General features: G+C 67.6%; 288 protein-coding genes and 4 pseudogenes. 128 read left to right on the forward strand and 164 right to left on the reverse strand.

All coding sequences use genetic code 11. From position 1 onward, the window contains the following. The coding region (locus ASF08_RS25195) for a hypothetical protein (RefSeq protein ID WP_162238963.1) at window positions 1–202 on the forward strand (202 nt) is incomplete at its 5' end. 113 nt (window positions 203–315) lie between these two features. Here ASF08_RS25195 and ASF08_RS14890 read toward each other — a convergent pair. Then, complete coding sequence (locus tag ASF08_RS14890) at window positions 316–852, reverse strand: superoxide dismutase family protein (protein WP_056146702.1); 537 nt, start codon at window positions 850–852, stop codon at window positions 316–318. Between the two features lie 354 nt (window positions 853–1,206). On the opposite strand from ASF08_RS14890, the gene ASF08_RS14895 reads away from it, so the two are divergent. Further along, window positions 1,207–1,881 carry a hypothetical protein gene (locus ASF08_RS14895; protein WP_056146704.1) on the forward strand — a complete coding sequence of 225 codons (675 nt, stop codon included), beginning with the start codon at window positions 1,207–1,209 and terminating at the stop codon, window positions 1,879–1,881. Between the two features lie 130 nt (window positions 1,882–2,011). Here the strand turns inward: ASF08_RS14895 and ASF08_RS14900 are convergent, their stop codons facing one another. Further along, window positions 2,012–2,245: a GcrA family cell cycle regulator gene (locus tag ASF08_RS14900; RefSeq protein ID WP_018043414.1), complete on the reverse strand. Its 234-nt coding sequence runs from the start codon at window positions 2,243–2,245 to the stop codon at window positions 2,012–2,014. Between the two features lie 509 nt (window positions 2,246–2,754). Beyond that, window positions 2,755–3,165: an EF-hand domain-containing protein gene (locus tag ASF08_RS14905; RefSeq protein WP_018043413.1), complete on the reverse strand. Its 411-nt coding sequence runs from the start codon at window positions 3,163–3,165 to the stop codon at window positions 2,755–2,757. A gap of 248 nt (window positions 3,166–3,413) precedes the next feature. Here ASF08_RS14905 and ASF08_RS14910 point away from each other — a divergent pair, with 248 nt between their 5' ends. Both ASF08_RS14910 and ASF08_RS14915 read left to right on the forward strand, forming a co-directional pair. After that, the gene (locus tag ASF08_RS14910) at window positions 3,414–4,982 is read left to right on the forward strand and encodes a glycosyltransferase family 61 protein (protein ID WP_056146706.1); all 1,569 of its coding nucleotides are present in this window, start codon (window positions 3,414–3,416) and stop codon (window positions 4,980–4,982) included. A 313-nt stretch (window positions 4,983–5,295) separates the two neighbouring features. Next, on the forward strand, window positions 5,296–7,380 hold the full coding sequence (locus ASF08_RS14915; protein ID WP_056146708.1) for a hypothetical protein: 2,085 nt from the start codon (window positions 5,296–5,298) through the stop codon (window positions 7,378–7,380). A gap of 12 nt (window positions 7,381–7,392) precedes the next feature. On the opposite strand, the gene ASF08_RS14920 is transcribed toward ASF08_RS14915, so the two are convergent. The 7 genes from ASF08_RS14920 to ASF08_RS14950 all read right to left on the reverse strand — a co-directional run bounded on the left by ASF08_RS14920 (window position 7,393) and on the right by ASF08_RS14950 (window position 16,360). Next, on the reverse strand, window positions 7,393–8,400 hold the full coding sequence (locus ASF08_RS14920) for a PAS domain-containing protein (RefSeq protein ID WP_238253909.1): 1,008 nt from the start codon (window positions 8,398–8,400) through the stop codon (window positions 7,393–7,395). Window positions 8,401–8,874: 474 nt separating this feature from the next. Then, window positions 8,875–10,131: a Zn-dependent hydrolase gene (locus ASF08_RS14925; protein ID WP_056146709.1), complete on the reverse strand. Its 1,257-nt coding sequence runs from the start codon at window positions 10,129–10,131 to the stop codon at window positions 8,875–8,877. Between the two features lie 181 nt (window positions 10,132–10,312). Beyond that, on the reverse strand, window positions 10,313–11,332 hold the full coding sequence (locus ASF08_RS14930) for an ABC transporter ATP-binding protein (protein WP_056146712.1): 1,020 nt from the start codon (window positions 11,330–11,332) through the stop codon (window positions 10,313–10,315). Between the two features lie 319 nt (window positions 11,333–11,651). Next, window positions 11,652–12,710 (reverse strand): ABC transporter ATP-binding protein, encoded by a 1,059-nt coding sequence (locus ASF08_RS14935; RefSeq protein WP_056146714.1) that lies wholly within the window; start codon window positions 12,708–12,710, stop codon window positions 11,652–11,654. Beyond that, on the reverse strand, window positions 12,707–13,636 hold the full coding sequence (locus ASF08_RS14940; RefSeq protein ID WP_056146716.1) for an ABC transporter permease: 930 nt from the start codon (window positions 13,634–13,636) through the stop codon (window positions 12,707–12,709). Before ASF08_RS14940 ends, ASF08_RS14935 begins: the two co-directional genes overlap by 4 nt. Continuing rightward, the gene (locus ASF08_RS14945; protein ID WP_018043405.1) at window positions 13,636–14,589 is read right to left on the reverse strand and encodes an ABC transporter permease; all 954 of its coding nucleotides are present in this window, start codon (window positions 14,587–14,589) and stop codon (window positions 13,636–13,638) included. Before ASF08_RS14945 ends, ASF08_RS14940 begins: the two co-directional genes overlap by 1 nt. Window positions 14,590–14,746: 157 nt before the next feature. Then, on the reverse strand, window positions 14,747–16,360 hold the full coding sequence (locus ASF08_RS14950; protein WP_056147149.1) for an ABC transporter substrate-binding protein: 1,614 nt from the start codon (window positions 16,358–16,360) through the stop codon (window positions 14,747–14,749). A gap of 256 nt (window positions 16,361–16,616) precedes the next feature. Between ASF08_RS14950 and ASF08_RS14955 the strand changes: the two genes are divergently transcribed. Together ASF08_RS14955 and cls are read left to right on the forward strand one after the other, a co-directional pair. Next, window positions 16,617–18,848: an FUSC family protein gene (locus ASF08_RS14955; RefSeq protein ID WP_056146717.1), complete on the forward strand. Its 2,232-nt coding sequence runs from the start codon at window positions 16,617–16,619 to the stop codon at window positions 18,846–18,848. 67 nt (window positions 18,849–18,915) lie between these two features. Beyond that, complete coding sequence (gene cls, locus ASF08_RS14960) at window positions 18,916–20,352, forward strand: cardiolipin synthase (RefSeq protein ID WP_018043402.1); 1,437 nt, start codon at window positions 18,916–18,918, stop codon at window positions 20,350–20,352. Here the strand turns inward: cls and ASF08_RS24205 are convergent. The 3 genes from ASF08_RS24205 to ASF08_RS14975 all read right to left on the reverse strand — a co-directional run bounded on the left by ASF08_RS24205 (window position 20,243) and on the right by ASF08_RS14975 (window position 21,854). After that, window positions 20,243–21,004: an endonuclease/exonuclease/phosphatase family protein gene (locus ASF08_RS24205; protein WP_082473239.1), complete on the reverse strand. Its 762-nt coding sequence runs from the start codon at window positions 21,002–21,004 to the stop codon at window positions 20,243–20,245. The genes cls and ASF08_RS24205 overlap by 110 nt on opposite strands. Before the next feature lie 136 nt (window positions 21,005–21,140). Next, window positions 21,141–21,323, reverse strand: coding sequence for a DUF3606 domain-containing protein (locus ASF08_RS14970; protein WP_056146721.1), 183 nt, complete (start codon window positions 21,321–21,323; stop codon window positions 21,141–21,143). 159 nt (window positions 21,324–21,482) lie between these two features. Beyond that, on the reverse strand, window positions 21,483–21,854 hold the full coding sequence (locus ASF08_RS14975) for a hypothetical protein (protein ID WP_056146722.1): 372 nt from the start codon (window positions 21,852–21,854) through the stop codon (window positions 21,483–21,485). Between the two features lie 98 nt (window positions 21,855–21,952). On the opposite strand from ASF08_RS14975, the gene ASF08_RS14980 reads away from it, so the two are divergent. From ASF08_RS14980 to ASF08_RS15010, 8 genes and pseudogenes are all read left to right on the forward strand, one after another. Continuing rightward, on the forward strand, window positions 21,953–22,885 hold the full coding sequence (locus tag ASF08_RS14980) for a LysR family transcriptional regulator (RefSeq protein ID WP_056146724.1): 933 nt from the start codon (window positions 21,953–21,955) through the stop codon (window positions 22,883–22,885). Between the two features lie 146 nt (window positions 22,886–23,031). Next, window positions 23,032–23,820, forward strand: a complete 789-nt coding sequence (locus tag ASF08_RS14985; RefSeq protein WP_051074311.1) for an ABC transporter permease — start codon at window positions 23,032–23,034, stop codon at window positions 23,818–23,820. Between the two features lie 7 nt (window positions 23,821–23,827). Further along, window positions 23,828–24,583 carry an ABC transporter ATP-binding protein gene (locus ASF08_RS14990; RefSeq protein WP_056146726.1) on the forward strand — a complete coding sequence of 252 codons (756 nt, stop codon included), beginning with the start codon at window positions 23,828–23,830 and terminating at the stop codon, window positions 24,581–24,583. Window positions 24,584–24,721: 138 nt separating this feature from the next. Continuing rightward, a pseudogene (locus ASF08_RS25865) lies at window positions 24,722–25,642 on the forward strand (glycosyltransferase family 4 protein); the annotation flags it as partial. A 663-nt stretch (window positions 25,643–26,305) separates the two neighbouring features. Beyond that, a pseudogene (locus ASF08_RS25870) lies at window positions 26,306–26,524 on the forward strand (acyltransferase); the annotation flags it as partial. Continuing rightward, entirely contained in the window at window positions 26,524–27,441 is a 918-nt protein-coding gene (locus ASF08_RS15000; RefSeq protein ID WP_056146728.1) for a glycosyltransferase family 2 protein, read from the forward strand. The pseudogene ASF08_RS25870 and the gene ASF08_RS15000, both read left to right, overlap by 1 nt. Window positions 27,442–27,446: 5 nt before the next feature. Next, a complete protein-coding gene (locus tag ASF08_RS15005) occupies window positions 27,447–29,954 on the forward strand; it encodes a glycosyltransferase (protein ID WP_056146730.1) in 2,508 nt (835 codons plus the stop codon). A 231-nt stretch (window positions 29,955–30,185) separates the two neighbouring features. Next, window positions 30,186–31,109, forward strand: a complete 924-nt coding sequence (locus ASF08_RS15010; RefSeq protein WP_082473223.1) for a rhamnan synthesis F family protein — start codon at window positions 30,186–30,188, stop codon at window positions 31,107–31,109. Between the two features lie 76 nt (window positions 31,110–31,185). Here the strand turns inward: ASF08_RS15010 and ASF08_RS15015 are convergent, their stop codons facing one another. From ASF08_RS15015 to ASF08_RS24215, 3 genes are all read right to left on the reverse strand, one after another. Then, window positions 31,186–32,142: a glycosyltransferase gene (locus ASF08_RS15015; RefSeq protein ID WP_056146734.1), complete on the reverse strand. Its 957-nt coding sequence runs from the start codon at window positions 32,140–32,142 to the stop codon at window positions 31,186–31,188. 316 nt (window positions 32,143–32,458) lie between these two features. Next, a complete protein-coding gene (locus tag ASF08_RS24905) occupies window positions 32,459–32,728 on the reverse strand; it encodes a hypothetical protein (RefSeq protein WP_156629611.1) in 270 nt (89 codons plus the stop codon). A 62-nt stretch (window positions 32,729–32,790) separates the two neighbouring features. Then, window positions 32,791–34,239: a glycosyltransferase family 61 protein gene (locus ASF08_RS24215; RefSeq protein WP_162238964.1), complete on the reverse strand. Its 1,449-nt coding sequence runs from the start codon at window positions 34,237–34,239 to the stop codon at window positions 32,791–32,793. 240 nt (window positions 34,240–34,479) lie between these two features. Here ASF08_RS24215 and ASF08_RS15020 point away from each other — a divergent pair, with 240 nt between their 5' ends. Together ASF08_RS15020 and ASF08_RS15025 are read left to right on the forward strand one after the other, a co-directional pair. Further along, a complete protein-coding gene (locus tag ASF08_RS15020) occupies window positions 34,480–34,812 on the forward strand; it encodes a hypothetical protein (protein ID WP_056146736.1) in 333 nt (110 codons plus the stop codon). Window positions 34,813–34,996: 184 nt separating this feature from the next. Then, a complete protein-coding gene (locus ASF08_RS15025; RefSeq protein ID WP_147832690.1) occupies window positions 34,997–35,419 on the forward strand; it encodes a translation initiation factor 2 in 423 nt (140 codons plus the stop codon). Window positions 35,420–35,437: 18 nt separating this feature from the next. On the opposite strand, the gene ASF08_RS15030 is transcribed toward ASF08_RS15025, so the two are convergent. From ASF08_RS15030 to ASF08_RS15055, 6 genes are all read right to left on the reverse strand, one after another. Beyond that, window positions 35,438–38,410: a response regulator gene (locus ASF08_RS15030; RefSeq protein ID WP_056146738.1), complete on the reverse strand. Its 2,973-nt coding sequence runs from the start codon at window positions 38,408–38,410 to the stop codon at window positions 35,438–35,440. A gap of 67 nt (window positions 38,411–38,477) precedes the next feature. After that, window positions 38,478–39,866, reverse strand: coding sequence for a pentapeptide repeat-containing protein (locus ASF08_RS15035; RefSeq protein WP_056147154.1), 1,389 nt, complete (start codon window positions 39,864–39,866; stop codon window positions 38,478–38,480). Window positions 39,867–39,870: 4 nt separating this feature from the next. Next, complete coding sequence (locus ASF08_RS15040; protein WP_056146740.1) at window positions 39,871–41,781, reverse strand: AI-2E family transporter; 1,911 nt, start codon at window positions 41,779–41,781, stop codon at window positions 39,871–39,873. An 84-nt stretch (window positions 41,782–41,865) separates the two neighbouring features. After that, window positions 41,866–42,246, reverse strand: coding sequence for a response regulator (locus tag ASF08_RS15045; RefSeq protein WP_018043373.1), 381 nt, complete (start codon window positions 42,244–42,246; stop codon window positions 41,866–41,868). Between the two features lie 420 nt (window positions 42,247–42,666). Further along, on the reverse strand, window positions 42,667–43,128 hold the full coding sequence (locus ASF08_RS15050) for a DUF4126 family protein (protein ID WP_056146742.1): 462 nt from the start codon (window positions 43,126–43,128) through the stop codon (window positions 42,667–42,669). A gap of 154 nt (window positions 43,129–43,282) precedes the next feature. Next, window positions 43,283–44,080 carry a lytic murein transglycosylase gene (locus ASF08_RS15055; RefSeq protein WP_056146745.1) on the reverse strand — a complete coding sequence of 266 codons (798 nt, stop codon included), beginning with the start codon at window positions 44,078–44,080 and terminating at the stop codon, window positions 43,283–43,285. Between the two features lie 521 nt (window positions 44,081–44,601). On the opposite strand from ASF08_RS15055, the gene ASF08_RS15060 reads away from it, so the two are divergent. Continuing rightward, the gene (locus tag ASF08_RS15060; RefSeq protein ID WP_244474548.1) at window positions 44,602–46,821 is read left to right on the forward strand and encodes a TonB-dependent siderophore receptor; all 2,220 of its coding nucleotides are present in this window, start codon (window positions 44,602–44,604) and stop codon (window positions 46,819–46,821) included. A gap of 80 nt (window positions 46,822–46,901) precedes the next feature. Here ASF08_RS15060 and ASF08_RS15065 read toward each other — a convergent pair whose 3' ends face one another. The 6 genes from ASF08_RS15065 to ASF08_RS15090 all read right to left on the reverse strand — a co-directional run bounded on the left by ASF08_RS15065 (window position 46,902) and on the right by ASF08_RS15090 (window position 53,518). After that, window positions 46,902–49,265, reverse strand: a complete 2,364-nt coding sequence (locus ASF08_RS15065) for a TonB-dependent receptor family protein (protein WP_056146748.1) — start codon at window positions 49,263–49,265, stop codon at window positions 46,902–46,904. A gap of 64 nt (window positions 49,266–49,329) precedes the next feature. Beyond that, window positions 49,330–49,710, reverse strand: coding sequence for a hypothetical protein (locus ASF08_RS15070; RefSeq protein WP_056146751.1), 381 nt, complete (start codon window positions 49,708–49,710; stop codon window positions 49,330–49,332). A 25-nt stretch (window positions 49,711–49,735) separates the two neighbouring features. Next, window positions 49,736–51,136 carry a PepSY-associated TM helix domain-containing protein gene (locus tag ASF08_RS15075; protein ID WP_056146753.1) on the reverse strand — a complete coding sequence of 467 codons (1,401 nt, stop codon included), beginning with the start codon at window positions 51,134–51,136 and terminating at the stop codon, window positions 49,736–49,738. Window positions 51,137–51,178: 42 nt separating this feature from the next. Beyond that, window positions 51,179–51,541, reverse strand: a complete 363-nt coding sequence (locus tag ASF08_RS15080) for a hypothetical protein (protein WP_056146755.1) — start codon at window positions 51,539–51,541, stop codon at window positions 51,179–51,181. 152 nt (window positions 51,542–51,693) lie between these two features. Beyond that, window positions 51,694–52,626, reverse strand: coding sequence for a S41 family peptidase (locus tag ASF08_RS15085; protein ID WP_244474549.1), 933 nt, complete (start codon window positions 52,624–52,626; stop codon window positions 51,694–51,696). A gap of 223 nt (window positions 52,627–52,849) precedes the next feature. Continuing rightward, window positions 52,850–53,518 carry a GntR family transcriptional regulator gene (locus ASF08_RS15090; RefSeq protein ID WP_056146759.1) on the reverse strand — a complete coding sequence of 223 codons (669 nt, stop codon included), beginning with the start codon at window positions 53,516–53,518 and terminating at the stop codon, window positions 52,850–52,852. Window positions 53,519–53,817: 299 nt separating this feature from the next. Here ASF08_RS15090 and mdcA point away from each other — a divergent pair, with 299 nt between their 5' ends. From mdcA to ASF08_RS15135, 10 genes are all read left to right on the forward strand, one after another. Next, window positions 53,818–55,464 carry a malonate decarboxylase subunit alpha gene (gene mdcA / locus ASF08_RS15095; protein WP_056146760.1) on the forward strand — a complete coding sequence of 549 codons (1,647 nt, stop codon included), beginning with the start codon at window positions 53,818–53,820 and terminating at the stop codon, window positions 55,462–55,464. Between the two features lie 14 nt (window positions 55,465–55,478). Beyond that, entirely contained in the window at window positions 55,479–55,790 is a 312-nt protein-coding gene (mdcC, locus tag ASF08_RS15100) for a malonate decarboxylase acyl carrier protein (protein ID WP_056146763.1), read from the forward strand. Continuing rightward, window positions 55,790–56,722, forward strand: a complete 933-nt coding sequence (locus ASF08_RS15105; RefSeq protein WP_056146764.1) for a biotin-independent malonate decarboxylase subunit beta — start codon at window positions 55,790–55,792, stop codon at window positions 56,720–56,722. The genes mdcC and ASF08_RS15105 overlap by 1 nt, the downstream gene beginning before the upstream one ends. Continuing rightward, a complete protein-coding gene (mdcE, locus tag ASF08_RS15110; protein ID WP_056146766.1) occupies window positions 56,709–57,440 on the forward strand; it encodes a biotin-independent malonate decarboxylase subunit gamma in 732 nt (243 codons plus the stop codon). The genes ASF08_RS15105 and mdcE overlap by 14 nt, the downstream gene beginning before the upstream one ends. Then, window positions 57,433–58,104: a malonate decarboxylase holo-[acyl-carrier-protein] synthase gene (gene mdcG, locus ASF08_RS15115; protein ID WP_056146768.1), complete on the forward strand. Its 672-nt coding sequence runs from the start codon at window positions 57,433–57,435 to the stop codon at window positions 58,102–58,104. Before mdcE ends, mdcG begins: the two co-directional genes overlap by 8 nt. Beyond that, complete coding sequence (gene mdcB / locus ASF08_RS15120) at window positions 58,101–58,964, forward strand: triphosphoribosyl-dephospho-CoA synthase MdcB (protein WP_056146769.1); 864 nt, start codon at window positions 58,101–58,103, stop codon at window positions 58,962–58,964. Before mdcG ends, mdcB begins: the two co-directional genes overlap by 4 nt. Beyond that, complete coding sequence (locus ASF08_RS15125) at window positions 58,961–59,902, forward strand: acyltransferase domain-containing protein (RefSeq protein ID WP_056146771.1); 942 nt, start codon at window positions 58,961–58,963, stop codon at window positions 59,900–59,902. The genes mdcB and ASF08_RS15125 overlap by 4 nt, the downstream gene beginning before the upstream one ends. 69 nt (window positions 59,903–59,971) lie before the next feature. After that, complete coding sequence (locus tag ASF08_RS24220) at window positions 59,972–60,223, forward strand: hypothetical protein (RefSeq protein ID WP_082473225.1); 252 nt, start codon at window positions 59,972–59,974, stop codon at window positions 60,221–60,223. A 233-nt stretch (window positions 60,224–60,456) separates the two neighbouring features. Next, window positions 60,457–60,906, forward strand: coding sequence for a GNAT family N-acetyltransferase (locus tag ASF08_RS15130; protein ID WP_026175858.1), 450 nt, complete (start codon window positions 60,457–60,459; stop codon window positions 60,904–60,906). 79 nt (window positions 60,907–60,985) lie between these two features. Beyond that, window positions 60,986–61,279 (forward strand): hypothetical protein, encoded by a 294-nt coding sequence (locus ASF08_RS15135; RefSeq protein WP_056146777.1) that lies wholly within the window; start codon window positions 60,986–60,988, stop codon window positions 61,277–61,279. 18 nt (window positions 61,280–61,297) lie between these two features. Here the strand turns inward: ASF08_RS15135 and ASF08_RS15140 are convergent, their stop codons facing one another. Both ASF08_RS15140 and ASF08_RS15145 read right to left on the reverse strand, forming a co-directional pair. Next, window positions 61,298–62,494: an App1 family protein gene (locus tag ASF08_RS15140; protein ID WP_056146779.1), complete on the reverse strand. Its 1,197-nt coding sequence runs from the start codon at window positions 62,492–62,494 to the stop codon at window positions 61,298–61,300. Between the two features lie 87 nt (window positions 62,495–62,581). Further along, the gene (locus ASF08_RS15145) at window positions 62,582–63,571 is read right to left on the reverse strand and encodes an Ldh family oxidoreductase (RefSeq protein ID WP_056146781.1); all 990 of its coding nucleotides are present in this window, start codon (window positions 63,569–63,571) and stop codon (window positions 62,582–62,584) included. Between the two features lie 260 nt (window positions 63,572–63,831). Here ASF08_RS15145 and ASF08_RS15150 point away from each other — a divergent pair, with 260 nt between their 5' ends. From ASF08_RS15150 to ASF08_RS15160, 3 genes are all read left to right on the forward strand, one after another. Beyond that, entirely contained in the window at window positions 63,832–64,128 is a 297-nt protein-coding gene (locus tag ASF08_RS15150; RefSeq protein WP_056146782.1) for a hypothetical protein, read from the forward strand. A 311-nt stretch (window positions 64,129–64,439) separates the two neighbouring features. Next, on the forward strand, window positions 64,440–65,543 hold the full coding sequence (locus ASF08_RS15155) for a tlde1 domain-containing protein (protein ID WP_056146784.1): 1,104 nt from the start codon (window positions 64,440–64,442) through the stop codon (window positions 65,541–65,543). A gap of 389 nt (window positions 65,544–65,932) precedes the next feature. After that, window positions 65,933–67,105 (forward strand): zinc-dependent alcohol dehydrogenase, encoded by a 1,173-nt coding sequence (locus tag ASF08_RS15160; protein ID WP_056146786.1) that lies wholly within the window; start codon window positions 65,933–65,935, stop codon window positions 67,103–67,105. A gap of 64 nt (window positions 67,106–67,169) precedes the next feature. On the opposite strand, the gene ASF08_RS15165 is transcribed toward ASF08_RS15160, so the two are convergent. Together ASF08_RS15165 and ASF08_RS15170 are read right to left on the reverse strand one after the other, a co-directional pair. Then, window positions 67,170–68,450, reverse strand: a complete 1,281-nt coding sequence (locus tag ASF08_RS15165) for a D-serine ammonia-lyase (protein ID WP_056146790.1) — start codon at window positions 68,448–68,450, stop codon at window positions 67,170–67,172. 87 nt (window positions 68,451–68,537) lie between these two features. Further along, window positions 68,538–69,002, reverse strand: coding sequence for an Lrp/AsnC family transcriptional regulator (locus tag ASF08_RS15170; protein ID WP_056146793.1), 465 nt, complete (start codon window positions 69,000–69,002; stop codon window positions 68,538–68,540). A gap of 160 nt (window positions 69,003–69,162) precedes the next feature. Here ASF08_RS15170 and ASF08_RS15175 point away from each other — a divergent pair, with 160 nt between their 5' ends. Continuing rightward, a complete protein-coding gene (locus ASF08_RS15175; protein WP_018043348.1) occupies window positions 69,163–70,173 on the forward strand; it encodes a 1-aminocyclopropane-1-carboxylate deaminase in 1,011 nt (336 codons plus the stop codon). A 10-nt stretch (window positions 70,174–70,183) separates the two neighbouring features. Here ASF08_RS15175 and ASF08_RS15180 read toward each other — a convergent pair whose 3' ends face one another. Continuing rightward, window positions 70,184–71,092 (reverse strand): LysR family transcriptional regulator, encoded by a 909-nt coding sequence (locus tag ASF08_RS15180; RefSeq protein ID WP_026175857.1) that lies wholly within the window; start codon window positions 71,090–71,092, stop codon window positions 70,184–70,186. Between the two features lie 176 nt (window positions 71,093–71,268). Between ASF08_RS15180 and ASF08_RS15185 the strand changes: the two genes are divergently transcribed. The 5 genes from ASF08_RS15185 (at window position 71,269) to ASF08_RS15205 (ending at window position 77,944) form a co-directional block, all read left to right on the forward strand. After that, a complete protein-coding gene (locus ASF08_RS15185) occupies window positions 71,269–72,795 on the forward strand; it encodes an ABC transporter substrate-binding protein (protein WP_056147156.1) in 1,527 nt (508 codons plus the stop codon). A 192-nt stretch (window positions 72,796–72,987) separates the two neighbouring features. Beyond that, window positions 72,988–73,902, forward strand: coding sequence for an ABC transporter permease (locus tag ASF08_RS15190; RefSeq protein ID WP_056146795.1), 915 nt, complete (start codon window positions 72,988–72,990; stop codon window positions 73,900–73,902). Continuing rightward, window positions 73,899–74,864: an ABC transporter permease gene (locus tag ASF08_RS15195; RefSeq protein WP_200931867.1), complete on the forward strand. Its 966-nt coding sequence runs from the start codon at window positions 73,899–73,901 to the stop codon at window positions 74,862–74,864. The genes ASF08_RS15190 and ASF08_RS15195 overlap by 4 nt, the downstream gene beginning before the upstream one ends. 44 nt (window positions 74,865–74,908) lie before the next feature. Further along, complete coding sequence (locus ASF08_RS15200; RefSeq protein ID WP_056146797.1) at window positions 74,909–76,330, forward strand: M20 family metallopeptidase; 1,422 nt, start codon at window positions 74,909–74,911, stop codon at window positions 76,328–76,330. Between the two features lie 3 nt (window positions 76,331–76,333). Further along, on the forward strand, window positions 76,334–77,944 hold the full coding sequence (locus tag ASF08_RS15205; RefSeq protein ID WP_056146800.1) for an ABC transporter ATP-binding protein: 1,611 nt from the start codon (window positions 76,334–76,336) through the stop codon (window positions 77,942–77,944). Between the two features lie 13 nt (window positions 77,945–77,957). Here ASF08_RS15205 and ASF08_RS15210 read toward each other — a convergent pair whose 3' ends face one another. Beyond that, complete coding sequence (locus ASF08_RS15210; RefSeq protein ID WP_056146802.1) at window positions 77,958–78,332, reverse strand: hypothetical protein; 375 nt, start codon at window positions 78,330–78,332, stop codon at window positions 77,958–77,960. Between the two features lie 58 nt (window positions 78,333–78,390). Further along, window positions 78,391–78,570, reverse strand: a complete 180-nt coding sequence (locus ASF08_RS15215; RefSeq protein WP_056146803.1) for a hypothetical protein — start codon at window positions 78,568–78,570, stop codon at window positions 78,391–78,393. 248 nt (window positions 78,571–78,818) lie between these two features. Here ASF08_RS15215 and ASF08_RS15220 point away from each other — a divergent pair, with 248 nt between their 5' ends. Continuing rightward, window positions 78,819–79,124, forward strand: coding sequence for a hypothetical protein (locus ASF08_RS15220; protein WP_056146805.1), 306 nt, complete (start codon window positions 78,819–78,821; stop codon window positions 79,122–79,124). Between the two features lie 13 nt (window positions 79,125–79,137). Here the strand turns inward: ASF08_RS15220 and ASF08_RS15225 are convergent, their stop codons facing one another. The 8 genes from ASF08_RS15225 to ASF08_RS15260 all read right to left on the reverse strand — a co-directional run bounded on the left by ASF08_RS15225 (window position 79,138) and on the right by ASF08_RS15260 (window position 88,066). Beyond that, entirely contained in the window at window positions 79,138–79,737 is a 600-nt protein-coding gene (locus tag ASF08_RS15225; protein ID WP_244474551.1) for a biliverdin-producing heme oxygenase, read from the reverse strand. Window positions 79,738–79,769: 32 nt separating this feature from the next. After that, window positions 79,770–81,968 carry a histidine kinase dimerization/phosphoacceptor domain -containing protein gene (locus ASF08_RS15230; RefSeq protein ID WP_056146814.1) on the reverse strand — a complete coding sequence of 733 codons (2,199 nt, stop codon included), beginning with the start codon at window positions 81,966–81,968 and terminating at the stop codon, window positions 79,770–79,772. A gap of 334 nt (window positions 81,969–82,302) precedes the next feature. Then, a complete protein-coding gene (locus tag ASF08_RS15235; protein WP_056147160.1) occupies window positions 82,303–83,229 on the reverse strand; it encodes a histone deacetylase family protein in 927 nt (308 codons plus the stop codon). Window positions 83,230–83,296: 67 nt separating this feature from the next. Then, on the reverse strand, window positions 83,297–84,097 hold the full coding sequence (locus ASF08_RS15240) for an inositol monophosphatase family protein (protein ID WP_200931868.1): 801 nt from the start codon (window positions 84,095–84,097) through the stop codon (window positions 83,297–83,299). Then, window positions 84,097–85,035, reverse strand: coding sequence for a phosphotransferase (locus ASF08_RS15245; protein ID WP_056146816.1), 939 nt, complete (start codon window positions 85,033–85,035; stop codon window positions 84,097–84,099). The genes ASF08_RS15240 and ASF08_RS15245 overlap by 1 nt, the downstream gene beginning before the upstream one ends. Before the next feature lie 34 nt (window positions 85,036–85,069). Continuing rightward, on the reverse strand, window positions 85,070–86,020 hold the full coding sequence (locus ASF08_RS15250; protein WP_056146818.1) for a phosphotransferase family protein: 951 nt from the start codon (window positions 86,018–86,020) through the stop codon (window positions 85,070–85,072). Then, window positions 86,017–87,339: a Zn-dependent hydrolase gene (locus ASF08_RS15255; RefSeq protein WP_056146820.1), complete on the reverse strand. Its 1,323-nt coding sequence runs from the start codon at window positions 87,337–87,339 to the stop codon at window positions 86,017–86,019. The genes ASF08_RS15250 and ASF08_RS15255 overlap by 4 nt, the downstream gene beginning before the upstream one ends. Then, entirely contained in the window at window positions 87,314–88,066 is a 753-nt protein-coding gene (locus ASF08_RS15260) for a DeoR/GlpR family DNA-binding transcription regulator (RefSeq protein ID WP_056146822.1), read from the reverse strand. The genes ASF08_RS15255 and ASF08_RS15260 overlap by 26 nt, the downstream gene beginning before the upstream one ends. A gap of 721 nt (window positions 88,067–88,787) precedes the next feature. Between ASF08_RS15260 and ASF08_RS15265 the strand changes: the two genes are divergently transcribed. The 3 genes from ASF08_RS15265 to ASF08_RS15275 all read left to right on the forward strand — a co-directional run bounded on the left by ASF08_RS15265 (window position 88,788) and on the right by ASF08_RS15275 (window position 91,951). Next, window positions 88,788–90,263 (forward strand): carbohydrate porin, encoded by a 1,476-nt coding sequence (locus ASF08_RS15265; protein WP_056146824.1) that lies wholly within the window; start codon window positions 88,788–88,790, stop codon window positions 90,261–90,263. 216 nt (window positions 90,264–90,479) lie between these two features. Further along, entirely contained in the window at window positions 90,480–91,043 is a 564-nt protein-coding gene (locus ASF08_RS15270) for a YcxB family protein (protein WP_056146826.1), read from the forward strand. A 134-nt stretch (window positions 91,044–91,177) separates the two neighbouring features. Then, window positions 91,178–91,951: an MOSC domain-containing protein gene (locus ASF08_RS15275; RefSeq protein WP_056146829.1), complete on the forward strand. Its 774-nt coding sequence runs from the start codon at window positions 91,178–91,180 to the stop codon at window positions 91,949–91,951. A gap of 261 nt (window positions 91,952–92,212) precedes the next feature. Here ASF08_RS15275 and ASF08_RS15280 read toward each other — a convergent pair whose 3' ends face one another. The 8 genes from ASF08_RS15280 to ASF08_RS15315 form a co-directional block, all read right to left on the reverse strand. Next, on the reverse strand, window positions 92,213–93,769 hold the full coding sequence (locus ASF08_RS15280) for an amidase (protein WP_056146831.1): 1,557 nt from the start codon (window positions 93,767–93,769) through the stop codon (window positions 92,213–92,215). Between the two features lie 60 nt (window positions 93,770–93,829). Continuing rightward, the gene (locus ASF08_RS15285) at window positions 93,830–94,549 is read right to left on the reverse strand and encodes an ABC transporter ATP-binding protein (protein ID WP_056147164.1); all 720 of its coding nucleotides are present in this window, start codon (window positions 94,547–94,549) and stop codon (window positions 93,830–93,832) included. Window positions 94,550–94,608: 59 nt separating this feature from the next. Then, window positions 94,609–95,376, reverse strand: coding sequence for an ATP-binding cassette domain-containing protein (locus ASF08_RS15290; protein WP_056146833.1), 768 nt, complete (start codon window positions 95,374–95,376; stop codon window positions 94,609–94,611). Then, window positions 95,373–96,461 (reverse strand): branched-chain amino acid ABC transporter permease, encoded by a 1,089-nt coding sequence (locus tag ASF08_RS15295; RefSeq protein ID WP_056146835.1) that lies wholly within the window; start codon window positions 96,459–96,461, stop codon window positions 95,373–95,375. Before ASF08_RS15295 ends, ASF08_RS15290 begins: the two co-directional genes overlap by 4 nt. Beyond that, the gene (locus ASF08_RS15300; RefSeq protein ID WP_056146837.1) at window positions 96,458–97,324 is read right to left on the reverse strand and encodes a branched-chain amino acid ABC transporter permease; all 867 of its coding nucleotides are present in this window, start codon (window positions 97,322–97,324) and stop codon (window positions 96,458–96,460) included. The genes ASF08_RS15295 and ASF08_RS15300 overlap by 4 nt, the downstream gene beginning before the upstream one ends. Before the next feature lie 11 nt (window positions 97,325–97,335). Then, window positions 97,336–98,586, reverse strand: a complete 1,251-nt coding sequence (locus ASF08_RS15305) for an urea ABC transporter substrate-binding protein (RefSeq protein ID WP_147833176.1) — start codon at window positions 98,584–98,586, stop codon at window positions 97,336–97,338. A gap of 228 nt (window positions 98,587–98,814) precedes the next feature. Further along, window positions 98,815–100,500, reverse strand: a complete 1,686-nt coding sequence (locus ASF08_RS15310; RefSeq protein ID WP_056146839.1) for a methyl-accepting chemotaxis protein — start codon at window positions 100,498–100,500, stop codon at window positions 98,815–98,817. Window positions 100,501–100,760: 260 nt separating this feature from the next. After that, window positions 100,761–100,973, reverse strand: a complete 213-nt coding sequence (locus ASF08_RS15315) for a DUF2934 domain-containing protein (protein WP_018043320.1) — start codon at window positions 100,971–100,973, stop codon at window positions 100,761–100,763. Between the two features lie 509 nt (window positions 100,974–101,482). On the opposite strand from ASF08_RS15315, the gene ASF08_RS15320 reads away from it, so the two are divergent. Both ASF08_RS15320 and ASF08_RS24910 read left to right on the forward strand, forming a co-directional pair. After that, entirely contained in the window at window positions 101,483–102,607 is a 1,125-nt protein-coding gene (locus tag ASF08_RS15320) for a metallophosphoesterase (RefSeq protein ID WP_056146841.1), read from the forward strand. A 424-nt stretch (window positions 102,608–103,031) separates the two neighbouring features. Further along, entirely contained in the window at window positions 103,032–103,595 is a 564-nt protein-coding gene (locus ASF08_RS24910; RefSeq protein WP_156629613.1) for a hypothetical protein, read from the forward strand. Window positions 103,596–103,898: 303 nt separating this feature from the next. Here ASF08_RS24910 and ASF08_RS15325 read toward each other — a convergent pair whose 3' ends face one another. The 3 genes from ASF08_RS15325 to ASF08_RS15335 form a co-directional block, all read right to left on the reverse strand. Further along, complete coding sequence (locus ASF08_RS15325; protein ID WP_056146843.1) at window positions 103,899–104,534, reverse strand: NAD(P)-dependent oxidoreductase; 636 nt, start codon at window positions 104,532–104,534, stop codon at window positions 103,899–103,901. Between the two features lie 44 nt (window positions 104,535–104,578). Continuing rightward, a complete protein-coding gene (locus tag ASF08_RS15330; RefSeq protein ID WP_056146845.1) occupies window positions 104,579–105,556 on the reverse strand; it encodes a sensor histidine kinase in 978 nt (325 codons plus the stop codon). Window positions 105,557–105,840: 284 nt separating this feature from the next. Beyond that, entirely contained in the window at window positions 105,841–106,128 is a 288-nt protein-coding gene (locus tag ASF08_RS15335) for a hypothetical protein (protein ID WP_018043316.1), read from the reverse strand. Window positions 106,129–106,559: 431 nt separating this feature from the next. Here ASF08_RS15335 and ASF08_RS15340 point away from each other — a divergent pair, with 431 nt between their 5' ends. Further along, window positions 106,560–106,793: a hypothetical protein gene (locus ASF08_RS15340; RefSeq protein ID WP_056146847.1), complete on the forward strand. Its 234-nt coding sequence runs from the start codon at window positions 106,560–106,562 to the stop codon at window positions 106,791–106,793. Window positions 106,794–106,810: 17 nt separating this feature from the next. Here ASF08_RS15340 and ASF08_RS15345 read toward each other — a convergent pair whose 3' ends face one another. The 5 genes from ASF08_RS15345 to ASF08_RS26045 form a co-directional block, all read right to left on the reverse strand. Continuing rightward, window positions 106,811–108,049, reverse strand: a complete 1,239-nt coding sequence (locus tag ASF08_RS15345) for an MFS transporter (protein ID WP_056146849.1) — start codon at window positions 108,047–108,049, stop codon at window positions 106,811–106,813. Then, window positions 108,046–109,890 carry a glycoside hydrolase family 15 protein gene (locus ASF08_RS15350; RefSeq protein WP_082473228.1) on the reverse strand — a complete coding sequence of 615 codons (1,845 nt, stop codon included), beginning with the start codon at window positions 109,888–109,890 and terminating at the stop codon, window positions 108,046–108,048. The genes ASF08_RS15345 and ASF08_RS15350 overlap by 4 nt, the downstream gene beginning before the upstream one ends. A 49-nt stretch (window positions 109,891–109,939) precedes the next feature. After that, window positions 109,940–111,097: a Gfo/Idh/MocA family protein gene (locus tag ASF08_RS15355; protein ID WP_056146851.1), complete on the reverse strand. Its 1,158-nt coding sequence runs from the start codon at window positions 111,095–111,097 to the stop codon at window positions 109,940–109,942. A gap of 203 nt (window positions 111,098–111,300) precedes the next feature. Then, window positions 111,301–113,706: a PAS domain S-box protein gene (locus ASF08_RS15360; RefSeq protein WP_056146852.1), complete on the reverse strand. Its 2,406-nt coding sequence runs from the start codon at window positions 113,704–113,706 to the stop codon at window positions 111,301–111,303. Window positions 113,707–113,933: 227 nt separating this feature from the next. After that, window positions 113,934–114,059 carry a hypothetical protein gene (locus ASF08_RS26045; RefSeq protein ID WP_274533767.1) on the reverse strand — a complete coding sequence of 42 codons (126 nt, stop codon included), beginning with the start codon at window positions 114,057–114,059 and terminating at the stop codon, window positions 113,934–113,936. 211 nt (window positions 114,060–114,270) lie between these two features. Here ASF08_RS26045 and ASF08_RS25360 point away from each other — a divergent pair, with 211 nt between their 5' ends. After that, complete coding sequence (locus ASF08_RS25360; protein ID WP_018043307.1) at window positions 114,271–114,414, forward strand: hypothetical protein; 144 nt, start codon at window positions 114,271–114,273, stop codon at window positions 114,412–114,414. Window positions 114,415–114,462: 48 nt separating this feature from the next. Here the strand turns inward: ASF08_RS25360 and ASF08_RS15365 are convergent, their stop codons facing one another. Continuing rightward, a complete protein-coding gene (locus tag ASF08_RS15365; protein WP_056146855.1) occupies window positions 114,463–115,887 on the reverse strand; it encodes a phosphatase PAP2 family protein in 1,425 nt (474 codons plus the stop codon). Between the two features lie 337 nt (window positions 115,888–116,224). Here ASF08_RS15365 and ASF08_RS15370 point away from each other — a divergent pair, with 337 nt between their 5' ends. Beyond that, the gene (locus ASF08_RS15370) at window positions 116,225–118,954 is read left to right on the forward strand and encodes an MGH1-like glycoside hydrolase domain-containing protein (RefSeq protein WP_056147171.1); all 2,730 of its coding nucleotides are present in this window, start codon (window positions 116,225–116,227) and stop codon (window positions 118,952–118,954) included. Between the two features lie 347 nt (window positions 118,955–119,301). Here ASF08_RS15370 and ASF08_RS15375 read toward each other — a convergent pair whose 3' ends face one another. Beyond that, the gene (locus ASF08_RS15375) at window positions 119,302–119,616 is read right to left on the reverse strand and encodes a hypothetical protein (protein ID WP_056146857.1); all 315 of its coding nucleotides are present in this window, start codon (window positions 119,614–119,616) and stop codon (window positions 119,302–119,304) included. Next, complete coding sequence (locus ASF08_RS25365) at window positions 119,613–120,014, reverse strand: hypothetical protein (RefSeq protein ID WP_056146859.1); 402 nt, start codon at window positions 120,012–120,014, stop codon at window positions 119,613–119,615. Before ASF08_RS25365 ends, ASF08_RS15375 begins: the two co-directional genes overlap by 4 nt. A gap of 226 nt (window positions 120,015–120,240) precedes the next feature. On the opposite strand from ASF08_RS25365, the gene nhaA reads away from it, so the two are divergent. Then, window positions 120,241–121,440: a Na+/H+ antiporter NhaA gene (nhaA, locus tag ASF08_RS15385; RefSeq protein WP_056146861.1), complete on the forward strand. Its 1,200-nt coding sequence runs from the start codon at window positions 120,241–120,243 to the stop codon at window positions 121,438–121,440. A 79-nt stretch (window positions 121,441–121,519) separates the two neighbouring features. Next, the gene (locus ASF08_RS15390; protein ID WP_056146864.1) at window positions 121,520–122,554 is read left to right on the forward strand and encodes a cytochrome-c peroxidase; all 1,035 of its coding nucleotides are present in this window, start codon (window positions 121,520–121,522) and stop codon (window positions 122,552–122,554) included. A gap of 68 nt (window positions 122,555–122,622) precedes the next feature. Here the strand turns inward: ASF08_RS15390 and ASF08_RS25370 are convergent, their stop codons facing one another. Next, a complete protein-coding gene (locus ASF08_RS25370; RefSeq protein ID WP_018043300.1) occupies window positions 122,623–122,784 on the reverse strand; it encodes a hypothetical protein in 162 nt (53 codons plus the stop codon). 360 nt (window positions 122,785–123,144) lie between these two features. On the opposite strand from ASF08_RS25370, the gene ASF08_RS15395 reads away from it, so the two are divergent. Further along, window positions 123,145–124,179, forward strand: a complete 1,035-nt coding sequence (locus ASF08_RS15395) for a hypothetical protein (protein WP_238253928.1) — start codon at window positions 123,145–123,147, stop codon at window positions 124,177–124,179. A gap of 29 nt (window positions 124,180–124,208) precedes the next feature. Here the strand turns inward: ASF08_RS15395 and ASF08_RS15400 are convergent, their stop codons facing one another. Next, the gene (locus tag ASF08_RS15400) at window positions 124,209–124,559 is read right to left on the reverse strand and encodes a hypothetical protein (RefSeq protein WP_056146866.1); all 351 of its coding nucleotides are present in this window, start codon (window positions 124,557–124,559) and stop codon (window positions 124,209–124,211) included. Window positions 124,560–124,704: 145 nt separating this feature from the next. Here ASF08_RS15400 and ASF08_RS15405 point away from each other — a divergent pair, with 145 nt between their 5' ends. After that, entirely contained in the window at window positions 124,705–127,578 is a 2,874-nt protein-coding gene (locus tag ASF08_RS15405) for an EAL domain-containing protein (RefSeq protein WP_056146868.1), read from the forward strand. A gap of 387 nt (window positions 127,579–127,965) precedes the next feature. Here ASF08_RS15405 and pufC read toward each other — a convergent pair whose 3' ends face one another. The 18 genes from pufC to ASF08_RS15490 all read right to left on the reverse strand — a co-directional run bounded on the left by pufC (window position 127,966) and on the right by ASF08_RS15490 (window position 152,619). After that, window positions 127,966–129,075, reverse strand: coding sequence for a photosynthetic reaction center cytochrome PufC (gene pufC, locus ASF08_RS15410; protein ID WP_056146870.1), 1,110 nt, complete (start codon window positions 129,073–129,075; stop codon window positions 127,966–127,968). Continuing rightward, the gene (gene pufM, locus ASF08_RS15415; protein WP_018043295.1) at window positions 129,072–130,049 is read right to left on the reverse strand and encodes a photosynthetic reaction center subunit M; all 978 of its coding nucleotides are present in this window, start codon (window positions 130,047–130,049) and stop codon (window positions 129,072–129,074) included. Before pufM ends, pufC begins: the two co-directional genes overlap by 4 nt. Window positions 130,050–130,063: 14 nt before the next feature. Beyond that, window positions 130,064–130,888 (reverse strand): photosynthetic reaction center subunit L, encoded by an 825-nt coding sequence (pufL, locus tag ASF08_RS15420; protein WP_056146872.1) that lies wholly within the window; start codon window positions 130,886–130,888, stop codon window positions 130,064–130,066. A gap of 270 nt (window positions 130,889–131,158) precedes the next feature. Beyond that, complete coding sequence (gene pufA / locus ASF08_RS15425; protein ID WP_018043293.1) at window positions 131,159–131,347, reverse strand: light-harvesting antenna LH1, alpha subunit; 189 nt, start codon at window positions 131,345–131,347, stop codon at window positions 131,159–131,161. 14 nt (window positions 131,348–131,361) lie between these two features. After that, complete coding sequence (pufB, locus tag ASF08_RS15430; protein ID WP_018043292.1) at window positions 131,362–131,589, reverse strand: light-harvesting antenna LH1, beta subunit; 228 nt, start codon at window positions 131,587–131,589, stop codon at window positions 131,362–131,364. Window positions 131,590–131,759: 170 nt separating this feature from the next. After that, on the reverse strand, window positions 131,760–132,023 hold the full coding sequence (locus ASF08_RS15435; protein ID WP_018043291.1) for a hypothetical protein: 264 nt from the start codon (window positions 132,021–132,023) through the stop codon (window positions 131,760–131,762). Between the two features lie 113 nt (window positions 132,024–132,136). Continuing rightward, complete coding sequence (gene bchZ, locus ASF08_RS15440; RefSeq protein WP_027173816.1) at window positions 132,137–133,603, reverse strand: chlorophyllide a reductase subunit Z; 1,467 nt, start codon at window positions 133,601–133,603, stop codon at window positions 132,137–132,139. Then, window positions 133,603–135,180: a chlorophyllide a reductase subunit Y gene (bchY, locus tag ASF08_RS15445; RefSeq protein ID WP_056146874.1), complete on the reverse strand. Its 1,578-nt coding sequence runs from the start codon at window positions 135,178–135,180 to the stop codon at window positions 133,603–133,605. The genes bchZ and bchY overlap by 1 nt, the downstream gene beginning before the upstream one ends. A 5-nt stretch (window positions 135,181–135,185) precedes the next feature. Then, window positions 135,186–136,172 carry a chlorophyllide a reductase iron protein subunit X gene (locus tag ASF08_RS15450; RefSeq protein ID WP_056146876.1) on the reverse strand — a complete coding sequence of 329 codons (987 nt, stop codon included), beginning with the start codon at window positions 136,170–136,172 and terminating at the stop codon, window positions 135,186–135,188. Further along, the gene (gene bchC, locus ASF08_RS15455) at window positions 136,169–137,104 is read right to left on the reverse strand and encodes a chlorophyll synthesis pathway protein BchC (protein WP_056146878.1); all 936 of its coding nucleotides are present in this window, start codon (window positions 137,102–137,104) and stop codon (window positions 136,169–136,171) included. The genes ASF08_RS15450 and bchC overlap by 4 nt, the downstream gene beginning before the upstream one ends. 100 nt (window positions 137,105–137,204) lie before the next feature. Next, window positions 137,205–138,335, reverse strand: coding sequence for a methyltransferase (locus tag ASF08_RS15460; RefSeq protein WP_082473240.1), 1,131 nt, complete (start codon window positions 138,333–138,335; stop codon window positions 137,205–137,207). 239 nt (window positions 138,336–138,574) lie between these two features. After that, window positions 138,575–141,847 (reverse strand): efflux RND transporter permease subunit, encoded by a 3,273-nt coding sequence (locus tag ASF08_RS15465; RefSeq protein ID WP_056147173.1) that lies wholly within the window; start codon window positions 141,845–141,847, stop codon window positions 138,575–138,577. Beyond that, window positions 141,844–142,365, reverse strand: a complete 522-nt coding sequence (locus ASF08_RS15470; protein WP_244474553.1) for an endonuclease domain-containing protein — start codon at window positions 142,363–142,365, stop codon at window positions 141,844–141,846. Before ASF08_RS15470 ends, ASF08_RS15465 begins: the two co-directional genes overlap by 4 nt. An 83-nt stretch (window positions 142,366–142,448) precedes the next feature. Beyond that, complete coding sequence (locus tag ASF08_RS15475; RefSeq protein ID WP_056146880.1) at window positions 142,449–145,562, reverse strand: MdtB/MuxB family multidrug efflux RND transporter permease subunit; 3,114 nt, start codon at window positions 145,560–145,562, stop codon at window positions 142,449–142,451. Between the two features lie 271 nt (window positions 145,563–145,833). Next, on the reverse strand, window positions 145,834–147,225 hold the full coding sequence (locus tag ASF08_RS15480) for an MdtA/MuxA family multidrug efflux RND transporter periplasmic adaptor subunit (RefSeq protein WP_056146882.1): 1,392 nt from the start codon (window positions 147,223–147,225) through the stop codon (window positions 145,834–145,836). Window positions 147,226–147,497: 272 nt separating this feature from the next. Next, a complete protein-coding gene (locus ASF08_RS25375) occupies window positions 147,498–147,638 on the reverse strand; it encodes a hypothetical protein (protein WP_018045742.1) in 141 nt (46 codons plus the stop codon). A 651-nt stretch (window positions 147,639–148,289) separates the two neighbouring features. Continuing rightward, window positions 148,290–149,192, reverse strand: coding sequence for a response regulator transcription factor (locus tag ASF08_RS15485; RefSeq protein ID WP_056146888.1), 903 nt, complete (start codon window positions 149,190–149,192; stop codon window positions 148,290–148,292). Then, entirely contained in the window at window positions 149,185–152,619 is a 3,435-nt protein-coding gene (locus ASF08_RS15490; protein ID WP_056146890.1) for a hybrid sensor histidine kinase/response regulator, read from the reverse strand. The genes ASF08_RS15485 and ASF08_RS15490 overlap by 8 nt, the downstream gene beginning before the upstream one ends. 476 nt (window positions 152,620–153,095) lie before the next feature. Here ASF08_RS15490 and urtA point away from each other — a divergent pair, with 476 nt between their 5' ends. The 9 genes from urtA (at window position 153,096) to ASF08_RS15535 (ending at window position 162,298) form a co-directional block, all read left to right on the forward strand. Beyond that, window positions 153,096–154,355, forward strand: a complete 1,260-nt coding sequence (gene urtA / locus ASF08_RS15495) for an urea ABC transporter substrate-binding protein (protein WP_056146892.1) — start codon at window positions 153,096–153,098, stop codon at window positions 154,353–154,355. A gap of 205 nt (window positions 154,356–154,560) precedes the next feature. Further along, the gene (urtB, locus tag ASF08_RS15500; RefSeq protein ID WP_018041706.1) at window positions 154,561–155,487 is read left to right on the forward strand and encodes an urea ABC transporter permease subunit UrtB; all 927 of its coding nucleotides are present in this window, start codon (window positions 154,561–154,563) and stop codon (window positions 155,485–155,487) included. Window positions 155,488–155,500: 13 nt separating this feature from the next. Next, complete coding sequence (gene urtC, locus ASF08_RS15505) at window positions 155,501–156,667, forward strand: urea ABC transporter permease subunit UrtC (RefSeq protein ID WP_018041705.1); 1,167 nt, start codon at window positions 155,501–155,503, stop codon at window positions 156,665–156,667. 14 nt (window positions 156,668–156,681) lie between these two features. Next, complete coding sequence (gene urtD / locus ASF08_RS15510; RefSeq protein ID WP_018041704.1) at window positions 156,682–157,467, forward strand: urea ABC transporter ATP-binding protein UrtD; 786 nt, start codon at window positions 156,682–156,684, stop codon at window positions 157,465–157,467. A 14-nt stretch (window positions 157,468–157,481) separates the two neighbouring features. Then, complete coding sequence (urtE, locus tag ASF08_RS15515; RefSeq protein ID WP_056146893.1) at window positions 157,482–158,234, forward strand: urea ABC transporter ATP-binding subunit UrtE; 753 nt, start codon at window positions 157,482–157,484, stop codon at window positions 158,232–158,234. A 53-nt stretch (window positions 158,235–158,287) separates the two neighbouring features. After that, a complete protein-coding gene (locus tag ASF08_RS15520; RefSeq protein ID WP_056146896.1) occupies window positions 158,288–159,304 on the forward strand; it encodes an alpha/beta fold hydrolase in 1,017 nt (338 codons plus the stop codon). Between the two features lie 115 nt (window positions 159,305–159,419). Then, a complete protein-coding gene (gene fmdA, locus ASF08_RS15525; RefSeq protein WP_056146897.1) occupies window positions 159,420–160,649 on the forward strand; it encodes a formamidase in 1,230 nt (409 codons plus the stop codon). A 233-nt stretch (window positions 160,650–160,882) separates the two neighbouring features. Beyond that, window positions 160,883–161,200: an FmdB family zinc ribbon protein gene (locus tag ASF08_RS15530; protein ID WP_056146899.1), complete on the forward strand. Its 318-nt coding sequence runs from the start codon at window positions 160,883–160,885 to the stop codon at window positions 161,198–161,200. A 69-nt stretch (window positions 161,201–161,269) separates the two neighbouring features. After that, window positions 161,270–162,298: an aliphatic amidase gene (locus tag ASF08_RS15535; protein WP_018041700.1), complete on the forward strand. Its 1,029-nt coding sequence runs from the start codon at window positions 161,270–161,272 to the stop codon at window positions 162,296–162,298. Window positions 162,299–162,574: 276 nt separating this feature from the next. Here the strand turns inward: ASF08_RS15535 and ASF08_RS15540 are convergent, their stop codons facing one another. Next, window positions 162,575–164,275, reverse strand: a complete 1,701-nt coding sequence (locus tag ASF08_RS15540; RefSeq protein WP_056146901.1) for a sensor histidine kinase — start codon at window positions 164,273–164,275, stop codon at window positions 162,575–162,577. A gap of 248 nt (window positions 164,276–164,523) precedes the next feature. On the opposite strand from ASF08_RS15540, the gene ASF08_RS15545 reads away from it, so the two are divergent. Continuing rightward, the gene (locus ASF08_RS15545; RefSeq protein ID WP_056146903.1) at window positions 164,524–165,411 is read left to right on the forward strand and encodes an aldose 1-epimerase family protein; all 888 of its coding nucleotides are present in this window, start codon (window positions 164,524–164,526) and stop codon (window positions 165,409–165,411) included. Continuing rightward, on the forward strand, window positions 165,408–166,091 hold the full coding sequence (locus ASF08_RS15550) for a TenA family protein (protein WP_056146905.1): 684 nt from the start codon (window positions 165,408–165,410) through the stop codon (window positions 166,089–166,091). The genes ASF08_RS15545 and ASF08_RS15550 overlap by 4 nt, the downstream gene beginning before the upstream one ends. Here the strand turns inward: ASF08_RS15550 and ASF08_RS15555 are convergent. Then, complete coding sequence (locus tag ASF08_RS15555; RefSeq protein ID WP_056146907.1) at window positions 166,064–166,921, reverse strand: class II glutamine amidotransferase; 858 nt, start codon at window positions 166,919–166,921, stop codon at window positions 166,064–166,066. The two genes, ASF08_RS15550 and ASF08_RS15555, sit on opposite strands and share 28 nt — an antisense overlap. 254 nt (window positions 166,922–167,175) lie before the next feature. On the opposite strand from ASF08_RS15555, the gene ASF08_RS15560 reads away from it, so the two are divergent. Together ASF08_RS15560 and ASF08_RS15565 are read left to right on the forward strand one after the other, a co-directional pair. Then, the gene (locus ASF08_RS15560) at window positions 167,176–169,728 is read left to right on the forward strand and encodes an ATP-binding cassette domain-containing protein (RefSeq protein ID WP_056146909.1); all 2,553 of its coding nucleotides are present in this window, start codon (window positions 167,176–167,178) and stop codon (window positions 169,726–169,728) included. A gap of 133 nt (window positions 169,729–169,861) precedes the next feature. Beyond that, entirely contained in the window at window positions 169,862–171,055 is a 1,194-nt protein-coding gene (locus tag ASF08_RS15565; RefSeq protein WP_056146911.1) for a L,D-transpeptidase family protein, read from the forward strand. A 273-nt stretch (window positions 171,056–171,328) separates the two neighbouring features. Here ASF08_RS15565 and ASF08_RS15570 read toward each other — a convergent pair whose 3' ends face one another. The 8 genes from ASF08_RS15570 to proB all read right to left on the reverse strand — a co-directional run bounded on the left by ASF08_RS15570 (window position 171,329) and on the right by proB (window position 179,654). After that, complete coding sequence (locus ASF08_RS15570) at window positions 171,329–172,549, reverse strand: divergent polysaccharide deacetylase family protein (protein ID WP_056146914.1); 1,221 nt, start codon at window positions 172,547–172,549, stop codon at window positions 171,329–171,331. 161 nt (window positions 172,550–172,710) lie between these two features. Beyond that, complete coding sequence (locus ASF08_RS15575) at window positions 172,711–174,036, reverse strand: S41 family peptidase (protein ID WP_056146917.1); 1,326 nt, start codon at window positions 174,034–174,036, stop codon at window positions 172,711–172,713. Beyond that, window positions 174,036–175,415, reverse strand: coding sequence for a murein hydrolase activator EnvC family protein (locus ASF08_RS15580; protein ID WP_056146920.1), 1,380 nt, complete (start codon window positions 175,413–175,415; stop codon window positions 174,036–174,038). The genes ASF08_RS15575 and ASF08_RS15580 overlap by 1 nt, the downstream gene beginning before the upstream one ends. Next, on the reverse strand, window positions 175,412–175,912 hold the full coding sequence (gene rlmH / locus ASF08_RS15585) for a 23S rRNA (pseudouridine(1915)-N(3))-methyltransferase RlmH (RefSeq protein WP_056146922.1): 501 nt from the start codon (window positions 175,910–175,912) through the stop codon (window positions 175,412–175,414). The genes ASF08_RS15580 and rlmH overlap by 4 nt, the downstream gene beginning before the upstream one ends. Window positions 175,913–175,944: 32 nt before the next feature. Next, on the reverse strand, window positions 175,945–176,376 hold the full coding sequence (rsfS, locus tag ASF08_RS15590; RefSeq protein WP_018041688.1) for a ribosome silencing factor: 432 nt from the start codon (window positions 176,374–176,376) through the stop codon (window positions 175,945–175,947). A 73-nt stretch (window positions 176,377–176,449) separates the two neighbouring features. After that, a complete protein-coding gene (locus tag ASF08_RS15595; protein ID WP_056146923.1) occupies window positions 176,450–177,061 on the reverse strand; it encodes a nicotinate-nucleotide adenylyltransferase in 612 nt (203 codons plus the stop codon). 35 nt (window positions 177,062–177,096) lie between these two features. Continuing rightward, window positions 177,097–178,395 carry a glutamate-5-semialdehyde dehydrogenase gene (locus ASF08_RS15600; protein ID WP_056146925.1) on the reverse strand — a complete coding sequence of 433 codons (1,299 nt, stop codon included), beginning with the start codon at window positions 178,393–178,395 and terminating at the stop codon, window positions 177,097–177,099. A gap of 107 nt (window positions 178,396–178,502) precedes the next feature. Further along, window positions 178,503–179,654 carry a glutamate 5-kinase gene (gene proB, locus ASF08_RS15605; protein ID WP_056146927.1) on the reverse strand — a complete coding sequence of 384 codons (1,152 nt, stop codon included), beginning with the start codon at window positions 179,652–179,654 and terminating at the stop codon, window positions 178,503–178,505. Between the two features lie 548 nt (window positions 179,655–180,202). Between proB and ASF08_RS15610 the strand changes: the two genes are divergently transcribed. Next, the gene (locus ASF08_RS15610; RefSeq protein WP_162238966.1) at window positions 180,203–181,072 is read left to right on the forward strand and encodes a crotonase/enoyl-CoA hydratase family protein; all 870 of its coding nucleotides are present in this window, start codon (window positions 180,203–180,205) and stop codon (window positions 181,070–181,072) included. On the opposite strand, the gene obgE is transcribed toward ASF08_RS15610, so the two are convergent. The 6 genes from obgE to ASF08_RS15640 form a co-directional block, all read right to left on the reverse strand. Continuing rightward, window positions 181,069–182,103 carry a GTPase ObgE gene (obgE, locus tag ASF08_RS15615; RefSeq protein WP_056146931.1) on the reverse strand — a complete coding sequence of 345 codons (1,035 nt, stop codon included), beginning with the start codon at window positions 182,101–182,103 and terminating at the stop codon, window positions 181,069–181,071. The two genes, ASF08_RS15610 and obgE, sit on opposite strands and share 4 nt — an antisense overlap. Before the next feature lie 83 nt (window positions 182,104–182,186). After that, window positions 182,187–182,657 carry a hypothetical protein gene (locus tag ASF08_RS15620; protein ID WP_056146933.1) on the reverse strand — a complete coding sequence of 157 codons (471 nt, stop codon included), beginning with the start codon at window positions 182,655–182,657 and terminating at the stop codon, window positions 182,187–182,189. 155 nt (window positions 182,658–182,812) lie between these two features. Then, the gene (rpmA, locus tag ASF08_RS15625; protein ID WP_018041680.1) at window positions 182,813–183,079 is read right to left on the reverse strand and encodes a 50S ribosomal protein L27; all 267 of its coding nucleotides are present in this window, start codon (window positions 183,077–183,079) and stop codon (window positions 182,813–182,815) included. Between the two features lie 32 nt (window positions 183,080–183,111). Further along, window positions 183,112–183,426, reverse strand: a complete 315-nt coding sequence (gene rplU / locus ASF08_RS15630) for a 50S ribosomal protein L21 (RefSeq protein WP_018041679.1) — start codon at window positions 183,424–183,426, stop codon at window positions 183,112–183,114. A 205-nt stretch (window positions 183,427–183,631) separates the two neighbouring features. Beyond that, entirely contained in the window at window positions 183,632–185,317 is a 1,686-nt protein-coding gene (locus ASF08_RS15635; protein WP_056146935.1) for a methyl-accepting chemotaxis protein, read from the reverse strand. A gap of 253 nt (window positions 185,318–185,570) precedes the next feature. After that, complete coding sequence (locus tag ASF08_RS15640) at window positions 185,571–187,091, reverse strand: helicase HerA-like domain-containing protein (RefSeq protein WP_018041677.1); 1,521 nt, start codon at window positions 187,089–187,091, stop codon at window positions 185,571–185,573. A 159-nt stretch (window positions 187,092–187,250) separates the two neighbouring features. Between ASF08_RS15640 and ASF08_RS15645 the strand changes: the two genes are divergently transcribed. Next, window positions 187,251–187,637 carry a hypothetical protein gene (locus ASF08_RS15645; RefSeq protein ID WP_018041676.1) on the forward strand — a complete coding sequence of 129 codons (387 nt, stop codon included), beginning with the start codon at window positions 187,251–187,253 and terminating at the stop codon, window positions 187,635–187,637. 245 nt (window positions 187,638–187,882) lie between these two features. Further along, window positions 187,883–188,938 (forward strand): GNAT family N-acetyltransferase, encoded by a 1,056-nt coding sequence (locus ASF08_RS15650; RefSeq protein ID WP_056146937.1) that lies wholly within the window; start codon window positions 187,883–187,885, stop codon window positions 188,936–188,938. 6 nt (window positions 188,939–188,944) lie between these two features. On the opposite strand, the gene ASF08_RS15655 is transcribed toward ASF08_RS15650, so the two are convergent. The 4 genes from ASF08_RS15655 to ASF08_RS15670 form a co-directional block, all read right to left on the reverse strand. Next, on the reverse strand, window positions 188,945–190,624 hold the full coding sequence (locus tag ASF08_RS15655; RefSeq protein ID WP_056146939.1) for a putative bifunctional diguanylate cyclase/phosphodiesterase: 1,680 nt from the start codon (window positions 190,622–190,624) through the stop codon (window positions 188,945–188,947). Window positions 190,625–191,583: 959 nt separating this feature from the next. Further along, window positions 191,584–192,447, reverse strand: a complete 864-nt coding sequence (locus tag ASF08_RS15660) for an SDR family oxidoreductase (RefSeq protein ID WP_056146941.1) — start codon at window positions 192,445–192,447, stop codon at window positions 191,584–191,586. Next, entirely contained in the window at window positions 192,444–193,574 is a 1,131-nt protein-coding gene (queG, locus tag ASF08_RS15665; protein WP_082473242.1) for a tRNA epoxyqueuosine(34) reductase QueG, read from the reverse strand. The genes ASF08_RS15660 and queG overlap by 4 nt, the downstream gene beginning before the upstream one ends. A gap of 83 nt (window positions 193,575–193,657) precedes the next feature. Next, a complete protein-coding gene (locus tag ASF08_RS15670) occupies window positions 193,658–194,350 on the reverse strand; it encodes a glutathione S-transferase family protein (RefSeq protein ID WP_018041671.1) in 693 nt (230 codons plus the stop codon). 205 nt (window positions 194,351–194,555) lie between these two features. Between ASF08_RS15670 and ASF08_RS15675 the strand changes: the two genes are divergently transcribed. The 4 genes from ASF08_RS15675 to ASF08_RS15690 all read left to right on the forward strand — a co-directional run bounded on the left by ASF08_RS15675 (window position 194,556) and on the right by ASF08_RS15690 (window position 198,455). Next, window positions 194,556–195,359: an undecaprenyl-diphosphate phosphatase gene (locus tag ASF08_RS15675; RefSeq protein ID WP_056147178.1), complete on the forward strand. Its 804-nt coding sequence runs from the start codon at window positions 194,556–194,558 to the stop codon at window positions 195,357–195,359. Between the two features lie 198 nt (window positions 195,360–195,557). Beyond that, on the forward strand, window positions 195,558–197,429 hold the full coding sequence (locus tag ASF08_RS15680) for a methylmalonyl-CoA mutase subunit beta (RefSeq protein ID WP_056146948.1): 1,872 nt from the start codon (window positions 195,558–195,560) through the stop codon (window positions 197,427–197,429). A gap of 65 nt (window positions 197,430–197,494) precedes the next feature. Continuing rightward, window positions 197,495–197,881, forward strand: a complete 387-nt coding sequence (locus ASF08_RS15685; RefSeq protein ID WP_056146951.1) for a hypothetical protein — start codon at window positions 197,495–197,497, stop codon at window positions 197,879–197,881. 145 nt (window positions 197,882–198,026) lie between these two features. Beyond that, window positions 198,027–198,455: a hypothetical protein gene (locus ASF08_RS15690; RefSeq protein ID WP_056147181.1), complete on the forward strand. Its 429-nt coding sequence runs from the start codon at window positions 198,027–198,029 to the stop codon at window positions 198,453–198,455. A 33-nt stretch (window positions 198,456–198,488) separates the two neighbouring features. Here the strand turns inward: ASF08_RS15690 and ASF08_RS15695 are convergent, their stop codons facing one another. Further along, window positions 198,489–201,560 (reverse strand): N-6 DNA methylase, encoded by a 3,072-nt coding sequence (locus ASF08_RS15695; RefSeq protein ID WP_056146952.1) that lies wholly within the window; start codon window positions 201,558–201,560, stop codon window positions 198,489–198,491. A gap of 481 nt (window positions 201,561–202,041) precedes the next feature. Between ASF08_RS15695 and ASF08_RS15700 the strand changes: the two genes are divergently transcribed. Further along, on the forward strand, window positions 202,042–203,415 hold the full coding sequence (locus ASF08_RS15700) for a methyl-accepting chemotaxis protein (RefSeq protein ID WP_056146955.1): 1,374 nt from the start codon (window positions 202,042–202,044) through the stop codon (window positions 203,413–203,415). 68 nt (window positions 203,416–203,483) lie between these two features. Here the strand turns inward: ASF08_RS15700 and ASF08_RS15705 are convergent, their stop codons facing one another. The 7 genes from ASF08_RS15705 to ASF08_RS15740 form a co-directional block, all read right to left on the reverse strand. After that, complete coding sequence (locus ASF08_RS15705) at window positions 203,484–205,028, reverse strand: sensor domain-containing diguanylate cyclase (RefSeq protein ID WP_056147182.1); 1,545 nt, start codon at window positions 205,026–205,028, stop codon at window positions 203,484–203,486. A gap of 169 nt (window positions 205,029–205,197) precedes the next feature. Then, complete coding sequence (gene lepA / locus ASF08_RS15710) at window positions 205,198–207,003, reverse strand: translation elongation factor 4 (protein ID WP_018046145.1); 1,806 nt, start codon at window positions 207,001–207,003, stop codon at window positions 205,198–205,200. Window positions 207,004–207,456: 453 nt separating this feature from the next. Then, on the reverse strand, window positions 207,457–207,765 hold the full coding sequence (locus ASF08_RS15715) for a BrnA antitoxin family protein (protein ID WP_056146956.1): 309 nt from the start codon (window positions 207,763–207,765) through the stop codon (window positions 207,457–207,459). Next, window positions 207,740–208,036 (reverse strand): BrnT family toxin, encoded by a 297-nt coding sequence (locus ASF08_RS15720; protein ID WP_056146958.1) that lies wholly within the window; start codon window positions 208,034–208,036, stop codon window positions 207,740–207,742. The genes ASF08_RS15715 and ASF08_RS15720 overlap by 26 nt, the downstream gene beginning before the upstream one ends. A gap of 417 nt (window positions 208,037–208,453) precedes the next feature. Then, window positions 208,454–211,402, reverse strand: coding sequence for a response regulator (locus ASF08_RS15730; RefSeq protein ID WP_056146962.1), 2,949 nt, complete (start codon window positions 211,400–211,402; stop codon window positions 208,454–208,456). Window positions 211,403–211,709: 307 nt separating this feature from the next. Then, complete coding sequence (locus ASF08_RS15735) at window positions 211,710–212,438, reverse strand: Crp/Fnr family transcriptional regulator (RefSeq protein ID WP_018046139.1); 729 nt, start codon at window positions 212,436–212,438, stop codon at window positions 211,710–211,712. A 385-nt stretch (window positions 212,439–212,823) separates the two neighbouring features. Further along, a complete protein-coding gene (locus tag ASF08_RS15740) occupies window positions 212,824–214,095 on the reverse strand; it encodes a polysaccharide biosynthesis/export family protein (protein ID WP_056146964.1) in 1,272 nt (423 codons plus the stop codon). A gap of 394 nt (window positions 214,096–214,489) precedes the next feature. Between ASF08_RS15740 and ASF08_RS15745 the strand changes: the two genes are divergently transcribed. The 3 genes from ASF08_RS15745 to ASF08_RS15755 all read left to right on the forward strand — a co-directional run bounded on the left by ASF08_RS15745 (window position 214,490) and on the right by ASF08_RS15755 (window position 218,008). Then, window positions 214,490–215,494 (forward strand): UDP-glucuronic acid decarboxylase family protein, encoded by a 1,005-nt coding sequence (locus tag ASF08_RS15745; RefSeq protein WP_018046137.1) that lies wholly within the window; start codon window positions 214,490–214,492, stop codon window positions 215,492–215,494. Then, window positions 215,491–216,447, forward strand: coding sequence for a WecB/TagA/CpsF family glycosyltransferase (locus ASF08_RS15750; protein ID WP_156629615.1), 957 nt, complete (start codon window positions 215,491–215,493; stop codon window positions 216,445–216,447). The genes ASF08_RS15745 and ASF08_RS15750 overlap by 4 nt, the downstream gene beginning before the upstream one ends. 103 nt (window positions 216,448–216,550) lie before the next feature. Continuing rightward, a complete protein-coding gene (locus tag ASF08_RS15755; protein WP_244474554.1) occupies window positions 216,551–218,008 on the forward strand; it encodes an exopolysaccharide biosynthesis polyprenyl glycosylphosphotransferase in 1,458 nt (485 codons plus the stop codon). Window positions 218,009–218,630: 622 nt separating this feature from the next. Here the strand turns inward: ASF08_RS15755 and queC are convergent. The 3 genes from queC to queE all read right to left on the reverse strand — a co-directional run bounded on the left by queC (window position 218,631) and on the right by queE (window position 220,397). Then, the gene (gene queC, locus ASF08_RS15760; protein WP_018046134.1) at window positions 218,631–219,341 is read right to left on the reverse strand and encodes a 7-cyano-7-deazaguanine synthase QueC; all 711 of its coding nucleotides are present in this window, start codon (window positions 219,339–219,341) and stop codon (window positions 218,631–218,633) included. A 2-nt stretch (window positions 219,342–219,343) separates the two neighbouring features. Continuing rightward, window positions 219,344–219,703, reverse strand: coding sequence for a 6-carboxytetrahydropterin synthase QueD (gene queD, locus ASF08_RS15765; RefSeq protein WP_056146969.1), 360 nt, complete (start codon window positions 219,701–219,703; stop codon window positions 219,344–219,346). Between the two features lie 61 nt (window positions 219,704–219,764). Then, the gene (gene queE / locus ASF08_RS15770) at window positions 219,765–220,397 is read right to left on the reverse strand and encodes a 7-carboxy-7-deazaguanine synthase (protein WP_056146971.1); all 633 of its coding nucleotides are present in this window, start codon (window positions 220,395–220,397) and stop codon (window positions 219,765–219,767) included. A gap of 363 nt (window positions 220,398–220,760) precedes the next feature. On the opposite strand from queE, the gene ASF08_RS15775 reads away from it, so the two are divergent. The 3 genes from ASF08_RS15775 to ASF08_RS15785 all read left to right on the forward strand — a co-directional run bounded on the left by ASF08_RS15775 (window position 220,761) and on the right by ASF08_RS15785 (window position 224,412). Next, entirely contained in the window at window positions 220,761–222,269 is a 1,509-nt protein-coding gene (locus ASF08_RS15775) for a D-alanyl-D-alanine carboxypeptidase family protein (RefSeq protein WP_056146974.1), read from the forward strand. Window positions 222,270–222,300: 31 nt separating this feature from the next. After that, a complete protein-coding gene (locus ASF08_RS15780; RefSeq protein WP_056146976.1) occupies window positions 222,301–223,419 on the forward strand; it encodes a CobW family GTP-binding protein in 1,119 nt (372 codons plus the stop codon). Between the two features lie 138 nt (window positions 223,420–223,557). Next, window positions 223,558–224,412, forward strand: coding sequence for a hypothetical protein (locus ASF08_RS15785; RefSeq protein ID WP_056146978.1), 855 nt, complete (start codon window positions 223,558–223,560; stop codon window positions 224,410–224,412). 39 nt (window positions 224,413–224,451) lie between these two features. Here the strand turns inward: ASF08_RS15785 and ASF08_RS15790 are convergent, their stop codons facing one another. From ASF08_RS15790 to ASF08_RS15810, 5 genes are all read right to left on the reverse strand, one after another. After that, a complete protein-coding gene (locus ASF08_RS15790) occupies window positions 224,452–224,778 on the reverse strand; it encodes an HPr family phosphocarrier protein (protein ID WP_018046128.1) in 327 nt (108 codons plus the stop codon). Between the two features lie 174 nt (window positions 224,779–224,952). Further along, window positions 224,953–225,354: a PTS sugar transporter subunit IIA gene (locus ASF08_RS15795; protein ID WP_026176340.1), complete on the reverse strand. Its 402-nt coding sequence runs from the start codon at window positions 225,352–225,354 to the stop codon at window positions 224,953–224,955. A gap of 122 nt (window positions 225,355–225,476) precedes the next feature. Continuing rightward, the gene (locus ASF08_RS15800) at window positions 225,477–226,001 is read right to left on the reverse strand and encodes an HPr kinase/phosphorylase (protein ID WP_056146980.1); all 525 of its coding nucleotides are present in this window, start codon (window positions 225,999–226,001) and stop codon (window positions 225,477–225,479) included. Window positions 226,002–226,013: 12 nt separating this feature from the next. Then, complete coding sequence (locus ASF08_RS15805) at window positions 226,014–227,771, reverse strand: sensor histidine kinase (RefSeq protein ID WP_018046125.1); 1,758 nt, start codon at window positions 227,769–227,771, stop codon at window positions 226,014–226,016. 168 nt (window positions 227,772–227,939) lie between these two features. Further along, on the reverse strand, window positions 227,940–228,650 hold the full coding sequence (locus tag ASF08_RS15810) for a response regulator transcription factor (RefSeq protein ID WP_018046124.1): 711 nt from the start codon (window positions 228,648–228,650) through the stop codon (window positions 227,940–227,942). Window positions 228,651–228,988: 338 nt separating this feature from the next. Here ASF08_RS15810 and ASF08_RS15815 point away from each other — a divergent pair, with 338 nt between their 5' ends. Further along, entirely contained in the window at window positions 228,989–229,813 is an 825-nt protein-coding gene (locus ASF08_RS15815; RefSeq protein WP_082473232.1) for a HugZ family pyridoxamine 5'-phosphate oxidase, read from the forward strand. A 125-nt stretch (window positions 229,814–229,938) separates the two neighbouring features. Here ASF08_RS15815 and ASF08_RS15820 read toward each other — a convergent pair whose 3' ends face one another. Then, complete coding sequence (locus tag ASF08_RS15820) at window positions 229,939–231,324, reverse strand: lipopolysaccharide biosynthesis protein (protein WP_156629616.1); 1,386 nt, start codon at window positions 231,322–231,324, stop codon at window positions 229,939–229,941. A gap of 172 nt (window positions 231,325–231,496) precedes the next feature. Further along, window positions 231,497–233,689 (reverse strand): GumC family protein, encoded by a 2,193-nt coding sequence (locus ASF08_RS15825; protein ID WP_056146984.1) that lies wholly within the window; start codon window positions 233,687–233,689, stop codon window positions 231,497–231,499. A gap of 332 nt (window positions 233,690–234,021) precedes the next feature. On the opposite strand from ASF08_RS15825, the gene ASF08_RS15830 reads away from it, so the two are divergent. Further along, window positions 234,022–235,560 (forward strand): right-handed parallel beta-helix repeat-containing protein, encoded by a 1,539-nt coding sequence (locus tag ASF08_RS15830; RefSeq protein WP_156629617.1) that lies wholly within the window; start codon window positions 234,022–234,024, stop codon window positions 235,558–235,560. On the opposite strand, the gene ASF08_RS15835 is transcribed toward ASF08_RS15830, so the two are convergent. From ASF08_RS15835 to ASF08_RS15850, 4 genes are all read right to left on the reverse strand, one after another. Continuing rightward, a complete protein-coding gene (locus tag ASF08_RS15835) occupies window positions 235,538–236,392 on the reverse strand; it encodes an FkbM family methyltransferase (protein WP_056146988.1) in 855 nt (284 codons plus the stop codon). The two genes, ASF08_RS15830 and ASF08_RS15835, sit on opposite strands and share 23 nt — an antisense overlap. A 52-nt stretch (window positions 236,393–236,444) precedes the next feature. Then, window positions 236,445–242,678 (reverse strand): type I polyketide synthase, encoded by a 6,234-nt coding sequence (locus ASF08_RS15840; RefSeq protein ID WP_056146991.1) that lies wholly within the window; start codon window positions 242,676–242,678, stop codon window positions 236,445–236,447. A 34-nt stretch (window positions 242,679–242,712) separates the two neighbouring features. Then, window positions 242,713–247,347, reverse strand: coding sequence for a MupA/Atu3671 family FMN-dependent luciferase-like monooxygenase (locus ASF08_RS15845; RefSeq protein ID WP_056146994.1), 4,635 nt, complete (start codon window positions 247,345–247,347; stop codon window positions 242,713–242,715). Window positions 247,348–247,641: 294 nt separating this feature from the next. Continuing rightward, complete coding sequence (locus ASF08_RS15850) at window positions 247,642–248,871, reverse strand: hypothetical protein (RefSeq protein WP_156629618.1); 1,230 nt, start codon at window positions 248,869–248,871, stop codon at window positions 247,642–247,644. Between the two features lie 424 nt (window positions 248,872–249,295). On the opposite strand from ASF08_RS15850, the gene ASF08_RS15855 reads away from it, so the two are divergent. From ASF08_RS15855 to ASF08_RS15870, 4 genes are all read left to right on the forward strand, one after another. Next, on the forward strand, window positions 249,296–250,099 hold the full coding sequence (locus ASF08_RS15855) for a response regulator transcription factor (protein WP_162238967.1): 804 nt from the start codon (window positions 249,296–249,298) through the stop codon (window positions 250,097–250,099). An 847-nt stretch (window positions 250,100–250,946) separates the two neighbouring features. Further along, window positions 250,947–252,038 carry an NAD-dependent epimerase/dehydratase family protein gene (locus ASF08_RS15860; RefSeq protein ID WP_082473235.1) on the forward strand — a complete coding sequence of 364 codons (1,092 nt, stop codon included), beginning with the start codon at window positions 250,947–250,949 and terminating at the stop codon, window positions 252,036–252,038. A 111-nt stretch (window positions 252,039–252,149) separates the two neighbouring features. Beyond that, on the forward strand, window positions 252,150–253,445 hold the full coding sequence (locus tag ASF08_RS15865) for a glycosyltransferase (protein WP_056147003.1): 1,296 nt from the start codon (window positions 252,150–252,152) through the stop codon (window positions 253,443–253,445). Then, window positions 253,426–254,583, forward strand: a complete 1,158-nt coding sequence (locus ASF08_RS15870) for a DegT/DnrJ/EryC1/StrS family aminotransferase (RefSeq protein WP_056147005.1) — start codon at window positions 253,426–253,428, stop codon at window positions 254,581–254,583. Before ASF08_RS15865 ends, ASF08_RS15870 begins: the two co-directional genes overlap by 20 nt. Window positions 254,584–254,866: 283 nt before the next feature. Here ASF08_RS15870 and ASF08_RS15875 read toward each other — a convergent pair whose 3' ends face one another. Then, entirely contained in the window at window positions 254,867–256,258 is a 1,392-nt protein-coding gene (locus ASF08_RS15875) for a UDP-glucose dehydrogenase family protein (RefSeq protein WP_056147007.1), read from the reverse strand. A 717-nt stretch (window positions 256,259–256,975) separates the two neighbouring features. Here ASF08_RS15875 and ASF08_RS15880 point away from each other — a divergent pair. The 4 genes from ASF08_RS15880 (at window position 256,976) to ASF08_RS15895 (ending at window position 262,226) form a co-directional block, all read left to right on the forward strand. Continuing rightward, window positions 256,976–257,965 carry an NAD-dependent epimerase/dehydratase family protein gene (locus ASF08_RS15880; RefSeq protein ID WP_056147010.1) on the forward strand — a complete coding sequence of 330 codons (990 nt, stop codon included), beginning with the start codon at window positions 256,976–256,978 and terminating at the stop codon, window positions 257,963–257,965. A 116-nt stretch (window positions 257,966–258,081) separates the two neighbouring features. Then, the gene (locus ASF08_RS15885) at window positions 258,082–259,257 is read left to right on the forward strand and encodes a glycosyltransferase (protein ID WP_056147011.1); all 1,176 of its coding nucleotides are present in this window, start codon (window positions 258,082–258,084) and stop codon (window positions 259,255–259,257) included. A 255-nt stretch (window positions 259,258–259,512) separates the two neighbouring features. After that, on the forward strand, window positions 259,513–260,838 hold the full coding sequence (locus tag ASF08_RS15890) for an O-antigen ligase family protein (RefSeq protein WP_056147013.1): 1,326 nt from the start codon (window positions 259,513–259,515) through the stop codon (window positions 260,836–260,838). A gap of 683 nt (window positions 260,839–261,521) precedes the next feature. Beyond that, a complete protein-coding gene (locus ASF08_RS15895; protein ID WP_147832915.1) occupies window positions 261,522–262,226 on the forward strand; it encodes a response regulator transcription factor in 705 nt (234 codons plus the stop codon). Window positions 262,227–262,262: 36 nt separating this feature from the next. Here the strand turns inward: ASF08_RS15895 and ASF08_RS15900 are convergent, their stop codons facing one another. Genes ASF08_RS15900 through ASF08_RS15910 form a run of 3 tightly spaced genes read right to left on the reverse strand, consistent with a single transcriptional unit; the run spans window position 262,263 to window position 265,674 of the window. Continuing rightward, window positions 262,263–262,739 (reverse strand): secondary thiamine-phosphate synthase enzyme YjbQ, encoded by a 477-nt coding sequence (locus ASF08_RS15900; protein WP_056147018.1) that lies wholly within the window; start codon window positions 262,737–262,739, stop codon window positions 262,263–262,265. Beyond that, on the reverse strand, window positions 262,736–264,631 hold the full coding sequence (locus ASF08_RS15905; protein WP_056147020.1) for a cisplatin damage response ATP-dependent DNA ligase: 1,896 nt from the start codon (window positions 264,629–264,631) through the stop codon (window positions 262,736–262,738). Before ASF08_RS15905 ends, ASF08_RS15900 begins: the two co-directional genes overlap by 4 nt. Further along, a complete protein-coding gene (locus tag ASF08_RS15910) occupies window positions 264,628–265,674 on the reverse strand; it encodes a ligase-associated DNA damage response exonuclease (protein ID WP_056147022.1) in 1,047 nt (348 codons plus the stop codon). Before ASF08_RS15910 ends, ASF08_RS15905 begins: the two co-directional genes overlap by 4 nt. A gap of 70 nt (window positions 265,675–265,744) precedes the next feature. Here ASF08_RS15910 and ASF08_RS15915 point away from each other — a divergent pair, with 70 nt between their 5' ends. Continuing rightward, window positions 265,745–266,701, forward strand: coding sequence for a methyltransferase domain-containing protein (locus ASF08_RS15915; RefSeq protein WP_056147024.1), 957 nt, complete (start codon window positions 265,745–265,747; stop codon window positions 266,699–266,701). Between the two features lie 248 nt (window positions 266,702–266,949). Beyond that, complete coding sequence (locus ASF08_RS15920; RefSeq protein ID WP_056147025.1) at window positions 266,950–267,684, forward strand: YoaK family protein; 735 nt, start codon at window positions 266,950–266,952, stop codon at window positions 267,682–267,684. A 1-nt stretch (window position 267,685) separates the two neighbouring features. Here the strand turns inward: ASF08_RS15920 and arfB are convergent, their stop codons facing one another. Together arfB and ASF08_RS15930 are read right to left on the reverse strand one after the other, a co-directional pair. After that, a complete protein-coding gene (gene arfB, locus ASF08_RS15925; RefSeq protein WP_027171187.1) occupies window positions 267,686–268,108 on the reverse strand; it encodes an alternative ribosome rescue aminoacyl-tRNA hydrolase ArfB in 423 nt (140 codons plus the stop codon). A gap of 31 nt (window positions 268,109–268,139) precedes the next feature. Next, window positions 268,140–268,418 carry a BolA family protein gene (locus tag ASF08_RS15930; RefSeq protein ID WP_018046101.1) on the reverse strand — a complete coding sequence of 93 codons (279 nt, stop codon included), beginning with the start codon at window positions 268,416–268,418 and terminating at the stop codon, window positions 268,140–268,142. Window positions 268,419–268,558: 140 nt separating this feature from the next. Here ASF08_RS15930 and ASF08_RS15935 point away from each other — a divergent pair, with 140 nt between their 5' ends. From ASF08_RS15935 to ASF08_RS15965, 7 genes are all read left to right on the forward strand, one after another. Continuing rightward, a complete protein-coding gene (locus tag ASF08_RS15935) occupies window positions 268,559–269,191 on the forward strand; it encodes a J domain-containing protein (protein WP_018046100.1) in 633 nt (210 codons plus the stop codon). Between the two features lie 236 nt (window positions 269,192–269,427). Continuing rightward, complete coding sequence (cobS, locus tag ASF08_RS15940; RefSeq protein WP_018046099.1) at window positions 269,428–270,411, forward strand: cobaltochelatase subunit CobS; 984 nt, start codon at window positions 269,428–269,430, stop codon at window positions 270,409–270,411. A 20-nt stretch (window positions 270,412–270,431) separates the two neighbouring features. Further along, a complete protein-coding gene (locus ASF08_RS15945; RefSeq protein ID WP_056147028.1) occupies window positions 270,432–270,929 on the forward strand; it encodes a DUF29 domain-containing protein in 498 nt (165 codons plus the stop codon). 5 nt (window positions 270,930–270,934) lie between these two features. Further along, window positions 270,935–272,839: a cobaltochelatase subunit CobT gene (gene cobT / locus ASF08_RS15950; protein WP_056147031.1), complete on the forward strand. Its 1,905-nt coding sequence runs from the start codon at window positions 270,935–270,937 to the stop codon at window positions 272,837–272,839. A 298-nt stretch (window positions 272,840–273,137) separates the two neighbouring features. Next, window positions 273,138–273,614: a BLUF domain-containing protein gene (locus ASF08_RS15955; RefSeq protein ID WP_056147033.1), complete on the forward strand. Its 477-nt coding sequence runs from the start codon at window positions 273,138–273,140 to the stop codon at window positions 273,612–273,614. A 193-nt stretch (window positions 273,615–273,807) separates the two neighbouring features. Then, the gene (locus ASF08_RS15960; protein WP_244474555.1) at window positions 273,808–274,782 is read left to right on the forward strand and encodes a cobalamin B12-binding domain-containing protein; all 975 of its coding nucleotides are present in this window, start codon (window positions 273,808–273,810) and stop codon (window positions 274,780–274,782) included. A gap of 40 nt (window positions 274,783–274,822) precedes the next feature. After that, window positions 274,823–275,245 (forward strand): BLUF domain-containing protein, encoded by a 423-nt coding sequence (locus ASF08_RS15965; RefSeq protein ID WP_056147037.1) that lies wholly within the window; start codon window positions 274,823–274,825, stop codon window positions 275,243–275,245. Window positions 275,246–275,326: 81 nt separating this feature from the next. Here the strand turns inward: ASF08_RS15965 and ASF08_RS15970 are convergent, their stop codons facing one another. The 4 genes from ASF08_RS15970 to rpmB form a co-directional block, all read right to left on the reverse strand. Beyond that, window positions 275,327–275,887 carry a TetR/AcrR family transcriptional regulator gene (locus ASF08_RS15970; protein WP_056147040.1) on the reverse strand — a complete coding sequence of 187 codons (561 nt, stop codon included), beginning with the start codon at window positions 275,885–275,887 and terminating at the stop codon, window positions 275,327–275,329. 7 nt (window positions 275,888–275,894) lie between these two features. Then, complete coding sequence (locus ASF08_RS15975; protein ID WP_056147043.1) at window positions 275,895–276,368, reverse strand: nuclear transport factor 2 family protein; 474 nt, start codon at window positions 276,366–276,368, stop codon at window positions 275,895–275,897. 73 nt (window positions 276,369–276,441) lie between these two features. Further along, window positions 276,442–277,371 carry an AEC family transporter gene (locus ASF08_RS15980; RefSeq protein WP_056147045.1) on the reverse strand — a complete coding sequence of 310 codons (930 nt, stop codon included), beginning with the start codon at window positions 277,369–277,371 and terminating at the stop codon, window positions 276,442–276,444. Window positions 277,372–277,513: 142 nt separating this feature from the next. Continuing rightward, window positions 277,514–277,819 (reverse strand): 50S ribosomal protein L28, encoded by a 306-nt coding sequence (rpmB, locus tag ASF08_RS15985; protein ID WP_018046086.1) that lies wholly within the window; start codon window positions 277,817–277,819, stop codon window positions 277,514–277,516. Between the two features lie 333 nt (window positions 277,820–278,152). Between rpmB and ASF08_RS15990 the strand changes: the two genes are divergently transcribed. From ASF08_RS15990 to ASF08_RS16050, 13 genes are all read left to right on the forward strand, one after another. Continuing rightward, on the forward strand, window positions 278,153–279,046 hold the full coding sequence (locus ASF08_RS15990; protein WP_056147048.1) for a DUF3108 domain-containing protein: 894 nt from the start codon (window positions 278,153–278,155) through the stop codon (window positions 279,044–279,046). Window positions 279,047–279,084: 38 nt separating this feature from the next. Next, complete coding sequence (locus ASF08_RS15995; RefSeq protein ID WP_056147050.1) at window positions 279,085–279,642, forward strand: hypothetical protein; 558 nt, start codon at window positions 279,085–279,087, stop codon at window positions 279,640–279,642. Continuing rightward, on the forward strand, window positions 279,639–280,004 hold the full coding sequence (locus tag ASF08_RS16000) for a hypothetical protein (RefSeq protein ID WP_056147052.1): 366 nt from the start codon (window positions 279,639–279,641) through the stop codon (window positions 280,002–280,004). Before ASF08_RS15995 ends, ASF08_RS16000 begins: the two co-directional genes overlap by 4 nt. Before the next feature lie 194 nt (window positions 280,005–280,198). After that, window positions 280,199–283,579, forward strand: a complete 3,381-nt coding sequence (locus tag ASF08_RS16005) for a helicase-related protein (protein WP_056147053.1) — start codon at window positions 280,199–280,201, stop codon at window positions 283,577–283,579. A gap of 9 nt (window positions 283,580–283,588) precedes the next feature. After that, the gene (locus tag ASF08_RS16010) at window positions 283,589–283,888 is read left to right on the forward strand and encodes a S4 domain-containing protein (RefSeq protein ID WP_056147056.1); all 300 of its coding nucleotides are present in this window, start codon (window positions 283,589–283,591) and stop codon (window positions 283,886–283,888) included. A 178-nt stretch (window positions 283,889–284,066) separates the two neighbouring features. Beyond that, complete coding sequence (locus ASF08_RS16015) at window positions 284,067–285,236, forward strand: aminotransferase (protein ID WP_056147057.1); 1,170 nt, start codon at window positions 284,067–284,069, stop codon at window positions 285,234–285,236. Between the two features lie 96 nt (window positions 285,237–285,332). Continuing rightward, complete coding sequence (locus ASF08_RS16020) at window positions 285,333–285,833, forward strand: DUF4112 domain-containing protein (protein ID WP_156629620.1); 501 nt, start codon at window positions 285,333–285,335, stop codon at window positions 285,831–285,833. Between the two features lie 25 nt (window positions 285,834–285,858). Then, window positions 285,859–287,034, forward strand: coding sequence for an ABC transporter permease (locus tag ASF08_RS16025; protein ID WP_056147059.1), 1,176 nt, complete (start codon window positions 285,859–285,861; stop codon window positions 287,032–287,034). 182 nt (window positions 287,035–287,216) lie between these two features. Further along, window positions 287,217–288,437: a Gfo/Idh/MocA family protein gene (locus tag ASF08_RS16030; RefSeq protein WP_056147061.1), complete on the forward strand. Its 1,221-nt coding sequence runs from the start codon at window positions 287,217–287,219 to the stop codon at window positions 288,435–288,437. Window positions 288,438–288,701: 264 nt separating this feature from the next. After that, complete coding sequence (locus ASF08_RS16035; RefSeq protein ID WP_056147063.1) at window positions 288,702–289,985, forward strand: cation:proton antiporter; 1,284 nt, start codon at window positions 288,702–288,704, stop codon at window positions 289,983–289,985. 290 nt (window positions 289,986–290,275) lie between these two features. After that, entirely contained in the window at window positions 290,276–290,485 is a 210-nt protein-coding gene (locus ASF08_RS16040; RefSeq protein ID WP_026176335.1) for a cold-shock protein, read from the forward strand. A gap of 149 nt (window positions 290,486–290,634) precedes the next feature. Next, window positions 290,635–290,997: a DUF6481 family protein gene (locus ASF08_RS16045; RefSeq protein ID WP_026176334.1), complete on the forward strand. Its 363-nt coding sequence runs from the start codon at window positions 290,635–290,637 to the stop codon at window positions 290,995–290,997. 360 nt (window positions 290,998–291,357) lie between these two features. Beyond that, window positions 291,358–291,555, forward strand: a complete 198-nt coding sequence (locus ASF08_RS16050) for a hypothetical protein (protein ID WP_018046073.1) — start codon at window positions 291,358–291,360, stop codon at window positions 291,553–291,555. Window positions 291,556–291,653: 98 nt separating this feature from the next. On the opposite strand, the gene ASF08_RS16055 is transcribed toward ASF08_RS16050, so the two are convergent. Then, complete coding sequence (locus ASF08_RS16055) at window positions 291,654–292,190, reverse strand: Dps family protein (protein ID WP_056147064.1); 537 nt, start codon at window positions 292,188–292,190, stop codon at window positions 291,654–291,656. Window positions 292,191–292,505: 315 nt separating this feature from the next. Further along, window positions 292,506–293,654 carry a calcium-binding protein gene (locus ASF08_RS16060; RefSeq protein WP_056147067.1) on the reverse strand — a complete coding sequence of 383 codons (1,149 nt, stop codon included), beginning with the start codon at window positions 293,652–293,654 and terminating at the stop codon, window positions 292,506–292,508. A gap of 580 nt (window positions 293,655–294,234) precedes the next feature. Here ASF08_RS16060 and ASF08_RS16065 point away from each other — a divergent pair. Then, window positions 294,235–294,783, forward strand: coding sequence for an SMI1/KNR4 family protein (locus ASF08_RS16065; protein WP_056147068.1), 549 nt, complete (start codon window positions 294,235–294,237; stop codon window positions 294,781–294,783). 526 nt (window positions 294,784–295,309) lie between these two features. On the opposite strand, the gene ASF08_RS16070 is transcribed toward ASF08_RS16065, so the two are convergent. Then, complete coding sequence (locus ASF08_RS16070; protein WP_156629622.1) at window positions 295,310–296,278, reverse strand: L,D-transpeptidase; 969 nt, start codon at window positions 296,276–296,278, stop codon at window positions 295,310–295,312. A gap of 298 nt (window positions 296,279–296,576) precedes the next feature. On the opposite strand from ASF08_RS16070, the gene ASF08_RS16075 reads away from it, so the two are divergent. From ASF08_RS16075 to ASF08_RS16085, 3 genes are all read left to right on the forward strand, one after another. Further along, window positions 296,577–296,963, forward strand: coding sequence for a hypothetical protein (locus ASF08_RS16075; RefSeq protein WP_056147071.1), 387 nt, complete (start codon window positions 296,577–296,579; stop codon window positions 296,961–296,963). 110 nt (window positions 296,964–297,073) lie between these two features. Beyond that, on the forward strand, window positions 297,074–298,300 hold the full coding sequence (locus ASF08_RS16080; protein WP_056147073.1) for an exonuclease SbcCD subunit D: 1,227 nt from the start codon (window positions 297,074–297,076) through the stop codon (window positions 298,298–298,300). Between the two features lie 122 nt (window positions 298,301–298,422). After that, window positions 298,423–299,403 carry a catalase family peroxidase gene (locus ASF08_RS16085; RefSeq protein ID WP_056147075.1) on the forward strand — a complete coding sequence of 327 codons (981 nt, stop codon included), beginning with the start codon at window positions 298,423–298,425 and terminating at the stop codon, window positions 299,401–299,403. A gap of 72 nt (window positions 299,404–299,475) precedes the next feature. On the opposite strand, the gene ASF08_RS16090 is transcribed toward ASF08_RS16085, so the two are convergent. From ASF08_RS16090 to ASF08_RS16110, 6 genes and pseudogenes are all read right to left on the reverse strand, one after another. Continuing rightward, window positions 299,476–300,849, reverse strand: a complete 1,374-nt coding sequence (locus ASF08_RS16090) for a calcium-binding protein (RefSeq protein ID WP_244474556.1) — start codon at window positions 300,847–300,849, stop codon at window positions 299,476–299,478. 146 nt (window positions 300,850–300,995) lie between these two features. Further along, a pseudogene (locus ASF08_RS24920) lies at window positions 300,996–301,168 on the reverse strand (IS5/IS1182 family transposase); the annotation flags it as partial. A 15-nt stretch (window positions 301,169–301,183) separates the two neighbouring features. Continuing rightward, window positions 301,184–302,575, reverse strand: coding sequence for a calcium-binding protein (locus ASF08_RS16095; RefSeq protein WP_244474557.1), 1,392 nt, complete (start codon window positions 302,573–302,575; stop codon window positions 301,184–301,186). A 212-nt stretch (window positions 302,576–302,787) separates the two neighbouring features. Further along, complete coding sequence (locus tag ASF08_RS16100; protein ID WP_056147079.1) at window positions 302,788–306,318, reverse strand: hybrid sensor histidine kinase/response regulator; 3,531 nt, start codon at window positions 306,316–306,318, stop codon at window positions 302,788–302,790. Between the two features lie 602 nt (window positions 306,319–306,920). Beyond that, window positions 306,921–309,476 carry a CheR family methyltransferase gene (locus ASF08_RS16105; protein ID WP_082473236.1) on the reverse strand — a complete coding sequence of 852 codons (2,556 nt, stop codon included), beginning with the start codon at window positions 309,474–309,476 and terminating at the stop codon, window positions 306,921–306,923. Between the two features lie 242 nt (window positions 309,477–309,718). Further along, complete coding sequence (locus tag ASF08_RS16110; RefSeq protein WP_056147081.1) at window positions 309,719–310,120, reverse strand: DUF6894 family protein; 402 nt, start codon at window positions 310,118–310,120, stop codon at window positions 309,719–309,721. 348 nt (window positions 310,121–310,468) lie between these two features. Here ASF08_RS16110 and ASF08_RS16115 point away from each other — a divergent pair, with 348 nt between their 5' ends. Continuing rightward, complete coding sequence (locus tag ASF08_RS16115; protein ID WP_056147084.1) at window positions 310,469–314,218, forward strand: AAA family ATPase; 3,750 nt, start codon at window positions 310,469–310,471, stop codon at window positions 314,216–314,218. Between the two features lie 305 nt (window positions 314,219–314,523). On the opposite strand, the gene ASF08_RS16120 is transcribed toward ASF08_RS16115, so the two are convergent. The 3 genes from ASF08_RS16120 to ASF08_RS16130 all read right to left on the reverse strand — a co-directional run bounded on the left by ASF08_RS16120 (window position 314,524) and on the right by ASF08_RS16130 (window position 317,853). Then, window positions 314,524–316,335 (reverse strand): M10 family metallopeptidase, encoded by a 1,812-nt coding sequence (locus ASF08_RS16120; RefSeq protein ID WP_056147086.1) that lies wholly within the window; start codon window positions 316,333–316,335, stop codon window positions 314,524–314,526. Between the two features lie 257 nt (window positions 316,336–316,592). Then, on the reverse strand, window positions 316,593–317,045 hold the full coding sequence (locus ASF08_RS16125; RefSeq protein ID WP_082473237.1) for an anaerobic typically selenocysteine-containing protein: 453 nt from the start codon (window positions 317,043–317,045) through the stop codon (window positions 316,593–316,595). A 142-nt stretch (window positions 317,046–317,187) separates the two neighbouring features. Continuing rightward, window positions 317,188–317,853, reverse strand: a complete 666-nt coding sequence (locus ASF08_RS16130) for an HAD family hydrolase (RefSeq protein WP_056147088.1) — start codon at window positions 317,851–317,853, stop codon at window positions 317,188–317,190. 281 nt (window positions 317,854–318,134) lie between these two features. On the opposite strand from ASF08_RS16130, the gene ASF08_RS16135 reads away from it, so the two are divergent. Then, the gene (locus ASF08_RS16135; RefSeq protein ID WP_018046052.1) at window positions 318,135–318,344 is read left to right on the forward strand and encodes a hypothetical protein; all 210 of its coding nucleotides are present in this window, start codon (window positions 318,135–318,137) and stop codon (window positions 318,342–318,344) included. A gap of 203 nt (window positions 318,345–318,547) precedes the next feature. On the opposite strand, the gene ASF08_RS16140 is transcribed toward ASF08_RS16135, so the two are convergent. The 7 genes from ASF08_RS16140 to ASF08_RS16170 all read right to left on the reverse strand — a co-directional run bounded on the left by ASF08_RS16140 (window position 318,548) and on the right by ASF08_RS16170 (window position 326,989). Continuing rightward, window positions 318,548–318,904, reverse strand: coding sequence for a hypothetical protein (locus tag ASF08_RS16140; RefSeq protein WP_056147090.1), 357 nt, complete (start codon window positions 318,902–318,904; stop codon window positions 318,548–318,550). 500 nt (window positions 318,905–319,404) lie between these two features. Continuing rightward, complete coding sequence (locus tag ASF08_RS16145; protein WP_056147092.1) at window positions 319,405–321,021, reverse strand: FAD-dependent oxidoreductase; 1,617 nt, start codon at window positions 321,019–321,021, stop codon at window positions 319,405–319,407. Between the two features lie 151 nt (window positions 321,022–321,172). Next, window positions 321,173–322,177 (reverse strand): SLAC1 anion channel family protein, encoded by a 1,005-nt coding sequence (locus ASF08_RS16150; protein WP_056147199.1) that lies wholly within the window; start codon window positions 322,175–322,177, stop codon window positions 321,173–321,175. A 63-nt stretch (window positions 322,178–322,240) separates the two neighbouring features. Further along, window positions 322,241–324,490 (reverse strand): xanthine dehydrogenase family protein molybdopterin-binding subunit, encoded by a 2,250-nt coding sequence (locus tag ASF08_RS16155; RefSeq protein ID WP_056147094.1) that lies wholly within the window; start codon window positions 324,488–324,490, stop codon window positions 322,241–322,243. Between the two features lie 15 nt (window positions 324,491–324,505). Further along, on the reverse strand, window positions 324,506–324,952 hold the full coding sequence (locus tag ASF08_RS16160; protein WP_056147096.1) for a (2Fe-2S)-binding protein: 447 nt from the start codon (window positions 324,950–324,952) through the stop codon (window positions 324,506–324,508). A 104-nt stretch (window positions 324,953–325,056) separates the two neighbouring features. Further along, window positions 325,057–326,004 (reverse strand): GlxA family transcriptional regulator, encoded by a 948-nt coding sequence (locus tag ASF08_RS16165; RefSeq protein WP_056147097.1) that lies wholly within the window; start codon window positions 326,002–326,004, stop codon window positions 325,057–325,059. A gap of 190 nt (window positions 326,005–326,194) precedes the next feature. Then, on the reverse strand, window positions 326,195–326,989 hold the full coding sequence (locus tag ASF08_RS16170) for an SDR family NAD(P)-dependent oxidoreductase (RefSeq protein ID WP_056147099.1): 795 nt from the start codon (window positions 326,987–326,989) through the stop codon (window positions 326,195–326,197). A 119-nt stretch (window positions 326,990–327,108) separates the two neighbouring features. On the opposite strand from ASF08_RS16170, the gene ASF08_RS16175 reads away from it, so the two are divergent. Further along, complete coding sequence (locus ASF08_RS16175) at window positions 327,109–328,083, forward strand: GlxA family transcriptional regulator (protein WP_056147202.1); 975 nt, start codon at window positions 327,109–327,111, stop codon at window positions 328,081–328,083. Between the two features lie 718 nt (window positions 328,084–328,801). Here ASF08_RS16175 and ASF08_RS16180 read toward each other — a convergent pair. Beyond that, window positions 328,802–329,428, reverse strand: coding sequence for a hypothetical protein (locus tag ASF08_RS16180; protein WP_147830275.1), 627 nt, complete (start codon window positions 329,426–329,428; stop codon window positions 328,802–328,804). Window positions 329,429–330,401: 973 nt separating this feature from the next. Between ASF08_RS16180 and ASF08_RS16185 the strand changes: the two genes are divergently transcribed. The 9 genes from ASF08_RS16185 (at window position 330,402) to ASF08_RS16225 (ending at window position 341,392) form a co-directional block, all read left to right on the forward strand. Further along, window positions 330,402–331,187 carry an ABC transporter ATP-binding protein gene (locus ASF08_RS16185; protein WP_056147103.1) on the forward strand — a complete coding sequence of 262 codons (786 nt, stop codon included), beginning with the start codon at window positions 330,402–330,404 and terminating at the stop codon, window positions 331,185–331,187. Window positions 331,188–331,372: 185 nt separating this feature from the next. Next, complete coding sequence (locus tag ASF08_RS16190) at window positions 331,373–332,107, forward strand: ABC transporter permease (RefSeq protein WP_238253674.1); 735 nt, start codon at window positions 331,373–331,375, stop codon at window positions 332,105–332,107. A 113-nt stretch (window positions 332,108–332,220) separates the two neighbouring features. Then, on the forward strand, window positions 332,221–333,198 hold the full coding sequence (locus ASF08_RS16195; RefSeq protein WP_056147106.1) for an ABC transporter substrate-binding protein: 978 nt from the start codon (window positions 332,221–332,223) through the stop codon (window positions 333,196–333,198). 69 nt (window positions 333,199–333,267) lie between these two features. Then, on the forward strand, window positions 333,268–334,572 hold the full coding sequence (locus ASF08_RS16200) for an amidase (RefSeq protein ID WP_056147109.1): 1,305 nt from the start codon (window positions 333,268–333,270) through the stop codon (window positions 334,570–334,572). Between the two features lie 33 nt (window positions 334,573–334,605). Continuing rightward, window positions 334,606–335,862, forward strand: coding sequence for an amidase (locus ASF08_RS16205; RefSeq protein WP_056147111.1), 1,257 nt, complete (start codon window positions 334,606–334,608; stop codon window positions 335,860–335,862). Between the two features lie 67 nt (window positions 335,863–335,929). Further along, the gene (locus ASF08_RS16210) at window positions 335,930–336,736 is read left to right on the forward strand and encodes an IS5 family transposase (protein ID WP_056147113.1); all 807 of its coding nucleotides are present in this window, start codon (window positions 335,930–335,932) and stop codon (window positions 336,734–336,736) included. 596 nt (window positions 336,737–337,332) lie between these two features. Further along, complete coding sequence (locus tag ASF08_RS16215; protein ID WP_238253673.1) at window positions 337,333–338,634, forward strand: sensor histidine kinase; 1,302 nt, start codon at window positions 337,333–337,335, stop codon at window positions 338,632–338,634. Beyond that, window positions 338,631–339,335, forward strand: a complete 705-nt coding sequence (locus tag ASF08_RS16220) for a response regulator (RefSeq protein ID WP_056147119.1) — start codon at window positions 338,631–338,633, stop codon at window positions 339,333–339,335. Before ASF08_RS16215 ends, ASF08_RS16220 begins: the two co-directional genes overlap by 4 nt. A gap of 146 nt (window positions 339,336–339,481) precedes the next feature. Then, window positions 339,482–341,392: a methanol/ethanol family PQQ-dependent dehydrogenase gene (locus ASF08_RS16225; protein ID WP_056147121.1), complete on the forward strand. Its 1,911-nt coding sequence runs from the start codon at window positions 339,482–339,484 to the stop codon at window positions 341,390–341,392. A 392-nt stretch (window positions 341,393–341,784) separates the two neighbouring features. On the opposite strand, the pseudogene ASF08_RS24235 reads toward ASF08_RS16225, so the two are convergent. From ASF08_RS24235 to ASF08_RS16265, 8 genes and pseudogenes are all read right to left on the reverse strand, one after another. After that, window positions 341,785–342,179: pseudogene (locus ASF08_RS24235) on the reverse strand (IS630 family transposase); the annotation flags it as partial. Window positions 342,180–342,359: 180 nt separating this feature from the next. Next, window positions 342,360–343,766 carry an amidase gene (locus ASF08_RS16235; RefSeq protein WP_056147125.1) on the reverse strand — a complete coding sequence of 469 codons (1,407 nt, stop codon included), beginning with the start codon at window positions 343,764–343,766 and terminating at the stop codon, window positions 342,360–342,362. A gap of 116 nt (window positions 343,767–343,882) precedes the next feature. Beyond that, window positions 343,883–344,566 carry a type 1 glutamine amidotransferase domain-containing protein gene (locus ASF08_RS16240; RefSeq protein WP_056147127.1) on the reverse strand — a complete coding sequence of 228 codons (684 nt, stop codon included), beginning with the start codon at window positions 344,564–344,566 and terminating at the stop codon, window positions 343,883–343,885. Between the two features lie 102 nt (window positions 344,567–344,668). Next, window positions 344,669–344,899, reverse strand: a complete 231-nt coding sequence (locus ASF08_RS16245) for a hypothetical protein (protein ID WP_056147129.1) — start codon at window positions 344,897–344,899, stop codon at window positions 344,669–344,671. Window positions 344,900–345,031: 132 nt separating this feature from the next. Then, window positions 345,032–345,634 (reverse strand): TetR/AcrR family transcriptional regulator, encoded by a 603-nt coding sequence (locus ASF08_RS16250; RefSeq protein WP_056147130.1) that lies wholly within the window; start codon window positions 345,632–345,634, stop codon window positions 345,032–345,034. Between the two features lie 206 nt (window positions 345,635–345,840). Next, window positions 345,841–346,407, reverse strand: a complete 567-nt coding sequence (locus ASF08_RS16255) for a YceI family protein (protein ID WP_056147133.1) — start codon at window positions 346,405–346,407, stop codon at window positions 345,841–345,843. After that, a complete protein-coding gene (locus tag ASF08_RS16260; protein ID WP_056147135.1) occupies window positions 346,404–347,012 on the reverse strand; it encodes a cytochrome b in 609 nt (202 codons plus the stop codon). Before ASF08_RS16260 ends, ASF08_RS16255 begins: the two co-directional genes overlap by 4 nt. 21 nt (window positions 347,013–347,033) lie before the next feature. Next, a complete protein-coding gene (locus tag ASF08_RS16265) occupies window positions 347,034–347,645 on the reverse strand; it encodes a YceI family protein (RefSeq protein WP_056147138.1) in 612 nt (203 codons plus the stop codon). Between the two features lie 83 nt (window positions 347,646–347,728). On the opposite strand from ASF08_RS16265, the gene ASF08_RS16270 reads away from it, so the two are divergent. The 4 genes from ASF08_RS16270 to ASF08_RS16285 all read left to right on the forward strand — a co-directional run bounded on the left by ASF08_RS16270 (window position 347,729) and on the right by ASF08_RS16285 (window position 353,717). Then, entirely contained in the window at window positions 347,729–348,703 is a 975-nt protein-coding gene (locus ASF08_RS16270) for a LysR family transcriptional regulator (RefSeq protein WP_244474558.1), read from the forward strand. A 596-nt stretch (window positions 348,704–349,299) separates the two neighbouring features. Beyond that, window positions 349,300–349,845: an RNA polymerase sigma factor gene (locus tag ASF08_RS16275; protein WP_056147142.1), complete on the forward strand. Its 546-nt coding sequence runs from the start codon at window positions 349,300–349,302 to the stop codon at window positions 349,843–349,845. Between the two features lie 207 nt (window positions 349,846–350,052). Next, a complete protein-coding gene (locus tag ASF08_RS16280) occupies window positions 350,053–351,063 on the forward strand; it encodes a FecR family protein (RefSeq protein ID WP_056147143.1) in 1,011 nt (336 codons plus the stop codon). 83 nt (window positions 351,064–351,146) lie between these two features. Further along, entirely contained in the window at window positions 351,147–353,717 is a 2,571-nt protein-coding gene (locus ASF08_RS16285) for a TonB-dependent siderophore receptor (protein ID WP_244474560.1), read from the forward strand. A 1,094-nt stretch (window positions 353,718–354,811) separates the two neighbouring features. Here ASF08_RS16285 and ASF08_RS16290 read toward each other — a convergent pair. Both ASF08_RS16290 and ASF08_RS16295 read right to left on the reverse strand, forming a co-directional pair. Beyond that, window positions 354,812–357,094 (reverse strand): cadherin-like domain-containing protein, encoded by a 2,283-nt coding sequence (locus ASF08_RS16290; RefSeq protein WP_056147146.1) that lies wholly within the window; start codon window positions 357,092–357,094, stop codon window positions 354,812–354,814. Further along, window positions 357,091–357,856: cadherin-like domain-containing protein (locus tag ASF08_RS16295; protein ID WP_156629623.1), on the reverse strand; the 766-nt coding region annotated here is incomplete at its 5' end. The genes ASF08_RS16295 and ASF08_RS16290, both read right to left, overlap by 4 nt.

Genomic DNA, 357,856 nt, shown 5'->3' on the forward strand with positions numbered 1-357,856 from the left:
GCCGGACACCTACCAGGACCACAACAGCCCGGAGGCGATGTACGCGCCGGACACCTACCAGGACCACAACAGCCCGGAGGCGATGTACGCCGAGGCCGGCCTCGACGCCGACGGCATCGTCAGGACCGTCCAGGCCGCTCTGCCTGAGCAGAAGGCACGCAGTGGTGCCAAGCTCGTGAGCATCGGCAACGGTCAGCGCTGACCGGACGACAAACACGAGAACCCGGCATCACGGCTCCGCTTCTGCGGTGGCCGTGATGCCGTTCGCGGCATTCGCATCCTCCGGCGGCCCTGCGCCGAGGATGCGATGGCCGGCTACTTGATGACCGAGCAGGCGAGGCGGGCACCCGCCCCGCCGATCGGCTGGCTGGTATGGTCGTCCTCGTTGGCGTGGATGATGAAGGCCGAGCCGTCGGCATCCTTCAACCCGCCCTCGCCCGTGAGCGGCGTCTCGCTCGACACCTCCGCATTCACCGAGCCATCGGCATTGGCGTAGACGTTGGGCAGGTCGCCCTCGTCAGGCCCTTCCGGGTTGAGCAGGCCGTGCTTGCTCTGGTCGTGATTGACGTGAGCCTTCGATTTCTCGAACTTCTCCATGTCCGAGCAATCGGCCACGGCGTGGAAATGGATGCCGTGCCAGCCAGGAGGCAGGCCACCGGGCTGGATCGCCAGACGCAGCACCAGGGCGCTCGCTCCATCGCGGATGGTGACCGTTCCGATCGGTTCGCCCTTCGTGTTGACGACCTGGCTCTCGTAGGTCTGCGGCGCGGTATTTGCCGCCGGGGCAGGCGCCTGCGCGAGGGCGGGCGCGACGCCGCCCAGCAGGGCGAGGACCGACAGGAATCGTCTCATGGCGTTTCTCCTCTCCACGCCGGGGCGATTGTGGAGCTCTGCAAGGAAAATCCCGGCCGCGACCGTGTCCGACGACGATGGCCCGGGCAAGGCTGTCGTCGCGGTCGGGTCGGGTGCCATGTGTGTCGGCCGAGCCCGGACGGCAACCGCATCCGGACGCCGAAGCAGGTCCGGTGCCGGGCATCCCCACGGGGCATCCACCCCAAACGGAATGCCGGTTAACATAGCATCGTGGACGCCATCGTAAGCTTTCGTTAAGCTGACATCTCAGTCCGACAGCGATTGCCGGGCGGCCGTGCGGAGGTGGAACGCCGATATGCGTCCGATCTCTCGGCACCAGCCTGGAGAGAGTCGATGCCAATGCGTCTTCATCGGTTTTCGACCATCGTTTCGGCGCTCGGCCTGTCGGCGCTCTGCGCCATGCCGATGATCGATACCGTTTCCGCTCAGGACGCACCCCTCGCCAAAGACGCGACGCCCGCTCCCGCCGGCCGTGCATGGACCGATCCGCCCGACCGGAAGGCCGCCCCCTCGCCCGTCGCCGGGCGCGAGGATGGCAAGCAGCAGGATGTCCGGAAGGCCGACGCGATGGCCCGTGCCGGGAAGGCGGCGCGAAACCGTCGTGACGCGGCTGCCAGACCCCGGCCCGCCACGGCCAGCCGGCACGCGAGCAGAAAGGCACCCGGCCACGGGATCGCCCGACGCCTGGTCGCCGCCGGACGCGAGACCATCCGCCCCGTCGCCGTCAGGGCGCCCGCCAGCCGGGTGGCGAGAGACGGAACCTGGACCGTCCGTGCCTTTCAGCCGAACTACGATGACACTCCCGGCTATCGCTACGGCTACCTCCCGGAAGAGGGGCCGGCCTATCGCCGCCGGGATGATGGGGGCAGAGATTATCAGGCGGCCCGTCTGCGGGAGGCCCGCGAGGCGGGATATCTCGTCGTCCGCTCGAATGACCCCCGCACGATGCAGGGACGCCCCTTCGAGGCTCTCCGCGGGCCCGAGGATCGGGGCGATCCCGAAGACTGATCGTGCGCGCCGGGCTTTCCCGGTGAAGTTTTTATTTGACGGCGCTTGCGTATGACTCTGCCCATGCAAGAAGCCTCGCTGGCGAGAGCCGGCGAGGCATTCCATGATAGCGGGGGAAGCGAAGACCGCTTTAGCGAAGGCGGCCGGGACGTGCCGGCTCGAAGACGATGCGGCGGTGAAACGCGCACCAGCTCTTGCCGTCCGGCGCAGGCGCACCACAACAGACCGCGCGATCGTTCGGCTCGCCGATGATGAACTTGCAGACGAAGGCGCCCGATTGTGCGAAGGGGACGCGCAGTTCGGCCGACGGTTCGGCTATGGCGTCAGCATCGCCGATCTGTGACAGGCGAACGAGTTGATTCATGTAAAACGTACTCGCAGGATCTGCGTCTCTGGCGGGCGCACGCCCGGTGGGACCGTGGATTGAAATCCGCCGTACGAACGGTCCTTCCGCCACGAGGCACGACGATGCCCCGGTTGCTTCCGATCCGCCCCGTGACTTCATGGGAAGCCGCGATACGACGCTGTCATGATGTCACTGTATCTAGGGATCTTTCGCCCTTAAACAAGTCTCGACGCACCAACGTGCTGCAGCGCACAGATTCTGGCGTCTTTCGGCGTGGTTCGAAGTCGAGTCCGCCTCTTCTAGCGCCAAATCCCTTTCTTTTTTGAGAATGCCGAGCATCGGATCATCCGTCGCCGGTCGAAGCCGCGCAGTGATTCGCCGGGTACGTCAGCCTTCGAGCGCCTCGCGAAACCTTCGCTCACGTCCGAGACGACGAAAAAACCCCATGCGCCGGCCGGCACATGGGGTCTGGTCGTTGTTCGAAACCGTGGTCCGGCTCGCTCGCGGCGAGCACGGCCCCTGCCGGCTTACTTGAGCAGCTTGACCAGGGCCTTGCCGGCCGGGGTCTTCAGCTCGGCCGCATCGAGGGTGCCGTCGTTGTCCGGATCGGCCGCCTTGAAGCGGGACTCGACCAGGGCGAGGTACTCTTTCTTGTCGATCGTGCCATCCTTGTCCGGATCGGCTTCCGCGATCACCTTCTTGCCACCGCGACCCTTGAGCTCCTTGGCGTCGAGGGTGCCGTCCTTGTCGCCTTCGAGGGCGTCGAACTTGGCGCTGGCGACGGCCTGGACTTCCTTCAGGTCGATCGTGCCGTCATTGTCGGTGTCGATCATGGAGATGATCTTGTTACCCTTGGCGGAGGCCGGGGTGGCGACGGCGAAGGGAACGGCCAGGGCGGCGATGGCAAGGAAAAGGGGGAGCTTTGACCGGTTGAGCATGCGTAAACCTCCTAATTGCGTCAGCGTTGTGGAACTATCACAGGCTTTTGCAGATGCGAAGGTACTCTATTGCAGGGCAGCGGCCCGTTCTTGGGCCGGCTGTGGATGACGGACCCTCCGATACCGGTGGATCGGAGCCCCAAAGGGCACGGGCACACGACACATGCCGCTGATGACGGATTGGTTTTCCCTTCTCCTCCATGAAGGAGCGATGTCATGGGAAGCAACGAAGGACATGATCCATCACTATGTTTCAGCCCGTCATGGAAACCGGCCGTCATCTTCTCATGCGCATCTGGCGTTGGGCCGTCTTCAGGGGGACGGGATTCAAGTACCGGGATTTCGAATTGGCCTTCGAGCGAGGCGATTGGCCGACGATCCTGACACGGGCCCGTAACGGCGAGCGACTCAAGAAAAGCCCGTCGATGATGGGCATGTTCATCCGCGCCGCCGGCGAGATGCGTGACGTCGAAGCATTGGCCTGGGCCGAAAGCCAGTGCCTGGGCGCGCGATGGTCGACGCGGGATCGGTATTCGGTGAGCCAGAGGTTCCTGATGCTCGGCGAAGCGGCGGCCGCATGGGCGGTCTTCACCGCCGATGCGGCCGTGATGGCCGAGGCGAAATTCGCCCATCAGGCGAAATCGTTCCTCCCCCATACCAAGGATGCCGCCCTCCGGTCGGCGATCAAGGCGGCCATGGCGAAGGCCGTCCCCGTCGGATCCTCCGCCGCGGCGGGCGTCGTCAAGGCGGCGGCCACGACGATTCGATTTCCGTTCTTCGGCTCCGGGCAGCGGGTTCAGGGCTCCGTCGAGATCCGGTCGAGCGAGCGAACCCCGCCGCGCCACGCCCCCAAGGTCACCGCGGATATCGAAAGCTTCCGGACCAAGGTCGCCCGGGCAAAGCCGCCCGAGATCATCGAGCACCGGGAGGTGTTCGTGGACCGGAACGGCCAGATCTGGAAGGAGGACGGCAGCCTCATCGTCTCGAAGGGAACGCCCATTTCCCGCTTGTCGCGCGCGGAAGCGCCCGGCATCGCGACAGGCTTCTTCGCCATCAAGAGCACGCGCGGCATCTATCACTGGCTGGTGGATCGCCTGCCGCTCTTCGCCTGGATGCTGGAGGACGGGGCGCCGGATGCGGTGATCCTCCTGAGCGACGAGGCCCCCTCCTTCGAGAAAGAGACCCTGCGTCTGGCCGGCCTGCCCCAGACGGTGGTGGATGTCGGTGATGCGGTCTTCGTCCAGCGGCTGCTGATCGCCCGCAGCGGCATGCAGGGTTTCAGCTATTGGGAGCAGGTGGCACCCGTCATCGAGCGGGTGAAGCGGTCCGCCCGTGCCATCGCTGCGCAGGAAAACGTGAGCGCCGGCGATGCGATCTACATCTCACGCCGCGATTCGAGCCGACGGGTCATGAGAAACGAAGCCGAACTCGAGGCGCAGATCACGACGAGGGGCTATGCGGGCGTCGCCCTCGGGACCATGCCCCTGTGGCAGCAGGTCTTCGTCGTCTCGTCGGCGAAGCGGATCGCCGCTCCTCATGGGGCCGGGTTGGCACATATCGTCTTCTCGGAGCCCGGAACCCACATCACCGAGATTGTGCCGGTCCAGGACGGGACCTACTTCCTGCGTCTGAACTATGCCCGGCTCAGCCTCGTGATGGGACATCGCTATCGGGGCTGGCTGGAGCCTCACCACGGCGCGATGGACAGTTGGACCGTGGATGCCCCGGCCTTCCTCGATTATCTCGATGAGCGGCCCGGCGATGCGGCCGCTCACGTTCGCGTGGAGGATGCCGGCGACCGGTCCCGGATGGGGTGAAGGGCCCCCTGTCCGGCGGCGGATCACGCGATTGTTGGAGGTGCCCCGACGAATGGGCGCCCTCATTCCGGCCACGTCGTTGCAGCAGGGGCTGCGTTCATGGGAGACACCCGGCACCGGCATGGGGGCCGGACTCGGTCGGCCGGGTCGAAGCGTTCGGCTAAGTCTTTGTCGAGACGCGGTGTATCGATGCGGGCTGTTGCGTCCTCGCGTGACGCGGCATTAGATTTCGGGTTGGGAGATCGGGATTGGGCGCTCGACCGGGAACACGTTCAGTGAAGGGCTGTCCACCGGTCTCCTGGCGAGATGGTTCATGCTGATCTTGGAGAACGTCTGGGTCCGGTCGCTCCAGTCGCGGTCGCATGCGGTTCTGTGCGGTCTCTCCGGGGTCATCCCGACGAACCGTCGCGTCGGCATCCTCTGCGCCTCGAAGATCGAGCGCCGTGCCTTCAGCGACCTCATCGCGGGGGTGCGGCAGCCCGCCATCGGCAAGGTGCGGCGCGAGGCGGACATCTCGAGTCCCGTCGGTCGCATGGCTGGGATCGTCGCCCTCCATACGCTGAGGCGGAACTGCGTGTTCGCGGCCAAGATGCACCGCATCGAGCCGGGAAGCCTGATCAAGTTCGTCGCCTTCGTGGCCAATATCGATGCCTTCATGGACGTGCCGTACAAGCACGTGCCCGCCGATATCGCCTTAGCGTTTCGGTATGCCCTGTCCTACGGGCTGCCCTACGAGACCTACTTCGTCGACGGCGACATTCTTCCGCAGACGGCTGAGTTCACCGACCGTTTCGCCAGCGTGATTAAGCAACGCTCGGCTACGAGCGGTTTCATCGTCATTTCGTCGAACGTCGCCCAGGTGCGGGAGTTCTGCGACATCGTCGGCGTGGTGCAGGCCGATAAGATCGTCCTCTACTCCAATGCTCAGCGGGCCATCCACGAATACATGAGGCTGGTCGACCTCAACAAGCCCGATGTCGATGCCACCGAGACCTTGCTGGCGCGGATCCGTCGCGCCTTGAAGCTCGAAGATTGGCCGATGGTGGCCGCCATCGCCACGTCCGAGATGCAGGACGATCCGGATAGCCCCACGGCGATCTGGCTGTATGGGGAACTCGCCCTGTCGCGGGGGGACCGTCGACGCGGCATCGACCTGATCATACGCGCCTGTCAGGCCAACCCCTCCTTCGAGGAGCCGTGGAAGGCTCTGGTGCGCGTCGCCGAAGACGAGCAGGACGAGGAGAGGCTCAAGCTCCTGGCCTCCGTGCTGATGACCAACGATCAATGCCGGATCTTGCGGATGGCCGCCAAGATCATCGAGCAGACCGGCACCGACGCGGCGGCCGCCGACGCTTGGCGTCGGGTCGCTGCCGCGGCCCGGACGGATGTGGGCGTGCTGATCGAGGCCGGCGACCGCTTGCTCCGCGCGGGGGCGGGGGAGGATGCGGCCCGGATCTTCGAGGCCGCCTATGCGGCCGATCCGACGAATGGCCGCCTCCTGGTGATGCTCTACCGAAGTGAACTGCTCTTTTCCGACAATGAGCGGTTGGCCGAATTGGCGGCTCTCATCGTGGAGTTCTACCCGGAGGAGGCCGAACGGGCCGTGCGCCTCGCCCAGCGCGCGCGCCGTCCTGAGGTGAAGGCGATCGAGGATGGCGGCTCGTCTACCCTTCTCGAATCCGTTGCCGAGGAAGCCCTTCCGGTCAGAATCGGGCGCGCCCTGAAACAGCAGGATGTCGACGCCCTGGCCGAGATCGCGGAGGCCGAGATCCGGCGGGAGGCGGACGGCGCCACCGGCATCTGGCTTCTCGGTGAGATCGCCCTGATCAAGGGAGATCGCGAGCGCGGCGGGGAACTGATCCTGCGCGCGTGCCAGGCGGATGCCGAGTTGGAAGAGCCCTGGAAGACTCTGGGGCGTCTTGCGGAAGAGGAAAAGAGCGAGGAGCGGCTCAGCTATTACGTTTCCGCCCTGATGACCAACGGTCAGGGGCGTATCCGTCGGCTGGCCGCCAAGGCGCTCGAGCCGACGGGCGACGAGGAATCGATCCTGGCGGCGTGGCGTGCCGTCGCCCATGTGGCCGGTGCGGATCTCGCCCTGATGCTGGAGGCGGGCGACCGGCTGTTCCGCTATGGCGCCGCCGGCGAGGGAGCCCAGGTCTTGTCACGGGCGCTTCAGGTCGATCCCCGGAACGGACGCGTGCTGATGCTGCTCTATCGCTGCGAACTGACCTTCTCCGACGACGAGCGCCTATTGGCGCTCGCGGGCCAGATCAACGATGTCTCCCCGGCCGATATCGACCGCGCCATCCGTCTCGCCCTGAATGCGCGCAAGGCGAACCTCGGCAAGCGGATGAAGGAACGGTTCAAGCAGCCCGCGCCCAGCGACGCGAGCGCCTGAGCGGAGGCGGCCTCACGCCTCCCGCACACCGGGCTTCTGCCCCGGATCGAAGGTGAAGACGACGCCCGCCTGCTCGAGAACCTGACGCACCGCCTGCACCGTGTCGCGTCGCGGGCGGATGGTCGCCTCCGGATCTTCGATCCGCACGATGGTCGAGACCGATACGCTCGCCCGCCGCGCCAATTCGTCCTTCGACAGGCCGGCCATCCCGCGCGCGGCCCGGACCTGTGCGGAGGTGAGATCCCCGCTGCCGCGGCCGATATCGGTCGCGGGCCCGCGAGCGTCCGTGCTCGACGAGGCCGCCTGGAAGCGGCTCTGTCCGGGGACGCTCAGGCACACGCCGACCCATTCCTTCACCGAGCCGTCCCGGTTCATGATCGGCACGCCACGGGCGTTGAACCAGCGATAGACCCCATCGACGCAGAGGATTCTGTAGTCGGTGTTGTAGGCCGTGTCGTGGCTGAGGGCCGTGCGCCAGGCGAAGTTCGTGCGTTCCCTGTCGTCGGAATGCAGGACGTCGATCCAGCCGAGGCCCTGGAACTGATCGTGTCGCTGCCCGGTGAGCTCCTCCCAGAGCGGCATGTCGATCGACTTCCCATCGGGGCTGACGATCCAGACCACCGCAGCCGTGGCCGAGAGCAGAGCCTCGAAGCGATCGGGTCCCTGTTTGGTGGAATGCTTCGCATCGTAGCGATCGGTCACGTCCTCGACGACGCCGATCGCCTGGCTCGGGCGGTTGCCGGGGCCGAGCACCACCTCGGCATGGCTGGCGATCCAGCGCAAAGTCTGGTCCGGCCGGATGATGCGGAACTCGCGCCGGAGCGGCTGGCCTTCGCGCAGCAGGGTCAGCATATCCGTATGCGCGGCACGATCGTCGGGATGCATCATGGCCTCCACGACGCCGAAGCTCAGGGCGACCGAGGGGGAAAGGCCGAGAACGCGATGGAGGCCGATCGATCCGTGGATGTCGAGCTCTTCGAGGTCCGCCGACCAGAAGCCGACATCCGTGGCATGTTGCATGAACTTCAGGAGGCGGCGGGAGGGCAACCGGCGCGATGCGCCATCCGACCGTCCGGATGGATCCATCGACGACCGTGGCGGCATGTTTCTTTCTCCTCGGCCAATGTGCCGCCTGACATGAACGATTTTATGCCAGGATGTTCCGAAACACTATGTCGTTGCGTGTTTTTCTCCTGCCGCACAACCCGCTGTAGGGCGAATGGGACATAATTTCGCTCGGTGCATTGTCCGTCCCCGTTGCCACCCCGTGGATGGGCGAGGTCATGCATCTGCCCCCGCCATCCCGGCCCTCCTGCGGGCGCCCGTCACAGCCGCGCCCATGACGGAACCGGCGCGATCGCCCCTTTCGATGCGGGCGAACTCGCATGTCGCGTGCCGGTGACGGGAACCTCAGAGGGATTCTGGGCGGTCTCGCGCGGTGAATGGCCGGAAGCGGTGCGGCGTCGGCTTCGCCCGGCGCACATGGCGTCCCGCTCAGCCGGCCCGAACCGGTGCGTTGGCCAGGGTCAGAAGGGTCTGGAGCAGGACATCGGCGCCGGCGGTGCAATCGCCCTGCGTCGCCGACTCCGCCTCGTTGTGGCTGATCCCGTCGCGGCAGGGCACGAAGATCATGGCCGTCGGGGCGAGGGCGGCGATGTTGCAGGCATCGTGGCCAGCGCCCGAGACCATGCGGCGATGGCTGAAACCCAAGCCCCTGGTTGCCGCCTCGACGGCGCCCACAACCCCGGCATCGAACGGCACGGGTTCCTTTCGCCAGATCCGGGTCAACTCGATAATGAGCTTGCGCCGGCCGGCGATGGCGTCGAGTTCCGCTCGTAACTCGCTTTCGACCGCGTCGAGGGTCTCGGCTTTCGGGTCGCGCACGTCGAGGGTGAAGCGGATGCGGCCGGGGATGACGTTGCGCGACGGCGCGCCGATCACCGCCTCGCCGATCGTCGCCACCGCCGTGGGACCGTGGGCATGGGCGATCCGCTCGACGGCCAGCGCGATCTCGGCGAAGCCGTTGAGGGCGTCGCGACGGCGCGGCATCGGCGTCGTGCCCGCATGGCTCTCGAAACCCGTCACCGCGCCGTCGAACCAGGCGATCCCCTGCCCGCCCTCGACGACGCCGATGGTGGTCGCCTCGGCCTCCAGGATCGGCCCCTGCTCGATATGCAGTTCCACGAAAGCGCCGATCCTGCGCTCGCCCACCGGCTCGTCTCCGAGATAGCCGATGGCCTCCAGCGCCTGCTTCACGGCGATACCGGCGGCATCCCGCCGGGAATGGATGTCCTCCACCGTGAATTCTCCGGCATAGGCGGCGGAGGCCATCATGGCGGGGGCGTAACGCGAGCCCTCCTCGTTGGTCCAGTTGACGAGGAGCAGGGGCGCCTCGGTTTCGATGCCGGCGTCGTTCAACGCCCGCATGACCTCCAGGCCCGCCAGGGTGCCGAGGATGCCGTCGAACTTGCCCCCCGTGGGCTGCGTGTCGAGATGCGAGCCGCAGGCGACCGGCAGGCGCGTCATGTCGCGTCCGCGCCGCAGGGCGAACTGAGTGCCCAGCGCATCGACACGCACCTCCAGTCCCGCCGCCTCGCAGGCATCCCGGAACCAGTCCCGGACCTGGCCATCCTCCTGCGACAGGGTCAGCCGGTTGATTCCGCCGGCCGGGGTGGCGCCGAACCGGGCGGTCTCCATGATCGTGGACCACAGGCGCGCGCCGTCGACGCGGAGATTGTGGGTCGTGCTCATGGGCGTGTCCGTTGTCTCGGGTTGGTCTTTTCGGAATGGGGTCGGTTCTTCAACCTTCCGACCTGAGGTGCCGCGAAGCGGCCTCGAAGGAGGCCTCCAGGGATCGGAGGGTGAATGGGAGGTCTCCTTCGAGGCCTGCGCTTCGCTCCGGCACCCAAGGGCGAGGTCGTGGGTGGGAGAGCTACGCCTCCACCATCTCCGCCCGCTGTGCCTGGAAGCTCCGCGTCGCCTCGTCGGTCTTCCAGCAGGCGGCGCGATGGCCAGGTCCGGCCTCGACCACCGGCGGGTCGCCCACGCGGCAGCGTTCCTCGGCAAGGAAGCAGCGCGGTGCGAAGGGGCAGCCCGGCTGGCGGTTGGCGAGGTCGGGCGGGCTTCCCGGGATGGTCTGGAGCCGGGAGCCCTTGGCGAGCGCCCCGTCGGCGCGGCTGCGCAGCAGGCCGATCGTGTAGGGATGATGCGGGTTCAGCACCACCTGCCGGGCCGAGCCCTCCTCCACGATGCGGCCGGCATACATCACCGCGATCCGGTCGGCGACCTCGACGGCGGCACCGAGATCGTGGGTGACGAAGAGGGTGGAGAGCCCGAGCTCCGCCTGCAGGTCGCGCAGCAGCAGCAGGATCTGGATCTGCACCGTGGCGTCGAGGGCCGTCGTCGGCTCGTCGGCGAGGAGGACCTTGGGGTTGCAGGCGAGGGCGAGGGCGATCATCGTGCGCTGGCGCATGCCCCCCGACATCTCGTGCGGATAGGCGTCGAGCCGCCGCTCCGGGCTCGGAATGCGCACCCGTTCGAATTGCTGCAGCGCGCGGGCGCGTGCTTCGGCCGCGCCGATCCCCTCGTGCTGGCGGATCGCCTCCATGATCTGGCGGCCCACCGTATAGACCGGATCGAGGGCCAGCAGCGGCTCCTGGAAGATCATCGCGACTTCGCGGCCGCGTAACGCCGTCAGGTCGCGCTTGCCCATGGCCATCACGTCGCGGCCGGCGACGAGGATGCGGCCCTCGATCGCCGTCTTGCGCTCGGGGTTGAGGCGCATGATCGCGCGCAGGGTCACGCTCTTGCCCGAGCCCGACTCGCCGATGAGGGCGATGGCCTGGCCTCGGCCGAGGGTGAGATCGACCCCATCCACGGCGCGGACCTTGCCGCCGAAGGTGACCTTCAGGCCTTGGATTTCGACGGCGGGTTCTGTGAGCCCGCGACTCATCGGAAGCCTCCTCGGTGCGTCGAGTGTCGCGACGGGCTCCTGTCCGTCTCCGTGCAGCCTACGATATTCGCACATCTCGCGGGCTGCTCGGGTCCCCTCTCCTGGAAGGAAAGGGACAGGGTGAGGTGTGTGACCTTTTCGGAGATGGACCACACCTCACTCCAGCCCTCTCCTTCCAGGAGAGGGAGCCCGTCGCGCTTCATGTCGAACTTTCTTATATCGAGGGAACAGCCGTCGAGCGCATCTGTGAACCCAAGTACCTCGCACGAGAGTGGACCCGCGCCGGGGCCGGAGAGGTGGCGGTGGCGAAGAGCCGTGCTCATGCGGCCACCGGCAGGGCGGGCGCCGCCGAATGGCCGGAGCCCGGCTGGCGGGCGAGGCAGGCGACGCGGTGGACGGGGTCGACCGGGGCGAGGGGCGGAACATGGCTCCGGCAGATATCCTCCACGAGACTGCAGCGCGGGTTGAAGCGGCATCCCGGCGGCGGGTCGATGGGGTTGGGCGGGTCTCCGGCCAGCGGGGCCACGGTGGTGCGGTTGTCCGGGTCCATCGACGGCATCGAGGACAGGAGCGCCTTGGTATAGGGATGGGCGGGGTCGGCCAGCACGGTGTCGGCCGGGCCGATCTCCACCACCTGCCCGAGATACATCACCGCCACCCGGTCGCAGATGAAGCGGACGACGTTGAGGTCGTGGCTGATGAACAGGTAGGTGAGGTCGAATTCCTGCTTGAGGTCCATCAGCAGGTTCAGCACCTGCGCCTCCACCGACTTGTCGAGGGCCGAGACCGCCTCGTCGAGGACCACGAGGCGCGGCTCCAGCGCCAGGGCGCGGGCGATGTTCACGCGCTGGCGCTGGCCGCCGGACAGTTCGTGCGGATAGCGGGCGGCGAAGCGCGCCGGTTCCAGGCCGACACGGGCGAGCAGGCTGCGCGCCCGCTCGATGGCCTGGCGTTTGGGCACGCCGTGGACCCGTGGCCCGAAGGCGATGGACCCTTCGATGGTCATGCGCGGGTTGAGCGACGAGTAGCTGTCCTGGAACACCATCTGGGCCTGGGCGCGAAACTCGCGCAGGGGCAGCGCCCGGCTGCCGATGCGCTCGCCGTCGAACAGCATCTCGCCCTTGTCGTGCTGGGTCAGGCCCATGATGAGGCGGGCGGTGCTGGACTTGCCGCAGCCGGATTCGCCGACGACCCCCAGGGTCTCGCCCTTCCTGATGTCGAAATCGACGCCGTCCACGGCGCGCACGACGGCCTTTTTGCCGCCGATCCCCTTCTTGACCGGGAAATGCTTCACCAGCCCCTCGACGGTGAGGAGCGGCTGGCCCGGGCCGCCCCGGTCGCGGGAGGAGAGCGGGCTCGACGCGATGGGCGTGCTCATGACTTCACTTCCATTGCCGAACGCAGGCCGTCCGAGAACAGGTTGAACGAGATCGAGACGATGAAGATCGCGAGGCCCGGAAGTGCCGCGACCATCGGGTTCACGTAGATCGCCGTGCGCAGGGTGTTGAGCATCAGGCCCCATTCGGGCTCCGGCGGCTTCACGCCGAGACCGAGGAAGGAGAGGCCCGAGGCCAGGATCATCGACACGCTGATGAGGCTGGTGGAATAGACGAAGATCGGTCCGAGCACGTTGCCGAGCACCTGCGCGCGCAGGATCGTCAGGGTGGAGGCGCCGGAGAGGCGGGCGGCGTCGACATAGTCGCGTGAGCGGATCTGCGTCGTCACGCTCTCGGCCACGCGGGCGATCTGGGGGGTGAACACGCAGGTTAGCGAGACGATGGAGTTGAACACGCCCGCCCCCAGGGCGCCGGAGAGGGCGATGGCCAGAAGCACCGAGGGGAAGGCGAAGAACACGTCGATGGTGCGCATGAGCACCGTGTTGAGCCAGCCGCCGACATAGCCGGCGAGGATGCCGATGCTGGAACCGAGGAGGAAGGCGAGGATCACCGGCGTGACGCCGATGAATAGGGAGAGGCGCCCGCCCAGCATCAGGCGGCTCAGCATGTCGCGCCCGAGCTCGTCCGAGCCGAGAATGTATGTGGCGTCGCCCACGGGCTTGAGCCGCCGCACCATCGAGCCGCGATACGGGTCCATGGGCGTGATCCACGGCGACAGCAGCGCGATGGCGACGATTGCGAGGATGACGAAGGCGGCGATCATCGCCACCGGATCGCGCAGGAGCTTGGCCAGCACGTTGCCCCAGAACCCGCGCGAGGCGACGAAGGCCTCCGGCGTCGAGGTGAGTGGGGGAGCGCCCCCGGCGATGTCGATGGCCGATACGGCCGGACTGGTTCCGAGTGCCATCAGCCCCTCTCGATGCGCGGGTCGAGCGCCGTCTGCACGACGTCGACGATGAGGTTGAGGGCGACGAAGAACATCGCCAGGACAAGGATGGCGCCCTGCAGCAGCGGCAGGTCGCGTTGGAAGATCGCGGCGTTGAGGAGGAATCCGGTGCCGGGCCAGGCGAACACCGTCTCGATCAGGATCGAGCCGCCGAGCAGGTAGCCGAGCTGCAGCCCCATGATCGCGAGAGCGGTGGGGGCGGCGTTCTTCACCACGTGCTTGAACACGCCGAATTCGGAGAGGCCTTTGGCCCTGAGCGCCCCGACGAAATCCTGGGAGAGGATGTCGCCCACCAGCGCCCGGACGGTGCGGGCGATGACGCCCATCGGGATCACCGACATCGTGATGGCGGGCAGGATGATGTAGCGCAGGTGCTCGAGATCCGGCTTCCAGTTGCCCGATCCGTCGGGGCCGGCGCCGGTGGAGGGGAGCCAGCCAAGCTGGGCCGAGAACACGATCACCAGGACCATGCCGAGCCAGTAATGCGGCACGCTCACACCGAAGACCGAGATGGCGGAGGCCGCCCGGTCGAGCACGGAATCGCGGAAATAGCCGGCGACGAAACCGAACAGGCAACCGAAGGTGAAGCCGATCAAGGTCGCCACGGAGGCGAGGATCAGGCTGTTGACGACGGCGCGCCCGACCTCGCTCAAGACCGGCCTGCCGGTGGCGATGGACGTGCCGAGATCGCCGTGGAGCACCTTCCACAGCCACAGGGCGTACTGGACCGGCAGCGGCTTGTCGTAGCCGTAGGCGATCCGCATGGCATCGATCGTCTCCTGGGTGGCGTCCACCGGCAGGATGGAGCTGAGGGGATCGCCGTCCGCCAGATGGACCAGCGAGAAGCAGACGATGCTCACACCGAGCGCCACCGGGGTGACGGTGAGGAGGCGGCGGAGGATGAAGCTCAGCATGGGAGCATCCGGAGACCTCAATCGAGTGTGGCGGCTCTCCTCCCCCTTGCGGGGAGGAGTTGGAGGTGGGGGTGGCAGGGCGATCTTCTTCCTGCGGAGGCTGGCGGAGCGACCCCCACCCTCGATCCCTCCCCACAAGGGGGAGGGAGGATGCGTCTCACTTCCCCACGGTGATGGGCGAGAAGTCCTGGTACCAATTCTGGGCCTGGACGAAGCCCTTCACTTTCGAGCTCATGGCGCGCGGGTTGGTGTCGTGGGCGACCATGAGGAACAGCGCCTCGTCGACGTATTTCTCGTGGACCTTCTGCAGCACCTTGATCTGCTCGGCCGGATCGAACGTCGTGCGGATCTGATCGAACAGCTTGTCCATCTCGGGGTCGCAGTAATGGCCCCAGTTCGTGCCGTTGGGGGCCGCCAGATTGCACTGCAGGTGGCGGATGAAGCCGGTGAAGGGGTCCTGGATGAAGTAGGAGAAGTTCATCCCCGTGGCGCCGCGCGACACGTCGGCCTTCGCGCCGGCCCGCCACAGGTTGATGAGCGCGTTCCACTCGACGACTTCGAAATTCACCTTGATTCCGATATCGGCGAGGTTCTGCTGGATCAGCTCGTTCATCGGCAGGGGCTGCATCTGGCCCGAGCCCGAGGGTGCGATGAGGATCTTCGTGACGATGGGCTTGTTGGGGCCGTACCCGGCCTCGGCCAGGAGCTTCTTGGCCGCGTCGGGGTCATAGGTCGGCTTGAAGGTCGGCGAGCCGAACCAGGCCGAGCCCGGCGGCATGAAGCCCTGTGCCGGGATCATCAGGCCGCTGAGCATCTCCTTCATGCCCTCGCGGTCGACGGCGAGGTTGGCGGCCTTGCGCACGCGGATGTCGTTCCACGGCGAACCCTCTGCCCGCGACAGGTGCCAGGTCCAGTTATGCGGATAGGCGTTGGTGACGATGCTGAACCCCGCCCCCTTGAGGGAGGCGATGGCGTCCGGCGGCGGGGCCTCGATCCAGTCGACCTGGCCCGAGCGAAGGGCCGCCACGCGGGCATTGGCCTCCGGCAGGGGCACCAGCACCAGCTTGTCGAGCTTGGGCACCCGCGCCTTGTCCCAGTATTCGGCGAAGGGGGCCATCTCGGCGCGCTCGCGCGGGGCGAACAGGGTGAGCTTCCACGGGCCGGTTCCCGACGGCGTCTTGGCGAACGCGTCCCAGCTCTTGCCCAGCTTCTCCCACTGCGCCGGCGAGGACATCATGATCCAGGCGATCTGGTAGGGCAGCGTCGCGTCCGGCGCCTTGGTGGTGATCTCCACCGTCATCGGATCGACCACGCGGTAGCTGGCGACACCGGGGATGCGCGACCTACCCTGCGCCGACTGGCGCGGATCGAATTGCGGCGCATCGGTCTTGAGGAGCTTGTCGAAGTTCCACACCACCGACTCGGCGGTGAAGGGCGACCCGTCGTGGAAGGTGACACCGGGGCGCAGCTTGAAGATCCACTTGGTCTTGTCGGCAGCATCCACCGCCCAGGAGGTGGCCAGACCGGGGGTGAGGTCGGAGGGCTTGGTCGCGCTCGACAGGTCCCAGTTGATGAGCGCGTCGTAGACCGTGTAGCCGGTGAAGCGCATGCCCTCGCCGCCATTGTCGGCCTGCCCCGTGGTGAGCGGGATGTCCGACGCGGTCATTCCGATGCGCAGCGTTCCCTGCGCCCATGCGGACGGCACCATGCCGCTGGCGGCCAGCGCCGCGGCCACGAGTCCAACGCGAAGATGTTCTGCCAAGCCTCTCATCGTGTTGTGCTTTTCCTCGGTCGACCGATGATCGGCGAAATTGCCGGTGTCGCGAACGCCCATGCAAGGCGCCGGCCAGACTGGACTCTTTCCAACCCCGGCGGATGAAAATGCATACGAAATCCAGCGCGGCCGGGCGGTTCGCCATGCGCTGGGGGCCGGCCCGCCCGGCGGGGGCGCCGTCATGGGTTTTGCGCTGCGGCGATCGGCTCTAAACCGCCTCACACCGGGCATTCCGCCCGGCGGAGCGTCCCGGTTGTCCCTCCCTCCGAACCCCAGGGCCAAGGCCAGCGGCGCCGTCTCCGGCGGCCTCCGGCGCGGGCGCGTGGCCGGCTTCCTCATGGGGCGGGGCTCCCTCTCCACGCCGGGATCGAACCTCGCGCGCCTGCCGATCGCCCTCGACCCGCGCGGGCTCAGCATCATCGAAGGCATCCGGGCGGCCTGCGCCTTCGGCACCGTCATCCTGCTCCACGAATTCGTGGCGTGGCCCCCGCTCCTGATCATGGCGCTTGCGGCCAACCTCACCTGCTTTGCCGATATCGGCGGCCCGATGCGCTCCCGGCTGATGGTGCTCGCCGTGTTCTCGGTGATCGGCAGCCTGATCTGGAGCCTGTTCGGCCTGCTCCAGCCCCATGGCCCGGCGCTCGTTGTGCCCCTCGCCACCCTCGTCATCTTCTGCTGCAGCTATGCGCGGGTCTGGGGCGTGCAGGAGCAGACCGCCGGCAACGTCCTCGTCCTCGTCCTGGCCTTCGCCCTCGACCGTCCCCTCACCGGCGGCGAGGCCGTCATCGCCGGAGCGATGGTGCTGGCCGGCGGCCTGTGGGCGACGGTGCTGGCCCTCGCTCTGTGGCGGCTCAACCCTTACCGCCCTACCCAGAGGGCCGTGGCCGAGGTCTGGCGCCGGCTCGCTCTGCTCAGCGGCGATCTCGAAGACCTCGCGGCCTCGGACGAGGCCGGCGCGGCGGGATTCGACGACCATGCCCGCGCCCATCGCCGCGGCGTGCGCGAGGCGATCGAGCTCGCCCGCGGCCTCATCGTCGACCTCGCCCGCAGCCGCGAGCGCGTCTCCGACCGCACCGCCCAGGCGCTGATCCGGCTGGAGAGCGCCGAGCAGATCTTCGCCGCCCTCATCGCCCTGTCCGACCGGATCGAGGCCGACCGCAACCCCAACCGGCAGGTCCGGACCCGGCGCCTGCTGCGCCGCCTGCGGCCGCTCCTCCTCGTGGTCGCGCGGGCGATCCGCGACGACACCGTCCTCGACCTGCCGCGCATCGAGCGCTCGATCGCGCGGGCGGGGCGCGGATTCGCGTCCGACCCTGCCCTCAAGTCCCTGGCCGAGCGCATCCTCGACCGCGTCCGCATCGGGGCCAAGCTCTCGACGCCGGAAGGGTATCGCCCCGGCGGCACGCTGCTGGGGAGCGCCAGCCTGCCCCTGCGCCAGAGGATGCTCGGCCCGTTGAAGGCGAACTTCACCCTGGCCTCGCCGAACCTGCGGCACGCGATCCGCGCCAGCACCGTCACCGCCCCGGTCCTCGGTCTCACCCTGCTCTGGCCGGGGCCGTTCACGCACTGGCTCACCATCACGGTGGTGCTGACCATGCAGCCCTTCTACGCCGCCACCTGGCAGCGGGCGCTGGAGCGGATCGGCGGCACGGTGCTCGGGGGGCTGTTCGGCGCCCTCCTCGCCAGCCTCGCCACGACGACCCTGGCGCTCGCGGCGCTGATCTTTCCGTTGAGCATCATCGGTTTTGCCGCCCGGCAGGTGAGCTATGCCTTCTTCATCGCCTGCCTGACGCCCCTGGTGGTGCTGCTGGTGGAGGTGATGGAGCCCGGCCATGCCTCCTGGGAAGTCGCGGGCATGCGCGCCCTCTTCACCCTGCTCGGAGGTCTCATCGCGGTGGCGAGCAGCCTGCTGCTCTGGCCGGTCTGGGAGCCGGATCAGGTCCGTCTCGAACTGAGGAAGGCCGTGAAGGCCCATGCCGATTTTGCGCGCACCGTGCTCTCGAATCGGGCGGAGGCCGAGCGGAGCGGGGCGGCGGAGGCCGCGGCGCGGGCCAGCGGCCTCGCCCTCAACACCCTGGAGGCCGCCCTCTCCCGCGCCCTGCAGCAGCCCCGCGCCGGGCGCCACCCCCAGGTCGAGACCGCCATGGTCGCCGACGCGACCCTGCGCCGGATCGGTGCGCGCCTCTCGGCACTGCGTCATGCCGCCGAGCCCAAGCCCGCTCTTGCCGAAGAGCTCGCGGGCGATGCCGGGGACGAGGCGGAGGCGTGCCGCGCCTGGACCTTGTGGATCACCACCACCCTCGCCCGCCTCGCCGAGGATGGCGGCGCCCTGCCCGCCCTGCCCGCCCATCCCGCCCTGCCCCGCGCCGAGTCTCTCGTGCGCCTCGTGACGCAGGTGGAACTGCTGGCCGAGACCCTGCGCCCGCAACGGTCGCGCGAGGCGGCAGCTCCCGCCGAGGCCGTCCCCGAGACGGCCCGCCGCTAGGTCTTTCCACCCGCCCGGGGCTAAAGGGGGCGTGTCTCGCGATCCCCTTCTCAGGCTGGGCTGATTCTTGGAAGACCTCCTCCACCGATGGCTGCAGGCGACCGGGTCGATCCGGGCCGACGTCCTCGCCGTCCTCGGCATCGTGCTGGCGCTTCTCGTCACGGTTCACGCCTTGCTGCGCAAGCGCGAGATCGGCACCGCCATCGGCTGGATCGGCCTCGCCTGGCTGTCGCCGATCTTCGGGACGGCCCTCTACGCGATCTTCGGCGTGAACCGGGTCTCGCGCCGGGCGCGCCAGTTGAGGGTAAGGCCGTCACAGCAGGCGGGCTCCCCCGTCATTCCCGACGCCAGCGTGCCCGAAGACCTGCGGCCCCTCGACCGCGCCGTCCGCCGGATCACGCGGCTCGTCCTCCTAGGCGGCAACGACTTTTCCATCCTGCGCAACGGCGACGCAGCCTATCCGGCGATGCTGGAGGCGATCGGGGGAGCGACGCGCAGCGTCGCCCTGTCGAGCTACATCTTCCGCAACGACGGCGCCGGGTCGCGCTTCTTCGAGGCGCTGGTGGCCGCGCGCGCGCGCGGCGTCGAAGTCCGGGTGCTCATCGACGGGATCGGCAGCGGCTACTTCTTCCCCGCCATGGCGAGGCGCCTGCGCCGGGCCGGGGTGCCGGTGGGGCTGTTCATGCATTCCGCCCTGCCCTGGCGCATGCCGTTCCTGAACCTGCGCACCCACAAGAAGATCCTCATCGTCGACGGGCGCATCGCCTTCACCGGCGGCATCAACATCGCCGACGAGAACCTCGTCGCCACCTCCCCTCCGGACCCGGTGCGCGACACCCATTTCCGCATCGAGGGGCCGGTGGTGGAGCAGCTGTCGCAGGCGTTTTCCGCCGACTGGGCATTCGTCATGGGCGAGGAGCTCGACGGTCCGCGCTGGTTCCCCCCGCTCGGCGCGGCGGGCGAGATCGAGGCCCGTGTCGTCACCTCGGGGCCGGATGCGGATATCGAGAAGATCGAGTTCGCGGTGATGTCGGCGATCACCTGCGCGCAGCACAGCATCCGTCTCGTCACCCCCTATTTCCTGCCGAGCGAGATCCTGTCCACGACCCTGGCGCTCGCCGCGACGCGGGGCGTGCGCGTGGACGTCATCATCCCGCGGGCGAGCAACCACAGCTACGTGGACTGGGCGACGCGGGCGCACGTGGCGCCGCTGCTCGAGGCGGGCGTGCGGATCTGGCTCGACGAGCCGCCCTTCGACCATTCGAAGCTCCTCGTCGTCGACGGGGAATGGAGCTTCGTCGGCAGCGCGAACTGGGACATGCGCAGCTTCCGCCTGAACTTCGAGCTCAACGTCGAGGTCTACGACCGCGCCTTCGCCGACCGCCTCGACGCGTTCATGCGGACGAAGATGGACGCCCGCCTGACGGCCGAGGAGCTCGCGCGGCGGCCCTTGCCCGTGCGGTTGCGCGACGCAGCCGTACGACTAATGCTGCCATACCTCTGACGGTCCGCTCGCCCGCCTGGGCCGGCGCGGGGCCGAGATGCACCACGATGGGCCGGTGGTCGGAGGCGCCGCGCGGCAGCACCGTGCGGCCGAGGCAGGCGAGCCCGCGCACGAGGCAGCGGTCGATGCGCAGGGGCACGAGATCGACCATGGCATGGGTCGGGATGCGTGGCCCGGCATCGCGGAACCCCGGCAGCAGGGCGGGGCCCACGAGGTTGTAGTCGCCGATCACCGCGGCGCGCGCCGGCAGGCTCTGCTCGATCCGCCGCAGCTGCCGCCGGTTGAGTACCTGCCCATGGGAGAGATGGACGTTGGCGACACCGAACTCGCCGAAATCGAGGATCTGGCAGACCCGGTCGACGACGGCGCCCGACGGCAGGGCGATGACCACGGGCGGGGAGGCCCAGGGATGCGGGCTCCACATGGCGAGCCCATGGATGCGGCCGGGCAGCGGCGCCCAGGCATAGACGCCGCCGAGCCGTTCCTCGATCACCGCGATGTCCTTGGTCGCCTCCTGCATCAGCAACAGGTCGGGCCGCTCGCGCTCCACCAGGGCGACGATGGCATCGACCTTGGCTCCGGTGCGCCGCAGCAAGTTCCAGCTCACGATCTTGCGGAAGTGGCTGCGGTCCAGCGCATCGAGGGCGTGCAGGTCCGGGAATCGGGCGGGATCCTGGGACGCGTAGCGGCGGTCGTTGAGCGGGCCGCGCCAGGGCAGCGAAAAGTGTCTCTTGTCCGCCACCTGCCCGCCCCCGCCGTCGCCTCGTCCAGCCTGACGCTGCCTTCCTCTAACGCTTCTTGCCGAGTTCGGCTGCGATGTCCTTGATCATATGTCCGACCTTGCGGTGGGCGCTCGCCAGCTGGTCGCGGGTGACGCCCCAGCGCTTCATCCAATGCTCGACGGCCTGCCGCTCGGACAAATCGAGCCTGTCCTTGTCGATGAAGCCGCGCTTGTCCTTCAGGCCTGCCATCTGTCCCGCCTACCTCGGTCCGCATCCCCGGCGATGCGCGTCTCCGCACGGCTCTTAACCCATGTGCCGGTGTGGTGACGAACACGAAAACAACCTCCCCGTCATCGCCGGCGGGGAGGTTGGTCCGGTTCGGCGAGCCCGGTCACGCCGGGCTCGCCCTCAATTCTGCGCCGCCGCTTCGCGGGTGACGCCCGGGCGCGGCCGGTTGACGGCGACGGTGTCGCCGGTGCGGCTGATCTCGATGGCGTCGGCGGTGCCGCCGAGTTCCTGCGGGGTCGAGAGGGTCACGCTCTGGCCGTTGGCCAGGACCGTCTCGAATCGCATTGCCCGGCTGGTCCCGGTGCGGGCCAGGGTGACGACCACCCGGTAGCCCTTGGGCTCGGCGGTGTAGTAGGCGACGCCCGAGAGCTCGCCCAGCGAGACGCTGCCACCGTCGAGGGGCTTGATCGTCTCGGCGGAGGCCGGAAGGGTGGCGGTGCCCACGGTGACGGTGGCGAGGGCGGCGGCGGTGATGAGGCTACGGAGTGTCATGGTGACGGGTCTCGCTGTCTTGGCAGGGGCGGTGCGCCCTTGCCGGTGACGCGAAGATGCTGTGCGGTGCATCATGGATCAAACAGATTGGATCGATAATGACTATTGACCATGTCGATCTATCCCGCATCGACCTCAATCTGCTTGTGGCCCTCGATGCCCTCCTCGCCGAGCGCAGCGTCACCCGCGCCGCCGCCCGGATCGGCATCGGCCAGTCGGCCATGAGCAGCAGCCTCGCGCGCCTGCGCACCACTTTCGGCGACGAACTCCTCACCCGCGCCCCCGAGGGGATGCGCGCTACTCCCCGCGCGCTCGCGCTCGCCGCGCCCGTGCGCACCCTCCTGCGCCAGATCCAGTCCCTGGTGCGCCGCGACGATGCGTTCGATCCGCGCAGCGTCACGCGAACCTTCACCATCGGCCTGCCCGATTCCACCGAGGTGCTGCTCGGGCCGCGCCTTCTGGCCTACCTGCGCGAACATGCGCCGGGGATCAGCCTGCTCCTGCGATCCATTGACCGCATCCGCATCCTGCAGGAACTCGACGCGGACCGCGTCGATCTCGGCATCGGCACGTTCAGCCACGGCCAGACGCATCACAAGCAGCGGCTGCTCTACCGCGACCGCTACGTCTGCCTGTTCAATGCCGAGCTCGTCGGGCTCGAGGCTCCGATCTCCCTGGACGATTACCTGCGCTTTCCCCATGTGCTCACCAGCCTGAAGGAAACGGCGCACGGGGTGGTGGACGACGCCCTCGCCCTCCTCGGCCTGCGCCGCGACCTCGCGGTGACGACGCCGCGCTTCCTCGCCGTGCCCTTCCTGGTGCGCAGCGCGCCCGTCCTCACCACCATGCAGGAGCGCCTCGCCACCCTGTTTGCCGGAACCCTCGGCCTCGCCGTCAGCCCCGCGCCGGTGGCCCTCGACGAGGTGGCGATCTCGATGCTGTGGCACGCCTCCTACGACAACGACCCGGCCCATCGCTGGCTGCGCCAGACGTTGCTCGCCCTTGCCGACGACGCGGCGCAGGTCGGTTGAGGCGCTTCGATTCGCCGCCCGGCACCACATCCGGTCCGGATCTTCTGCCCCCGGCGACCCAAAACTTGCCAATGCGCGCAGGCGCGTGCTTTGGGAGGGCCGGCATCGGCTGCTCCGCAGGAGCAGGGCTCCGGGAAAGAGGCCGCATGGGTTTGGTAGCAGGAGGGGTCGCCGACGTCGTCGGAGGCTTCGGCGCGTGGCGCATGTGGTGGATGCTGGCCAAGAACGACGTGATTCGTCGGTATCGCCGCTCGCGCGTCGGCCAGCTGTGGCTGACCCTCAGCATGGCCGTGATGATCTTCGGCATGGGCGGGATCTACGCCTCGCTCTTCGGCACCTCCATGGCCGATTACCTGCCCCATCTCGGCACGGGCCTCGTGCTCTGGGGATTGATGTCGCAGACCATCAACGAAAGCTGCTCGAGCTTTACCGATAACGACAGCATCATCCGGCAGGTCGCGCTGCCGCGTTTCACCTACCTGCTGCGGACGATCGCCCGGAACCTTTTCATCTTCGCCCATAACCTGATCATTCTGCCGGTCCTGTTCCTCGTCACCGGCACGGTGATCGACTGGCACATCCTGCTGTTCGTCCCCGGCCTGCTGCTCGTGCTCGCCAATCTGGCCTGGATCGGCTACCTCCTGGCCATCCTGTCGGCGCGGTTCCGCGACATTCCGCAGATCGTCGCGAGCATCGTCCAGGTCGCGTTCTTCGTCTCGCCGGTCGTCTTCAAGCCCTCGCAATTGCGGGGCGACCATCCCGTTCTCATCCTGAACCCCTTCGCCAGCATGCTGGACGTGATGCGCGAGCCTCTGCTCGGCCATCTGCCGAGCGCGACGTCCTATCTCATCCTGCTAGGCCTGCTGGTCGTCGGGTGGCTCGTCGCCCTGGCCTTCTCGGGGAAATATTCGCACCGCGTCGTGTACTGGCTCTGAGGGCAGGATGGCTCATATCGTCCTCGACAAGGCGAGCGTCGAACTCGCCGTCTACAATTCCCGCGGCCGTGCCCTGAAGAGCGAAATCCTGCGGCGCACGGTGGGGGGCGGCCTGCAGAACGACCGCGACAGCAGCGTCCAGGTGATCAAGGCGCTGAACGCGGTCAGCTTCGAAGCGCGCGACGGCGACCGGATCGGTCTCGTCGGCGGCAACGGCGCCGGCAAGACGACGCTCCTGCGGGTGCTCAGCCGGGTCTATCCGCCGACCTCCGGCACCGCCACCATCGAGGGGCGCATCTCATCCCTGATCGACCTGTCCATGGGCATGGATACGGATGCCACGGGCTACGACAATATCGAGATGCGCAGCATCATGCTGGGGCTCAGCCACAAGCAGGCCCAGGCGATCGTGCCCGACGTGGAGGAGTTCAGCCAGCTCGGCGAGTTCCTGTCCCTTCCGATCCGCACTTATTCCAGCGGCATGATGCTGAGGCTCGCCTTCGCGGTCAGCACGGCGGTCCATCCCGACATCCTGATCCTCGACGAGGTAATCGGCGTCGGCGACGCCGCCTTTGCCGAGCGTGCCGAGCAGCGCCTGCACGGCATGATCCAGAAGGCCAGCATCATGTTCCTCGCCTCCCACGACAACGCCTCGATCAAGCGCTTCTGCAACCGCACGCTCTGGATGAAGGGCGGCATGCTGATGATGGACGGAGCGCCGGAGGAGGTGCTGGCGGCTTATGCGGCGGATGGGGTGGGCTGATCCGCCCAGGCCCTGTCAGAAACATTCCTACTGAGGGGCCAGCTTCAACTTCAACTAGAATTTTTAAGAACACCGCTTGTGCAGCTTGATTGATCGCTTAGAGAAAATGGGCGCAGTCTCCAAAGGTACCTCCCGGAAATGACGGCTCGAATTCTGCTGGAAGTACCCTCCTTCGACAAAGGCGGCCTTCAGAAGGTTGTTCTGGACATAGCCCTTGGCCTCCGCAGGGTCGATGGAAATGAACTCATGGTCGTGACCAACGGTCCCTTGGGGAGCATCGCCCGCGAGGCGCAGGCTGCAGGCATCACGGTTCGCCAACTGCCCGTGGATCGGGTGGATGAGGCATATCCGGCCCTGATCGACGAGTTTAAGCCGTCGATTGCGCAAGCGCATTTTTCCGACGTTGGGTATCCATATCTTGCCGCCCGCGGCGTGCCTATCGTCTGCTTTATCCATAACGTCTATGTATTTCTGCCGGATTCCGCACGTGCAACGTTCCGCGCAGGCGACCGCTATGTATCGAAATACATTGCGGTATCCCCGAAAGCCGCAGAATACGCCCAGGCCAAGCTCGGGGCGGCACCCGAGAAAGTGGTCATCGTGCCCAACGGCCTCGACTTCGCCCGCTATCCCCTCGACCGGGCGAGCAGATTAGACCGGTCCTCGCTCGGGATCGGAAAGGACGACTACGTCTTTCTGAATCCTGCCTCCTACAACCTGCACAAGGGCCACTATCTGATCGCTGCCGCGATGAAGCGCGTTCTTGCTACGCGTCGTGACATCCGAGTGTTGTGCGTAGGCAACGAGATCTTCGCGCCACATGTGGAGGCGCTAGCGAGCTACCTCGCGAGCGAGGGGCTCGATAAACATATCTTGATGCCCGGTTACTTCGAAGACATTGCCGACCCTATGGGAATAAGCGATGCTTTTCTCCTTCCCTCCTTCATCGAAGGCTGGAGCATCGCGATGAACGAGGCGATGCATTACGCCAAGCCGATGATTTTGACGGACACCGGTGGTGCCGGCGAGGTGATAGAGCAAAACGACACCGGCATCCTGTTGTCCACCGAATATCCCGACTTTCTAAAGCTCGAATCCGCCGAACTCGACCGGCTCGCCTACACTCCACAAAGCTATCGCCTCACCGAGCCATTGGCGCAGGCCATGCTCGATTTTGCTTCGAACCGCGAGCAGTGGAGCGAGGCAGGCCTGCGCGGTCGCGCAAAGCTGCACCAGAGGCATGGCTTTGACACGGTGCTTGCACGCTATCAAACCATCATGGACGAGGTGGTTGCGGCGGCTCCGACTCCGCCCCCGGAAATGCCAAAACCTGTGACTCAGACGTCGTCCATAGCGATGCGGATCGACCGCAAGCTGCGCCGGATTTATCGCGACGCCCGCTATCGCTACAAGCCAGCCCTATCCTTTTGGCTGGCCAATCATTTTTTCATGAACTGGATGCCTTACGGGATCAGGCACGCTTTTCTGAGGCGCTTCTGTCACGTCCGGATCGGCGAGGCGTCGACGATCTGCTCGGGCTGCTTCGTCACCGGGTACAGGATCCAAATCGGTTCGAACACCGTCATCAATCGGTTTTGCTATCTGGACGGTCGCGTCACATTGAAGATCGGCAACAATGTAAATATATCGCATTATACGCTGATCCAAACCTTGACACACGACCCTCAGAATCCGGATTTCGTCTGCGTGGAGGGTGCGGTGACGATTGAGGATCATGCCTGGATCGGTGCCCGAGCGATCATCTTGCCAGGTGTCACGATTGGAGAGGGAGCAGTCGTCGCTGCTGGCGCCGTCGTTACGCGGGACGTCGCCCCCTACACGATCGTTGGAGGAAATCCTGCCCGACTGATCAAGGATCGCACTCGTGATCTGCGTTACAAGACGCAATACTTTCCTCTGTTTGATACGGACATTCAATAATGGCTCGAATTTCTGTCATCATACCCCTGTATAATCATGAAAAATATATCGAGATGGCTTTGGACAGTGTGGCACGACAGACATCGCCTGCCGACGAGGTCATTCTTCTCGATGACGGCTCGTCGGATCGAGGGCTGCAGATCGCCAGAAAAGCAATGCGAAATTTTCCGATTGCGCAAGTAATTGCGCAATCGAATGTCGGTGCGCATGCCACGATCAACAAGTTGTTTGACATGGCAAACGGCGATTACATTGCCGTACTGAACTCCGATGATGTCTTCAATCCCGGCAAGTTGGCCCGCTGTCGCGCTTTGATGATACAGGATCCCACTCTCGATGTGATCGTGGGAGAAGCGGACATCATCGATGAGAAGAACCGAGTCCAAGATCACGGAGTTGCCGCCGACTGGATGAGGCGGGCACTTGCCGCCCGGGATGCCCATGCATTGCCACAATTGTCGCTTCTCCACGAGAACTGGGTGGCGACAACGTCCAATATGGTGATCGCAAAATCATTCTGGCGCCGGGCGGGATACTTCCGCGACCTTCGCTATTGCCACGACCTGGACTTCCTGATGACAGCCTTCACCCGGGGGCGCGTCGCCGTTGACCACGGTTTTAAGCATATTCAGTATCGTGTGCATCCGCGGAACACGATCGCTGAAGACCTGGACAATATTCGTTTAGAGATCGCTGCCGTCTGGGCGAACGCCTTGCATGAAGGCGGCAACCGTCTTATTGGCGGAGATCTAGCAGACGGCGTCAGGGCCTTCATCGCTGCGCTCGAAAGCAAGGGCATGAGCAACCTGATCTGCCTTTTGCAGGCACTTCGCGGCAGCGCTCCTTCCGCCGCCGTATTCTATGACATCGTTCTACGGGGTACGCTCCGACAGACCCTTCTTGGCCACCTGAGATAATCGGCATGATCATTACCAAGCCAGGGTCGCCGCAAGCCGACGATCTCGAATTTCCGCGACCGGAGGAGCAGCTCGATTTCAATGGAGAGCGTTACACGTCAAGCATCTCCGGACCGATTCGGCATCAGCACCATCATCGCTATTTGTTCGCTACGCGCTTTTGCTGCGGTCTCGATGTTCTCGACGTTGCTTGTGGCGAGGGTTACGGCTCTGCGCTGCTCGGCACGGTAGCGCGAAGCGTCATCGGTGTCGACTTGGACGAGGCGACGGTTGACTTCGCACGACGGAACTACGTGAAAGACAATCTAACGTTTCGGAAAGGTGACGCAGCTAACATGCAAGACCGCGAGTCTTTCGACGTTGTTGTCAGCTTTGAAACAATCGAGCATCTTGTCGAGCACCAAGCGTTTATGATTGGTGTGAAAAATGCGCTACGAACCGACGGGTTGTTGATTATCTCTTCGCCTGACAAAGACGTCTACACTTTTGAAGACGGGCACGAGAACGAGTTTCATTTAAAGGAACTCACTCGACCGCAATTCGACGCTCTAATTCGAGATCATTTCAAAAACGTCGCGATTTTGGAGCAGGATTCCATCGTGGGCTCCTTCATTGGCCTTGACGGCGGCGCATCTGCCGACCTCGAGCTGCATTCATCCGTTGACGGGCAAGCCTACCGCCGCACGCTGGGCGCTCCGCGCGCGCATTATCTCATCGCCGTGGCATCCGACGGGCCTCTGCCGCAGCTTTTCACCAGCGCACTGAATGACATGGCTTGGGTGGGCGAGCAACAAGGCCACCAGACTCACGCCGTCGCCCTGGCTCGGGAACTTGGTATCAGGGATATCGAAATTAGGCGGCTACAAGGCGAGGCCGCCGCGCTGGCTCGCGAAGTCGGTGTGCGGGATACCGAAATCACGCGGCTACAAGGCGAGGTTACCGCAGCTAAGGTCGTGATCCAGCATCTCGAAGACGTGGTCTCGGAACGGACCGCAGAAGTCGATGTCATGCGGACGGAGGTCGAGTGGCTTCAGGACCGAAACACACGGGGCGATGTGCGGATCCGGTATCTGGAAAGCGCGAAAGAAGCCAAGGATGCGGAGATCGGTCGGTTACGCGAGCAGGCGGACGAGACGATAACCCATATCGTCGATCTGCGCCGCGAAATGGACCAGACCCACGCTATCGTAGCCGAGCAGAAGCGTCATATCGGAGAGGTTTTGACATCGACCTCATGGCGGCTGTCTGCACCGGTCCGTCATGTCGGTCGTCTTACTGCCAATGCGCGACGCCGTGTCCGTATGTTCATCGCGCCGCCTTCCAAACAAATAGCCAAAATTCGGCGGAATCGCGTGCCGCGCATTCTTTTTATCGACTGGACTGTTCCCACGCCGGACCAGGATTCCGGGTCGCTCGACCTATGGCATCAATTGAAAATGTTTCAGGCGATTGGATACGATGTCTCGTTCATGTCGATCGTGGCCCGTGTCGGCGATCCTCTGTATCTTCACGCCATGCAGAACAGCAATGTCGATTACATCGAGATTCCACCGAATTCGTCTCCCGAGCAAGTATTGCAAGACCGTGCGGGCGAGTTCGATCTCTTCATTTTGAACCGGATCCATGTTGCGGAGCGGCTGCTTGCCCATGTGAGGCGTTGCGCGCCCAATGTACGCATCGTTTTCAACACGGTGGATCTGCATTTTCTTCGCGAAGAGCGGGAAGCCGCGCTGGAAGGATGCCAAGAAAAGGCTCGAGCCGCAGCGCAACGGCGTATTTCGGAGCTGCGCTGCATGTCGGAAGCCGACGCTACGATCGTTTTGAGCGAGGAAGAAGGGCGTATGCTGGCAGAGTTGGTGCCACAAGCTACGATTCACATTATTCCTTTCGCGCGTAACATCACATCTGAATCCCCGGATTTCTCGGAACGAGACGGTGTTCTGTTTATAGGTGGCTTTCTGCATGCACCAAACATTGATGGAGCTATTTGGCTAACGACAGATATCTGGCCAAAGGTTCGTCGTGCGCTGCCCCATGCGAGACTCGATATTGTCGGCAGCAACGCAACTCATGAGGTTCGGCAACTTGCCGATGCGGATTCCGGGATCTTCGTGCGGGGTTTCGTGCAGGAACTGGAACCGATCCTCTCGCACGCGCGATTGACGGTCGCCCCGCTCCGCTTTGGGGCCGGCATCAAGGGTAAGGTGGCGATGAGCTTGGCTGCGGGCCTTCCGTGCGTCGCGACCCCGATCGCATCGGAAGGTATGGGGTTGGTCGAAGATCGAAATATTATGGTCGGACGAGACGTGGACGAAATCGCAGCGGCGATCATCCGCCTCCACGAAGACCCCCTTTTATGGTCACGCCTTTCCGAGGAAGGCAAAGTTGTGATGCGAATCCGGTACTCTTTTGAAAGCGTCGGAAAGCGCTTCATCGCGCTCGTGAGATCCTTGGACATTCCTGTTGAGCCGGGAGCAGAGGAAAGAGTAGCGGCAATTACCCCTCATTTTTGATCTGGATACGATTCCGAGTGGATCGGTTTGATCCGCCATCTTCGCAATGCTTCGTCCCGGATCGGGTAAGATGCCACGTCCACGTTGTGGATCAGGCAGCGACGCGCCGGTGATGAGAGGGCCAAGCGATCGCTATCGATGGCTCCGCAGGTCACGTCGCGATCGAGATTACCATGTATGGACTCCATCGCCGAAGCCGTCTCGTCCCTGGCATGAGAATGAATATGGACCATGTTCGGCGATACAGCGTCCCGCTTTGCAAAGGTTCAGCAGATGGTCATGTCAGCACGCCTGATGGCCATCGGCCGTCTCGGATTGCGTTCCCGCGCTTACCGTCGCCACGTCTACCAGAAGATCGCAGCGCTGACGCTTGGCGCTGCCTTCGTATCGCCGGTTGGTCAGCGCCTGCGGCAGGCGGTGGCGCGGTTCGGCACGCCCGCGCATCATCCCGACGTTCGGACGGCTGTCGTCGCGCACGTGTACTACCTCGATCTCTTGCCCGAGATCCTGGCCTGCTGGGCGACGCTGCCCGATGGGGCTCCGCTTCACCTCACGGTTCCGAGCGAAAGGATCGAGCAGGCTCGTCATCTGCTGCAGGACATTCCCGGGGCGATCCTGCACCCGTGCGAGAATCGGGGTCGTGACATCGCCCCTTTCTTGACATTGCTCAATGCAGGGGTGTTCGACCCTTATGACGCGGTCCTGAAGCTGCACACCAAACGCAGCCCGCATCTGCTCGACGGCGAGATTCGACGCAAGCTCCTCTTCACTACGCTTGCGGGCGGCCGCAATGCGACTCTACGGCTGCTGGCTGCGTTCGAAGAGCCGGATACCGGTCTCATCGGCTGGAAGGCCAGCTACCGGGCAGCGCCATCCTACTGGATGGCCAACGAAGCGCGTGTCAGGGCCATCGTGCGGCGGATGGGCATGCCGGACGATGCCGTCCGTCTGGGATTCTTTGAAGGGTCCATGTTCTGGTTTCGACCGGCGGCACTCGCGCGCCTGCGGCATCTCCAGCTGAGCCCGGAGGATTTCGAGCCCGAAGCACGCCAGCTCGACGCAACCCTTCACCATGCCATAGAGCGGTGCTTCACCCTGTCCGCCTGGGCCGATGGCTTCAGCGTTCGCGGTCTCGACGGGCGGATCTTGAAGTGATGAGGGGCCGGAGTACGGTCCGATGCGTCCGGCGCTGAGCATGACCGGGTATGCGGCGTCGAAACGCCCGGCGGTCCTACCGGGGCCGCTTGAATACCGTCGCGCGATTGTCCTGCCGGTGTGCCGACCTCCCGAGCGCGGTCTCCGGCGGGCCGAGCTCGGCGCGGGCGCCGTCGATCAGGCCGCGCCAGAGAGCTATACGGACCTCGCGCGAGAAGCGGTTCTGCCCGAGATACACGACGATGCGCAGGGGGAGGAGGACGAGCGTCCGGGCCTTGTGGGCGAGAGGGACATGGTTCATGCGCAGCATAGCCAACTGGTTGCGCAGGAATGTGTAGAGCCGTCGCGGCGGCTGGTCCGTCGGCGAGAGACCGAAAGGAAGCCGGATCCGGCCGCGACCGAGTTCGTGCGCCATCGGGACGTCCTCCGCGATCCAGATGGAGTAGCCACGGTGGTTGGCCCGCATGCACCATTCCACGTCGATGGCATCGATGAAGAAGTCCGTCCGGAACGGACCGACGGCGCGCGCTGCCTCGCAATTCACGAGGGAGCCCGACGAGATCACGAACTGCACGCGGGACGCATGCGCCGCGTTTCCGCTGCCTCCCTGTCCGGGCGGAGATTGCAACGGCTTGCCGGCCCAATCCGTTGGGCGGGGGCCGACGATGGCAGGCTGTTCTCCGGCCTCCGCCAGCTGTGCATGCCGTGCGGCAAGCCGCGGAATCGCACCCGGCGGCGGCAGGCTGTCCTGATCGAGAAGCAGGAGGAAGGAAGCGTCCTGCCCGGTAGCGTGGTCCAGGAGGTCGTTGTAGGCGGCGCCGAGGCCGAGATTGCCGCCGGGTCGTATCACGGAGAGGTCGGTGCCCTGCGCCGCCGCGCGCAGACTTTCCTCATCCTGCGAGGAGACGGCGGAATTGGCGTAGATCACGATCTCCCGCACGTCGGGCGCCAGCGCGCCGACGAGGCGAAGGAGGTTCGCCTCGTCGGGATGATAGATGACGATCCCGGCGATCGTCTGCGGTTGCGCGGACAAGGCAGCTTCCTGTTGCGGCAAGTGCGGCGGGACTGCCATTCCTAGAGCCGTCAATCAAGCTCCGGAAAAAACCGGTATGCGTGGTCCGCTCTGAGGCAATCACTGCCGACCGTGGAACCGGCGGCCTTTGAGGCTGTTGGGAGATGGCTAAGAGACTCCTCCTTTGCCCGCCCGGCTCACGCCGAGGCGGGTTTTTTGTCTCGTGGGTGAGGTTGCAGCGATCTTCCCGCTCGTCGTCGCATTTCCCGGATATCGATCACGCGAGATGGCGCCTTAGCCATGAGCGATGGCGCAACTGTGAGCGACATCTGTTTCATCAAGCGAAGGAACGCGCGCCTATGAAGACACGCGACTCATGCCCTATGCCGAAGGAGGCAAGGACCTTGCGGCCTGGATTCAGGCCGACGCCGAAGCTGGCGGCGATAGCGGTGGGTCTGAAGCCGGTACGATCGACCCGCATACGGGCGACTTCAGTCGACTTCGTTACCACGATGGCGTTGCCAAGTGGACCGGAGGACGTACCGACAATCTTTCCGTTTTCAGGAATGGCGGACGTGTTTCCGTGTCCGTCGTTCAACTGCGTCATCGTCTATCTGTGGCCGATCCACGCATGATCGCCGTGAGCATGAACGAGGCTGAGGCAAACAATCATGGCGCCTGCCTTTCCAAGAAGTTGAGAAACTCCGGAATATCCGTGCTCCAAGTATCTCGATCTCCAACCTGGGGCTCGAGCCAAGCGCCATACCGATGCCCAAGTGCCAAGCTCATTCGGGCATAATTGAACCGCAGCTTATGGGTGCCCTCGGCAATGGGAATTATCTCGGTGATGCGCGTATCTCTTTCGCAGAACAGTATGTGAGAGAGGCCCGCACCATGAGGGGCTATAATATCTTTGGCAGACAATCCAATAAAAATCTGCTGCCAGAGAGGTATTCCCGACATGGAAACCACCGAATATCCAAGGGCTGAAAGTTTTCCTTCAAGTTCTAGCTCGTTGGACATCTGCCGTCTCGTGGCATCTGTTCTTGAAATGTAGATTTTTTCTAAAGGTTCGAGGCCGTTTTTTATCGCTTCACCGCGAGAGTAATTTTTAACGATATCAATAATGGATGAAATTCGATCCCAATACATCATTCCTTCAAAGCCTACTCTGGCCTTAAGAAGATGTTCGACAAAAACAGCGTCGCCGACTTCAACGATTTGGTTTCCGAGCCCTGCTATCTCAAGCGAAACGCGCTCAAAGGATTTGGCGTGGTCACTCAAAAGAATTTGTGTATCTTCGCCGGATCCATCCGTCATCCATGAGAAAAACGTTAATCGATCAACGATCCAATGATAGATCCCTTTTGTATATTTTATTCCATACATGCCTTTCTGTACAATTGGTACGTCTGTCCTTTTCAATGACGGGATTGAGCGCCCAGCGCTCGTAATGACTGCGCCGTTTTCTTTCCAGATTTGCCCAAACCGATCAACGAAGACGTCGCGATGCTCTTTCAATAAAGGAGGAGCTGGCTTTAAAAAGCAGGATTTCGCCCATTCCATTGTCTTGTTAAATATATCAATGTGGTGACGGGGGGTTCGTGAGCTGGCCTCTACTGACGTGCTTCCCATTTTGCGCACGTAAGCGTCTGGATGCGGAAAATCGGTAGCAGATATTGCTGCCTTTATTCTTGAGCCACCTTTTGTCGACCGATTTACAGCTTTGTGTATGTCTGTATTAAGTTTATGGTCTTTACTATACGCTAATATGCGGCGAGCATGCTTGGCGAGTCCCGGATCAAGTAGCGCATCGGGAAATGCGATAATTGCACCCCATGCCGATGCATAATGCTTGGCAATAACAAGATTTCGAGCGAAAGAGTACCGTTGCTTCAACGTCCATTTCGGATGTGATGCGACTTCTCCCGCTAAATCCAATGCTTTATTGTCGCGCTCTTCTGTTGCAGCGCATATATAAGCCATCAAAATTCTGTGGCTTTTTAAAAGAACCGATGCATCTCCAGAATGATGAAGGACGCCTTTCCAGTCGCGTCGATCAAGGGCGGCTAGCGCTGCTTTTGTATTAAGTTGGTTTTTGATTTTTACTGTGCTCATTATAGCCCCCTGCCGGCCCAATAGTCGAATGATCGAGATGTCTTTTCGAGGCATAGGCCGGATAGATAAGATTTATTCGGCATTGAGGTAAATCGCTTCCCGATGACCGATCGAACAACTATCATAGAAATTATTCAGTGGCTGATCTGCCGAGCGCCTTCATGGCTCATTCCGACTTCATACACCGAGTTGGCCGAATGTCAGTCGTTGGCCCGTCTCCTCCGAACACCAGAGCCACCCATGATTGGACGACGCCCAAACCGCGGCGACGGTGCCCGTGCCCTGTCCCAGCACATCCTGCCCGCTGCGGGAACGATGATCGGCGTCTGCACGACGCTGGTCGGACTGGTGAAGATCGCCGAGGCGCAGATCGGCCCGAGCCATGTCGATGAGGCCGTTTCGCTGACGGCGATCCTCTTTCTCGCGAGTGCGGCGGCTTCCTATCTCTCCATGCGTCTCGACGACGACCGTCCCCTCGCCCTTCGGCTGGAGCGTGTCGCCGACATCTGCTTCGTCATCGGCCTCCTCGGCCTGTCTACGATCACAATTCTCTTCGCTTACGAAGCGATCTGAACCGACGCGGACCGTTCCCCGTTGGCAGGACCCTCCGAATCATCGACGGATGCCTGTGTATCGGGAATCAAGGGGGGCACTACTACTCTTGCGGGACGAGACCCGTCGCGCGACAACCTTTCGCCGACTGAGAATGCGGCGCATGGGGGACGTCATGGTGGGTCGGATTGTCAGGGCTGCGGCGATGGCCGCGGTGGGTGTCGGTGTGCTCGGATTGGGAGCGTGCGGCAGCATCACGCGCGGAACCTCCGAGAAGATGGCGTTCCAGACCGAGCCCCCTGGCGCCATGATGACCAGCACCAAAGGTTATGCCTGCCCGGCCACGCCCTGCTCGCTCGATGTCGACCGTTCCGACGAGTTCGACGTCACCTTCGCCAAGCCCGGCTTCCGGCCCGAGACCATTCCCGTGCGCACCAAAGTCGTGGGAACCGGGGCCGCCGGTATGGCGGGCAATGTCATTGCCGGCGGCATCATCGGCATTGGCGTCGATGCCGCCACGGGCGCGGCGTTCGACCATTTCCCCAACCCGGTCGTGGCCACCCTGGTGCCGGACAGCCTGCCCAGTGCCCAGCGCGAGCGCAGGCGCCGTGGCAAGCCCGGCGTGTGAGGGCGCAGCACCGTCCGCCTACGACGTGACCAGGGAGCGGAGGGCCTCGGCGAGGTCGGACAGGCTGAGCTGGCCCTTCTGCAGCACCCGGTCCGCCTGACCGGCCAGACGCCGGCGGTCGTCGGCGGTGACGTCCTTGGCGGTGAGCACCACCACGGGGATGTCGCGCCATTCGGGTTTTGCCCGCAGGACGCGGAGGAAGCCGAACCCGTCCATCTCCGGCATCATCAGGTCGAGGAGGATGAGGCAGGGCTTCTTCACCGCCACCGCCTCCAGCCCGGCCCGGCCGTGCTCGGCGGAGGTCACGCGCCAGCCCTCGCGGGTGAGCATCGCCGTCATCCGCTCGCGCACGTCGGCGTCGTCGTCCACCACGAGGACCGGGCCGTCGGAGCCCGTGGCCCGGAAACGCTCCATCGCTTCCTTCAGGTGCCCCCATTCGATGGGCTTGTGCAGGTAGTCGGTGGCGCCCAGCGAGAAGGCGAGGCTCTGCTCGTCGAGCACCGTGACCATGATCACCGGCGTCGCCCCGAGTTCGGGATCGGCGCGCAGCGCCCGTAGAACCGACCATCCGTCCATGCGCGGCATGGTCACGTCGAGGAGGATCACCCGCGGGCGCAGGGCGCGGGCGCGCTCCAGGCCCTCGCGCCCGTCCGCCGCGCTGGCCACGCGAAAGCCGTCCTTCTCGAGGTAGCGGGTGAGGAGATCGCGCGTCGCGGGATCGTCGTCGATGATGAGGACCTGATCACCCTTGGCGGCGCCGGAGGGCGCCGTCGCGGGTCCGTCATGGGCGATCGCGGAGGCGGGCTGCACCTCGACGTAGCGGGCGGGAATCCGGATCGTGAAGGTGGTGCCCTCCCCTTCGCGGCTCGCCACGTCGATCTGCCCGCCGAGCATGGTGGAGAAGGCGCGGGTGATGGCGAGGCCGAGGCCGGTGCCGCCGAAGCGGCGCGTGGTCGAGGCATCGGCCTGGGTGAAGCGCTCGAACAGCTTGGCCTGCTGCTCCGGGCTCATCCCGATGCCGGTATCGGCCACGTGGAAGACCAGCCAGGCGTCCTCGCCATCACCCTCGCGCACGGCCGAGAGGGTGATCCGCCCGTTCTCGGTGAACTTCGCCGCGTTGCTCAGGAGGTTGATGAGGCACTGGCGCAGCTTGGTCTGGTCGGTATGGGCGAGCCCGAGATCCTCGGCGAGGTCGAGGTCGAGGGCGTTGCCCTTCTTCCCGATGAGGGCGTCCACGGTGGAGGCGACCTCGCGCACCATCTCGGCGACGGGGAAGTCCTCGGCGTAGATCTCCATGCGCTCGGCCTCGATCTTCGAGAGGTCGAGGACGTCGTTGATGAGGCCGAGGAGATGGCGGGCATTCGCCTCGATCTTGCGCATGTCGGCGAGCAGGCTCTCCTGGCCGAGATCCTCCATCTCCTCCTGCAGCATCTCGGAATAGCCGATCACCGCCGAGAGCGGCGTGCGCAACTCGTGGCTCATATTGGCCAGGAACTGACTTTTCGCGCGGTTGGCCTCCTCCGCCGATTCCTTGGCGGCTTCCAGGGCCTGCTCGGCCTCCTTGCGCGCGGTGATGTCGGTATGGGCGCCGACCCATTCGCGGACCGTCCCCGCCTCGTCGAGGATGGGGACGCCGCGCACGGCCATGTGGCGCCACACCCCGTCATGCCGGCGCAGGCGGTGCTCGATCTCGTAGAGCGTGACGTTCGAGACCGCGTGGTCCCATGCGAGTTGCGTCTTGTCGCGGTCGTCGGGGTGGATCGCCCCGAGGAAGCCGTGGCCGGCGGCCTCCGTCGGGCTCTGGCCGGTGAAGCGGGTCCATTCGGACGGGGCGACGGCGAAGCCGCCGTCCGGCGGGGTCGCCCAGACGATGGAGGACGTGGCCTCGGTCAGGGAGCGGAACCGCTGCTCGCTCTGGCGGGTGCGCTCCTCGGTGAGCTTGCGGAGGGTCTCGTCGGTGACGACGAAACCGACGCCGTCCACCGTCCCGTCGGAGAGGCCCGCCGCGCCCGGCAGCGGATAGACGCTGATCTGGAGATGGCGGACGCCGCCCGGCGCACTCGGGGTCGGCACGGCGACGTCGATATCGGGCGTGATCAGGCCGTTGTCGCGCGCCGCCTCGAATTTCGGACGGAGCAGGTCTTCGAGCTCGGGAATCGCGGCCCAGATCGGGCCGCCGAGGGACGCCTGGAATCCGCGCGCGTTCATGGTCTCCAGGGCGCGGTTCATGTGGCGGATCGACAGGGTCTGGTCGAGGAAGCCGAGGCCCACGGGAGCGTTGGCAAGAACCCCATCGAGGAGCGCCGTCATGCGCTGGCTGTCGCGCCGGCGCAGCAGGGCGATGCGGCCCAGCAGTCCCATCGCGGCGAGCCCCGAGGCCGCGCAGACGAGGGACAGGATCAGCCCACGCCAGAATTCCGTCGTCTCGGAGCGGGCGAGGCTGTCGCGGGCATGGTCCTGGCCGACCCGCGTGGCTTCGCGGATGCCGTCCATCATCCGCTTGCCCTCCCCGGTCTGGACCAGGGTCACGGCCGCGTCGAAGCCGCCGGCATCCCGCGCCTCCACCACCCGGCGGGCGAAATCGCGCTCACCCGTGATGAGGGTCCGCAACTCCCGTCGCCGGGCGGTTCCGGGATCGGCGGATTCCGATTCCAGCCGGTCGAGCTCACCGATCTGTCCGTCGAGGGTGTCGACCGCGCGCTTGTAGGGGGTAAGGTAGTTCGGCAGCCCGGTCAGGGTGTAGCCGCGCATGCCCGTCTCGAGGTCCTTCATGGTCGAGAGCAGGCGCTCGTTCAGCGTGATGATGTCGTGCTGGCGGGAGGCTTCCGTGCGGCTGCGCTCGGCGAACACGTAATTGGCAAGGCCGGCGACCACGGCGACCGCGAACAGGCCGAAGGCCACGGGGGAGCCCGGAATCCCCTGCAGGGCGGTGGGGACGGTCTTGGGGCCGCGCCAGCGCCAGAGGCGGCGGGATGAGGTCGGGGTGTCCATCGGTGCGGCTCGCGGTGATGTCGATGACGGATCGGTGGTGTGCGGGGACGGCGCTTCCGGCGGGTGCCTATCGTCGCAGCCGGTTGCCCAGGACGAAGCCGAACAGGCCCATCAGGATGATGCCGGCGGCGCCCTCGATCCCGACGAGGAGGTTGGTGAACCTCCCGACCGGCTTGACGCCGATCTCGGGAGGGTTCGCCGTCATCATGTTGAGGGCGCTGTAACTGAGGAGGTCGAGGGGGTTGTACGTCGCACTTCCATTGCCGCCCTCGGGGATCAGCCCGCCGGCGATGCCGAACAGGGCTCCAAAGACGAAGATCAGGATCACGAAGGCGCGGGCGATGCGCGACAGGCTCTCCCCGTAATCGCACAGCCATTCCACGAACCGGTCGGCGACCCAGCGATAGCCCGATTGCAGGACGGGCTTCCAGGTTTTGGGCGCCCTTGTCCGCCGGGACCAGGCCGCCCGCGCCTCGGCGCCGGCATGGAGCCGACCCATGCGACGGCCGCGCTTGTAGGCCCAGCTCGCCTCGTCATGGCTGCCGATGCTCTTCATGTTGTGCTCGATGGCGAGGTAGCTCGCCTGCGCGGCCTCGTACTCGCCCGCGATCTCCTCGCCCACCGCGCCGCCGAGCTGGTCCACCCGGAAGCGGACACCGGTGAGGAGCGCGCCGGAGAATCGCGCATGGCGCAGACGGCACGACATCAGGTTGAGGCGCACGAGGTTGGTGTCGGACAGGTCGGCGCCCGACAGGTCGGCCCCGTCGAGGGCGGCGCCGGAGAGGCTGGCGCCGCGCAGGCGCGAGCCGGTGAGACGCGCCTTCTTGAGGCTCGCCCCGTCGAAATTGGCGAAGGTCAGGTTCATGTCGGAGAGGTTCGCCTCGTCGAGGCGGCCGCCGTCGAACCGGCTGTAATCGGCATCCGCCCCGGTGAAGTCGGCCCCCCAGAGATCGGCGCGGGCGAAGGTCGCCCCGTCGAGAAGAGCGCGCTGCATCCGGGCAAAGCGCATCGTCGCGCCCGTGAAGTCGGCATCCTCCAGCATCGCGTCGGAGAAATGCGCCTCGCCGCCGACGATGCCGGTGAAGTTGGCGCCGCTACAATCGGCCTCGCTGAAATTCGCTTCCTCCAGGATGGCGCCTTCGAAACGGGCGGAGCGGGCCAGCGCTCCGACGAGTGAGGCGCCGGACAGGTTGGCGCCGGAGAGGTCGGCCTCGACGAGGTCGGCTCCGTCGAGATGCGCGCGGCACAGGCCGAGGCCGCGGTGCCTGGCGTCCCACCACGGGGGAGCCGCCTCGCCGGGCGGGATGCGCGCCAGCAGAACCTCGCGCCCGGCCCGGAGGCCGGACAAGGCGAGGCGCTCGTCATCGGCGCGGAAGGGTTGCCCGTCCGCTTCCGCGATACGGGCCAGCAGCCCTTCGGTGGCGGCGTGGGCGGGGGTGGCGTCGCGATCGGCCATGGCCTCAGCCGCGTCCCGCCCGCCCCGGCGCGGCATAGCGCAGGGCCGCGTCGAGGGCGTCGTTGAGGGAGGTCACCAGCACGTCGGCGGAGGTGGTCCGGCGCAGGCGGTCGAGGGTCGAGGGGTCGCGCTCACGCCAGAACCCGACGAGCACCTTGACGCCCGGCAGTTCCTTGCGGGCCTGGCGGACGGTGAGACGGATCTGCGAGAGGCTGACCGGTTCGAGATAGGAGAAGCAGATCATCGCGATCTCGTCGGCGCGCTCGGGCCGCTTGTCGGCGCGCAGGTCAGCGAGCGAGGTCATCTGGGCGGCCAGACCATGACGGCCGAGGATCTGGCTCAGCATCAGGGTCGCCGCCTCGTCGAACGGACCCCGGCTCGACACACAGAGGATCGGGGTGGCGCCGCGCCACTTCGCGGCGAGATCGTCCCGCGCCAGGACGATGCCGGCGCTGCTGCTGTCCGGCCCCGCCGCGGCGATGGCCGCCGCCGCCTCGGCATTCCCGGCGGAGCCCGACCGCTTGATCGGCGCGAGCTTGAGCCTGTCGACCACGGTGCGGATCGCCGCGCCGACTTCGCTCTGGCGCGACCGGTCGAGGGCTCCGCGGGCGAGGTCGTCCTGGGCGAGGCGAAGACCCGCCAGCACGACCTCGTCGTAATAGGTCACCAGCGCCCGCGCCTTCAGCACCTGCCGGCCCTGCTCGATCGCCTCGGCCGGGTCTCCGGCGAGCATACGCTGGTAGAAGATCTCGGGCGGCGCCAGGGCCGGCTGGTCGCCCAGGATGACGTCGAGGAACCAGAGCCGGTCCACGTGGCGGCCGAGGACGACGAGGCAGACCGTGATCGGCGTCGCGAGGACGAGGCCGATCGGTCCCCAGAGGAAGGTCCACACCGTGGCCGCCAGGATGACCGCCAGCGGCGAGAGCCCGGTGGAATGGCCGTAGAGCAGCGGTTCGACAACATGGCCGGCGATGGGCTCGACGATGAGGAACAGGAGCGCCGTGGCGATGACCATCGACCAGCCGGGATCCACCGCCGCAGCCAGGATCAGGGGCAGCAGGGCGCTGATGGCGCCGCCGATATAGGGCACGAAGCGCAGGATGGCGGCGAGCACGCCGAACAGGATCGGGCTCGGCACGCCGATGAACCAGAGGCCGGTGCCGATGACCGCGCCGAAGGCGATGTTGAGGGCGAGCTGCGCCAGGAAGAACCGGCTGAGCCGGCTGGTGGCGTCGTCGATGGCCGCCGTGGTACGGCGCAGGTCGCCCGAGCCGGCGAGCCGGATGGCGCGGTTCCGCAGGTCCTCCCGCTGCAGCAGGATGAAGATCGTGAAGAGCAGGATCAGGCCGGCTGTAGCGAGCGGGTGCAGGATCGGCCCGACGAAGGCGCCGAGCGTCGTGGCGAGGGCGGCCTGCGGGGTCGCGACCACTACGTGGAGGGGGTTGGCGCGGCTGCCCGACCGGCCCGGAAGGTCTTCGTCCTTCGAAGGCGCTGGTTGCAACTCCTCGCCGAGGTCCTGCACCATGTCGACGATGCGCGACAGGGTTCCGCTGCCCGAGGTCGCCTCCTTCACCGAGGCGATCTTCTCGCGGATGGTGATCTGGTAGCGCGGCAGGTCGGAGGCGAGCTGCCCCGCCTCGGTGGTGATGAGCAGCCCGACTCCGATGATCGCCGCGAAGGCCGCCACCACGACGAGGGGCGCCGCAGCGGCGCGCGGCACCATCGCCCGCCTCAGCACGCGCACGGCGGGCACCAGGACGAAGCTGAGGAGGATCGCCAGGACCACGGGCACGATGATGTCGCGGCCGAAATACAGCATCGACGCGATGGTGACGACCAGCAGGCACGAAGCCAGGATCGTGAACACCGGCATCGCCTGCCGCATCAGGCGCGCGGTGATGGGATCGTCACTCATGGAGGATGGGTCTTCTCGTCTCGACGCGTGTCAGTGGAAGCCCCGTCCCGTCGGGACGCGCGAAGTCCTGGATCGGACCGGCGGTCAGGCCGGCGTTTCCGCGCCGCCCAAAGCCGCGCCGATCTGGGTGAGGAGCTTGGAGAAGTCGATGGGCTTGGGATGGTAATCGTCGCAGCCGGCCTGGATCGCCTTGTCGCGGTCGCCGAGCATGGCGTGGGCGGTGAGCGCGATGATCGGGATGTCCCGGGTGTCGCCGCTGGATTTCAGCGCGCGGGCCGCCGACCAGCCGTCGAGGATGGGCAGGTTCATATCGAGGAGGATCACGTCCGGCCGTCCGGCACGCGCCTGCTGCACGCCGGCCTCGCCGTCATGGGCCAGGATGACGTCGTAGCCGCGTCGCTTGAGACGGCGGGAGAGGAAGTCCCAGATCTCTTCGTGATCTTCCACCAGTAGGATCTTGGCCATCAAGGGAACTCCGGCATCATGTCGACCCGACTCGTCGGGGCTGCGTTTGCGTGAGCGGTCGTTCGGCAGGCCGGGAGCCCTCACATCCGATCGCTCGTGTTCTGGTCATCACGTTCCGTGCCTGCCGGCCCGGTCGCCACATCCTTGTCACGACGTCCTTGTCACGACGTCTTTGCCCGCCTCCGTCGAAGACCGGCGCCGGATAGGTCCGGGCATTCGGCGGATGGGTGCAAAGAGGCATCGTCCCCTCCCCGCCCGGCCCCGGATGGTCGCTCCGCACGACGGAGCGCCCTGGTGTCAGGCGTGGTGACGAAGTGCAACGCACCAATCGGGCTTCCGGTCCTTGAGCACGACAATTCTGTCGCCCGTCACGCAGGGGGATCGAAGGGGTAGGGCCTGGAGCGAGACCCGGAGGCGGCGCTAGAGCGCACTCGCGACGAGGATCGCGGCGACGACGGCGACGGCATCCTCGGTGAAGGCGGCGGGCCGGTCCGAACCGAAGGCGGCGGCCATCCGCGCCCTCGCCCGTGCGCCGCCCAGCGTACCGATGACGGCGCCCGCCGCGCCCGCCAGGGCTCCGGCGACGGGCTGTCCCAGGCCGATCCCGATCGCGCCTCCGCAGAGGGTGCCGCTCGCGATCCGCGCGGCGAATTGCACGGGCACGGTGCGGCTCGGCGTGGCGGGAAGCGTGTCCGTGACGAACTCGGCGAGCGCGAGAAGGGTGAGGATGACGGCCGTCGAGCGGTAGCCGAGAAAGGCGAGCCAGCTCCCGTCCAGGGAGATCCAGCCGAGATGCGCCGCCCAGGCGATTGCCGCCGGTGCGGTAAACGTCCGCAGACCCGCCACCATCCCGATCAACCCTGCGAGAACGATCCCGGCCATGGAGTAGGTCCCGCTGCGACGCCATCGTCGAAGCCGGAAGATCGATCGGGCGGGGGCGAAGTCAAGGTGGGCCTATGGCAGCAGCGCCGAGCGTGCCTCCGGCGCGAAAAGCCCGGCCCGACGAAAACGGGGCCCCGCAGGGCCCCGTGATCCGTCACTGGCCGTCGATCTGCCGTCCGAGCTGGGCGATCGCCTTCTGGTAGACGGTGGCCGCGTTCCATCCCTGGATCGCCGCGAAGTTCGGCTCGCCCGGCTGGTATCCGGCTCCGGCCTTCCAGCCGTGACCCTTCAGGAAGTTCGCGGTAGCGTTGAGGGCATTCGGAATGCTGTCGAGGCTTCCGCCGGTGCCGTAGGTCAGCACGTTCTTGGGCAGGAACTGGGTATGGCCGACCTCGCCATGGGCGGCGCCGCGGGTCCCGGAGTTGAGGATGCCGCGATCGACGAGGGTGAGGGCCGCGTAGAGCTGGTCGGTGAAGAAGTCCGAGCGGCGGCAATCATAGGCGAGGGTCGCCACGGCGGAGAGCGTGTTGATGTTGCCGCGAACCGCGCCGAAGCCGGTCTCCATGCCCCAGATCGCGAGGAGCGGGCCGGCCGGCACGCCGTAGCGCTGCTCGATCGAGTCGAACAACGCCGCGTTGGTCTGCTTCAGCTTGCGGCCGCGGGCGACGATGGTGGGGCCGCCGCGCTTGGCCAGGAACTGGTCGAGGGTCAAACGGAAGCTCTTCTGGCCCCGGTCGGCCGAGATGGTGGCGCCGGAATAGGAGGTCTCCATCAGGGCGGCGAGGCTCGCGGCGCTGGCGCGTCCCTTCGCTTCCTGTGCGAACTGGGTCTTCCACGCCTCGAAACCGCTGGCCGTGTTGCCGCACTGGGCCGCCTGCGCCGTGCCGGCCATGCAGGCCAGGGCACCGAGGGCGGCGGCGGCGATGGCCCCCTTGTAGCCGCGTCTGGTCATCCGAAACTCCTTCGTCGCGGCAGCTCTCGGGAGACTGCCAGCTTTGCCGACCGCCCTAAGCCGTTCCGCATGGGAAGGCTACAACCTTGCCGAGGTGTCGGTGCGGCCCGCACCAGTTCCCGGCAAGATGTGATCTTCCGGTTACCACCCTGACCTTCCGCGCGTGAGCGGCCCGCGCCCGATCCCGCATGGCTCCCCGTGAAAGCCCGCCGGCTTCGGGACGAATCCGCCCAGCTTCCTCGTGCCGCCGGAAACCCGATGCGCCCGATCCTTCGCGCCTCTCGGGGGTGGCCCGTTCGTCTCCGCGCCTCGCCCCCGCCTTTGGCTTGTCAGGCTATTGTGCAGTGGATCGCGGCCAGCGGAAATTTATTGTCTGATGAACTATTCTTTCAGATGAAAAATATCGCCTATAAAATTACCGTTAAACTGCATTTTTAGAAGAATTACAAAGTTTATACTGGATATTGTCAGGCTATGACTTTGGTCATACTTGTGTTTCTGGAGTGTTTCAGGAGTAGACGATGCCCGACCAGACCGGATGCCCACCTCATGCGGCGAGGCTCGACCGCAGAGCCGCCAATCGCCTGCCATGGTTGCTGGCGGGCGGGGCCGCCCTCGTCCTCGCGGACACGGCCTGGGCCCAGAACAGCCCGGCGGCGGTGCAGGCCGCCTCCCCGACCGCCGTGTCCCTCGATCAGATCACCGTCGACGGCGATGGCAGCGGCACCATCGGGTATCAGCCCCGGCGGACCAGTTTCGGGGCCGGGTCGGATACCTCGCTCCTCGACACGCCGGCCAACATCGCCGTGGTGCCCGCCACCGTCCTGCGCGACCAGCGCGTGCTGTCCCTCGACGAGGCCTTGCGCAACGTCAGCGGCACCGCCCAGGCCAACAGCCTCGGGGGCACGCAGGAAGGCGTGATCCGGCGCGGATTCGGGACCACGCGGGACAGCTCGATCCTGCGGGACGGCCGCCGCACGGTCCTGCAACAGAACTTCAACTACGCCATCGAGCAGGTGGAGGTACTGAAAGGCCCCGCCTCACTCCTCTACGGCATCTCGGAGCCGGGCGGCCTCATCAACCTCGTCTCGAAGCGTCCCGAATTCACTTCACACGGCGCCCTCAGCGTCACCGGGACGAGCTTCGGCGGCGGCCTCGTCCAGGCCGACGTGACCGGGCCGGTGGAAGGCACCAACCTCGCCTACCGGGTCGTCGGGGATTTTCAGGATTACCAATACTGGCGCAATTTCGGCGCGATCGAACGGCAGGTCGTGGCCCCGTCGCTCACTTGGAAGGGCGACGACACCAAGGTGACGGTGGCCTACGAGTTCGCGCATTATAATATCCCGTTCGACCGCGGCGCCATCTTCGATCCGCGCAACGGCCAGCCCCTGCGGGTCCCGCGCGACCGCCGCTTCGACGAACGCTTCAGCCGCGTGGACGCCACCAGCCATCTCGCCAGCCTCGACATCGAGCATCGCTTCAACGACGATTGGCGGCTGCATTTCGGCTACAGCTTCAGCCATCTCGGCTACGACGACAATCAGGTCCGCGCGGTCTCGTACAATGCCGAGACGGGCTTCCTGACCCGACGGGCCGATTCAACGCAGGGCGGCGACTTCAACGCCCATGTGGCACGCCTCGACCTGACCGGACGGCTCGACACCTTCGGACTAAGGCACGACATCCTGGCGGGCGCGATGTACGAGCGGGTGGACTACTTCCGCAAGACCACCATTCGCGGAGCGAACCAGGGCGGTTTCAACGTCTTCGACCCGGTCTATGGTCGCCTCGGCCCGTCGAACCAGGTTTCGCTCACGGGCAGCGACGTCCGCGACCGGCTCAACAACACCAGCCTCTACCTCCAGGATTCGTTCCACCTCACCGACCAGCTCATCCTGGTGGCCGGTGTCAGCGCCCAGATCTACGATCAGCTCGCCTATGCCGGGCGGCCGTCCGTGGTCACCACCGACATCAACGGCGTGCAGCCGGTCCCGCGTGCCGGGATCGTCTACAAGCTGACGCCCGATCTCTCGCTCTATGGCAGCTTCAGCCGCTCGTTCCGGCCCAACGTCACCGATCTGGAGACCAACGGCTCCCTCGCCCCCGAGGAGGGGGAGGCCTACGAGGTCGGCGTAAAGGCGGATCTCGGCCCCGGCCTCACCGTGACGGGGGCGATGTTCGATGTCGAGAAGGCGAACGTGCTGGTCACCCAGGTGGTGGACGGAGCGCGGATCGCCACCACCGCCGGCAAGGCCCGTTCGCGCGGGTTCGAACTCGACGTCGCCGGCCAGATCCTGCCCGATTGGGCGGTGATCGGCAGCTACGGCTTCACCCAGGCCCTCGTGACCGAGGATCCCATCCTCGCGGGCAAGGAGCTCCAGAACACGCCGCGCGTGACGGCGTCCGCCTTCCTCACCCACCAGTTCGGCGCGGTGACGCGCGAGGGCGAGCTCGGCTCGCTGCGCCTCGGCCCCGGTTTCCTCGAGGCCGGCTTCGGCACCCGCTATATCGGCGAGCGGCCGGGCGATGCCGCCAACACCTTCACCATGCCCCACTACCTCGTCTGCGATGCCTTCCTGGCCTATCGCACGGCGGTGAACGGTCGGGCGACGACGATCCAGCTCAACCTCAAGAACCTGTTCGACGAGACCTATTATTCGTCGTCGGCGGCCAGCAACCTGCTGGTGGCCGTGGGCGAGCCGTTCCAGGCCCTGGTCACGGCGCGTGTGACGTGGTGAGGGCAATCCGCCGATAGGCCGATCTCACGATCGGCCCCAATGGCGGCGGGCCGGATGTGGCATCCGGCCCGCCGCCATCGTCAGAAGGACAGCCTCATCCCGGCGACCACGTTGCGCGGTGCCCCGGCGAAGACCGAGCCCGGGGTGGTGGCGAGCACGCCTGCGCCGTTCTGCAGGCCGGTCGTGGAACTGAGGGAGTTCGCGAGGTTCTGGGCCGAGGAGACGTAGGTCTCGTCGAAGACGTTGCGGACTTCCGCGTAGAGGCTGATGCGCTTGGCGTAGCCGCCGGGGAGGTCGGCCGCGTAATGCACGTTGGCATTGACGACGGTATAGCCCGGCGCCTTCAACTGGTTGGCGTTGTCGATGAAGAACCCGTCCTGGACGACCGCTTCCACATAAGCGCCGAGGCCGGCGAGCGGCCCCGTCGCTTGGTCGTAGCCGATGCGGGCGAGGAGCTGATGGGCGGGCACGCCGGGAATGGCGTTGCCGGCGCGGTCGAACCTTTCGGTGACTGGGCGGGCTCCTGAGCATGGTAGGCTGAACGGAGGGCTGACCTGGCAGACGCTGAGTTGCTCGGTGTATGTCGTATAAATCTGGTCGTCGAACGTGTAGGCGGCCACCGCCCGCCATCCGGGTGAGAAGGTCCAGTCCGCCGCGAACTCGATGCCGCGATGCTCCGAGGCCGGGGCGTTGAAGGTGTAGCTCAGGAGCCCGGCGCCGGGGGATTGCGACACGAGCTCGTTGCGGAAGAACTCGTAGAACCCGGTCAGGCTGAGGCGCAGATTTTCCGTGGGCGTCCAGTCGGCGCCGAGATCGAAGCCGAGATTCTCCTGGGTCTGGAGTTGGGTGTTGCTGCCCGGAAGACCGGCGGGGGTGATGAACAGGTTGCTCGCCGCCGGCGTGGTGTAGCCCGTGGCGGCCCGCCCCCGGAAGGCCCAGGCGGCGTTGGGCCGGTAGACCAGGGCCAGTTCGGGGGCAACGTTGAGGAAGCTGCGGTCGGTCGTCGCCACCGTCGTCGTCCGTTCCGTCGCCGAATAGCCGTAGGCGAGGTTGCGCCCGGTGATGGTGGTGTTCTCCGCCGCGATGCCGAGGACGCCCGTCCACTGGTCCGAAAGCGCGACCTCCGTGCGAGCACGGCCGCCGAGGTTGGATTGCACCGCCTCCTGGTCGCCGATCAGCGCGCCGAGGGTCGGCCCGCCATAGGGGGCGCGGTTGAAGGTCGTGATGTGGTTGTCGATGGTGTTGTAGGCCAGCGCCACGTAGCCCACCGCCGGCAGGCCGAACAGGTCGCCGCGCCGGGTCAGGTCGGTGAGGAAGTTCCAGGACGGATAGGAGCCGCGCGACGAGGACGTATAGAAAGGCTGGTTGAAGTTTCGCTCGTCGAAGCCGAGCTGCGTGCGCCACGTGGTCTGCGCGTCGATGTCGTGTTCCCAGCGGGCCGCCACGATGGTGCGGCGGTCCTTGCGCCCGAAGGCGCCCTCGTCCGCCGTGACCGGCACGGTGGCGCCGAAGGCCCCGTTGATGCGCAGGTTCGTGAGCGTGCAGCCCGGGGCCGCGGTGGCCGCCGCCGCGCAGCCGCGCTGGTAGGGGTTGATGCCGAACTGGTCGAGGGAGGAGCGGGCGGGAAGGTCCGCGTTCACCTGGTTGTTGATCACCTTCAGGGTGAAGCGGTTGTCCGGGGTCGGGGTGTAGCTCGCCAGCAGGTTGATGGTCTGGGTGTCGTAGGAGGAATGGTCCTGGTAGCCGTCGCCGCGTGCGTCGCTGGCGAACAGGCTGATCTCCACCGGACCGCTGGCGCCGCCCACGGTGAAGTAATTGCTGAGATAGCCGAAGCTGCCCGCATCGGTGCCGATCTCGTAGCCGTTGATCTCGCGGCCGGTCCGCGTCCGGAAGGCCAGCGCGCCGCCGGTGGCGTAATTGCCGAACAGGGCCGATTGCGGCCCGCGGAACACGTCGATGCGGGAATAGGCGCGCGGATCGACGAGATCGAACCGGGAGGCGCCGTCCGGCTGCGTCAGGATGAACCCGTCCTCCAGGACCACCATGTTCTTGGTGACGCCGGTGGAACGGGCGTTGTTGCCCCGGATCGAGATGACGACGTCGCGCGCGCCGTTGCCCTGGCGCACGGTGACGCCCGGGCTGTTGACGAGGACCGAGCCGATATCGGTGGCGGGCCGGTCGCCGATCGTGCCGCTGCGCCCGACCTGGGTCACCACCTGCCCCACGGGCTGTTCGATGACTCTGGGCGCCGAGCCCTGGGGCGAGGCGACGCCGAAGCCGCTCCGGCCGGCCTCCCCGACGACGGAGAGTTCCGGCAGGGTGACGCCGTCCTCGGCGGCCTGCGCCAGGGCGTCGGCGCTCGAAAGCGGTAGGGCGGCGAGGGCGAGGAGGGCGCGCCGGGCGCCTGTGCGGCGTGGGGCGTGAGGGGGACGGGAGCTGGGCATCAAGGGGGGAGCATTCCGGATCGCGGCAGAGGGGATGCGCCGTGGGGGGACGGCGCGCGCTGGATCAGGACGCGGTCGGCGGCGCGCGCGGCTGGCCGGACGGGCGATGCGGACGGGCCGGCTGGGAGGGCGGCGGGATCGACCAGGCCAGCGCGTGCCAGCCCTGGCGCCGCGCCACCGACGGCGCTTGGGGAACCAGGGGGCTCGACAGCCCGACCGCGCAGAGCGGGCAGGCCTTGCAGGCCGGCGCGGCGGGAGCCCGATCTCCGATGGCGGGAGAGCCCTCCGCATGGCCGCAGATCGCCGAATGGTCGAGGGCGGCGAGCGCTCCCGGAATCCGCAAGCCGGCCAGCGGCGCGATCGCCTGTCCCCACAGGGCGAGCAGGATCAACCCGCTGCCGAGGCAGAGGCGCAGGGTGCGACGCAGGCGGATGAGGTCGGTCACGGGCGCGGTCCCCGCGTCGCTCGGATCAGGCCGCCGCCGGTCGCCGCGCTTGGCGCCGGAGGGCCTGGATGCCGAGGTCGAGCCCGATCATGGCGAGGATGGCGAGGCCGGTCAGCGGAAACAGAGCGCCCAGCCCGAGGACCAGGGCGGTGACCGTGGCGGCGATCCGGCGGTCGCGCGGCCAGGGCGGGACGCCGAGACCGCCGGCGGGCCGGCGCTTCCACCACATCACCGCGGCGGTGACGCTCAGCAGGATCGTGGCGAGGCAGAAGGCGAGCATCGCCAACTGGTTCAGGCGGCCCCAATACTCGCCCTTGTGCAGGCCGATTCCGTACTGGATCGCCTGCCCGACGCCGCCGAGATCGGCGAAGGCCACGTCCACCAGAGGGGCGCCGGTATATTGGTCGAGGGAGATCAGCCGCTGGCGGTCGACGTCGCGCGGGTAGATCGCGGCGGCATAGATGCCGGTGGGCCCCTCGGGCAGCGCGACCTCGTAGCCCCGTGGCATGCCGAGGCCGTCGAGGATGGCCAGGGCCCGGTCGAGGCCGATGGCGGGCGCGTCCGCCGGTTGCGAGACCGGCATCGGCGCGTCCTCCATGGTCCAGCCCGCCTGGGTCAGCCGGTCCTTCATCGGCACGGCGGACACCGCCTTGTCCGCCCACAGGGCGCGCGGCTGGCCGAGCCCCGCTTCGTTGGACAGGGCGCGGACCTGCTGGCCCCACCAGACCGACCAGGGCAATCCGGTGATCGCGAGGAAGAACAGGCCGGCGCCGGCCACGAGCCCGGTCACCGCGTGGAGGTCCCGCCACCAGACGCGTCTTGCCGGCCTCGCCCGGACTGTCACGACACCTCCCCCTTTCCCACCCCCCTGCCCGCGCGGCCACCACAAATAGGTGCCGGTGACGACGAGGATGATCGCGAAGCCTGCCACCACCTCCACGATCCCGTTGGCGACCGTGCCGAAATAGCTGAGGCTGTGCAGGCGCCTCACCACCATCATCGGGTCGCTCTCGGCGTTCACGACGTCGAGGACGTCGGCGTTGTAGGGGTCGAGGTAGACCTGAATCCGGCTGCCGCCCTCCCTCATGGTCACGAGGGTGGGGGCGGTCGCGGAGGCCGGGCCGGTGAAGGAGACCGGCACACCGCCCGGAACCGCTTCGGAGGCGGTGTAGACGAGGCGGCTCGCGCTCACGGGCGCCCGGTTCTGCGCCGCCACCTCGGTGCGGTGGGCGAAGAGCGTGGCGTTGATCTCGTCCTTGAACAGGTAGATCGCGCCGGTGGTAGAGAGCAGGACGAGGAACGGCAGGCACAGCAGGCCGGCGTAGAAGTGCCAACGCCAGACGGCGCGATAGATGCCGTCGCGCGACGCACGCATGGCGTCGGACCCGCGAAATGCGTGGGCGCCGCCCTGGGACGATGGGGTCATCGGGGTCAATCCGGGTCTGAGCGATCGAAACGGTCTGATCTCTCAGGCGGAAGGCGGACCTCGCGATCCGATGGATTGGTCGGGCGGTGCCCGCGCGGCGGGGACCGCCACGTCCGCACGTGGCGCAAGCGGGGCGGGGCGAGCCTGCCAGACCACCGTTTCGAAGGCCGTGTCCTGCCCCGGCGCCTGCGGTCCCGCATGGGCCGCCGTGCAGCACGCATGCGCGCAGGCCGGGCTCGCATCGGCAGGATCGCCCGCTGCGTCATGCCCGCAAAGGGCGCTTTCCCATCCCGCCTGGGCCGGTGGCGTCATCGTGACGAGGAACGCCTGGAGGCACAGGCCGTAGAGCGCGATCACGGCGATGATCGCGCGCAGGCCGGCCGTCCCTGGCGAGAGCTTCCGCATCACGTGGCCTTACGGCACCGCTTCGCGCGCCGTCAACGTGGCAGGTGGAACGGTGATGTCCCGGTGTGCGGTATGGCTGTGGGCGACGGAGCGGGTGATGTCTTTCCTTTCTGCTGTCCCGAAAGGATGAGCTGAAAGTGCACGTGCCGGCCCTACAACTTGCTGTCGCGCGTCGCCAAAGCCAGCGCCGCTTCTTGCGTGACCTCGGAGGTGGCCGACACATTCGGGCTCACGCCGACACTGCCCCAGTTGCCGCCCGTTATCGGATTTTCTGCCCTTCCGGTCGGCACGACGACGAAGAAATCTGCCCCGAGCTCGGTGAGGCCACCTGGATTGGCGCCCCCGCGCGTTTTCTCGCCGACGATGGTCGCACGCTTCAGGGCCTGTAGATCGTAAGCGAACTCCTCGCCCGCCGAATAGGTCTTGGGACCGACCAGCACGTAGACCGCCTTGCCGAGGTAGCTCACCTGGGTGGGCGAACTCCAGAACGACTCCGTTCGGAAACTCGTCGTCCCGCGATTGCGCCAGATCAGATCGTTGATGTGAACGCGCTGGCTTGGATCGAGAAAGAAGCTGACGAGATAGGCGACGGAAGCCGGATGGCCGCCGCCATTGTCGCGCATGTCGACGATGAGCGCAGAGGTGTCCGATAGGTCCTGCATCGCCTTGTCGGCGGCCGGCTTGAAATCCCCGGGGGGAACGAAGCTGGCGAGGTGGATGTATCCGACATTGCCAGCCAATCGCTTGACCTGAAAGCCGGCCCCCTGCCTGTCCGAAGGCTTGGGCCGGTTCGCGAAGGGATCGCCATGGATCACTCTCACGTGGTTATCGCTGGTCAGCGACCGCAGGCGTTCGGTCAGTTGCCTGGCGAACTCGCCGGGATCGTCCGCCATCGCATAGGCATGGGCGTCCAGATCACGTTGGATTGCATCCGCGGCCTGCTTTCCCAAATCGGGAAATACGTATCCTTCTCTCAGCTCGGCGGCGATGCCATCCACGACCTTCCTGACCGTGTCTTGGGCGAGGGGCGCACGCTTCAAGTTTTCCGTTGAGATGTCGGCTTTGGAAACGGAGGGTTCCGCCACGATCGCCAGTACAGTTGTGCAAAAGACTGCTGCGACAACAGATCGGCAACGGCGCATGGCTAAACCTCCAACGATTCCCGGCAACCCCATTGTCCGCCTTGGACAATGGCCAGCGGGGTCGCCCCACCTCTCGTAAGGGGCGAACTCCGCCCCTTGCCCGGAGCAAATTCCAAACCAAAGCACGACTGGCGGACTCATCCGTCCGTCGTCGCGATTGATCGCCTCACGCACCGGCATGTTCGGCGATGTAATGGCCGATGGCGCTGGCGGCGTTGAGCATGTGGGCGCGCATCCGCCTCGCGGCGGCGTCGCCGTCGCCCTCGGCGATGGCCGCCAGGATCTCGCCGTGCTCGGTGCGCGAGCTCCGGATCCGCTCGCCATGGCGCAGCTGCGTGCGGCGAAACCCCGAGAGCCGCGTGCGCAGGGCGAGCGCCTGTTCCAGCAGGAAGCCGTTATGGGTGGCGCCGTAGAGGGCCTCGTGGAAGCTGCGGTTCAGCGTGTCGTAGGCGTCCACATCGCCCGCCTCCACCATCGCCTTCGATTGGGCATGGAGGTCCATGAGGTGGCTGCGTTCGAGCGGCGTCATCCGGTAGGTGGCGAGGCGCACGCACATCGCCTCGAACTCGGCGGTCGCCTCGAACATGTCCATGATCCGCTCCGGCGTCATCCGGGTGACGACGACGCCCCGGCGCGGGCGCAACTCCACGAGACCGTTGAAGGCGAGCTGGCGCAACGCCTCCCGCACCGGCGTCCGGGAAGCGCCGAAGCGGTCGGCGAGATCCTGTTCGTCCAGGGCCGTGCCCGCGCTCAGGGTGCCGGCCGCGATCTCGTCGGTCAGGGCGTTGCGGATCAGGTCGGAGAGAAGCCCCCGCTCCTCGGCGATGCCGTCCATGGTCGTCGTCCCCTCCCCGCTTGCGTTGCCGGCCCGCCTTACGATGTCCCTCATCGCAGATGGGGCGGATCGTCAAGCGGGATTGGGATGCTCCTAGCACGTCCGGAATGCCGAGGCCTCGTCCTGTCGCCATCTCGTATTCTTTACCTCGCCGATAACCCATATCGGTATACCCAGAATTGACTTGGTCGCCGGACGGGGTACGCATGGTGCGATACGGGACGGTCCGCGACTTGTCGCTGGCCGCGCGTTCCCACGGTCTCCGCCGATGCGGGGCCGGATGACGAGAGGCGGATCGGATGGCCGATTGGCGGGTGCAGCGGAAGGCCAGGGACGCGCGGATCGAGCGCGGCCGGGTCCATGCCGAGGGCAAGCTCGTGGCCGCGTCGGCGGTGGTCGACCTGCTGGAGGCGGTGCTGCTGCCCGGCGACCGGGTCTGCCTCGAAGGCGACAACCAGAAACAGGCGGATTGTCTCGCCAGGGGCTTGAGCGCCTGCGACCCGGTGCGGGTCCACGACCTGCACATGGTCCAGTCCGGCATCGTGCTGCCCGAGCATCTCGACATTTTCGAGCAGGGCATCGCCCGGCGCCTGGACTATTCCTATTCCGGGCCGCAAGGCGCGCGCATCGCCCGGATGCTCTATGGCGGGCAGATCGCGCTCGGCGCGGTGCACACCTATCTCGAACTCTTCGCGCGCTACTTCATCGACCTGACGCCCAATGTCGCGCTCATCGCGGGCGTCTCGGCGGACCGCGACGGCAATCTCTATACCGGCCCCAACACCGAGGACACGCCGACGGTGGTGGAGGCCACCGCCTTCAAGAACGGCGTCGTGATCGCGCAGGTGAACGCGATCGTCGACCGGGTCCCCCGTGTCGACATCCCCGGCGACCGGGTGGATTTCGTGGTCGAGGCCGACAGGCCGTTCTACGTGGAGCCGCTCTTCACCCGCGATCCGGCGGCGGTCACCGAAACGCAGATCCTGATGGCCATGATGGCGATCAAGGGGATCTACGCCGAATACGGCATCCGCCGCCTCAACCACGGCATCGGCTTCGGCACCGCCGCCATCGAGCTGCTGCTGCCGACCTTCGCCGAGCGGCTCGGCCTCAAGGGCAAAATCGCCACCCATTGGGCGCTCAACCCGCATCCGAGCCTGATCCCGGCCATCGAATCGGGCTGGGTCGAGCAGATCCACTGTTTCGGCTCGGAAGTCGGGATGGACCGCTACATCCGCGAGCGGCCGGACGTGTTCTTCACCGGATCGGACGGAAGCCTGCGCTCCAACCGCGCCTTCTGCCAGACGGCGGGGCTCTATGCCTGCGATCTCTTCATCGGCTCGACCCTGCAGATCGATCTCCAGGGCAATTCCTCCACCGTCACCACCAACCGGGTGGCGGGGTTCGGCGGCGCGCCGAACATGGGCTCCGATCCGCATGGCAGGCGCCACCCCTCGGACCCCTGGATGAAGGCCGGCGAGGAGGCCGGCGGCACCGGCGATCCGGCGCTACGCCGGGGCCGCAAGCTCGTGGTGCAGCTAGTCGAGACCTTCGGCGACAAGCTGGTCCCGGCCTTCGTGGAGCGGCTCGACGCCCTCGAACTGGCGCGCAAGCTCGATCTCGAACTGGCTCCGGTGATGGTCTACGCCGACGATGTGACCCACATCGTCACGGAAGAGGGCATCGCCAACCTGCTCCTGTGCCGGACGCTCGACGAGCGCGAGCAGGCGATCCGCGGGGTCGCCGGCTACACCGATGTCGGGCGCGGCCGCGACCACGCCATGGTCGAGGCGCTGCGCGCGCGAAAAATCATCCGCCGGCCGGAGGATCTCGGCATCGATCCCCTGGACGCCGACCGTTCGCTCCTGGCGGCGCGGTCGATCAAGGATCTCGTGCACTGGTCGGGCGGCCTCTACGAGCCGCCGGCCAAGTTCCGGAACTGGTGAGGGAGCGCCACCCCATGGAAAAGCTGACCTTCCGGCATCGGACGGCGAAGCCCCTGCCCGGCACCAAGGCCCAGGCGATCACCGGCGTGGTCGCCTCGGGCAACCTCGAAGTGCTGATGGAGCGCAGCCTCGCGCCCGACGAATGCATCGTCGAGATCGATACCGCGATCAACGGCTACGGACCGGTCTGGGAGGCGGTGGTCTCCGATTTCGTGGCGCGCCGGCAGCCCGGCGGCCTGCGCATCACCATCAACGACGGCGGGGCACGGCCCGACACCGTGACCCTGCGCCTGCTCCAGGGGGCCCGGCTGATGGAGGCCGTGTGATGGCGATGAGCCCCGTCTCCCTCTCCGCCGATCCCCTCGACCAGAGCTGGTACGAGGCCAGCGCCCGCGCCCGCCTCGACGCTCTCGTCGATCCCGGTTCGTTCGAAGAGTTCCTCGGCCCCGAACAGCGGGTGATGAGTCCGCACCTGCCCGCCTTCGACCTGCCGCGCGCCTTCGACGACGGCATCGTGGTGGGACGCGGGAGCCTCGGCGGTTCGCTCGTCCTCCTGGCCGCGCAGGAGGGCCGCTTCATGGGCGGGGCCTTCGGCGAGATACACGGCGCCAAGCTCGTCGGCCTGCTGCGGGCGGCCCTCCAGGTGAGGCCGGCGGCGGTGCTGATCCTGTTCGATACCGGCGGCGTCCGGCTGCAGGAGGCCAATGCCGGCGAGACCGCCATCGCCGAGATCATGCGCGCCATCGCCGACCTGCGCAGGGCCGGCGTGCCGGTGATCGGGCTGATCGGCGGACGCGCCGGCTGCTACGGCGGCGGCGGCCTCATCGCCGGCACCTGTTCGCGCCTCGTGGTCTCGGAAGGGGGACGCATCAGCGTCTCCGGCCCGGAGGTGATCGAGACCAACAAGGGGGCGGAGGAGTTCGATTCCCGCGACCGGGCGCTGGTCTGGCGCACCATGGGCGGCAAGCACCGCCGGCTCATCGGCGGGGCGGACGCTTTCGCGGACGATACGATCCGCGCGTTTCGCGATGCCGCCCGCGAACAGATCGGCAAGGCGCCGGCCTTCGATCTCGCCACCCTGGAGGCCGAACAGGCCCGCCTCGAAGCCCGCCTCGACCTTTTCGGCGACGCCCGCGACGCCACCGAGATCTGGAGCCGCCTCGGCGTGAACGATCCCGCCGCCGTGCCGGGCCTGGACACGGACCGGTTCGATGCCCTTCTCGCCCGCCTGCCGGAGGCGCCCCATGACGCTCGCTGAAATCCTGGCCTCGCTGTTTCCCGAAGGGCACGGCGTCGAGGTCGCGGACGGCCTCATCGGCGGCGACGGGCCTTTCGGGGCGGGCCGTCTCGCGGTGGTCGGGATCGACGGCAACACCCCGCTCGGGATCGAGGGCGCCTGTCTCCTCGCCGGACGCGTCCTCGATGTGGTGCGCCGGGGCGGCGAGACGCCGATCCTTGTCGCCGTGGATTCCGACAGCCAGCGCATGAGTCGCCGCGACGAGTTGCTCGGCCTCAACGAGTATCTCGCCCATCTCGCCAAGGCGCTGCTCCTCGCCGATGCCAGCGGCCACCCCACCATCGGCCTCGTCTACGGGCACACGGCGGCAGGCGCCTTCATCGCCACCGCTCTCGCGACACGGGTGCTCGCCGCCCTGCCCGGCGCCCATCCGAGCGTGATGGACCTGGCCTCGGTGGCGCGGGTCACAAAGCTCCCCCTCGAGCGGCTGGAGGAGATGGCGACATCCACCTCCGTCTTCGCGCCCGGCCTCGACAACATGGTGAAGGCCGGGGCGGTCCATGCCGTGCTCGACCCATCGACGCCCCTCGGCCCCCAGATCGCGTCCCTCATCGCCGGGAGTTCCACAACGGATGGCCGCGACGCCCTCGGCGAGGTACGCGGCGGGCGGCTCATGGCGCGCGACATCGCCGGGCGGGTGATGCGGGCGGCAACGGGCGACGCGGCCCCCCGTGACTGAGGACGAGGCGTCGGGGCTCGCTCGCCACGACCTCCTGCGCGTCGACCCGGAATCCTGGGCGTGCCTCCTCGCCGGCCGCCGGGATCTCGACGGCGTTCCCCATCTCGCAGAATGGGCCCGTCGCGGCTGGCCGGTCATCACCCGCCGCCGCGATCCCGCCGAACCGGCGGACCACATCCCCGCCGGCCTGCCGCTGCCGCCTTCCGCCGGCAAGCGCCGGATCGGCCTCGCCTTGCCGGCCGCCGCCGCGAGTCGGTTTGGGCCAGTCACCCTGGAGAGCGCGCGTGTAACAGCGCCGGAGGCGTGGCGGCCGGTGGTCGATGAGGTGCTGGCCCTCGGGCGCGAGCACCGCCTCGTGCCGCATGTGTTCGGAAGCCTGCAGTGGCAGGCTTTGACCGGTCTTCCCTATCTCGGGGCCGGCTCCGATCTCGACCTGCTCTGGCCTGTCTCTGGCCGGGTCGATCCCCGGTTTCTGCAGGCCCTCGCGCGGATCGAGGCGCGCGCGCCCATGCGCCTCGACGGCGAGATCGTCCTGTCCGACGGGGCCGGCATCAACTGGCGCGAACTGCTCGACGCTCCCATCGGCGGAACCGTCCTGTGCAAGGGGCGGGAAAGCCTCGCCCTGCGCCCCGCCGCGTCGCTTCTCGCGGAAGTGACGTCATGATCGCCCTCGCCCGCTCTCCGGTCAGGGACGCCCGGATTCCCCTCAGCCCCGGCGACATCGCGGAACGCGCGGTCGAGTCCCTGCGCCGCGAAGTCGAGACCTACCCGAAGCCCGGCCTCGTCAGCCATGTGGATCGCGGCAGCCATGCCGACATGGATGCCGGCACCTTTCGCGCCAGTGCCACGGCCCTCCTGCCCTACTTCGCCGAGTTGGCGTATGCCGGAGCCGCAGGGGCCGGGATGACTGCCCTTCGCCGGATCGGCATCGAGGGCGAAATTGCCATGCGGGAGGCGACGGGCGGGGTGAACACCCATCGCGGCGCCATCTTCGGCCTCGGCCTCCTCACTGCCGCCGCGGGCGCCCTCGCCCACACGGCCCGCCGCTTGCCGCCGGGAGCGCTCGGGCGTCTCGTGAGCGAGCGTTACGGCGAGGCGATCCTCACCGGACCCGTCCTGCTCCATGCGCCGGGCGCGGCGGCTCGGCGGCGCTACGGAATCGGGGGCGCGCCCGCCGAAGCTGCGGCCGGATTTCCGACCCTCTACGCCATTGGGCTGCCCGCCCTGCGCCGGGCGCGGCATCTCCGCCCCGGCGACGAGGAGGCCGCGCGGGTCGAGGCCTGCTTCGCCCTGATTGCTCATCTCGAAGATACCAACCTGCTCCATCGCGGCGGCGAGGCGGGCTATGCCTTCGCCCGCGCCTCGGCCACGGCCTTCCTCGCCGGAGGAGGCGTCGCGCGGGACGATTGGCGGGCACGAGCGGAGGCCATCCACCATGCCTTCGTCGCGCGCAATCTCAGTCCCGGCGGTAGCGCCGACCTCCTCGCCATGACCCTGTTCGTCGACGGACTGGAGGCGGCATGAGTCTCGCGGTCCTGCTCTCGGGCCAGGGTGGCCAGCATCCCGCCATGTTCGATCTCGTGGTCGATCATCCCGCCGCTCAGGAGATCTTCGCGGCGGCGACGCCCCTTCTCGGCGCCGACCCGCGCGACCTCGCCCGGACGGGCGGCCCGGCCCTGCACGGCAACCGCGCGGGTCAGATTCTGTGCTGCGTCGCCGGCCTCGCCGCCTGGACCGTCTTGCGAGACGGGGGGCACGGCCGTGTGGTCCTGGCCGGCTACAGCATCGGCGATCTCGCCGCCTGGGGCTGCGCGGGGCGGCTTTCGCACGCCGCGATCCTGCAGCTGGCCGCCGCCCGAGCCGAGGCGATGGATGAGGCCAGCGGGCCGGGCTACGGGCTCGCCGGCCTTCGCGGCCTGTCGCGCGCGCGGGTCGCGGCCCTGGTCGAGGAGCACGGCTGCCATCTCGCCATCCTCAACGCCGCCGACAGCGTGGTCGCCGGCGGGGCGGTGGCCGATCTCGAATCGCTGTGCGCTCGGGCTCTCGCCTCGGGGGCGGCGCGGGCGGTGGTTCTGCCGGTCCATACCCCCTCGCACACGCCGCTCCTGGCGGCGGCCAGCGCGCGGTTTCGCGCGGCGCTGGCGCGGGCCGAGATCCTGACGCCGTCTCGCCTCGGCCCGTCGCCTCGCCTCCTCAGCGGTCTCGACGGTGCCCCGGTCTTCGATGCCGCCAAGGGGCTCGACAAGCTGGCCGAAGCGATCTCGCGGACCATCGATTGGGCGGCCTGCCTCGATGGCATCCGCGAGGCCGGGGCGCGGGCCGTCCTCGAACTCGGCCCCGGACATGCCCTGGCGACCATGGCGCGGGACGCCATGCCGGGCGCGGCCGTCCATGCCGTCTCCGACTTCCGCTCCCTGTCCGGGCTCACGGACTGGCTCGCGGCACAGGAAGGCGCGGGCTGAACCGCCCCGGCTTCCGCCGTGAACCGTATGCCCCGCCAGCGCGTTGAGGAGTCGGGCGGAGGCTTGACCATGTCGAGATGGATCTACGGGGCCGGTATCCTGAGTGCCGCGCTGGCATCGGCGATCCCCTGTGCCGCTCAGAACATGGCGCTGACACCGCCAGCACCCCGGCCGAGCACCGTCCCGAGCGAGCTCGTCCGACATCCCGAGCCTCCTGCGCGACCGCAGCTCCATGCTTTCAGTGGCGAGCTTCCGAACCAGAGGACCGGCCCGATGCGCAACCGTGTGGTCCGCGACATCTGCATCGGCTGCGACCGCTGAATCGGCGGGTCGGGCGAGGGGCGGACATCATCCAGAAACAGAGCGGCGCGAAACGGATCCGCTGCGCTCCGACTTCCCCCAAGCGAGGCGTGGCGGATGGACGGAGCGGTGTGCCGAGGGTGCACCGCCCCGTCCGTCTTCATGACCGTACGGACGGGTCGCGCGCGAGGAGACGTCCCGAGTTTTCCGCCGGTGGTCTATGGATGTCCCAATGACATCCACCGGAGACGCGTTTGGCTAGCCGCTATGGGCTCGAGATCCGGGCTGCGACCGCTGCCGATGCGGCGGGCCTTGCCGCCCTGTTCCAGGCATCGGGACAGTCCATAGCGGTGAGCGATCTGGCCGAGCGGCTGGAGGCCTTGCGCCTTGGGAGCGGGACGGCCCTCATCGCCGTCGAATGGGGGCCGCCGAGCGGTCTCGTCGTCCTGCACTGGTACCGTTCGCTGACGGCGGCTCAGCCCGTCGCCCAGATCACCGGCCTCCTGGTCGGACCGGACGAGCGCCGACGCGGCATCGGCCGTCTCCTGCTGAAGGCCGCGTCGCAGGCCGCCCGGATGGCGGGATGCACCACCCTCGAACTCGCCGCCGCGCCCGGTGAGGAGACTTTGCCGGCCTTCTGCGACAGCACGGGATTCGAGCGGGCCGGATCCTTGTTCACCCGGCCGCTGCGCAAGAAGAGCTGATACCGGTCACTCCGGGAACCGTGCGTTTCACCGCGTCGTTGCTTCCAGTGATCACTTCGACCCGATCAAGGAGACCGGCATGACACGGACTCTCATCCGCACGACCCTCGCCTCGGCATTGCTCCTCGGCCTCGCCGGTGCCGCCCTGGCGCGCGGCGGCACCGGCGGTGGTGGCGATGGGCTCTCGCCTTACTCGGCGTTGAGCGGCAACGACCGCTCGGCCGGCGTGAACAACGGCAATTACCGCGATCCCCGCCTCGACCCCTATCTGCAGACCTATGGCCGGCGCTACGTCGCCCCCCGCCCCTATGGCGGCGCCGGCGAATACGGCTATCGGCCCTCGCGCCGGGGCTATGACGGATACGGGTACTGACGGGGCGAAGCCCCGCTCTCAGGCCGGCGCTTTCCGGGCGGTGGCTTTGTCGTCGTCCGGTTCGATGATGATCGGCTCCACCGTCTCCGGCATGTCCTGTGACCGGCATTCCGCCAGGATCGCGTCGGCTCCCTCCTTGCCGATGAGGCGGAGCGAGAGTGCATGCTCGGCCATGATGGTGGTGTCCCCCGCCAGCACCAGGCTGCTGCCGGCCTCGAGGATGGCCTGCGACAGGCGCTCGATCTGCTCGGCCCGGCACGGGTCGCGCGAGACGTTGCGGATGTAGACGGCGAGCACCCGACCGGGATTCTCCGAGACGATCTTGGCATAGACTTCCGGGTCGTGCTGGCCGCTGTCTCCGATGAGCACGAAGGGCAGGTCGCCGTAGAGCGCCAGCATGTGGCGTATCAGGTCGCGCTTGTGGTCCTCGGCACGGCGCGGCAGCGGATGGCGCCAGGACAGGCCCCATTCCCGCAGGAACAGCACCGGCCCCGCCGGAATCCCGTGCTGCCGGAAGAACTCGCTGAGCATGTCGTAGATGCCCCAGGGGGCGCGGGAGACGTAGAGCATCGGGTTCGACTGGTCGCCGGTGGCGCCCGCATGCAGCGCCCGGCTCAGGGACGCCGCTCCCGGGAACGCGACGCGGTCCTCCGCATCGGCCACGAACAGCCGCCACAGCATCTTGAGCTTGTTGGCCACGCCCGTATGCATGATCGTGTCGTCGATATCGCTGATGACGACGAAGCGGCACTTCTCCGGCGGAATGAACACCTGCCCCTGCGCCCGCACCGGCGGATCGGCCACGAGTTCGAGTTCGACGCTGTGCCAATGGTCCTCGCCGGCGGGCACGTTCGGTGGCTTGAGGCTCACTCGGAAATAGCCGTCGCGGTCGGTCACGGCAGTCGTCTCGGCCCCGCCGAAGCGCGCGACGACGGACGCATCGGCGACCTTGCGCCTGCGGATGCGCCGGGCGATGTCGCGGAGATCCGCGGCGATGTCGTCGGCCTCGGGGTTCGGCTCGCGGCGTGCCTGCCGGAAGACCCGGCCGATCAGGAAGATCTCCCTCGTCGAGCCGTAGCCGCGATAGGCCTCGATCACGGTCCCGCCCGTCCCCTGCGCCCGGCGCACCGGTCGGGCGGCCAGCGCCAGCAGGCGCCCGCCCGCCCTGCGCCAGCGCGGCGTCGCCCGTTCGGGGGTCGGAGGAGGTGAGGTCATGGGCCGGCCCGAAGCAAGACGATCGTGATCGCGGTCAAGCCGCCGTCGGGGCCGAAGGTTGCGAGGGACCTCTCGGTTCGAGCGTCGTCACAGCCGCTCGATCTCCGCCAGCAGCGTCTCCGAGAGGGTGATCCCTTCCTCGGCGGCACGGGCGCGGGCGGCGAAGCGGCGTGTTCCGGGCAGCCGCGCGCCGTCCTGTTCCGCCACCGAGCGGGCCATCACGGCGAAGCGCTCCAGGGCATTGCCGGCAAAGGCCGTGGCGTCGATGGCGAGGATGAGCTGGCCGGTGGCGGGAGGCTCGCCCTCGGCATCGAGGAAGGACGTGGCTTCGCTGGCGAAACGCGCTCCGGTGAGGCCGGCGGCGAGCAGTTCCACCATGAGGGCGAGGGCCGTGCCCTTGGCATCGCCCAACGGCACCATGGTGCCGGCGAGTGCCGCCACGGGGTCCGTGGTCGGGTTGCCCTCAGCGTCGAGGGCCCAGCCCTCGGGGATCGCCTCGCCGCGCTGCTTGGCGGTGATGATGTTGCCCCGCGCCACCTTCGACAGGGAGAGATCGACGATGACCGGCTCCGCCCCCGGCAGCGGGCAGGCGAAGGCGATGGGGTTGGTGCCGAAGACCGGCCGGGTTCCGCCCCAGGGCGCCATGGAGGCGGGGGCGTTGGCGAACAGGATGGCGACGAGACCCCGTTCGGCCAGGGCCTCCACCGGCCGCCCGGCCGCCCCGCAATGATGCGAGCGCCGGATGGCGGCCGCGGCGATCCCCTGTTCGCGGGCGATCTCCGGCAGGAGGGCGATGGCCGTGTCGAGGGCCGGATAGGCGAAGCCGTGGGCCGCATCGATGGCGAGCAGTCCCGGTTTCGGCTGCGCGCTCGTGACGACGGCATCGCCGACGACCTTGCCCGCCCGCACCTGCTCGCCATAGGCCAGCAGCCGCATGAGCCCGTGGGTCCGCAGCCCGTCGGCTTCCGCCGCGACGAGGGCGCGGGCGACGCTCTCGGCATTAGCAGGCGCGGTTCCGCAGCGGACCAGGGTGTCCGTGGCGAGGCGATGGGCGGCGTCGAGTCGAAGGATCGGCATGGCGTGGCCTTAAGACAGCTCTCCGTGGCCTGTCGAGGGAGAAGTCCGGCTCCGCACCGGGCATCGCCGGAGCCGGCTCTAAGCTGAACGTTCCCGATGGTATGATTTAAGACAAAGCGGCCAGTGGATAAGCTGAGCCGTGGTCGTCAGCCGGTGTGCGACGTATTCTAAAATGAAAATTTCCGGGGCGTTATTTCATTGAACCATGTGGGCAGTGCGACGTTATTAGGTCAAGTTCGTAAGACATGAGGAAATAGACTATGCAGATCAAGACATTCGCCATCGCTGCCGCCTTCGCCGTTTCGCTGAGCGGCGCGGCCTTCGCCCAGACGGCCGCTGGCGGCGGAAGCGCCGAAGGCAACATGAACAATCCCGGCAGCGTGAAGAGCAACGGTGAGAAGGGGGCGGAGCGCATGGGCGGCGCCAACACCACCGGCTCCACCATGGCTCCGGGCATGGCGACCGACGTCCCCTCCAATGCGACACCGGGCGCGCCGGCCGGCTCGAATGGCGGCAACGCCGCCACCGGCAGCGGTGCGGCTCCCAGCGGCAAGTAAGGTTTCGGGGCGCCCGCCACGAAGGCGGGGTGCCGAATGTATGAAGATACCGCCCCGTCCGCCGAAAGGCAGGCGGGGCGCCTTCATAGGGGGGCCGGAAGGTGTTCGGGCGGCCAGTACATTCTCTCGAAAAACATGCTCGCGATTTATCGGTGATTAACCAACTTCGCGCTGAATGGGAGGCATCAAGGTTGATGGTTCCCTAAAACGACATGGACGATCGATGTGACCTTCGCGGGGCTCTTGGCGGAGCTTGGCGAGGTCGTTCGAGGGCCGTGCGGGCAGGGTACGCGTATCCGAGTACAGCCCGCATGATCGACGATGCGTCCACCTATCGCCGCCGCCCACGCCGTTCCCGGCCGCGCAGCCGCGTTCTTCTGAAGACGGCCGTCGTCGCGCTGTTCGTCGCGACCTTTCCCCGGTTGACCGGGTTGGACACGCCCGTGCCCGCCGCGACGGCGCCATACGCCGGCCGGCAGGTCTCCCCCGAGGCAACGCCCGCCGCCGCCGTCCGCAGCTATGCCTGGATGCTCGACCCCTCCCCCGCCTTGGGTGCGCGGACGCCGGACTGGCGTGCCTCTGAGCCCATGCAGGTGGCCGGGTTCGCGGCCCCGCAAGCCTCGCCCGTCGGGATCGCCCCCGGTATCGCGCTCGCCGCCGTGGCGCCGGCCTCCTCAGAACTCGCACCCGCTTCAAGGCCGCTCCAGCAGACGGCCCGCCTCGTCCAGCCGATGCCCGCCCCGGTGCCGCGCCCTTTCGACCTGAAGCCTCTCTCCCGCGAGCCGCGCCTCGCCACCCGCCGCCCGTCGTCGCGGACGGTGGTGGCGGCCCGGCAGGACGTGGAGGCCGAGCGCTCGTTCTTCGAGACGGTGTTCGGCCGGCGTGATCCCGAACGCAGCCCCGCTCCCGCCCTCGCCTATGCCTCCGCCGATACGGGGGCCATCGATCTGAGCCAGCGCCGGGTCCTCGACCGCGTGCCCGCCACGGCGGGCGGCGGGACCGCGATCTACGATATCAGCGCCAGCACGGTGACCCTGCCGAGCGGCGAGCAGCTGGAGGCCCATTCCGGCCTCGGCCAGCACATGGACAACCCGCGTCTCGTCCATGTGCGGATGCGCGGTGCGACGCCGCCCGGCACCTACGATCTGACCGAGCGCGAGGCCCTGTTCCACGGGGTGCGCGCCATCCGCCTCAACCCAGTGGGCGGCAGCGCCGCCATTCACGGCCGCGACGGCATCCTCGCCCATACCTACATGCTCGGACCGAGCGGCGCGTCCAACGGCTGCGTGGTGTTCAAGGACTACAACCGCTTCCTGCAGGCCTATCTGCGCGGCGACATCCGCCGCCTCGTGGTGGTGGCCGGCCACAAGGGCGACGCACCGGCCTCGTTCACGGCAAGGCTGTTCGGTCGCTGATCCCCGGTCGTCTCCCATCCGGCCGATACCCGTCCGAAATACTCCTGTACGCCACGAGGTTAGTTCGCGACGCGTCCTGCATGTCGCAGGCTAACCTCGCGGCGTGCCGTGACAGAGTGGCAGTTTTCCCTGCTGAGACGGCGAATAACTTATGTTTGGTCAGGGTATTTTTCGGGGTCAATAGCCTGTCTTAATTCATACAAACCGAATCGCGATATGCTCAAGCTCGCACTTGCTTGAAGCGGTGTCATCGACATTCTGGAACTCATGGACTCGTCTGGTGTTTTCCACCGGAGTCCTCGGCAACGGGGTTCGGCCCCGCGGCGTCAAGGCCGCCAAGGGCGTCCCCCGGGGCTCGTCATGACATTCCGGCTTCGAGAGATTGCGCGATGAAAGCACTGTGTTGGCACGGCAAGGGTGACATCCGCTGCGATACGGTGCCCGATCCTCGGATCGAGGATGCGCGCGACGTCATCATCAAAGTGACGTCCTGCGCCATCTGCGGCTCGGACCTCCACCTGATGGACGGCCAGATGCCGACCATGGAGAGTGGCGACGTCCTCGGCCATGAATTCATGGGCGAGGTGGTCGAGGTCGGCCAGGGTTTCACCAAGTTCAAGAAGGGCGACCGCATCGTCGTGCCCTTCAACATCAATTGCGGCGAATGCCGGCAGTGCAAGCTCGGCAACTGGTCGGTCTGCCAGCGCTCGAACCGCAATGCCGAGATGGCGGCCGCGCAGTTCGGCTACACCACCGCCGGCCTGTTCGGCTATTCGCACCTCACCGGCGGCTATGCCGGCGGCCAGGCGGAATACGTGCGCGTGCCGATGGCCGATGTGGGGCCGATGCTGGCGCCGGAAGGCGTCGACGACGAGTCGCTGCTGTTCCTCACCGATATCCTGCCCACCGGCTGGCAGGGTGCCGAGCATTGCGAGATCAAGGGCGGCGAGATCATCGCGATCTGGGGCGCGGGCCCGGTGGGGCTGTTCGCGATCCAATCCGCCAAGATCATGGGTGCCGAGCGCATCATCGTCATCGAGACGGTGCCGGAGCGGATCGAACTCGCCCGGAAATACGGTGCCACCGACATCATCGACTTCATGAAAGAGGACGTGTTCGAGCGGATCAAGGAGATCAGCAAGGGCGAGGGCGCCGACGGCGTGATCGACTGCGTCGGCATGGAGGCCACCGCCGGCCACGGTGTCGCGGGGATCGTCAGCACCCTGCAGGAGACATTCACCTCGACCGAGCGCCCCTACGTCCTCATGGAGGCGATCAAGGCCGTGCGCCCCTGCGGGATCGTCTCGATCCCCGGCGTCTACGGTGGCCCGCTTCCCATCAATATGGGCTCGATCGTGCAGAAGGGGCTCACCCTGAAGAGCGGCCAGACCCATGTGAAACGCTACCTGGAGCCGCTGACGAAGCTGATCCAGGAGGGCAAGATCGACATGACCTCGATGATCACCCACCGCTCCACCAACCTCGCGGACGGCCCCGACCTCTACAAGACGTTCCGCGACAAGAAGGACGGCTGCGTGAAGGTGGTCTTCCACCCGAACTGAAGGCATGTGCGGGGATATGGCCCGGAACGAGGCCATATCCCGTCATAGGCCCGGGGCTTCATCGTTATCCCCGCGCCAGGGCGGCCTGGAACTCGGCTTCGGGCAGCAGCGTGCCGCCGGTGGTCCAGACCACATGTGTCGCCTGCGCAGGTCCAGCGGCGTCGAGATAGGGGCGAACGGCGGCGAACCCCGCCGCCGCCGAGGGTTCGAGCCGCAGGCCCGGATCGGCCCAGAGGCGTTTTACCCAGGCGAACAACTCGGTATCGGCGACCGTGACCACCGCCTCGATGAGCGGGCCGACCGTGCCGGCCACCAGCATCGAGGCACCCGCCACCGCGAGCCCATCGGCGGCGGTGCGGTTGTCGAGGCCGATCTCGTAGACGTCCACCGGGCGCGACAGGCCGGCGGCGAGCTGCACCAGCATGCAGGGCGAGGCCACCGGCTCCACGAAGATGCAGCGGATGGCGTCGCCGAACAGCAGCTTCAGGCCGAGCGTGACGCCGCCGGGTGCGCCGCCGACGCCGCAGGGAAGATAGACGCAGAGCGGGTGGGCCGCATCGACCCTTATCCCGGCCTCGTCCAGCTGGCGCTGGAGGTCGAAGGCCGCCGCCGCATAGCCGAGGAACAGGTCGACGGAGCTTTCGTCGTCGACGAAATGGGCGTCGGTCCGCCCCTCGAAGGCCGAGCGCGCCGCCGCGACCGCGCTGCCGTAATCGCCTTTATGCTCGACCACGCGGGCGCCGATATCCCGCAGGCGCTGCTTCTTCCACGCCTTGGCATCGTGGGACATGTGGACTTCGACCGCGAAGCCCAGCGCCCGCGCCATGACGCCGACGCTGAAGCCGAGATTGCCGGTGCTGCCGACCGCGACCGTGTGCGCCCCGAACGCCTCTCGTGCTTCGGCCTCCGCGAGCCGGGCATAGGAATCCCCCGGCCATAGCAGGCCCTTCTCAAGCCCGAGCCGCTCGGCATAGACCAGTACCTCGTAGACCCCGCCCCGCGCCTTGATGCAGCCGGTGACCGGCAGGTCGTGATCGGCCTTTACCCAGACCGCGCCGCCGGTCGGACCGGCGATGGCCTGCGCGATAGGATCGGAGAGGGGCATCAGGGGCGAGTCGATGCGCCCTGTGGCGAGATCGTCGAAGAGGTGGCGCAGCAGTGGGTCGAAGCGGCGCCAGCGTGCCTCCGCCTCCTCCACATCGGCCAGGGAGAAAGCCTGGCTCGGCAGGAATTCGGCGGCCGGCCGGAGATGGGGATTGAGCCAGGTGGTGGGCCGGGCCTCCCGCACGCTCGCCGGAATGGCGTCGAGGGAGGGGGCGGGCGACGTGTCGGCATCCGTGCTCATGCGGTCCGTTCTCCTGTGATCCCGATGGCCCCGGCGTTGTCGCGGCGCTCGATGGACCAGTGCCACGGCCTCGCGCAAGCCTCGCCGTCAGAGATCCATCGGCGCATTGTCCACCACCTCCTTCATGACGAAGAAGGTCCGCGTCTGCCGCACCCCCGGCAGCGCGATCAGGGTCTCGCTGTGCAGGCGGTTGAAATCCGCCATGTCGGAGACGCGGATCTTCAGGAAATAGTCGAAATCCCCGGCCACGAGATGGCAATCGAGCATGGTCGGCATCGCCTGGGCGGCGGCCTCGAACGCGGCGAAGCTCTCCGGCGTCGAGCGGTCGAGCACGACGCCGACGATGACGAGGGACCCCCGCCCGACCTTCTCCGGCGCGATCCGCGCATGGACGCCGCGGATGTATCCCTCGTCGAACAGGCGCTGCGTGCGGCGGTGGCAGGTGGCGGCGCTGGTATTCACCCGCTTGGCGATCTCGGCATTGTTCATGCGCCCATCGGCCTGGAGCAGGCGCAGGATCTTCAGATCGATCCGGTCGAGCGATGGCGACATGGAAGAACCTTCCGTATTTTCAGCAGAAACGATAGCTCACACTAAGCTTGACGGGCCATGACCCGCATTTTTATGGCATAATTTGTCGTCATTCGAGAGCACCTTTCGCGCGAGTTTTGCTAGCGTTCGGTTCTCACTGATGCGAGGACGTTGCCAAGCCATGCTGTCGAAATTCGAGCGCTATCCCCTCACCTTCGGCCCGAGCCCGATCGAGAAGCTGTCGCGCCTCACCGACCATCTCGGCGGCGATGTCGAGATCTACGCCAAGCGCGAGGATTGCAATTCCGGCTTGGCTTACGGCGGCAACAAGCTGCGCAAGCTCGAATACATCGTGCCCGATGCCATCGCGAGCGGAGCCGATACGCTGGTCTCCATCGGCGGCGTGCAATCCAACCACACCCGCATGGTGGCGGCGGTGGCCGCCAAGATCGGGATGAAGTGCCGGCTGATCCAGGAAGCCTGGGTGCCGCACGAGGATGCGGTCTACGACCGGGTCGGCAACATCCTGCTCTCGCGCATCATGGGCGCGGAGACGCAGCTCGTGGATGACGGGTTCGACATCGGCATCCGCGAGAGCTGGAAGGCGGCCCTGGAGGATGTGAAGGCCAAGGGCGGCAAGCCCTACGCGATTCCCGCGGGCGCCTCCGTGCACAAGTTCGGCGGCCTCGGCTATGTCGGCTTCGCCGAGGAGGTCCGCGCGCAGGAGGCCGAGATGGGCCTGCGCTTCGACTACATCGTCGTGTGCACCGTCACCGGCTCGACCCATGCCGGCATGGTGGTGGGCTTCGCCGCCGATGGCCGCGCCCGCAACGTCATCGGGATCGACGCCTCCTGCACCCCGGCCCAGACCAAGGCGCAGGTGCTCGACATCGCGCAGAAGACGGCCGCCCTCATCGGCGCCCCCGAGATCACGGAAGACGATGTGGTCCTCAACGAGGATTACGCCTACCCGGTCTACGGCGTGCCCTCGAAGGAGACCGTCGAGGCGATCCGCCTCTCGGCGCGGCTCGAGGCCATGATCACCGACCCGGTCTACGAGGGGAAGTCGATGCAGGGGATGATCGATCTCACCCGGAAGGGGTTCTTCCCCAAGGGCTCGAAGGTGCTCTACGCCCATCTCGGCGGCGCGCCGGCCCTGAACGGCTACAGCTACACGTTCCGGAACGGCTGATCGGGACGGTTCACGCCCTGCCGGGCTCCGCCGGCGGCAGGGCGGCGATGAGCTGGCTGAGGAACGCCTGCGCCGCATGCGGCAGCTTGCGGTCCCGCATCAGCTGGACCTGAATGCCGCGCCGCAGGCTCGCCTGTGATTGGATCGGGATGCAGACCAGTTCCCCGAGCCGCACCGGCGTCTGCACCGAGAGGGCCGACATCAGCGCGATCCCCTTCGTCCGCCGCACGAAGGGGAGGAGCGCCGTGAGGATGTTGGAGGTCAGCGTCGGCTCGATGGCGATGCCCTCCGCCCGGCAGGCCGTGTCGAAGACGAGACGCGCCGTTGTGTCGAGGGGCGGCATCGCGATCGGATAGGCCTGGAGTTCGTCGATCCGGATCGACGCCCGGCCGGCCAGCGGATGGTCGGGGGCGGCGAGCGCCACCATCTCCACCGTCGCGTCGTAGATCACCGTGACGAGGTTCGTTGGCGCGAGCACGAAGGTGATGCCGATATCGGCGTCGCCCGCCGCCACCACCTGCGTCACCTGCGCCGGCGGCAGGACCTGAATTTCGAACCGGATACCGGGATGGCGCGCGTGAAACTCGGCGATGGCGTTCGGCAATAGGTCGAGGGCGAACCCTTCCGCCGTGGCGACGCGGATGAAGCCCCGCGCCAGCCCCTGCAATTCCTGGATCTCGGCCGCGACCTGCTCGGCCCGCACCAGGGTCTGGCGCGCATGCCGGGCCAGCAGCTCTCCCGCCGGGCTCAGGACCATGCCGCGGGGACGGCGCTCGAACAGGACGCAATCGAGCTCCGCCTCCAGATTGGCGATCTGCCGGCTGATCGCCGAGGCCGCGACGTTGAGCTGGGCGGAGGCCGCCGCGATGGAGCCCGTGCGGGCAACGGCGAGGAAATAGCGCAGGCCTGACATCTGCATGGTCGATCTCCCGAGCCCCGCCGGCTGCACGAGCATTGCCGAAACGGCACGGCAAGCTTCGACAAATTCTACTTGTTGCGATGCAAAATGCACAACATCATGGCACGACGAAAAAAGCGGCAGGACGGGTGCGCAAGTGTCCGTCGCGATGTCGCGGAGCTGAAGGGATGCAGATCATGGCGAGATACCTTCCCGCGGCAGGCGCCACACTCGCTCTCCTGCTGACGACGTTCAGTGTGCCGGCGCTCGCCGGCAAGGCCAACGACACCCTGGTCTATGCCTCTGATACCGAGCCGGAAAACGTCAGCCCGTATCACAACAGCGCCCGCGAGGGCGTCGTGCTCGCGCGCAACGTCTGGGACACCCTGCTCTACCGCGACCCGAAGACCGGCACGTATCAGCCGATGCTGGCCACCGCCTGGAAATGGGTCGACCCGACCACCCTCGAACTGACCCTGCGCGAGGGCGTGACCTTCCATAACGGCGACGTCTTCGGCCCCGAGGACGTGGCCTTCACCTTCAATTACGTGCTGACGCCGGAAGCCCGCACGGTGACGAAGCAGAACGTCGACTGGATGAAGTCGACGGAGGTGGTGGACGCCAAGACCGTCCGCATCCACCTCAAGACCGCCTTCCCGGCCGCCCTCGAATACCTTGCCGGACCGACGCCGATCTTCCCGGCCGCTTACTTCAAAAAGGTCGGCCTCGACGGGTTCGCCAAGGCTCCCATCGGCACAGGCCCCTACCGCATCACCAGCGTCGAGAACGGACGCGGGGTGAAGATGGAGCGCAACGCCAAGTACTGGCCCGGCAGCCCGATCGGCACGCCCAAGATCGGCAAGCTCGAATTCCGCGTCATCCCCGATGCCGACAGCCGCATGGCCGAACTCGTCACCGGCGGCATCGACTGGATCTGGCGGGTGCCGAGCGATCAGGCCGACCAGCTGAAGGGCGCTCCCAACGTCACCGTGCTGAGCGCCGAGACCATGCGGGTCGGCTTCCTGCAATTCGACACGCTCGGCCGCGCCAAGGAGAACTCACCCCTGAAGGATCCCCGCGTCCGCCAGGCGATCTCCTACGCCATCGACCGCAAGGCGATGGTGGACAACCTCGTCCGTGGCGGCAGCCGCGTCATGAACGCGGCCTGTTTCATCGACCAGTTCGGCTGCACCGACGAGGGTGTGCCGCGCTACGCTTACGATCCGGCCAAGGCCAAGGCGCTCCTCAAGGAGGCCGGCTATCCCGACGGGTTCGAGATCGATCTCGGCGCCTATCGCGAGCGCGACTACGCCGAGGCCGTCATCGGGTATCTCCGCGCCGTCGGCATCACCGCCCGGCTCAACTACCTGCGCTACGCGGCGCTGCGCGACATGATCCGGGGCGGCAAGGTCTCCATCGCCTTCCAGACCTGGGGCTCGTTCTCGGTTCTCGACGTCTCGGCCTTCACCGGCGTCTACCTCAAGGGCGGCGACGAGGACCTGACCAAGGATCCCGAGACCATCGCGGCGCTCCAGGCCGGCGACGGCGCCACCGATCCGGCCGCGCGCAAGGTGAAATACGCCGAGGCGCTCAAGCGCATCGCGGCTCAGGCCTACATCCTGCCGCTGTTCTCCTACTCGACCAACTACGCCTTCACCTCGGACCTGACCTTCACGGCGCAGCCCGATGAGTTGCCGCGCTTCTACGCGGCGAGCTGGAAGTAAGGGTTCCAAGGGCGCCGGTTCTGTCAGCAGACCGCGTCCCTCTCCCCCTTGTGGGGAGAGGTCAGGAGTGGGGGTGGTCGGGCGACCCTCGCTCAGTCGAGGCTGGCGGAGCGACCCCCACCTCCAATTCCTCCCCACAAGGGGGAGGAGGGCCGCGTCGCGACTGGCCCAACCGAACGAGGACTATGGCCCATGCTCAGGTTCATGCTGCAACGCATTCTCGTCGCCATCGCGGTCGCCGTGACGGTGTCGGTGGCGAGCTTCATGCTGCTGCACCTCTCCGGTGACCTCGCCGCCGCCATTGCCGGGCCAGAGGCCACCTCCGCCCAGGTCGAGGCGATCCGCGTCCAGTACGGGCTGAACCAGCCGATGCTGGCGCAATTCACCGCCTGGGCATGGAAGGCCCTGCATTTCGATTTCGGCAATTCGTTCTATTTCCGGGAGAGCGTGGTCGATCTCCTCGCCTCCCGCATGCCGATCACCCTGTTCCTCGGCGTGGTGGCGCTCGCCGTCGCCCTGTTCGTGGCGATCCCGCTCGGCGTCCTGGCGGCGGTGAAGCGCGACACCTGGATCGACCGGCTCGCTCTGTCGGTCTCGGTGCTGGGCCAGGCGATGCCGAGCTTCTGGTTCGGCCTCACGCTCATCATGATCTTCTCGGTGAATCTGCGCTGGTTGCCGGTCTCGGGCAACACGACCTGGAAGCACTTCGTGCTGCCGGCCGTCGCGCTCGGCTACTACGCCATGCCGGCCGTGATGCGGCTCACCCGCAACGGCATGTTGGAGGTGCTGGCCTCCGACTACGTGCGGACGGCCCGCGCCAAAGGTCTCCCACCGCGAAAGATCCTGATCCGGCATGCGCTGCGCAACGCCGTGATTCCGGTGATCGCGCTCGCCGCCGTGCAGTTCGGCTTCATGCTCGGCGGCTCCATCGTCATCGAGGCGGTGTTCTCGCTCCAGGGGCTCGGGCAGCTCGCCTGGGAATCTATCGCCCGCAACGACTTCCCCGTGGTGCAGGCGATCGTGCTGGTCCTGGCGATGATCTACATCGCCCTGACGCTGGCCGCCGACCTCCTCAACGCTTTCCTCGATCCCCGGCTGCGCCAATGACCCTTCAGCCGTCCTCCTCCCCGGTGGCTCCCACCCTCCCCTCCGCCGATCTGCTGGTCCAGGCCGGTCCTGTGCCCGAAGCGAGCGCGCCGCTCGCCGCGTCGCGCTCGCCCACCGCGCTCGCCCTCCGGCGCGGCCTGCGTCACGGCGGCTTCATGATCGGCGCGATGATCCTCGGCGGGATCGTCCTCGCGGCTCTGGCCGCGCCCCTGATCGCCCCGCACGACCCCTATGCCCAGGACGTCTCGCGCCGCCTGATCCCGCCGATCTGGAACGCGAAGGGGACGTGGGACCACATCCTCGGCACCGACAAGCTCGGGCGCGACTATCTCAGCCGCCTGATCTACGGCAGCCAGATCTCCCTCCTCATCGGGATCGCGGCGGCCTGCATCTCCGGCCTGATCGGCACTGTGCTCGGCATCTGCGCCGGCTATTTCGGCGGCAAGGTCGACGCGGTGGTGAGCTACATCGTCACCACGCGCCTCGCCATGCCGGTGGTGCTCGTGGCTTTGGCCATGGCCTCCCTGGTGGGCGGTTCGCTGAAGGTGGTGGTCCTGGTGCTGGGCCTGCTGCTGTGGGACCGTTTCGCCGTGGTGACGCGTGCCGCCACCCGCCAGATCCGCGACCAGGATTTCGTCGCGGCGGCCCGCGCCGCCGGCTTCTCGAACGCCCGGATCCTGTTCCAGGAGATCCTGCCCAACATCTTCAACGCGCTCATCGTCGTGGCGACCCTGGAGATGGCGCACGCGATCCTGCTGGAAGCGGCCCTGTCGTTCCTCGGCCTCGGCGTCCAGCCGCCCCTGCCCTCCTGGGGGCTGATGATCGCCGAGGGCAAGCCGTACATGTTCTTCCAGCCCTGGGTCATCACCATCCCGGGCGTCGCCCTCCTCGTCCTCGTTCTCGCCATCAACCTCCTGGGCGACGGATTGCGCGACGTCACGGCACCCGAGGGGCGGCGCTGAGCGCTCCCCTCGGCTCCCATTCTCACCCGACACAGAGTGGATCCATGTCCCGACACGATGCGATCGCGCACGCCGCGCGCCACTACGACGGAGGCGGTTTCCGCGCCGTCCTGCAGGATGCCGTCGCCCGCCCCACCGAGAGCCAGACCACCGGGCAATTGCCGGCGCTCCATGCCTACCTGTCCGACTTCCTCATGCCCGCCATCGCGCCTCTGGGCTTCACCGGCCGCATCCTCGACAATCCCGACGGCGAGCACGGCCCCTTCCTCATCGCCGAGCGGCACGAGGGCGACGACCTGCCCACCGTGCTGATCTACGGCCACGGCGACACCGTGCGCGGCTACCCCGAACAATGGCGCGCCGGCCTCGACCCATGGGCGATCGTCGTCGAGGGCGACCGCTGGTACGGTCGCGGCACCGCCGACAACAAGGGCCAGCACATCATCAATCTCGGAGCGCTCGAGGCGGTGATGGCGGCGAGAGGCGGACGCCTCGGCTTCAACACCAAGCTCCTCATCGAAATGGGCGAGGAATCCGGTTCGCCGGGTCTGCGCGACCTGTGCCGGGCCGAGGCGCGCGCCCTCGCCGCCGACGTGCTCATCGCCTCGGACGGGCCACGGGTGAGCGCGGAACGCCCCACGCTCTTCCTCGGCTCGCGCGGCGGCTACACGTTCGAACTCATCGTGAACCTGCGCGAGGGCAGCCACCATTCGGGCAATTGGGGCGGCCTGCTGCGCAATCCCGGCACGGTGCTGGCCAACGCCATCGCGACCCTGGTCGACGGGCGCGGCAAGATTCTCCTCGATGCCCTGCGGCCGCCCGCGATCCCCGAGGGTGTGCGGGCGGCGCTCGCCGACATCGCGGTGGGCACCGACCCCACCGCGCCGAGGATCGACGAGGAATGGGGCGAGCCCGGCCTCACGCCGGCCGAGCGCGTCTTCGGCTGGAACACCCTCGAAGTGCTGGCCTTCAAGACCGGCGACCCCGACGGCCCGCTCAATGCGGTGCCGCCCCACGCCAAGGCGACGTTGCAGCTGCGCTTCGTCGTCGGCACCGACTGGGAGGGCCTGATCCCGGCCGTGCGCGCGCATCTCGATGCGAAGGGCTTTCCCATGGTCGAGGTGCGGGCGGCCCGCTCCGAAGTGTTCCGTGCCACCCGCCTTCCCGTGGAGGATCCCTGGGTCGGCTGGGCGCTGGCCTCCATCGAAGCCAGCACGGGCAAGCGCCCGGCCCTGCTGCCCAATCTCGGCGGTTCGCTGCCCAACGACGCCTTCTCCGAGATCCTCGGCCTGCCGACCCTGTGGGTGCCGCATTCCTACCCGGCCTGCCTCCAGCACGGTCCGGACGAGCACCTGCTCGGGCCGATGAGCCGCGAGGCGCTGATGCTGATGGCCGGCCTGTTCTGGGATCTCGGGGAGACCGGACCCGGCATCCTGGGCCAGCGCGACGCCAAACGGGAGACCTGAACCATGAGCGAGCCTGTCGTCAGCATCCGCAATCTCACCCTGGCCCTGCCCAAGGGGGCGGACCGGCCGCATGCGGTGGAGGATCTCTCCCTCGATCTGATGCCGGGCAAGATCCTCTGCGTCGTCGGCGAATCGGGCTCGGGCAAATCCATGAGCGCCTATGCGCTCACCGGCCTGCTGCCGCGCGCCCTGACCCCCGTCGGCGGCAGCATCCTCTTCGAGGGGCGCGATCTCCTCACCCTCGGCGAGCGCGACTGGCGTGCCTTGCGCGGTCGCCGCATCGCCATGGTGTTCCAGGAGCCGATGACGGCGCTCAACCCGGTCATGCGGATCGGCGACCAGATCGCCGAGATGTTCGAGGCGCACGGCCTCCTCACCAAGGCCGAGCGGCGGGCCAAGGCCATCGCGCTCGCCACCGAGGTCGGCTTGCCCGATCCGGCGCAGATCGTGCGCGCCTATCCGCATCAGCTGTCGGGCGGACAGCGCCAGCGCGCGATGATCGCCATGGCCCTGGCCCTCGAGCCCTCGATCCTCGTCGCCGACGAGCCGACCACGGCGCTGGACGTCACCACCCAGGCGCAGATCCTGAAGCTCGTCCGCGACCTGCAGCGGCGGCGGGGCATGAGCGTCCTGTTCATCACCCACGATTTCGGCGTCGTCGCGGACATCGCCGACCATGTGGCGGTGCTCCAGCGCGGCAAGCTGGTGGAATCGGGCTCCGCCGACGAGGTCCTGAGGAGCCCGCAGCATCCCTACACCAAGGCGCTGCTGGCGGCGGTGCCGAGCATCGTGCCGCCGGAGCGCGCATCACGGGAGGGCGCGCCCATCGCCCTTTCGGCCATCGGCTTGACGAAAACCTACACGTCGCGTCGTGGCCTGTTCGGGCCGCCGCGCATCGTCCACGCGGTCAAGGAGGTGGCGTTCGACGTCCGGCGCGGCGAGACCCTGGGGCTCGTGGGCGAATCGGGCTCGGGCAAATCCACCACGGCGCGCCTCGCCATCCGGCTCATCGACCCGGACCGGGGCACCGTCCGCCTCGGCGCGCTGGATTACACGGCTTTGGGGCCGCGGGCGCTCCGCGCCGAGCGCAAGCGCATCCAGATGATCTTCCAGGACCCCTTCGCCTCCCTCAATCCGCGCCGGACCGTGGAGCAGATCATCACCGCCGGGCCGATCGCCCATGGCACGCCCGTCCGCGAGGCAAGGGAGCGGGCGCGGGAACTCCTCGATCTCGTCGGCCTGTCGCCCAGCGCCGCCGAGCGATATCCGAACGCCTTCTCCGGCGGCCAGCGCCAGCGCATCGGCATCGCCCGGGCGCTCGCCATGGAGCCCGACGTGCTGGTCGCCGACGAGGCCGTCTCGGCCCTCGACGTGTCGGTCCAGGCCCAGGTGCTCGACCTTCTCGAGGATCTGAAGCAGCGCCTGAACCTCGCCATGCTGTTCATCACCCACGACCTGCGCGTCGCGGCCAAGATCTGCGACCGGATCGCGGTGATGCATCGCGGCGAGATCGTGGAGCAGCGGCCGACCGCCGACCTGTTCCGCCGGCCGGACCATCCCTACACGCGGGATCTGCTCTCGGCCGTGCCCGGCCTGCAGATGGACGTGGCCTGACGCGCGAGGGGCGCTACTTGCGCCAGGCGTCGATCCAGGACGTCACCGGGTCGACCACGTAGGACAGGAGCGAGGTGGCCCAGCCCCTGGCCCTCGCGCCGATCGATGGCTTGCCCTGTCGACGGGCCTCGGCCTCGGCCGCCTGGGCGACCAGCATCGCCGAGACGTAACTGTTCTCCAGGGTCTTGCACTCGGCCAAAGCGGCCTTCTGCGCGGCATGGGTCGGCAGGCCGGCGGGTTGCCCGGAAAAGGCCTGCCGCACGCATTTGTGCCAGCGCCGCTCCAGGAGATCGAGATCGGCGCCTGCTGCCGGCGCCTCCTGAGCCATCGCCTCCTGAGCAAAGGCTCCCGCCGATGCCGCGAGGCCCGCCACGAAGGCAGCCGCCATCAGGGCCTGAGTCGCTGCCTGGCGGCCCGGTCGAGGATACGTCGTCGTCCGAGGCTCGCTAGCGGGCAAGGGCCCGCGTCTCGTCGAGGACGGCTTCCACCGCGGCGATCGCATTTTCCAGCTCCGCGATGCGGCGTAGCGTGCTGTCGGCCGGCATCGTTTCATGCTCCGCCGCTTCCAGGATCAGGGCGCGCTGACGAGCTTTGAGACGGTCCAGGAGAGATTCGAGCTTAAGCATGAACCGCACTTAACCGCGTGTTGCGCGATGGACAACATTTGTTTGCACCGAAATTGACGCCCTGTTGGTGGGGAATGACCCTGAAACACAAGATTCCGCCGGAGTGTGGCCAAGATGAAATAGCGCCTGCGTACTTCACCTCCGCCCCGTGCTGTCCGGCGAGGACGGCTAAGGTCGCGTGCTGAACCTTTCCCACGGCCGCGGGTTCACAAAGCCTCGAGGCAACCCCCACCCCGGAAACCGTGATCATGTCGAAGACGATGTCCGCCGACTTCAAGAGCCGCCGCGATGCCGAGACCGCAGTCGAGCACATCGTCCAGGAACACGGGATCGACCGGAGCGCCGTGACCATCGCCCCCGCCGGCGACGACAACACCGCCGGGACCGAGGCGGCGCGTGCCGATATCGAGGATGGCCGCCTGAAGGAAGGCACCGAGGGCGAGCCCGCCCTGGAGGGCGAGATCCGCGTCACCGTCGCGTTCGACGACGGGCTGACCGAGAAGGTGATGACGTCGTTCGAGACCTATGGCGGACGCGCGATCGACGCCGTCTGATCCGGCTCGACGATCAGCGCTGTGACGGCTCGGCCCGACCGGAATCGGGCGGGAGGCCGGCGGTGAGCCAGAGCTTGAGGGCGTCGAAGGTCCAACGGGCGCCCTCGATCACGTGATGCGGTGGGCTTTCCTCGCCGGACCGGTCGAGGAAGGTTCGAAACGAGGCCCACATCGCCCCCGTGTCCCGCTTGCCGTAGCCTTCGTAATAGGCGTACCCGCCCGATGCGATCTCCACCCCGAGGCTGCGGTGAAGGTGATGGGCGATGACCTGCCCGCCCAGGGTCGAGCCCTCCGTGACGTAGAGCGCGCCGAGAAGGGCGGGGCGCGTGTGGAAGGCGGTGCCCGCCGCAAAGCGCGGCAGCGCCTCGATCGTGTCCTTCGTCAGTCCGAAATGGACGAGATCGCGTTCCAGCAGGTGCAGCTTGCCGCGCGGCTGCGCGAAGGCAGGTTCGAAGCTCGCGGCGATTGCGGGCTCGAAGACCCGGTGGAACCCCCACCAGCGGGTGAGGAGAGCGAGGTATCCCTCCCGCGTCGCCATCCGCCGCCGCCAGTCGAGCCGGTGTTCCAGATCCTCGTGACGGTCACGCGTCTCCTCCCGCAGCCGTTCGCTCAATGACGGGGCCGCGGACGCATGGGCAGCGCCGCTCACGGCAGGCCGGCCGGCTCGGGCGCGCCGATCGGGGCGGTCATGATCACCCTCAGCCCCGGGTGATTGTTGGTGTTCTCGATGGTGCCACCGAGGCGGTCGACCATGGCGTTGAGCATCCGCGTCCCGAATCCGCTCCGCGTGCCGGTCTTGCCCTGGCCCTGATCGGCGACGATCAGGCGGAAGCGGTTGCGATGCTGTTCGAGGCTGATGGCGATCGGCCCGACGGCACCGGCATAGGCGTATTTGTTGGCGTTGATGACGAGCTCGGTCAGGATCAGCCCGATGCTCACGGCGGCATCGGTGGGAATGGTCACGGGGGCGAAATCGGTACTGAACTGATCCGTCCAGTCGGGTCCCATCGACGATTTCATCTCCGTGACGAGATCCTCGAGGTAGCGCGCGAGATCGATCATCTCGACATTGTCGTCGCTGTAGAGCCGCCGGTGGACCAGGGCCACGGCGGACAGACGGCGCTGCGCTTCGCCCAGGGACTTGCTGAGATCCGCGTTGCCCTCCGCCCTCGCCTGCAGGGACAGGAAGGCGGAGACGAGCTGAAGGCTGTTCTGGACGCGGTGGTTCACTTCCTTGATCAGGTAGTCCTTCTGGACCAGCAGGCTTTCCTTGTCCGCCACGGTGGCGCCGAGTTCGCGGTTGAGCTCGCGGATGCGCCGGGTCTGGCGCGCCTCGTACAATTCGCGGACGATGCGCTGCGCCGCCTCGATCTCGGGAAGGGTCCAGGGTTTGGCATGGCCGTGGACCTCCTCGGTCCAGGCCTCGAAGGAGGCGCGGGGGCTCAGGGTGTCGCCGACGGCGACGGCGGCCTTGTGCGGGTTGCCCGCCCAGTTCACGAGTTCGATCTGCTCGGCCCGGAACCACATCAGGATGATCGGCTCATCCCCCGACAGGACCACGGCGAGGAGACCGCTCGCCAGGGCGCGATAGGCGTCGGCACGCGGGAACCGCTTGCTGAGGGCGTGGGTGTGGAGGGCCTGCGCGCCGCCCACCGTTCGGACCCAGGCGGCGATCTCGCGCAGGTCGGCCTCGTCGGCGCAGCGTCCGGTCCGGTGGAGATCCCTGCCCTGCAGGAGCGCGAAGCCATCGGCCCCGAGCATGCGGCGCAGGTCCTCGCTCGTCTCGATGAGGATGTCCGAGAGGGGCGCTTCGCCCAGGACCTTTCCGGAGACCACGTCCTCGGCGCTGCGCAGCTGGAGCCGCTCGCGGTAATCCTCGGCTTCCTCCCGCGACCTGATCTGGCGCGCGACGCTCCCCGCCAGGGCCTGGCAGGCCATCCGCTGTCCGAAGGCGAGGGTGCGGGGCGTGCGGTGGTGGCAGGCGACGAGCCCCCACAGGATGCCGTCCTTGACGATGGAGATCGAGGCCGAGGCCGCCACGTCCATGTTGCGCAGATATTGAAGGTGGATCGGCGAGACGCTGCGCAGGTCGACATCGCTGAGGTCGAGCCGGGACAGCTCCTTCGGCCGGATCGGCTGCGGCACATAGGCGACGTCGGGGATCACCCGGACGCGGTTGCGGATGTAGAGCGCCCGCGCCTGTTTCGGGATGTCGGAGGCCGGGAAGTGGTGGTGCAGGAAACTGCCGAGTTCGGGGACCCGGCTCTCCGCGATGACCACACCCGCATCGTCGTCGAGGAAGCGATAGACCATCACCCGGTCGAACCCGGTGACCTCACGGAACGACGTCGCCGCCCGTTCACACAGCGTCTTGAGGTCGGCGGCCCGCTCCAGCGCGCTCCCGGCACGGTCGAGCCAGCCGAGCAGGCTGGCGGCATCGGTCCATTGGGCGGCCTGCGGCTCGAGCTGCACCAGCCATTGGCCGTCCTGGAAGCGGGCGGTGGCATCCATCGCCGCGTGCAGGCCCTCGACCCGGCCGATCACGACGGTCTCGTCCTGCGGCGCGTCGACAAGGAGAGCGGCATGGGTCGCGCCGAGAAGTTCCGACAGCGTCCGGCCGGTCCATTCCGTGGCCAGCAGGCCCTCGATGTCGCCGGCGCCGCCGACCACCCTCTGGTCTTCGGCGCCCGCGATCAGCAGGAGCCCGTGCGGCTGGATCGCCCCCGGGACATGGATCGGCTCTCGGTCGCAGACGGTCAGATCTGGGCCGAGATCCGAGACGTCACCGTCCTGGCGAGGATCCAGGGCCGGATCGACCGTCCGGGGGGCACTCAGTTGCGTCATACGTCCATTCTGTAGCGTCTGTAGGCCGTCGGAAACCTGAACGGCCAGCCTCCCGCATCCCCCGAACCGCGTGTCCGAAAGACAATCCTTCTTGGGCGGCCGAGTAGGAGCCGATTCGCCGACCCCCATCCCGACGTGTGGAGACACGATGCGGGAGGAAATCTGCTGCCCGTCGAAGGTGGGGCGAGGATTTATTTAGTGACTCTACGCAGCTTTGCCATATCGACGCCACACATAGTTTGCCGGTCTTATATGTGTACTTTCATACAAACAGAATTGTGTTGATCGAAGCTCGGCTGTACTGACGGGAGCGACTGTCCCGGATCGATTCCGCTCACGCTCCCATGAGCACCGACACATGGGCGGCGACCGAATCCCCGAGCCCCTTGAGGTCGTACCCGCCCTCCAGCAGCGACACGATCCTGCCGTCGCAGGTGCGGTCGGCGATCTCCATCACCTGGGCCGTGGCCCAGGCGAAATCCTCGGCCTCCAGCATCAGGTTGGCCAGCGGGTCGCGCCAATGGGCGTCGAACCCGGCGGAGATGACGATGAGGTCGGGTTTGAACGCCTCGAGACGGGTGAGGATGCGGCTTCGCATCGCCTCCTTGAAGGCGTCGCCATCGGCGAAGGGCTTGAGCGGCGCGTTGACGATGGTGCCGTGCTCGCCCTCCTCGGACACCGCGCCGCTGCCGGGATAGAGCGGCATCTGGTGTGTGGAGCAGAACAGCACCGACGGGTCCGACCAGACGATGTCCTGCGTGCCGTTGCCGTGATGCACGTCCCAATCGACGATGGCCACGCGCTCCGCCCCGTGGATTTTCCTGGCGTGAAGGGCGGCGATCGCCGCGTTGTTGAACACGCAGAAGCCCATCGCCTTGGTGCGTTCCGCGTGATGCCCCGGCGGCCGCATGGCCGAGAAGGCGTTGCGGGCCGCCCCCGTCATCACGAGGTCGACACCCTGCACCGCCGCACCGACACCGCGCAGGACGCAATCCATGGTGCCGGGCGAGAGCACCGTATCGGAATCGAGATGGGCAAGCCCCTCGCTCGGTACCGAGCGGAGGATGGCGCGGACCCATTCCTCGGGATGGGCGAGGAACACCGATTCGAGGGCGGCGGCGTCCGGCGAGCGACGGTCGAGGCCGGAGAAGTCCGCCGTCCCGAGGGCCTCCCGGACCGCCTTCATGCGCTCCGGCCGCTCGGGATGTCCGTGCGGCGTGCGATGCTCCAGCGAAGCCGCATGATGGAACAGGACGGTCATGGACATCTCCCCTCGTCAATCTGGCATTGGGTATACCAGCTTGAACGAGGGATGACAGGAGCGGGGATCAGGCTCGCAGGCGCCGGAGGGCCTCGGCGTGGAGGCCGGCATTGGCCGCGGCCACGATCCGTCCGTCGAAGGCGGGCGTCAGGGGGCGACCGTCCCAGTCTGTCATCACGCCGCCCGCCCCTTCCACCACCGGCACGAGGGCCATGACGTCGTAGACCTGGAGCCCGGCTTCCACCACGAGATCGCAATGACCGCTGGCGAGGAGGCCGTAGGCGTAGCAATCGCCGCCGAAGCGGCGCAGGCCCACCGCTCCGCTGAGCCGTGCGAAGGCCTCCGCATCCGCGCCCACGAAGATGTCCGGGGAGGTGGCGAACAGGCGGGCCTCGTGAAGGTGCCTGTCGCTCGTCCGGGCGGGCAGAGCGCCGAACCACGCCGCGTCGCCGGTGCCGCACCAGCGTTCCCCGAGCGCCGGCATGTCGATGACGCCGACGATGGGCCGCCCCTCCGAGACCAGGGCGATGAGCGTGCCGAAGAGCGGCATGCCGGTGATGAAGCTCTTGGTCCCGTCGATCGGGTCGATCACCCAGGTGAGCGGCCGCTCGAAGTCCCCGCCCTCCTCCTCGCCGAGGATGCCGTGGTCGGGATAGACGCTGCGGATTTCGGCGCGCAGCAGGGATTCGATGGCGCGGTCGGCGGCGGTGACCGGGCTCGCATCGGCCTTGGCTTCCACCGGCAGTTCGGTGCGGAAATAGTGCCGGGCGAGGGGGGCGGCGAAATCGGCGAGGCGATGGGCGAAGGCGAGGACATCCACCTTCGTCGCCCCGTCCCCGGACGGGATCGCCAATGCGTCCACGCCCATCACAGGCGCCTCAGCCAGAGCGGCCAGTCGGGGTGATGGAACAGGGTGCGGGCCCGCATGTGCTTCCAGGTTCCGTATTTGTAATAGTCGAAATCGAGGGTGGAGACGGCCTCCTGGATCATCGCCCAGGTCGCCCATTTGAGATCGCCCAGCGCCTTCAGCACCGCGACCCGCGCGTCGATCTCAGGGGTCCAGCGGCCGAAATAGGCCTCGATCATCTCGCGCTCGATGATGTCGGGGAACGCCATCTCGTCGAACCAGAGGGCGAGCTCGTAGGCGCGCTCGTTGTTGGAGGCGTATTCGAAGTCGACCAGCAGGACCGTGTCGGACGCGTCAATCATGAAGTTGCCGGCCAGCGTATCGTTCATGCACGGCACGAGATCGAGGCCGGAGGCCGTCATGGCCGCCTTCGCCTCGGCCACGCAGCGCATCAGATGGGCCTGGTCGGCGGGGAGCCGGCCGCCCACCTCCGCCACCTGCTCCACATGCTCCTCGATCATCGCGAAGATCGTCTTCGTCAGCCCGAGCGGCGGGGAATCGTTGAAGGCCTTCAAAGCCTTCACGGCGTTATGGCGGACGGCGGGGCGCAGGAAGTCGAGGTTCGAGGAGGCGCGGTAGCCCTCGACGAAGGCGAAGATCTCGACGCCGGCCTCGGGCAGGTAGTCGATCACCTCGACGCCGTAGCCGCAGGCATGGGCGCGGCGGCTGGCTTCGTTGGCGTGGTCGCGGGTGATGAACATTTCGGTGCCGCGACCGGGCATCTTCACGAAGACATCCCGCGCGTCCCCGATGGCGACGTGCCAGTTGGTGTTGCTGATGCCACCCGCCACCGGCCGGTAGCGCATCGGCCGGCCCTGCCAGGAGGCGATGCCGGCGAGCACGCCCTCCAGGGCGCGCTCGCCCTCGCTGATGCCGTCGCCCAAGCCTGTCCAGCTCATCGCCGTTCGCTGCCTTCCGTTTCGAATGTCCGTGTCACAGCTGGCGCAGCCAGCTTTCGAAATCGCGTGCGCCCATGGTCGTGCGCGCATGCAGGAGCCGCCAGGTTCCGTATTTGTAGAACTCGATTCCGCTGCGCGCCGAGGTGACCGCACGGGTGACGCCCCAGAGGCCGCCCATCACGTCGTCGACCGCGCCGTAGAGGCGGCAGCGGTTGTAGAGGCGCTCGTCGAACCGGCCGGCATAATGCTCCACCGCCTCGCGCCGCTCGGGTTCGAAGGCGCAGGCCTCGTTGAGGAGGGCGCCGACGTCGAACCAGGGGTCGTTGTCGCCGGCGAGGTCGAAATCGACGAGACGGATCTCGCCCTCCCCGATCATGACGTTCGAGGCGATGCCGTCATTGTGGCAGAAGGCGAGGTCGATCCCCGACGCATGGATGGCCTCGCGCACGAGCGCCATCGTCGCCACCAGCCGGTCGGTCCCGTCGGGAAGCGGCGCGTCGGCGGCGCGGGCTTCGGCCGCGAGGCTCTCGATCCGCCCGAAGGGGCAGAATCGATGGCCGAGCTGGCCGTCACCATGGAGCCGCTTCTTGGCGTCCAGCACCTTGGCCAGGACCGCCCCGTCCTGAAGGTCGCCGACGCGGGCATAGCGCCAGGGCTCGGGCAGGTAGGCGAGGCCGAGCGCCCCGTCCACCTCGTGGACCACCTCCGGGGCGATTCCGAGATGTGCGGCCTTGCGGGCCGCCTGCCCGGCCACGGGCGTCACGTCGCCCACCATGTCGGCGTGGCGGAGCTTGAGGAAGACCGGCTCACCCTCGCGGAACGTGACCAGGACGCAATCCGATGCCACGGCCCGGTGGGTCGGGGACGCCACCGGCGCTGCGGCCAGCCCATAGCGAGGCTGGCGCGCGATCCAGTCCGGCCGCGTGGCGATGACGGCCTCCACGCGGTGGTCGAAGGCGGTACCGGCCTCGCCGTAGGCTATCATCGCTCCCCTCCGAACGCGTCGTTCGGCCGCCTGACGAGCAAGGCCCGTTCCGGAGATCCGCCGGCGCGGCACAGGCGCCATGCGGCGCGCAAGGCCACCGAAAGCCCGGCTTCGAGATCGGCCGGCCGCGTCAGCTCGGCCTCGTTATGCGCGATGCCCCCGACGCTGGGGACGAAGACGATGCCGGTGGGGCATTGGCCGAGCAGGCTGATCGCGTCGTGGCCGGCCACGGTATCCATGCGCAGCGACCGCAGGGAGGTCTCCTCGGCACAGGCGGCGACGAGATCGCACACGGCCTCCGGCAGGCTGCGGATCGGCCGCAGCGTCCGGCCGGGGATCGCCGCGACGACGCCTGCGCGCTCCGCCGCTTCCGTGATCGCCGCCTCCGCCATGAGGGCCGCATCGGTGAGGAGGGCATTGTCGGCCGAGCGCAGTTCCACGCTCAGTTCCACCCGCGCGGGCACCACGTTGGGGGAATTGGGCTCCACCAGGATGCGGCCGACGGAGGAATGGAAGCGGCCGGGCCAGCGCTCGGCGATCTCCCTCACCTCGGCGATGAGATAGGCGGCGGCGAGCAGCGCGTCGCGCCGGCGCGGCATCGGGGTCGGGCCGGTATGGGCCTGCTCGCCGGTGAAGACCACGTCGATCTTGGCCGCCCCCCAGTTGCGGGTGACGATGCCGATGCTCGCCTTGGCCTTCTCCAGGACGAGGCCCTGCTCCACGTGGAGTTCGAGATAGCAGGCCGGGAGCGGCGGCGGCCGGTCCGTGCCGAGGAACCCGATCCCGTCCAGGGCCTCCCGAAGGGTGATCCCGGCATCGTCGCGGCTGGACAAGGCCTCCTCGATCCGGCGCGCGCCCGCATAGGCGCCGCTTCCGAGCAGGCTCGGCCGGAAGCGCGCGCCCTCCTCGCCGGTCCAGTTCACCGCGCAGAAATCTGCCCCGAAGGTCTCGCCCGCCCGCCGCGCCCGCATCAGGGCGGCGCCGATGCCGGCGGCCGCCGCCACGCCGTAGGTCCCGTCGAAGCGGCCGGCCTTCGGCTGGCTGTCGAGATGGGAGCCCATCATCACCAGGGGGGCGCCCGGACCGTCGGTGAGAGGAAAGACGGCGAATTGGTTGCCGACCCCGTCGACGAGGATGTCGGCCCCCGCCTCTCGGGCGGCCTCGGCGAAGAGTCGACGGGCCTGCCCGTCCTCGGCCGAGGCGCAGAGCCGGGTGATGCCGCCGCCCGGCGTCGCCCCGCAGGCGGAGATCTCCGCGAAGAGCGCGTGGAACGCGCGCGCCGTCGCTGCCGCGTCAGGAGCTGATGAGATCGATGTCATGCTGGGTGAAATGATCCAGGAACGGCTGTGGCGGCGGCCGGTCGGTGACGAGGGTGAGCCGTTCCGAGAGGCCGAAGGTGCAGAGGTTCGCCTGACGCCCGAACTTGCGGGAATCGGCCAGAAGCACGCTCTGGCGCGCCTGGCCCCGCAGCACCTTCCGCAGGGCGGATTCGTGCTCCTCGTAATCCATCCAGCCATGGGTGAGGTCGCAGGCCGCGATACCCATGAAGGCGAGGTCGAAATAGAAGCGCTGCGCGTAGGCCACCGTCTCGTAGCCCACCAGGGCGTTGTCCCGCGCCCGCAGCATCCCCGGCGTCAGGTTCACCCGCGCGGGGCCGCTGCCGAGATGGAGCGCCACGTCGATGGAATTCGTCGTCACCGTGAGGTTGCGGCCGCTGAGGCGGCGGGCGAAGGCGAGCGTCGTGGTGCCGGTATCGATGAAGATCGACATCCCGTCGCGGATCAGCCCCTCGGCATTGGCCGCCACCTTCGCCTTCTCGCGCGGGTTGGTCTTGCCCCGCTCCTGGAGCGGCCGGTCCTGGTCCAGGCGGGGTGGCACCGCGCCCCCGTGGATCCGCCGCAGGACGCCGCGCTCCTCCAGCACCTTGAGGTCGCGCCGGATGGTCTCCTCGGAGACCCGCAGATAAGCGGCCACGTCGGAGACGCCGACCCGCCCCGTCCCGTTCAGACGGGACAGGATCTCCTGGTAGCGGTGGTCGGTCAGCATCGGCGTCGGCGTCTCCCCAATCCGCGAAAGAGTAGCGATTTTGGTGAGCCGAGGCCGCAGGAAAACACGTGTCCCACAGGGTGTTTCCCACGGAGATTGCAATCGCGTCGCTCGTGCCGGGGGAAGCCGCCAGCGCTACCCGTTTCCGGAACCCTCCGGCGATCGGGAGCCGCGCCGGAGCCGGATGGGCGGGATCGGGCAGATCCAACGCGTCGGCCTGTCCTGTCCGATTGATCATGCCGCCAGAATCACGCTGCCTGAGCCGAGATGACGAGGGATGCCGGTGTCGCTTTCCATGACGACACGTGACGGCCGGACCTCAGCGGAAAGGTCCCCGGCGCAGGTCGCCTGTCAATCTGATTCTGACCGAAATGTGGGATTTATGAGTATTTGCCTGAATTTTCCGCCTTATGCCATCTGTGGGATCACACATGCCCGTTTCCGTGCCCGGTTTGTCCGTCCGGCTCCCGCAGGTCCGCTGCGTCAGGCTTCTTGAGCCTGCTTCTTCTGGTTGAATATCAATCGTTTAGCGTCGAGAACACAATCTGCCGGTGTCGTGCAAAGAATTCGGGTGAGAAATGGAACTTTTCTCGAGTGCGCTCCCCGTTGTGGCACTGGCCTTGCGGAACCCTCCCAATCTCACAATTCTCCGCGCCTGGGCTCCTCCGACGAGCACGAGACCCGAAAGGCGCGGGGAACAGCAGCAGGGGGACGTTCGACGATGCCGAGAGACGCGACAGAGAAACCCGCGAGCGCCGCCGTCGCGCGCTCCGCTCGCCGCACCGGGCTTCCGGTTCTCCTGGGCGGTGCGTTCCTCGCCGCGGGCATGCTGTCCGCCGAGGCTCAGACCGCCTCGCCCGTCGGCGAGCTCAACGCCCAGACGCAGCCGCGCACCGACCGGGACATCGCCTCGAAACCCGCCGATCCCGTGCGCACCGGGCCGCTTGCGCCCTGGGCCACCGACATGGCGGCGCGGGGACTGACCTTCGACGTCAACATCTACGATTTCTACCAGGCCAATCCGAGCGCCGGCCTGCGCACGGGCGAGCAATCGAACGCCGCCTATTTCGTGCTCAGCATGACGGCCGACATGCAGAAGCTCGCCGGCATCGCCGGAGGCTCGATCAACTTCACCCAGACCTTCTTCGGCCTCGTGCGCAACCTCAACATGGCCGGCGACATCGGCGACACCACGGTGGGCTACCAGCCGCCCTACACGCCCAACAGCACCCGCCTCTCGCTGCTGACCTATCAGCAGAAGCTCCTCGACGACCGCCTCGTGGTGGAGGTCGGCCGCACGCATCCCGACCGCTATTACGGCCTGCCGCCGTGCAACTCGATCAATTCCTGCTTCCAGGACATGTTCTACTTCAATGCCGGCTTCACCTCGCCGCTCTTCGGCGTCTGGGGCGCCAACATCGCCTATAAGCTCTCGCCGACGACTTACATCCAGGCCGGCGCTTTCAGCGTGAACCCCAACACCAACGTCCTGTCGGGCTACGATTTCGGCTACGAGCGCCTGTCCGGCGCCGTCGTGATGACCGAGATCGGCCGCAAGACCGACTACACGATGGAGGCCTATCCCGGCCGCGTCTCGCTCACCGGCTTCTACAACACCGCCGACCACGACGATAACTTCAAGACCATCGCCGGCACGTCGAAGGGCCTCAATCCGGGCACTCCATCGTTGCAGAAATCCGGCACGTCGGGCGTCGTCCTCACCGGCACGCAGACCCTGTGGCGGGCCGATGGCGGGCGTGACGCGAGCAACCCGCATCCCACCGCGATCTCGGCCTATACCGGCACCGGCTACGCCTTCGATCCGACGATCCCGATCCGCTTCAACTCCTTCGCCGGCCTGCTGCTGTCGGCGCCCGACCAGGGCCGTCCCAACGACACCTACGGCATCAAGGCCAACTGGCAGCGGCTGAACCAGAACTATGCCGACTTCCTGTCGGATGCGAACTTCATCTCGGGCGGCACCGGCGAGCCCTATTCGCGCGACAAGTTCGTGTTCGAGGTCAACGCCCATTTCGATCTCGGCGCGGGCGTCGTCCTCGAGCCGGTGGTCCAGTACGTCGTCAACCCGAATTCCTTCTACAACCCCTATACGGCCCGCCGCGCCAAGGACGGGTTCTACGGCGGCTTCACCCTCGTCGTTCCCCTCGGCACGCTGCTGGGCCTGGCGCCGGGCTGATTCATCCGTCCGAGACGCGGCACCGCGTCTCGCGACCGACGACAGGGCTACGGATCCGCCGCCGGTCTCGCAGATCGGCGGCGGATCCGTTCTCGTTTCGGGGCGGCTGCGCGCCGGAAGAAGGCAGGCGGGTCCGGGGCGGGTTGAACCACCGATCCCGTCGCGGCAGAAGGTCGGCATTGCGCGCATCGCGTCGTTCGGACGTCAGGTCCCGTCATGCTCGAAACGAACACGTCCCCGCCCGCGCCCGGCGCCGCAAACAGGACGGAACTGGTCTACGAGGTTCTCAAGGCCGACCTCGTCGAGGCGGGTCGCACGACGTTCCGGGCCCAGATGAGACGACCGCGCCTGCGCCTGTTCCTGATCGGCTGCGCGGCCATGATGGTGGTCTTCGGTTTCGCCCAGAACGACGTCGTCGGCTTCGTCAGCTGGGTCATCATCGTCTGCCTCGTCGCGCTCCTCCTGCCGCACGCGATCACCAGGGTACTGATCCCCTGGCAGGCCGGCATGACGGTGAGGCGGGACGAGCGGTTCCGGCATCCCTGGCGCGCGATCATCGCGCCGGAGGCCTTCACCATCGCCACCTCGCAGGGGGAGACGCGCTATCTCTGGAGCGCGTTCACCTCCCGCCTGTCCTCCCCGGACATGACGCTTCTCATGCTGGGAACGCGGGTGTTCGTGCCGATCCCCGGCCGGGTCCTCTCCCCCGACGATCTGGCGGCGATCGACGCCCATATGGCGGCATCGCGGCCGGCCCCCGCCGCCGCGTCGCCGGCCTGATCCGGGGGAGCCCGACCGCGGTCCGCGCCGTCGCCGAGACGGCCGGGATCGCACCGGGGATCCTGCGCAAAACAGCGTATGGCGCATCGGCCCCGCCCCCGGCATCGAGGGTGCACATCCCCAAGGAACCCGCCATGCCCGCCGTCGACGCCCTCTACCGCTATCCGATCAAGGGTCTGTCGGCCGAGGCCCTGACACGCCTGAGCGTCACCCCGCAGGACGGGCTCGCCCATGACCGGGAATACGCCCTGGCGCTGGGGACCACCCGGTTCGATCCGGAGAAGCCGGAGCCCCTGGACAAGGGCTTCTTCCTGATGCTGCGCAACAACACGGCGCTGGCGGCCCTTTCGACGCGGCTCGACCCCGAAAGCCATCGCCTGACGATCCGGCGCGACGGGGAGGAGGTGTTCGCCGCCGACTTGTCCACCGAGGCCGGGCGTGCCGGGACGGAGGCGTTCTTCGCCGATTACCTCGGTGAGGAGACTCGCGGGCGACCCCGCCTCGTGCGGAGTGAGAACCACAAGTTCACCGATGCCAGCGTGCTCTCACCGGTGATGATGCGCGCGATCTCGGTGGTGAACCTCGCCTCGGTGAGGGCGCTGTCCGAGGCGACGGGGCGGGAACTCGATCCCCTGCGCTTCCGCGCCAACATCCATCTCGACGGGCTGGAGCCGTGGCAGGAGCTCGATTGGGTGGGGCGCGCGCTCAACATCGGCCCGGTGCGCCTGCGCGGCCTCGCCCGCACGCCGCGCTGCGGCGCCGTCAACGTCAACCCGAAGACCGCCGAGCGCGACGCGAACCTGCCGAAAGCCATCATGAAGCATTTCGGGCATGTGGACCTTGGGATCTATCTCGAGGTCGTCGAGGGCGGCACGATCGCCACGGCGGATGGTGTCACCCTCGGCTGAGGGAGGTCCAATCCCCGGCCTACGAGACTCACACATGCCGCGGACCACGCGGGTCGCCTCTCCTTCCAGGAGAGGGAGCCCGTCGCGCCTCATGTCGAACCCTGTTGATAGAGAGAAAACCCGTCGAGCAGATGTGTGGATCCAAGAGCTCGCCGAAGGGGGCTCCGCCAGCCTCCGTAAGCTGAGGGTCGCCCAACCACCCCCACCTCCAACTCCTCCCCACAAGGGGGAGGAGGGCCTCGGGTCAGGCACGCTCCGTCCTCAGCTTGGCCTCACCAGGCTCGGCGCCTTGCGGTAGCCGGTGGCCGCCTCGTAGGCATAGGCGTAGCCGAGGAGGTCGGCCTCGCTCCACATCCGGCCCACGAAGATCAGGTTGAACGGCGAGCCGCTGGCATAGGCCCCGGCCGGCAGCGTCACGCCGGGCAGGCCGGCGATGTTGATCTCGCAGACCGTGGTCTCGTTGATGGCGAGGCCGCCATGCAGGGGCGGCAGTTCATCGCGCATCTGCGGGAAGACGAGCCCGTCGAGCCCATTCTCGTCCATGACCCGGTTGAAGATGTCGAGATAAGCCTCTCTGAGGGCGAGGAAGTCCGATAGATCGGGCGGCCGCGTCGGGTCGGCCAGGATCGCCTCGAAGACCGGATATTGGTGCAGGTAGCGCAGCACGCCCTTGGGGCCGAACGCATCCTCCTCTGCCGTCGCCTCGGCGAAGGACGCGACGCTCCGCAGCGCGGCGCTCCCCCCGAGGCGCTGCAGGTAGAGATGCAGGTCGTAGGGCACGGATTCCATGCCGCGGGCATCGAAATAGTTCAGGCCCTCGGTGGGCTCGGCGAGGGCCGCGAAGCCCGTGCCGGCGAAGGGATCGGCGATCAGGGTCGCGCCGCAGGCGGCGATCTCGCCCTGCGCCCGCGCGTAGAGGTCAGTCGCCTCCGCCGAGAGCGGCAGGTCGCGCCAGCCGGGTCCGAACAGGCCGAGGCGCTTGCCCTGCAGCCCGTTCCTGTCGAGCTTCGAGGTGTAGCCGCCCTTGGGCCGCTTGCCGATGCCGGCCACGGTCTTGGGGTCGGCGGCGGTGTAGCCGGCCAGCACGTCGAGGGTCAGCGCCGCGTCGCGCACGCAGCGGGCGATGGGGCCGACCACGTCGCGGGTGCTGCCGGCCAGGGGCACCACCCCGGCATTGGGGACGAGGGCGAAGGTCGGCTTGATGCCGACCAGTCCCTGCGCCGAGGCCGGGTTCTGGATCGAGCCGCCGGTCTCCTCGGCGAGGCCGAGCACCGCGAGGCTGGCGCCCACCGCCGTGGCCGTGCCGGCGCTGCTGCCGCCGGGCAGGCAATCGGGCGCCGCCGAATTCAGGGTCGGTCCGGCCCAGCTGTCGTTGGCGTGGCTGCCGGTGGCGCTGAGGACGGGGACGTTGGTCTTGCCGAGCATGACGCAGCCGGCCGCCCGCATCCGCGCCACGACGGGCGAGTCGGTCTCGGGGATCAGGTCGACGCCGCCGGCCTTGGCGCTGAGGAAGCGCCAGCCCGCCGTGGTCGGCAGCCCGGCCATGTCCATCGGGTCCTTGATCACCACCGGCACGCCGGCCAGCGGTCCCAGCGCCTCGCCGGCGGCGCGGCGCGCGTCGATGGCGCGGGCGTCGTCCAGCGCCTGCGGGTTCATGACGATGATGGCGTTGTAATGCGGGTTGTAGGCGGCGATCCGGTCGAGGAAGGCCAGCGTCAGCGCCTCCGAGGTGACCCCGCTGGCGAAAGCGTCGGCCACGTCGGCCAGGGTCATCTCGACGATGTCGAGGTCGGGGCTTGGTGTCGGGGCGGCGGCCATCGCGCAATGTCTCCTTGGTTGGAATGGATGGAAGGACTGTACGGGATGAGGCCGGCGGCCTCACTCCATGCCGACGAATTCCTCGATCATCGCCCGGTCGCGGGCGATCTCGGGCGGGATCTCACGGGTGACGACGCCCTTCTGCAGGATCAGCACCCGCTCGGAGAGGCCGGCGATGAAGGTGAGGTTCTGCTCGACGAGCAGGATCGTCAGGCCGCGCGCCCGGCCGATCGCCTGCAGCGTCTCGATGATCTCCTCGATGATCGAGGGCTGGATGCCCTCCGTCGGCTCGTCGAGGAGGAGGATGCGGGGATTGCCGCACAGGCAGCGCGCCAGCGCCAGCAATTGCTGCTCGCCGCCCGAGAGTGCCCCGCCCGGCCGGTCGAGATAGGCCTTCAGCCGGGGGAAGACGCTGAGGCTATCCGCGATGGTCTCGTCCTCGTCCCTGTCGGAGAGAAGACAGCCCATGCGCAGGTTCTCGCGCACGCTCAAGGTCGCGAAGATCTCCCGCCCTTGCGGCACGAAACCCATGCCGAGCCGCGCCCGCGCCGTGGGCGAGCGCCGGGCAATGTCCTCGTCCCCAAGGCGGATGCGGCCGGCGGTGACGGGGAGGTAGCCCATCAGGGTGCGCAGCAGGGTCGTCTTGCCCATGCCGTTATGGCCGAGGATGCCCACGAATTCGCCCTCCCCCACGGTCAGCGAGACGCCGCCGAGGATCGGGATGCGGCCGTAGCCGGAATGCAGGCCCTCGACGGACAGGAGGGCGGGCCGTGCCGCCATGGCGTTGGCGTCCGGGCTGGAGGAGAGCGGCAGCGTTTCGATCGCGTTCATGGCGCGGCTCATGCGGCCTGCTTGCCGAGATAGACGTCGCGGACGCGCTGGTCGGCGAGCACCCGTTCCACGCTGTCTTCCATCAGGATGCGGCCCTGGTTGAAGACGGTGACGGTCCTGGCGATCATCCGGATGAAGGGCATGTCGTGCTCCACCACGATGAGGGCATGGGTGCGGTTGATCTCGCGGATGAGCTCGGCGGTGCGGTGGACCTCGTCATGGGTCATGCCGGCGGCGGGCTCGTCGAGGAGGATCAGCTCCGGTTCCTGGGCCAGCACGGTGGCGATCTCGACCCATTGGCGCTGGCCGTGGGCGAGCTGGCCGACATTGCGTTCGGCGATGGCCGTGAGCTGGAGCCGGGTCAGGGTCTCGTCGACGATGGACCGCGTCCGGGCGATGGACTTGCGCCGCCCGGCCGCCACGAACACGTTCTCGCGCACCGACAGGCCGTTGAAGACGTTGGGCACCTGGGTCTTGATGCCGACCCCGAGCCTCGCGATCCGGTGCGGCTCGGCCCCGGTGATGTCCGTGTCGCGGAAGCGGATGCGGCCCTCGGTGGGCGTCAACTGCCCGGTGAGCATCTTGAAGAAGGTGCTCTTGCCCGCGCCGTTGGGGCCGATGAGGCAGCGCAGCTCCACCTCGCCGAGGGTGAAGTCGACATTGCCCACCGCCGTCACCCCGCCGAAGCGCATGGTGACGCCCTTGGCCTCGACGAGCGGGCGAAGCGGCGGGCGGACCGGGGAAGCCGGCGCCGCCGCTGTCGTGGTGATGCTCATGGCCGGACCTCCCCTGCCAGCGCCTCGCGGGCGGGATCGGCGGGTTTGCCCGCCTTCGCCTCGACGATTTTGGCCTTGAAGAGCTTGGCGGGGAGTTCGGGAAGGCGCATCAGCAGGGTCCTCACCACCGGCAGGAGTCCCTGCGGGATCAGCAGGACGAACGCCACCAGGACGATGCCGAGGCCGAGATTGGAATCGACGACGTTCTGCGAGCCGGCCTCGATGATGAGCCACTGGATCAGCACCGCGCCGAGCATCGGGCCGACGAGGGTGCCGAGGCCGCCCACCAGCACGAAGATGATCACCTGCGCCGACATCGACAGGCCGAACACGGTGGGGCTGATGAAGCCGCCCCAATTGGCATAGAGGCAGCCCGCGAGCCCGGCGACGGCGCCCGAGATCATGAAGGCGAGGAGCTTGTACAGGCGCGGATCGTAGCCGATGAGCTGCGCCCTGGTCTCGTTCTCGCGGATCGCCACCACGACGCGGCCGAAGCGGCTGGCCAGCACCCAGCGCAACAACGCGTAGACCAGGATCAGGGCGCCCATGGCGGCGTACCAGACGCCGTCATTGTCGAGCGGGTTGCCCGCGTCGCCGAGCTTGTTCAGCGCCGGGATCGCCGGGATGCCGTTGAACCCGCCGAGTTCCGCCTCGCCGATCCGGTACTGGCTGCCGGAGGTGGTGTTCACGAGCTGGAACAGGATCACCGAGACGGTGAGCGTGATGACGCCGATATAGGCGTCCGAGATCCGGCCGTAGAACATGAAGTAGCCGAGCAGCCCCGCGAACAGGGTCGGCACCAGGATGGCGATGAGGATCGGCAGTGTGCTGTCGCCCATGTTGATGACGGAGACGGCGTAGGCGTAGCCCCCGAGCCCGAGGAAGGCGGCCTGCCCGAAGGACATCACCCCGCCATAGCCCCAGATGAAGCCCTGGCTCAGGGCGAACATGGCGAGTGCTGCAAAGCCCGTGGCCTGGACGAGGCCGAACGTGTCGAGGGCGTGCGGCGCCCCGAACAGGATGCCGAGCATGACGCCGAGGGTGACGAGGAACCCCATGGCGGAGCGGCGGGCGACGGGATTCATAGGCTGCGCCTCAGGTAGCGGCCGGTGATGCCCTGCGGCAGCACGCGGATCAGCAGGATCGCGGCGACGAGGAGGGCGACGTCGCCGATGACGGGCGTGGTCCTGAACGAGACCAGTTCGTTGATGACGCCGAACACCGACGAGGCGAGGCCCGTGCCCGTGACGATGGCCGGCCCGCCGCCGAGCACGGTGATGAAGGCGCGGGAAATGTAGGCCGCCCCCATGGACGGGGAGACGCCGGAGATCGGCGCGAGCACGCCGCCGGCCAGCCCCGCGAGGGCCGCGCCGAGGCCGAACGTCGCCATGTAGATGCGGTCGGGCGACACGCCCATGGCTGCGGCCATGCGCGGGTTCTGCATGGTGGCGCGCAGGATCAGCCCGAACTTCGTCATGCGCAGCAGGAGGAACATGCCCGTCAGCACGGCGAGCGCCGTGGCGACGATGACGAGGCTGTAGAGGCTGGCGCCGTAGCGGCCGATCTCGAAGCTCCCGACCGGCGTCGAGACGCCCCGCACGACGTTGCCGTAGAGCGTGGTGATGAGGCCGATCAGCCCGAGGCTGATGCCCCAGGTCGCCAGCATCGTGTCCATCATCCGCCCGTAGAGGAAGCGGATGACGGTGCGTTCGAGGATCAGCCCCACCGCCCCCACCACCAGGGGCGGCAGGACCAGCATGGCGATCCAGATGTTCACCCCGGCACCGTTCGCCATCACGGCGGTGTAGGCGCCGAGCATCATGAACTCGCCATGCGCCAGGTTGATGATGCGCATCATGCCGTAGATCACCCCCAGACCGAGGGTGATCAGGACCAGGGTGGCGATGCCGGTGAGGACGTTGAAGGTCAGGAGCCCCGCGAGATCCATGAAGAGGCGCCTCAGCCCTTCAGGTCGGGCGTGAACTGCTTGTTCATGCGCGGGTTCTTCACGAGGTCGCAGGCGCCGCCGGTATCGGCCGGGAACGAATCCGGGAAGGTCGCCAGCTGCTCCCATTTCCGGTCCTTGGGCCGGGCGAGATAGGTGTTGCGGATGGTGTGGTGGGTGCCCGGATCCATCGTCACCTTGCCCGTGGGCGAGTCGATGCTGATGCCGCTCTCCAGCGCCGCCACGACGGCGTCGCGCTCGATCGAGCCGGCCTTCTTCACCCCCTCCGCCCAGAACATGATGCCTTCGTAGGTGGCGGTGTCGAGCTCGCTCAGATCGGTGACGTCGGCGCCGAACTTGGCCTGCATGCCGGCGACGAAGGCCTTGCTCGCGGGCGTGTCGAGGTCGTTGTACCAGCCGTAGCAGGTGAGGATGCCGTTGGTGGTGGAGGTGTCCATGGTGGTCAGCTCGTCGCCGAGGCCGAACACGCTGGCGCCCATGGGGATCTTGCCCTTCATGCCGGCGGCGTCCCACTGCCGGTAGAAGCCCGAATGGTTGGCGCCGACGAGGGCGGAGAGGACGATCTCCGGCTGGGCCTGCTGGATGCGGCTGATGGCGGAGGAGAAGTTCGTGACGTCGAGGGGGAAGAAGTCGGTGCCGGCCACGGAGCCGCCGCCATCCTTCATGAACTTCGTCATCCAGCTCGCGGTGATGTGGCCGTAATTGTAGTCCGCGGCGACGATGTAGGCCTTCTTGCCCCAGTTCTTGAGGGCGTAATCGACGATGTGGTTGACGGTCTGGGCCGGGGTCGAGCCGGTGCAGAAGACGTTGCGGTCGCAGACGCCGCCCTCGTACTGGGTGTTGTAGAAATAGAGGGTCTTGGAGCGGCCGAAGATCGGCCGGATCGCCTCGCGCGAGGCCGAGGTGATGCCGCCCTGGATGACGTCGACCTTGTCCTTCAGGGCGAGGGTCTGGGCGTATTGCGTATAGAGTTGCATGTTGGACTGGGTGTCGTAGGCGATCAGCTTGATCGGCCGTCCGAGCAGGCCGCCGGCCTTGTTGAGCAGTTCCACCGTGTATTCGGTGGTCTCGATCATCCGCTTGCCTTCGAGCCCGAGCGCCCCGGTCCCGTCGAGGAGGCTGCCGAGCTTGATCGGCTCCGCCGCGAGGCCGTTGCGCGCGAAGAACGGCATCGCCACCGCGCCGCCCGCCCCTGCCAAACCGAGCTTGAGCGCATGGCGACGGTTCATCGTGCCCTTGGTCATCGATATCACTCCGCTTCGTGCCGTCTGCACGGACGATCGCCGCCGGCCGCGCCGGAGTGACGTAACAAGATCGATGCCAACAAATCTCACATTACGGGCAAGGTCGGGCGAGCGCGCCGGATGCCTCCTCCATAGGCAGGGCGAGGACCGTTTCGCCTCGCCTCAAGGCACGAAAGCCACAGATCACGCACGTGCCGCATCGGCGCGGAGAGCGTCCCGCGTGGCCGGTCAGGCGGCGCGCACGGTGGCGAGGAACCGGGCCACCTCCGTGCCGAGATGGTCGGATTGCTGCGACAGCGCCGAGGCCGAGGCCAGGACCTGGCTCGCGGCGGCGCCGGTCTCCTCGGCCGCGTTCGCGACGCTGGCGACGTTGGCGGTGACCTGTCCCGTCCCCATGGCCGCCTGGGACACGTTGCGGACGATCTCCTGGGTGGCGGCGCCCTGTTGCTCCACGGCGGCGGCGATGGAGGTGGCCACGGTGCTGATCTCGCCGATCCGCGTGGTGATGGTTCCGATCGCCGAGACCGCCTGTCCCGTCGAGGCCTGGATGCGGCCGATCTGGTCGCCGATCTCCTGGGTCGCGCGGCTGGTCTGGCTGGCGAGCTGCTTCACCTCGGCGGCGACCACGGCGAAGCCCCTGCCCGATTCACCGGCCCGCGCCGCCTCGATGGTGGCGTTCAGCGCCAGCAGGTTGGTCTGCCCGGCGATCTCCGAAATGATCGACACCACGTCGCCGATCCGGCCCGCCGCCAGGCTGAGTTCCTCGACGAGGGAGGCGGTCCGTGCCGCCTCGTTCACCGCGAGGGTGGCGAGATTGGCCGATCCGTCGACCTGACGGCCGATTTCCTGGACCGAGGAGCCGAGCTGTTCGGCCGCCGCCGCCACGGTGTTGACGTTGGAGGCCGCCTCTTCCGCCGCCGCCGCCACAGTCAGGGATTGCGAGGCGGTGTGCGTGGCCGTCGCCGTCATCGCGCGCGCGGTCCCCTGGAGCTGGCTCGCCGCCGCCGCCACGGTGCCGACGATGCCGCCCACGGCCCGTTCGAAATCCCCCGCCAGCCTGTGCATGGCGGCCTGCCGCTGGGCTTCGGCGCCGGCGCGCGCGAGCACGGTCTCCTCCTCCAGGGCGCGCATCTCGATGAGGCGCGTCTTGAACACCTGCACCGCATCCGCGATCGTGCCGATCTCGGTCCCCTCCCCCTGGCGCGGGATCGCCACGGACAGGTCGCCCGAGGCCAGCGCCTGCATCGGCTCGACGACCGAGGCGATGCCACCGGTGACGCCGCGGATGATCCAGAACGCGAGCAAGGCCGACAGCACCAGGCCGCCGATGCCCGCGCCGAGGACGAGGGTCTCGGTGCGGTCGAAGGCCTGCCGGCTGGCGAGGCGGGACGTCTCCGCCACCTCGTTGTTGATGGCCACGAGCCGGTCCGCCAGGGAGGTGCACAGGCGCTGGAGTTCGGTGGACTTTCCCTGCAGCCGCTCGAGCCCATCCTCGTTCATCCCGCTGCGCGAGAGATCGAGGATCGCCTTGTTCTCCTTCTGGTAATCGAGCCAGGTCGTGGTGAGCGTGTCGTAGACGGCCTTCTCGCCGGGGGAGGTGGCCAGACTCGCATACTCGGCCAGGATGCGGGTGACCTTGCCCTGACGGTCGATGATCTCGGCATCGTAGCGCGTCTTCGAATCCGGATCGATCGCGCCGAGATGGCGATAGATGCTGATGGCGTAGCGCCCGATCCAGCCGGAGATCTCACCGGCCTTGGCGACGCTCGGCAGAGCGTCCGACTGCACGCTCACCAGATGTCCGTTGATCGTCCGGGTGGCGGTCAACGCCACGGCCCCCAAGCTCACGAGGAGCAGCGTCGTGATCGAGAAGGCGCCGATGAGGCGCGCGCGCAGGGAAAGGCGGCTCAGCATGAAAAGCGTTCCGGTGACGGGAAGCCATCTCTGGATGGTATCCGACCGGAAGGTGCGCAAAATATCTAAATAATTCTTAAAGCGGAGCGGAGGCCCTCTTCGAGATTTGTCGCCAAAACCCAGTGCACATGATCGCGCGTTGTGCGTTTTGACTATCATCGTGCAAGAATTGCCCGAATTTAGTCATGCGATCATGCATTTCTGACATGAGCGTTATGTGCGGGTAATGCGGTTACGGGCAAGATCGTCTTGCCGTTCGCTCACGCTTGCTGGGGCGGGAGGGAATCGCCGCCCTCCGTCGCCTCGGCCCTCGCCGCACGGTCCCGCTCGGCCCGCAACTCCTTCTCGGCCATGAGCCAGAACTCGATCTCGAACCCCATCGGCTGGTGATTGCGCTCCCAGAGTTCATAGGCGCGCCGGCGGATCTGATCGAATGTCGGCCCCGTGGCGCGGGCCGTCGCATCCCGCATCATCTGTGCCGTGCCTCGTGCTGATCCTGCCTCATCCGAACCCTGTTTCAGCATTCCCCGCCGGCCTCGTTTCGCGTCTGTCGCGTGTGATGTGGATGGGGCCATGGCATGGCCCCGGCGCCGGGACATTTACACATGGCAAGAGCGGGACCGATGTCGGGCCATTCCCCGCGACGGCTCCCGGATCGACAACGGTCCATCTCGAGCCAGGGCGCCTCGGCGCCGTTGTCGCACATGCAAGAGGCGGGCGCGCGCCCGCGGGAGGGAGATGGACCGTACGGGAGGGCTCTTTCCGCGCGTCCTCCACCCGGGCGGGTCGCAGGACGAGAACGGGCCGTCGGACGTGAAATCCCCCGCCCCCTTCGGCGACAGCGAGTGTGCTCGGAAGCACGTGATGGCGTGTGCGAGGTGGATCGATGCGTCCCGCGCCGCGCGGTCGATGATATGGCCTCGTTCCACGCGGGAGCAGGATCGGCTCCGTGCCGATCGTCCACCGTCGCCGATACGAGAGCATGTTCCACCTGATCTTCGATTTGCCCTGCCTGTACGTCATCACCAGGGTACTCTGGCCCCTGCCATGGCCGCTCGCCGTGAAGGCCGGCGTCGCCGTCCTCCTGCTCGTCGCGTCGCAGTACCATCTGTGGAGCCGCCTCTCGTCCGGCTCGGTCTTCGCGCCCGAGTTTCCCCGGCTGCTGATCGTGCTGTTCAACTGGGCCTTCGGGGCGATCGTCCTCCTGGCGGCGATGCAGCTGGCCCTCGACGTCGTGGCGCTGGCCTCCAAGGTCATGCCCGGCGGAGGCTGGGCGATCCCGGCCGGCTGGCGCTACGCCGAGGCGGCGCTGGCCATGCTCCTGTCGGCGGTGGCGGTGCAGCAGGCGGTGCGGGTGCCGCCGCTCAAGGACGTCACCGTCGAGATCGAGAACCTGCCGGCCGGTTTCGACGGCTTCACCCTGCTCCAGCTGACGGACCTGCATCTCAGCCGCCTGTTCCCGGCGGCCTGGGCGCGGGAGGTGGTGACGCGATCCAACGCGCTCGGCGTCGATCTCATCGTCATCACCGGCGACCTGATCGACGGGACCCTCGCATCGCGCCGCGCCGACGTCGAACCGTTGCGGGGTCTCCGTGCCCCGGACGGGGTCTGGGTGATCCCCGGCAACCACGAGTATTTCTTCGACTACGCGGGGTGGATGCGCCGCTATGCCGAGCTGGGCATGGGCGTGCTGGAGAACCGGCATACGGTCCTGAGGCGCGGTGCCGATGCGTTGGTCCTCGCGGGCGTGACCGACCTGTCGGCGTCGCATTCGGGCCGGCCGGTGCACGACCTCGACGCCGCTTTGGCCGGTGCCCCGCCCGATGCCCCCATCGTCCTCCTCGACCATCAGCCGAAGGATGCGGCGCGGGCGGCCGCCAAGGGGGTGGCCCTGCAGCTCTCCGGGCACACGCATGGCGGGATGATCCGGGGCCTCGACCGCCTGGTCGCCCGCGCCAATGCCGGCTTCGTCTCCGGCCCCTACGCGGTCGGCGCCATGACGCTCTACGTCAACAACGGCACGGGGCTATGGCCCGGCTTCGCCTTGCGGCTCGGGCCGCCCTCCGAGCTGACGCGCATCACGCTCCGGGGCAAGCCGCGATCCTAGACCTGCGCGCGACCGCGTTGGGGTGGGTGCAGCTCTGGTGGTGAAAATCTGACGTTTGGTCCACGCTGCCGGGGCCGCTTTCGATCCTTCACAGACCCTCGGAAGGACCACTTCTGGGTATCTTGATCGAACAGATGCGTATGGCTGCGTTGAAGCTGAAGGCCGCTCTGCAACGCAAGACCAAGGCCAGATCAACCCGTAAGGGCCTCGTTAATCCTTGGTCGTGTGTAATCATGGCGTGACATACTCCTCGGCCATCCAGAAACTTTATGGCGAACTCGCTGCCTCAATGGTGCGCGCGACTACCGGTTTCTGTGAGCCGCATGCCCGTGCTGGCGCTAGACTTCGTGGCCCATCAGTCTCGGCATTTCAAGTCGCATACGCTGAACTCTCGAGGCTACGATTAGCCTCTCGTGAGGGTATCTTGCTCGTCGATAGTGACGAAGTGGCAAACTTCGTCGCGGAGGTAGTTCTGTCGGATCAATCTAATTATCCTCCTATAGATGAGGTGCTTGAGGCTTGGCTGTCCTTATTTGTCGGCCAATTGGATTATGCATGTTCGAAGCGCCTGCCTTTTACACCGCATCCGGATATCAAACTTGCCATGGATGCGCTCGCAAGCTGCGGGTATGCACAGCGGCTCATCGATAACTTTATATGGACCGAAGAGATTGGCCGCGCCATGCTAATGAGCGGCTTGTGGAACGAAGATGGATTGTCGTGGGAAGAGCTCAACGAACGAGAAATTGATTTAGACATGCGCAAAGCGCTTGCCTCCATCCCGGACGATGTCAAGCATGCAGCCCTTAGGAACGACCGTGTCGCAGTAGGAAAAGCTTTGGCGGCGCGTTGGATTAATGACGTGTGGTTACCTGACACTGCAGACGAAGCCCCATGGTGGCGCCTCGCCGCGATCGCTCCTGAGGTAATCCGCTTAATAGATTTGACCGAGGGTATTAGCTGCCCAAATATTAATGATGTTAATTAACTTATTTAATATAAATAAATCTGCTGAATAACAGGTTGTTTGAAGGCATATTTATTATCTTTACCTGCTATTGCTGGTCATGGGATGTACTAATAGGCTCGATTCGGGACGGTATATACAAAAATTTATGCTTGCAAATTGGGTTGGGGAGTAGTGTCCACTTCGGAGCGGAAGGTCAGAGTCTGCCTCCCACCCACTTCGGACGCTCACGGTGGGTTCCATTCGTCAGGTTTTTAACCACCAGCCCCTTGTTGCGCCGCGCTTTTTCTCCCCAAACCGGCATCTACTTCGGCGAAGAGCGCTCTAGCCGATGAGGACGACGGCCTTGCGCTCGTAGGATCGCCCGTCGATCTCGCCGGCGATGAAATGCGCCACGTCGGCCCGGGAGATCAGGCCGTTCCGCCAGGATGAGGGTTCCGTCAGGACCTTGTAGCGTCCCGTGGCCGAGCCGGGCGTCAGCACGCCGGGCCGGACGAAGGTCCAGTCCAGGCCGCTTCGGCGGATCCGCATCTCCTGGGCGTCCTTGTCGTCGTAGGCCCGCCCGAACACGAGGCGGAAGGGGATGCGCTGCAGCAGGCCGATGGCGTCACGGCTGTCGCCGGTGCCGAAGCCCGTCACGGAGAGGATGCGCCGCACGCCGGCTGTCTCCATGGCCGGCACCAGCACGTTGGTGGCCGCCGAGAACAGGGTCACCGGCCCGAGCAGGTTCTTCGCCGGCACGCCCAGCGCCTGCACCACGACGTCGATGCCCTCCAGGGCGGATGCGATATCGGCGGCGTTCAAGGCGTCGCCGGGGAAGCGTTCCAGCCCCTGGCCCGACAGCGACATGGTCGCGGCGGACCGGGCGAAGGCCCGCACGCGATGGCCGGCCGCCAGGGCCGCCTTCACGGTTTCCAGGCCGATGCCCTGGCTGGCGCCGATGACGAGGACGTGGGCCATGTCCGGTTTCCTGGTGGGTGAGGTGAAGAGGGACGGATGATCGGTCAGGCGACCGGGACCTGCATCGCGAAGCCGAGACCGGCCTCGTCGATCCGGCGGGTGAAGCTTCCGCCGAGGCTGCGTTCGATGGTCTGCTTCAACAGGCGGGATCCGAAGCCGCCGCCATCGGACGCGACCGCCCCCGAGGATGCCGAGGTCTCCTTCCAATCGAGCGTCAGCGTGCCGTCCGCAACGCGGCCCGTCACCGTCAGCGTGCCGCCTCCCGACAGGGCGCCGTACTTGGCCGAGTTGGTGGCGAGCTCGTGCAGGATCATGGCGTAGTCGTTGACCTTGTCGGGAGGCGCCACGGCGGCCTCCTCGACGTCGATCGCGATGTTGCCGCCGTCGAGATAGGGGGACAGGATCCGCTCGGCCAGCGTCCGCAGCCTGACGTTGCCGTGGTCGCCGGCCTGTGCCCGCGTGGCGAGGGTGGTGGCTTCGTGAAGCACGCCGAAGCGTTGCGACAGGTCCTCGGCGAAGTGCGGAGTCGACGTGGCGCCCCGGGCGACGATGGCGGTCAGCGCCCGGGCGACGGAGAACATGTTCGAGACGCGGTGAGCGAGCTCCGCCGTCAGGAGGTGCTCGGCCTCTTCGGCGCGTTTCTGCCGGGTGACGTCGAGAAAGATGGCCTGGACCCATTCGCCGACCTTACCGGCCTCCCCACCCACGCCGCGGGCGGAGACCCAGCGTGCGTGAGGGCCGTCGCCGATGCGGAAGTCGAAGCTGTAGGGGTGGGAATCCGTCTCGCTCGCCGCCCAGTCGCGCATCATCGCGCTGCGGTCCTCCGCGTTCACGCGCTCGAACAGGTCGTCGATGGGGACGACGGACTCGGAGGTTCCCCAGAACTCGCGGCAGAGCCCATCGAGCTGGGCCAGCCTACGCGTCGGTGACCAGGCCCATAGGGCGACACCGCCACGATGGATGGTGTCGGTGAAGCTCGCCAGCGTCCACTCGTAGCCAGTCGACGTCACATCCTCGGCCATGCAATTCCTGATCGATCCCTGAACACGGGCGATGCCGATCGCATCGCCGGGGGGACAAGCCGCACGGCCGTAATTTGCTCCCTCACGCCATCGTCATCATACAACCGCGGCGATCGTTTCTCCTTCTCCGGTCTGGGCTCGGGAAGGCAGGTCCGCGGCGGTCCATAGAGGGCGGCCCAGGTCGTTCCCCACGGGCGGCATCGTCTTGACGACATCACGCAACCGATAAGGGGGCGGCCCGACCTCCAAACCGCCCCCCCCGAAAGGGGATGCCGCAGCGATGCTCAATCGTCGTCGTCGTCGACGGGCGATCCGGAGGGGATCGGGCTGCCGTTCTCGACCCCGTTCTCGAACATGCCGGGCGGACCGTCGAAGCCGACGACGCCGTCCGGATTGTCCGGCGACACGTTGGGGTCCACCGGCGGCGGCATGGTCCGGTCGAGGCGGCGCTCGATGCGTTCCTCGCGGCGCAGATCCTGGGTGATCGGCACGTCGCGGGGGCTCTGGGCCAGGGCCTCGGCGGCCGGGGACGCCGCGAAGAGCCCCAGCAGGATAGCGGATCCGAACTTCATCTCGTGCCTCCAGGCGCCGTGTCGGCTCCGTCGCCGGAGGTTATCGAGCCGCGGGCAATAATGACCAGTCAATTTCCATGCTGAAGAACGATTAACACAGGCTCGCGAGGACCGTAGCTTGCGCCGATGCGGGCGAGCGCTTCTCGAATCCTGCGCGCACCCTGCATGGTCGTCCGCGTATCGGGCGGGACAGCGCGGATGAGACCGCGCCCGCCTCCGGTCGACCGGCGGATGTGGGGCCGCCGCCGCGCCGGCCCGCCCATTGCTAAGCTCCATCCATCGGCGTCGGGTCGGGTCGCTGGACCACGCTTCCCGTCGATGACCGAAGGCCCGCCGTGTCCCGATCGTTATCCTCGTTCGCAGATGACACCCGAGACATCAGGACGAAACAGACACCTGGGACGTTGTCCTTTTCGGAAAGGGAGACCTGAATGGACGCGAGCCTCATTGCCATGAACGACGAAGCCAACCGGATCGGCTCCGAGCGACTTCTGACGCAGCTGCGCGAGGAGGGGCTCGTCTATCGTCTCTGGGTGACGGGCACGGCGAAGGGAAGCCGCCTGCACATGCAGGTGAACGGGCTCGACGACGAACTCGAAGACCGCCTGGTCCGCGTCCTCAGGGGCCGGGGCATGCAGCTCGATATCCAGCCGCTGACGTCGTAGGCAGGCCGGCCCGCCGCTCACGCTCCCGGACGTGGCGACGAGGCGGCGCGGGGCCGTTCCAGCGAGGCGGAGACCGCCCACAGCGCCAACCCGCCCAGCGCCAGGGCCACGCCGACCCAGCCGGTGGAGGGCAGGCCGAACCCGGCGGTGAGGGCGAGGCCGGCGAGCCAGGGACCCAGCGCGTTGGCGAAGTTGAAGGCCGAGTGGTTGAGCGCGGCAGCCAAGGTCTGCGCGTCCTCGGCCACGTCCATCAGGCGAGTCTGCAGGATGGTGGCGAGGCCGCCGCCGCAGCCGATGAGGAACACCACCGGCGCCAGGGTCCAGACGCTCTCCACCGCGAACGGGTAGAGGGCGAGAGCCGCCGCCGCCCAGACCAGGGTCAGCCCGGCCGCCGGCATCAGGGCGCGGTCGGCGGCCCAGGCGCAGACGAGGTTGCCTGCCGTGAGGCCGAGGCCGAACACGGCGAGCACCAGCGGGATCGCCACCGGCGCGGCGCGGGTGACCTCAATGAGCGTCGAGGCGAGATAGGTATAGACCGAGAACAGGCCGCCGAAGCCGATGGCGCCGATGGCCAGGGTGAGCCAGACCTGCCCGCGCCGCAGCGCGCCGAGTTCGCGGAGCGCACTGGCGCCCGACGCCGGACGGCCGAGGGGCGCCAGGATCCGCACCGCCACCGCCGTCAGCAGCGCCAGGACGGCGACGAGCCCGAAGCTCCAGCGCCAGCCAACGAGCTGGCCGATCCCGTTGGCGAGGGGCACCCCGGCCACCGTGGCGAGGGTGAGGCCCAGGATCACCCGCGAGACCGCCTGGGTCCGCCGCTCCCGTGGGACGAGGGAGGCGGCGACGAGAGCGGCCACGCCGAAATAGGCCCCGTGCGGCAGGCCCGCCAGGAACCGGAACAGCAGCATCCCGTGATAGTTCGGGGCCAGGGCCGACAGGACGTTGCCCAGCGCGAAAAGAACCATCAGCCCGACGAGGAGCGTCCGTCGGGCCATGGTGGCCGCCAGCACGGCGATGACCGGCGCGCCGACGACCACGCCGAGGGCGTAGGCGCTGATGACGTGGCCGGCGGTCGGCGCGTCGATGCCGAGATCGGGCGCGAAGGCCGGAAGCAGGCTCATCGTGGCGAATTCGGTGGTGCCGATGGCAAAGCCGCCCATGGCCAGGGCGGTGAGGACGAGGCCGGGATGCCGGCTGGGCGCGGCATCCGGCAGGCTGAGAGTGCCGGAACGGGTATCGAGGGTGGTGCCGGTCATCGGGCCGCTTTCAAGTCTCGTTCGCGGTCGCCACGCAGGGAACAGGCCGCGTGAAGCAGGGCGAGATGGCTCAGGCCCTGCGGTGTGTTGCCGAGATGGTCGCCGGTGTCGGGATCGACCATCTCGCTCATCACGCCGACGCCTCGGGTGACGGCGCTCAGCGTGCCGGTGAAGACCGCCTCGGCCTCGTCCTGCCTTCCGAGCTCGGCCAGGGCCTCCACCAGCCAGAACGAGCAGGCGACGAAGGCGCCCTCCTCCGTCTCGGCTCCCGAATAGCGATAGAGAAGCGGGCCGCGCCCGAGTTCCTCGCGGATCGCGTCGAGGGTGGAGGACAGGCGGTCGCGCCCGTCGAAGCCGAACCGGACCGCCAGGGTCAGGGAGGCGTCGAGGCGGTCGGTGCCGGGATAGAACGTATAGGCTCGGCGCGTCTGCGACCAGCAATGCTCCTCGATCCAGGCCTGGATCCGATCCCGCTCGCGCGACCAGCGCGGCACGCAGGTCGCCGAGATATGGCCGGCCTCCGCCAGTTCGACGGCGCGGGCCAGCGCCTGCCAGGCGCTGATCTTCGACATCGTGTAATGCTGCGGGACTTCCAGTTCCCAGATCCCGGCATCCTTCTGGCGCCAGCGATCGGCGCATTCGTCGGCGAGATCCGCCAGGACCGTCGCGCTCTTCTGATCGAGGATGTTGCCGTCGGCGACGAACAGGGTCGCGGTCTCGAAGATGTCGCCGTAGATCCCGTGCTGGTGCTGGCGGGCCGCCGCGTTGCCGACCCGGACCGGGCGCGACCCGCGATAGCCGGCCAAGTCGAGAGAGGTCTCCTCCGGCACCTTTCCCCCGCGCAGGGTGTAGAAGACCTGCGCCCCATGCGCGCCGAGATGCTTCATCAGCCAGGAGAAGGCGGCCTTCGCCTCCGGCATCGCGCCGACGCGCAGGAAGGCGTTGACGGTGTAGCCGGCGTCGCGGATCCAGGCGTAGCGGTAATCGTAGTTCTTCGGCCCGCCGATCCGTTCGGGCAGGGAGGTGGTGGCGGCCGCGGCGATGGCCCCGGTCGGCGAGTAGAGCAGCAGCTTCAGGGCGAGGCCGCTGCGCCGCACCTCGGAACGGTGCGGGCCGTCGTAATGCAGGCCCTCCGCCCAGTGTCGCCAGGCGTCGTCGCTGACATCGATGCGCTCGTCGATCTCCGCGATGGTGGGGATGCCGAGGGGCTCGTCCTCGCCGGCCAGAAGCGCCACCAGCGCGCGCTCCCCCTCCCCCAGCGTCACCGTCGCCGCGATGGTGCGGTCCTCTTCCTCGAGGATGCGGATGTTGTCGCTGAAGCGGATCACCCCGAGCACCGGTCCGACATGGAAGACGCAGCCGTTGGGGTTCGGCTGGAGCCAGGGCGAAAGCGAGTCGCCGCGCGTGCCGAAGACGGCGCGGATCCGGAACGTCACCGTGCCCGAGACTCCCTCCAGCCGGCGCGCGAGTTCGCACCAGGGCAGGCGGCCGGCGCGGCTGCTGTTGAGGGATTCGGTGATCCGGGCCGTGCCGGTCGCCGTGGTGACGATCGTCTCCAGCACGTTGCTGTCGGTGCGGTAGCGCCGCTCCATCGTGAACGCCCCCTCGGGGCGAACCTGGAAATAGCCGCCGCTGTCCGGCTCCAGGAGCCGGTCGAACAGGGGCGGCGAATCCATCTCGGGGACGCACCACCATGCCACCGCGCCGTCCGGCCCGACGAGGACGACGGAGCGGCCGTCGCCCAGGGCGGCATAGTCCTGGATCGGGTGTTCCGTGCCGTCCGGGTCGACGCGCCGGGCATCGACGGTGAGGTCGGTGCCCGCCTGGGCTCGGTCATTCATCGCGAGAACTTGTGGAGCGAGGGACGGGAACGGTCTCGAAACGGCCGGGCTAGTTCAGCGGAACCTTGTCCTTGCCCTTGCCGGGATTCGACGTGTTGACGAGCTCCGGCGCCTTCTGTGCCGGGAGCGTCTGCTCCTGGGCCTTCGTGTCGATGCGCTTGGTGCGGGTGAAGGGTTCGAGCGTCTGGGACGTCCCGGTCTGCAGGGCGCGGACGATGCCTTCGATCACACGAAGATCGGCCAAGCCTTCCTCGCCATCGGGCTCGGGCTCGCGGTCATGAAGGATGCAATCCGAAAAGTATTTCAGCTCGCCGCCGAAATGGTCGGTGTTCTTGAAGCTGGCGTGGCTCTTGTCCTCGCCGATGGTGACCGTGTGCTCCAGAGGCTTGCCGTACATGTAGGCCGGGTTGACCTCGACGCTGCCTTTGGTGCCGACGACCGAATAGCTGTCGAGGGTATTGCCGTAATAGGACAGCACGAACTGCGCGATGCGGTTCTGCGGGAACCGGAGGGTCACCGCGACGGTATCGTCGAAATCGCCGAGACCGGCTTCGGGGTGGCGGATGCCCACGGCCGAGACCACCTCCGTCGGCTCGTCGCCGAAGATGGTGCGGGCGGCGTTGATCGGATACGGACCCATGTCGAAGATCGGGCCCGCTTCGATGCCGCTGGTCGCGCGGTGGTTCTCGGGCGAGACCATCTGGGTGAAGGTCGAGGAGAAGGTGAGGAGGTCACCGAGTTTGCCGGCCCGGATCAGGTCGATGGTCGCCAGGGTGCAGGGCTCGAAATGCAGCCGGTAGGCCACCATGAGCTTGGCGCCGGAGGCTGTCTGGGCCGCGATGATCTCCTTCGACTTCTCCGCCGAGATTTCCAGCGGCTTCTCCACGAGGACATGGATGCCGGCCTTTAGGGCGGGAACCGCGAACTCCGCATGGCGCCAGTTCGGCGTGGCGAGATAGATGGCATCGATCGTGCCCGAGGCCAGCAGCGTGTCGAACTCCTCGTAGCCGTAGGATTCGGTGACGCCGTATTGCGCGCCGACGCCGCGCGCCTTCTCCGGGTCGCCGGTGACGAAGGCGACGATCTCCGAATTGCCGGTGTGCTTCACGCCGGGCAGCATGGCTTCCTGCGTGATGTCGCCGAGGGCGACGAAGGCGTAGCGGACCTTTTTCGAAGAGGTCAGGCCGAGGGCGGAGGCGATGCTCATGGGGATGTCCGTATCGGGCGGGCGTCGTTCGGTGCCGGCCTGGAATGCGCGGGAACCGGGCGAGGCGGCGATGACGGGCCGTGCGGCGACGACAGACGTGCCCCATCGCCCCGGTGACCACGCGCCGGCTTTCATGAGGAGGGAACGTTGCACTGCAACAGAGGTTGCCGCGTCGCCCGGTCGCGCCCGCCCGGCGGGCCGCGTCAGCGCGAGACGGCGAGCCGCAGGATGCGCGACAGGTCGGCCACCGAATAGGGTTTGCGCAGGAGCTCGAACCCATGGCTGCCCTCCTCGGCGAGGACGTGGCTGTAGCCCGAGGTGAGCACGATCGGCAGGTCCGGCCATGTGCGGCGGATCGCGTGGCCGAGATCGATGCCGTTCATGCCCGGCATGACCACGTCGGAGAAGACCACCTCGAAACCGGCGGAGTCGCGCGCCAGGGCGTCGAGGGCCTGCTGCGCATCCGTCACCCAATGCGTGACGTAGCCGAGTTCCTGCAGGGCCTGGGTCGCGAAGGCGCCGACCTCCGCGTTGTCCTCCACCACGAGCACGCGGGTGCCGTGCCGCTCGGCCAGGGGCGGGGGCTCCCGCACCGGCTCGGCCGCCACGGCTTCCCCCGCCGCGCGCGGGAGATAGAGGGTGAAGGTCGTGCCCTGGCCGAGGCGGCTTTCCACCACGACCTCGCCGCCCGATTGCTTGGCGAAACCGAAGACCTGGGACAGGCCGAGGCCGGTGCCCTGCCCCACGCCCTTGGTGGTGAAGAACGGCTCGAAGATCCTGTCGAGCACCTCCGGCGCGATGCCCGAGCCGGTATCGGCGACGGAGACGGCGACGAAATCCCCCCGGATGCGGGGATGCGCCCGGACGGCCGGGATGATCGACGCGCGGCGAACCCGGATGGTGAGCCGGCCTTCGCCGTCCATGGCGTCACGGGCGTTGACGACCATGTTGACGAGGGCCGTGTCGAACTGGCTCGGATCGGCGTCGATGAGGCAGGCCAGCGGCTGTCCCGCATCGTCCCGGCCGGTCTCGATCTGGGTCACGACCTGGATGCGCGCGCCCGTGAGGGTGCCGACCATGTCGGCCACGGAGGCCACGCCCTTGGCGACGTCGAAGACCTCGGGCGTCAGGGATTGCCGACGGGCGAAGGCCAGGAGCTGGCCGGTGAGCTTGGCCGCGCGGGTCACCGTATCCGAGATGGCGTCGACATAGCGCCGCCGGCGCTCCTCCGGCAGGTCGGGACGGCGCAGGAGGTCGGTGGAGGACCGGATCACGGTCAGGAGGTTGTTGAAGTCGTGGGCGACGCCGCCGGTGAGCTGGCCCACGGCTTCGAGCTTCTGCGATTGGCGGAGTTGCTCCTCCAGGGCCTTGCGCTCGGTCACGTCGCGGCCGGCGGCGTAGAAATGGTCGCCCTGCGGAATCGCGTTCCAGGAGATCCAGCGCTCGCTGCCATCGGCCGCTATCTGCCGGATGTCGAGGTTGTCCAGGATGGCGCCTCTCCGCAACCGGTCCATGGCCTGTTCGGCCGCCTTGCGGTCCTCGGGATGCACGAAGGCGTCGAATCGCGCGCCGACCAGGGAATCGGCGGGCCAGCCCAGCATCTCGCTCCAGGCCGGATTGACCGACCGGTAGAGTCCATCGAAGCCGCAGATCACGAGGAGGTCGCGGCTCGCGCGCCAGACGAGGTCGCGCTCCGTGGTCCGCTCGCGCGCCGTCGTCCTCAGCACGGTCTCGGCCTCGCGCCGGTCGGTGATGTCGTTGAACAGGATGGCGACGCGCCGCTGGACCGGTTCTCCGATGCGCAGGGCGTGTACGTCGAACCAGCGGCCCAGCGTCACCGCCCCGCTCTCGAACCGCACGGGATTGCCGGTGAGCGCGACCTCGCCATAGGTGTCGAGCCAGCGGGGTTCGATGCCGGGAATGACCTCGCTCACCCAGCGGCCCTCGACGTCGCCGAGGCCGGCCTGCCGCTCGAAGGCGGGATTGACCTCGATGAAGCGGTAGTCGATGGCGCGGCCCGTGGCGTCGAACCGCATCTCGACGATGCAGAACCCGGCATCGATGGCGTCGAACAGCGTCCGGTAGCGGGCCTCGCTCTCGGCGAGCTTGCCTTCCTCGGTGCGGAAGCGGGTGACGTCGAGCTGGCTGCCGAAGAAGTAGCGCAGGCGCCCGTCCCGGTCGAAGACGGGACTGACATAGAGTTCGTTGCGGAACGGCGTCCCGTCGCGGTGATAGTTGATGATCTCGACCACCACGTCGCGCCGCGCCGCGATGGCGTCGCGCAGGCGCGCCACGTCGGCCGGGTCGGTTCCCGGCCCCTGCAGGAACCGGCAATTGTGCCCGACGAGTTCCTCCGCCGAGTAGCCGCACAGATCCTGGAAGGCGCGGTTGGCGAAGACGATGGGATTGTCGGGCTGGTTCGGGTCGGTGATGATCTGCGGCATGCGGGTCTTCTCCGCCGCCGTGAACAGCAGTTCCGGCCCCGCCGCCGAGGTCTTCTGGCCGCTCTCCGGGGAATGGATGCCGGACGCGATCTCCGCCTTCAGCCGCGCGATCTCGGCTTCGAGATCGGCTTCGCGCCGCCGCAACCGGTCGATGTCGTCCTCCATACCGCCCGTTCCCATCCGGCCGCCGCGTTCATCCGGGCTCGAGGGAGCCCAACGGTCGAGACTGCGGTCGGCTCCCTAACCCATCTGGGGGGCGGCCGTCGCGCATTCGAAGGGGTCCCGTTCCGCCCTCACGATCGGGCGTCGCTCGCGACGAAAGTGCTGCCTCAGCCGTCCCGGTGACGCCATCGCGCGGAACGACGCAGTGGACGTCCGGGGCGGGGCCGCGATCAGCCGATGACGTCGTCGTCCCATTCCACCCGCGGATAGGAGACCGGCGGCTCGCGCAGAACCCAGAGCCCCAGGCATCCCACGGCACAGACCGAAGCGCTGATGTAGAGGATGAAGTCGAGCACGGACGAGGCCCTCGCAGCAGGCTGATGATAAGCCATTCTCCCGTGGCACGGCTAAGAAAGCCTGAACGTCCGCGAGACGACGGCCCGTGCCGTCCCCTCGTCAGGTGGAAGCACCCGCCAGGGCGCGTCCGCGTGGATGTGCGCCGGCGCAACCCGTCGGCCCGCCTCCCGGCGTAGAGCCTTCCTCTCTCCCCCGAGAAGGAAAAGGGCGATGTCCGCCAAATGGGTCCTTGCGTTGACGGTCCTGGTCTTCCTGACCACCGGCCGGGCGCCGGGAATGCGTGAGCTGCGAAATCCCGACGCCGAGTCCGGCCATTCCCGCATCGTCCACATGGTCAAGCGCGTGTCGGAGTGAGGATGCGCGGCCCGTCATCCGCCACCCCATGCGCCGGCGCGGTCAGTGCTACGGGGCGGCGGACCGCCGGGTGGCGGCGAGGGCCGCCGCCTTGCCCCCGGCCGCGTAGAGGTCGAGCCGGGAATACAGGCCGAAGACCGAGCCGTCGTCGAGGAAGCCGCCGGCCGGGCCGAGGGTGTCGGTGAGGATGGCGTTGGCCTCGGCGAGCGTCACCGCCGGAAAGGCGGCGGTGAGGAGATGTCCGGCCTCCGGCGCGACCCGCGCGACATCCACCGCCTGGCCCGACCGGTCCCGATGCACCACCGGCAGGCCGTAGGTCTGGGTGGAGGCGTAGAAGGCCCCGTTGGCGGCGGCATCCTTGAACCGGCTCCGGTCGGCGGCGGCGCAGGCGGCCACCGTGTCGCCGCAGCCCTCGCGAAGGACGGCCTGGAGTTCCGCGCGGGCCGCCTTCAGGGCCTCGGGATAATCGGTGATCGTCACCGCGCCGTCGGTGGCGCGGCTCATCTCGTTGTCGATGGCCGGGTTCGCGCGGGTCTGGCCCACATAGGCGGGGTCGTTGGCCAGCAGATGGGCGACGGCGTGGAGCGCGACGCTCCGGCCTCCGAGCACGTCCATGGCGTAATGGGCGCCGACCACGATGCGGTTGTTGCCGTACTCGGCCCCGCGCGCGATCATCTGCTGGTAGCGCTCGGGCACCAGCAGGGCGAGGAGCAGGGATTCCGTATAGCCGTAGGTGGTGTGGCCGCTCGGATAGGACGGGCTGTCCGTCAGGTTCTGCTTCGGCCCCCGCAGCCAGTCGATGCTGTGCGAGGCGGCGCCGAAATAATCCTCGCCGCGATAGGCGAGAAGGCTCGGCTCGGTCTGGAACGGGCGCGAATTGCCGAAGGCGTCGGCACCCGGCGTCCCGGCGGGACGGCCATAGGCCTTGCCGAAGACATCCGTCGTACCGCCGATCCTGGTCAGGATGGCGCGGGCGGGTTCGGAGACGGGGGCCTCGCCATTCGTCGTCGCATTGGCGAAGAAGTACTTCCCCGCATTCGAATCCGACTTGGTGATGTTGTTGGTGTAGCCGATCAGGCGGGCGATGCTGCCAGAGACGCTGGTGAAGGTCTTGAAGTCCTCGTAGCGCGCCTTGGCCTGATAGGCCTCCCCGAGGGCGGTGCCGAGGCCGTCGGCGAGCTGCGCGGCGTTGCCGTCGGTGATGAAGCAATCGCGCAGGGCGAGGCGCTGCTGCTCGGGAAAGGGCAGCAGCAGCGGCTGGTCGTGCCGCCCCATCTGGATGTCGCCGGTGACCGTGAGGTTCGCCGCCAGCGCCGCCTTGCCCTCCGCCGTCGCCGCCAGGGCGCTCACCGGCGCCAGCCCGCGCACAGCTTCCAGATTCGTCGCCGATTGTGCCAGCGCGTGAGCGGGCGCGAGGGCGAGGAGGGCGATGAGCCCGAGCGTGCGGGCCGTGTTCGTGCGTGGTCTGGTCATGGCACCGGAATCAGGCTGTCGTGGCGGTGGCGCAGGCTAGCAGAGTGCTCGGCCCGCCGCCGCCGGATTTCGCGGCGGATCACGCGCACCATTCCGTGACGCCCGCGTGACCGTTCTCCGGCGGCCGGTCGAGGACCGCCCCTGGCGGCATGTTCCTCCAAGACATATCGGCGCTTGGCGCTAATGGTGCATCTCGGCTCCCACTGAGCCAAAGCCCATCGGGACCGATGACCGCCCAAAAGTCGCCCTCCACGTCTTGCTGCACGATTCCTTGCCGCACAATTCCCCGCCGCACGATCCCCCGTCCTTGCCGGCCGTTGCCCGCCGCGCGCCGGTCATGTCCGTTCGGCGCCTGCGTCCAGCGTGGTCCGGCACGAGGGGAATCGGCGTGAGCGAGCTCGACGCCTGGGCCGAGCGGCGGCGCATCGCCGAGCAGGCGCGGGGCGAGCGCGCATGGTCCCTGTGGGGGCCGTATCTCGCCGAGCGCCAATGGGGGACGGTGCGGGAGGATTACAGCCGCGACGGCAATGCCTGGCGCTCGCTGACGCATGAGGAGGCACGTTCGCGCGCCTATCGCTGGGGCGAGGACGGGCTCGCCGGCATCTGCGACGAGCGTGGGCAGATGTGCCTGTCCCTCGCCCTGTGGAACGGCCGCGACCATATCCTGAAGGAACGGCTCTTCGGCCTGACCAACGAGGAGGGCAACCACGGCGAGGACGTCAAGGAGGTCTATCACTACCTCGACGCGACCCCGAGCCATGCCTACCTGAAGTTCCTCTACCGCTATCCGCAGGCCGCCTATCCCTATGACGAGCTCGTCCGCGAGGGTCTGCGCCGGGGCCGGGACCAGCCGGAATACGAGATCGAGGACACGGGCGCCTTCGCCGAGGACCGCTTCTTCGACGTCACCGTGGAATACGCCAAGGAGGAGATCGACGACATCCATGCGGTGATCACGGCGACCAACCGTGGCCCGGAGGCGGCGGATCTGCGCCTCGTGCCGCAGCTCTGGTTCCGCAACATCTGGTCGTGGCGCGAGGGACCGGCGGAATCGCGCCCCAAGATGGCGGTCCAGCCGGATGGGAGCATCGCCTGCGAGCATCCGCGCCTCGGCCGATACCGGCTCTCCCATGACGGCGAGCCGGAGGTGCTGTTCTGCGAGAACGACACCAACCTGCGCCTGCATGGCTGGCAGCCCGATGCGGCCGGCCCGTTCAAGGACGGGCTCCACGCGGCCATCGTCGGGGGCGACGAATCCGCCGTGCGGCGGGATGGCGGGACCAAGCTCGGCCTGCATTACGCCTTCCGCCTCGAGCCCGGCGAAACCCGGCGGGTGAACCTCAGGCTGTCGGCGGGGTCGCGGCCTCGTCCGGTCGACCACGAGGGCGCCATCCTGCTGCGCCGGATCGCCGAGGCGGACGCCTTCTACGACGCCCTTCAGGACGGCATCGCGGACTCGGATTCGCGCGCCATCTTCCGCCAGGCCGCCGCCGGGTTGATCTGGTCGAAGCAGCTCTATTGTTACGACGTGCGGCTCTGGCTGAAGGGTGACCCGCTCCAGCCGGCCCCGCCGCGCGAGCGCGACGGCGGGCGCAACATCCACTGGCGTCATTTCGCCGGGTCCGACGTGCTCTCGATGCCGGACAAGTGGGAATATCCCTGGTTCGCGGCCTGGGACCTCGCCTTCCACTGCCTGCCTCTGGCCCTGCTCGACCCGGATTTCGCCAAAAAGCAGCTCCTGCTCCTCACCCGCGAATGGTACATGCACCCCAACGGCCAGCTTCCGGCCTACGAATGGGAGTTCGGCGACGCCAACCCGCCGGTCCATGCCTGGGCCACCTACCGGGTGTTCGAGATCGACCGCGACCGGCGCGGCGGGCGCGGCGACCTCGCCTTTCTGGAGGGCGTCTTCCACAAGCTCCTGATCAACTTCACTTGGTGGGTGAACCGCAAGGACGCCGACGGCCGCAACGTCTTCCAGGGCGGCTTCCTCGGCCTCGACAATGTCGGCGTGTTCGACCGGTCGCGCCCGCCCCCCGGCTTCGGCCGCATCCATCAGGCCGACGGCACCGCCTGGATGGCGATGTATTCGCTCAACATGATGCGCATCGCCCTCGAACTCGCGCTCCACAACGACGTCTACGAGAGCACCGCCTCGAAGTTCTTCGAGCATTTCCTCCTCATCGCCGAGGCGATGACCGACATGGGCGGCGAGGGCTTCGGCCTGTGGGACGAGGAGGACGAGTTCTACTACGACGAGGTCGACATTCCCGGCGGCGGGATGCTGCCGTTGCGGGTCCGCTCCGTGGTGGGGCTGGTGCCGCTCTTCGCCGTCGAGGTGATCGAGCCCTCGGTGCTGCAGCGGCTGCCGGATTTCGCCCGGCGCCTGAACTGGCTCCTCGAGAACCGCCCCCACCTTGCCTGCCTCGTCTCGCGCTGGGACGAAGGCGGCGTCGGCGACCGCAAGCTGCTGTCGCTCCTGCGCGGGCACCGGATGAAGGCGCTGCTGCGGCGCATGCTCGACGAGGCCGAGTTCCTCTCGGACCACGGCGTCCGCTCCCTGTCGAAGGCGCATCTGGAGCGGCCCTATTCCCTCAACGGGTTCGGCGACGCGTTCACGGTGCGCTACGACCCGGCCGATTCCACATCGAACATGTTCGGCGGCAATTCGAACTGGCGCGGCCCAGTCTGGATGCCGGTCAACTACCTCGTCGTCGAGGCGTTGCGGCGGTTCCATTCCTATTACGGGGACGACTTCCTGGTGGAATATCCCACCGGATCGGGCACGTTCCTGACCCTCAACGCCATCGCGGACGCCCTCACCGACCGCCTGATCTCCCTCTTCGCCAAGGGCGAGGACGGTAAGCGGCCGGCCTTCGGCGATCGCCCGCCCATCGCCTCGGCCCCCGGCGCCGAAGACGCGCTGCTGTTCCACGAGTTCTTCGACGGCGATACCGGCCGCGGCCTCGGCGCCTCCCACCAGACCGGCTGGACGGCGCTGATCCTCAACCTGCTGCACCAGAAGGCGCAGCGGACGGAGGTGGAGAAAGGTGAAACGGCGGCGTGACGGGCCATGTAGGGGGCGACCTGCGATTCTCGGGCAGGGTAGCATCCCGTTTGCGAGGGCTCGCGACCCGGATAGCCGTGAGCAATCGTCCGATCAGCACAACCCGACGTGCAACTCGGTCTCGAGCGGAGCGGGATCTCCCCTGGGGCTCGGTTCTGACCCTGAATGGCGCTGGCATCCACACGGGGCGGCAACTGCTCGCTACGGCGAATGCTCAGACCTTGCCGGATTGAGCGCGTCTCGGTTTCGGACTCCGCTACTCGGCCTTGTTGGAAGAGCGCGGGACAAAGTTCCGCGCCAATGTGCTGAACGTGACGGGGGCGAATTACTGGACCTATACAGCTTCTCTAACGATCGTAGGATTTTCCGCCGGTGCTGATGCCGTACAGCATTGAAGAGTAGGGCAGTCGGGCAATGATGGTTGCTTGGCTCGCTACCCTACCGGCGACCATGCCTCGGCATAGGAGGTTCACACTCCCCATTTCCCGCTCGCAGAATGCATCTGGGCTGTCGATGAAGTTTAGATTCGTTAACCGTGAGATGATGACGGTTCGCCCTTCAGGTATGGCGCCGATAGGCTGGATGACGAAGATCGTGACGAACTGTGCAGCGATGACAAGCGCGACAGCCATAATAGTGAGGGTGGCGAGCGATTTCTTCACGAGACCGCTCCTCGAAGCATGGTCTCTAAGTCCTCACGGGTTTTGAATTTAATCGTTCGGCCATTGACGATTGCCACCACGCCACCGTCTGGCTCATTCCGGTAGGGCGTGCTGCCAATCACACCATCGGCGGCAAAGTCCACTGCTGACTCACGCACAGGGGTGAACCCCTTGCTGGCCAATTCAAGTGCTTTCTGCTTGTTGGCCTCTTCGCTCCCCTCGGCAGGTTTCATAATAAGCGCATGAGGCAACGCAACAATAAAGAGGGCCGCACCGTAGAACCACCACAGCGCGAACGACTGCCCTTTTTTCTGAGCAATGAAAGCTGGGATCAACACAATTAGGGCTGCGATTACAAGGATTTTCCACTTCCCGCCCCTAACTGCTTTCACCTGCATTCTACCGAAGGTGGTGGTATCCGCTAGGTACGAAGGCAGACAGACGGCGTGAGGGAATATATCCTATGGCATTAATGTCACAGAGCTCGGCTCTGTCGTCGATGTCGATCGACCTCTGATCGGCGGAAGCGCGTCCCGCGCGAGTACCCGGTCGGGACAGGAGCGCATACCCGTTCCGATGCTCTGAAGGCTTGCCGTCGGGCTCGTCCCCTGGCACGCGTCTTCCATGCCGGAAACCGCACCCGCCCGCCGTCCCCTCTCCGCCCTGCGCAACGCCCTCCGGAGCGAGGCCAGTGGCGGGTTGATCCTGATGGCGAGCGCCGTGCTCGCCCTGATCGTCGCCAATTCCCCCCTCGCGCCGAGCTATTTCGCCCTGCTCGGCGCCTATGTCGGCGGCCTCAGCGTGCTGCATTGGGTCAATGACGGCCTGATGGCGCTGTTCTTCCTGCTCGTCGGCCTGGAGATCAAGCGCGAGGTGCTCGATGGGCGCCTGCGCACCTGGCCGGACCGTGTCCTGCCGGGGGTGGCGGCGTTGGGGGGCATGGTCGCCCCGGCGCTGATCTATGTCCTCGTCAACCGGTCCTCGCCCGAGACCCTGCGCGGTTGGGCGATCCCCACCGCCACCGATATCGCCTTCGCGCTCGGCGTCCTCGCCCTCCTCGGATCGCGCGTTCCGGTCTCGCTGAAGGTGTTCCTCACCGCACTCGCCATCATCGACGATCTCGGCGCGGTGCTCATCATCGCCGCGTTCTACACCGCCGACCTGTCGTTGCCGATGCTGGCGGGGGCGGGCGTCACCGTCGCGATCCTGGTCGGGCTCAACCGCGCTGGCGTGAGCCGTCTCTCGCCCTACCTCGTCCTCGGCGCGGTCCTGTGGTTCCTCGTGCTGAAATCGGGCATCCACGCCACCATCGCGGGAGTGCTCCTGGCGCTCACCATTCCCCTGCGCCCGAGCCCCGCCAGACCCGACGACCCGGCCTCGCCGCTCCACAAGCTGGAACATGCGATCCATCCCTGGTCGGCCTATCTCGTCCTCCCCGTCTTCGGCTTCGCCAATGCGGGCGTGTCGTTCAGCGGCATGTCGCCGGCGATGCTGTCCGATCCGGTGACCCTCGGCGTGGCCCTCGGCCTCCTCGTCGGCAAGCAGATCGGCGTGTTCGGCGCGGTCTTCGCCGCCGTGAAGCTCGGCCTCGCCCAGCGCCCGGCCCATGCCGGCTGGTGGCAGATCTACGGCCTGTCGCTCCTCTGCGGCGTCGGCTTCACCATGAGCCTGTTCATCGGCCTCCTCGCCTTCGTGGATAATCCCGGCCTGGAGACGGAGACCAAGATCGGCGTGCTTCTCGGGTCCGTGACGTGCATGATCGCCGGAGCCCTCGTCCTCCTCCTCGCGCCCGCTTCGGACCGTCGGGCCGGCCCCGCGGCGTGAGGACGCGCCCTCGGTCTCATCCGCCTTTGACAACACAATCTTCAAGGGGATCGCTTAAACTGATCAGTCGGAGAGCAGGATGACTCGAAAGGCAGGCTCGGCGTTCGGCAAGGCGGCATTGACGGTTTCCGTGGCGGCAGCTGTCGGCTCGGGCCTCTTCGCCACCCATGGCATGACCGACGACGCCACCGCCTGGCGCAGCGCCTTCGCGCGCCCGTCCGCATTGGCCGTGCCCGACGGCATTCCCGATACGGAGGCGCAGGTCGAGCTCGGCCGGACGCTGTTCTTCGATCCGGTCCTGTCGCGATCCCGCTCCATCTCCTGCGCCACATGCCACGAGCCGTCGCGCCATTGGGGTGACGGGCGCATGCGCGGCATCGGCGAGCCCGGGATCGAGCTGAAGCTGCGCACGCCCACCCTGCTCAACGTCGGCTGGATCGCGCCGCTCGGCTGGGACGGCAAGTTCCCGGACCTCGAATCCGTCGCCTTCACGCCGATCACCGGCCCCAACCTCATGAACCTCTCGGAAGAGGAGCTCATCGCCCGCCTGCGCGCCGACCCGGATTACGTCGCCGCCTTCGCCGCGACCTTCGAGGATCGCGAGATCACGCGGGGCGGGATCGAGCGGGCGCTGGCCGCGTTCCAGCGCACCATCGTCTCGGGAAGCGCGCCGTTCGACCGCTGGCGCGACGGCGATGCCTCGGCGATCGGAGCCTCCGCGAAGGCGGGGTTCGCGCTGTTCAACGGCAAGGCCGGATGCCACGAATGCCATGGCGGCTGGGCGTTCACCGACGGGTCGTTCCACGATATCGGCGTCGGCCGGGACGACGATATCGGGCGGGGACGCCTGTTCCCCACGTCGAAGAGCCTGCAATACGCCTTCAAGACCCCGACCCTGCGCGATGTCGCGCAGCGCGGCCCCTATATGCACGACGGTTCGGTGGCGACCCTGCGCGACGTGATCGATCTCTACGATCGCGGCGGCATCGAACGCCCGAGCCGGTCGCCCAAGATCAGGCCGCTCCATCTCGCCGAGACCGAGAAAGCCGATCTCCTGGCGTTCCTGGACACGCTGACGGCTGCGGAGCCCAAGCAGAAGGCCGCATCGAAGTGAGTCTCCGGCGCGGACTTCGCCGTCTCGAAGCGCGCCGCTGAAGTCGCCGACGGGTTGCCGCTTCGGTTCTACCGGAACAGCGTCAAGCCGACACCGGCGAGCGACAGGCCCACGATCATCAGCGATCCGCCCCAGGTCTCGTAGGCCGCGGCCCGCGCCGCCACCCGCGTCGACGCATAAGCGAAGCTGCCGCCCGCGATCAGGGTGGACAGGCTGAGTGTTGTAATCACGCGAGAGCCTTTCTGCTTGATGCGAAGCGAGGGCTTGGGCGCCGCCCCTCCATGACTATCAGAGTTTGCCGAATGATCCCGTCGATAATCCCATCGATGGTCTCGACGCACGGCGACGCTGTTGCTCGGGGGTGACGCTGTGGTCCCTCTTCAGCCAGAACGCATACGCCGACCGGGCTTCATCCGCGAGAGTCCACCGGCGGCCGGCACCGGAATCATGGCAGGAGCGACACATCGCCGACCATGCTGACGCTGCTGAAGATTCATTAACGAAATCCTTTCAGGATCGCCAGAAACTACGTAGAACAATGTCGCTGCCGCCGGCCGTCGGCGTTTCAGCTTTCGCCGAGGCTTCATCACATGAGTCTGCGTTGTCGGTTGCCCGGCCCCCGTGCATTGTCCGCCGCCCTGTTTGTGCTCGTTACGGGCTCCACTGGAGCCAGTGCTCACGTCAAATGGTTCTGTGCTTTCGACGTCGCTGGTTCGCCGGTCGGTCTTGCCGAGGTACTGTGCGATAGCTTCGAGCAACTCGTCATCGTCTCTCTCCTGGCCCTGTTCGTCGGCGCGCTGCTCGAGCGGACGATCCTCGGCGAGGCGATGATGCGCTCCCTCGACCGGGTCACGGCCTGGGCGCGGGAGAACACCGAGCTGATGTTCCGCGCGGTCTGCGGCGGCTTCTTCGTCTCGCTCTGGACGCTCGGCGGCGTCATCCTCACGCCCGAGCTCACCACCACCAGCACCGCCCTGCCCTGGTTCCAGCTCGCCATCGCCGCCGGATTCCTGTGGCGGCAGACGATGCCGCTCTCGGCTCTCGGCATCGTCGTCCTGTTCGGGATCGCGGTGGCGAATTACGGCGTGTTCCACCTGGCCGACTACCCCGTCTTCCTCGGTGTCGCCGCCTATCTCGCCCTGACGGGCCTCCGGCGGGAGCTGTTCGGGATCCGGCCCCTCGACATCGTCCGCTACTCGGCCGCCGTGACGCTGATGTGGGCCTCGGTGGAGAAATGGGCCTATCCGCAATGGTCCTACCCGCTCTTCATCGACCGCCCGGAACTGACGATGGGGTTCGACGGCGCCTTCTTCATGAAGGCCGCCGGCGCGGTGGAATTCGCCCTCGCCTTCGCGCTGATCTGCACGCCCCTGGTGCGCCGCCTGGCGGCGATCGTGCTCGCGGCGGCCTTCGTCTCCGCGATCTTCGAGTTCGGCAAGGTCGATGCGATCGGCCATTCCCCGATCATCGTGGCGATGGTGGCCATCGCCGCCGACGATGTCAGGGTCCCCCTGCGGGTCCGCCAGCTGGCGACCCTCCCCTTCGGATACGGGGCCGCCCTCGCGAGCTTCATCGGGCTCTATTACGGCGCCCATGCCGCGCTGTCGGCGGCCGGCGCCCTGTAGCCCGGGCCGGCATCCGGTTCGCGTCGCGGTCAGTTGCCGTCGACGCGGACCGCCAGCTTCATCTTGGGGTGGATGCCGCACAGGACGGCGAAGGTCCCGCTCACGGGGAAGACGATCTCGGCCTTGCCGCCCGGCTCCTGATCGCCGGAATCGTAATGGAACGTCGGCGAGTCGACATAGGCGTGATGCAGGAGATCGCCGTCGTCGTTGACGATCTGGACGGTCTCCCCCTTCTTGATCACCAGGGCGCTCGGCTGGAACGCCCGGCCCTTCTGCGAGATGCGGTAGACCTGTCCGGCCGCCGAGGCATGGAGGGCGAAGGCGGCGACGCCGGTGGCAACGAGGGCGAACGCGAGACCGAGTGAAGTGATGCGTCTCATGCCGTCCGCCGATACGATTTCGTCCTTTTGCATCCTTGCCGGTGCAAGTAAACAGCCTGTTAATTGGCCAAAATTTACAAAGATTTCAAGCCCGACTTAACTATTGCAGGCGAAGAATTTACGATGGCCGGATGAGACGAACTGGATGAAATCTATCTACGGTTGGAAATCTGCCAAGGCTGGCGAGAGGAACTGGCCGAGGCCCATCACCGCGGTCGCCTCTTTCGCGGGCACCATCCGCGGCCGGATTCTGGTCGCCTTTCTCATCATGAGCGCCATCACGGGCATCCTCGGATTGTCGGCGGCGTCAGGGATTCGCCGGGCCGACGAACTCGTGAGCCGGACTTTCGATCAGTCGCTCATGTCCATCAACTATGCGCGGGCCGCCGCCGCCGATTTCGCCAACATGCGCTCCCTGGAGGCCCGGCGGCGGATGAGCGCCGACCCCGGCGCGAAGGCGCAGCTCGAAGGCAGGCTCGACAGCCTTCGCCATGTCTTCGCGGAGGATCTCGCCGTGGCGGTCGAGCGCGCCCAGTCGAGCCGTGCGACCCAGGCGGCCCAAGCCGTGGAGCGGGCGGTGAAGGATTGGGACGCGGCCCGCTCCGTCCTCGCCGGCCGCGACACCCGGGATCCCGATTGGGACGCGGTCGACCGGCATGCCGGCGCCGTCGAGGAGCATCTCGACCTCTTCATCAACCACACCGCCGGCGACGGTTTCATCTACCGGCAGCAGGCCAGGGCCATCGTCGCCCGCGAGACCCAGATCAACCTCTTCGGCACCCTGCTGGCACTGCTGATGTCCGCCTCCGTCGCCTTCCTGCTGGCCCGGCGCATCATGCGGCCGGTGGCGGACGCCTCCATGGTCGCCTCGCGGATCGCGGCCGGGGACCTCAGCGTGACGATCCCGTCCGGCAGCGCGGACGAACTCGGCGCCCTCCTCGCCTCCATGGGCGTCATGCGCGACAACATCCGCCGGGCGATGGAGCAGGAGGTCGCCCAGCGCATCTCGGCGGAGGCCCATCTCGCCGACGCCCTCGAGACCTCCCTCGAAGGCATCGTCGTGGTCGACGAATCCGGCCGGATCGCGCTCATCAACGGGCAGGCGGAGGATTTCCTCGGATTCGGTCACGAGCCGCTGCCGCGGGACACGTCGATGGCCCGCGTCGCTTTCGAGGGCAACGCGCTCGCCCGCACCCTCCTCTCCGAGGACGACGATTGGACGGCGCCGCGCGAGACCCAGCTCTTCGACGGGCGCTGGCTCCGGATCAGCCGCAGCCGCACGCGCACCGGCGGCTTCATCGCGGTCTGCAGCGACATCACCCTGCTCAAGGTCCAGGAAGCCCATCTCCAATCCACCAACCTTCGCCTCGACACCGCCCTCGACAACATGTCCCAGGGCCTGTGCCTGTTCGACGCCGAGGGGCACCTCACCGTGGTCAACCGGCGCTATTGCGAGCTGTTCGACCTCTCGCCGGACGACCTCCCCCTCGGCACGCCCTACGAGGACGTGGCCTCGCTCTACCTGGCCTCGGCCGAGGAGGGCACGGTCTTCGAGATCGAGGGCCGGCAGATCTCGGCCGCCGGTTCGGGCTTCCGCCAGATGGGCAACGGACGGGTCCTCGCCGTCACGCACAAGCCCGTGGCCGGGGGCGGCATGGTTTCCACCTACGAGGACGTGACCGACCGGCGCCAGGCCGATGCCCGCATCGCCTACATGGCGCGCCACGACGTCCTCACCGGCCTGCCTAACCGGGCCATGTTCGGCGAGCGGATCGAGGAGGCCCTGGCCCATCTCGGGCGCGGCGGCATGTTCGCCGTGCTCTGCCTCGATCTCGACCGGTTCAAGGAGGTCAACGACACCCTCGGTCACCCGGTGGGAGACGAGCTCCTGAAAGCGGTGGGCAACCGCCTGACCGCCTGCCTGCGCGAGGTCGACACCGTGGCCCGGCTCGGCGGCGACGAATTCGCCATCATCCTGGCGGGCGTGACCTATCCGGAGGAGGCCACCATCCTGGCACGGCGGATCGTGGACGTGGTCAGCAACACCTACGAACTCGACGGCCAGCAGGTCGCGGTCGGCGTCAGCATCGGCATCTGCCTCGCCCCCGGCGACGGCACCAGCTGCGACAAGCTCCTCAAGAACGCCGACGTCGCCCTCTACCGCGCCAAGGCCGACGGGCGCGGCACCTGGCGCTTCTTCGAGGTGGAGATGGACATCCGGCTCCAGGCCCGCCGCGCCCTCGAACTCGACCTGCGCGAGGCGGTGGCCCAGGGCGCGTTCGAGATGTTCTACCAGCCGATCTACGATTTCCGCGGCCGCCGCGTCGGCGGGTTCGAGGCGCTGATGCGGTGGCGCCATCCCGAGCGCGGGCTCGTCTCGCCCGCCGAGTTCATCACGGTCGCCGAGGAGATCGGCCTGATCGTGCCGCTCGGCGACTGGGCCCTGCGCACGGCCTGCAGCGAGGCCATGCGCTGGCCCGACGGCATCCGGGTCGCGGTCAACGTCTCGGTGGCCCAGTTCCGGGACGGCATCGTCATCCAGTCCGTCAAGGACGCCCTGAGCGTGAGCCGCCTCCCCCCCGCGCGCCTGGAGCTCGAGATCACGGAATCGGTCCTGCTCAGGGACAACGCCGCCACCCTCGCCACCCTGCACGCCCTGCGCCGCCTCGGCGTCCGGATCGCCATGGACGATTTCGGCACGGGCTACTCGTCGCTGAGCTACCTGCGCAGCTTCCCCTTCGACAAGATCAAGATCGACCAGTCCTTCGTCCGCGACATCACCGCGGCCGACGAATCCGCCTTCATCGTCCGCGCCGTCATCGGCCTCGGCCTCAGCCTGCACATGCGCACCACCGGCGAGGGGATCGAGAACGAGATCCAGTTCGAGCGCCTGCGCCAGGAAGGCTGCGACGAGGGCCAGGGCTACTATATCGGCCGGCCCGACGACGCCGGGAGCATCCCCGAGGTGCTGGACCGCTGGTCGGGACGGCGCGGAGCCACCAAGCACGCCGTGGCGTGAAGGGTCGGTCGGCGGCTCCCGGCAGCCATCGGGCACGCTCTTCTCCCCTGTCCCGGCCGGGCTACGGCATTCACACATGTCGCGGGCTGCGCTGACGAGCCCTCCTCCCCCTTGCGGGGAGGAGCCGGAGGTGGGGGTGGTTGGGCGACCCTCAGCTTACGGAGGCACGCGGCACCACCCCCACTCCTGACCTCTCCCCACAAGGGGGAGAGGGATGCGCTCTGCCTGAAACGGCTGCTGTGTAAATCCGGGAGGCGTGGCGAGTGAGGGGATTCTCAACCGTGCCCGCTGGAACGGGCTCGCTTGGGACTTGGTGTGGTGCCCGTTCCGCGCAAGCAAAAGGGGCGGATTCCAAAGAACCCACCCCCCTTGTCTATCTCCGAAACCCTATTGTGGCGCGGGGGTCGGAGCCGGGTCGGCCGGCGCCGGGTCCGCGGGTACGGGATCCGCCGCGCTCGCCGTTTCGGTGGATTTGGCGAGTTCCGGATAGGCCTCGATCATCGATGCGCCGTTGAGGGGCTTGCTCTGGCCGTTGTGGCAGGTGGTGCAATTCACCTTCGGCACGTCGCCGAGCACGCCGAGGCGGGCGGTGGGGAAGGTGGAGGTCAGCGGCTCGAGGTAATTGCCGTTGATGTCCCGCACCATGCGGATGCCGTGCCAGGCGGTGGTGCGCTGGGGCGTGCTCTGCGACCAGTTCGAGATCGCCCGGGTGTTGTGGCAGAAGGTGCAGTTGACCCCGAGACCCTCCGACATGTGGATCATCAGGCCGTAGGTCTTCTCCGCATCCTGGATCGGCTTGCCCTTCGTGGTGGGAAGCGCCGTGGTGGCGTTCACCCGGATGGCGTTGTTGTCGATGGTCTTGTCGGCGAGGTATTCGGTCAGGGTGTCGTAGGGCAGCGAGGCGAGCCCCACCGAGGCCTTGGCCAGGTTCTGGCCGTTGTTCCGGGCTGTGAAGCCGCCGGGCCGGTTCGGGCCGGGATCGGTGAACCAGACATGGGCCGGCACCGGCTGGCCGCGATGGCAGGTGAAGCAGGTGACGCCCGTGCCCCCCACATGGTTGTCCTTCCAGCTCTCGTTGATGTGCTGGGTCATCTGCAGCATCCGGCGGGCGACCTTCTTCTGGTAGAGGCTGTCGTCGGCCATGTTCTCGGTGTTGTGGCAGTAGGTGCAGCCCTGTTCGGGGCTGACCCATTCGGTCATCGAGACCATCAGGCGGTTGAACTCGTTGACGCTGACGTTCTTGAGGACCTGGACGTTCTCGTAGGTGGCGCCGGCGAGTTCCTCGCCGGGCTCGGCCGGGTCGGCCGGCGCCGGGGCGACGTTGGCCGCCTTCGTCTCGGCCGCCCCGGCGCGGGTATGGATCTGGTCCATCGCCGTGCCGCGAAAGCCGCTCTGCTGGACCGCCAGGGGCGGCCGGTCCCAGTCGGTCAGGCCGAACATCGCGATGGTGAGGAAGAAGGCGATCGAGGCGCCGAGAACTGTGACGAACGTCTTCATGGGACCGCCCCCGGCATGCTCAAGGGATCGACGACCGGCGCATAGACCTGCGGATAGGACGGGGCGACGCCGTGCTTGACCGCCCAGAGGTACCAATTGTCGACCACCGTGCCGGTGAGCAGGATGCCGATGCCGCCGGTGAGGGTGGTCAGAACCGCGAACCACCAGGCCCAGCGGTGGATCGATTCCATCGTGGCGTTGAAGCCCATGGTCCAGCGCCAGAACAGGGCGGCGCGCTCGGTGGCGGTGCCGCGATCGACGATCTGGTCGATCTCGCGCTCACCGCCGAAGCGGCTCACCGCCAGGATGGTGGCGCCATGCATCGCGAAGAGCAGCGTCGACCCGTAGAGGAAGACGATCGAGAGCATGTGGAACGGGTTGTAGAAGAGGTTGCCGTAGCGGAGCGAGAAGGCGGCGGTCCAGTCGAGATGCGGGAAGATGCCGAAGGGCACCGCCTCGCTCCACGACCCCATCAGGACCGGCCGGATGAAGCCGAGGACCAGGAACAGCCAGATGGCGGAGGCGAAGGCCCAGGGCACATGGGTGCCGAGGCCGAGCGCCCGGGCGCGGCGATAGAGCCGGACCCACCACAGCAGGATCGAGGCGGTGAGGAAGAAGCCGGCGATCAGCCACCACCCGCCCTCCTGCAGCGGCGGCAGGATCTTGAGCCCGTATTGCGGTCGCGGCGGCTCCAGGGCGAGCCAGGGCAACTGGCGCACGAACTGGACCGGGTCCCAGTTCACGCTCGCCCACATGTTGAGGCCGACGATCTCGAAGGCGATGAGGAAGCACACGCCCGAGAGGGCGCCGAGATAGCCGATGTAGATCGGACCCACCTGGGCGTTGCCGAACAGGCCGAACAGGTAGCTGTGGAACGGCGTGCCCCAGCGCCGGTCGACATCGACGGGAACGCCGAGTTCCGGAATGGTGGAGCGGACTTGGACCTCGGTGAAGATGTTCTGATAATAGGCCATGGTCGTGCCCCCCTCTAGCGCCAGACCGGGAGATTGAGCCACCAGCCCCACCATTCCGGCCAGCCACGGGTCCAGAACGGGCCGCTGATGATGATGCAGACGGCGCTCCAGAAGCCCGCCGACAGGGCGAGGAACAGGCCGAGCCGGTGGATGCCGAGCGTGCCGATCGAGTAGCCGATCGTGTCGCGGAAGAAGGTGTCCTCGTGCTCGGGCGTCTTCACCACCTGGCCCTTGCCCGGATTGGTGGCCGAGAGGATCAGGGCGCCGTGCAGGGACAGGGCGAAGGTCGTCGTGAAGAAGAACGACACCGCCAGCATGTGCGCCGGATTGTAGTGGAAGTGCAGGTACTGGTAGCCGGTGTTCGAAACCCAATCGAGATGGGAGAGGATGCCGTAGGGAAAGCCGTGGCCCCAGGCGCCCATCAGGAACGGCCGGATCACCACCAGCGAGACATAGGCGAAGATCGCCACCGCAAAGGCGAAGGGCACGTGGTAGCCGATGCCGAGCTTGCGGCAGATCTCGACCTCGCGCAGGGCCCAGGAGACGAACGACCCGATGGCGCAGAAGGTGATGATCTGCCAGAGGCCGCCCTCCTTGAGGGGGGCGAGCGCCAGCCCGTATTTGAGGTCGGGCGGCGCGATGTTGATCTGCCAGATGTTCCAGGTCGGCCCGAGTGCGGCGCCGTAGACGATCAGCGCGGTGCCGAGCACCGAGAAGAACAGCGTCGTGACGCCGAAGAACCCGACATAGAACGGCCCGACCCAGAAATCGAACAGGTCTCCGCCGAGGAGCGTGCCGCCGCGGACGCGGTATTTTCGTTCGAAACTCAGCATCGCCATCGCGAATACCTCCCGGCTTCACAGGTCACGATTCTTGATGGATGGGCGCATCCGTCAGGGTGCGCGTCGTCCCCCTCCCCCTTGTGGGGAGGGGCTAGGGGTGGGGGTGGCGCCGCCAGCCTCCGCAGCGACAGGAGGGTGGCCCAACCACCCCACCTCCAACTCCTCCCCGCATCCATCTCGGGCTTGCCCGATATGGGCACCGGAGATGCGGGTCTCGGGCGAACCCGAGACCCGGAGGGGGAGGAGAGTGATCCGCATCCCGCCCGGTCAGGCGGGCATCGTCGGAAGGACCAGCGTCTGCGCATTGGCGGCGCGCGGGGCCTTGGGGCCTTCCAGCCAGTTGAAACGGTCGGTGCTGAGCAAGATGAAGTGGATCAGCAGCGCCAGAATGAACAGGAAGGTGAAGAGCGCCACCAGCGTGCGGCGCGGATCGAAGAGAAGCCAGACCTTGTGCATGGGTGCGTTCCTCCTCAGGAGATCATCGAGACGAGGCCGTGCGCGGCGCTCGTGACGGTGTCGAGGGCGGCGTAGCCCTTCGGGCCGGGCAGCCACGGGCGCCACATCCAGACGAGGATATGCGCGACCACGGCGATGGCCGTGAAGATGATGAAGCTCGTCAGGAAGATCGCGTGGAACTCCTTGGCTTCCGGTTCCGTCAGCCCGGACAGGCTGCTGGCTTTCTCGATTCCACTGGACATGATGTGAGCCTCCGCTTTCGTCTGGCCGTGCGTGCTCCACGCGCGGCGGGTGAGGTCGCGGGGGCCGGCAGCGGCGCTCGCGACGGTCGTTCCCCCCTCGTCGGACGGGAGGTCGTTCGGGTTCCGGATCGGGCGGGCATCGGCCCGGGGCGATCCGGCCCCGGAAAGCGTCAGCCCATGAAGACGAAGGGGATCGCCGACACGGCCATGGCCTTGGCCTCGCCGAAGACCGAGCGCCGGGCGATGAGGCCGTGGCCCGCCGGAGCCCGGGCCGGGACGAGGCGCTGGAGCGCCGCCGCCGCGAGGAAGAACGGATAGGTCGCCACCAGGAGGAGGCGGAACTGCAGCTCGTGCCGCTGCAGGCGCGACGGGGCGGGACGCGACAGAGCCTGGCGGGAGGGCATGGTCCGGGGGAACATGGTCATCGACTGCATGGCGGAGATCTCCTGTCCGCGATCCGCGGCGGTCGGCCTCGCGAGGAGGCCGGTTCTCGACGGAAACGGCGCCGCGCCGCTCCAGCCGGAAAGAGGGTGTGGGGCGGGGGCGCTCATGCCGCCGCTCCGAGGGTCAGGTCCGCATGCGCGCGCTCGACCTCGGCCGGGCCGACGCGCTCCTGTCCGGCATTCCGGGTCGCCCGTTCGGCGGCGTCGCGCAGGCGCTTGGCCACCGAGATCCGCACCAGCACCGGATGGGCCTCGACGAGGTCGTCGAGCAGGGTGCGGGCGGCCTCGTCCCAGGGCAGTTCCCGGTGGATCCGCGCCGGCGTCGCCTCGACCCGATCCATGTCGCGGGCCAGGGGCAGGATGTGGAAGAGCATGTCGAACAGGGCGTTGCAGACCTCCTGGATGAGGTAGGTCGCGCCCGAGAAGCCCATGAACGGCGTCCCGGTATGGCGGCGGATGATGGCGCCCGGAAACGAGGCCGGCACGAAGACCGCCCGCGATCCGCATTCGGCCGCGTACATGCGCTCGTTGAACGAGCCGAACAGGACGAGGGGCGGGTTGGCCTTGATCGCCTCGCGCACCGCCGCGTTGTCGGTCTTGGCGCCGGGCCGGCGCGAGATCGCGAAGGTGCAGGGCAGGCCCATCTCGTCTTCGAGGAAGCGGCGGACGCCCCGCGCATAGGTGTCGGAGGCGACGATGCCGAAGCTCGCCGTGCCGAAGAAGTCCTGGGTCACCGAGCGCCACAGATCCCAGACCGGCTTGATCGTGGTGTGCCGCTCGCGCTCGATGAAGGGCTCCGGATCGAGGCCGAGGATCTCGCCGAGCTTGCGCAGGAACTTGGTGGTGGCGTGCAGCCCGATCGGCGCCTGCAGGTAGGGCCGCTCGAGGGCCTCGCAGAGCAGGCGGCCGAACTCGCGGTAGAGGCAGATATTGGCGTCCGCGTTCACGAGTTTCGGCACGTCGGCGAGATGCGAGCCGAGCGGAAAGGCGAGGTTCACCTCGGCCCCGATCCCCTCCACGAGGCGGCGGATCTCGGCCAGATCCGAGGGCATGTTGAAGGTGCCGTAGGCCGGGCCGATGATGTTGACGCGGGGGCGCTCGCCCTCCTTGCGGGGAGGCCTTGCCGGGATGCCCTTCTTGGCGAATTTGCGCGCGCCGTATTCCTGCCAGAGCCAGGACATCGCCCGGTCGGCGGTCTGCCACTGGTCCTCGTCGATGGTGCGCGGCAGGAAGCGCTGGAGGTTGGTGCCCTCCGGCGTCACGCCGCCGCCGATCATCTCGGCGATGGAGCCGGTGACGACCACGCTCGGCATCCCCGGATCGAGGGTGGCGTGCGCCCGCTTCATCGCGGCCTCGGTGCCGTGGCGGCCGAGTTCTTCCTCGGCGAGCCCGGTGACCACGATGGGCAGTTCGTGCGGCGGCAGCGCGTCGGTGTAGTGGAGCACCGAGGTGACCGGCAGGTTCTCGCAGCCGACGGGACCGTCGATGACGACCTGCAATCCCTTGATGGCGGTGAAGACGTAGACGGCGCCCCAGTAGCCGCCGGCCCGGTCGTGATCGAGGACGAGCATCAGGCCATCTCCCCGATCGGGTTGTGGGAGGGTTTTCCGCGCGTCGCCGAGGCGACGTTCTGGCGGACTTTCGGCACCTCTTCCCAGATGCCGGCGGCATGGCCCTCGCCGACCCCGTCGAAGAAGTCCCGCATGGCGTCGAACCGGTGCTGGTTGCCGAGCGCCGTGTTGATGACCTTGGCCAGCGACCCGGCTCCGGCGACGCCCATGAGCGGGCGGGCCGAGATCAGGTTGGTGAAGTAGAGGGCGGGGATCGCCCGCTCCTTGGCCGCCTGCACCACCGGCGTGGTGCCGATGGCGAGGTCCGGGCGGAACTCGCGCATGGCGGAGAGGTCGTCCTCCAGCGAGGCGCGAAAGCGCACCATGACGCCGCGCGATTCCAGCCAGTCGCGGTCTGCCTCCGAATAGGGCGTGCGCGGGCAGGCGGTGCCGACATAGGCGAGATCCGCCCCGCTCTCGACGAGGAGCCGGCCCACCAGCAGTTCGGACCCCTCGTAGCCCGAGAGCGTGATCCGGCCCTTGATCGGTGTGGCGGCCAGCGCCCCCCGGATCATCGGGAGGAGACGGTTCTTGGCGGCCTCCACCGTGGCGCGCGGTACGGCGCAGGCCTCGCCGATCCGGTCGAGCCAGTCGGCGGTGCCGTCATGGCCCACGGGGGCGGAGCCGACGATGGGGCGCCCGGCGAGTTCGAATTCGCGGATCGAGGCGGTGTAGAACGGGTGGATCGCCGCCACCGCCGCGCAGTCGAGGGCCGCGTAGAGTTCGCGCCATTCGCGGGTCGGCACCACCGGGCCGGCGCTGAGGCCCAGCGGCTCCAGCAATCCGCCGATCACCACCGGGTCGGCCGGGAACATCTCGCCGAGCAGCGTCACGCTGGGGCGCTCGGAGCGGCCGAGGCGCGGGGCCTGGACCGGACCCTGCTCGGCCTCGGAGCGGGCGAATTTCAGCATGGCCCCGGCGAGCACGTCCTTGGCTTCCGCATGGGTCGGCACGCCGAAGCCCGGCACGTCGATGCCGATGATGCGGACCCCGTCGATCTCCTTCGGCAGGAGGCGCAGCGGTACGCCGGAGGCGGTGGGGACGCAGAGATTGATGACGACGACCGCGTCGTAATCGGCGGGCTTGGCCACGTCGAACACCGCCTCGCGGATGTCCTCGAACAGCTTGCCGGTGACCAGGGTCTCGGAATTGAAGGGGACGTAGCCGACGCTGCGCTTGGCCCCGTAGAAATGCGAGGTGAAGGTGAGGCCGTAGACGCAGCAGGCCGAGCCCGACAGGATCGTCGCCGTGCGGCGCATGCGCAGGCCGACGCGCAAGGAGCCGAAGGCCGGGCACATGCTCTGGGGCTGGTCGTGCGGCCCTTGGGGGTAGTCTTTTTTGAGCTGCTCCAGCGTCTCCGACATCCCGGCGGCTTCGGCGGCCGCCCGCATCGCGTCCTTGCCGGAATGGCAGCCGAGCCCGTCGGTCTCGGTGGCGGCGAGATTGACCGCCTCCGTGGGCAATGCGGCGGGAGCCAGGGTCGAGGCGGGGCGGTCCTTGCGGGCGCGCAGATCGGCGATGTCGAGGGAGACGGCCATGCGCGTCAGACCTCGTCGTAGACGACTTCGAGGGACGGCTTCACGACCAGGGCCGTGCCGCACATATCCTCGAAGGTGGCGGGGACCAGGGTGACGCCCCGGCCCACGGCCTCGCCCTTGAACAGACCGAGCAGACCGTCCTGGGAGAGCGGTGTCGGATGGTTGGCCGCCGCGTCGTGGACGTTCTGGGCCAGATCCGCGAAGAGCGAGCCCCATTGGCTCTCGGGCCTGCCGATGATCTCGTAATTCGCGCTCTTCTTGCGGATGTCGTCGTCGGCCGGGATCGAGGCCAGGACCGGGATGCCCACGGCGGCGGCGAAGGCCTGGGCCTCGCCGGTTCCGTCGTCCTTGTTGATGACGAGGCCGCCGACACCGACATTGCCGCCGAGCTTGCGGAAGTATTCCACCGCCGAGCAGACGTTGTTGGCCACATACAACGATTGAAGATCGTTCGAGCCGACGACGATGACCTTCTGGCACATGTCGCGGGCGATCGGCAGGCCGAAGCCGCCGCAGACCACGTCACCGAGGAAGTCGAGCAGGACGTAGTCGAAGCCCCATTCGTGGAAGCCGAGTTTTTCGAGAAGTTCGAAGCCGTGGATGATGCCGCGCCCGCCGCAGCCGCGCCCGACTTCCGGTCCGCCGAGCTCCATGGCGTAGACGCCGTCGCGCTTGAAGCAGACATCGCCGATGGCGACCTGCTCGCCGGCGAGCTTCTTCTTGGTGGAGGTCTCGATGATGGTCGGGCAGGCGCGGCCGCCGAACAGGAGCGAGGTGGTGTCGCTCTTCGGGTCGCAGCCGATGAGCAGGACCTTCTTGCCCTGCTGGGCCATCATGTAGCTGAGATTGGCCAGGGTGAACGACTTGCCGATGCCGCCCTTGCCGTAGATCGCGATGATCTGCGTCTCCTTGGTGGCGGAGACGGGGGTCGCATCCGGCTCGATGGCGGCTTCGGCGCGCAGGAGTGCGGCTCCGTTCAGCTGCATGTTCATGAAGCGGCTCTCCAATCGAGGATCATCTTCAGGCATTCGGGCTCGCCGAACGCCGTGCGATAGGCGGACGGCGCGTGCGCCGCCGGTTCACGATGGGTGATCAGGCCGTCGAGGGAGAGACGCCCCCCCTCGATCAGGGTCAGGACCGCGGCGAGATCCTCCGGCCGCCACTGGGCGGCGACGCGGATGCGGGCCTCGCGCAGGAAGGCGGGCGGGAAGGCGAAGGAGAGCGGCGCCTCGTAGAAACCGGCGAGCACGATCTCGCCGCCGGGCCTGAGCCGCCCGATCAGCGTGTCGAGGATCGCGGCGTCGCCGCTGACATCGGTGATGGCGCCGTAATCGCGGGTCTCGTCCGCATCCGGATGCAGGACCTCGTAGCCCTGCGCGCCCGTGGCCCGCACCGGGTTCGTCTCCCACACCACAGGCTCGCCGCCGGCGATCCGTGTCAGGCGGGCGAGAAGCCGCCCGAGCACCCCGTGGCCGACGATGAGCGAGCGGCCTTCGGGACGCGCGTTGAGCGCATGATAGGCGGTGGCCGCCAGGGCGATGAGGATGCCGTGTTCGCGCAAATCCGCATCGATGGGAACGAGGCGGGCGCCTTCGCTCACCAGGCGGGAGGCCGCGCCGCCGAACAGGCCGCGCACCGGGCCGAAGCAGCGGGCGCCCGGCACGAAGACCCGCTGCCCGACCGCGAGGCCGGAGGCGGGGCCGGCTTCCACCACTTCGCCCACCGATTCGTAGCCGGGGACCAGCGGATAGCCCATGCCCGGGAAGGGCGGCATCCGGCCCGTCCAGAGCAGGCGCTCGGTGCCGGTGCTGATGCCGCTCCACAGGGTCTCCACCACCGCGTCGGCCGGGCCCGGAGCATCGAGGGCGAGTTCGGCGAGCGACAGGTGTTCGGGGCGTTCGAAGAGGACGGCCAGCGCGTGCATCGTGTTCGACCCTCCCCTGTCTCGTGCCTCGACCCGATGGCGACGGGTGCGGCGCTTGTTCGATGTGTCATCCTAGATTGACACTTTTATTCGTCAAGCCTTACTTACGCTGCAGCGTGTCAATTCGTCTGGACACCAGCAGGCGGGTCAGGAGCGGGCGCCGCGTCGCGATCTCGCGGCACTCGCGAAATCCGGCCTCCTGGAGGAGCGCGGTCAGCTCGGCGGGGCGGCGGCAGCGGCCGCTTCCCATCGCCAGCAGGTAGAAGCCGAAATAGGCGTCGGTGACCGGCTCGGCCCCCGCCGTCCCGGCCATCGGCTCGGCGATCAGGAGCGTACCGCCATCGCCGAGCGCGTCGTAGGCGGCGCGCAGGAGCGGGCGGACGGTGTCGTCGTCATGGTCGTGGACGACCCGGACGAGGGAGATGGCGTCGGCACCCGTCGGCAGGGGCGTGGTGCGAAAACTGCCGCCCCGGGCTTCGGCGCGGTGGGACAGGCCCTCGGCCGCGAAACGCTCCGTGGCGCGGGCGGCCACCGCCGGCAGGTCGAACAGCCGGACGGCGAGGCCCGGCGTCGCCCGCATGGCCGCGCGCAGGAAAGCCCCCTCGCCGCCCCCCACATCCATCAGCAGGCGGTGCCGGTGCATGGGATAGGCGTCGAGGATGTCCTCGGCGATGAGGGATTGGGAGGCGGCCATGAGGGCCGAGTAGTCCGCCACCGCCTCGGCCGGGATCGCCGTGGCGCCGGCCGCTCCGGCATAGGGCCAATAGGCGGCGAGCCGGCTGGTGCCGCCCTCCCCGCGCAGGAGCGCCACCGGGTCGCGCAGATCCTCGTAGAGGAGCGCGTGGTGCTCGATCATCGCGGTGATGGAGGGATTGCCGATCAGCGCCGCGCCGAGATCGGCCAGGGCGAAGTGCCCGTCGGGCAGGCGCCGCAGCAGGTCGAGCGAGGCGGCGGCGTCCAGCAGGCGCAACGCCCGCTCCGGCCTCAGGCAGGTCCGCTCGGCCAGGGCCTCGAGCCCGAGCGGGCCGGGGGCGAGGATCGCGAACAGGTCGAGCCTGATGCAGGCGAACAGGGTCTGCGAATAGACGAAGCCGGCGCAGAGATCGAACAGCGCGCGGGTGTTGCGCCGCGCGATCCCCCGCGTCAGCGGAAACGCGGCGGCCCAGCGCTGGAAGGCCGGATTGGCGATGGTGCGGTTGCGGAAGCCGAGCCAGCGCTCTTGCCAAGGCAGGGCTCGCTGTCGCCCTCCCCCCTCTGCGGGGGAGGGTGGCCCTCGCGTSAGCGAGGGTCGGGAGAGGGGCGCGCCGTATCCGGAGAGGTCGCCCCCTCTCCCGCCTGCTCCGCAGGCACCCTCCCCCGCACCAAGTCGGGTCTGCCCGACTTGGCCAGCCAAAGACAGATCTCGGGCAAGCCCGAGGTCCTTGGGGGGAGGGTTGCTACGCGCGGGTCGCATCGTCCGGTCACGCCCGCTCATTCGGCCGGGCTCACCGAAACGCCGGGCGTCGGCTTCCGCCGGCGGAGGCGGTCGAGATAGAGGTAGACGACGGGCGTGGTGTAGAGGGTCAGGATCTGGCTCACGATCAGGCCGCCGGCGATGGCGATGCCCAGGGGGCGGCGCATTTCCGAGCCTTCGCCCCCGGCGAGGATGAGAGGCAGGGCGCCGAGCAGGGCCGCCAGCGTTGTCATCATGATCGGCCGGAAGCGCAAGAGGCAGGCCTCGAAGATCGCGTCCTTCGGTGTGGCCCCGCGCGTGCGCTCGGCGTCCAGCGCCACGTCGATCATCATGATGGCGTTCTTCTTGACGATGCCGATGAGCAGGAACACCGCGATGAGGGCGATGATGGTGAATTCCGTGCCCGAGACGAGGAGCGCCAGCAGCGCGCCGATACCGGCCGAGGGCAGCGTCGAGAGGATCGTCACCGGATGGACGAAGCTCTCGTAGAGGATCCCGAGGATCGTGTAGACGGCCAGCAAAGCCGCCAGAATCAGCAGGGGCTGGCGCGAGGACGAGGCCTGGAAGGTCTTGGCCGCGCCCGCGAATTCGCCGTGGATCGTGGCCGGCAGGCGCAATTGCGCCTCGGCCTCCTCGATGGCGGCGGTGGCGTCCGACAGGCTCTTGCCCGGCGCCAGGTTGAACGAGAGCGTGGTGGCCACGAACAGGCCCTGGTGGCTCACCTGCACGGGCGCGTTGCCGGTCTCCACCCGGGCGAAGGCGGAGAGCGGAATCATCGTCTCCTTGGCACTGGAAACCGGAGCGCTGGACGAGGCGCCCGCCCCGCCCGCGATGGCGTTGGAGGCGGCGTTGCGGGCGGAATCGGCGGCGATGGTGGAGGCCGTCGTCCCCGTCGTCGCGGCGCCGGCCACCGTCCCGGCCACGGCGTTGGTGATGGCCGAGCCGCGCGCCTTGCCGCCCGATGTCGAGACGAAGACGGTCTTCAACGTCTCCGGGCTCTGCAGGTAGCGCGGCGCGATCTCCATCACGACGTGGTACTGGTTGAGCGGGTTGTAGATCGTCGAGACCTGCCGCTGGCCGAAGGCGTCGTAGAGGGTGTTGTCGATCTTATCGGGCGTGATGCCGTAGCGGTAGGCGGTGGCCCGGTCGATGACGAGGCGGCTCTCCAGCCCGCCCTCCTGCTGGTCGGAGGTGACGTCCGAGAAGACCGGGTTCTTCTGCAGCGCCTCCACGAGCCGGGGGGCCGCCGCATAGAGTTCGTCGGCCGTGTCGCCCTGGAGGGTGTACTGGTACTGCGCGAAGCTCTGGCGCCCGCCCATGCGCAGGTCCTGGCGCGGGAACAGGAACAGCCGGGCGCCGGCCACCTGCGCGAGCTTGGGGCGCAGGCGGGTCATCACCTCGGTGATCGAGGCCCGCTCGCCCCGGGGTTTGAGGCCCACGAAGACGTTGGCCGAGTTGGTGGCGCGCCCGCCCGTGAAGCCGACGACGCTGTCCACCGCCGGATCGGCCTGCACGATGGCGGTAGCCTGTTCCAGCTTTTGCTTCATCGCCTGGAACGAGATGCGCTGGTCGGCCTGGATGCCGCCCATCATCTGCCCGGTATCCTGCTCGGGGAAGAAGCCCTTGGGGACGATGATGTAGAGATAGACGTTGAGCCCGATCGTCGCGAACAGCGTGAGCAGCACCAGGCGGCGATGATTGAGGGCGATCCGCAGGGTCCGCTCATAGGCGCGCAGCGTTCCCTCGAAGGCGCCCTCCAGCCCCCGGATCAGCAGGTTGGGGCGGCGCGGCGCCTCTCCCTCCGGCACGCTTTCGCGCTTGAGCAGCAGCGCGCACATCATCGGCGTGGTGGTGAGCGAGAGCACCAGGGAGATCAGGATCGCCAGGGACAGGGTGAAGGCGAATTCCTCGAACAGCCGCCCGACGATCCCCCCCATCAGCAGGATCGGGATGAACACCGCGATCAGCGACAGGCTCATGGAGATGACGGTGAAGCCGACCTCCTTCGCCCCGATGAGGGCGGCCTCCAGCCTCGGCTTGCCGAGCTCGATATGGCGCTGGATGTTCTCCAGGACCACGATGGCGTCGTCCACCACGAAGCCGGTGGCGATGATGAGGGCCATCAGCGACAGGATGTCGAGGCTGTAATCCAGCAGGTACATGGCCGAGAAGGTGCCGATGATCGAGATCGGCACGGCCACCGCCGGGATCAGGGTCGCCCGGCCGGAGCGCAGGAAGGCGAAGACCACGCCGATGACGAGGACGACCGCGATGACCAGGGTCTCCTCGGTCTCGGCGAGGGAGGCGCGGATGGTGGCGCTGCGGTCGCCGGTGACGGTGAGGTCGATGTCGCCGGGCAGCGCCGCCTTCACCTGCGGCAGCGCCGCCTCCACCGCCTTGATCGTATCGACAACGTTGGAGCCGGGCTGCTTGTAGATGAACAGAATCACGCCCGGCCGGCCGTTGACGAGGCCGAGATTGCGCTTGTCCTCCACCGAATCCTCGACCTTGCCCACATCGGTGAGGCGCACGCCCGCCCCGTTGCGGTAGGCCACGACGATGTCGCGGTAATCCGCCGCCACCCGGCCCTGGTCGTTGGCGTAGAGCTGGTAGTGGCGGGTGTCGGTCTCGATCGCCCCCTTCGGGGAATTGGCATTGGCCGAGGCGATCGCCGCGCGCACCCCTTCGAGGCCGATCCCGTAATTGTAGAGGGCGGTGGGATCGAGCTCGACCCGCACCGCCGGAAGCGAGGAGCCGCCGATATCGACGTTCCCCACCCCGGGGAGCTGGGACATCTTCTGCTGCACCACCGTGGCGGCGGAATCGTAGAGCTGGCCCGGCGACAGGGTGTTCGAGGTCAGCCCGAGGATCAGGATCGGCGCATCGGCCGGGTTGAACTTGCGGTAGGTGGGGTTCGAGCGCAGGGCGGTGGGCAGGTCGGCCCGCGCGGCATTGATCGCCGCCTGCACGTCGCGGGCGGCCCCGTCGATGTCGCGGTTGAGGTTGAACATCAGGACGATCCGCACCGTCCCGACGGAACTGGTGGAGGTCATCTCGCCCACGTCGGCGATGATGCCGAGCCGCCGCTCCAGGGGCGCGGCCACCGTCGTCGCCATGGTCTCGGGCGAGGCCCCGGCCATCTGCGCCTGGACCAGGATGACGGGGAAATCCACCTGCGGCAGCGGCGCCACCGGCAGCTTGAAGAACGCGAAGATCCCCGCCAGCAGCACCCCGATGGTGAGCAGCGTGGTGGCGACGGGGCGGCGGATGAACGGCTCGGAGACGTTCATGGGCGGGGCGCCGTGACCGGGCGAGGGGCCGGGCCTGGGCACCTGCTCCCTCCCCCCTCTGCGGGGGAGGGTGGCCCGGCCGTCAGGCCGGGTCGGGAGAGGGGAGCGACCCGGCCGGAGGTGGCGCGAGCCAGTCGCGCCTCGACGGTCGCGCCGACCGTGTCGAGGACCGAAGCGAGATCGCTCAGGACACGGTCGTTCGGGAAGCGCAGAATCTCGAAACCCTGCTCCCGCAGCCAGACATCGCGCGCGGCATCGCGATCACGGCGTTCGGCCTCGTCATGGGGGGCTCCGTCGAGTTCGACGATCAGACGGGCGGACGCGCAGAGGAAATCGGCGATGTAGGGCGGCAGGGGAACCTGGCGTCTGAACTTGAGCCCACGGAAGCGGCTACCGCGCACCTGCTGCCAGAACGCATCCTCGGCCAAGGTGCGGAGCCGACGTTGCTCACGGGCGAACGCACGCAGACGCGGAGTAGGTCTGACGAGGATGCGCACCTCGTCGCTCTGCGCGCCCAATCCGGAAACCGGGCTCCCCTCTCCCGACCCCCTCCGGGGGCCACCCTCCCCCGCAGAGGGGGGAGGGAAGTCGGCAGCCCGGTTCACGGCGTCACCCCCGCAGCCTTCGCGCCGCCGCCGCGCTTGAACCGCCGCTCCAGGCGGTCGAAGGCGAGGTAGATCACCGGGGTGGTGAACAGGGTCAGGACCTGGGAGACGATGAGGCCGCCGGCGATGACGATGCCGAGCGGCTGGCGCAGTTCGGAACCGACGCCGGTGCCGAGGATGAGGGGCACCGCCGCGAACAGGGCGGCGAGCGTCGTCATCAGGATCGGGCGGAAGCGCAGGAGGCAGGCCTCGTAGATCGCGTCGCGCGGGGCCATGCCCTCCTCGCGCTCGGCCTGGAGCGCGAAGTCGATCATCATGATCGCGTTCTTCTTCACGATGCCGATGAGGAGCACGATGCCGATGACGCCGATGATGTCCAGCGGCAGCCCGTAGAGCATCAGGCCGACCAGCGCGCCGATCCCCGCTGAGGGCAGGGTCGAGAGGATCGTGATCGGGTGGACGAAGCTCTCGTAGAGCACGCCGAGCACGATATAGACGGTGACGATGGCGGCGATCACCAGGAAGAGCTGGTTCGAGAGCGCCGATTGGAAGGCGAAGACCGAGCCCTGCGGCACCACGCGGAAGCTCGGCGGCAGGTCGATCTCTGTCCGCGCCGCCTCGATCGTCTTCACCGCATCGCCCAGCGCCACCCCCTCGGCGAGGTTGAACGAGACGGTGGTGGCCGGGAACTGGCCGAGATGGCTGATGAGGAGCGGCGCCCGGCGCTCGCTGATCCGCGCCACCGCCGAGAGCGGCACCTGCCCCGAGGCCGCCGTGGAGGAGGGCAGGAAGATGCCGTTGAGGCTGTCGAGGGTCTTGTGCAGGTCCGGGTCGGCCTCAAGAATCACCCGGTACTGGTTCGACTGGGTGAAGATCGTCGAGACGATGCGCTGGCCGAAAGCGTCGTAGAGCGCATTGTCCACGGTGGCGGGGGTGATGCCGTAGCGGCCGGCGGTGGGCCGGTCGATGGTGACGTAGGCCGCCAGCCCGTTGCCCTGCAGGTCGCTCGCCACGTCCGACAGCAGCGGCGAGCGCTGCAGCGCCTGGACGAAGCGCGGCACCCAGGTCTCGAACTCCGAGAGGTTCGGGTTCTCGAGGATCACCTGATACTGCGTCGCGCTCACCGCCGTGTCGATGGTGAGGTCCTGCACCGGCTGCATGTAGAGCCGGATGCCGGCGACCCCGCGCGTCGCTTCCTTCAGGCGGCGGATGATCGCGCTGGCATCGGTGGCGCGGCCCTCGTGCGGCTTCAGGTTGATGAGGAAGCGGCCGGAATTGAGCGTCACGTTCTGCCCGTCGACGCCGATGAACGAGGACAGGCTCGCCACATCCGGGTCCTGCAGGACGATCCGCGCGAGTTGCTGCTGGCGGTCGGCCATCTCGGCATAGGAGACGGTCTGGTCGGCCTGGGTCACGCCCTGGATCACGCCCGTGTCCTGGACCGGGAAGAACCCCTTGGGGATGACCACGAACAGGTAGGCGGTGAGCGCGATGGTGCCGAGGGTGACCACCAGGGTCAGGCCCTGGTGGTTGAGCACCACGCGCAGCATCCGGCCGTAGCCGGAGATCACCCCGTCCATGGCCCGCCGGCCGGCCCGCCCGATGAATCCTTCGCGGCGCTTGGCCTCCGGCGCGTGCTTGAGCAGGCGCGCGCACAGCATCGGAACCAGGGTGAGCGATACCACCGCCGAGATCACGATGGTGGCGGCGAGCGTGATGGCGAATTCGTGGAACAGGCGGCCCACCACGTCGCCCATGAACAGGAGCGGGATCAGCACCGCGATGAGCGAGACCGTGAGCGAGATGATGGTGAAGCCGATCTCGCGGCTGCCCTTCAGGGCCGCCTCCATCGGCGAATCGCCCTCCTCCACGTGGCGGGCGATGTTCTCGATGACCACGATGGCGTCGTCCACGACGAAGCCGGTGGCGATGGTGAGCGCCATCAGGGACAGGTTGTCGAGGGAGAACCCGTAGAGGTCCATGATCGAGAGCGCGCCGATCAGCGAGAGCGGCACCGACAGGCTCGGGATCAGGGTCGCGGACAGGCTGCGCAGGAAGAGGAAGATCACCAGCACCACGAGGCCGATGGCGAGCGCCAGCTCCACCTGCACGTCGTGCACCGAGGCGCGGATGGTGGTGGTGCGGTCGGTGAGCGGCGTCACCGTGATCGCGGCGGGCAGCGTCCCCTGCAGCTGGGGCAGCAGCGCCTTGATCTTGTCGACGGTGGCGATGACGTTGGCGCCGGGCTGGCGCTGGATGTTGAGGATGACGGCGGGCGTCTCGTCCATCCAGGCGCCGAGCTTGGTGTTCTCCGGGCCGTTGACCACGTCGGCGACGTCCGACAGCCGCACCGCCGAGCCGTTCTTGTAGGCGATGATCGCCTGCTCGTAGGCCTTCGGATCGCGGATCTGGTCGTTGGCGTTGATGGCGTAGGACTGGGTCGGCCCGTCGATCGTGCCCTTGGGCGTATTGACGTTGAGGTTGGTGATGGTGGTGCGCAGGTCGTCGATGTTGAGGCCGTAGGCGGCCAGCGCCCGCGAATTGAAGCGCACGCGCACGGCGGGGCGCTGGCCGCCGCCCATGCTGACGAGGCCGACGCCGGAGACCTGGCTGATCTTCTGGGCGAGGCGCGTCTCGGCGAGGTCGCGCACCTCGGTGAGCGGCATCGTCGTCGAGGTCAGGGCCAGGGTCAGGATCGGCGCGTCGGCCGGGTTGACCTTGGCGTAGACCGGCGGCGCCGGCAGGTCGGAGGGCAACAGGTTGCCCGCCGCGTTGATCGCCGCCTGGACCTGCTGCTCGGCGATGTCGAGGCCGAGATCCAGGCTGAACTGAAGCGTGATCACCGACGCGCCCGCGGAACTCTGCGAGGTCATCTGGTTGAGGTTGGCGAGCTGGCCGAACTGCCGCTCGAGCGGTGCCGTCACGGCAGAGGTCATCACCTCGGGGCTGGCGCCGGGATAGAAGGTCTGAACCTGGATCGTCGGGTAATCCACCGACGGCAGGGCCGAGACCGGCAGGTTCAGGTACGACACCATGCCGACGAGCAGGATCGCCAGCATGAACAACGTGGTGGCCACGGGCCGCAGGATGAAGATGCGGGACGGGTTCATGGGGCGAGCCCTCCCCCCATTGGATCTCGGACCTGCCCGGCCGTCGGCGTGAAGCGCCCCGTGCCTCCTCTCCTGGAAGGAGAGGGTTGGGGTGAGGTGTGCGCCCCCTCCGGACAATCCACGCACCTCACCCTGTCCCTCTCCTTCCAGGAGAGGGGACCCGCGCTACCCGTGTGATCCGGCCGGACCTTCGCCGGGAAACGGATCACTGTGACATCCGGTGCGCCCATGGATGCGTCGAACAGCGCGCCAGTCATAGGCGACAAGGCGCTCATTGCGCCGCCGGCCGCTCTCTGCGGCGCTCGCGCTTCTGCGGCGGGTTTTCGGGAGGTGTCCCGGCGGCGGGCGTCGATGTCGTGGCGTCGGCTGCAGGTGCCGCTTGGCCGGGCGCCGCAGGTTCACCGGGGGGCGCCGGCTGGCCTTTGCCGCCCTCTGTGACGCGAACCTTGGCGCCGTCGCGCAGGCGGTCGGTCCCGTCGACCACGACCCGGTCGCCCACCGCCAGCCCCTTGGTGACGGCGGTGCGGGCACCCTCGGCCTCGCCCACGGTGATCGGCCGGACCACGACCTTGTCGTCGCCGTCGAGAAGGTAGACGTAGGCGCCCGGCGTGCCGCGCAGGATCGCGGCGGTGGGGATGATGGGCGTGTCCCGCACGATGTCCACGGTGAGCTTGGCGTTGACGAACTGGTTCGGGAACAGGCTCTCGTCCTTGTTGTCGAACAGGGCGCGCAGCTTCACCGTGCCGGTGGTGGTGTCGATCTGGTTGTCCACCGTGTCGAGGGTGCCGGTGGCGAGCACGTTGGCATCGCCCCGGTCGTAGGCGGTCACCGTGAGTTTCGCCCCCGAGCGCAGGCGGCGCATGACGCGCGCCACGTCGTCCTCGGGCAGGGTGAAGACCACCGAGATCGGATGCAGCTGCGTCACCACCACGATGTTGGTGGAGGCGGCGGTGACGTAATTGCCCTGGTCGATCTGGCGCAGGCCGACGCGGCCCTCCACGGGCGAGACGATGCGCGTATAGGCGATGTTGAGCTTCTGCTGGTCGACCTGGGCCTGGTCGATGGCGACCGTGCCCTCGTTCTGCTTCACCAGGGCCGCTTGCGTGTCCACGTTCTGCTTGGAGATCGAATCCTGCAGGCTGAGGCGCTGGAAGCGGGCGAGGTCGAGCTTCGAATTCTGCAGCAGCGCCTGATCGCGGGCGAGCTGGCCCTGATACTGGGCGAGCTGCGCCTCGTAGATACGCGGGTCGATCTGGGCCAGGAAATCGCCCTTCTTGACGGTCTGGCCCTCGCGGAAGCCGATCTCCATGAGGTAGCCGCTGATCTGCGACTGGATCGTCACGGTGGCGAGCGGCGTCACCGTGCCGAGGCCCGACAGCACCACCGGGATCTCGCCGGCCGAGACCGTGGCGACGCCCACAGCCTGGGCCATGTCGCCGGGTCGTCCACGGGCGCCCTTGCCGCGCGCGGGCGCGCCGTCGGCGGCTGTCTCCGTCGCAGGTTTGGGCGCGAGATAGTACCGGTAGCCGGCCGCGCCGCCCCCCGCGAGAAGGAGGAGCAGGATGAGCCACGTCCCCGCGCGGCTTCGCCGGCGCGTGGGCGCCGGTGTCTCGGGTCCGATGTGCCGGGCCGTCTCGGTCCGGATGGGCGATTGTTCGTTCATGCCTCGACAATCCGGCCGCTCGTTTCCGACCGGCACCACGCAGTCTGACCGAAATGGAGACGGGAGTCCCGACGGAACAGGGGGCGCGACCACCACGCAGCGGGGCGACGATCCAGGACCGCGCAAGAAATCGTGCACGTTTGCCGGGGGGCCTTGCCCGTCGATCGTTCGCTCAGCATCGCTGCCAGAGATGCAGGACTATTGCGACGCCAGTGCGGCGCGGAAGTTTCCGGGCTGTTTCCAGGGTGCGGGCGGCGGGCCGTTCGAAGCCCTCAGGGCAGCGGCTTCGACGGGTAGGCCTCGACCACCGCGTGATAGGCCGCATCCGTCGGTGTCACCGGCACGACGAGGCGCAATCCAGCCCCCGCCAGGGCGATGAGGAGGGCGAGAGCGCAACATGCGCGGGTGCTCAACGGGGGCGTCCTCGTGATCCGATGCGAGGTCGCTACCCCGGAAGACCATCGCAGCACAAGCAGAACGCGAGAAAGCCGCCACGCCGAGAGAGCGTGACGGCTGTCTTCTCGGGGAGGATCAGCTTCAGAAAAAGGACCGGAGCGGTACGCCACTCAAAAGAAACGAGGGGGCGGTGTTTCCGTTGAGCGGCGCCCGCTCCGGCCATGAGCAGAACCTACGTTACGCCTGATGAATGTCAACAATCGTCAGGCCCGACCCGGGGCGCCGGGAGAAGGAGCGTGCGAACGCGCACATTTCCGCTTCAGGTTTCCCGTCCCGACACGCCCGCGCTACCGAAGGCCGAAGGATCTCGGCCCGGGGGCGACTGGATTCATACATCCGCTCGACGCTTGTTCGCCCTGTCCAAGAGGGTTCGACATGAGGCGCGACGGGCTTCCTTGTAACTCGTATCCTGCCGCATCTGGTAAGCTTTCAGGACCGGTGGCAGGCGAGAGACCGTCGTTCACAAGGGCCGCCGGGCCCGTAGGAGAGCCCTCCTTTCAGGAGAAGGGGCCCGCGCCGGTACCTGAACCGTTCAGCCGATGGGGATACGAGATGGGCAGTCTCGAAATCCGGTGTTCGCCTGCTTTAGGGCAGGTCGAGGCTTGGTCTCAGGCCTGATCGTCGATGTAGCGGGAGGCGATCATCGAGGCGGCTGTGCGGTTCTCGACGCCGAGCTTGGCGTAGATGCTCTCCAGATGCTTCGTCACCGTGCGCGGTGACAGGCCGAGGATGTCGCCGATATCGCGGCTCGCCTTGCCCCGCGACAACCAGAACAGCACGTCGGCCTCGCGGGCGGTGATCGGCAGGTTGGCGCGCAGGCGCTCGATGCCGCTGGCGGAAGCATCGCGGGAGAGGCGCAGCAGCACCTCGTCGCCGGTGGTGCCGATCAGGCTGAGACTATGGGTGGCGCCTTCCGTATCCGGCAGCGTGACGGAGGCCGCGTTGCCGCCCTTCAGCTGTTCGGCGAGCCAGGAACGGCCGGCCTCGGGCAGGCGCGAGCCCCCGTCGCCGAGCTTGGCCAGCACACGGGCGGCCTGCGGCGTGCTCCACAGGACGGTGCCCTGGCGATCCACGGCGAAGAGCGTGCGGCCGGTCGTGTCGAGGGCGGCCCGGGCGCTCTGCGCGGCCCGCGCGCTCGCCAGATGCACGCGGATGCGGGCCAGGATCTCGTCGGGGGCGATGGGCTTGGTGACGTAGTCGCTGCCGCCCGCCTCCAGGCCCTTCACGATATGCTCGGTCTCGGACAGGCCGGTCATGAAGATCACGGGCACGAGGGCGAGGTCGCTGCGCGCCTTCAAGCGGCGGCAGGTCTCGAACCCGTCCATGCCGGGCATCACCGCATCGAGCAGGATGATGTCGGGGGTGATCTCCTCCACCAGCGCCAAGGCGAGATCGCCGGCCACCGCCACCAGGACGGTGGCGCCGGAGCGCTCGATCGCCTCGGTGAGGAAGCTCAGGGTCTCGGGGGAATCGTCCACGACGAGGACGATGTCGCGCTGCATCTCAGCCATCGCGCATCCCTTCGAGGACGCGCACGTAGCGCCGGAGGTCGTAGGAGGCGACGAGCCCGCGCATCTGCGCAGCGATCTCGGCGGGCATGGCCGACTGGCCTTCGAGCTCCGTCAGCTTGGCCTCGATCCCGCGGACATGACCGATCCGGCCGAGGCGGATCAGCTCGGCGATGTGGTCCTGGCGCAGGGATTCGCCGCCTCGTCCGCTCCGGGGCGGAGCCTCGGCCAAGGCGGGCGCGGGCGGGGCGGGCTGGCCCAGCGCCAGCAGCCGGTCGATCCGCTCCAGGAAGTCGCGCAGGTCGAAGGGCTTCGGGATGATCTCGTCATGCGGGGCGTCGTCGCCCCGGATCGGGCTGATCTCGTGGACGTTGGCGGACATGATGGCGATGCGGGAGGAGAGCCCGCCGTCGCGCAGGGCCTTGGCCACGGCCCAGCCGCTCATCCCCGGCATGGCGATGTCGAGGAGGATGATGTCGGGCCGCCGCTCCATCGCCAGGTTCAGGCAATGCGGCCCGTCGGGGGATTCCAGCACGACGAGGCCGAGCGGTTCGAGCACCTCGCGCATGAGGGCGCGATGCGCGGCATCGTCGTCGGCCACCAGCACCACGCGCGGCGGCCCGACATGGACCGGTCTCTCCCGCCGGCTGCCGGCGGCACGCTCGGACGGCTCCGCAGGCTTGGGACCGGCCGGACGGTGTACCGAGGCCAGCATGAGCCGGAGGCTGAAGCAGGTGCCACGGCCGACCTCGCTCTCCACGCTGACCTCGCCGCCCATCACCTGGGCGAGGAGATGCGCAATGGTGAGCCCGAGCCCGGTTCCCGGCGTGTTGCGGGCGGCGGGCAGCGAGCCGCGCTCGAAGGGTCCGAAGATCCGCTGCAGATCGCTTTCGGGAATGCCGAGACCGCTGTCGCGGATCGAGAACACCGCCACCTGGCTGCGATAGCTCATCTCCAGGGCGACCCAGCCGGTTTCCGTGAACTTGATCGCGTTGGAGAGGAGGTTGAGCAGGATCTGGCGCAGGCGCTTCTCGTCCGCCGCTACCACGGCCGGCAGCGTGGGCGGGCGCGAGAACCGGAATTCGAGGCCGGCGGCGTTGGCCTGGAGCCGGACCATGTCGACGATCTGGTCCAGGAATTCGGCGAGGCGGAACTCGTTGCGGTGGATCTGGAGACGCCCCGCCTCCATGCGGGAGATGTCGAGGAGGCCATCGATCAGGCCAGACAGGTGCTGGGCGCTGCGCCGGATGACGCGGATGCCGTTGCGGCGCGGGGCCGGGATGTCGTCGTCGCCCTCGAGCAGTTGCGCGTAGCCGAGGACGGCGTTGAGCGGGGTGCGCAGCTCGTGGCTCATGCCCACCACGTAGCGGCTCTTGGCGAGGTTGGCGGCCTCGGCCGTCTCCTTGGCCTGCTGCAGCTTGGCGTCGGTGATTTTGTGGGCCTCGATCTCGGCCTCATAGAGGGCCGTCTGGCGGGCGGTCTCCTCCTGCGCCACGCGGCGGCTCTCCTGGGCGAGGACGAACAGCCAGGCGACGATGCCGAGGATGACCACGAGAATGAAGAACACGCTGGTCAGCGCGGCGCGCAGGGTCTCGCCATGCTCGGGCTGGGCGGTGGCGATGCCCGCATGGACGATCCCGAGGATCAGCCCGATCACCGAGACCAGCGTGAGCATCAGGGCGAGGTAGCGCCCGAGAGGCGCCCCGATCCAGGCGGCGGTCTTGGCCGGCATGATCCGGGTCAGCGCGCTCTGGGCCTGTGCCTCCAGACGGCCATGCGGCTTGCACAGGTCGCCGCAGCGAGCGTCCAGCGAGCAGCAGAGCGAGCAGATCGGCCCGGCATAGGCAGGGCAATGGGCCATGTCCTCGCCTTCGAACGGATGCTCGCAGACGGTGCACTGGATCTCCGCGCGGGCGCCCCAATCGGCGATGGCGGGCCGCGCGAGATAGTAGCGTCCGCCGGTGGCGAAGGCGATGGCGGGCGCCGCCGCGAAGGCGGTGACGAGGGAGAGCAGCGGTGCGAAGTTCTGGAGTCCCGCGCCGAGCAGGCCCGCATGAGCGAGGAAACCGGCGAGCAGCGCCAGGGCCGAGGCCCCCGTGCCGACCGGGTTCACGGCATAGAGATGCGCCCGCTTGAACTCGATGCCCGGCGGCGACAGGCCGAGGGGCTTGTTGACGGCCAGATCGGCCGAGAGCGCGCCGACCCAGGCCGACACCACCACCGCGTAGAGCGAGAGCGTGCTGGCGAGGGTCTTGTCGATGCCCAGCTCCATCAGCAGCAGCGCGATGGCCACGTTGAAGACGAGCCAGACCACGCGGCCGGGATGGCTATGCGTCAGGCGCGAGAAGAAGTTCGACCAGGCGATGGAGCCGGCATAGGCGTTGGTGACGTTGATCTTGAGCTGCGAGATCACCACGAACAGGCCGGTGAGGAGCACCGCCCCCTCCCGCGAGGGCATGACGTGGCCGAAGGCGACCACGTACATCTGCGTCGGCTCGGCCGCTTGTTCGTGCGGCACGCCCTGTCCCAGGGCCAACACCGCCAGGAAGGCCCCGAGCATGATCTTGAACATGCCGGGCAGGATCCAGCCCGCCCCGGCCCCGAGCACGGCGAGCCACCAGCGCGGATTGCTCCCCGAGTCGGACGTCTCGGCCGGCGGCACGAAGCGGAGGAAATCCACCTGCTCGCCGATCTGCGCCAGCAATGCGAGGAGGATGCCGGAGGCGAGGCCGAACTGGGCGAGGTCGAAGCCCGAGATCGGGTAACCCATGAATGTGGAGATCGAGCCGACGGCTTCCGACGTCCCCGGATAGGACAGGAGGTTACTGAGGGCGGGGCCGCCCTTCCACGCGATGAAGCCGAGCGGCAGGAGGTTGAGCCCGATCCAGAGCGGCTGTGTCCAGATCTGGAACCGGCTGATCAGGCTGATCCCGTAGATAACGAGGGGGATCACCACGACCGCGCTGACGATATAGCCGATCCAGAGCGGCAGGCCGAGGCAGAGTTGCAGCGCCAGCGCCATGATCGACGCCTCGATGGCGAAGAACAGGAAGGTGAAGCTCGCATAGATCAGCGAGGTGATGGTGGAGCCGAGATAGCCGAAACCGGCCCCGCGGGTGAGGAGATCGATGTCGACGCCGAAGCGCGCCGCATAGAGGCTGATCGGCACGGCGGTGGCGAAGATCAGCACGCCCACGAACAGCACCGCCGTCACGGTGTTGGTGAAGCCGGTGGCGAGGACCAGGGTGCCGCCGATCGCCTCCAGCGCCAGGAACGACAGCGAGCCCAGCGCCGTCTGCGCCACCCGCAGGCTCGACCAGCGCCGCGCCTTCTTGGCGGTGAAGCGAAGGGCGTAATCCTCGAGGGTCTCGTCCGCGACGAAGCGGTTATAGGCTCGCCGGATCGGGGGAATCTGCTGGCGGCCGCTCATGGGGTCGTTCAGTCTGCCCGGTCGGCGTCACGTGGGGGGAAGGGCCGGCCCGCATGGGGTCACGGGCAAACGGCGGTCGATCAGCAATCCCCGTGCCGCGGGGCCGGGAGACATTGGTACACCAGGAGAGCCGCGTCGAGGCCTCCCTTCATGGGGCTACGGGATTCACACATCTGCTGTTTCACGCATAGCGCGTCCCTCTCCCCCTTGTGGGGAGAGGCTAGGAGTGGGGGTGGCTCCGCCAGCCTCCGCAGCATCAGGGCCGCCCAACCACCCCCACCTCCAACTCCTCCCCACAAGCTCAACGGATCTCGGGCAAGCCCGAGATCCGCTGGGGAGGAGGGCCATTCAGCCTCTCACCCTACGCAAAACAGCGTATATGCTGCGCCGCGCCATCACGCCTAGCTTCCGCCATCCGCAACGGCCCGCCTTATGCGGGAGCCGGCGGGACATTTCCTGGAAGGGGTTCACGCAGGATGGCAGCCGACAACGAGCACGGACCGCATTCGGCCCTCCGTCGCAAACTTCTCATGGGTCTGGCGAGCATTCCGGCCATGGCCCTGATGCCGCGCAGCGCCTTCGCTGCGGCCCCTCCGACCTCGGCGGTGAACACCACCGGCCTCGCGGTGACCGACACCGAAGTCACCGTCGGCATCCTCCATTCCGCCACCGGCACGATGGCGATCTCCGAGACCGGATCGATCCAGGCGGAGAAGCTCGCCATCGCCCAGATCAACGAGATGGGCGGCGTGCTGGGCCGCAAGATCAAGATCATCCAGGAGGACGGCGCCTCTGACTGGCCGACCTTCGCCGAGAAGGCCAAGAAGCTCCTCGTCAACGACCACTGCGCCGCCGTGATGGGCTGCTGGACCTCCGCCTCGCGCAAGGCCGCGCTCCCGGTATTCGAACAGTATAACGGCCTGCTGTACTACCCGACCTTCTACGAGGGTCTGGAGCAGTCCAAGAACGTCATCTATACCGGCCAGGAAGCCACGCAGCAGATCTTGGAGTCGCTCAACTGGGTCACCAAGGAGAAGGGTGCCAAGACGTTCTTCTTTATCGGCTCGGACTACATCTGGCCGCGCACCTCGAACAAGATCGCCCGCAAGCACATCGAGAACGTGCTGAAGACCAAGGTCGTCGGCGAGGAATATTTCCCGCTGGGCCACACGCAGTTCAACTCGGTCATCAACAAGATCAAGCTCACCAAGCCCGACGTGATCTTCACCGACGTCGTCGGCGGCTCCAACGTGGCGTTCTACAAGCAGCTCAAGGCGGCCGGTATCGACCTCAACAAGCAGACCCTGCTGACCATCTCCGTCACGGAAGACGAGATCGACGGCATCGGCGGCGACAACATCGCGGGCGCCTATTCCTGCATGAAGTACTTCCAGTCGCTCAAGAACGCCAACAACGAGAAGTTCGTCGCCGCCTTCCACAAGATGTGGGGCGAGAAGACCGTCATCGGCGACGTGACCCAGGCCGCCTATCTCGGCCCGTTCCTGTGGAAGATGGCCTGCGAGAAGGCCGGCTCCTTCGACGTCGACAAGGTGGTCGCGGCCTCCGCCGACATCGAGTTCAAGGAAGCCCCCGAGGGCTACGTCAAGATCCACCCGAACCACCACCTCTGGTCGAAGACCCGCGTCGCCAAGGCCCTGCCGAGCGGCCAGTTCGAGATCGTCTACGAGAGCCCCGCGCTCATCGAGCCGAACCCCTTCCCGAAGGGCTACCAGTAGGACTGCGCCCCCTCCCCCTTGCGGGGAGGGGTTAGGGCTGGGGGTGGTTGGGTGACCCTCCCGGTGCGGAGACCAGCGAGCCACCCCCACGCCGGCCCTCCCCACAAGGGGGGAGAGAGCCTGCCCTTTCAGGGTCGCACCGCGCCACGCCCGATCGGCCCAATGCTTGCAAAGCAGACGTCGGATTCTTCGGAAGGTCGAAAACATGCTCGGTGACTATTCACTCGGAGATCTCGGCGCGATCTTCGCGATGCAGGGTTTCGCCGGCCTGATCCTGTTCTCGGTCTACGTGCTGATGGCGCTCGGCCTCGCGGTCATCTTCGGCCAGATGGGCGTGATCAACATGGCGCACGGGGAGTTCATGATTCTCGGCGCCTACGTCACCTATCTGTGCTCGACCTTCTTCCAGACCCACCTGCCCGGCCTGTTCGGCGTCTACTTCTTCGTGGCGATGATCCTGGCCTTCCTGGCCTCGGGAGCCCTGGGGATGATCGTCGAATGGACGCTCATCCGCCATCTCTACAAGCGCCCCCTCGATACGCTGCTCGCCACCTGGGGCCTCTCGCTGATCCTGCAGCAGGCCTACCGCACCATCTTCGGCGCGCGCGAAGTCGGCGTCGAGCTGCCCTCCTGGCTCATCGGCTCGGTCCAGGTCACCGACACGATCGAGGTGCCGATCAACGGCCTGTTCGTGATGGCGATCACCACCCTCATCACCGTCGGCGTCGGCCTGCTGATGTACCGCTCGCGCTTCGGCCAGCAGGTCCGCGCCGTGATGCAGAACCGCCCCATGGCGGGCGCGGTCGGCATCGATACCGAGAAGGTGGATCGCTACACGTTCGGCCTCGGCTGCGGCATCGCCGGTGTGGCGGGCTCGGCCTTCACAATGATCGGCTCCACCGGGCCGACCTCGGGCCAGCTCTACATCGTCGACACCTTCCTGATCGTCGTCTTCGGCGGCGCGGCGAGCCTCCTCGGCACCATCGCCTCGGCCTTCTCGATCTCGCAGACCCAGTCGACCCTCGAATTCTTCCTGTCCGGCTCCACCGCCAAGGTCCTGACGCTGCTCGCCGTCGTCGGGATCCTGATGGTTCGCCCGCAGGGTCTGTTCACCCTCAAGGTCCGGCGCTGAGGAGGCCATCCCGATGACAAGCCCCGTCCAGACCCTGTCGAAGTCGCTCACCGTGAACGACAATCCCTTCATGAAGCCGATGGAGTGGGTGAGCCTCGCGCTCCTCGCCGGCCTCATCCTCTTCGTCCTGCCGGCGACCCTCGACGCGTTCCGCCTCAACCTCGTCGGCAAGTACCTGACCTACGCCTTCGTGGCGCTGGGCCTCGTCATGTGCTGGGGCTATGCCGGCATCCTGTCGCTCGGGCAGGGCGTCTTCTTCGGGCTCGGCGGCTATTGCATGGCCATGTACCTGAAGCTCGAAGCCTCGAGCGTCGAGAACACCAAGATCCAGTCCACGCCCGGCATCCCTGACTTCATGGACTGGAACCAGATCACCGAACTGCCCCTGATGTGGAAGCCGTTCCAGAGCCTGCCGCTGACGCTGATCCTCGTCGTGGCCGTGCCCGTGTTCTTCGCCTTCATCATCGGCTTCGCGATGTTCACCCGCCGGGTCGGCGGCACCTACTTCGCCATCATCACCCAGGCCATCGCCGCCATCCTGACGATCCTCATCGTCGGCCAGCAGGGCTATACCGGCGGCATCAACGGCATCACCGACCTGCGCACCCTGCACGGCTGGGACATCCGCACCGACAGCGCGAAGTTTATCCTCTACTTCGTCAATGGCGGCCTGCTCCTCGGCTGCATCCTGGCGGCGCAATACGTGAAGAAGGCCAAGCTCGGGCGCATCCTCCTCGCCATGCGCGACAAGGAGGACCGGGTCCGGTTCTCGGGCTATTCCGTGGCCGGGTTCAAGGTCTTCGCGTTCTGCCTCGCGGCCGGCTTCGCCGCCATCGGCGGCGCGATGTTCACCCTGCAGGTCGGCTTCATGTCGCCGTCCTTCGTCGGCATCGTGCCCTCCATCGAAATGGTGATCTACGCCGCCGTGGGCGGGCGCCTGTCCCTGTTCGGCGCGGTCTGGGGCACGCTTCTGGTCAATTGGGCCAAGACCACCTTCTCGGAGAGCTTCCCCGAACTCTGGCTCTTCGGCCTCGGCGCCCTGTTCATCGCCGTCGTGCTCGCCTTCCCCAACGGGCTGGCCGGCATCTACCGCAGCTACGTCGAGCCGCGCCTGACCCGCAAGGTCAAGGCCCTGGCGCCGGCGGGCGGACCCGTCCCCCACGGCACCCCCGCCGAATAGGAGCGAGACTGACGATGAACGCCGCCATCCTGAGCTCGCCGATCATCGGTGAATCCCCCGACGCGAAGGACTTCCTCCTCTCGGTGGAAGCCCTCACCGTCTCCTTCGACGGCTTCAAGGCGGTGAACGACGTGTCGTTCTACGTCGATCCCAACGAGATCCGCGTCATCATCGGCCCCAACGGCGCCGGCAAGACCACGGTGCTCGACCTGATCTGCGGGCGCACCAAGGCCAGCGCCGGCTCGATCAAGTTCAAGGGCCAGGAACTCACCAAGATCTCGGAGAGCGCCATCGTCCAGGCCGGCGTCGGCCGCAAGTTCCAGACGCCGTCGATCTACGACGATCTCACGGTGTTCGAGAACCTTGAGATCTCCTTCCCCCGCGGTCGCACGGTGTGGGGCGCGCTGACCTTCAAACGCGATGCCGAGGTCCGTGACCGCATCCACGAAGTCGCGACCATGATCTTCCTGAAAGATCAGCTCAAAGAGCGGGCCGAATTCCTGAGCCATGGCCAGAAGCAATGGCTCGAGATCGGCATGCTGCTGATCCAGGACCCAGAACTCCTGATGCTCGACGAGCCGGTGGCCGGCATGAGCGTCGGCGAGCGCATCAAGACCGCCGAACTCCTGAACCAGATCATCGTCGGCCGCTCGGTGCTGGTGATCGAGCACGACATGAAGTTCGTCGAGGACATCGCCCACCGGGTCACCGTGCTGCACCAGGGCAAGGTGCTCTCGGAAGGCTCGATGGAGCGGGTGAAGAACGACCCGAAGGTCATCGAAGTCTATCTCGGCCACTGAACAGGACCGGCGCCATGCTTCAGACCAGTTCCGCCTCGGCCACCCTCCCGCCGGCGCCCGCCCTCGGGGCTCAGCCGATGCTGGCGATCCGCGACCTGCACTCGGCCTATGGCCAGAGCGAGGTGCTGCACGGCCTCGACATCAGCATCGCGCCGGGCGAGATCGTCGCCGTGATGGGTCGCAACGGCATGGGCAAGACCACGCTGATGAAGACCCTGATGGGGATCGTCCCGGTAAAGTCCGGCACCATCACCGTCGACGGCCGGGACATCACCGCCCTCAAGAGCCACCAGCGCGTGGCGAGCGGCCTCGCCTACGTGCCGCAGGGCCGGATGATCTTCTCGGCCATGACGGTGCAGGAAAACATCGAGACGGGCCTGACCGTCACCAAGGAGCGCAAGGTTCCGCAGGACCTCTACACGATGTTCCCGGTCCTGCTGGAGATGAAGGCAAGACGCGGCGGCAACCTCTCCGGCGGCCAGCAGCAGCAACTCGCCATCGCGCGGGCGCTGGCCAGCCGGCCGAAGGTGCTCCTCCTCGACGAGCCCACCGAAGGTATTCAGCCCTCGATCATCCGCGAGATGGGACGGACCCTGAAGAAGATCCGCGACGAGCGCGGCCTCTCCATCGTCGTCTCGGAGCAGGTGCTGAGCTTCGCCCTCGACGTCGCCGACCGGGTGCTGGTCATCGAGAACGGCAACATCGTCCACGAGGCGATGCGGGCCGACATCGACGAGGCGCAGGTCGCCCGCTTCCTTTCGGTCTGATTACCGGGGCCGCATTCGCCCGCCGTTCCGCAACACAGCTCCAGGGAGCCCCCATGGCGGATTACGAGATCTTCGAACTCGGCGACTATGTGCTCCAATGCGGTAAGACGCTGCGCAAGGCCAAGCTCGCCCTCAAGACCTTCGGTACATTGAACGCGGCCAAGGACAACGCCATCGTCTATCCGACCTGGTATTCGGGTCAGCACACGGAGAACGAATGGCTGATCGGGCCGGGCAAGGCTCTCGACCCGGACAAATACTTCATCATCATCCCGAACATGTTCGGCAACGGGCTCTCGTCATCGCCGAGCAACACGCCCGCCCCCTGGGACGGGCCGCGTTTTCCCAACGTGACGGCCTACGACAACGTCGTGGCCCAGCACCGCCTCGTCACCGAGCATTTCGGCATCGAAACGCTGGTGCTGGTGACGGGCTGGTCGATGGGTGCGCTCCAGACCTACCATTGGGGCGCGCTCTATCCCGACATGGTCCCGCGCATCCTGCCGTTCCAGGGTTCGGCCAAGTGTTCGCGGCACAATTTCGTTTTCCTCGAAGGGGCGAAGGCCGCCCTCCAGGCGGACGCCGCCTTCGCGGAGGGCTGGTACACCTCGCCGCCGAACAAGGGGCTGCGCGCCTTCGGCCGGGTCTATGCCGGTTGGGGCCTGTCGCAGACCTTCTACCGGATCGAAGCCGACCTGACCCATATGGGCTACGCGTCCCTGGAGGATTTCCTCGTCGGGTTCTGGGAAGGCCTGTTCTACACCCGAGACGCCAACGATCTGCTGGCCATGCTCTGGACCTGGCAGAACGGCGATATCGGCGCCAACCCGGTCTTCAAGGGCGATACCAAGGCTGCGCTTGCCGCGATCCGCGCCAAGGCGATCCTGATGCCGGCCTCCACCGACCTGTACTTCCCGCCGGAGGACAACCGGATCGAGGCGGAATCGATGCCGAACGCCGAGTTGCGGGTGATCGAAACTTGGTGGGGCCATTTCGCCGGCGGCCCCGGTACCAGCCCCGACGACATCGCCACGCTCGACGCCGCGCTCAAAGAGCTGCTCGCGAGCTGAAGAGCCGGGCCGCGCCGCCAAGGGCGCCGCCGGCCATCGTTTACGGCCCGCCGGATGAGCCGGCCGGCCCAAACGGGGCGCACGCCCCGGTCACGCCAGAGGGAGTCGAACAACGATGGCTGAGACCCTGATCAAGGTCGACCTGACGCAGTCGGCCTACGACAACGATATGGTCCACAATCGCTGGCACCCGGACATTCCGATGGTGGCCATGGTCAAGCCCGGCGACGACTTCATCGTCGAGACCTATGACTGGACCGGCGGCTTCATCAAGAACAACGATTCCGCCGACGACGTGCGCGACATCGACCTGTCGATCGTCCACTTCCTGTCCGGCCCCATCGGCGTCGAGGGCGCGGAGCCCGGCGATCTCCTGGTGGTCGATCTCCTCGATATCGGCGCCAAGCCCGAAAGCCAGTGGGGCTTCAACGGCTTCTTCTCCAAGAAGAACGGCGGCGGCTTCCTCGACGAACACTTCCCCCAGGCCCAGAAGTCGATCTGGGATTTCGAGGGCATGTTCACCAAGTCGCGCCACATCCCCGGCGTGCGCTTCCCCGGCCTGATCCATCCCGGACTGATCGGTTGCCTGCCCGATCCGAAGATGCTGGAGACCTGGAACACCCGCGAGAAGGCGCTCTACGACACCAATCCCGGCCGGGTGCCGGCGCTCGCCACGCTGCCCTTCGGTCCCACCGCCCATATGGGCCGGCTCAAGGGCGAGGCGAAGGACAAGGCCGCGGCGGAAGGCGCCCGCACGGTGCCGGGCCGCGAGCATGGCGGCAATTGCGACATCAAGGATCTGTCGCGCGGCTCGAAGATCTACTTCCCCGTCTACGTGCCGGGCGCCGGCCTCTCCATGGGCGACCTGCATTTCAGCCAGGGCGACGGCGAGATCACCTTCTGCGGCGCCATCGAGATGGCGGGCTGGGTCCATCTCAAGGTGAGTCTCATCAAGGACGGCATGTCGAAATACGGGATCAAGAACCCGATCTTCAAGCCGTCGCCGATGACGCCGAAATTCGACGACCACCTGATCTTCGAGGGTGTCTCGGTCGATGAATACGGCAAGCAGCATTACCTCGACGTGACCGTGGCCTACCGGCAGGCCTGCCTCAACGCCATCGAATACCTGAAGAAGTTCGGCTATTCGGGCGCCCAGGCCTACTCGATCCTCGGCACCGCCCCGGTCCAGGGCCACATCTCCGGCGTCGTCGACATCCCGAACGCCTGCGCCACGCTCTGGATTCCCACGAAGATCTTCGACTTCGACATCAACCCCGGCGCCGACGGGCCGATCAAGCACATCGACGGCTCGATCCAGATGCCGCTCTCGCCGGATCTGTGAGAGGCGGTTCTGCCCTTCAGTCGAGCGCGTCCCCCTCCCCCTTGTGGGGAGGGGTTAGGGGTGGGGGTGGCTCCGCCAGCCTCCAGAGTTCGAGGGTCACCCAACCAACCCCACCCTCGATTCCTCCCCACAAGGGGGAGGGTAGGCGCGCGACGTGTGTAACCGACTGCCCTTGAGGGGGAAGTACGTCGCCCCCGTCGCGTCGCCCATTGTCGATCCTTCGAGAGGCCCCCATGCCCGTCTACGATTATGCCTGCGACGCCTGCGGGCCCTTCACGGTGCTGCGCCCCATGGCTCAGTTCAAGGACCCGCATGATTGCCCGGATTGCGGCTCGTCCTGCGGCCGCGCCTTCCTCACGGCGCCCAACCTCGCCTCCATGGATGCGGGCCGGCGCAAGGCGCATGCGGTCAACGAGCGGAGCGCCCATGCGCCCCGCAAGTCGTCGGGGCACGGGACCGGCTGCGGCTGCTGCTCGGGCGCCTCGAAAACCAAGCAACCGGCGGCCGCGAAAAGCTTCCCCAACGCGCGACCGTGGATGATCAGCCACTGACGGCTGGGCGCCCACGCTTCTCCCCGCCTGGCGGGGAGAAGCGACGCAAACAACAGGAGAACCCCACCGATGATGCACGGCGACATTTCCTCGAGCAACGACAGCGTCGGCGTCGCGGTCGTCAACTACAAGATGCCGCGTCTCCACACGAAGGCCGAAGTTCTGGAGAACGCGCGAAAGATCGCCGACATGGTGGTGGGCATGAAGTCCGGCCTGCCCGGCATGGACCTCGTGATCTTCCCCGAATACTCGACCCACGGCATCATGTATGACGGCAAGGAGATGTATGAGACCGCCTCCGCCGTGCCCGGGGAGGAGACGGCGATCTTCGCCGAGGCCTGCCGGAAAGCGGGAGTCTGGGGCGTGTTCTCGCTCACCGGCGAGCGCCACGAGGAGCATCCGAACAAGGCGCCTTACAACACCCTCATCCTGATGAACGATCAGGGCGAGATCGTGCAGAAATACCGCAAGATCATGCCCTGGACCCCGATCGAAGGCTGGTATCCGGGCGATTGCACCTATGTCTCGGACGGGCCGAAGGGCCTCAAGATCAGCCTCATCATCTGCGACGACGGCAATTACCCCGAGATCTGGCGCGACTGCGCCATGCGCGGCGCCGAGCTCATCATCCGCTGCCAGGGCTACATGTATCCGGCCAAGGAGCAGCAGATCCTGATGTCGAAGGCGATGGCGTTCGCCAACAACACCTATGTCGCCGTGGCCAATGCGGCCGGCTTCGACGGCGTCTATAGCTATTTCGGCCATTCGGCGATCATCGGCTTCGACGGCCGGACGCTGGGCGAATGCGGCACTGAGGAAATGGGCGTGCAATATGCCGCCCTCTCGAAGTTCCTCATCCGCGACGCCCGCGCCAACATGCAGTCGGAGAACCACCTCTTCAAGCTGCTGCACCGTGGCTATACGGGCATGATCAACTCGAAAGAAAACGAGCCCGGCAAGGCCGATTGCCCCTACGATTTCTATCGCCGCTGGATCGAGGACCCGGCCGGCACCCGCGAGGCGGTCCGCGCCATCACCCGCCCCGATCTCGGCACACCGGAATGCCCGATCGAAGGCATCCCCAACGCGGCCAAGTAGGGGCTCGCGAAGAGCCTGTTTGATCTGTTTGTCCAAGGCTTGGCCTTATCCTGAGGTGCCGCGTAGCGGCCTCGAAGGAGGCTTCCAGAGATCGCGCGATGACTGGAGGGCTCCTTCGAGGCCCGCTGACGCGGGCGCCTCAGGATGAGGGGGCTGATTGGATGATCGACTCGGGCATGAGCATCCGCCGAGAAATCCGATCAAGCAAGCTCTTTAAACGGGGCTTCTACGAGTCCCATCCATGGGTTGGGCGCATCGAGGCTTGGTCTCGAAAGATCAGTGGAAGCGGACCGGCGGCGCCGTCTCGATGGGGACGTCGATGCGGCAGCGCAGGCCTTCGGCTTGGAAATCGAGCTCGACCGAGCCCGCGAGTTCACGGGCGATGCCGCCGGTGATGAGCCGGGTGCCGAAGCCGCGGCGCTTCGGCTGCAACACGGCCGGGCCGCCGCGCTCACGCCACTCGATTTCCAGCCGCCGCCCACCCATGCCGTCCTCGGTGACGCGCCAGATCACCGACAGGCGGCCCTGAGTACCGGAGAGGGCACCGTATTTCGCCGCGTTGGTGGTCAGTTCGTGGGCGGTCATCCCCAGGGCCAGGACGTAGCGCGGCGGCAGGTCGATATCGGGGCCGACGAGTTCCATGTGGTCCGCCGAACTGCGGTAGGGGCTGAGCTCGTTCTCGAGCACGGCGCGGAGCGGCGCGCCGGTCCAGTCGTCGCGGGTCAGGAGATCGTGGGTCTTCGACAAAGCGAGGATGCGGCCTTCCAGTTGCGCCGCCTGCTCCTCGCCACCGCGCGATTGCCGGGCGAGGGACTGGACCGTGGCGAGGGTGTTCTTCACCCGGTGGTTCAGCTCGTGCATCATCGTCACCTGCTGCTCCTGCAGGCTGCGCGTTCGTTTGAGCTCGGCGCGCAGACCGTCCTCGTGTGTCTCCAGCGTGGCGGCCATGGCGTCGAAGGCCTGGCCGAGCTGTCCGAATTCGGACCGGCCCGTCAGGCCCGACCGGGCGAAGAGCTGGCCGGAACGCCAGGCGCGGGACGCCTTCAACAGCCGCCGCACCGGCTTGCGGATGAAGACGCGGCCGCCGATCAGAGCCGCCACGATGGCGACCAGCGTCCCGAGGAAGATCAGGATCACGCCGCGCCGCGTCGCCGCGTCGATATCGGCGAAGGCGGTGTCACGGGCGAGGCCCACGGCGACGGTCATTCCGTCGAGGGCGCCGCCGGGATGGACCACGCCGGTGATGCGGCGCACGCCGTCGAGACCGGGCATCTCCCCGATGCTTCCTTCGGAATCCGCCTTGCTCAGGTCGGACGCGAAGGCCGCCGGCAGCGCCTTGCCGACCCAGGTGCCGAGGTCGGGATTCTGGACGATGATGGTGCCGCTCCGGTCGGCCACCGTGACGGCGGCGTCCTTCGGCAGGCCGGCATGGGCCAGGCGGTCACCGAGCCAGGCGGGATCGAAGCCGAAGATGAGCAGGCCGGAGGATTTGGCGTCGGAATCCCGGATCGGATAGGCGAACTGGATGGTGGGAACCCCGCTGCCGCGACCGAGCACGTACTCGCCGATCACCGGCACGCCCGACACCATGGCCTTCTGAAAATAGGTCCGGTCGCCGATGGAATAGGCGCCCCGTTCCATCCCGCGGCTGTTGCAGACCAGACGACCCTCGGCATCCGCGAGGATGAGGATCGTCGCCCCCGACAGCTTGCGGATGATGGAGCGCAAGAAGCTGGTGCACCCCGCCGCCTCCTGGTCGCGGATGAACGGAGCCTCCGCGAGGATGTCGAGGAGCTGGCGCATGCCGCCGGCGAATTGAGTGAGGTCTTCCGCCACCGCGCGGGCGTTGCGCAGGGCCGAGGCCGTCACGGCATCCTCGCGGGCGCTGCGCAGCGCGTGCTCGTTGAAGCTCTGGACCGCGATGGCGGGGACGAGGGCGAGCACGACCAGCGCGACGATACGGGATGTGAGCGTCATGACGGGAGGTCGGCCATGGGGAACGTTTCAGCCAGACGGAACCGGTTTGGCCGACCGAATCAGCTTGACCGTAATACTGTATGCCTGACTTGCCGGGGCGGTCGTATCGGTAATTTGGCACGGCGCCGGGATTTCTCCGCGACGGTGAACGCTCAATCGTCCCGGTTGAGGCTGGACCGGCGCTCAGCCTGCGGCCACAACCGCGTCAGCATGAAAGCCCCGAGCGTGACAGCACCGAGGAAGACCGCATGAGCGACCGCATCACTCTCAAGGCCGGCGACGGTACCGTGGCGGTGATCTCGTCGTCCGGTGCCGAGCCCGTCTCCTGGCAAGTGGGCGGCCGGGAGTATCTCTGGAACGGCGATCCGGCGCATTGGAACCGGCACGCGCCCTGGCTCTTCCCGGTGGTGGGCGCCTCGTCTGGCGGCGTGGTCCGGGTGGACGGCACGGCCTATCCGATGGCCCAGCACGGTTTTGCCCGCGACCTGCCCTTCGCCATCGTTTCGCAGAGCGACGACACCGTCACCCTGCGTCTCACCGAGAGCGAGGCGACGCGCGCCCGCTACCCCTATCCGTTCCAGCTCGACATCACCACGCGGGTCGGCCCGGCCCATCTCGATTTCGAGATCTGGATCGAGAATACCGGCGAGACGGCCCTGCCCTACGCCCTGGGCTTCCACCCTGCCTTCCCCTGGCCCTTCGCCGGCGGGGAGCGCAAGGCCGGAGGCGGCTACGCGGTGGAGTTCGAGCACCCCGAACGGGCGATGGCGCCCGAGGTGGGGGATGGCGGCCTGCTCCTGCGCCAGGAGCGTCCGTTCCCCCTCGAAGGTCGCATCCTGCCCCTCGATCCCGATCTCTTCGCCGAGGCCATCGTCCTGCGCGATGCGGCGAGCGCGCGGATGCGCTTCACCGCGCCCGATGGCAGCGCCATCCGCATGAACGTCTCGGACTTCCCGCATCTCGCCATCTGGACGAAGCCGACCGCGCCGTTCCTGTCCCTGGAATGCTGGACCGGTTACGCCGACTGGGCCGGCTTCGACGGCGACCTGACCCGCCGGGATTCGCAGCGCCTCATCGCCCCCGGCCAACGTGCCCGCCACGGGGTCAGCCTCACCCTGGAAGGTCCGCGCCCATGATCCGCCCCGTCGACGAGAACGGCTTCTCGGCCGAAGCCTGGACACGGAACGCGGCGGCCTACGAGGCCATCCGGACGATGCCGTTCAATGCCGAACTCGCCGCCGGCACCCTCGGCGAGGCCCGCTTTCGCCACTACATCCTGCAGGACGCGCATTACCTCATCGGCTTCGGCCGGGCGCTGGCACTGGCCGCGGCGAAATCGCCCGAGCCCGAGGGCATCGTGCAGTTCGCGAAAGCCGCCGAGACGGCCATCGTGGTCGAGCGCTCCCTCCATGGCGGCTTCTTCCGGGATTACGGCATCTCGGCGGAGACCTTCGCCGCCTCGCCGCTGTCGCCCCCTTGCGACCACTACGTCTCGTATCTCCTCGCCACGGCCTACGGCGAACCCTACGAAGTGCTGGTCGCGGCCCTGCTGCCGTGCTTCTGGATCTATGCCGAGATCGGCACCGACATCCTGTCGCGGGCGAGCGCCGGCAATCCCTACGCCGCCTGGATCGACACCTACGCGGGCGAGGAATTCGGCACCGCCGTCGCCGAGATGATCGCGGCCACGGACGCCGCCGCGCGGGATGTCTCGCCCTCGCTGCGAGAGCGGATGCACCGCGCCTTCACGCGTGCGACCCAGCTCGAATGGATGTTCTGGGACGGGGCCTACCGCGAGGCGGCCTGGCCGGTCTGACCGTCGGGACGCCCGACCCCGGAACAGGGCGGCGGAACCCGCACCGGCTTTTGCGCGCCCGGCTTGACGATGCGGACGATGCCGTCGCGTAGGGAGAGCATGTGGCCGCGCTCCACGTCGGTCCAGCACTCGTCGCGGGTGAGTGCCTTGGTGGCGATGACCGTCACCACGTCGTCGGTCCGCGTCTCCTGCGCGAAATCCACGTGCCAATCCTCGTCGATGAGGGTCGCGGTGCCGAAGGGCGCGCAGCGGGTGAGGTAGCACAGGCGCTTGCCGCAATGGGCATAGAGCGTCCGGCTGTCGCTGAGCAGCATGTTGAACACGCCGAGCCCGTGCAGCTCGGCGCAGAGTTCAGCGACGGCAGTGTCGAGCCGCGCCGGGCTCGGCAGGCTCGGATAGCGGGCCTGCAGCCTGTCGAGCATCCAGCAGAAGGCGTATTCGCTGTCGGTGGAGCCCACCGGCTTGAACCAGGTCAGCGGCCACTTCTTCACGCCCTTGAGCTGGCCGTTATGGGCGAAGGTCCAGCGCCGTCCCCAGAGCTCGCGGCTGAACGGATGGGTGTTCTCGAGCCCGACCCGGCCGCGATTGGCCTTGCGCACATGCGCGATCACGATCCGGCTCTTGATCGCGTAGTCGCGCAGGAGCTTGGCCAGAACCGAGCGCGCGCTCGGCTCGGGCTCGTGGAAGGCGCGCGCCCCCCGCCCCTCGTAGAAGGTGATGCCCCATCCATCGGCGTGAGGCCCGGTCTCCCCGCCGCGCCGGGCGAGGCCCGCGAAGGAGAAACGGATGTCGGTGGGCACGTTCGCGCTCATGCCGAGCAATTCGCACATGGAAAATCTTGCAGCTTCTGGCGATGCGCTTGCGACGAGAAAGCGGGCTGTGGGGGGAGCGGGCGCCGAGGACGCCGGGGAGACACAAACCTAGGAGTGTTTGGCACGGCCGACAACCGCGGAGGCGCATGTGCCGGGCGACACGACAAGATTCCTCACCGGCGGACTCGCGCCTTCCCTGCCCGGCGGCGATCCTCTAAGCCGACCTCGGATGATGGACCGTACCCGGCGCGGGCCGCCGGAGGGAAACGTCGATGGATCGTGATCCGATCGCCTTCGCCTGGAAGTCGGCGCGGACACTCCAGGTTTCCGCCATCGCCCTGACATTGGGGATCGGCCTTCCCCTCGCTTTGTTCGCCCTGCTCTGCCTGCGCGATCTCGTGAGCGTCCTGGTCCAGGCGCCGGCGCAGACCGTTCCCTTCCTCCGGATCGCCATGGAACGGCCCTGGAACGCGGTAGGTGAGCCGGCCCTGGTGGCCGTCTCCGGCTGGCCCCTTCCGCCCGTCGACGTGATCCTATGGGCGCTGACCGGCCTCGCCGCCGTCGCCATGCTCGCGGCGGCCCTGGGCTGGATCGTGGCGCGCCTGTGCTTCTCCGCCCAGTCCCGGACGATCCGTCTCCTCAACGAACGGGTGACCACGGCGATCCTGCACGCCCCCACGGCCGCACGGGACGAGGCCCGCAGCCTGGCGCAGCATGTGGGCGCGATGCTGGCGCGGATCGACACCCTGTTCGGCCTCGGCATCGTCGTCCCGGTCACCGCTCTGGCGACCATGATCCTGGCCCTCGCCATGGCCGGCCTCGCTGCCCCGAGGCTGGTGCCGACGGTGGCGGTGGGTCTTCTCGCCGCCGCCCTCGCCCGCCTCCTGATCCTCCGCCGCACCCGTAAGCGGACGATCCTGCGCCTCAGTTCCGGTGTCTCGGCGGAACGGTTCCTCTCCGACCTCATCCGGCGGGTCCCGGCGGTGCGTGCCCATGGGGCCGAGGCGTTCGAGCGCGGCCGTCTCGCGGCCAGGGGGGCGGCGATCCGCGATGCCCTCGCTGCCGCCGAATCCTCCCTCGCCTTCGCGCGGGCGCCCTCCCTCGCCCTCGGCGTCCTGCTGCCCGCCATCATGCTGGCCGTGGCTCTGTGGCGCGGCGAGAGCGGCACGGCGCCTCTCGTGGCGCCGGGCGCCCTGGTGGCGGCCGGCGGTGGCTTCGCCCTCGCCGTCCTCGCCCTGGCGGTGACCCTGCGCCTGCGCTCGATCCACGAGGGGGTGTCCCCGGTCTTCCGCGATCTCGCAGCGACCCTCGTCTCCCTCGAAAGTCGCGGCGGCTACAGGCCCGGGCCATTCGCCGCCTTGCCGAAGGGCGGAACGCTCGCCGCGTCCGGGGTCGGCGTCTACGATCCCGCCAGCGGGGAGCGCCTCACCGGTGTCGACGTCACCGTGGCGATGCCGTCTCACCTCGCCATCGTGGGCGAGCGCGGCAGCGGCGCGCGGGCGCTGGCCGCCCTGCTGGCCGGCCAGCTCGAACCGACCGCAGGCTCGGTGACCTATGACGGGATCGACCTGCGCAGCCTCGATCCGGCCGAGCGGGCCAGCCACATCGCCCTGGCGGGCGCCGAGGCGATCCTGATCGAGGGCACGCTGGAGCAGAACATCCTCTACGGCGCGGCGCGCCAGGAGCGTCCCTCGGAGGCGGACCTCATCGAGGTGCTGCGCCTGACCGGACTCGACGCCTTCGTCTATGCGCGCGGCCTCGAAGGCACGGTGGACCCGGCGGCCGAGCCGGCCGTCGCGAAGACGATCGTCGCCGCCCGCCACGCCGTGCGCGAGGCCCTGGTGGCGGACAAGGCGGCGCGGCTGGTGGAGCCGTTCGATCCCGCCCGCTACAACCATCAGGCGACGGTGGGCGAGAACATCCTGTTCGGCGAGGCGGTGGGCTCCGCCTTCTCCGGCAGCCATATCGCCGCCCATCCCTACCTGCGCGCGGTGCTGGAGGCCGAGGACCTGACCCGGCCCTTCACCGAGATCGGGCTGCAGGTGGCGCGCAGCACCATCGAGATCTTCGCCGACCTTCCGGACGATCACCCCCTCTTCGATGCGTTCTCGCTGTTCCCGGCGGCCGAGCGCGGATTCTTCGAGGATCTCGTCAGCCGTCAGCCGGAGGCGAAGGGCTGGCGCCGGGGGCCGGCGGGACAGCGCGACCGCAAGCGCCTGATCGGGCTGGCGCTCCGCTACAGCGAGACCCGGCACCGGTTCGGCCTCATCGACGCCGCCTTCGAGGACCGCATCGTCGCCGCGCGCCATTCCTTCGCCCGGCTGATGCCGCAGAGCCTGCGCGCGAGCGTCGAGTTCTACGATCCCACCCGGCTCAACCCGGCCGCCAGCCTGGAGGAGAACCTGCTGTTCGGCCGCATCAACGGCGAGGAGGCGGGGGCCGAACAGCGCGTGCGGGCGCTGGTGCGCCGCGTCCTCGTCCAGCAGCATCTCGAATCCGCCGTCTACCGGCTCGGCCTCGCCAGCCGCGTGGAGCCGGGCATGGGCGGCGGCGGGGCGAGCCTCGGGGAGAACGCCATCGGCTCGCGCGAGCGCATCGGCATCGACCTCGCCCGCTGTCTCGTGCGCAAGCCGGACATCGTCGTCGTCGCCATCGCCCTCGACGACGGCAAATCCGCCGAGATCCGGGAGCGCCTCGCCAGCCTGCGCGCGGCGAGGGCCGGTCGCGGCCTCATCGTCTGCCTGCCGAGTGCCGACACCCTCGACGCGAACGATCCCTTCGGCGCGGTGCTGCATGTGGAGCGCAACACGGTGCTGGCCGCCTGACGGGGCGGGGACAACGCAACGGACCACGCCCCCTCCCCTATTGCCGCCCCATTGGGATGGGATAAGCAGGGATTCGTGCACCCTGTTGCACGGTGCCGGCGGTCAGTCGGTGCATCCCTCTCCAGGGCCGGGCATGGTCGTTCTACCCTCGCCAGTCGTACAGCGCCGCGCCGTCGCCTGGGTTTTCCTGTTCGCCCTGGCGCTCGCCGCGCCCAGCCTCGCACGGGCGCAATCGGCCAAGGCCACCGCGCCGATCCCGACGGCGACCCTGGCGCTGATGAGCCAGAAGGGCACCAGCGCCTCGGCGCCGGTCCTGTTCAGGGCCTACAAGAAGGAATCCGAGATCGAGGTCTGGAAGAAGGCCGCCGGCGGGCGCTTCGTCCATATCAAGACCTTCCCGATCTGCCGCTGGTCGGGCCAGCTCGGCCCCAAGCGCAAGACCGGCGACCGGCAGACGCCGGAGGGGTTCTACACGGTGCCCCAGCGCCAGATGAACCCGAATTCGAGCTACTACCTTTCCTTCGATGTCGGCTATCCCAACGCCTACGACCGTGCGCAGGGCTCCACCGGCTCGGCCGTGATGGTCCATGGCGTCTGCTCGTCCATGGGGTGTTTCGCCATGACCGATCAGGTGGTCGGCGAGATCTACGCCATCGCCCGCGACGCCTTCGCCGGCGGTCAGGCGGCGTTCCAGTTCCAGTCCTACCCGTTCCGGATGAATGCGGCGAACATGGCCCGCTACCGGACGGACCCGAACATCGCCTTCTGGCGCCAGCTCAAGGAAGGCTCGGACCGGTTCGAGGCGACGGGCGAGGAGCCCAACGTCACCGTCACCGCCGGCCGCTACGCCTTCCTCCCCTACAAGGACCCCGCCCTGGAATCGCTGGTGACGGCGCGCCGGGTGCAGGAGGAGGCGCGCATCGCCAGCCTCGTGGAGGAAGGGAGTGCCGCCGTGCGCACCACCTATTCCGACGGCGCGCAGCATCCGTTCTGGGCCGCCCTCTCCGCCAAGGGCGTCTCCCTAGGCGATGTGAGCCGGCCCGAGGCCCTGGCCTATGCCGGCCAGGACGTGATCGTGATCCCGGCCCAGCGCCGCCCGATTCTCGTCGCCGAGGCGGTCTGGTCGCGCTGGATGGTGGCGGCCTCGGTTCCCGCGCTCATGCGGGTGCGCGGGTTCAAGCCGGCCTACGAGCAGGCGCCGTCGCGCTTCGCCGTCCTCGTCACGCGCTACGATCAGACCCTGCCGACGATCCTCTCGGCCTCTCTCACCGGACAAATGCCGGCCCCGACCCCGCCGGCCATCATAGAGACTCTGGCGCAGCGCTAGAGCGCATACGGATGAGCGGGTTCCCCTCTCCCCGCACGCGGGGAGAGGATCACAGGCACCTTGTCGTGCCTGTGATGAGCGGAGCGAGGGTGAGGGGGCGGTTCCGAATGAGCCTCACCCCGGACGAGCCCCCTCACCTTCGGCTACCGCCTCGACGCGTTCCCCGACGAGAGGGAGACGCGTCCCTCTCCCCGCAGGCGGGGCGAGGGGATGCTCACGCAGGGACCGCACGCGGTCGCTCAGCTCAGCCGAATAACTCAGCCGCCGCCCAACTCACTGCCCCGCGCTCGACAGGCGCGCGGGCGGCGTCCCTCGCAGGGCGGTGCTGACGGGGACGAGGCGGATGCCACGGGTTTCGAGGTCGCGCGACCAGCGGGCGATCCGCTCGATCGTCATGGGCATCGCCCCGGCCGAGGCCAGCGCGAACCCATTGGCTTTGGCCTGGGCTTCGAGCCGGGCGAGTTCGCGGTCGATCGCCTCGGCCTGGGGCATGGCGTCGAGGACGATCTCGGCGCGGGCGACGGGAATCTTCAGCTTGCCGCCGAGAGACGTCGCCAGGGAGCGCGACGAGGTCCCGTCATCCACGAAGCCCAGCCCCCTGGTGCCGATCTCGCGCAGCACCGGTTCGAAGGCGGCCGCATCGCCCTCGAGCTTGGCTCCCATGAAGTTCACGAGGCCGACATATCCTCCGAACCGGCTCATCACCCAGGACAGCCGGTCGAGATTCTCAGGGGCACGCGAACTCGTCAGCATGGTCTGCGGGCCGGGATCGCTGTCGGGATAGTCGAACGGCTCCATCGGCGCCTGGACCAGGATCTCGTGGCCGAAATCGCGGGCGCGGGCGACGCTGCGTTCGAGGTCGCCGCCATAGGGTGAGAAGGCGAGGCTGATCGCGGGCGGCAGCTTGGCGATGGCGCCCGCCGTGGCGGCCTGCCCGACGCCGAGGCCGGTGACGAGAATGGCGATGCGCGCGCCCGGCGCCCCCGCACCGGAATCGGGGCGGGCATAGACGTCGAGGGGCCGGCGGCGGCCGTCGCCGATCTTCGGCACGTTGCCGTGACGGCCCCGTTCCATCAGCCGGGGATCGGGACCGGTGAGGCGCACGGGTTCGCTGTCGGGCACGCGGATGATCACCGCCTCGGTGGGGGCCTCGGTGCCGGCGGGCCGCACCACACGGACGCCCGATGCCGTCTCGACCTCGCCGGCCGAGCGCGGGGCCGATGGCGGGGGCTCGGGGGCCTTCGCCACGGGAGGAGCCGCCGGTTCGCGCAGGGTGATCGTCGCGACGGCGGACGGCTCGCCGCCCTGGGGATCGCCAACCATCGCCAGGATGGTGAGGCCGATGGCGAGGCCCGCCACCGCCATGGCGACCACGGCCGCCGGGCTCATCCGTGGCATCGAGACGCCGCGCAACCGCTGGCCGAGCGTGCGGGACGCCGCAGCACTCTTGGTCCCCAGCGGACGGGTCAGGATGTCGTCGGTGGCCACGGTCAGCCGTTTCCCTGAAGGCTCGCGACCGACGGATGCTGGGCGCGCACGATGCGAGAAACGAAGCGGCCCGCAGAGTCGGTTCTCACCGACATTGCGGGCCGCGCTGGTTAATGTTTGTTTAAATCCGGAGACACGAGTCGCGTTTCAGGACAGTGCCGGGACCGTCAGTTCGGAACGGCGGCCTTCGGCGTGTTGGCCGCGCCCTTCTGGATGCCGCGGATGAAATCGACGGCGGCGATGAGCTGCTTGTCCTTGGCCGGGTCCGGCGGGACGTAAGCCGACGAACCGCCGCGCTCCTCGATGTCCTTCTGCTTGAGGTGCCCCTTCAGGCCGGCCTCGCCCTTGGTCTCGTCCTTGCCCTTCAGCTCGTCGGGGATCTCCTGCAGGACCTCCTGGTCCGGCTCGATGCCCTTGGCCTGGATCGAGCGGCCCGACGGCGTGTAGTAGCGCGCCGTGGTGAGGCGCAGGGCGCCGCTGCCGCCCAGCGGGATGATCGACTGGACCGAGCCCTTGCCGAAGGAGCGCGTGCCGAGCACCGTGGCGCGCTTGTGATCCTGCAGGGCGCCGGCCACGATCTCCGAGGCCGAGGCCGAGCCGCCATTCACCAGGACGACGATGGGCTTGCCCTTGGTGAGGTCACCACCGGACTTGGCCGAGAAGCGCTGGGTCTCGTCCGGGTTGCGGCCACGGGTGGAGACGATCTCGCCCCGGTCGAGGAACGCGTTGGAGACCGACACGGCCTGATCGAGGAGGCCGCCCGGATTGTTGCGCAGGTCGAGGACGTAGCCCTTCAGCTTGTCCTGGCCCACTTCTGTGGAGAGCTTCGCGATGGCGTTGCGCAGGCCGTCAGAGGTCTGCTCGGTGAACTGCGTCAGGCGGATGTAGCCGACATCGCCGCCCTCGGCCCGCGAGCGCACGGGCTTGATCTTGATGACGTCGCGGTTGAGCACGACGTCGATGGGATCCTTGGACTCCTTGCGGGAGATCTTGAGCTTCACCGGCGAGTTCACCGGTCCGCGCATCTTGTCGACGGCCTGGTTCAGGGTGAGGCCCTGGACCTGATCCTCGTCGATCTGCGTGATGATGTCGTTGGTGAGGATGCCGGCCTTGGAGGCGGGGGTGTCGTCGATGGGGCTGACCACCTTGATCAGGCCGTCCTCCATCGTGACCTCGATGCCGAGGCCGCCGAACTCGCCCTTGGTCTGAACCTGCATGTCGCGGAAGCTCTTCGAGTCCATGTAGCTCGAATGCGGGTCCAGCGAGGTGAGCATGCCGTTGACGGCCGCCTCGATCAGCTTGGCCTCGTCGGGCTTCTCGACATAGTCGGTCCGCACCTTCTCGAACACGTCGCCGAACAGGCTGAGTTGGCGATAGGTCTCCGCGGAGGCCGCCACCGCGCTGGTCCCGGAGAGCAGATGCGTCTGGGTCGCGAGGAGGGAGGAACCGACGCCAAGAAACGCGCCGGCCAGGACTAGGGAAATCTTGCGCATTATCCGCGAACCTTCTCGCTGGGGCTCTTCGCCCACCACGGCTCCGGATCGATGGAGCCGCCGTCTTTCCTGAACTCGACGTATAGAACCGGCCCGTCACGGTCGCCCGGAGCGGTGCCCTGGCCGCCCTCACCCATGGCCGCCACCGGTTCCCCCGCAAGCACGAACTGTCCGACCTCGACGCTGATCTGATCCATACCGGCCAGCAGCAGATAGTAGCCATCGCCGGCATTGATGATCAAGAGTCGTCCATACGAGCGAAACTGCCCGGCGAACGACACCCACCCATCGGACGGAGACGAGACCACCGCCTTCGGGCGGGTCGCGAGCGATATGCCGCGGGTCGTTCCGCCATTGCCGTCGGGCTGGTTGAAGCCGCGCAGGGTGGCGCCGCTCACGGGCTTGGGCACCTCGCCGCGGGTGTCGACGAAGCGAATCTTGGGGGCGAGCCGCGCGGGATCGCGCGTGCCGGCCGCCGCGAAGCGCTCCTGGGTCGCCCGCGCCTCCTTCGTCTCGGCGGCGCGGGCCTCCTCCGCCGCCCGGCGGGCCGAGGCGACCTCGTTCTCCATCCGGTCGAGGAGCTCCTTCAGGCTTTTCGCCTGGACGCCGAGCTCGGCCGTGCGCGCGCGCTCGGTGACGAGCCCGCTCTCCACCTCGGCGAGGCGGGTGCGGCGGGCCGTGATGAGGGCGTTGAGCCGCTGCTGCTCCCTGGCCCAGCCGGTGAGGTCGTTCTGCAGGCCTTCACGGTCGGCGGCGATGAGCCCCTTCAGCCGCACCATCTCGGTGAGGTCGGCGGCCAGGGTCTCGGCCTCGCCGCGCAGTTCGGGCACCACGGCCCCGAGCAGCATCGAGGTACGGATGACGGCGAGCACGTCCTCCGGCTGGACCAGGACGGCCGGGGGCGGCCTCCGGCCCATGCGCTGCAGGGCGGCGAGGATTTCGGCGATGACGCCCCGGCGGGCTTCGAGGGAGCGGCGGATGCCGGATTCGCTGGCGGTGAGCGTCTTCAGGCGCTCCTCCAGCCGGCTCATCCGGTCCTCCGTCGCCTGGGCCTGGCGTGTGGCATCGAGGAGGGCGGCATTCAGCTTGGCCCGGTCTCCGGCGACCGAGGCGATCTCCGCTTCGAGCTTGGCCCGCGCGCCGGTGGAGGCGGCAAGCTGCTCCTCGATCCGCTTCAGGTTCTCGGCGCGGCGGGCCTTCTCGTCGATGGCGCGCTGCACCGCGTCGGCGGCGGCGGCATCCTGCGGTTTCGGCGCGTCCTGTTGTTTCGCGCTGTCCTGGGCCTGGGCACGACCGAGCGCCAGCACCGCCATCGCCGCCAAGGCAGCGATGCGGATCGCTCCGCCGTCAGGCCCGCGCCGCGCGTATCCGCCCCTCATGCGTCGATGTCGCCCCGGTGATAGGGATGTCCCGCAAGGATCGTCAGCGTTCTGTACACCTGCTCCAGGGCCAGCACGCGCACAAGGCCGTGAGGCAGGGTGGCCGCCCCGAAGGCGAGGGAGAGGTCGGCGCGCGTGCGCACCGCAGGCGCCAGCCCGTCGGCGCCGCCGATGGCGACGACCAGGGTCGCCGTGGCCGCGTCGCGCCAGGACGCGATCCGCTCGGCGATGCGCTCGCTGGTCCAGTCGGAGCGCCCGCGCTCGTCATAGACCAGCAGCACGCTCGACGCCGCCGGGGCATGGGACAGGATCGTTGCCCCCTCCTCCACGCTGCGGTCGACGGGGCGCCGGGCCCGGCTCTCTGGGATTTCGACCACGTCACAGGCGGTGAGACCCAATCCGCGACCGAGCTGGACCGCCCGCTCACGATAGCGCGAAGCCAGATCCCGCTCGGGACCGGGCTTGAGGCGGCCCACCGCCGTCACGAGCAGACGCACGCGTCAGGCGCCCCGCGCCATCGGGCCGGTGCTCAGCCGGCCATGAGGTCGGTGGTGGGACGATCGGCGCCCCACATCTTCTCGAGATTGTAGAAGCCGCGGACTTCCGGGCGGAAGATATGGACGATGATGTCGCCCGTATCGATCAGCACCCAATCGCAGGCGGGCAAGCCCTCGACACGGGCCGTTCCGAAGCCCTTGGACTTCATTTCCTGCAGGATCCGGTCGGCGATGGCGCTGACATGGCGCTGCGAGCGGCCGGAGGTGATGATCATCGTGTCGGCGAGCGAGGTCCGACCGGCGAGATCGATCTCGATGGTTTCCTCGGCCTTCATGTCTTCGAGACAATCGAGCGCGAGCGCCTTGAGATCGCCGATCCGCTGATCGGTGGCGTGGTCGGAACCTGTGGTCCCGGAAGGGTGCGAATCGGTCAGTGTCTCGATTCCCGAAGTGACGGCGGTCATTTTACCTGAACAATCTATAGTCTGGAGAGAGTGGAACGATCACTCTCCGTTTTCAAGAGTCGCGACGCGCTCGTCATCGTCCGGCCCGGAGGGCCGTGGACGACAGGGTCGAGCGCGGGCCATGGAGAAACACCCAGGCCGGGGGTTCGAGATCGGCGAGGAGCCCCGCATCCGATTCGTCGATGCGCCATCGTCCCATCGCCTGCGCCCCTCGGGCGCTCGGCGCCGTCAGGGTGAAGCCCGGCCTATCGATGATGGCAATCGGCATCGTGGCGGCGATAGCACGAAAATCGCGCCAGCGGTGAAATGCCGCGAGAGAGTCGGCCCCCATGATCCAGACGAAGCGCACGGCGGGGCGGCGGGCCTGGAGGTAGGCCAGGCTCTGGCGGGTGTAGCGGGCGCCGATCTGCGTCTCGAAACCGGTGATGGCGATACGCGGATGGTCGGCGACGGCGGATGCCACCGCGATCCGCGTCTCGAGGGGAGCGAGAGCCGTGCGGTCCTTGAGCGGGTTGCCGGGGGTGACCATCCACCAGATGCGGTCGAGCCGCAGCCGTTTCAGCGCCACGAGGCTCACGTGGCGATGGCCGAGATGGGCCGGATTGAAGGACCCGCCATAAAGGCCGATCCGCAGGCCGGGCACGGCGGGAGGCAGCCGGACGAGCCCCTCCGCCTCAAGCCGCACGGGTGGAGCCGGCGAGCCGCATCAGGCAGGCCGCATCAAGGACGCGTCTGCCCGCGGCCATGGACCCGGTACTTGAAGGTCGTCAGCTGCTCCACGCCCACGGGACCGCGCGCATGCATGCGCCCGGTGGCGATGCCGATCTCGGCGCCGAAGCCGAATTCGCCGCCATCGGCGAATTGCGTCGAGGCATTGTGGGTGACGATGGCCGAATCGACTTCCGCGAGGAAGCGCGTCGCCTCGGCGGCATCGGCCGTGACGATGGCGTCGGTATGGTGCGAGCCGTTGGCCTCGATATGGGCGATCGCCGCGTCGAGCCCGTCCACCACCTTCACGGCGATGATGGCGTCGAGATACTCGGTGCGCCAGTCGATCTCGGTGGCGGCGGTGACCCGCGCATCCACCGCCTGCGTCGCCTCATCGCCGCGGACGCTGCAACCGGCCTCGATCAGCGCCGTGACCAGGGGGGCGAGGTGGGTCTCCGCCACGGCGGCATCGACGAGCAGGGTCTCGGCGGCGCCACAGATGCCGGTGCGGCGCATCTTGCTGTTGATCACCAGCGTGCGCGCCATGTCGAGATCCGCGCCGGCGGCCACGTAGACGTGGCAGATGCCGTCGAGATGGGCGAAGACCGGGACCTTGGCCTCGGACTGGACCCGCTCCACGAGGCCGCGCCCGCCACGGGGCACGATGACGTCGATGCAGCCGTCGAGGCCCGACAGCATGGCGCCCACCGCCGCGCGGTCACGGGTGGGGACGATCTGTACCGCGTCCGCCGGCAGACCGGCGGCCTCCAGCCCCTCGCGCATGGCACGCGCGATGGCCATGGCGGTGCGGTGGCTGTCCGACCCGGCGCGCAGGATAGCGGCATTGCCGGCCTTGAGGCACAGGGCGCCCGCATCGGCGGTGACGTTGGGACGGCTCTCGAAGATGACGCCGACGACGCCGAGCGGCACGGCGATCCGCTCGATCAGCAGCCCGTTCGGGCGCTCGAAAGCCGCGAGCTGGCGACCGACGGGGTCGGGCAGCGCGCCGATCTTGGCCACCGCATCGGCCATGGCGGCGAGCCGGCCCTCATCGAGGGTGAGGCGGTCGATCAGCGCCTGGGTCTGTCCGCTGGCCTTCGCGGCGGCGACGTCGCGCGCGTTCTCGGCCAGGATCGCCTCCCGGCTCGCCCTCAGGCACTCGGCCACCTGGCGCAGGGCGACATCCTTCGCCTGGGCCGAGGCCTGGGCGATCTTGCGGGCGGCCGCGCGGGCGCGGTGGCCGATCTCCTGCATCTGCTCGGTGAGATCGGGGGCGGCGGCGAAATCGGATCTCAGGTTCAGAACGGGCACGGTCTGTTTCCTCGCAGCTCACCGTTCAAGGCGATGGCAGCATATCGATTGTGCCCTCATGCCATGCGTCGAGGCGGCAAAACAAGCACATTGCATAATAGTCGAGCCTATTCTCCCGCCATTGCGAGGTCATCGCGATGCACCATTTCAGCGCGACCGGGATGAGTAAGCAATTCCGCGATCTCCCGACTCGGGCGACCGATGATCTGTGCCGCCTGTGCACTGTCATAAGCCACGAGGCCGCGCCCCAGGGTGCGGCCCTGCACGTCCCGGATGATCACAGCATCCCCCCGCCCGAAGTTTCCCGACAATCCGGTGACGCCGACCGGCAGCAAACTCGCGCCACCCTGCAGGGCGCGGGCCGCCCCTGCATCGACCACGAGGATACCGCGCGGCTCGAGCGAACCGGCGATCCAGGCCTTGCGCGCGGCGACGGGGTTCGAGCCGGACAGGAACCAGGTGCAGCGCCCCCCCTGCAGGATGGTGCGCAGGGGGTTCTTCTCGCGCCCGTCGGCGATGATCATGTGGGTGCCGCCGCTCGCGGCGATCTTGCCCGCCTCGACCTTGGTGCGCATACCGCCCCGCGACAGTTCCGAGGCCGGCCCGCCCGCCATGGCCTCGATCTCGGGCGTGATCCGCTCGATGAGGGGCAGATGACGCGCGTTCGGGTCACTGGCGGGGGGCGCCGTGTAGAGGCCGTCGATATCGGAGAACAGCACCAGGACGTCGGCCCCGATCATGGTGGCGACGCGGGCGGCGAGACGGTCGTTGTCGCCGTAGCGGATCTCGCTGGTGGCCACCGTGTCGTTCTCGTTGACCACCGGCACGGCACGGACTTCCAGGAGCTTCAGCACGGTGGCGCGGGCATTGAGGTAGCGGCGGCGCTCCTCGGTGTCCTGCGGCGTCACCAGGATCTGGCCCGCCGCGATGCCGTGATGGCCGAGCGCCTCGGCCCAGTAGCGCGCGAGCGCGATCTGCCCGACGGCGGCGGCGGCCTGGCTTTCCTCCAGGCGAAGGGTGCCGGGCGCGTAGCCGAGCACCGTCCGCCCCAGGGCGATGGCGCCCGAGGAGACGACGAGCACGTCGACGCCCCGCGCATGCAGATCGGCGATGTCCTCGGCGAGCGCCGCCAGCCAGGCATGGCGCAGGCGACCGCGCGCGCGGTCGACGAGTAGCGCCGAGCCGACCTTGATGACGACGCGGCGGAAATCCTGAAGGGCTGGAATCTGGGACGGGGCGGTCTGGGGAGAAGAGGTCATGGCACGGGGGTGTAGGCGAAGGCGATATCCGTGTGAACGAAGTCCTCGCCGTTGAACAGCAGCGGCAGCGCATGGGTCCGGTCCACGAAGGTCGGGCAAGTGGCGCATGTCTCGGTCTGCTACGTATGCAAGCCCGTTCCCCCGTCTTGAATAGGGGGTAAACTTTGCGGGAGTGAAAACGTACCCATGGACCGAACGGAGCACCGCCCTCGCCGCAGGCTGAGACCGGGGTTAGACCTTCGCCGCTTGTGGGCGGATCGCGGAGTAATTCTGCTGGGCTCAGAAGGGATAAGAAGCACTGTCCTTTTCGCAGTGTAGCGAGAGGAAACGATCGCTAAGCCGTCCTCGCCAGGGCACGCCACCATTCTGGGGATGCGTCGAAACACGATCTCCTTGAACCACATCCCGTTAAGATTGCATGCGCGATAATGTTCGCCCTGGAGGAGTGCTTCTTACGGCATCGCCTTCGATCAATCATGCCTCAGGTTGGTACTGCTGTGAACGTGCATCCTAGAATCGCCTCTCCCGCGGTCGATTTTGAGGATTTCATGGATACATTGCGTGGCCGACTCACGGAGATCGGCATCGCATACGATCGCAAGCGCCGACTTCTCATCACGACCCTGATGTTCCGTGACCGCCCATGCTTCTCTCTCCAACTTCTCCGAGATTACAGGGCGCTCTGCGATGGCTTGGCGGACTTTATGGTGGGCATCCCATTCGAAGCTAGACCGGTGCGCTTCCTTCTCCACACCTCGGGTGAGCCAGGGATCTGGTGCCTGGGTGGCGACCTCGACCTCTTTGTCCGATGCATCAGAGAAGGAGACCATGAAACCCTTCGCGATTACGGCTACGAGTGCATCCACTCGGGTTATATCAGCCATACGGGGCTTGGGCTCTCGGTGGTGACCCTGTGCCTCGTACAGGGCCAGGCCCTCGGCGGCGGGTTCGAATCCGCGCGTTCTTGCAACTTCCTTTTCGCAGAGGAGCAATCCCGCTTCGGACTGCCCGAGATGAAGTTCAATATGTTTCCCGGTATGGGCGCATATTCCTACATCGCGGAGCGTATCGGCATGCGACGTACCGAAGATATGGTTCTGAAAGCCGGTTCACATACCGCCCACACGATGTATGACATGGGTGCGGTGGATTACGTGGTTTCGAAAGGCGAAGGCATTCGAAAGGTCCGTGCCTTCGTCGACCTCTATGGCGAGAAGTTTAATGGCCTCGCGTCGATGATGGAGGCTCGCAGGCTCTCAATGCGGATAGACTTAGATAGCATGCACCGCGTGGTAGATACCTGGGTTGATTGCGCTTTTCGTATCGGCTCCACTGACCTGAAGAGGATGGAGCGGCTAGTGGCGGCACAGCGTCAACGTCGACAGCGTGCCTCAACCACGCGCACTCTAGGGAATTAGGGCTGCCAAGCCTCCACCGGCTGTGCCTCGGCCTCGGCCGCCTTGGCTTCCATCATCTCGCGGGTGATCGCACGCAGAGCGTCCTGCACGCCGAGGCCAGTGGCCGAGGACAGGATCAGCGGCTTCGCCTTGGAGGCCCGCTTCAGTCGCGCCACCTGTTCCTTCAGCGTATCGGGATCGACGGCATCGGATTTCGACAGGGCGACGATCTCGTGCTTGTCGGCCAGACCGTTGCCGTAGGCCTCCAGTTCCTTGCGCACCAGCTTGTAGGTCTTGCCGGCATGTTCGCTCGTCGCCTCCACGAGGTGAAGCAGCACGCGGCAGCGCTCCACATGGGCGAGGAACTTGTCGCCGAGGCCGACCCCGTCATGGGCGCCCTCGATCAGGCCGGGAATGTCGGCGAGCACGAATTCGCGCTCGTCCGAGCGGACGACGCCGAGACCCGGATGCAGGGTGGTGAAGGGATAATCGGCGATCTTGGGCCTCGCCGCCGTCACCGTGGCGAGGAAGGTGGACTTGCCGGCATTGGGCAGGCCGACGAGGCCGGCATCGGCGATGAGCTTCAGGCGCAGCCAGATCCATTGCTCATGGCCTTCGAGGCCCGGATTGGCGTGTTTCGGGGCGCGGTTCGTCGAGGTGGTGAAATAGGCGTTGCCGAAGCCGCCATTGCCGCCCTTGGCCAAACGCACGCGCTGGCCGACATGGGTCATGTCGGCGATCAGGGTCTCGCCGTCCTCGGCGATGATCTCGGTGCCGGCGGGCACTTTCAGCACCACGTCCGCCCCATTGGCGCCGTGGCGGTTCGAGCCCATGCCGTGCTCGCCCTTCTTGGCCTTGAAGTGCTGCTGGTAGCGGTAGTCGATCAGCGTGTTGAGGCCGTCGACGCACTCGACCCAGACATCGCCGCCCCGGCCGCCATCGCCGCCGTTGGGGCCGCCGAACTCGATGAACTTTTCGCGCCGGAACGCGACGCAGCCGGCGCCGCCGTCACCGGAGCGCACATAGACCTTGGCTTCGTCGAGGAATTTCACGGGTGTTCTCGTCTCTGTCGTTCATTCGCCGAGGGCGGGGCCTGTTGGCTCCAGACCTTGGCGAATCACATTCGGGTTCGGGTTCAGGCTGCGCCTTGTCGGCACTTCCCGTCGAGGTTCAGGTACTGCACGCTGCGCAGGCCCGCCTCGAACCACGCCCCACCCGACTTCGTCCGGTCGTAGGCGTAGAGATTGATGACGATGGCGCCGTCCGGCGAGGTGAGGGTCGCCGGTACCTGCGCGTCGTCGAAGGCCCAGATCGGGCGGGAATCGGAGCCGAACTCGGCCCGTGTCCCGTCCATCTCGAACTGGCTCACCTGGGCGAAGACCGGCCGCTTGTCATGGTCGGAGATCGCGAAGGTGAAGCCGACCTTGGGGCTTCGCCCGACGAAGTTATAGAATTCGCAGTAGAGCGTCGGGCTCCGTGGCGACGGTCTTTGAATGTCCGCGACCGGGGTCGCGGGAGGCTCCCCTCCGCCACCCAGAAGCACGAGGGCGACCGCGACCGAACCGGTCGCGGCGAGGGCCGCCAGAACGAGCGTGCGTTGCGTCATCGCGGCTCCGCTTCCGAGGGCGACACCGTCCGGACGACGGAGACCCGCGCAGACGACGAAAGGGAGGATGGCGCACCATCCTCCCTTCGATGTCCGACGATCGTCGATGACGGGATGCCCGGTGCGGGCGCCGCCTCGCGGTGGGAGGCCGTGGATTACTCCGCGGCTTCCTGGTGCGGCACGACGGCGACGAAGGCGCGGCCGCGCTTCACCTGGAACAGCACGCGTCCGTCCGCCTTGGCGAACAGGGTGTGGTCCGTGCCGATGCCGACATTGACGCCGGGGTGGAACTTGGTGCCGCGCTGACGGACGATGATGTTGCCGGCGATGACGGCTTCGGCACCGAACTTCTTCACGCCGAGGCGCTGACCGGCCGAATCACGGCCGTTGCGGGACGAGCCGCCTGCTTTTTTATGGGCCATTGTGGTTGACTCCGAATGTCTCGATCAGAACGTCAGGCGCTGATGCCGGTGATGCGCACCACGGTGTGGTGCTGGCGATGACCGCGCTTGCGACGCGAGTTCTGACGGCGGCGCTTCTTGAAGGCGATGACCTTCGCGTCGCGGCCGTGGCTGACGATCTCGCCGGCGACGCTGATGCCCGACAGGAGCGGCGCGCCGACCTGGGTGGCGCCCGCGTCGTCCGCGAACAGGAGGACTTCGCCGAAGGTCACGGCGGAGCCGGGCTCGCCCTCGACGGTGGCGATCGTGATGGTGTCGTTGGCGGCAACGCGATACTGCTTGCCGCCCGTCTTGATGACTGCGAACATCGTTCTCTCTTCGTGTTCTCTGCCGGCCTCCAGCCTTGCGAGCCTGGACCGTCTTCTTGTTCAGGTCATCCGCGACACCGATTCGAGCGATGCTGCGAACGCGAAACGCGCGGACTTCGTCGAGGAAGCCGCGCGTTGCGGATGTCAGCTAGTCGGGTTTCGCCCGCCTGTCAATGAATGGACGGGCCTTTGCGTCGAGCGCCGCTCAGGCGGCGCGCACGTTGGCCAGGAACCGGCCGACCTCGGCTCGCAGGTGTTCGGACTGGCGCGACAGCTCGGAGGCCGACGACAGTACCTGGGAGGCGGCCGCTCCGGTCTCCTCAGCGGCGCCCGCCACTCCGGAGATGTTGCTCGTCACCTCGTTGGTGCCCACCGCCGCCTGGGCGACGGTCCGAACGATCTCCTGCGTCGCCGCGCCTTGTTCCTCGACGGCCGCGGCAATCGTGGCGGCCACCGCGTTGATCTCGCGGATGCGGGTCGAGATTCCACCGATGGCATGAACCGCATCGCCGGTCGCTCCCTGGATCCGTGTGATCTGGCTGGAGATCTCCTCGGTCGCCCGTGCCGTCTGGCTGGCGAGTTCCTTCACCTCCGTGGCGACCACCGCGAAGCCGCGACCCGCTTCGCCGGCCCGCGCGGCCTCGATCGTCGCGTTCAGGGCGAGGAGGTTGGTCTGCCCAGCGATGGTCGAGATCAGGCTCACCACGTCGCCGATCCGGCTGGCCGCCAGGCTCAGTTCGTTCACGAGGCGGGCGGTCTGGTCCGCCTCGCCGACCGCCGTGAGGGCGAGGGTCGCGGAGCCCGCGACCTGGCGGCTGATCTCCTGCACGGAGGAGCCGAGCTCCTCCGCCGCCGCCGCGACCGTGCCGACATTGGTCGCGGTCTGCTCGGCCGCCGCCGCGACCGTCGTCGACTGGCTGGCCGTTTCATGGGCGGTGGCCGTCATGGTGGAGGCGGTGGCCTGCAGTTCTGTCGCGGACGACGAGACCATGCCGACGATTCCACCCACCGCCAGTTCGAAACCATCGGCGAGTTCGATCATCCCGCGGCGGCGCTCGGTGGCCGCGGCCTCGTCGGCGATGCGCGTGATCTCCGTCTGCTCGGCGGCCCTGGCGGCGACCATGGTCCGGATCCCGTCGACGGCCCTGCCGATCGCGCCGATCTCGTCACCGCGCGCGGCCTCGGAGATGCGGATATCGGTGGCGCCTCCGGCCATGCGCTGAAGCACGGCGACGAGGTTGCCCATGGGCCGGGTGATGCCGAAGATCGAGATCAGTCCCGCGCAGACCAGGCTCAGCACGATGCCGAGCCCACTCGCCGCCAAAGCGGCGGACCGGGTCGACTCGGTCAGCGACGCCAGGGAGGCGGCCCCCGCATCCATGTAGCTGGCGACATCGTTCGAGAGCGCGCCACAGGCGGTGTAGATTTCCTTGAAGTTCGGATCGACCGCCTCGTGCATCAGGTCGAGGGCCTTGGCGGTCTCGCCCTTCTCCACCAGCGCACGCACCTTGAGACTGTCAGCGATCAGACGGTCGATCTGAGCGGCGATCGCCTGGACGCGGGCCGCGAAAGCCGGCGCCTCCTTCGGCAGGTCGATCATCAGTTGCTTGAGCCTGGGATACGCCTGATCCATCTGCGCCAGATAACGCTTCTTGGCCTCGGCATCCGGCTCGGTGATGGCCCGGTAGAGGGCATGGTTCATCTCGAACACGAACCGGTTGGCGCGCCGCGCATTGGCCGCCCCCTTCGCTTCATGGGCGATGAACCGTCCATAATCCCCACCGATCTCGACGAGGCGTCCGGTCGTGTACCAGACGCAGGTACCGAGGACGGCACAGACCAACCCGATGGCGAGACCCAACTTGTAGATGATTTTGAAACGTCCAAGCATGACCCGCAGCCCTCGAGAGAGGGCGATAGATTTGGATTACACACATCAACATCAAGTTAATCTAGTTTTTTCGCGAAACACCGGTCGGCATTATCAATCCAAAGAAAATTATTCCATATTTTCAGAATCAAATGAATTCGCCGACAATACAACGAGCCAGACATTATCGAAATTAAGTTTATTAATGGTCACGATCAAAGCAATAGCCCAACAGAATCGGAATTTTTTCAGTTTACTTGAAGCTCGGACGCCTCTACCGCTTCATCAACCCGCCGAGTACATTTCGCAGGATCGCATTCCCCACCTGCGTGCCCACCGTCCGCGCCATCGAGCGGGCCGCGTTGCCGATGACCTGTTCGGCCAGGCTCTGCGGCGGGCGGCGACCGCCCTTGGCGGCGGGTTTCGAGCCGAGCACGCCGCCCAGCAGCCCACCGAGCATGCCGCTCAAGCCACCTTCCGATTGCTGCGCCGCCTCGGCTGGGGCGGAATCGAGCCCCTTGCGCCGGGCCAGGATCTCGTAGGCGCTCTCATTGTCCACCGCCTCGTCGTACTTCCCCCGCAGCGGGCTTTTCGCGATCAGCTCGGCGCGCTCCGCCTCGGTGAGCGGGCCGACCCGCCCCTGCGGCGGGGCGATGAGGGCGCGCTCCACGATCGAGGGCGTGCCCTTGGCCTCGAGGAAGCTCACCAGAGCCTCGCCGACGGCGAGTTCAGTGATGGCGGAGGCGACGTCGAAGCCGGGATTCTGCCGGAACGTGTCGGCGGCGGCCTTCACCGCCCGCTGGTCGCGGGGCGTGAAGGCGCGCAGCGCGTGCTGGACACGGTTGCCGAGCTGGCCGAGCACCGATTCCGGCAGGTCGAGGGGGTTCTGCGTCACGAAATAGACACCCACGCCCTTGGAGCGGATCAGGCGGACCACCTGCTCCACCGCGTCGAGGAGGGCTTTTGGCGCGTCGTCGAACAGGAGATGTGCCTCGTCGAAGAAGAAGACGAGCTTCGGCTTGTCGAGGTCTCCCACCTCCGGCAGCTGCTCGAACAGTTCCGACAGCATCCAGAGCAGGAACGAGGCGTAGAGGCGCGGCCGCTGCATCAGCTTGTCGGCGGCCAGGATGTTGACGATGCCGCGCCCGTCGCGGTCCCGCTTCATGAAGTCGTTGAGGTCGAGCGCCGGCTCGCCGAAGAACTGGTCCGCGCCCTGGTTCTCCAGCATCAGCAATTGCCGCTGGATCGCCCCGACGGAGGCGGCCGAGACGTTGCCGTACTTGGCCGAGATCTCCTTCAGGTTCTCAGTGCAGTAAAGCAGCAGCGCGCGCAGGTCCTTCAGGTCGAGGACCGGCCATTGGTTGTCGTCCGCGACGCGGAAGGCGATGTTGAGTACGCCTTCCTGCGTGTCATTGAGCTCGAGCAGCCTGGCCAGCAGCAGCGGCCCCATCTCGATCACCGTGCAGCGGATCGGGTGCCCTTGCGCCCCGAACAGGTCCCAGAACACGGTGGGGAAACGGTCGGGCTCGTAGGCGATCCCGAGTTCCTCCGCGCGCTTGACGAAGACCGGCTTCGATTCGCCCGCCGCCGCCAGCCCCGAGAGGTCGCCCTTGATGTCGGCGGCGAAGACCGGGACGCCGGCATTGGAGAACCCCTCCGCCAGGACCTGGAGCGTCACCGTCTTGCCTGTGCCGGTGGCGCCGGCCACGAGGCCGTGGCGGTTGGCGAGCCTGAGGGTGAGCGCCTCCGGCTTGGTGCCGCTCTTGCCGACGAGGATGGTGCCGTCGCTCTGCATGATCGCCTGAACCCACCGCTTCGCGTCGCGCCCAGCGCAGCGACCCTGGGGTTATGACGCCCGGGGGACGCATTTTCCAGCAGCACCGCACCTGGCGCTTGATTTCATCGCGGACAGACCAGATGGACTACGCACACTCATGCGTTGGAGCATCGTTACATGGAAGAGTTGATCGCCCGCGTCACCACCAAGACCGGGCTCGACGCCGCGACGGCGCAGACGGCCATCGGCCACATCCTCGCCTTCCTGCAGAAGGAAGGCCCGGCCACCGAGGTCGCCCAGCTCTTCGCGGCGATGCCCGGTGCGGACGCGGCGGCGGCCCAGGCGAACGAGGGCGAGGGCGGCGGCGGCCTCATGGGCATGCTCGGCGGCATGATGGGCGGGGGCGTGATGGCGCTGGGCCAGAAGCTGATGTCGGCCGGCGTTCCCATGGGACAGATGCAGCCGCTGGGCGCCGAACTGTTCGCCTTCGGCCGCGAGAAGGCCGGCGAGGACGTGATGGGGCCGATCGTCGGTTCGATCCCCGGCCTGAACCAGTTCGTCTGAGACCGGTCCGGCTGCCCTCTCTTCCCCGTTGCCTGAGCCGGAAAAGAGGAGAATGGGAAAGGTTCGGCGGCTACCCATGGAAGGGTCGCCGGCGAACCATTTTGGCGTGACACTAACCGTCTCTGGATTCACGCAAAAGCCTGTCATAAAAGCGTTCGGGCTTCGTGATGATGTGGCCTCGCGGATATGAGGCTCCAGGCTCCATCGGGAGCCGGCCTCGCGGGTCCGGCAGAGCGGAATGGACGATGGTCCCGAACTTCGCGCGTGATGCGTCCACGGCCTGGCTCAACGGCTGGGAGGCCCATGTCCACGCGCCCTTCGCCCGGTTCAAGCAGAAGCGCCTCGAGGCGGGACATGCCGGCTTCTCCGGCCTGCCGGGCTTCGCGAGCCTTCCCGGCGCCGGTGGCCGGTCCCTGATCCCGCCGGGCGGAACGCCGATCCGGTTCAAGCCGCGCCTGAAGAAGCCCCTGGCCGCTCCGGGTCTCGACCCGGTGCTCGGCCGCATCGGCGACCTCGAAGTGCGCCTCGCCACCACCGTCTCGGAGATCCGCCGCGCCCAGCGCCTGCGCTACCGGGTGTTCTACCAGGAGATGTCGGCGGTGGCCTCGGGCATGTCCCTGCTGTCCCGGCGGGACATCGACGATTACGACACGGTCTGCGACCATCTCCTGGTGATCGACCATGCGGCGACGGAGGCGAAACCCTTCCGCCGCCCGAGGCCGAAGGTGGTGGGCACCTACCGCCTGCTGCGCCAGGACGCGGCCGACCGCAATTTCGGCTTCTACACCGCCGGCGAATACGACATCGCGCCCCTGCTCGCCGCGCATCCCGGCAAGCGCTTCCTCGAACTCGGCCGGTCCTGCGTGCTGAAACCCTACCGGACCAAGCGCACGGTGGAACTGCTCTGGGCGGGGATCTGGGCCTATGTCCAGCACCACCGCATCGACGCGATGCTGGGCTGCGCCAGCCTGGAGGGGACCGACCCGGACAGGCTCGCCCTGGCGCTCAGCTTCCTCCACCACCATGCCCGCGCGCCCGAGCCCTGGTGCGCCAGGGCTCTGCCGGGACGGCACGTGGCCATGGATCGTCTGCCGCGCGAGGTGGTGGATGCCAAGGCCGCGCTCCAGTCGCTCCCGCCGCTGATCAAGGGCTACCTGCGAGTGGGCGCCACTTTCGGCGACGGCGCGGTGATCGACCACCAGTTCGGCACCACGGACGTGTTCGTGGTCCTGCCGGTCTCGGCCATCGCCGCCCGTTACATCGGTCATTTCGGCCCGGCCGCGAACAAGCGCGCGGCCTGATCCCGTTTATGCCGCCGCGCTCGCGCGGCGGGAGCGCAGGAACGCCTGGACCTCGCTGGCGGGGAGCGGCCGGCTGAACAGGAACCCCTGGACCTCGTCGCAGCCCTCGCTCCTGACGAGATCGAGCTGTTCCGCCGTCTCGACACCCTCGGCCACGATGCTCATGCCAAGCCGCTCCCCGAGACCCACCACCGCCCTCACGATGGCCGCCGCATCAGGCTCGGCGATGTCCTTGATGAAGGTGCGGTCGATCTTGATCTTGTCGAAGGGAAACCGCCGCAGGTAGCTCAACGACGAGTAGCCGGTGCCGAAATCGTCCAGGGCGATCCTGACGCCCAGCGCCCGCAGGCGGTGCAAGGTCGCCACGACGCGCTCCGGGTCCCGCATCAGCGCGCTCTCGGTCACTTCGAGCTTGAGCCGGTCCGCCGACAGGCCCGCCCCGTCGAGGGCGCTCGACACCGAGCGCTCGAGGTCGTGCTGGAACTGTACCGTCGACACGTTGACGGCGACGCGGATCTCGTCGGGCCATGCCGTCGCCTCGCGGCACGCCTCGGCCAGGGCCCAGGCGCCGAGGGCCACGATCAACCCGGTCTCCTCCGCCACCGGAATGAACTCCATGGGCGAGATGAGACCCCGTTCGGGGTGACGCCAGCGCATCAGCGCCTCGAAGCTCGTGACCGTCTCCGCCGCCAGGTCGATGACCGGCTGGTAGACGAGGTGGAAGTCGCCCCGCCGGATCGCGTCCTTCATGTCGAAGGCGAGGAGGTGGCGCGCCGAATGGCGCGCGGCCAGAGCAGGCTCGAACCGGCGATACGTGTCACGCCCCGTCGTCTTGGCCTCGTTGAGCGCGATATCCGCCCGTCGGAGCAGGTCGTCGGCGGTGATGGTCTCGTCCGGCACCATCGCGGCGCCGATGCCGACACCGATCTCGACCATCATGCCGTCGATCTCGATGGGGGCGCCGAGAACCGCGATCACGTGCTTGGCGATCGCATCGACCTCGTGCGGACCGCCGAGCCCTTCGAGCACGAGGGCGAACTCGTCGCCTCCGAGCCGGGCCACGGTATCGCCGGAGCCCACGGCTTCGAGCAGGCGATCGGCGACGATGCGCAGGAGACGGTCGCCACCGGTATGGCCGAGCGTATCGTTGACGGCCTTGAAACCATCGAGGTCGCAGGCGAGCACCCCGGCGGAAGACCGGCCTTCCCGAGCGCGTATCACCGCCCGGTCGAGCCGCTGGCGAAGCAGGCGGCGATTGGGCAGGCTCGTCAGGTCGTCGTGCAGGGCCAGGTACGCGACGCGGGCCTCGGCTTCCCGGCGGTGGGTGATATCGATCTGGGTTCCGACCGCGCGCACGGCCCGGCCCGTGCCGTCCCATTCCACAACCCGCCCGCGGGTGAGAACCCAGAACGAGGTGCCGTCGCCGCAGACGACGCGATGCTCGCACTCGTAGGTGGAGGCGAGGCCCTTGACGTGCTCGATCATGGCGAGGGTCAGGCGCTCGCGGTCCTCCGCGTGGACGATGTGATCCATCGGCTGCCTGGCCTCGATGGCGTCGACTGTATAACCGAGGCGGGCGAGCCAGCGCTCGGAGATCCAGATCGATCGGTCGGCGAGGTTACAGTCCCAGATCCCCTCGACGCCGCTATCGAGGGCGAGCGTCAGACGCTCCTCGCTCGGCTGCATCCTCGACTCGCTCGTGCGCGACGTCCGCATGGATTTCAACCAGCCCCCCGGATCGATGCGGAAGCCGGTTCGTCCAGCACCCACTCCGGAGGAGACACGGAAGAGGGATCGAGCCCGGCCAGGCAGGTCCATCCGCCTGACGACAGTTCGAAGCCACGCGACCACCTTCAGTGACGACCTCGCCGGGATCATGATCGGCACGCTCGACGCGGGCGCCGGAATCGCCGGCGATCTCGCAGGCTGAATGGATTCCGCAGTGACCGTGAACCGTTTGCCGTCACGACCCGCTTTCTCATTCGAACGGCGATACTTGCGCAGACCGCCGGAATCAGCCGGCACACCTCATACGTCAAGCATCGTTATGCGAAGCGTCCGTTAATGGAAAGTCAATGAAGCGTAGCCGGAAGCCGGATCGAACTGCATTCAAATTGCCGCACCGCGCTTTATGGCGAGATACCGCAACAAATCAGCATTTTACCGGTACATATATACCATTTTTGACCTTTAACCCTTGTCGCCCGGCCAGATCGTCGAGACACCATCCATCGACGATGAAAGTATGCTGGTACAGCGACGATGTCGTCGGAATCGATCGCCGACTAGACGCACATGTGGCTCCGAGAAATCAAAGACACGAACAGAACGATTTCACTACGTAGTTTCAATCATAGTTAGTATAAATACAGTTTTTAAAATTCATATAAGTTATTTTTACCATTATTGACAATATACGTCGCAATACCATCCGAAATCGACAGCCCATCTCCGCCGAAACGCATTTTTTGGGCGATCAAAGAACTCACTCTATCACTATAAAATAACTTATATCGACTCAGCTCACTTATGGTTTTTAGTATAAATGCCACTGACATAACCGGCATCCCGCCACATCACGTCTATCGCAGCCGAAAGAAGAGACCGAAAAGCCGTTTTTCACGCCAAGTGATTGGGCCGGAGCGTCACGCCCTGGCGTCGGCCACCAGCGCCGCCAGCCCCTCGCGGTAGGTCGGATAGGCGAGATCGACGCCGAGCTCCTCGCGGATCAGGCGGTTCCGCACGCGCTTGTTCTCGCCGTAGAAGCTGCGCGCCATCGGGCTCAGATCCGCCGTCTCGAAATCGATCTCGGGCGGCAGCGGCAGGTTGGCGAGGCCGGCAGCGTATTCCGTCACCACCTGCGGCGGCGTCGGCTCGTCGTCGGTGACGTTGTAGATCGCCTGCGCCCTCGGCCTGTCGATGGAGGCGAGCAGGGTCGTGGCGATGTCGTCCACATGGATGCGGTTGAACACCTGCCCCGGCTTGATGATGCGCTGCGACTTGCCCTCTCGCAGCTTCACGATGGGGTTGCGGCCCGGCCCGTAGATGCCCGACAGCCGGAACACCTGCACCGCCTTGCCGGTCTCCTGCCCGAAGGCAAGCCAGGCCTTCTCCACCGCGATGCGGCCATGCGAGCGCCCGCTCGTGGGGTTGGGCGGCGTCGTCTCGTCGATCCAGGCGCCCTGCTGGTCGCCGTAGATACCGATGGTGGAGAGATAGCCGATCCAGCCGATCCGGCTGTCGGCGATGGCGTCCCGGTAACGGGCGAGCACCGTGTCGCCATCGCGAGACGGCGGGGCGGACACCAGCAGCACGTCGGTGTCGGCGAGGTCGCCCGCGATCCGCGCGTCGTCCGTCTCGGGGCCGAAGCCGCGCAGGGCGACATCGCCGAGGCCGGCGCCGGGCCGGGCCGGGTCGGTGACGGTGGCGCGGATCTCGCCGAACCGCCCCGCCGCGCGCTCGACGAAGCGGCGCGCCGTGAAGCCCAGACCGAAGACGAAGAGGTTCATGCCGTCGTGTTTCCCGCGTGATCGAGTGCCGCGCGCCATTCGGCGCCGACCTCGGCATCGGTTTCGCCGATGGCGTGGCTGTTGAAAAGGCCGCGCATCGCCGCCCCGTCGGTGAGGCGGCTCGACGCCCATACGGCCATACCGCGTACCAGGGGCGACGGATCGGAGAGGCAGCGTTCGGCCTCCCGAGCGAGCGCCGGATCGCCGGAATTGCCGATGGCGATGAGGACGTTGCGCAGGAAGCGGTCGCGCCCGGTCCGCTTCACCGGGGTTCCGGCGAACCGCGCCCGGAAGGCCGCATCGTCGAGGCGCGCCAGTTCGGCGAGGGGAGGCGCGGCGAGGTCGGCCCGCGCGCCGAGGCGCGCCTCCGAGGCGGCGACGGCGAACTTGTTCCAGGGGCAGACCGCAAGGCAATCGTCGCAGCCGAAGACGCGGTTGCCGATGGCCTCGCGGAATTCGGGCGCGATCGGCCCTTCGTGCTCGATGGTGAGGTAGGAGATGCAGCGCCGCGCATCGAGCTGGTAGGGGGCGGGAAACGCGGCGGTCGGGCAGATGTCGAGGCAGCGCCGGCAGGAGCCGCAACGGTCGGCCTCGGGCAGATCCGGCACGAGATCGGCGGATGTGTAGATCGCCCCGAGCAGGAGCCAGTTGCCGTGCTCGCGCGAGACGAGGACCGTGTGCTTGCCCTGCCAGCCGAGGCCCGACGCGGCGGCGAGGGGCTTCTCCATCACCGGCGCGGTATCGACGAAGACCTTCACCCGCACGTCGCCCTTGGCGGAGAGGTAGCCGCCGAGCTCCTTCAGCTTGCCCTTCACCACATCGTGATAGTCGCGGCGCTGGGCATAGGCCGCGATGGCGCCGCGATCCTTCAGGGCCAGCAGCGAGAGCGGATCGACCTCGGGGCCGTAGTTCATGCCCAGCATCACGATGCTGCGAACGCCCGGCCACAGGATCGACGGATCGGCGCGCTGGTCCGCGCGCTCCACCATCCACTCCATCCCGCCGTGATGCCCGGCGGCGAGCCAAGCGGGCAGCCGCTCGCGCAGGGCCGGCGCCGCATCGGGGGTGGTCACCCGCACCGCGTCGAAGCCGAGATGCCGGGCGCGGGCCTCGAGCGCCTGCCTCAGCGCATCGCCGGAGAGAATTTTGCGCTGCTCCCGGCGGCCGGCCGCCTGCTTGCCCTCTGCCCGGAACTGGCCCGAAGGGGAGTTCAGAAATCGAGATCCGCGTAATGATCCGCCGGGGCCATGCCCGGAACCCGGTCCGCCAGCAGCGTCCGGAAGGAGGGGCGCGATTTCAGCCGCGCGTACCAGTCCCTCGCCGTCTCGTCCTCGTCCCATGGCACGTCGCCGAGATAATCCACGCAGGAGAGGTGAGCCGCGGCCGCGAGATCCGCATAGGTCAGATGGTCGCCGGCGATCCATTTCCGGCGGGACATCAGGTAGCCGATGTACTTCATATGGTAGCGCACATTGGTGCGCGCCGCACGAATGGCATGCATGTCCGGCGGACCGCCGCCATTGGCGCTGGTCATGAAGCGCTTCGAGATCTTCTCGGTGACGAGATAGCCGGTCACCTCCGCATCGAACTTCACCAGGAACCAGTCGAGCAGGCGGCGGACCTCCACGCGATCGGCGGTGGCCTCCGGCAGCAACCGGCGCCCGGACAGGCCGAGGCCGCGGGTCTCGTCCAGATACTCGGCGATGATGCCGGCCCCCGGCACGGCGAGCCCGGTCTCCTCCACCAGGACCGGCGTCGTCCCGGCCGGATTGATGAGGAGGAAGGCCTCGCGCCGGTCCCAGACCCGCTCTTCCACGAGTGCGGGCTCCATGCCCATCTCGCTGAGCACGAGACGGATGAAGCGCGAATGCGGACAGAAGGGGGAGTGGTGAAGCGTCGCCATAGAGGCCGTTTCGAAGGGGATGGAACCGCGGGACGCGCCGTATCGGGACCGCCGGTGGGTGAGGGTCGCCGGTCGAGACTTATTGCCCGATCATTGCCGCCTCATTAACACGCTGGACATGTTCCGGTAACCGCTCGTCAACTCTGATCGCCGACACCGTGCGGCGACCCGCGCTCCCACCCCACAACAACCGAGGCGAGACATGATGGATGCCATGAGCATCGTGAAGGCGGTCGTGCTCGCCGTCGTCGAAGGCGCCACCGAGTTCATTCCGGTCTCCTCCACCGGCCACCAGCTCCTGGTCGGCCACTTCATCGGCTTTCAATCGCCCAACAACACGTTCGAGGTGCTGATCCAGCTCGGCGCGATCCTGGCGATCCTGGCCGTCTATTTCCGCCGCCTCCTGGGAATCGCCGTGGCGTTTCCGAGCGATCCGAACGCGAGACGCTTCGTCCTGGGCATCCTCCTCGCCTTCCTGCCGGCGGCGATCATCGGCGGCCTGTTCTCGAAATACATCAAGTTCTACCTATTCAACCCGTGGATCGTCTGCGCCACCCTGGTGGCCGGCGGCCTCGTCCTCCTCGTCCTCGACGAAACCGACCTCGAGGTGAAGAAGCGCGACGTCTTCGACTTCACCCTGCCGATGGATTTCAGGATCGGCCTGTTCCAGTGCATCGCGATGATCCCCGGCGTTTCGCGCTCCGGCGCCACCATCGTCGGCGCGATGCTGATGGGAGCGGACAAGCGCTCGGCCACCGAGTTCTCGTTCTACCTCGCGATCCCCACCATGGCCGGGGCCTTCGCCAAAGACCTCCTCGACAATTACAAGAACCTCTCGCAGGACGATTTTGGCCTGATCGCCATCGGCTTCGTCGTGGCCTTCCTCTCGGCCTTCGTCGTGGTCCGCACCGTGCTCGACTACGTGTCCTCCCACGGCTTCCGGCTGTTCGCGTGGTGGCGCATCATCGTCGGCTCGCTCGGCTTCGCGGGGTTGATCCTGTTCGGCTGACGAACCCGCCTCGCGGCCCCGGACCCGCCTCGCACGCCGGGGCTCGCGACGCGGCGGCGGCCTTCGTTTTTCTTTGAGTCCGCGCTGATTTCTTTGATGAGTCCGGCGTGTTGCCCGGCAAGCCTCGCCGTGCGAGGGCTGTCGCCGACAGCGTCCGGCCACGCGCGGCCGGCGGAAGCGTGCGCCAAGGCCCTGACGATGGACAATCGCCCCCTCGCCGACCTGTTCCCCATGCCCACCCGCGAGCGGTGGCTCGGCCTGGTCGAGGGCGTGCTCAAGGGCGGCGATTTCGAGAAGCGCCTGGTCTCGAAGACGGCGGACGGCATCCGGATCGAACCGCTCTACGAGCCCGCCGCCCCGGTGGCGCAGCCCATGCGCGCGCCCGGCCCCTGGCGCATCGCCCAGCGGGTGGACCACCCGGACGCGCAGGCCGCCCACGATCTCGCCATGGCCGATCTCGAAGGCGGCGCCGATGCGCTGAACCTTGTCTTCGCGGGCGCGGTCTCGGCGCGCGGCTTCGGCCTCGCCGTCGATGACGTCCCGGCCCTCGACACCGCCCTGTCGGGCGTGATGCTCTCTCTCATCGCGACGCGGCTCGATGCCGGCGGGCGCGGGCTGGAGGCGGCCCGTCTGGTCAAGGCTTTGGCGGCGCACCGGAACGAGGATCTCGGCAGTCTCGACCTCGATCTCGGCCTCGACCCGATCGGGACGCTCGCCGCCACCGGCCGCCTCGACGCGACGATCCCTGAGATCGGCGCGGCGGTCTCGGCGCTCCTGTCGGAGTTCGACGGGGCCGGCTTCACGGGCCGCGCGATGCTCGCCGACGGGCGCCCCTATCACGAGGCCGGCGCCAGCGAGGCGGCCGAACTCGCCGCCACCCTCGCCACGGCCGTCGCCTATCTGCGCATGCTGGAGGCCGGCGGGCACGACCTCGCCCGCGCCCGCGACGCCGTCGCCATCCTCCTCGTGGCCGATGCCGACGAGTTCCTGACCATCGCCAAGTTCCGCGCCATGCGCCGCCTCTGGGCGCGGGTGGAAGCCGCCTGCGGGCTCGACCCGAAGCCCCTGCGCCTGCATGCCGAGACCGCGTGGCGGATGATGAACCGGAACGACCCGTTCGTGAACATCCTGCGCACCGGCATGGCCGCCTGTTCGGCGGGTCTCGGCGGCGCCGATTCCGTCACCGTCATCCCCTACACCGCCTCGCTGGGCCTCGCCGACGCCTTCGCCCGGCGCGTCGCCCGCAACAGCCAGATCGTCCTGATCGAGGAATCCAACCTCGCCCGCGTCGCCGACCCGGCGGCAGGGGCCGGCGGGTTCGAGGCGCTCACCGAGGAACTCACCACCACGGCCTGGGCCGCCTTCCAGGCCATCGAGCGGGAAGGCGGAATCGTCGCCAGCCTGCAGGCCGGCGCGATCCAGGCCCGGATCGGCGAAACCCGCGCCACCCGCGCGAAGAACGTCGCCACGCGCCGCGAGCCCCTCACCGGGGCGAGCGAGTTCCCCTTTCTCGCCGAGAAGCCGGTGACGGTCCTCGACCTGCCGCCCTCCGATGTCGTGGCGCCCGCCTTCGCCCTCGGTGGGGCCGGGACGACCACCTGCGAGGCCCTGCCCTCCTTCCGCCTCGCCGAGCCCTACGAGGCCCTGCGCGACGCGTCCGACGCCCATCTCGCCAAGACCGGGCGGCGCCCCCTGGTGTTCCTGGCCAATCTCGGGACGGTCGCCGTCTTCAACGCCCGCTCGACCTTCGCCGCCAACGCCTTCGCGGCCGGCGGCATCGAGGCGGTGAACGAAGAGGGTTTTTCGGAGAGCGACGCACTGGCCAGGGCTTTCGCCGCATCCGGCGCGCGCATCGCCTGCCTCTGCTCATCGGACGCCCTCTACGCGACCCATGCCGTCGCGGCGGCCGAAGCCCTGAAGGCGGCCGGGGCCAGGACGGTCTATCTCGCGGGCAAGCCCGGCGATCTCGCGGAGGGGCTCAAAGCCGCGGGGGTCGATGCCTATCTGCACGCGGGAGGTGATCTCCTCACGCTGCTTCAGGCCGCCTTGGGCGAATCCACAGGAGCGTGAACCGCAACCGATAGGCGATCCGGGGCGTTCCCAGCCCCGATCACGCCCTTGCAGAACAGGCTACGATGCGACGCTTCCTCCTTGCCGCCGGCTCTCTCGCCCTCCTGACGACGTCCCTCGGAACCACCGAAGCGGCCACGCGGAAGGTCTCGGTGCCCAACCGCTACGACGGCGCCTGGAGCATCGAGGTCATCACCCAGGACGGCCCCTGCGACCGCGCCTATCGCTACGGCGTCCGGATCGCCAAGGGCGAGGCGAGCTATCCCGGCGGGGATTTCGACATCCGGGGGCGCGTCTCCGGCAACGGCTCCGTGCGCGCGACGATCATGCGCGGTTCCGATGGTGCCACCGTGGTCGGCCAACTCGATCGCGGCGGCTACGGCAGCGGCACCTGGTCGAGCAACGGCATGATCCGCTGTTCCGGCCGCTGGAACGCCGAGAAGCGGGGCTGATCCGGCTTCTGTGATCGGCCGGGCACAGTCGGCTCACGAAATCGCGCATCGCAGGTTTCGGGGCGCGTCGTGCCCTGTTCCTGTCCAAGTCTTCGATGAATACTTGGGGCGAATCGATTTCGATCGACCTCGAGGTATGTGCGCGATGAAAGCTCGGCTGCTTGGCGCTCTCTTGACCCTTGTCGCGACGGCGGGTGCCGCAAGCGCGGCGCCCCGCACACCCGGACACGCCCATGCGGCCATGGCGCCACTGGAGCGCGCCGCCACGGAGTGCTTCGCCGAGACGGTGATGGCCAACCCGGCCGCCATGCGCCATGCCCGGGCGGGCCGCTGGTACGAGGCGGCGGGGATCATCGGCTTCCTCTGCCGCCCCGAGGTGGATGCGATGATCCGCACCCATGACCAACTCTTCGGCAACGGCACCGGCCAGCGCTACTTCAAGGCCGCCTATACCCGTCATCTCGGCGGCGAACTCGCCATCCGCCTCCAGCCGATGCTGGAACGCACGGCCGTGGCGACCGCCGAACCGGCCGCCGATAGGACCGCCCCGGAAACCGGCGACAAGGCCGAGTAGCGACTTCGAACCGAGCTTCGCCGAGCCTTGGTATCAGGCGTCGACGGTCTCTTCCTCGTCGCGGGCAGGAACGGCTTCGTCGTCCGGCAAGGCGAGGCGCGGATCGGGCCCGAGGAGCGTCTCCACCAGGGCATCGATGCGGGCCGACACGCCCTCCTCCCGCAAGGCGTCCCGCACCAGGGCCCTCGCCTTTTGGAACGAGACCTCCATGGGCAGCGCGACGGCGGCCGCCACCTCCTCCGCCACCGCGCCTTCCGCCGCCAGCCCGGCATGGACCGCCTCGCGCGGGTCGAAACGGGGGATCGGCAGCGTGAACATCAGCTTGTCGAAATGTCGCGGCCCCTGCTCGCCTCGTGCCTGCATGTGAGCGATGCGGCGACGCACGGCTTCGCTGTTGAAGAGAGCCTCCAGATAGCGTGCTTCCGCCATCGACTCGACCGCTGCCCAATAAAGGCTGTGGTCGATGATTCCTTCGGGACCGAGGAGGCATGAAGCCAGTCGGGAGCCTGTCTTGGTGAAGACCACACGAATGGGCTGCACCGGAAACTGCGCGGACAATCCGCGTTGAAAATTCCAACGCTGCTTTAGGGTGATGCGTCCGGCGCTGTGTTGCGCCCAGCTTGCCTCGGCCTGTCGCATCCAGGCTCCGAGGCGGGTCGCACCATGATCGCTCGCCTGTTTCGCGTCGAGAACATTTCCATCGGGTGTCATGGGCACGATGCCCTCGAACGGATTCAAAACGCGAAACGACGCGATGGATTCGCCGAGATAGACCGGCCGGACGTAATCGCTTTCGACAGCCCCCTGCTGAGCGGGCAGGTCTCGCCAGGGGACTTTCTCCTGTGGGGACCTCCTGCTTCTCAAGAGAGGTGCTGCGGCGTTGCCGCCGAGACGGCCTGACTGAACGCGATCCACCAGACACAGCATGCGCGGAACGAGGGTCGCCCCTTGATGGAAGAGCGGGCGATAGGGCGACCCGGCCTCGAAGTTCGCAGGCACCGGTGCATCGGCCCGATCCAGCTGCAGGCAGCGATCCGCCACCTCCTCGGGCACGTCCTTGAAGGGGAGCCGCCCGGCGAAAGCCGTGACCCGCGTCGGCGTCGGCCGGGCCTCCCCCGCCGTGACATCGGCGAACAGGACGCAGGTGGGCACCCTGAACAGGGGCGAGACGGCCTGATTGTCGAGAACCCAGGCGTCAGAGAACGCGACACGGACCTCGGTCCAGTCCCCGGTGCGGAAGGCTCGGAACTGGCCCCGGCTCAGGGCGGCGAGCGGCAGCACCATGGCGACCCGGCCGCCCGGCCGGTCGCCCTCCGGCGGCCGGACATAGAGCTCTGCGGCGCGTGCGAAGAACAGGCCCGACAGATCGGTCTGCGTCACCAGCCGCGCCTCGTCGGGGCCGACCCAGATGCCGAGCCGGCGCGCGGTATCCCGGAACAGGGCCTGCAGGGCGGGCGCCATGTAACGGTAGGACAGCCAGGGCGGGTTGCCGATGACGACGTCGACCCTGGCGCCGTCCGAGAGCGCCACCGGGCGGCTGAGGTTGCGGGCGAAGAAGCCCCAGACATGGTCGCGCCCGGCCCGGCGCAGGCGGTCGTAGATCGTGAAGGTGGTGACGAGCGTCGCGTGCTGCGCCGCCGCGACGCCGAGTCCCGCGAGCCCGCGCGCGAAAGCGTCCGCCGTGCGGCCGGCCTCGCTGGCATCGTGCATGGCGGTGACGACGCGGTCGAACAGGGGCGGATCGGCACAGAGGCCGAGGGGGAAGCGCAGGGTCGGCGCGCCTTTGCGGCCCTCGCGGGGGTCGCGCGGCACCTCGACCACGAGGTCGCTCTCGAACGCGTCGCGCTTCACGTTCCATTGCAGCGCATCGCCGAGATAGACCGGCAGGGAGATGTCGCCGCCTCGCCCCGGCAGGGCGTCGCCGAGCGCCAACAAGTATGTGACGCGGGCGAAGATCACGGCCACCGGATGGACGTCCAGCCCCGTGACGGAAGCGCAGCAGCGCGACGCGATCTCGGTGAGCGGCACGCCCGCCGCGATCAGGGCCTCACGCTTGAGGCGCACGGCGTGGAACAGGAAGCTGCCCGAGCCGCAGGCGGGATCGAGGCAGGTCTGCTCGGCCGGCCGGTCGAGGGCGCGCCGCACCACCTTCCGGGCGAGCCAGTCGGGCGTGTAATATTCACCGAGATCGTGCCGTTGCGCCGGATCGATGAGGGATTCGTAGAGCACCTTCAGAAGGTCGACATCCACACTTCCGAGGTCGAACCGGGCGGCATGCGCGGCCAGGCTGGCGACGATCGCCTCCCCGCCCGGCGCCTGGATCACCCAGCCGAAGAAATCGGTCTCCACCGCGCCGTGGACCCCCGCCTCGTGGAAGGCGCGCCCCGACAGCAGATCCTCGGGCGAGCGCCCGGTGGCGCCCATGGTTCCGGCGGCGATCGCCTTGGCGAGGATGACCAGATAGGTGTGCTGGAGCCAGAGCGTGTCGTCGTCGATGGCCTTGCCGTAGACGAAGCCGAGATGGCGCGACCAGAGCTGTCGCTTCAGCACCGCCTCCGGGTCCGCCGCCAGCGCCTCCCAGGCCTTGGCGAGGAGGCCGAGGGTCCGCGCGAAGGCGGCGCTCTGGCGGCCGAGTTCGTTGGTGATCCCGGCCGCGTCCGCCGGCAGCCAGTCGAGGACCGCGATGACGCCTTCGAGCCAGGCGGTAAGGCCACGGGCATCCGCCAGCCTCACCTCGTGCTCGGTGAGCTGCACCAGGACGCCGTCCCGCATCTCGTAGGCGGTGAAGGTGGCGCCGTCGGTGGCGAGCCCCACGTAACGCTGGCCGGTGGCGCCCTCGCGTTCGGGCAGGTAGCGGGTGAGCTGAGCCTCGGCGTCCCTGGCCTCCCGGCGCAGGTCGGACTTGATCTCGATGATCGTCCTGCCGAGCAGGGCGTCGAGACGACCTCTAACCTCAGGTATCTTTCTCTCGAAGAAAATCTGCTCGCTCTTGGCGCCCAGCGCCTCGGTCAGCAGGCGGTAGAGCAGAGCCCTGACCTTCTCATGTCCCGGACGGATCGAGAGTTCCGCGACGATCGCGCTCAAGGAATCACCGTCGATCGACATCCACGCCTCCTCAGGAGAGAGGAGCGGGTTAGTATACCTCAGGTTGTTCATCAAGGGTCGAGCGCACGATGCCTGTGGGGAGGCCGCCCCTGCCGAGGGGCGAAGGCCGAAGCGCGGAGAGGCGACCTGAGGATGGCGAGGTGGGCCTGGGGGAAACCCGGCACGGGTACGTTCCGAACTCCGCACGGACCGGAACCGCCATGAACTCCCGGCACCGGGGAGGGTCGTACCTGATCTTTGATGAGAATTTGCGCAGGATTGATACCAAATGACCCAGTCGCGTGTGATGAACCGAAGGCTTGATCAAGGAATGCGAAGCTAAGTTCCAGCCGCAAAGAGGCTGCCGACGGGGCACGGCTTCCGGTAGTCCGGACCGACAGGCTCGCAAGGCTCGCGTGAGGGTTTCATGGTCAGGTCGATCGTCGACGGATGGCTCGGCAGGACTGGTGGGCGGCGGGAAGAGAACCCACCTGCGTCCGGGATGCTGTCGCACAACTTGGGCGCGGTGCTCGCCTTCCTGAACGCGATTTCGCGCGCCTGCACCAACGCGCCGACGCCAGAGACCGCTATCGTCGATTGCCTCGCCATCGTCGGCCGCTTCACCGAATGGCCGATCGCCCATGCCTACCGACGCATGGACCAGGACGGCGTGGACGTGGATGCAATGGTGTCGATGAGGGCGTGGTACCTCGCCCCCTCCGACGTGCCGGGGCGGACGGACGCTTTCGTCGCCAATTCGGAGCGAGCGGTCTTCGCCCCCGGCCAAGGGCTGGTGGGGCGCGTCTGCGCGGAGGGACGCGCGATCTCCTGCGAGGACGTGACGGTTGTGCCCGGCTTCGTCCGCGCGACGGCGGCGCGGGAAAACGGCGTACGCGGCTGCTTCATGTTCCCGGTCCGCATCGGTGACCGGGTGGAAATCGTGCTGGAATTCTTCTCCCGCGAGAAGGCGGAGTTGAGCGAAGCCCTGCTCGAACTGATGGCTTACGTGGCCGACCGCCTCGCCATCACGGTCACCGACCATGCCCAGCGCGAGCGCGTCCGCTCGCTCATGGCAGCCCTCGACGGGATCGCCTCCGGGCTCGCGGACACGACCATGCAGGTGGAGGCGGGCGCCCGCACGGTCCTCACCGTGGCCGAGACCGTGGACGAAAGCCGCGCCCAGGCGGACCGGGCCAACCTCGCCGCCTCCCGCGACATCGACGGCGTGTCGGATGCCGCGCAGGGCCTCGTCGCGCTCTCGCGCGAGGCGAGCGCCCATGCCGGACAGGTCGAGATCATCGCCGACCGGACGAGCGGCATCCTGGGCCAGGCGGTGGACGTCTTCTCCGAACTCCAGGAGCGCATCGCCGGCATCGGGCAGATTAGCGACCTCATCGGCATCATCGCCGCCCAGACCAACCTCCTGGCCCTCAACGCCACGATCGAGGCGGCCCGCGCGGGCACCGCCGGACGTGGCTTCTCGGTGGTGGCCGCGGAGGTGAAGGACCTCTCGAACCGGGTCAGCACCGCCACAGCCGAGATCTCGCAGCAGATCGCTCGCCTCAGGGAGGTCGCCGCCCAATCGACCGCGTCCCTCGCCTCGGTGCGTGACGAGGTGACATCCGTCCGCGTCAGCGCGGCCGACATTTCTCGCGTCAGCGCCTCCCACCAAGAGGCTGCGGGCGGCATCGCCGAAGGCGTGTCGCGGGTGCGCGACACGATCTTCGAGGCGACCCGCCACCTCGACGCCCTGCGCGCCACGACCGAGGGAGCGCTGGCCTCGTCACAGGCCCTCGGGGCGACCTCCGGCCACCTGCGCGACCAGGGTCGCGACCTCGGCGAAGCGGCGCGGCAACTGGCCGTCTCGGCCCGTTGAAGGCCCGTCCGTCCCGGGATCGCGGTCGCAACGGCTCCGGCATCGGCGAGGGGCGGTGATGCGCGCGCTCAGGCGCCCGCGAGACGAAAGCTCGCCTGGCGCCGGTCCACCACGCCGCGACGGCGCTCGACGAACCGGGTCTGATTGCGGCCGTTGGCCTTGGCCTCGTAGAGGGCGGCGTCCGCGAGACTGAACAGGTCCGATGGCGCCAGGGGATCGGTCGCGGGCGCGCCCATGGTCGCGACGCCGATGCTCACGGTCACCGATCCGGGTTCGATCCCGGCCGCCTCCACCGCGAGGAGCGCCACCCTGGCATGGACCCGTTCGGCGATGCGCAGGGCTTCGTCCTCGTCGCCATCCTGCAGCAGGATCGCGAATTCCTCGCCGCCCACCCGGCAGACGAGATCGACGGGACGGTGAATGCTTTCCAACAGGCAGCGGGCGAGGCCGCGCAGCACCTCGTCGCCCACCGCATGCCCATGGCGGTCGTTGAAACGCTTGAAGTGATCGGCATCGATGACCAGCAGCGCGAAGGGGCGGGCCGCATGGCCGGCATCGCCCCGCAGGGCGGTCAGGGCCTCCTCGAACCGGCGGCGGTTCGGCAGGCCGGTCAACGCATCGGTGAGCGACTGCCGGGCGAGTTCGACTTGCATCGCGCCGCGCCGCTCCAACTCTCGTCCGAACAGCAGCGAGAGGCAGACGGTCAGGCCGCAGAGCGCCACCACGATGGCGGTGATGACGATGGCCTTCGCGCGCCATTCGGCCTCGATCTCGTTCACCGCCAGGGCGACGTTGAGGATCAAGGGCAAGGTCCCGACCTGCGTGAAGGCATAGTGCCGGTCCACCCCGTCAAGGCTGGAGGTCCCGACGAAGCTACCGCTGCCCTCGCGGACGAACCGCTCGAAATTGGCCGTTCCGGCGAGGCTCGTCCCGAAATCGGAGTCCCGGTTCGGGTAGCGCATGACGCGCGTCCCATCGTGCAGGTACAAGTTGATCGCGCCGTCGCGCCCGAGGCCCAGGCGGTCGAACAACCGCGTGAAGTACGACAGCTTCAGGGTGCCCAGGACCACCCCGCCGAACGACCCGTCCGGCTTGTCGACGCGTCGGCTCAGCACCATGACGCGCGCGCCCGTCAGACGCGACATCAGCGGCTGGCTGATCAGCAAGCCACCGCCGCTCTGGGCCTTGTGGGCCTTGAAGTAGTCGCGGTCGACATTGTTGGTGTGGCGCGCCGGGATGGCATGGCCGTCGAGAATGCTGTCGCCCCGCTCGTCGAGGACGAGGATCACGCCCATGTCCTGTGCCGAGATCGCCCGATCGAACAGGATCAGCTGGCGCAGCTCCGGCGACAGATCGGCGAGCGCGGGGAGTTTCAGGTTCTCGGTGACGCCCTGCAGCGACAGATCGATGATCTCGATGTTGCGGGCGATGTCGCGTTCGATGATCTGGAGCAGGTTCTGCGAGGTCTGCTCCGCCTTGTCCCAGGCGTCCTTGCGCAGGTCGAGCAGCATGAGGGCCGACACCACGAGCATACCGACAGGCGCCAGAATCCCGAAGAGGATCCACGTGCGCGCCGAGCGGAACCTGCGAGCGAATCGGCGCGGCAGGACCATCGGCATCTCCTCCCAGGTCACCCGGAGGTGCCTGGTTCAGACCATGTTGCCGGCCTCTCCGGCCGGGACAGGGCATGTCACGGAGTCTAAGCCACAAGCCTTAATGCAGGGTTAAACATGCCGCAGCACAACCGGAGGTGGAGGCGGAGGCTCCCGCTCCGGCTCCGGCTCAATCGTCCATCTTCAGCGCGGCGATGAACGCCTCCTGAGGGATTTCCACGCGGCCGAATTGGCGCATCTTCTTCTTGCCCTCCTTCTGCTTGTCCAGCAGCTTGCGCTTGCGCGAGATGTCGCCGCCGTAGCACTTGGCGGTGACGTCCTTGGAGAGGGCCTTGATGGTCTCGCGGGCGATGATCTTGCCCCCCAACGCCGCCTGGACCGGGATCTGAAACAGGTGGCGGGGGATCAGGTCCTTCAGCTTCTCGCACATGGCCCGGCCGCGATGCTCGGCGCGGCTGCGGTGGACCAGCATGGAGAGGGCATCCACCGGCTCGGCATTGACGAGGATCGACATCTTCACGAGGTCGCCCTCCCGGTAGTCCGAGATGTGATAGTCGAACGAGGCGTAGCCCTTCGAGATCGATTTCAGGCGGTCGTAGAAGTCGAACACCACCTCGTTGAGCGGCAGGTCGTAGACCACCATGGCGCGCTTGCCGACGTAGTTGAGGTCGACCTGCGTCCCGCGCCGGTCCTGGCAGAGCTTCAGGACGCCGCCGAGATACTCGTCGGGCGTGAGGATGGTGGCGCGGATCCACGGCTCCTCGATGGCGGTGATCTTCATCACGTCCGGCATATCGGCCGGGTTGTGCAGCTCCTTGATCGTCCCGTCCGTCATCTGCAGACGGTAGACCACGGAAGGGGCCGTAGAGATCAGGTCGAGGTTGAACTCGCGCTCCAGGCGCTCCTGGATGATCTCGAGGTGGAGCAGGCCGAGGAAGCCGCAACGGAAACCGAAGCCCAGCGCCGCCGAGGTCTCCATCTCGTAGGAGAAGCTCGCATCGTTGAGCCGGAGCTTGCTCATGGCGCTGCGCAGGGTCTCGAACTCGGCGGCATCCACCGGGAAGAGCCCGCAGAACACCACGGACTGCACGTCCTTGAAGCCCGGCAGCATCTCCTTGCAGGGGCGCTTGTCCTCCGTGAGCGTGTCGCCCACGCGGGTATCGGCGACCTCCTTGATCGAGCCGGTGAAGAAGCCGACCTCGCCGGGGCCGAGTTCGCCGATATCGGCCATCTTCGGCCGGAACACGCCGATCTTGTCGACCCCGTGCACGGCGTCGGCCCGCATCATGCGGATGTTCATACCCTTCTTGAGCACGCCGTCGACGATGCGCACCAGCACGACGACGCCGAGATAGACGTCGTACCAGCTGTCCACCAGCAGGGCCTTGAGGGGCGCGTCGCGGTCGCCCTTGGGCGGCGGCAGGCGCTTGACGATGGCCTCCAGCACCGCCTCGATGTTGAGGCCGCTTTTCGCCGAAATCGCCACGGCCTCGGAGGCGTCGATGCCGATCACCTCCTCGATCTGGGCGCGGATGCGCTCGGGCTCGGCGGCCGGCAGGTCGATCTTGTTGAGGACGGGGACGATCTCGTGGTTGGCGTCGAGCGCCTGGTAGACGTTGGCGAGCGTCTGAGCCTCCACGCCCTGGGAGGCGTCGACCACGAGGAGCGATCCCTCGCAGGCCGCGAGCGAGCGCGACACCTCGTAGGCGAAGTCCACGTGGCCGGGGGTGTCCATCAGGTTGAGGATGTAGTCCTTGCCGTCCTCTGCGCGGTATTCGAGGCGCACGGTCTGCGCCTTGATGGTGATCCCGCGCTCCTTCTCGATGTCCATCGAGTCGAGCATCTGCTCGCTCATGTCGCGGAGCGCCACCGTGCCGGTGGTCTGGATCAGCCGGTCGGCCAGCGTCGACTTGCCATGGTCGATATGCGCGACGATGGAGAAATTACGGATGTTGTCGATGGGGACGGTGGTCATCGAGGGGTCTGTCTCCGGCGCGGTCGCGGTCCGTCGGCGTAAGGACGGGCCCGGCGCACGGCTTTTCGGTGTGTGGACGCGTGTCGGGAGATAGCAGTGCGGCACCGGCACGCCAAGCGGAGCCGCGTCCGCACGTGGTCGCGCCCCTCGGTTCCGGGCGCGACGGCTCTCAGAGCAGCCAACAGTGAGCAGACCTCATCGTCGTCTGGTAGAGACGACATCCCGTAGGGCGACCCGCTCGGTTTACTCCGGCGTCCCCTCGGTTGGCGGCGGCATAGCAAGGCCACGGCGCCCATGCCCCCTCCGGACGGCCAACAGGGCCTCGCCCATTTCATGCAATGCCTCCTCGCGGGTCGCCCCCCCGGGCGATCGCTTCCGGTACGGCAGAGCAATAGGCGTGGAGCGAGCCGTCTTCCTCTCGCCGAAGCGCGACCGAATAGATCCGTTCGCCCGTCATCGCGCCAGCTCGCCCGCCCCCCTCGCAAGGGCCTCGTGCATCCGCGTCTGCCAGCCGGCGCCCGTCGCCTTGTAGGCGTCGAGCACGGCGGGATCGACGCGGAGCGTCAGGTTCACCTTGGGGGACTCAACGGGCGGTCGGCCGCGCCCGCGCTTCGTCATGAGTTTGTAGATCTCCGGCGCCGCTTCCTTGAGGGGCTTGAGTCCGGCGAGCTCTGCGGCGGTCATCGGGGGCGAGTCGGACACCTCGTCCCAGTCCTCCTGGGAGAAGCTGACGCCCTCAGGCTTGGGATTGGTAGTCGTCATAGGTCTTCCTCTCTTTCCCGTCGGCAGGGCGAAGGCTGACGATATCGAACGCTTCTGTCCCTAGGGGTGAAACGATGACGACCACGACGAGGACGTCGCTCCACTCGCCGATGAGCATGTAGCGCTTGCGGCCGGTGCGGCTCGGCCGGGTCGGGCGAATGAACGCCCGCTCCGCATCGAAGGAAGCATCGAAGTCGGCGAAGTCGGCGAAGTCCAGCCCGTGCTTGAGCAGGTTGGCCTTGCGCTTATGCTCATCCCAGGTCGCGGTCACGCGATTATATGTAGGGGCGCTTAATCACAGCCGCAAGCAATTTTTCGCTATGGCGGAAAATAGCCCATACGATCTCATAAGGTCGTGGACTCCGTTACTCATGTGGCTTGAAGGGTTCGTGCGGCCACATGCTGCGCGTAGAGGTCGATTTCCTCGCTGAAAATCACCATGCCCGTTCCGAGGCCGCCTGCCCCGTCCGCCTTCCACGATCCCTCGGGCGTGATGAGAGCATCGAACGGACAGCCCGATGCGTCGAGTTTCGTCGCGCCCTTGCAGGGACCGATCGGCGTTTTCGTCACAGCGACCGAGGTGGACGCTCCAAGGAGGCTTGCCTCGACCCGAAGGGCGAACCGCCCACGGTCACGGTCGGTTCTCTCTCAAAGTACGACGACGCAGCGGGAGGTGTGTGAGAGATACTCAGAGCAGGGCCACCGTCTGTCGGATTTCGGGCATGGTCGGCCCCGTGATCTCGTGGACCATGCGGTTCATCAGGTCGCGGGCGATGAGACAGCGCCCGCGGGCCTCGTCCCGCGCGGCACCGGCGGGCAGCGCGGCGAAGGTCCGGCAGGCCTTGGCGAGGTCGCGGAATCCCGTCCTGTCGGCCCGGGCGGCGAGGGTTTCCGCGCTCGCCCCGTCCGTGTCGGGTCCGAAACGGTCGACGAGCCTGACGAAGGCACGCACGTCCTCGCGGGCCGCCTCCTCGCCCATCCGGGCGATCAGGGCATCGAAGGCGCTCCGGTCGAAGATCGGCGGCCGTTCCGGCATCGGCGCGTCCGCGTCGCTCTCCCGCAGGACGATGGAGGAGATCTGGTCGCCGACCACCCGCGACAGGGTCGGGAGATCGAACGGCTTGCCGAGATGGCCGTTGGCGCCGGCCTCCGTGAGCGCCCGGACCCGGTCCGGCATCATGCTGGCGCTCATGGCCACGATCGGCACCCGGCGCGCCGGGTGCTGCAGGGAGCGGATGCGCCGGATGGCCGTGGTCCCGTCCATTCCGGGCATCGACACGTCCATGAGGACGAGGTCGTAGGCGCTGGCCTGCACCGCCAGGATGGCCGCCTCTCCGTCGGTGACCATGTCGACGCCGTAACCCAGGCGCTTCAGCATCGCCTGGACGACCTCCCGGTTGATCGGGTTGTCCTCCACCACGAGGATGCGGCCGGCCCCGGGCGCGCCCGGGCTCGGAGCCGGCGCCGCGCGTGTCAGCACCGGCGCCGGCGCCAGGGAGAGGGAGAACCGGTAGGCCGCCGTCTCGCCCAGCGGCGTGCTCCGGTCGATGCGCCCGCCCCCCATGAGTCCGACGAGGCGCTGGGCGATGATGAAGCCGAGGCCGCTGCCGTCGAGGGCCACGGTGCGGGCTGCGGACTGCTCCGGGTCTTCGCCGGCATGGGCGGTGACGAAGACGCGCCAGCGCTCGGCGGACTCGGCGCCGCGCGGCCCCTGCAGCGCGAGGGTGACGGTGCCCCAGCGCAACGTGCCGATGGCGTCGTTGAGCAGGTTGAGGAGGATCTGCCTCAGGCGGCGCTCGTCGCCCAGGACATGGCGGGAGCCGTCGCCGGGAACGGCCACGTCGATGGCGACCCCCCTCGCCTCGGCCATGGGCCTCACGAGATCGGCCGTCCCGCTCACCAGGGCGGGCAGGTCGAGGGGGATGCTATCGAGGCGCAGATTGCCCTCCCCGGCCCGGGCATAATCGAGGACGTCGTCCACCGTGCCGAGAAGCGTGTCGGTGGCCGCCCCCACCAGGGCGAGATAGCGGACCTGATCGGGCGAGAGCCCGGTCGTGTGCGCGAGGAGGTCGGTGAAGCCCTTGATCGTCGTCAGCGGCGTCCGGATCTCGTGGCTCATGAGGTTCATGAACTCCGATTTCGCCCGGCTCGCATTCTCGGCCTTGGCCTGGGCCAGTTCGGCGGCGTCGCGGGCCATGCGCAATTCGTCGGCCTGATCCTGCCGCTTCGTCACGTCCCGCAGGGTCGATATCACGTTGGGCGCCCCAGGCGCGGCGGAGGTCAGGAGGTCGTTGACCGCCTCGATCCAGATGCAGCGGCCATCCGCATGGCGCATCCGGAACAGGGAGACGATGCTCGGCCGGTCGGGGGCGAGGCGGGCATCCGCGGCGGAGAAGGCGGCGAGATCGTCGGGGTGGATGCGCGTGCGAGGGTCGAAATCCGACCCTTCCGTGCCGAACAGCGCCGCGCCGGAAGGCGAGACATAGGCGATGCGCCAGTCGGCATGGCGCAGGATCACCACGTCGGTCATGGTCTCGGCGAGGAGTTTGTAATGCGCCTGGCTCGCCGCGAGTTCGCGGCCGCGCTCGGCCACCCGGACCTCCAGGTTGGCATTGACCTCAGCGATGGCGGCGTGGTGCTCGGCCGAAACATGGGACGCCGTCACGAGCGCCCGGCCGATCTGCTCCACCTCGCGGATCTCGCTGGCGGGAAGGTGGACGGGGTCGCCGCGCCCGACCGCCCCGGCGGCCCGCTTCAGGTTCCGCACCGCCCTGGCTACCTGCCGGGCATAGATCCAGGCGACGATCCCGCCGCTGCCCAGCAGCGTCACGGCGAGGAAGGCCAGGACCGCGAGCGAACGATAGAGCGAGGCCTCGAAGGCATTCCGGTCGAGGCCGGTGACCACCGTCCAGTCGGAGACGCCGGAGCGATGGTGGAATTCCATGACGCTGGCCTCCGCCTTCTCCCAATCCTCCAGACGCTGGAGCCTGGGCGGAGACGAGGAGGGCTCCTTCGTGGAGAGGCCGGACGAGTCGGGCGCATCGTCGGTTTGTGCGACGATGCGCTTCGCGCCATCGACGAAGACGGCGGAGAACGGGTCGTCGATCTCGGCCTGTGCAATCAGGCGGGCGAAGTGATCCGTGCGCACGGCGATGGAGACGAACATCTCCGGCGCGCCGCCGCGCAGGACCGGCGCGCAGATCAGGACGATATCGGCCCCGGTGACCACGCTCTTGATCACCGGAGAGATGACCGGGCGCCGGGTCGCGATCAGGGACGCGGAGAGCTCGGGACGGGGGGAGGACGGCATGGCCGTGCCGACGGGCACGCGCGTGTTGACGATCTGGCGGCCATCGACATGGACGAGGGACACCGTGAATTCGGTGGTGTCCACGAGTGCCCGCCCCTGGGCATCGAACCGCGCCCAGTCCTCGGCATCGATGGAGGGCGAGGTCGCCAGGGTCCTGGCCATCGCGCTCATCTCGGAGAGATCACGGTCGAGGCGCTCGCGGAGATGGTCTCCGGTGAGCTGTCCCATGGTCTGCAGACGGGCTCGCTCGGCGGCCACGTACCAGTCGGTGGTGACGACGGCGAGCACCACGAGGGGAAGCGCGATGGCGAGGGCGAAGACCATCATGGCCGCCACCGCCGAGTGTTGCCCCCGCTCTCCGCGCCTGCGCACCGCTCTCTCACCTTGTCGATGGGCGCACCGATGGGACGCGGCCTCGCTTCACCTAAGCAGGGATTCTCCGGCTGGCCAATGGATTGTGAGGTTGTTCGAAATTCATGGTTTCGACGGCTTTATGAATAGCGTCGTCCAGGGTCCGCGCTTACGCGAAGGTTCGATTTCAATCGGGTCCGACTCATGCGTCCTCGGCACGTTCGGCGGACACCCGCCATGGCACGGGCGAAGGGTGATGAGTTTCCCTCACCTCCGTCCGGTCTCAGATGAAGGGGCCGATAAGCCGCTCGTACTCGGCCTCGGCGAGGCCATAACTGTCGCCGGCCAGTTCGACGAGCTTGAGCCGGTCACGGATCGTGATCTGCCCGCGCCGCATCACGATCATCCGCGTGCGCTCCAACTCGTGCAGGGCGACGGTGACGCGCGGGCGATGCATGCCGAGCATCAGCGCCAGCATCTCGTGGGTCATGACCACGCGGCCCTCGTCGAGCCTGTCGCTGGCCAGGAGGAGGCAGAGCGCCAGGCGCTCCTCCACCGAATGGTGCCGGTTGGCCAGGGCCATCTGGCTGGTCCAGAGGATGACGACCTGGACGTAGCGCAGGAGGATGTCGCGCAGGGCACTGCTCTGGGCCATCGCCTGGCGCAGGGCGCCCGCGCCCATGCGGAGGGCCCGGCCCGCCACGCGGACCTCCACGGTGAGGGGCGTGTGCTCGATGCCGAGCACGAGGGCGGTGCTGACCATTCCGTCGCGCCCGACGACAGCGATCTCGACGGTGCCGCGTTCGGCGATCGCCATGGTCACAGAGGCCAGTCCGCTCTCGATGAAATACGCGTGCGGGATGGGCTCGTTGGCCATGACGATCCGCTCGCCGACGGTCAGCACCACCTCTTCGAGCTGCGGCAGCATCTGGCTGAAGACTTCGATGGGAAGCGCCCGCAGGAGGCGGTTCTCGACCAACGGCGCCTGGAGCGGCTGGAGTCGTGAGTTCATTAGTGACGCTCCGGCAAGCATCTCGCCTATACTTTCAAGGAACTCGGAATAAACAGTGGCGAAGAGCCGCATTCTGCAGAATATTGATTAAAATTCCAGTAAAATAGCACAATATTAAGTACTAGCTTGGGCTTCGATGTGTATTTTAATTCGCAACATTTGAACCTCCGCGATGTGCCCGAGCGATCCGGGTGCCGAGGCCGAGCGGCGTGTCCAAGGCGATCGGCTCCCGCGTCCGCCCGTGGCGGGGGAAGGGGGCGAGCCTGCGCCTACATGCGTCCTGCAAGTGCGAGGCGGATGATCGTTGGGACGTCGACGGGCCCGCGACGCCCGGGCCGCGTCGGCGTCTGTCGCGCCAGCCGTGGGAGAGGTGCCGGTTCCCGTATCAGCGCGCCGGGAGGGAGCCCGGTTCCGGCAGGGCCAGGCTTGTCCGGATCGGACTCGTCGGCGGCTCGCGACGGACGTCGATGATGTCGCCCGGCTGGAGGAGCGCACGCTCGTTCGCCTCGAAGGTCTCCGTCCGCTCGCCCACGGCGCGCGTGATGAAGACTTTCCGCACCGGGGTGCCGGGGCCGGCGGCACCGAGCATGCCGCCGGACTGGAGGCGCGCCTCCCGGATCTCGCGGGCGCTCGGCAACTGCATCTCCACTTCCGTCAGGCGCGTGGTCACGTCCTGCAGTTCGGCGAGGATGCGGCGATGATAGGTGTCGGTGAGTTCCTGGGCGCGCAGGGCGAGGTCGCCGATCGCCAGATCGAGCCGGGCGAGTTCGGAGTTCAGCCGCGCGATGGTCCCCTTGTTCCGGGCCTCCTCGCGCTGCAGTTCGATCCCCTGGTACCGTCGCGCCAGACCGTTGCTGATGAGCTTCTCGTAATCCTCGAGATGGGACTGGATCAGCCGGAGCTGCGTCTCCTCCGCCTTGCGCTGCGCCTCGACGCCGGCGATCTCCGCCTCGATCCGCGGCTTCTGCGCACGGAGCATCTCGGCGGATTGCGCGAAGGCGCTCCGCTGCGCCTTCAGGATCCCGCGTTCCTCCGCGAGGAGACGGGTGAAGCCCTCGTCGCGTTCACTGCCGCGCGGCGGGGTGAAATCCTCACGGTCTTGCCGCTGCGCTTCAAGCCTCTCGCGCCGGACCGTGAGCAGGCGCAGGGTCGCCTCCAGGACCCGGACCCGTTCGTCGGCACTGAGGAACTCCGTGCGCTGGGAGATCTGCGCCTGTTCGGGCAAGGCGAAGCCGCCGGCCAGGGCGATGCCGCTGAGAACCGAGGCCCCGTAGCGGAACGGGTAACTCCCCGCGACGCGCACGTCGCCCAGGAGGTAGATCGGCCGCATCTCCGTGATACGCAGGCTCACCACCGGCTGCTGCAGAAAGCCGTCGGCCAGATGGCTGACGATCTGCTTCTGGGCCTCCGGCAAGGTCATCGCCGAGACGGAGACTTCGCCGACCAGGGGCAGGAACAACGCGCCGCTGCCATTGACCACGAACTCGCCCGAGAGTTCGGCCTGGCCGTAGACCGACAATCCGAGCCGGTCTCCGGGCGCGAGTCGATAATCGGAATCCTGGGCGCCGGCCGCCCCGCCGAGGGCGACCCACAGGGCGAGTGCCGCGATGCGGTGGGGCACGCGCGCCAGGCGCGTCCGTCGATGCTGTCTCATCATGGATCAACCGACCGCTTGTCTGGTGAGGCCTATCTCGCAGGATCGCCAATAGTCTAAACCGCGGAAATTCCGGCTCCGGCATCGCCTTTCGGACGATCCCGGCCCTACAAGGAGTTAGTCCTTCCGAATATCGGCCATGCTATAAAATCTAATCGATGATTTTTGGCGTCGGGTCGCGGCAATATTCGATGGTACTATTCCTTATTCGGTCATGAAGCCTGCCCTATGCACCGGATGCGCCACTTGTAGCGTGCAATGATTGTCCTCCATGGTTCGGCGGCGCTCCGAGTTCCTCCCCGAGGGGACGGTCGAGCGAGATCACCGACGGAACGCTCGTTCCAGTCTCGGACGCGACGATCGTCGGTCCTGGGAATGAGCCGGAGGGGCACCGACAATGAAGCGCATCCTCGTAACGGGTGGGGCCGGGTTCATCGGGTCTCATCTCTGTGGACGGCTGATCAAGCAGGGAAACGAAGTTCTCTGCGTCGACAATTTCCTGACAGGTGCGCGCTCGAACCTGGATAAGCTGCTCACACACCAATCCTTCGAGCTCCTTCGCCACGACGTGACGTTCCCGCTCTACGTGGAGGTCGACGAGATCTACAATCTCGCCTGCCCGGCCTCTCCGGTTCACTATCAGCGGGACCCCGTCCAGACGACGAAGACCAGCGTGATGGGGGCGATCAACATGCTCGGCCTGTCCAAGCGCCTCCACGCCCGCATCCTCCAGGCCTCGACCAGCGAGGTCTATGGCGATCCGGACGTTCACCCGCAGCCCGAGAGCTACTGCGGCCATGTCAGCATCGTCGGGCCGCGCGCCTGCTACGACGAGGGCAAGCGCTGCGCCGAGACGCTGTTCCACGACTACCGCCGCCAGCATCGGATGTCGGTGCGCGTGGCGCGGATCTTCAATACCTACGGGCCGAACATGCATCCGCAGGACGGCCGGGTGATTTCGAACTTCATCGTCCAGGCGCTGACGCATCAGCCGATCACGATCTACGGCGACGGCTCCCAGACCCGGTCGTTCTGCTACGTGGACGATCTCGTCGAAGGCTTGCTCCGGCTGATGGCGGTGGAGGAGGAGCCCGGCGACGTGGTCAACCTCGGCAACCCGTCCGAGATCAACGTCCTCGCCCTGGCCGAACGCATCGTGCAACTCTGCAACTCGCGCTCGACGATCGAATGCCGGCCCTTGCCCCAGGACGACCCGAGGCGGCGCTGCCCCGACATCTCCCGCGCCCGGGAGAAACTGAGATGGTCGCCCCGGGTCGATCTCGACACCGGTCTGGTGCGGACGATCGCGTATTTCGAAGCGCGGCTCATCCAGAAGGGCTCGCCGATTCATGCCCTGCGCGAACTGGCCCGCTCCGAACCCCTGACGCAGGTCGCGGGATGACCGACGATCTCACGCCGAGTGGCGCCGATCTCAATCGCTGGGCGCGATCCGTGCGCCCGGAAACCCGCCGCCGCCACGCGGTCGAGCTGACGGGCGCGGAAACGGCGGGGGCTTCACCCGCCCCTGCCGGGGGCTGGGAACTGCCGCGCGCCGAGATTCTCGGGCTCGACGTCAGCGCCATCACCTTCGCGGACGCCATTGCGGCCATTGATGCCTTCGTCCGCTCGGGCAAGCCGCATTACGTCTGCATCACCGGAGCCCATGGGGTGATCGAGAGCAGAAGCGATCCGCACTTGCTCGCGATCCACAACGCGGCGGATCTCGTGACGCCGGACGGCATGCCCCTCGTCTGGATGTCGCGGCTCCTTGGCCACACTTCGACCGAGCGGGTCTATGGCCCCGACCTGATGCGCGCGATCACGCGCCTGTCGCCGGCCCGCGGTTATCGCCATTTCTACTACGGCGGAGCGCCCGGTGTGGCCGAGGCGCTGAGCGCCAGCCTCCGGAATGCAAATCCGGGACTGTCCGTGGTCGGCACCTGCTGCCCTCCGTTCCGGAGCCTGTCGCGGGAGGAGGACGAGGCGGTGGTGGCACAGATCAATGCCGCGCGGCCGGACATCGTCTGGGTCGGCCTCAGTACCCCCAAGCAGGAAAACTGGATGGCCTCCCATCTCGGACGCATCGATGCGCCGGTCATGATCGGCGTCGGGGCAGCCTTCGATTTCCTGGCGGGCACCAAGCGGCAGGCCCCGGTCTGGATGCAGAAGCGAGGCCTCGAATGGCTGTTCCGCCTCGTGAGCGAACCGAAACGGCTCTTCGCCCGCTACATGAAGATCGTCCCCCTGTTCCTGCTGCTCGCTGCCGGGCAGCTTCTCAGGACCTGGTTCGCCTCCCGCATCAGGGGTGGGGCCTCCCCGGCGATGCCGGCCCCGCCGCCTCATCGGCCCGGGTGATTCCCGCTCCCGGGCCGTGCCGGGCCTCGCCCCCGTGGCCGCGGTGTCCCGCCTTCTCTCGTTCCAGGGCCGGTATGGCCTCGAACTTTCGGAATGGCTTCCCATGAGCACCACCGACAGCATCATTCTCGCGGGCCCTGCGGTCGAGCGGATCAAACCGGTGGAGGTCGAACTCCGGCCCGGACGGCGGCGGGCCATCGTCACGACGGTTCTGGTCGGGGGGGACCTGTTCTTCTCGGGCATTGCCGGCGTCGTGCCCTGGCTGCTGACCGGCTGGCCGCCACTGACGGATTGGTTGGGACCCTCCACCCCGGTGCCGATTCCCCCTGTCGGCGTCGTGCTCATCCTGGCGGTGTTCGGGCTCTATTCCAGCTATGGGCCGAGCCCCCCGGAGCGGTTGCGATTGCGCGTCCTCGGGGTCTGCATCTACGCGATCAGTTGCCTGCTGGTGGTGAGCGCTCAGGGGCCGTCGGCGCGGGGCGTTGCCGAGATCGCGGTGGTATCGGCGCTCCTGGTGGTGATCGGCTTCTATGGCGAATCCGCGCTGCGAAGCGCCCTGATCCGGTGGAGGCTCTGGGGGGCTCTCACCGTGATCGTGGGGACCGACACCGCCGGGCGCAGCCTGGCCGACACGCTCCTCGCCCAGCCGGAACTCGGGTTTCGGCCGGTGGGCTTCCTCGCCGAGCGCGGGCAGGAGCCGGTGCGGATAGAGGGACTGCCCATCCTCGGCATGATCGACGAGATGCCGGCGGTGCCGGTGGAGGTGCTGCTGTTCTCGTCCTGCGCCACCCTCGCCCTGTATGACGGCAAGGGGGTGGGCGGGGCTCCCGCTCCACGCACGGTCCTCGCCCAGCAGATCCACGAGTTGCAGAACATGTGGGTGCAGGTGCAACCCCTCGGCAGCGCCATCGGCCTCGAGATCCGGCGCGAACTGTACCGGCCGCGCAACCTCGCCCTCAAGCGCGTGATCGACTGCACCTTCGCAGGCCTCGGCCTGATCGTGGCCATTCCGGTGATCGCGATCCTCGCCGTAACGATCCGCAGCCTCGATCCGGGCAGCCCGTTCTATGTCCAGATCCGCGTCGGGCGGCATGGACGTCCGATCCGGGTCCTGAAGTTGCGGACGATGTATTCCGACGCGGAGCGCCGGCTGCACGCCCACCTCGAATCCTGCCCGGCGGCCCGCGAGGAATGGCAGCGCTTCTTCAAGCTCTCCGCCGATCCGCGAATCCTGCCGAAGGTCGGGCATTTCATCCGGCGCACGAGCCTGGACGAGCTGCCCCAGCTCTGGAACGTCCTGTGCGGCGACATGAGCCTCGTCGGTCCGAGGCCGTTTCCGGCCTATCACATGGACGGGTTCGATCCCGATTTCCGTGCGCTTCGCACCAGCGTGCCGCCCGGCCTGACCGGCCTTTGGCAGATCTCGTCGAGAAGCGACGGCGATCTCCACGTCCAACGCAGCCAGGACACCTACTATATCCGCAACTGGTCGCCGTGGCTCGACCTCTACATCCTGATGGGAACGGTCTCGGCGGTCCTGGGCGCCAAGGGCGCCCGGTAACCTCCGGCAATCCGGGGCGACGAGGGATGATTGTCGACGCATTCGCCAAGCCGATCCGCCGGCGGGCCGGTCACCAACTCGCCCAGCGAGGATACGGGCAATACCAGCGATATCCTATGGGCCGATGTCACCGAGGCGGACATCGCGCCCCAGGCGCACTCGACCAACGCGTCCGCTTGGAACCGAGACCCATTCGACGAAATCGGGCATCCGAATCGATGTGCTTGTCCCGAAGATCCATCCTCCGGGACAAGCATTCTTATGGTTTTCATTCAATCGATAGAATTGTCGTCCCACTCGATATGCTGCCGCTTTTCAGGCCATAAGAATATAACGATCAATCCTATGCTACCAAAAATCGAAACAAAGGCAGAGATCCAAAATATGATTTCCAGCACGGCACCCTCCGGTCGTGCAATGGCGCCTGATCCTTTTCGCCGATGAAGAATCGGCTGTCAATTATCCCACGACTTCTATGATCTAATCATTGAATATTTGAGCTGCACCTGAATCCAGTCCTGAAACAGGACGGATGTCGCTAATCGTCTCGCGAAAGAAATGGCGTGGGGAGCCCGGCACGGCGAAGGGGGTCCCGCTGTCCGCGACGGCGCAGGCGCCCACCCTACTCCGTCACCGCCTCGGCCACGAACTTCGCATGGCCCTTCGCCCGCAGGTCGCAGGCGGGGCAGGTGCCGCAGCCGTAGCCCCAAGCGTGGCGTTCCCCACGTGTGCCGAGGTAGCAGGTGTGGGTGTCCTCGACGATGAGGTCCACCAGTGGCTGGCCGCCGAGGTCCTTGGCCATCTTCCATGTCTCGGCCTTGTCGATCCACATGAGCGGCGTGTGGAGGACGAAGCGGCGGTCCATGCCGAGGTTCAGCGCCACCTGGAGCGCCTTGATCGTATCGTCCCGGCAATCGGGATAACCGGAGTAATCCGTCTCGCACATGCCGCCGACGATGTGGCCCAGCGACCGGCGGTAGGCCAGTGCCGCGGCGAAGGTCAGGAAGATGATGTTGCGGCCGGGCACGAAGGTGTTGGGCAGGCCGCCCGCCTCGAAGGCGATCTCGGTGCTGCGGGTGAGCGCGGTCTCGGAGACCTTGCCCAGGGCATCGAGGGCGATGGTGTGGTCGCGGCCCAGACGCCGGAACCAGGCCGGGTTCATGGCCGCCATGGTCTCACGCAAGGGCGCCCGCCCGTCGAGCTCGACCCGGTGGCGCTGGTTGTAGTCGAAGCCCAGGGTCTCCACCCGGGGGAAGCGCTCCAGCGCCCAGGCGAGGCAGGTGGTGGAATCCTGTCCGCCCGAGAACAGGACCAGGGCGCCGTCGTCGCTCATGGTCAGGCTTCGCCTTCGTATTCGGCCCAGGACATCGGCGTCTCCATCACCTTGACCGAGGACAGGCCGGGCAGGGCGGGCTTCGTCCGCTGCCAGATCCAGGCCGCGATATGCTCGGCGGTGGGGTTCTCCAGCCCCTCGACCTCGTTGAGGCAGTAATGGTCGAGCTGGGCCAGGATCGGCGCGAAGGCGTGCTCCACCTCGAAGAAGTCCACCACCCAGCCCGTCGCCGGATCCACGGCGCCGGAGATCGTCAGCTCGACCCGGTAGGAATGCCCGTGCATCCGGTGGCAGCGATGCGTCTCTGGCACGTTGGGCAGGCGATGCGCCGCCTCGAAGGTGAAGGCCTGGGTGATCTTCATGACAGTCGACTCTGAGGTTCTCCGCGCGCCGAACTGACCGGCACAAGGTCACGGAAGGGGGTCACGGGATACCGATGATCTTGTGGGTTTGCAGCGAGAGCCGCCAGCGCGCGTCGCGGCGGCAATACTCCACCGCCGCTCGGGTATGGGCAAGGCGGTCGGGCCCGTCCATGGGCTGGAGCCAGTGGTGGCGGAAGTCGAGGGCGGCGAAGCGCTCGGGACGCGCGTCGTCCTGGGGGTAGACGAGCTTCAACTCGTGCCCGGTGGTCTGGACCAGGGCATTGCCGGCCTTCGGGCTCACGCAGATCCAGTCGATCCCCTCGGGGGCCGCCAGGGTACCGTTGGTCTCCACCGCGATCTCGAAGCCGCGCGCGTGCACCGCCGCGATCAGTGCGGGGTCGAGCTGCAGCAGCGGCTCGCCGCCGGTGAAGACCACGTAATGATGCGTGGCGCCGCCCTCCCAGGTGGCGGCGATGGCGTCGGCGAGCGCCTCCGGCGTCGAAAAGCGCCCGCCGCCCTCGCCGTCCATGCCGATGAAATCCGTATCGCAGAACGTGCAGGCGGCCGTGGCGCGGTCTTCCTCGCGGCCGGACCAGAGATTGCAGCCGGAAAACCGGCAGAACACCGCGGCCCGGCCCGCCTGGGCTCCTTCACCCTGGAGGGTGTGGAACAGTTCCTTGACCGCGTAGCCCATCGCTCTCTCAGCCGATCTCCCCGGAAGACCCCGTCCCGCGCGGGGCAACGGCCTGCCTCCGACATCGCGACGCGATGGGACAGCCCATAGACGCCTCCTCGCTCCGAGGCCATGGCGCGGAGCCCAACGCAACCATGCGCGCGCGGCAACGTCCGCCCGTCCGGACCTGTGCATCGCACCAATCGTTCGGCCGCATCGCCATGGTCTCGCCATGGAGACGGCGTTGATGGGCATTCGCGCCGAGCCCTCTCGCAGGGATGGCCGAAGGCTGGCATCCCTCGCCAAAGCTCGGCCGTTGCGCTATTTTTCTTCGGACGGACCGACCATGATGGCGTCGGGGCGTTCCCTTTCGAGACGGGCCTGATGTCGAACCGATTGTTGCGCCGCCTCGTTCTTGGTCTCGCCACGGCCGCGGGATTGCTCGGAGCGGGTGCGGCCGGCGCGGTGACGGCGCCGATCCTCGTGGTCGAGGTCGATTCCGGCAAGGTCATCTACGCTCAGGGCGCCACCGACCCGTGGTTCCCCGCCTCCATCACCAAGCTGATGACCGCCTACGTCGCTCTCGACATGGTGCGGCAGGGCAAGGTCTCGCTCGACACCCTCATCACCATCTCGCCCGCCGCCGCCGCCGAGCCACCCTCGAAGATGGGCTTCAGGCCGGGCACGCAGCTGACCCTCGACAACGCCCTGAAGATCATCATGGTCAAGTCGGCCAACGATGTCGCCTGGGCGATCGGCGAGAATCTCGGCGGCTCGGTCGAAGGCTTCGCCGCCCTCATGAACGAGACCGCCGCCCGGATCGGCATGCGCGAAAGCCGCTGGACCAATCCCAACGGCCTTCCGGACGCCCGGCAATGGACCTCGGCCCGCGACATGGCGGTGCTCGGCCGGGCACTGATCCGCGACTTTCCAGACAACCGCGCCCTGTTCTCGATCAGCGCGATCCAGTTCGGCAAGTCGATCATGGCCAACCATAACGGCCTGCTCGGCCGCTATGCCGGGGCCGACGGCATGAAGACCGGCTTCATCTGTTCGGGCGGTTTCAACGTGGTGGCCAGCGCCACCCGCAACGGCCGCCGTCTCATCACCATCGTCATGGGCCAGCCGAGCGCCCGCGAGCGCGACCTCAAAGCGTCCGACCTGTTCGATTACGGCTTTGGCCAATCGGCGGGATGGACCGCGCAGACCATCGATTCCCTGCCCGCTTCCGCCATTTCCGAGCCGCCGGACCTGCGCCCCTATATCTGCGACAAGCGCAAGGCCCTGCCGGTCGACGAAGGCCCCGGTCCCATCGCCTCGCAGGCCGGCAGCGAGAATGCCTCGATCCTCGCCGCCGCCGCGCCCGTGGGCTCGGCGCTCGCTTTCGCCACCCTCAACAACGGCTCCCTGAAGGGCCGTGCCCTGCCACCGCGCGCGCCCCTGCAGCCGATCCTGGTCTGGATCGGCCGCGATCCGGCCGAAGGCGCCATCGCCCTGAACGAGCAGGCCGAGGCCGAGAAGGCGGAACGCGCCGCCAAGATCGCGGAGGCCCGCAAGGCGAAGCTCGAGGCCGCGAACGCCAAGCGCGAGGCATCGAGGCTCGCCAAGCCGGCCGCGAACGGCAAGGGCGCCGTGCCGGCCACAGCCAGCGCCTATGCTCCGGTGGAGACGACGCCCGTGATCGCGGGCGGCGCGAAATCCTCAGCCAAAGCCGATGCCGGCAAGAAGCCCGCTGCGAAAGCCGCGACGAAGCCGGCCCACAAGTCCCCGGAAAAGCCTTCGGCGAAGGCTGCGGACAAGTCCACGGCCAAGCCTGCGGCCAAGTCTTCAAAAAGCGCCGCCAAGGCATCAGGCACCGGCAAGACCTCCGCTGCGCGATCCGCCGAGGATTGAGCCGGCGGCGGCGGCGGGGTAGGCCGGTTCCATGCCCAATCCCTCCCCGCCCACGTCTCCCAACGACGATCCCCGTCGTCCGGAGCCTATCCCGCTCACGGTGCTCACCGGCTTCCTCGGAGCCGGCAAGACCACGCTCCTCAACCGGATGCTGCGCGATCCGGCCCTGTCGGACACCGTGGTCATCGTCAACGAGTTCGGCGAGATCGGCCTCGATCACCTGCTGATCGAGACGGTGGACGAGGACATGATCCTGCTCGGCGCCGGGTGCCTGTGCTGCACCGTGCGCGGCGACCTCATCGCCACCCTCGAAGATCTGCTGCGCAAGCGCGACAACGGCCGCATCACGCCGTTCCGGCGAGTCGTCATCGAGACGACGGGCCTCGCAGACCCGGCCCCGATCCTCCACGCGCTGATCTACCATCCCTATCTCGCCCTGCGGTACCGGCTGCAGGCCGTCGTCACCGTGGTGGACGCGGTCAACGGCGCATCCACCCTCGACGCTCATCCCGAGGCCGTGCGCCAGGCCGCCGTGGCCGACAGGATCGTGCTGGCGAAGGAGGATCTCGTCGACACGGGAAGCGACGCCCTGCGCGACCGCCTCCGGGTTCTCAATCCCACGGCGCCCATTCATGGTCCCGACGTGGCGCCGGCCGAGCTTCTCGGCGGGTTCTTCGGTCTGGACGGCAAGAGCGCGGATGTCCGCGCCTGGCTCGGCGCCGAGGCCTTCCCGGACCACGATCATCATCACGGCCACCACCATCACGACGTGAACCGGCACGACGCCGCGATCCGGGCCTTCACCCTCACCAGCGACGTGCCGGTGAAGCGGGCCGCTCTCGAGATGTTCCTCGATCTCCTGCGGTCCGGCCACGGCCCGAAGCTCCTGCGCCTGAAGGGGCTGGTGGCGCTCGCCGACGAACCGGATCGTCCCGTGGTGGTCCACGGCGTCCAGCACGTGATCCATATGCCGGTCCAGCTCGCCGCATGGCCCGACGACGATCACCGCTCTCGCCTCGTCCTGATCGTGCGCGATCTCGATCCGGCCTTCGTCACCGGCCTGTGGGATGCCTTTCTGGGGCGTCCGAGGATCGATGCGCCCGATGCCGCCGCGCTGACGGCCAATCCGCTGGCGATCCCCGGGGGCTAGTTCACCGGTCTCTTCGGCAGAGGCCGTCCTATTTCGAGAATAGCTGGGCGGCATTCATTTTGATTCTATATACCATGCTTGGCCTTATGGCCGAGGATGATGCTCCATTTCGGAACACATCGGTAGCGGAATCGCCGAATGAGACAGGGGCTGAGCATCATCGAGGGTGGCCGGTTCGTCGAAGCGGGGCGAATCGGGACGGGTGTCGACGCGGAGGAGTGTCGCATCGTCTTAAGGCGGCCCAACGTGGTGGAGCCGGTGGAGATCGACGCGTGGCGCGCGCTCCTCACCCGTATCCGCTGGCCGGAACCGATCTACGCCGACCCGGACTACCTGCTCACCGCGGCCGTGCACCAATCCGGCGGTCGCGATCTCGTCTTCGCCTTCGCATGGAGCGGCCAGGGCGAGCTCGCACGCCTGCGCGGCGTCATTCCCCTGTCCATGCCGCACGGCCTGTGGGGCAATGGCCGGGCACAGGGCTGGTACCCGCCCGGTCCGGTCGTCGCGCCCACCATCGAGCCCGGGTTCCTCGATGAGGTCGAGGGCGCGTTGCGTGCGGCGGTCAAGGCGGTCCATCCCCGCTCGACGCTGATCATGATACCGCCCCCCGCCGTGCCCGCACCGGAGGAGACGGTCCTTCTTTCGGATGCGTCCGATGCCCAGGTCGTGCCGGCGCGGGATCGCGTGGGCGTGCGGCTTGCCGGACCGTGGACCCGTGATGGCGTCGAGATCGAGCGCATCACCGAGCCCTTCCGCATCCGCGATGCCGTCGAGACCTATCTCTCGTTCGATGCGCGGGTGTCCGGAAACCCGATCGTGCGGGATCCGTCCGCCTCGTCCATGGTCAGGGTGGTGACGCGGCGCTTCGCCCAGAGGCGCCAGACCAGCGTCGACTTCGCGCGCAAGGATGGCGTCATCGTCGCCGCGGTCCTGCGCCTCGGCGCCGGTCCGGGCTCGATCGTATGGCGGCAAGCCGAGACGCGGGCGGCCTGACCACCCCATAAGCTTCGGATATCGAAGGCCGCTCCCGGCCTATTCGTCCTCGCCGAACTTGTTGGCGAGGAGGTCGGTGATGGCTTGGAGGCAGGCTTCGGCGTCGCTGCCAGAGGCCACCACGGCGATAGAGGTGCCCTGTGCCGCGCCGAGGGTGAGCAGGCCCATGATCGAGCGTCCGCCCACGGTCTCGCCCGAGCGTGTGACGGTCACCGCGGCCTCGAACTTCTCCACCGTCTGCACGAACTTGGCCGAGGCCCGCGCGTGCAGGCCGCGCCGGTTGATGACCGGAAGGATCCTCAAATGGCCGCCCTCCGGGACCGTGATCTCGGGCTCGACATCGTCGTCGTCGTAAGCGTCGCTCATGGGCCTGTGCCGTCCCTGTCCCGTCCCTGTGCCCGGCGCGCCAACGGTGAGCCCGGCCCGATCCTCGTCCAGTGATGGCACGGCCGAGCCGGGACAACGCCGCGCGAAATCGCCACGCTTGGCTGATAAGCCGACAGAGGATGTTTGGGAAAGTCCGTTCGTCTCGCGGACGTGTTATTTGCCGGCGAGGACGCGCGAGGCGACGTTGATGTACTTCCGGCCCGCCTCCTGGGCATGGAGCACCGCATCCCCCAGGGGCTCGGCATCGCGCACGCTGGCGAGCTTGATCAGCATCGGAAGGTTGATTCCGGCCACCACCTCCACGGTCCCGCCATTCATGCAGGACAAGGCGAGATTGGAGGGCGTGCCGCCGAACATGTCGGTGAGCACGACGACGCCCTTGCCGGTATCGACCCGGTCCACGGCTGAGACGATGTCGAGCCTGCGAAGCTCCATATCGTCGTCGGGGCCGATCGTGATCGTCTCGATCTGCTTTTGCGGACCGACCACGTGTTCAAGGGCAGCCTTGAACTCGGTGGCGAGCAGCCCGTGGGTGACGAGCACCATTCCAATCATAGACGCGTGTTCCGACACCCAGTGGGAGCCGCCATTTTGTGCAGCGCAAGGTCGGACGCAAGACGAGAGTGACGTTTTGCGTCTCCTAGCCCCAGGATCATGTCATGTGGGTGGGCGCCACGCTATATGGGAGAGCCGAATTCGCATGAGACGGTGCGGAGGTGCGTCCGTGGGGCAACGCTCGCACTGGGGATGAGAGCACAGAGCACGAGACCCGGCGCCAACGCGCGGTCGCGGATGTTGCGGTCCAGCATGATCCGGCGAATCGCGACGCCAAGGACATCGACCGAATCCATGGGCGTGTCGGGCAGTCGCGGCAGCGTCCCGACGAGATCGACAACGAGGCGGATGACGGCCGCATCGGCCAGCGGCGATGCCCGGACGAGCCCCATGCCCCGGATCTCGATCAACCCGTGAAGGGCGGGGTGGCCGCGAGCGACCACGCGTCCGTGATGGGGGGTGAGCCCGATACGGTCGTCGCCCACCAGCGCGCCGTAGCCGCCCTCCTGCCGCGCCCGGTCGAGGAGAGCGAGGGCCAGGGACGATTTGCCGGCGCCGGATTCGCCCCTGATGAGGATGCCGGCTTCACCCAGGACCAGGCAGGTGGCGTGGACCGTGAGGGCCGATGCGGGAGGGGGCCGCTCCACGGGCCGGCGCGCCTAGCGGGACGCCGCGGGGAGGCGCACGACGAACCGTGCGCCGCGCACCGTCGCCTCGCCGTTCTCGTCAGCGGGTCCGGGGCGGTTCGCGGCCCTGATCGTGCCGCGATGGGCCTGGACGATCTGGCGCGAGATCGACAGGCCGAGGCCGGAATTCTGGCCGAACCCCTGCTCCGGCCGGTCGGTGTAGAAGCGCTCGAAGATCCGCTCCAGGGCGTGTTCGGGGATGCCGGGGCCCTCGTCCTCGACGATCAGTTCCACCTCGGCGCGGACCCGGCGCAGGGCCACCCGCACCTTGGCATCGGGGGGTGAGAACGAGCGGGCGTTGTCGAGGAGGTTGTTGACGACCTGTCCGAGCCGGCTGTCATGCCCGAAGATCATGAAGGGCGCCTCCACGTCGCCGGGCGGCGTGTCCACGTCGAACTGGATGAGCGCGTCCTTCGGGCGCCGTCGCTCGTTGGCGACGGAGACCACCGTCGTCATCAGCTTGTGCAGGTCCACCTTGCGCGCCTCGGCGCGGGCGAGCTCCGCATCGAGGCGCGAGGCGTCGGAGATGTCGCTGATGAGGCGGTCGAGGCGCTTCACGTCGTGCTGGATGATGGCGAGCAGGCGCGAACGGGAATCGTCGGACTTGGCGAGGGGGAGCGTCTCCACGGCGCTGCGCAGGGACGTGAGGGGGTTCTTCAGCTCGTGGCTGACATCGGCGGCGAAGCTCTCGATGGCGTCGATGCGCCGATAGAGGGCCTGGGTCATGTCGCGCAGGGCACCTGACAGGTGGCCGATCTCGTCGGTCCTGCCGGTGAAATCGGGGATCTCCTCGCGCGACTTGATGCCGAGGCGGACCTTCTCGGCGGCATCCGCGAGGCGGCGCACCGGGCCGGCGATGGCCCCGGCCAGCAGGATCGACAGGACCAGCATCACGGAGGCGGCGATGAGGAAGACCTGGAGCAGGCCGAACCGCTCGGAGGCGATGACCCGGTCGATGTCGCCGCCTTGGGTCGAGAGCATCAGCGCGCCGCGGACCGCCCCCGACCGCAGGATCGGGACCGCCACGGAGACGTTTGTCTCCCCGGCCTCGTTGCGGCGGACCAGGGTGCCGCGAGCGCCGCCGAGGGCGACCTGGACTTCCTTCAGGCTGTGGCCGCTCGCCGGGCCGACCTCTTCCAGGACCGACGTGCGGGCGGTGCCGAACAGCTTGGCCTGGACGAACTCCCAGGCCTGTTCGAGGAAGTTGTGCTTGCTCCGCACGACGATGCCGTCGCTGCGGCCCATCTCGCCGCGGGCCGAGAGCGTGCGGGTGTCGAACAGCAGGCCGCCATCCTGGTCGTAGACCCGCGCGCGGTTGCCGGTGGGCGTGATGAGACGGCGCAGGAGCGGCGCCACCCGCTCGGGGTTGAGGGAAAAGGTGAGCGGAGAGGGGGTGTCGTCGCCCGCACCGCCTTCTCCGGCCTGCAATTGGAGCAGCTTGTCGGGATCGATGCGGATCGCGTCGGTGTCCACCGAGGCCGAGGAGGAGATCGCTCCGGCGATGATCTCGCCCTGGATCAGCAGGCTCTGCACCCGCGCCTGGATCAGTCCCTGCCGGAACTGGTTCAGGTAGAGGAAGCCGAACAGGAGGGCGATCAACCCGACGAGGTTGAGGACGACGATCCGACGCGTCAGGCTCGAGGAGGCGCGCTGGCCGATGCCGCGCCAGATCGTGCGCGGCAGGGAGAGGAGGCCGCGTTGCGGAGCGTCGGCTTGGTCTTGGGAATCCACGATCGTCCGAAGTTGGAGATTTTGCCCGGAATGGGCGCCATCGCTGCAGCAAAACCACCGCCATGCGACGCCCGTAAACACCGCCACACGACGGCGAAACCCGTCCGTTCGAGCGGTCGGCGCGTGGCGGTGAGGTTCTCGAGGGAGTTCGACGTCCGTGAGTCGCGCTCAGCCTTCCTTGAAGCGGTAGCCGACGCCGTACAGGGTTTCGATCATGTCGAAGTTGGTGTCGACCACCTTGAACTTCTTGCGCAGGCGCTTGATGTGGCTGTCGATGGTGCGATCGTCGACGTAGACCTGATCGTCATAGGCCGCGTCCATCAGGGCGTTGCGGCTCTTCACGACGCCGGGCCGGTGGGCCAGGGCCTGCAGGATGAGGAACTCGGTCACCGTGAGGGTGACGGCCTCGCCCTTCCAGGTGCAGGTGTGCCGCTCCGGGTCCATCATCAGCAGGCCGCGCTCCAGGGAGCGGGCGGCGGCATCGGCCTCGCGCGCGGCGGCGCCCGGCCCGTCCTTGGGGGCGAAGCGGCGAAGCACGGCCTTGACCCGCTCCACCAGGAGGCGCTGCGAGAACGGCTTATGGATGAAGTCGTCGGCGCCCATCTTGAGGCCGAAGAGCTCGTCGATCTCCTCGTCCTTCGAGGTGAGGAAGATCACCGGCAGGTCGGATTTCTGGCGCAGGCGACGCAGCAGCTCCATCCCGTCCATGCGCGGCATCTTGATGTCGAAGATCGCGAGATCGGGGGGCGAGTGCTTCAGGCCGTCGAGGGCCGAGGCGCCGTCGGTATAGGTCTGGATCCGGTAGCCTTCGGTCTCGAGGGCGATCGAGACGGAGGTGAGGATGTTTCTATCGTCGTCCACGAGGGCGATGGTGGGCATTTCGCGTTCCCTGTTGCTCGGATGCGGCCTTCGCGGACGTCGGTTCGCTCTTGTCGTCTCCGCATCCCGCCCTCAGAAGACGAGGGCCGGCAAGACGCGCTGGCGAACCCTTCGGAAACGGGGCCGCATTCGCGCGGAGAGTCAGGCTGTGTAAAGACTTCGGTTGAAAAAAGCGAGCTTGCCCGGTGGATATGTCGGTTTGACGCTTGACTGAGGCCGTCGTGCCGCAGTCCGGCGGCCTCGCGCAAGCGGTCCGACAACCCCTATCATCGCGATTCTGAATGAAGGCCGGCGGTCGGAAAAGCCCGGCGCGGAACCACATAGGAGCAGGATACACCATGGCTGACGGAAACCGGATCGAGGATGGTCGGGGCGGGGGCGAGGCGGGCGAGGCACCGCCGCAGCGGCGGGGTCCCGCCGCTCCGCTCCCGGCCTCGGAGGCTCCGTTCGATGCCATCGGCCTCGCCCGGCATCTCCTGCGCAGCATCCGCTCCGGAGCGCTGGCCACCCTCGACGCCGAGGACGGGACGCCCTTCGCATCCCTGGTGACGATCGCCACGGATGTGGACGGCACCCCCCTGATGCTGCTCTCGCGCCTTTCGGCGCATACGCGCAACCTCCTGGCCGATCCCCGCGCCTCTCTGCTGTTCAGCGCCGGCGGCAAGGGCGATCCCCTGGCCCATCCCCGCCTCACCGTCACCGGCCGGGTGACGCAGACGACGGAGCCGCGCATCCGCGAGCGCTTCGTCGCCCGCCACCCGAAGGCGAAGCTCTACGCGGACTTCCCCGATTTCGGCTTCTTCGCCCTGGAACCCGGCGCCGGGCATCTCAACGGGGGCTTCGCCAAGGCGGCGACGCTGACCCCCGCCGAGCTCCGCCTCGACCTGTCGGGGGCCGAGACCCTGATCGCCGGCGAGCGCGGGGCGGTGGAGCACATGAATGCGGACCATGCCGACGCCCTCGCCCTCTACGCCAAGGGCGAGGGCGGCGGCGACGGACCCTGGCGCCTGACCGGCCTCGACCCGGAGGGCATGGACCTCCTGGCCGGCGACCGCACCGCGCGCATCCGCTATCCGGCGCCGGTCACCGACATGGGCGGCCTGCGCAAGGTCCTGGTCGAGATGGCCGCGAAGGCGCGCGAGGCCCCTGTAGCGAGCGAATGACGCCGCAGTCGCAACGACGTGGCGCCCGAGCGGATCGGCCGCGTCCGGCATCTCCCGTCGCCCGGGCCGGCCGCCTCACCGCGGCGGCCGCGGCTTCCTCGCGCGACGGCATGGCGGCGTCCGCCTCATCGGCCCAGGGCCGTCGCCCGGGAAAAATCCCCCGTGTCCCGATCATCGCCGACGGGTATCGGTTCCGGAGCCGGCATGGCCTCACCCGGATCGTCCGCGGAGCGGGCCGGGACGGCCTGGTCCCGCACCCGGCCGGAGGAGGCGTCGGCGGTGTCGGTAGCGATCATCCTGGTGAAGAGGAGGTGCAGCACGACGAGGCGGACGGCGTTGGCGAGGCAGAGGGCGATGCAGGCTCCGTTCAGGCCGAACCCGATAATGAGCGGGATGGCGATCGGGATCGTCGCCACGGCCCCGGCCGCGTTCACGATCAGGGCCTGCTTGGCTTGCGAGACGCCGTGGAAATAGGCGCACACGATGTCCGTCACGAACGCGGCGAGGGCCGCGATGGCGAGGAGCCGGACCGGGGTCGCGATGTCCACATAGGGAGAATGGGCACCGTAGATGAGGCCCAGCACCTCGTGGGGAAATGCCACGATGGCCGCCAGGAACACGATCACGATGGGCATCCCCGACAGGGCGAGGGGGTGGGTGGCGCGCCAAGCCTCCGCCTTTCCCCCGGCATGCGCCCGTGAGGAGACCTGAAGGATGACGTTGCCGAGCCCGATCATGAGCGGGTTGAGCAGGTTGACGATGTTGAAGCCGGCCTGGAGCAGCGCCGGCAGAGCGGCCCCGGACAGGGCGGCCAGGAACCAGAACAGGAACTGGACCCGCAGGGCGGCGCAGAGGTTGTTCGCCAGCGCCCATCCGCCGAGGCGCCAGAATTCCAGGGCGACGGCCCGGATGCGGGTCATCGCATGCCGGCGCAGGGAGAACCCAACCTGTATCCCCTGGAGGACGGCCGCCGCCGCCGATGTGACGGTCATGGCATAGAGGGCGGTCTCCAGGGTCAGGTCACCCCGGAGCGCGAGCCAGAGGGCGATCAGGATCTGCCCCATATAGCTGACGATCTCACCGGGGACGGCGGCTCCGAAGCGCAGTTCCACGAACAGGTAGCGCCGGAACGCCTCCTGCACCTGCCAGACGAAGAAGTAGACGAGCAGGGCCGCGATGAGGTCCGGCCGGCCGATGAGGAAGGCCGTGACGGCCAGGACGAGACCGGCCGGAACGCACAGGCCGACGAGCAGGATGAAGCTCACGCTCATCAGTTCGCCGATGCGGCCCCGGTCCGCGGGATCGGCCAGGACCGACATCGGATAGAACAGCACCGACGCCATGACGGTGTAGAGGATCATCAGGATCCCGAAGAGCAGCGCGAAGGCGCCGTATTCCTGCGGCGGCAACGTTCGCGCGAGGGCGATCGTGAACAGGAAGTTGCCGAGGCTCGCGACGCCTTGATCGATCAGGGGCCAGGCGATCCGTGCAGCCCGCACTCTAGCGAGCACCGGCCGGCTCCACCGCCGGCGGCGTCGGGCAGGCTACGGCCGCGCGGGACAGCGGCGCGCCGCCTCCGCCGACAGGCGTGAACACGATGATGATCGAAGCCATGATCGACATCCGCTGGATGGCCGCCGAGAAGAAGTCGTGCAGACAGGGAACGGGTCCGTCGGGCCGGTCCTATGAGGACAGCCTGGACGGCAGCAGGTCGCCGCGGGCGTGATGCGCCCCGGCTTCCTCGAAATGCCCCCGGTAATCGTTGTAGTGGGAGCATTGGTCGACCACGCGGAAGTCCTTGTGCTCCGTCAGATTGACATGCGTCAGGACCAGGCCGCGCAGGCGCACGGAATTGTCCTGCAGCCGCCGCAGGGCCGCCTGGACCGTCTCGCGCGGGGTCCGGTTCCAGGCAACGGCCAGGATCGTGACATCGGCGAGGCCGGCCATCGTCAGGACATCCACGGACAGCATCACGGGGGGAGCCTCGAAGAGGACGAGATCGAAGCTCTCCCGCGCCCGTTCGATGAAGCTCTCGAAGGCCGGTGTCAGGAAGAGGTCGTGCGAGTCGCCGTGTTCGGCCCGATGCAGCACGACGACCTTGCCGGGGTCGCTCCGCAGCGGGAAGCCCGCCGGGTCGCCGAACACGACATCATCGAGGCTGGGCCGGTCGGTCTCCCCATGGAGGCGCGGCGTGCTGTCGATCACGAGGGTCCGGATGCCGCGCTGAGCCAGGAGGCTCGCCATCGCCATGCAGAGAAGCGATTTGCCCTCGCCGGGCACCGAGGACGTCACCATGACGACGCGGGGCTCGGCCAGGGCGCGGGCTCCGGTGAGCGCCGCGCTGACGAGGCGGATCGATTCGTCGAACATCCGGACCTCGGCGGCCGACGAACCGCCGGTGAGTTCCGGCACCATGCCGAGGCAGCGGTGAGAGGTTTCGTGCGCGATCTCGGCATCGGACCGGAAGCCGGTGTCGCGCCGGTCCATCATGACGGCGTAGCCGACCCCCACGCCGCCCGCCCCGAGGACGCCGAGGCAGATCAGCAGGAGCCGGTTCGGCCCCGACGGGACCGTCACCGGCTTGGCCACCATGACGATCTGCGTGGTCGATGATTTCATCCCGGTGAGCGCCAGCGCCTGGGCGTGGCCGTCGCTCAGCAACTTGAGGCGCTCGCGGATGGCCACCGCGTTGGTCTGCAGGCTCTGCAGCTTGGCGTCCTGCCCCATCCCCTCGACGAGGTTCGCCTTCAGCACGTCGACCCTGTCGGCGAGGTTCGCCTCGTCGGCGGTGGCCGCCTTGACGTCGCTCTCGAGATTGCCGATGGCGCGCTTGATCTCCTCGCGAAGCCGCGATTGCGCGGCCTCGATATTGGCCTTGGCCTGGAGGTAGGCCGGATGACGCGGTCCGGTGGCGGCGACGTTGGCGAATTCCCGCGTGGCCGATTCCGCGCTCTCCAGCATCCTCTGGATCAGGGGCGCGCCGGAAAGGTCCTGCGCGGAGGGGGTGCCGCCGGCGGCGAAGACCTCCTGGGCCCGCGACAGGCGCGCCTCGGCGGCGAGCCGGGTCTGGCGGGCGGCGGCGAGCTGGGCCACGGCATCGCGCACCTCCTGCTGCGGCAGGCTCATGCCCTGCGTGCCGCCCTCCACATAGCCGGTCTGCCGCCTGTAGCGGTCGACGGCCGCCTCGGCGGTCTCGAGCTCGCGCCGGCTCTCGCCGATCTGCTCCTCGAGCCAGGTCCTCGTCCGCTCGGCCGCCGCCACCCCCATCTCCAGGCGGTTGCGCAGATAGGCGTCGACCACGGCGTTGACGATCCGCGCCGAACGCTCCGGCGAGGTCGAGTTGTAGGACACGTTGATGAGGTAGGCCCGCGTGTCGTTGGTCACGGTCAGGTTCCGCGAGACTTCGCGGGTCACCGCCTCCACCGAGGCGGTGGAATCGGCGGGCTCCTTCGCCGGTCCGGGCAGTACCGTGGAAAGGATGCGGGAGACGAGGCCCGGCCCCCGCGCGAAGGCCGGGTCGTCCTGGAGCTTGAGATCCTCGACCGCATGTCTGACGGTGGCCAGCGAACGGATCACCCGCGCCTCGCTCTCGACGATGGCCCCGGCATCGAGGCTGGTCGCCGCCTGCTGGTTCGGCGACGTGGCCTGTGAGGCGGCGACGCGGCTGAGATCGACCTGGATCAGGGATTCGGCGCTGTACTTGTCGGGCAGCGACCAGCAGATGGCGGTCGCGAGCACCAGGGCGGCGGCGGCGAGCCCGACGATCACCCGGCGATGCCGAAGGATCGCGGTGAGGAACCCCAGGGTCTGGGCTTCGTAGGTCTGGCGGAGCACGACGCTGACCCCGCCCTTGGAGTGGTCCAGAACCCGGTTCATTCGGTCCTCGTTGATCGTAGCAGGCGCGACGCTCCGGTCGGGGGATCGGCCGTCTTCCGAGCATCCGGTCCGTGACGGCGGAGCTTGCATGCACCACCCGGCCGATCCGCCGTCTGGTCGGGGCGATTGAGCGGGATTTCGACTTCGCTTGGGAAGTGAGATCACGGACTAACCCGTTCGCCCCCCTGCTCTAGACCGTTTTTCGTCTTCCTTTCCGCGAGCGGGAACCCGCACAGTTTCGCAGAACCCGGCACAGGGGCGGCGGCGTCGGAATCTCGACACGGCCGTGACTGTCGCGGCGGGCGAGAACAGCGTCCCGAAGGATCGGACCGGTGCATGACCGCTCGGCAAAGGCCTCACCGCCGGCGATGCCCGCCGCCCGCTCCCCTCACCGGGCGGCGGGAGCCATGAGGCGGCGCGCGCTCCGCCTTGCGCTGCCCCTGGCCGGGCTGATCCTCTGGCAGGGGGGCGACCCGGCGCGGGGAGAGGGCGCGGAGGGTGCCTGCCCCGGCAAGGCCGTGCGCGTCGCCGCCGGCGAGTCGATCCAGCGGGCCGCGATCCGCGCCGGTGAGGGCGGGACCATCTGCATCGGCGCAGGCCTCTACCGGATGCAGGAGATCGCGCCCTTGCGCGGTCAGACGTTCCTCGGCGAGCCCGGCAGCGTCCTCGACGGTTCGCGCATCGTCCGGCAGTTCGAACGGGCGGGTCCGTACTGGTCCCTCACCGGATCGTACCCGCGCCATGTGGGCGCCGGCCAATGTCGCGGCGGCGGCTCGCTCTGCCTGCTGTCGCTGGCCGTGTTCCTCGACGGCCAGCCGCTCACCCGCGTCGCGTCCCGCGGCGACCTCGGTCCCGGACGTTACGTGGTGGAGGCGGCGGCCGGCCGCGCGATCCTCGCCGACAACCCGGAGGGACGCCGCGTCGAGGTCAGCGCGGCGCGCTTCGCCTTCCGCAGCCGGGCCGCCGATGTGCGGATCAAGGGGCTCGTCGTGGAGAAATACGACACGCCGACCCAGATGGGGGCGATCCGCGGCGGCGACGGCACCGGGTGGCGCGTGGAGGATTCGCAGATCCGCCTCAATGCCGGGCTCGGCGTCGATGTGGGCTCCGACGGGGCGATCACCGGCAGCACGATCGAGCGGAACGGCCAGCTCGGCGCGGCCGCGCAAGGGCGGCGGATCCTGATCGAGAACAACCGCATCGCTTGGAACAACACGGCCGGCTTCGACCCCGAATGGGAGGCCGGCGGCCTCAAGATCACCCAGAGCCAGGAGGTGGTCCTGCGCGGGAACCACGTCCACGACAATGCGGGTCCGGGCCTCTGGTGCGACATCGATTGCCGCGACGTCCTGTTCGAGAAGAATACCGTGGAGAACAATTCCACCGCCGGGATCTTCTTCGAGATCTCCTACGACGCCGTGATCCGCGGGAATACGCTGCGCTTCAACGGCGCGGGCCATCCGGTCTGGTTCTGGGGGGCGGACATCCAGGTGGCGGCCTCGAGCGGCGTCGAGGTCTCCGACAACACCATCACCGTCCGGCCCGACGGCCGCGCCATCGTGCTCGTCGACCAGGGCCGCGAGAAGGACGGCGGCGGCTTCTACAGGACGACCGGAAACCGCGTCCACGACAACCGGATCCTGTTCACCGGCAGGGGCAGCGCCGGCGGCGTCACGGATACGAACGAGGCCGCCCCGAATGCCCGGATCATCGAGGAGGGCGGCAACAGTTTCGACAGGAACACCTACGCCGCGCCCGCCGACGTGAAGCCGGTCTTCATCTGGGGGCGGACGCCCATCGATTATGCGGGTTTTCGCGAGGCCGGGCAGGAGAAGCTCGGCCGCCTCGTCACGCGGACGGCACCACCTTGAGAAGCCCCCTCGTCGGCCAGTGCGACGTGTCGCCCCTCGCGGATGCGGCGCGGGACTTGAAGAGCATCAGGTTGCCGCCCGACAGGATCATCTCCCGCCGCTCGCGCAGGAGGATGTCCTGCAACGGAAAGCTGGTTCCGTCGCCCGGCAGCATCCAGTCGTGCGGTTCGACGATGATCGCATGCGGCTCCGAGACCCAGCCGGTCTCGCCGGAGAACACATCCTTCTCGAAGCCCTCGACGTCGATCTTGACGATCAGCAGCTCGCCATTGGGGATCAGGTCCTTGAGTTCTGGGATGACGGTGATCGGGATGCCGTGGTCCGCCCGCTCGGTCCGCCCGCTGTCGGCGTCGCCGTTGCCGTGTTCGAGGTTCACGCAGCCGCTCCGGCCGCCGAGGGCGGTGGGGACGACGCAGATGTTGGGGCAGACCTCGGTGTTCTTCCGGCAGACGGCGAGGTTGTCCTCGTCCGGCTCCACCGCCAGCACGACCGCCCTCGGATAGGCCCGCGCGAAGTAGCGCGCCGCGATTCCCACATTGGCGCCTCCGTCGATGACGATCGGCGTGTGTCCCGCCGCGCAGATCCGCTCGTACTCGCTCCGGGTGGCCGCCCCCTGGCGGACCCGGTCGAGGTCGTAGACCATGCGGCCGAAGACGGATCTCAGCACCTCCATGTCCGACGTGTGCGGCCGGATGTAGAACGCGCCGTGGACCGTCCGGACCAGACGGGCCTCGCGGGAGGAGGCGCGGCGGTGCAGCCCGCGCAGGAGCACGGGCAGGCCGAGTTGTTTGACGTCGCTGTAGTGCCTGTAGGCGCGATCGACGAAATCCATCTGCGGTCTCCCTGCCGGGCACGGGGTGTCGTCGATCGCGGAACGGGGCGGATCAGGCGCTCTTGCGCACGGGATAGTGCATCAGGCCGTCGAGCCTGCGCCGGAGGATGCCGGCGAGCTTGTCGACGGCGGGCTCCTGGAACAGCGTCTCGTGCGTCGCCGCGATCTTGTGGATGTCGATCCCCCCCCGGACGAGGCCGCCCCAGCCGAGATCCGGCCCGGCGAGGAGATAGGGGACATACGCGTCCGTCGAGCGGAACAGCAGCATGCTCCCCGCATAGGGCTCGGGCGTGTAGCGGCCCTGCGCGACGAGATAGGCGTTCATGATGAACTGCGCGCGGTACATGTCGGGGATCGGGACGTTCGGGTCGAAGCGCTCCCGCGCGAATTCCGCGGCGCGGCGGCGGCGCTCGATCAGGCGGGACGGCCAGCCGAGCGTGTAGCCGAGGCTCCAGCGGCGGACCGCCCAGAGCCGTTCGACCGTGCTGTGCTGCTGCGCGACGCTGGTGGTCGACAGGGTGTCGAAGAGGACCAGGAGCGCGATGGAATAGCCCGCGCGGGTCAGCTGCTGCGCGACCTCGTAGGCGATCACCCCGCCGCCGGAATAGCCCGCGATCCGGTAGGGACCGTGCGCATCGACCTCGCGGATGGCCGCGATGTAGGAGGCCGCCATCTCCTCGATGGAGTCCAGCGGCGCGAGCCGCCCGTCGGCGCCGCGCGCCTGCAATCCGTAGAAGGGCTGGTCCCGGCCGAGGCGCCGGCTCAGCTTCTCGAAATTGAGGACGTTGCCCTGGCCGCCATGGATGCAGAAGATCGGGGCACGGGTGGGCACGCCCCGGCAGATCTCCACCAGGGGCGACCAGGCGACGGCCGGCATCGCCAGCACCTTGTCCGACGCCGCCGCCCCTTCGGCGCCGTCCGCCGCGGGTTCCGGGGCGATCATCCCGCCGACCAGGCTCGCCAGTTGCCGCAGGGTGGAGGCGCGGAACAGGGTGGCGATCGGCAGGTCCACGTCGTGGTTCTTGCGGATGCGGGCGAACAACCGGACCGCCAGGAGCGAGAACCCGCCGAGCTCGAAGAAATCGTCCTGGGGACGCACCGCGGGGACGCCGAGCAGGTCCGCCCAGTACCCGCCGATCTGGCGTTCGATCTCGCTCGCGTAGTCCGCCTCGCCGCTCTCCGGCCGGGCCGAACGCTGTGCCGCCGGCGGCTTCGGGCGGATCGCGGACAGGGCCTCCCGGCGCAGGTCGGACAGGGCGATCGACGACGCGACGATCCCGGCGCCCCGGCAATCGAAGACACGGCGGAACAGGTCGGGAGCGTCCGCCGCCATGATGCCGGCTTTCAGCCGCGCTTCGAGGCTCGGCGGATGCGCGTCGGCCTGCGAGGACTTCACGGCGCGGGACACGCTCTGCAGGGTGAAGCCTTCGAAGACGGCGAGCGGCACGCCGTTCACATCGCCGATGACCACGTCGAACCGGGCGGAGGCGCCGTGCTGCAACGCCGTGAGCCGGGCGTGGCTGCGGATCCGGCAGGGCCAGCGCCCCGGCGCGATCCGCATGCGCTCGATCGAGGTCGGGACGTAGACCATGTCGTCGGCCGGGGGCGCGAGGAGATGCAGCCCGAAGGTGGTCGCGATATCGGTGAGCGCCGGGTGCGCCGTGATCCCGTCGAGGTCGCCCGCGAACTCGGCGGCCAGTTCGAGTTCGGCCACGGCCTCCCAATCGCCGCGCTCGATCCAGCGTATCGTGTGCCAGCGCGGCCCGAACGTCACGGTCTCGCCCTGCGGGAAGCCGAGGCCCGGAAGCGCGTGCACCCCCTCCCGGCGCGCCGCCCGGCGGGCCACCCGCCGGACCGCCCAGGGCAGGGTCGATCCCGGCCACAGGGTGGCGCGCGCATGCTCGACCCATTCCTCGCCCAGGAGGGGGCGGCTCTCGACGGAGAGGGCGAAGCCTCCGCCGTCGAGGGCCGTCAGCGTGGTGCGCACGAGACGCTTCACGCCCGGCTCGAACACGAGGGGTAGATCGACCGTGAGCCCCCGCAGATCGACGCCGGAGGACGTGAACCCCGCCGTGGCGGCCGCGAGCGCGATCTCGGCATAGGCCGCGCCGGGCAGGATCGGACGGCCGTCGAGGACGTGTTCCGCCAGCACCCACATGCGGGCGGGGTCGTAGAGGGCCTGGAAGGTGATGGCGGTCTCGGTGCGGCCGGTCTCGACCCCGAGGAGCGGGTGACCTTCGGGGGTACCGGACAGGGCCGCTCCCCCGTAGATCCGGGCCGCCATGCCGATATCGCCCCAGATTCCCCATGCCACCGACAGGCCATCACTACGTCGGGCGGCCAGGGCGTCCAGGGCGGTGTTGGCGGCGGCGTAATCGACCTGGCCGGGCGGCCCGATCTGGGCGCTGGTGGAGGAGAACACCACGAACAGGTCGAGGCTTCCTTCCGGCAGCAGCGCGTCGAGGACCAGCCCCCCGGCCAGCTTCGGCGCCATCACCCGGCGGCTCGATTCGACGGTCTTCTCCATGATCGGGCCATCGTCGATGGAGCCGGCCGCATGGAACACACCGTGGAGCGTGCCGAAGCGCTGCCGCGCGGCGACGACGACCCGCTCCATGGCGGCGCGGTCGGTCACGTCGGCGCTCACCGCGAGGATCTCGGCCCCCTCGGCCTCGAGGTCGCGGATCGCCGCCACATGGGCGGAGGCATCGCGCCCCACCAGCACGAGCCGCGCGGACACGTCGCGCGCCAGCCACCCGGCGAGGGCGAGGCCCAGGCCGCCGAAACCGCCGGTGACGAGATAGACGCCGCGCTGGCGCAGCCGATGGGGAAGCCCCGCCGGCCCCTCGATGCGCGTGGGCACCATCCGCTGAACCAACCGCGTGCCTCCGCGATGGGCCACGAGATCGACGCCGTGCTCCGCGTCGCATTCCGCCAGGACGAGGGCGGCCTCCGCCACCGGATCCGCGTCGCGGCCGGAGACATCCTCGCCGCCGAGATCGATGAGCTGCGTCGCCAGGCCCGGCATCTCACGGGGCAGGACGCGGCACAGGCCGAGCAGGGTCGCGCGCTCCGGGTGGCGGGCCGCATGGTCCGGGGGCGACTGGCTCTCCCGCGTCACGACGCTCAGGCGCTTGGGCACCGCGACGTCGCAATATTGCATCGCCTGGCAGAGGGCGAGAAGGCTGTCGAAGCCCAGTGCCTGTTCGGCGCAGGGGCGCTCCGGGGACGGGTCCGGCGCGCTCGTCGACCAGAGGTGGAGGATGTGATCCGGCGCCATTCCATCCCGGTCGAGGGCCGCGACGAGGTCCCGGTACTGGGTCGGCTGGTCGGGCGTCAGCTGGAACAGGCGGTTGCGGACGCTGAAGGCCTCGCCTGGACGCACGACGGTCACACGCGCGCCCCGGTTCTCCAGGGCCGCCAGGATCGCGGTGCTCAGTCGCGAGGCGTCGGCGAAGACCAGCCATGTCCGGTCCGGCGCGGCTGCGCGGGGCGCGACGGGCACCGGCATCCAATGCGGCACCGAGAACCAGTTCTCCATGGACTCGAGGCGCTGGAGCCCGTCCGCCCCGGCATCGAAGGCCACCGGCATCGTCGCCGCCCGCACCGGCTCGATCCAGTGCCGGTGTTTCTCGAAGGCGTAGGTCGGCACGGGAACCCGGCGCGCGTCGTCACTCCCACGGATCGCCGCCCAATCGACGTCATGGCCGCAGGCCCAGAGCTTGCCGATCGCGGTCAGGGCGACGCAGACGTCCGATTCCGTGTCCCCCGGCTGGCCCATGGTCGGAGCGATGGCCAGAGGCGCGAAGCCCCCGCCCTCCGCGAGACGCGCGAGGGCACCGAGGCTGTGGCCCGGCCCGATCTCCAGGAGCGCGCGGTCCGGCTCGGCCAGGATCGCCGAAACGCCGGCCGCGAAGCGGACGGTCTCCCTCAGATGGGACACCCAATAGTCCGGCCGCGTGAGTTCCCCCGGCCCGACGAAGGCGCCGCTGAGGTTCGAGACGAAGGGGAGCGTGGGCTCGTAGAGGGCGATCGCGTCCAGGCGCGCGCGGAACCGGTCGAGGAAGGGGTCGAGCATGCGCGAATGGGCGGCGACGTCGATGCGCAGGCGGCGGAACTCGATCCCGTCCTCCGCCAGCCGCCGTTCGAGGGCGGCGATCTCATGGACGGAGCCGGTCGCCACCGTGAGCGTCGCGGCGTTCTCCGCCGCGATGTCGAGGGCGTCACCCATCCGCTCGCGCAGCTCGGCGGAGGGCAGCGACACCGCCAGCATGGCGCCCGCGGGCGCGGCCTCGAAGATCTGCCCGCGCAGGACGACGACGGACAGGGCATCGGCGAGGGACATCACGCCGGCGATGCAGGCGGCGGCATACTCGCCCATGCTGTGCCCGATGACGGCGGCGGGGCGGATGTTCCAGGCGAGCATCATGCGCGCCGTGGCGTATTCGACGATGAACAGGGCCGGGATGGTGTAGCGCGGCCGCGCCAGGAGGGCGGCCGCGGCGGCATCGCCCGGCTCGCTGTCGAGGAGCAGCGCCCGCAGGCCGTCCGGGGCATCGGGCGGCAGCAGCGCGAGGCAGGCCTCCAGCGCCTCGCGGAAGGCCGGCACGTCCCGGTAGAGGTCGCGGCCCATGCCGGGATATTGCGCCCCGCCGCCGGGGAACATGAAGACCGCGCCGACGGTCCCGGCACCGGCGCTGCCCGTTCCCATGCGGCGATGCGTGTGGCCGGCCAGGATCTCGCACGCCCCCGCAGGATCGCGGGCGACGACGGCGCAGCGATGCGGGAAGGCGCGGCGGCCGGTCTGGGTGGTGAAGGCCGCGTTCGCCAGGGTGAGGTCCGGCGAGGGATCGGCCAGCGCCTCGCGCCATTTGCGCTTCGCCCCGTCGAGGGCCTCGGCGGTCCGTGCCGACAGGGCGAGGATCTGCCAGTCCCGCGCGGGACCCGGCACAGGCGCGGCCGGGGCCTCTTCCAGGATGACGTGGGCGTTGGTGCCGCCGACCCCGAGGGAGTTCACCGCGGCGCGCCGGGGCGTCCCGGTGCGGGGCCAGGGCCTGGCCGTCGTGACCACGGTGAACGGGCTCGCGGAAAAATCGAACCGGCCGTTGGGCCGGGCGCAGTTGAGGCTCGCGGGGAGTTCCTCGTGGTGCATTGCCAGGGCGACCTTGATCAGGCCCGCGACGCCAGCCGCCGTGTCGAGATGCCCGATATTGGTCTTGAGCGAGCCGATGCCGCAGAACTGGCGCCGGCCGGGGACGGAATAGGCCTCGCTCAGGGCCGCGAGCTCGATGGGGTCTCCCACCGGCGTGCCGGTCCCATGGGCTTCGATGTAGCTGACGCTGCCGGGGTCGACCCCCCCGACCGCGAGGGCCTCGGCCGCCGCGCGGGCCTGCCCCTCGACGCTGGGCGCGAGGTAGCCGGCCTTGGTCGAGCCGTCGTTGTTGACGGCCGAGCCGCAGATGACCGCGTAGATGTGGTCGCCGGCGGCGACCGCGTCTTCCAGGCGGCGCAGGGCCACGATGCCGGCCCCGCTGCCGAAGAGGGTGCCGTTGGCCGCGTCGTCGAAGGCGCGGCAATGCCCGTCCGGCGACAGGATCTCGCCCTCGGCGGCCCGGTAGCCCTGTCGGTGCGGCACCTCGATGGTGACGCCGCCGGCCAAAGCCATGTCGCATTCGCCCGAGAGCAGGCTCTGGATCGCGAAATGGACCGCGACCAGGGAGGTCGAGCAGGCGGTCTGCACCGAGATGCTCGGACCCTGCAGGTCGAGGAGATAGGAGGCCCGGGTGGCGAGGAAGTCCTTGTCGTTGCCCGTATGACGCAGGAGGAAGAGCCCCACCTGTTCGACGAGCTCGGCATTGGTGAGCAGGTTGTTGGCGAAATAGGCCTGCATCCCGCAGCCCGCGAAGACGCCGATGGCCCCCGCGAACGCCTCGGGACGATGGCCCGCATCCTCCAGCGCCTCCCAGGCGCATTCGAGGAAATGCCGGTGCTGGGGGTCGAGGATGGCCGCTTCCCGAGGGCTCAGGCCGAAGAAGCCCGCATCGAACGCTTCCATATCGGGCAGGACCATGCCGGCCTTGACGTAGCGCGGGTCGCGCAGATGCGTGGCGGAGACGCCGGAGGCCAGCAGTTCCTCGTCGCTGAACCAATGGGTCGCCTCGCGTCCCGACTTCAGCAGATGCCAGAGCTCGCCGGTCGTGGCGGCATCCGGGAAACGCCCCGCCATGCCGATGATGGCGATCCGGCCCGGTGCATCACCTGCTGTGTCGGGGGTCGGCGAAAACATGGCGTACCTCACGTATTCTGTGGTGACCGAGGGCTCAGGCGACCGTCGCCGGCATCTCCTGGCGGCGTCGGAGCGCCTGCCGCGCCTTGGCCCGGTCGTGTCCCCGGTCCGACGCCGAGGGACCGGTGGCGAATCCTCCCAGATGCAGGGAGAGGGTGCGGATCGTGGGGAAGCGGAACAGGTCGGTGATCGCGATGTCCCGGCGGAGCTCCTCGCCGAGGCGGCGCTGGACCTGAACCACGAGGAGGGAGTGACCGCCGAGGTCGAAGAAGTTTTCCGTGGTGGCGACCACCCGGCGACCGAGCGCTTCGCCCCAGATGCCGGCGATCAGGGCCTCCAGCGAGCTCATCGGCGCCTCGGGCGATGCCGAGTGCGTCTCCGGTGACCGATGCGGCGCCGGCAGCGCGCCGCGATCGACCTTGCCGTTCAGGGTCATCGGGAGGGCGGGCAGAACGACGATCACGGCCGGAACCATGAAGGCGGGCAGGGTCGAGGCCACCGCCTCGCGCAGGGCCTCGGGCCGCAGGGTCGCGCCGTCCCTGGCGGTGACGTAGCCCACCAGGCGCTGGTCGCCGTCGGTATCCTCGCGCGCCACCACGACGGCGGCGGCGATGCCGGGCTGGCGCGCCAATGCGGCCTCGATCTCGCCGAGCTCGATCCGGTGCCCCCGGACCTTGACCTGGTGATCGAGCCGCCCGAGGAAAACGAGCCCTCCCGAGGCGTCCCGGCGGACGAGGTCGCCCGTCCTGTAGAGCCGTCCCGGACCGAAGGGGTTGGGAATGAACCGCTCGGCCGTCAGATCCTCGCGTCCCAGATAGCCACGGGCGAGGCCCTCCCCGCCGATATGGAGCTCGCCAGCCAGATAGGCCGGGCACGGGCGCCGGTGCGCGTCGAGCACGTGCAACGTGGTGTTGGCGATGGGCTCGCCGAGGGTCACGCCGCGTTCCACGCCGTCGATCTCGACCACCGCCGACCAGATCGTCGTCTCCGTCGGCCCGTACATGCCGAGGAATCTGCCGGGCAGGAGGTCGCGCAGCCGGACGGCGAGGTCCGCGCTCAGGGCCTCGCCGCCCACCATCATGGTGCCGAGCTGCGAGAGCGCGCGCCGGCCCGCCGCATCGGCCACCAGCATCCGGGCCATGGAGGGCGTGCACTGGAAGTGGGTGACCCGGTGCCGGACGATGTCCTCCGGCACCGAGGCCGGCGCGGTGGAGGTCAGGGTTCCGGCCAGAACCATCAGCCGCTTCAGGTGCTCGAGATGGTCGAGGGCGAGATCGGTGGGCACCCCGAAATCGACGAGGCAGGCGATCTCGTCGGTCCCGATGCGCCGCACCGCCTCGACCATGCCGAGGCAGGATTCCGGGGTGCCGAACAGGCCGCCGGTGCGGTGATAGCGCTCGAAGGCGTGGTCGAGCAGCGCGTCGCGATCGGCCGGCGACAGGTCTTCGGCGTCGAGGATCTCCGCCGGCGTGCGGCCGTCCGAGGCCGCGCGCTGGACGAAGGTCGGGAAGGTCCAGGCGGCCTGCCTGACCAGATCCATCGCGCTGCCGAGGTAGCGCTTCATCGGCTCACGGACGGTCTCGCGGACCGCATCCTCGTCCTCGCCCACGAAGGTGTGGAGCATGAGGGTCACGTGGCCCTCGCCGGCATGGCCGGCCTCCCGCCAGGCCTGGCGGTATTGCCGGATCTTGTCGGCCAGTTCATCGAGGGTCTGGCCGAGGAGATGGGTGAGGACGCCGCATCCCAGCCGCCCGGCCTGGACGAAGGTGTCGGGATTGCCGGCGGCCGTGAGCCACATCGGCAGTTCGGGCTGGATCGGCCGGGGCATCGTGCCGATCTCCACGACCTTGCCCAGCGGGTTGGGGAACGGCAGGCGCTCGCCGCGCCAGAGGCGGCGGATGTCGTCGATCTGCCCCGCCATTCTCTCCTTGCGCTCGGCGAACCGCTCGGGGGCCAGGACGAAGTCGTTCGGCTGCCACCCCGAGGCGAAGGCGATCCCGGCCCGGCCCTTCGACAGGTTGTCGATCATCGCCCAGTCCTCGGCGACGCGCAGGGGATGGTGGAGCGGCAGGACGCAGCTGCCGGCGCGGATCTTGACGCGCTCGGTGCAGGCGGCGAGGGCGGCGGCGCTCAGCGCCGCATTGGGGTAGAGGCCCCCGAAGGCGTGGAAATGCCGCTCCGGCGTCCACACCGCCTCGAAGCCGTTGCGGTCGGCGAAACGCGCGCCCTCCAGCAGCAGGCGGTACTTGTCCTGCGGATCCGCCGCGTCGTCGTTCGAGAAGTAGAATAGGCTGAAGCCGGGGCCGGGACTCGGCTCGGAGCGCGGACCGTGCAGCACCACCGTAAAGCCGCGCGCCAGGGTCCAGAGGATCTCCAGCACCGAGATGTCGAAGGACAGGCTCGTCGCCGCGAGCCAGATGCCGGGGGGATCGTGCGGGATGCGGGCATCCATGCCGGCGCAGAAATTCATCAGACTGCGATGGGTGATCGCCACACCCTTGGGCCGGCCGGTGGAACCCGAGGTGTAGATGACGTAGGCGAGATCCTGCCCGCCGGCGCGACCGGGGGGCGGCGCCCCCTCGCCTTGGGCTTCCGCGGTGTAGAGCACCGTGGCCGGAGCGAAGGCGAGGCGCTCCTGGATGGGGCGGCTCGTCAGCAGCATCTCGGCGCCGGAATCCTCCAGCATGTAGGCGAGGCGCTCGCGCGGATAGTCGGCGTCGAGGGGCAGGTAGGCCGCCCCCGCCTTCAGGGTCGCCAGGACGGCCACGACGAGGTCGGGCATCCGCTCGTGGCAGATGCCGACGATGGTGCCCGGCCCGATGCCGGCCGCGACGAGGCGGCCGGCGAGCTCCCCGGCGGCGCGGTCGAGCTCGCCATAGGTGAGGCTGGCGTTGCCGGCGACCACGGCGTCCCGCTCGGGCAGCTCGGCCGCCCTGGCGGCGATCTCGTCGTGGATGCCGCGATCGTCCGCGAAGGGCGCGGTGGTGGCGTTGAGCGCGGCCACGATCGCCGCCTCTTCCTCCGGCACGAGGGGGAGCGCGCCGAGGCGGATTTCCGGATCGGCCAGGAAGATTTGGAGGAAGGCCGCGAACTGCCCGGCCATGGCTTGCGCGACCTCGACCTCGAAGGTCCGGCCGCAGACGAGGAGCTCCGCCCGGCTTTCGCCCTCGCTCAGGACCAGCACAAGTTCGGAGCCGGTACGCGCCAGGAGACCCGGTTTCGCACCGCCATGGACCAGGCCGATCTTGCGCCATGCGACGGCCCTTTCGCGCATGTCCGGCGAGGCGGCGCGTTGCGGGAGATCGGCGGCCAGAAGGCCCCTGGCGGCGAGGTCCGCGCGCTCGGCTGCGAACGCCGTCCGGAGCTCCGCGACCGAACCGTCACGGTCGACGGCCAGGGTCAGGGGACGGTCCGGCAGGAACCACGGCCAAGTATCGCGTTCGGAATCTGCGGCGGCCTCGCTGAGCCCCAGCGTGATCCGGGGCGTGTCGCAGACGAGGCCGATCCAGGCGAGGAAGGCCGCCGCCGCGTCGTCCGCGCTCGCCGTCCGGGCAAGCGGGATGGCGATGGCATGCGACGCGGCCTCGGAGCCCCTGGCCCCGCGACGGGGATAGGGCAGCGTCGGCGCGGCGACATCGGCCAGGCGCTCGATCCAGAACGCCTCGTGGGCGGCGGCGGGGCGCTGGGCGGCCGCGAGCGCCTCGCCGCGCGGCCCCTCGATCTCCGGCAGGACAAGACCGGGGCTGAACAGAGTGCCGGCCGGCTCGCCGCCCAGGGTCGTGAGGCCGGAAAGGACGATCTCGCGATCCGCCGTCGCGACGGACACGAGATCAGGCCCCACCCGCATGATCGTGCCGGGACGGAGATGACCGGAGGCCGGACCGATCTCCGCGCCCCGGACGAGAACGAGATCCTGCCCGGTGAAGATCTTCGGGCGCGCCAGCGGATTGGGCACCGGGCCGAAATCGAGGGCGCGGACGAGGGCCGCGATCCGAGCGGCGGGCTGGCGGAAATCCAGGGTCGCGGCGCGATCCGGGCGCTTGAGCCGGCCATGGTAGAGGCGTTCGCCCCGCTGCGGCCTCGCTTCCACGCGGCCAGAGACGAGCCCGTCGAGGAGGGCGGAAAAGCTCGAGGCGCCGGCTTCGTAGCAGCGGCCGTTGAGGCTGAAGACGGTGTCGCCGGGCAGGATGTCGAAATGCTCCTGCGCCAGGATGGCACCGGTATCGATGGTCTCGTCGATCTGATGCCAGGTCACGCCGTGCGAGGTCTCCCCGGCGAGGATCGCCCAGGTCGTGGCATGGAGGCCGGCATGCCTCGGCAGGGGGCCATCGTGAAAGTTGATCGCCCGGCGCCGGACGCGGGCGAGGATGGCGGGCGGGATCACGTCGAGGTTGCCGACGCTGAACAGGAAATCGACCGGCACGTGGCCCTGGCCCGCTTTCAGGTACGCGTCCTTGTCGATGAGGGGGAGTCCAACACGGCGCGCCCAGTCGGCGGCGCGGGGATCTCGCGTGACCACGGCGGAGATCGCATGCCCTGCGGCGAGAAAAAGCTCCGCGCATCGGATCAGCAGCGTCCCGTCGCCGATGAAGCAGGCGGTGGGTCTCGCATCGTCCTCGGCGTGATGGGCGACCGTATCGTCCCGAGGACGGTTCCCGATGAATTCCATCTCGACAGGCTCCGGCACCGCTGTACGTCAGGGGGATCGACGACTTGAAACAAGAAACGAGGTTTCGAATTTTCAAATTCGAGACAAAATGCTCGTTCCGGCAAACAAAGACATGAATTTCGACGAATCATTGAGGCAATGATCGAATAGAAGCCGACGATCCGGATAGAAATCGTACCGGCCGTCATTCCTGAAAGGGATTATTGAGACGAACCCGGACCCGCATGACGGGCAGAACTCGTTTCCTCGACCTTTCAAATAAAAGATGCGGCGTTAATCCCCTCAAGAGAAGCACTACTTCGGATTACTGAGCTTTTTCCCCGATGGCGCCCCGTCGCCGCGGGCGGATTTCAATTGCGGCGCCCCCTGGGCCAGTGCCGGGCGCATGAGCGACGAAACCGGAAGACGCGAGGCCCGGACCGTGTCGTGGGCCTCGCCGTCCGGGCCGGCGCCTCCGTCGTCGGGAAACGCCTTCCCGGCGGGGGCGGCATTGGCGGAGGACGGCGCGGCGGCGTTCGCCTGGGGCCGCCCGCGATTCGGGCGCGGAGCCACGCGGCGGAGGACGGAGGGCGTCGGCAGCGCTTTCGGCTTCGATGGGGCGATGCCCCTCGCGAAGGTCAGCGCGTCGAGGGAGGCGAAGGTGGCGCCGCCGAGCGTCAACCATCGCGGGCGCAGGTCGCTCACGGGCGCGTCGTCCACCGGCGCGACCTCCCGGACCCTGGCCGCAGCGGCCCGCGCCGCGCCGGACCCGCCCTCCGCAGCCTCGGCTTTCGCGACGTCGCCCTTCGCATCGGTATCGACCGACGCCAGCTCCATCCGCGCCGGGCCATCGCCATCGCGGGCGAGCCCGACCTCCGCCAGGGCGGTCTCGGCCACCCGGCGCGCCTCATCCGCCAGCGCCTGCGCGCGGATCGCGGCATCGGCGCGGGCCTGGAGATCCGCGGCCTCGGACCGGAGGGTCGAGACCTCCCCGCGACTGGCCTCGAACTGCCCTTCGAGGCGCCGGAGCGCCTGCTCGCGGTCCTCCGCGCGGGCGGACAGAAGCTGGCGATCGTATTGCGTCCGCTTCAGGTCGGCCTCCACGGCCTCCAAAGCCCGGCGCCCTTCATCGACCTGCCGGCCCAGAAGGGAGCGGGCGATCTCGGCCGCGTCCTTCTCGGAGCGAAGCGCCAGGGCGAGGGTCGTGATCCTGTCCTCGGCCTGCTGCAAGGCGGCCCGATGCCCGTCCTGCTCCAGGCGCGCCTCGCGCGCTCCCACGGACCGGGTCGTCTCGACCACGAGGCCGAACACGATCGCGCTGAGAATGGAGGTGGTGGCCAGCAGCCAATAGAGGTTGCCCGAGAAGCGGGAGCCCGGTCGAATCGGGCCTACGAGGTCGGCATGGTCGTGCCGGAACGACTCGGCCCACCCCCCTCCCCCGGGGAGCGGCGCGCGGACCGAACCGACCTGCGCCGCATCGCCGGAACCGAGCGATCTTTTGGAGCCGGCAAAGCTGTCATGAGCGTGCAACCACCTGCCCAACATATCGAATCTCACATCACCGCAGCTGTATGACGCCGATTGTACCTCGCGCTGCCAGTCATCGGAGATCGAAAGAGACCTACTCCGAACGGACGATCTCGACGTATGACCGGTCCCGAACGATCCGAGCGGAATCTATACAGTCGCTGGATTTGAGACGCCGTAGGAATCCCCGAGTGCACCTCTCAATGTTCGCACCAAGAACCACCACACATTAACATCCGCATAGAGCTTTCGGATGGCTCGGCGAAGTCGGAAGCCGGCATCGATCAAATGGGATGACCAAAAAAGGATTAGCTAACCCATTTTTCATTGACGATCAGATTGTTCCAATTCATACCAGACTCTCAATTTAATGTATCGGTTTATACATTACTTGAAAACGGAGTGGTCGATTTATTCAATGCGAATCGGTGGGGGTCCAGCGATGATTCATGTATCCGGAACTACCTTTCCTCGACTCACTATTGCTCCCGCAAAACGTCCGGCGACCGTCATTAGCGGTGGAACGGCGCTCTACAGAGAAGGCTTACGCTACATCCTGATAAAGAGCGGCTTCGACGTCGTTTCCATGGTGGGAAGCCTGGATCAGTCCCAGGATTTTACCGAAACATTTGATTCGAATTTGATTATCATCATGAGTATTCAACCGACCACGGACGCGCCGACCGAAGAGATCATCAATGCTCGTCTTCGCTTCCCGAATAGCTTCATCATCTGCATCTGCGCGACCTGTGAAGTCGAGCATGTGGCACCGATGCTGGAATGCGGCGCGGCGGCCATCCTTCTGTCCAGCGCCGGTTCGGATACGCTGGTGCAGGCGCTGGAACTGATCCTCCTCGATCACTGCGTCGTGCCGCACCTGTCGGTTCGCGCGCATGTGAAGGCCGAGCCATGCGAGGAAGAGGATCAGGCGCCCGCGCCCACCGGCGAGGATCGGCCTCCCTCGGACGATCAGACGTTCCATCTCTCGGAGCGGGAGCTCAGCATCATCGCCTGCCTGATCAAGGGCGATTCGAACCGCGCGATCGCCGAGCGCCTGTCCATTGCCGAGGGACGCGTGAAGGGGAACGTCAAGGCGATCCTCCGAAAGATCAATGTACGAAACAGAACACAGGCCGCGCTCTGGGGTATCAAATACTGCAACGCCGGGGACCGCAGCCGTCTGGTCGCGCATCATCCGGGTGTGGCGTCCCTGAACGACGTGCTCGAAGAGATGGCGACCGTCTAACAGTACCGTCGAGGCGTTCCCTCATCCTGAGGTGCCGCGTAGCGACTGTGAGAGAGCCTTCCAGTAACCGCTTTGGTCTCTGGAGGGCTCCCTCAAAGCCTCCGCTACGCTCCGGCACCTCAGGATGAGGTGGTCTGATTGGATGCTCCGCTTTGGCAGGAACATCCGCTTAAGAATCCGATCAGACAGATGGGTTATTTGTCCAAGGCTTCACCTCATCCTGAGGTGCCGCGCAGCGGCCTCGAAGGAGACTTCCAGTCATCGCGAGATCCCTGGAGGGCTCCTTCGAGGCCCTTTGCTGCAGCAAAGGGCACCTCAGGATGAGGTGGTCTGGTTGGATGCTCCGCTTTGGCATGAGCAACAGCTGAGACATCCAACCAAATCGGCCTCACGCGACCTTCCCTCTCGGCCGGCACCTGGTCCATTCAGGGCGACAATCCTCCCAATGAAGACTTGAACTACACCTCATAACATTCGGCCCGACCGACCCCCTGTCAGGCCGGCGCTTGCCCTCGCACGCCATATCGCGATGCCCCGGCCAACCCCGCTACGCCCAACCGTACGCCATCGCGTCGCGTGGCCCTTCGGATGACGCGACGCCCGCGCCCCGCCGGCACCGCACATCAGCGCTCATCGCCGGTCGATCGGAGTGGATGAAGCCTGCCGCACCGGGAGTTGTCTCGACTAACCCCTTCGCGCACCAGATCGGCTTGATTTGGCACTATCGAAGACATCACGGTTCCATAGTTATTAGTCCGATTGTTCTTTTGATTTACCAGAACCATCACTTTAAATTGAATATCAAGACTGATGTAGATCGTTTTCATGACGTGATGGAAAGAGAGCCATGAACGCAAAAATTGCTGTCACGGGAGCTGGCGGATATATTGGATCCGTCATGGTCGGAGAATTGCTGCGCAGCGGGTACAGGGTCAGGGCCATCGACGCGTTCTACTTTGGAACGCCGTGTCTTTCGAAGTATGACGGCCATCCGAAACTCGAGATCGTCAAGCAGGACATCAGGACCATCGATCACCGCGCCTATGACGATTGCGATTATGCCATCGATCTGGCCGCTTTATCCAACGATCCGTCCGGCGACCTCGACCCGGAACTGACACGGTCCATCAACGAGACGGGCCGCATCCGGGCCGCGATGGCCGCCAAGCGTGCCGGCGTCCGCCGTTACCTCTTCGCCAGCTCCTGCGCGGTCTACGGTGCCGGCCAGGACCTGTTCCTCGCCGAGGACACGCCGCTGCGCCCGCTCACCATCTACGCGCAGACCTGCGCCAGGGCCGAAGAGGCCGTGCTCGCCCTGAATACCGGCCATTTCGTCGCCACCGCGCTGAGGAACGCCACCGTCTTCGGCCTGTCGCCGCGCATGCGCTTCGACCTCGTGGTCAACCAGATGAGCTTCGACGCCCTGGATCGCGGCCGCATCACGGTGGGGGGGGATGGTTCGCAATGGCGCCCCCTGGTCCATGTACGGGACGTGGCCGCCGCGTTCCTCGGCGCCCTGCGCGCTCCCGCCGGAGCCGTCGCCGGTGAGGCCTTCAACGTCGGCTGGGACAATCGCCAGATCGTCGACATCGCGCTCGCGGTGAAGAACACCGTCACGAGGCCGAGCGAGATCGAGTTCATGCCCGGCGGACCCGACCGGCGCGATTACCATGTGAGCTTCGCCAAGGCGCGCGAACACTTCGGCTTCGGGGCACGGTACCGGATCGAAGACGCCGTCATCGAGATCCAGAACGCCATCGAAGCCAAGCTCCTGCGCAACACGCCCGCCTGCAACACGGTCAAGTGGTACAAGATGCTGCTCGCCGATCCGCTCCAGGGGTTGAGCCTGCCCCTCGCGGCCGAGGAGACCGTCGCCGCGAGCCCGGGCGTCTTCCCCCGCCCGCAATTCGAGACCGCCGCGGACGGGGCGCGCGCCTGAGAGCCGATCCGGACCCGCGCCTCCCATCGACCGGTCCAAGAGTGCCGTGTCGCAGGTTTTCGATCGCAGAACCGGGGGCCACGTCTGCGAAACCTGCTTAGGAGGACACCCATGCGAGCCTATGACGTGCCTTCCTCGTCCCCGGTCCGACGGCCGGATGGCGGCTCCCCGCTCTCCGTCCGTCATGTCATCATCGAGAACAAGGAGGGATATCCCTCCTTCGCCAACGGTATTCATCAGAATACCCGCTCCCTCGTCACCGAACAGACCCTGTCGGGCGAGGCGTCCCGCATCCTGTTCCTGTCGCGCGACCCGCACGGGATGACGGTGCCGGCGGGCATCCGGCTGGATCATGTCCCGCTGGAGGGGCTCAGGCTCCTCGGCCGCACGGTGAGCCTGTCGCGCCGCTCCCGCGAGGCCTTCCTCGACGGGGCCGACACGCGGACGGTCTTCCACTTCCACGGCGCGCGCCAACCGCTCCTGGTCTCGCTGACGCGGATGCTGCGCCGGCGCGGCATCCCCTACGTCATCAGCCTCCACGCCTGCTTCTCGCATTTCTACGACCGGGCCGGCCGGCTGGTGAAGCCGTCGACCGCCCTCTACGTCCGGCTGCTGGAGCGCCGCGTTCTGGAGGGGGCGCGCTTCGTCCACGTCATCACCGCCCTGGAACAGGCCGAGCTGCGCCGCCTGGCGCCCAAGGCCCGGTCGGTCCTCGTGCCCCACGGGGTCTATTCGAGCGCGCTCGGCGGGCGTCCGGGATTCGTCGACAGGCCCGGCCCTGCCGGCGGGCTATTGGGCCCTGCCGGCGACTCGCCCGTCTTCGGCTTCTGCGGCCGGCTCGCGACGTTCCACAAGGGCCTCGACCTCCTGATCGAGGGGTTCGCCCTCTACCGGCGGCAGGGCGGCACCGGCCGCCTCGTCGTCATGGGTCCCGGCGACGAGCGCGAGGCGCTGGCGGCGATGGCCCTCCGCCTCGGAATCGGGTCCGCCGTGACCTTCGAGGGGCCGCGCTACGGAGCCGACCGGGACGAGGTCGTCCGGGCCTGGGACTTCTTCGCCTTTCCCTCGCGCCTCGACCGCTGGCCGACGGCCGCCCTCGAAGCGCAGATCCTCGGCGTGCCGCTCCTCATCACCGCCGAGGCGGGGATGACCGAGGCGATGACGCGGCACGGCGCCGGCCTCCTCATCGAGGATCTGACGGCCGAGGCCGTGGCCGCGTCCCTCGCCCGGGCCGCGTCCCTCGATTCCGCGGAATGGCAGGCGATGTCGCGCGGCGCCCACCGGATGGGATGCTCGGCCGACTGGACCGTGGTCGCGGCGCGCCTGCACGCCCTCTACCGAACCACACCGGCATCGCCGGCTCTCACCGAAGACATGGAGGCAACGGATGGCAGTCCCGTTCTATAGGCATGCGCTCTCGCCCGACTACGCGGTTCGGGTGGCCTCGGTCCTGGGGAGCGCGCTCCTGACGACCGGCCCCGAAGGCGCGCGCGTGGAGGACCTGCTGCGGGACTTCTTCGGGGTGCCGCATGCCAAGCTCACCTCGAGCTGGACACAAGGGGCGGTGGCGACCCTCCTCGCCATGGGGATCGGCCCCGGCGACGAGGTCATCGTACCGGCCATGACCTTCGCGGCGACGGCCAACGTGGTGCGCCTCGTGGGCGCGACGCCGGTCTTCGTCGACAGCGACCCGAACACGCTCCTGATCGATCTCGCTCTCGCGGCGGCGGCCGTTACGGAGCGGACGCGGGCGATCATCCCGGTCCATCTCTACGGCCAGATGGTGGACATCCCGGCCCTGCGGGCGGCGATTCCTTCCTCGATCCGGATCATCGAGGACGCGGCCCATTGCTTCGAGGGCAGCCGCAACGGGCGCCGGCCGGGGCAGGACGGCGACGCGGCGATCTTCTCCTTCTACGCGACGAAGAACGTGACCTGCGGCGAGGGCGGCGCCGTCGTCACCCGTGATCCCAACCTCGCCCGGATTCTGGTGCAAACGGTGCTGCACGGGATGTCCGCCGGCGCGGCCCAGCGCTTCCAGGGCGGCACCTACAACCATTGGGACATCGACCGCCTCGGCACCAAGGCCAACCTGCCGGACCTGCTCGCCGTCCTGCTCGCCCCCCAGATCGAGCAGGTGGAGGTCCAGTGCGCCCGGCGCGAGGCCTTGAGCCGGCGCTACGAGGCCGCGCTCGCCGGCACCCCGTTCACCTGGCCGGCCCTGGAGCCGGGCGTGGTCTCGGCCCGCCACCTGTTCCCGATCCACGTGCCCGACGGCCGCCGCGACGACATGCTCCGGGCGCTGGGCGAGGCCCGCATCGGCACGACGGTGAATTACCGCAGCGTGCCCACCCTGACCCTCTACCGCGACGTGCCGGAAGCCTCGTCCCTGCCCGTGGCGCAGGAATGGGGCGAGGGCACGCTCTCGCTGCCGCTCTTCCCGGATCTGCGCATCGACGAGCAAGACGAGGTGATCGAGACCGTGCTGGCCCAGGCCTCCGCGTTCTGGCCGAAACCCGCCCTGCGGACCGCGACCGGACGGTGAACACGGGCCTCCCGAAACCCGTTCCTCGTCTTTCCAACCCCTGACCTCATCCTGAGGCGCCGCGAAGCGGCCTCGAAGGAGGGCTCCAGTATTCGCCAAGCGAACTGGAGGGCTCCTTCGAGGCCCTTTGCTTGCGCAAAGGGCGCCTCAGGATGAGGTGATTGGATGGGGTGGTCCCTCATCTTGCGACGATGGCGACTTTTTTCAGTAGAGCCGACACACGAAAGCCGCCCCCCTATTCGCGGGGCGGCTGTCGTTCAACCGATGGCCCGAACCGCTGAGATCACCCCGCGGCGACCGCGAGTTCCGGCAGCACCGCGCCCTGCGGCTCGGTCAGGTCGATCCGTGGCGCCGGGCGCTCCGCCGTGACGCTGCGCCGGCCGATGCCCACGTGGCGGAAGCCCGCCTCCGCGGCTTCCGCCGCCGGGATGATGTTGCGGTAATCGACGAGGACCGACCCCGCCATGCGCGAGCGGAGACGGGCGAGGTCGAGGGTGCGGAACGCGCTCCATTCCGTCACGATCGCCACCGCGTGGGCGCCGGCCACGCAGCTATAGGGATCGGTGGCGTAGGCGATGTCGGGCATGAGCGCCCTCGCCTGGTCCATCCCCTGGGGGTCGTAGGCCCGCACCTCGGCGCCCTCGTCCTGCAGGGCGGTGATGATCGAGGTGGCCGGCGCCTCGCGGACATCGTCGGTATCCGCCTTGAAGGTCAGGCCGAGCACGGCGATGGTCAGCCCCCGGACGGAGCCGCCGCAGGCCTTGATGAGGCGGCGCGCCATCGATCGCTTGCGCTGCTCGTTGGCGGCCGCCACCGTCTCGATGATGCGGGAGGGGACGCCGTAATCCTGCGCCGACTTGATCAGCGCCTGGATGTCCTTCGGGAAGCACGATCCGCCGAAGCCGGGGCCGGGCTGGAGGAACTGCGCGCCGATCCGCCGGTCGAGGCCGATCCCGTAGGCGACTCCCGCCACATCCGCATCCGCCCGCTCGCAGAGGTCGGCCATCTCGTTGACGAAGCCGATCTTCATGGCGAGGAAGGCGTTGGCGGCGTATTTCACCAGTTCGGCGGTGCGCCGGGTGGTGAAGAACAGCGGCACTGCGGCCTCCGCCAGGGGCCGGTAGAGGTTGGTCATGATCGCCCGCGCCCGCTCGTCCTGGGTGCCGATGACGATCCGGTCGGGATGCTGGAAATCCGCGATGGCCGCGCCTTCGCGCAGGAATTCCGGGTTCGAGACGACGGCGAAGGCCCCCTGGGGCTGGACGACGCGCATGATGTGCTCGACCCGGTCCCCCGTGCCCACCGGGACGGTCGATTTCGTCACCACCACGGTATAGCCCTGGATCGCTTGCGCGATGTCGCGGCAACAGGCGAAGACGTGGGCGAGGTCGGCATGGCCGTCACCGCGCCGGGCGGGCGTGCCGACGGCGATGAACACCACCTCCGCGTCGCGGACCGCCGCCGCGAGATCGGTGCCAAAGGTCAGCCGCCCGGCCGCGACGTTGTCGGCCACGAGGGCATCGAGATGCGGCTCGTAGATCGGCATCCGGCCGGCGCACAGGGCGGCGATCCGCTGAGGGTCCTTGTCCACGCAATGCACATGGTGCCCGAATTGGGCGAAGCACGCCCCGGATACGAGCCCGACATATCCGACGCCGATGACCGCCACCCGCATTCCAGCCTCCATGGATCGTTCAGATCAGCAAAGGCGGCCGCTCGTGTCGAACAGCAACCGCCGCAAGCGACAACCTTAAAATATCATCCTGTCTTGGAGAACATCTCTTCCGAGTGGGCGGAAACTAGTCCGAAAGCTACAGGATCGGCGCCGATTATTGATGGCGAACACGCGATTCGACGGTGCGTCATCCCGATTCGGTGGCCCGGCAAGGTCCGGGCGGGACGGAATCCAAGACATCTTCGAGTTGTTTTTCCAAGGCACGACCTCATCCTGAGGTGCCGCGCAGCGGCCTCGAAGGAGAGCTCCAGGGATCGCGCGACCACTGGAGGGCTCCTTCGAGGCCTCCGCTACGCTCCGGCACCTCAGGATGAGGTGGTCGGCTAGAGCGCTCTCCGCCGAAGTGGATGCCGGTTCGGCGAAAAAGAGCGCGGCACAACAAAGGCCGAGAGATGTGCCCCGACCCAACGTGGTCGGGCGCAGCTCTAGGATGACCCACTCTGACAGATGACCGACTTCGGCATGAGCATCCGGACGAGGCCGGATGCGTCTGCGCCCCTGCGCCCGCTCCTCGACCCCGCAACGTCGCCCCGTCCGGCGCAAGGGTACTATGGCGGCTGGTCGAGCGCTTTCGATCTAACTCTCAAGGTTCCTACCAATACAGTCGACGATCATGCAGTCCTTCTGGCGGCACGCATTGAATAAGGACGGTCTGTCATGAAGAAAAAGATACTTGTGACCGGGGCCGGTGGGTTCATCGGGCACCATCTCGTGAAAAGCCTCGTCAGCCAGGGCCATTGGGTCCGCGGGGCCGACATCAAGCTTCCGCAATACGAAGCCTCGGCCGCGCACGACTTCATGCAGGTCGATCTGCGCATGCGCGACAATTGCGCCATCGCCGTCAAGGACATGGACGAGGTCTATCATCTGGCGGCCGACATGGGCGGCATCGGCTTCATCAGCGGCTCCCATGCCGAGATCACCCTCAACAATACTTTGATCAGCGCCCATATGGTCGAGGCCGTGCGCTACAGCGGCCTGGAGAAGTTCCTCTTCTCCTCCTCGGCCTGCGTCTATCCCCAGCACCTCCAGCTCTCGCCCGACGTCACCCCCCTCGCCGAGGACGTCGCGTGGCCCGCCCAGCCGGAGGAAGGCTACGGGCTCGAGAAGATCTACATGGAGAAACTGTGCCAATACATGACCGAGGACTGGAAGATCCCGACCCGGTCGGTACGGTTCCACAACGTCTACGGTCCGCTCGGCACCTATGACGGCGGCCGGGAGAAGGCGCCCGCCGCGATCTCGCGCAAGGTGGTGCTCTGCCCCGACGGCGGCGAGATCGAGGTCTGGGGCGACGGTCTGCAGACCCGCTCCTTCATGTATATCGACGATTGCGTCGAGGGCCTGTGCCGGCTGATGGCGGAGGATTACTGCGCCCCGATCAATCTCGGCACCGACGAGATGATCACCATCAACGACCTCGTCGAGATCGCGGCCGAGATCGCGGGCAAGACGATCACCAAGCGCCACGACCTGACCAAGCCCCAGGGCGTGCGCGGACGCAACAGCGACAACAGCCTGATCCGCAAGGTCCTCAAGTGGGAACCCACGATCATGATCCGCGAGGGGCTCGTGCCGACCTATCGCTGGATCGAGGAAGAGATCGCCCAGGCCCATCCGGTCCGGCATTCCGTCGCGGCCGAATAACCCCGCGCCCGGCGCCGCATCCGCTTCGACAGGCACGGATGCGGCACCGACGTATTCGGCGGACCGCCTCGCGACGAAGATGCAGCAGCCACAGTAACGACCGTGAGGCGATCCGGATGTCGAAGCGCGTATTGATCGTCCACAACGAGTACCAGTTCCACGGCGGCGAGGATTCCGTCGTGGCCCAGGAGATCGGCGCCCTCGAACGGGCCGGCTGCGACGTCCGGCTCTTCACCTTGAGCAACACATCCATCGTCACGCCGATCGACCGACTGCGCGCGGCGTTCCAGTCGGTGAATTCTCCGAAGAACATCGGCCTCGTCCTGAAGGAAGTCGACGGTTTCCGGCCGGACGTGGTCCACGTGCACAATTACTTCCCGCTGATCTCGCCGATGGTGCATGTGGCCGTGCGCAAGACGGGAACACCGACGATCCAGACGCTGCACAATTACCGGATCATCTGCGCCAACGCGATGCTGACGCGGAACGGCGCGCCCTGCGAGGTCTGCGTCGGCGGCTCCGCCTACAATGCGGTGCTTCACCGGTGCTACCGGGATTCCCGGCTCGGATCGCTGGCGGTGGCGCGATCGATCCAGCATCACAAGCAGATCGGCACATGGGCGAACCATGTGGACCGCTTCGTCGCGCTCACCGAATTCGAACGCGGCCGGTTCATCGCGGCCGGCCTGCCCGGCGGCCGCATCGCCGTGAAGGCGAACGGGCTCGCCGATCCCGGCCCGGTCCGGGAGGGCGAGCGGGAAGGATTGCTGTTCGTGGGGCGCCTCACCAGCGAGAAGGGCATCGAGACCCTGATCGCCGCCGCCAGGATCGCCGGCCGCAGGGTCACGGTCGTCGGCACCGGGCCGCTGGCGGACAAGGTCGCCGCCTCGCCCGATCTCGACTACCGGGGCCAGGTCACGCCCGCTCAGGTGCGCGCCGCGATGAGGGAGGCACGCGCCCTCCTCGTCCCCTCGCTCTGGTACGAGGGCTTGCCGATGGTGGTGGTCGAAGCCTTCGCCCTGGGCCTGCCGGTGATCGCCTCACGGATCGGCTCTCTCGCCGAGATCGTCTCGGACGACGTGACCGGCCTGCATGCCGCCCCGGGCGACGCCGCCGACCTCGCCCGCGCCATGACGCGGATCCTCACCGATCGCGCCGCATCCGAGCGCATGAGCCGGGCGGCGCGGTCGAAATACGAATCGTGCTGGAGCGAGACCGTCACCACGAACCAGCTCATGGGGATCTACGCCGACGCGATGGACTCGCACCGGACGATGCGGATCGCGGTCTAGGAGCCTGTTTCAGGTGTCTGTCCAAGGCTCGACCTCATCCTGAGGTGCCGCGTAGCGGCCTCGAAGGAGGGCTCCAGAACCCACTGAGCAGACTGGAGCGCTCCTTCGAGGCCCTTTGCTGAAGCAAAGGGCACCTCAGGATGAGGTGGTCTGGTGGGACGATCGACTTTGCCAAGTGAATCGGCCGAACCATCCAATCGAATACCCCTGAGAGTGCCGACATAACTCCCGCCCCCCTCTGAAGAAGTCGCCCGCGTGATCCAGTCCCGCCTCGACACCGCCCTCCCCCTCGGCCGGTCCGCCGACGACTTCAACGAGCGCTACTCCCGCGCCCTCGTCATCGTGCTCCTGGGCTATGCCATCCTGGGCAAGACCTTCGCCTATCTGGGCATCCCGCCGCTCTTCGTCGGCGAGATGGCCCTGGCCGGAGGGCTCATCGCGCTGCTGCGGTCCGGATGCTGGCTCGCCATCCTGGCGACGCCGGCGAGCCGGATGCTCATCGTCCTGATGGGCTGGATCCTCTACCGGACCGTGCCGTATGTGGGTCCCTACGGGATGGACGCCCCCCGCGACAGCGTGCTGGCCCTCTACGGCCTGTTCGCCCTGATCGTCGTCGCCCTGCTGCTGGAGGAGCCCGGCCGGTTCTGGCGGGCCATCGACACCTATGGCCGGTTCGCGCGGTTCTATGCCCTGGCCGGCGGCATCGTGTACGGCCTGAGTTCGGCGCTCCTGAAGATCCCGGGCACCGAGATCCAGATCCCCAGCGTGCGGGCCGGCGAGGCCGCCAGCCACCTCGCGGCCATCGCCGTCTTCGTCATGCTCGGGCTCGGCCGCTTCTCGCGGCTCTGGATCGCGGTGCTGATGGCGAGCATGATCATCGTCACGTCGAGCCGCGGCGCCATGCTGACCTGCCTCGTGCCGGTGGTGGTCGCGGCCATCGCCGGGCGCCGGCTGCGGCAGTTCATGCCCATCGTCCTGGTCTTTTTCGTCGCCGCGATCATCGCGACGGTGTTCGATCTCAGCATCCAGCTCCCCGGCAACGAGCGGGCGACCGGCCCCAAGCAGCTCGTCGAGGGCCTGAAGAGCGTCGTCGGCGTCAGCGAAGCCTCGAATTTCGAGGCGACGAAGGAGTTTCGCCTGCGCTGGTGGGCGACGATCCAGGACTACACGCTGCGGGGGCCGTTTTTCTGGACGGGCAAGGGCTTCGGGGTGAACATCGCCCTCGAGGACGGCTACAAGCAATGGGTGACGGCGGACGCGGTGCTGCGCAGCCCCCACAACGTGAACATGACCTATCTGGCGCGCTCGGGCGTCCCCGGTCTCGTGCTGTGGCTCGGCGTGCTGGCGACCTGGTTCGCGATGCTGTTCCACAGCCTGCTCTGGGCCCGCCGGCGCGGGGAGGAGCACTGGGCCAAGCTGTTCATCTGGATCGGTTGCTACGCGCTGGGCATGTTCGTGGACGGGTGTTTCGACGTGGCGCTCGAAGGACCGATGCTGGGTATCTGGTTCTGGTGCGTCTTCGGTTTCGGCATCGGTGCCAGCATGATCTACCGCTCACCTCTCGGGCGCAACGTCCGGTAGAATATCGCCGACCACACAATTCGAGATGTCCCCGCACCGTCGAGGGTCGTCTCCGCGATTCGATCATCGACAGTCTTCGATAGAATTCGGTCTAAGTAGTTATACCACGGCATAGATTCCGACAAGATCTCGCCGATCCAGGCTGTCCGGGGCCGCGTTACCGGCGCGTATCCACCGGGGCACGTCGAGGTTTCGATCCGCGAGTAAGAGCGCCGCAAGGGGCGAATCTATCCGAAACGGATGCTTTGCCGGACTCCGGCGACATCGGGCTACACCAATTTCGACGGCACGAATGCCAGGAATTAGAGTTCCCATTTTTGCTTGTGACGCTCGATATTGTCGTGTTAGCTGACCGCAGCGAAATTCAATATTTGAAGGGCGCCGGGACATCAGTAGATTTATTAACATAGAATAATAACTTCGAAGATTCTAAGTCCCATCGTCCGATACGGACGATTATTTCGGACTTGCTGAAGTACGAGTGAGTTTTGCCTCTTCGGCGCAAGGACGATCCTGCCAATCGAGCGGCGGCCCGATCCGTCGCTATCGGCAGAATGTTGCCACTGTCAGCGATTTACCAAATGCAATTTGGAGCAAGTCAGATGTCACTCAGTGTCACAGCCGCCTCCGAACCTCTCAAATCCGATTTCATTCCCAGCCTCATCGGCAGACCGGACGGTCGAATGCCTTCCCTTGCAAGCATACCCGCCATCATTATCGGGCCGCGCGGCCTGGAGCGCGACGGGCTCGTCGGAATATTAAATCAAAACGGTTATTCGATCCTCGACTCCATCGACGACATCTCCGACATGAGCCCCGGACACCTGCCGGCCCTGGTCATCCTCACGGATTTCGGCCCGGAGCAGATGGAGGCGGCGCTGGTCCCGGTGGTGCAATCCCACTTTCCCCAGGCCCGGATCGTCGCCTTGACGGCCGAGACCGATCCGGCGGTGCCGCGCTACCTGCTCCAGATGGGCATCCAGGCCTGCCTCAACCGGAGCGCGCAGCCGATCGCGCTGATCCGCTCGCTGAACGTGGTGATGGGCGGCAACATCGTGATCTCCATCGATGCCGCGTCCCACCTGACCGGCGGGGCGTACGGCTTCCCGAAACCGTCCCTCGCCACGTTCCCGAAGACCGCCGACGCGTCCCCCGCGACGGTCTCGGATCTCTCCAATCGCGAGATCGAGGTTCTGGCCTGCCTGGCCACCGGGCATTCGAACAAGTCCATCGCGCGGGAATTGCGGATCTCCGAGGCGACCGTGAAGATCCACGTGAAGAACGTGCTGAGAAAAATCAACGTCAGCAACCGGACGCAGGCCGCGGTCTGGGTCTCGAAGCACGGAACGCCCAAGGTCGGCGCCCGGCGCAACGGGCGGACCGCGTGATCCGAACCGGCGGCGTGCCCGATGACGGCACGCCGCCTACTCTCCGGCCACATGCAGGACGATGTCGCGCCGATGCGGCCGGTCGCGATGCTCGATCAGATAGATGCCCTGCCACGTGCCCAGGACGAGCCGCCCGTCGGTGACGGGGATCGTGAGCCCCGAATCGGTCAGGAGGGTGCGGATATGCGCCGGCATGTCGTCGGGGCCTTCCGCCGAATGGATGTACCCGCCACCGGGGAGGCGCGGGGCGAGACCGTCCAGCGCCGTCATCAGGTCGCTCCGCACGTCCGGGTCGGCATTCTCCTGGATCGTCAGGGAGGCCGAGGTGTGCCGGCAGAATAGGGTGAGCAGGCCCTGCCCGATGCCGCTGCGCCGCAGGAAATCGGCCACGGACGCGGTGATGTCCGTGAATCCCTGGCCCGGCGTCGAGACGGTGACGCGGGCGCTCGCCTGGCGCCGGATCTCGCCCTCCCGGAAGCCTTCGATCCCGCCGATCCTGCCCAAACCTCTCATGGCGTCTCTCCCTCGATGACGGCGCCCGGCGCGATCTCGCGCTCGCCGCGGGCCAGGATGGTCTCCAGGGCCTCGATCCGGTCGGCCTCGGCGGCCGGCTTGTCCCAGCGGATGCGATGGACGCGGGGGAAGCGCATGGCGACGCCGGATTTGTGCCGGGTGGAGCGCTGCACCCCCTCGAAGGCGATCTCCAGCACCAGCCCCTCGTCGATTCCGTAGGCCACCTCGCGCACCGGGCCGAAGCGCTTGGTCGTGTTGTTGCGGACGTAGCGGTCGAGCTTGGCCAGCTCCGCATCGGTGAAGCCGTGATAGGCCTTGCCCACCGGCACCAGTTCCCGGCCGCCCTCCGGCCGCTCGCGCCAGACCCCGAAGGTATAGTCCGAGTAGAAGGACGAGCGTTTGCCGTGGCCGCGCTGGGCATACATCATCACCGCGTCCACGAGATGCGGCTCGCGCTTCCACTTCCACCACGGCCCCTTGGGACGGCCGGGGAGATAGGGGCTGTCGCGCAGCTTCAGCATCACCCCCTCGATGGCGTCGGCATCCTCGCCCGCCCCCACGCTCGCGGGATCGGCGCGGGCCTCGGCGAGATCGTCCCAGGTGGCGAAGGTCACGAGCGGCGAGAGGTCGATGCGGGCGTGATCCAGCGCGGCGACGAACCCCTCCAGCCGGGCGCGGCGGGTCGCGAAGGGCAGCGGGCGCAAATCCTCGCCCTCCGCCGTGAGGAGGTCGTAGGCCCGGACATGGGCGGGGAACTCCTCCAGCAGCTTTGGCGTCACCGCCTTCCGGTTGAGGCGCTGCTGCAGCACGTTAAAGCTCTGAACGCGCCTCTCCCGCAGGATCAGCAACTCGCCGTCGATGGTGCCGGTGAAGGTGATCGCCTCGGCGAGATCGGGGAAGGCGTGCGTGATGTCCTCGCCGGTGCGCGAATAGACCCGCGCCACCTGCTCCCCGGCCTCGTCGCGCCCGCCCGAGAGCTGGACGCGGATGCCGTCCCATTTCCACTCGCCCGAGAAGGCGGCCGGGTCGAGTTTTTCGAAGTCCGTTTCCTCGTCGATGGGGTGGGACAGCATCGGCGGGCGGAACGGCGCCGAGTTGAGGGTGGTGGGGCGCTCCCCCCTCCCCTCGACCCAGGCGAACAGGCCGAGATACGGCGGCTCGAGCCCGTGCCAGACCTCCTCCACCGCATCGGCCTCGTGGCCACCGAGCGCCCCCACCGCCGTCTTGGCGAGGCGGGCCGAGACGCCGACGCGCAGAGCCCCGGTGATGAGCTTGAGAAGTGCCCAGCGCCCGGTCTCGTCGAGGGCATCGAGCCAATCGGCGATATGGGCCGGCAGGTCGGATTTCTTCGTGGTGCGCAGCGTGTCCACCACCTCGGCGAGGGTGGGGATGTGCGGGGGTGGGTTGTTGTGGCCTGGACCAACCCCTCTCCCCGCACGCGGGGAGAGGGCTCTGCCGACCTCGTCGTCGGCAGAGCGAGGCGGCAGCCGAGGGTGAGGGGGCGAAGCCGGAGGAGCCTCGTCCGGAGACACCCCCTCACCCTCGCCCTCCGGGCTTGCCGCGCCGACGCCGAGGTCGTCGCGGCCCTCTCCCCGCCCGGCGGGGAGAGGGGAAGCGGCGGAGACCGGCCAGATCAGCGCGGTGGTCTCGGCGAGATCGCCCACATAGTTATGCGAGAGCGCGAACAGCACCGGATCGACCCGCGCCTCCACCAACCCGCGGATCATCGCCGGCTTGGCCTCACGGAAGCTGAGGTTGCCGGTCATGGCGGCGAGCGCCCAGCCTCGCTCCGGGTCCGGCGCATGGGCGAAGTAATCCTGCAGCAGTCGCAGCTTGGCGTTGCGGCGCGGCTCGTAGGCGAGGCGGTCGAGGAGATGGGCGAAGTCGTTCACGCGGCGGCCTCCTCGGCCGGCGCGGCGGGCTCGCCCTCGCCGTCATCGCCATAGCCCAGCATGTGCAGCGGCTTGGCCTTGATCCCTTGTGTCCCGCACCAATGCACCAGGGCGTCCTCCTGCCCGTGGGTGACCCAGACCTCGCCGGCCCCGGTCTCCCGGACGGTGCGGCAGAGGTCGGGCCAGTCGGAATGGTCGGAGATGACGAGGGGGAGTTCGGCGCCCTTCTGCCGGGCACGCGCCCGCACCCGCATCCAGCCGGAAGCAAAGGAGGTGACGGGATCGGGGAATTTGCGCGACCACACGTCCTGGATCGCCGAGGGCGGGCAGAGCACGATGGCCCCGTGGAGTTTCCCGCGCTCCGCAGCGACGACCTTCGGCGTCTCGCCCAGGGGAATGCCCTCGCGCTTGTAGAGTTCGGTCAACTTCTCCATGGCGCCGTGGAGATAGATCGGTTCGTCGTAGCCGGCCTCCCGCAGCAGGGCCATGACCCGCTGCGCCTTGCCGAGCGCATAGGCGCCGACGATGTGGGCGCGCTCGGGGAACAGGGCGACCGAGTCGAGAAGCTTCTTCACCTCGTCCTTCGTGTCCGGCATCCGGAACACCGGCAGGCCGAAGGTCGCCTCGGTGATGAAGACGTCGCAGGGCACCACCTCGAAGGGCAGGCAGGTCGGGTCGTAGGCGCGCTTGTAATCGCCCGACACCACCACCCGGACGCCCTGCGCTTGAATCGCGATCTGGGCCGAGCCGAGGACGTGGCCGGCGGGCGCGAAGCGCACGGTGACGTCGCCGATGCGGATCTCCTCGCCGAGCACCGCCTCCTGGCGGGTCTGACAGAAATCCTCGCCGTAGCGGACGGCCATGATCCGCAGGGTCTGGCCCGTGGCCAGCACCTGGCCGTGGCCGGACCGGGCATGGTCGGCATGGCCGTGGGTGATGAGCGCGCGCGGCACCGGCCAGGTCGGGTCCACGTGGAATCCGCCCAGCGGACAATACAGCCCCTCGCGGGTCAGGGTCAGGAGGTCGCTCGCACTCAGGCTCATGCGGGATGCCGAACTGCGGGGGGCCGAACATGGGGATGGCGGATCATGCGACGTGATATAGGGCGCTCGCATGAACCCGCGAGCGCAGACGTCACTTCAGAACAGTTCGGGCGACCTTCTCGCCGACCGGCGCTACGCCTATGCCGAGGCCTGCCTCGTGGAGGGCGACGCGCAGGGGGCGGCCGAGATGGCCGAGCAGGCCCTGGAGATCGCGCCGCGTTACGCCGCCGCGTGGTTCCTCCTCGGGAGGGCGCGGGAAGCGCGCCACCTCGCCACGGCGGACCCCGGCGACCACCACGCCGCCCTCAGGGCCTATGGCAACGCCCTCGATCTCGATCCGCACGACGAACTCGGCGCGCGGCTGCGCCTCGTCCAGATCGGCCAGGGCGATGCCCTCGGCTCGATCTCGCCGGCCTATATCCGCGCCCTGTTCGACGGCTACGCCCCGCGTTTCGAGCGCCACCTCGTGAACGACCTGCAGTATCGCGGGCCGGACCTGCTGGTGGAGGCCCTCGACGCCCTGGACGCGGCGCCGGAGAGCTTCGGCGACGTGCTCGACCTCGGCTGCGGCACCGGCCTGATGGGCGAGGCGCTGGCCGGCCGGACCCGGACCCTCACGGGGATCGACGTCTCCCCCGGCATGCTGGCGCAGGCCGCCCGGCGCAAGCGCTACGACCGTCTGGTGGAGGGGGATCTCACCCGCCTTCTCGCGGAGGAGCCCTCGGACAGTGCCGACCTCGTCGTGGCGGCGGACGTCTTCATCTATGTGGGCGGCCTCACGCGGGTGATGGCGGACGCAGCGCGCATCCTGCGGCCCTCGGGCCTCGTCGCCTTCACGGTGCAGTGGCATTCCGAGGGCGGCCTCGTCCTCGGCGCCGATGCCCGCTACGCCCATGGCGAGCGCTATCTCCGGCAGGTGGCGGACGAGGCGGGTTTCGACCTCGCGCGCCTCGCACCGGCGGCGATCCGGCGTGAACGCGGGATCGACGTCGAGGGACGGGTGGCGGTGCTGCGTCCCAGACCCTGAGGCACCCCGAAGGCCTGAGCGAAGCTCGCGCTGGCATGCCAATGCGAGCCGTTCCGAGGCTGGCGCGCCGTAATCCCGATTGTGCACGATTGGGTTGAACCGAACCCTCTCGTCATGTGTTGCACGGCACGGCACTCCCCAAGCCCTGCCCATCGGGCGGACGCCAGCGGTTCCTCCGCGGCGCCCGATCGGTAAGGTCGGGCCTCACTCAGTCCGATCCGTCCTTCCGAAGGAGCCTGTGCAGACGCATGGCCGACAAGACCGACAAGTCGTTTCCCGCCAGCCCGACGACGCGCATCCCCTTCGCCCTCGCCCTGTCGGCGCTGGCCGGCTGCGCCGATTCCATCGGCTTCCTCGAATTCTCACAGCTCTTCATGTCGTTCATGAGCGGCAACACCACCCGCTTCGGCGTCTCGGTGAGCAAGTTCGATTGGGAGAGCACGGCGCGGGTCAGCTCGGTCATCGTCATGTTCTGCTTCGGCGCCTTCGCGGGCACGCTGATCGCGGCCTGGGTCGGGCGCTGGCGGCTCTCGGTGATGCTGCTGCTCCAGGCGGTGCTCCTCGCCATCGGCCTCGTCATGCCCTACGGCACCTTCTCCTGGCCGCTGCACGTCTATCCCATCGTCATCGCGCTCGGCCTCCAGAACGCCACGCTGCAGGACGAGGCCGGGCGCAGCCTCGCCCTCACCTATGTCACGGGGGCGGTGGTGCGGTTCGGGACCGGGCTCGCCAACCTCCTGATGGGCAAGGTCGCGCCCTCGTTCTGGATCCAGGCCCCCCTCTGGGGCGCCCTGAGCACCGGCGCGGTGACCGGCGGCTTCCTCCAGACCCATTACGGCGAGGATGCCTTCCTGTTCCCGGCGGCCCTCGCGGCGCTCCTCGCACTGATCGCCATCGCCCTCACGGTCCTGAAGCCCGGCAGCGCCTACGTCACCGGCGCCGAGGAATACCATCCGCCGGACGCGAGGGGACCGGTGAAGTAACTCAATCGCCCCCGCCGTCGCTGCGCAGGCGCTTGGTGGCGCCGCGGCGGGACTTCTCGTCGAGGCGGCGCTTCTTCGAGGCCAGGGTCGGGCGCGTGGCCCGGCGCGGCGTCGGCGGCACCGCCGCCTCGGCGACGAGGGCGGCGAGGCGCTCGCGCGCATCGGCCCGGTTGCGGTCCTGCGTCCGGAACTGCTGGGCCATGATGACGATGACGCCGTCCAGCGTCAGCCGCCGCCCGGCGAGGCGCATCAGGCGCACCGCCACGGCGTCGGGCAGGGATTGCGAGCGCCGCGCATCGAAGCGGAGCTGCACCGCCGTGGAGAGCTTGTTGACGTTCTGCCCCCCCGGCCCCGAGGAGCGCACGAAGGTCTCTTCGAGTTCCGCCTCGTCGATGGCGAGATGCGGGGTGCATTGCAGGGCCATCGCCACCATCTTCCTCGTATGCCGGAGCCGTTCAGGCGGCTTCGGACGGCGCCTTCGCCTTGACCGCGAGGGCGTGCAGCCCGCGCTTGAACGCCTCGTCGAGGACGCCGTTCACGATGCGGTGGCGATCGACCCGGCTCTTCCCCTCGAAGGCGGCCGAGACGATCTCCACCCGGAAATGCGTCTCCCCCTCGGGCCGCGCGCCCGAATGGCCCGCATGGAGGTGGGATTCGTCCACCACCGCCAGGGCCTGCGGCGCCAGTTGCGCGTCGAGCGCTCCGGTGATCCAATCCTTGAGCGTGCCGGCCATCGTGTCCTCGTCTTTCCGTCGCTTCGTTCCCGTCCCGTAGGCGCCTGGAGGCTTCGGGGTCGTCAACCCCCGATCTCCGCATGCGTCATCAGGCCCGCCGCCCTTGTGTCTCGGACACGCCCTCTCATAATCGCCCCACCATGGATCTCAACTCGCGCCTGTTCGACAGCATCCGCATCAAGCGAAAGCCCACCTGCGACGAGGCCAAGGCCGCGTCCCAGACGGGCTGCGAGACCCCCGGCTGCACCAATGCCGGGCTCTACCGCGCTCCCAAGGGCCGCAAGGCGGAAGGCCAGTACTGGCGCTTCTGCATCGACCACGTGCGCGCCTACAACGCCACCTACAACTACTTCGACGGCATGAACGACGCCGCCGTCCAGGCCTACCAGAAGGATGCCGTGATCGGTCACCGCCCGACCTGGGCCATGGGCGTGAACCCGGCGACGCGGGCGGCCGGCGCGAAAACGGGCGAGCCGAAGCGCGACTGGGCCTATGTCGACCCGCTCGACATCCTGCGCAGCGAAGGCGTCGGCGAGACCTCGCGCCGGGCCAAGCCCGAGCCGAGCCGGCCGCGCCTCACGGTGGCCGCCCTGAAGGCCCTCGACGTGCTGGGCCTCGACGAGAACGCGGACACCGCCGCCATCAAGGCGCAGTACAAGGTGCTGGTGAAGCGCTTCCACCCCGACGCCAATGGTGGCGACCGCTCGTTCGAGGAGCGCCTGCGCGACATCATCCGCGCCCACGACACCCTGCGCGCCGCCGGCCTGTGCTGATCAGGTTGCCGCGAACCGGCACGATCGATGCAGCGTTTTTCGAAATCTCGTGCGGCGTGAGGCGGCAATCCGCGCGGGAGGCCCTATATCGAGTCCTCGCACCCCTTGGCGTCCGCCGACGCAGCCCCTTACAAGGTGGCATTCCACGTCCTGCCCCGCGCGGGAACCGGCAATGCCCACCGTGATAGATCCCGCGAGCCCGGCCCATGCCGGAGCCCGCCCCGACGAGGTCCCGTATGCTCTCTGACGACACCCCCGCCTCGCTGCCCGACCGGACCGTCTCCGTCCGCGAGGCCTTCGGCATCGATCTCGACCTCCAGGTGCCGGCCTTCTCGCAGAGCGAGGAGCACGTTCCCGATCTCGACCCGGATTACATCTTCGACCGCGAGACCACCCTGGCGATCCTGGCGGGCTTCGCCCGCAACCGCCGCGTCATGGTCACCGGCTATCACGGCACCGGCAAGTCGACCCATATCGAACAGGTCGCCGCCCGCCTGAACTGGCCCTGCATCCGGATCAACCTCGACAGCCACGTCTCCCGCATCGATCTCGTCGGCAAGGACGCGATCGTGCTGAAGGACGGCAAGCAGATCACCGCCTTCCAGGACGGCATCCTGCCCTGGGCGCTGCAGAACAACGTGGCGCTGGTCTTCGACGAATACGATGCCGGCCGCCCGGACGTGATGTTCGTGATCCAGCGCGTGCTCGAAGTCTCCGGCCGCCTGACGCTCCTCGACCAGAAGCGGGTGATCCGCCCCCACCCGGCCTTCCGGCTGTTCGCCACCGCCAACACGGTGGGGCTGGGCGACACGTCCGGCCTCTATCACGGCACCCAGCAGATCAACCAGGGCCAGATGGACCGCTGGTCCATCGTGACGACGCTGAACTACCTCGCCCATGACCGCGAGGTGGACATCGTCCTGTCGAAGGCGCTGCATTACCAGCGCGACGGCGGGCGCGACATCGTCAGCCGCATGGTCCGCGTGGCCGACCTGACCCGCAACGCCTTCATGAACGGCGACCTCTCCACCGTCATGAGCCCGCGCACGGTGATCACCTGGGCCGAGAACGCCGACATCTTCCAGGATATCGGCTTCGCCTTCCGGGTGACCTTCCTCAACAAGTGCGATGAGCTGGAGCGCACCCTGGTGGCGGAATTCTACCAGCGCGCCTTCGGCAAGGAACTGCCCGAGAGCGCGATGAACGTGGCGCTGAGCTGAGGATCGACGCGGAGGACGCGATGGCCGAACCGGCCTTGAAGGGCGAACCGACCGAAGGCGCGACCTCCCGCTCGGGCCGGACGCGCTACGAGGACGACCTCTACACCTGGGTTCAGGAGCAGGTCGCCCTGCTCCGGGCCGGACGGGTCGATGCGCTCGACGTCGAACACATCGCCGAGGAGCTGGAAGGGTTGTCGAGGAGCGAGTTCGCCAAGCTCCAGAGCGCCCTGCGCGTCCTCGTCATGCACATGCTGAAATGGGATCAGCAGCCGGAGCACCGGACCCCGAGTTGGATCTTCTCGATCCGTGAGCAGCGGCGGCGCTACGCCCGGATCTTGTCGAGCAATCCGGGGCTGAAGCCTCGCATCGACGAGGCCCTGGGCGACGCCTACCCGGACGCGCGCGACTGGGCCGCCGACGAGACCCACCTGCCGCCGGATGAGTTTCCCTCCGAATGCCCCTATTCGTGGGACGACATTCTGCAGCGTCCCTTCGATTTCGATTCTGTAAAGAAGTAGCGATCGTGGCCATCTCGAACCGCAAAGCCGGCGAACGCCGGGAGCCCATCGCCGAACCGCTGAAGCGCTCGGTGGCCGGATGCCTGCGCGCCATCGCCAAGCGCTCCGAGATCGAGGTGGTCTATGCCAGCGACCGGCCGGCGCTCACCGGCGACAAGGCGCGCCTGCCCGAGCCCCCGCGCAAGCTGACGCCGGAGGATGTGGCGATCCTGCGCGGCAACGCCGATTCCATGGCGCTGCGCCTCGGCTGCCACGACGTCGCCGTCCATCGCCGCCTGGCGCCCGAGAATGCCGGCGCGCGCGCCGTGTTCGATGCCGTGGAGCAGGCCCGCGTGGAGGCCATCGGCTCGCGCCGCATGGCCGGCGTCGCCTTGAACCTCACGGCCATGCTGGAGGACCGCTACCATCGCGGCGGCAAGTACGAGGACATCACCGACCGGGCCGACGCCCCGATGGAGGATGCCGTCGCCCTGATGGTGCGCGAACGCCTGACCGGGGAAGCCCCGCCGAAGGCCGCGCGCAAGATCGTCGAGTTGTGGCGCTCCCATATCGAGGAGAAGGCCGGTCCCAGCCTCGATGGACTGATCGGCAATCTCGAGAACCAGCGCTCCTTCGCCCGCTCCGTGCGCGAGTTGCTGTCCTCCCTCGACATGGCGGACGAGACGCCGCTGGACCCCGAGGACGACGACAACGAGGACGAGAACGAAGGGCAGGACGACGAGCAGACCCCGAGCGAGGGCGAAGCCGAGGAGCAGTCCCAGGGCGACAAGTCCGAGATGGAGACCTCCGAGGAGGCCTCGGACGAGTTGCAGGACGGCGCCACGGAAGCCGCCGACGCGCCCTCCGGCGAATTGCCGGACGAGTCCGAGAACGCCGAATCCGAGGAGGCCTCCGAGGCCAAGCGTCCGCCCAACAACCGGCCGGTCGAGCCGCGCGGCCCCGAATACAAGGTGTTCAACCCGCGCTTCGACGAAATGATCGACGCCGAGGACCTCTGCGACGCCGAAGAGCTCGCGCGCCTGCGCACTTATCTCGACAAGCAGCTGGCCCATCTCCAGGGCGTGGTCGGGCGCCTCGCCAACCGGCTGCAGCGCCGGTTGCTGGCGCAGCAGAACCGGGCCTGGGAATTCGACCTCGAAGAGGGCCAGCTCGATCCCGCCCGCCTCGTGCGGGTGATGACCGACCCGTTCCAGCCGCTCTCGTTCAAGCGCGAGAAGGACACCAATTTTCGCGACACCGTCGTCACGCTGCTGCTCGACAATTCCGGCTCCATGCGCGGCCGGCCGATCACGGTGGCGGCCACCTGCGCCGACATCCTGGCACGGACCCTGGAGCGCTGCGGCGTGAAGGTGGAGATCCTGGGCTTCACCACCCGCGCCTGGAAGGGCGGCCAGTCGCGCGAGGCGTGGCTGGCGGCGGGCAAGCCGAACGCGCCGGGCCGCCTCAACGACCTGCGCCACATCGTCTACAAAAGCGCCGACGCCCCCTGGCGCCGGGCGCGAAAAAACCTCGGGCTGATGATGCGCGAGGGCCTGCTCAAGGAGAACATCGACGGCGAGGCCCTGGACTGGGCGCACAAGCGCCTGCTCGCCCGGCCCGAACAGCGCAAGATCCTGATGGTGATCTCGGACGGCGCGCCGGTCGACGATTCGACCCTCTCGGTCAATCCGGGCAATTATCTCGAACGCCACCTGCGCTGGATGATCGAGGATATCGAGACCCGCTCACCGGTCGAACTCCTCGCCATCGGCATCGGCCACGACGTGACCCGCTATTACCGCCGCGCCGTCACCATCATCGACGCCGAGGAGCTCGGCGGGGCGATGACGGAGAAGCTGGCGGAATTGTTCGAGGAGGATGCGGGCGGCGGCGCCGTGCCGAGGCGCAAGGTTGCGGGCGGCCGGCGTTAGTGCTTCTCACGAAACTCCCGCTGCGCTGTCGTGCTTCGAGCGAGCGCCGACCGTGATCGGGAGTTTTGTGAGCACTCTTGGTTTCCATCATCCGGCAGTCGAAACGTGCGTGTGAAAGCGGGACGATCGGCTCGCCGTTCGGTTCTTGCCCGGATACTGGACGGAGTGCCGGACCTGCCATCTCCGCGCGACGACCCGGGCGATCCGGTTCCGGTTCCAAATCGGGCCGGATGCGTTATCGTGCCACCCGTGCATGGGGCGGAACGGCCCGTCCTGCATCGATGGAGCTGATCGACCCATGTTGGACGAATACGGCTTTCTCCGTGGCGCTGAGTCGGACGAGGGCGCACTGCCCGCGCTTTATCACTTCGTCTATTGCAGCCGTGCCGCCGACGGCGTCGATGACGCGGAGGTCGGCCGTATCGTCGAGTCGGCCAAGCGCCACAACCTCGCGCGCGGCATCACCGGCGTATTGGTTTTCGGCAGCGGCATCTTCTTCCAGTGGATCGAGGGACCGGCCGCGCAGATGCAAAATCTCATCGCGAGCCTGCATCATGATTCACGCCATCACGACATCGTTACGCTGAGCCAGAGCGAGGAAGAGCGGGAGCGTCTCTATCCGAACTGGGACATGGAAAAGGTGGAAGCCGAAGATATCCGCCTCGTCCTACAGGACGCCCTCGAAAGCACCGACGACAAAGACAATGTCGCGGCACTGACGCGAATAATTCAGCACCTCGACTCGGGCCCCATCCGTTCGCTTGGACAAAGCTAAGTAGAAGAGTGCCCGGCAGCCTTCGGCCGATCCGACACCTGCGTCGTGTTCATGGTCATCTTGGGCACGAAACCGGCGAAACGAAGTGACGTCTTTTCCGGCTCTCCCGACGGATCGGATGGCATCCGGATTCGGAATTTTCTTGCAAGCTCCTTTACATTTTTTCGGAGCGGCGTTCTGATGTGCCCAAGAGGTGCACGGAATCGACCGGCAAGCGCCCCCTGCAGAGGAAGAGAGTTCAGGGGAGCGGACCATGTCAAACCTCGCTTCGTCCACCGCTACGTGGACCGACCCGTCGGCGCGTCAAGCCGGTTGGGTCTCGGAGGCTCGGCTTGCATATGCGCGCAAACGCACGGCCGAGGAAAGCCGCCATCGCGCCCTCGCTCTCAGCCGCATCGTCGAAACGGACATCATCCCTCGGTTGAAGCTGCTTCACCCGCAACTCGCGCCCGCGGCGAGCGCTGCGCTCGCCAAACCCACTGCGCAGCAGATCGAAGCCTTCACGCAGCTCCTCCTCGGGCCGGACCTCGCGCCGGCATCGGACGCCGTCAGAGATCATCTGGCCAAGGGCCACTCCGCCGAGAGCATGTTTTTGGAACTTCTGGCGCCTGCCGCGTCCTTGCTTGGACGCTTATGGGACGAAGATCTCTGCGACTTCATCGAGGTGACCGTGGGCGTCGCTCGCCTTCAGCTGCTCCTCTCGCAATACAGATCCGAACCAAAGGCTTCCTCCGGCGACGAGCGCCGTTCCGCGCTGTTGATGGGAGCGCCGGGCGAGTTGCATACGTTCGGCGTCGCCGTCGTCGAACAGTTCCTGGAAGTCGCCGAATGGCAGGTCGTGAGTGGCCTGGCGTCCAGCCCCGATCAGATCTCGAGCCTCGTGGGTTCCGCCTGGTTCGACGTCGTGGGGCTGACGCTGAGCTGCGAGACTCGCCTCGATGGGCTGACGGCCTCGATCCGGTCGATCCGCGACGTCTCACGCAATCGTCACGTGGGCATCATGGTGGGCGGCCCCGTCTTCCTCGACAAGCCCGAACTCGTCGAGCGTGTCGGAGCGGACGCATCGGCCGTCGACGCACCGACGGCTGTCCTCCTGGCTCAGAGGCTCCTCGACATCGGTCTCGAAACCAGGCGTCGCCCCGATTCGAGGGCCATGGCTTCAGCGTGATCCCAGAGTTTCAGACCTAACTCGATGTGAGGCTGATACAATGAACCTCGTGCAGCTCATCTATGCGTCCCGTCCGTTCGGGTTCGATCACTCTGCCCTGGATAGCATCCTCGCCCAATCGCGGCGCTGCAATACGCGGGACGGTCTGACGGGCGCCCTGATTTGCCGCGGAGACATCTACCTTCAGCTTCTCGAAGGCGAGGCGGACGCCATCGATGCGACGTATGCGCGGATCCTCAGAGACGATCGACATCTCGAGATCAATCGCCTGTCATACGAAGTCGCCACCAAACGTCTTTTTCCGACCTGGGCCATGCGGAGCGATCCCGCACGCTCTTGGATGTGGTCCCAGGAAGACGTGGCCAACGGGGCAGCGACTCGGGCGTCGCCGGACCACGTGCTCGGGATTTTTCGACGGCTCGCGGCCGAGCCGGCTGAACGGCCTCGATTGACCATCGTATGATGTGCGATCGAACGGCTCGCATCGATGAGATGACCGCTTCGCCTTCGAACTGACTGGGACGCCCACGCCACCAGACATCGCTCACTCCGACACCAACCGCTCCTCCAACCGCCCCAGCATCCGGCCGAACACGGCCGGATCGTCGAGGGCGCGGGCGAGGACGAGGCCGCCCTGGATCGTCAGGACGGCGTCCTCGGCGAGGGAGTCCGCCTCGGCGGCCGGGCGCCCGGCGCGGATCAGCGCCTCCGCCAGGGCCTCGCGCCAATCCCGGAAGTAGCCGGCGATCCGGTCCGCGAATCCGTCGCGTCCTTCGGTGAGGGCGAAGGCGCCGACAAGGCAGACCCTCCGGCCCGAGCGGAAATAGGCATCCGTCTCCGACAGCATGAGCCGGATCGCCGCCCGTGGATCGGGATCGTCGCGCAGCGGCGCGTAGACCGTCTCCTCGAACCACGCGCCGATGGCGGCGAGGACGGCCTCGGCCATCTCGGCCTTGCCGCCGGGAAAGGCGTGATAGAGGCTGCCCTTGCCCAAGCTGGTGCGGGCACCGATGAGGGCGAGGCTCGCGCCCTCGTAGCCGTACTCGCGAAAGACCTCGGCGATGGCGGGCAGCGCATCCTCCCGCGCCCCCGGCTTCTTCGTCATGGTTAGGTCAGAGCCCGAGATCGGTGAGGCCGGGATGATCCTCCGGGCGCGGCGCGGCGCGGTCCCAGTGGAACTTGCGCTCCGATTCGGAGATCGCGAGGTCGTTGATGCTGGCATGCCGCAGCCGCATCAGGCCATGGGCGTCGAACTCCCAGTTCTCGTTGCCGTAGGCCCGGAACCAGTCGCCGGCCGCATCGTGGAATTCGTAGGCGAAGCGCACGGCGATGCGGTCGTCGGTGAAGGCCCAGATCTCCTTGATGAGCCGGTATTCGTACTCCTTCGCCCATTTGCGGGTGAGGAACGCGACGATGGCCGGACGGCCCGAGAAGAATTCCGACCGGTTCCGCCAGCGGCTGTCCGCCGTGTAGGCCAGCGAGACTTTTTCGGGGTTGCAGCCGTTCCAGCCGTTCTCGGCGGCGCGGACCTTCTGGATCGCGGTGTCACGGGTGAAGGGGGGCAGTGGCGGGCGGGATTCGGACATGGGCTCGGGCTCCTGCGCTTGTCTGTACCGATCGGTACAAACACTGCCCGCGCCGGTCAAGGCGTCGAATGTCTCAGCGGTGTCCGAGGATCGCCAGCCACGCCACGGTGGTGGCCACAGCGAGCAGGGTCGAGAGCATGACGGCGGCGGCGATCAACCCCGTCTCGGCCTTGTAGCGGACGGCCAGCAGGTAGGAGTTGATCCCCACGGGCATCGCCGCGAACAGGGTGGCGACCCCGGCATAGGCCGGCGGCATGGTGAAGACGTGGAAGGCCAGGACCCAGACCGCCAGCGGATGCAGGACGAGTTTCAGGGTCGTCACCACCATGGCGCCGGGCAGGTCGTGCAGCACCCGGTAGCGCACGAGGCCGGCGCCGAGCGCGATCAGCGCGCAGGTGGAGGCGGTGCCGGCCAGCGCATCCACCAGCGACTTGACCATGCCACCGGGCGCGAGCCCGAAGCTTCTCAGGACGAGACCGAGCATCAGCGACAGGAAGATCGGGTTGCGGAAGAGGACGAGGCCGAGCCCCTTCACCCGCTGGAGGACCGATTGCTTCCCATCCGATTCGATGAGGAAGGTGGCGCAGCCCATCATCAGCGGAAGGTGGACCGCGAGCAGCATGAAGAGCGGGAAGGCGCCCGCGTCGCCATAGGCCTGCAGGATCATCGGAACGCCGATGAAGATGGTGTTCGACTGGCTGGCCGCGAATCCGTGCAGGATCGCCCCCGTCCGCCCGACGCCCTCGCGGCGCAGGCCGATCAGCGACCCGACGAGCCAGGACAGGCCGGCGCCGCCGAAATAGCTGAACCAGTACGACCAGGTGACCTCGCCGGTGAGACCCGGCCGCGTCAGCGTCGCGATGATGAGCGCCGGCACCGCGATGGCGAAGACGTATTCGGAGAGGCCGTCACTGACCTTCTCCGACAGGAACCCGGCGAGCGCCGCGACCCAGCCGATGAGGATCAGCCCGAAGATCGGGGCGATGAGCGAGAGCACGGTCATCGGAGAGAGCCGGAGAGCAGGGACGGTGGAATCAACGCGAACGGCCGCCGCATGCACGAAGCATGCGGCGGCCGTTCGAAATCAGAATGAGACGTCGAGCGTGATCGAAGCGGGCTCTCGCCGGCGCTTCGATATCGCAGCCTCAGGCGGCGGCCGGGGTCTCGACTTCGGCGAGCTTCTTGTGGAGCTCGCGCTTGATCAGACGGGCCGTCTGCGACAGCTCGATCTCGCGCGCCTTGATGAGGAAGGCATCGAGGCCGCCGCGGTGCTCCACCGAGCGCAGGGCGTGGGCCGTGACGCGCAGGCGCACCCGACGCTTGAGGGCGTCCGACTGCAGCGTGACTTGGCACAGGTTCGGCAGGAACCGGCACTTGGTCTTACGGTTCGAGTGGCTCACGAGGTGGCCGGTCTGCACGGCTTTGCCCGTGAGTTCGCAACGGCGCGACATTGTTCTAATTCCCGTCTCGTTCCGCGTCAGACCAGGCGATGGCGGAAGGCCGGTCGCAATGCGCCACGGGCCTCACGCACGCCAGAACCGATCGAGCGGCGTCTCATTGAAGGCGCGAGCCTATAGGGGAGCGGCAGGGCATCCGTCAAGGGCGGAGCCGAGTTTTGCCCATGAGAAAGGCCGTACTCCGAGGCCGACGCCGTGGCATTCACGAGGCTCGCGCCGCGCCGTCCATACGATGTGTTAACCACGAGCGGAGACGATGGCGGAACAATGCCGCCCGGTCTCTTCCGCCGCACGGCGCCACGCCCTGGAACCTCAGAGCCTCAAGCCATGCGTGCCACGCGCCTCCTTCGCGCCAGCCTCCTCGCCACCCTCGGGGCGATTCCCGCCTCCGAGGGATTCGCGCGGCCGAAAGCCACCGCCGCCGCCCCGGCGACGGTCACCGTCGATTACGGCATCGCTCTGGCCGGCATTCCCATAGGCACCGCCCAGGTGTCGGGACAGTTCGAGAGCGCGCGCTACCGCATGGACGTCTCGGCAAGGCTCACCGGCCTCGTGGGCGCCGTGACCGGGGGCATGGGCTCGGCCCGCGCCAGCGGCCTCATCGCGGAGGGGCCGCAGCCGAGCGCCTTTGCCATCTCCACCAAGACCTCGAATTCCGGCATCGCCGTGCGGATGGCGCTGGCGCGCGGCAACGTCACCCAATCGGAGGTGACGCCGCCGCTGATCGACATGGGCGACCGGGTGCCGGTGACCCCGGCCAACAAGCGCGGCATCGTCGATCCGGCCAGCGCCCTGATGATGCCGGCGGTGAGCCGCGGCGAGCTCACCGACCAGGCCAATTGCAACCGCACCATCCCGGTCTTCGACGGCGCGACGCGCTTCAACGTGGTGCTCAGCTACGGCGAGACGCGCACCGTCGAGAAGCCCGGCTATTCCGGCCCCGTCCTCGTCTGCAACGCCCGCTATCAGGCCATCGCCGGGCACCGCCCCGACCGGCCGGGGGTGAAGTTCATGGAGGACAACCGCGACATGTCGGTGTGGCTCGCCCCCGTGGAGGGCACCCGCGTGCTGCTGCCGGTGCGCATCGCCGTGCGCACGACGCTGGGCACCAACATCATCGAGGCGACCCGGTGGAACCGGGGCGGAGCCCAGACCGTGACCGCCCAAGCCGCAGGTCAGGCGTCGGGCCAGGTGGCGCAGGCGACCCTGGTCGATCAATAGACGCGGCTCCGGCCGGGCGGGCGGGAATCGTCTGAATCATGGACGGGCAGGTCGTGGACGGGCAGGTCGACATCGCGGTCTCGCGCCTTCGCTCGGCGGGGCTGTTCCTCATCGCCGTCGGGCTCACCGCCACCGCCGCATGGATGCTCCATGTGCGTCCCGAGACGCGGGGGCATGAGATGGCGCCCGGCGGGTACACCGAATTCATGCTGTGGCTCGGGCTGATCTTCTTCGGCGCGGCCAGCCTCGTCGGCGCGCCCCGGATGTTCCGCTCGGGCACGCTGGTCTCCGTCGGGCGCCGGGGCATCTTCGACCGGCGCCTGTCGACGGACTGGATCCCCTGGGACGCGATCGAGGATCTGCGGCCGGTCATGCTCAGCCGCCAGCGCTTCTTCGTGCTGCGCGTCGATCCGGCGCTATCGGCCGCATTGCCGATCCTCCCCCGGCGCAGGGCGGGCGCACGCTTCACCGGCCTCGGGGCGCATGGCTATGCCCTGTCCGGCAACGACCTGGAGGGCGGGTTCGCGGCCCTCGGCGAGGCCCTGTCCGCTGCGGCCGCCTGGCGCATCCCTCCCGGAACCGGAACCACCCGATGACGCGCCGCCCCTTCCCTCTGCGTGGCGTCGTCGCGCTCGCCGCGATCCTGATCGGCGCGCCGGCATGGTCCGGCCCCGCCTGTGCCGGCGGGCTGAGCACGGACATCTCGCCCTGCGGGGGCGACGCCTATTCCTCCGCCGAGGTGATCGAGGGACAGCGTTCCCGACGCGGCCCCCTCGTCGCCATGCCCGACACGCTCTGCGCCGATCTGGCGCCGCAGCGGCCGGCGGACCCGGTGGAGATCTACGTCGATCCTTATGGGCAGAGGGGCGGTGGCTATCGGGGCGGTGGCGCCCCATATGGCGGTGAGACGCAGCGTGGGGTCCGGCCGCCCGGGCGGCCCCTGCGCAGCGACGACTGACCCAAGCGGCACTGATCCCGACCGATGGCCGGGATCGGCGCGTTCGGCGGACGCCCGCCGCCGCGCGGCCGCGCGGGCAGACGACGATGAGGTCTCCTCATCATCGTCTGGTATGACACCTAGGCGGCCTCATCCACGGGCCGCCGCAAGAACCTGCCGCCGGCTTCTCGGCCGAAGGGACCAGCCCCTCGCACATGACGCGCCGCTCCCTCCCCCCGCAGGCCCGCTCGCGCGGCGTCACGGCGGTGCTCGGGCCGACCAATACCGGCAAGACCCATCTCGCCATCGAGCGGATGCTCGCGCATCCCACGGGGATGATCGGGCTGCCCCTGCGCCTGCTGGCGCGGGAGGTCTACCTGCGCGTGGTGGCGCGGGTGGGGGTCGAGCACGTGGCCCTCGTCACCGGCGAGGAGAAGATCAAGCCGGACCGGCCGCGCTACTGGATCTCCACCATCGAGGCGATGCCGCGCGACCTCGACGTGGCGTATGTGGCCATCGACGAGATCCAGCTCGCCGCCGACATGGACCGCGGCTACGTCTTCACCGACCGCCTGCTGCACCAGCGCGGGCGCGAGGAGACGCTGCTCATCGGCTCCTCCACCATGCTGCCCCTGGTGCAGTCGCTGATTCCCGGCGTGCACACCACCACCCGCCCCCGCCTGTCGAAACTGACCTATGCGGGCGAGAAGAAGCTCGGGCGCCTGCCCCGGCGCACGGCCATCGTCGCCTTCTCGGCCGAGGAGGTCTACGCCATCGCCGAGCTGATCCGGCGCCAGCGCGGCGGAGCCGCCGTGGTGCTCGGTGCGCTGTCTCCGCGCACCCGCAACGCCCAGGTGGAGCTCTACCAGTCCGGCGACGTCGATTATCTCATCGCCACCGACGCTGTGGGAATGGGCCTCAACCTCGACGTCGATCACGTCGCCTTCGCGGCCAACTGGAAATACGACGGCACGCGCTTCCGCAGGCTGACGCCCCCCGAGATGGGGCAGATCGCGGGACGGGCCGGCCGCCACCTCTCGGACGGCACCTTCGGGTCGACCGGGCGCTGCGCCCCGTTCGAGCCCGAGATGATCGAGGCCCTGGAGAACCACGATTTCGAGCCCCTCCGGGTGCTGCAATGGCGCAACCCCGATCTCGACTTCTCCTCGCTGAAGGCCCTTCAGGAGAGCCTGGACGCGCATCCCAACGAGAAGGGGCTCACCCGCGCGCCCATGGGCGAGGACCAATCCGCCCTCGAAATCCTGATGCGCGAGGACGACATCCGCGACATCGCCACCAATCCGACGGTGGTGCGACGCCTCTGGGACACCTGCGGCGTGCCCGATTACCGCAAGGTCCATCCCCAGACCCATGCGGATCTCGTGGCCCAGCTGTTCCGCTTCCTCATGCGGGGCATGGCCGGGCGCATCCCCAACGACTGGTTCGCCAAGCACGTGGCGATGATCGACCGCACCGACGGCGACATCGACGCCCTGTCCCAGCGCATCGCCCAGGGGCGAACCTGGACCTTCGTCGCGAACCGTCCGGACTGGCTGATTGATCCGGTGCATTGGCAGGGCGAGACGCGTCGGGTAGAGGACAGGCTGTCCGACGCCCTGCACGAGCGCCTTGCGAGCCGTTTCGTCGATCGGCGCACTAGCGTCCTGATGCGGCGCCTGAGAGAGAATACGATGTTGGAAGCTGAGATCACCGCCGGCGGGGACGTTACCGTCGAGGGCCAGCATGTCGGCCATCTGCACGGGTTTCAGTTCGTCGCCGACCCGGGCGCGGAAGGCCACGAGGCCAAGACCCTGCGCAGCGCCGCCGAAAAGGCGCTGGGCGGCGAGATCGAGGCGCGCGCCGAGCGCTTCTCGGCCGCGGCGGATTCGTCCCTGGTCCTGTCCCATGACGGCATCATCCGCTGGACCGGAGACCCGGTCGCCAAGCTGATGCCGGGCGACAAGCTGTTCGAGCCGCATGTGCGGCTGCTCGCCGACGAGCAACTCACGGGCCCGGCCCGCGACAAGGTCGAGACCCGGCTGGTGGCCTGGCTCAAGGCCTATGTGGTCCGCCTCCTCGGCCCGCTGATCGAGATCGAGACGGCGGCCGACCTCGTCGGCCTCTCGAAGGGCATCGGCTACCAGGTGGTCGAATCGCTCGGCGTCCTGGAGCGCTCGAAGGTGATGCACGAGATGCGCACCCTCGATCAGGAAGGGCGCGGGGCGCTGCGCCGCCACGGCGTCCGCTTCGGCGCCTATCACATCTTCCTGCCGGCCCTGCTCAAGCCGGCGCCGCGCACCCTGGCCGCCCAGCTCTGGGCGCTGAAGAACGGCGGCCTCGACCAGCGCGGCCTCGACGAGATCGCGCATCTGGCCGGTTCCGGCCGCACATCGATCAAGGTCGATCCCGAAATCGCCAAGGGCCTCTACCGCGCCGCCGGCTTCCGCGTCTGCGGCGAGCGCGCCGTGCGCGTCGACATCCTGGAGCGTCTCGCCGACCTGATCCGCCCGGCGGTGACCTACGTGCCCGGCACCACCCCCGGCGAGGCCCCGGCCGGCACCGCCGACGGCGACGCCTTCGTCGCCACCGTGGGCATGACCTCCCTCGTCGGCTGTTCGGGCGAGGATTTCGGATCGATCCTGAAATCCCTCGGCTACGTCGCCGAGAGCCGCCCCGGCCCGGCCATCACCGTGCCGCTGCGCCCCGCCGCCGCGACCCAGCCCATCGCCCCGGCGACCGCATCGACCGACGGGTCGGCGACGGTGTCCGAGGAGGCCGCACCCGCGACCGACGAGGAGGCCAAGCCGGAAGACGAGACCGCTTCCGAAAACGAGACCACTTCCCAAAGCGAGGCCTCGACCGACACGGCCGAGCCCGTGGCGGAAGGTGTGCCCGATCCCGAGGCGGTGTCCGAGGAGGCCGCGTCTTCCGAGGCAGACCTTGCCGAGACCGGCACCGTCGAGGCCGTCCCTGCCGAGGACGAGCCGGCACCGGCCGCCGCCGAGACGGCGGTGGAGGCCTCTGGGGAGCCCGAGGCGGCCCCCGTCCCCGTGGCGGAATCCGCGACCCTCGCGGGTATCGAGGCGGAAACCGCCGAGACGGCCTCCGACGACGCTGCCGAGGCCGAGGCCGCCACGGATTCCGTCCCGGCCGAGCCGGTGCTGGTGGAAATCTGGCGTCTCCAGCGGCATCAGCGCAGTTCCGCCCCGCGGCAGAACCGCCCACGCGGCGGCCGTGACGGCGCACCGGCGGGCAACCGCGCGCCGGGCGAAGGCCGTCAGGACCGGCGCCCCGCTCATGCCGGCGCTCCCCGCGCGGGCGGTCCCGAGGGGGCCGAGCGCAACCGCGGCGGCCAGGGCGACAGGCCCGAGGGAGGCCGCCGGGATGGCGGCCGGCCCGAGGGTGGACGTCCCCCCCGCCGCGAGCGGTTCGAGCCCGGCCGGGTCCGTCCCGAGCGCCGCGACGAAGGCCGTCCCGCCGCGCAGCAGGAGCAGCGTCCGCAGCGCCGCGAGCGGGCTCCGGACCCGGATTCGCCCTTCGCCAAGCTGGCGGCGCTCAAGGCACAGCTCGAAGCCGGCGACGGCGGCAAGCGCTGAAGAGGGCGGATGAAGCCGGGGCGGCAGCGTCTCGACAAGTGGCTCTGGTTCACCCGCTTCGCGCGGAGCCGCTCCCTTGCCGCCGCCCTGGTGGAGGACGGCTTCGTCCGCGTGAACGGGACGCGCGCCGACAATCCCGCCAAGGGGATCGGCATCGGTGACGTGGTCACCGTCGCCGCCGCCCATGTGACGGCGGTGGTGCGGGTGCTGGAACTCGGCGAGCGGCGCGGCCCCGCCCCCGAGGCGCGGGGCCTCTACGCCATCCTGTCGGGCGGCCCGTCCCCGGAACCCGACGACGGCGCGGCGTGATCCGCCTCTCCCGCACGGCTACGACAGTCACACGCTCTCGCAGGACGCTCCTGTCCCCTTCTCCTTCCAGGGGCGGGGGCGGTGACGCCTGCCGGATGTGCGCATATCCTGGGCCCTCGGGCGGCGCCCGATGGACGTCCCGCCGGTCGACTCCCGCCAGCCACGAGCGTTTTTGCGGATGAACCCTGTCTTCGCCGATCTCCCCAATACGGTGTTCGACGTGATGTCGGTGCTGGCGCGCGACCTCGGCGCGATCAATCTCGGCCAGGGCTTCCCCGACGATCCCGGCCCGGCCGACGTGCGCGAGAAGGCCGCCGAGGCCCTGCGCGACGGCTACAACCAATACCCGCCGATGATGGGGCTGCCGACCCTGCGTCGCGCCATCGCCGACCATTACGAGCGCCATCAGGGCCTCGCCCTCGACCCCGAGACCGAGGTGATGGTGACGTCGGGGGCCACCGAGGCCCTGGCCGCGAGCCTGCTCGCCCTGGTCTCGCCCGGCGACGAGGTGGTGCTGTTCGAGCCCATGTACGACGCCTACCTGCCCATCGTCCGGCAGGCCGGCGGCATCCCGCGCTTCGTCACCCTGCGGCCTCCGCATTTCCGCCTCGACGAAGACGCGCTGGCGGAAGCTTTTTCCGAGCGCACGCGGGTCGTCGTGCTCAACAACCCGCTGAACCCGACCGCGACGATGTTCGGGGACCAGGACCTCGCCCTGCTGGCGCGGTTCTGCCAGCGGTTCGACGTGACGGCCGTCTGCGACGAGGTGTGGGAGCACGTGACCTTCGACGGACGCCCCCATCGCCCGCTGATCGGGTTCGAGGGTATGCGGGAGCGGACCGTGAAGATCGGGTCGGCCGGCAAGATCTTCAGCCTGACCGGATGGAAGGTCGGGTTCGTCATGGCGGCACCACCCCTGCTGAAGGTGGTCTCGAAGGCGCACCAGTTCCTCACCTTCACGACGCCGCCCAATCTCCAGGAGGCGGTGGCCTACGGGCTGGCCAAGGACGAGGCCTATTTCCTCGACATGCGGGCGCGCTTCGCCCGCTCGCGCGACCGGCTGAGCGCCGGGCTCACCGGGCTCGGCTTTTCCGTGCTGCCCTCGCAGGCGACCTACTTCCTCACCATCGACATCGGCGAGCTGGGGCCGCGCCTCGGGCATGCGGACGACGTCGCCTTCTGCCAGGCCCTGGTGCGCGAGCACGGCGTCGCCGCGATCCCGATCAGCGCCTTCTATGCGCGGGGGGCAGTGCGCAACCTGGTGCGGCTGTGCTTCGCCAAGCGGGACGCGACCCTCGACGCCGCCCTGGAGCGGCTCTCCGGCCTGATGCGGGGTCGGGCCGCGTGAGGCCGGGAGGTCTCAGGGCCCCGCCGCTTGCGGACGGCACCGGGCAGGGCCACATCCTGCATCATGACCACGACGCGCATCCCCCGGAGCCCCGCCATGGCCTTCAACGACGCCGTCTTCCCCACTCGCGAATTACCCTCCCGCGAATTGCCCAACGGCGCCTTCGGCCGGCGCGAGGGGAACGCCACGCGCTTCCGCGCCGAGCCCGACAGCCGGGAAGCGGCGCTCCTGCGGCTGGAGCAGTTCGCCCACCTCATGGACTCGGCGTTCGTGATCCCCGGCATCAACCGCCGGGTGGGGCTCGATGCCGTCGTCGGCCTCGTTCCGATCATCGGCGATGCGGCGGGCATGCTGCTCGCCTCCTACATCGTCTACGAGGCGCGCCGCCTCGGGGCACCGCGATGGCTGCTCGCCCGGATGGCCATGAACGTGGCCTTCGACGGGGTGATCGGCGCCGTGCCGCTCGCCGGCGACATCTTCGACGCGGCGTTCAAGGCCAATCGTCGCAACGTCCGTCTGCTGCGCCGCCACCTCGAGAAAACCGGCGGCCTGCGCCCCAACGAGATCGAGGGAACGGCCGTCCGTCTCGACGGCTGACGCACAATCCAATAGGGGCGGTCTCATGAACGAGATCGCCCGCCCCGCGGAAGCCGTCCCCGTCACCGCTCCGCCTCCCCTCGCGCCGGTGGTGCGGGGGCTGTCGCCGTTGAACCGGCGGCGGCTCTCGAATTTCCGGCGCAACCGGCTCGGCTTCTGGTCCTTCGTGATCTTCGTCGGCCTGTTCGGCTTGAGCCTGTTCGCCGAGTTCATCGCCAACGACCGGCCCCTGGTGGTGTCCTACAAGGGCGAGATCCTGTTTCCCGTTCTCATCGACTACCCGGACGAGAAGTTCGGCGGGTTCTATGCGCGGCCGAACTACCGCTCTGCGGAGACGCGGAAAGAGATCGCCGATCACGGCTGGGCGGTCTGGCCGCCGATCCCCTATTCCTACGACACGATCATCGACGGGCTGCCGACGCCCTCGCCCTCGCCGCCCACCTGGATGCTCACCGACGAGCAGTGCCAGGCCGCGGCCAAGCAGGATGGCGCCGAGACCACGGGCCGGGAGGGGTGCAAGGGCCTGGAGATGCACTGGCTCGGCACCGACAACACCACCCGCGACGTGCTGGCGCGCGTCATCTACGGCTTTCGCATCTCGGTGCTGTTCGGGCTCATCCTGGCCCTGGTCTCCTCGGTGATCGGCGTCATCGCCGGCGCGGTGCAGGGCTATTTCGGCGGCTGGGTCGATCTCGCCCTGCAGCGCTTCATCGAGGTCTGGAGCGGCATCCCGACCCTCTACCTCATCATCATCATCTCGGCCTTCATCGCGCCGGGCTTCTTCGTGCTGCTCGGCATCCTGCTGCTGTTCTCCTGGGTGGCCCTGGTCGGCGTGGTGCGGGCCGAGTTCCTGCGGGCGCGCAACTTCGAATATGTCCGCGCCGCCCGCGCGCTCGGCCTCTCCAACATCCGCATCATGAGCCGGCACCTCCTGCCCAACGCCATGGTGGCGACGCTGACCTTCATGCCGTTCATCCTCAACGGCTCGATCGGCACGCTGACCTCCCTCGACTTCCTCGGCTTCGGCCTGCCCCCCGGCTCGGCCTCGCTGGGCGAGCTGCTGGCGCAGGGCAAGGACAACATCCAGGCCCCCTGGCTCGGGCTGACCGGCTTCTTCGTGGTGGCGGTGATGCTGAGCCTGCTGATCTTCGCGGGCGAGGCCGTGCGCGACGCCTTCGACCCCCGCAAGACGTTCAAGTAAAAACCACGTCCCAGTAAAAACCGCCTGGCGCCTGAGACCCGCCGAGGTGGGTCTCAGGTTTTAATCCCCCCGCGCGCCTCCACCGCAGGTTCCGATGGAATCCGATCGGAGCGTCATGCGTTGTCCGGGGCGGCATCCTCGATCCGGCCGCGAGATTCCATCCTCATGGATCCGGAGATCCGATGTCCGACGCCTCGCATACGACGCCGTCCCGCCGCCTCTTCATGGCCGGCAGCCTCGCCGGAATCGGCGGTGTGCTGGCCTCCGAGCGCGCCGCCGCGCAGGCGATCCCCGCCACCCCCACCGGCCGGCCCGAGCCCAAGCTCGACCAGCCCCCGCCCCTGCCGCGCGACAAGCATCTGGGCTGGGCCGTGGTCGGCCTCGGCGATTTCGCCCAGGCCCAGATCCTGCCCGCCTTCCAGCGCGCGCGGCGCTCCAGGGCCGTCGCCCTCGTCTCCGGCAACCCGGAGAAGGCGAAGTCCGTCGCCGCCCGCTACGGGATCGGACCGGGCGGCCTCTACGATTACGCCTCGATGGGGAAGATGGCCGACAACGCGGACATCGCCGCCGTCTATGTCATCACGCCGAACTCCACCCATGCCGACCTGACCATCAAGGCGCTGGAGGCGGGCAAGCACGTCCTCTGCGAGAAGCCGATGGCGACGAGTTCCGCCGAGTGCCGTCGGATGATCGACGCCGCCAAGGCCGCCGACCGCCGCCTGATGATCGCCTACCGGGTGCATTGGGAGCCGCACAACCTGCGCGCCAAGGCGATGATGGATGCGGGCGAGCTCGGCGAGGTGCGCTTCGCCTCCTCCGACCATCACCGCCCCCTCGAGCCGGGAAAGCCCCGCGACCAGTGGCGTATGCTGAAGGCCGTGGCCGGCGGCGGGTCGCTCGTGGATATCGGCATCTACGGCCTCAATGGCATCCAATGGTTCTTCGGCGAGAGCCCGTCCTCGGTCTCCGCGTCGATGCATGCGCCTGCCGGCGATCCGCGCTTCGCCGAGGTGGAGGACGTGTTCACGGCCCAGCTCGTCTTCCCCTCGGGCCGGCACGCCACGGTCTCGTCGGGCTACAGCGCCGACAAGAAGCGGATCGACCTGTGGGGCGACAAGGCGGTCGCCACCCTCGATCCCGGCACCGCCTACCAGGGCAACCGCCTCGTGGTCGGCAATGCCAAACGCGCGGACGAGATCCTGACGGCGGAGGGCGACGCGGTGCAGTTCACAGGCGAGATCGACCACCTTTCGCAGGTCATCGCGGAGGGCGGTGAGCTGCGCACGCCCGGCGAGATGGGCCTGCGCGACGTCCGCCTGATCGAGGCGCTCTACCAGGCGGCGGCGACGCGCCGATGGGTCGATCTCAACCCGGACATGACGATGCGGCCGGGCACGCCCTGACGGCGGCGATCGGGTTTAACGCATCTCGGCATGCAGGCAGACAGCGTCCCTCTCCCCCTTGTGGGGCGAGGCTAGGAGTGGGGGTGGCGCCGCTGGCCTCCGCCGGCTGAGGGTCGCCCAACCACCCCCACCTCCAACTCCTCCCCACAAGGGGGAGGAGGGTGGGGCCGCGCTCCCTTCCGGAAACGGACAACTTGAAAAATCGGTCTTGCGTGTGGGTCGTGGCGATTCCGGCGGAGGGCGCACAGGAACGAATCGGGTACCATGGACACGTATGTCATCACGCTCGGCGGCTTTGGAGCCCTGGTGCTCCTCACCGCCTGGCTGCCGATGGTGCTTCGGCAATTGCCGCTGTCACTGCCGATCTGCTGCGTCGCGATCGGGGCCGGCCTGTCGCTGATCCCGGGGATCGGCGAGTTCTCCCCCCGGCCGGAGCATCACCTGCGCCTCATCGAGAAGGTCAGCGAGTTCGTCGTCATCATCTCGCTGATGGGGGCCGGGCTGAAGCTCGACCGCCGGGTCGGCTGGAAAAGCTGGATGGTGACGTGGCGCCTCCTCGCCATCGCCATGCCCCTGACGATCCTCGCCCTCGGATTCCTGGCCTCGCATCTCCTCGGCCTCGGCATCGCCGCGTCCCTGCTCATCGCCGCCGCCCTGGCGCCCACCGACCCGGTCCTCGCCTCCGACGTCCAGGTCGGCCCGCCGTCGGAGGGGGAGGAAGACGAGATGCGCTTCGGCCTCACCTCCGAGGCCGGGCTGAACGACGGGCTCGCCTTTCCCTTCGTCAACCTCGCCATCGCGTTCGCCGCCTCCTCCGGCCTGAATGCCGCCGGGTGGACCGAATGGGTCGGCCTCTCGCTGGTCTGGAAGATCCTGGCGGGGGTGGCCCTGGGCGCCGCCATCGGGCGGGGCTTCGGCTGGCTGACCTTCCACCTGCCGAACCGCGCCCGCCTGTCGCGCACCGGCGACGGCTTCGTGGCTCTCGGCATCACCTGCCTCACCTATGCCGCCGTGGAGGCGGTGCACGGCTATGGCTTCATCGGCGTCTTCGTCGCGGCCCTGGCCATGCGCTGGTCCGACCAGGGCCACGATTACCATCACGCCCTCCACGGGTCTGCGGAGGCGTTCGAGCGGTTGGCGATGATGATCCTCCTCGTCGGCTTCGGCCTCGCCCTCGGCGGCGGGCTTCTGCGTGACCTCACCTGGTCGGGGGCCGCCTTCGCGTGTCTCGTCATCTTCGTGGTGCGCCCGCTCTGCGGCTGGGTCAGCCTCGTCGGGCACGACCAGCCCTTCGCCGAGCGGGCGGTGATCAGCGTCTTCGGGATCAGGGGGCTCGGCACGATCTACTATCTCGCCTTCGCCCTCGGGCATGCGCGGTTCGAGGGGGCGGGCCTGTTGTGGAGCACGGCGGGGTTGACGATCCTCCTCTCCATCGTCCTGCACGGGGTCAGCGTCTCGCCGGTGCTGGGCTTTCTCGACCGACGCAGCGGGCGCGATACCGAGAGCGCCCAGCTCGACCTGCCGCTGGCCTCACGCCGCGCCGAATGAAGCCGGGGAACGGGGCCTGTCGCCCGAGCGACATCGGTGCTCGTATTGGCCGGATACCCTGCAAATTTTCCTCCGCCCGACCAAAAACAAAGCCCAAGTTTTTCATGGCATTTGCTAAATCCCGCCATTGGGAGTACATGACGGTGATCGAAGCGTGATCAGATTTTCATTTGCTGAAGCCAAACGGCTTTTGCTGAACGAGAGTCGGGTGCGAATCGAGACAACGGAGAAGGCCTGACATCTTCGTCCGGACCTCCGAACTATGATGCCCGCAAGGGCGAAGGATTATGATGGCTGTCGGTACTGTTAAGTGGTTCAACGAGCAAAAGGGCTTCGGCTTCATCCAGCCGGATAACGGCGGCAACGACGTGTTCGTGCACATCTCCGCCGTCGAGCGCGCCGGTATGCGCGGTCTCGCCGAAGGCCAGAAGGTCTCCTACGAAATGGAAACCGACAAGCGTAGCGGCAAGCAGTCCGCCGGCAGCCTCCAGGCCGCCTGAGCCACGTGCCGCATGAGCCATGCCGGGTTCCCTGAGAATCCGACAATGGTTACGGAGCCGCTCTTCATTGGAGAGCGGCTTCCTGCGTTTTCGATGACGTCTTTTTCCTATGCGGCCTTGCCCCGCCGCATTCCAAACCAGGATTCTGTGTGAGCCAATTCAACGAAAACTCCATGACCGACCGCCTCAAGGCTTCGCAGGAAGCCCGTCAGGCCGCGCTGGCGCGTTTCCGCGACCGCCCGGCCGCCGACGATCCGACGGTGGTCGCCCGCAAGGCCGAGCGTGAGGCCATCGCCCGCGAGCGCGAAATCCGCGTCGCCGCCCGCGAAGCCGAGCGCGCTGCCGCCGCCGCGCAGGCCGTCGCCGAAGCCGAGGCCGAGCGTGAGCGTCAGGCCATCGAAGCGGCTCGCGTCGCCGAGGAGAAGATCGCCCTCGCCGCTGCCGCGCGCATCGAGCAGAAGCAGCAGCGCGACGCGCGCTACGCCGCCCGTAAGGCCAAGGCCCGCAAGTAGGGCGGACCGGTGCCGCATCGGTCTTGAGTGAGGGGCGTATCCCGCTTCCCCGAGACCGGTGCTGCGAAACGAAATCCCGGAGAGCCGTCCCGACCCATAGGTTCGGGACGGGCATCCACTGGGTTCGACGTCGGGGTCGCTCGTCAGCGATCGGCCCGTTACGTCGAATGGGTTGGCTCGGTCCTCCGTGAGGGTTCGGGCGCAGGGTGGCATCGCCGGACGGAGCTGCCGCCCATCTCGTCCTTTTTTCGCAAGGTCACGGGCTTTCGGCCACAGGCTTTCGACAAGGCGACGCGCGACCACGAACACCCGTCCGGGGACGCGGAGCCCCTTTCGCGTCGACTACAGAAAGGCACTCCCATGGCCCATAAGTTCAAGCTCGGGCAGCGTGTGCGCCGCGCCCGCATCGGCTATGCCGACGTCAAGGCCGATCCCGCCGACGTGTTCGAGATCGTCCGCCTCGTTCCCGAGGACCAGACCGGCGAGCCGTTCTACCGGATCAAGTCCGGCGGCGGCGAGCGCGCCGTCCGCGAAGGCGAGATCACCCTCGCCTCGTGAGACTTGGCCTCCGGCCCGGCCGGAGGCAGAGACGAAAAAGGCCCCGCATCCGAGGATGCGGGGCCTTTTTCATGGGTGCTGCGTTCGGCCGGTCGAGGTCAGTGACCGCCCTCGGTGGCGTTGCGGGTCGCCTCGTAGAGGAACCAGGTGCGCTCCTCGGCCTGGTCGATCCACTCCTCAAGCAGGCTCGTGGTGGAGACGTCCTTGGCCTCGTCCGTCACCTCGTGCAGCTCGCGCATGTTGGCGGTGAGGGTCTTGTTGTCGTCGCGCAGCTCGGCCAGCATTTCGAGGGGGCCGACATACTCCGCGTCGTTGTCCTCGACGCGGGACAGCCTGGAGGCCTGACCCAGCGACCGCAGGGTGGTGCCGCCGATCTTGCGGGCACGCTCGCCGACATCATCGATAATGCCGAAGATCTGCTGCGACTGCTCGTCGAGCATCAGGTGGTAATCGCGAAAGTTCGGGCCGCTCACGTGCCAGTGGAAGTTCTTCGTCTTCACATACAGCGCGAAGAGGTCCGACAGCAGGACCGTCAGGCCCTCGGCGATCTTCTTCGTCGCCTCGGGGGCAAGATCGGTCGGGGTGTTGAGGCGATCCCCGTCGACGCGCGTGCGTCCGCTCAAGCTCTTTGCCATGACGTCATAACTCCGTTTGAATTCCGATCGCGGGCGGCGTCCAGCGCACGCCCCATGACGGGAAAAAGCCGGAGACAGGGGGGAAAGTTCCGCATCCCAGCCATGAGCGGAGCGAGGCCCGTCGATTGCCCTCGCTCCATGCCCCCGGGGAAGGGGTTCGGCACCCCTCTGCTCGGCATCGATGATTCGGAGTCGGATGGAACGCTCGCGCAGGGCTGACGGCCCATGGCGCGGCCCGGGGTGATCCGCGCCGCGCCTTTCCGGGTCGATCAGGCCGATGCCGGGGACGTCGGAGCCCGATCTCCGGCCGCCGGCTCACCCGAACAGGAAGTGCCCGGCATCGATCAACTCCGCCTTCGTCACGTCGTGCAGGATGATTTTATGCGTCGGGTCGGGGTCGCCCACGACGGTGATCTGCGTGTCCGCGCCTCTGTGGACCGAGGTCAAGGTCAGGTCTTCGATCTTCGACGCGAGCGCCGATACGTCGAGATAATCCTGGGCGACAGCGAATTTGAAGATCTCGTCCCGCCCAAAGTCGCCGGCGAAGGTGAAGGTGTCTCGCCCCCCTCCGCCGAAGAGTTTGTCCGAGCCGTTGCCGCCACGGATTTCGGCATCGCCGGACCGCGCGACGATGCGGTCGTTGCCGGCCTCGCCGCTGAGATCGCTCGGGTAGCGGCTGCTCCCGATGATGACGTCGTTGCCGGCTCCCCCGGAAATACTACCGTACCCCGTCCCCAGACTGAGCCAGTCGTCGCCCGCGTCTCCCTGAAGAAAGTTGCTTTGGGCACCACCGGTGATGCGATCGTTACCGATCCCCCCGCTCGCATAGCGTCCGCCGGAACCGAGGCGTATCGTGTCGTCGCCGCCATCGCCGAAGACGGATGCCATTCCGCCGGCCAGTTCGATGACGTCGTCGCCGTCCTGACCCCTTATGGTCGACAGGCCGTTGCCGCCGGTGACGTGGTCGGCGCCCTGGGTCGCGACGAGGGTGCGGGGTGCGCTCGCAGTCGTCGACAGGACGATGGCCACGCCCTGGGTGACCTCCGACAGATCCAGGGACGACCCCGACCCGACATAGACGGCCTCGATGCTCCTGAACGTGTCGTCGGTGAAGCTGAACGCGTCCGCTCCCTGCAGGAACAGCTTGTCGTTGCCCGCGCCGCCATCGACGGCCGCTCCGGCGCGGTGAAGGACGAGACGATCGTTGCCGTTCCCGCCCAGGAGCGTATCCGCCTCGCCGGTGCTGCGCAGGGTGTCGTTGCCGCCTCCACCGTCCAGGCGATTCTGGCCCCTCCCCCCTTCGAGAACGTCATTGCCGTCGAGGCCGAGAAGGGTGTCCGCACCGGACCCGCCGCGAAGGATGTCGTCGAACACGTGCCCCTGCAGGAAAACAGAGCCTTTGTTGTCGGAAAAGTCGATGAGATAGCTCAATTCCCAAACGTAGAATTTGTGATCGTACCTCATACCGGTATGGTTGTTCGTAAAACTTCCGTTGAAAGCATCGTTTTTGACGGGCGTCCAATTCGCGATATACGTGTAAGACGACTTGTTCGAGTCGTATATTGGCTCATAAATGTATACAAAGCTGTAATGATCCGGATTGAATACGGATCCGGGACTATAATGAACGACAGGCATGATATCCCCCAGACAATCAAACTCTGGAACAGCGCCGCACTCAACACGAGGCGAGATAGCGACTGATCGTCGAGGGGGATTAGAGAGCAGACTTTCTGCATATCGACAATTGTACTGATAAATACCCTGTCGATGATGCGGACGACTGTTTTGGGAGAACTATTACGGACGAGGCCGGATGATCCGGTACGTCCCTATCGGTCAAAATCTGACGGATGGAACCCGGGCGCTGGGTGCGCTCGCGATCCATGCCGGCCGCCAAGATCGCTGCCAGCGCTTCCCGAAAGCCGCCATTCGTCGGCCTTGCGGCAACTTCGGCTCGGTGTAGTAAGCCGACGTTCGGGTCAGGGCTGGCCACGCCGCTTCCACGGATTTAACGTCCTGCTCCAATGGCGAGCCCCGCGACGTGACCCAGCGACTGTTCGCTTCGATCCAGATCACCCGAGCGGCTACGCAGGACGAACTTGCGGCCCTGGAGACGGCCATCGGCGACTTGCCGCCGTCTTATCGCACCTTCGCCGAGACCTACGGCACCGGCCGGACCAATGACCTGTTGCTGATCTTCATGCCGTTCAGCTGCCCCTCTGGCACGTTCGAAGATCGGGGCCGCGGCCTGACCGACGTGCTCGACGACTTCGTCGCCCACTGGATCGCTGACGGCGGCCGGCTCGGCGACCTGGATTGCCTGGAGCCCTACGATGAGGAGAGCGTAGGCGTCGCCGCCCGCTACAATGAGTTGGTTTTCTTCGCCACGAGCGAGAACGGCGAGTCCTTCTGCTGGCTACGCACTGACGATCGCTTTGCCTTCTACACGTTGGATCGCGCCTTCCTGTCAGTGCGATACGGAGGCGACGACCTGTTGGCGATGATCGGCGACATGCAGACGGATAAGGTTAAGCGGCTGCTCGGGACCGGCTACGAGCCCTTGCCCTCGTCCTTCGTGGGATTGCGCTAGAGCTGCGCCCGACCACGTTGGGTCGGGGCACATCTCTCGGCCTTTGTTGTGCCGCGCTCTTTTTTCGCCGAACCGGCATCCACTTCGGCGGAGAGCGCTCTAGGCGATGAGTGGGCTTGCTCGTTTAGCCTGGGCGGCGCGCTGCCAGCCGACGCGAGGACGAGTATCCGCAACTGTTTGTGAGCGAACAGGTCAGCAACGTCCGCCTCAACGCCGTTCCTGCCGGAAGTAGCCGGGCAAAAATCCACCCGACTTGGACGTTCGGCGGGTACCGAGCGTCGGAGTTCCACCACGAATTCCGGCGTCGCCGTGGCATCACCGGGCGGAGTCATTCGCCCGGAAGCGGTTCGAGCGGGCGGCCCGCGTGCGGACTTGCCGTGAGCCGTTCGACGTGTTTGTCCGAGGCTTGCGTCATCCCGAGGTGCCGCGTGGCGGCCCCGAGGGAGCCTTCCGGGGGGATCGCCCTATCTGCCCGAATTCACGAAAAGAGAACCCGGCGGGCCGTGCCCGCCGGGGACGGGCGGCCTCAGGTCAGAACGACGACGCGGGTGCCGATCTCGACGCGGCCGTAGAGGTCGATCACGTCCTGGTTGATCATGCGGATGCAGCCGGACGAGACGCTGAGCCCGATGGATTCGGGCTCCAGGGTGCCGTGGATGCGGTAGAGCGTGTCCTTGTTGTCCTGCCACAGGTAATGCGCCCGTGCGCCGAGCGGATTGCGGGAGCCGCCGGGCACGCCGAGGCCGCTCTGGAGCTGGGTCACCGACCGGGCGAGCTTGGGCGTCCGCGCGATCATCTCCTTGGGCGGATACCAATCCGGCCACATCTGCTTGGAATTCACCGTCGAGACGCCCGACCAGGAAAAGCCCTGCTTGCCCACGCCGACGCCGTAGCGCCGCGCCCGGCCATTGGGCTGGACCAGGGTGAGGTGGTGCGCGCGCGGATCGACCACGATGGTGCCGGGGGGCTCGCGGCCGGTATAAGCGATCTCCTGGCGCAGGAAGACCGGGTTCGCCTTGCGCCAGTTGAAGGCATGGACCGGGAACGGCTCGTCGGTGATCGCCGCATAGGCCTTGGCGTAGTCGATCGGCCCGTCATCCACCGGACGCGCCACCGCGTTGCCCTGGTTCGCCGGCGGCGGCTGCTGCGCCCGGCGGCGGGCATTGGGATCGGCATAGGGGTCCGCGTCGGGATCGTCCTCGAAGCGCGGCGCGGCCGTGCGTTCGCCATAGGGCTCGTAGCGCCCGCCTCGCCGGCGGTAGAGCCGCCCGGCCTCGTCCCGGTAGAGACGGTCGTCGTCATAGGGGCCGTATCCGTCCTCCGACTCGATGGAGAGCCGGCCGCGGCCCTGGGCGAGGGCGGCGAGGGGGGAACCCACCAGGGCCAGGGCCGCGCCCGCGCCGCTCAGCAGGGTCCGCCGGCTGACGGGGAGAACGGGCCGTTCGGAGATGACGCGTTCGGACTCGGTGTGTTCAGGCTCGGAGCGTTCGGACATGGGGTACTCGAGGATGGGCCCCTCGCCAGGGCGCGAGGACTAAAGCCAAGATCGTGCGGTGACTTAGCAAGCCCGGGGGCCGGCGTCACGCCGGCCCGTCGCTCATCAGCATTGCGGCCGGGTGGGGTCGCCGGGCAGGCACGAGGCCGGCCCGGCGACGGACCTTTCATCATGGCGCGAGAATGAGCGGGAGATGTCGGGATTTCATCGAGTCTTGCGATTGCAAAAACCTCTGTTCGCGTCGACATACGTCTTTGCATTTCAACACCATCGAATCCTTGGAAGACGGACGAATCCTGTGCCGATCTCTTCGTTCGCACGCCCTGGCGCGTCAGCCCTGACGCTCGCCCTCGGGCTTCTCGTCGCCGGGCCCGGCCCGGCCCTGGCCGGCCCGAAGCCGGTCCCCTCGTGGTCGACGGCCAAGGCGAAGGCCGTCGACACTTCCCGGAAGACGGCCGCCAAGCGGTCGCGGACGGTCAAGGCCAACACGGGCAAGGCCAAGACGGCGCCCGCCGCCGGATCCCCCGCCAAGGAGGCCGCCGCCGACGAGTCCCCGTCGACGGAGGCGCCCGCCGTCACCTGGACCTCGGCCGAGCCGGACGAGCTCCGGTGCGGGCGCAGCCGCCGCAAGCTGTGGCAGGCGGGCGAAGGCTGGGTGGTCAAGACCGTGACCGTCTGCCGTTAAGGCTCTCTGCAAAAAAGCGGAGGCGGGCCGCCGGGTAGGACCGGCGGCGGCGGCGCGCTACAAGGCCCCGGCCCGCACGGGCGATGTCCGGGCGAGGTGGGAGCGATGACGTGATCCGCGTGCTGCATACCGGCGACTGGCATATCGGGCAGTCCCTGCGCGGCTATTCCCGCGCCCACGAGCATGCGCGGGCGCTCGCCCATCTCGAAGCCATCGTCGTCGGCCACGAGGTCGACGCCCTCGTGGTGGCGGGCGACGTCTACGACAGCCAGAACCCGTCCGGCGAGGCGCAGGCCCTGCTCTACGACGTGCTGGTGCGCCTGCACCGGGCGCGCCCCGCCATGACCATCGTGCTGACCGCCGGCAACCACGACGCGGCCGGGCGCCTCGAAGCGCCGAGCCCGATCCTCGAGGCCATCGGGGTCCGGGTCATCGGCAATGTCCGCCGCCGCGACGGCGCCGTGTCCATCGAGCGTCATCTCGTGCCGGTCCTGAAGAACGGCGACGTGGCGGCCCAGATCCTGGCGGTGTCCTATCCCACCGCCGCCTGCCTGCCCCCCCTACGCCGGGAGGAGGGATCGCCCATCGTCCGGGCCGTGCGCGCCCTCTACGCCCAGGTGATGGAGGCGGCGACGCCGCATCTCTGCGGCCTGCCGCTCCTCCTCACCGGGCATCTGCACGTGGCCGGGGGGACCGAATCGGAGGGGGCCGAGCGCCGCATCCTCGTCGGCGGCGAACATGCCGTGCCGCCGGACGTGTTTCCAGCGGAGGCCGATTACGTGGCGCTGGGCCATCTCCACAAGGCCCAGACCATCGGCGGCGGGATGGTGCGCTATTCCGGCTCGCTGATCCCGCTCTCGGCCACTGAGCAGCCCTACATCCACGGGGTCAGCCTCGTGATCCTGGGCGACGGACCGGCGCGGGTGGAGCATATCCCGATCCCGCGCCCGGTCCCGTTCCTGCGCCTGCCCGCGCGCGGCGACATGCGGCTCTCCGACCTCGCCGACCATCTCAAGGCCCTCGACCTCGACCCGGCCCTGCCGATGGAGGAGCGGCCCTACATCCAGGTCCGCCTCGCCCGCGAGGGGCTAGGGCCGGGCCACCGGGCCGAGGTGGACCGGATCGCGGACGGTTTTCCCGTGCGCATCGTCGACACCCGCGTGGCGCCCGCCGCCGATCCGGTGGCGGAGGCCGTCGAGGCGGCGCCCCTCGTGCGCCTCTCCGAACGCGACCCGGAGGACCTCTTCCGCCTCGCCTTCGCCCGCGTGCGGGGCGCGCCACCGGAGCCGGCGCATCTGGAGGTGTTCCACCGCGTCCGGGCCGAGGCCGAAGGCTGAAGCCCGCCGCACCGGTCTCTTGTCACGCGCCCGTTACCCTGTAGGTATTACAATTCGATTGTGCGCCATCGAGATTCGCCGGCCCATGCCGATGCGAGCCGGGCGACGGGGGAAACAGCGCCATGAAAGTCTCGATCGTCGCCACCGGCTGCGCCATGGCGCTCGCCCTCGCCGCTCCGGTCCGAGCCGAGGAGGCGGATGCCGCCGCCATCGTCAACGGCCAGTTCGTGGCCGGCGGCAACAAGCCCGGCGTGCGGGCCAGCGGCGCCAAGGGCGTCTGCCTCACCGGGCAGTTCACCCCCTCGGCCGAGGCGGCGGGGCTGTCGAAGGCACCGCATTTCGCCAAGACCGTGCCGGTGACCGCGCGCTTCTCCATGGGCGGCAGCAACCCGGGCATCTCGGACAAGGCCAAGCCGGTGACGCGGGGCTTCGCCCTGCGCCTGCGCGACCCGGCGGGCGACCTCGTCCTCGTCATCATTTCCGCGCCGGTCTTCTCGGCGCGGACGCCCCAGCAGCTGTTCGATTTCGTCTCCGTCCGCGCGCCCGGCCCCGACGGCAAACCCGATGCCGAGAAGGTCAAGGCCTTCGCCGCCGCCAACCCGGAGACCACGAAACAGGCGGCCTGGCTCAATGCGCGCCCGGTCCCGGCGAGCTTTGCCGGCGTCGATTACTGGGGCGTCCACGCCTATACGCTCACCAACGCCAAGGGCGAGGCCAAGGTGGTCAAGCTGAAGACCGTGGCGGATGCGGGCCAGCTCGGCCTCACCGACGAGGAGCTGAAGGCCAAGCCCGACAGCTTCTATGCCGACGAGCTGAAGGAGCGCCTGGCCAAGGGGCCGGCCAGCTTCTCCCTGGTGGCGATCCACGGCGAGGCCGGCGACCCCACCGCCGACCCGACCGCTCTGTGGCCCGAGGAGAACCGCAAGAGCACGACGCTCGGCACCCTCGCCATCACGGCTCTCGAGCCCGACGCCATCTGCGACGCGTCCACCTTCGATCCGGTGGTGGACCTCCCCGCCGGCATCGCCGGCCCGGCCGACGACCCGATGTTCGCGATCCGCTCCCCGGCCTACGCCGTGTCGCTGTCGCGCCGCGCGCAATAAAGCGACGCTCGACCCGCCTGCCCGGTCGCGCTGGGATCGCGCGACCGGACAGGCGGGATCATCGTGCGGGCGTCAGAAGATGAAGCTGCCCTCCGACACGGCGCCGAAGCCGACGTCGAGCAGGATGATCTTGTCGGTCGGTCCGGATTCGTGGGTCAGGGTGATGAGGGTGCTGTCGCCGCCGTGGAACGGCCGGAAGTCCAGGCCATCCGTCTCCCCGCCGAGGCTGCGGAGGTCGATCTTGTCGTTGAGCGCGTCGAACTTGCGGATGACGTCGCGGCCATCGCCCGCGGCGAAGACGAAGGTGTCGGCACCCGCGCCGCCGAACAGGGAATCGCCGCCCTTGCCGCCGGTGATGACGTCGTCGCCCTTTCCGGCCTGGATGCGGTCGGCGCCGTCCGTGCCGACGATCGTGGAGCCGCCATCGGCCAGGCTCTGCGAATAGATCTTCGCGCCGATATCGACGCCCGCCATGGTGAGGGACGCCCCGTCGCGGACATAGATTTTCTCTATGCTGGCGGTGCTGGTGAACGAGTCGTCCGTCAGGACGACGACACTGCCTTTATTTACGAAGAGCAGGTCCGTCCCCTCGCCGCCATCCACACTCACGGGCGAGCTGTTGATGACAAGGCGATCGTTGCCATCCCGCCCGTACAATTCGTCGGAACCGCCATTGCCGTTCAGCGTATTGGCGCCGCCGTCTCCGTAAAGGGTATCGCCGGACGTACTGCCGATTACATTCAGGAATCCAAAATAAGCATCCTGCTGCGCATCGCCGTTGAGGCCGCTGTTTCCAGCGAGATCGACAGTCACGCCCGCGATGGAATGCGCGTAGCTCAACGTATCGACGCCACCGCCACCGGTCATATAGTCGGCGCCCGCACCCCCCTCGATGACATTGTTCTCAACGCTGCCAGCTATGACGTCGTCATATTGCGATCCGCGAATGTTGGCAATATTTACAAAGATGTCTTGTTGATTTTCACTTGCAAAATCATAGCCTTTGCCGATCCTCAAGTCGACGTCGACCCCGCCCGAGCCGTCTCCGGTAGGCGCATCGAAATGCTCGTAGCTCAGGGTGTTCGTGCCGGCGCCGCCATCGATGGTGTTGATGCCGCCACCGCCCTCCAGGATATCGTTGCCGCCGCCGCCGTTCAGGACGTCGTCACCGAGGCCGCCCCGCAGAACGTCGCCTTGAGTTCCGCCATCGAAATTTACGTCAACGTTATTATCAGAGAAATCAAGATACAGACTGAGCATTGATACCGTGGAAGGAACCATATAGCTGGCCAATGCGCCATTATTGTAGAAACCCAGACCAAAATAGCTATCGAGTACCGTTTTGTAAGAAGAATCAACTCCATTATACGCAAAGCGGCTCAGTTCGAGAAGGACACTCTTATCTTCGTCATACGAATCTGTATATGAACATCTGATCTCGGCCATTGGATCGCTCGTCAGCTTATATATTGAGTTACGGAGGCGGCGCTCAACGCGAATAGCGTTGCGGAAAACGAATACTCTATAGATATAAAGAAATAGTGAATCAATGCAGTATTGTCCCGGCTATGTTCCCGCCTCGATCGGCTCCGGAAGGCGATGACGGCAGAGGCATAGTTGCGGGCCAGCCGTCGTATCGGGCGGCAAGACGACGGAAGTCTTTGAGGCGGCAGAAGATTGCCTCGACGCGCCAGCGCTCGCGAGAGCGGCGCTCGGCACAGGCGATAACCCGGTCGCGCTGGGATCGCGCGACCGGGCAGGCCGGAGGACTGGGCAGACTTCAGAAGAGGAAGCTGCCTTCCGTCACGGAATCGGCCGTGACGGCGAGCAGGATGATCTTGTTCGAGGCTCCGGTGTCACTCGTGAAGGTGATGATCGTGTTGGCCTCGCCGTGGAACGATCCGATCTTCACGTTATCCATGCTCTGCGTGATGAGACCGATGTGGAGCGCATCTTCAGTCACGTCGAACTTGCGGATGACATCGCGGCCATCGCCCGAGGCGAACTCGAAGATGTTTGCACCGGCGCCGCCGAAAAGGGAATCGCCGCCCTTCCCGCCGGTGATGACGTCGCCGCCCTTGCCGGCCACGATGCGGTCGGCGCCGTCCGTGCCGACGATCTTGGAGGAGCCATCGTTCAGGCTCTGCGAATAAATCTTCGTGCCGATATCGACGCCCGCCATGGTGAGGGACGCCCCGTCGCGGACATAAACTCTCTCGATGCTGGCAAACGACTCGTCGGTGAGTTCGACGTTGCCGAACCTCGCGATGAAGAGCAGGTCCGTCCCCTGGCCGCCCTGTACCTTCACGGGCGAGTTGCCGATGACGAGGCGATCGTCGCCGCCCCGGCCGTACAATTCGTCGTTGCCGCCATTGCCGTTCAGCGTATTGGCGTCGCCGGTTCCACTAAGGACATCATTCGACGTACTGCCAAGTACGTTCAGGAACCCCAGGTAATGATCCCCCTCCGCGTCGCCCTCGAGACCGTCTTGTCCAGAGAGATCGACAGTCACGCCCTCAGTGGAATGCGCGTAGCTCAACGTATCGACGCCACCGCCACCGGTCATATAGTCGGCACCCGCACCACCCTCGATGACATTGTTCTCGGTGTTACCATCTATCCCATCGTTATATTGCGATCCGCGAATGTTGGCAATATTAACGAAGGAGTCCTGTTGTTTGTCGCTACCATAATCGTAGCCTTCGCCGGTCCTCATATCGACCCCGACCCCGCCCGAGCCGTCTTCGGTGGGCGCATCGAAATGCTCGTAGCTCAGCGTGTTGGTACCCGTGCCGCCGTCGATGGTGTTGATGCCGCGACCGCCCTCCAGAATATCGTTGCCGCCGGCACCGTTCAGGACGTCGTTGCCGTCGCCGGTGCGGAACACGTCCCCGAAATCGCCGCCGGTGACCCGCGTGATTTTATCGAAGTCGCTGGAATCGCCGTAGAGGCCAGCCATCTGTGTCGACAGCTGGAAGACCTGGGCCTCATATTCGATCCCCGGCCCATCCAGGAAGTATACGAGAAAATTTTCGTACTCTTCATACCCATCGACCACGGCACCAGGGCCGAAATCGAGCGTCCTGGCCTCCGGGTTGATTGGTTCTTGATATCCTATAGTGAAATTTTCGGGATCGTAGTCGCCGTCCATCGTATAACGAAATTGAGCCATCTTGAGCCCCTACAGAACAGGTTCGTGCTAAAACCGCTCTGCTTCGATATGACTCCACCATTTAAAATACAGTTATGGCTTTGTCTGAAAATACCAAGACAAAGCCCTTGCGAGCCAAAAACTGTGCCCCACTGTGGGCGGGTGACGAGCGCCGCGCCCCCTCGCGCCGGGCCGCCCTGAAGGGCGGCGAGGGCCGAATGCCGTCCTCCCCCCTAGCCGGAGGCGATCATGTCCTTGATCCGGCCGGCCAGCGCTTCCATCACGAAGGGCTTGGTCAGCACCTGCATGCCGGGCTCGAGATGGCCGTTGCCGACCACGGCGTTCTCGGCATAGCCGGTGATGAACAGGATCTTGAGGTCGGGTCGGGCCACCCGTGCCGCGTCGGCCATCTGGCGGCCGTTCATGCCGCCGGGCAGGCCGACATCGGTGACGAGGAGGTCGATGCGCACGTCCGATTGCAGCACCTTGAGGCCGGAGGCGCCGTCGGCCGCCTCGATGGCGGTGTAGCCGAGCTCTTCCAGCACCTCGGTCACGAGCATGCGCACGGTGGGCTCGTCGTCGACGATGAGCACGGTCTCGCCCCGTTGCGCGCGCGGCGCGGCGGCGAAGGCGCCGGCCTCGTCCACCTCGGAGGCCTCGCCGTAATGGCGCGGCAGGTAGAGGCACATGGTGGTGCCTTCGCCGAGTTCGGAATAGATCCGCACCTCGCCGCCCGATTGCCGCACGAAGCCGTAGATCATCGACAGGCCGAGGCCTGTGCCCTCGCCGAGCGGCTTCGTCGTGAAGAACGGATCGAAGGCGCGGGCGATCACCTCCGGCGTCATGCCGGTGCCGTTGTCGGTGACGCAGAGGGAGAGATACTGGCCGGGGTCGAGGTTGCGCTCGCGGGCGGCATGCCCGTCGAGCCACTTGTTGGCGGTCTCGATGGTGAGGCGGCCGCCATCCGGCATGGCGTCCCGCGCGTTGATGCACAGGTTCAGCAACGCGTTCTCGAGCTGGTTGGGGTCCACCAAAGCCGGCCACAGACCGGCGGAGCCCACCACCTCGATCGTCACCGCCGGACCGACCGTGCGGCGGATCAGCTCTTCCATCCCCGAGACCAGGGCGTTCACGTTCGTCGGTTTCGGGTCCAGGGTCTGGCGCCGCGAGAAGGCGAGGAGCCGGTGGGTGAGGGCCGCCGCCCGGCGCGAGGCGCCCTGCGCCGCGTTGATGTAGCGGTCGAGTTCGGTCAGCCGCCCCTGCGCCATGCGGGTCTGCAGCAATTCGAGGCTGCCGGAGATGCCGGTGAGCAGGTTGTTGAAATCGTGGGCGATGCCGCCGGTGAGCTGGCCCACCGCCTCCATCTTCTGCGACTGGCGCAGGGCCTCCTGGGTCTGGGCGAGGGCCGCCTCGCGGGCCTTCTCGTCGGTGATGTCGCGGGCCACCGCGTAGAACACCTCGCCCACGGGCGCGCTGACCCAATCGAACCAGCGATACGCGCCGTTCGCCGTGCGGACCCGGTTCTGGTGCCGTACGGTGCGGCCCTGCCGCATCGCCTCCACCGCCTCCGCGCTGTGGGGGAGGAAATCGGGGTGGATGATCTCCCAGAACGGCGTCGCCAGCAGGGTCGCCTCGTCGTAGCCGAGCACCTCGGTCCAGGCCGGGTTCACGTTGAGGAGGCGGCCGTCGAGGGTGCCCGACATCAGGAGGTCGGGGATCAGCGTCCAGATGCGGTCGCGCTCCTTGATGCGCTCGGCGATCTCGCGCTCGAGCTCGGCCCGCGAGCGGGCCAGGACCTCGCGGGCCTCCACGATCTCCTGGATCTCGGTGCAGGTGCCGAACCAGCGCACGATCCGCCCGTCCGCGTCGCGCACCGGCTGCGCCCGCCCCAGCACCCAGCGGTACTGCCCGGAGCGGTGCCGCAGGCGATATTCGATGTGGTAGGGCTCGCCCGTCTTCAGGCTATGGCGCCAGACCGTCCAGGCCTTGTCCCGGTCGTCGGGGTGGAAGATGCCGTTCCAGCCCGCGCCGTCGGTGGAACCCGCCGGCACCCCGGTATAGTCGTACCAACGCTGGTTGAAGTAATCGTGGTGCCCGTCCGGCAGGGTCGACCACACCATCTGGTCGATGGAATCGGCGATGGCCTGGAAGCGCCCCTCGCTCTGGCGCAGGCGCTCCTCCGCCTCCCGGCGCTCGTCGATGTCGATGACCGAGCCGACATAGCCCAGGAACTCGCCCTCGGTGCCGAAGCGCGGAGTCGCGGCGTCGATGGCCCAGCGATAGGTGCCGTCGGCCCGGCGCAGGCGGTACTCCACCCGGAAGGGCTCGTGCGCGGCATTGGCGGCGAGGAACGTGTCCGCCGCCAGCCCCTCGTCGTCGGGATGCGTCGCCTTGGTCCAGCCGAGGCCGAGGGCCTCCGCCTCGGTCTGCCCGGTGAACTCGTACCAGCGCCGGTTGAGGTAGATGCAGGACCCGTCGGGAATCGTCACCCACATCATCACCGGGGCGTGGTCGGCCATGTTGCGGAACCGCGCCTCGCTCTCCGTCAGCGCCTCGGCCTGCGCCCTGCGCTGGGTCTCGTCCCGCGCGATCCGGAGGAAGCCGGGCGAACGGCCCTGCGGGTCCGGCGGCAGGCGGTGGAGGGAGCCGGCGAGGAACACCGGCATCCCGTCCGCGCGCCGGTGCCAGCGCTCCGAATCGGCGCGGCCCTGGTTCACCGCCTCGGCGAGTTCCGCCGCATCGATGCCGGCGCCCCGGTCCTCGGATGTGAAGATCATCGCTCCGTCACGGCCCAGCGCGTCGGCGGCCGTCCAGCCCAGCACCTCGACGGCGCCCGCCGACCAGCTCGTGATGATCCCCTGCGGGTTCATCGTGAGGACCACGTGATCGCGCGCGCCCTCCATGACGAGGTGCAGGCGCTCCTCGCGCTCGCGCAGGGCCTCCTCCGCCGCCCGGCGCCCGCTGACGTCCCGGTAGAACACCGAGAGGCCGCTGCCGGAGGGATAGACCCTGACCTCGATCCAGATGTCCCGCTGCGTCGAGCTGTGGCGGTAGGTGAGTTCGGCCGAGGCCCGTTCCGCCATGGCGCGGCGGTAGAGCGGCCAGGTCGGCATCCGCTCGGCATCCGGCCACACCTCGAGGAGGTGACGGCCGAGGATCGCCTCCGAGGGGCGCCCGTCGAGGCGAAGGCCCTCCGCGTTGATGCGGCGGACGCGGAAGTCGTGGTCGAGCAGGAGGAAGCCCTCGCCCATCCCGTCGAGGACGCCGCGGACCTCGGCCTCGCTCTGCCGCAGCCGGCTCTCGGCACCGATCCGGCCGGTGGTCTCGGTGCAGGCGCAGAAGAAGCCGGCGACGGTGCCGTCCTCCTCCCGCACCGGCGTGTAGGAGAACGCGAAATGCGTCTCCTCGGGAAAGCCGTTGCGCTCCATGACGAAGGCGACGTCGTCCATCTGGATGGAGTGTCCCGCATAGGCATCGGCCACGATGGGGGCGAGGTCGCTCCAGATGTCGGACCAGACCTCGGCGATGGGCCGCCCCATGGCGGCCGGATGCTTGGCGCCCATGAGCCGGGCATAGGCATCGTTGTAGAGGACGATCTGCCCCGGCCCCCAGGTGACGAACATGGGCTGGCGCGCGGCGACCATCATCCCCGTCAGCGTGCGGAGGGACGCGGGCCAGGAGGCGAAGGGTCCGAGGGGCGTCGCGGACCAATCGATGGCCTCGATCAGCGCACCACACTCGCCCCCGTTCACGAGGACACTCACTGCCACTCTTTCTCCGTCGCGAGGGTCGATGCGGGATGGCGCGCCGCGGGATCGGATCGCGCGTCCGCACAGGATCGACGTCCCTGCCAACGGCCAAGGTCGATCCGCCGTTCCCCGCGAGGGCCCGCCTCACCGGAGGGACGGCCCGGCCTCGACATCGCGGCCCGATGACACGAGCCGGTGTCCGATGTCAAAGTCGCGGCGCCCGCCGGTCAGTATCTCCGTTTGAAATGTCGTCCTGAACGATCGCCCCCACGCTCCCGTTCCGATTCCGAGTGGGGGAAATCCGACGCTTGGTCCCCATCCCTAAGCGTCCGAGGAGGTTGGTAATCGGACGTTGGCCAGCTGCCAGAACGTTGACGTTCGACCTTCGGAACAGGCCCGCGCCCCGATCCGCTCTCCCATGAACCAGAGGCGACCGGGCTTTGCCAAGGCGTGCCGTCGCCCGCTGCCCTTGCGCCCGCTGCCCTTGCGTATGCACCCGTATCCGCGTCACGCTACTAGAGTTGCGCCCGACCACGTTGGGTCGGGGCACATCTCCAGGCCTTTGTTGTGCCGCGCTCTTTTTCGCCGAACCGGCATCCACTTCGGCGGAGAGCGCTCTAGAGGTTCGTGAAGTTTGCGACGATCCCGGGCGTCCGGCTGCCCTTGGAGGACGCGGCCATCAACCGGACATGGTAGCGGGCGCCGTCTGTGCTCTCGATCGTCCGCTCGGAGGGACGGCTCGTTGCCAGCACCGTCGGGATCTCGTCTGACAGCCACGTCAGGGGAATCGGCGTCGAGAAGTTGCGCAGGGACCGGCCGACGTCGCCCGGCTGCAGGCCAAAGATCTGTGCCGCGGCGGCGGTGAACATGCGGATGTGGAGATCCGGTGTCAGGAGCACGCTGGCGACGTTCATGCCCTCGAACAGCGTGGACTGGTCATCGCTCATCTGATCGATGGCCTCGATCTTGGACGTCAGCTCGGCATTCAACGTCTGAAGTTCCTCGTTCAGAGACTGCGTCTCCTCCTTCGAAGCCTCCAGTTCCTCGTTGGCGGCCTGCATTTCCTCGTTGACGGAGTACAGTTCCTCGTTCGAGGATTTGAGCTCCTCGAGGGAGGTTTCGTACTCCTCGATCACACCCTGAAGCCGCTCGCGCGTCACGCTCAGTTCGCGTTCCAGGCCCTGGAACGCCGTGTCCCGTTCATTCGCCTCCAGGGCCTGCCGCTCCCTTACGACCGGCGCAGCGGCTTCCTTGAACACGACCAGGAACAGTGGCTCAGTCGCGCCGGCCGTGTTCAGCGGCTTGACGACCAATGAGATAGTCTGGAGCCGGCCGTCCGGCAGTTCGACGCTGATGCTGTCGCGCACGGCCGGGGTGTTGCCCTCTATCGCCTCGCGCAGCGCCGTTCGGAGATCCAGCCGCAGGCCCTTGCGTGCCATCGCAGCCAGCTCCCGAGTCGGCTGTCCCGGCACGACCTCCAGGTGATCGCCGATCCGCGACGAGTAGTGCACGGCCTCGCCCGTCCGCGTCACGACCGCGTGCGGCGGCGTGAACTCGGATAGCATCAGCGTCTCGACCGTGTGCCGCAGGGCCGCATGTGTCGTGACGTTGCGCCGGTACGGCTGGCCGGCACCCGCGAAGATCGGCGTGTCAGGCCCGGACATTGGTGGCAAGCGGGCCGGCAGGATCGCGTCGCGGGCCTGGAAGATGCGGTTCCGCTTGTCGATCGTCTCGAACAAGTCGTCGAAGCGCGTCACGTTCTCGGCCATCCCGATGAAGAGGTAGCCGCGCGGGCGTAGAGCGTAGTGCAGCACTGGCATCAGTTGCTGCTGGGCTTCGACGCCGAGATAGATCAGCAGGTTGCGGCAGGAGACGAGATCGAGGCGCGAGAACGGCGGGTCGCGCAGCACGCTGTGCGGGGCGAAGCTGCAGAGGTCGCGCACGGCCTTTGCGACCACCACGCTGTCGCCTTCGACGACGAAGTGCTGCGCGATCCGTTCGGGCGTGACGGCGGACAGGTAGGTCCTCGGGTAGAGGCCGGTCCGGGCGACCGTGAGCGATCGCTCGTCGATGTCGGTGGCGAAGATCTGCACGCGCGGCGGTTCCGCCAGGGTCAGCATGTGCTCGCGCAGGAGGATGGCCAGGGAGTAGACCTCCTCGCCGGTCGAGCACGCCGGCACCCAGATCCGCACGACATCGGTCGACGCGCGCTCGTCGAACAGCTTCGGGATGACGTGGGTGGAGAGAGCCTCGAAGGCGGCGGCGTCGCGGAAGAAGTTCGTCACACCGATCAGCAGATCCCGAAACAGCGCCCCGACCTCGGCTGGGTCGGCACGCAGCAGCTTCAGGTAGTTGTCCGGCCCGGCCGCGCCGACGACGCTGATGCGCCGCTGCAGGCGACGCACGAAGGTGCTGGGCTTGTAACCGGAGAAGTCATGGCCGACCTGCGAGCGGAGGATGGCGAAGATCTCGGTCAGCAGTTCGGCATCGAACTCCCGAGCGACCAGGTCGGCCTGACCTTCCTGCGTGGCGGGACTGATGGCGGCGAAGTGGGCGGCGATCCGGTCGCCCATCCGTTCGGCCGTCTCGCCGAAATCGACGAAGCCGGTCCGCAGCGCGCTGATGGGCATGTCGGGGGCTTCGGGGCCGGAGCCATCCAGGGTCTGGGCCAGGGTCAGGCCGCCGTGCTCCTTGATCGCCTTGATGCCGATGGCGCCGTCACCGTCGCCGCCGGACAGGATCACGCCGACCGCGCGCTCGCCCTGGTCGACGGCCAGGGCAGTCAGGAAGATATCGACCGGCTTGGTCTCGCGGATCGCCGGCCTCAGCGGCTTCAACCTCAGCCGGCCGCCCGCGATGCTCATGACGAAACCGGCCGGCATGACGTAGACGCGGCCCGGCCGGACCGGCACGCCGTCGACGGCGACCTCGACACCGAGCGGCGTGAGCCGGGCCAGCACGTCCGAGAGCAGGCTCTTGTGCTCCCGGCTGAGATGCGTGACGACGACGAAGGCGGCTCCGAGCGTCGCCGGCACCCCACGGAAGAAGCCCCGCATCGCCTCGATGCCGCCCGCGGACGCGCCGATGCCGACGATCGGGAAGTGGTCCTGGTCCATCACCACGTTCTGAGCCTTCGGATCGATGCTACGCCGTTCGTCGGGTCCCAGCATCATGCGTTCTTTCCTACACCGCGTCGATCAATGCACGGTGGTTCCGGCCGCCCGTTGTCCCATCGCGCCAGCGACATCCAGCGCAGGTCGGCTTTTTGCGGTTTTCGCATAAAGCGAGCAGACGTAAGTATAACCCTAAGCTGTAAGGTTTTCGCCTCGGAAATTGCCGAGAAGCGGACCTTAACCGATCTCCCGGGAGCGGCTATTCTGCTTCCAACCGGTAAGGCCTCTTCTTAAACTTGCCGCTAGCCGCGGGTCCCCTTCGCCATGTCGAGGAGACGCTGAGTCTCTGCAAATGTCACATTCAGCTTCACTTGCGCATCGCGAAGCTCCACAATCAGCCCCGCTGTGCGCCTCATCTCAGCCCGTCCTTTCCGGAAGCGTAGCTTGGAGGGTTGTTTTGAACGCTTTCGCCCGTGATCCAGAACCTCCGCGAAAGGCAGCACCATCAGAATGGTACCACGCGCGTCGGTGATCTCGAAGCCATACCGGATCGGGTTCTCCGCGTTGGAGGCCAGATCAGAGCTCATTCCCGGCACGGCCTTAAAGGCCTCAAGATAAGCTGCCTCAACGCTCACGAGATCCAGGCCTGTATCGTCGCAGTCAAGTCCATCTGGGCCACGGAGGTGAAAGTAAAACTGTGTCATAGACCGTACCCGGTGGACGTTTCTTCATCCTGCCAGCCTGCGCGGGTCGTTTCGGATGGTCAAGGCCGAGGCCGTGCCCCCCGGAAATCCACCCGATCCCGCTAACTAGAGCCGTGACCTGGTAGCGGCTCTGGATTCCGGGCTCCGCGATGCGGACCCAAAATGACGACGTGGCCTGTTCAGTGTCGTGCCACATCCCATTCCCCCTGGTTCGCAGCCCTGCCGCCATCCCGCCGCGTGTGGACATCGTTGCGCGGCGACGGCATCGCCCTCGTCCGCCCGTCATCCTGGGCTATGAAGACTCCGCCCCACCCGGCTCCTTCATCCTTCGAAACGAGGCCACGACCCTTGCGCATCCTGGCGATCCGCGGCGAGAACCTCGCGAGCCTCGCGGCCCCCTTCTCCGTCGATCTCGCCGGCGGCCCCATCGGCGCCACCGGCATCTTCGCCATCACCGGCGAGACGGGGGCGGGCAAGTCCACCATCCTCGACGCCCTCTGCCTCGCCCTCTACGGGCGCTATCCGCGCGTGGCGACCGGCGGGCGCGAGCGGGCGCCCGATCCCGGCGGCGACCCCATCACCATCGGCGACGAGCGGGCGATCCTGAGGCGGGGGGCGACGGAGGGCTTCGCCGAGGTCGATTTCATCGGCCGGGACGGGCAGGGCTACTGCGCGCGCTGGTCGGTCTACCGGGCGCGCGGCAAGGCCAACGGCCGCCTCCAGAACAAGACCCGCTCCCTCACCCGGCTTGCGGACGGGGGCTCCGTCGGCGACAGCAAGGCCGGCCTCGTCGACGCGGCGATCTGCGAGCTTACCGACCTCACCTTCGACCAGTTCCGCCGCACCGTCCTGCTGGCGCAGGGGGAGTTCGACGCCTTCCTCCTCGCCGCCGAGGGCGAGCGCGCGGAACTCTTGGAGAAGATCACCGGCACGGCGATCTATTCCGAGATCTCGAAGCGGATCCATGCCGGGGCCGAGGCGCAGCGCGCCACTGTGAAGGAGCTGGAGGCCCATCGCGACGCCGTCGGCCTCCTCGACGAGGCGGCGCGGGCGGAGAAGCACGCAGAGCGGGCGCGTCTCCAGGCCGAGGTGGCGGGGCTCTCCGGCCAACTGGCGGACCTGAACGCGGCGCTGGCCCATGCGCGGCGCATCGCCGACACACGGGGCCTGGTCGCGGCGGCCGAGAGCCGCCTCACCGTGGCGCGGCAAGCCCTGGAGACCCATCGGCCCGACAGCCTGAGGCTGGCCGAACTCGACGCGGTGGAGCCCCTGCGCGAACCGGCGCGGAATGCGGCGCGGGCGGAGCGGGATCTGACCGCCGCCGAGGCGGCCCTGGTCCTGGCCCTCGCGGCGCGCGGAGAAGCCGAGGCGCGGGCCGGGGCCGCGCGGGAGGCCCATGACGCCGCCGCCAGGGCGGACGAGGCCTCGGAGATCGGGTTCAAGGCGTTCGGGCCGGTCTGGACGCGGGCGGCCGAGCTCGACACCCGGATCGCCGAGGCGGCCGCCGAATCCGCCCATGCCACCGAGGCGGCGACCGTCGCCGGGGCGAAGGCGCTGGACGCGCGGACAGCCCTGGAGGCGCTCGATGCCGGCCTCGCGGCGGCGGAGGCCACGCGCGCCGAGGTCGCCGCCCGGTTCGCGGCCGATACGGGCGGCGCCTTCCTCGCCGGCCGGACGGAGGAGGCCGAACAACTCTTTGCCAAGCGCGCGACCCTGAGCGCGGAACTGGCGGAGGCCAAGGCCACTCTCCGCACGGCCACGGACGAGGCCTCCCGCCGCTCGGCCGCGATCGCCACGGGGGACCGGGCGATCGCGCAGGCGAAGGCCGCGCGGACGCAGGCGGCCGAGCACCGGGCCGGCCTCGCCGCCGCCCTGGACAAGGTCGGCGAGGCCGCGGCGCGGGCGCGCCTGGGCACCATCGACCGCCTCGCCGAGCACCTGCGCGAGGCCTTGCCCCTGGCGCGCGGCCACGCGGAGGCGTCTCTCGCCGTTGAGCGCGCCTCCACGGAGGCGGAGGCCGCCCGCCGCGCCGAGGAGGCCGCGCGGCTCTCGGGGGAAGAGGCCGCCGCCCGGCAGGCCCGCGCCGTGGAGATGCGTAAGGCCGTCGCCCCCCTGGCGGAGCTCGCCGAGGAGGCGGTCTCGCAGCAGGCGGCGCATCTGCGCAGCCTGCTCGTGGAGGACCAGCCCTGCCCGGTCTGCGGCGCCACCGATCATCCGCATGCCCGAGACCAGGATGGGCTGGGGCGGGTGGCCGAGGCGCTGAAAGCCCAGCGGGCGGAACAGGACGCGGCCATCGCCGCCGCGCGGGACGCCCTGGCGGAGGCCGCCTCGGCCGCCGCCGCCGCCGACGCGCGGGCGCGCAACGCCGAACAGGTGGCGGCGGCCGCGCAGGCTACGCAGGGTCGGGCGGCCTCCGCCTATGCCGACCTGCACCCGAACCTCCTCGCCACGCGGGACGAAGCGGGGGTGGACGGGACCATCCCGGAACGGCTCGATGCCGAGGCGGCTCCCGCCCTCGCCGGCCTCGTCGAGGCCCTGAAGCGCGACCGCGCCCCGCTGCTCTCCGCCCTGGAGCGGGCCGGGACCCTGCGCACCGAGATCGACGCCCTCACCGCCCGGATCGAGGCGGGAGCCGGTGAGATCGAGGCGGCGGAACACGCCCGCGCCGCCGAGCGCGAGGCCCTGCGTCTGGCCGAACTCACCGCCAATGGCGAGACGGTCCGCGTCTCGGGCCATACGGAGCGGGTCGTCTCCCTCGGCCGCGAGATCGCGCCGTATCTGGCGGGTGCCGGCCTGTCACTGGCCGATCTCGAGCGGGACGGGGCCGGTGCGGCCGAGCGCGTGGCCGAGATCGCCGCCGCGCACCATGCCCTCGACCGGCATCGCGGGAAGCTCGACCGGGAGGCCCAGTCCCTCGCATCCCGGCGCGCCGGCGCGGCCGAGGCCCTGGGCTTCACCCGCGCCGCCGCCGACGCGGCCGGACGCGAGGCGCTGGCCCGCTCCGACAAGCTCGCCGGGCTGCGGGCCGAACGTGCGCCCCTCCTCGGCGGCGAGGAGACGGGCGCGCACCGGACCCGGATCAACGACGCGCGCAAGCGCGCCCGCGACGCGCTGAAACAGGCGGAAGAGGCCCGCGCCGCCGCCCATGCCGCCCTCGCCTCGGCGGTGACGGCGGCCGAGCACGGGGTGGCCTCCCGCGACGCGGCCCGGCGGCTGCGCGAGGAGGCCGATGCCGCGTTCCTCGCCGCCTGCGCCCCGCGCGGCGTCGAGGCGGTGCGGGAGGCCCTGGCCCTGCCCCCGGAGATCCGCGCCTCCCTGCGCCAGGCCGTCGATGCGCGCATGGCGGAAGCGCGCGAGGCGGAGACCGCCCTCGCCACCCGGCGGGCCGACCTCGCCCTCCTCCTCGATGCGCCGGAGATCGACGCTCCCGCCACGCAAGCGGCGGCCTCCGGCCTCGCCGAGACGATCACCGCCCATCAACAGGGGCTCGGCGCCATCACGGCCGATCTCCAGCGGGACGACGCGGCGCGGGAGCGGGCGGCCGGGTTGGAGGCGGCGATCGCCGGGGCGCGGGCCGATTACGCCGTCTGGGAGGCGGTGAACGAGGCGGTGGGCTCGGCCAGCGGCGTCAAGTTTCGCCTCTTCGCCCAAGGGGTGACGCTGGAACATCTGGTCCGGCTCGCCAACGAGCACCTGCTGGCCTTGAGCCCGCGCTACCGGCTGGTGCGCGGCGACCCGGCCAACCTCTCCCTCCACGTGGTCGACCGCGACATGGGCGAGGAGGTGCGCGCCACCCGCAGCCTCTCGGGCGGCGAGCGCTTCCTCGTTTCCCTGGCCCTCGCCCTCGCTTTGTCCGGCCTGGAGGGCCGCGATTCCTTCGTCGACACGCTCTTCATCGACGAAGGCTTCGGCTCCCTCGACGCCGAGACCCTCGACCTCGCGGTGGACGCCCTGGAGACGCTCCAGGGCCGGGGCCGCAAGGTCGGCGTCATCACCCATGTGGCGGCGATGATCGAGCGCATCGCCGTGCAGGTCCGCGTGGAGAAGCGCGGCAACGGCCGCAGCGTGGTGAGTGTCGTGGAGGCTGGGGCGGGGTGAGGCTGCTGATCGCCTCCGGTGCGTCGGTCAGGGGGCTCTTCTGAAACACTGCTGGATTCAGCCATCCGCTTTTACAAGCAGAGCGCGTCCCTCTCCCCCTTGTGGGGAGAGGTCAGGAGTGGGGGTGGCTCCGCCAGCCTCCGCAGCATGAGGGTCACCCGACCACCCCCACCTCCAACTCCTCCCCACAAGGGGGAGGAGGGCCGCGCGGCCCTTACATGTGTGAATGCCGTAGACTGGACGGAAAAGAGACCCGCATCAGTATTCCCGGCGTGACGTCTTCCCAGCTCGAAGTCCTGGCCGCCTCAAACGAAGAACCCCGAATCGACCTGCGAGACGCGGATGTGGTCCAGTTCGACCGTTCCCCCGCCCGAAAGGGCGAGCAGGGCATAGCCGTCGGAGGACTGGCCGAGGGAGTAGGTCTGGCCGGAAAGGTCGATCCGGTCTCCGCTCGAGGCGCTGAAATCGAACAGCCTGTCGTCGCCCGAATGGAGGCCGAACACGGCTCGGTCGGCGCCCGCGCCGAGGAACAACACATCGTCGCCGCGTCCCCCGGTCAGCACGTTGCTGCCCCGGCCGCCGATGAGAACGTCGTCGCCCCATCCACCATGGAGCGTGTCGTTGCCCGCGCCGCCATCGAGCCGGTCGTTGCCCTGGCCGCCGAGGAGCGTGTCCGCGCCGCCATTGCCATAGAGCCGGTCGTTTGCGGCACCGCCGTTCAGCACGTTGCCGCCCGCATTGCCCCGCAGGGCATTCGCCAGATCGTTGCCGGTGGCCCTGGCGGCGTCGCCCATGAGGATCAGGTGCTCGACATTCTCGCCGAGGGCGTAGGAGACGGTGCTGCGGACATAGTCGGTGCCCTGACCGGCCCTCTCCACAACCATGTCGCGCCCGTTATCGACGAGGTAGGTGTCGTTTCCGGCAAGGCCGAACATCTTGTCCGAGGAGAGACCGCCGTCGAGGCGGTTATCGGCCGTGTTGCCGACGATCCGGTCATGCCCCCGGCCGCCGATGGCGTTCTCGATCAGGGAGCGGAGATCGCCCTGGTGCAGGAGCGCGTTGGCGACGTTGCCGAGCGCGATCGCGTCGCCGCCGCTATAGGCCTGGTGGTTGACGAGTTGCGCGGTGGAGAAGGTCGAGAAGGCTCCCGGGCGCAGGTCCACGTCCAGGGCGGTCGCATAATTGGAGAGATCGTAGGTGTCCCGGCCGTCGCCGTCCCAGACCGTCATCGAGATCTTGTTGGAGGTGGGAGCGCCCTGGCCGATGCCGTCGATGGACAGCTCGCCGGTCTTGGTGTCCCAGCGATAGGTCGTGTCGCCACTCTGAGTCTGGAAATTGGCGCCGTAGAGAAACTGCAGGGCCGCGATGTCGTCCTGCATGTAGGTCTGAGGCTGGTTGAACCCCTCGCCTTCGAACGAAACGCCAAGATTGGTCGGGTCGGACCGGTAGGTCATCAGCGACCAATCCTGCCCGTCCTTCTCCAGGGGAAGCGCCGCCGTGCCGTAGCGGGGCGGGCTGCCGGCGAGGCCGAGCTCGGCATTCAGAGGGGCGTCCGTATAATCCTGATGGCCATGCTTCAGGCCGAGCGCATGCCCGATCTCGTGCATGTTCGTCGCCTGCCCCCAGTTTCCGATCACCGGAACGCTGTAGAACGGCTGGTCGGTATAGGTGCCGAACCAGACATCCCCGGCCTGGAGATTGCTCGACGGAAAATTGGCATGGGCCGATCCTTCGTCAATCCAGGAGGTCTGGCTGAAACGCAGCTCGGCATGAACCGTGACGGTCTCGGTGATCTCCTGGAAGGTCAGGTTGGTATAGGAGGAGACGAGATCGAGGGTGTAGCGCGTCGCCTCCTGCTGCTGCGGATTGAAGGGCTGGTGATAGACGGGGTCGCCACTCTGGTACGGATCACTCTCGTAGCCGGACCCTTCGTAGAAGCTCCCGCTCGCCGGAAAGCTGTAGGTCAGCGTGCCGATCGTCCATTTCGAGCCGATCAGAACACCATCGATATGATCGTCGCCGGCGAAATGATACGTCCCGTCGCGGTCCTTAGACTGAAGCAGCAGGGCCGTCTTTCCGTCGCTGCGGCTGGCTTGTGCTGAACTCGGTACGGCCATCGTCTCGCGCCTTCACAATCGAGCATGATTGTCCGCGCCGTGATGGTCAGCCAGGGGGATGATTCGTATCGACGGCGCTCAGGACGAAGTTCATAGGGCCTGACCGCTTAAAGAGTGGGTTAAAAACTGCGACGATCGGGGCCGGCCCGACGGACCATGCGGGCCGATACCCGGCGGGTCGCCTGGCATTGGCGCGAAAACGGGACGCCAGCGCGAAAAACCCACGGCGTCCTGCCTCGAACGGCCCTGTCGCCCGGTCAGCCGGCGGGCGGAGTGAGGACCAGCTTGCCGACGAAGGGGGCATCGGCATTGCGGGTGCTGGTGCAGCCATAGGCCGTCTCGCCCGCCTTCATCGTCCGCAGCCGCAGGACGCCCTTGCCGTTCTGCTTCACGGTGTAGCCCTTCTCGCTCATGACATGGACGAGGTCGCCATCCGCGTGCAGCACCTTGGCGTTCTCGAACTGGCCCTCGGCGGTGATCGTCACCGGGGCGTTCGCCGTGCTCACGATGTGGAGCTCCACATTCGTATCGGCGGGCAATCTCAGCTCGGCCGGTGCGCAGACGGGCTTTCCGTTTTCGAGCGTCACGGTCAGCTCGACCGGCGGCATCGCATCGCTCGCCGGCGGCGCCAGAGGCTTGCTTTGAGAATAAGCAGGGCCTGCGATGAGTGCAGCCACCATGACGGCAAGGCTTCGACGAATCGTCATCATCGTTGTCGGCTCCGATTGCTTCGCATCCCGGCGGTGCGCGGTGTCGCTCTGACAAGAACGACCACCCGTCCCTGTTCCGGGCTGCGACGAAGCGAGCCCCCTCCCCGGCGCTCCCACCGGGCCTCGGCCCGATGAGCGCATGTCAGCCGGCGGCGAGGGGCGAGCGATCGAAACCGTCGAGGAGATCCTGCGGGTCACGGTAGAGGGCGATGCAGCCGGCCCTCGAAAGGTCCGCCGCCGGGACGCCGCCGCACAGGACGCCGATGGTCGACAGGCCGGCCTTGGTCGCGGCCTCCGCGTCGTAGGGGGTATCGCCGACCACGAGGATGGAGCTTGCCTTCAGGGGCGCGAGTTTCTTCAAAGCCGCCTCGAAGATGTCGGGATGGGGTTTGGAGCGTTCCGCGTCGTCCGATGTGGTCACCACGTCGACGAGATCGGCGATGCCCAGGATCTCCTGGTAATGCTCGACTTCGTCCTTCTTGCCCGACGACCCCAGGGCGATCCGCATGTCCGCCGCCACGATCCGCTCGAACAGGGCGCGCACCCCGGGGAACGGCCGCACCCGGTCGAGGTAGTCGCGCTTGAACAGGTCGGAGCGGTAGGCCTCGATGGTCTTGCCCTCGCGCTCCACGCGCTCCGGCGGCAGGAACACCGGCATGAGTTCATCGCCGCCCTTGCCGATCTGGCGCCGGACCGCGACGAAATCGGCCTCTACCCCGAAATGGGCGAAGGCCTCGACCCAGGCCTTGGCATGGAGATCCACGCTGTCGAGCAGCGTGCCGTCGATGTCGAAGATCACTGCGCGCATGTGAGGCCCTCCCGCGCCGACAACCATCTTGGGGAATGCGCCGTTCCGCGATGCGGATGCCACGGACCGAGGGATGGCGGTCGAAGAGGGGGTCGCGTGGCGGTCGAAACGGGGGGTGCGTGGCGGTACCGGGCGGATCGCCGTTGCTGTCCGGACCCCGCTCAGGGTGTGGCGGCGTGCCGCCGCGAGACGCAAATAAGCATTATCATGCTATATTTTTCCTCGGTCAGGCCAGGTGTATGGCACTTTTTTGCTTTATCTCACGGAGCGCCGTTTGCCCGATGATGAGCCACCGCTGTCTCGACCCCCACGATTCCTACGCACAGGCGGAGGTGTTGGTCACGTTCGAGGGGGTATTCCCGGACGTCCATCTCCTCTCGGCCATCGACGGCGAAGGTGACGACATCCTTCCGGACCTGATCGACGAGCAGAGGCGCGACCTGATCCAGGAAATCGCCGAGTTCCACTACGGAGCGCGGTCGGCAGCGTGACCATCGACCACCGCAAGACCTTCGACGACGCTGCCTTGCCCTTGGCGCCGTCCTCACGTTCTTTCTCGCATCGCCTCCAGAGCGCCACCACCTCCTGCGGCGCTCAAGGGGCGGGCTTCACCCAGCCGGCGCCGAGCGCCAAAACCTGTTACGTTTTAAAGTCTTGAGCGAGCTCGAGCGTCGGCTCGCCGATGCGGACCGGCTCAGCTCTTCGTCCCCTGGAAGGGACGAAACAACCAGGCGAGGCGCTTGGCATCGGCCTCTTCGCCCTCGGCAGGCTCGGTCGGCGGCTCTTCGGCCCCGGTCCCGGCCGGCTTCCCGGCATCCTCGTCTTCCAGCGTCTCGACCATCTGTTCGAGCAGCGGCGGCAGCCTGACCTCGTACTTTTCGAGAATGATGGCCGCGTCCAGCAAGGCGTGAATGTGAGCTTTTGGAATGGGTTGGCTGGCGATCTGCGCGCTGAGGACGCGGTCCGCCAGAAGGCTCGCGAGGCGTGACACCTCGGACAGCCGCCCGGCGGGGTCCGCGGCGGCGGAGGACGGCTCCGGGCTCTCGGTCATGACAAATGTTCCTCCCCCACCAAGTGCTTACCCCATTAACCGCCATCCCCCTACATGCGCCAGACGCTTCGTTGTCCCGGCGGACGAACCACCGTGCCGGCGGCCTCGAAGCTCCATTATTTTGGGCATCGGCCTGCGCGGCCGGGGCCGCGGCCCGAACCGCGCCACCCTCGTTTCTCAGGCCGCCCGTTGTGATAGGGGTTATTTCGCCCGCCGTGGTGGATGCCGGTGCGATAGCGTATAAGCGAAGATGATGTTTTTGAGTGCCGGATATTGACCGAGTTCGAGAGCGTAAGCCGTCGCATACGCCACTCGATAGCAGACCTAAAACTCAGGCTAGGCTGGGCGTTGGATAGTGACCCTTTGCGGAAGCTGGGAAGGTCCGCTTCAGGGCTGTCCTCAAAACGGGACGAGGACCAGGATGGGTGGGTTCCTGCCTGTCCGCTTTCGGACGAGAGATCATAGAAGCTGACGTGCATTCATGTGAGGCTTCAAGGCGATCACGCGTGGACATAGTCCCAAACCTTGGAGATCACGACCGACCCCTCGCCCACCGAGGATGCGACGCGTTTGACCGAATTGGCGCGCACATCGCCCACCGCAAAGATGCCGGGCTGCGACGTCGCGTAAGGCGAGGTTTCGCCGATCGCCTCCCCGGTCAGCACGAACCCGTTGGCATCGAGCTTGGCCAGGCCGGAAAGCCAGCCAGTATTTGGCGCGGCGCCAACCATCACGAACAGTGCGCAGGTCGAGACCCTGCGCAGGGTGCCGTCGGCGACAGTCCGGACCGTCACCGCTTCGAGATGATCCGCACCCTGCAGGGCGGTCACCTCCGCCCCGTACTCGATCGTGATTGCGGGATCCGCCTCCAGGCGGTTGGACAGGTAGCTGGACATTGAGGTGGCGAGGGATTGTCCGCGCACCAGGAGGCGCACATGGCCCGCCGAGCGGCTGAGGAACATTGCCGCCTGCCCGGCCGAGTTGCCGCCGCCGATGACGATCGTCTCGGTGTTCCTGCAGTAGCGCGCCTCGATTTCCGTCGCGGCGTAATAGATGCCCGCGCCCTCGAAGGCTTCGAGGCGGTCGATGGGCAAACGCCGGTACTGCACGCGCGTCGCGGCGATGACCGCGCGCCCGCGAACCCGCTGGTCGTTGTCGAATGTCGCGCAGAAGGCGTCGTCTTCGAGCCGCTCCAGCTTCACCACCCGACGCGGCATCGCGAACCGCGTCCCGAACTTCATCGCCTGGACCTCGCCGCGCCAGACCAGGTCGGCGCCGGAGATGCCGGTCGGGAAGCCCATATAGTTCTCGATGCGGCTTGACGTGCCGGCTTGGCCGCCGACTGCCAGGTCCTCGATAACCAGAGCTCGGAGCCCCTCCGCCCCGGCATAGACGCCGGCCGCCACGCCGGCGGGGCCGCCGCCGACGATGAGCACGTCAAAGGCCTCGTCGTCGACGAGGTTGTAGTTCAGGCCGAGCAGCTGCGCGATCTTGTCGGGGGTCGGATCCGTCACCACGACGTCCCGGCCGAAGATAACGGCCGGCCGACCGGAGGAAATCGCACAGCTTTCCGCGATGGCTCCCGCTTCCGGAGTGCCAAGCGCGTAGGATCGGTAAGGGAAGCGGTTACGGCTTGCGAATTCCGCGATCCGCCGGACGGCCCTGTCGTCGTCCTCGCCGATCAGGACCAGCGTACCGTCGCGCGAATCGAGCTGCCGCCGCCGCCGAGCCGCCAGCACCGTGATGACGATGTCCGACATTTCGGGGATTTCGGACATCAGTCGCAGCATGTCGGCCCGCGGCACCTCGATGACGCGTGTGTCGATGACCGCCCGCATGGGCATCGACCAGTTGCCGCCGTTCAGGATCGAGATTTCTCCCATGAACTGCTTCGGCCCGAGGGTCGAGGGAAGATGGCGCTCATCGGTGAAGGGGTTCACCACTTCGATCTCGCCCTCGATGACGTAGACGAAGCGGTCGGCCGGCTCGCCGGCGCGGGCGAGGAACGTCCCGGTTAGGTAGAGCCGCTCGGCGCCGAGGGCCCGGAGCGCGGCGACATGCGCAGCGGCCAGGGGTACGCGCTGCATCTCGCGAAGGTCGCGGCCGATGGTTTCCATGTCTTCCCCCATCGTACGATCGGAAGCAGAATCGATCGCGCATCTTCGTCCGGCAAGACGTGCGATCTTGCGACGGGTACCACACCGGTCCGCCTGCGCCTCGGCCCTCGAACAGTCTCCTCCGCGTTTGCCGGCCGACGGAGTACGTGCATCAACCGGCGAGCTGACGGAGTTCGCCCCGGGCAATGCCGACGAGTGTGCGCATCGCGAGACCGGCGACGATCACCGTGGCAAGGCCGAGCAGCAGCAGCGCCAGCGCATCCGCGGCGATTGCCTGAGCATGCCCCGCATAACGTAACGCTGCTACCGCCATGGCGGCGATCGGGAAGCTCACAGCCCACCACGAGATCCGGAACGGGCAGCACCGCGGCAGATCGCGCAGTCGGCCCACAAGTACGGCGAAGACGAACAGGGCGATGAGGAAAAGTGCCTCCGCGAAAGCGTCGACCCGGCCGAACGTCGCGACATAGCTAGAGAAACCGACCGCGAAGGGGGCCACGAGGATCATCAGAGTGGGCCGCTGGGCCGGGACCAGGGGCTCCTCGAACACCAGTCGGGCAAAAACCAGGGTGAAGAGGGGGACAGCAAAGAACAACCCGATGCTCAATGAGAACATCATCAGGGTCTGAGTATGCGGCAGTCCGAGCGCCGGCCCCGCCAGTGGCACGTCGAGAAGGCCGACCACCGGCACGATCCAAGCCGGCGTCGCGTGAGCGAGTTGGTGCCGGCTGCCCATCCAGCGGCTGACGATCAGGAAGGCGAACAGGATCATCCCGCCGGCGCCGAGTATCCAGGCCGCCGCCGCCAGGAACGGGCTGAGTGGCTGGAGCACGAGGGGTAGCAGGAGCAGGCTGATCAGCACCGTCCCGAAGAGGTTCCCGACGATCGGGTGCCGGAACTCGCTCTGGACGCTCGTCCACGCGGTCACCGCCTTGGCGCCGTAAGCCACTGCCAGGAGGCCGAATACGGCGAGCGCGCTCCAGCCGATCCCATCGCCGATGACCCGGGGCAGACCATACCGGGCGCTTGCCAGCCGCCATCCGATGCTGAGCCCCGTCAGTCCCATCACGGAACCGAACAAGCTCACCGGCAGGTAATCGAACAGAGGTTTGCGCGCCGCGGAGGCAAGCCGCAGGTCGTCTGCGGCAACAGGCATTGTCATCGCCGCGCTTTCTCCATGCAGGCCCCCGGGGTGACATCCGACGTGAAGCGATCGGGATCAGGCACCGGACAACCGGGATTTCGCGAGTGGCAGGCTGCGGATGCGCTGCCCCGTCAGCATCGCGACGGCGTTGACCACGGCCGGGGGTACGCCGGGCAGCCCCGGTTCACCGATCCCACCCATCGGCGCCCCGCTTTCGACGATGGCGACATGGACGCGCGGCATGCGCTCGCGGTCGAGGATGGGATAGGCATCGAAGTTGCGCGCCTGACGCTGCCCGTCCTCGTAGACGACCTGCTCCAGGAGCGTCGAGGAAAGCCCGAGGGCGGCCGCGCCCTCCACCTGCCGCTTAACGATGGCGGGGTTGACCACGCTGCCGGGATCAATGGCGATCCAGAGGTCATGCACCCGCGCTTCGCCGTCCTTCAGCGAGACTTCGGCAATGGTCGCCGTCTCGGAACCAAAGGGCGATGCCATGGAGACACCGCGCGCCCGACGCGTCCCGTCCGCCGCCTGGAACGTCCCGCCCTTCCAGCCACCGGCCAGATCGGCGACGGCCCGAAGAAGGGTCCGGTGGCGTGGACTGTCCTTCAGAAGCGCCATGCGGAGCGCGAACGGGTCTTTGGCTCCGGCAGCCGCAATCTCGTCGAGGAAGCTTTCGTAGAAAAAGTCGTTCATTGAATGACCGACCGAGCGCCAGAAGGCGATCGTGACCGGGTGCGGCACCTTTACATAATCGAGTCGCCGGTTGGGAATGGCGTATGGTTTCTTGTCCAGACCTTCCACGACAGACGAATCCACCGGCGACTTGAACAGGGAACCGAACCAGCGTCCGATAGGCCCTTCGCCCACCGCCGTCGTTTGCAGAGCTACAGGCATCCCGTCGCTGCCGAGAGCCGCGCGGAATCGGGCGAAGCTCAAGGGACGCACCGCATCCATGCCGAACTCCTCCTCTCGCGACCACAGCACCCGAACCGGGCGCCCGGTCGCCTTGGCGAGTAGGATCGCCTGTGGAAACGGATTGGCGGGCCCGTAGTAGAAATGGCGCCCGAAGAAACCGCCGAGCATCGGCGAGTGGATGCGCACCTGCGCCGGCTGAACTCCCGCCGTTCCGGCCGCGACCTGTTGGAAGAGTTCCGGCATCTGGTTGGGCAGCCATAGGTCGAGGCTGCCATCCGCCTCGAACCGGGCGATGGCCGAGGGGGGCTCAAGCTGGGCATGCGCGAGGTAGGGCGCATCATATTCCGCCTCGATGACCTTCGCTGCCGAAGCGAAGGCGCCCGTCACATCGCCGTCCTGCTCGGCGGCGATGCCGGGCTCTGTCGTGGATTTCAGGGCTGCGAGCATTGCAGCCGACGAGAAGGATTGAGAGACCGTGGCGATCCCGTCCCGAGCGGGGCTCGTCCAGGTCACCTGCAACGCCTCCGCGCCCTTGCGTGCCCGCCACCAGGAGTCCGCCACGACCGCCACCGCGCCGGGCAGGCGATGAACCGAGTCGATGCCGGGCATCGCACGGATGTCGCCCTCGTTGGCGATGGTCTCGGGCTCCGTGCCGAGATGCGGAGCGTGCTGGATCGCCGCGTGGAGCATCCCGTCGAGGCGGATGTCGATCGCGTAGACCGCCCGGCCGGTGGATTTGTCCCGCATATCGAGCCGCGCGACCGGCTTGCCGATCCATCGGAAGCTCTCGGGGTCCTTAAGCACTACGTCGTCCCGTGGCTGGAGGGCGAGCGCGGCGGAGGCGAGTTCGCCGTAGCCGAGCGACCGACCGGAGGCGGCGTGGATCACCCGGCCGTCATCGGTGGCGAGTTGACCCTGCGGGACGCCGAGCTTGGCCGCCGCGGAACGCAGCATCATCTCGCGGGCCGTGGCGCCCAGGCGCCGCATGGCCGCGTAGCTGGAACGGGTCGAAAAGCTTCCCCCCGTCATGCGCAAACCGTTGACGACGGCGTAATCGGGGCCGGGTGGCGCGCATTCGACGGCAAAGCGCGCCGGGTCGAGGTCGAACTCCTCGCCGATGGTCTGAGCCAGGCCGGTATTGATGCCTTGGCCGCCCTCCACGAAGGGGCTCAACAGGCGCACCGTACCGTCAGGCCGCATCTCCAGAAAGGCCGCGACCCGCGTGCCGGGCTTGGGCGCGATGGCGGCCGCACCCTCGGGCCGCTCCCCGGCCCCCACGGGGTCGGGACCAAGGTTGACGCCGAGCACGAGTGCACCGGTGGCGGCACTGAGAAAGTTTCGCCGCGACAGGTTCCGGATAGGCTCGCGGCGGCCAGCGGTCGGCCACGAGGGCGTGAGATGGTTCATGGTGCCATCCCCCACTTAGGCCGCGGCCTGCCGCACAGCGGCGGCAATGGCATTATAGGTACCGCAGCGGCAGAGATTGGTCATCGCCGAAGCGATATCGTCCTCGGTCGGTTTCGGTGTCCCCTTTAGGAGGCCGGTCGCCGCCATGACCTGGCCCGACTGGCAGTAGCCGCATTGCGGCACCTCGATGCCGATCCAGGCCGCGACGACCTTGGCGCCCACGGGATCCTGCTCGATCGCCTCGATGGTGGTGATGCTCTGCGTCCCGACGCTTTCCAGCGGGATCTGACAGGAGCGCGTCGCTTGTCCGTCGAGGAGGACCGTACAGGCTCCGCACTGACCGATACCGCAGCCGTACTTGGTGCCGCTTAATCCGAGGGTGTCGCGCAGGACGAAAAGCAACGGCGTCTCGGGCTCGGCTTCGACAGCATGTGGGCGGCCATTGACCGTTAGCTTCACCATGGCCGCTTCACTCCGAAAGGTTCGCTCGACACTGCATCATGTATAAATCTGACTAGCACCGTCGCAAACGTCATAAACGCAGCGTTTTCGGACATGCAGCGGCTTCACGCGGCGTGCTTGTCTCGCAGAAGACTCTGCCGAATCTCCTGCGGGGTCTGCCCGTAGACCCGCAGGAAGGCACGGCGCATCCGCTCCCTGTCGGCAAAACCGGATTCCGCGGCGACCACATCGAGGGAGTGCCGGCTCCGCACCAGCAGAACCCGAGCGGCATCGGCACGCAGGCGCTCGATGACCTTGGCCGGCGACAGGCCGAACTCCGCCTGGACCGCTCGGTTGAACTGCCGGGGCGAGAGGCGGGCGGCATCGGCGAAGCGGGCCACGCTTAGCGGTTCTCGCAGATGGCCGCGCGCGAACAAAAAGGCCCGCTGAATCCGATCGGATTTGGGCTCCAAGTCTAGGAGATTGGAAGCCTGTGGCTGACCGCCGGAGCGCCGGCGATCGAGGAGCATCCGGCGGGCGACCTCGCGGGCCGCCCCCGGCCCGAGGTCGTCTTCGACCAAAGCTAGGGCCATGTCGATGGAGGCCGTCATGCCGGCCGAGGTCCAAATCGCCCCATCCCGAACGTAGAGCTGGTCGGTCTCCACCCGTAGGTCGGGAAAGCGCAACGCCAGTTCCGCATTGTCGCGCCAATGGGCCGTCACCCGACGGCCCGCAAGAAGGCCCGCCTCCGCCAACACGAAGCTGCCACGGCAGAAGGATGCGACACGCCGCGCCTGCCCGGCTACCCGGCACACGAACCCGAGGAGGATCGCTGAACCCGCACCCGCGCCCGTGGAGGCTCCGACGATGAAGGTGTCAAACGCCGCCTCACCGGGCGTTTCGGTCATCACGGCAAAGCCCGCATTCGTCTGAACCGGACCGCCCGCTTCAGAGATGAGATGCAGGTCGTAGACGGGTTCGCCGGCAACGTTGTTCGCGACCTGGAACACCGCCATGGCCGAGAGCGACATCAGCTTCAGCTCTGGGATCGCTAGAACGCCGATGGTCAGCACGGCCTTCTCCCTGCGTCGAGTTTCACAGAAGTATTCAGTGAGATTAACAGATTTCGCAGAGGCAGTCTTCGATTCGGGACAGAGACCAGCTTCGCGACAAAGATCTCGCCTGCCCCGTGCTGGCGGTCCGACTTGAACCTGCTGCACTCGGGGCCGCGAAGTCCAGGTCGGCCATTCTGCGTAAGGCGGCTCAACTGGCCCGATAACGGTCGGCCACCACGGCGCTCGACAGGTGTGGCAGCATCGCTTGGCGAGCGGCCTCCCAGGTCTCCCATTCGGCCCCCTCCATCAGCGATGGAACAGTGGCGAACTCGCCCCGGTCGAGGCCGACTAGCGCCGCGTCCACGAGATCGGCCGCAGACATGACCCACCCCTCGGGAAGGTTGCTGGACGGCAGCCCGGCGATGTCCCAGAACTCCGTGCCGGTCGCCCCCGGAAGGACGACCTGCACGGCCACCCCAGTGCCGGCGAGTTCCTTGAGCAGTGACTGACTGAAGGCGAGGACGAAGGATTTCGTGCCGCCATAAACGCCGTTGAGGACCTCCGGGCCAATGGCGACGATCGAGGCGATATTGATGATCGTGCCGCTGCCGCGCGCTGTGAAACGTGGCACGGCCGCGTAGGTCAGACGCATCGGGGCCGTGACGTTGATCGCAATCATCTGCTCCATCTCGTCCACTGAGGCGGACGCCAGGGGCGCGGCGCTGCCGAAGCCGGCATTGTTGACCAGATGAGTGATGCTCGCATCTGTCTTCAGGATCGCTTCGACTTCTCGGCGTCCCTCCGCGCCCGCCAAGTCGGCCGCGACGACTCGGACCGTGATTCCATGGCGACCCGACAGTGTGTCCGCGACCGCATCGAGCCTCGCCCTGTTGCGTGCGACTAGGATGAGATCGTGGCCGCGCGCAGCGAAGCGGTCGGCGTAGACCGCACCGATGCCCGAGGAGGCTCCGGTGATGAGCACGGTTCCGGGCTGGTTACTCATGGTCCTAGTCCTTCGTAATACGCCGCTGGCTGTTTGCGACGGCACAACACTACGACTGGACGGCGATGTCTGAAATGACGTAAAAGCGTCAATTCAGGACATAAACGGTGGTGGTTTCGTTGCCAGAGGTCGGCTTCATTCTTGAGGACGGGTTCCAAGTCATGGGACTGGCCGCGCTATCGGCCTTCGAGTTCACCAACGTGGAACTCGGATACGAGGCCTACCGCCTGACAGTGATGTCCGAGTGTGGTGGAACGATCCGGTCGTCGCTGGGCATCCGAGTCGAGACGGTTCCTCTCACCGTCGCACCGGACACCTTGATGATCGTCGGCGAGCTGCTTCCCCGCCCCATCACGCCTTCCCTGCGCAGCTACATCGCCGAGGCGGGTCAGACGTCCCGACGCGTCGCGGGACTGTGCACAGGAGCATTCGCGTTGGCCGAGGCGGGATTGCTCGACGGCCGTTCCGCGACCACGCATTGGGCCCATGCCAGGGACTTACAGGCCCGGTTTCCCCGCGTCCGCGTCGACGAAGACCGCATCTTCGTCTCCGACGGACCCATCTGGACATCCGCCGGGATGAGCGCGGCCATCGACCTGACACTCGCCCTGATCGAAGACGATCACGCCGCGGACCTGTCGCGGATGGTGGCGCGCAAGCTCGTCGTCTACCACCGCCGCCCGGGCGGCCAGTCCCAGTTCTCGGCGCTCCTCGAATTGGAGCCCCGCTCCGGCCGCGTCCGCCGCGCGCTCGTTTACGCCCGAGAGCATCTGGCCAATCCGTTGACCGTCGAGGAGCTCGCTGACGCCGCGAGCTTAAGTCCCCGACAATTCAGCAGGATCTTTCGCGAGGAGACCGGACAGTCCCCAGCCAAGGCCGTAGAGCGTCTCCGCCTGGAGGCTGCGCAACGCATGCTCGAAGACGGACGCCATGCGATGGATGTCGTTGCCCGCGACACAGGCTTTGCCGATCGCAATCGGATGCGGCGGGCTTTCCTGCGCATGTTCGGTCAAACGCCGCAGAGCTTGCGTCGCGGCACGCGCGTCATAGAGCCGTCCTATACAAACTTACAGGCAATCAAGATAACGGAATGAGCGGCCAAGTGGTGTCTCATTTTGAATTTGGCTTCGATCATTCGACTGCAGTCTCAGGCTCGGATGGTGGTCGAATTTGAAACGGCGAGAGGAACCACAAAAAGGCTTTGCTCGGGCTGGGAGTGTGCCAATAGCCCTCCCACTTCGCTGCGTGGCCGTGGTTTGACACTGCCATGGAGCATTGGGCAAGCCGAAGGCCAGATTATGCGTCTCAAGCTCTTGAAGCGCGCAATGTACGGCCGCGCCAATCTCGACCTCCTACGACGACGGTTCCTCCTCGCAGCCTAATTGACCAAACTCGGCAAAGAGCCGCAAACTGGTCCACTCTGAGCGCCAGTTCTTCGGGTATCCTGAACCCTGAAGGAGGGGGGATACCATGCCTCGCAAACGCTTCACGAATGAGCGGTCCGAGGCCCCCGGTCCCGAAAAGAAGCGCGCTGGTCGTTCGCGCAAGGCTGTCGCTGCCTGAGTGAGCCCTGGACGGCACTGTTCGCGGTCTAGGCCGATTGTGAAGTGGGAAGGCGAGCTTAGCCCCGCCGCCCCAATCTGATCACGAGGCCGGCGGGGTGGGTCGTCCATTTTACGTGTGAGCCGGTACGCAACTTGGCTCACCGGCAGAATAGGCGGCAGCGATGCGTGAGACGGCGGGTTCGCTTGGCCAGCCATCCCGGCCGACGCGCTTCATGCCCATTCTGTTAGACGCGAGTAGCCTAAGACCTCAGCGACCCGGCGCCGTACCAGGTGCTCCGGGGGCTCCGCCCGGTGTCGCCATGGCGGTGTAGCCCGAAGGAACCTTCAGCCGCGCCGCCTCTACCGGGCCGTAGGCTACCTGTGTCGCTTCCATGACCGTTGTCGGTGTACCGCCCGGTGGCGTGGTCGTCGTCCGCAGCAGAACCCCATCCTCCGTGATGCAAGACGTCCCCCGCCCCGGCCCGGCGGCGACCTCCCACTCCGTGCACGCCGTGCCGGCTACCGTGGCCGTCCCTTTGCGCGTGAAAGTCGCCCCCGGTGGCACGCCTTGCGTCATAGCCGCCACCGTCGCCGGTGGCATCGCCATCGTTGCCCGCTGTGCGTCCATCACCATCACGGCTGTGTTCGCCTTCCGGTCTACCAACATCCATCCCATCCCGCCGGGCGGGTCGATCCGCTGCTTGCCGTCGCTGGCCGAGAACGCCATCTGCATCCCCTGCGGCGGTGCTGCCGTCCCTGGTACGCCGGCCATGCCCGGGGCGTTCATGCGGTAGGTGACCGTGACGTCGCGCGTTGGTTGCAGATTCGCCGGTTGGGCGAGGGCGGGCTGCGCGACAAGCGCAAGGGAGGCCATTGCGGTTAGAAGACGAATCATGAGGTTCCTTTCTGCTTCGAAGGCGCGGAAACTGGCCCGATCAGCCAAGCTTGTCCATGGGTTGGCATTCCCGGATGGTAGCGCTCATCAGCATGCGCACGATGGCAATGCACTTCTCGGCACATCCGTTCGTCGGGCGAGGTACTAACGCGTCGAGGCTTCCATGGCGCTTCGGTTGCCTGCTGTCGGCCAACCGGCAACCCTGCCCCGGCGTCGCATCGCCCCCAGCGCGCTCATCGCCGGCATTTATAGCGCGCCATAGTCACACTATATCAGGTAATATGTGGCGACAGATTTCAACGAGCATCCGATATTATCAGTAATTACAATAAAAAAACGATCTTCGAATAAAAATTTACCTTTCTATTATTGCGGTCATGCCCGGGCATACACGTCCTTCTATCGTCGGCACGAGCCTAGACACGCACCAGCAGCGCCGGTGCCCTGGACGGGAACGACGCCGCCGGATGGTCGGGACAGGTGGGGACCTGGAACGGGCATTCGGATCTCGTGCGAGCCTCCTTCGTGACGATGCTTCGCCAGCCCTTTGCCTCCCTCTGGACAGGGAAATGCTCCACCGCAGCCTCCGACGGCTGCGACGGGGCTTCACGAGGGATCGGCGGACCAGCCCGAAGACAGCCTGGAAGGCCCCGGCGGTCGACCCGGAGCGACTCAACAAGGAGGGATGCCTCCTCCTGACGCGCCCCTCCGTCTTTCCCCACATGCCGACCCGGCAACCTTCCGTGCCAATGCGGCCGACTTGTTCGAGGCCATCGCCAAGGGGAAGTCAGCCTCGACATCGGAGGCCGCTTCAAGCTGGCCAACGTCGTGGAGGCCCACGTCGCGGCGGAGGAGCGTCAATTTGGCGGCGCCTTGCTGATCTCTCCATAGGCGGTGACCCAGTCAGTCATCTGTATCCATAATTCTGCTGGCCTGAAGTTTGCTGGGGTCGCCCTGCACACACGGAGGGTTCATGACGGCTCCTGGGGTTCAACTCCGCCTGGACGGTATCCGCAAATCCTTTCCCGGCAAGGGCGGGCCAGTGCCGGTGCTTGATGGGCTCAGCTTCGATATTTACGAGCGCGACTTCGTCAGCATCATCGGCCCGAGCGGCTGTGGCAAGACGACAGTGTTCAACGTCATCGCCGGACTTCTCGAGCCCGATAGCGGCACAATGACGTTTCGCGGCGAGGTGGTGCCGGGGCTGCAGGGCCGGGTCGGCTACATGATGCAGAAAGACCTCCTGTTTCCCTGGCGGACGGTCTTGCAGAACGTGATGCTCGGCCTGGAGATGAAGGGCGTCGACCGCGCCCAGGCCCTCGATACGGCCCGCGAGTACCTCTCGACCTTCGGCCTGTCGGGGTTCGAGAATGCCTACCCCAAGATGTTGTCCGGAGGCATGCGGCAGCGGACCGCCCTGATCCGGACCCTGATCATGGATCCCGACATCCTGCTCTTGGATGAACCCTTCTCGGCTCTCGACTACCAGACGCGGCTCTACCTCGAAGGCGTTCTCCTCGACGCCGTGGAGACCTTCCACAAGACCGTCGTCCTGGTGACGCACGACATCGATGAGGCCGTCGCTCTGTCGAAGCGCGTCGTCGTCCTGGGCAATCGCCCTACCAAGGTGAAGTCCGTTCACGAGATCGGGCTCGATGCCCGTTCGCCGATCGGCGCGCGCAGCGATCCGCGCTTCTCCGACTATTTCCAAACCCTGTGTGGCGAACTCGAGATCCAGACCCGACAAAGGGCAGCCTGATGGCGACGCAGACATTAAAAACGTCGGAAGTCTTGCAGACCTCCCAAAATCCGAAGTCTTCCTCCGCAGCCTCAGTCCGACCCGCCAAGAAACCTGTTGCCCGGCGCCGCGCCAAGCCGGGCGCCTTTGCCCGGGCAGCCGATACGACACTCGGCCGAGGCGTCATCCAACTGCTGGCGGTCGCCGTGTTCTTTCTTGCGTGGGAGATCGCGGTCCGAGCCGGCTGGCTCACGGAATTCCTGGTGGGCGCGCCATCAGGCATCTGGCGGGTCTTTCTCGCCTCCATGCTGGACGGATCGCTGCCGGTCGACACCTGGTACACCGTGATCGAAGCGATCATCGGGTTCCTCATCGGAACGCTTCTGGGGTCGCTGGCTGGCCTCGGCCTGTGGTACTCGGCCTTCGTGGCGCGGCTCGTCGAGCCCTTTATCGTGGCGATCAACTCGGTGCCGAAGATCGCGTTGGCCCCGATCGTCATCCTGTGGTTCGGCACCGGCTTCGTCTCGAAGGTGGCGCTCGCGGTTTCTCTGACCGCTCTCGTCGCCCTCATCGCCGCCTATCAGGCCGCGCGGGACGCCGACCCCGACCTGCAGGCCCTGCTCGCCTCGATGGGCGCCTCGAAGAACCGCATCTTCAAGAGCGTGATCGTGCCCTCGACCCTGCCGGCCATCATCGGGATGTTCCGCATCAACATCGGCTTTGCTCTCGTAGGGGCGGTGGTCGGCGAGTTCATCTCGTCACAGCGCGGCCTCGGGCACCTGATATATTCGGCATCGAGCCTCTACGACCTCAATACTGTCTGGGTCGGATTGTTCGTGCTGATGTTCGTGGGCTTCCTCCTCTACCACGTCATCGATTTCGCCGAGCGTCGCATCCTGCCTTGGCGGCAGATCAACACCGCCGGCCAGGTTCAGGTTTGATCTTCCCCCCGTCGATGGGGGCGCCGGCATCAGGTGCAACTCTCGGCGCCCCCTGGGGCTAAGGCTCTCCAAACTCACCCATACCTAAACATTCCCGAAGAGGGCTCCCACGGATGATCCGTTCCAAGCATCTGCGTTTCTCGGCCTCCCTGGCAGCGACCCTGGGGTTTGCCAGTCTCGTGTCATTGCCTGCCCGTGCGGCGGACAAGGTCACGATCTCGCAAGCCTTCCAGTCGATGCTCTACCTGCCCTTCTACGTCGCCATGGATGGCGGCTTCTTCGCGGGCGAAGGCGTCGAAGTAACGAAGGAGACGGCGGGCGCGCCTGCCGTGGCGCTCTCGGCCGTGATCTCAAAGAGCGCGCAGTACTCGATCCACGGCCCCGAATGGACCGCCATCGCCGCCTCGAAGGGCGCGCCGGTCAACGTGGTGGCGAACGTGGTCAACGGAGCCGCAGTCTGGATCGCGACCGCTCCCGACGTGACCTTCAACGATGTGAAGGACCTGAAGGGTCAGAAGATCGTCACCGGGCTGATGCCGACCACCAGCACATCGCTGTTCCTGAAGCTCCTGAAGGAGAACGGACTGAAACCCGAGGACGTCGAGATGACCCAGGTCCAGCTCGGCTCCGAGCCGGGGCCGCTCCTCGCCGGCCAAGCCAAGATCGCGGTCATGTACGAGCCCGGCCTCGACCAGGTGGTGGCCAAGGGCATGAAGGTCGTGCTGGGCTTTCCAGAGCGCTACGGCCCCTACGCCTTCTCCTCCGTGAGCGCCCGCAAGGACGTCGATCCGGCCATCACCCAGAAAGTCGTCACCGGGATGCAGAAGGCGATCCGCTTCATGCATGCCGAGCCCGAGAAGACCATCGCCATCGCCAAGAAGCAGTTCCCCAACCTCGACCCCGCCGTCGTCGAAGCCGCGGTCAAACGCATGATGCGGGAGAAGGTCTATCCCGACAGCGTCGACATCTCCGCCGAGGCCCTGAAAACCGGCATGGAGACCCAGGTGGCACTGGGCAACCTCTCGGCCCTGCCCGACTACGCCACCTTCGTGCGCCGCGACTTCATCGAGAAGAGCCTCGCGGCGAACTGAGGCCGGAAACGTCCGAACGCTACGCCGCATCGGCGCGGCGTTCGGTTCCGCAAGACAACGGACTCGTTGATGCTCAACCACCTCGGTCTCGTCGACGCCCTGCGGGCGTTTCGCGATGGACACGTGTCCCCCGGCGATTACCTCGCGGCCTGCCATGATGCAGCCCGGGCGCGCTCGGATCTTTCCGCCTTCACCGTCCTCGCGGCGGATCCCGCGCCGGGAGACGGTGCCTGGGAGGGCATCCCCGTCGGGGTGAAGGACATCATCGCCACCGCCGACATGCCAACCACGAACGGCTCGCCCGTCTATGCCGACCACGTGCCCGCCGCGGATGCCTGGATCGTCGCTCGCCTGAAGTCCCTCGGGGCCTCCGTACTGGGCAAGACGGTCTCGACAGAATTCGCTTGGCGTCACCCGGGGCCGACGCACAATCCATGGAGGCGCGGGCACACGCCGGGCGGCTCGTCGAGCGGCTCGGCCGCTGCCGTAGCGGCCGGGATCGTTCCCCTGGCGCTCGGTACCCAGACCTTCGGATCGGTGATCCGGCCGGCCGCCTATTGCGGGGTCGTCGGCCTCAAGCCGAGCTACGGCGCAATTCCGAGGATCGGCGTTCACCCGCTGGCCTCCTCCCTCGACCATGTCGGCCTGTTCACCCGCTCGGTCACGGATGCCGCCTTCGCCCTGGCGCGTCTGATCGGCCGCGACGAGGCGGACCTGCACGGCCGCCCATTGCCGGGCTTTTCCATCGACCTCGACACGGGATTGTCCCCCTGCGAGGCGCCGCGCCTGGCGCTGGTTCAGACCACGATCTGGGACAGGGCCGAACCGGAGCAGCGCGCGCTGCTCGACTCCGCGACGACAGCTTTCCGAACGGCCGGAGCCCATGTGTCCAACCTCGTGCTCCCCGCCGCGTTCGAAGTCCTGTGGGACTGCGCGCGCACTCTCCTCGCCGTCGAGGCGAGCGTCTGCTTCGGATCGCTGGTGGAGCGCTTTCCAGACCGGACGAGCCAGCCGCTCAAGGATCTCGTGGCGGAGGGGGCGCGGATCCCGGCCGTGGCCTACGTGGAAGCGCGTCGGCGGCAGGCCGATCTGCGGGCGGACTTCGATAGGGTGCTGGCAGGCTACGATGCAGTCCTGACCCTGCCCGCCGCCGGTCCCGCCCCGGAAGGGCTGGCCTCGACCGGTGACCCCGCCTTCTGCGTCCCCTGGACCTGCCTCGGCGTGCCGGCGGTCGCTCTTCCGGCTGGGGAGAGCCGAGGGCTTCCGCTCGGGATCCAGCTCGTCGGCACATACCGCAACGATCTGGCGTTGCTCCGCACGGCGCGCTGGTGCGAGACGGTTCTCGCACGTCCGATCACCTTTCCTGCCTCCTGAAGCCGCACGCCGCCATCATCGGGACGCTGCCCCATGCTTTCCCTACTGTCGCTGCGCAAGCAGATCGATGCCGGCTCGCTCACCCCACGTGAGGCCATCGCCCTCTCCACAGCTGCGATCGCCGAGCACGAGCCTGAGATCCAGGCGCTGGTGAGCCGTAATCCCGTTCCGTTCGTGGCGGAGCAGGGGCCTCTCGCGGGCATTGCGGTGGGAGTGAAGGACATCCTCGACACGGCCGACCTGCCGACGCAGATGGGATCGCCGATCTATGAAGGCTGGCGCCCGCGCGCCGATGCAGCCGCGGTGGCGCGCCTGAGGCGGCTCGGCGCTGTGCCTTTGGCCAAGACCACCACGACGGCCTTCGCCTTCCTTGACCCGACCCAAACCCGCAATCCGCGCCATCCCGGCCATACGCCGGGCGGTTCATCGGCGGGTTCGGCCGCGGCCGTGTCGGCGGGGATGCTGCCGCTGGCCCTCGGTACGCAGACCGGAGGCTCCGTCATCAGGCCGGCTGCCTATTGCGGCGTGGTGGGGATGAAACCGTCCTTCGGGCTCCTACCCACGGTGGGCATGAAGTGCTTTTCCTGGACGCTCGACACGCTGGGCCTGTTCACGGCGGGCGTCGCGGATGCCGCCCTCGCCCTCGCGCAGATGACAGGGCGTCCCGGCATCGACCTTCCCACAACCAATCCGGGTACACCGCGGATTGGTGTCGTCCTGCAAGATTTCTGTGCTGATGCGGAGCCCGAAGCGCTGGATGCCCTCGAACGCGTGCGTGCCGCCGCCGAGGCCATAGGATCCCGCGTGTGTGACGTGGTCCTGCCGGCGGTGTTCGCCGAAGCCTTCGGGTTTCATGGTACAATCCAGGATTTCGAAGCGGCCCAAGCGCTCAATTGGGAATACGCCACGCATCGTGCGAACCTCGGCCCACTTCTAAGAGCGCATCTCGATGACGCGCAGAACGTGTCGCCGAATTCATACGATGCGTCCTTGAAGGTTGCGGGTCGCGCCCGGCGGCAATTGCCCGATCAGTTCGCCGAGCATGATCTGGACGTGATCCTGACGCTCTCAGCCCCCGGCCCGGCGCCGGAAGGGTATGCCAGCACGGGCGATTCCCGCTTCAACCGGCTCTGGACGCTGATGGGTGTTCCTTGCGTAACCGTGCCGGTGGGAAGCACCCCGACCGGGTTGCCGCTCGGTGTGCAGGTGATCGCCCGCCATGGCGACGATGCCCGAGCCCTCAAGGCCGCACACTTCGTTGAGACGTTGATGCGTGAGCAGAATCACTGATGCGAGCTATCGCGGCAAGCTAGAGGCTGTCGTGGACCTGGGCGGTCTGGAATCCAGATGAGGAGGCATGACCTCTTCGCGCCAAGCCTACCCGTCCGATGTTTCCGATGATGAATGGGTGCGCGGCGCACCGTACCTGACGCTGCTGCGCGAGGATGCGGGGCAGCGTGAGTCTTCGCTTCGCGAGGCGTTCAACGGATTGCGCTACGTGGTGAAGACGGGGGCACCCTGGCGATGGATGCCCCACGACCTCCCGCCCTGGGAAGCCGTCTACCAGCAGGCCCAGCGCTGGCTGACGGCAGGCTGCTTCGAGCAACTCGCCGACGATCTGCGTGCGCTCCTGCGCCTGGCCTCCGGGCGTTCTCCTGAGCCGAGCGCGGCCATCCTCGACAGCCGAACCTTGCGCTCGACGCCCGAAAGCGGCGAGCGGGCCGGCTACGATGGGGCCAAGCGCAAGAAGGGCTCGAAGGTCCATCTGGCCGTCGACACATTGGGCAATCTTCTGGCCCTTCACGTCACCCCCGCCGATGCCGACGACCGGGTCCAGGTCGGGCATCTGGCGCAAGCCGTGCAGGCCACCACCGGGGACAGCGTCGATCTCGGCTATGTCGACCAGGGCTATACAGGGGAAAAGCCGGCCAAGGCCGCCCGAGAACACGGCATCGAACTGGAGGTCGTCAAATTCCCTGAGGCCAAGCGTGGGTTCGTGCTGCTGCCGCGCCGCTGGGTCGTGGAGCGTTCCTTCGCCCGGGCGACGCGCTTCCGCCGCCTCGTCAAAGATTACGAGCGCTATCCCATCACACTTGCCGATCTCCACATGGTCGCCTTCGTCTGCCTCATGCTCAAACAGGTCGCTCGACTGACAAGCGGTTGATGACAACCTTCAGCACTAATTTGGCAAAAAAGTATTTTGACCTATATTTGCGCTACAGGCAGAAAAATAGCCTGAGCATTCTGCAATCTCAGGTGCCTCAAACCAGAGGATTTTGACGCGGTTTGAACCTCCACGAAGTTCCGTCATGGCTCTTCAGGCAAGAATGCCAAAGTAGTGCTAGCTCGACGCTTCGGGCATCACGACGAGCGAGCGACCGGTGGCGCGCCTCGGCGAAGCGGCCCATGCCAAACGGAAATGAACCTGGGCATTGTGGGGGCTGATCGACATCTGGGGCGTACCGTCGAGTAGCAACGCCGGCGTCATTCCGCCTTGCCACACGGCCGGAACGCCTGCGATCATTCGACAAAAGACTTGATTAGAGTGCGCCTCGCTTGGCAAAGCCCCCCTTCGCCAGCGTGCACGCAGCTGCGTAGTGTCGCTGCGCGCAGGAACAATAGGTTATGCGGATCGTCACGAGCGTTGTCCTGCAAGTGATTGCCATCGCGCTCCTCTGTCTAGCCTGTGCGGTCGTGTGGGTCGTTCTCGACGTAAACCGGACCATCGAAGCCGATGCGACTTCCTCGGCCGATCGGGTCGTGCGCGAGGTGCAAGAGTTTGGCTGGCGCGAGCTGACGTGGCGCGGAAGCGCGGGGCGCAACGCCAAATACGCGTTTCCGGACTGGCGCAGCTCCGATGTTCTGCGCGTCATCAGTCCGGGTTATTGCGTCACGATTACATGGCTCGACGAGACGCCGCGGCGCCTGTGCGGAAACGAAACGGAAGTGAGCCCCGAGCCGCCGGAAATCTTCGTCCGGCTCTACACCATGATCTTCGGCGAAAGCCGACCCGTCGAGCGGCATCTTCTCGTCAATCGGCGCAGCGTCGGGACCGTCTCGGCGGTCGCGGATCATGCCGCCGTTCTGCGCAAGGCCTGGCGTCAGGTGAGCGTCGAGTTCCTGATCGCGGCCACGATGTCGGGCGGTATCTGCCTCCTCGTCGTACTGGTGGTCGGACACGCCCTGATGCCCGCGGAGATCATCACCGGCGGATTGCGACGGCTCGAGACCGGCGACCTCACCGTGCGTTTGCCGGCGTTCCGGACACGCGAGTTCCAGCATATCGCGCGGGCCTTCAATGACCTGACGGGACGCCTGGCCCTCACGACGCAGCAGCGCGCGACGCTGACCAAGCGACTCTTCATCGTGCAGGAAGAAGAGCGCCGTTCGCTGGGCCGGGACTTGCACGATGAGTTCGGTCAATGCCTCACCGCGACCTCCGCTCTCGCGGGGGCCATCGCCGCCGGGACCCGCGGCGACCGTCCGGACATTGCCGAGGATGCCGGGGAGATCGGCGTCCTGACCGAGCGCATGATGCAGACGCTCCGCAACGCGCTCGCTCGCCTGAGGCCTCCCGAACTCACCGAAATGGGGTTGGTGCGTTGCCTCGATCATCTCGTCGCCACCTGGAACGCGCGCAGTTTCTCCCCCCAGGCCGCCTCCACCGCACCGTCGAGCGGGAGCGCCCGTCCGGTCTTCCGCCTCGACATCGTGGGTGATCCCGGAATCGTGCCCGAACCCGTGGCCCTGGCGCTCTATCGCATCGCGCAGGAGTGCCTTACCAACGCTGTCCGGCACGGGCGGCCGAGCGAGGTCAAGGTGAGGATCGTTTGCGCATCGGAGCCGGCGCGGGCCGTGTCGCTCATCGTCGAGGATGATGGCGGCGGGGATCCGGCCGACCTGACCGTGGGCGGCGGTCATGGGATCCTTGGCATCCGGGAGCGGGTGGTGGCCCTCGGCGGCGTCCTTTCCATCGGGGCGGCGCCAATGGGGATCCGGATCGAAGCCACGATTCCCTGCGCGGCCGGCTCTGTCGCATCCCATCTGGATCACCCGGCGTGAGCGGCCTCTCGATCATGCTCGTCGACGATCATCCCGTGGTGCGCGCCGGCTACCGCAAGTTCCTCGAGCGCCAGGGCAGCTACAGCGTGACGGCGGAGGCCGAGAACGCCATGGACGCCTACCGTCTCTATCGGACCAAGGGCCCCGACGTGGTGGTCATGGACATCAGCCTGCCGGGGGCCAGCGGCTTCGAGGCGATCCGGCTCATTCGCGGGTTCGACCGGACGGCCCGCATCCTCGTCTTCACCATGCACCAGGGCGCTCCCTTCGCCCTCAAGGCCTTCGAGGCCGGCGCCATGGGCTACGTGACGAAGAGCAGTCCCCCCATGGAGCTGATCACCGTCATGGAGGCGGTGGCCAAGGGCGAGCAGGCGGTGAGCGTCGATATCGCCCGGGAGATCGCCGCCGAGCGCCTGTCGGGCCGGACCTCGCCGCTCAAGGATCTCGGGCCGCGCGAAATCGAGGTTCTGGGCCTCGTCGCCTCGGGCCTCACCACGGAGGCCGTCGCGAATGCGCTGTCCCTCAGCCAGAAGACGATCCAGAACTACAATTCGGGCATCAAGGCGAAGCTCGGTCTCCAGACCGATGCCGAACTCGTCTGGTTCGCCATCGGTGCGGGGCTGCTGAAGACCCGCCAACCGCTCGAAGCCGAGGCAGCTTCGAGCGAGGCCTCCGAGGCGAACGAGCGCACGCGCGGATAGATCGGGAAAATATCCCAGCTCCGATCGGGACGGCCTCCCTACGCAAACCGCGTCTCTTAAGAGCTTAATGAGCGTGTCCGAGGCGGCCTTCAATCGAGCCGGCGAGTAGCGCCGCTCGAAGCCCTTGATCATTGTAGAGAGAATCGATGAAGTCGGTTTGGTTGCATGGCTCCGTTCTGAGCGCCCTGGCTCTGTCCGGCGCGTCGCTGGCCGTGGCCAACGAAGACGTCCTGAAGCGCACAGCCGATCCGGCCGAGCAGGTTCTGCAGACGGTCGACTATGCCAACACGCGCTATTCGAAGCTCGACCAGATCAACGCCGGCAACGTGAAGCAACTGCAGGTGGCCTGGACGTTCTCGACGGGCGTCCTGCGCGGCCACGAGGGCTCGCCGCTCGTCGTCGGCAACATGATGTACGTCCACACCCCCTTCCCGAACGTGGTCTACGCCCTGGACCTCGACAAGGATGGCGTCATCGTCTGGAAGTACGAGCCCAAGCAGGATCCGGCGGTCATCCCGGTGATGTGCTGTGACACGGTCAACCGTGGCCTGGCCTATGCCGACGGCGCCATCATCCTGCACCAGGCCGACACCACCGTCGTCTCGCTCGACGCCAAGTCCGGCAAGGTGAACTGGTCCGCCCGTGGCCTGGCCTATGCCGACGGCGCCATCATCCTGCACCAGGCCGACACCACCGTCGTCTCGCTCGACGCCAAGTCCGGCAAGGTGAACTGGTCCGTGGTCAACGGCGACCCCAGGAAGGGCGAGACCAACACCGCGACAGTTCTGCCAGTCAAGGACAAGATCATCGTCGGCATCGCGGGCGGCGAGTACGGTGTGCGCTGCCACATCACCGCCTACGATTCCAGGACGGGCAAGAAGGTATGGCGCGGCTATTCTATGGGGCCGGACAGCGATCTCATCGTCGATCCTGAGAAGACCACGTCGCTCGGCAAACCCATCGGCAAGGATTCCTCGCTGAAGACCTGGGAAGGCGATCAGTGGAAGACGGGCGGCGGTTGCACCTGGGGCTGGTTCTCCTACGATCCCAAGCTCGACCTGATGTATTACGGGTCCGGCAACCCCTCGACCTGGAACCCCGTCCAGCGTCCGGGCGACAACAAGTGGTCCATGACCATCTGGGCACGCAACCCCGACACCGGCATGGCCAAGTGGGTCTACCAGATGACCCCGCACGACGAGTGGGACTACGACGGCATCAACGAGATGATCCTCACGGATCAGACCATCGGCGGCAAAGAGCGGCCGCTCCTCACCCACTTCGATCGCAACGGCTTCGCCTACACGATGGACCGAAGCACGGGTGAATTGCTGGTGGCGGAAAAATTCGATCCGGTGGTGAACTGGGCCTCCAAGGTCGACATGGATAAGGGCTCCAAGACCTACGGCCGGCCGCTGGTCGTCGATCGGTATTCGACGGAGCAGAACGGCGAGGACACAAACTCCAAGGGCATCTGCCCCGCTTCGTTGGGCACCAAGGACCAGCAGCCTACTGCGTTCTCGCCGAAGACCAGCCTGTTCTACGTGCCCACCAACCACGTCTGCATGGACTACGAGCCGTTCCGGGTCTCCTACACGGCGGGCCAGCCCTATGTCGGCGCGACGCTGGCCATGTACCCGGCTCCCAACGGTCACGGCGGCATGGGCAACTTCATCGCCTGGGACAACATCAAGGGGAAGATCGTCTGGTCCAACCCCGAGCAATTCTCGGTGTGGTCGGGCGCTCTCGCCACTGCCGGTGACGTGGTGTTCTACGGCACGCTCGAAGGCTACCTGAAGGCTGTCGACTCGAAGACCGGTAAGGAGCTCTACAAGTTCAAGACCCCGTCGGGCATCGTCGGCAACGTGATGACCTACCAGCACAAGGGCAAGCAATTCATCGGCATCCTGTCGGGTGTCGGTGGCTGGGCCGGCATCGGCCTCGCGGCCGGTCTGACCGACCCGAATGCCGGTCTCGGCGCGGTGGGTGGCTACACCGCCCTGTCCCAGTATACCAATCTCGGTGGTCAGCTGACCGTGTTCGCGCTGCCGAACTGAGTGTCTCACACCAAGCTCCCGCCGACCGGAGCGGCTGGCGGGCGTTTCACGAGGCGCTGCGAGATCCATTCCCCAAGGAATGGTGTCCTTGATATCGGCATGACTAGGCCGGTATCTCCAAGTCCAGGGTTTCGTCTCAACACCGGATCCCACTGGGTCTCGAAAGAGATCTTTGAAACGCGAGGGGATATTTGCGACGGACTCGTCCGGAATCGTCCTCTGTCTTGCAAAAAACCTCCGCCCCTCCACCGCCAGACAGACCGGACCGGCGAGCTCCTCGACGGAGCTCGCCGTTTCTTTTTACGACATACCGGTTGAAGCGAAACCCAAATGAGGGTTCTTTCCGGGTTGATGGCCAGCAGATCTGCCAAACCAGGGATGTTCACCTAGTAGTAGGCGTGGATCGTAGCTTCAAGATCATTTGTTTGTTCGAAGACGCCGCGTTGCAGACGCTGTGGGGTCAGGAGGGCGAACCAGCCCTCGACGAGGTTGAGCCACCAAGCGGATGTCGGCGTGTGCAGCGGCTGATCAAAGTCCCGGCTTGGATGTCGAGGGCGGCGAACAGGTCGGTCGTGCCCTGGCGGCGATAGTCATGGGTTCGACGCTCCGGCTGGCCAGGTCGCATCGGCAGTACGGGCGCGGTGCCGGTCAGTTCCTGGATCTGCGACTTCTCGTCGACGCACAGAACCACGGCCCGATGCGGCGAAGCCATATAGAGGCCGACGACGTCCCGGACCTTGTCGACGAAGGCGGGATCGGTCGAGAGCTTGAAGGTCTCGGTCCTGTGCTTTGTATCTGGCCCAAATACCGGGCGGGGGTAATCTCCTTCCTGTCCGGTCTCGGATAGCAAATCACAGGAAGCAGACGTTCGCTCGGGAAGCGGGGTTTGGCCGCGACCCACATTTGCGCCATTCGACTCCGGTCATGGCCGGGGACCCCGAAGCGCTCACTGGCAGGCTCCCGCCTGTCAGATGCTTGGGTGCCGGCCGCGGACTGTGCTGACGCCCTCCAGTACCGCGGCGGCATGCAGAATCGTTGTCTCTGCCTGCCAGCGCCCCACCAACTGCACGTTGATGGGCATACCCTCCCGGCTGGTCCCGAAGCGCATAGACAGGCCCGGCAGGCCGGTCACGTTGAGGGGCACGGTCGCGCCTTGCAGGTAGGTCAGGTCGACGGTCTCGCCGTTGACGACGAGTTCGGTGATGCCGTGTTTGTGCGCCGGCACCGGCAGCACCGGGGTGAGAAGGACGTCGTAATCTCGGAAGTAGGTCGCATAGCCGTCCCGGAGACGCTCCGCTGCCTGTTCGGCCGCGATGTAGTCCTCCATCGAGGTGTCGGGCAGCGACAGCATGGTCTTGGCCATCGTGTACATCTGGTCCTCGTGCCCGGCGGTCGCCTCCCGGAAAGCCGGCTTCATCTCCATGACGTGGAGCTTGTTGAACACGTCGAGGGCGAAATCCCGCTCCAGCGCCGGGATATGGACCTCCTCTACGTGGTGACCCTCGTTCTTGAGCGCCTCGGCCGCCGCCTTGACGGTCGCCGCCACCTCCGTGTCGATGGGACCGAAGCCCGGCCCGACCATCCAGCCAACCTTGAGCTTGCGATCCGGCACGGTACCAACGCCGGCATCAAACGGAACGGCGCTGGTCGCGAAGGCGTCCAGTCCGTCGGGGCCTGCCAGCTGCGAGAAGGCGAGCGCGAGATCACGAATGCTGCGCGCCATCGGGCCGACGTGCCAGAAGCGGCGGGGCGCCCGCGGCCAGATGCCAGTCATCGGCACACGTCCGTGCGTCGCCTTCAGCGAGACGATGCCGGTCTGAGCGGCGGGACCCCGGATCGAGATGGCGAGATCGGTGCCGAGACCGAGGGGTGACATGCCCGCCGCGATGGCAGCGGACTCGCCGCCGCTTGAGCCACCGGGCGTGCGGTCGAGGTCCCAGGGATTGTTCGAGCGGCCGGAGAGCAGGTTGTCGCTCTCGATCCAATAGGAGAACTCGGGAAGGTTGGTCTTGGCGAGCAGGATGCCGCCGGCCTTCTTCATGCGCGCGACGCTGGTCGCGTCGGTGTCGGGGACGCGGCCCTTGAAGATGGGCGAGCCGCGCTGGGTCATCACGCCGGCCGTGTCGATGGAGTCCTTCGCGGTGAACGGCACGCCGTGCAAGGGGCCGAGTTCCCTGCCGGCCATGATCGCCGCCTCGGCCTCCTTCGCGGCGGAAAGCGCCCCCTCTGCGATGGTGACGATGGCGTTGACCTTGGGGTCAACCGCCGCGATGCGGTCGAGATGTGCCTGCACGACCTCGACTGGCGAGACCTGGCGCGTGCGGATCAATTCGGCGAGACGGGTCGCGTCCGAGAAGACGATGTCGGCTGACATGGGCTGGGGTCCTTCGAGGGCGCAGATGCAGGCGGATCGCCCTGGCCTGGCCGGGCGACGATCATGGGTGGGGCGGGATCGGTCGGGCGCGGGCGCCGGCGAGGGCGCCCGCCTCCTCAGCTCCGCGCGAGGTGGGCAAAGAGACGCTCGGCGGCCGGGCCGGACGAGGCCGGGTTCTGGCCGGTGATGAGCAGGCCGTCGGTCACGACGAAGGGTCCCCAGTCGGCTCCCTTGGTGTAGAGGCCCCCGTTCCGCTTGAGCTCGTCCTCGACCAGGAACGGCACCACCTGGGTGAGGCCGACGGCCTCCTCCTCGGTGTTCGTGAAGCCGGTGACCTTCCGGCCTTCGACGAGGGGCTTCCCGCCGGCTGCCTTGACATGGCGCAGGACGCCGGGGGCGTGACAGACCAGGGCTACGGGCTTGCCGGCTCCGAGCGTCGTCTCGATGAGCCTGATCGAGGCCGGATCCTCTGCGAGGTCCCAGAGGGGCCCGTGACCGCCGGGATAGAAGACCGCGTCGAAGCCCTCGTGGCCGACGGCATCGAGCCTACCCGTCTCGGCGAGCACCGCCATGGCCGCCGCGTCGGCTTCGAAGCGGCGTGTCGTGTCGGTCTGGAAGCTCGCCTCGGCGCTCTTCGGATCGAGGGGTGGGCGGCCGCCCTCGGGCGACACCAGGACCACCTCCGCCCCGGCATCCTTGAACACGTAGTAGGGGGCCGCGAGTTCCTCCAGCCAGAAGCCGGTCTTGCGGCCGGTGTCGCCGAGGCGGTCGTGCGAGGTCAGCACCATGAGGATCTTCATTGTCGTTCTCCGTGTCTTTCGCTTGGGTGCGAGAAAAGTCTTGTGTGTCGGGCCGTCCGCCGGTTCTGCGAACGGCACCGGCCCGGGGATGGTGGGCCGGAGCTACCGTGTCGTCGCGGTGCGTTCCGCGACGGGTTCGCGCGCCGGGGCCGCCCGCGCGGGGCGGAGCTCGGGGTTCGCCGCGCGGACCTCCTCGAACCGGGCCATGCGGACCGCGCCAATGGTCTCCAGCGTTATCCGCTCCTGCGCCGCAGCTTCCCGCAGAGTCAGGACTGCCATCAGTCCGGCGGTGGCGAAGGTCGAGGCGGTAAGTGTTGTCGTGCGGTGCGGCATCGGTTTTCTCCCTCTGAGTGGTCGGTTCACCCGCCGGGCCGGGGACGATGGCTCGTCCACATGAAAGTAGACCAGTCGTCTTGAATTCAGACGCATAGAAGACGGCGCTCCGTGCCGTCGGAACGGCATGGATCAGGGTGACGCGAGGCCGAGGATGCGCCGGGTCGTTCCCATGGCCGCCTCGAACGGTGCGTCGGTCCGGACGATCTTGGCCATCAGGCTCGCACCGAGCCAGACGTGGTACAGGTCTTCTGCGGTCGTCGACGGCTCGCTCTCGATCCTGAGCGAACCCTCTGCCACGCCTGCCGCGATGGACCGCGAGAGCCTTTCGATAATCGCGGCGGTGCCGCCCTTGAGGGCGATGCGCATCGCCTCGGACAGGTCCGAGACTTCCGCCGCGAGTTTCACCGCGAGACATTTGCGCTGGTAGTCGACGCTCCCCTGCGTGGCCTGCCATTTTCGCCAGTAGTTCATCAAGCGTTCGGCATGACTCAGCCCCGGCTCTGCAAGCGTCGCGTCGAGGCCGGCGAGATAGGTTTCGAAGTAGTCCGCCAGGAGAGCCTCCCCAAAAGCCTCCTTGGAGCCGAAGTAGTGGTAGAATGACCCCTTGGGGACACCCGCCGAGGTCAGGATCTCGTTGAGTCCGACCCCGGAGAACCCTTTCGCGCCCACGAGGCCGTAGGCGGTATCGAGGATGCCCTGTCGTGTGTCGGTGTGTGCAGTGACGCGTGCCATAGCCCTCAATTAATTGAAATTAGACCGGTCGTCTAGAAGGCGCGCTACATTTTTTGCTGGAAGGACTTTTTGTGGTGCGTGCCGTCGGGCCAGCGAAACGATCCCGCCGCGATTCTCTTGGGCGGGGCAGGATCCCATAGTGGGGAACTACACCGCAGCTACGAGCAGGAAGCGCAAGGACACTGTCCTTCCTCGCCGCCCCGGGATCAGGTCCCGGGCTTGGACATAGCGACGAGGTCCACGTCGACCCCGACCTCGAGCGCCACCCACTGCCCGGAAGCCCAGGCACCCTGTCCGACGCCGAACTCCGTGCGGACGAGGCCGACATGTCCGGTTGCGCGGGCCTGGCCCTCGCCAAGCGAGAAGTGGAACGGGAGCGTGAGCGGTCGGCTCGTGCCCCTGATCGTCAGGGTGCCCACCGCCTCGTAGTCGCCATGGCCCTTGTCGATGAACCGCGTAGCCTCGAAGCGGGCCTGGCTGGCCGACTTCACGTCGAACCAGTCCTTCTGCGGCAGCGCCTCGTCGCGCTGGACGTCCCCGGTGCGGGCGCTCGCCATGTCGATTAGCACCGTGGCATGCCCGGCCTCCGGCTTGGCGGGGTCGAAATCCACCTTCGCCTCGAAGCGCTCGAAGCGCCCGGAGAACGGGGCGCCGACCTGCACGCCCGAGAACCGGATCGCGCTCTTGGCCGGATCGACCGCCCATTCCGCAGCTGCGACCGGCGAGGCGACCGCTTGCAGGGCGATCAGGAGGCATAAGGCTCGCGGGTTCATCGGATCGCTTCCATGGGTTCGGACGATGTCGCGGGTCCGCGTCCGGGCAGCATGCGGCGCAGGACGTCGTCGCGGAGGATGAGGTGGTGGCGCAGGGCGGCCGCCATGTGCAGCACGAGGAGCGCGGTCAGGAACCACGCCCCGTAGGCGTGGACGAGCTTGAGGACTCTCTCGGCCGCGGCCGCATCCGGAAGGAGCGGAGCCAGGGGCAGGTGGGGCCACGGCACGAGGCCGTACAGCACCGTGGGGATGTTGAAGGGCGACAGCGAGACGACCGCCCACCCGGTGAGGGGCAGGCCAATGAGCAGAAGGTAGAACAGGCCGTGCGTCGCGCCGGCCGCCCGACGCTCATGGGCCGGCATCCCGGCCGGATGCGGGGGCGGCCGATGCACGACGCGCCAGGCGAGGCGCAGGGCCGTCAGGACCAGGACGGTGATCCCGACCGACTTGTGCCACTGGTAGAGCTGGAACTGGCGCATCGGCGCCAGCCCTGCATGTGTCATGATCAGGCCCATGCCGATGAGGGCGAGCACGCAGAGCGCGCTCGTCCAGTGCAGAAGGATGGCCACGACGGTGTAGCGCCGCGCGGACAGGCCGGACACCATGGCCGCTCTCCTCGCTTGGTGTCAGTCCTGACGCTCGAAGGCGCCCGCGATGGTGAGGTGCAGGTCGTCGCCGATCAGCGGGACGTAGGTCTTCACGCCGAACTCAGAACGCTTGAGCGTCCCGGTCGCCTCGAAGCCGACCGTGACCTTCTTGTTGAGTGGGTTCACGCCCGCACCGACCAGGGTCACGTCCAGCGTCACCGGCTTGGTCACGCCATGCAGGGTGAGGTTGCCCGCGACCTTGGCCTTGTCCTTCCCCTCGGGCGTCACCTTGGTCGAGACGAAGGTCATCTCGGGGAACTTGCCCGCGTCGAGCCACTGGTCGCCCTTGAGTTCGCCGGTGAGCTTGTCGCTGGTCGTGGTCACCGAGGCGACGGGAATCTTGATCGAGAGTTTCGAGGAGGCCGGGGTCTTCGGCTGCAGGTCGAGGGTGCCGGAGACGTCCGAGAAGCCGCCGGCATAGTTCGAGAAGCCCATGTGGGATACGCGCCAGCCGACCTGGGTATGGCCGGGATCGACGGCGTAGGTGCCGGCCTGGATCTGGGCAGGGTCGCGGGTCGGCGGCGTCTGGGCCGACGCACCACCGCCGAGGACGGTGGCAAGGGCGAGACTTGAAGCGAGAAGGAGTTTCATGGTCGTCTCCGAGACGGAATCGAACTGCTGTGAACGGGAGGTCGGGAAGGAACCGCAACCTGACGACGATCCGAATAGTCTCGTTGGCAGGCCGCGTAGAGCCTGCTATCTCGCACCACATGGTTGCAAGAACGGAAACCTTTGGCGGCAATCTCGACGACCTGCGGGCGTTCTGCGCCGTCGTCGATCTCGGCACCGTCACGGCGGCGGCAGAGAGCCTGCGCGAGACCAAGGGCAGCGTCAGCCGAAGACTCTCACGGCTCGAGGCCGCCCTGGGTGCTACTTTGATGGCGCGCCATCCTCGGGCGGTATCGCCGACGGCGGAAGGCCTCGCCTTCCACGCCAAGGTCCAGGAATGCCTGGCTCTCCTCGATGAAGCGGCGGAGACGGCCCGCGACGCACGGACGGTGCCGGCAGGACACCTGCGGATCACCACCTCCGTCGACTTTGGCATCGAGGTGATGCCCGACATCGTCGCCAGCTTCAGAGAGGCCTACCCGCAGGTCACGGTCGAGATGCTGAACACCGATACGCGCCTCGACCTGGCGGCCAATCGGATCGACCTCGCCCTGCGACTGGGGGACGTGGAGGAGACGGGCTACCGGTCCACCCGGATCCTGGACGTCTGGATGGCGTTATATGCGACGCCCGCCTACCTCGCCTCGAAGCCGGCTCCCACAGCGCCGGCAGCCTTGGCAGAACACGACGTGATCCTTGCGCGCGAACGGCCCGGCGTGATGGGCATCCTTCTCAACGACGGCAGAGGGCGCACGGAACAGGTCGGCATCCGTCCCGCAATCCGGGCAAGCGACTTCGCGACGACACTCAGACTGACCCTGGCCGGGGCGGGCATCGGGCACCTCCCGAGCTTGATCGCTGCCCGTGGCTTCGAGGCGGGCCTGCTCGTTCGGGTTCTCGAGCCCTGGGCCACCACGGGCGGGGCATTGAGGGCTGTCAGCCTGGCGGGACGGGAGTTGCCGGCACGCGTACGCCTGTTCCGCGAGCATGTGCGCACCGAGATCTCGAAGCGGTTTTCCGTAAATTCCATGCAGCGATAGAGGATTAGGGCGGCGAGTTTCCTACGAGAGACTCTCGGCGCTCCCGAGTGTGAACGAGCCTCCGACTCCTCTTTGGGGAAGGGCAGGGACAGAGGATCTGCCTCAAACATTCAAGGTAGAAGGTAAGATGATGCGGCGATGAATGACGTCGGCTAGCGACGAGCCGTTACTAAATTTTATCGGCAGCATCTTCCTAAATCTAAAGCTTACGAATAAGTAATTCCTTGCTTTGCGGCGATACAGATTGCCTCGATGGGATTTGGTACAGAAATTCGGCCGCCCCCCCGATTGCCGAATGAAAAGTTCATAGGTATTCTACGACCTACAACAGTTTTTAAAATATGATACACAGTTAAAATTTCATAAATTAGTCTACAATACATATAAATATACTCCCAAATGAGACCTTTCAGTAAATAATCCAAGACATAGCCGCGCACACCCCGTCCGAAATTGAATTGATTATTTCATTGTACTAATTCTAATATTGATAGCATCACGACTCTGCGTGAATTGCCTCTTGTGTGTGTAACGGATTTTTGCAATCCGATCCTTTACGCGCATCTGTTCCAGGATGCTTTAACTCGGCACTCGAAATGCTCCGCGTTTCCCGAACGCAGTCCGAACAGGAGTCCCGGCTCAGCATACTTTATCGCACCCATCGCGAGGCACTTTTGCGGTTTCTCGGTCGGAAAGTGGGTGTTCACGAAGCCTCCGATCTCGCGCACGAGACGTTTCTTCGGGTGGCCCATGTCGCCCTGGACGATCCCCCTCTGCAGAACGAACGCGCATTCCTATTCAAGGTCGCGGCGAACTTGGCGATCGATCATCGGCGAGCCGAGGCACGTCGGGCATGCCTGCTCAGCGCGGATGACATTGCCGCCCATCTTTCGGTGCCGGATGACGCACCGGGACCTGACCGGGATGCCAAGGCACGAGCCGATCTCCGCTGTCTGACGCAGGCGCTGTCCGAGTTGCCGCCTCGCCGGGCGACTGCATTCCGTCTCAGCCGGATCGAGGGCATGAGCCATGCGGCCATAGCCACGCATCTCGGTGTTTCGCTCCGCACCGTCGAATCGGAGGTTCGGATGGCACTGGACCATTGCGCCGAGCGCTTACGGATCGATCACCATGGACGCTGATTGCGGGGCGGCACGGGCGGAGGCGTCTACCATCGTAACGGCCCGCAACCGAGGGGCTGTGTTGCAGAGTCATACCAATGACCAGCGAAGGCTCCGAGGATCCGGTCGGATCGGCTGTCCACGCCGTCGCTGCGGGAAAGTGGCCCTTGCACGCCGCAGTCTCGGAATGCTCTTGCGGCGTGCCCACGAGGAGAAGGCGCGAAAGCTATGACCGCCGGGGATCACGATCGTGAAGATGGGTCCGGCGACCTAGCGGCCGTCGAAAGGGAGGCTCGTGCCTGGATCGTCAGATTGACGTCCGGGACAGCAACGCACGCCGATGCCGAGGCCCTCACCGCATGGCGCGCGCGGCCCGAGCACGATGCCGCCTTCCTTGCCGCGTCGAAGCTGTGGCGCCAGGCCGGCATCGCGCTCCCGAAGCAGGTCGCCCCCACCCTTATCCGGGTGGCACCGCGTGGCATCTCCCGCCGCCGGATTCTCCGGGGTGCGGGTCTGGGCATCGCCTCGGCCTCCATCGCCGCGAGCGGGGCTGCCTTCCTTGTGAACTGGCCCGACCTGAGCGCGGATTTCCGAACAGGCACCGGAGAGGTGCGGACGGTCGATCTGCCGGGAGGGGTGCGGATCGAGCTCGATGCCGAAACCGCCCTCGATGCCCGAACAGCCGAAGCCGGCACTCTCGTCCTGCATGCGGGGGCCGTCGCCGTCACGGTCCCCGCCGATGCGCGTCCGATCTTCCTGACGGTCGGTCCGGCGCATGTGGCCACGCGTCCCGGGATGGCGACGGAGTTCGTCGTTCGCTGCCGTCCGGCCAAGGGGCTCACCGGTTGGACCGGCGGGACGGACGCCGAGCTTTCCTGCCTCTCGGGCTCCGTCGAAGTGATCGCGGAACCGGGCGCGCCGCCGACGGTGCTGGCCGCCGGCCAGGGGGTCGACACGACGCGCGGGGCAGGGGGCGGCGTTCATTCCATCGACACGGCGACGACAGCGGCGTGGCGGCGCGGCCTTCTCGTCTTCCGCGATACGCCGTTGTCCCAGGTGGTCGACGATCTCAACCGCTATCGCCCCGGTCGGATCGTGCTGGGCAGTTCGGCGGCTTCAATCCGGCGGGTGACGGGCATCTTCCACCTGTCCCGTCCGGAAGAGGCACTCACGAACATCCGCACCGCCCTCGCACTCTCCGAATTCAGACTCAGCGACCGGCTCGTCATCCTGCGCTGACCCGTCACGGACTTTTCTTGCGGGGTGACGGGCTCCGCAGCGTCTCAAGAGTCAGACGGGCGATCACGACCCGTCGCGCAGCGGTGGCAAGCCGCCTTGAGACGATGGGGCTGATGACGGTGCGGCGTAGCAGACAAGACCGGGGACGGGACCAGTACCGGATGGCCATTGGATTGAGCGGTCTCGCGACATTGGTCGCCGCCCTGCCGGCTCCGGCTTCGGCAGCGATCGAGCATGCCGGCACGGCTGCAGCGATGGGTCGACCACACCTCGTCCAGGCATCGGCGCTCATGCCGGCCCAGGACACGGAGATCGACTTCGCCCTTCCTGCCATGCCCCTCGACGAAGCCCTCGCGGCCTATGGCACGGCCAGCGGCGTCCAGCTGATCTATGACAGTAGCGCCACCCGACATCTGCGCTCGGTCGCAGTCGTCGGACGCTACGACCGTGCGGAAGGGTTGCGGCGGCTCCTGGCCGGCACGGGACTGACGCCCCAGTTCACCGCCGAGCGCTCCGCCACCCTCCTGCGCGTGGTGGCACAGGCCGATGTCGTCGCCCCGGATCAGGCCGGGGCCGTTGCCCTCGACGTGCTGGAGGTGACGGGTGAGAACGCCATAGGTCCCGTCCACGGCTATGTCGCCCGCCGCAGCGCCACCGCGACCAAGACCGGAACGCCGATCCTGGAGACCCCACAGGCCATCAACGTGGTCGGGCGCAAGGAGATCGAGGACCGTCAGGCCCAGAGCGTCAGTCAGGCCCTGCTCTACACGCCCGGCGTGATGAACCAGTACGGCACGGATGTGCGCTATGATTGGCTCTACGTCCGAGGCTTCGTGCCGGGCCGCTACCTCGATGGATTGCGGCTACCCTTCGGTGCTCGAGGCTACTCGCAACCGCGTGTCGAATCCTATGGTCTCGAGCGTGTCGAATTGCTGAAGGGGCCGTCATCGGGACTGTATGGTCAGAATTCCCCAGGGGGCCTGCTCAACCTCGTGAGCAAGCGCCCGACGGCGACGCCGCTGCGTGAAATCCAACTCCAGACCGGCAGTTTCGGGCGTGCGCAGGCCGCTTTCGACCTGTCCGGGCCGATCGATCCGGATGGCAAGATCCTCTATCGACTGACCGGTCTGGCCCGCACCACGGGGACGCAACTCGACTATCTCGAGGAAGACCGCGTCTTCATCGCGCCGAGCCTCACCCTGCGGCCGGATACCGATACGTCCCTGACGATCCTGTCGCAGTATCTCAACATCGACTCGCCCGGCGGGGGAGCGCCGCAGGGCCTGCCCGCCCTGGGCACGCTCTACGCGAACCCTAAGGGGCGCATCCCCACGAACCGTTTCATCGGAGAGCCGAATTACGACCGGTTCAAGCTGCAGCAGGGCTTCATCGGATACGCGTTCGAGCATCGCTTCAACGACGTCTGGACCGTCCGGCAGAACCTGCGTTACTCGCATGTCGACGCCAATACCCAGCGTGTGCAGGCAATCGGCCTCGGCGCCGATAACAGCACGCTCTCCCGCTACGCCTGGGCCTTCCCGGAGCGGTCGGACCTGTTCAACATCGACAACCAGGCCGAAGCCCGCTTCTCCACCGGCCCCTTCGCGCATACGCTTCTCCTCGGTGCGGATTATCTGCGCGAAGACGCCCGGTACGACGAGTCCCAGCTACGGTCCGTGCCCTCCCTCGACGTGTTCGCCCCGGTCTATGCCGGCACGGTCACGCGTCCCCCGCTCGGCACGCGGATCACCCAGGGACGAAACCAGACCGGACTCTACGCGCAGGACGAGATCCGCTTCGGCGGCTTCCGCCTGACCGTCAGCGGGCGTCAGGACTGGGCCGACGCGGTGACCCGCACGACGAATGCCGCGAACGGTGTGCTTTCCCAGGTAAAACAGGATGACGCCGCTTTCACGGGCCGCGTCGGGCTGAGCTATCTGCTGGATGGCGGCTTGGCCCCTTACATCAGCTACGCCACCTCGTTCCAGCCCACGGCCGGCACGGACCGAGCCCTCCAGCCCTTCGCACCGACGGAGGGTGAGCAGATCGAAGGCGGCATCAAGTTTCAGCCCCCCGGCACGAACCTCCTCATGACGGGAACGGTGTTCGATCTGACGCAGAAAAACGTTCTGACACCGGACTCGGTGGATTTCCGGTTCAATACGCAGACCGGCGAGGCTCGCGTCCGCGGCGTGGAACTGGAGGTCAAGGCCAGCCTGACCGAAAGCCTCGACCTGATCGCCTCCTACGCCGCCATGAACAGCGAGATCACCAAGGCCAATGCAAACGCGGCCGGGGCAAGCATCATCGGGAACGAACTTCCCTTCGTGCCCCAACACCAGGCGTCGGCCTGGCTCGACTACACGGTCCGAACGGGCGATTGGGCCGGGCTCGGTCTCGGGGCGGGCGTGCGCTACATCGGTGCCTCGGTCGGGGACAACGCCAACCTCTACCATATCCCGGTCGTCACCTTGGTCGACGCGGCCGTTCGGTATGATTTCGGCTACCGCTACCCAGCGCTCAAAGGCGTGGATCTCGCGGTCAATGCGACGAACCTGTTCGATAAGACCTACGTATCGACCTGCATCGCCGCGACCGGCTGCTTCTACGGCAATCGTCAAACCGTGCTGGCGACGCTACGCTACCGCTGGTGAATCGCTGAAGAGAAATTAGGCCCAAGCGCATCGATACTGATACTTCGCTTGGGCCCCATTGATTGTGCTTGTTGATTGAATTTTAATATTTAGGCAAAAGCGCAAAGCTTATCTGCTTTGCGCTATCAGTTTAGCAATTCCCGGTAACCTGCGTTGCCGCGCTCGATCACATCGTCGGGTCGCCGACGCCAGTGAAGGTATGTTGCGGCAAGCGCCGACGGGTCAGGCCGGAGAAGAAGCCCTGAATTGTGTCAAGGAGGCGCTTGACCTTGCCGTGGCGATGATGCTGCGTGCCGCGGCCGAGCAAGGTGCCGTACAGAACGTTGAAGGCGGCAAACAGCGCTGCTGTTTATGCCCATCTCTTCATGAAGGAAGTCGCTGTGATCGTAACTCACTTCCTCGAATGCACGGGCTATGCAGAGCAGCGCCCTGTCTCGGCCTTCCGATGAGTTGCAGCCCCGATGATCGTCCGTCCTGTGCCCATGGAGCCAACGGCAGGCAGATCGTGGGGCATCCGGACAAGGTCGCTGGTACCACCACTTCGATCCAGCGATGATACGTATCCATGGACGTGCCGGCGATGACCGTGGGCCAGGGCTTGGCCTGAGCAAAGGGATAAGGGGTGCACGGGGATCGGGCCCACTCATCACCGATAAGAGGAGCGCGAGATCGGTGACGTTCCGCGCCATGGGACCATCCGTGGCAAGTTGCTGGATATAGCCCTCTGGACCCGGCAGCGACGGGCCCCCTGCCCATGGATGGCCGGAACCCGAAGATACCGTTCCAGCAGCCGGCAAGGTCGCCACTATCGGCCATGGGCACCATGCGCAGGGCCGTCGCGACAGCGTTATCCTGACCCAGCAAAATGGTCCGCGCTGAGCGCAGGTTTTTCGGGCATTGAACCGCCCCGGGTTTTTCGGAGGCTCCATCCTCTCAAGAGTTGGAGCCTCCGAAAAACCCGAGGCGGTTCACATACGGTCCTTAACAGTCTCAAGATGCCTGCCAGGCCGGTATGCCTTGCATGGAGCCGAAGGCTCGACAGCCCATAAAGCCCTGGCCGAACAGAATGGATCGGCCAGGGGGTGTCGCGCCGCTTACGCCACCAGGAAGTCGAGGTGGGTCAGTGTTTCCTTCGTGCCGATGACGGCAAACTGGACGGCGGTGCTGGCCGTGCCGTTGCCGTCGGCGTCGTAGGAAAGCGCGCCGGTCTTGTGGTTGTAGAGAATGCGGTCGGTCGCATCCACCACGGCACCGGCATTGCCGAGATCCTTGAACGCGGCCTCCGCAAGCTGGCCTGTGGCGAGAGCGCTGAACACTGCCCGAGCCAGTTGGATCGTGTCCTCCGGCACCGAGAAGTCGGCGAGGCGGTCGACATTGGCGGAGCCGAGGTTCGACGAGAACACGAACGTATCGCTGCCGTCCCTGCCGTTGAGCACGTCGGCACCGGCGCCACCGTTCAGCACGTTGGCGCCGTCATTGCCCACCAGCTTGTTGGCGGACGCGTTGCCGGTGAGGTCGATGGCGGCCGTGCCGGTGTCGCTCGTGGTCCTCAGCGTCTCGACCTCCTGGCCGGCCAACAGCGTATAGGTCACGCTGGTCTTGACCGTGTCGATGCCCCCGTCAGCCGCCTCGAGGACGCGATCACCGGCATCGTCGACGATGTAGGTGTCGTTACCGGCGCCGCCGTAGAGTTGGTCGGCTCCCCCGCCGCCGTTGAGGACGTTGTCGCCGTCATTACCCACGAGCTTGTTGGCGAACTCGTTGCCGGTAAGCTGGATGGCGGTCGTACCGGCGTCGCTCGTCGTCCTCAGCGTCTCGATCTCCTGGCCGGCCAACAGGGTGTAGCTCACGCTGGTCCTCACCGTGTCGGTGCCACCGTCAGCGGCCTCGACCACACGGTCGCCGGTATCGTCGACGATGTAAGTGTCGTCGCCAGCGCTGCCGTAGAGCTGGTCGGCTCCCTTGCCGCCGTTGAGGACGTTGTCGCCGTCATTGCCCACGAGCTTGTTGGCGAACTCGTTGCCGGTGAGCTGGATGGCGACCGTGCCGGCATCGCTCGTCATCCTCAGCGTCTCGATCTCCTGACCGGCTGCCAGCGTGTAGCTTACGCTCGTCATCACCGTATCGCTGCCGCCGCTTACCGCCTCGAAGACACGATCACCGGCATCGTCGACAATGTAGGTGTCGTTACCGGCCTTGCCGTAGAGCAGGTCGGCTCCCTTGCCGCCGTTGAGGACGTTGTCGCCGTCATTGCCCACCAGTTTGTTGGCGAACTCGTTGCCCGTGAGCTTGATGGCGGTCGTGCCGACGCCACTCGTGGTCCTCAGCGTCTCGATCTCCTGACCGGCTGCCAGCGTGTAGCTCACGCTCGTCATCACCGTATCGCTGCCGCCGCTTGCCGCCTCGAAGACACGATCACCGGCATTGTCGACGATGTAGGTGTCGTCGCCGTCATACCCGGAGGCCCTCGTCCCCGGGCCGGTCAGCAGGAAGATATTGTCGCCCGCATCACCCTGGTTGGAGCCAGTGACAGTCACACGCAAATGCGCGGAACCGGTGGCACCCTGACCGTCGGAGAGCGTGTAGAGGAAGTCGTCGACGACGCTTGCTCCCACCGCGACCCGGCCCTCGGTATTGGCTTCGTACGTGTAGCTGCCGTCCCCCTGCAGGGTCAGCGTGCCGTAGCGGCCGGCGATCACAGTGGTACCGTCGACGGCCGTCTTGGCCGTACCGGCGGTTACCGCCCTGATCGCGGTGATCGTCAGGATGCCGCCATCGGAGTCGATGTCGTTGCCGAGCACGCCACTCGCCACGGAACTTCGCTGAACAACCTCGATCACGTCATCGGTCACGACGGGGGCGTCGTTGACTGAGGCGAGAGTCAGCGCCCGGGTCGCTGCCGTGACGGCCGTGCCGTCGCCGACATCGTAGCTGAGCGTGACCAAACCGTTATAGTCGGCGTCCGGCGTAAGCGTGAAGGTCCCGCCCGTGATCGTCACCGTGCCATGATCGGCCCTCAGGTTCGTGACCGCGAGCGTTGCGCTGTCGATGTCGGTGAAGCCCTTCAGTAGGTCGGAGAGCCGACCCGTATAGGCAGCGTCCTCTCTGCCGGCCGCCAGGGTCGCCTGGGTACCGGTGAGTCGCGGGGCGTCGTTCACCGCCTCGAGGGTCATGCTCAGGGTGGCGGGGATGGACGTCGTGCCGTCTCCGACGTTGTAGCTGATGACGAGCGGGCCGTTATAGTCGGCGGCCGGGGTGACGGTGTAGCCGCCCGCCCCGTTGCTCACGATCGTGCCGTGATCGACGCTGAGGCCGGAGAGGACGAGGGGAGTGCCCTCCGGATCGGCGAAGCCCTGCAGCAGTTGGACCTCCGTCACCGTGAAGGCGGTGTCCTCCGTGCCGGCCAGGAGCGTCGCTTGTAGTTGGCGGTCGGGGTGACGGTGTAGCCGCCCGCCCCGTTGCTCACGATCGTGCCGGGGGTGACGGTGTAGCCGCCCGCCCCGTTGCTCACGATCGTGCCGTGATCGACGCTGAGGCCGGAGAGGACGAGGGGAGTGCCCTCCGGATCGGCGAAGCCCTGCAGCAGATCGGCCGCCGAGACCGTGAAGACGGTGTCCTCCGTACCGGCCGCCAGAGTCGCCCGGGTGCCGGTGAGGCGCGGTGCGTCGTTCACCGCCTCAAGGGTGGTGGTCAAGGTGGCGGGGGTCGAAGCCGTGCCGTCGCCGACACTGTAGCTGATCGTGATCGGGCCGTTATAGTCGGCCGTCGGGGTGACGGTGTAGCCGCCCTCCCCGTCGCTGACGATGGTGCCGTGATCGACGCTGAGGCCGGAGAGGACGAGGGTCGTGCCCTCGGGATCGGCGAAGCCCTGGAGCAGCTCGGCCGTCGTCACCTTGAAGGCGGTGTCCTCCGTACCGGCCGCCAGGGTCGCCTGGGTGCCGCTGAGAATCGGCGCGTCGTTCACCGCCGTGATCGTGACGGTGGTGGTGCCGGTGGTAGTCCCAACGCCACCCGAGCCCTGGGCGCCGGCATTGCCGTCCGAGAACGTCCAGACCAGCGTGGCGGAGGTCGGAGGCGTGTCGGAGGTGTTGGCGTAGGTGACGGCGCGTGCCACCGCGTCGGCGAGCGCCGAGGTGGCG

The organism is Methylobacterium sp. Leaf85 (assembly GCF_001422125.1).
GTDB classification, from domain to species: domain Bacteria; phylum Pseudomonadota; class Alphaproteobacteria; order Rhizobiales; family Beijerinckiaceae; genus Methylobacterium; species Methylobacterium bullatum.

Bases quoted from the DNA above. Each gene is read 5' to 3' on its own strand.
- ASF08_RS14890 (WP_056146702.1), bottom strand. From the start codon at position 852: ATGAGACGATTCCTGTCGGTCCTCGCCCTGCTGGGCGGCGTCGCGCCC.
- ASF08_RS14895 (WP_056146704.1), top strand. From the start codon at position 1,207: ATGCCAATGCGTCTTCATCGGTTTTCGACCATCGTTTCGGCGCTCGGC.
- ASF08_RS14900 (WP_018043414.1), bottom strand. From the start codon at position 2,245: ATGAATCAACTCGTTCGCCTGTCACAGATCGGCGATGCTGACGCCATA.
- ASF08_RS14905 (WP_018043413.1), bottom strand. From the start codon at position 3,165: ATGCTCAACCGGTCAAAGCTCCCCCTTTTCCTTGCCATCGCCGCCCTG.
- ASF08_RS14910 (WP_056146706.1), top strand. From the start codon at position 3,414: ATGTTTCAGCCCGTCATGGAAACCGGCCGTCATCTTCTCATGCGCATC.
- ASF08_RS14915 (WP_056146708.1), top strand. From the start codon at position 5,296: ATGCTGATCTTGGAGAACGTCTGGGTCCGGTCGCTCCAGTCGCGGTCG.
- ASF08_RS14920 (WP_238253909.1), bottom strand. From the start codon at position 8,400: ATGCAACATGCCACGGATGTCGGCTTCTGGTCGGCGGACCTCGAAGAG.
- ASF08_RS14925 (WP_056146709.1), bottom strand. From the start codon at position 10,131: ATGAGCACGACCCACAATCTCCGCGTCGACGGCGCGCGCCTGTGGTCC.
- ASF08_RS14930 (WP_056146712.1), bottom strand. From the start codon at position 11,332: ATGAGTCGCGGGCTCACAGAACCCGCCGTCGAAATCCAAGGCCTGAAG.
- ASF08_RS14935 (WP_056146714.1), bottom strand. From the start codon at position 12,710: ATGAGCACGCCCATCGCGTCGAGCCCGCTCTCCTCCCGCGACCGGGGC.
- ASF08_RS14940 (WP_056146716.1), bottom strand. From the start codon at position 13,636: ATGGCACTCGGAACCAGTCCGGCCGTATCGGCCATCGACATCGCCGGG.
- ASF08_RS14945 (WP_018043405.1), bottom strand. From the start codon at position 14,589: ATGCTGAGCTTCATCCTCCGCCGCCTCCTCACCGTCACCCCGGTGGCG.
- ASF08_RS14950 (WP_056147149.1), bottom strand. From the start codon at position 16,360: ATGAGAGGCTTGGCAGAACATCTTCGCGTTGGACTCGTGGCCGCGGCG.
- ASF08_RS14970 (WP_056146721.1), bottom strand. From the start codon at position 21,323: ATGGCAGGCCTGAAGGACAAGCGCGGCTTCATCGACAAGGACAGGCTC.
- ASF08_RS14975 (WP_056146722.1), bottom strand. From the start codon at position 21,854: ATGACACTCCGTAGCCTCATCACCGCCGCCGCCCTCGCCACCGTCACC.
- ASF08_RS14980 (WP_056146724.1), top strand. From the start codon at position 21,953: ATGACTATTGACCATGTCGATCTATCCCGCATCGACCTCAATCTGCTT.
- ASF08_RS14985 (WP_051074311.1), top strand. From the start codon at position 23,032: ATGGGTTTGGTAGCAGGAGGGGTCGCCGACGTCGTCGGAGGCTTCGGC.
- ASF08_RS14990 (WP_056146726.1), top strand. From the start codon at position 23,828: ATGGCTCATATCGTCCTCGACAAGGCGAGCGTCGAACTCGCCGTCTAC.
- ASF08_RS15000 (WP_056146728.1), top strand. From the start codon at position 26,524: ATGGCTCGAATTTCTGTCATCATACCCCTGTATAATCATGAAAAATAT.
- ASF08_RS15005 (WP_056146730.1), top strand. From the start codon at position 27,447: ATGATCATTACCAAGCCAGGGTCGCCGCAAGCCGACGATCTCGAATTT.
- ASF08_RS15010 (WP_082473223.1), top strand. From the start codon at position 30,186: ATGTTCGGCGATACAGCGTCCCGCTTTGCAAAGGTTCAGCAGATGGTC.
- ASF08_RS24905 (WP_156629611.1), bottom strand. From the start codon at position 32,728: ATGACGCAGTTGAACGACGGACACGGAAACACGTCCGCCATTCCTGAA.
- ASF08_RS24215 (WP_162238964.1), bottom strand. From the start codon at position 34,239: ATGAGCACAGTAAAAATCAAAAACCAACTTAATACAAAAGCAGCGCTA.
- ASF08_RS15020 (WP_056146736.1), top strand. From the start codon at position 34,480: ATGATTGGACGACGCCCAAACCGCGGCGACGGTGCCCGTGCCCTGTCC.
- ASF08_RS15025 (WP_147832690.1), top strand. From the start codon at position 34,997: ATGGCCGCGGTGGGTGTCGGTGTGCTCGGATTGGGAGCGTGCGGCAGC.
- ASF08_RS15030 (WP_056146738.1), bottom strand. From the start codon at position 38,410: ATGGACACCCCGACCTCATCCCGCCGCCTCTGGCGCTGGCGCGGCCCC.
- ASF08_RS15035 (WP_056147154.1), bottom strand. From the start codon at position 39,866: ATGGCCGATCGCGACGCCACCCCCGCCCACGCCGCCACCGAAGGGCTG.
- ASF08_RS15040 (WP_056146740.1), bottom strand. From the start codon at position 41,781: ATGAGTGACGATCCCATCACCGCGCGCCTGATGCGGCAGGCGATGCCG.
- ASF08_RS15045 (WP_018043373.1), bottom strand. From the start codon at position 42,246: ATGGCCAAGATCCTACTGGTGGAAGATCACGAAGAGATCTGGGACTTC.
- ASF08_RS15050 (WP_056146742.1), bottom strand. From the start codon at position 43,128: ATGGCCGGGATCGTTCTCGCAGGGTTGATCGGGATGGTGGCGGGTCTG.
- ASF08_RS15055 (WP_056146745.1), bottom strand. From the start codon at position 44,080: ATGACCAGACGCGGCTACAAGGGGGCCATCGCCGCCGCCGCCCTCGGT.
- ASF08_RS15060 (WP_244474548.1), top strand. From the start codon at position 44,602: ATGCCCGACCAGACCGGATGCCCACCTCATGCGGCGAGGCTCGACCGC.
- ASF08_RS15065 (WP_056146748.1), bottom strand. From the start codon at position 49,265: ATGCCCAGCTCCCGTCCCCCTCACGCCCCACGCCGCACAGGCGCCCGG.
- ASF08_RS15075 (WP_056146753.1), bottom strand. From the start codon at position 51,136: ATGACCCCATCGTCCCAGGGCGGCGCCCACGCATTTCGCGGGTCCGAC.
- ASF08_RS15080 (WP_056146755.1), bottom strand. From the start codon at position 51,541: ATGCGGAAGCTCTCGCCAGGGACGGCCGGCCTGCGCGCGATCATCGCC.
- ASF08_RS15090 (WP_056146759.1), bottom strand. From the start codon at position 53,518: ATGGACGGCATCGCCGAGGAGCGGGGGCTTCTCTCCGACCTGATCCGC.
- mdcA (WP_056146760.1), top strand. From the start codon at position 53,818: ATGGCCGATTGGCGGGTGCAGCGGAAGGCCAGGGACGCGCGGATCGAG.
- mdcC (WP_056146763.1), top strand. From the start codon at position 55,479: ATGGAAAAGCTGACCTTCCGGCATCGGACGGCGAAGCCCCTGCCCGGC.
- ASF08_RS15105 (WP_056146764.1), top strand. From the start codon at position 55,790: ATGGCGATGAGCCCCGTCTCCCTCTCCGCCGATCCCCTCGACCAGAGC.
- mdcE (WP_056146766.1), top strand. From the start codon at position 56,709: ATGACGCTCGCTGAAATCCTGGCCTCGCTGTTTCCCGAAGGGCACGGC.
- mdcB (WP_056146769.1), top strand. From the start codon at position 58,101: ATGATCGCCCTCGCCCGCTCTCCGGTCAGGGACGCCCGGATTCCCCTC.
- ASF08_RS15125 (WP_056146771.1), top strand. From the start codon at position 58,961: ATGAGTCTCGCGGTCCTGCTCTCGGGCCAGGGTGGCCAGCATCCCGCC.
- ASF08_RS24220 (WP_082473225.1), top strand. From the start codon at position 59,972: ATGTCGAGATGGATCTACGGGGCCGGTATCCTGAGTGCCGCGCTGGCA.
- ASF08_RS15135 (WP_056146777.1), top strand. From the start codon at position 60,986: ATGACACGGACTCTCATCCGCACGACCCTCGCCTCGGCATTGCTCCTC.
- ASF08_RS15140 (WP_056146779.1), bottom strand. From the start codon at position 62,494: ATGACCTCACCTCCTCCGACCCCCGAACGGGCGACGCCGCGCTGGCGC.
- ASF08_RS15145 (WP_056146781.1), bottom strand. From the start codon at position 63,571: ATGCCGATCCTTCGACTCGACGCCGCCCATCGCCTCGCCACGGACACC.
- ASF08_RS15150 (WP_056146782.1), top strand. From the start codon at position 63,832: ATGCAGATCAAGACATTCGCCATCGCTGCCGCCTTCGCCGTTTCGCTG.
- ASF08_RS15155 (WP_056146784.1), top strand. From the start codon at position 64,440: ATGATCGACGATGCGTCCACCTATCGCCGCCGCCCACGCCGTTCCCGG.
- ASF08_RS15160 (WP_056146786.1), top strand. From the start codon at position 65,933: ATGAAAGCACTGTGTTGGCACGGCAAGGGTGACATCCGCTGCGATACG.
- ASF08_RS15165 (WP_056146790.1), bottom strand. From the start codon at position 68,450: ATGAGCACGGATGCCGACACGTCGCCCGCCCCCTCCCTCGACGCCATT.
- ASF08_RS15170 (WP_056146793.1), bottom strand. From the start codon at position 69,002: ATGTCGCCATCGCTCGACCGGATCGATCTGAAGATCCTGCGCCTGCTC.
- ASF08_RS15175 (WP_018043348.1), top strand. From the start codon at position 69,163: ATGCTGTCGAAATTCGAGCGCTATCCCCTCACCTTCGGCCCGAGCCCG.
- ASF08_RS15180 (WP_026175857.1), bottom strand. From the start codon at position 71,092: ATGCAGATGTCAGGCCTGCGCTATTTCCTCGCCGTTGCCCGCACGGGC.
- ASF08_RS15185 (WP_056147156.1), top strand. From the start codon at position 71,269: ATGGCGAGATACCTTCCCGCGGCAGGCGCCACACTCGCTCTCCTGCTG.
- ASF08_RS15190 (WP_056146795.1), top strand. From the start codon at position 72,988: ATGCTCAGGTTCATGCTGCAACGCATTCTCGTCGCCATCGCGGTCGCC.
- ASF08_RS15195 (WP_200931867.1), top strand. From the start codon at position 73,899: ATGACCCTTCAGCCGTCCTCCTCCCCGGTGGCTCCCACCCTCCCCTCC.
- ASF08_RS15200 (WP_056146797.1), top strand. From the start codon at position 74,909: ATGTCCCGACACGATGCGATCGCGCACGCCGCGCGCCACTACGACGGA.
- ASF08_RS15205 (WP_056146800.1), top strand. From the start codon at position 76,334: ATGAGCGAGCCTGTCGTCAGCATCCGCAATCTCACCCTGGCCCTGCCC.
- ASF08_RS15210 (WP_056146802.1), bottom strand. From the start codon at position 78,332: ATGGCGGCTGCCTTCGTGGCGGGCCTCGCGGCATCGGCGGGAGCCTTT.
- ASF08_RS15215 (WP_056146803.1), bottom strand. From the start codon at position 78,570: ATGCTTAAGCTCGAATCTCTCCTGGACCGTCTCAAAGCTCGTCAGCGC.
- ASF08_RS15220 (WP_056146805.1), top strand. From the start codon at position 78,819: ATGTCGAAGACGATGTCCGCCGACTTCAAGAGCCGCCGCGATGCCGAG.
- ASF08_RS15230 (WP_056146814.1), bottom strand. From the start codon at position 81,968: ATGACGCAACTGAGTGCCCCCCGGACGGTCGATCCGGCCCTGGATCCT.
- ASF08_RS15235 (WP_056147160.1), bottom strand. From the start codon at position 83,229: ATGACCGTCCTGTTCCATCATGCGGCTTCGCTGGAGCATCGCACGCCG.
- ASF08_RS15240 (WP_200931868.1), bottom strand. From the start codon at position 84,097: ATGGGCGTGGACGCATTGGCGATCCCGTCCGGGGACGGGGCGACGAAG.
- ASF08_RS15245 (WP_056146816.1), bottom strand. From the start codon at position 85,035: ATGAGCTGGACAGGCTTGGGCGACGGCATCAGCGAGGGCGAGCGCGCC.
- ASF08_RS15250 (WP_056146818.1), bottom strand. From the start codon at position 86,020: ATGATAGCCTACGGCGAGGCCGGTACCGCCTTCGACCACCGCGTGGAG.
- ASF08_RS15255 (WP_056146820.1), bottom strand. From the start codon at position 87,339: ATGACATCGATCTCATCAGCTCCTGACGCGGCAGCGACGGCGCGCGCG.
- ASF08_RS15260 (WP_056146822.1), bottom strand. From the start codon at position 88,066: ATGCTGACCGACCACCGCTACCAGGAGATCCTGTCCCGTCTGAACGGG.
- ASF08_RS15265 (WP_056146824.1), top strand. From the start codon at position 88,788: ATGCCGAGAGACGCGACAGAGAAACCCGCGAGCGCCGCCGTCGCGCGC.
- ASF08_RS15270 (WP_056146826.1), top strand. From the start codon at position 90,480: ATGCTCGAAACGAACACGTCCCCGCCCGCGCCCGGCGCCGCAAACAGG.
- ASF08_RS15275 (WP_056146829.1), top strand. From the start codon at position 91,178: ATGCCCGCCGTCGACGCCCTCTACCGCTATCCGATCAAGGGTCTGTCG.
- ASF08_RS15280 (WP_056146831.1), bottom strand. From the start codon at position 93,769: ATGGCCGCCGCCCCGACACCAAGCCCCGACCTCGACATCGTCGAGATG.
- ASF08_RS15285 (WP_056147164.1), bottom strand. From the start codon at position 94,549: ATGGCGGCACGGCCCGCCCTCCTGTCCGTCGAGGGCCTGCATTCCGGC.
- ASF08_RS15290 (WP_056146833.1), bottom strand. From the start codon at position 95,376: ATGAGCATCACCACGACAGCGGCGGCGCCGGCTTCCCCGGTCCGCCCG.
- ASF08_RS15295 (WP_056146835.1), bottom strand. From the start codon at position 96,461: ATGAATCCCGTCGCCCGCCGCTCCGCCATGGGGTTCCTCGTCACCCTC.
- ASF08_RS15300 (WP_056146837.1), bottom strand. From the start codon at position 97,324: ATGGATCTCGCGGGGCTCCTGACCTTCAACGTCCTCACCGGCATCGCC.
- ASF08_RS15305 (WP_147833176.1), bottom strand. From the start codon at position 98,586: ATGACCAAGGGCACGATGAACCGTCGCCATGCGCTCAAGCTCGGTTTG.
- ASF08_RS15310 (WP_056146839.1), bottom strand. From the start codon at position 100,500: ATGCTGAGCCGCCTTTCCCTGCGCGCGCGCCTCATCGGCGCCTTCTCG.
- ASF08_RS15315 (WP_018043320.1), bottom strand. From the start codon at position 100,973: ATGATGCGGGATGCGACGGCCCGCGCCACGGGGCCGACATTCGATCAG.
- ASF08_RS15320 (WP_056146841.1), top strand. From the start codon at position 101,483: ATGTTCCACCTGATCTTCGATTTGCCCTGCCTGTACGTCATCACCAGG.
- ASF08_RS15325 (WP_056146843.1), bottom strand. From the start codon at position 104,534: ATGGCCCACGTCCTCGTCATCGGCGCCAGCCAGGGCATCGGCCTGGAA.
- ASF08_RS15330 (WP_056146845.1), bottom strand. From the start codon at position 105,556: ATGGCCGAGGATGTGACGTCGACTGGCTACGAGTGGACGCTGGCGAGC.
- ASF08_RS15335 (WP_018043316.1), bottom strand. From the start codon at position 106,128: ATGAAGTTCGGATCCGCTATCCTGCTGGGGCTCTTCGCGGCGTCCCCG.
- ASF08_RS15340 (WP_056146847.1), top strand. From the start codon at position 106,560: ATGGACGCGAGCCTCATTGCCATGAACGACGAAGCCAACCGGATCGGC.
- ASF08_RS15345 (WP_056146849.1), bottom strand. From the start codon at position 108,049: ATGACCGGCACCACCCTCGATACCCGTTCCGGCACTCTCAGCCTGCCG.
- ASF08_RS15350 (WP_082473228.1), bottom strand. From the start codon at position 109,890: ATGAATGACCGAGCCCAGGCGGGCACCGACCTCACCGTCGATGCCCGG.
- ASF08_RS15355 (WP_056146851.1), bottom strand. From the start codon at position 111,097: ATGAGCATCGCCTCCGCCCTCGGCCTGACCTCTTCGAAAAAGGTCCGC.
- ASF08_RS15360 (WP_056146852.1), bottom strand. From the start codon at position 113,706: ATGGAGGACGACATCGACCGGTTGCGGCGGCGCGAAGCCGATCTCGAA.
- ASF08_RS25360 (WP_018043307.1), top strand. From the start codon at position 114,271: ATGTCCGCCAAATGGGTCCTTGCGTTGACGGTCCTGGTCTTCCTGACC.
- ASF08_RS15365 (WP_056146855.1), bottom strand. From the start codon at position 115,887: ATGACCAGACCACGCACGAACACGGCCCGCACGCTCGGGCTCATCGCC.
- ASF08_RS15370 (WP_056147171.1), top strand. From the start codon at position 116,225: ATGTCCGTTCGGCGCCTGCGTCCAGCGTGGTCCGGCACGAGGGGAATC.
- ASF08_RS25365 (WP_056146859.1), bottom strand. From the start codon at position 120,014: ATGCAGGTGAAAGCAGTTAGGGGCGGGAAGTGGAAAATCCTTGTAATC.
- nhaA (WP_056146861.1), top strand. From the start codon at position 120,241: ATGCCGGAAACCGCACCCGCCCGCCGTCCCCTCTCCGCCCTGCGCAAC.
- ASF08_RS15390 (WP_056146864.1), top strand. From the start codon at position 121,520: ATGACTCGAAAGGCAGGCTCGGCGTTCGGCAAGGCGGCATTGACGGTT.
- ASF08_RS15395 (WP_238253928.1), top strand. From the start codon at position 123,145: ATGAGTCTGCGTTGTCGGTTGCCCGGCCCCCGTGCATTGTCCGCCGCC.
- ASF08_RS15400 (WP_056146866.1), bottom strand. From the start codon at position 124,559: ATGAGACGCATCACTTCACTCGGTCTCGCGTTCGCCCTCGTTGCCACC.
- ASF08_RS15405 (WP_056146868.1), top strand. From the start codon at position 124,705: ATGAAATCTATCTACGGTTGGAAATCTGCCAAGGCTGGCGAGAGGAAC.
- pufC (WP_056146870.1), bottom strand. From the start codon at position 129,075: ATGAAGACGTTCGTCACAGTTCTCGGCGCCTCGATCGCCTTCTTCCTC.
- pufM (WP_018043295.1), bottom strand. From the start codon at position 130,049: ATGGCCTATTATCAGAACATCTTCACCGAGGTCCAAGTCCGCTCCACC.
- pufL (WP_056146872.1), bottom strand. From the start codon at position 130,888: ATGGCGATGCTGAGTTTCGAACGAAAATACCGCGTCCGCGGCGGCACG.
- pufA (WP_018043293.1), bottom strand. From the start codon at position 131,347: ATGCACAAGGTCTGGCTTCTCTTCGATCCGCGCCGCACGCTGGTGGCG.
- pufB (WP_018043292.1), bottom strand. From the start codon at position 131,589: ATGTCCAGTGGAATCGAGAAAGCCAGCAGCCTGTCCGGGCTGACGGAA.
- ASF08_RS15435 (WP_018043291.1), bottom strand. From the start codon at position 132,023: ATGCAGTCGATGACCATGTTCCCCCGGACCATGCCCTCCCGCCAGGCT.
- bchZ (WP_027173816.1), bottom strand. From the start codon at position 133,603: ATGCTCGTCCTCGATCACGACCGGGCCGGCGGCTACTGGGGCGCCGTC.
- bchY (WP_056146874.1), bottom strand. From the start codon at position 135,180: ATGGCCGTCTCCCTCGACATCGCCGATCTGCGCGCCCGCAAGGACCGC.
- ASF08_RS15450 (WP_056146876.1), bottom strand. From the start codon at position 136,172: ATGAACATGCAGCTGAACGGAGCCGCACTCCTGCGCGCCGAAGCCGCC.
- bchC (WP_056146878.1), bottom strand. From the start codon at position 137,104: ATGCACGCGCTGGCCGTCCTCTTCGAACGCCCCGAACACCTGTCGCTC.
- ASF08_RS15465 (WP_056147173.1), bottom strand. From the start codon at position 141,847: ATGAACGTCTCCGAGCCGTTCATCCGCCGCCCCGTCGCCACCACGCTG.
- ASF08_RS15475 (WP_056146880.1), bottom strand. From the start codon at position 145,562: ATGAACCCGTCCCGCATCTTCATCCTGCGGCCCGTGGCCACCACGTTG.
- ASF08_RS15480 (WP_056146882.1), bottom strand. From the start codon at position 147,225: ATGAACGAACAATCGCCCATCCGGACCGAGACGGCCCGGCACATCGGA.
- ASF08_RS15485 (WP_056146888.1), bottom strand. From the start codon at position 149,192: ATGGCTGAGATGCAGCGCGACATCGTCCTCGTCGTGGACGATTCCCCC.
- ASF08_RS15490 (WP_056146890.1), bottom strand. From the start codon at position 152,619: ATGAGCGGCCGCCAGCAGATTCCCCCGATCCGGCGAGCCTATAACCGC.
- urtA (WP_056146892.1), top strand. From the start codon at position 153,096: ATGGCAGCCGACAACGAGCACGGACCGCATTCGGCCCTCCGTCGCAAA.
- urtB (WP_018041706.1), top strand. From the start codon at position 154,561: ATGCTCGGTGACTATTCACTCGGAGATCTCGGCGCGATCTTCGCGATG.
- urtC (WP_018041705.1), top strand. From the start codon at position 155,501: ATGACAAGCCCCGTCCAGACCCTGTCGAAGTCGCTCACCGTGAACGAC.
- urtD (WP_018041704.1), top strand. From the start codon at position 156,682: ATGAACGCCGCCATCCTGAGCTCGCCGATCATCGGTGAATCCCCCGAC.
- urtE (WP_056146893.1), top strand. From the start codon at position 157,482: ATGCTTCAGACCAGTTCCGCCTCGGCCACCCTCCCGCCGGCGCCCGCC.
- ASF08_RS15520 (WP_056146896.1), top strand. From the start codon at position 158,288: ATGGCGGATTACGAGATCTTCGAACTCGGCGACTATGTGCTCCAATGC.
- fmdA (WP_056146897.1), top strand. From the start codon at position 159,420: ATGGCTGAGACCCTGATCAAGGTCGACCTGACGCAGTCGGCCTACGAC.
- ASF08_RS15530 (WP_056146899.1), top strand. From the start codon at position 160,883: ATGCCCGTCTACGATTATGCCTGCGACGCCTGCGGGCCCTTCACGGTG.
- ASF08_RS15535 (WP_018041700.1), top strand. From the start codon at position 161,270: ATGATGCACGGCGACATTTCCTCGAGCAACGACAGCGTCGGCGTCGCG.
- ASF08_RS15540 (WP_056146901.1), bottom strand. From the start codon at position 164,275: ATGACGCTCACATCCCGTATCGTCGCGCTGGTCGTGCTCGCCCTCGTC.
- ASF08_RS15545 (WP_056146903.1), top strand. From the start codon at position 164,524: ATGAGCGACCGCATCACTCTCAAGGCCGGCGACGGTACCGTGGCGGTG.
- ASF08_RS15550 (WP_056146905.1), top strand. From the start codon at position 165,408: ATGATCCGCCCCGTCGACGAGAACGGCTTCTCGGCCGAAGCCTGGACA.
- ASF08_RS15555 (WP_056146907.1), bottom strand. From the start codon at position 166,921: ATGTGCGAATTGCTCGGCATGAGCGCGAACGTGCCCACCGACATCCGT.
- ASF08_RS15560 (WP_056146909.1), top strand. From the start codon at position 167,176: ATGGATCGTGATCCGATCGCCTTCGCCTGGAAGTCGGCGCGGACACTC.
- ASF08_RS15565 (WP_056146911.1), top strand. From the start codon at position 169,862: ATGGTCGTTCTACCCTCGCCAGTCGTACAGCGCCGCGCCGTCGCCTGG.
- ASF08_RS15575 (WP_056146917.1), bottom strand. From the start codon at position 174,036: ATGCGCAAGATTTCCCTAGTCCTGGCCGGCGCGTTTCTTGGCGTCGGT.
- ASF08_RS15580 (WP_056146920.1), bottom strand. From the start codon at position 175,415: ATGAGGGGCGGATACGCGCGGCGCGGGCCTGACGGCGGAGCGATCCGC.
- rsfS (WP_018041688.1), bottom strand. From the start codon at position 176,376: ATGACCGCCGTCACTTCGGGAATCGAGACACTGACCGATTCGCACCCT.
- proB (WP_056146927.1), bottom strand. From the start codon at position 179,654: ATGACCTCTTCTCCCCAGACCGCCCCGTCCCAGATTCCAGCCCTTCAG.
- ASF08_RS15610 (WP_162238966.1), top strand. From the start codon at position 180,203: ATGGATACATTGCGTGGCCGACTCACGGAGATCGGCATCGCATACGAT.
- ASF08_RS15620 (WP_056146933.1), bottom strand. From the start codon at position 182,657: ATGACGCAACGCACGCTCGTTCTGGCGGCCCTCGCCGCGACCGGTTCG.
- rpmA (WP_018041680.1), bottom strand. From the start codon at position 183,079: ATGGCCCATAAAAAAGCAGGCGGCTCGTCCCGCAACGGCCGTGATTCG.
- rplU (WP_018041679.1), bottom strand. From the start codon at position 183,426: ATGTTCGCAGTCATCAAGACGGGCGGCAAGCAGTATCGCGTTGCCGCC.
- ASF08_RS15635 (WP_056146935.1), bottom strand. From the start codon at position 185,317: ATGCTTGGACGTTTCAAAATCATCTACAAGTTGGGTCTCGCCATCGGG.
- ASF08_RS15640 (WP_018041677.1), bottom strand. From the start codon at position 187,091: ATGCAGAGCGACGGCACCATCCTCGTCGGCAAGAGCGGCACCAAGCCG.
- ASF08_RS15645 (WP_018041676.1), top strand. From the start codon at position 187,251: ATGGAAGAGTTGATCGCCCGCGTCACCACCAAGACCGGGCTCGACGCC.
- ASF08_RS15650 (WP_056146937.1), top strand. From the start codon at position 187,883: ATGGTCCCGAACTTCGCGCGTGATGCGTCCACGGCCTGGCTCAACGGC.
- ASF08_RS15655 (WP_056146939.1), bottom strand. From the start codon at position 190,624: ATGCAGCCGAGCGAGGAGCGTCTGACGCTCGCCCTCGATAGCGGCGTC.
- ASF08_RS15660 (WP_056146941.1), bottom strand. From the start codon at position 192,447: ATGAACCTCTTCGTCTTCGGTCTGGGCTTCACGGCGCGCCGCTTCGTC.
- ASF08_RS15670 (WP_018041671.1), bottom strand. From the start codon at position 194,350: ATGGCGACGCTTCACCACTCCCCCTTCTGTCCGCATTCGCGCTTCATC.
- ASF08_RS15675 (WP_056147178.1), top strand. From the start codon at position 194,556: ATGGATGCCATGAGCATCGTGAAGGCGGTCGTGCTCGCCGTCGTCGAA.
- ASF08_RS15680 (WP_056146948.1), top strand. From the start codon at position 195,558: ATGGACAATCGCCCCCTCGCCGACCTGTTCCCCATGCCCACCCGCGAG.
- ASF08_RS15685 (WP_056146951.1), top strand. From the start codon at position 197,495: ATGCGACGCTTCCTCCTTGCCGCCGGCTCTCTCGCCCTCCTGACGACG.
- ASF08_RS15690 (WP_056147181.1), top strand. From the start codon at position 198,027: ATGAAAGCTCGGCTGCTTGGCGCTCTCTTGACCCTTGTCGCGACGGCG.
- ASF08_RS15695 (WP_056146952.1), bottom strand. From the start codon at position 201,560: ATGTCGATCGACGGTGATTCCTTGAGCGCGATCGTCGCGGAACTCTCG.
- ASF08_RS15700 (WP_056146955.1), top strand. From the start codon at position 202,042: ATGCTGTCGCACAACTTGGGCGCGGTGCTCGCCTTCCTGAACGCGATT.
- ASF08_RS15705 (WP_056147182.1), bottom strand. From the start codon at position 205,028: ATGGTCCTGCCGCGCCGATTCGCTCGCAGGTTCCGCTCGGCGCGCACG.
- lepA (WP_018046145.1), bottom strand. From the start codon at position 207,003: ATGACCACCGTCCCCATCGACAACATCCGTAATTTCTCCATCGTCGCG.
- ASF08_RS15715 (WP_056146956.1), bottom strand. From the start codon at position 207,765: ATGACGACTACCAATCCCAAGCCTGAGGGCGTCAGCTTCTCCCAGGAG.
- ASF08_RS15730 (WP_056146962.1), bottom strand. From the start codon at position 211,402: ATGATGGTCTTCGCCCTCGCCATCGCGCTTCCCCTCGTGGTGCTCGCC.
- ASF08_RS15735 (WP_018046139.1), bottom strand. From the start codon at position 212,438: ATGAACTCACGACTCCAGCCGCTCCAGGCGCCGTTGGTCGAGAACCGC.
- ASF08_RS15740 (WP_056146964.1), bottom strand. From the start codon at position 214,095: ATGATGAGACAGCATCGACGGACGCGCCTGGCGCGCGTGCCCCACCGC.
- ASF08_RS15745 (WP_018046137.1), top strand. From the start codon at position 214,490: ATGAAGCGCATCCTCGTAACGGGTGGGGCCGGGTTCATCGGGTCTCAT.
- ASF08_RS15750 (WP_156629615.1), top strand. From the start codon at position 215,491: ATGACCGACGATCTCACGCCGAGTGGCGCCGATCTCAATCGCTGGGCG.
- ASF08_RS15755 (WP_244474554.1), top strand. From the start codon at position 216,551: ATGAGCACCACCGACAGCATCATTCTCGCGGGCCCTGCGGTCGAGCGG.
- queC (WP_018046134.1), bottom strand. From the start codon at position 219,341: ATGAGCGACGACGGCGCCCTGGTCCTGTTCTCGGGCGGACAGGATTCC.
- queD (WP_056146969.1), bottom strand. From the start codon at position 219,703: ATGAAGATCACCCAGGCCTTCACCTTCGAGGCGGCGCATCGCCTGCCC.
- queE (WP_056146971.1), bottom strand. From the start codon at position 220,397: ATGGGCTACGCGGTCAAGGAACTGTTCCACACCCTCCAGGGTGAAGGA.
- ASF08_RS15775 (WP_056146974.1), top strand. From the start codon at position 220,761: ATGTCGAACCGATTGTTGCGCCGCCTCGTTCTTGGTCTCGCCACGGCC.
- ASF08_RS15780 (WP_056146976.1), top strand. From the start codon at position 222,301: ATGCCCAATCCCTCCCCGCCCACGTCTCCCAACGACGATCCCCGTCGT.
- ASF08_RS15785 (WP_056146978.1), top strand. From the start codon at position 223,558: ATGAGACAGGGGCTGAGCATCATCGAGGGTGGCCGGTTCGTCGAAGCG.
- ASF08_RS15790 (WP_018046128.1), bottom strand. From the start codon at position 224,778: ATGAGCGACGCTTACGACGACGACGATGTCGAGCCCGAGATCACGGTC.
- ASF08_RS15795 (WP_026176340.1), bottom strand. From the start codon at position 225,354: ATGATTGGAATGGTGCTCGTCACCCACGGGCTGCTCGCCACCGAGTTC.
- ASF08_RS15810 (WP_018046124.1), bottom strand. From the start codon at position 228,650: ATGCCCACCATCGCCCTCGTGGACGACGATAGAAACATCCTCACCTCC.
- ASF08_RS15815 (WP_082473232.1), top strand. From the start codon at position 228,989: ATGGCTGACGGAAACCGGATCGAGGATGGTCGGGGCGGGGGCGAGGCG.
- ASF08_RS15825 (WP_056146984.1), bottom strand. From the start codon at position 233,689: ATGAACCGGGTTCTGGACCACTCCAAGGGCGGGGTCAGCGTCGTGCTC.
- ASF08_RS15835 (WP_056146988.1), bottom strand. From the start codon at position 236,392: ATGGATTTCGTCGATCGCGCCTACAGGCACTACAGCGACGTCAAACAA.
- ASF08_RS15840 (WP_056146991.1), bottom strand. From the start codon at position 242,678: ATGTTTTCGCCGACCCCCGACACAGCAGGTGATGCACCGGGCCGGATC.
- ASF08_RS15845 (WP_056146994.1), bottom strand. From the start codon at position 247,347: ATGGAATTCATCGGGAACCGTCCTCGGGACGATACGGTCGCCCATCAC.
- ASF08_RS15850 (WP_156629618.1), bottom strand. From the start codon at position 248,871: ATGTTGGGCAGGTGGTTGCACGCTCATGACAGCTTTGCCGGCTCCAAA.
- ASF08_RS15855 (WP_162238967.1), top strand. From the start codon at position 249,296: ATGATTCATGTATCCGGAACTACCTTTCCTCGACTCACTATTGCTCCC.
- ASF08_RS15860 (WP_082473235.1), top strand. From the start codon at position 250,947: ATGAACGCAAAAATTGCTGTCACGGGAGCTGGCGGATATATTGGATCC.
- ASF08_RS15865 (WP_056147003.1), top strand. From the start codon at position 252,150: ATGCGAGCCTATGACGTGCCTTCCTCGTCCCCGGTCCGACGGCCGGAT.
- ASF08_RS15870 (WP_056147005.1), top strand. From the start codon at position 253,426: ATGGCAGTCCCGTTCTATAGGCATGCGCTCTCGCCCGACTACGCGGTT.
- ASF08_RS15875 (WP_056147007.1), bottom strand. From the start codon at position 256,258: ATGCGGGTGGCGGTCATCGGCGTCGGATATGTCGGGCTCGTATCCGGG.
- ASF08_RS15880 (WP_056147010.1), top strand. From the start codon at position 256,976: ATGAAGAAAAAGATACTTGTGACCGGGGCCGGTGGGTTCATCGGGCAC.
- ASF08_RS15885 (WP_056147011.1), top strand. From the start codon at position 258,082: ATGTCGAAGCGCGTATTGATCGTCCACAACGAGTACCAGTTCCACGGC.
- ASF08_RS15895 (WP_147832915.1), top strand. From the start codon at position 261,522: ATGCCTTCCCTTGCAAGCATACCCGCCATCATTATCGGGCCGCGCGGC.
- ASF08_RS15900 (WP_056147018.1), bottom strand. From the start codon at position 262,739: ATGAGAGGTTTGGGCAGGATCGGCGGGATCGAAGGCTTCCGGGAGGGC.
- ASF08_RS15910 (WP_056147022.1), bottom strand. From the start codon at position 265,674: ATGAGCCTGAGTGCGAGCGACCTCCTGACCCTGACCCGCGAGGGGCTG.
- ASF08_RS15915 (WP_056147024.1), top strand. From the start codon at position 265,745: ATGAACCCGCGAGCGCAGACGTCACTTCAGAACAGTTCGGGCGACCTT.
- ASF08_RS15920 (WP_056147025.1), top strand. From the start codon at position 266,950: ATGGCCGACAAGACCGACAAGTCGTTTCCCGCCAGCCCGACGACGCGC.
- arfB (WP_027171187.1), bottom strand. From the start codon at position 268,108: ATGGCCCTGCAATGCACCCCGCATCTCGCCATCGACGAGGCGGAACTC.
- ASF08_RS15930 (WP_018046101.1), bottom strand. From the start codon at position 268,418: ATGGCCGGCACGCTCAAGGATTGGATCACCGGAGCGCTCGACGCGCAA.
- ASF08_RS15935 (WP_018046100.1), top strand. From the start codon at position 268,559: ATGGATCTCAACTCGCGCCTGTTCGACAGCATCCGCATCAAGCGAAAG.
- cobS (WP_018046099.1), top strand. From the start codon at position 269,428: ATGCTCTCTGACGACACCCCCGCCTCGCTGCCCGACCGGACCGTCTCC.
- ASF08_RS15945 (WP_056147028.1), top strand. From the start codon at position 270,432: ATGGCCGAACCGGCCTTGAAGGGCGAACCGACCGAAGGCGCGACCTCC.
- ASF08_RS15955 (WP_056147033.1), top strand. From the start codon at position 273,138: ATGTTGGACGAATACGGCTTTCTCCGTGGCGCTGAGTCGGACGAGGGC.
- ASF08_RS15965 (WP_056147037.1), top strand. From the start codon at position 274,823: ATGAACCTCGTGCAGCTCATCTATGCGTCCCGTCCGTTCGGGTTCGAT.
- ASF08_RS15970 (WP_056147040.1), bottom strand. From the start codon at position 275,887: ATGACGAAGAAGCCGGGGGCGCGGGAGGATGCGCTGCCCGCCATCGCC.
- ASF08_RS15975 (WP_056147043.1), bottom strand. From the start codon at position 276,368: ATGTCCGAATCCCGCCCGCCACTGCCCCCCTTCACCCGTGACACCGCG.
- ASF08_RS15980 (WP_056147045.1), bottom strand. From the start codon at position 277,371: ATGACCGTGCTCTCGCTCATCGCCCCGATCTTCGGGCTGATCCTCATC.
- rpmB (WP_018046086.1), bottom strand. From the start codon at position 277,819: ATGTCGCGCCGTTGCGAACTCACGGGCAAAGCCGTGCAGACCGGCCAC.
- ASF08_RS15990 (WP_056147048.1), top strand. From the start codon at position 278,153: ATGCGTGCCACGCGCCTCCTTCGCGCCAGCCTCCTCGCCACCCTCGGG.
- ASF08_RS15995 (WP_056147050.1), top strand. From the start codon at position 279,085: ATGGACGGGCAGGTCGTGGACGGGCAGGTCGACATCGCGGTCTCGCGC.
- ASF08_RS16000 (WP_056147052.1), top strand. From the start codon at position 279,639: ATGACGCGCCGCCCCTTCCCTCTGCGTGGCGTCGTCGCGCTCGCCGCG.
- ASF08_RS16005 (WP_056147053.1), top strand. From the start codon at position 280,199: ATGACGCGCCGCTCCCTCCCCCCGCAGGCCCGCTCGCGCGGCGTCACG.
- ASF08_RS16010 (WP_056147056.1), top strand. From the start codon at position 283,589: ATGAAGCCGGGGCGGCAGCGTCTCGACAAGTGGCTCTGGTTCACCCGC.
- ASF08_RS16015 (WP_056147057.1), top strand. From the start codon at position 284,067: ATGAACCCTGTCTTCGCCGATCTCCCCAATACGGTGTTCGACGTGATG.
- ASF08_RS16020 (WP_156629620.1), top strand. From the start codon at position 285,333: ATGGCCTTCAACGACGCCGTCTTCCCCACTCGCGAATTACCCTCCCGC.
- ASF08_RS16025 (WP_056147059.1), top strand. From the start codon at position 285,859: ATGAACGAGATCGCCCGCCCCGCGGAAGCCGTCCCCGTCACCGCTCCG.
- ASF08_RS16030 (WP_056147061.1), top strand. From the start codon at position 287,217: ATGTCCGACGCCTCGCATACGACGCCGTCCCGCCGCCTCTTCATGGCC.
- ASF08_RS16035 (WP_056147063.1), top strand. From the start codon at position 288,702: ATGGACACGTATGTCATCACGCTCGGCGGCTTTGGAGCCCTGGTGCTC.
- ASF08_RS16040 (WP_026176335.1), top strand. From the start codon at position 290,276: ATGGCTGTCGGTACTGTTAAGTGGTTCAACGAGCAAAAGGGCTTCGGC.
- ASF08_RS16050 (WP_018046073.1), top strand. From the start codon at position 291,358: ATGGCCCATAAGTTCAAGCTCGGGCAGCGTGTGCGCCGCGCCCGCATC.
- ASF08_RS16055 (WP_056147064.1), bottom strand. From the start codon at position 292,190: ATGGCAAAGAGCTTGAGCGGACGCACGCGCGTCGACGGGGATCGCCTC.
- ASF08_RS16060 (WP_056147067.1), bottom strand. From the start codon at position 293,654: ATGAGGTACGATCACAAATTCTACGTTTGGGAATTGAGCTATCTCATC.
- ASF08_RS16070 (WP_156629622.1), bottom strand. From the start codon at position 296,278: ATGTCCGAACGCTCCGAGCCTGAACACACCGAGTCCGAACGCGTCATC.
- ASF08_RS16085 (WP_056147075.1), top strand. From the start codon at position 298,423: ATGAAAGTCTCGATCGTCGCCACCGGCTGCGCCATGGCGCTCGCCCTC.
- ASF08_RS16090 (WP_244474556.1), bottom strand. From the start codon at position 300,849: ATGGCCGAGATCAGATGTTCATATACAGATTCGTATGACGAAGATAAG.
- ASF08_RS16095 (WP_244474557.1), bottom strand. From the start codon at position 302,575: ATGGCTCAATTTCGTTATACGATGGACGGCGACTACGATCCCGAAAAT.
- ASF08_RS16105 (WP_082473236.1), bottom strand. From the start codon at position 309,476: ATGATGCTGGGACCCGACGAACGGCGTAGCATCGATCCGAAGGCTCAG.
- ASF08_RS16110 (WP_056147081.1), bottom strand. From the start codon at position 310,120: ATGACACAGTTTTACTTTCACCTCCGTGGCCCAGATGGACTTGACTGC.
- ASF08_RS16120 (WP_056147086.1), bottom strand. From the start codon at position 316,335: ATGGCCGTACCGAGTTCAGCACAAGCCAGCCGCAGCGACGGAAAGACG.
- ASF08_RS16125 (WP_082473237.1), bottom strand. From the start codon at position 317,045: ATGATGACGATTCGTCGAAGCCTTGCCGTCATGGTGGCTGCACTCATC.
- ASF08_RS16130 (WP_056147088.1), bottom strand. From the start codon at position 317,853: ATGCGCGCAGTGATCTTCGACATCGACGGCACGCTGCTCGACAGCGTG.
- ASF08_RS16135 (WP_018046052.1), top strand. From the start codon at position 318,135: ATGATGAGCCACCGCTGTCTCGACCCCCACGATTCCTACGCACAGGCG.
- ASF08_RS16140 (WP_056147090.1), bottom strand. From the start codon at position 318,904: ATGACCGAGAGCCCGGAGCCGTCCTCCGCCGCCGCGGACCCCGCCGGG.
- ASF08_RS16145 (WP_056147092.1), bottom strand. From the start codon at position 321,021: ATGGAAACCATCGGCCGCGACCTTCGCGAGATGCAGCGCGTACCCCTG.
- ASF08_RS16150 (WP_056147199.1), bottom strand. From the start codon at position 322,177: ATGCCTGTTGCCGCAGACGACCTGCGGCTTGCCTCCGCGGCGCGCAAA.
- ASF08_RS16155 (WP_056147094.1), bottom strand. From the start codon at position 324,490: ATGAACCATCTCACGCCCTCGTGGCCGACCGCTGGCCGCCGCGAGCCT.
- ASF08_RS16160 (WP_056147096.1), bottom strand. From the start codon at position 324,952: ATGGTGAAGCTAACGGTCAATGGCCGCCCACATGCTGTCGAAGCCGAG.
- ASF08_RS16170 (WP_056147099.1), bottom strand. From the start codon at position 326,989: ATGAGTAACCAGCCCGGAACCGTGCTCATCACCGGAGCCTCCTCGGGC.
- ASF08_RS16180 (WP_147830275.1), bottom strand. From the start codon at position 329,428: ATGATTCGTCTTCTAACCGCAATGGCCTCCCTTGCGCTTGTCGCGCAG.
- ASF08_RS16185 (WP_056147103.1), top strand. From the start codon at position 330,402: ATGACGGCTCCTGGGGTTCAACTCCGCCTGGACGGTATCCGCAAATCC.
- ASF08_RS16195 (WP_056147106.1), top strand. From the start codon at position 332,221: ATGATCCGTTCCAAGCATCTGCGTTTCTCGGCCTCCCTGGCAGCGACC.
- ASF08_RS16200 (WP_056147109.1), top strand. From the start codon at position 333,268: ATGCTCAACCACCTCGGTCTCGTCGACGCCCTGCGGGCGTTTCGCGAT.
- ASF08_RS16205 (WP_056147111.1), top strand. From the start codon at position 334,606: ATGCTTTCCCTACTGTCGCTGCGCAAGCAGATCGATGCCGGCTCGCTC.
- ASF08_RS16210 (WP_056147113.1), top strand. From the start codon at position 335,930: ATGACCTCTTCGCGCCAAGCCTACCCGTCCGATGTTTCCGATGATGAA.
- ASF08_RS16225 (WP_056147121.1), top strand. From the start codon at position 339,482: ATGAAGTCGGTTTGGTTGCATGGCTCCGTTCTGAGCGCCCTGGCTCTG.
- ASF08_RS16235 (WP_056147125.1), bottom strand. From the start codon at position 343,766: ATGTCAGCCGACATCGTCTTCTCGGACGCGACCCGTCTCGCCGAATTG.
- ASF08_RS16240 (WP_056147127.1), bottom strand. From the start codon at position 344,566: ATGAAGATCCTCATGGTGCTGACCTCGCACGACCGCCTCGGCGACACC.
- ASF08_RS16245 (WP_056147129.1), bottom strand. From the start codon at position 344,899: ATGCCGCACCGCACGACAACACTTACCGCCTCGACCTTCGCCACCGCC.
- ASF08_RS16250 (WP_056147130.1), bottom strand. From the start codon at position 345,634: ATGGCACGCGTCACTGCACACACCGACACACGACAGGGCATCCTCGAT.
- ASF08_RS16255 (WP_056147133.1), bottom strand. From the start codon at position 346,407: ATGAACCCGCGAGCCTTATGCCTCCTGATCGCCCTGCAAGCGGTCGCC.
- ASF08_RS16260 (WP_056147135.1), bottom strand. From the start codon at position 347,012: ATGGTGTCCGGCCTGTCCGCGCGGCGCTACACCGTCGTGGCCATCCTT.
- ASF08_RS16265 (WP_056147138.1), bottom strand. From the start codon at position 347,645: ATGAAACTCCTTCTCGCTTCAAGTCTCGCCCTTGCCACCGTCCTCGGC.
- ASF08_RS16275 (WP_056147142.1), top strand. From the start codon at position 349,300: ATGCTCCGCGTTTCCCGAACGCAGTCCGAACAGGAGTCCCGGCTCAGC.
- ASF08_RS16280 (WP_056147143.1), top strand. From the start codon at position 350,053: ATGACCGCCGGGGATCACGATCGTGAAGATGGGTCCGGCGACCTAGCG.